Origin of the sequence: Synechococcus sp. PCC 7502, assembly GCF_000317085.1 — a bacterium.
GTDB lineage: Bacteria > Cyanobacteriota > Cyanobacteriia > Pseudanabaenales > Pseudanabaenaceae > PCC-7502.
In genome coordinates, this window is the sequence record NC_019702.1 from 3101405 (window position 1) to 3510253 (window position 408849).

The 408849-nt window shown below is 40.6% G+C and carries 427 protein-coding genes, 7 tRNA genes, 3 rRNA genes, 1 other RNA gene and 4 pseudogenes; 221 read left to right on the forward strand and 221 right to left on the reverse strand.

From position 1 onward, the window contains the following. Window positions 1–8 precede the first annotated feature (8 nt). Complete coding sequence (locus SYN7502_RS15500) at window positions 9–416, reverse strand: hypothetical protein (RefSeq protein ID WP_015169700.1); 408 nt, start codon at window positions 414–416, stop codon at window positions 9–11. A 272-nt stretch (window positions 417–688) separates the two neighbouring features. Between SYN7502_RS15500 and SYN7502_RS20740 the strand changes: the two genes are divergently transcribed. The 3 genes from SYN7502_RS20740 to SYN7502_RS20320 all read left to right on the forward strand — a co-directional run bounded on the left by SYN7502_RS20740 (window position 689) and on the right by SYN7502_RS20320 (window position 2665). After that, on the forward strand, window positions 689–1201 hold the full coding sequence (locus tag SYN7502_RS20740) for a hypothetical protein (RefSeq protein ID WP_210391299.1): 513 nt from the start codon (window positions 689–691) through the stop codon (window positions 1199–1201). Next, entirely contained in the window at window positions 1189–2349 is a 1161-nt protein-coding gene (locus tag SYN7502_RS15505; RefSeq protein WP_210391300.1) for an RNA-directed DNA polymerase, read from the forward strand. Before SYN7502_RS20740 ends, SYN7502_RS15505 begins: the two co-directional genes overlap by 13 nt. Before the next feature lie 160 nt (window positions 2350–2509). Then, window positions 2510–2665: a hypothetical protein gene (locus SYN7502_RS20320; protein ID WP_168130380.1), complete on the forward strand. Its 156-nt coding sequence runs from the start codon at window positions 2510–2512 to the stop codon at window positions 2663–2665. Between the two features lie 236 nt (window positions 2666–2901). On the opposite strand, the gene SYN7502_RS15510 is transcribed toward SYN7502_RS20320, so the two are convergent. Continuing rightward, on the reverse strand, window positions 2902–3450 hold the full coding sequence (locus SYN7502_RS15510; RefSeq protein ID WP_015169701.1) for a TetR/AcrR family transcriptional regulator: 549 nt from the start codon (window positions 3448–3450) through the stop codon (window positions 2902–2904). Between the two features lie 113 nt (window positions 3451–3563). Here SYN7502_RS15510 and SYN7502_RS15515 point away from each other — a divergent pair, with 113 nt between their 5' ends. The 4 genes from SYN7502_RS15515 to SYN7502_RS15530 all read left to right on the forward strand — a co-directional run bounded on the left by SYN7502_RS15515 (window position 3564) and on the right by SYN7502_RS15530 (window position 6388). Continuing rightward, window positions 3564–4403, forward strand: coding sequence for an SDR family NAD(P)-dependent oxidoreductase (locus SYN7502_RS15515; RefSeq protein WP_015169702.1), 840 nt, complete (start codon window positions 3564–3566; stop codon window positions 4401–4403). Between the two features lie 79 nt (window positions 4404–4482). Further along, complete coding sequence (locus SYN7502_RS15520; RefSeq protein WP_015169703.1) at window positions 4483–5340, forward strand: alpha/beta fold hydrolase; 858 nt, start codon at window positions 4483–4485, stop codon at window positions 5338–5340. A gap of 119 nt (window positions 5341–5459) precedes the next feature. Continuing rightward, window positions 5460–5750, forward strand: a complete 291-nt coding sequence (locus tag SYN7502_RS15525) for a DUF1330 domain-containing protein (RefSeq protein WP_015169704.1) — start codon at window positions 5460–5462, stop codon at window positions 5748–5750. Beyond that, window positions 5747–6388: an MOSC domain-containing protein gene (locus SYN7502_RS15530; protein WP_015169705.1), complete on the forward strand. Its 642-nt coding sequence runs from the start codon at window positions 5747–5749 to the stop codon at window positions 6386–6388. Before SYN7502_RS15525 ends, SYN7502_RS15530 begins: the two co-directional genes overlap by 4 nt. A gap of 224 nt (window positions 6389–6612) precedes the next feature. Here the strand turns inward: SYN7502_RS15530 and SYN7502_RS15535 are convergent, their stop codons facing one another. Continuing rightward, on the reverse strand, window positions 6613–6963 hold the full coding sequence (locus tag SYN7502_RS15535; RefSeq protein ID WP_015169706.1) for a winged helix-turn-helix transcriptional regulator: 351 nt from the start codon (window positions 6961–6963) through the stop codon (window positions 6613–6615). Between the two features lie 98 nt (window positions 6964–7061). On the opposite strand from SYN7502_RS15535, the gene SYN7502_RS15540 reads away from it, so the two are divergent. From SYN7502_RS15540 to SYN7502_RS15585, 10 genes are all read left to right on the forward strand, one after another. Next, the gene (locus SYN7502_RS15540) at window positions 7062–7502 is read left to right on the forward strand and encodes an ester cyclase (protein ID WP_015169707.1); all 441 of its coding nucleotides are present in this window, start codon (window positions 7062–7064) and stop codon (window positions 7500–7502) included. A 9-nt stretch (window positions 7503–7511) separates the two neighbouring features. Continuing rightward, window positions 7512–7775, forward strand: a complete 264-nt coding sequence (locus tag SYN7502_RS15545; RefSeq protein ID WP_041429558.1) for a hypothetical protein — start codon at window positions 7512–7514, stop codon at window positions 7773–7775. Window positions 7776–7983: 208 nt separating this feature from the next. Next, window positions 7984–8445: an NADPH-dependent F420 reductase gene (locus SYN7502_RS21090; protein WP_041429560.1), complete on the forward strand. Its 462-nt coding sequence runs from the start codon at window positions 7984–7986 to the stop codon at window positions 8443–8445. 40 nt (window positions 8446–8485) lie between these two features. Beyond that, complete coding sequence (locus SYN7502_RS15555; protein ID WP_015169708.1) at window positions 8486–8779, forward strand: hypothetical protein; 294 nt, start codon at window positions 8486–8488, stop codon at window positions 8777–8779. 42 nt (window positions 8780–8821) lie between these two features. Next, window positions 8822–9781, forward strand: coding sequence for an NADPH:quinone reductase (locus SYN7502_RS15560; protein WP_015169709.1), 960 nt, complete (start codon window positions 8822–8824; stop codon window positions 9779–9781). A gap of 71 nt (window positions 9782–9852) precedes the next feature. Then, entirely contained in the window at window positions 9853–10740 is an 888-nt protein-coding gene (locus SYN7502_RS15565; RefSeq protein ID WP_015169710.1) for an SMP-30/gluconolactonase/LRE family protein, read from the forward strand. 16 nt (window positions 10741–10756) lie between these two features. Next, on the forward strand, window positions 10757–11344 hold the full coding sequence (locus SYN7502_RS15570; RefSeq protein ID WP_015169711.1) for a putative antibiotic biosynthesis monooxygenase: 588 nt from the start codon (window positions 10757–10759) through the stop codon (window positions 11342–11344). Window positions 11345–11578: 234 nt separating this feature from the next. Next, window positions 11579–12763 (forward strand): hypothetical protein, encoded by a 1185-nt coding sequence (locus tag SYN7502_RS15575; RefSeq protein WP_015169712.1) that lies wholly within the window; start codon window positions 11579–11581, stop codon window positions 12761–12763. Between the two features lie 177 nt (window positions 12764–12940). After that, window positions 12941–13489, forward strand: coding sequence for a DUF6036 family nucleotidyltransferase (locus SYN7502_RS15580; protein ID WP_015169713.1), 549 nt, complete (start codon window positions 12941–12943; stop codon window positions 13487–13489). Continuing rightward, window positions 13489–13773 carry a hypothetical protein gene (locus SYN7502_RS15585; protein WP_015169714.1) on the forward strand — a complete coding sequence of 95 codons (285 nt, stop codon included), beginning with the start codon at window positions 13489–13491 and terminating at the stop codon, window positions 13771–13773. The genes SYN7502_RS15580 and SYN7502_RS15585 overlap by 1 nt, the downstream gene beginning before the upstream one ends. 157 nt (window positions 13774–13930) lie before the next feature. On the opposite strand, the gene SYN7502_RS15590 is transcribed toward SYN7502_RS15585, so the two are convergent. From SYN7502_RS15590 to SYN7502_RS15660, 14 genes are all read right to left on the reverse strand, one after another. Then, entirely contained in the window at window positions 13931–15613 is a 1683-nt protein-coding gene (locus SYN7502_RS15590; RefSeq protein ID WP_015169715.1) for a response regulator, read from the reverse strand. After that, window positions 15606–15866 (reverse strand): hypothetical protein, encoded by a 261-nt coding sequence (locus tag SYN7502_RS15595; RefSeq protein WP_015169716.1) that lies wholly within the window; start codon window positions 15864–15866, stop codon window positions 15606–15608. Before SYN7502_RS15595 ends, SYN7502_RS15590 begins: the two co-directional genes overlap by 8 nt. 84 nt (window positions 15867–15950) lie before the next feature. After that, the gene (locus tag SYN7502_RS15600) at window positions 15951–17363 is read right to left on the reverse strand and encodes a sensor histidine kinase (RefSeq protein WP_015169717.1); all 1413 of its coding nucleotides are present in this window, start codon (window positions 17361–17363) and stop codon (window positions 15951–15953) included. A gap of 691 nt (window positions 17364–18054) precedes the next feature. Further along, window positions 18055–19641, reverse strand: a complete 1587-nt coding sequence (locus SYN7502_RS15610) for an MDR family MFS transporter (protein WP_015169718.1) — start codon at window positions 19639–19641, stop codon at window positions 18055–18057. A gap of 95 nt (window positions 19642–19736) precedes the next feature. Then, complete coding sequence (locus SYN7502_RS15615) at window positions 19737–21089, reverse strand: HlyD family secretion protein (protein WP_015169719.1); 1353 nt, start codon at window positions 21087–21089, stop codon at window positions 19737–19739. A gap of 76 nt (window positions 21090–21165) precedes the next feature. Next, window positions 21166–21750, reverse strand: a complete 585-nt coding sequence (locus SYN7502_RS15620; protein WP_371257780.1) for a transposase — start codon at window positions 21748–21750, stop codon at window positions 21166–21168. Beyond that, window positions 21704–22015 carry a transposase gene (locus SYN7502_RS15625; RefSeq protein ID WP_015168135.1) on the reverse strand — a complete coding sequence of 104 codons (312 nt, stop codon included), beginning with the start codon at window positions 22013–22015 and terminating at the stop codon, window positions 21704–21706. The genes SYN7502_RS15620 and SYN7502_RS15625 overlap by 47 nt, the downstream gene beginning before the upstream one ends. 57 nt (window positions 22016–22072) lie before the next feature. After that, window positions 22073–22921, reverse strand: coding sequence for a pirin family protein (locus tag SYN7502_RS15630; RefSeq protein WP_015169720.1), 849 nt, complete (start codon window positions 22919–22921; stop codon window positions 22073–22075). A gap of 125 nt (window positions 22922–23046) precedes the next feature. Next, window positions 23047–23952 (reverse strand): NADP-dependent oxidoreductase, encoded by a 906-nt coding sequence (locus SYN7502_RS15635; protein WP_015169721.1) that lies wholly within the window; start codon window positions 23950–23952, stop codon window positions 23047–23049. Further along, on the reverse strand, window positions 23949–24533 hold the full coding sequence (locus SYN7502_RS15640) for a transposase (RefSeq protein ID WP_371257757.1): 585 nt from the start codon (window positions 24531–24533) through the stop codon (window positions 23949–23951). The genes SYN7502_RS15635 and SYN7502_RS15640 overlap by 4 nt, the downstream gene beginning before the upstream one ends. After that, entirely contained in the window at window positions 24487–24798 is a 312-nt protein-coding gene (locus tag SYN7502_RS15645) for a transposase (protein WP_041429164.1), read from the reverse strand. The genes SYN7502_RS15640 and SYN7502_RS15645 overlap by 47 nt, the downstream gene beginning before the upstream one ends. Window positions 24799–25016: 218 nt before the next feature. Then, the gene (locus SYN7502_RS15650; RefSeq protein WP_015169722.1) at window positions 25017–25631 is read right to left on the reverse strand and encodes an FMN-dependent NADH-azoreductase; all 615 of its coding nucleotides are present in this window, start codon (window positions 25629–25631) and stop codon (window positions 25017–25019) included. Between the two features lie 56 nt (window positions 25632–25687). Beyond that, window positions 25688–26281, reverse strand: a complete 594-nt coding sequence (locus tag SYN7502_RS15655; RefSeq protein WP_015169723.1) for an isochorismatase family protein — start codon at window positions 26279–26281, stop codon at window positions 25688–25690. A gap of 10 nt (window positions 26282–26291) precedes the next feature. Next, the gene (locus tag SYN7502_RS15660; RefSeq protein ID WP_015169724.1) at window positions 26292–26540 is read right to left on the reverse strand and encodes a ferritin-like domain-containing protein; all 249 of its coding nucleotides are present in this window, start codon (window positions 26538–26540) and stop codon (window positions 26292–26294) included. Window positions 26541–27067: 527 nt separating this feature from the next. Between SYN7502_RS15660 and SYN7502_RS15665 the strand changes: the two genes are divergently transcribed. From SYN7502_RS15665 to SYN7502_RS15680, 4 genes are all read left to right on the forward strand, one after another. Then, a complete protein-coding gene (locus SYN7502_RS15665) occupies window positions 27068–28051 on the forward strand; it encodes a GAF domain-containing protein (protein WP_015169725.1) in 984 nt (327 codons plus the stop codon). Between the two features lie 21 nt (window positions 28052–28072). Continuing rightward, window positions 28073–29530 (forward strand): GAF domain-containing sensor histidine kinase, encoded by a 1458-nt coding sequence (locus SYN7502_RS15670; RefSeq protein ID WP_210391301.1) that lies wholly within the window; start codon window positions 28073–28075, stop codon window positions 29528–29530. Further along, window positions 29527–30153, forward strand: a complete 627-nt coding sequence (locus tag SYN7502_RS15675; protein WP_015169727.1) for a response regulator — start codon at window positions 29527–29529, stop codon at window positions 30151–30153. The genes SYN7502_RS15670 and SYN7502_RS15675 overlap by 4 nt, the downstream gene beginning before the upstream one ends. A gap of 174 nt (window positions 30154–30327) precedes the next feature. Further along, window positions 30328–30732 carry a Crp/Fnr family transcriptional regulator gene (locus SYN7502_RS15680; protein WP_015169728.1) on the forward strand — a complete coding sequence of 135 codons (405 nt, stop codon included), beginning with the start codon at window positions 30328–30330 and terminating at the stop codon, window positions 30730–30732. Window positions 30733–30798: 66 nt separating this feature from the next. On the opposite strand, the gene SYN7502_RS15685 is transcribed toward SYN7502_RS15680, so the two are convergent. Together SYN7502_RS15685 and SYN7502_RS15690 are read right to left on the reverse strand one after the other, a co-directional pair. Then, window positions 30799–31383, reverse strand: coding sequence for a transposase (locus SYN7502_RS15685; protein ID WP_371257757.1), 585 nt, complete (start codon window positions 31381–31383; stop codon window positions 30799–30801). Beyond that, window positions 31337–31648 (reverse strand): transposase, encoded by a 312-nt coding sequence (locus SYN7502_RS15690; RefSeq protein WP_041429164.1) that lies wholly within the window; start codon window positions 31646–31648, stop codon window positions 31337–31339. The genes SYN7502_RS15685 and SYN7502_RS15690 overlap by 47 nt, the downstream gene beginning before the upstream one ends. 241 nt (window positions 31649–31889) lie before the next feature. Between SYN7502_RS15690 and SYN7502_RS15695 the strand changes: the two genes are divergently transcribed. Continuing rightward, entirely contained in the window at window positions 31890–32330 is a 441-nt protein-coding gene (locus tag SYN7502_RS15695) for an SRPBCC family protein (protein WP_246828937.1), read from the forward strand. Window positions 32331–32450: 120 nt separating this feature from the next. Here the strand turns inward: SYN7502_RS15695 and SYN7502_RS15700 are convergent, their stop codons facing one another. From SYN7502_RS15700 to SYN7502_RS15710, 3 genes are all read right to left on the reverse strand, one after another. Beyond that, window positions 32451–33446: an aromatic ring-hydroxylating dioxygenase subunit alpha gene (locus SYN7502_RS15700; protein ID WP_015169730.1), complete on the reverse strand. Its 996-nt coding sequence runs from the start codon at window positions 33444–33446 to the stop codon at window positions 32451–32453. Between the two features lie 238 nt (window positions 33447–33684). Continuing rightward, on the reverse strand, window positions 33685–34380 hold the full coding sequence (locus SYN7502_RS15705; RefSeq protein ID WP_081581078.1) for a glycine betaine ABC transporter substrate-binding protein: 696 nt from the start codon (window positions 34378–34380) through the stop codon (window positions 33685–33687). Next, window positions 34380–34553 carry a hypothetical protein gene (locus tag SYN7502_RS15710; protein WP_210391302.1) on the reverse strand — a complete coding sequence of 58 codons (174 nt, stop codon included), beginning with the start codon at window positions 34551–34553 and terminating at the stop codon, window positions 34380–34382. Before SYN7502_RS15710 ends, SYN7502_RS15705 begins: the two co-directional genes overlap by 1 nt. A gap of 404 nt (window positions 34554–34957) precedes the next feature. On the opposite strand from SYN7502_RS15710, the gene SYN7502_RS15715 reads away from it, so the two are divergent. Continuing rightward, window positions 34958–36133 (forward strand): RtcB family protein, encoded by a 1176-nt coding sequence (locus SYN7502_RS15715; protein ID WP_015169732.1) that lies wholly within the window; start codon window positions 34958–34960, stop codon window positions 36131–36133. Window positions 36134–36143: 10 nt separating this feature from the next. Here SYN7502_RS15715 and SYN7502_RS15720 read toward each other — a convergent pair whose 3' ends face one another. Continuing rightward, the gene (locus SYN7502_RS15720) at window positions 36144–38801 is read right to left on the reverse strand and encodes an ATP-dependent Clp protease ATP-binding subunit (RefSeq protein WP_015169733.1); all 2658 of its coding nucleotides are present in this window, start codon (window positions 38799–38801) and stop codon (window positions 36144–36146) included. An 81-nt stretch (window positions 38802–38882) separates the two neighbouring features. Beyond that, window positions 38883–39962 carry a potassium channel family protein gene (locus SYN7502_RS15725; protein ID WP_015169734.1) on the reverse strand — a complete coding sequence of 360 codons (1080 nt, stop codon included), beginning with the start codon at window positions 39960–39962 and terminating at the stop codon, window positions 38883–38885. 253 nt (window positions 39963–40215) lie between these two features. Here SYN7502_RS15725 and SYN7502_RS15730 point away from each other — a divergent pair, with 253 nt between their 5' ends. Continuing rightward, the gene (locus SYN7502_RS15730; RefSeq protein WP_015169736.1) at window positions 40216–40404 is read left to right on the forward strand and encodes a hypothetical protein; all 189 of its coding nucleotides are present in this window, start codon (window positions 40216–40218) and stop codon (window positions 40402–40404) included. On the opposite strand, the gene SYN7502_RS15735 is transcribed toward SYN7502_RS15730, so the two are convergent. Genes SYN7502_RS15735 through SYN7502_RS15745 form a run of 4 tightly spaced genes read right to left on the reverse strand, consistent with a single transcriptional unit; the run spans window position 40388 to window position 43305 of the window. After that, the gene (locus SYN7502_RS15735) at window positions 40388–40756 is read right to left on the reverse strand and encodes a transposase (protein ID WP_246828904.1); all 369 of its coding nucleotides are present in this window, start codon (window positions 40754–40756) and stop codon (window positions 40388–40390) included. The two genes, SYN7502_RS15730 and SYN7502_RS15735, sit on opposite strands and share 17 nt — an antisense overlap. Window positions 40757–40794: 38 nt before the next feature. Beyond that, window positions 40795–40956: a hypothetical protein gene (locus SYN7502_RS21095; RefSeq protein WP_246828903.1), complete on the reverse strand. Its 162-nt coding sequence runs from the start codon at window positions 40954–40956 to the stop codon at window positions 40795–40797. Further along, entirely contained in the window at window positions 40910–41221 is a 312-nt protein-coding gene (locus SYN7502_RS15740; protein ID WP_015168135.1) for a transposase, read from the reverse strand. Before SYN7502_RS15740 ends, SYN7502_RS21095 begins: the two co-directional genes overlap by 47 nt. A 53-nt stretch (window positions 41222–41274) precedes the next feature. Next, window positions 41275–43305 (reverse strand): amylo-alpha-1,6-glucosidase, encoded by a 2031-nt coding sequence (locus tag SYN7502_RS15745; protein WP_015169737.1) that lies wholly within the window; start codon window positions 43303–43305, stop codon window positions 41275–41277. Window positions 43306–43476: 171 nt separating this feature from the next. Here SYN7502_RS15745 and SYN7502_RS15750 point away from each other — a divergent pair, with 171 nt between their 5' ends. After that, entirely contained in the window at window positions 43477–44499 is a 1023-nt protein-coding gene (locus tag SYN7502_RS15750) for a DMT family transporter (protein ID WP_015169738.1), read from the forward strand. Between the two features lie 9 nt (window positions 44500–44508). On the opposite strand, the gene SYN7502_RS15755 is transcribed toward SYN7502_RS15750, so the two are convergent. The 13 genes from SYN7502_RS15755 to SYN7502_RS15815 form a co-directional block, all read right to left on the reverse strand. After that, the gene (locus SYN7502_RS15755; protein ID WP_015169739.1) at window positions 44509–47136 is read right to left on the reverse strand and encodes an MGH1-like glycoside hydrolase domain-containing protein; all 2628 of its coding nucleotides are present in this window, start codon (window positions 47134–47136) and stop codon (window positions 44509–44511) included. 131 nt (window positions 47137–47267) lie between these two features. Continuing rightward, window positions 47268–47618 carry a hypothetical protein gene (locus SYN7502_RS18485; protein ID WP_015169740.1) on the reverse strand — a complete coding sequence of 117 codons (351 nt, stop codon included), beginning with the start codon at window positions 47616–47618 and terminating at the stop codon, window positions 47268–47270. 106 nt (window positions 47619–47724) lie between these two features. After that, the gene (locus tag SYN7502_RS15765) at window positions 47725–49263 is read right to left on the reverse strand and encodes a GMC oxidoreductase (RefSeq protein WP_015169741.1); all 1539 of its coding nucleotides are present in this window, start codon (window positions 49261–49263) and stop codon (window positions 47725–47727) included. Between the two features lie 30 nt (window positions 49264–49293). Further along, window positions 49294–50118 carry a hypothetical protein gene (locus tag SYN7502_RS15770; protein ID WP_015169742.1) on the reverse strand — a complete coding sequence of 275 codons (825 nt, stop codon included), beginning with the start codon at window positions 50116–50118 and terminating at the stop codon, window positions 49294–49296. A gap of 44 nt (window positions 50119–50162) precedes the next feature. Next, the gene (locus SYN7502_RS15775) at window positions 50163–51233 is read right to left on the reverse strand and encodes a VOC family protein (protein WP_015169743.1); all 1071 of its coding nucleotides are present in this window, start codon (window positions 51231–51233) and stop codon (window positions 50163–50165) included. 84 nt (window positions 51234–51317) lie between these two features. After that, on the reverse strand, window positions 51318–51677 hold the full coding sequence (locus SYN7502_RS18490) for a hypothetical protein (RefSeq protein WP_015169744.1): 360 nt from the start codon (window positions 51675–51677) through the stop codon (window positions 51318–51320). 120 nt (window positions 51678–51797) lie between these two features. Then, complete coding sequence (locus SYN7502_RS15785; RefSeq protein WP_015169745.1) at window positions 51798–52592, reverse strand: MIP/aquaporin family protein; 795 nt, start codon at window positions 52590–52592, stop codon at window positions 51798–51800. Continuing rightward, window positions 52571–53377, reverse strand: a complete 807-nt coding sequence (locus SYN7502_RS15790) for a glucose 1-dehydrogenase (protein ID WP_015169746.1) — start codon at window positions 53375–53377, stop codon at window positions 52571–52573. Before SYN7502_RS15790 ends, SYN7502_RS15785 begins: the two co-directional genes overlap by 22 nt. A 112-nt stretch (window positions 53378–53489) precedes the next feature. Then, entirely contained in the window at window positions 53490–54872 is a 1383-nt protein-coding gene (locus tag SYN7502_RS15795; RefSeq protein WP_015169747.1) for a 2Fe-2S iron-sulfur cluster-binding protein, read from the reverse strand. An 8-nt stretch (window positions 54873–54880) separates the two neighbouring features. Next, on the reverse strand, window positions 54881–55252 hold the full coding sequence (locus tag SYN7502_RS15800; protein WP_015169748.1) for a cupin domain-containing protein: 372 nt from the start codon (window positions 55250–55252) through the stop codon (window positions 54881–54883). Between the two features lie 64 nt (window positions 55253–55316). Next, window positions 55317–55691 carry a hypothetical protein gene (locus SYN7502_RS15805; RefSeq protein ID WP_015169749.1) on the reverse strand — a complete coding sequence of 125 codons (375 nt, stop codon included), beginning with the start codon at window positions 55689–55691 and terminating at the stop codon, window positions 55317–55319. A gap of 156 nt (window positions 55692–55847) precedes the next feature. Continuing rightward, the gene (locus SYN7502_RS15810; protein WP_015169750.1) at window positions 55848–56528 is read right to left on the reverse strand and encodes a response regulator transcription factor; all 681 of its coding nucleotides are present in this window, start codon (window positions 56526–56528) and stop codon (window positions 55848–55850) included. A gap of 90 nt (window positions 56529–56618) precedes the next feature. Then, entirely contained in the window at window positions 56619–57482 is an 864-nt protein-coding gene (locus SYN7502_RS15815; RefSeq protein ID WP_015169751.1) for a sensor histidine kinase, read from the reverse strand. A 132-nt stretch (window positions 57483–57614) separates the two neighbouring features. Here SYN7502_RS15815 and SYN7502_RS15820 point away from each other — a divergent pair, with 132 nt between their 5' ends. Continuing rightward, window positions 57615–59324, forward strand: a complete 1710-nt coding sequence (locus SYN7502_RS15820) for a GAF domain-containing sensor histidine kinase (RefSeq protein ID WP_015169752.1) — start codon at window positions 57615–57617, stop codon at window positions 59322–59324. A gap of 95 nt (window positions 59325–59419) precedes the next feature. Here the strand turns inward: SYN7502_RS15820 and SYN7502_RS20745 are convergent, their stop codons facing one another. The 3 genes from SYN7502_RS20745 to SYN7502_RS20755 are packed head-to-tail and all read right to left on the reverse strand — an operon-like array spanning window position 59420 to window position 60482. Further along, complete coding sequence (locus tag SYN7502_RS20745) at window positions 59420–59986, reverse strand: IS630 family transposase (protein ID WP_015167904.1); 567 nt, start codon at window positions 59984–59986, stop codon at window positions 59420–59422. 2 nt (window positions 59987–59988) lie between these two features. Continuing rightward, window positions 59989–60204 carry a winged helix-turn-helix domain-containing protein gene (locus tag SYN7502_RS20750; RefSeq protein WP_210391275.1) on the reverse strand — a complete coding sequence of 72 codons (216 nt, stop codon included), beginning with the start codon at window positions 60202–60204 and terminating at the stop codon, window positions 59989–59991. After that, a complete protein-coding gene (locus SYN7502_RS20755) occupies window positions 60201–60482 on the reverse strand; it encodes a helix-turn-helix domain-containing protein (protein ID WP_210391303.1) in 282 nt (93 codons plus the stop codon). The genes SYN7502_RS20750 and SYN7502_RS20755 overlap by 4 nt, the downstream gene beginning before the upstream one ends. Window positions 60483–60516: 34 nt before the next feature. Here SYN7502_RS20755 and SYN7502_RS15835 point away from each other — a divergent pair, with 34 nt between their 5' ends. Beyond that, window positions 60517–60828, forward strand: coding sequence for a transposase (locus SYN7502_RS15835; protein WP_015168135.1), 312 nt, complete (start codon window positions 60517–60519; stop codon window positions 60826–60828). Continuing rightward, window positions 60782–61366, forward strand: coding sequence for a transposase (locus SYN7502_RS15840; protein WP_371257780.1), 585 nt, complete (start codon window positions 60782–60784; stop codon window positions 61364–61366). Before SYN7502_RS15835 ends, SYN7502_RS15840 begins: the two co-directional genes overlap by 47 nt. Window positions 61367–61523: 157 nt before the next feature. Here the strand turns inward: SYN7502_RS15840 and SYN7502_RS15845 are convergent, their stop codons facing one another. Then, on the reverse strand, window positions 61524–61727 hold the full coding sequence (locus tag SYN7502_RS15845) for a helix-turn-helix domain-containing protein (protein WP_015169753.1): 204 nt from the start codon (window positions 61725–61727) through the stop codon (window positions 61524–61526). A gap of 78 nt (window positions 61728–61805) precedes the next feature. On the opposite strand from SYN7502_RS15845, the gene SYN7502_RS15850 reads away from it, so the two are divergent. Then, a complete protein-coding gene (locus tag SYN7502_RS15850) occupies window positions 61806–61994 on the forward strand; it encodes a DUF2188 domain-containing protein (protein ID WP_015169754.1) in 189 nt (62 codons plus the stop codon). An 87-nt stretch (window positions 61995–62081) separates the two neighbouring features. Here SYN7502_RS15850 and SYN7502_RS15855 read toward each other — a convergent pair whose 3' ends face one another. From SYN7502_RS15855 to SYN7502_RS15870, 4 genes are all read right to left on the reverse strand, one after another. Then, on the reverse strand, window positions 62082–62366 hold the full coding sequence (locus SYN7502_RS15855) for a hypothetical protein (RefSeq protein ID WP_015169755.1): 285 nt from the start codon (window positions 62364–62366) through the stop codon (window positions 62082–62084). After that, window positions 62338–62682 carry a type II toxin-antitoxin system RelE/ParE family toxin gene (locus tag SYN7502_RS15860; protein ID WP_015169756.1) on the reverse strand — a complete coding sequence of 115 codons (345 nt, stop codon included), beginning with the start codon at window positions 62680–62682 and terminating at the stop codon, window positions 62338–62340. Before SYN7502_RS15860 ends, SYN7502_RS15855 begins: the two co-directional genes overlap by 29 nt. A 6-nt stretch (window positions 62683–62688) precedes the next feature. Then, a complete protein-coding gene (locus SYN7502_RS15865) occupies window positions 62689–63120 on the reverse strand; it encodes a LexA family protein (protein ID WP_015169757.1) in 432 nt (143 codons plus the stop codon). A gap of 115 nt (window positions 63121–63235) precedes the next feature. Further along, window positions 63236–63889, reverse strand: coding sequence for a site-specific integrase (locus tag SYN7502_RS15870; protein WP_081581079.1), 654 nt, complete (start codon window positions 63887–63889; stop codon window positions 63236–63238). Between the two features lie 38 nt (window positions 63890–63927). On the opposite strand from SYN7502_RS15870, the gene SYN7502_RS15875 reads away from it, so the two are divergent. Beyond that, window positions 63928–64311 carry a hypothetical protein gene (locus tag SYN7502_RS15875; protein ID WP_015169758.1) on the forward strand — a complete coding sequence of 128 codons (384 nt, stop codon included), beginning with the start codon at window positions 63928–63930 and terminating at the stop codon, window positions 64309–64311. A 5-nt stretch (window positions 64312–64316) separates the two neighbouring features. On the opposite strand, the gene SYN7502_RS15880 is transcribed toward SYN7502_RS15875, so the two are convergent. Continuing rightward, window positions 64317–64389: transfer RNA gene (locus tag SYN7502_RS15880), tRNA-Ala, on the reverse strand. A 24-nt stretch (window positions 64390–64413) separates the two neighbouring features. After that, window positions 64414–65949: an o-succinylbenzoate--CoA ligase gene (gene menE / locus SYN7502_RS15885; RefSeq protein ID WP_015169759.1), complete on the reverse strand. Its 1536-nt coding sequence runs from the start codon at window positions 65947–65949 to the stop codon at window positions 64414–64416. A 147-nt stretch (window positions 65950–66096) separates the two neighbouring features. Between menE and SYN7502_RS21490 the strand changes: the two genes are divergently transcribed. The 6 genes from SYN7502_RS21490 to SYN7502_RS15910 all read left to right on the forward strand — a co-directional run bounded on the left by SYN7502_RS21490 (window position 66097) and on the right by SYN7502_RS15910 (window position 70667). Continuing rightward, window positions 66097–66417, forward strand: a complete 321-nt coding sequence (locus SYN7502_RS21490; RefSeq protein WP_371257835.1) for a choice-of-anchor R domain-containing protein — start codon at window positions 66097–66099, stop codon at window positions 66415–66417. Window positions 66418–66552: 135 nt separating this feature from the next. Next, the gene (locus tag SYN7502_RS15890) at window positions 66553–68001 is read left to right on the forward strand and encodes an IctB family putative bicarbonate transporter (RefSeq protein WP_015169760.1); all 1449 of its coding nucleotides are present in this window, start codon (window positions 66553–66555) and stop codon (window positions 67999–68001) included. 20 nt (window positions 68002–68021) lie between these two features. After that, a tRNA-Cys gene (locus SYN7502_RS15895) sits at window positions 68022–68092 on the forward strand. A gap of 76 nt (window positions 68093–68168) precedes the next feature. After that, a complete protein-coding gene (locus tag SYN7502_RS15900) occupies window positions 68169–68720 on the forward strand; it encodes a photosystem I assembly protein Ycf4 (protein WP_015169761.1) in 552 nt (183 codons plus the stop codon). A 3-nt stretch (window positions 68721–68723) separates the two neighbouring features. Beyond that, complete coding sequence (locus SYN7502_RS15905; RefSeq protein WP_015169762.1) at window positions 68724–69527, forward strand: peptidylprolyl isomerase; 804 nt, start codon at window positions 68724–68726, stop codon at window positions 69525–69527. Window positions 69528–69530: 3 nt separating this feature from the next. Next, the gene (locus tag SYN7502_RS15910) at window positions 69531–70667 is read left to right on the forward strand and encodes a beta-ketoacyl-ACP synthase (protein WP_015169763.1); all 1137 of its coding nucleotides are present in this window, start codon (window positions 69531–69533) and stop codon (window positions 70665–70667) included. 74 nt (window positions 70668–70741) lie between these two features. Here SYN7502_RS15910 and sufR read toward each other — a convergent pair whose 3' ends face one another. From sufR to SYN7502_RS15925, 3 genes are all read right to left on the reverse strand, one after another. Continuing rightward, on the reverse strand, window positions 70742–71425 hold the full coding sequence (sufR, locus tag SYN7502_RS15915; protein WP_015169764.1) for an iron-sulfur cluster biosynthesis transcriptional regulator SufR: 684 nt from the start codon (window positions 71423–71425) through the stop codon (window positions 70742–70744). Window positions 71426–71529: 104 nt separating this feature from the next. After that, the gene (locus tag SYN7502_RS15920; RefSeq protein ID WP_015169765.1) at window positions 71530–72426 is read right to left on the reverse strand and encodes a GIY-YIG nuclease family protein; all 897 of its coding nucleotides are present in this window, start codon (window positions 72424–72426) and stop codon (window positions 71530–71532) included. A 98-nt stretch (window positions 72427–72524) separates the two neighbouring features. Further along, the gene (locus tag SYN7502_RS15925; RefSeq protein ID WP_015169766.1) at window positions 72525–74741 is read right to left on the reverse strand and encodes a phosphoketolase family protein; all 2217 of its coding nucleotides are present in this window, start codon (window positions 74739–74741) and stop codon (window positions 72525–72527) included. Window positions 74742–75039: 298 nt separating this feature from the next. On the opposite strand from SYN7502_RS15925, the gene SYN7502_RS15930 reads away from it, so the two are divergent. The 11 genes from SYN7502_RS15930 (at window position 75040) to SYN7502_RS15980 (ending at window position 84403) form a co-directional block, all read left to right on the forward strand. Continuing rightward, complete coding sequence (locus SYN7502_RS15930; protein ID WP_015169767.1) at window positions 75040–75864, forward strand: ABC transporter permease; 825 nt, start codon at window positions 75040–75042, stop codon at window positions 75862–75864. A 32-nt stretch (window positions 75865–75896) separates the two neighbouring features. Then, window positions 75897–76478: a Uma2 family endonuclease gene (locus SYN7502_RS15935; RefSeq protein ID WP_015169768.1), complete on the forward strand. Its 582-nt coding sequence runs from the start codon at window positions 75897–75899 to the stop codon at window positions 76476–76478. Window positions 76479–76593: 115 nt separating this feature from the next. Further along, the gene (locus SYN7502_RS15940) at window positions 76594–77787 is read left to right on the forward strand and encodes an ABC transporter ATP-binding protein (RefSeq protein WP_371257784.1); all 1194 of its coding nucleotides are present in this window, start codon (window positions 76594–76596) and stop codon (window positions 77785–77787) included. A 122-nt stretch (window positions 77788–77909) separates the two neighbouring features. Beyond that, on the forward strand, window positions 77910–78512 hold the full coding sequence (locus SYN7502_RS15945; protein ID WP_168130382.1) for a class I SAM-dependent methyltransferase: 603 nt from the start codon (window positions 77910–77912) through the stop codon (window positions 78510–78512). Window positions 78513–78536: 24 nt separating this feature from the next. Continuing rightward, complete coding sequence (locus SYN7502_RS15950; RefSeq protein WP_246828938.1) at window positions 78537–79223, forward strand: FkbM family methyltransferase; 687 nt, start codon at window positions 78537–78539, stop codon at window positions 79221–79223. A 193-nt stretch (window positions 79224–79416) separates the two neighbouring features. Beyond that, window positions 79417–80331, forward strand: coding sequence for a glycosyltransferase family protein (locus SYN7502_RS15955; RefSeq protein ID WP_015169772.1), 915 nt, complete (start codon window positions 79417–79419; stop codon window positions 80329–80331). A gap of 347 nt (window positions 80332–80678) precedes the next feature. Further along, complete coding sequence (locus SYN7502_RS21575) at window positions 80679–80966, forward strand: DapH/DapD/GlmU-related protein (RefSeq protein ID WP_256377884.1); 288 nt, start codon at window positions 80679–80681, stop codon at window positions 80964–80966. After that, complete coding sequence (locus SYN7502_RS15965) at window positions 80956–81801, forward strand: class I SAM-dependent methyltransferase (protein WP_015169774.1); 846 nt, start codon at window positions 80956–80958, stop codon at window positions 81799–81801. Before SYN7502_RS21575 ends, SYN7502_RS15965 begins: the two co-directional genes overlap by 11 nt. Beyond that, a complete protein-coding gene (locus SYN7502_RS15970; RefSeq protein ID WP_015169775.1) occupies window positions 81798–82250 on the forward strand; it encodes a DUF29 domain-containing protein in 453 nt (150 codons plus the stop codon). The genes SYN7502_RS15965 and SYN7502_RS15970 overlap by 4 nt, the downstream gene beginning before the upstream one ends. A 22-nt stretch (window positions 82251–82272) precedes the next feature. Further along, window positions 82273–83199, forward strand: a complete 927-nt coding sequence (locus SYN7502_RS15975; RefSeq protein ID WP_015169776.1) for an NAD-dependent epimerase/dehydratase family protein — start codon at window positions 82273–82275, stop codon at window positions 83197–83199. Next, window positions 83192–84403 (forward strand): glycosyltransferase, encoded by a 1212-nt coding sequence (locus tag SYN7502_RS15980; RefSeq protein ID WP_015169777.1) that lies wholly within the window; start codon window positions 83192–83194, stop codon window positions 84401–84403. Before SYN7502_RS15975 ends, SYN7502_RS15980 begins: the two co-directional genes overlap by 8 nt. An 80-nt stretch (window positions 84404–84483) precedes the next feature. Here SYN7502_RS15980 and SYN7502_RS15985 read toward each other — a convergent pair whose 3' ends face one another. Next, a complete protein-coding gene (locus tag SYN7502_RS15985) occupies window positions 84484–85068 on the reverse strand; it encodes a transposase (protein WP_371257785.1) in 585 nt (194 codons plus the stop codon). Continuing rightward, window positions 85022–85333 carry a transposase gene (locus tag SYN7502_RS15990; RefSeq protein WP_015168135.1) on the reverse strand — a complete coding sequence of 104 codons (312 nt, stop codon included), beginning with the start codon at window positions 85331–85333 and terminating at the stop codon, window positions 85022–85024. Before SYN7502_RS15990 ends, SYN7502_RS15985 begins: the two co-directional genes overlap by 47 nt. A 336-nt stretch (window positions 85334–85669) precedes the next feature. On the opposite strand from SYN7502_RS15990, the gene SYN7502_RS15995 reads away from it, so the two are divergent. From SYN7502_RS15995 to SYN7502_RS19930, 3 genes are all read left to right on the forward strand, one after another. After that, on the forward strand, window positions 85670–86386 hold the full coding sequence (locus SYN7502_RS15995) for an FkbM family methyltransferase (RefSeq protein ID WP_015169778.1): 717 nt from the start codon (window positions 85670–85672) through the stop codon (window positions 86384–86386). Between the two features lie 14 nt (window positions 86387–86400). After that, the gene (locus tag SYN7502_RS16000; protein WP_015169779.1) at window positions 86401–87291 is read left to right on the forward strand and encodes a glycosyltransferase family 2 protein; all 891 of its coding nucleotides are present in this window, start codon (window positions 86401–86403) and stop codon (window positions 87289–87291) included. Between the two features lie 82 nt (window positions 87292–87373). After that, window positions 87374–89395 carry a glycosyltransferase gene (locus SYN7502_RS19930; RefSeq protein WP_015169780.1) on the forward strand — a complete coding sequence of 674 codons (2022 nt, stop codon included), beginning with the start codon at window positions 87374–87376 and terminating at the stop codon, window positions 89393–89395. Window positions 89396–89907: 512 nt separating this feature from the next. On the opposite strand, the gene SYN7502_RS19475 is transcribed toward SYN7502_RS19930, so the two are convergent. The 11 genes from SYN7502_RS19475 to SYN7502_RS16045 all read right to left on the reverse strand — a co-directional run bounded on the left by SYN7502_RS19475 (window position 89908) and on the right by SYN7502_RS16045 (window position 93556). Then, window positions 89908–90641 (reverse strand): IS1 family transposase gene (locus SYN7502_RS19475; protein WP_246828939.1). Its coding sequence is split into 2 segments (ribosomal slippage): window positions 89908–90347 and window positions 90347–90641, totalling 735 coding nucleotides; the frame shifts between segments, so codons are not numbered across the junction. 86 nt (window positions 90642–90727) lie between these two features. Next, a complete protein-coding gene (locus tag SYN7502_RS21495) occupies window positions 90728–90892 on the reverse strand; it encodes an IS1 family transposase (RefSeq protein WP_081581080.1) in 165 nt (54 codons plus the stop codon). Window positions 90893–90991: 99 nt separating this feature from the next. Further along, complete coding sequence (locus SYN7502_RS21500; RefSeq protein ID WP_144050236.1) at window positions 90992–91114, reverse strand: IS1-like element transposase; 123 nt, start codon at window positions 91112–91114, stop codon at window positions 90992–90994. Window positions 91115–91145: 31 nt separating this feature from the next. Then, complete coding sequence (locus tag SYN7502_RS21505) at window positions 91146–91265, reverse strand: IS1 family transposase (RefSeq protein WP_144050308.1); 120 nt, start codon at window positions 91263–91265, stop codon at window positions 91146–91148. Between the two features lie 115 nt (window positions 91266–91380). Further along, window positions 91381–91959, reverse strand: coding sequence for a transposase (locus SYN7502_RS16025; protein WP_371257786.1), 579 nt, complete (start codon window positions 91957–91959; stop codon window positions 91381–91383). After that, window positions 91956–92204 (reverse strand): transposase, encoded by a 249-nt coding sequence (locus tag SYN7502_RS16030; protein WP_041429573.1) that lies wholly within the window; start codon window positions 92202–92204, stop codon window positions 91956–91958. Before SYN7502_RS16030 ends, SYN7502_RS16025 begins: the two co-directional genes overlap by 4 nt. After that, the gene (locus SYN7502_RS19940) at window positions 92194–92562 is read right to left on the reverse strand and encodes a transposase (RefSeq protein ID WP_246828940.1); all 369 of its coding nucleotides are present in this window, start codon (window positions 92560–92562) and stop codon (window positions 92194–92196) included. The genes SYN7502_RS16030 and SYN7502_RS19940 overlap by 11 nt, the downstream gene beginning before the upstream one ends. Before the next feature lie 38 nt (window positions 92563–92600). Next, window positions 92601–92762: a hypothetical protein gene (locus SYN7502_RS21110; RefSeq protein ID WP_246828903.1), complete on the reverse strand. Its 162-nt coding sequence runs from the start codon at window positions 92760–92762 to the stop codon at window positions 92601–92603. Further along, a complete protein-coding gene (locus tag SYN7502_RS19945; protein ID WP_041429575.1) occupies window positions 92716–93027 on the reverse strand; it encodes a transposase in 312 nt (103 codons plus the stop codon). Before SYN7502_RS19945 ends, SYN7502_RS21110 begins: the two co-directional genes overlap by 47 nt. A 180-nt stretch (window positions 93028–93207) precedes the next feature. Beyond that, complete coding sequence (locus SYN7502_RS19950; RefSeq protein ID WP_144050237.1) at window positions 93208–93297, reverse strand: BrnA antitoxin family protein; 90 nt, start codon at window positions 93295–93297, stop codon at window positions 93208–93210. Window positions 93298–93331: 34 nt separating this feature from the next. Continuing rightward, the gene (locus tag SYN7502_RS16045; protein ID WP_015169782.1) at window positions 93332–93556 is read right to left on the reverse strand and encodes a hypothetical protein; all 225 of its coding nucleotides are present in this window, start codon (window positions 93554–93556) and stop codon (window positions 93332–93334) included. 171 nt (window positions 93557–93727) lie between these two features. On the opposite strand from SYN7502_RS16045, the gene SYN7502_RS16050 reads away from it, so the two are divergent. Both SYN7502_RS16050 and egtD read left to right on the forward strand, forming a co-directional pair. After that, the gene (locus SYN7502_RS16050) at window positions 93728–94312 is read left to right on the forward strand and encodes a Uma2 family endonuclease (RefSeq protein WP_015169783.1); all 585 of its coding nucleotides are present in this window, start codon (window positions 93728–93730) and stop codon (window positions 94310–94312) included. A 107-nt stretch (window positions 94313–94419) separates the two neighbouring features. Continuing rightward, window positions 94420–95466: an L-histidine N(alpha)-methyltransferase gene (gene egtD, locus SYN7502_RS16055; protein WP_015169784.1), complete on the forward strand. Its 1047-nt coding sequence runs from the start codon at window positions 94420–94422 to the stop codon at window positions 95464–95466. Between the two features lie 27 nt (window positions 95467–95493). On the opposite strand, the gene SYN7502_RS16060 is transcribed toward egtD, so the two are convergent. The 3 genes from SYN7502_RS16060 to rnhA all read right to left on the reverse strand — a co-directional run bounded on the left by SYN7502_RS16060 (window position 95494) and on the right by rnhA (window position 97103). Next, the gene (locus SYN7502_RS16060) at window positions 95494–95964 is read right to left on the reverse strand and encodes a cupin domain-containing protein (RefSeq protein ID WP_015169785.1); all 471 of its coding nucleotides are present in this window, start codon (window positions 95962–95964) and stop codon (window positions 95494–95496) included. Next, the gene (locus SYN7502_RS16065; protein WP_210391305.1) at window positions 95961–96383 is read right to left on the reverse strand and encodes a nuclear transport factor 2 family protein; all 423 of its coding nucleotides are present in this window, start codon (window positions 96381–96383) and stop codon (window positions 95961–95963) included. Before SYN7502_RS16065 ends, SYN7502_RS16060 begins: the two co-directional genes overlap by 4 nt. A 240-nt stretch (window positions 96384–96623) precedes the next feature. Further along, window positions 96624–97103 (reverse strand): ribonuclease HI, encoded by a 480-nt coding sequence (gene rnhA / locus SYN7502_RS16070; RefSeq protein WP_015169787.1) that lies wholly within the window; start codon window positions 97101–97103, stop codon window positions 96624–96626. Window positions 97104–97280: 177 nt separating this feature from the next. On the opposite strand from rnhA, the gene SYN7502_RS16075 reads away from it, so the two are divergent. From SYN7502_RS16075 to SYN7502_RS16085, 3 genes are all read left to right on the forward strand, one after another. Next, complete coding sequence (locus tag SYN7502_RS16075; protein ID WP_015169788.1) at window positions 97281–97685, forward strand: hypothetical protein; 405 nt, start codon at window positions 97281–97283, stop codon at window positions 97683–97685. A 172-nt stretch (window positions 97686–97857) separates the two neighbouring features. Further along, window positions 97858–99177: an adenylosuccinate synthase gene (locus tag SYN7502_RS16080; protein WP_015169789.1), complete on the forward strand. Its 1320-nt coding sequence runs from the start codon at window positions 97858–97860 to the stop codon at window positions 99175–99177. A gap of 53 nt (window positions 99178–99230) precedes the next feature. Next, window positions 99231–99791, forward strand: a complete 561-nt coding sequence (locus SYN7502_RS16085; RefSeq protein WP_015169790.1) for a 50S ribosomal protein L25/general stress protein Ctc — start codon at window positions 99231–99233, stop codon at window positions 99789–99791. A gap of 12 nt (window positions 99792–99803) precedes the next feature. On the opposite strand, the gene SYN7502_RS16090 is transcribed toward SYN7502_RS16085, so the two are convergent. Beyond that, complete coding sequence (locus tag SYN7502_RS16090) at window positions 99804–100424, reverse strand: 2OG-Fe(II) oxygenase (protein WP_015169791.1); 621 nt, start codon at window positions 100422–100424, stop codon at window positions 99804–99806. A 285-nt stretch (window positions 100425–100709) separates the two neighbouring features. After that, complete coding sequence (locus SYN7502_RS16095; RefSeq protein WP_015169792.1) at window positions 100710–103526, reverse strand: cation-translocating P-type ATPase; 2817 nt, start codon at window positions 103524–103526, stop codon at window positions 100710–100712. A gap of 180 nt (window positions 103527–103706) precedes the next feature. Between SYN7502_RS16095 and SYN7502_RS16100 the strand changes: the two genes are divergently transcribed. Beyond that, window positions 103707–105074 (forward strand): NAD-dependent succinate-semialdehyde dehydrogenase, encoded by a 1368-nt coding sequence (locus tag SYN7502_RS16100; protein ID WP_015169793.1) that lies wholly within the window; start codon window positions 103707–103709, stop codon window positions 105072–105074. A gap of 221 nt (window positions 105075–105295) precedes the next feature. Here SYN7502_RS16100 and SYN7502_RS16105 read toward each other — a convergent pair whose 3' ends face one another. The 4 genes from SYN7502_RS16105 to SYN7502_RS16120 form a co-directional block, all read right to left on the reverse strand. Further along, complete coding sequence (locus SYN7502_RS16105) at window positions 105296–106315, reverse strand: long-chain acyl-[acyl-carrier-protein] reductase (RefSeq protein WP_015169794.1); 1020 nt, start codon at window positions 106313–106315, stop codon at window positions 105296–105298. Window positions 106316–106409: 94 nt separating this feature from the next. After that, window positions 106410–107123 carry an aldehyde oxygenase (deformylating) gene (locus SYN7502_RS16110; RefSeq protein WP_015169795.1) on the reverse strand — a complete coding sequence of 238 codons (714 nt, stop codon included), beginning with the start codon at window positions 107121–107123 and terminating at the stop codon, window positions 106410–106412. Window positions 107124–107198: 75 nt separating this feature from the next. After that, window positions 107199–108068: a lipoyl synthase gene (gene lipA / locus SYN7502_RS16115; RefSeq protein WP_015169796.1), complete on the reverse strand. Its 870-nt coding sequence runs from the start codon at window positions 108066–108068 to the stop codon at window positions 107199–107201. Window positions 108069–108115: 47 nt separating this feature from the next. Beyond that, complete coding sequence (locus SYN7502_RS16120) at window positions 108116–108661, reverse strand: Uma2 family endonuclease (protein ID WP_015169797.1); 546 nt, start codon at window positions 108659–108661, stop codon at window positions 108116–108118. 140 nt (window positions 108662–108801) lie between these two features. Here SYN7502_RS16120 and bioU point away from each other — a divergent pair, with 140 nt between their 5' ends. The 3 genes from bioU to glgA all read left to right on the forward strand — a co-directional run bounded on the left by bioU (window position 108802) and on the right by glgA (window position 111676). Continuing rightward, window positions 108802–109785: a (S)-8-amino-7-oxononanoate synthase BioU gene (gene bioU, locus SYN7502_RS16125; protein ID WP_015169798.1), complete on the forward strand. Its 984-nt coding sequence runs from the start codon at window positions 108802–108804 to the stop codon at window positions 109783–109785. 135 nt (window positions 109786–109920) lie between these two features. Further along, a complete protein-coding gene (gene rpsJ, locus SYN7502_RS16130) occupies window positions 109921–110238 on the forward strand; it encodes a 30S ribosomal protein S10 (RefSeq protein WP_015169799.1) in 318 nt (105 codons plus the stop codon). A 61-nt stretch (window positions 110239–110299) separates the two neighbouring features. Continuing rightward, window positions 110300–111676 (forward strand): glycogen synthase GlgA, encoded by a 1377-nt coding sequence (glgA, locus tag SYN7502_RS16135; protein ID WP_015169800.1) that lies wholly within the window; start codon window positions 110300–110302, stop codon window positions 111674–111676. Between the two features lie 231 nt (window positions 111677–111907). Here glgA and SYN7502_RS16140 read toward each other — a convergent pair whose 3' ends face one another. Next, complete coding sequence (locus tag SYN7502_RS16140) at window positions 111908–112651, reverse strand: DUF561 domain-containing protein (RefSeq protein WP_015169801.1); 744 nt, start codon at window positions 112649–112651, stop codon at window positions 111908–111910. Window positions 112652–112962: 311 nt separating this feature from the next. On the opposite strand from SYN7502_RS16140, the gene serA reads away from it, so the two are divergent. The 4 genes from serA (at window position 112963) to SYN7502_RS16160 (ending at window position 116920) form a co-directional block, all read left to right on the forward strand. Then, entirely contained in the window at window positions 112963–114549 is a 1587-nt protein-coding gene (gene serA, locus SYN7502_RS16145) for a phosphoglycerate dehydrogenase (protein ID WP_015169802.1), read from the forward strand. A gap of 70 nt (window positions 114550–114619) precedes the next feature. Next, window positions 114620–115135, forward strand: a complete 516-nt coding sequence (locus SYN7502_RS16150) for a Ycf51 family protein (RefSeq protein ID WP_015169803.1) — start codon at window positions 114620–114622, stop codon at window positions 115133–115135. A gap of 2 nt (window positions 115136–115137) precedes the next feature. Further along, on the forward strand, window positions 115138–116283 hold the full coding sequence (locus SYN7502_RS16155) for a cysteine desulfurase family protein (protein WP_015169804.1): 1146 nt from the start codon (window positions 115138–115140) through the stop codon (window positions 116281–116283). 151 nt (window positions 116284–116434) lie between these two features. Beyond that, window positions 116435–116920: a cupin domain-containing protein gene (locus SYN7502_RS16160; protein WP_015169805.1), complete on the forward strand. Its 486-nt coding sequence runs from the start codon at window positions 116435–116437 to the stop codon at window positions 116918–116920. 95 nt (window positions 116921–117015) lie between these two features. Here SYN7502_RS16160 and SYN7502_RS16165 read toward each other — a convergent pair whose 3' ends face one another. The 4 genes from SYN7502_RS16165 to menC form a co-directional block, all read right to left on the reverse strand. Beyond that, window positions 117016–117651 carry a J domain-containing protein gene (locus tag SYN7502_RS16165; RefSeq protein WP_015169806.1) on the reverse strand — a complete coding sequence of 212 codons (636 nt, stop codon included), beginning with the start codon at window positions 117649–117651 and terminating at the stop codon, window positions 117016–117018. An 8-nt stretch (window positions 117652–117659) separates the two neighbouring features. Then, on the reverse strand, window positions 117660–117827 hold the full coding sequence (locus SYN7502_RS20325) for a hypothetical protein (protein WP_015169807.1): 168 nt from the start codon (window positions 117825–117827) through the stop codon (window positions 117660–117662). A gap of 54 nt (window positions 117828–117881) precedes the next feature. Continuing rightward, entirely contained in the window at window positions 117882–124562 is a 6681-nt protein-coding gene (locus tag SYN7502_RS16170; RefSeq protein WP_015169808.1) for a CHAT domain-containing protein, read from the reverse strand. 70 nt (window positions 124563–124632) lie between these two features. Then, the gene (menC, locus tag SYN7502_RS16175; protein ID WP_015169809.1) at window positions 124633–125721 is read right to left on the reverse strand and encodes an o-succinylbenzoate synthase; all 1089 of its coding nucleotides are present in this window, start codon (window positions 125719–125721) and stop codon (window positions 124633–124635) included. Between the two features lie 82 nt (window positions 125722–125803). Between menC and SYN7502_RS16180 the strand changes: the two genes are divergently transcribed. The 21 genes from SYN7502_RS16180 to SYN7502_RS16280 all read left to right on the forward strand — a co-directional run bounded on the left by SYN7502_RS16180 (window position 125804) and on the right by SYN7502_RS16280 (window position 146954). Further along, a complete protein-coding gene (locus tag SYN7502_RS16180; protein ID WP_015169810.1) occupies window positions 125804–126223 on the forward strand; it encodes a hypothetical protein in 420 nt (139 codons plus the stop codon). A gap of 485 nt (window positions 126224–126708) precedes the next feature. Next, a complete protein-coding gene (locus SYN7502_RS16185; protein WP_015169811.1) occupies window positions 126709–127227 on the forward strand; it encodes a phycocyanin subunit beta in 519 nt (172 codons plus the stop codon). A 56-nt stretch (window positions 127228–127283) separates the two neighbouring features. Next, a complete protein-coding gene (gene cpcA / locus SYN7502_RS16190) occupies window positions 127284–127772 on the forward strand; it encodes a phycocyanin subunit alpha (protein WP_015169812.1) in 489 nt (162 codons plus the stop codon). 227 nt (window positions 127773–127999) lie between these two features. Beyond that, window positions 128000–128848, forward strand: coding sequence for a phycobilisome linker polypeptide (locus SYN7502_RS16195; protein WP_015169813.1), 849 nt, complete (start codon window positions 128000–128002; stop codon window positions 128846–128848). 106 nt (window positions 128849–128954) lie between these two features. Then, window positions 128955–129815 carry a phycobilisome linker polypeptide gene (locus tag SYN7502_RS16200; RefSeq protein ID WP_015169814.1) on the forward strand — a complete coding sequence of 287 codons (861 nt, stop codon included), beginning with the start codon at window positions 128955–128957 and terminating at the stop codon, window positions 129813–129815. A 162-nt stretch (window positions 129816–129977) separates the two neighbouring features. Then, window positions 129978–130211, forward strand: a complete 234-nt coding sequence (locus SYN7502_RS16205; RefSeq protein ID WP_015169815.1) for a phycobilisome linker polypeptide — start codon at window positions 129978–129980, stop codon at window positions 130209–130211. Between the two features lie 25 nt (window positions 130212–130236). Next, window positions 130237–131049 (forward strand): HEAT repeat domain-containing protein, encoded by an 813-nt coding sequence (locus SYN7502_RS16210; protein ID WP_015169816.1) that lies wholly within the window; start codon window positions 130237–130239, stop codon window positions 131047–131049. 23 nt (window positions 131050–131072) lie between these two features. Further along, window positions 131073–131705: a HEAT repeat domain-containing protein gene (locus SYN7502_RS16215; protein ID WP_015169817.1), complete on the forward strand. Its 633-nt coding sequence runs from the start codon at window positions 131073–131075 to the stop codon at window positions 131703–131705. A 23-nt stretch (window positions 131706–131728) separates the two neighbouring features. Next, window positions 131729–132547, forward strand: coding sequence for a phycobilisome rod-core linker polypeptide (locus SYN7502_RS16220; protein ID WP_015169818.1), 819 nt, complete (start codon window positions 131729–131731; stop codon window positions 132545–132547). Window positions 132548–132588: 41 nt separating this feature from the next. Then, window positions 132589–133329 carry a phycobilisome rod-core linker polypeptide gene (locus SYN7502_RS16225; RefSeq protein ID WP_015169819.1) on the forward strand — a complete coding sequence of 247 codons (741 nt, stop codon included), beginning with the start codon at window positions 132589–132591 and terminating at the stop codon, window positions 133327–133329. 39 nt (window positions 133330–133368) lie between these two features. After that, window positions 133369–134136 (forward strand): phycobilisome rod-core linker polypeptide, encoded by a 768-nt coding sequence (locus SYN7502_RS16230; RefSeq protein WP_015169820.1) that lies wholly within the window; start codon window positions 133369–133371, stop codon window positions 134134–134136. 205 nt (window positions 134137–134341) lie between these two features. Further along, the gene (locus SYN7502_RS16235) at window positions 134342–134719 is read left to right on the forward strand and encodes a hypothetical protein (RefSeq protein WP_015169821.1); all 378 of its coding nucleotides are present in this window, start codon (window positions 134342–134344) and stop codon (window positions 134717–134719) included. A 254-nt stretch (window positions 134720–134973) separates the two neighbouring features. After that, on the forward strand, window positions 134974–137868 hold the full coding sequence (gene gcvP, locus SYN7502_RS16240) for an aminomethyl-transferring glycine dehydrogenase (protein WP_015169822.1): 2895 nt from the start codon (window positions 134974–134976) through the stop codon (window positions 137866–137868). Between the two features lie 120 nt (window positions 137869–137988). Continuing rightward, window positions 137989–138669, forward strand: coding sequence for a photosystem II biogenesis protein Psp29 (gene psb29, locus SYN7502_RS16245; RefSeq protein WP_015169823.1), 681 nt, complete (start codon window positions 137989–137991; stop codon window positions 138667–138669). A 32-nt stretch (window positions 138670–138701) separates the two neighbouring features. Beyond that, window positions 138702–139043: a divalent-cation tolerance protein CutA gene (gene cutA, locus SYN7502_RS16250; protein WP_015169824.1), complete on the forward strand. Its 342-nt coding sequence runs from the start codon at window positions 138702–138704 to the stop codon at window positions 139041–139043. A 109-nt stretch (window positions 139044–139152) separates the two neighbouring features. Further along, a complete protein-coding gene (gene acsF, locus SYN7502_RS16255) occupies window positions 139153–140217 on the forward strand; it encodes a magnesium-protoporphyrin IX monomethyl ester (oxidative) cyclase (RefSeq protein WP_015169825.1) in 1065 nt (354 codons plus the stop codon). Window positions 140218–140251: 34 nt separating this feature from the next. Beyond that, an RNA gene (rnpB, locus tag SYN7502_RS18545) (RNase P RNA component class A) lies at window positions 140252–140724 on the forward strand. A gap of 37 nt (window positions 140725–140761) precedes the next feature. Beyond that, a complete protein-coding gene (locus tag SYN7502_RS16265) occupies window positions 140762–143119 on the forward strand; it encodes an HD family phosphohydrolase (RefSeq protein WP_015169826.1) in 2358 nt (785 codons plus the stop codon). A 221-nt stretch (window positions 143120–143340) separates the two neighbouring features. Next, on the forward strand, window positions 143341–144207 hold the full coding sequence (locus SYN7502_RS16270) for a tetratricopeptide repeat protein (protein WP_015169827.1): 867 nt from the start codon (window positions 143341–143343) through the stop codon (window positions 144205–144207). After that, window positions 144204–145433, forward strand: coding sequence for an ATP-binding protein (locus SYN7502_RS16275; RefSeq protein WP_015169828.1), 1230 nt, complete (start codon window positions 144204–144206; stop codon window positions 145431–145433). Before SYN7502_RS16270 ends, SYN7502_RS16275 begins: the two co-directional genes overlap by 4 nt. A 12-nt stretch (window positions 145434–145445) precedes the next feature. Continuing rightward, window positions 145446–146954 carry a cobyric acid synthase gene (locus SYN7502_RS16280; protein WP_015169829.1) on the forward strand — a complete coding sequence of 503 codons (1509 nt, stop codon included), beginning with the start codon at window positions 145446–145448 and terminating at the stop codon, window positions 146952–146954. On the opposite strand, the gene SYN7502_RS16285 is transcribed toward SYN7502_RS16280, so the two are convergent. Next, a complete protein-coding gene (locus SYN7502_RS16285; protein WP_015169830.1) occupies window positions 146941–149199 on the reverse strand; it encodes an FdhF/YdeP family oxidoreductase in 2259 nt (752 codons plus the stop codon). The genes SYN7502_RS16280 and SYN7502_RS16285 overlap by 14 nt on opposite strands. 102 nt (window positions 149200–149301) lie before the next feature. Here SYN7502_RS16285 and SYN7502_RS16290 point away from each other — a divergent pair, with 102 nt between their 5' ends. From SYN7502_RS16290 to cobD, 3 genes are all read left to right on the forward strand, one after another. After that, window positions 149302–149826: a thiol-disulfide oxidoreductase DCC family protein gene (locus tag SYN7502_RS16290; RefSeq protein ID WP_015169831.1), complete on the forward strand. Its 525-nt coding sequence runs from the start codon at window positions 149302–149304 to the stop codon at window positions 149824–149826. Further along, the gene (locus SYN7502_RS16295; RefSeq protein WP_015169832.1) at window positions 149823–150290 is read left to right on the forward strand and encodes a TspO/MBR family protein; all 468 of its coding nucleotides are present in this window, start codon (window positions 149823–149825) and stop codon (window positions 150288–150290) included. The genes SYN7502_RS16290 and SYN7502_RS16295 overlap by 4 nt, the downstream gene beginning before the upstream one ends. A gap of 155 nt (window positions 150291–150445) precedes the next feature. After that, window positions 150446–151519: a threonine-phosphate decarboxylase CobD gene (gene cobD / locus SYN7502_RS16300; protein ID WP_015169833.1), complete on the forward strand. Its 1074-nt coding sequence runs from the start codon at window positions 150446–150448 to the stop codon at window positions 151517–151519. Here the strand turns inward: cobD and cobS are convergent. From cobS to SYN7502_RS16320, 4 genes are all read right to left on the reverse strand, one after another. Further along, a complete protein-coding gene (gene cobS / locus SYN7502_RS16305) occupies window positions 151509–152345 on the reverse strand; it encodes an adenosylcobinamide-GDP ribazoletransferase (RefSeq protein ID WP_015169834.1) in 837 nt (278 codons plus the stop codon). The two genes, cobD and cobS, sit on opposite strands and share 11 nt — an antisense overlap. A gap of 25 nt (window positions 152346–152370) precedes the next feature. Further along, a complete protein-coding gene (locus tag SYN7502_RS16310; RefSeq protein ID WP_015169835.1) occupies window positions 152371–153270 on the reverse strand; it encodes a Tab2/Atab2 family RNA-binding protein in 900 nt (299 codons plus the stop codon). Window positions 153271–153335: 65 nt separating this feature from the next. After that, window positions 153336–154673: a S41 family peptidase gene (locus SYN7502_RS16315; protein ID WP_015169836.1), complete on the reverse strand. Its 1338-nt coding sequence runs from the start codon at window positions 154671–154673 to the stop codon at window positions 153336–153338. 127 nt (window positions 154674–154800) lie between these two features. Beyond that, a complete protein-coding gene (locus SYN7502_RS16320) occupies window positions 154801–155706 on the reverse strand; it encodes a LysR family transcriptional regulator (protein ID WP_015169837.1) in 906 nt (301 codons plus the stop codon). Window positions 155707–155872: 166 nt separating this feature from the next. On the opposite strand from SYN7502_RS16320, the gene SYN7502_RS16325 reads away from it, so the two are divergent. The 3 genes from SYN7502_RS16325 (at window position 155873) to SYN7502_RS16335 (ending at window position 158417) form a co-directional block, all read left to right on the forward strand. Further along, window positions 155873–156598 carry an SDR family oxidoreductase gene (locus tag SYN7502_RS16325; protein ID WP_015169838.1) on the forward strand — a complete coding sequence of 242 codons (726 nt, stop codon included), beginning with the start codon at window positions 155873–155875 and terminating at the stop codon, window positions 156596–156598. Window positions 156599–156723: 125 nt separating this feature from the next. After that, window positions 156724–157848, forward strand: a complete 1125-nt coding sequence (gene lptC, locus SYN7502_RS16330) for an LPS export ABC transporter periplasmic protein LptC (RefSeq protein ID WP_015169839.1) — start codon at window positions 156724–156726, stop codon at window positions 157846–157848. A gap of 56 nt (window positions 157849–157904) precedes the next feature. Further along, on the forward strand, window positions 157905–158417 hold the full coding sequence (locus SYN7502_RS16335; RefSeq protein ID WP_015169840.1) for an inorganic diphosphatase: 513 nt from the start codon (window positions 157905–157907) through the stop codon (window positions 158415–158417). A gap of 119 nt (window positions 158418–158536) precedes the next feature. On the opposite strand, the gene SYN7502_RS16340 is transcribed toward SYN7502_RS16335, so the two are convergent. Then, window positions 158537–158839, reverse strand: coding sequence for a hypothetical protein (locus SYN7502_RS16340; RefSeq protein ID WP_015169841.1), 303 nt, complete (start codon window positions 158837–158839; stop codon window positions 158537–158539). 61 nt (window positions 158840–158900) lie between these two features. Beyond that, window positions 158901–160451: a phosphate ABC transporter substrate-binding/OmpA family protein gene (locus SYN7502_RS16345; protein WP_015169842.1), complete on the reverse strand. Its 1551-nt coding sequence runs from the start codon at window positions 160449–160451 to the stop codon at window positions 158901–158903. Window positions 160452–160661: 210 nt separating this feature from the next. On the opposite strand from SYN7502_RS16345, the gene SYN7502_RS16350 reads away from it, so the two are divergent. After that, on the forward strand, window positions 160662–162569 hold the full coding sequence (locus tag SYN7502_RS16350; RefSeq protein WP_041430273.1) for an ABC1 kinase family protein: 1908 nt from the start codon (window positions 160662–160664) through the stop codon (window positions 162567–162569). A 22-nt stretch (window positions 162570–162591) separates the two neighbouring features. Here SYN7502_RS16350 and SYN7502_RS16355 read toward each other — a convergent pair whose 3' ends face one another. The 8 genes from SYN7502_RS16355 to SYN7502_RS16385 all read right to left on the reverse strand — a co-directional run bounded on the left by SYN7502_RS16355 (window position 162592) and on the right by SYN7502_RS16385 (window position 169719). Next, window positions 162592–163998: a DUF4335 domain-containing protein gene (locus SYN7502_RS16355; RefSeq protein ID WP_015169844.1), complete on the reverse strand. Its 1407-nt coding sequence runs from the start codon at window positions 163996–163998 to the stop codon at window positions 162592–162594. Beyond that, on the reverse strand, window positions 163999–164832 hold the full coding sequence (locus SYN7502_RS16360) for a pentapeptide repeat-containing protein (protein WP_015169845.1): 834 nt from the start codon (window positions 164830–164832) through the stop codon (window positions 163999–164001). Window positions 164833–165006: 174 nt separating this feature from the next. Further along, window positions 165007–166686 (reverse strand): ABC1 kinase family protein, encoded by a 1680-nt coding sequence (locus SYN7502_RS16365; protein WP_015169846.1) that lies wholly within the window; start codon window positions 166684–166686, stop codon window positions 165007–165009. A 77-nt stretch (window positions 166687–166763) separates the two neighbouring features. Beyond that, window positions 166764–167354, reverse strand: a complete 591-nt coding sequence (locus SYN7502_RS16370) for a hypothetical protein (protein ID WP_015169847.1) — start codon at window positions 167352–167354, stop codon at window positions 166764–166766. A 202-nt stretch (window positions 167355–167556) separates the two neighbouring features. Beyond that, the gene (locus tag SYN7502_RS21510) at window positions 167557–167811 is read right to left on the reverse strand and encodes a hypothetical protein (protein WP_371257789.1); all 255 of its coding nucleotides are present in this window, start codon (window positions 167809–167811) and stop codon (window positions 167557–167559) included. A 38-nt stretch (window positions 167812–167849) separates the two neighbouring features. Beyond that, on the reverse strand, window positions 167850–168011 hold the full coding sequence (locus tag SYN7502_RS21515) for a hypothetical protein (protein ID WP_246828903.1): 162 nt from the start codon (window positions 168009–168011) through the stop codon (window positions 167850–167852). Continuing rightward, the gene (locus tag SYN7502_RS16380) at window positions 167965–168276 is read right to left on the reverse strand and encodes a transposase (RefSeq protein WP_041429575.1); all 312 of its coding nucleotides are present in this window, start codon (window positions 168274–168276) and stop codon (window positions 167965–167967) included. The genes SYN7502_RS21515 and SYN7502_RS16380 overlap by 47 nt, the downstream gene beginning before the upstream one ends. Before the next feature lie 117 nt (window positions 168277–168393). Then, the gene (locus SYN7502_RS16385) at window positions 168394–169719 is read right to left on the reverse strand and encodes an MFS transporter (RefSeq protein WP_015169848.1); all 1326 of its coding nucleotides are present in this window, start codon (window positions 169717–169719) and stop codon (window positions 168394–168396) included. 232 nt (window positions 169720–169951) lie between these two features. On the opposite strand from SYN7502_RS16385, the gene SYN7502_RS16390 reads away from it, so the two are divergent. Beyond that, window positions 169952–171007: an ABC transporter substrate-binding protein gene (locus SYN7502_RS16390; protein WP_015169849.1), complete on the forward strand. Its 1056-nt coding sequence runs from the start codon at window positions 169952–169954 to the stop codon at window positions 171005–171007. Further along, window positions 171004–173064, forward strand: a complete 2061-nt coding sequence (locus SYN7502_RS16395) for an ATP-binding protein (RefSeq protein WP_015169850.1) — start codon at window positions 171004–171006, stop codon at window positions 173062–173064. The genes SYN7502_RS16390 and SYN7502_RS16395 overlap by 4 nt, the downstream gene beginning before the upstream one ends. Before the next feature lie 33 nt (window positions 173065–173097). Here SYN7502_RS16395 and glcD read toward each other — a convergent pair whose 3' ends face one another. Both glcD and SYN7502_RS16405 read right to left on the reverse strand, forming a co-directional pair. Then, window positions 173098–174615, reverse strand: a complete 1518-nt coding sequence (gene glcD / locus SYN7502_RS16400) for a glycolate oxidase subunit GlcD (RefSeq protein WP_015169851.1) — start codon at window positions 174613–174615, stop codon at window positions 173098–173100. Window positions 174616–174637: 22 nt separating this feature from the next. Then, window positions 174638–174709, reverse strand: a tRNA-Thr gene (locus SYN7502_RS16405). A gap of 148 nt (window positions 174710–174857) precedes the next feature. Between SYN7502_RS16405 and SYN7502_RS16410 the strand changes: the two genes are divergently transcribed. From SYN7502_RS16410 to rrf, 7 genes are all read left to right on the forward strand, one after another. Beyond that, the gene (locus SYN7502_RS16410; RefSeq protein WP_015169852.1) at window positions 174858–176996 is read left to right on the forward strand and encodes an adenylate/guanylate cyclase domain-containing protein; all 2139 of its coding nucleotides are present in this window, start codon (window positions 174858–174860) and stop codon (window positions 176994–176996) included. A gap of 93 nt (window positions 176997–177089) precedes the next feature. Next, on the forward strand, window positions 177090–177638 hold the full coding sequence (locus SYN7502_RS16415; RefSeq protein WP_015169853.1) for a hypothetical protein: 549 nt from the start codon (window positions 177090–177092) through the stop codon (window positions 177636–177638). A gap of 172 nt (window positions 177639–177810) precedes the next feature. Then, window positions 177811–179294: ribosomal RNA gene (locus tag SYN7502_RS16420) — 16S ribosomal RNA — on the forward strand. A 120-nt stretch (window positions 179295–179414) separates the two neighbouring features. Then, window positions 179415–179488, forward strand: a tRNA-Ile gene (locus SYN7502_RS16425). 32 nt (window positions 179489–179520) lie between these two features. Next, window positions 179521–179593, forward strand: a tRNA-Ala gene (locus SYN7502_RS16430). Window positions 179594–179796: 203 nt separating this feature from the next. Next, a 23S ribosomal RNA gene (locus tag SYN7502_RS16435) occupies window positions 179797–182615 on the forward strand. A gap of 86 nt (window positions 182616–182701) precedes the next feature. Continuing rightward, window positions 182702–182818 (forward strand): 5S ribosomal RNA (gene rrf, locus SYN7502_RS16440). The 16S, 23S and 5S rRNA genes sit together here with 2 tRNA genes alongside, the layout of an rRNA operon. 146 nt (window positions 182819–182964) lie before the next feature. Here rrf and SYN7502_RS19490 read toward each other — a convergent pair. Next, window positions 182965–183414, reverse strand: a pseudogene (locus SYN7502_RS19490) (hypothetical protein); the annotation flags it as partial. Between the two features lie 653 nt (window positions 183415–184067). Between SYN7502_RS19490 and SYN7502_RS16450 the strand changes: the two are divergent. Beyond that, window positions 184068–184958: a glycosyltransferase family 2 protein gene (locus SYN7502_RS16450; protein ID WP_015169854.1), complete on the forward strand. Its 891-nt coding sequence runs from the start codon at window positions 184068–184070 to the stop codon at window positions 184956–184958. Continuing rightward, the gene (locus tag SYN7502_RS16455; protein WP_015169855.1) at window positions 184951–185877 is read left to right on the forward strand and encodes a glycosyltransferase family 2 protein; all 927 of its coding nucleotides are present in this window, start codon (window positions 184951–184953) and stop codon (window positions 185875–185877) included. The genes SYN7502_RS16450 and SYN7502_RS16455 overlap by 8 nt, the downstream gene beginning before the upstream one ends. A 208-nt stretch (window positions 185878–186085) precedes the next feature. Here the strand turns inward: SYN7502_RS16455 and uvrB are convergent, their stop codons facing one another. After that, window positions 186086–188092 carry an excinuclease ABC subunit UvrB gene (uvrB, locus tag SYN7502_RS16460; RefSeq protein WP_015169856.1) on the reverse strand — a complete coding sequence of 669 codons (2007 nt, stop codon included), beginning with the start codon at window positions 188090–188092 and terminating at the stop codon, window positions 186086–186088. Window positions 188093–188742: 650 nt separating this feature from the next. Here uvrB and SYN7502_RS16465 point away from each other — a divergent pair. Beyond that, on the forward strand, window positions 188743–190503 hold the full coding sequence (locus SYN7502_RS16465) for an NAD+ synthase (RefSeq protein WP_015169857.1): 1761 nt from the start codon (window positions 188743–188745) through the stop codon (window positions 190501–190503). Then, window positions 190500–191093, forward strand: a complete 594-nt coding sequence (locus tag SYN7502_RS16470) for a retropepsin-like aspartic protease family protein (protein WP_015169858.1) — start codon at window positions 190500–190502, stop codon at window positions 191091–191093. Before SYN7502_RS16465 ends, SYN7502_RS16470 begins: the two co-directional genes overlap by 4 nt. Window positions 191094–191125: 32 nt before the next feature. Here the strand turns inward: SYN7502_RS16470 and SYN7502_RS16475 are convergent, their stop codons facing one another. Further along, window positions 191126–191911 (reverse strand): SGNH/GDSL hydrolase family protein, encoded by a 786-nt coding sequence (locus SYN7502_RS16475; RefSeq protein WP_015169859.1) that lies wholly within the window; start codon window positions 191909–191911, stop codon window positions 191126–191128. A 116-nt stretch (window positions 191912–192027) separates the two neighbouring features. Between SYN7502_RS16475 and SYN7502_RS16480 the strand changes: the two genes are divergently transcribed. Then, window positions 192028–193236 carry an acetate/propionate family kinase gene (locus SYN7502_RS16480; protein ID WP_015169860.1) on the forward strand — a complete coding sequence of 403 codons (1209 nt, stop codon included), beginning with the start codon at window positions 192028–192030 and terminating at the stop codon, window positions 193234–193236. Between the two features lie 96 nt (window positions 193237–193332). Further along, entirely contained in the window at window positions 193333–193950 is a 618-nt protein-coding gene (locus tag SYN7502_RS16485) for a cofactor assembly of complex C subunit B (protein WP_015169861.1), read from the forward strand. Window positions 193951–194003: 53 nt separating this feature from the next. Here the strand turns inward: SYN7502_RS16485 and SYN7502_RS16490 are convergent, their stop codons facing one another. Continuing rightward, window positions 194004–194510, reverse strand: a complete 507-nt coding sequence (locus tag SYN7502_RS16490) for a DUF2127 domain-containing protein (RefSeq protein WP_015169862.1) — start codon at window positions 194508–194510, stop codon at window positions 194004–194006. Window positions 194511–194522: 12 nt separating this feature from the next. Next, window positions 194523–195575, reverse strand: a complete 1053-nt coding sequence (locus tag SYN7502_RS16495) for a cupin-like domain-containing protein (RefSeq protein ID WP_246828941.1) — start codon at window positions 195573–195575, stop codon at window positions 194523–194525. Between the two features lie 200 nt (window positions 195576–195775). On the opposite strand from SYN7502_RS16495, the gene SYN7502_RS20760 reads away from it, so the two are divergent. Beyond that, window positions 195776–195919 (forward strand): hypothetical protein, encoded by a 144-nt coding sequence (locus SYN7502_RS20760; RefSeq protein ID WP_210391306.1) that lies wholly within the window; start codon window positions 195776–195778, stop codon window positions 195917–195919. A 128-nt stretch (window positions 195920–196047) separates the two neighbouring features. Continuing rightward, window positions 196048–196392, forward strand: coding sequence for a YbaB/EbfC family nucleoid-associated protein (locus SYN7502_RS16500; protein WP_015169865.1), 345 nt, complete (start codon window positions 196048–196050; stop codon window positions 196390–196392). 149 nt (window positions 196393–196541) lie between these two features. On the opposite strand, the gene SYN7502_RS18495 is transcribed toward SYN7502_RS16500, so the two are convergent. Then, complete coding sequence (locus tag SYN7502_RS18495; protein WP_051023652.1) at window positions 196542–196730, reverse strand: hypothetical protein; 189 nt, start codon at window positions 196728–196730, stop codon at window positions 196542–196544. A gap of 210 nt (window positions 196731–196940) precedes the next feature. Between SYN7502_RS18495 and SYN7502_RS16510 the strand changes: the two genes are divergently transcribed. Continuing rightward, window positions 196941–197249, forward strand: coding sequence for a hypothetical protein (locus tag SYN7502_RS16510; protein WP_015169866.1), 309 nt, complete (start codon window positions 196941–196943; stop codon window positions 197247–197249). A 70-nt stretch (window positions 197250–197319) separates the two neighbouring features. After that, entirely contained in the window at window positions 197320–198417 is a 1098-nt protein-coding gene (locus SYN7502_RS16515) for a phosphotransacetylase family protein (RefSeq protein ID WP_015169867.1), read from the forward strand. Window positions 198418–198421: 4 nt separating this feature from the next. On the opposite strand, the gene SYN7502_RS16520 is transcribed toward SYN7502_RS16515, so the two are convergent. The 3 genes from SYN7502_RS16520 to SYN7502_RS16530 all read right to left on the reverse strand — a co-directional run bounded on the left by SYN7502_RS16520 (window position 198422) and on the right by SYN7502_RS16530 (window position 201349). Then, window positions 198422–199528: an ABC transporter ATP-binding protein gene (locus SYN7502_RS16520; protein ID WP_015169868.1), complete on the reverse strand. Its 1107-nt coding sequence runs from the start codon at window positions 199526–199528 to the stop codon at window positions 198422–198424. 93 nt (window positions 199529–199621) lie between these two features. Continuing rightward, the gene (locus tag SYN7502_RS16525) at window positions 199622–200581 is read right to left on the reverse strand and encodes a M48 family metallopeptidase (RefSeq protein ID WP_015169869.1); all 960 of its coding nucleotides are present in this window, start codon (window positions 200579–200581) and stop codon (window positions 199622–199624) included. Between the two features lie 174 nt (window positions 200582–200755). After that, window positions 200756–201349, reverse strand: coding sequence for a DUF1877 family protein (locus SYN7502_RS16530; protein WP_015169870.1), 594 nt, complete (start codon window positions 201347–201349; stop codon window positions 200756–200758). Window positions 201350–201541: 192 nt separating this feature from the next. Between SYN7502_RS16530 and nrdR the strand changes: the two genes are divergently transcribed. Next, entirely contained in the window at window positions 201542–202036 is a 495-nt protein-coding gene (gene nrdR / locus SYN7502_RS16535; protein WP_015169871.1) for a transcriptional regulator NrdR, read from the forward strand. A 63-nt stretch (window positions 202037–202099) separates the two neighbouring features. Next, entirely contained in the window at window positions 202100–203599 is a 1500-nt protein-coding gene (locus SYN7502_RS16540; protein WP_015169872.1) for a bifunctional aminoglycoside phosphotransferase/ATP-binding protein, read from the forward strand. A 45-nt stretch (window positions 203600–203644) separates the two neighbouring features. Here the strand turns inward: SYN7502_RS16540 and SYN7502_RS16545 are convergent, their stop codons facing one another. Beyond that, window positions 203645–205018 carry a glycosyltransferase family 2 protein gene (locus SYN7502_RS16545; RefSeq protein WP_041430282.1) on the reverse strand — a complete coding sequence of 458 codons (1374 nt, stop codon included), beginning with the start codon at window positions 205016–205018 and terminating at the stop codon, window positions 203645–203647. 174 nt (window positions 205019–205192) lie between these two features. On the opposite strand from SYN7502_RS16545, the gene grxC reads away from it, so the two are divergent. Next, on the forward strand, window positions 205193–205453 hold the full coding sequence (gene grxC, locus SYN7502_RS16550; RefSeq protein WP_015169874.1) for a glutaredoxin 3: 261 nt from the start codon (window positions 205193–205195) through the stop codon (window positions 205451–205453). On the opposite strand, the gene rlmN is transcribed toward grxC, so the two are convergent. Both rlmN and SYN7502_RS16560 read right to left on the reverse strand, forming a co-directional pair. Next, entirely contained in the window at window positions 205442–206476 is a 1035-nt protein-coding gene (gene rlmN / locus SYN7502_RS16555; protein WP_015169875.1) for a dual-specificity RNA methyltransferase RlmN, read from the reverse strand. The genes grxC and rlmN overlap by 12 nt on opposite strands. Window positions 206477–206590: 114 nt before the next feature. Continuing rightward, window positions 206591–208609 carry a M48 family metalloprotease gene (locus SYN7502_RS16560; protein ID WP_015169876.1) on the reverse strand — a complete coding sequence of 673 codons (2019 nt, stop codon included), beginning with the start codon at window positions 208607–208609 and terminating at the stop codon, window positions 206591–206593. Between the two features lie 612 nt (window positions 208610–209221). Here SYN7502_RS16560 and SYN7502_RS16565 point away from each other — a divergent pair. Next, window positions 209222–210043: pseudogene (locus SYN7502_RS16565) on the forward strand (Rpn family recombination-promoting nuclease/putative transposase). Continuing rightward, window positions 209949–210161 (forward strand): DUF4351 domain-containing protein, encoded by a 213-nt coding sequence (locus SYN7502_RS20765; protein WP_015169878.1) that lies wholly within the window; start codon window positions 209949–209951, stop codon window positions 210159–210161. Before SYN7502_RS16565 ends, SYN7502_RS20765 begins: the two are co-directional and overlap by 95 nt. A 52-nt stretch (window positions 210162–210213) precedes the next feature. Here the strand turns inward: SYN7502_RS20765 and SYN7502_RS16570 are convergent, their stop codons facing one another. Next, on the reverse strand, window positions 210214–212877 hold the full coding sequence (locus tag SYN7502_RS16570; protein WP_015169879.1) for a Calx-beta domain-containing protein: 2664 nt from the start codon (window positions 212875–212877) through the stop codon (window positions 210214–210216). A 266-nt stretch (window positions 212878–213143) separates the two neighbouring features. Here SYN7502_RS16570 and SYN7502_RS16575 point away from each other — a divergent pair, with 266 nt between their 5' ends. After that, window positions 213144–213338 (forward strand): hypothetical protein, encoded by a 195-nt coding sequence (locus SYN7502_RS16575; protein WP_041429591.1) that lies wholly within the window; start codon window positions 213144–213146, stop codon window positions 213336–213338. Continuing rightward, the gene (gene purU, locus SYN7502_RS16580) at window positions 213335–214207 is read left to right on the forward strand and encodes a formyltetrahydrofolate deformylase (RefSeq protein WP_015169880.1); all 873 of its coding nucleotides are present in this window, start codon (window positions 213335–213337) and stop codon (window positions 214205–214207) included. The genes SYN7502_RS16575 and purU overlap by 4 nt, the downstream gene beginning before the upstream one ends. A gap of 7 nt (window positions 214208–214214) precedes the next feature. Here purU and SYN7502_RS16585 read toward each other — a convergent pair whose 3' ends face one another. Together SYN7502_RS16585 and SYN7502_RS16590 are read right to left on the reverse strand one after the other, a co-directional pair. Further along, window positions 214215–216020 carry a DNA polymerase III subunit gamma/tau gene (locus tag SYN7502_RS16585; RefSeq protein WP_015169881.1) on the reverse strand — a complete coding sequence of 602 codons (1806 nt, stop codon included), beginning with the start codon at window positions 216018–216020 and terminating at the stop codon, window positions 214215–214217. A gap of 54 nt (window positions 216021–216074) precedes the next feature. Then, complete coding sequence (locus SYN7502_RS16590; protein ID WP_015169882.1) at window positions 216075–216479, reverse strand: hypothetical protein; 405 nt, start codon at window positions 216477–216479, stop codon at window positions 216075–216077. A gap of 441 nt (window positions 216480–216920) precedes the next feature. Here SYN7502_RS16590 and SYN7502_RS16595 point away from each other — a divergent pair, with 441 nt between their 5' ends. The 4 genes from SYN7502_RS16595 to SYN7502_RS16610 all read left to right on the forward strand — a co-directional run bounded on the left by SYN7502_RS16595 (window position 216921) and on the right by SYN7502_RS16610 (window position 218919). Continuing rightward, a complete protein-coding gene (locus SYN7502_RS16595; RefSeq protein ID WP_015169883.1) occupies window positions 216921–217640 on the forward strand; it encodes a hypothetical protein in 720 nt (239 codons plus the stop codon). Between the two features lie 70 nt (window positions 217641–217710). Then, a complete protein-coding gene (gene grxD / locus SYN7502_RS16600; RefSeq protein ID WP_015169884.1) occupies window positions 217711–218034 on the forward strand; it encodes a Grx4 family monothiol glutaredoxin in 324 nt (107 codons plus the stop codon). 85 nt (window positions 218035–218119) lie between these two features. Then, window positions 218120–218566: an ATP-binding protein gene (locus SYN7502_RS16605; protein WP_015169885.1), complete on the forward strand. Its 447-nt coding sequence runs from the start codon at window positions 218120–218122 to the stop codon at window positions 218564–218566. A 2-nt stretch (window positions 218567–218568) separates the two neighbouring features. Further along, complete coding sequence (locus tag SYN7502_RS16610) at window positions 218569–218919, forward strand: STAS domain-containing protein (RefSeq protein ID WP_015169886.1); 351 nt, start codon at window positions 218569–218571, stop codon at window positions 218917–218919. 45 nt (window positions 218920–218964) lie between these two features. Here the strand turns inward: SYN7502_RS16610 and SYN7502_RS16615 are convergent. The 3 genes from SYN7502_RS16615 to sat form a co-directional block, all read right to left on the reverse strand. Beyond that, window positions 218965–219038, reverse strand: a tRNA-Arg gene (locus SYN7502_RS16615). A gap of 77 nt (window positions 219039–219115) precedes the next feature. Next, entirely contained in the window at window positions 219116–219574 is a 459-nt protein-coding gene (locus SYN7502_RS16620) for an acyl-CoA thioesterase (RefSeq protein ID WP_015169887.1), read from the reverse strand. Window positions 219575–219631: 57 nt separating this feature from the next. Continuing rightward, window positions 219632–220834: a sulfate adenylyltransferase gene (gene sat / locus SYN7502_RS16625; protein WP_015169888.1), complete on the reverse strand. Its 1203-nt coding sequence runs from the start codon at window positions 220832–220834 to the stop codon at window positions 219632–219634. A gap of 213 nt (window positions 220835–221047) precedes the next feature. On the opposite strand from sat, the gene SYN7502_RS16630 reads away from it, so the two are divergent. Further along, window positions 221048–222157, forward strand: coding sequence for an S-(hydroxymethyl)glutathione dehydrogenase/class III alcohol dehydrogenase (locus SYN7502_RS16630; RefSeq protein ID WP_015169889.1), 1110 nt, complete (start codon window positions 221048–221050; stop codon window positions 222155–222157). A 526-nt stretch (window positions 222158–222683) separates the two neighbouring features. Then, complete coding sequence (locus SYN7502_RS21115; RefSeq protein WP_015169890.1) at window positions 222684–222947, forward strand: hypothetical protein; 264 nt, start codon at window positions 222684–222686, stop codon at window positions 222945–222947. Window positions 222948–223142: 195 nt separating this feature from the next. Here the strand turns inward: SYN7502_RS21115 and SYN7502_RS18500 are convergent, their stop codons facing one another. Beyond that, on the reverse strand, window positions 223143–223574 hold the full coding sequence (locus tag SYN7502_RS18500; protein ID WP_015169891.1) for a hypothetical protein: 432 nt from the start codon (window positions 223572–223574) through the stop codon (window positions 223143–223145). 65 nt (window positions 223575–223639) lie between these two features. Here SYN7502_RS18500 and SYN7502_RS16645 point away from each other — a divergent pair, with 65 nt between their 5' ends. The 3 genes from SYN7502_RS16645 (at window position 223640) to SYN7502_RS16655 (ending at window position 227990) form a co-directional block, all read left to right on the forward strand. Then, window positions 223640–226060: an AAA family ATPase gene (locus tag SYN7502_RS16645; RefSeq protein ID WP_015169892.1), complete on the forward strand. Its 2421-nt coding sequence runs from the start codon at window positions 223640–223642 to the stop codon at window positions 226058–226060. Between the two features lie 275 nt (window positions 226061–226335). Then, a complete protein-coding gene (locus SYN7502_RS16650; protein WP_015169893.1) occupies window positions 226336–227520 on the forward strand; it encodes a glycosyltransferase family 4 protein in 1185 nt (394 codons plus the stop codon). 74 nt (window positions 227521–227594) lie between these two features. Continuing rightward, window positions 227595–227990, forward strand: a complete 396-nt coding sequence (locus SYN7502_RS16655; RefSeq protein WP_015169894.1) for a DUF3110 domain-containing protein — start codon at window positions 227595–227597, stop codon at window positions 227988–227990. Here SYN7502_RS16655 and SYN7502_RS16660 read toward each other — a convergent pair. From SYN7502_RS16660 to SYN7502_RS20330, 5 genes are all read right to left on the reverse strand, one after another. Further along, window positions 227987–228907, reverse strand: a complete 921-nt coding sequence (locus SYN7502_RS16660; protein ID WP_015169895.1) for a tetratricopeptide repeat protein — start codon at window positions 228905–228907, stop codon at window positions 227987–227989. The two genes, SYN7502_RS16655 and SYN7502_RS16660, sit on opposite strands and share 4 nt — an antisense overlap. Before the next feature lie 47 nt (window positions 228908–228954). Continuing rightward, entirely contained in the window at window positions 228955–230145 is a 1191-nt protein-coding gene (locus SYN7502_RS16665; RefSeq protein WP_015169896.1) for an IS110 family transposase, read from the reverse strand. 231 nt (window positions 230146–230376) lie between these two features. Further along, on the reverse strand, window positions 230377–230595 hold the full coding sequence (locus SYN7502_RS16670) for a hypothetical protein (protein ID WP_015169897.1): 219 nt from the start codon (window positions 230593–230595) through the stop codon (window positions 230377–230379). After that, window positions 230588–230776: a hypothetical protein gene (locus SYN7502_RS16675; protein ID WP_015169898.1), complete on the reverse strand. Its 189-nt coding sequence runs from the start codon at window positions 230774–230776 to the stop codon at window positions 230588–230590. Before SYN7502_RS16675 ends, SYN7502_RS16670 begins: the two co-directional genes overlap by 8 nt. A 190-nt stretch (window positions 230777–230966) precedes the next feature. Further along, window positions 230967–231134, reverse strand: a complete 168-nt coding sequence (locus SYN7502_RS20330) for a hypothetical protein (RefSeq protein WP_168130385.1) — start codon at window positions 231132–231134, stop codon at window positions 230967–230969. A 196-nt stretch (window positions 231135–231330) separates the two neighbouring features. On the opposite strand from SYN7502_RS20330, the gene SYN7502_RS16685 reads away from it, so the two are divergent. Then, window positions 231331–231576 carry a helix-turn-helix transcriptional regulator gene (locus SYN7502_RS16685; RefSeq protein WP_015169900.1) on the forward strand — a complete coding sequence of 82 codons (246 nt, stop codon included), beginning with the start codon at window positions 231331–231333 and terminating at the stop codon, window positions 231574–231576. Then, the gene (locus SYN7502_RS16690) at window positions 231573–232031 is read left to right on the forward strand and encodes a hypothetical protein (RefSeq protein WP_015169901.1); all 459 of its coding nucleotides are present in this window, start codon (window positions 231573–231575) and stop codon (window positions 232029–232031) included. Before SYN7502_RS16685 ends, SYN7502_RS16690 begins: the two co-directional genes overlap by 4 nt. Here SYN7502_RS16690 and SYN7502_RS16695 read toward each other — a convergent pair. Then, window positions 232028–232633, reverse strand: a complete 606-nt coding sequence (locus SYN7502_RS16695; protein ID WP_015169902.1) for a tyrosine-type recombinase/integrase — start codon at window positions 232631–232633, stop codon at window positions 232028–232030. The two genes, SYN7502_RS16690 and SYN7502_RS16695, sit on opposite strands and share 4 nt — an antisense overlap. 262 nt (window positions 232634–232895) lie before the next feature. Here SYN7502_RS16695 and SYN7502_RS16700 point away from each other — a divergent pair, with 262 nt between their 5' ends. From SYN7502_RS16700 to SYN7502_RS20780, 5 genes are all read left to right on the forward strand, one after another. Beyond that, window positions 232896–233102, forward strand: a complete 207-nt coding sequence (locus tag SYN7502_RS16700) for a hypothetical protein (RefSeq protein ID WP_015169903.1) — start codon at window positions 232896–232898, stop codon at window positions 233100–233102. 392 nt (window positions 233103–233494) lie between these two features. Further along, entirely contained in the window at window positions 233495–233824 is a 330-nt protein-coding gene (locus tag SYN7502_RS16705; protein ID WP_015169905.1) for a hypothetical protein, read from the forward strand. A gap of 422 nt (window positions 233825–234246) precedes the next feature. Continuing rightward, complete coding sequence (locus tag SYN7502_RS20770; protein WP_210391276.1) at window positions 234247–234525, forward strand: helix-turn-helix domain-containing protein; 279 nt, start codon at window positions 234247–234249, stop codon at window positions 234523–234525. Next, window positions 234522–234737: a winged helix-turn-helix domain-containing protein gene (locus SYN7502_RS20775; RefSeq protein WP_210391275.1), complete on the forward strand. Its 216-nt coding sequence runs from the start codon at window positions 234522–234524 to the stop codon at window positions 234735–234737. The genes SYN7502_RS20770 and SYN7502_RS20775 overlap by 4 nt, the downstream gene beginning before the upstream one ends. Before the next feature lie 2 nt (window positions 234738–234739). Continuing rightward, window positions 234740–235306 carry an IS630 family transposase gene (locus SYN7502_RS20780; protein WP_015167904.1) on the forward strand — a complete coding sequence of 189 codons (567 nt, stop codon included), beginning with the start codon at window positions 234740–234742 and terminating at the stop codon, window positions 235304–235306. Window positions 235307–235425: 119 nt separating this feature from the next. Here SYN7502_RS20780 and psaM read toward each other — a convergent pair whose 3' ends face one another. Both psaM and SYN7502_RS16725 read right to left on the reverse strand, forming a co-directional pair. Continuing rightward, window positions 235426–235521: a photosystem I reaction center subunit XII gene (gene psaM, locus SYN7502_RS16720; RefSeq protein WP_015169906.1), complete on the reverse strand. Its 96-nt coding sequence runs from the start codon at window positions 235519–235521 to the stop codon at window positions 235426–235428. Between the two features lie 66 nt (window positions 235522–235587). Then, entirely contained in the window at window positions 235588–236088 is a 501-nt protein-coding gene (locus SYN7502_RS16725) for a DUF2808 domain-containing protein (RefSeq protein WP_015169907.1), read from the reverse strand. Between the two features lie 253 nt (window positions 236089–236341). Between SYN7502_RS16725 and SYN7502_RS16730 the strand changes: the two genes are divergently transcribed. Beyond that, complete coding sequence (locus tag SYN7502_RS16730; protein ID WP_015169908.1) at window positions 236342–236713, forward strand: cupin domain-containing protein; 372 nt, start codon at window positions 236342–236344, stop codon at window positions 236711–236713. 1 nt (window position 236714) lies between these two features. Here SYN7502_RS16730 and SYN7502_RS16735 read toward each other — a convergent pair whose 3' ends face one another. Both SYN7502_RS16735 and SYN7502_RS16740 read right to left on the reverse strand, forming a co-directional pair. Continuing rightward, a complete protein-coding gene (locus tag SYN7502_RS16735) occupies window positions 236715–238028 on the reverse strand; it encodes a four-carbon acid sugar kinase family protein (protein ID WP_015169909.1) in 1314 nt (437 codons plus the stop codon). Window positions 238029–238055: 27 nt separating this feature from the next. Further along, window positions 238056–238604 (reverse strand): GNAT family N-acetyltransferase, encoded by a 549-nt coding sequence (locus SYN7502_RS16740; protein ID WP_246828942.1) that lies wholly within the window; start codon window positions 238602–238604, stop codon window positions 238056–238058. Window positions 238605–238698: 94 nt separating this feature from the next. On the opposite strand from SYN7502_RS16740, the gene SYN7502_RS16745 reads away from it, so the two are divergent. The 4 genes from SYN7502_RS16745 to priA all read left to right on the forward strand — a co-directional run bounded on the left by SYN7502_RS16745 (window position 238699) and on the right by priA (window position 243528). Then, window positions 238699–239145 (forward strand): SRPBCC family protein, encoded by a 447-nt coding sequence (locus SYN7502_RS16745; protein ID WP_015169911.1) that lies wholly within the window; start codon window positions 238699–238701, stop codon window positions 239143–239145. A gap of 87 nt (window positions 239146–239232) precedes the next feature. Beyond that, window positions 239233–240252, forward strand: a complete 1020-nt coding sequence (locus tag SYN7502_RS16750; RefSeq protein WP_015169912.1) for a rod shape-determining protein — start codon at window positions 239233–239235, stop codon at window positions 240250–240252. A 51-nt stretch (window positions 240253–240303) separates the two neighbouring features. Beyond that, complete coding sequence (gene mreC, locus SYN7502_RS16755; protein WP_015169913.1) at window positions 240304–241041, forward strand: rod shape-determining protein MreC; 738 nt, start codon at window positions 240304–240306, stop codon at window positions 241039–241041. A gap of 63 nt (window positions 241042–241104) precedes the next feature. Next, window positions 241105–243528 (forward strand): primosomal protein N', encoded by a 2424-nt coding sequence (priA, locus tag SYN7502_RS16760; RefSeq protein ID WP_015169914.1) that lies wholly within the window; start codon window positions 241105–241107, stop codon window positions 243526–243528. Here the strand turns inward: priA and SYN7502_RS16765 are convergent. Next, a complete protein-coding gene (locus SYN7502_RS16765) occupies window positions 243518–244867 on the reverse strand; it encodes an O-antigen ligase family protein (protein ID WP_015169915.1) in 1350 nt (449 codons plus the stop codon). The genes priA and SYN7502_RS16765 overlap by 11 nt on opposite strands. A 223-nt stretch (window positions 244868–245090) precedes the next feature. On the opposite strand from SYN7502_RS16765, the gene SYN7502_RS16770 reads away from it, so the two are divergent. Continuing rightward, complete coding sequence (locus tag SYN7502_RS16770) at window positions 245091–245372, forward strand: YiaA/YiaB family inner membrane protein (RefSeq protein WP_015169916.1); 282 nt, start codon at window positions 245091–245093, stop codon at window positions 245370–245372. Window positions 245373–245410: 38 nt separating this feature from the next. Next, the gene (gene trmB / locus SYN7502_RS16775) at window positions 245411–246064 is read left to right on the forward strand and encodes a tRNA (guanosine(46)-N7)-methyltransferase TrmB (protein WP_015169917.1); all 654 of its coding nucleotides are present in this window, start codon (window positions 245411–245413) and stop codon (window positions 246062–246064) included. 223 nt (window positions 246065–246287) lie between these two features. Here the strand turns inward: trmB and SYN7502_RS16780 are convergent, their stop codons facing one another. Beyond that, entirely contained in the window at window positions 246288–246836 is a 549-nt protein-coding gene (locus SYN7502_RS16780; RefSeq protein WP_015169918.1) for a PadR family transcriptional regulator, read from the reverse strand. Between the two features lie 349 nt (window positions 246837–247185). On the opposite strand from SYN7502_RS16780, the gene SYN7502_RS16785 reads away from it, so the two are divergent. Continuing rightward, entirely contained in the window at window positions 247186–248619 is a 1434-nt protein-coding gene (locus tag SYN7502_RS16785) for a carotenoid oxygenase family protein (RefSeq protein ID WP_015169919.1), read from the forward strand. 46 nt (window positions 248620–248665) lie between these two features. Here SYN7502_RS16785 and SYN7502_RS16790 read toward each other — a convergent pair whose 3' ends face one another. The 6 genes from SYN7502_RS16790 to recR all read right to left on the reverse strand — a co-directional run bounded on the left by SYN7502_RS16790 (window position 248666) and on the right by recR (window position 255133). Beyond that, complete coding sequence (locus SYN7502_RS16790) at window positions 248666–249364, reverse strand: hypothetical protein (protein WP_015169920.1); 699 nt, start codon at window positions 249362–249364, stop codon at window positions 248666–248668. Beyond that, the gene (locus tag SYN7502_RS16795) at window positions 249361–250221 is read right to left on the reverse strand and encodes an ABC transporter permease (RefSeq protein ID WP_015169921.1); all 861 of its coding nucleotides are present in this window, start codon (window positions 250219–250221) and stop codon (window positions 249361–249363) included. Before SYN7502_RS16795 ends, SYN7502_RS16790 begins: the two co-directional genes overlap by 4 nt. Window positions 250222–250402: 181 nt before the next feature. Further along, the gene (locus tag SYN7502_RS16800; protein WP_015169922.1) at window positions 250403–252496 is read right to left on the reverse strand and encodes a methyl-accepting chemotaxis protein; all 2094 of its coding nucleotides are present in this window, start codon (window positions 252494–252496) and stop codon (window positions 250403–250405) included. 60 nt (window positions 252497–252556) lie between these two features. Next, the gene (gene thrC / locus SYN7502_RS16805) at window positions 252557–253660 is read right to left on the reverse strand and encodes a threonine synthase (RefSeq protein WP_015169923.1); all 1104 of its coding nucleotides are present in this window, start codon (window positions 253658–253660) and stop codon (window positions 252557–252559) included. 76 nt (window positions 253661–253736) lie between these two features. After that, a complete protein-coding gene (locus SYN7502_RS16810; protein WP_015169924.1) occupies window positions 253737–254528 on the reverse strand; it encodes a TlyA family RNA methyltransferase in 792 nt (263 codons plus the stop codon). An 11-nt stretch (window positions 254529–254539) separates the two neighbouring features. Then, complete coding sequence (gene recR, locus SYN7502_RS16815) at window positions 254540–255133, reverse strand: recombination mediator RecR (RefSeq protein ID WP_015169925.1); 594 nt, start codon at window positions 255131–255133, stop codon at window positions 254540–254542. A 149-nt stretch (window positions 255134–255282) separates the two neighbouring features. Between recR and SYN7502_RS16820 the strand changes: the two genes are divergently transcribed. The 4 genes from SYN7502_RS16820 (at window position 255283) to SYN7502_RS16835 (ending at window position 259217) form a co-directional block, all read left to right on the forward strand. Continuing rightward, window positions 255283–255579 carry a 2Fe-2S iron-sulfur cluster-binding protein gene (locus SYN7502_RS16820; RefSeq protein ID WP_015169926.1) on the forward strand — a complete coding sequence of 99 codons (297 nt, stop codon included), beginning with the start codon at window positions 255283–255285 and terminating at the stop codon, window positions 255577–255579. Between the two features lie 385 nt (window positions 255580–255964). Continuing rightward, window positions 255965–257308: a TldD/PmbA family protein gene (locus SYN7502_RS16825; RefSeq protein WP_015169927.1), complete on the forward strand. Its 1344-nt coding sequence runs from the start codon at window positions 255965–255967 to the stop codon at window positions 257306–257308. 60 nt (window positions 257309–257368) lie between these two features. Continuing rightward, window positions 257369–258049: a glycosyltransferase family protein gene (locus SYN7502_RS20335; protein WP_041429601.1), complete on the forward strand. Its 681-nt coding sequence runs from the start codon at window positions 257369–257371 to the stop codon at window positions 258047–258049. Continuing rightward, window positions 258000–259217 (forward strand): hypothetical protein, encoded by a 1218-nt coding sequence (locus SYN7502_RS16835; RefSeq protein WP_041429603.1) that lies wholly within the window; start codon window positions 258000–258002, stop codon window positions 259215–259217. The genes SYN7502_RS20335 and SYN7502_RS16835 overlap by 50 nt, the downstream gene beginning before the upstream one ends. Here SYN7502_RS16835 and SYN7502_RS16840 read toward each other — a convergent pair. The 6 genes from SYN7502_RS16840 to SYN7502_RS16865 all read right to left on the reverse strand — a co-directional run bounded on the left by SYN7502_RS16840 (window position 259204) and on the right by SYN7502_RS16865 (window position 267440). Further along, the gene (locus tag SYN7502_RS16840; RefSeq protein WP_015169928.1) at window positions 259204–260613 is read right to left on the reverse strand and encodes a phospholipid carrier-dependent glycosyltransferase; all 1410 of its coding nucleotides are present in this window, start codon (window positions 260611–260613) and stop codon (window positions 259204–259206) included. The genes SYN7502_RS16835 and SYN7502_RS16840 overlap by 14 nt on opposite strands. Before the next feature lie 173 nt (window positions 260614–260786). Beyond that, window positions 260787–261086 (reverse strand): ferredoxin, encoded by a 300-nt coding sequence (locus SYN7502_RS16845; RefSeq protein ID WP_015169929.1) that lies wholly within the window; start codon window positions 261084–261086, stop codon window positions 260787–260789. A gap of 328 nt (window positions 261087–261414) precedes the next feature. After that, a complete protein-coding gene (locus tag SYN7502_RS16850; RefSeq protein ID WP_015169930.1) occupies window positions 261415–262617 on the reverse strand; it encodes a sensor histidine kinase in 1203 nt (400 codons plus the stop codon). Window positions 262618–262648: 31 nt separating this feature from the next. Then, window positions 262649–266416, reverse strand: a complete 3768-nt coding sequence (locus SYN7502_RS18505) for a tetratricopeptide repeat protein (protein WP_015169931.1) — start codon at window positions 266414–266416, stop codon at window positions 262649–262651. Window positions 266417–266530: 114 nt separating this feature from the next. Next, window positions 266531–267196 carry an energy-coupling factor ABC transporter ATP-binding protein gene (locus SYN7502_RS16860; RefSeq protein WP_015169932.1) on the reverse strand — a complete coding sequence of 222 codons (666 nt, stop codon included), beginning with the start codon at window positions 267194–267196 and terminating at the stop codon, window positions 266531–266533. Further along, entirely contained in the window at window positions 267183–267440 is a 258-nt protein-coding gene (locus tag SYN7502_RS16865) for a hypothetical protein (RefSeq protein WP_015169933.1), read from the reverse strand. Before SYN7502_RS16865 ends, SYN7502_RS16860 begins: the two co-directional genes overlap by 14 nt. A 147-nt stretch (window positions 267441–267587) precedes the next feature. Between SYN7502_RS16865 and SYN7502_RS16870 the strand changes: the two genes are divergently transcribed. After that, window positions 267588–268052, forward strand: coding sequence for a hypothetical protein (locus SYN7502_RS16870; RefSeq protein ID WP_015169934.1), 465 nt, complete (start codon window positions 267588–267590; stop codon window positions 268050–268052). Window positions 268053–268074: 22 nt separating this feature from the next. On the opposite strand, the gene SYN7502_RS16875 is transcribed toward SYN7502_RS16870, so the two are convergent. Beyond that, window positions 268075–268527, reverse strand: coding sequence for a hypothetical protein (locus SYN7502_RS16875; RefSeq protein ID WP_015169935.1), 453 nt, complete (start codon window positions 268525–268527; stop codon window positions 268075–268077). Window positions 268528–268623: 96 nt separating this feature from the next. Here SYN7502_RS16875 and SYN7502_RS16880 point away from each other — a divergent pair, with 96 nt between their 5' ends. Continuing rightward, window positions 268624–269463, forward strand: a complete 840-nt coding sequence (locus SYN7502_RS16880) for an Npun_R2479 family HD domain-containing metalloprotein (protein WP_015169936.1) — start codon at window positions 268624–268626, stop codon at window positions 269461–269463. Window positions 269464–269513: 50 nt separating this feature from the next. Beyond that, entirely contained in the window at window positions 269514–270503 is a 990-nt protein-coding gene (galE, locus tag SYN7502_RS16885) for a UDP-glucose 4-epimerase GalE (RefSeq protein ID WP_015169937.1), read from the forward strand. A 12-nt stretch (window positions 270504–270515) separates the two neighbouring features. On the opposite strand, the gene SYN7502_RS16890 is transcribed toward galE, so the two are convergent. Then, on the reverse strand, window positions 270516–270935 hold the full coding sequence (locus SYN7502_RS16890) for an ATP-binding protein (RefSeq protein WP_246828943.1): 420 nt from the start codon (window positions 270933–270935) through the stop codon (window positions 270516–270518). Window positions 270936–271048: 113 nt separating this feature from the next. Here SYN7502_RS16890 and SYN7502_RS16895 point away from each other — a divergent pair, with 113 nt between their 5' ends. Further along, window positions 271049–272278 carry a tRNA nucleotidyltransferase/poly(A) polymerase family protein gene (locus SYN7502_RS16895; protein ID WP_015169939.1) on the forward strand — a complete coding sequence of 410 codons (1230 nt, stop codon included), beginning with the start codon at window positions 271049–271051 and terminating at the stop codon, window positions 272276–272278. Here the strand turns inward: SYN7502_RS16895 and gcvH are convergent, their stop codons facing one another. Both gcvH and SYN7502_RS16905 read right to left on the reverse strand, forming a co-directional pair. Then, the gene (gene gcvH / locus SYN7502_RS16900) at window positions 272279–272665 is read right to left on the reverse strand and encodes a glycine cleavage system protein GcvH (RefSeq protein WP_015169940.1); all 387 of its coding nucleotides are present in this window, start codon (window positions 272663–272665) and stop codon (window positions 272279–272281) included. A 9-nt stretch (window positions 272666–272674) separates the two neighbouring features. Continuing rightward, window positions 272675–273418 (reverse strand): TerC family protein, encoded by a 744-nt coding sequence (locus tag SYN7502_RS16905; RefSeq protein ID WP_015169941.1) that lies wholly within the window; start codon window positions 273416–273418, stop codon window positions 272675–272677. Between the two features lie 205 nt (window positions 273419–273623). On the opposite strand from SYN7502_RS16905, the gene petN reads away from it, so the two are divergent. The 6 genes from petN (at window position 273624) to SYN7502_RS16930 (ending at window position 277260) form a co-directional block, all read left to right on the forward strand. After that, window positions 273624–273713 carry a cytochrome b6-f complex subunit PetN gene (gene petN / locus SYN7502_RS19175; protein WP_015169942.1) on the forward strand — a complete coding sequence of 30 codons (90 nt, stop codon included), beginning with the start codon at window positions 273624–273626 and terminating at the stop codon, window positions 273711–273713. A 26-nt stretch (window positions 273714–273739) separates the two neighbouring features. Beyond that, window positions 273740–273919 carry a hypothetical protein gene (locus SYN7502_RS16910; protein ID WP_015169943.1) on the forward strand — a complete coding sequence of 60 codons (180 nt, stop codon included), beginning with the start codon at window positions 273740–273742 and terminating at the stop codon, window positions 273917–273919. A 177-nt stretch (window positions 273920–274096) separates the two neighbouring features. Continuing rightward, a complete protein-coding gene (petC, locus tag SYN7502_RS16915; RefSeq protein ID WP_015169944.1) occupies window positions 274097–274633 on the forward strand; it encodes a cytochrome b6-f complex iron-sulfur subunit in 537 nt (178 codons plus the stop codon). A gap of 62 nt (window positions 274634–274695) precedes the next feature. Continuing rightward, complete coding sequence (locus SYN7502_RS16920) at window positions 274696–275649, forward strand: apocytochrome f (protein ID WP_015169945.1); 954 nt, start codon at window positions 274696–274698, stop codon at window positions 275647–275649. A gap of 111 nt (window positions 275650–275760) precedes the next feature. Continuing rightward, window positions 275761–276537, forward strand: coding sequence for an ABC transporter ATP-binding protein (locus tag SYN7502_RS16925; protein ID WP_015169946.1), 777 nt, complete (start codon window positions 275761–275763; stop codon window positions 276535–276537). A 12-nt stretch (window positions 276538–276549) separates the two neighbouring features. Then, entirely contained in the window at window positions 276550–277260 is a 711-nt protein-coding gene (locus SYN7502_RS16930) for an ABC transporter ATP-binding protein (protein WP_015169947.1), read from the forward strand. A gap of 1 nt (window position 277261) precedes the next feature. Here the strand turns inward: SYN7502_RS16930 and hflX are convergent, their stop codons facing one another. Next, entirely contained in the window at window positions 277262–278848 is a 1587-nt protein-coding gene (gene hflX / locus SYN7502_RS16935) for a GTPase HflX (protein ID WP_246828944.1), read from the reverse strand. Window positions 278849–279025: 177 nt separating this feature from the next. Next, entirely contained in the window at window positions 279026–279799 is a 774-nt protein-coding gene (locus tag SYN7502_RS16940) for a hypothetical protein (RefSeq protein WP_015169949.1), read from the reverse strand. 106 nt (window positions 279800–279905) lie between these two features. Between SYN7502_RS16940 and SYN7502_RS20340 the strand changes: the two genes are divergently transcribed. From SYN7502_RS20340 to SYN7502_RS16955, 4 genes are all read left to right on the forward strand, one after another. Next, complete coding sequence (locus SYN7502_RS20340) at window positions 279906–280076, forward strand: hypothetical protein (RefSeq protein WP_015169950.1); 171 nt, start codon at window positions 279906–279908, stop codon at window positions 280074–280076. A 217-nt stretch (window positions 280077–280293) separates the two neighbouring features. Continuing rightward, window positions 280294–281706, forward strand: a complete 1413-nt coding sequence (gene ffh / locus SYN7502_RS16945; protein WP_015169951.1) for a signal recognition particle protein — start codon at window positions 280294–280296, stop codon at window positions 281704–281706. An 11-nt stretch (window positions 281707–281717) separates the two neighbouring features. Continuing rightward, on the forward strand, window positions 281718–282014 hold the full coding sequence (locus tag SYN7502_RS16950; protein ID WP_015169952.1) for a DUF2288 domain-containing protein: 297 nt from the start codon (window positions 281718–281720) through the stop codon (window positions 282012–282014). Between the two features lie 132 nt (window positions 282015–282146). Further along, window positions 282147–282854 carry a DUF3386 domain-containing protein gene (locus SYN7502_RS16955; protein ID WP_015169953.1) on the forward strand — a complete coding sequence of 236 codons (708 nt, stop codon included), beginning with the start codon at window positions 282147–282149 and terminating at the stop codon, window positions 282852–282854. Window positions 282855–282934: 80 nt separating this feature from the next. On the opposite strand, the gene SYN7502_RS16960 is transcribed toward SYN7502_RS16955, so the two are convergent. The 3 genes from SYN7502_RS16960 to SYN7502_RS18510 are packed head-to-tail and all read right to left on the reverse strand — an operon-like array spanning window position 282935 to window position 285949. Then, the gene (locus SYN7502_RS16960; protein ID WP_015169954.1) at window positions 282935–283609 is read right to left on the reverse strand and encodes an esterase/lipase family protein; all 675 of its coding nucleotides are present in this window, start codon (window positions 283607–283609) and stop codon (window positions 282935–282937) included. Beyond that, the gene (locus tag SYN7502_RS16965) at window positions 283606–284790 is read right to left on the reverse strand and encodes an ATP phosphoribosyltransferase regulatory subunit (RefSeq protein WP_015169955.1); all 1185 of its coding nucleotides are present in this window, start codon (window positions 284788–284790) and stop codon (window positions 283606–283608) included. Before SYN7502_RS16965 ends, SYN7502_RS16960 begins: the two co-directional genes overlap by 4 nt. Before the next feature lie 52 nt (window positions 284791–284842). Continuing rightward, window positions 284843–285949: a J domain-containing protein gene (locus tag SYN7502_RS18510; RefSeq protein ID WP_015169956.1), complete on the reverse strand. Its 1107-nt coding sequence runs from the start codon at window positions 285947–285949 to the stop codon at window positions 284843–284845. A gap of 343 nt (window positions 285950–286292) precedes the next feature. Between SYN7502_RS18510 and SYN7502_RS16975 the strand changes: the two genes are divergently transcribed. From SYN7502_RS16975 to SYN7502_RS16990, 4 genes are all read left to right on the forward strand, one after another. Beyond that, window positions 286293–287525: an LL-diaminopimelate aminotransferase gene (locus SYN7502_RS16975; RefSeq protein ID WP_015169957.1), complete on the forward strand. Its 1233-nt coding sequence runs from the start codon at window positions 286293–286295 to the stop codon at window positions 287523–287525. A 202-nt stretch (window positions 287526–287727) separates the two neighbouring features. After that, complete coding sequence (locus SYN7502_RS16980) at window positions 287728–290019, forward strand: PAS domain S-box protein (RefSeq protein ID WP_015169958.1); 2292 nt, start codon at window positions 287728–287730, stop codon at window positions 290017–290019. Further along, window positions 290006–291169 (forward strand): hybrid sensor histidine kinase/response regulator, encoded by a 1164-nt coding sequence (locus SYN7502_RS16985; RefSeq protein ID WP_015169959.1) that lies wholly within the window; start codon window positions 290006–290008, stop codon window positions 291167–291169. Before SYN7502_RS16980 ends, SYN7502_RS16985 begins: the two co-directional genes overlap by 14 nt. A gap of 157 nt (window positions 291170–291326) precedes the next feature. Further along, a complete protein-coding gene (locus SYN7502_RS16990) occupies window positions 291327–291893 on the forward strand; it encodes a hypothetical protein (protein WP_015169960.1) in 567 nt (188 codons plus the stop codon). 179 nt (window positions 291894–292072) lie between these two features. Here SYN7502_RS16990 and SYN7502_RS16995 read toward each other — a convergent pair whose 3' ends face one another. The 7 genes from SYN7502_RS16995 to SYN7502_RS20795 form a co-directional block, all read right to left on the reverse strand. Next, a complete protein-coding gene (locus tag SYN7502_RS16995; RefSeq protein WP_015169961.1) occupies window positions 292073–292837 on the reverse strand; it encodes a cation diffusion facilitator family transporter in 765 nt (254 codons plus the stop codon). Window positions 292838–292998: 161 nt separating this feature from the next. Further along, window positions 292999–294012, reverse strand: coding sequence for a cytochrome d ubiquinol oxidase subunit II (gene cydB, locus SYN7502_RS17000; protein WP_015169962.1), 1014 nt, complete (start codon window positions 294010–294012; stop codon window positions 292999–293001). A 26-nt stretch (window positions 294013–294038) separates the two neighbouring features. Beyond that, complete coding sequence (locus SYN7502_RS17005) at window positions 294039–295469, reverse strand: cytochrome ubiquinol oxidase subunit I (protein ID WP_015169963.1); 1431 nt, start codon at window positions 295467–295469, stop codon at window positions 294039–294041. A gap of 204 nt (window positions 295470–295673) precedes the next feature. After that, window positions 295674–295922 carry a hypothetical protein gene (locus SYN7502_RS17010; RefSeq protein ID WP_015169964.1) on the reverse strand — a complete coding sequence of 83 codons (249 nt, stop codon included), beginning with the start codon at window positions 295920–295922 and terminating at the stop codon, window positions 295674–295676. 30 nt (window positions 295923–295952) lie between these two features. Beyond that, the gene (locus SYN7502_RS20785) at window positions 295953–296519 is read right to left on the reverse strand and encodes an IS630 family transposase (RefSeq protein WP_015167904.1); all 567 of its coding nucleotides are present in this window, start codon (window positions 296517–296519) and stop codon (window positions 295953–295955) included. Continuing rightward, on the reverse strand, window positions 296497–296751 hold the full coding sequence (locus SYN7502_RS20790; protein ID WP_210391307.1) for a winged helix-turn-helix domain-containing protein: 255 nt from the start codon (window positions 296749–296751) through the stop codon (window positions 296497–296499). The genes SYN7502_RS20785 and SYN7502_RS20790 overlap by 23 nt, the downstream gene beginning before the upstream one ends. Continuing rightward, a complete protein-coding gene (locus tag SYN7502_RS20795; protein ID WP_210391276.1) occupies window positions 296732–297010 on the reverse strand; it encodes a helix-turn-helix domain-containing protein in 279 nt (92 codons plus the stop codon). Before SYN7502_RS20795 ends, SYN7502_RS20790 begins: the two co-directional genes overlap by 20 nt. Window positions 297011–297151: 141 nt before the next feature. On the opposite strand from SYN7502_RS20795, the gene SYN7502_RS18515 reads away from it, so the two are divergent. After that, the gene (locus SYN7502_RS18515) at window positions 297152–297556 is read left to right on the forward strand and encodes a hypothetical protein (protein WP_015169965.1); all 405 of its coding nucleotides are present in this window, start codon (window positions 297152–297154) and stop codon (window positions 297554–297556) included. A gap of 12 nt (window positions 297557–297568) precedes the next feature. Here the strand turns inward: SYN7502_RS18515 and mreD are convergent, their stop codons facing one another. Beyond that, entirely contained in the window at window positions 297569–298105 is a 537-nt protein-coding gene (gene mreD / locus SYN7502_RS17030) for a rod shape-determining protein MreD (RefSeq protein WP_015169966.1), read from the reverse strand. A gap of 29 nt (window positions 298106–298134) precedes the next feature. Between mreD and gcvT the strand changes: the two genes are divergently transcribed. Then, window positions 298135–299220, forward strand: coding sequence for a glycine cleavage system aminomethyltransferase GcvT (gcvT, locus tag SYN7502_RS17035; RefSeq protein ID WP_015169967.1), 1086 nt, complete (start codon window positions 298135–298137; stop codon window positions 299218–299220). Window positions 299221–299421: 201 nt separating this feature from the next. On the opposite strand, the gene SYN7502_RS17040 is transcribed toward gcvT, so the two are convergent. Together SYN7502_RS17040 and rpoD are read right to left on the reverse strand one after the other, a co-directional pair. Next, on the reverse strand, window positions 299422–299697 hold the full coding sequence (locus SYN7502_RS17040; RefSeq protein WP_015169968.1) for a putative quinol monooxygenase: 276 nt from the start codon (window positions 299695–299697) through the stop codon (window positions 299422–299424). Between the two features lie 291 nt (window positions 299698–299988). Beyond that, on the reverse strand, window positions 299989–301170 hold the full coding sequence (rpoD, locus tag SYN7502_RS17045) for an RNA polymerase sigma factor RpoD (RefSeq protein WP_015169969.1): 1182 nt from the start codon (window positions 301168–301170) through the stop codon (window positions 299989–299991). Window positions 301171–301546: 376 nt separating this feature from the next. On the opposite strand from rpoD, the gene SYN7502_RS17050 reads away from it, so the two are divergent. Beyond that, window positions 301547–302107: a DUF2854 domain-containing protein gene (locus SYN7502_RS17050; protein WP_015169970.1), complete on the forward strand. Its 561-nt coding sequence runs from the start codon at window positions 301547–301549 to the stop codon at window positions 302105–302107. A 14-nt stretch (window positions 302108–302121) separates the two neighbouring features. On the opposite strand, the gene SYN7502_RS17055 is transcribed toward SYN7502_RS17050, so the two are convergent. Then, window positions 302122–303288, reverse strand: coding sequence for a glycosyltransferase family 4 protein (locus tag SYN7502_RS17055; RefSeq protein WP_015169971.1), 1167 nt, complete (start codon window positions 303286–303288; stop codon window positions 302122–302124). Between the two features lie 175 nt (window positions 303289–303463). Between SYN7502_RS17055 and SYN7502_RS18520 the strand changes: the two genes are divergently transcribed. Together SYN7502_RS18520 and SYN7502_RS17065 are read left to right on the forward strand one after the other, a co-directional pair. Then, complete coding sequence (locus SYN7502_RS18520; RefSeq protein WP_015169972.1) at window positions 303464–306208, forward strand: PAS domain S-box protein; 2745 nt, start codon at window positions 303464–303466, stop codon at window positions 306206–306208. A 20-nt stretch (window positions 306209–306228) separates the two neighbouring features. After that, entirely contained in the window at window positions 306229–307953 is a 1725-nt protein-coding gene (locus SYN7502_RS17065; protein ID WP_015169973.1) for a putative bifunctional diguanylate cyclase/phosphodiesterase, read from the forward strand. Window positions 307954–307967: 14 nt separating this feature from the next. Here the strand turns inward: SYN7502_RS17065 and folB are convergent, their stop codons facing one another. The 3 genes from folB to SYN7502_RS17080 all read right to left on the reverse strand — a co-directional run bounded on the left by folB (window position 307968) and on the right by SYN7502_RS17080 (window position 310866). Further along, window positions 307968–308330, reverse strand: a complete 363-nt coding sequence (gene folB, locus SYN7502_RS17070; protein ID WP_015169974.1) for a dihydroneopterin aldolase — start codon at window positions 308328–308330, stop codon at window positions 307968–307970. After that, complete coding sequence (gene shc / locus SYN7502_RS17075) at window positions 308320–310311, reverse strand: squalene--hopene cyclase (RefSeq protein ID WP_015169975.1); 1992 nt, start codon at window positions 310309–310311, stop codon at window positions 308320–308322. The genes folB and shc overlap by 11 nt, the downstream gene beginning before the upstream one ends. Before the next feature lie 216 nt (window positions 310312–310527). Then, window positions 310528–310866 carry a P-II family nitrogen regulator gene (locus SYN7502_RS17080; protein WP_015169976.1) on the reverse strand — a complete coding sequence of 113 codons (339 nt, stop codon included), beginning with the start codon at window positions 310864–310866 and terminating at the stop codon, window positions 310528–310530. A 568-nt stretch (window positions 310867–311434) separates the two neighbouring features. On the opposite strand from SYN7502_RS17080, the gene SYN7502_RS17085 reads away from it, so the two are divergent. The 4 genes from SYN7502_RS17085 (at window position 311435) to SYN7502_RS17100 (ending at window position 314118) form a co-directional block, all read left to right on the forward strand. After that, window positions 311435–311516, forward strand: a tRNA-Tyr gene (locus SYN7502_RS17085). A 134-nt stretch (window positions 311517–311650) separates the two neighbouring features. Next, complete coding sequence (gene pipX / locus SYN7502_RS17090) at window positions 311651–311917, forward strand: transcriptional coactivator PipX (RefSeq protein WP_015169977.1); 267 nt, start codon at window positions 311651–311653, stop codon at window positions 311915–311917. A gap of 232 nt (window positions 311918–312149) precedes the next feature. Next, the gene (locus SYN7502_RS17095) at window positions 312150–312761 is read left to right on the forward strand and encodes a Crp/Fnr family transcriptional regulator (protein ID WP_015169978.1); all 612 of its coding nucleotides are present in this window, start codon (window positions 312150–312152) and stop codon (window positions 312759–312761) included. A gap of 91 nt (window positions 312762–312852) precedes the next feature. After that, on the forward strand, window positions 312853–314118 hold the full coding sequence (locus SYN7502_RS17100) for a sensor histidine kinase (protein WP_015169979.1): 1266 nt from the start codon (window positions 312853–312855) through the stop codon (window positions 314116–314118). Window positions 314119–314132: 14 nt separating this feature from the next. Here the strand turns inward: SYN7502_RS17100 and SYN7502_RS17105 are convergent, their stop codons facing one another. Then, window positions 314133–314630 carry an RNA recognition motif domain-containing protein gene (locus SYN7502_RS17105; RefSeq protein ID WP_015169980.1) on the reverse strand — a complete coding sequence of 166 codons (498 nt, stop codon included), beginning with the start codon at window positions 314628–314630 and terminating at the stop codon, window positions 314133–314135. 220 nt (window positions 314631–314850) lie between these two features. Continuing rightward, window positions 314851–315798 (reverse strand): F0F1 ATP synthase subunit gamma, encoded by a 948-nt coding sequence (locus tag SYN7502_RS17110; protein ID WP_015169981.1) that lies wholly within the window; start codon window positions 315796–315798, stop codon window positions 314851–314853. A 259-nt stretch (window positions 315799–316057) separates the two neighbouring features. On the opposite strand from SYN7502_RS17110, the gene SYN7502_RS17115 reads away from it, so the two are divergent. After that, window positions 316058–317722 carry a CTP synthase gene (locus SYN7502_RS17115; protein WP_015169982.1) on the forward strand — a complete coding sequence of 555 codons (1665 nt, stop codon included), beginning with the start codon at window positions 316058–316060 and terminating at the stop codon, window positions 317720–317722. Window positions 317723–318015: 293 nt separating this feature from the next. Beyond that, a complete protein-coding gene (gene apcB / locus SYN7502_RS17120; RefSeq protein WP_015169983.1) occupies window positions 318016–318513 on the forward strand; it encodes an allophycocyanin subunit beta in 498 nt (165 codons plus the stop codon). An 87-nt stretch (window positions 318514–318600) separates the two neighbouring features. On the opposite strand, the gene SYN7502_RS18525 is transcribed toward apcB, so the two are convergent. From SYN7502_RS18525 to SYN7502_RS17150, 7 genes are all read right to left on the reverse strand, one after another. Beyond that, window positions 318601–319557, reverse strand: a complete 957-nt coding sequence (locus SYN7502_RS18525) for a hypothetical protein (RefSeq protein WP_210391308.1) — start codon at window positions 319555–319557, stop codon at window positions 318601–318603. Then, window positions 319533–320264: a RadC family protein gene (radC, locus tag SYN7502_RS17130; RefSeq protein ID WP_015169985.1), complete on the reverse strand. Its 732-nt coding sequence runs from the start codon at window positions 320262–320264 to the stop codon at window positions 319533–319535. The genes SYN7502_RS18525 and radC overlap by 25 nt, the downstream gene beginning before the upstream one ends. Before the next feature lie 4 nt (window positions 320265–320268). Beyond that, a complete protein-coding gene (locus SYN7502_RS18530) occupies window positions 320269–321150 on the reverse strand; it encodes an META domain-containing protein (protein ID WP_015169986.1) in 882 nt (293 codons plus the stop codon). Window positions 321151–321157: 7 nt separating this feature from the next. Continuing rightward, window positions 321158–322546 (reverse strand): (Fe-S)-binding protein, encoded by a 1389-nt coding sequence (locus SYN7502_RS17140; protein WP_015169987.1) that lies wholly within the window; start codon window positions 322544–322546, stop codon window positions 321158–321160. A 221-nt stretch (window positions 322547–322767) separates the two neighbouring features. Beyond that, a complete protein-coding gene (locus SYN7502_RS20345) occupies window positions 322768–322923 on the reverse strand; it encodes a hypothetical protein (RefSeq protein ID WP_168130387.1) in 156 nt (51 codons plus the stop codon). Then, window positions 322911–323213 (reverse strand): hypothetical protein, encoded by a 303-nt coding sequence (locus SYN7502_RS17145; RefSeq protein ID WP_041429612.1) that lies wholly within the window; start codon window positions 323211–323213, stop codon window positions 322911–322913. Before SYN7502_RS17145 ends, SYN7502_RS20345 begins: the two co-directional genes overlap by 13 nt. Further along, window positions 323210–323557, reverse strand: a complete 348-nt coding sequence (locus tag SYN7502_RS17150; RefSeq protein WP_041429615.1) for a hypothetical protein — start codon at window positions 323555–323557, stop codon at window positions 323210–323212. The genes SYN7502_RS17145 and SYN7502_RS17150 overlap by 4 nt, the downstream gene beginning before the upstream one ends. A gap of 47 nt (window positions 323558–323604) precedes the next feature. Between SYN7502_RS17150 and SYN7502_RS19185 the strand changes: the two are divergent. Next, a pseudogene (locus tag SYN7502_RS19185) lies at window positions 323605–324221 on the forward strand (IS1 family transposase). Window position 324222: 1 nt separating this feature from the next. Here SYN7502_RS19185 and SYN7502_RS17160 read toward each other — a convergent pair. After that, window positions 324223–324879 carry an IS982 family transposase gene (locus SYN7502_RS17160; RefSeq protein WP_144050241.1) on the reverse strand — a complete coding sequence of 219 codons (657 nt, stop codon included), beginning with the start codon at window positions 324877–324879 and terminating at the stop codon, window positions 324223–324225. Between the two features lie 97 nt (window positions 324880–324976). Between SYN7502_RS17160 and SYN7502_RS20800 the strand changes: the two genes are divergently transcribed. From SYN7502_RS20800 to SYN7502_RS20810, 3 genes are read left to right on the forward strand one after another with little or no spacing between them, the layout of a single operon-like run. After that, window positions 324977–325255: a helix-turn-helix domain-containing protein gene (locus tag SYN7502_RS20800; protein ID WP_210391274.1), complete on the forward strand. Its 279-nt coding sequence runs from the start codon at window positions 324977–324979 to the stop codon at window positions 325253–325255. After that, entirely contained in the window at window positions 325252–325467 is a 216-nt protein-coding gene (locus tag SYN7502_RS20805) for a winged helix-turn-helix domain-containing protein (RefSeq protein WP_210391275.1), read from the forward strand. Before SYN7502_RS20800 ends, SYN7502_RS20805 begins: the two co-directional genes overlap by 4 nt. Before the next feature lie 2 nt (window positions 325468–325469). Beyond that, window positions 325470–326036 (forward strand): IS630 family transposase, encoded by a 567-nt coding sequence (locus SYN7502_RS20810; protein ID WP_051023655.1) that lies wholly within the window; start codon window positions 325470–325472, stop codon window positions 326034–326036. 200 nt (window positions 326037–326236) lie between these two features. Here SYN7502_RS20810 and SYN7502_RS17175 read toward each other — a convergent pair whose 3' ends face one another. Genes SYN7502_RS17175 through panB form a run of 3 tightly spaced genes read right to left on the reverse strand, consistent with a single transcriptional unit; the run spans window position 326237 to window position 328453 of the window. Continuing rightward, window positions 326237–326755 carry a hypothetical protein gene (locus SYN7502_RS17175; RefSeq protein WP_015169989.1) on the reverse strand — a complete coding sequence of 173 codons (519 nt, stop codon included), beginning with the start codon at window positions 326753–326755 and terminating at the stop codon, window positions 326237–326239. A 20-nt stretch (window positions 326756–326775) separates the two neighbouring features. Continuing rightward, complete coding sequence (gene nadC / locus SYN7502_RS17180; RefSeq protein ID WP_015169990.1) at window positions 326776–327627, reverse strand: carboxylating nicotinate-nucleotide diphosphorylase; 852 nt, start codon at window positions 327625–327627, stop codon at window positions 326776–326778. Window positions 327628–327679: 52 nt separating this feature from the next. Beyond that, complete coding sequence (gene panB / locus SYN7502_RS17185; RefSeq protein WP_015169991.1) at window positions 327680–328453, reverse strand: 3-methyl-2-oxobutanoate hydroxymethyltransferase; 774 nt, start codon at window positions 328451–328453, stop codon at window positions 327680–327682. A 203-nt stretch (window positions 328454–328656) separates the two neighbouring features. Between panB and SYN7502_RS17190 the strand changes: the two genes are divergently transcribed. Beyond that, entirely contained in the window at window positions 328657–329355 is a 699-nt protein-coding gene (locus SYN7502_RS17190) for a HEAT repeat domain-containing protein (protein WP_015169992.1), read from the forward strand. Between the two features lie 142 nt (window positions 329356–329497). On the opposite strand, the gene bchM is transcribed toward SYN7502_RS17190, so the two are convergent. After that, a complete protein-coding gene (bchM, locus tag SYN7502_RS17195) occupies window positions 329498–330178 on the reverse strand; it encodes a magnesium protoporphyrin IX methyltransferase (RefSeq protein WP_015169993.1) in 681 nt (226 codons plus the stop codon). Between the two features lie 76 nt (window positions 330179–330254). Between bchM and pcrA the strand changes: the two genes are divergently transcribed. Continuing rightward, window positions 330255–332648, forward strand: coding sequence for a DNA helicase PcrA (pcrA, locus tag SYN7502_RS17200; protein WP_015169994.1), 2394 nt, complete (start codon window positions 330255–330257; stop codon window positions 332646–332648). 19 nt (window positions 332649–332667) lie between these two features. Here pcrA and SYN7502_RS17205 read toward each other — a convergent pair whose 3' ends face one another. Continuing rightward, on the reverse strand, window positions 332668–335370 hold the full coding sequence (locus tag SYN7502_RS17205) for a valine--tRNA ligase (RefSeq protein WP_015169995.1): 2703 nt from the start codon (window positions 335368–335370) through the stop codon (window positions 332668–332670). A 122-nt stretch (window positions 335371–335492) separates the two neighbouring features. Between SYN7502_RS17205 and SYN7502_RS17210 the strand changes: the two genes are divergently transcribed. From SYN7502_RS17210 to SYN7502_RS21520, 3 genes and pseudogenes are all read left to right on the forward strand, one after another. Further along, entirely contained in the window at window positions 335493–336056 is a 564-nt protein-coding gene (locus tag SYN7502_RS17210; RefSeq protein WP_015169996.1) for a hypothetical protein, read from the forward strand. 163 nt (window positions 336057–336219) lie between these two features. Further along, window positions 336220–336390, forward strand: a complete 171-nt coding sequence (locus tag SYN7502_RS19990; RefSeq protein WP_144050242.1) for a type II toxin-antitoxin system Phd/YefM family antitoxin — start codon at window positions 336220–336222, stop codon at window positions 336388–336390. A 31-nt stretch (window positions 336391–336421) separates the two neighbouring features. Further along, window positions 336422–336637 (forward strand): annotated as a pseudogene (locus tag SYN7502_RS21520) (type II toxin-antitoxin system RelE family toxin); the annotation flags it as partial. A 414-nt stretch (window positions 336638–337051) separates the two neighbouring features. On the opposite strand, the gene SYN7502_RS18540 reads toward SYN7502_RS21520, so the two are convergent. The 3 genes from SYN7502_RS18540 to SYN7502_RS17225 all read right to left on the reverse strand — a co-directional run bounded on the left by SYN7502_RS18540 (window position 337052) and on the right by SYN7502_RS17225 (window position 339655). Beyond that, on the reverse strand, window positions 337052–338239 hold the full coding sequence (locus SYN7502_RS18540) for a GGDEF domain-containing protein (RefSeq protein WP_015169997.1): 1188 nt from the start codon (window positions 338237–338239) through the stop codon (window positions 337052–337054). Window positions 338240–338448: 209 nt separating this feature from the next. Further along, on the reverse strand, window positions 338449–338652 hold the full coding sequence (locus SYN7502_RS17220) for a photosystem I reaction center subunit IV (protein WP_015169998.1): 204 nt from the start codon (window positions 338650–338652) through the stop codon (window positions 338449–338451). 103 nt (window positions 338653–338755) lie between these two features. Then, a complete protein-coding gene (locus tag SYN7502_RS17225) occupies window positions 338756–339655 on the reverse strand; it encodes a branched-chain amino acid ABC transporter permease (protein WP_015169999.1) in 900 nt (299 codons plus the stop codon). Window positions 339656–339750: 95 nt separating this feature from the next. Between SYN7502_RS17225 and SYN7502_RS17230 the strand changes: the two genes are divergently transcribed. Beyond that, window positions 339751–341775, forward strand: coding sequence for a ribonuclease catalytic domain-containing protein (locus SYN7502_RS17230; RefSeq protein WP_041429618.1), 2025 nt, complete (start codon window positions 339751–339753; stop codon window positions 341773–341775). A gap of 50 nt (window positions 341776–341825) precedes the next feature. On the opposite strand, the gene SYN7502_RS17235 is transcribed toward SYN7502_RS17230, so the two are convergent. Beyond that, a complete protein-coding gene (locus SYN7502_RS17235; protein ID WP_015170001.1) occupies window positions 341826–342491 on the reverse strand; it encodes a hypothetical protein in 666 nt (221 codons plus the stop codon). Between the two features lie 296 nt (window positions 342492–342787). Further along, window positions 342788–343822: a putative kinase gene (locus SYN7502_RS17240; RefSeq protein ID WP_015170002.1), complete on the reverse strand. Its 1035-nt coding sequence runs from the start codon at window positions 343820–343822 to the stop codon at window positions 342788–342790. Between the two features lie 59 nt (window positions 343823–343881). Between SYN7502_RS17240 and SYN7502_RS17245 the strand changes: the two genes are divergently transcribed. Then, complete coding sequence (locus SYN7502_RS17245; RefSeq protein ID WP_015170003.1) at window positions 343882–344049, forward strand: chlorophyll a/b-binding protein; 168 nt, start codon at window positions 343882–343884, stop codon at window positions 344047–344049. Between the two features lie 18 nt (window positions 344050–344067). On the opposite strand, the gene SYN7502_RS17250 is transcribed toward SYN7502_RS17245, so the two are convergent. From SYN7502_RS17250 to SYN7502_RS17265, 4 genes are read right to left on the reverse strand one after another with little or no spacing between them, the layout of a single operon-like run. Next, window positions 344068–344919, reverse strand: coding sequence for a M56 family metallopeptidase (locus SYN7502_RS17250; protein WP_015170004.1), 852 nt, complete (start codon window positions 344917–344919; stop codon window positions 344068–344070). Further along, complete coding sequence (locus tag SYN7502_RS17255; RefSeq protein WP_015170005.1) at window positions 344919–345338, reverse strand: BlaI/MecI/CopY family transcriptional regulator; 420 nt, start codon at window positions 345336–345338, stop codon at window positions 344919–344921. Before SYN7502_RS17255 ends, SYN7502_RS17250 begins: the two co-directional genes overlap by 1 nt. An 18-nt stretch (window positions 345339–345356) precedes the next feature. After that, on the reverse strand, window positions 345357–348692 hold the full coding sequence (locus tag SYN7502_RS17260) for a hypothetical protein (protein WP_015170006.1): 3336 nt from the start codon (window positions 348690–348692) through the stop codon (window positions 345357–345359). A 31-nt stretch (window positions 348693–348723) separates the two neighbouring features. Next, window positions 348724–350115 (reverse strand): NAD-dependent malic enzyme, encoded by a 1392-nt coding sequence (locus SYN7502_RS17265; RefSeq protein WP_015170007.1) that lies wholly within the window; start codon window positions 350113–350115, stop codon window positions 348724–348726. Between the two features lie 63 nt (window positions 350116–350178). Here SYN7502_RS17265 and SYN7502_RS17270 point away from each other — a divergent pair, with 63 nt between their 5' ends. Then, complete coding sequence (locus tag SYN7502_RS17270) at window positions 350179–352443, forward strand: ATP-dependent helicase (RefSeq protein WP_015170008.1); 2265 nt, start codon at window positions 350179–350181, stop codon at window positions 352441–352443. 35 nt (window positions 352444–352478) lie between these two features. On the opposite strand, the gene SYN7502_RS17275 is transcribed toward SYN7502_RS17270, so the two are convergent. Continuing rightward, window positions 352479–353129 carry a Uma2 family endonuclease gene (locus tag SYN7502_RS17275; protein WP_015170009.1) on the reverse strand — a complete coding sequence of 217 codons (651 nt, stop codon included), beginning with the start codon at window positions 353127–353129 and terminating at the stop codon, window positions 352479–352481. 204 nt (window positions 353130–353333) lie between these two features. On the opposite strand from SYN7502_RS17275, the gene SYN7502_RS17280 reads away from it, so the two are divergent. Then, complete coding sequence (locus SYN7502_RS17280) at window positions 353334–354542, forward strand: GNAT family N-acetyltransferase (protein WP_015170010.1); 1209 nt, start codon at window positions 353334–353336, stop codon at window positions 354540–354542. A 95-nt stretch (window positions 354543–354637) separates the two neighbouring features. Beyond that, window positions 354638–354919, forward strand: a complete 282-nt coding sequence (gene clpS / locus SYN7502_RS17285; RefSeq protein ID WP_015170011.1) for an ATP-dependent Clp protease adapter ClpS — start codon at window positions 354638–354640, stop codon at window positions 354917–354919. Here the strand turns inward: clpS (SYN7502_RS17285) and SYN7502_RS21220 are convergent. Beyond that, on the reverse strand, window positions 354916–355044 hold the full coding sequence (locus tag SYN7502_RS21220) for a hypothetical protein (RefSeq protein ID WP_256377864.1): 129 nt from the start codon (window positions 355042–355044) through the stop codon (window positions 354916–354918). The two genes, clpS (SYN7502_RS17285) and SYN7502_RS21220, sit on opposite strands and share 4 nt — an antisense overlap. 234 nt (window positions 355045–355278) lie before the next feature. Further along, window positions 355279–355773, reverse strand: coding sequence for a cupredoxin domain-containing protein (locus SYN7502_RS17290; protein WP_015170012.1), 495 nt, complete (start codon window positions 355771–355773; stop codon window positions 355279–355281). A 110-nt stretch (window positions 355774–355883) separates the two neighbouring features. On the opposite strand from SYN7502_RS17290, the gene SYN7502_RS17295 reads away from it, so the two are divergent. Then, window positions 355884–356957, forward strand: a complete 1074-nt coding sequence (locus SYN7502_RS17295) for a tetratricopeptide repeat protein (RefSeq protein WP_015170013.1) — start codon at window positions 355884–355886, stop codon at window positions 356955–356957. A gap of 24 nt (window positions 356958–356981) precedes the next feature. On the opposite strand, the gene SYN7502_RS17300 is transcribed toward SYN7502_RS17295, so the two are convergent. The 7 genes from SYN7502_RS17300 to SYN7502_RS17325 all read right to left on the reverse strand — a co-directional run bounded on the left by SYN7502_RS17300 (window position 356982) and on the right by SYN7502_RS17325 (window position 363740). Continuing rightward, entirely contained in the window at window positions 356982–359222 is a 2241-nt protein-coding gene (locus SYN7502_RS17300) for a heavy metal translocating P-type ATPase (RefSeq protein WP_015170014.1), read from the reverse strand. A 121-nt stretch (window positions 359223–359343) separates the two neighbouring features. After that, complete coding sequence (locus SYN7502_RS17305; protein WP_015170015.1) at window positions 359344–359565, reverse strand: type II toxin-antitoxin system HicA family toxin; 222 nt, start codon at window positions 359563–359565, stop codon at window positions 359344–359346. Continuing rightward, window positions 359558–359785 carry a type II toxin-antitoxin system HicB family antitoxin gene (locus SYN7502_RS17310; protein WP_015170016.1) on the reverse strand — a complete coding sequence of 76 codons (228 nt, stop codon included), beginning with the start codon at window positions 359783–359785 and terminating at the stop codon, window positions 359558–359560. Before SYN7502_RS17310 ends, SYN7502_RS17305 begins: the two co-directional genes overlap by 8 nt. Window positions 359786–359809: 24 nt before the next feature. Then, window positions 359810–359947 (reverse strand): hypothetical protein, encoded by a 138-nt coding sequence (locus SYN7502_RS20350; protein WP_168130391.1) that lies wholly within the window; start codon window positions 359945–359947, stop codon window positions 359810–359812. Next, entirely contained in the window at window positions 359944–360282 is a 339-nt protein-coding gene (locus SYN7502_RS17315) for a type II toxin-antitoxin system PemK/MazF family toxin (protein WP_015170017.1), read from the reverse strand. The genes SYN7502_RS20350 and SYN7502_RS17315 overlap by 4 nt, the downstream gene beginning before the upstream one ends. After that, window positions 360269–360484 (reverse strand): DUF2281 domain-containing protein, encoded by a 216-nt coding sequence (locus SYN7502_RS17320; RefSeq protein ID WP_015170018.1) that lies wholly within the window; start codon window positions 360482–360484, stop codon window positions 360269–360271. Before SYN7502_RS17320 ends, SYN7502_RS17315 begins: the two co-directional genes overlap by 14 nt. Before the next feature lie 94 nt (window positions 360485–360578). Further along, window positions 360579–363740 carry a type ISP restriction/modification enzyme gene (locus tag SYN7502_RS17325; protein WP_015170019.1) on the reverse strand — a complete coding sequence of 1054 codons (3162 nt, stop codon included), beginning with the start codon at window positions 363738–363740 and terminating at the stop codon, window positions 360579–360581. A gap of 97 nt (window positions 363741–363837) precedes the next feature. Here SYN7502_RS17325 and SYN7502_RS17330 point away from each other — a divergent pair, with 97 nt between their 5' ends. Both SYN7502_RS17330 and SYN7502_RS17335 read left to right on the forward strand, forming a co-directional pair. Then, window positions 363838–364059, forward strand: coding sequence for a hypothetical protein (locus SYN7502_RS17330; protein ID WP_015170020.1), 222 nt, complete (start codon window positions 363838–363840; stop codon window positions 364057–364059). Continuing rightward, window positions 364049–364468, forward strand: coding sequence for a putative toxin-antitoxin system toxin component, PIN family (locus tag SYN7502_RS17335; RefSeq protein ID WP_015170021.1), 420 nt, complete (start codon window positions 364049–364051; stop codon window positions 364466–364468). Before SYN7502_RS17330 ends, SYN7502_RS17335 begins: the two co-directional genes overlap by 11 nt. A gap of 273 nt (window positions 364469–364741) precedes the next feature. Here the strand turns inward: SYN7502_RS17335 and SYN7502_RS17340 are convergent, their stop codons facing one another. Beyond that, entirely contained in the window at window positions 364742–365209 is a 468-nt protein-coding gene (locus SYN7502_RS17340; RefSeq protein WP_015170022.1) for a hypothetical protein, read from the reverse strand. A 110-nt stretch (window positions 365210–365319) separates the two neighbouring features. Here SYN7502_RS17340 and SYN7502_RS17345 point away from each other — a divergent pair, with 110 nt between their 5' ends. Further along, complete coding sequence (locus SYN7502_RS17345) at window positions 365320–365628, forward strand: pyruvate kinase (RefSeq protein ID WP_041429621.1); 309 nt, start codon at window positions 365320–365322, stop codon at window positions 365626–365628. Window positions 365629–365816: 188 nt separating this feature from the next. Next, window positions 365817–366578 carry a hypothetical protein gene (locus tag SYN7502_RS17350; protein ID WP_015170023.1) on the forward strand — a complete coding sequence of 254 codons (762 nt, stop codon included), beginning with the start codon at window positions 365817–365819 and terminating at the stop codon, window positions 366576–366578. A gap of 414 nt (window positions 366579–366992) precedes the next feature. Here SYN7502_RS17350 and fabF read toward each other — a convergent pair whose 3' ends face one another. After that, entirely contained in the window at window positions 366993–368249 is a 1257-nt protein-coding gene (fabF, locus tag SYN7502_RS17355) for a beta-ketoacyl-ACP synthase II (protein WP_015170024.1), read from the reverse strand. Between the two features lie 13 nt (window positions 368250–368262). Continuing rightward, a complete protein-coding gene (gene acpP / locus SYN7502_RS17360; protein ID WP_015170025.1) occupies window positions 368263–368505 on the reverse strand; it encodes an acyl carrier protein in 243 nt (80 codons plus the stop codon). 149 nt (window positions 368506–368654) lie between these two features. Here acpP and rfaE2 point away from each other — a divergent pair, with 149 nt between their 5' ends. From rfaE2 to SYN7502_RS17380, 4 genes are all read left to right on the forward strand, one after another. After that, complete coding sequence (rfaE2, locus tag SYN7502_RS17365; RefSeq protein ID WP_015170026.1) at window positions 368655–369128, forward strand: D-glycero-beta-D-manno-heptose 1-phosphate adenylyltransferase; 474 nt, start codon at window positions 368655–368657, stop codon at window positions 369126–369128. Window positions 369129–369283: 155 nt separating this feature from the next. Next, complete coding sequence (locus tag SYN7502_RS17370; RefSeq protein WP_015170027.1) at window positions 369284–369799, forward strand: fasciclin domain-containing protein; 516 nt, start codon at window positions 369284–369286, stop codon at window positions 369797–369799. Window positions 369800–369823: 24 nt separating this feature from the next. After that, entirely contained in the window at window positions 369824–370321 is a 498-nt protein-coding gene (locus SYN7502_RS17375) for a GNAT family N-acetyltransferase (protein WP_015170028.1), read from the forward strand. Between the two features lie 46 nt (window positions 370322–370367). Further along, on the forward strand, window positions 370368–370733 hold the full coding sequence (locus tag SYN7502_RS17380; protein ID WP_015170029.1) for a single-stranded DNA-binding protein: 366 nt from the start codon (window positions 370368–370370) through the stop codon (window positions 370731–370733). 6 nt (window positions 370734–370739) lie between these two features. Here the strand turns inward: SYN7502_RS17380 and SYN7502_RS17385 are convergent, their stop codons facing one another. Next, complete coding sequence (locus SYN7502_RS17385; protein WP_015170030.1) at window positions 370740–371306, reverse strand: L-threonylcarbamoyladenylate synthase; 567 nt, start codon at window positions 371304–371306, stop codon at window positions 370740–370742. A gap of 33 nt (window positions 371307–371339) precedes the next feature. After that, window positions 371340–372068 (reverse strand): response regulator transcription factor RpaB, encoded by a 729-nt coding sequence (rpaB, locus tag SYN7502_RS17390; RefSeq protein WP_015170031.1) that lies wholly within the window; start codon window positions 372066–372068, stop codon window positions 371340–371342. Window positions 372069–372429: 361 nt separating this feature from the next. Here rpaB and SYN7502_RS19995 point away from each other — a divergent pair, with 361 nt between their 5' ends. The 5 genes from SYN7502_RS19995 to SYN7502_RS17420 all read left to right on the forward strand — a co-directional run bounded on the left by SYN7502_RS19995 (window position 372430) and on the right by SYN7502_RS17420 (window position 376288). Continuing rightward, window positions 372430–372594 (forward strand): chlorophyll a/b-binding protein, encoded by a 165-nt coding sequence (locus tag SYN7502_RS19995; RefSeq protein WP_015170032.1) that lies wholly within the window; start codon window positions 372430–372432, stop codon window positions 372592–372594. A 49-nt stretch (window positions 372595–372643) separates the two neighbouring features. Next, window positions 372644–373099 carry a signal peptidase II gene (gene lspA / locus SYN7502_RS17400; protein ID WP_015170033.1) on the forward strand — a complete coding sequence of 152 codons (456 nt, stop codon included), beginning with the start codon at window positions 372644–372646 and terminating at the stop codon, window positions 373097–373099. Window positions 373100–373538: 439 nt separating this feature from the next. Further along, window positions 373539–373844 (forward strand): ATP-dependent Clp protease adapter ClpS, encoded by a 306-nt coding sequence (clpS, locus tag SYN7502_RS17410; RefSeq protein WP_015170035.1) that lies wholly within the window; start codon window positions 373539–373541, stop codon window positions 373842–373844. Between the two features lie 9 nt (window positions 373845–373853). Then, a complete protein-coding gene (locus tag SYN7502_RS17415; RefSeq protein WP_015170036.1) occupies window positions 373854–375314 on the forward strand; it encodes a family 10 glycosylhydrolase in 1461 nt (486 codons plus the stop codon). A gap of 65 nt (window positions 375315–375379) precedes the next feature. Continuing rightward, on the forward strand, window positions 375380–376288 hold the full coding sequence (locus tag SYN7502_RS17420; RefSeq protein ID WP_246829012.1) for a glycosyltransferase family 2 protein: 909 nt from the start codon (window positions 375380–375382) through the stop codon (window positions 376286–376288). Between the two features lie 176 nt (window positions 376289–376464). On the opposite strand, the gene ykgO is transcribed toward SYN7502_RS17420, so the two are convergent. Together ykgO and ruvC are read right to left on the reverse strand one after the other, a co-directional pair. Next, a complete protein-coding gene (gene ykgO, locus SYN7502_RS19200; protein ID WP_015170038.1) occupies window positions 376465–376590 on the reverse strand; it encodes a type B 50S ribosomal protein L36 in 126 nt (41 codons plus the stop codon). A 52-nt stretch (window positions 376591–376642) separates the two neighbouring features. Beyond that, on the reverse strand, window positions 376643–377116 hold the full coding sequence (gene ruvC / locus SYN7502_RS17425; protein WP_015170039.1) for a crossover junction endodeoxyribonuclease RuvC: 474 nt from the start codon (window positions 377114–377116) through the stop codon (window positions 376643–376645). 257 nt (window positions 377117–377373) lie between these two features. On the opposite strand from ruvC, the gene SYN7502_RS17430 reads away from it, so the two are divergent. The 3 genes from SYN7502_RS17430 to cax all read left to right on the forward strand — a co-directional run bounded on the left by SYN7502_RS17430 (window position 377374) and on the right by cax (window position 380316). Then, window positions 377374–377979 carry a DUF3318 domain-containing protein gene (locus SYN7502_RS17430; protein ID WP_015170040.1) on the forward strand — a complete coding sequence of 202 codons (606 nt, stop codon included), beginning with the start codon at window positions 377374–377376 and terminating at the stop codon, window positions 377977–377979. 139 nt (window positions 377980–378118) lie between these two features. Beyond that, a complete protein-coding gene (locus SYN7502_RS17435; RefSeq protein ID WP_015170041.1) occupies window positions 378119–379210 on the forward strand; it encodes a hypothetical protein in 1092 nt (363 codons plus the stop codon). 26 nt (window positions 379211–379236) lie between these two features. Beyond that, window positions 379237–380316: a calcium/proton exchanger gene (gene cax, locus SYN7502_RS17440; RefSeq protein WP_015170042.1), complete on the forward strand. Its 1080-nt coding sequence runs from the start codon at window positions 379237–379239 to the stop codon at window positions 380314–380316. Window positions 380317–380321: 5 nt separating this feature from the next. Here the strand turns inward: cax and SYN7502_RS17445 are convergent, their stop codons facing one another. From SYN7502_RS17445 to SYN7502_RS17460, 4 genes are all read right to left on the reverse strand, one after another. Then, window positions 380322–381476: a DegT/DnrJ/EryC1/StrS family aminotransferase gene (locus tag SYN7502_RS17445; RefSeq protein WP_015170043.1), complete on the reverse strand. Its 1155-nt coding sequence runs from the start codon at window positions 381474–381476 to the stop codon at window positions 380322–380324. 110 nt (window positions 381477–381586) lie between these two features. Next, window positions 381587–382663, reverse strand: coding sequence for a PIN/TRAM domain-containing protein (locus tag SYN7502_RS17450; RefSeq protein ID WP_015170044.1), 1077 nt, complete (start codon window positions 382661–382663; stop codon window positions 381587–381589). 190 nt (window positions 382664–382853) lie between these two features. After that, window positions 382854–383255 carry a GIY-YIG nuclease family protein gene (locus SYN7502_RS17455; protein ID WP_015170045.1) on the reverse strand — a complete coding sequence of 134 codons (402 nt, stop codon included), beginning with the start codon at window positions 383253–383255 and terminating at the stop codon, window positions 382854–382856. A 20-nt stretch (window positions 383256–383275) separates the two neighbouring features. Continuing rightward, on the reverse strand, window positions 383276–383608 hold the full coding sequence (locus SYN7502_RS17460; RefSeq protein WP_305808126.1) for a YnfA family protein: 333 nt from the start codon (window positions 383606–383608) through the stop codon (window positions 383276–383278). A gap of 112 nt (window positions 383609–383720) precedes the next feature. On the opposite strand from SYN7502_RS17460, the gene SYN7502_RS17465 reads away from it, so the two are divergent. From SYN7502_RS17465 to SYN7502_RS17480, 4 genes are read left to right on the forward strand one after another with little or no spacing between them, the layout of a single operon-like run. Next, complete coding sequence (locus tag SYN7502_RS17465; RefSeq protein ID WP_015170047.1) at window positions 383721–384632, forward strand: DNA adenine methylase; 912 nt, start codon at window positions 383721–383723, stop codon at window positions 384630–384632. Next, window positions 384616–385920 carry a type II restriction enzyme gene (locus SYN7502_RS17470; protein WP_015170048.1) on the forward strand — a complete coding sequence of 435 codons (1305 nt, stop codon included), beginning with the start codon at window positions 384616–384618 and terminating at the stop codon, window positions 385918–385920. The genes SYN7502_RS17465 and SYN7502_RS17470 overlap by 17 nt, the downstream gene beginning before the upstream one ends. 50 nt (window positions 385921–385970) lie before the next feature. After that, window positions 385971–386888 carry a cation diffusion facilitator family transporter gene (locus SYN7502_RS17475; protein ID WP_015170049.1) on the forward strand — a complete coding sequence of 306 codons (918 nt, stop codon included), beginning with the start codon at window positions 385971–385973 and terminating at the stop codon, window positions 386886–386888. 55 nt (window positions 386889–386943) lie between these two features. After that, a complete protein-coding gene (locus SYN7502_RS17480) occupies window positions 386944–388281 on the forward strand; it encodes an SLC13 family permease (protein WP_015170050.1) in 1338 nt (445 codons plus the stop codon). Window positions 388282–388335: 54 nt separating this feature from the next. On the opposite strand, the gene SYN7502_RS17485 is transcribed toward SYN7502_RS17480, so the two are convergent. After that, complete coding sequence (locus SYN7502_RS17485) at window positions 388336–389097, reverse strand: type III pantothenate kinase (protein ID WP_015170051.1); 762 nt, start codon at window positions 389095–389097, stop codon at window positions 388336–388338. A gap of 37 nt (window positions 389098–389134) precedes the next feature. On the opposite strand from SYN7502_RS17485, the gene SYN7502_RS17490 reads away from it, so the two are divergent. Both SYN7502_RS17490 and SYN7502_RS17495 read left to right on the forward strand, forming a co-directional pair. After that, window positions 389135–389389: a hypothetical protein gene (locus tag SYN7502_RS17490; protein ID WP_015170052.1), complete on the forward strand. Its 255-nt coding sequence runs from the start codon at window positions 389135–389137 to the stop codon at window positions 389387–389389. A 189-nt stretch (window positions 389390–389578) separates the two neighbouring features. Then, window positions 389579–390769: a hypothetical protein gene (locus tag SYN7502_RS17495; protein ID WP_015170053.1), complete on the forward strand. Its 1191-nt coding sequence runs from the start codon at window positions 389579–389581 to the stop codon at window positions 390767–390769. Between the two features lie 12 nt (window positions 390770–390781). Here SYN7502_RS17495 and rimM read toward each other — a convergent pair whose 3' ends face one another. From rimM to fabZ, 5 genes are read right to left on the reverse strand one after another with little or no spacing between them, the layout of a single operon-like run. Further along, window positions 390782–391318 (reverse strand): ribosome maturation factor RimM, encoded by a 537-nt coding sequence (gene rimM / locus SYN7502_RS17500; protein ID WP_015170054.1) that lies wholly within the window; start codon window positions 391316–391318, stop codon window positions 390782–390784. A gap of 34 nt (window positions 391319–391352) precedes the next feature. After that, entirely contained in the window at window positions 391353–392012 is a 660-nt protein-coding gene (locus SYN7502_RS17505) for a class II aldolase/adducin family protein (RefSeq protein ID WP_015170055.1), read from the reverse strand. Beyond that, window positions 391999–392556 carry a YdcF family protein gene (locus tag SYN7502_RS17510; RefSeq protein WP_015170056.1) on the reverse strand — a complete coding sequence of 186 codons (558 nt, stop codon included), beginning with the start codon at window positions 392554–392556 and terminating at the stop codon, window positions 391999–392001. Before SYN7502_RS17510 ends, SYN7502_RS17505 begins: the two co-directional genes overlap by 14 nt. Further along, on the reverse strand, window positions 392553–393362 hold the full coding sequence (gene lpxA, locus SYN7502_RS17515) for an acyl-ACP--UDP-N-acetylglucosamine O-acyltransferase (RefSeq protein ID WP_015170057.1): 810 nt from the start codon (window positions 393360–393362) through the stop codon (window positions 392553–392555). Before lpxA ends, SYN7502_RS17510 begins: the two co-directional genes overlap by 4 nt. A gap of 9 nt (window positions 393363–393371) precedes the next feature. Further along, window positions 393372–393827 (reverse strand): 3-hydroxyacyl-ACP dehydratase FabZ, encoded by a 456-nt coding sequence (fabZ, locus tag SYN7502_RS17520; RefSeq protein WP_015170058.1) that lies wholly within the window; start codon window positions 393825–393827, stop codon window positions 393372–393374. A 340-nt stretch (window positions 393828–394167) separates the two neighbouring features. On the opposite strand from fabZ, the gene SYN7502_RS17525 reads away from it, so the two are divergent. The 5 genes from SYN7502_RS17525 to zds all read left to right on the forward strand — a co-directional run bounded on the left by SYN7502_RS17525 (window position 394168) and on the right by zds (window position 398287). Then, entirely contained in the window at window positions 394168–395451 is a 1284-nt protein-coding gene (locus SYN7502_RS17525; protein WP_041430313.1) for a homoserine dehydrogenase, read from the forward strand. A gap of 159 nt (window positions 395452–395610) precedes the next feature. Beyond that, on the forward strand, window positions 395611–395940 hold the full coding sequence (gene trxA, locus SYN7502_RS17530; RefSeq protein WP_015170060.1) for a thioredoxin: 330 nt from the start codon (window positions 395611–395613) through the stop codon (window positions 395938–395940). Between the two features lie 5 nt (window positions 395941–395945). Further along, window positions 395946–396482, forward strand: coding sequence for a bifunctional pyr operon transcriptional regulator/uracil phosphoribosyltransferase PyrR (pyrR, locus tag SYN7502_RS17535; protein WP_015170061.1), 537 nt, complete (start codon window positions 395946–395948; stop codon window positions 396480–396482). A gap of 173 nt (window positions 396483–396655) precedes the next feature. Beyond that, window positions 396656–396877 carry a hypothetical protein gene (locus SYN7502_RS17540; RefSeq protein ID WP_015170062.1) on the forward strand — a complete coding sequence of 74 codons (222 nt, stop codon included), beginning with the start codon at window positions 396656–396658 and terminating at the stop codon, window positions 396875–396877. A gap of 21 nt (window positions 396878–396898) precedes the next feature. Then, window positions 396899–398287 carry a 9,9'-di-cis-zeta-carotene desaturase gene (zds, locus tag SYN7502_RS17545; protein ID WP_015170063.1) on the forward strand — a complete coding sequence of 463 codons (1389 nt, stop codon included), beginning with the start codon at window positions 396899–396901 and terminating at the stop codon, window positions 398285–398287. Window positions 398288–398334: 47 nt separating this feature from the next. Here zds and SYN7502_RS17550 read toward each other — a convergent pair whose 3' ends face one another. The 4 genes from SYN7502_RS17550 to ilvC all read right to left on the reverse strand — a co-directional run bounded on the left by SYN7502_RS17550 (window position 398335) and on the right by ilvC (window position 401129). Continuing rightward, window positions 398335–398790 carry a MarR family winged helix-turn-helix transcriptional regulator gene (locus SYN7502_RS17550; RefSeq protein WP_015170064.1) on the reverse strand — a complete coding sequence of 152 codons (456 nt, stop codon included), beginning with the start codon at window positions 398788–398790 and terminating at the stop codon, window positions 398335–398337. Further along, window positions 398787–399530, reverse strand: a complete 744-nt coding sequence (locus SYN7502_RS17555; RefSeq protein ID WP_015170065.1) for an alpha/beta fold hydrolase — start codon at window positions 399528–399530, stop codon at window positions 398787–398789. Before SYN7502_RS17555 ends, SYN7502_RS17550 begins: the two co-directional genes overlap by 4 nt. Before the next feature lie 219 nt (window positions 399531–399749). Then, the gene (locus SYN7502_RS17560) at window positions 399750–400058 is read right to left on the reverse strand and encodes a ribbon-helix-helix domain-containing protein (protein WP_015170066.1); all 309 of its coding nucleotides are present in this window, start codon (window positions 400056–400058) and stop codon (window positions 399750–399752) included. 75 nt (window positions 400059–400133) lie between these two features. Then, a complete protein-coding gene (ilvC, locus tag SYN7502_RS17565; RefSeq protein ID WP_015170067.1) occupies window positions 400134–401129 on the reverse strand; it encodes a ketol-acid reductoisomerase in 996 nt (331 codons plus the stop codon). A 201-nt stretch (window positions 401130–401330) separates the two neighbouring features. Here ilvC and hemW point away from each other — a divergent pair, with 201 nt between their 5' ends. The 5 genes from hemW to SYN7502_RS17590 all read left to right on the forward strand — a co-directional run bounded on the left by hemW (window position 401331) and on the right by SYN7502_RS17590 (window position 406068). Beyond that, on the forward strand, window positions 401331–402545 hold the full coding sequence (gene hemW / locus SYN7502_RS17570) for a radical SAM family heme chaperone HemW (protein ID WP_015170068.1): 1215 nt from the start codon (window positions 401331–401333) through the stop codon (window positions 402543–402545). Window positions 402546–403071: 526 nt separating this feature from the next. Beyond that, entirely contained in the window at window positions 403072–403908 is an 837-nt protein-coding gene (locus tag SYN7502_RS17575; RefSeq protein WP_246828945.1) for an SDR family NAD(P)-dependent oxidoreductase, read from the forward strand. 233 nt (window positions 403909–404141) lie between these two features. Then, a complete protein-coding gene (locus tag SYN7502_RS17580; protein WP_015170070.1) occupies window positions 404142–404375 on the forward strand; it encodes a DUF6737 family protein in 234 nt (77 codons plus the stop codon). 24 nt (window positions 404376–404399) lie between these two features. Beyond that, window positions 404400–405062, forward strand: a complete 663-nt coding sequence (locus tag SYN7502_RS17585) for a DUF2301 domain-containing membrane protein (protein ID WP_015170071.1) — start codon at window positions 404400–404402, stop codon at window positions 405060–405062. Window positions 405063–405069: 7 nt separating this feature from the next. Then, window positions 405070–406068, forward strand: coding sequence for a glutathione S-transferase family protein (locus SYN7502_RS17590; protein ID WP_015170072.1), 999 nt, complete (start codon window positions 405070–405072; stop codon window positions 406066–406068). 94 nt (window positions 406069–406162) lie between these two features. Here SYN7502_RS17590 and SYN7502_RS17595 read toward each other — a convergent pair whose 3' ends face one another. Next, window positions 406163–407530, reverse strand: a complete 1368-nt coding sequence (locus tag SYN7502_RS17595; protein ID WP_015170073.1) for an aromatic ring-hydroxylating dioxygenase subunit alpha — start codon at window positions 407528–407530, stop codon at window positions 406163–406165. Between the two features lie 84 nt (window positions 407531–407614). Then, window positions 407615–408688: a RuBisCO accumulation factor 1 gene (locus SYN7502_RS17600; protein ID WP_015170074.1), complete on the reverse strand. Its 1074-nt coding sequence runs from the start codon at window positions 408686–408688 to the stop codon at window positions 407615–407617. Between the last annotated feature and the right edge of the window lie 161 nt (window positions 408689–408849).

The window sequence follows — 408849 nt, forward strand, 5'->3', positions numbered from 1 at the left end:
TCAAATGATTACGGTCTGGTTTCACTATTTTCTAACCTCTTAAAGTCAACATCAATAACCTCAAACCATACTTTGCAGTTGCGGACGGATACGACCTCGCCATCAATAACCTGACGACCAAGAAAGCGTTGAAAAGTTAATACATCGCCACCTACATTAATTTCTATAAGATTTTTAGATGGTTTTCCCACCACTGTACCGATCGCACTCGATCCGTCAACTCGACATACTTTTACTTGTGTTGATTTTCTGATATGCAAATTTTTTGAAGCATTTAGTCTATATGGAAGAGTTATTTTAGGTTGCGGGTAATAAACAAAGCCATCAAACAGGGTAATTGAAACTATAGAACTATCTCTGACCAAAATTTGTTTTATTAATGATCGATAAATTTTCTGTAATGTCTGCGTATCCATATATGGGTGGCAGACAGAAATATTCTGGATATTTCACTAATTTGTTGCGTTAGCCAGAAAGCTTCAGTATATTTACACTGAACAAGGTAGTTATGCGGAGACTTTCAGCATAACACCTAGTTATACAGCCTTGGTTCCATACGAAGTAATTTTAGAATTACTCAGTTGTTGCTTGTGACCGTATGTAGGGATTGTATATGGCTCTAAAAATTAACACACCAAGATCTCGAGAACGAAGCATAACATTAGAAACCTGCTTTGAGATATCTCTAATGAATAATGTTTGGCAAAAAATTGTTAAAGATGGAATGAGAAACCAATATCTACTTTGCCTCCATGATTATTATGATTTTCATAGAAATTATAAGGCTCTTAATCTAGTAATCAGAGAACAAATAATTCACCATCAATATAAACCTAAGCCCCCCAGCATAATTAGACTTGAAAAAAAGTATGGTGTATGTAGGCATATCCAAATTCCAGACCCAAGTGACGCAGTAGTTTTACAAACAATCGTCGAAAGTTTGAAAATTCATGTCATGGCAAATGCACCGGCGCCTACTAGAGCCTTTTATAGTAGAAGCCATAGTAAGCCGAGGTCAGAAGCAGACATAGATGATACCTTTCCTTATGCATGGTGGGAATTATGGGGACAATTTCAAAAAAGGATTTATGAATTTTCTAATATTTTTGATTATGTAGTTGTTACAGACATTGCCAATTACTTTGATACGGTTTCATTTGAACGTCATGGAAGCCCGATTACTTACCTTTGTCGGGCTTAGGCTTACCTCAAATTAACTTTGATGCACCTCGTCTTCTTGCCCATGCTTTTCTCTTTGAAATTGATACTTATTTGAACCATGAAACAAAAGGCAACTTTGTAAGATGGATGGATGATATTGATTTTGCAGTTCAAGACATTGGATCTGCAAAAAAAATCTTAAGGGGTTTAGATGAACTTCTCCTAACTAGGGGACTTAGGTTGAATTTGGGTAAAACAAAAATTTTATCCTCTGAGGAGGCAAAAAATTATTTTCTGCCAAATGAGAATAGATATTTAACTATTATGACAAAAAGGGTTGATAGGCTCATTGATAGTGGTTTAGATATATCGGATGAAAAACAGAAAATACGAAGACGATTTAAGAAGTTTTTAAATCTTCCCCATATAGGAAGATGGGAAAAAGTTTACAAAAGATACTTTACTCTTTCCACAAAAACCAAAGATACATTCTTGGAGTTTTATGTTCCCGAATTATTAGACAATAACCCAGACCTTAGAGAAAATATTTTTCGATATTATGGAGGGCTAGGAATAAATAAAAAAAGATTTGAACATATACGTAATTTCATGAAAGAGCAAAACTGCCTCGATGATGTTGCTATATTTTCAGCAGCTAAGTTGCTCACCGATTGGACAGTTAGTTTTAAATCAAAGATCAAACGAGAAATGGTTGATTTAGCCGTTTCTATCGCAGGAATTTCTCCAGCACATTTAATATCAAGTATCTGGCTTTTATCTAAATATGGTACTTCTTCAGAATTGGTTTCAATTCTAGATACAACAAGTTATTTATGGAAGTATTCAAGTTTTTTGTCCAGACAAGTAGCTGCAACAATTCCTAAGATTCGAGACTTAAGAGGTGATATATTTGAGAAAATCTTTGCAGAAACCGGGCAATTAGATGCACTAAGAATTTTGTACAATCTAGATCAACTAAGATCAAAGCCTCTTTCAAAAGCAGAAATTTTGTACATAATGCATGGCTCTAAAAATGACTACTATCCTTTAAGCAAATTTATAATTACCCTTGATTTGTTAAGTTCTCCTCACATTGATCCCTCAATACGAAATAAGTTAAGAACAGATCTCATTGTTAGAATCAAAGACCCAATTTATATTCAACAGATAAACCGAATACGCATCTAATATAAATTAAAGTAAGTCTTGCTAAAACTGACTGTATAACAATTCGGGTGCAGCGGATTGATCAAAGCTACTTGGGTTGAATGCAAAGATTTTAGCAACCGCTGACCCGAGCCGTTAGTCCGCATAGTAACTACGTCTCGAAACAAAATGGAGTACGCCATTGGAGTCGCTGCTGCGATCGCAGTTTGACAGCGTGATTGGTTTTGACAAGGAGCGCAGCTTCTACCCAGTCGTGTTGATAGTCATTGCTACCTTATACCTCCTATTTGCGGCGATCGCTGCGTTTGGGTTCCGGAAGAATGTACCAAAAAAGTAATTCTGAAAATCTGAGGCATTGTTAATTTAGTGGTACTTTATTTTTTTGCCTGTCCCTTAGTGAAATGACAGGTAAATTCCCGCAAGCTAACAACCGCAATGCACTAGGATTTTGAAATATGCGTTTTTGTGAAGGGGTACTAGGCTACAACTTTAAGCTTATCAATTTGCAGCCAATAGCACTCAGCACAATTCATTCGATGGAATAATAGGTGAATGAGATCCCCCATCGACACCTCACTCAGGTCGCAGCAAAGCTTCTGGCATTTGATGCAGAATGCGCTTAAAGGCTTCTGTGTTATTCAGCCCCCGTGTCAATACCAATGCCCCTTGAATCAGTGCGATCGCTTCTTCAGCCCGTTGACGAGCAGTTATGGCTGAAATGCCGGTATCCACCAGAACATTTGCCAAGCTAGTAATCCAAAGATTAAGAGCTTCCTGCACCCTTTGGTGAAATAACTGATGGGCATCGCCGACACTGAGGAGTGACAACAAACAATCTTGCTGACCATGCTGGTAAAAGGCATCGACATTTTGATTCATACCACGGATGCGCTCGATCGGTGGGAGATCGCTGCGTAAAGGTGCTAGTAATTGCTCCTTTAAAGCCAGCGTAATATATTCCAAAACGGCATCAGCCATTTCTTGCTTACCATTGGGGAAATAGTGATAGAGGCTAGCACGCTTCAACCCAGTTACTTCAGAAAATCGGGTAATGCTAGCCCCTTCGTAGCCATACTTCTGAAATACCCCCATCAACTTTGGAATAACCTCTACTTTAGACATTAAATCTACCTCAAAAAAGTTTTGTTCAACTACTTGACAGTTTACCAAACATTCGGTAATTTAGATACATACCGAACGTTTAGTAAACAAAATGACATTACAGGAGTAAATTAATGAATTCCCCATTTAAAGAACGCTTAGCGGTAATTACAGGAGCATCAGGCGGTATTGGCTATGCCTTCGCCAAATTGCTGGCAAAACAAGGTTCAAGATTGGTTTTGGTTTCTAGAGACATTAAAAAACTGGAAATCGTGAGGCAAGAGCTTGCTCATTTGACGGACTACATTCAGGTGATTGAAGCGGATTTATCTACCGCCGCCGCCTGTGATGATCTAATTCATCAACTAGAGCAGCTACCATATTCTGTTGATATTTTGATCAACAATGCTGGAGCTGGTGCATCTGGATATACGGTCGATCAACCATGGTCCCAGCTGAATGACATGTGTCAATTGAACATGGTGAGTCTGACTCATTTGAGTCACTGGGCGGCTGGCTACATGAAAAATCGTCGCAAGGGTTACATCCTCAACGTGTCTGCTGTATTGGCTTGTGAACCTGTTCCCTTCTTTGGGGTTTACAGTGCAACTAAGGCGTTTGTCACCAGTTTCTCGATCGCTCTCTATCAAGAAATGAAACGCTTCAACGTGGTCGTTTCTTGTCTACACCCACCTGCAACGGCAACGGCGTTTGGACAAGAAGCTGACATTCTCAATTCTCGCGCACTTCAGCTTTTCAATTTACTGCATTCCACGTTGAGCGCGGAACAAGTGGCTAGGGTTGGGCTGCGAGGTTTAGCTGCCCGCCGACCCAGTGTGGTGGCTGGTCTTCTTGGGAAGGCGATCTATGCGTCTGCGGCGTTCACTCCCAGATTCTTTGGTCTATGGCTGATGGAGTTTCTGTTCAAAACCCAGCAAACTGCACCTCGCTCAATAGGTCTAAGAAGCATCTGAGACTGGGCATTTCCCAACCAAGACTATCAATGGCAAATTCTGAACAAACACAATTTATTTAAATTCAAGGAGAAATATTATGACGACCTATAACACGATTTCAATTGACGGCTTAAACATCTTCTACCGTGAAGCAGGCTCAAGAGCTAATCCGACAATCGTTCTACTTCATGGCTATCCAGCATCCTCGCACATGTATCGAGACCTGATGGCTAAATTGTCCGATCGGTTCCACTTGATTGCCCCTGATTACCCCGGATTTGGCAACAGTGATACGCCTCCAATCGATCAATTTGAATATAGCTTCGATCACCTTTCCGAAGTCACTGAGCATTTCCTTCAAGCTTTGGGATTGAATCGATTCAGCTTGTATGTGCAAGATTACGGCTCACCTGTGGGCTTTCGGATTGCTACCCGCCATCCTGAATGGATTCAAGCCTTAATTGTGCAGAATGGTAATGCCTATGAGGAAGGGTTTACACCTGCTTGGAAGGCGTTTCGAGATTTGTGGGGCGAAAGGAATGAGGCGACTGAAGGACCCGTTCGAGATTTTCTGAAACGGGATACAACCATCTTCTTTTACACGGGAGGCGTGCGCGATCGCCAAAATATCAATCCCGACAACTGGAATTTGGATCAGTACTTCCTCGATCGTCCAGAGAATGCTGCCGCTCAATTGGAACTGTTCTACAACTATCGGACAAACCCAGGTCAGTATCCAAAATGGCATGAGTATCTCCGTACCCACCAACCCCCAACTCTGGTGGTTTGGGGTAAGAACGATCCGTTCTTTGGACCAGAGGGAGCAAACGCATTTCAGCGAGATCTCAAGAATGTTGAAATTCATCTCCTTGACACTGGACATTTCGCCCTCGATGAAGAAGGGGATGCTATCGCCGATCATATTCGCCGCTTCATTCCAGCTTATCTGGACTAACAGATAAATGCTTAGCAACTGGCTGAGTCAGTCCAGATTATACAAAAGTTTAGCGACTGGGCATCTTGCCCAGTTTTAAGCGAGACGCTCACACATTCAAATATTATGAGGATACAAAGATGGTAGTTTATTTTGTCGTTTCGCTCAAGATTACTGATGCTGATCGGTTCATGGAATACTTTCATACGGTTATGCCATTGATCGAACTGCGTGGTGGACGATTAATGGCTCAGGGAATTCCCGAAGTGATCGAAGGTAGTAATACAGGATCGATGTCGGCTGTGTTTGAATGGCCTTCACGTCAAGCCTTTATCGATTACTGGCATTCAAAAGAGTACGCCGAAATCAGAAAACTACGTGAAGGTGCGGTAGACTTTCAAGGAGTAATTGTCGAAGGGATTGCTGCATGAAATTAATTTCTGTGTGTGTTGGACTGCCGCGTCAAGTGAGTTGGAAGGGAAACTCAGTCACAACTGGTATTTTTAAACAGCCAGTGGCAGGGCGGGTGACCATGCGATCGCTCAATTTAGATGGCGATCGACAAGCGGATTTGACCGTCCACGGAGGTGCTGAGAAAGCCATTTACGCCTATCCAATGGAGCATTACGCTTACTGGCGGCAAGAGTTACCAAATGAGGAGTTACCTTGGGGTGCATTTGGGGAGAACCTGACAGTTGAGGGTTTGTCTGAAACAACTGTGAATATTGGAGATCGCTTTCGTATTGGCACTGCTGAAGTCATGGTAACACAGCCCCGATTTCCTTGCTTTAAGCTTAATCTCAAGTTTGGGCGCGATGATATGGTTAAACGTTTTCTCAACAGCCGTTTAAGTGGCATCTATTTCTCGGTTGTGCAAGAAGGTGAGGTTGGGACAGGCGATGAGATCGAACTGGTGAAGCGTGACGAAAACAACATCACAGTTGCTGAAATCGTACAAATATACGTGCGTGAAGCTGATTACGATTTGGTGCGTCGTGCCATTCAGGTGCCGGCTTTAGCAGTCAGTTTAAGGACTTATTTTCAGCAGCAAATTGAACAACGTTATTAAGCTAGACTTTGTGGATGAGTACTGATGCTCGGCGTTGCAGATCTAGGTATGAAATATACAAACACTAGAAATTAAAGTTTATGCTGGATATTATTCCTAGCCTTTAAGCAATATTTGGTTCGTACTAAACTCTGCAACGCCTGATTTTGCTTCTCTTGCTTAATTCCATTTTTCCTTATGTGTTCTGACCCACATTTTGGACACTTCATCTCTCTTGTTTGAACTCATACTTCATTATGCAATGCCCTAAAGTCAAATTGATGTTCTTTAGCATTTGCTTTTCCCCATTCGCACATCAGTTCCATAATCGGTTTTAAGGTTGCACCATGAGCCGACAACGAATATTCCACAAGCGGCGGCGATTCTGCAAAAACATGACGTTCGATCAGTTCGTCTTCTTCTAATTCTCGCAATTGCGAAGTTAATACCTTTTGGCTGATGTCTGGCATCAATTGCATTAGCTCACCAAATCGCTTGTTCCCACCCTTAAGCCACCAGAGGATTACCGCCTTCCATTTACCGCCAATGCGATCGAGCGTTAACTCAACGGGACAGCTATATTTTTTTGCAGTCATAATTTGTAGCCATATTATTCATTAGTATCTATTTGGTAACTATTAACTCGCAATGATGTTGATTATTCATCATAGAATTTCATCCTTAAAAATGAGTTATGAAAACAAACGAACAAATCGTTACCCGCTTTATTGTAGACTTTCTTGGCAAAGCCGACCTTGTTGCTGCGGATGAAACTGCTTACCCTAATATTCAAGGGTATACAGGGCTAAAGCCAATGGGGGCGATCGCTGGCTTAGATGAATATAAGCAGATCGTTACCGGTTTTGTGGATGCTTTTCCTGCCGAATCTCCCGTGCATATTTCCGATCAATTTAGCTCTGCTGATGGTAAGCGAGTTGTGACAAGGTTTCAATCTGTCCAACGCCATGCTAAGGATTATTATGGAATTGCCGCTACAAATCGGATTATCCTCTTTGATGAAACCCATGTCACCAGAGTTGAAGATGGCAAAATTATCGAAAACATTGTCAGTGCTACTAATTTAGAGTTTGAAATGCTGATGGCTCCTGTACTTACACCATTGATTTTGAAATAGGAGAAAAAAATGAGTCAACCTATATGCGCGATCGCTGGATTTGGAGCAGGTGTCAGCATGGGCGTAGCCAGAGCTTTTGCGAAGAAGGGCTACAGCTTAGCATTTTGTCTAGCTCCGAAACTAAAAGATTTTGGCATTCATGTGGGAACTGTGACAATTTCTGACACAGTGGAAGTTGGTACGCATTTCGATCCCGATGCGATCGCGCAATCCAATCTTAAACTTCATCAGCAAGCGGCTGAAGCCTTTCAAGTTGAAGTGATCTATAAATAAGTTTTTCTATAATTAGATGCGTCGAAATTAATCAAACATAAAAGTAGAAAAACATGAATATTGGAATTATCGGTACGGGCAACATGGGCACAGGCATGGGTAAATTCTGGGCAAAAAATGGACATAACCTCATGTTTAGTTATTCCCGCAGCGAAGAAAAACTCAAATCTGCCGCCGCTTCTATTATTTCTGAACTCCCTCGGAGGCAGTGGCATTTGCAGAGGTGGTTGTGCTTTCTGTGGCTTGGGCAGCCGTTGAAGACGCGCTCAAACAGGCTGATTCTCTTGATGGCAAGATTTTATTTACGATTGTCAATCCTCTATTACCTGATATGAGCGGTTTAGCCGTAGGAACTACCAATTCTGCTGCCGAAGAAATCGCTAAACTTGCTCCAAAGGCAAGGATTGTGGAATCTATGCCAATTTTTGCGGAGGTATTACATTCACCATCGACTAAATTTGGCAATGAAGTTGCAAGTGTCTTCTATTGTGGTGACGATGTAGAAGCAAAGGGAATTGTCGCAGGGCTGTTACGCGAACTTGGCACGGAGCCTATTGATGCAGGAGGCCTAAAAAACGCACGCTTTGTGGAGCCATCGGGAATGCTTTTAGTCCAGCTTGCCTATATGCAGCAAATGGGACAGATTGGGATTAAACTGTTGCGCCGTTAGCGATCGCAGGGTAAAGATTCAATATTAAAGGAGAAAGAGTATGCAAATTTTAGTCATTGCCCGTGTCAAGTTAGGGATTCCGATAGAGCAGGTTTTACCATTAATTACTCCAGAATCTGTTCAAGTTTGGGAGTTTTATGCATCAGAGCAAGTTCGGCAGGTATATTATATTGCGGACATGAGTGGTGCAGTGATGCTGTGGGAGTCAGAAAGTGTTGAATCTGTTACTCAGGAACTGCAAAAGTTGCCGATGGTGAAAGCAGGCATTCTCACCTGCGAGATTTTGCCCCTTAAGTCTTATACAGGATATGCTTCACTATTTACGCAATCATAATCGGCTTGTGTCAAACCCAAATATTCCTAAAAAGGAAAAATCATGAAAGCAATAAGGATTCACGAATTTGGCGCACCAGAAGTAATGCAACTGGAAGAGATTCCCGATCCCTTAGTGGGCGCAGAACAAGTCTTAATTCGAGTTAAAGCGGCTGGGGTAAATCCACTTGACACCTACCTCAGAGCAGGCGTTAAAATTGGAGATTATTCACCAACATTGCCTTGGATTCCTGGTAATGACGCTGCTGGTATTGTGGAGCAGGTTGGAACTAGCGTAACCAAAGTAAAAGTCAGTGATCGCGTCTATTCGCAACCTATAGCTGGTTCCTATGCCGAACTTGTAATCAGCCATGAATCGCAAGTTTATCCTTTGCATCCCAGCCTTTCCTTTACCCAAGGAACCTGCATCAATATTGCCTGCCGCACTGCTTATTACTCTTTATTTACCCTTGCTAAAGCCACTGCTAGGGATGTGGTATTGGTACATGGCGCAAGCGGAAGTGTTGGCGGTGCGGCTGTCCAACTCGCACTGGAAGCAGGGTTGACCGTAATTGGGACTGCTGGATCGGTTGAAGGAATGGAGTTGATTAAAAGATTGGGCGCACAGCAAGTTTTTAATCATCGCGATCCCGATTATCTCAAGCAAATCCAAGACACCTTCAAAGGTATCGATATCGTTCTGGAAATGGCGGCAAGTAGCAATCTCACCAAAGATATTAGTTTGATGAATCCTGCTGGGCGCATCATTGTCATCGGCGGTGGCAAAAGCGTTGAAGTCGATCCAGTGGCGATAATTGGACTTGGCATCAGTATCATTGGTGTCAGACTTTCTCTACTCGAATCACAGGAAAATGAAGCGATTCATGCTTCTCTCTATCGAAGTGTGGAAAATGGAGCATTGCGTCCGATTGTTGATCGCGAATTTCCGCTTGCAGAAGCAGCAAAGGCTCATCATGCCGTTGAGAAGTCTGGTTCGCTTGGCAAAATTTGCCTAATTCCCTAATACATCAAACTCGATTTCAATTTCAAACAAATTGTCGAACTATCTACTCCCTATCTTAAAGGTGAAAAATCATGATAGAAACGCTAACTGACTTAGTACCTGCCCAAGCGATCGCCGAATTTCCCGTTAATACATTTTTAGAGAGCATTGTGGTAGATTCGGACAATACTTTATTCATCACCAGTCATTACGAAGGCAAAGTCTTTCGCATCGGTGCTGATGGAGTTGTCGTAACCCATGCAACGATCGCAGGCAAAGCAACTGGATTAGTATTAACACCAGATGGAGAACTGCTGCTGTCAGGTTGGGACGAGAAAAACACTTCTGTAGTATGGCGTATTGGTAGCAATGGAACGGTCGAGCTTTTGGCAGAATTGCCCGAAGCAATATTTTTGAATGGATTGACTGGATTGGATAGCAGCCGTTACTTAATTGCCGATTCCTATCGTGGTGCGATCTGGGAATTAAATGTACCAACGAAAACGGTTAGGATTTGGTTAGAACACCCTGATCTTGCACGTACTTCGTCGGAAGAAGTTACTCCTGCGGTGAATGGTTTGAAAATTTATAATGATTTTCTCTATGCTTCCAATACGCAAAAGAGGCAAATTGTGAAGATTCCTATTCTCGCTAATGGCTTGGCAGGAGAACCAGAAATCTTTATTACTGGAGTTAATATTGACGACTTTGCCTTTGATATCGAAGGAAATCTCTACGGTACAACTCACATTTTTAACAGCGTGGTGAAAATCTCTCAAGATGGCACGGTCACTACTATTGCTCAACTAGAACAGGGCATGGCAGGCAGCACGGCTTTGGCTTTCGGTAAATCTGAAGGTGATTGCTCTAGCATCTACGTCACAACCAATGGCGGCATGTCTTTCCCTCCTGCTACTGGGATTGAATCGGGAAAGGTGGTAAGACTTGAAGTTGGTATTGCTGGACTGTCATTGGTTTAAATCTCGCTAATCACTAATGGTGAAACAAATGAATCAAAGCGATCGCATGGAACCAGATGATACTCCCGTAACCATTGACATAATCCTCAATGTGAAGCCATCTTGTCGGAAAGAATTTGAAAGAGTTGGTGCTGAAACGATCGCTGCCGCCGAAATGTTTGAGGGGCATCTGGGAGTGAATGTTTTTCGTCCCGATGACACATCGAATCTTCAGTATCGGATTGTATTCAAATTTGATCGCCTTAGTAATTATCGGCTGTGGGAAAGTTCAGAAATCCGCAAAGGTTATCTGGCTCATCTTGAGAGATTGCTTGTAGATGAAGGCAAGTTTCAGGTTCTCACTGGCTTGGAAACTTGGTTTACCCTATCTACGAATAAAGTGATATTACCACCGCCACGTTATAAGATGTTCTTTCTTACTTGGGGAACTATCTTTATCTTAATAAATTTCACGAATAGATTGGTAATTCCAAACCTCTCTTTTTTGCCACCACCTCTAGCGACTTTGCTGGTTTCAGGGCTGATGGTGTTTGCGATGACTTATATCATCATGCCACGAATAACCAAGCTTTTTGCTAAATGGCTCTATCCAAAAACTTATTAACAAATTCGATTTTCTATCACAAAGCTAAGAAATTGATAGGTGATCGGGGAATAACAAATCTACTTGGTTGTTGAGTTTTGATCGGTTAATCGCTGGTATAGGAAGGTTTGACTCAGAAATTTAGTAATAAAGCTGAAGGTAAACTATATTATATTATGGGGATTATTATTTGCTTAAAATCCTAAAAGGTTTTGTTACAATAATTTTACTAAATCTCTAAACTCTCCCCAATCTATGTTTAAGGTACTTGCAGGTAATCTATCTGCAATTTTCAATTTAGACGGTAAGCATTTAGATCGATATCTCCAGAAAAAGGAGATGATAAAAAATTCAATTTGTGAGGAATTAATTCTACATGATCAGATTTTCATTCCAACACAAGATTATCTAACAGCCTGTGGATTAATTTTGGTATTAGGCGAGGAAAATTTCATTTCTTTGCTTGAAGATAAAAGAATTCATTTTTTAAGATTACGTGGTGTTTTTGGATATGTAAAAGGAACAGGTGTAGATGGGACTTTACTAACTTTTATAGATCCTGATTCAAAAAGACCACAAGACTCAAGTATTGAGAAGTCTATAGAAATTGGTTTAAGTGTCATTAGTACTCAGGTAACAGAGAAAAATAAAATCACAGATCTGCTTATTAAAGAATCCACGCCTCTCGAAATGTCGACAGTCTTAGATGCTATTAAATGCGATTCGTTTAGAGATCTAAGAGCAACTTCACTTTGGAAAGATAAGTATAATTTCTCAAACAAGGATTTGCTTGCACTTCCTGGAATGGAGGATATGCAAGTTAGAGTAATAGGACCTGGAACAAATCCTAAAATCGATCCTGTTGATGCACTTCTAGCATTAGCACTCTTTAATATTGAGCTTTATCTTTCAATAAAATTTGAGTGCGCTAGTAGTTCAAGTGGATCACCTTTAGGTGATTTGATCGATATTAAGCTTGATCGATTAGTAGAGCAATCTGTGAGATCAAAAAATATATGGTCTCTACTAGAGATAAATAATATTCCTGATCTTGGAAACCTTGATTTAACGGATGAATGTAACTTCAAAGATCTATTAAAAGTTATAAGAAGTCAGAATGCAAATGAATTTCGGAAATGGTTTCATGACAGAAAGACTCTTGATGAAAGAGAGATATTTAAAGAATATGTAGGTTTGCTTAGTGAAGTACCAGCAATACAAACGCTCCCATCTAAAGCTATTCGTTTTTGTGTTGGTAACGGATTAGGGTTTGTTCCTGTTATTGGGCAGGTGTTTAGTTTTATAGATACTTTTTTACTAGAGAAGTTTTTGCAAGGAAACTCACCTAGATATTTTATTGAAGACCTGAAAAAATTTAGAGGAAAGATAAAACAATATCCACAAGGTTTTGGTAAAACTCGTCCGCCGAAATATAGATAAGCATAAAGATAAAGAATAATAGTGCGATCACCTAGAACTCACGACTCACAGTACTAGCGATTGCAAAGTTGAGAAATTGATAGGCAATTCGGCTTCAATACATTAGGGCGATCGCATTAGATTTTCAAAAGTGCGATCTGCTAAATTAGAGAAAATTACTTGAACTGATGACGAATTATGCGCTCAAATGTCGATCCTCAGAAAATCGAACAACTCATGAAAGCATTAGGTAGAGAAGCACGTGGCTCTGGCTGTATCTACTTTACAGGTGGCGCTAGTGCTTTACTCATTGGTTGGCGTAGTTCCACAGTGGATATCGATATTCGTCTAGATCCTGAACCACTAGGAATTTTTCAAGCGATCGCCAAAATCAAACAAGAACTGGACATCAATATTGAGCTAGCTTCTCCACAGGATTTCTTACCACCACTTCCAGGATGGCGTGACAGAAGCATCTTTATTGGAAGATACGGTGAAATCTCATTTTATCATTATGACTTCACAGCCCAAGCCCTTGCTAAAATATCTAGGGGATATAACCGCGATATTGACGATGTTCAAGCCATGTATGAACAGAAGTTATTTTCTTTAGAAAAATTACGAGATTGCTTTGAAGCGATCGCATCTGAATTGATCCGATTTCCTTCTCTTAATCCTGAAATTCTGAGAAATAGGGTTGAAAAATTCATTGAGCATTGTGAAAGTGCATCAGAGAGAGAGAAATAATGGAGCTAAACGAATTACCAGGATCGGATTTAATCTTACTTGGACTGGAAGATCTTTACCAAGGCAAAAATAATACCATTGGGTCACTATTAATCGCGATCGCATCCATACGCTTAACCGCAGCAGGCTTAGACATTCCAAAAGCTCCTCTAGTATCAGAGCCAGAGCTAGCATTGTATGCCCACCTTCAGAACGAAAGTGATGATGCTTATGCTTACTACAATGCCTTGCTAAATAGTCTCAACAGCTTTTGTGCAGCACTTGAACTAAAATCCAAATATTAATGAACTAAAGTTTGAACAACGCTTTATATTTTTAGTCAAGATTGGGCAAGCAAAAATGGGGTTAAATTTGTTATTAAATTTCGGGAAGTTATTGGCGATTCCTTTCAGGATGCGTCCCGCCGCAAAGTTAGGAAATTGATAGGCGATCGCCTTTTTATTAAGACCCGACTTTGGCGAGATATTGATGCACAAACTGCACACAAATCGAGCCCTCGCCGACTCCTGACGCAACTCGCTTAACAGAGCCATGCCGCACATCGCCAACAGCAAACACTCCAGGAATATTAGTTTCCAGTAAGTAGGGATCGCGATCGAGCCGCCAACCTTTTGGACGATGTACGCCAGATACCGGCGCTCCACTTTTCAGATCAGTTCCCGTGAATACAAAGCCACGATCATCTCGCTCCACCAACCCATCCAGCCATTCAGTACGCGGCACCGCCCCAATAAAGATAAACAATGACACAGAAGGAACGGTTTCAGTTTCACCGGTGATGGTGTTCTGAATTATGATCTCTTCTAGACTTGTTTCACCTTTTACCTCTATTACAATGGAGTGAGTTTGCACCCTGATATTGGGTGTTTCAGCAATCTGCTCAATCAAATATTGCGACATACTCTTGGTCAACGACTCACCGCGAACAAGCATCGTCACCTGCCGGGCATACTTCGAGAAATACATTGCTGCCTGACCAGCAGAGTTAGCTCCGCCAATGATGTAAACATCTTCATCCTGACAAGTCAGCGCCTCGGTTTGAGCTGCGCCGTAATAAACCCCTGCTCCGGTGAGGCGATCGAGTCCCAGTACATCCAGCCGTCGCCACGACACTCCCATTGCCAAAATTAGCGCATGACAGCTAATTTCACTGCCGTCGGATAAGGTGATGAAGCGGTAGGTATCTTCCACGCGGATGCCCGTTACCTCTTGTGGACTGAGAATCTCCACCCCAAACCGTCTAGCTTGGGTCACAGCACGACGGGCTAAATCGTTACCGCTTAGACCCGATGGAAAGCCAAGATAGTTTTCAATCCGCGAACTTGTACCCGCTTGTCCGCCCGGAGCTTCTCGTTCGATCAGCACCGTATGTAATCCCTCGGATGCGCCATACACCGCTGCCGCTAGTCCCGCAGGACCACCGCCGACGATAATTAAGTCATAGAAAGGCTTTTCCGCTTGTGTGCGCAGACCAATTTTCTCGGCGACCTGAGCGATTGAGGGGTGTAAAAAACAACTGCCATCGGTAAAGAGTACCAGTGGCAGCGAAGGGCGATCGCAGTTAGCAAGTGCCGCTAACTTTTGCGCTTCTTCGGACAATTCGATGTCCAGCCATTGATAAGGAATCTGGTTTCGCGTTAGAAAGTCTTTCATATCATGGGACTGAGGCGACCAACGGTTACCGATGACGCGAATGCCTTCAAAAGGGGGACGAAAGTTGGCGAACCAATCATCTAAAAGATCGTTTAAAACTGGATATAACTTCTCCTCCGGCGGATCCCAAGGCTTGAGTAAATAGTAATCAATTTGAGTAAGGTTGATCGCGCTAATGGCGGCATCGGTATCTGCATAAGCGGTGAGTAGGACACGTTTGGCGCTTGGGAAAATCTCTAGTGCCTGCTCCAGAAACTCGACCCCATTCATTTTGGGCATGCGCTGATCCACCAGAAACAGGGCAATTGGTTCGTTGCGGAGTTTAAGCTTTTGGATCGTACCGATCGCCATTGCCCCAGAATCAGCTCGGACAATCCGAAAGCGATCGCCATACTGCTGCCGCAAATCACGAGCTAAGGCTTGCAAAACTTCGGGATCGTCATCAACGGTCAGAATAACAGGTTTAAGCATGAGACTTATCAGCGATCGTGGGTTTACCGATCTGGGCGATGACAAACATTAGAAATGCATAGGTCTTTTCGGGGAGGTAGCGTAACATTTCACCCTGGTATTCAATCTCATATTCGCCACTTTTTGATTGAGCACAGGCGGTGCATGTGAATACGCCTACATAGAGAGTGTCTACACTCAGTTTGAGTATTTGCGCTGTCAGCCAAGCATCAAAGGCGGTGCTAGAAAATTGATCGTTACTCAACTGACTCATGATATTCTCTCCAGAAGAAAACTATAATTAAAAAAACTTAACTAACCCCAAATAATCAACATATTGTAGATATTGTAGGTGAAATTATAACTCTGCTGGCTTCAAGTTTGTTAAGGGTAAGCGAATCGAGAAGCACGTTTCACCGGGCTGTGACTCTACGGCGATCGTACCATGGTGACGATTTTCCACAATCCGGCGGACATTATCCAGCCCCAGCCCCGTGCCTTTGCCCACCGGCTTGGTGGTAAAGAAAGGCTCAAAGATGCGCGATTGAATTTCCGATGGAATGCCTGTGCCAGAATCAATGATGGCGACACAAACAGAGTTCCCAGTCCTTGTCGTGACGATTTTGAGAGTACCTTTACCATCCATGGCATAGATCGCGTTATCAATTAAATTCGTCCACACTTGATTCAGCTCGCTGCCGTAGGCGTTGATTTGAGGCAAGTCGCGGTCATAACAGCGGTGTACTTCAATGCCAAACTTAAGCCGATGGGCAAAAATTTGGAGCGTGTCCTCAATGCCCTGATGTACATCTACTAATTGTCGCACTCCTTGATCGAGGTGGGAGTAAGATTTCATTGATTGCACTAAAGTTGCGATCCGTTCCGCTCCTCGCAATCCGCTTTTGATCATCGCCATTACATCAAACGACAGCGCCAGCCACCGCACGCCCATGTCTCTTAGTTCCGTGGGGTCATCCCGCCAGCGTGCAGTAAGCATATCTAACGTTTCTACTCTTACACCGCCGATCGCCAGGGGTTCTGCCAGATTCCAGGCATTGGCAACTCCGTAAGATTCCAGCCACTCTAACAACTGCTCCTCGCGATCGCTCAACGTCGCCAAGTTCGGGCGATCGTGCAAAATGGTCTCATATCCCTGATTGCGGGCTTGCTCCCACTGACGAGTATGGGCTACATCAATATTGCGCTGTCCGTAGATCAGATTCATCCGCTGAAGCTCCATCATAGCTGGAATCACATCTCTCAAGGCATGGACGACGGCAGCGGCTGGATTATTAAGCTCGTGGGCTAATCCGGCTGCCAGGGTTCCCAAGGCTGCCATTTTCTCGCGACCGCGGACAAACGATTCAACTCCACGCAGCCGCTGTGCCATGACTTGGAACACTGCCCGCTCAAAATCTCGGCACTCGTGAAGCAGGGTACGAAAATCATTGCCCGCAATTTCGTAAGTCAAACAGTCTGAGAGGGCATATATGGTCACGAGCATGGGTTCATCAGTCAGGATCGGTACTTCCCCAAAGAATGCCGGTGCATTATGTTGTCCAATTGGGATGTCAAGACCGTCGCTGTGCCGGGTAATGCCCACTTGACCCGCAATCAAAACAAAGACTCCTCTTGCGATCGCACCTTCCCGCACTAATATCTCACCAGCAGCAAGTTCGACTCTTTGAGCGCGATCACAAACCCAATGCAGTCGTTCTTGAGGTAGGTGTTGAAACGATTCAAGCTTGGCGATGTCTTCGACGCACAGCATGGATAAATATTCTGGAGACTGGTTCAGTTAAGATTTATTCTATTGTGAAATGGCACAATCTACTAGCCTTCTAGAGGCATATAATCTGATGAAAAAGGGAAAAATTGTAACGATTTTAATCATTGAGAAATCTAATAATATCTGCTAGTTGATAATTCAGGACTTTTTCGACCCGATTGGGATTCTTCGTAATGCAACCCACCTAAACCAACGCCTTAATGTAACCGCCCTCCTCCATCTACATCTAATATCCCGCCTCTTCTCAAATTACCTGTTACTGCCTCGCTCCTTTCAAGCGAAGGACGTGAGTCATTCCGTTCGTATTTCCACATCCTGAGATCAACTTTCTAGTAGTACACATCTACCAATGAACAATTTCTACTATCTGTATTCAAATCATTAGAAAAAGTTGTTAGAACAAGCCAGTTCTAGTATTGTAGAGCATAAGTATCAATGATTAATTAAGACCTATGGTTACTGCACTAATCCTAATTGGACTGGGGATAATCACCCAGATCGTAGTACTAACAACATCTAAGCCTGGGATGCCTCGGTTCACAAAAGCTTGTGCAAGCTGTGGTAGTCAGACACCACCGATGGATTATCCACCAGCCACTTACAACTGTCCAGAGTGCGAGCGGCTGATCGGTTTGGGAGTCGATCTCAAAGAGTTAATCTCCCGCTCATAGCTTTAATGCCCAACAGCTCCTGCTGAGGGTTTCACCTCCTTAAAACAGATTGCTAATAAAGCCGCAGCAATCAATGCGCAGCCCATAAAGAAGAAGCAGTCGTTATAGCTCATCACATTGGCTTCTCGGCGTACAAGACGATCGAGCATTGTATAGGCTTGGTTCTGAACCACAACAGGATCGCTGCTATGGATGTTAAAGAATTGGGTAAGTTGGTTCAATCGATCGCGGGTAATCAGATTATCCAAAGAAACCGCATCTACTAATCGGTTAGAGTGAAAACGCTCCCGTGCCGATAATAAAGTACCTAAGATCGCAATGCCTATCGACCCCCCCAAATTCCGAGAAACGTTGAAGAGAGCTGAGGCAGAGCCAATTTGCTTCGGTACTATGCCAGCAGTAGCCACACTGGAAAGGGGAGTAACGACTAACGGTTGCCCAAGGGCTCTTACGATTTGGGACCAGCGCAATTGATCTAGTCCTGTCTCGTGGGTCAAGGTGGAATTCATAAAACAACTGATCCCAAACAAAATCAGTCCTATAAAAATTAGTAAGCGGAGGTCAAATCTCTGCATCAATCGAGGAACAAAGGGAATAAGAAATAACTGGGGAATTCCTGCCCACATAATGGTTTCACCAATGGTCATTGCGTTGTAACCTTGGATTTGTGCCAAAAAAAGAGGAAGAATAAACACAGAACCGTAAAGTCCCAGTCCCGTGGCTAGATTTACTAAGATCGATAAGCCAAAATTCCGTTGCCCCAGCAAGCGCAGGTTAAGCAAGGGTTGTTTGCGGGTAAACTGAATCCACACAAAGAGGGGCAGCGTCAGCGCTGCTAGGAGTGCAGCTTGTTGGATCTCTTCAGAACCAAGCCAATCTTTGCGATTGCCCTCTTCTAAAAAAAACTCTAGGGAAGCTAGACCGATCGCCATCGTAGCAATACCCCACCAATCGCCCTGCTTAAATAACTCTAGCTGCAAAGGCTTGGTCGGGATTGCATACCAAACACCAGCAATCAAAACCAATCCAGGAATCACGTTTAGGTAAAAAATATACTGCCAGCTATAGTTATCCGTGAGCCAGCCTCCGATGGTCGGTCCGATTGAAGGGGCAAAGGTGGCAGTAATGGCAAACAAGGCTAACCCAATCGGCTGTTTTGGTGGTGGCAAAGTGGTCAAAATCACCGTAAAAGCCATCGGGATCAGCACCCCTCCTGTAAATCCCTGTCCAGCCCGGAACAGAATCATCATCGGCAAGCTAGTAGCCCAAGCGCAAGCGATGGAAAACAACAGAAACAGAATGGCATTAACCAGCAAGTATCGCCGCACGGAAAATACCTGAGCCAGCCAGCCAGTCAGAGGGATGACAACAATCTCGGACACCAGATAGCCCGTAGAAATCCAAGAGCCTTCATCGATGGTAGCACCCAAGGCTCCAGTAATGTCATTCAAGGAAGCGTTTGTAATCTGGATATCCAGTACTGCCATGAACGCCCCTAAAAGGGTTGACAATACCCCAATCCAGTCTTTGATGCTTAGCTCCGGTGCCGGCTTTATGGGAGCTTGATGATTTAAATTTAGTGTGGTCACGATAATTGGGAAGAATAAGAGGAATAGCCAAAATCGATCCGAGTCTTTGACAGAGGTAAAGAGAGTTTGAACGAACAAGCCGACATGGATGTTTCTTACGGCGTTTCAACTGCCACAACTACCGACATCCCAGGGGTAATGCGAGCCTCATACCCCCGAATACTCTCTAGCTCAAACACAATTTTGATCGGAATACGCTGGACAATTTTAGTGAAATTTCCTGTAGCATTATCTGGGGGTAGTAGAGCAAAGTCTGCTCCTGAAGCGGGAGCCAGTCCATCAACCTTACCCTTAAAGGCATGGTTTGGGAAGGCATCGATCTTAATCTCAACTTCTTCTCCAGGATGCATCTTCCCCAATTGGGTTTCCGTGAAATTTGCAATGATCCATGGTTGCTCCTGAACCACAGATAGGAGGGTTTGACCTGGTTGCACCCGTTGTCCAATTTCCACAGTTTTATTACCAATTTTGCCAGCTACCGGTGCGGCTATGGTGGTATAACTCAATTGCAACTGAGCGTTTTTTACTTGGGCTTGGGCTTGGGAAATCGCTGCGAGAGCGGCTTGATACTGCTGCTGGTTAACGACAATCTGCTGACTTGTTGCATTTGCTTGCTGTAACCCTCCCTGAGAAGATTCCAGCTTTGCTTGAGCATTAGAAAGATTTTTTTGGGCTTGAATGACCAATGCCTTGGACTGCTGAATTTGTTCCCTCACCATACTTCGTTGAGCTACCAAAACCTCATAACTAGCTTTAGCTGTATCAAGCTGTTGCTTTGGTGTTGCTCCCGCCTCAAAAAGCTGGGCATATCGTTGATAATCCAACTGCGCCTTAACAAGATTAGTTTCCACCTCAGTTAACTGGGCTTGCACCGCACGCACCCCAGATTCAGCTTGTGCTAAGGCAGCCTCACTTGTCGCCACAGTTGCTGCTGCTGCATCAATATTTCCCTGAGATGTAGTGGTTTGTCCCTGAGCGTTGGTTGTCCCAACTCCAATATTAGTTTTCGCCACTTCTGCCTGCAGGCGCGAAGCCTCTAAAGCCGACTGGGACTGCTGCAAAATCACCCGATAATCATTGGGATCAAGTTTCACCAAAAGCGCCCCTTTAGCAACAGACTGATTATCATCCACTAGAACTTCGAGCACAGTCCCAGAAATCCGAGCCGTCACTGGATTTATATGCCCCCTGACATAGGCATTGTCAGTCTCTTGGTGGGTTTGGGCGTAATGCCACCAGCGAAGCAAAAAAATTGCTAAGATTGTGGCACCGAATCCCAAAAGGCTAAAAACGATCAACTTGCGGGGGGAAGCTTGGGGTAATTTTGGCCTGGGGAAGGAGGTTTCTATTGGAGTAGTAGGCTCCTTCAGTTTAGAAGTAATCTGAGGATGATGTCCATCTTGCTGGAGATTTTCTTCTGTCTCGTTGGTTGTATTGAATGATTCCATAGGTCAACCCTGTAGAGGAAATATAGGTATATAGATTCCTGAATACTTAGTATGTGATAGTACTATAGAGCCTGTTTCATATCTCATGAGTAGCAATTCTTTTTAGCATCAAACGAATAAAGCAAAGATTGAGTTTAGCTGTAGCATTAACGAGAGTTCTCTCAAAGTTCTTAACTAAGATTTTGCATCTTTCAACCCAAGCATTTGACCTTTCAATTACCCACCTTGTCGGCACAACTACAAACCCAGACAGACCTTTTTCTGCCTTCTGTTGCTTTGATACCTTAGGAGAAATTTCAAACCTAATCTTAGTCATAATCTCAGGATAAACCTTCTGTAAATCAGTCGTCAATTTTTCGATATGATAACCACTATCCAGCAATATCGTAGTTAGCGTAATGTCATCTGGCTTCGATTTGAAGTAATCAATGTTAAACGTTAACATCTCAATCAGTCCTTGGTCATCTGATACATTTGCTCTTGTTAAATAGGTGAAAAAAGGAAATCCCAGTATGTCAACGGCTAAATGTCTTTTGATCCCGTTAGTTGCTTTGTAGGAGCAGAAGCCCTTGGATTCTATACTTGCATTACAGGTATTTTTCACTGCTTGTGAGTCAATGATGATTAAAGTTGTCCATTTTGATTTTTTTTGACTGTTCACGGGCTGTTGAATGCAAAGCTTCCATAATCGCAGTAAATGTACCTGTATCTTTCCACTCCTTGTAGTATCGATACACTGTAGAGAATGGTGGTAAGTCTCGGGGCATATCTCGCCAATTACAACCGTTTTTGAGTTGGTAGAGTATGCCGTCTAAAATTTGTCTTTTTGTCCATGTTGGCGGTCTAGTTTGCTTTTTCTTTGGGAGCAATGGTTCTATAATTTCCCATTCTTTATCTGTTAGGCTACTTGAGTATGGATTTAGCATTTTCTAAGTATCATACATCTTGCTCATAATAGATATGAAACAGGCTCTATAAAAGCTTTATAAGCGGCCCATACGTCCACTCTCATAAGCGATAATTGCCTTTTGAATATCTGCATCATTGGTCATCACAAAAGGACCATGGGTAAATATTGGTTCGTTTATAGGTTCACCTGCACCTAGGATGTAATGTAAGCCAGCAGCAGCAGCCTGTACAGTCACAATTTCACCCCCAGAATTTAGCAAAGCAGCATCTAAGGATTTTAGGCGCGATCGCTTTGCCCCAAACTCACCACTGCCCTCGATCACATGTACAAAGGCGTTATGGGTGGAGGGGAGGCTATGCGATATCTCTCCATGGGATGATAGAGTTACGTCTAGTAGGGTCACAGAAGTTAAAGGTTGGATCGGGGATTTTAATCCAAAGGCAGAACCAACGACTACCCGTACTTTACCTACATCTGGAATCATTGATTCTGGAACGCGATCCGAGTTTAAATGCAGGGCAACGGGCTGACTCCATTTATATTTTGCTGCTAAGTTAACGAAAATTTGGACACCATGACAGAGTACGTTTGGCATAATAGGAACTTCTTCATGGATGATGCCCCTGCCAGCCTGAGTCCAATGCAAATCGCCCGGATGGATTAAGGTACAATCGCCCAAACTATCACGATTTTGAAATGATCCCACCGAATCCTCAAATAGATAAGTTACTGCCGAAAAACCAGCATGGGGATGAGGGGCAAAGATGGGTGCCCGCATATAGAAATGATCTAGCTGCAAAAAAGGATCGACCCCTGCCCCTAAATTGTGCCGCCCTAGACTGTAAGCTCGAAACTCTGGGCGATCGCTCATTGTCTCAGCTTGAGTGCTTTGAGTTACCCAACGCTCCACTTGTCCATGCATGAGTGTTTTCTCCTATTCAATTACACCAGATTCTCACCAATTTTTCAGAGATTACCGAGTACTATGACTTACCGACAGAAATGACCGAGATCAATGATTAGGACTGACTTCAAATCATTGTGTCACTATCCGTCAAAAGCTCTCAAAACTAACTTGCCGCGCCGATGCTGCTGTTGGATGGCAGTGTGTGCGAGGGCAGCATCGGATAGAGCAAAAGTCTCCACCGATGGAGCTTGAATCTGCCCGTTCTCAATTAGATCACCAATTTGGCGCAGTTGGGCGTTATCTTTTAGTTCCACAAAAACTGGAATACCACGGATATTTGGGGATGGAGAAACTACTGGCTCACCTGCGCCTTCAGTGGAAATTAAAATTCCGCCCGACTTCAATACTTGCCACGATCGCGCTCTGGTTCCGCCACCAATGGTATCTAGCACCACATCCACATCTATCACCTTATCTTCAAAGTGATCGCTTATGTAATCAATTGCCAAATCTACTCCCAACTGTTGGATAGCTGTGAGATTCTGGGTAGAAGCAGTTCCGAATACGATTGCTCCTTTCCATTTGGCAAACTGGACGGCAAACCGACCGACACTACCTGAAGCACCATGAATCAAAATCTTTTGTCCTGATTCTAACCCTGCTAAATCAAACAATGCCTGCCAAGCGGTGAGTGCAATACTGGGAACAGCTGCTGCAGTGAAAAAGTCAAGATTAGAGGGTTTAGGCGCAACCAAAGCAGCATCAGCCACCACATATTCGGCATATGCTCCTAATTGGTGTAAGGGTAGCATTGCCATTACGGCATCGCCTAGATTGAAATTATGAACGCGATCGCCCAAAGATTCGATTACGCCTGCGAGGTCATAGCCTAAAATCAAAGGCATGGGAAAAGGAAACTTACTAGCAAGGTAGCCCTGTCGGATTTTCCAGTCTGCGGGATTAACCCCTACACCGTGAACGCGAATCAATACTTCATTCTCTTTTGGTTCAGGTTTTGGTGCTTCCGCATATAGAGCCTGTTTCATATCTCATGAGTAGCAATTCTTTTTAGCATCAAACGAATAAAGCAAAGATTGAGTTTAGCTGTAGCATTAACGAGAGTTCTCTCAAAGTTCTTAACTAAGATTTTGCATCTTTCAACCCAAGCATTTGACCTTTCAATTACCCACCTTGTCGGCACAACTACAAACCCAGACAGACCTTTTTCTGCCTTCTGTTGCTTTGATACCTTAGGAGAAATTTCAAACCTAATCTTAGTCATAATCTCAGGATATATCTTCTCTAGTTCTTGGATCAGTTTCTCGATATGATAACCACTATCCAGCAATATCGTAGTTAGCGTAATGTCATCTGGTTTCGATTTGAAGTAATCAATGTTAATCGTTAACATCTCAATCAGTCCTTGGTCATCTGATACATTTGCTCTTGTTAAATAGGTAAAGAAAGGAAATCCCAGAGTATCAACGGCTAAATGTCTTTTGATCCCGTTAGTTGCTTTGTAGGAGCAGAAGCCCTTGGATTCTATACTTGCATTACAAGTATTTTTCACTGCTTGTGAGTCAATGATGATTAAAGTTGTCCATTTTGATTTTTTTTGACTGTTCACGGGCTGTTGAATGCAAGGTTTCCATAATCGCAGTAAATGTACCTGTATCTTTCCACTCCTTGTAGTATCGATAGACTGTAGAGAATGGTGGTAAGTCTCGGGGCATATCTCGCCAATTACAACCGTTTTTGAGTTGGTAGAGTATGCCGTCTAAAATTTGTCTTTTTGTCCAAGTTGGCGGTCTAGTTTGCTTTTTCTTTGGGAGCAATGGTTCTATAATTTCCCATTCTTTATCTGTTAGGCTACTTGAGTATGGATTTAGCATTTTCTAAGCATCATACATCTTGCTCATAATAGATATGAAACAGGCTCTATACCAAAACTTCAGGATCGCCGTAACTGTTAATTTGCGCTACTTTCATGATAGTCATAATCTGCTCTTTTAGTTATTAGTTGAAATGTAAGGCGATCGCTCATGATCTCAGTTTGAGTGCCTTGCGTTACCCAACGCTCTACTTGTCCCGATTCAGTTACATCGGATTTCTACCAAGTTACCAGAGATTGTTGAAGGCTGTGACTTGCCGCTGCCAATGACTTCTGTCTTGCTTTATCCCTCATGTTCAGGTTATCTGCATAGATGAAAGAGATATCAGTTACACCCATAAAACTAAATCCTGTCCTAATATAAGATTCTTGCAGGTCAAACTGCGCCATGGGCGTGTCTTTGGGATAGCTGCCCCCCCGAGCCGCGCTCACCAGCATCTTTTTATTTTTTGCCAAGCCCTCATAGGTACCCGTTTGGGGATCCACCAAAAAAGTACGTCCAACCCGCACAATTTGATCGATATAGGCTTTGAGATTTGCGGGAATACCAAAGTTATACATAGGCACACCGATGACATAGCGATTGCAACTTAAAAACGCATCTATGAGCCGATCGGAAAATGCCAATGTCGCTTTAGCTTCATCGGAGTGTGTTGCTGCAGTCGTAAAAGTTCCCGCCACCCAAGCTTCTGTCACAAATGGCACAGGATGATGCCCTAAGTCCCGATAAATAATCTGATCGTCTAGCCATCCAGTTATAAATTCTTTGGTTAAATGGCGAGAATGCGATCGCTCACCCCCCGGACTGCAATCTATATGTGGAACCCCAGACATTGAGTATATCCTTTGAGAAAAATAGTTTTAAATGCTTTCGGACAGATTCCCACCGATTACTGAAGGAATTTGACCAGCACTTCTTCATACATAATTGCTTGAATCTTCTGTCCAAAATCTTCCGACCATGAGACCGCTAGCTCCGCCATGACTTGATTGGTTGAAGTGAGGGTTACCCCATGTTTTTCCATGCGTCGCAGAGAAGTTTCATCCGCTAGTGTGGTAGGAGAACCACCGGCATCAACCACGACCTGTACCTCATATCCATCTTCTACGGCACTAATTGCTGGATAGACGATACAAACATCATTAGTTAGTCCTGCCATAATTAGTTTTTTCTTACCAGTGGACTCAACTGCTTTTTTAAAATCTTCATACTCCCAAGCATCTACAACTCCCGGACGCTTTATGCGTTTTTCATAGGCATCGGGGGCAATTTTTTGGATGTCGTCTAGCAATAAACCTTGAAAATTTGTTTCCATACTACTAGTCAAAATCAAAGGCATTTCAGTTTCAACGGCGGTACGAGCCAGAGCGCGTGTGTTTTGAACTATTTCGGCATAGGGCAGATTGCGAGCGAGTTTGATTGTGCCTTGCTGGTGATCAATTAGGAGCATTGCGGCATTTTCAACTGTAAATTTATTTTTCATGGTTTAAGAATCAGGTTTGAATGAATATGAATGAGTTAATACAGTACAGATCAATATACTCATCAAATTGCTCGGCGATGGAATCAAATAATTGATGGAGTTCTAAAAAACTCATCCCTTTGACATTCCAATGCGCTTGCTTAACTTGACTTTTAAGATCAAGTGTGAGGGCAAGGGTTAGATTGAGTAAGTCAATCAGTTGAGTGCGATATTCATTCTTAAGATCGATGCGACTAGCATAGAGTTTGGTTAAAGACATAATGTTCTAAGCTGACTTGGCTGCTACGTTATCTGTCAATTTCAAATGAGAACCATCGCATCTGGGCGCATCAGCAGTATGTTTACATAGGCATAAAGCTATCTTCTTCGGTTCAGATAGCTCAAAAACTACTGGTCGAAAATTGCTTCCCTTATGTGCGCCATTACAAAAAGGCTGATTTTCAGATAAGCCACAGCTACACCATTAGTAAGTCCCAGATTCTAGGGTTATCACAACTGGCTTCTTATCGACAATTTTAGGGCTAAGTTCGGTCATGAAATGCTCTCCTAAACAATAGCTATCACAGTAATGAAAAGATCATGAGGAGTCACTAGCAAAATAGTTCAAATTTTTTGTCTAAATAGCTCAACTTAAACTGTACTTAAGTATGGGGACTATTTAGGCTGTATGACAAGTCAACAAGGATGGATAATGCTTAAAGTTAAGATTAAGATATCTTAAAGTAGCTCTGAATTAATACAAATCATAGTGCCAAAGTCATTTTGGGCATTCTTGGGTAACTAACGATGGCGATCTCTGATACAGCTAAACTCCTAGAACATATTGCCAAATTAGAGCAAGAAAACATTGCCCTAAGAACTGAGTTGGGTAAATTTCAGGAGCGAACGAAGAGAGAAAAACTAACAGAATTTGAACTAGTGAAGGCTAATGATGCACTAGCCCGTAGTTCAGCGCGTCTAGCTGAGAATCGGAATCTATCATCATTTTTGGGCTATATTACACAGGAAGTAATGTCTCAACTAAATGCCAATGTAGCACATCTAATCCTTTTTGATGAAAAGAGAAAGGTACTAAGTACCGCCGTTCTCGTGGAAAATGATGGAATTATAGAAGAAACACTAATTGCCTCCGAAATGCCTGCGGAAGAAGCAGGGTTTCATAAAACTTTGTTGGAGATACAGAAACCACGTTTCTTTGATATAGAAACTGAAAAACATCTATTTGGGGTAGAATCTATTGCTTATCTACGAGAAAGTAACTGTAGGCAGGTACTCGCTTTGCCTCTGATTGCTGGAGGTAAGTTATTTGGTCACCTAGCAATAGCTTTTAGTAACAACGATCTGATTAGTAAACAAAAAGTTGAATTACTGCAAGCACTAGGGCATCAAGCCGCATTGTCAATTCAACTAACTAATTTAGCAGAAGAAGCAAAACAAGGGGCGATCGCCCATGAGCAAGAACGTGCTGCCGAGACTCATTTCGCCGAACTTACCCAAGCCAACCAAGCTATACAGAGAGTTTTGGCTTTGATGGCAAAAAATACAAGTTTAGATTTACTCCTAGGCAACGTCTTGCAAGCGATCGCCGAGCAATTTGATGCACCACTGGTGGAATGGTGGGAATCTCTGGATGAGAAAACTGTTGCCAAACGGCTCAGCTATCTCAATGGACAGATGTTTTCTGGAGAGGAGTTAGAAGGACATCACGGTGTTCCTTCATTAACGATTGTCCCCGATACCCTCCATATGGAACCGATGACAAATCGATAGAAATATGTGTTGGTAGAAGATGTGGAGCAATTACCATATGCCCCAGAAGAGATTGCTAAGATTAGGGGTTGGTACGTCAAAAATGGTACGCAAAAATTCTTGAACGTCCCCGTAATTATAGATGATCGCTCGATTGGGGGGCTAGTCATCTTTTTCCCTGCTCATCGTCAATTTTCTGAGTCTCAAATTGAATTTGGCTTGGCAATAGCACGGCTAGTGGGCTTAGCGATTGTTGTTTCTAGGCAAGCCGAAATAGAGAAACAAACAGCGATCGCCCGTGAGCAAGAGAAAGCCGCTCAAGTGCGTGTTGTTCAGATAGCTAGAGCCAATGCTACTCTGAAACAGACTTTAGATGTCTTGGCAACGGAACCCAAACTAGAACTTTCTTTAGGTCATGTACTAAAAGTTACCTCCGCTCAACTCAATTCTTCTTCTTCTGCACTTTGGTTTTACGACCCACTCGCTGATACTTTTGTCATCCATACTGTTTATTTAGATGGCAATATCGTCCCTGCGACGCCCGAAAATGCCCCACTCTTATCAGGGAAATGGATACGTGGACAAAATCTATCTGCCGATCTGTTGTTAAAGAAACACATTCGTGATCGCATTCCCGTGATATATCAGGTAGATGATTATCCCGAAATACCTGCCCCTATGCGGAGACACATGCAACGATTGGGCATAAAAACCCTACTAGGCATCCCTCTCTTGCTGGGGTCAGAAATAATTGGCAGCTTCACCATTCGCTTCGATCAAAAACGCCTGCTAGAACCAGATGAACTAGAGCTAACTCAAGCTTTGGCTCACCAAGCAACTTTGGCAATCCAACTTCTAAAAAGGGCTGAACAAGCAAAGCAAGCTGCACTCTATGTCGAACGAAACCGATTAGCTGGCGAGATTCACGATACCTTAGCACAGTCATTTACAAGTATTTCAATTCAAACTGGGGTAGCCAGGTGGATGCTGCAGCAAGATCCAACTGCGATCGAATCAATACTCAATCGTATTAACGACATAGCTCAATCAGGACTTAGTGAGGCAAGGCGATCAGTATGGGAAATCTATCCAACTGCCCAAGAATATTCAAACCTCATAGATAAGCTCTCTCAATCGGTCGATAGGCTCACCTGCGATGCCTGTATTCAAGTTTCTGTGCAAATCATAGGTACGCCCTTTGAGGTTTCCCCAATAGTCGGGTACAACCTCCTCAAGCTAACCCAAGAGGCAATTACCAATTCTCTAAAACATGCCGATGCTAATACTCTCTCCATTATCCTCACATACAGCGATCGCACGGTCTCCTTGAGTATCATTGATGACGGTCGGGGCTTCCAACTGGAAGGAGAAAGTGGCGGTTTCGGGCTTTTAAGCATGTCTGAGCGCACCGATCGTCTTGGAGGAAAATTCGCAATAAATAGTTCTCTGGGATTGGGCACAGAAATTAGAGTCGAAGTCCCCATAAAACTAAAAGTATGACAGAAAAATCAATCCGAATTATGCTTGTTGACGATCATCCGATTGTAAGGAGTGGACTAGTACTAATGATTGACTACACGCCCAATATGGAAGTTGTCGCAGAAGCGAATAACGGTCTAGAAGCTATTGAATTGTTCCGTCAGCATTCTCCAGACGTGACTTTAATGGATTTACGAATGCCAGAAATAAGCGGGGTAGAAGCAATCGCTGCTATTCATCAAGAGTTTCCCGAATCACGTATAATCGTTCTAACCACCTATGATGGCGATGAAGATATTTACCGAGGATTAAAGGCTGGAGCTAGAGGATATATCTTTAAAAACGCTCCTGTCGATGAAATTGTGAGTGCGATCAGAAAAGTTCACGGCGGCATGAAATATATTCCCCCTGAAGTGGGAGAAAAGTTGTCAGAACGACTCAATCGCCCTCAGCTAAGCAATCGCGAAGTGGAGGTGTTGCAACTAATCGCTAAAGGAATGAGCAATCAGGAAATCGCTAGTGCGTTGTATTTATCGGAAAGCACGATTAAATATCATGTCAATAGTATTTTGAGTAAGTTGGCAGTCAGCGATCGTACTCAAGCTGCCTTGATCGCTGTTAAACGAGGCATTATCAATCATTGATAAAGGGAATTAAGTAGAAATCAAAGTCGGCGTTGCAGATCTAGGTATGAAATATACAAACCCTAGGAATTAAAGTTTATGCTGGATATTATTCCTAGCCTTTAAGCAATATTTGGTTCATACTAAACTCTGCAACGCCTTTTTTTCGTAGCCACAATTAGTCGAGTCGCTAAAATGTACGAACCATTACATTTATTTATTCAAAAGATTTTGCCTCAGTTCGCGATTGACTGGGTGTTGGTTGAGCCTCTCTTAGAGGCAAGGAACTTGCGTAAAGGAGAATTCTTATTTCGAGAGGGTGAGACTTGCGACTTTGTTGGCTTAGTCCTAAAAGGCTGCCTCAGAATGTTTTTTTTGAAAGATGGTAAAGAACTTACATTGTTTTTCCACCCTGAGAATCATACGGTTGGAGATTATCAGAATTTTCGACTACAACAGCCAGCCTATTTTTCCTGTCAAGCCATTGAAGATGCGGAGGTTCTAATTTTGAATAAACAGGTTATTCAAGTTTTGGAATCAGCACCAAATGGACAAAAATTATTAAGGCTGATTGTTGAATATCTGGCTTTTCGGTTATGAGATCGCCTCCTATCTTTGTATCGAGATCCACCTGAACATCGGTATCTTCATCTTATAGAGCCTGTTTCATATCTCATGAGTAGCAATTCTTTTTAGCATCAAACGAATAAAGCAAAGATTGAGTTTAGCTGTAGCATTAACGAGAGTTCTCTCAAAGTTCTTAACTAAGATTTTGCATCTTTCAACCCAAGCATTTGACCTTTCAATTACCCACCTTGTCGGCACAACTACAAACCCAGACAGACCTTTTTCTGCCTTCTGTTGCTTTGATACCTTAGGAGAAATTTCAAACCTAATCTTAGTCATAATCTCAGGATATATCTTCTCTAGTTCTTGGATCAGTTTCTCGATATGATAACCACTATCCAGCAATATCGTAGTTAGCGTAATGTCATCTGGTTTCGATTTGAAGTAATCAATGTTAATCGTTAACATCTCAATCAGTCCTTGGTCATCTGATACATTTGCTCTTGTTAAATAGGTAAAGAAAGGAAATCCCAGAGTATCAACGGCTAAATGTCTTTTGATCCCGTTAGTTGCTTTGTAGGAGCAGAAGCCCTTGGATTCTATACTTGCATTACAAGTATTTTTCACTGCTTGTGAGTCAATGATGATTAAAGTTGTCCATTTTGATTTTTTTTGACTGTTCACGGGCTGTTGAATGCAAGGTTTCCATAATCGCAGTAAATGTACCTGTATCTTTCCACTCCTTGTAGTATCGATAGACTGTAGAGAATGGTGGTAAGTCTCGGGGCATATCTCGCCAATTACAACCGTTTTTGAGTTGGTAGAGTATGCCGTCTAAAATTTGTCTTTTTGTCCAAGTTGGCGGTCTAGTTTGCTTTTTCTTTGGGAGCAATGGTTCTATAATTTCCCATTCTTTATCTGTTAGGCTACTTGAGTATGGATTTAGCATTTTCTAAGTATCATACATCTTGCTCATAATAGATATGAAACAGGCTCTATAGAGACGGAATCACAACTCCTACAGCAAATTCCGCAGCATTACCTGGCATCATATTTAGGAATTGAACCTGAATCTTTGAGTCGATTAAAGCGGCGAATCTATCAACGGAGTCTTTCTTAACCTAAGTCAATGCCGAGCCAAATGTCCATCTAGTAGCATTGGACTATTAGAACTATTAGAACAGAGGTACATGATGGAAATTAATTCTAAGGCACCCGCAATCTCTCGACATGAAATTATTATTAATGCTTCCAGTGAAATAATCTGGGAACTTTTAACTGACATTAATCATTGGTGTGACTGGAACCCAAATATTTCAGAGTCAAGACTGGAAGGGGTAATTAAGCCTAGTGCGACCTTTCGTTGGAAGTCAGGCGGAACATTGATAACATCAACGTTGCAACAGGTTGACCCTCAACGTCGAATGAGTTGGACAGGCAGAGTAGTCGGGACTCAAGCTATCCATGTTTGGATACTTGAGCCACATGAAAATGCTGTACTGGTCAGAACTGAAGAATCATTTGAGGGATGGTTGGTCAGTCTCTCGCGAGGGATGATGCAGAGAATACTTGATAAATCGCTTGTGGCATGGCTGGAGCATTTGAAACGAAAGGCTGAAAATGCTAACTAATGCTAAACCGTTAAATACTACTCCCTTCCCACTATAAAAATACGGGCAACCGCCTGTAAAAAATTGATGAGTCTCTAAAGTTTCCCATTGCTGTGGCAACTTCTTCATTGATTTGAAATTTTACTTAGATTCAATAGTCCAAACCTTATGAGCATACCTATTACACTCTTTGCGGAAATGAATTTGAATTGCATCACTACGGACATGCAGTTCGGTTCCTAGATCGTAGGGTAGTATTTGCGGCTTTAATTCCATAACTGTTTGCCTATCTTCCTCAAAAATTTTGATAACACGTTGATAACTATCCCGATCAAAAACTGAGTTAGTAAAAAAGCTACGAAGCTGAAGCCAAATACTCCTAGTATGGTAATTATCAATTGGTAAATGGCAGACATACAGAATAAATTCACCGATGGGCAGGCGTACTTGTAATCGGGTAATATTCGGCATCCAATAACCAGTAGTTGTTTTAATTGGTGGTCGGGCTTTACCTCTGCTAAATATACTCCAAAGCCCTCTTGGGGGGGTAGGATTCAAATTGACGGTTGCATCTCCACCCCAATCTGATTTTTCCACTTGATAGTTTTCTACTTCAGACTCTTCTGGATTACCAAAACTACCTGCATGAACAAACGGAGCATGAGCTATATCTATGCCATTTTCCACAGCACGAGTATAATTCACATCCCAACTGTAATCCCCCCATAGTTTTTTGTACTTTGGGTCATCATACTCTGAGAATATAGGGATGGGTGGTCGCTCTGATTCAGAAATATCTCCGATGAAAGCCCAGATAAGTCCATATTTCTCTTGAGTTGGGTAGGTTAGTACTCTGGCTTTATTTGGTATTGGCACATTTTCTTTATAGGACGGAATTTTGATACAACTACCATCTGATTTATATTCCCAACCGTGATAGGGGCATACGATACAATCTTGCTTTACCCAACCACTACTTAATGATGCCCCACGATGAACGCATAAATTACTCATCACAATTGGCTCATTGTTGCTATTGCGATAGATAACTAGATCGCTGCCCAAGGCAGTTATGCCAATCGGTTTCGATTCTAATTCTTTGGATAAACAGATGGCATACCAAAAGTTTTTCAACATACTTTATATCCTTTTTTAATCGCCTAAGTAGCGATCACATCAATCAAACCAAAAGCTTCTTGTAGTCATATTTTCTGTAAATACACTAACAGTCTAAGTCGAGAGTTTGCTAGATGGGTTTGCATCTCAGACAAAGGTATATTTTCTGAAAATCCATTTAATGATAAATACCAAGTCAGTATTTTTGCTAAGAAATTCATATCCAATTTGCGATCGCAAATATAAACTCAAACCTGATCTAAGACTTTAATTGCTTAGATTTTAACCAATTATCAACAACAACTTCTACAGGCTGTGATTGCTTATCCACTTCGTAATTCATTTTTTGCATTTCTTCATTGGAAATTAAGCCTACTAACTGATTAATTGCTAATCCAATCTCTGGATGTTTTTGGAGAATTTTTTGATTAAAAATTGGGACAGCTTGATAAGGTGGAAAGTAGTTTTTATCATCCTTAAGCACAAATAGATCTAAAACTGGAATTAAGCCATTAGTTGAGTCACCCGCAATCAAATCCACCTGCTTTTTAGCGAGGGCATCATAGATTAATCCCAAATCCATCTGCTTTGGTGGCTTGGTAAACTTGAGTCCATAGGTTTTGGCTAAACCAGTAAAACCATCCGCACGTTCAAGAAATTCATACCCAAAACCAGCTTGCCATTGCTGGGTATACTTAGCAACATCAGAGATAGTTTTGATATGTAAACGTTTTGCATCGCTAGAGCGGATCGTAATGGCAAAGGTATTATTAAACCCTAAAGATGGAAAGACTGCTAAGTTAAAGTTTTGAGCATAATCTTGTTTCACTTTGTCATATACCACTAACTTTTGATCTAAAAAATCATCTACTCCATCTGGAATATCATCCGCAATATAATCCCAAATGTCTAGGAAATCCAACTCAGCAAGCGGACGCTTCAGAATAATTACCATTATTGTACCTGCTTTTGTTGCTTGCGCTGCCGAGCCTTTGCCTTTACTGCCTGTATATCAAGGGGTGTAGGATCACCACTATCTAAACCTGCCTGAATATCTTGACGTAACTCCTGTAAACGCAACTGTTGAAGTTGATCTCGTTCCTGTAACAATCTCAACCTAACTAGCAAAATAGTACAAGCCAATATTAACCTTTCTTTGCATAAAGCTTTCTAGCTCAGATGTTAGAGACACATTCATAAATCTAGACCTCATAATAATCTTAGTGTTAATATTTTCGTTGCAATAACAGCTAATAGCAATAACTGTTATCAAATTTATTAGTGTTATTTGTTACTTTTTAGTGAGCGGTTGGGCGATCATAATCAAAAATACAATTCACTAAATGAAATAATGTATCAAGAAAAATCTAGCAGATATAGCTTGCATATTATTGTAGTATAATGTAGTATTAATATTACCAAATAATTATTCTAGTCACTAATTGGATGTTGATGGGATTTTTCCATTTACTCAATTTTTAAACAGAATAAAGATAAAGAATCGGTCAAAGATAATTGAGAGGCTAAGGGTTATGCCCTACGAAAAACTAGAAATTGCTGATCCTGTGCTGTCATGGGCAAATCATCAGCTTAATCCCGAAGAAATGCGAATGGCAAAGAATGTTGCATCTCTTCCATTTGTATTTAAGCACGTTGCTCTCATGCCCGATGTTCACCTTGGCAAAGGTGCCTTAGTGGGTTCTGTAATTGCCACAAAAGATGCAATTATTCCTGCTGCTGTGGGGGTAGATATTGGTTGTGGGATGGCTGCAATCAAGACTAGCTATACTTCTGAGCAGTTGGAAGGAAAACTCAAAAAGATGCGCATGGATATTGAGTCAGCTATTCCCGTCGGCTTTAATGAAAATAGGGAAGTTGATAAGACTGTACAGAATTGGGATGGATGGCGAGAATTTAAGCACCTGCATAGAGGAGTTCAGGATTTGGAGCGTAAAGCTCTACGCCAAATGGGTTCCCTTGGTGGGGGTAATCACTTCCTTGAGGTCTGTGTAGATACGGAAAATCAAGTATGGTTAATGCTGCATTCAGGTTCCCGTGGAGTTGGTAACGTGATGGCGCAATGTCATATCAATACTGCCAAGGGTTTAGCTAAAATGGCTGAAACTAATTTACCTGATCCTGATTTAGCGTATTTTATCGAGCGATCGCCTGAATTTCAAGCCTATTGGCACGATCTACAGTGGGCGCAAAACTATGCTCAAGTTAATCGGGAAGTGATGATGGAACGATTTAAGAAAATTATCGAAAAGCATTTAGCGGGAGGAAAACCCTCTAAGCCTTTAATTTCCGTAAATTGCCATCACAACTATGCCGAAAAGGAAGTGCATTTTGGTGAAGATGTCTATGTCACCCGTAAGGGTGCAGTACGAGCTAGGGAAGAAGACTATGGAATTATTCCCGGATCAATGGGAGCAAAATCCTTTATTGTCAAAGGGAAAGGTAATGCCCATAGCTATTGTTCCTGTTCCCACGGGGCAGGAAGGTTAATGTCTCGGCATAAAGCAAAGCATAACTTTACTCTTGACGATCTAGTGGCACAAACTCAAGGAGTGGAATGTCGCAAGGATGAGGGCATCCTAGATGAAATTCCTGGTGCCTACAAACCAATTGAACAGGTGATGAGTAATCAAGCTGACTTGGTAGAAGTAGTTGCTACTTTAAAACAGGTGGTTTGCGTTAAGGGTTAAAGCTTAAAAATTATTGCGCTGTGAATGTCAGCTTTTCATCTTCGAAGGCGATCGCAATGGTATTTCCAGAGGTGAAAGTGCCTTCTAAGATTTTCGTGGCGATTGGATTTTCAATTTCCCTTTGAATTGCCCGCTTCAGAGGTCTGGCTCCATAGATGGGGTCATAACCAATCTCAGCAATATAATCCCTAGCTTCAGGCGATAGAACCAAACTCAGTTTTTGATCAGCAAGGCGTTGTTCAATGCGTTTAATCTGCAATAGAGCGATCGCCTTGATTTCCGACTTACTTAAAGCTTGGAAAATCACGGTTTCATCAATTCGATTGAGAAATTCAGGTCGGAAGTTTTGTCTGAGGGCATCTGTCACCCGACGGCGTACTTCTTCATACTTAGCATCATTATCGGCAATATCTAAAATATATTCACTGCCAATATTACTAGTCATAATGATCACTGTATTTTTACAGTCAATCAAACGACCTTGGCTATCGGTGATACGACCGTCATCAAGCACTTGTAGGAGAATATTAAAGACATCAGGGTGAGCTTTCTCAATTTCATCAAAGAGAATAACTGAATAGGGATGGCGACGGACTGCTTCGGAAAGTTGCCCTCCTTCTTCGTAGCCGACATAACCGGGAGGTGCGCCTAGCAGTCTAGAAACCGAATGCTTTTCCATATATTCAGACATATCAATGCGAATCATGGCAGTATCGGTGTCAAACATAAACTGTGCCAGAGTTCGGGCTAGTTCAGTTTTACCCACACCTGTGGGACCTAAAAACAGAAAGGAGCCGATGGGACGATTGGGGTCTTGCATTCCTGCTCTAGCTCGGCGAATAGCTGATGCCACAGAGGTTACAGCTTCCTCCTGTCCGACGACCCGTTCGTGGAGATGGGATTCCAGTTTTAGGAGTTTTTGGCGTTCCGATTCCAATAAGCTGGTAACGGGGATTCCTGTCCATCGTGCCACAATTTCGGCAATATCATCCTCGGTTACCTGTTCCCTAAATAGGGTAGAACCATCAGCACGAGATTTGTCTAGTTCTAATTCGGCATCATCTAGTTTTTTCTCTAAATCCGAGAGGGTGCCATACTGAAGAGCAGCAGCCTTAGTCAGGTCATAATCCCTTTCTGCTTGGGCAATTTGTAACCTAACTTGATCGATTTGCTCCTTGAGTTCCTGTACCTTCTCAATTTTATCCTTTTCCGATGTCCATTGGGCATTTAGGGTAATTTGCTTTTCCTTTAAATCAGTAACCTCTTTATTAATCCGATCTAATCTTTCAGCGATCGCCTGAGCACTTTTAGTTTTATAGGTAACTTTGCCATCCTGTTGTTCGATCCGTTCTACGGAAGTAAATTGTCCTTCATTTTGCAAAGACAGTCGCTCCATTTCCAATTGCAGTAACCTGCGATCAATTTCATCAAGTTCCACAGGTTTGGAAGTAATTTCCATTTTGAGCTTAGCCGCAGCTTCATCTACAAGATCGATCGCCTTATCAGGCAGGAAGCGATCGCTAATATATCGGTTAGACAACGTAGAGGCAGCAACTAGGGCGGAATCGGAAATCTTCACCCCATGATGAACTTCATAACGTTCCTTGAGTCCCCGTAAAATTGAAATTGTATCCTCCACACTGGGTTGATCGACATAAACCTGTTGGAAGCGGCGTTCTAGGGCAGCATCTTTTTCGATGTACTTGCGATACTCATCCAAAGTCGTGGCACCAATACAGCGCAATTCTCCCCTAGCCAGCATCGGTTTGAGTAAATTACCCGCATCCATAGAGCCTTGGGTGGCACCCGCCCCAACTACAGTATGTAATTCATCTATGAATAAAACGATCTGTCCATCTGAGGTCATTACTTCCTTGAGTACAGCTTTGAGCCGATCTTCAAATTCACCACGGTACTTTGCCCCCGCAATTAATGCTCCCATATCTAAACTAATTAAAGTTCGACCCTTTAGGGATTCTGGCACATCGCCTCTGATAATTCTTTGCGCTAATCCTTCGGCGATCGCAGTTTTACCAACGCCTGGTTCACCTATTAATACGGGATTATTTTTTGTCCGCCGTGATAAAACTTGAATCACTCTTCTAATTTCATCATCACGACCAATTACGGGATCAAGCTTTCCTGCTTTAGCACTTTCAGTGAGATCACGCCCATATTTTTGTAAAGACGCATACTTAGCTTCAGGGTTTTGATCGGATACGGTTTGGTTGCCTCTGACTTTTTTAATAGCAGCCTCTAATTTTTTGCGATCGCCACCAATGCTCTTAAATAATCTTTTCCCTAGGCGATCGTCATCTACTAAACCTAACAGCAAATGCTCAATGGAAATAAATTCATCCTCCATAGACTGTCGAGCTTCATCGGCGCGATCGAGCCACACTTCCAGACTTCTACCTAAGTAAAGTTGATCGGGGCTTTTGACCCTAGGTTGCTGTGCTAAAAAGTCTTCGGTAATTTTCTGCACACGGGCAGTGGGTAAGGAAGCGGCACTTAAGATCACCGTAGCTAGACCATTCTGCTCCAATATTGTTGTCAACAGATGCTCTACTTCTAGCTCTTGGTGCTGAGAACGCCTTGCTACTTCTTGGGATTTGACAATTGCTTCCCAAGCTTTTTCAGTAAATTTATTCGGATCGGTTGGCTGCATGAAACATATACTTAACTACCTAACATTTAAGCATTGTTAAGCAGTTTTGTGTTTAATCCTATGGCATAGTCCACTTTATATTTAGATATTTCGAGGTGTCCGAGGTAATTGGTTGGTTGGTGATAACAACTGGTTTAGTTCTCGCAGTTGTTCAGGAGTACCCATGCAAATAAACACATCTCCTGTTTGAATTAAGGTTTCGGCACTGGGTCCGCCAATTAGTTCCCCATCATAGCGGCGGATAGCTAAGACTAATGCTCCAGTTTTTGAGCGCATTCTTGCTTCCTGCAAACTCTGCCCTAGGTATGGACAATTGGCATCAAGGCGAAATTCTTCAATGTAGTAAGAGCGATTTTTCCCTGAAAGAATTCCATCCATAAAATCCATAACTTGGGGTCTCAGAGCAGCCGCAGCCATCCTTTTTCCGCCTGTAATATAAGGGGAAACCACTTCATCGGCTCCACCTCGCCGCATTTTTTTAATAGCTTCTTCGTTACTGGCACGGGCGATCGCTCTAATTTGCGGATTTAAGGTCTTGGCTGACATCACCGTGTAGAGGTTTTCGGCATCGGAGGGTAAGGTACAGATCAAGCAAACTGCCCGTTCAATGCCAACTTTTAATAGGTCATGATCAAGGGTAGCATCACCTTGAATTGCTTTATATCCAAGTTCTTCAGCAATTTCAATTTGTTCTAAACTTGTATCAACTACAACAAAAGGTACGCCTTCGGCAGCAAACTCACTGGTAACCTGACGACCTGCCCGCCCAAAACCGCAGATAATATAGTGATTGTTCAAGGATTCCATAATTTTGCGTTGGCGTGTGACTTGAATTGTTTTCTGGAAATAGCCTTCAACCAAAGCTTGAGTAAATTTATTACCAATATAAGTAATGATAACTATACCCAAGCCAATTAAGACCATCGTAAAAATTCTGCCTCGATCATCAAGGGGATGGGTCTCCCCAAAGCCAATGGTAGTGAGGGTAATCACAGTCATAAATAGCGAATCTATGCTACTCCAGCCCTCTAGCCATTGATACCCCAAAGTCCCAAACAAAATTAAACTGACTAGTGCCAAAAGTCCTAAGGTTAAGTCAGAGTGAAGGTTTTGATATTTTTGATCAAGCTGAATTAAACTTAAGCTTCTAGATTTGCCCATGTTTTTAACTCTAATTTAGTCGTAGCATATAGAGAGTTATCCTCAAGTGATGGATTCATTTTAACTGCTTACCTTGCTAGAAGATTATCTTTAGGGAGAACAACAGTATGGATGCGCAAAAATTTTACCGAATTCAACAGTTCAAATGACTTGGGATTATGATGAAGAGGCTGACGTTTTATATATTTCTGTCGGTCAGCCAACCGAGGCGATTTCGATTGATATAGGCGATGGAACTTTGATGCGATAAAAAATGGAAAAAGTAATTACCAGAATTAACATCAAACAACAAACTACTGATTTTCAATACTGGCAACAACAAACACCCCAAAAGCGACTAGAAACCCTCGAACAAATTCGCCGAGAATATCATCAATATAAATACAATGCTCAACCAAGACTTCAAAGAGTTTATAGAGCCTGTTTCATATCTCATGAGTAGCAATTCTTTTTAGCATCAAGCGAATAAAGCAAAGATTGAGTTTAGCTGTAGCATTAACGAGAGTTCTCTCAAAGTTCTTAACTAAGATTTTGCATCTTTCAACCCAAGCATTTGACCTTTCAATTACCCACCTTGTCGGCACAACTACAAACCCAGACAGACCTTTTTCTGCCTTCTGTTGCTTTGATACCTTAGGAGAAATTTCAAACCTAATCTTAGTCATAATCTCAGGATAAACCTTCTGTAAATCAGTCGTCAATTTTTCGATATGATAACCACTATCCAGCAATATCGTAGTTAGCGTAATGTCATCTGGCTTCGATTTGAAGTAATCAATGTTAAACGTTAACATCTCAATCAGTCCTTGGTCATCTGATACATTTGCTCTTGTTAAATACCCAGAGTGTCAACGGCTAAATGTCTTTTGATCCCGTTAGTTGCTTTGTAGGAGCAGAAGCCCTTGGATTCTATACTTGCATTACAAGTATTTTTCACTGCTTGTGAGTCAATGATGATTAAAGTTGTCCATTTTGATTTTTTTTGACTGTTCACGGGCTGTTGAATGCAAAGCTTCCATAATCGCAGTAAATGTACCTGTATCTTTCCACTCCTTGTAGTATCGATACACTGTAGAGAATGGTGGTAAGTCTCGGGGCATATCTCGCCAATTACAGCCGTTTTTGAGTTGGTAGAGTATGCCGTCTAAAATTTGTCTTTTTGTCCAAGTTGGCGGTCTAGTTTGCTTTTTCTTTGGGAGCAATGGTTCTATAATTTCCCATTCTTTATCTGTTAGGCTACTTGAGTATGGATTTAGCATTTTCTAAGCATCATAAATCTTGCTCATAATAAATATGAAACAGGCTCTATACCCTAGGTACGACTCCGCTTAATAGCTACCCATGTTTGCAATACTTCTGCCACAGTCCAAGCTTGAGCAATACAGCCTTTTGCCGTCATTGGGGCATTGCCATCAAAGATTTCACTCAAACTTCCTATTCCTATAGATTTAAGATGATGGGACATAGGTTGCAGTAGCTTATAGGCTTGATCTGGGTTTTGATAAATGCGTAAATGTGCCCGAATGTATGCGCCTAATAGCCAACCCCATACTGTACCTTGGTGATAACAGCTATCACGCTGTAACGAATCTCCTTCATAATATCCGCAGTACTGAGGATGGTTAGGTGAAAGAGAACGTAAGCCATAGGAAGTCAAAAGCGATCGCCCACAGACATCAACTATACTTTTTTGTTGAGAGGAAGTTAATAAAGGGGATTTGGGAAGGGCAACCGCAAAAATTTGATTTGGACGCAAAGAGTCGTCATTACCGTCGGTATTTAAGACATCGTAGCAGTAGCCTTTAGACTCATGCCAAAACTGTTGAAATCCAATCCTAGTATGTTCTGCTAGGTTTTCATATAATTCATGAGGTTTACCTAAGCGTTGGGCGATCGCTGTCATCGTAGTAAGTGCGCAGTACCACAGAACATTAATTTCAATCGGTTTACCAATGCGGGGCGTTACAACCCAATCTCCGACCTTAGCATCCATCCAAGTCAACTGGACACTATCTTCCCCAGCATAGAGCAGTCCGTCACTATCAACGTGAATATTATAGCGGGTACCCCTACAGTGCCAGTCAATAATCTCCTCAAGGGCAGGAAAAAGTTGTGCCAATAATTGATCATCTTGAGTTACAGCATGGTAAGAACGGATAGCTTCAAAGTACCAAAGGGTGGCATCCACAGTATTATATTCTGGCTGTTCGCCTTGATCAGGAAACCGATTTGGGAGCATTCCTTGATCGAGATATTGGGCAAAAGTGATGATAATGGAACGAGCAATTTCAGGATGACCAGTTGCCAATGTTAGCCCCGGCAAGCTAATCATGGTATCTCTGCCCCAATCTGAAAACCAATGATAACCAGCGATGATAGTTTTGCCGTTAGTTCGATTAGTCCCTTCTGATAATTGACTGAATCGTTGCGGACGTTCCACAATAAACTGATTGGCGGCAAGGACTATGTGTTTAATCCAACTTGGAGCAGATTGAGTATTGATCTTTAAGTAATCAGCAGAATAAAAAGTTTCTAAAAGTTTAGCTTCACGATCGCTTTGAGATTGTAGAGCAGATTTTCCATAATGTTTGCTTTTATCTAAGGCATTCACTTCTGTACTAGCAGTAAGGATTAAAGTCTCACCCATATTTAGTTCTACGGTAAAAGTAACCGCATGGAGATGATCTTCGTAATTTCCTAAACCTCGTTCTCTTTCAATTGCCAGATCGAATCCTTTATACCAATCGTGATGAATAGATAAATTACCGCGATCGCTAAAAAGATAAAAAGGCATGGCGGAGGAAAAAGCCCGAATACACACTTCCTGACCAAGCACATCTAGCTGCATTTGCCAATTATTAGCTACCGTAGTGTGGTGATAGTCACGATAATTTACCAGCGCTTTAATTGTAAGAGTAATGGGAGCAGTAGCTCGTTCTAGGTAGTATTGAATATAGGTAGTATTTTCTCCATGCTCCATCCAAACCCGTTTTTGGAGTAAAGCATCAGCACAGGCATAGTTCCATCTGGGGATAGTGCCCTCGAGGGTAAAGCTTTCAATATTAAGATAACCTAAGGGATTGATAGTGCCATCTGCCCAACGATTAGTATGCAGTGGATAGAGGTGACTTTGATATTCTATTGTTTCATCAAGTTTGGTAACTAGAAGCGATCGCTCTAAGGGAGGGTTTAAAGCAGCTATTAATAATCCATGATAGCGACGGGTCAGAGTACCCGAAATTGTACCAGAAGCATAGCCACCAATGCCATTAGTGACAAGCCATTCGTATTTTTCGGCTAAGGAGCGATCACCACATACTTCTCGTCCAAATTCGATAGTCATGGTTTCAAATCCCCAATTAAGAATTCTATGAGATGAATCCAGTCTAAAGGATGGATATTAAATCATTATTAAAGGAGTATAGAAACATTAGCGAAATTACCAGATCATAATCCTCAGCAAAAATTCATTTTGATCGTCTTAAATCAAAGTATATCTAACAACATATTCACAATGGCTGCCGAATTCTCTGGGGTTTTAAATCCCAAATCCCATTCTTCATCTAGAGTATTTTTACTGGTTGGGACAATAATATTTGGAGCTGCTAGTGCAGTCAGTCGAAAGTTACAAAAACTAGGGGCAGAAAATCCTATTCACGGTAGAAATCCCATTTCTTTTTGCAATACTCTATTTGTCGGCAATCTCTGCGCTCTATTTATACTATCGCTGATCTATTGGCAAGAATTAAAGCTTAATAATCTAAAGAAAATCTGTCTAAAGGACTGGGTTTTAATGATGATTACGGCAATTTTAGGGGGAACTTTGGCACCGTCATTGATTTTTGCTGCTCTAGATCAAACCCTAGTCAATAATGTGATTTTAATTGGGAGAATTGAGCCTTTAATTGTCTTAGGGATCGCCCTATTTATTTTAAAGATTAAAACTAATGCTTGGGTAATCGCAGGAGCCGTCACCAGTTTTATCGGCATATCATTAATAATTTTACTTCAACAAACTAATGGCATTATGTTTGGCAAAGGTGAAGTATTAACTATTATTGCCGCATTATGTTTGGCGATCGCAGGCAGTATTAGTAAAATGACCTTAAATCATATCTCTTTAGGGATTTTCACAGTATTTAGAATGTTAATTGGAACCTGTGTATTTGGAACTATTGTAGTTATTTTATTTGGATTCCACCATTTTAGCGATATTTTTTCACCGTTTCTATGGGAATGGATGCTAGTTTATAGTGCCGTAATTGTAGTCATGGGACAGTTATGCTGGCTGATGGGAATCAAGAAATCTAACCTAGCTGAAATTTCTCTATTTAACTCTTGCCATCCGATCGCAGGTATTCTCAGTGCTTATTTAATTTTAGGTGAAGCTCCCAACACAGCCCAGTATATTGGTGGTAGTTTTATCCTCTTAGGAGTTGGGCTTGGACAAATTGGGGTAATAGCCCAAAGTCAAAAAGTTAAACAAAGTTATTCAGCGATCGCCATGACTATGGAATCTGGCTTCCGAGGACTCTAACCGATGACTTTAAGTATGTTCTGTTAACTGCTGAATTAATTTTGCTACTAGCCCAGTCCACCCAGTTTGATGACTTGCTCCCACCCCTGTCCCATGATCACCATGGAAGTATTCATAAAATTGAATTAAATCTTGCCAGTGGGGATCGGTTTGGAATTTTTGATTGCCATTATTGACAGGGCGATCACCATTAGTATCTTTGCTAAAAATATTAATTAAGCGTCGAGATAATTCCACCGACACATCCCATAGAGTCATCATTTGACCAGAGCCAGAAGGGTACTCAATTGTGAAGTCATTGCCATAGTAGTGATGGAATTTTTGCAGGGATTCGATAATTAAAAAATTTACTGGCATCCAAATGGGACCACGCCAATTAGAATTTCCCCCAAATAGACCACTGGAAGATTCAGCAGGTTCATAATCCACCCGATACTCACTGCCATTTGTGCGCCAAATATAGGGATGGGAACGATGATATTTAGATAAGGCGCGAATACCATAATCACTTAAAAATTCCGCTTCATCTAACATCTTTGTGAGAATTCGTTTTAACTTGAAGCGATCGCATATTGCTAATAATCTCCTTGCTTTCATCCCTTCAGATTCCATACAGGCAACGTTATGTGCCAAATCAAAACGATGTTTAACAAACCACTCCAATCTTTTTTGGAAATTGGGAACTTGGGCAATCATATCTGGTTCGAGAATCTGCACCGCAAATAAGGGAATTAAGCCCACAAGCGATCGCACCTTCAGTTTTAGTTGCTTCCCATTTGGTAAATGTAGAACATCGTAGTAAAAGCCGTCGTCATCATCCCATAATTCCGTATTCTCAATCCCAACCTTATTCATCGCATCGGCAATATACAGGAAATGCTCAAAAAATTTCGTAGCAATATCTTCATAAACTATATTCTCTTGAGCTAGTTCTAGGGCGATCGCTAGTAAATTCAAGCAATACATTCCCATCCAACTGGTGCCATCAGCCTGTTCCATATAGCCGCCCGTTGGCAGTTCGGCACTGCGATCGAATACCCCTATGTTATCTAATCCTAAAAAACCGCCTTCAAATACATTCTTTCCTTCCCGATCCTTACGATTTACCCACCAAGTGAAGTTTAGTAATAGTTTATGAAATACTCGCTCTAAAAATTGGCGATCGCCTGTACCATTTTGTTTTTGTTCAATTTTATAAACTCGATAGGTTGCCCAAGCATGGACGGGAGGGTTAACATCACCAAAAGCCCATTCGTAGGCAGGAATCTGTCCATTGGGGTGCATGTACCACTCACGGGTGATTAAATCCAGTTGACTTTTAGCAAAATCGGGATCAATCATAGCAAAAGGAATGGCATGGAAAGCCGAATCCCAAGCTGCAAACCACGGATACTCCCACTTATCTGGCATAGAGAGAATGTCTTCAGTTTCTAGATGAAACCAATGGCTATTACGACCATTCTTACGATTTGGGGATACCATAGGAAAGTCTGGATCGCCATCTAGCCATTTTTTTACAGAAAAGTTGTAATACTGTTTACTCCATAGCATTCCTGCAAATGCTTGACGTTGGATACTTCGCAGATCATCAGTCATTGTAAAGGGCGAAATCTCATGATAAAACTGATTTGCTTCCTCTAATCTCTTGGCAAATATTTCATCATTGATAGAGGCAGCCTCAGCAGCTATATTACTTAAACGCAGATTGACAATTTTAGTAGCCCCCGATGCGATCGCCAATTCATAATGCGCCGATGCTTTTGTGCCTTTTTGTTCTGGATTTACAGCATCCTTCTGACCATGCACAATATAATTATTAATCCCATCTTTGACATATTTAGAACCATTTGCCGCTCCAAATAACTTTTGATAGTTGGTTTCATTATCTGTGAATAGGATTTCTTCACAATTCGGACAATGCAGCCACATCTTATCGAGGTTTGGGCTTTCCGCAACTATGGTAGTCTCGTTAGTTAATGCCAAAAATGGCTTGTCGTCACTATTGTGCCATACCCAAGTATTGCGAAACCACAGCGTTGGTAGGAGATGAATGCTGGCTGTGTCAGGTGCGTGATTGGTAATGCTAATCTGAATGGAAATATCCTGTGGTGAGTGTTTGGCATATTCAATGCTTACATCAAAATAGCGATCGCCTGCAAATACATCTGTATCTAATAGCTCGTATTCTGGTTGATTTCTGCCCCGTTGCTTATTCTCAGCTACTAACTGATCGTAGGGGAAAGGTGCCTGTGGATACTTATACAGATACTTCATGTAGGAATGCGTGGGAGTATTATCCAAATAGAAGTAATACTCTTTGACATCTTCCCCATGATTTCCTTCGTTCCCTGTTAAACCGAATAGTCTCTCCTTAATAATTGGATCAACTCCATTCCATAGAGCGATCGCAAAGCAGAGAATTTGACGATCATCAGAAATACCCGCAATACCATCTTCCCCCCAACGATAGGCACGGGATCGAGCTTGATCATGGGAAAAGTACTCCCAAGCAGTACCATTGTCACTATAGTCCTCCCTTACTGTCCCCCACTGCCTTTCACTGAGGTAGCACCCCCATTTTCTCCAAGGTATGCCATTTCTTGCCTGTGTGAGTCTTATTTGTTCGGGATTAATCATTAGCTAATTAATTACAGTATTTAATTTCTTGGTAATCATGGCTGCAGCACAAAGAACCTATATCTTTACATTTTTCAAAATAATTCAGAATTTAGGTGGAATCAATTACAAAAGTTGATTAATTAAGTTGGTTAATTGAATAGTGAGAGTGTATATAGTTGAGCAGTAACTCCCTTTATATATGCCTCATTATTTAGGTAGGATGTAGGAAGTCTATTAGTTTTGACTGCTGCTTTTACAACATCTTCCCCAGAAAGCTTTCCACTTCTAAAGTCCTGCATCAAGTTACCTTGAGATTTAATCCCTTGCTGTTCAAAGTATCCCTGAAATGCCAAATACGCAAGATTGAATGGGGTTAAAGATACCATCATTGTAATCTCTGCCATGGGCATCTCATTATTTACCTGAGCTTTAGCGGCTGGGGCTAAAGTTGCTGTGGAAAGGAGAAGAGTAGGAAGAAAGGCAAAAAACAGTTTTTTCATGGCTTAATTGTTAGTTGAATAATTGATTAGATAAACCAAGTATTAACGTCTAATCTAAATTTACACTGAGGTCAAAATGAGGTCTGGATTAACTTGTGCTGAAAAATTAACCTATCCTCTCTTTAAGGTGATCCCCAACTCGTAAAGCATTGGCGATAATAGTCAAAGTTGGATTCACAGCCGCACTGGAAGGGAAAAAAGAACCATCGACAACGTAGAGATTATGGACATCGTGGGTACGACAATTGACATCTAAAACTGAACTTTTGGCATCTTCGCCAAATCTACAGGTGCCATTTTGATGAGCCACGGCTGCGATCGCTAGTTTTTTACGAAAATAGAGAGAACAGGGCAAAATTGAATCACCGCAGTTAATAGATTTAAGCACCTGAGTCCATCTGTTCAATAATCGATCAAAGGCTTCAGTATTATTTTCCTTATAGTTAAGGTGAATCGTTCCATTTTTAACAGTAACTCGATTATTGGGATCGGGTAAATCTTCGGCGGTAATAAACCAGTCAACAGAATGATGGGCAATCTGGTCTAAAGCCATTGTAGGAGCAAACGCAGGAGCATCCAAGGCAATCATATCCTTATTCACTTTACCTAACAGTTGAATTAATCCCATAGGATAATTAAAGTTTTTCTCACCCCAGTAAAAATCAAGGATAGCTAAGGTTTTTTGAAACTCACTGGGATTTGGTTTGGGAGTCAAGCCGATGATTGCTCCATGTTGGTGTTTCATAAAGTTTCGACCCACTTGGTCAGAACTATTTGCCAAACCGTTAGGATGTTGATCATTGGCAGAACGCAGTAACAACGCCGCCGAGTTAATGGCTCCACAGGCAACCACGACAATATCGCTAGAGAAATTAATAACTTGATCCTGTAGTTTGACCTCAACACTTGAGACCTCTTTCCCTGATAGACTTGTATGTAATTGTAGAACTTCCGCTTCTGTAATTAGGGTTACATTATCTTGGGCGATCGCTGGACGAATACAGTTAATATCAGCATCACCTTTGCCATTCACCAAACAAGGAAACCCATCGCAAGTATTACAGCGAATACAAGCTCCTAAGCGACGACTGACTTCATTTAACTTAATTGCAAGGGGTAAATTAATCGGATTCAATCCTTTTTTTTGTAAGTCATCATGGATTTCTTGGATGCGTGGCTCATGGGATACAGGAGGATAGGGATATGGTGATGCAGTTGGAGGTTCGGTGGGGTCTTGTCCTCTGAGTCCGTGTACATCATAGAGTCGTTCGGCTTCCGTATAGTAGGGTTCAAAATCTTTATATTTAAGCATCCAAGCTGGGGATAATCCCCCTTTATGTTCTACTTCTTCAAAGTCTTTTTCCCTTAAGCGCAGCAGTGCAGCCCCATAGACCTTCGTGTTTCCACCCACCCAATATCCAGTTCCAGGATGAATTTGATTGCCATTGCTACCGTCATACCAAATTTCAGAAGTATGATAGCGATCTTTTTTGTAAACTTCCACCGTATCCCAGTTAGCCTTTTCCTGAGGGAGAAATGTGCCTCTTTCCAAAATCAGAATTTTTTTGCCAGTGGTTGCAAGGCGATAAGCAAGGGTACCCCCGCCCGCACCCGTACCAATAATAATCACATCATAATGTTCCATAGTTTTAGCATTTCTAATCTTTTAATTAATCTAAGGGAATTGCTTGCAAATAGCGATCGCCGAATCCAGAAAAGTTCTAACTTGATCCATACCTGTGGAAGGATCACCAAATTGGGATGCTGTAAGTACCGCCCCAACCCAATGATCAGTGTGCCATTTGCCATTGCCATCAAGTCGAGGAAGATAATCTATAGCTTGGGGATAGGGATAGCAGGTAACATACCAGTAGGGTTCTCCATAGCTGCGATCGCCTGGAGAAAGTCCGACTCCTATGGTTACAGGTTCTCCAGCAATTTTTGTCACAGGTGAAATTAAGGTAGCAATATCAAAATGATGGGGCCATATCCGTATTGGTGAAGCAAGAGGTTCCCCTATGACAATTTCTCGCAAAGTTTGATTGGCACTCTCAAAATACTCCCCTAAAGAAGTGGACTGGGGCAGAAGTTTAAAGATGCCGTTTCTTGCAAGTTCACTATCAGGGAAATCATCGGGTGGATAGACAATGGGAATAATTTGTTCTGACGATTTTCCCAAAGCTTTAACCACGCTTCTAGTCCAGTCAAAGGCATCCATTAAGGTATGACCAGCAAGGGCAAAAGTTGCAACAATATGGCGGCGATCACTAATAACGGCAAGGGTTAATGTCAGAGGATCGAGGGCAAATTGATAAGACTGCAAAGATAAAATGCTTTGGGTTGTAAACCCCGACCAGTGATCCCAAACCAACGCTAGATGACTAGAATCGGGCTGGAGTTTACAGAATGCGGCAGCCACAGATGATAATGGCTGAATTGCATAGTGAAGTTGAATTCTAGCTAAAACCAGTTCTTGATAATTAATTTCAGAGCTAACCATTTAATTTAAGATTTCAATTAACATTTCTTTTAATACTTCGTAAGTTATCTTTCAATAATTCGTAAAGCATGACCATCGGGGTCTCTAATCAAAAAACCACGCTTAAACCCCAGAGATTGGTTTGGAATCCCAATTACATCCGTTGAGATCATTTTTGTCCCCTCCGAACGTAATTTTTGAGCGATCGCCAAAATATCTTTGACAATTAAGGTGGTTTGCCAATGCAGAAGGTCATTTGCTTGAGCATCAGCAGGAAAAGGACGACCATCACCAGGGGTAAGGTAATTCAAAAATTCAATACCCATGCCAGAACTTGATCTTAATCCACTAATCTGCAACCTTGCCCCAAATACATGGTTTAGGTATTCTTGTTCAATCCCAAAATTCTGACTTTCTCCCACCAACCGCAAGCCCAGCAAATCACGATAAAAGCGTAAGCTACGATTAGTATCCCCAATAACGATCGCCGTATGATCAATCCCCAAGAATATAGATGAAGACTTCCCCAAGTTTTGCCATTTGCGATCGCCCTTACCTTCGGGAAAGAAAATTAATTCTAAATTATGTCCATCAGGGTCTTTAAAGTAAAAAGCTTGAATGCCAGCCGCCACTTTATTAGAACTTGGAATAGTCTGAGGAGCGGTCGAAGCATACTGAACTTTGAATTGACGCAAAATAGCATAGGCTTTATCCATGTCACTAACAGCGATCGCAATATGCTGAAACCATCGATCATTACTGCGGGAGTCAATGGGGATTGGTTTTCCTCTTGGTGTCAAATATTCCGTTAATTCCAGAAATTCATCACCCAAGCGGAGCTTCACCACTCGCATTCGCACCCCAAATATGCCCTGTAGGCGATCATAGGAATTTCCCCAAACTTCAGTATCAGAGATTTTCTGGAAGGAAATAACTTCAGTATAAAACCTTAGAGATTTGTCCATATCTGAAACCGTAATTCCGATCGAATCCACAGATATTTCTGATTCGGATTTGACGTTGATCGAACTTACAGAAAATCCTTCTTCTGCCTTCGCAATCGGAGGGGTTGGAACAGAAACACCCCATGAAAGTGAGAATAAAATTGGTAATACTAGTTGATGAAACCGCAGCATATAATTTAGATGACTGTGGAAGTGATAATATTAAGTCCAAAGAGCATTTATAACCCTATCGAGTTTATGAAGGATCACAGGAACTTAATGTTGTCTAAACATCGTTTTTAATTGATCAGCGACGTTATTCATGTATCCCACATCCCCCAAAGCCATAGGGGAAACTCGATTTGCCTTAATTCCAGCCTCTACTAGTTGCTTAGCAGTAACTTTACGGCTTTGAATTGCCATTGCCAATTCTGTACCACTTGGAATATTTTGATCTTCAAATAAGCCTTGATATGCCAGATACGCCAAAATGAAAGGAGAGACACTAACATTAGGATTAACCTGTGCCATAAGATTAGAGACTTTGTTACCTATAACTCCAGCATGGGCGTTGGAAATCGCAATATTGGTTGATAGTAATAGAGCAGGTAAAGAAACTAAAAGAAGTTTTTTCATGATCGTAGTTCAGAATATATTTTTTCTTCCCTTCACTATTAACTAAAAACATGAAATCCTGCTGAAGTAAAAGTAAGAGCGAGATAAATACTTACTTAAAAACTTAAAATCATGGCGAGATTATAGTTCACAACTCTTACAACAACTAGAACTCAAGCAAGGTGTAGAAGTATTTGGGTAAAGTTTACAGCAAATTTGGGAGTGATATTTTTTCCTGCCTAAACGTAGATATAACTCCGCTGCTAATAGCATTCCTAGAGGAGGAGCTAAAAAATAAATCCACTGGCTCTGCCATATCTGAGCTACCATTGCGGAACCCAAACTGCGGGCAGGATTGATACTCATACCTGAAATTGGAGCTTCAAAAGTGATATAAACTGCTACTAAAATTCCTGAAAATACGCCTGTTAATTGTGAAAGTTGTGATTGATTGACCTGCAAAACCATGATCATTAAGCCAAAGGATATAAGTAGTTCTGCCAGAAAAGCCCCAAATTCTCCTGCCACTCCTGGTAAGGTCACAATATAGTTAACCGCTGGATCGGCGATCGCACCACCAATTAAGACTCCTGCAACCCATACCCCTAAAATTCCCCCAAAACACTGAAAAAGTACATAGAAAATGGCATCTAAGGTGGGGATTTTCTGAAGTCGCCAAAAAGTTAACGTCACCGCAGGATTTATATGCGCTCCAGATCGCTTGCCCCAAGGTGAATAAATAATCGTAATTGCTGTTAATCCCATTAATATGCCAATTATAAATCTGCGAATTAGTGGCTCGGCGATCGCCTGACACAGAGGAGAACTAGGAAGTTCAAAGATAGCTGTCGCTAAGGTTGCTAAAACCATGAATATTCCCAAACCAACAGCCTCAATCCAGTACTCAATCCGAATTACTGCTCTTGATAGTTCCAAAGCAATCCCCCATCCACAAATAACGTGGAACCAGTAATATAATCGGCATCAGAGGAAGCAAGAAATGCCACCATAGCTGACACATCCGCAGTTTGTCCTAATCGTTTTAGGGGGATATTGTTCAGCAAAGCACCCAATTTTTGGGGATCATTGAGTAGATTAGTATTTATGGGCGTTGTAATTGCGCCGGGGGCAACGTTATTTATTGTGATCCCAAGACCACCAAGTTCCACCGAGAGATTACGCATCATCATCTTTAATGCTCCTTTACTAGCACAGTAGGCAGTAAAGTGAGGAAATGGTAACTCCTCATGGACGGAACTAATATTTATAATGCGCCCACCTCGCTTGTCCGTTTTAATTTGGTGCTTCACAAATGCTTGAGTTGCAAAAAAGACACCCTTGAAGTTAATATTCATAACTGCTTCAAAGTCCTGCTCAGTCACATCCCAAAAATCAGCATGCTTTTCAATGCCAGCATTATTGACAAGAATATCAAGGGTACCAAAATGTTCAATGCTTTGATCAATCAGTCGGCGCACATCCTCAACCATACCCAGGTCAGCACCGATACTGTAGCCTCGATCATTATCACAAAATCCCTCTGCCATCATACATTCTCCACCCAGAGCTTTGATCTCTTTTAGGGTTTCTTCGGCTCCTTGGGGATTAGAGCGATAGTTAACAATAACCTTGGCTCCTTCCTGTGCCAATCTCACCGCAATGCCTTGCCCAATTCCGCCACTACTCCCAGTAACTAAAGCAACCTTACCATTCAGTTTCATTGTTTTTCTCCCTAAAAGTTAGTGATTTTAAAAAACTCTTTACTCGAAGCAATCAATATATATTCAGGACTACATGAAGCTAAATTCGGAGTAGAACAAAAACTATTAATCTTTAAATATCTAAAACCACCCTTGAAGTTTTAGGTGTAGAAACGCAAATCAGAACCGAACCCTCATCAATAAAAGCGGTAGGAGGTTCCTTGTAAATCACCTCTCCTTCAATAATTCCGCACATACAGGTACCACAAATTCCCGCACGGCAACTATAATCAGGATATATATCATTTGCCTCAGCCAACTCTAAAATCGAACCATCATCTGGATGCCAATTAAGAGTTTTACCTGATTTATTAAATACAACCTCCACAGGATCACTCCCTTTTCCCTTACCACTATTCATGTCTCGCAATGGTTGTTCTTGTTTCGGTAAAATCTTAGTGAAAGACTCAAATAAAACCTTACTATCTGGTACCCCCCATTCTCTTAATCCATCTCTGAGAGAATCCATAAACGACGGGGAACCACACAAATAATATTCTGCTTGGGTGGAACCATATAATTTCTCCATTATTTCTGGAGCCACCATCTCTTTAATCAAAGCCACGTCAACATATCCCTTATGGTGATATCGATCCAGATCATTTTCCTTAGGTTGACTATAGCAGTAAATAACATGCAGATTGGGATTAATGGCAGCGATCGCCCCAATTTCTTCACGAAAAGCATGTGAACTTCCATCTCTAGCTCCATGTAAGAACCAAATATGTCGGCTCGGGTTTAGTAAACTTATTGCCTTTACCATGCTAATCATGGGCGTAATCCCGACTCCATTACTAATTAAAATAGCGGGATTAGAACTATTAACATCAATTATGAATTTACCCGTAGGCGGTTTTGCCAAAATAATAGAACCTTCTTGGATGTGATCATGCATGAAATTAGAAGCTATCCCGGGTGGAACAATCATATCCGAAGGAGCAGGCTCTCGCTTAATTGATAGTCGATAATACTTAGGAGGTTGTGAATAATCAGATAAAGAATAGGTGCGAATTGCGGGTTTGGATTGATCAGGAATATCGAGCTTAATTGTTAAGAACTGCCCAGGAATAAAATTGGGAATACTTTCACCATCATTGGGAATGAGATAAAAAGATGTAATGCCATCACTTTCTTTGACTTTACGATTAACCTTAAATTCTCGCCAATCTTGCCATACAATGACTTCAGATTCAATCTTTGTTACTACAGATTCCTGTTCTGATGATTCCTTTGTTTGAGGTTGTGACAATTCACTTTTAACTATAAGCCCTGTTCCTGCTCCAATTCCAGCACTAGCCAAGGAAGCCCAGACGATATATTTTTGCCAATCTTCATTTTTGGGATTTACAAAAAATAAAATAGCGGTTAAGGGAATGGTCACCAAAGAACTTAAAAAAAATCCAGCAGCGATCGCTCTTAAGAATGGATTAGAAATTTGTTTAATATCTTCTAGCATTGGCTTGTTTAACCATCATTCCCATTCAAAAAGACCTTTTCATAACCTGCATCGGTAGGAGAAACAACTAAAATAAAAACTAATGGATATTTCCCATGATTAAATACTCCATGCACAGAGGCTATGGGAGCCACTATCACATCCCCTACCTCAATTATTTTGGTGGTACCAGTTTGATCTAAATAATATTTACCTGTACCACTTAAAATTGTCCATGTATCCTGTCCATAGGGATGAATGTGCGGCGAAATTTCCTGATTAGGTTTAATAAACCACGCTACAACTGTTGCATCTTTGGATTCTGTAACCACTGAACGAATGGGTTCGTCATCTGTGGGTTGAAAATAATCAGAACTCTTAAATATCCTAGTTGTAGTCATAGTTGATTTCGCTTTTAATATCCGTTAGGACATATTTTTTTGAAAATATTGCGATCCAATATAGCTATTTAACTTCACTAGGATCAAACTTGGCAATTTTGCCTTTTTTAATTGCTACTACAACATCAAAGGTTGTGCAAAGAGAAATAGTAGTATCGTCTTTTTTACTATAGAGATTCACTACCATGCCAGCACCTCCGGGTTGAATACCAATGGGAGTCAGGTCTTTAGCATAGAGTTTACGCAATAAAACCGCACTTTCAGGCTTACCCTTAAGTGGAGTAATTTGATCAATCTTTTCTTGAGCAGAAGGAGCAGCGGCAATTTTTATTTCGTTTGCAGATACCTGAAAAGAAGTGGGGTTAAATGATTGGAATGGAACAGCAGAAATTGTGACAATAGCGATCGCAGTGGTAGCAAATATGGAACTGAATTTCATAAAAAATCCTGATGTTGTTTTAATTGAGTTAAGCTGCCTTATCTCACCAAGCTTATAATGGGCGATCGCTATGAACCTGTAATGAAATCAAAATAACTATTGGCTAAACTTAGGGTTAAACCCAAGCAGGGTAAAATTCAGCAATTCTTCAGAAAATTATTTATGCAATCGCAGCACATATCCTACACCTCTAACGGTTTGAATTAATCGCGTAGAATTCTCCATTTCCAGTTTTTGCCTCAGAGTCCGCACAAATACTTCAATTATATTTGAGTCACCATTAAAGTCGTACCCCCATACCTTTTCCAAAATCTGATCGCGAGTCATAACTTGGTGGGGGTGGATCAGAAGGTATTGCAATAAATCAAATTCTCTTACGGTTAATTCTATTAATTTGCCTGAACGCATGACCTCTCGGGTACGCCGATTCAAACTTAAGTCTTCAAAATGCAAGACATCAATTTCTTCATGTTTTGTGCGACGAATGTGTGAACGAATTCTTGCTAATAGCTCCTCAATACTAAAGGGCTTAATCACATAATCATCCGCACCAGCGTCTAAGCCTACAACCCGATCCCTAATATCATCTCTAGCGGTCACAATCAAAATTGGCATTTTATGTCCTGTTGCTCTTAGTCTACGACATATCTCTACTCCAGATAATCCAGGTATCATCCAGTCTAAAATTATTAAATCTGGCAGAAACTGACGAGCTTGAGTTAATCCATCTAAACCGTTATGTGCCATGACTACTTCGTATCCTTCACAACTTAACTCCATTTCGATAAATTGAGCTAGTTTAATATCATCTTCAACTAATAGAATTTTGGTTGACATTTGCCTGATATTTTAATTGATATAAAGTTAGTTGTGTGTGAGATTTTCATTTAAATGATTAAGAAAAATATTTAAGATAATTTCCACCACTTAACTAGCTACTGCTTTGAGTTTTATTTTAAAGATGCTACCAAGACCAACTTGAGATTGAATGTTCAAATTTCCTTCCATGCCTTCAACTAATACCTTGGCAATCGCTAAACCCAATCCACTTCCTCCTGTAGCCCGACTGCGAGAAGGGTCAACTCGATAAAAAGGATTAAAAATATGGGGTTGATCTTGAACTGGAATGCCACATCCTTGATCACAGACATAAATATAAGCATTACTGTGGGTTTTTTCTAGGCTAATCGTCACGATCCGATCAGAGTATTTAATCGCATTATCAATTAACTGAATCAAAGCTTTTTTAAGTCTTTCAGCATCAGCTAATACAGTAATATTTAATTCCTTTGTTTCTACAACTATTCTTTTTTGATCTTCCTTTTTAAAAGTTGCAATCACTTCTAAAATTAAAGTGTTTATTGTTACTGAACCTAGTAAAGAAGAGATATATTCCTGATCTAATCTGGCTAAGTCCAAAGATTTTTGTAATAAATCAATAGTACGTTTCATTTCAGATGTTGCCATTTCAAGGGCATTTTTTTGCATATCAGTAAGGTTATGACTACGGCGGACTATGCTCTGCATATAACCATAACTTATAGTTAAAGGAGTACGCAACTCGTGGGAAAAGTTACTAATTAACTGTCTTTGTTGAGCTTGAATATCCGATAAACTAATCATTTGGTTCTCCATTGAAGTTATTGACAGTCGCCATTTTCTATGATTTCTAATATCTCTAAGTTTAAATCTTCTAATAGGAATATACGAAAATTGCTTAATGATCGCTAAAACTCCCATTACAGCTATACTCACCAATACAAATTCAGAAAGATGCCAAACTAATCGCATAATGTTTAAATTTTAAATATTAAAAAAATTGGAAGAATATATTAATAATCATTACGTCTATTCATCAATTCATTATGATTTACCTTTAAGTAATTAATTAGTAAAGACTGAACATTAGCTGAAGATATTTTTATGAATTACTTATACAATCTTTATTTTTCTATCATAGAGTTAATCAAATTTTGGCTAAAGTTTCTAAAAAAACAAGTTAAATCCACACGGCAGCCCCAAAAACAATTAATAAAAGGAAAGCGAACTTTAGAAGTTTTATCTTCCCTCAGTTATCGTACGGGTGAACTATCAGACTATCTCCAGTTAATTGCCAATAGTGTTAGTGAATTGCTATCTGTGGACTGGGTGGCGGTAACTTTATGTCGTGATGGATTTGAGAGGGTTTTAGCCAGCTCAATCGGTGGCAATGATCCAGATCAGTTACTTAATCTCCACGGTACCCTCACTGGCAGTGTAATTAATGCTGGATGCTGTTTGTTTGTTGAAGATACAAGAACTAACTCAAAATATGGTCAGCCCCCTGACGGTTACCTTGCTTACATTGGTTCACCTCTAAAAATTCCTACGGGAGAAATTATTGGGACAGTCTGCGCCTTTTATCATCATCCCCGCAAATTTAGTGTAGAAGATATGAAGTTGGTGGAAATTTTTGCCGAACGTGCCGCAACTGCGATCGACAACTACAACCTCTATCAGGCACAACAGGAAATGAATAAGGCACTGCAATTAAAAATTAGGGACTGCCAAGAGGTGGAGCTATCCCTCCGTAACAGTGAAGAGCAACTGCGACAAATAGCGGAAAACCTAAAACCGGTAGTATGGATGTATTCTCGAAATCACGAGCCGATATATATAAGTCCCATGTTTGAGAAGGTTTGGGGCATACCCACCGAGCAGTGGTATCACGATGGAGCAATATGCCTAAAAGCTGTCCACCCAGAGGATCGAGACTTTGTGTCTCTGGCTTTTACTAATGTATTCACTGCTGACACTACCTATGATCTTGAATATCGAATCATTCGCCCAGATGGGGAAATCAGGATTATCCACGATCAAGCATTTCCGATAGTTGATGAAACAGGCTCAATTTATCGTGTTGCTGGTATTGCTGAGGATATTACCGAAAGACAACAAGAACAACAGCGTACCATTAAAGCAATGGAAAGATTGTCAGAAATCGGTGAACTGGCGACGAGAATTGTCCATGAAGTGCGTAATCCTTTAACCACGGTTTTAATGGGATTAAATTACTTTGAACGGATGGAACTGTCAGAAAATGCTCAAAAAAGATTAACTTTGGCTTTAGATGAGGCAGAACGGTTGAAGCGACTTTTGAATGAAATTTTGACCTATGCCAGACATGAGGTTATTCAGCCTGAACCCCTTGATCTAAATCAGTTAACTCTAAATCTAGTTAATAATACTTCTAACTCTCAATTGGCGATCGGCAAATACATATCTTTTATGCCTTTGTCTCAGCCTTTGGTTATTGTTGCAGATATGAATAAGTTAAAACAGGTAATCATCAATTTATTGCAAAATGCCTGTGAAGCAGTAACAGAAAATGGCAAAATCTTGGTAAAAATTATGGCTCTAACTGACTCCTATCAGGTTTGTTTGCAAATTGAAAATAACGGCGCACCCATACCATCGGAAGTTTTACCAAAATTAACAAAACCCTTTTTTACAACTAAACCTTCTGGCACTGGACTAGGACTAGCGATCGTTAAAAAGATTGTTGAAGCTCATGACGGCAAATTAGAAATTGAGTCCTCGGCGATCAATGGTACTGTGGTTAGAGTGATTCTTCCATTAAATCTAAAGGAATAGATCATCAATTCAAGGGTGAAATTCAACGTGTCCGGCCCAAGATTGCCATAATCTGCAAATTCCTAACTTCTCAGCTTCGGAACTAATACCAAACTTTAAATACGAGCTACAGATAAAGCCTCTAAAATATAATCCCACCCAACAATCGAAGCAATTACCTCCTGAGTCATAACTTCTAACCTTTCCCGCATTAATGCACGCAACTGGTCAAGATCTTTTGGCAGTTTCCACCTCAACCCTAATTTGAAATGCTGCCACACTCTTTCAATGGGATTAGTCTCAGGTGCATGGGCAGGCTGAAATAGCAAAATAATATTTTTAGGAATCTTTAACCGTTTTGCTCTGTGTGCTCCTGCTTGATCCACTTGCATAACGATGATGTCACCTTGAAAATATGCGCTTACTAAGTTCAGAAATACTTGGAAGCATTCACTATTAAGGTGAGTAAATTCATAGAAAAAGCTTTCCCCTGTTGATGGTTCTACAATTCGATAGAGGTAAGTTGCCTTAAACTGCCACTGAACTTTACCTTTGGGTTTGACTCCTCTTGCTGTGATCTTCCTTCCACTAATTGTCTTTAACCCAATTCGTGTTTCATCTTGACAAAAGAATCTCACTTTGCCATTTAGTCCGATTATATTAATGCCGAACCAAGCAATCATGCTTATAATACTGGCAAGGTTTTTTTATATGCTTCTACTTGCTCTTCTGACTTTCCTGCACTGACTGGACGTGTCACTTTCGGTCTGGCTTTCAGCCGATATCGGACTAGATGATGCACAGTTTTATAGTTTGATTTGATTCCTAATTGGTTCTCTAACCATTGGCAGATCTGCCCATAACTTTCAAAGCCTTCTGCTTCTTCCAGCTTTTTTATCAATGCTTTCTGCGCCCATTGTGGAATACTCTGTTTTCGCCCTGTTCTAGGTTTAGTCCTACTATTCCCCCTTTGCGATAATTCCCTAACCAATCTTGCAATGTAACTCGATGCCGTCCCAGTATTGTCGATGCTGTCTGGATTGTGCTTGCTTGTTTTGTTTTTAACAGATACAGCATCTGAATTCTTTCTTTATCTGATGCGGTCTTTTGCACTCTCAGCATATGTTTTAGCTCTTCTTCACTTTCGCTGATCTCTAATTTGTATAGAGCCTGTTTCATATCTATTATGAGCAAGATGTATGATACTTAGAAAATGCTAAATCCATACTCAAGTAGCCTAACAGATAAAGAATGGGAAATTATAGAACCATTGCTCCCAAAGAAAAAGCAAACTAGACCGCCAACATGGACAAAAAGACAAATTTTAGACGGCATACTCTACCAACTCAAAAACGGTTGTAATTGGCGAGATATGCCCCGAGACTTACCACCATTCTCTACAGTGTATCGATACTACAAGGAGTGGAAAGATACAGGTACATTTACTGCGATTATGGAAGCTTTGCATTCAACAGCCCGTGAACAGTCAAAAAAAATCAAAATGGACAACTTTAATCATCATTGACTCACAAGCAGTGAAAAATACTTGTAATGCAAGTATAGAATCCAAGGGCTTCTGCTCCTACAAAGCAACTAACGGGATCAAAAGACATTTAGCCGTTGACATACTGGGATTTCCTTTTTTCACCTATTTAACAAGAGCAAATGTATCAGATGACCAAGGACTGATTGAGATGTTAACGTTTAACATTGATTACTTCAAATCGAAGCCAGATGACATTACCCTAACTACGATATTGCTGGATAGTGGTTATCATATCGAAAAATTGACGACTGATTTACAGAAGGTTTATCCTGAGATTATGACTAAGATTAGGTTTGAAATTTCTCCTAAGGTATCAAAGCAACAGAAGGCAGAAAAAGGTCTGTCTGGGTTTGTAGTTGTGCCGACAAGGTGGGTAATTGAAAGGTCAAATGCTTGGGTTGAAAGATGCAAAATCTTAGTTAAGAACTTTGAGAGAACTCTCGTTAATGCTACAGCTAAACTCAATCTTTGCTTTATTCGTTTGATGCTAAAAAGAATTGCTACTCATGAGATATGAAACAGGCTCTATACTCCTGCCATTTTTTTCTTTGAACTCGGTTTATATATTTATACCATCTGTAGCCTATACTCTTCGATTTGGTATAACTATGGATTACCTCAGAATCATCTCTGGATTATCTATGGATTACCAGATCAATTGCTGTGTATTCTGCCTAAGCATCTGCCATAGCATGATCCTTATTTGCTAGATATTCCATTGCTCGTAATGCAAGTGGCGAGGGTTGTACTTTGCCATTTTCCCAACGATTCACTGCGGATACGGTAACTCCCAATTGCACTGCAAACTGTTCTTGGGTCATTCCCAAGCGATAGCGAAGTTCTTTAATAAGTTTTGCTGATTGATGTGAAGTAACCATGTCCCCATACACCTAGTGTATTATGCTAAGATTTATTAAATATACTATTAAATGTAAGTGTTAAATAGGAGATCAATTATGGAAAGGAATCATATCCACGTTATCCCACAGGGTGATAAGTGGGCATTGAAAGAAGAGAATAATTTAGAGCCGATTAGTTTGCATGGTTCTCAAGATGAAGCGATCGCAGCAGGAAAACCTATTGCTCAATTACACAAGACAGAATTGGTAATTCATCGCCCTAATGAACAAATTCGTGAGGCTTAGTCCTATGGTAACGATCCAGTTGCCTCTGTGGGGTAAGTTTAATTAGATTTCTTGAGAGCGATTACCTACGGTATGCGTCCGCCGCAACTATTTAACAGTGACACTCAGCTTTAAGCCTAGCTTATCCAAATATGTAGTCAAGTCATAAATAGCCTGACTGCGCTCTCCCTTAAAAGCTCTCGGTAAACCTAAATCCTTTGACTCTCCCAATGCGGTAACAACATCCTCAAGAGCAGAACATAATAATTCAGGCTCAGGGGCTTCTTCTTCTAAAATTGCCGTGATATATCCTGCTGCTTCTTCGGGGTCTTTGAGGGAAGCAATTAAATATTCTTGATAACTTTTACTTGTCTGTACTTTTACGCTTTGCATAGTCTCTCCAGTAAGCCTTTGCCGTCTTGATATCCCGATCTTGAGAACTCTTATCTCCACCACACAATAACAGTATAACCTTTGTTCCTATTTGCCCGAAATAGATGCGGTAGCCAGCACCATAGTCAATTCTTAGTTCAAATACTCCTTCGTCAATAAATTTACAGTCTCCTATATTTCCTAGGGCAACTCTTGCTAAACGAGCTTTGATTTTTAGTCTCGCTCTTGCATCTCGAAGCTGATTGAGCCAATTCTCAAAGGGTAATTCACCATTTTGATCTTGGTATATTTCTATATCTCTGGGCTGTGGCTCCATACAAATCTAAAACTTGCGTAGGCGATGAATGACATTTGTAACTACGCCACATACTTTAAAGTCAGAGTCTTTTTGCACACGCAAAGGTTCATAATCATCATTCTCAGCAAGTAGTATTATTTCGCCGTTCCTATGAAATAGTCGTTTTACAGTGTATTCATTATCAATTGAGGCAATAACCACATCGCCATTCATGGCTTCCATGTCACAATCCACAGATAACCAATCACCTGAATCTATACCAACATCTTCCATTGAATTACCCCTAACCCGCATGAAATAGGTATCGTTAGGATGGTTAATCAATTGGTCAATATCAAACTCATCATCAAGATAGTCTTCAGTGGAAGAAGGAATACCAGCCGAGATTGGGCAACTAAATAAGCGGAATTTAGCTTTTTCTGAGCTATTTGGAGCTAAAATTGCGTCAATCTTCATATGAGTCTTTAGCCATAAAAAAACTTCACATTTATTATCCAACGATTAAGCCCATATTCATCAAATTATTTCTAATTGCTTAATTTATCGGCAATTTTGCCCATAAACCAATTCATTAAACTGGGTGTAATTCTGGTAATCGAGGGCGGCTGTTTACGCTACCAGCATAATTATCATAAAGTGTGCCAACATCATGACCTGTCATTTGCGCCACCATTACAGGGTTCATTCCCATATCAAGGGCATGGGATATGAGTGTGTGGCGGGTATTGTAGGGCTTACGGTAGTCTATTCCTAATTTAGTCAAAATACTCTTCCATGCACGGTTACGGAAATTATTATCATCAATCGGCTTTCCATTAGGTGTTTTAAATACAAAGTCATCAGCCACAAAATTCTCTGGTCTTCGTTCTAGTATCATTTTTTGAAGCCTTGGCGTTAGGGCGATCACTCGATCTCGGTTAGTTTTGGTGGCTTTCCTAGTTCCCCTTACAAAGCTTTCACCGATCCATGCTATTGAGCAATCATCAGATAAATGCTTCCAGCGTAATCCAATCACCTCGCCTGTACGACAACCTGTTCCAAATAAAAATTCTACATAATCAGCATAGGGTTTGTAGTAGCGATCGCCTCTAAAAGCAGTGATGATCATCGTAATTTCCTCTCTAGTAAAAGGCTTAGGCTTTTGTTGCGGTGGAACTTTAACTTTCCCTGCAACTTCTTCCCAAACATTTTTTTCATTGTTCCATTGCCAGCTTTTAGAAGATATAGTCTAGGATGGTTATCGAGCAATATGGAAATTAAGTTATGAGTGCCACGATTGAATACGTTATTTGTATAAATCTTCCGACTAAAGATAGAGGTTTACAACCATTTTGTATAGCCAACTATGAGTTTGATCCTGAATTAACTAAAGACGAAAGATTCATTGTTAGTTTTGAGTTATTAGAATTTCAAACCATTGACCACCCCTCAAGAGTCGAGAAAAAAGAAATAAAGAGGCAATTTACTTTTGAGTCCAAAGTTGAAAGAATTACCAAATATCTTATGAAAGACAAAGTTATGATAATAATTCATATCTCTCCTATTGAAAATAATGAGTCATTAAATCAACTAACTCTCTCGTATGAGCCAAATCAATACCATAAAATGGCTAAAGTCCCTGAATGGCTGGACAAATTGAAATTTTGAACTTATGGAGAATAGGAGACTCGAACCCCTGACCTCTGCGGTGCGATCGCAGCACTCTACCAACTGAGCTAATTCCCCTAGGCTATTTAGGATAGCAGAATCTTAACTGATCTGAATAGCGATCGCCTCACGCACGAGTTTACGAGATACCTTACCATTAGCAGTAGTAGTCATTGCATTAACTATATAAAGTTTTTGTGGCAGTTTATATCTTGCTAAGCCAGCATCTTCACAAAATTTTCTCACTTCTCCTAAGTTAATTTCTAAGTTGGTTTCACTTTTTATGAGTTGCAAAACAGCTACCACTATCTCTCCCCATTCTTTATCTGCAATCCCAACGACGCAGGCAGTTTGAATCTGGGGATGTTTAGCTAAAATAGCCTCTATTTCCGTCGGATAGATATTCTCACCTCCACTGATAATTAAATCGCTGCGACGGTTTAGGACATACAGAAAGCCGTCAGCGTCCAAATATCCAACATCACCGGTATTCAGCCAATTTATACCTAAATCGGGATGGTGGAGATATCCTTTCATCACATTTTCCCCCCTAACCATAATCTGTCCGATCGCACCTATTCCCATTTCTGTTTGATCACCCGTTGGATCATCTAAACATACAATTCGTACTTGATTGCAACCTAAAGCTTTACCCGAAGAACCGTTTTTTAGCAGTATATCTTTTGTTAAAAGCGTTGTCACTTGAGAACTAGCCTCCGTCAAACCATAGGTAGGCATAATCGGTAATTGATATTTCAGACATTTATCTAAGAGATCAGGACTAGCAGCAGCTCCTCCCAACAAAATCCCCTGTAATTTTTGCCAAGCCAATAGATTTGCCTGAAATTCTGGACTATATAAAATCCTCACTAACATTGTTGGGACTAAGGATATAAATGTAATGGCTTGATTAGCGATCGCCTCACAGACTTCTGCAATATCAAATCGAGGTAAAAGTACCATAGGTATGCCCCAGATCACGCTGCGCCAGATAATCGATAACCCACCAATATGATACAAAGGTAAGCAATTTAACCAGCGATCGCTTTTAGGATTAATGCCAAGATGTTGAGCCGAGGCGATCGCGCTAGCATAATGATTTTTATAGGTCAATTGCACTCCCTTGGGTAGCCCCGTAGTCCCCGAAGTATAGATTACAGCTTGAACTGAGACAAAATCAATCTTATTCTCTGGCAACTCCCGATCTGGCTCCAAATTTAGTTTCAAATTTTCTGCCAAATTTTGGGCAGCTACAAACCCTAGAGCTTCGAGATTTAATAGGCATAAATTTTTAATTTGCAGTTGATTTACTGTATCTAATTTAGTAACGCTAAAAACTAAAAACTCTGCCCCTGAATCCCGCACTTGCCACTGTAATTCTGTGACAGATAGTCGAGTATGCAAGGGGATAAATACACAATTTAGCCTCGTGAGAGCATGAATCAAAATCACTAAATCCGCACAAGTATCCGTTAAAACTGCAACATAACTTTTGGGGATAACACCTAGATTAATTAAATTTTGAGCAACCTTAGCTGATGCTACTTCTAGCTGTGGAAATGTCCATACTTGGTCAGCACATATCAAAGCTGGAACCGTTCGCTCCTCTGCTCTTTGCGTCAGCCAGTTTTTTGTCATTACATTAGCATCCGAAAAATATCAAATAAATTTGTCTATAAAAATGGCATTGCATATATTTATAATGATCAAGAAAAAATTATAGGACTTACGCAAAGATAAAAAGGTGAGAATATTAATAATTCAATCTTAAATCCAAGTAATGCTATTACTGACTTTGACTTTACGCCGACTTCAACATTTACCTTTTTGGCAGATACCTGCTATTGGTTGGTAGTCGGTGCATTTTCAGGTTTTTATATATGGCATGTCAATGATCCAAGTATCGTACCCACAGGAATTAGGGGTATTGGCTTTAATAGTTATGTAGATAGTACAGATAATGGCTCAAGCTATTCTTCCATAACCTTTTTAAATTCTTTTCAAATTAATGTAACTGAGGTTCCGCATTCACCAAATCAAGTTCCCTTTGAGTTTAATCCAGCTTTGGGTTTTGGCTGGTGCGCAAGAAATTGCAGAAAATCGTAAAGAAATAAAGCTGCTGCTATTTTCTCAAGGGTTTCAAAAGGCTATCTCTTGGTAGTATTTAGGTTAATCAGCAAAAAATATTTGATACTATTCAGGCTAAAGTCCAATTTTTATTCCTCAAGGAAACCTTTTATAGTGATATTAAACCTGTCAATTCCCCTCTGGTTAAAAGCCTACTGGCAACATAGCCAAATTTTTGCATTTTTAGATCGACTGGCACAATGGCAACAGCATAGCTCTTGGGTGGGGATCGGTCTGTTAGGCTCACTTCTGGTTGGTTTACTAGGACTATTACCCTATCTATCTAACAATCAATCGGGCTTGATGACGATCTCCATTGCTATTATCTGGGTATTGATATGGTTAGGGGATACTCTCACTGGTCAAGCCCTAAAGTCCCCACTCCATTTACCTCTGATTTGCTACTGGGGAATTGCAACATTGGCAACTCTGCTTTCTCCTGTGCGGCGGGATGCTCTGGAAGGTTGGATCAAACTGAGCTTGTATCTATTGATGTTTGCCTCGATGAGTCGAGTATTAAGCACAAGTACATCTAATTTTTTAAATGGGCGATTAAACTGGCGATCGCTTTTAGTTGGTAGCTACTTGGTCACATCTTTACTGGTGGGAGTCTATGGATTACGGCAATGGTTTTTTGGAGCAGAAGAGTTAGCAACCTGGACTGATCCAACTTCAGATTTAGCAGGAACCACGAGAGTTTATAGCTTTTTAGGTAATCCCAATCTCTTAGCAGGTTATCTTTTACCCGCCATTCCCCTGGGGGCTATCGCTATGATTGTGTGGCGGAGTTGGAGTGCTAAGTGTGTAGGGGCATTGGTAGCAATTTTTAGCCTGTTGTGCGTGCGTGAAACCTACAGCCGTGGTGGATTATATGGCTTGTATGCGGAAATTTTAGCTTTAGTAATTCTCTTAATCTATTGGTGGAGTGGTAGTCAAAGGCTGCCAAAATGGGCAATTCCCGGTTTTATTGTCGGTACTGTGGGAGTCTTAGTTGCCAATATTCTGCTGGTACCATCCCAGCGTACTCGGTTTTTTAGCAGTTTTTTGGGTCGAGCCGACAGTAGTGCCAATTTTCGCTTGAATGTATGGGCATCGGTATTGGAGATGATCAAAGCCCGTCCGATTTTGGGTATAGGTAATGGTAATCGTGCCTTTAATAAAATTTATCCTTTCTTCCAGCGTCCGGGTTACAGTGCCTTGGGTACCTATTCTGTCCCCCTAGAAATTACAGTGGAGACTGGGATTGTTGGTTTAGTTTTATACCTGTGGTTTGTGGTTACGGCAGTAAGGCATGGTTGGCAGCAGCTAAATTATGCGCGTCAGCAACAACAAGCGGAAGGATTATGGATTATTGGGGCTTTTAGCGTAATTGCAGGCATGATCAGTCATGGTCTAGTCGATACGGTGTGGTTTCGTCCTCAAGTACAGATTTTATGGTGGTTAGCGATCGCTCTGATTGCCAGTTTTAATACCTTGACCTTTAATTCATCGGATAATTTATCGAATACTCCATCAGATTTAGAAATTGATTTAACTGATAACCAAGCTAATGAGCCTGATTAGTGTATAATCTTATAACTTAAGGCGGTGTCGCCAAGTGGTAAGGCACGGCTCTGCAAAAGCTGCACCCCCAGTTCAAATCTGGGCACCGCCTCTTAACTCTCCTATTAACTTCAGACTTTAAGACCCCTCGAAAGTAATATACTATTAATCCTTTCGGTGAAATTACCATGACCACATCTTCCCCAGTTTTGACCTATCCTGTACTAGGAGCCAGACGACCCAGTAATTATATCTATGCAGTGATTGTTGCAATCGGGGCTGTGGGATTTTCTTTGGCGGGTTTATCGAGCTATTTTCATATTAATCTTCTGCCCACAGAGACTCCCCTGAATTTAAATTTTATTCCCCAAGGTTTAGCTTTAAGCTTTTATGGAGTGGCGGGTACGCTTTTAGATATTTATTTATGGACGGCGATCGTCCTAGATATTGGCGGCGGATTCAACGAGTTTAATTTGGACACTGGCAAGCTCAGAATCTTTCGCCTCGGATTCCCTGGTAAAAATCGCACTTTAGATTTTAGCTATGCTCTAGCTGATGTGCAGGCAGTAAAAGTGGAAATTCGAGATGGGTTAAATCCTAAACGTTCTTTATATTTGCGTCTAAAAGGTAGAGGTGATATTCCCCTTACGGAAGTTGGTCAGCCCATATCCTTGAGTGCTCTTGAAGATAGAGCAGCAGAATTAGCGAAGTTTTTGTCAGTGCCTTTAGAAGGAATTTAAGCCATGATTGGAAATATTATAAACAGAGTATTAAAAATAGTTTTAGCTTTGAGCTTAGTAATCGTAGTTGGCTGTGCTGAACAAAGTGTATCATTCACTTCGGAACAAGTATCTGCTTCTAAAGTTACGGAGTCAGCTAAGCCAACTGATAATTCATCTAGCAATTCAATCAATAATCCAGCTAATAGCCAGCCCAAAGTTAGCCAATCTGTTAATTCTCCCTTTCCCAATTTGCCAAGGTTGAATGGATCGGCAACCGTAGAAATGAAGTTAAAGTACGGCACCGTTACGATTGAAGTTGATGGCATTGATGCGCCAATTACGGCAGGTAATTTTGTCGATTTAGTGAAGCGAGGAGTTTACAATAACCTCACCTTTCATCGAGTAATTCGTGAACCATCGCCTTTTGTGGCTCAAGGTGGTGATCCTTTAGGTAACGGCACGGGCAGTTTTATTGATCCAGCTACATCACAGCCCCGTTTAATTCCCTTGGAAATCACTAAGGCATACACGCCTAAGGAAGGTTTTATCCCCAAACCTGAGTATAGTAATCCCCTTAAACCTGATGATCGGGTTCAGCTTCGTCATACCAGAGGTGCAGTGGCGATGGCAAGGTCACAATCCCCAGACTCTGCCTCTTCTCAGTTTTATATTGCCCTAGCAGATATTAATTTTCTCGATGGTTCCTATGCTGTATTTGGCTATGTTACTAGCGGTATGGATGTCGTAGATAAAATTAAACTGGGCGATCGCATTGAATCTATGACTGTGACTAAGGGTATTGAAAATCTCAAAACCGTGCGTTAAATCTTGCAAGTTGTAGTTACAGGTATTGGTTTAGTTACGAGTATTGGGGGCGATCGCCAATCGACATGGAAGGCATTACTAGCCGGTGATTCGGGGATTAGATATGGGAACTCAAATTTACCCCTTGCTATAGTGCCGTGGGACAATTCAGACTATTTTTACAACCTGCCCAAAGTTGAAGGATTCTTAAAAAAAGCAGTTACTGAGGCGATTGCTGATGCTAATCTCAAGTTTCCCTTATCTGAATGTGGTTTGGTTATAGGTTCTAGCCGTGGTTATCAGGCTCAGTTAGAACAATGGCATAGTTTAAATATTGCTAAAAATCATACTAAAAATAATAAGGCACCTTGGTTAAATTTACTATCTCTGTCGGGAGCGATCGCCGCTTATATTCAAACCCAAAATCTTGTTTTATCGCCAATGGCAGCCTGTGCTACTGGGAACTGGACTATATTTCAAGCCTACGAATTAATTAAACAGGGAAAATGTGAAGTAGCGATCGCTGGGGCATCGGATTCTGCATTAACGCCTTTAACCATAGCGGGTTTTCAAAAATTGGGGGCAATGGCAAAAATAGGGTTGTATCCCTTTAGTGTTGAAAGGGAAGGCATGGTATTAGGAGAAGGTGCGGCGGTTTTAGTTTTAGAATCTTTAACATCTGCCCAAGCCCGTCATGTCAAAATCTATGGACAAATTCTCGGTTGTGGCATTTCTAATGATGGTTATCATCTCACTAATTTTGATCCAGCCCATCCCCAAGGGGAGATCGCCATTAATGCTTGTTTAGAGCGATCGGGTTTATTAGCTAAGGATATTGACTATATAAGCACTCACGGCACAGGCACGATCATAAATGATGGGATGGAAGCCAAATTAATCCAAAAATTATTTCCCCACCGTCCCTATATCAGCGCAACTAAAGGAGCAACGGGACATGCATTGGGCGCAACAGGAATCATGGAAGCCGCTTTTTGCTTATTAGCTTTACAAAATCAAATTCTGTCAAGTTGTATTGGTATGAGATCGCCCGCGTTTGATTTGAATTTTGTTAGATCAGCTAACACTAGTTCAATTAAAACTGCCCTCAACTTGAGCTTTGGGTTTGGGGGACAGAATGCGGTAGTAGCTTTTAAGAAGTGATAGCAAAACTTATTTGTGCTAGAAAAAGTTTGATCAATTGAATTGACAAGGCAATGGGCAGAAAGGAACTAGTTCTATTTAACATTTTGGGTTGCGAGTTTTTTCCCTGTTTTAGTTTTAATTAAATAGCCACAACGATGTTGACCATCTGCTAACCAATGGGTACGTACCACATCACAATCGGGGAGAGCTTCACCAAACATCTCTAATTCATGGCTACAGACACTAGGGAAAGATTCGGCTACCTCGGAAATAGCACAGTTATATTCAGTAAATATATAACCATCACCTTCTTTGTGCCACTCGGCAACATAGCCCTCAGCTCGTCGAATTTTTGCCAGATTAGCGATGCGTTCTTCCAAAGTACCATTGCCCATATTTTCATAAAGGTTAACCGCTTTGCGCTGCCATTGTTTGTGTAAAACTTGAGTTACCTGCTCCACGCCTAGGGTTTCAATCAAATTATCTAGTAGAGTAACGGCAAACTTATCATGACTCTCAGATTGCTCATTGTAGCTATGTCTTAGCCACTTTCTGCCTTCTATACTAAGTTGATAAATATGCTGAGGACGACCTATAATGATCGGCTCTACTTGGTGCTGAATTAAGTTCTCAGACTCCAAGTCCTTAAGGTGGCGACGCACCGCTTGGGGGCTGATCGTAAAACATTCAGCTAATTCTTGAGCAGTGGCTTGCCCCTGTTTAAGCAGGTAATATAAGATATCTTCTTTGGTTGAATTCTGCTCTGTAGTTTTCATAAGAGCTTAATCTCTAGAACTAGCTTTAATAATTTTAAGTGATAACCAGTGATTTGGGACTTAAGAATCCTATGCACTTACTTTAGCTAATCATTAGGGGTTTGCTAAATTTGTTTACTCGCTTTGGTTATTTCTTGCTTCTCAATATCTCGCAAGACCTTTCCAGAAGAATCTTTCCATTCTAAGAGTCCATTAGCACTTCTACCCATTATTACCATTGCTGCGGCTGAGGGACTACTGAATAAATAGTCAGACTTAAAGATAAGTTTATCTTCTACTTTGATAATTATTTCATTCTCGATAAGCTCATCCCTTAGTTTGTTGAGTTTTTTCTTCTGATAAGAATCAACCGTTTCAGTTGCAATTTCAGAATTATGAAAAACAACAAATCCATCTGATGTTCTCTTACCCTTTGCATTTGCACCCCTCGCGGCTTTAATGTAAAGCTCCTCATCAATGTTGTTATTAACTAAATTCTGCTTTATAAAAGGTTCAAAAACTTTAAAGCCTAAGGTATTAATAAGGATTTTAATATATTCAATAAACTCTTCCATTTCCGCTTGATCAGATTCTGAAATAGAACTTTTCGTTGGAATGTTAGTATTTTGCACATCATACCTAGAAGCAGAATTAGCAATTTCAAATAACCGAGACTCCAAGTATTTTATATGGGCTTTATTAAGATTTTCATCTTTGCTGATGAATACGACCGCTTCATTCCAAAATTCTTTTTCTGAAATATGGTCAACAAGTCTAGAGTATGCATTTTCAGCTTCGCCAATATAAACTTTGGGCTTATCAGTTGATGTTTCAGATTTCCCAAATAGTAAGTAAACACTGGTACTTTTGAGATCATCTCTATAAGAACAATCTTTTACTTTACCTCTAGGGATTTTGTAGGCTTTTCCTGTCCAATTTGATAATTCACAAACTATCCTTCCATCTGGGTCTGAATCCATCAAGAATAATTTTATTGTTTTTCCATATTTAGTTTTGTACATTAAGACCTAATCAACAAAGGTTAATATGCCAAAAAGTAAAGAATCAGCACAGTCTTTTTCAAAAATTTAATCTGCGCTGACTTCCTAGCTAACTAAAGCTAACTCAATAAGATTTGAGCTTTTGCCACTAAACTTTCTGCTGTCAGATTATTAAAAGCCATCAATTCAGGGGCTGTAGCTGTAGTTTCGCCACGCTGCCATGCAAAGGTATCTCGCTTAGAATTACTGCGTAGCATAATTGGTTCTAGTAAACCACTGGCACCACCGACTACACCAATGAGCACATCACCACCAAACAGAGCATCAAATTTGGCATCATCCAAAAACTCACCATCAGGTTCAGAACAGGTTTGCCATGCCACATCCGTTGAACGATAGAGACGGCGGGGATTAACCACTGATACAACTCTTACCCCTACTCCTGAAGTAGATAATGCTTCTGCTGCCTTAAAGACTGGAATTAAAGTCATATCGCCAATTACAGCAAATACAACTAACTGATCTCCAGCCATTTCTAATAAGGTTACAGCCCCATCGATTAAAGCTTGACGGGCTTGGGCGATCGTCGTGCGAATAGGAAGAGGAGACTTACTAGCGGTGATGGTAATGCCTTTATTTTTAGTAGTCAGCGCATATTCATAGGCAACTTGAATACTGTTGGCATCGGTGGGGAAAATGGGGAAAATATTTCCGTTTCGCATCATTGCGGCAAAATAAGCTTCAATTTCAGGACGTTGATGTGTCCAGCCGTTGCGACCTTGCTCTAAAGCTCCTGCGGTAAATAAACAAATTGTCGAAGGTGTGGGGCGGCGTAATTCTGCCATTGCTTGGGTGACAGTTTGCCAAATCGGTAGTCCATTAATGGCAAAGGATTCATAGGAACACCACAGGGTACGACTACCCATAAGAGCTAAACCAGCAGCTAGTCCTGCACAGGCATCCTCGCTTAGGGGTTCATACACCTGTCCGTTGGGAGATTGGGAATATAGGGGATCTTCGGTGGGGTGAATGATCTTGAGTGCTTTATTGATATTGGCAATGCCAGAAGCTTCGTTTCCATCGGCATTAGTAACAATGAAAGACTTATCAATTTCGCCAACTTTTGCCACTAGGTTTCCCATAGCTGTCGTTGCAACTTTTGGTTCGCCTGCGATCACAAATTCTTCAATGGGTAAGATCCCTAAATCCACTAAGGGTAAAATTGATTCTGTGACTGCAACTTGAGATGCTGAACCACCGCCTGCTCTAGCAAAGTTAGTACGCACTAATTCCCATGCGGCTGGAGCGATCGCCCGTCTTTTTAGACCATTTACAATATCTGAATTATCTAGGGTATGGTGAGCATATAGGTTATGGGATTTAGCTCCGAGGGCATGAACTCCTGCTCCCTTTAATTGCTTGATAATAAATGCAGTAAGTTTGCCACCATGTAAGGCAGATTCGGCAGCTTTATTAACTCCTAATAATACGGCTTGGGTAAAGACGAGGCGGTGCTCGAAGGAAAAAGCGGTGCTATCAACGTATGCCCCCACCTGATTTTGATCATCGAAATCCTTGGCATCGACTAATATTACTTCTTCAAAACCATTGCCATACCAGTAATCCAGCATTTGTTGATTGGATTTAAGGGAAACCATACTGTGATGTTCTTGGCTAAAGCCATTCCAAACCAAAACAGGTAAAAAGTTGGTCGCCTTGGGATAGGCAGTGTGAAAGTGAGCGATCGCACTCATGGGATAGGGTTCGCCCATACCACCATCGCCCATTGTAAACGGGAACAATTGATCAGGATGCAATAATGCTGCCGCCATCGCAAAGTGCTGTCCTTGTCCCAAAGGACCTGCGGGAGCTAAAATCCCCGGAATATAACCAGATAGATGTCCTAGAAGTCCATGCTTTTCCCGAAAGCGATCGCGCAGATTAGCGACGGTGAAAATATCCATAGCTTCAAGGGATTTATCCAAAAACATGGCGCTATAAAAGCCCGGAGCATGGTGTCCCACTTCAGTTAAGACATTTTTATGTCCCAGCATAAATAAAGCCGCATAAGCTTCGACCGAACTAGCAAACCCACCTGGATGTCCCGATGCCTTAGAAGCACAAATTTGTAGGGTTAAATAACGCAGGGCATCAGCAGCTAATAGGGTTTGAAATGTAGCGCCGGGGTCGTTAATATCGGCGATCGCCTTATGACCATCAGCAATTACAGGGGTTTTTCCCAAAGTCGCAAACTGGGGTAATTCTGCGCCAAAATACTGAATTCCTTGGCAAAAATTGGGGATAGTTCCTGTGAAATCTTGAGCAGCAATAGTCATAGGATTGATTCTATAGATTGGATAAGCTAGGCGTTATAACGGTCTGGTGCCATAACCTAATCCTACCGCTTAATCTCACCATTAGATATTTTGGTTAAATTTCTAGCCCATTACTTACTTCTTTCCCACTGTAAAATAGGCTTAATTAAATGGGGGCAAGGGGTAACCCCCCTTCGTGAGTGCAAACATCCCCGATAGTATAATCTTTGGCTTTTTGGAATCTCCCTAGCGATCGCCACGCAAAATCCTAGGGTAACCTAAGAATAACTGCTACAGTCTGTATTAATTTCTAGAAATAATGAGTGCCAAGATAACGATTATTAGTCCCAAGGGTAAATCTCTAATCCATAGTATTAAAGAATTTTGGGAATATAGTGATTTGCTCTATATGCTGACCCTACGTCATATTAGTGTTCGGTACAAACAAACAGTAATTGGTGTAGCTTGGGTATTAATTCAACCTTTAGTATCCATGACTATTTTTACAATTATTTTTGGTAATTTAGTCAAAATCCCTTCCGAAGGTGTTCCCTATCCAATTTTCAGCTATTCAGCCTTAGTATTATGGGGATTATTTGCGGAAAGCATTAGCCGATCTGGAGCCAGTCTCATCAGTGAAGCCCAGTTAATTACTAAGGTCTATTTCCCCAGGTTAATAATTCCTTTGGCAGCAGTTGGATCTGCTTGGATCGATTTTGTCATTTCTTTATTTTTACTTATACCCTTGACTTTTATTTATGGTTTACGCCCAACTTGGCAATTACTGTTAATTCCCTTGGTCATGGCTATTACTATGATCCTGTCGGCAGGAATAGGGATGATGTTGGCAGCTTTGAATGCTCGTTATCGAGATTTTCAGTATGTTATTCCTTTTTTAATCCAAGTTTGGCTCTATGCTTCACCAGTGGTATATTCAGTACAAATTGTCCCTAAACATCTATTATTTTGGTATTATCTAAACCCTATGTCTGGACTTTTAGACACATTCCGCTTTGCAGTTACGGGACAGACTGCCTTTAGTGCAATTGGTTTAAGTTGGTCAATATTGTGCGCGATCGCTACCTTTAGTCTGGGTACATGGATATTTCGGTCAGTGGAAAGCAATTTTGCAGATTATATTTAGAGATAGAAGTTATTAAATTTAGGTCTTTTCCTATGACATCCCTATATCCAATTATGCAAGATGCCCAAATCTCTCTACCATGCGTAAGCTGGGATCAATTTGAATTGGTCGAGTCCAGTTTCTCTGGAATTGCAGGGGTAAAGTTCATATATTTTGATGGCGTTTTAGAAATTATGTCTCCCAGTTCGGATCATGAAGACTATAAAAGTACCATAGGATTACTCTTAGAAGCCTATATGCAAAATGTTGGTATTCGATTTTATAAAAGAGGAAGCGCAACCCTAGGGAATAAGGCGATTGGAGGACGGAAAGAACCTGATGAATCTTATAACTTTGGCATAAAAAAAATAATTCCAGATTTAGTAATTGAATTGATTATCACCAGTGGGAGTATAGATTTATTACAACTTTATCAACGCATGGCAGTTCCTGAAGTATGGCTGTGGCAAAATCAAATATTAAGGGTTTACCATTTGAAGCAGAACAAATATATAGAGATAACCCGCAGTAACTTTTTGCCAGACTTGGATTTAGATGTTCTGACAAAATATATTAATTATCATGATCAATATGATGCAGTTAAAGAGTTTGTTAATGAACTAAGAGCTAGTTAAAAGACTATTATATTTAGCTATGACGCAACCAGTAATTCAAGTTAAAGATTTAAGTAAGTCTTACCAAATTCGTTCAACTGCTAAAAAGCCTTATCATAGCCTCCGAGATGATTTGATGGATGGCTTCAAAAATCTGGTAAAGGGTCGATGGCAGACACAGGAAACTGAAACATTTTGGGCATTAAAAGATATTAATTTTGATATAAATCAAGGCGATGTAGTCGGAATTATTGGACGGAATGGCGCAGGTAAAAGCACTTTATTAAAAATCTTGTCCCAGATTGTCCAGCCTACCACAGGGGAAATCACGATTAGGGGTAGAGTTGGTTCACTTTTAGAAGTTGGTACGGGCTTTCATCCAGAATTAACTGGTCGTGAAAATATCTTTATGAATGGTGCAGTTTTAGGGATGAAGCGATCGGAAATTGTTCGCAAGTTTGATGAAATTGTGGCTTTTGCTGAAGTGGAAAAGTTTTTAGATACTCCCGTGAAGTTCTATTCATCTGGTATGTATGTTAGGTTAGCTTTTGCTGTAGCCGCCCACCTAGAACCAGAAGTTTTAATTGTCGATGAAGTCTTAGCAGTTGGGGATGCCACCTTTCAGAAGAAGTGTTTGGGAAAGATGGAGGATGTAAGTAAATCTGAAGGAAAGACGGTTTTGTTCGTTAGTCATAATATGGCAGCTATAGAAAGCTTATGCTTGAACACTTTTGTTTTAAAGAACGGAGAAAAAGTTTTCTTTGGTAAGACTAGTTTAGCAATGCATCAATATTTACAAGAGAGTTGTAATGAAAATTGGAACGAATTATTACAGATAAAGCAGCGTAAAGGAGAAGGTAATCTCAGATTTTCAAAACTTGAATTACTGGATGAGAATAAAATTTTGATTGGTTCTATCTTTTCAGGAAAGAAAATAATAATTAGACTGCATTTTTGGACAGATACGGAGCATAGAATCTTCAAAAACTGCCGCATAGGTATAGGAATTCAAAACTTATTAGGGGTTAATCTTATTCTCTCAACTGAAATGATCTGCAAGCATGAATTAGATATAAAATCAAATGAAATTATTGACTTTTATATCGATAAATTTCCACTTACTCGCGCAACTTATAAATTAGTTTTATTTGCTGAATCAAATGGAATAATTCAAGACTGGATAACTGAAGGTATTCAAATATCAACAGAAGATGGTGATTTCTATGGTAATGGCAAATCCTATCCTGATGGATATCAAGGGAAAACAGTTTTAATCGAATTTTCAATGAATAAGATTTCACAAAGTTATTTGAAACTACGACAAAAATGAAAAAAATATTAAAAAAACTGATTAGTAAGATAATTTCATTCTTTTTGGGTCATGAAGTCTCGATCTGTCCCAAAAGTGTCGAAGATTTAGTCTATAACCTCAATTACAAATATGGCTATTCTATGACTAAATTAGAACAGAAACCTTCAGATATTAATAATCAAGAGTTGCCTTGGTTTACATATCCAGCTATTGAATATATAGACCAAATTGACTTAAGAGATAAATCAGTTTTTGAGTGGGGGGCAGGAAATTCTTCGATTTTCTTTGCCAAGCGCAGTCATAAAGTAATCAGTATTGAGAGCAATCCTGAATGGCATAAAGTTATTTCTGAAAAAAAACTTAATAATCAAGAAGTATTTCTTAAAAATGAAGGGGACTTTGTTGAATCAATAGAAGAATTCAATCAGGAGTTTGATATTATAATTATCGACTCACTGCGAAGATATGAGTGTGCATCAAAGGCGATCACTTACTTAAAAGAAGGGGGAATAATTATTCTAGATAATTCTGACTGGCATCCAAGTACGTGTAAACTTCTAAGAGAATTTCCCAAATTTATCCAAGTAGATTTTCATGGGTTTGGTCCAATTAATCCCTATTCATGGACTACATCTTTTTTTATTGATAGAGAGGCAATTATTAAACCTCTAGACAACATACAGCCCCATTATTCTAAAGCGGCTATTATTCAAACTAGTGACCACGATGGTCTTATAATTTGATTTATGTTTTATAAATTAAAAAAGTTGTTAAAAGAACTTTTAATTAAATATAAAATTTATTCAGTTAAGAAATATAACTATCACGAACTCTCATTTAGCCAAGAAGGTGAAGATAGGATACTTGCTAGAATTTTTGAAGGACAGGAGAGCGGTTTTTATATAGATATTGGAGCGCATCATCCTCAAAGATTTTCAAATACATATCTCTTTTATCTTAAAGGATGGAGAGGGATTAATATTGATGCAATGCCTAAAAGTATGGATATTTTTAATTCCCTACGTCCTAGAGATATTAACTTGGAAATACCTATATCTGAAAACCCAGAGCTATTAACTTACTATGAATTTGATGAATCAGCCCTTAATACCTTCTCTCTATCTTTGGCTCAACAAAGAATAAACCAGACTAATTACAAACTAATTTTTGAAACTCAATTACAAAGTCAACCATTAGCTCAAGTTTTAGATAAGTATTTACCCAAAGATCAAACCATTGATTTCCTAAATATAGATGTTGAAGGATTAGACTACCAAGTCTTAATCTCAAATAATTGGGAGAAATATAGACCCAGATTTGTTTTAGTAGAAGATTTAGATTTGAAATCTTTAAACAAGCTAAATAATTCTAAAATTTATTCATTGTTACAAGAACATAGCTATATCTTAGTTTCTAAAACTATTAATACTCTGATTTTTCAGTTCAATGACTAGAAGATTTTACTTCTTTAGAGAAGTTGATCGACTTCCCTAGTCATTTTGTACCCTATGAATTTATTCTGCGTAAAACCCCAATGTTTTTTATCTTTTGCAATTCTAACATCAGATATGGAGTCTTCCAAGAGAAATAGTTTGGTGGTGATCCTAACAATTACTTCGCAAATTATCATATAGAGGTAGCTATACAATGTCTTTAGCCCCGATCGCATTTTTCGCCTACAAAAGACCCGAACATACTAGGCGATCGCTAGAATCTTTATCGCAAAATATAGGTGCTAAAGATAGTGAATTATTTATATATTGTGATGGAGCTAAAGGATCGGAAGATCAGAAAGCAGTTGAATTAGTAAGACAGGTTGTTAGAAGTAAACAATGGTGTAGAAATATTCATATCATCGAACAAGAAAAAAATCTTGGGCTTGCTAACTCAGTAATTAAAGGTGTGACAGAAATATGCGATCGCTATGGCAAAGTGATAGTTATTGAAGATGATTTAGTTCTTTCAACCTACTTTCTTGATTATATGAATACAGCATTAGATTTGTATGAAAATGAGTCTAAAGTTATGCAAATATCGGGATATATGTTTCCTTTACAAATTGAATCACTGAAGATTGATACTTTTTTTCTTCCTTTTACAACTTCTTGGGGTTGGGCTACATGGCATCGAGCATGGAAACATTTTGATAAAGATATGAAGGACTATGAAAAACTAAGATCAAATAATAAGGAAAGATTTAAATTTAACTTAAATAATTCATATCCATATTTTCAAATGTTAGAGCAACAAATTTCTAGAAAAATTAACTCATGGGCTATCCGTTGGTATTTAAGTACATTCATGTTAGATGCTTTAACTTTATATCCCAAACATTCTTTGGTTTCAAATATGGGATTTGATGGGACAGGCACACATTGCAAAAAATCCTCATCTCTTGAAACTCTTATACATGAACAAAAAATATTATCCATGCCGACAGAAATTATTGTAGATTATGAATCTCGAGACTTACTGTTCAATTATTTGCGTAAATTGAATCAGCCACTAAGTTTATCGCAACGTATAAAGCGGAAATTCATAAAGTTGTTTAAGAAGATTTAATATTTAGCTTATATAAACAGATGGATTTAATTGCAAAGTTAATAAATAAAGTTATTAGTATTTTACATAAGATAGCTAATAAATTAGAAATTGAAGAATACAAAGTTTTTTGTGCGATCTCAGGAGACAAATGTGTATTTTCAAATAATGCTAAGGTTTATAATCATTCAAATAAGCCAGAGTCAATAAATCTAGGTAATGGCATAACGATAGATGGGATTTTAGAAGTTTATAATAATGGTTCACTATTTATTGATGACTACACATTTATAGGAAATTCTAGAATTTTTTGTACAAATTATGTCTCTATTGGTAAAGGATGTTGGATTGCAGATCATGTTTTCATTATGGATAGCGACTTACATCCAATATCTGCAAAACGAAGATTCAATGATGCCAAAAACTTTTCTAAAGGAATCTTTCCTGACGTTTATACCAATATACCAAGTGCACCAACTAAAATTCAAGACTCAGTGTGGATAGGGGTAAATTGTACAATTCTAAAGGGAGTTACGATTGGTGAAGGTGCAATTATTGGTGCTGGTTCAGTTGTAACAAAGAATGTACCAGCATGGACGATTGTGGCGGGTAATCCAGCCAGAATAATTAGGGAGATTCCAGAAGATGAGCGATGAAATGCTAACTTGGGAAGAAGCAGTGCAATGGTTAAGAGAGCAACCAGACAAAAGCGAATTAATTAAATATTGTTACTATGATGATCCTCTAGAAACTGCTGCTGAAAGATTCTTTCAAAGTGAAGAGTGGGCAGAATTAATTAGTCATTTAAAATCTAAAAGCTCGGGAGAAGTATTAGATATTGGGGCAGGAAGAGGAATTTCTAGCTATGCCTTCGCCAAATCTGGTTATGCTGTGACAGCTTTAGAGCCAAATCCCAGCCAATTGGTAGGTGCTGGAGCAATTCGTAAATTAGCTGATAGTTCGGGGTTAGCGATCGCAGTAGTACAAGACTGGGGCGAGACACTACCTTTTGCCGATCGCACCTTTGATATTGTTTATGGTAGAGCCGTACTCCATCATGCCCATGACCTTAATCTATTATGTAAAGAAGCCGCCAGAGTTTTAAAGCCCAATGGTTATTTTGTGGCAACTAGAGAACATGTCATTTCTCAAAAAGCAGATCTACAAGAGTTTTTAGATAGTCATCCGCTTCATCATCTTTACGGCGGAGAAAATGCATATCTGCTAGAAGAATATACTAACGCTATAACCTCATCAGGATTCCAAATAGTTAAAACGTTAGCCCCCCTTCAAAGTGTTATTAATTACTTCCCAATGACTAAATTTGAGCGTCATAACTTACTTGAACTATTCTTAACTAAAAAACTAGGTTATATAATAGCGATCAGACTATCTAAATTTAAGTTTTTACAAGAACTTTATACTTGGTATATTTCCAAAAAAGTAAATAGTCCTGGAAGATTATATTCATTCATAGCAATAAAGCCATGACAGTAGAAACTAAACCTATAAGCCTTTATGAAACCGATTTTAATCTTTGGATACAAGAAACTGTGAACTTACTACGCAAAGGGGAATTCATTGACTTGGATATAGAAAATTTAGCAGAAGAAATTGAAGACATGGGGAATAACCGTAGAGATGCCCTAGAAAGCAACTTGATTAGGGTTTTACAACATCTGCTGAAATGGAAATATCAACCCCAAAAACGTACTAATAGTTGGAAAGCGTCTATCACTGAGCATGCTTTACGATTAAATAAATCTTTCAAAAAGAGTCCTAGCCTCAAACCATATTTTGATCGAGTTTTTGACGAATGTTATCATGACGCAAGATTAATTGCTTCTCAAGAAACAGGTATAGACCTCCTATTTTTTCCAGAGACTTGCCCCTTTAATAAAAATGATGTTTTAAACCCGCAATACTTACCTGAAGATTAATAGTAATTTATGTAAATGTTGAATGAAGACAGTCTTGATTACAGGGGTTACAGGTTTTCTCGGTCGGTATATAGCTCGCCAGTTTAGTCAAGCAGGATGGACAGTTACAGGAATTGGGACTCGCCCCCCTGAGAATGCGCCTCAGCAAGATTTAGCCTATTATTATCAACTTGTTCTCCCTTCACCAGATTTAGCGGCGATCGCCCAGCAGCTAAAGCCAGAGGTTTGCATTCATTGTGCTGGTAGAGCTTCTGTAGAGTTATCTGTAAGCGATCCAGCCTCAGATTTTCAGGCAAGTGTATCGATGACGTTTCAACTTCTTGATACATTGCGTCTATACGCTCCTAATTGCCACTTAATTTATCTGTCCAGTGCAGCAGTGTATGGCAGCCCTGACTCATTGCCGATCGCAGAATCACAGACTTGTATGCCGATTTCTCCCTATGGCTTTCATAAATTGATGGGGGAGCAACTATGTCGAGAATTCTTTCAAATATATAATTTACCTACTACGATCGCACGCATATTTTCAGCCTATGGTGCAGGTTTAAGGCGGCAAGTAGTTTGGGATATTTGTCAAAAAGCTCTTACCCAACCAAGTATTAAGTTGCGTGGTACGGGCAACGAGAGTCGTGATTTTATCCATGGGGCTGATGTTGCCAAAGCAATGTTAGTTTTGTCGGAACAAAGCGCTCGTAAGGCAAGTATATATAATTTAGGGACAGGAGTTGAGACTAAAATCAAAGACCTTATTACTTTAATTTTAGCGAACATAAACCCTACAGCTATTCCTGAGTTTGATGGTAATCTTGCCCTAGGTATTCCCCTCAATTGGCAAGCCGATGTGACCAAAATTAATAGCATTGGGTTTAGCCCTATAGTTAGTATAGATAAGGGGATTAGTTCTTATATCCATTGGTGTTGGGCTGAGGTATTGGGATATGAATAAACCATTAAGAATTGGACTAATAATGTTAGGGGGCAGGAGCTGGATTGGTGGGTCTGAATATATTAAGAATATTATTCTGGCATTATCAAGCCTACCTACTGAAATGAAATCCACCTTTGAGATTTGCTTGTTATATAGTGGAGAAACTATTGATTCTGATACTCTTCATCAATTAGCACCATATTTAAAGATTGCTTATAACTTGGATGATGAATTACAACCCCGTACTTTATTTAATCGTGTGAAATGGAAAATAAGGAGGATTCTGTTTAGTGAGATACATCCTCGTATGTCAGTTTTTTTAAGAAAAATTAATATCAATTTTGTTTATCCCTACCTCCTATCTGATAGGGAACAAACATTAAATTTTCAAGGAAATGCTTGGTTTCCTGATTTTCAGTATAAATATCTACCCCATTTATATTCTGAAGCAGAAATTAGAGATTGGGATAAATACGTAGAGCAGATTTCCGAATTAAATCAAACAGTTATATTAAGCAGTAAAAATGCAGCTAATGACTTGCAAAAGTTCTTTCCTAATTCAAAATTTAAGGTTCAGATCTTAAATTTTAGAACCCATTTTCAATCCGCTTGGCATAAAAAAGATCCGCTCTTAGTGCAGAAAAAATATCATTTGCCAGATCGTTATTTTTTGGTAAGTAACCAGTTTTGGCAACACAAAAATCATTTGATTATTTTTGAAGCTCTCAAAATCCTTAAAAGCAAATCCATTTGTCCAGTAGTTGTCTTTACAGGGAGCATCTATGATTATCGCAAGCCCGAGTATATAGATTCTATCCTAGAAACTATTCATACTTACGATTTAGCATTTCAAACTTATATATTAGGCTTAATTCCCAAAAGCGATCAAATGCAGCTAATGCGAAGATCTATTGCTGTAATTCAACCATCATTATTTGAAGGCTGGAGTACAGTTATTGAAGATGCTAGATGTCTTGGAAAGAAGATGATTTTATCTGATTTTCCTGTTCATTTAGAGCAAAATCCCCCCAACAGTATTTTTTATGAGCGGCACTCATCTGAACAGTTAGCAGATTTAATCTATAAATCTTGGAACATCTTTAGTACTTCACCTGACTTTTACCAAGAAGCCTTAGCAAAAGCCAAGAATATTCAAGAAGTTCAAGAATTTGCTCTTCAGTTTTTGGCGATCGCCAAAGGAGAGAATAATATTGTTAAATAATTAAAATTTATATGCACTATACCATCGAAAACTGATTAAAATAAAAATATGGATCTTGGTTACTATTTATAGAGCCTGTTTCATATCTCATGAGTAGCAATTCTTTTTAGCATCAAGCGAATAAAGCAAAGATTGAGTTTAGCTGTAGCATTAACGAGAGTTCTCTCAAAGTTCTTAACTAAGATTTTGCATCTTTCAACCCAAGCATTTGACCTTTCAATTACCCACCTTGTTGGCACAACTACAAACCCAGACAGACCTTTTTCTGCCTGCTTTTGCTTTGATACCTTAGGAGAAATTTCAAACCTAATCTTAGTCATAATCTCAGGATAAACCTTCTGTAAATCAGTCGTCAATTTTTCGATATCATAACCACTATCCAGCAATATCGTAGTTAGGGTAATGTCATCTGGCTTCGATTTGAAGTAATCAATGTTAAACGTTAACATCTCAATCAGTCCTTGGTCATCTGATACATTTGCTCTTGTTAAATAGGTAAAGAAAGGAAATCCCAGTATGTCAACGGCTAAATGTCTTTTGATCCCGTTAGTTGCTTTGTAGGAGCAGAAGCCCTTGGATTCTATACTTGCATTACAGGTATTTTTCACTGCTTGTGAGTCAATGATGATTAAAGTTGTCCATTTTGATTTTTTTTGACTGTTCACGGGCTGTTGAATGCAAGGCTTCCATAATCGCAGTAAATGTACCTGTATCTTTCCACTCCTTGTAGTATCGATACACTGTAGAGAATGGTGGTAAGTCTCGGGGCATATCTCGCCAATTACAACCGTTTTTAAGTTGGTAGAGTATGCCGTCTAAAATTTGTCTTTTTGTCCAAGTTGGCGGTCTAGTTTGCTTTTTCTTTGGGAGCAATGGTTCTATAATTTCCCATTCTTTATCTGTTAGGCTACTTGAGTATGGATTTAGCATTTTCTAAGCATCATAAATCTTGCTCATAATAAATATGAAACAGGCTCTATATACAAAAAACTATAAAAAATAGTTAATTTCAAACTTATCTAAAAAAATGAAGATTTTCATCGCTTGCTTGATTTTATAATCTAATTCACAATTATGAAACTATTTGATCACTGCTAATATCTCATACTATCTCAGCACCTTTTTGCAAAGTGCTATATTAAGTTATGCGAAACACCAAAATTCATAATTTGGATTACCTGTCTAACTCTTATAGTTCAGACGTAGTTATTAATCGCAGAACCATTTATAAACCTTTAAATCAATATTTTTAAAAATTCTAGAGTCATGATTAAGAAGTTCTTAAAATTCATCCTTAATAGTATTGGTCTTGAAAAAGTTGGTCATTCAAAATCAGTATCGTTAAATTCTGCATTTAGGAGAATTTCTACTAAAAATATTCCAATCAAAACAGTGATCGATATTGGCGCATCTAATGGCTGTTGGACAAAAGTTGCTAAAAAATATTTCCCAAATGCATCATATTTCTTAGTCGAAGCAAATCCATATCATCTTAGATCACTGGAAAATTTTAAATCATCCGTACAAAATGTTGATTTTATTCTTGCAGCAGCAGGTGATACTGATGGAGAAATTTATTTTGATGCATCTGATCCATTTGGTGGAGTTGCCTTCTATGAGGATAAACAAGGATTAAACAATAAAGTCTTAGCAGTAAAAATTGACTCTATTTGTAAAGACAAAAAACTACAATCTCCGTATCTACTAAAATTAGATACACATGGCTTTGAAATACCGATTTTTGAAGGTGCAGCTATGACCTTAGAGAAAGTCAATTTAGTTATTGTAGAAACCTATAACTTTGATATAGCTAAAAATAGTTTGCGTTTTCATCAAATATGTCAGTACCTTGAAGAAAAAGGTTTTAGGTGTATTGATATTTGCGAACCTCTTTTTAGGGAAAAGGATAATGCTCTTTGGCAGTTTGACTTATTTTTTATGAGAGCCGATCATTCTATATTTGCCAATAATTCTTGGCAGTAGGTTAACAAATACCAATGATTCATGAAACTTATCCATTAATTTCCATTGTTACTCCTTCATACAATCAAGGTTCCTTTTTGAAGGCAACTATTGAAAGCGTTTTATCCCAAAACTATCCAAATCTTGAGTACATAATTATTGATGGTGGCTCAACTGATGAAAGTGTTGATATTATTAGGCAATATGAAAACCACTTATATTATTGGTGTTCAGAAAAAGATGAAGGTCAATATCATGCTATAAATAAAGGTTTTTCTAAAAGTAATGGAAAAATAATGGGATGGATAAATAGTGATGATATGTATCTACCTTGGACTTTTAGAACAGTAGCTAACATTATGAATGAACTCCCTGAAGTTAAATGGTTGACAACACTCAAGCTTGGTATATGGGATTATGATGGATTTTGTTTAGGGTTTACAGAAGTTGAAGGTTACTCACTTAGTGCTTTTTTAGATAGCTATAACTTGCCAGTCAGATTCCATAACTCTATCCAGCAAGAATCTACATTTTGGCAAAGAGAAATTTGGGATCAATCGGGAGGCTATATCAATACAGAACTAAGCCTGGCAAGTGATTTTGAATTATGGAGTCGCTTTTATATTGAAAATGAATTATATGGCACAATTTCACCACTGGCAGGATTTAGATATCAATATAGTCAAAAAAGTCAAAACATGGATGAGTACGTAAAAGAAGCTATTTCATGCTTACAAGGTTTACAACAATCCCTCAAATGGAGGTTTAGTGTATTTAGACTTATATTAGCTTTTATAAGAAAGCATAAGCTTCCAATGATAAGTAAGTTCATATTATCGAACTGGGGATATGATGCGAAGAGAGTTGTTAGAAGTAATTTTAATCAGCCAAGTGCTTCTTGGCAGATAGAAAAGTATAAGTTTTAAGTCTTAATATTAGTTAAAAAAGATTTATTTGCATAAAAATATTTAACTTAAAAACTAATAAACTAAATACTAAGCAATACTCATGAGAATAGCAATTCACAACTCTTTTATCGGTCAACATGCTGCGGAAAATGAGATTTCAAGAAGAATTTGTTTGGCTGCCGAAAATATTGGCTGGCAGGCGAATACGGTAATTTCTGCGACAGAAATAAAAGAATATAGTCCAGACTTTGTAATTGTCACCCATTTTGACACCCCAAAATTATCAGAGTTTCCTACATACGGTTGTATGTGGAATCCTCCTGTCTTTATGGAAAAATATGAAGATTGGATTAAAGAGCTAAATAAGGAATTATTGAATGCTTATTTTGATTATCCTGAATTTTATTTCAGGTATAAAAATATCCTAAGTTATGATGCTTACCTTGTATCATCGTCGCAAATTGAGCAGTGGCTTGAATTGCAATTACTTAAAAAAGATAATGAGAAAAAATATTTTTTTACACCTTTTTTTACTAGTTGTAATGCAACAGAATACGTAATTCCAAATATTCAGGAGCCGAACCTAGCTTATATGGGTACTAATTGGGATGGTAAAAGGTTTAAGCAACTATTTAAACAATTGGATAGAAAAGCTTATATGGAGATTTATGGGAGTAAGTGGGACTATTTAAAAAAATCTTTCAGGGGAACTTTACCATTTGATGGAGTTAGTGTTTTAAATAAACTTAGACTTGCTGGAGTAGGACTATGTTTACATAAACCAGAACATTGTCAGGCAGAAACTCCATCTATGCGGATTTTTGAAATTATTGCTTCTGGAGCTTTGGCAATTTGTGGAGAGCATAAATTTATTAGAGAAGCTTTCGGAAATAGTGTTTTATATATTGATACTGAAGCAAGTGTTTCTGAACAAGTCAAACAAATTTCTAATCATATTGATTGGATTAGAAATCATCAGACAAAGGCATTAGAAATGTCTAAGGCAGCTCACGATATTTTTATAGAAAAATATACTCTTGAGAAATTACTATTAGGTATAATTCCCCATCATCAAGAGTTGATTCGGAGTAAAGGATTTATTACATCCGTAAATAGTATCCCTGAAAAGCAAGTTCAATTCATTGTCCGATTGAGCGATCGCCCATTAGTAATGCTTAAACGTTGTTTAGATAGTATTGCTAATCAAACTTATAAAAATGTGTCAGTTATCCTAGTTAATTGTCAGGAAGTTACGGGATTAGATGAACTTCTACAGAGATATGAACAAATAATTACAATAAAAATTGTTAATAGTGAATATACGGATTTTAAGAGTACGCACCTTAAAAAAGGGATTAGTGCAGTAACTTCTGAATATTTTGCAATCTTAGATGATACAGCTATAATTTACCCCAATCATGTCTATATTTTAACTTCGTTACTAGAAAAATATAAATTTATAGATGTCATTTATTCTGGTTTAATTAGGGCTTGGGAAGATGCTAATAGCTTAAAAATTACTGATAAAGATTTAGTATATTTTGAGAATTTTGATATTAAAAAAATTGCTAAGTTTCAAAACTTTATTACTACAAATAGTTTTATCGCTAAGTCATCTTTGATTTCTGATATTTATCAAGTTGACCCAAAGTTACAAGTTGGGCAAGACTTCTTTTTAATTTTGGAGCTATGTCGCAAAGCTATATTTCTTTTTAGCTATGAAGCCACCTGTGAGTTTTATTGGCGCATTGATATTAAAGATAGTGTGACCCGTAATCAGTTACAGAATTGTGAGACTTTAGTAACTACTAAAATGTTAAAAGATATAAAACCAGACATTATTAGCGATCAACTGTTGCAAATATTTAAAGATCAAGAGTTTATTGTTATAGACAACTTTGATTTAAATCGAGAAATCAAGCCTAAGTTTTTGAAACTATCTGAACTTAGATATAGTAAATCTCAACAACTTTTACAAGCAGAATTAAAAACCAATTCATTCTCTTTTTATAAATTTCTTAGAAGTATATATCTAAGGTTATCAAGAGGGGGAAAGTTTAATAAAAATCCAAGTATTATAAGCAAATGTTTAGTGCTTATAAAAAAATTATTACTGGAATAGTCCATGTTTGGTATTAGCGTTGTAATTACTTGTTATTGCGAATGTGAATTAATTTATGTTGCGATCACTAGTATTTTATCTCAGTCAGTTTTTCGTGTTTTCAATAGTAAATAATTATTATTAATGATGGTTTAAAGTGTCAATTTTAGAAGGGGCAAGTCAGACTTTGAAAAATTCAGAACTTGTAATTATCGAAGCCTATAACTTTCAGCAAACAAATGATAGTCTGAAGTTTTATGATCTGTGTAATTATATGGAGAAAAAGGGATTTAGATGTGTTGATTTATCTGAGCCTGTACATAGAAAAAAAGATAAATCATTTTGACAAGTAGATCTATTTTTTATTCCTTCTAGGAATGTTGTTTTTACTTCAAATAACTATCAGTAATTTTGTGCTTTCTTAACACTAATAATCCATGAAAAAATATCAATTGTTACACCATGTTTTAATTCAAGTTCTCAAAGTTAAATGTTTACGCTCAATTTTCTGAGTATATACTTTGCGGTAGTGATCAAGAGGGCATGATGCAGAACTTAGAGTGAATTTCAGAATTGTAGTGATGGATAAATATCCAAATAGCACCGATATGATTTTCTAATTTCTTAGGAAAAGAAAGAGTTTTTCTAACAAGGCGAGAAATTCTTTGCCTTAAAGTACAATTGAACCTTTCAATATGATTAGTCTGTCCAGACTCTTTGCCCACAGCCTTATGGCGTTTTTTAGGCAAAATACAGCTATAAGCTTGCCAGAAGTCAGTATAACAAACAGCCCATTGTCGATAAACGGTTGGTAAAGATTGCCATAACCCCAAGGCTGTTTCTTGGTCTCGACTACCAACAAACACTCCAACAATTTCTCTAGTATTTCGGTTAATTGCTAACCAAATCCATACCTTACATTTTTTATCCCCTACAAATGACCATAGTTCATCGCATTCAATGGTCAGGCGTGCTTTTTTCTAGGGATTACCTTAACTTGCGGCTCTACACTGACAGACTTACCATTTACATAACTCTGTAACCACTGTAATGACACCTTGGCAACACGCTTAATCCCTCGCATGGATATACGTTCTAGCAGCAGATTATCGACTAATTTAATTGTGGATTCAGCTATTGGCTGGTTTTTAGGATTAATCACAAATTGACGATTACACTTTTTACATTTGTAGTTTTGTTTTTTGTGACGGGTTATACCATTCTTAACTATCTGGTCACTTTCACAGTAAGGACATTTTACTTCCATAGTTACTTCTATTTTGTTTTACCCCTTTTTTTATCTATCATGCCCTCTTGATCACTACCAAATTTGCTAACTACATGAGTAGTCGGTTAGAGGATGCGTTCATAGCCACCCCAAGCATCTGTGAAGAATCGAGTGATGCCGAAAGGAGTCAATTGATTGATCAACGTAACCAACGCATGATCAGGTGCTAATACATAGGCTAGAACTGCACCCGTGCCATGATCAATAGCGTGCCATAGCCATGCTGCCAATACATCTCCTCCATTTCAGCATCCTCAACTCGATGAATATCAACTTCCAGTTTGTTCGTATCCACATGCTCTAATAGCGGGTAGCTGACTGGTTCTATGTCAACAGCATTTTTTTAATTCCCTAATTACCGTTGTGTGACTGATACCTAACCCCCTTCTTGTGTCTCGTATTCTGCTCCCATTCATTACCATATCTACTATTTTTTCTTTGACACTTGGCAAATATTCATTATGAATGTGTTACGAGTGCATTCTACATTTCGGCATATATATATTGCTTTTTTCCTGTGGCACTCTGTCCATGACGGGAAATATCTGTCTGTCCGCAAGTTGGGCATCTGATTGCTGCTGTTACTATCTTTTTTGTCTTTATCTAGTTACTCTATGATCTATCTCCTCTCAACAACTTTGTAACATTACCTGATGGTAGTTATCTATAGGCTTCCCTGATTGTGGATGGACTTGTCATGGATTTTATAGAGCCTGTTTCATATCTTATGAGCAGCAATTCTCTTTAGCATTAAGCGAATAAAGCAAAGATTCAACTTAGCTGTGGCATTAAACAGAGTTCTCTCAAAGTTTTTGACTAAGATTTTACATCTTTCAACCCAGGCATTTGATCTCTCAATCACCCATCTGGTCGGCACAGTCACAAATCCAGATAAGCCCTTTTCTTGTTTCTCTTGTTTTGACATTTTTGGAGCAATTTCAACCCTAATCTTTGTCATAATCTCAGGATATACTTTTTCTAAATCTGCTGTCAGTTTTTCAATGTGATATCCACTATCTAGCAATATTGTCGTGATGGGAATGTCATCTGGTTTAGTCTTAAAATATTCAATATTGATCGTTAACATTTCACTCAGTCCTTGGTCATCTGATACATTAGCTTTAGTTAAGTGAGTAAAAAAAGGAAATCCTAGACTGTCGACTGCTAGATGTCTTTTGATCCCGTTAGTTGCTTTGTAGGAGCAGAAACCTCTGGATTCTACACCTGCATTACAAGTGGTTTTCGTTGCCTGAGAGTCTATGATGATTAATGTTGTCCATTTTGGCTTTTTTTTCACTGCTCACGTACCGTTGAATGAAGAGCATCCATGATTACAATAAATGTACCTGTATCTTTCCATTCTTTGTAGTATCGATACACTGTAGAAAATGGTGGTAAGTCTCCTGGCATATCTCGCCAATTACAACGGTTTTTCAATTGGTAAAGGATGCCGTCTAGGATTTGTCTTTTTGTCCATGTTGGTGGTCTGGTTTGCTTTTTCTTGGGGATTAATACTTCTATAGAGCCTGTTTCATATCTCATGAGTAGCAATTCTTTTTAGCATCAAGCGAATAAAGCAAAGATTGAGTTTAGCTGTAGCATTAACGAGAGTTCTCTCAAAGTTCTTAACTAAGATTTTGCATCTTTCAACCCAAGCATTTGACCTTTCAATTACCCACCTTGTCGGCACAACTACAAACCCAGACAGACCTTTTTCTGCCTGCTTTTGCTTTGATACCTTAGGAGAAATTTCAAACCTAATCTTAGTCATAATCTCAGGATAAACCTTCTGTAAATCAGTCGTCAATTTTTCGATATGATAACCACTATCCAGCAATATCGTAGTTAACGTAATGTCATCTGGCTTCGATTTGAAGTAATCAATGTTAATCGTTAACATCTCAATCAGTCCTTGGTCATCTGATACATTTGCTCTTGTTAAATACCCAGAGTGTCAACGGCTAAATGTCTTTTGATCCCGTTAGTTGCTTTGTAGGAGCAGAAGCCCTTGGATTCTATACTTGCATTACAGGTATTTTTCACTGCTTGTGAGTCAATGATGATTAAAGTTGTCCATTTTGATTTTTTTTGACTGTTCACGGGCTGTTGAATGCAAAGCTTCCATAATCGCAGTAAATGTATCTGTATCTTTCCACTCCTTGTAGTATCGATAGACTGTAGAGAATGCTGGTAAGTCTCGGGGCATATCTCGCCAATTACAACCGTTTTTGAGTTGGTAGAGTATGCCGTCTAAAATTTGTCTTTTTGTCCAAGTTGGCGGTCTAGTTTGCTTTTTCTTTGGGAGCAATGGTTCTATAATTTCCCATTCTTTATCTGTTAGGCTACTTGAGTATGGATTTAGCATTTTCTAAGCATCATAAATCTTGCTCATAATAAATATGAAACAGGCTCTATAGGACATATAGACTGATTGCCAAGTAATACATTTATATATTTTAGAACTTACCCCATACAGTTATGGCGATCAATGATGAGCTTCCTTATACGCTCGTAAGAAACTATTAATCTGGGTTTGATAGCCTCGTCAGTGCGACTTGAACCACTCCATAACTTCACTGTCAATCCGCAAAGTTACTTGAGTCTTATTGTCTATGGGTAAACCTTGCCGAACCAATGCCTTTGCAGCGCTGACAAGCCTTACTTGAAACTTATTCTCTGGTTTCTAGATCGCTAATCCGTTTCTCAAGTATAGAAATCTTCTTTTGCGTTTCCTCTGCTACAAAAGCGAAGGTGATTGGCAGAAAGCGGAAAAAGGTAGGAACCCAAGCTGTATCAGAAGTGTGTTGGCTAATACTAGTGACGAGAACTATAACACTTAGGCAAACAGAAAATACAAAGGCTAGCCAAAGTCCAAGGTTTTGTAATCTTTTCATTTACTCAATTTATAGCTTAGAGAATGAGTCTATTTTGACAACGATCAGTACTGGGAACTAAATAAAAGTGCTAATTATTATTGCTTGCCAAGCTTACCTAAAATATAGATAGCGTTAGCAGACTGAATGATTTCAACATAAGATATTCATATATTTTACCCACAAACAGCTATGGCGATTGCCCCAATTATTCCAATATCTTCTAAAGGCTGGACAGATCAAGATTTAATGGCACTACCTGACGATGGTAATAACTATGAACTTGTGGATGGAGAATTAATAATGAGCAATTCTGGACTAGAACATGGTTACATTGCCATTATTTTAGCTTCGGCACTCTTTGGCTTTGTTAGTTCTAGAAAGCTAGGGGTAATTTTGGATTCAAGTACTGCATTTACGATGCAATCAGGAAACAAGCGATCTCCCGACATTTCATTTTTAAGTAAAGAGCGACTAAAAGGGTTACAAAAGTTACCCAAAGGCTTTGGTGAAGGTGCGCCCGATTTGGCAGTGGAAATTCTTTCACCCAGTAATACGATCGCTGAAATTCATACCAAGATTGTGGAATATTTTGAAAACGGTAGCCGCCTAATTTGGGTAATTAATCCCGAAGAGGAATATGTATTGGTATATAAAAATATTCATAAACCTTCACCCGATCGCCTTCTTAGTTGCGTAGATAGTTTAAGTGGTGAAGAAATTCTGCCTAATTTTTCTTTTCCTGTTGCCGATTTATTTCCTGAACTTAATTTTTAAATCAATTATTAAGTATTAAGGGAATTTTTACTTAATTTTCAGAATTCATCTATAGCATCAACCTAATCATCTACTGCCAATACTTCTAACTATAATAAAAAATTTTTATGACCATGAATAGCAATTCCCTTAGGGATGTTGATCGCCGTCTATCTTTAGAACGTCTAATTGGTGACTTAGCTATTGCTTCTGAAGTTAATAACCATGGTAATAATGATGTTGTTCAGGGTTTAAGTAAATATCCTAAATCTATTCCCGCCAAGTATTTTTATGACGATCGAGGGTCGGAACTATTTGAGCAAATTTGTGAATTACCTGAATATTATCCAACTCGGACTGAAACAGCGATTTTAGAAACCTATGCGCCCGAAATTGCCACGCTTACTGGTTCCTGTGAGTTGGTAGAGTTAGGTAGTGGTAGTGCCATAAAAACTCGAATTTTATTGGATGCCTATCAAAATCTTAAATATCCTTTGCGGTACGTTCCCATTGATATTAGTGCAGGTATTTTAGAGACTAGTGCCTTTGCCCTGTTAAATGATTATCCCAGCCTTGAGGTACATGGTCTGGTCGGCACCTATGAGTTGGCATTACAAAGACTTCATAGTTTTGGCAGCTTTGGAGTAAATCACAGCCCTAGGCGAATGGTGGTGTTTTTAGGTAGTACTCTGGGTAATCTTAATCCTCAAGAATGCGATCGCTTTTTCGAGCAGATTACAGGAGCATTACAAGCAGGCGACTATTTCCTACTAGGTATTGACCTACACAAATCTAAAACTTTACTAGAACCCGCTTACAATGATGCTCAGGGCGTAACGGCAGAGTTTAATTTAAATATGCTGCGGCATCTTAATCACAGGTTTAATGGCAATTTTGATTTGTCTCAATTTAAGCACCAAGCAATTTACAACGAATACCAACACCAGATCGAGATGTACCTGCATAGTCAAACTGATCAAACCGTACATTTGCGATCGCTCAATCTCACAATTCACCTAGAAGCAGGAGAAAAAATCCTCACGGAAATTTCCCGTAAGTTTGATTTAACCCATCTGGAACAAGACCTAAAAAGTAAGGGCATAAAACCAGTTAAAACTTGGACTGATGACAAGCAATGGTTTGGCATGATTTTGGGGCAAGTTATCTCTGCGTAACAGATAAGCTAAAGTTAAGCGGCGCTATTAATATGCACGACCATCCTTGTGGGTTAAAGCCCATTTACCATTCGGCAGTTGTGTTGCTTTGAGATCATCATTGGGGTATTCGACCTCATCTCCCTCAGGGCGATCGCCAATCTCAAGATAGGTTACATTATCCTCAGATCGATTAATCAGTTGATGGGCGATACCTGTACCTGCCTTAAATCCATAGCATTCACCAGGATTCAGGACAAATTCATCTTCGCCTAGTACCAGCGTTGGATTGCCTTCTAACACTAAGATAAATTCTTCTTGCTTTGAGTGGCTATGAGCAAGCGCAGAAATTGCCCCCGGTGCAAGATGAGTTAAGTTAACTCCAAAATGAGCTAAGCCAAAATACTCACCCAGTTTGCGCTTTTGTCGTCCCTTCAAAAGGGCAGCATAAGGTTCAGGATATATCGTCTTACCGAGCGGTGCTGCAATCAATTTTGCTGAAATTGGCGATGGATTCATAATTTATCCTGCCTTGTTATATTAATGGCGTAACAAGCCCAAGCTTTCTTTACCTTCCCAGTCTCGTTAAACCATAGTACTTCAGTCACCATACCCCGATGTCCCTGGTAATAGAGCGTGATGCAATCTACACCTGTCAGTACTTCTTTTAGTTCAAAATGAAGGTCAGGAATTTGCGCTAACCCCTTCTTCCAGTAGGCTCTTACATTCGCCTTGCCCTGTAAAACTCCGCTAGATTCTCCAGCAATAGAAAGTATCAAAGGAGAAGTTAACTCGAAGTCATCCGTATAGTGGCTGAGGACAGCATCGATGTCATGTTGATTCCAATCCTCGATCCAACTGTGGGCAAAGCTTAATGCAAAATCTGTGCTGACAATCGGCGTGGTCACAGGATAAGGCATATTAATTGACGTACTCAAATTAGCTGAACGTCAATTAATATGTCAATATGAATTATCTAAGTTGGTTTAAAAAACAAGATATAGGTGTGGAGTGAAGTTTCCAAATGATGTGGTGATAGACCTATCATGGTGCAAGTAATGTCGTCGCCCAATACTTCCCTGCAACTAACATGCAGCAACGGCTGAGATGGAGCTTGAGTATGTTATTTTTTTAAGTTAATAATCACAAGCTAAATTCGGCTAATTTTTTGGCTAATTTTAAAGTCTGCTAATTTGATCACGGGCGATCGCATCACATCTTTCATTATCTTGATCCCCTGAATGTCCCTGTACCCAATGCCAAGAAACTTTGGCTGAATTTAACTGGTCAAGGATTTGCCATAGTTCCTGATTTTTAACAGGTTGCTTACTAGCAGTCCGCCAGTTATTTTGTTTCCAACCTTTAATCCACTTAGTAATGCCATCAATTACATACTTGCTATCCGTAAATAGCTTAACGGACTGATCGGGGTCTAGTTCCTGCCAAAATCTTAAGCCTGCGATCGCTCCTTCTAATTCCATTTGATTATTAGTGGTAAAAGCCTTTCTACCCCGTAGCTCCCGCCTAGAGCCATCACTAAAATTAATAACCACACCCCAACCTCCCGCCCCCGGATTTCCAGAGCAAGCACCATCAGTATAAATAGTCGTAATTTTAGTTGGATTAGGAGATAAATCAGAGGATTGAATTTTAGTCATAAAGGCATTTTAGCGTAAATTCTAATACCAAAGAACAGAGGTAAGTAGGCGTAAAACTTTAAATAAAATGTAAATTTTTATATTTTTCAATAATTTGGTAACAATAGATACGGAAATATTTGATATAATTTGAACAAGAAATCGAAAATAACAAAAGCAAAATAGGAGAAACCCAATATGTCTAATCAACAAGAGGCAAGAATGTTGGCAGCATCTCAACTTCAACAGCAAAAAAAACGCACCTCAGCCGTTCTTCACCGAACTGCAGAAGCAGAAATTAGTTTTAATCATGGGCAAGAGCGTCTCATTGCCTTAAATCTGCAAAAACAACAACTGCATCAACAACAGACAGCCATGACTAGAGCCTCCCAACAGCACCCCAAATTTGTCAATGAAACTAGATTAATTGCGGCAAAAAGCTTACATAGTTTAAAGCATCGTCAAAAAAGTCTGTTAAATCGGCTAGAACCTCATAAAAATGACTATAAAGAGCCAGAGTTCGATATTTCTCGGTGCTGGTGGATTACGGGGTCTAATGCGCTAACGCAATCTTGGAATGTTTTAGTGGGTGCAGGACGTTGAAAAATTGCTCAAGATTTATCTTTAGATTTAACTGCTAGGGGGTGAAATTTCACCTCTTATTTTTTTGTTTTTACGCTTTTATTTTAAAATTCATGAACAAAATTTAATTGACAATTAAGCATTTGTTTGAAATGATGGTTGTTTGTGAAATTGTTATTACGCATTCATTCTCTTGGCTAACGTAATTGTAATTGGTACCCAGTGGGGCGACGAAGGAAAAGGCAAAATCACTGATTTGCTTAGTCGTTCCGCAGATGTCGTAGTTAGGTATCAAGGCGGAATCAACGCTGGACACACCATAGTTGTAAATGAGCAGGTTTTTAAGCTGCACCTCATTCCTTCAGGTATTTTATATCCCCAGACCGATTGTATTATTGCTAGTGGTACCGTAGTTGATCCAGAGATTTTACTACAGGAACTTGAGCAACTGCGGAAAGTTGGTGTTTCTACGGATCGCCTATTTATTGCCGAAACAGCCCATGTCACGATGCCTTACCATCGCCTAATTGATAAAGCAGCAGAAGAGCTAAGGGCAGAGCATAAAATTGGCACCACGGGTCGAGGCATTGGACCTACCTATACGGATAAATCTGAACGTATTGGGATTCGCATCATTGATTTGATGGATACAGACCTACTACGCAAACGCTTAAAGTGGGCAGTAGAGCAGAAAAATATTATTTTAGAACGTCTATACAACTTACCTCCCCTTGACCCCCAAGAGGTCATAGATAAGTACATTGGTTATGCTGAACAACTACGCCCCTATGTAGTTGATGCCTCTTTAAAGATTGATGAGGCAATTAGGAAACGTCTCAATATTCTATTTGAGGGGGCTCAAGGCACTTTACTTGATCTTGATCACGGTACCTATCCCTACGTTACTTCTTCTAATCCAGTCGCTGGCGGAGCTTGCATTGGGGCTGGAGTTGGTCCTACAATGATAGACCGAATTATTGGTGTGGCTAAGGCTTACACTACTAGGGTTGGTGAAGGTCCTTTCCCTACTGAACTTAAGGAGGAAATCGGTGCTCATCTGGGCGATCGCGGGGCTGAATTTGGGACAACTACGGGACGGAAACGTCGCTGTGGCTGGTTTGATGGGGTGATTGGACGATATGCAGTCCGAATTAACGGTTTAGACTGTTTAGCAATTACCAAGCTAGATATTCTCGATGAATTGGAAGAAATCAAAGTTTGTACAGCTTACGAACTAGATGGACAAATAATTAGAGATTTCCCTAGCGATGCCCGTGCATTTGCGCGCTGTGTCCCCATCTATGAAACCCTAAGCGGTTGGCAGCAATCCACTGCCGATTGCAAAGAGTTATCTGATCTCCCCTCAGCAGCTAGAGATTATCTTAAGTTCTTAGCTGACTTGATGGAAGTCCCCATAGCAATTATTTCCTTGGGAGCTAGTCGTGGTCAGACTATTATTGTAGAAGACCCCATCCATGGACCTAAACGTGGTCTTTTGAGCGCAACCTTCTAAAATTAACCTAAGGCTAACTTTGCACCTATCTTAATATAACTAAATTGATTCCTATGCCACTAACTATTGAATGCCAATCTCGCTCCGATCAAACAAATCCCCGTGCTATTCGCCGTGGGGGTAGAGTTCCTGCCACTATCTATGGACATAAAGGAGCAGAGTCAACAGCCGTTACTGTTAATACTAAAGATGCCATTACCCTCCTGCGTCAAGCTGTAGTCAATAACACTTTGATTGATGTCAATGTTACTGATGGTGATTTTAGTGGAATTACAATTCTTCGAGAAGTGCAATATCATCCCTATAAAAATGATATTTATCACATTAGTTTCTTTTCGATCGCTTCTCAGTCCAAGATTGAAGTGAGTATTCCTGTGACCTTTGTGGGAGTTCCCGTTGGCGTTAAAGTTGGTGGTGGCTCTGTAGAAGTACTGATGAATGAAATTCAAGTATCCTGTCCGCCCACCGCAATTCCTGTATCCTTTGAAGTGGATATATCTAAACTAGATGTGGGACAAGGTTTGCATGTTAGCGACATTGTTTTACCCGAGGGCGTATCTGTCACCTCCGACGGAACACCACTTCTAATCACCATCGCTGGTGGACGCAAATAAATCAGGTAAATATCACTTCTTTTTAGTTACAGCCCTTGATTCAACGATAAATTCGGGAATTTGGCTTAACTCCTCATCCTCAAGACAGTATTGTTCACACACTAAACTCAGGCGCAGAGTCTCACTTTTAACCGCATTGACGGAGTGAGTTAGATGCCCCTGAAAGTGCAGAAGTGTATTGACTTGGGGATAAATTTTGGCAACTTGGCGTTTGCGGCGGGAACCGCATCCGTGGGAATCACTCAGAATTAACTCTCCTCCTTCCAGATTCGGTGGGATATTTACATACAGAACGCTTACTGTTTCTGGTGGTTCAATGGTTTTGCAATAGGAACGAAGGCTACGATCGATGTGAGGATCGACTCTGGAACCAGATTTTAATTGTAAAGGATTGAGGTAAAAGGCATTACAGTGCGGCATTAGAGCTAACTTCACATATTCCTTAAAAAACGGAAATTTAGTTACCATTTGACCGATATGCGATCGCTTAAATACCACAGAGAAGCCCTTGGTATTTATAAAGTCTCGATTTAAGTTATTGGTAGTAAAGAGAGAACTGGCTAGAATCTCCCCTTGCAGATTACTTAAATATTCTGGAGTAAAAATGTTGCTAACGGTGGAATAGTATTTCATTCACACCCAAACTTTTTCAGCATAGCGCAGGTATTTAACTACTTATTAATCAAGAATCGTCTTAAAGCTTTTAACGAAGTTAGGCAAATTTCTAGTTAGGCAGATTTTTACAGATGGGATAGCCTAAATTTTTCAAAATCAGAGAAGGAGCTAAAGACTGTCCTTGTTTCGTCCTTGCTCCCTCTATGGTTCACCCTCACATCTGATGAATTTAGCCTAGAACTGCTGAAATATCAATCCCTTGATCAAAATTAATAGCTAATTAATCAGTTAATTAATCTTTACCTATGATTGCTGGGGCTGCTTTTTAGCGAAAAACCACCGAATAAAGAGCTTTTCACCCTCAATCCACAGAAAGACTAATGCACATATCCCCAAGCAAGCTCCTAGCTCTGGCAAAGATAGAGGTTCTGTACCGAAGAAGTCACTAATGGGCTGAATATAGAGTAATGCTAACTGTAGTAGGGCGGTTACGACTACAGAACCAAGGAGAAAAGGGTTAGAGAAGAAGTTCATTTCTATAAGTAATCGATTATCAGAACGAACGGCAAGGGCGTGAACTAATTGAGCCAGACAGAGAGTAGTGAACACTATAGTCTTCCAATGATCTCGCCAAGTGGAGTCAGGATTGTTATAGGCAAACTCCATTAACCCAATGGTCAAAATTCCAAATACAATGCCAATCCGAATAATATAAGAACCAAGTCCTCGATCAAAAATACTTTCCTTGGGGCTAAATGGCGGTCTTTCCATAATGTCTGGTTCAGGCGGTTCTACAGCCAAAGCCAAGGCGGGTAGTCCATCAGTGACTAAATTCATCCACAAAATTTGCAAAGGAATTAAAGGGACAGTGGGCAGTCCAAGGGCAGGAGCAGCAGCAATTGTGATCACCTCACCGATATTACTACCAAGAATATATTTTATAAATCGGCGAATATTGGTATAAACTACCCTACCTTCTTCGGTGGCGGCAACAATAGTGGCAAAGTTATCATCAAGGAGTACCATGTCGCTAGCTTCTTTAGAGACATCCGTGCCTGTAATTCCCATAGCAATGCCAATATTTGCCTGTTTGAGGGCAGGAGCATCATTAACCCCATCACCTGTCATAGCGACAAATTCTCCATTAGCTTGTAATGCCCTAACTATGCGAAGTTTATGTTCTGGGGCAACTCGGGCATAAACGCTGGTACGAGAGGCAATGGTCATGAGTTCAGAGTCAGACATTTTTTCAATTTCGGTACCAGTAATCACGGCTTGATTGGGTTCAGAAATACCTAAATCTAAAGCGATCGCCCGCGCAGTTAATTGATGATCGCCAGTAATCATAACCGTACGGATGCCAGCATGTTTGCAAGTATTTACAGCTTCTGCCACTTCTAATCTTGGTGCATCACGCATTCCTACTAACCCTAACCACACTAGATTTTGTTCTGAAGCTTCTAGGTCATATTGATTAGGTAGATGCTCTAAGGTATTGGTAGCAAATCCTAAAACTCGAATTCCCTTACTAGCAAGCAGATTATTTTGCTCTAAAATTTGACTACGTTGAGCGGGAGTAATAGGCTTAAATTCATGGTTGATTTGAATGCGATCACAGCATCCCAAGACTAACTCAGGCGAGCCTTTAGTAAAGACTAGATATGAATTATCCTTTTGACAAACTACACTCATGCGCTTGCGCTCCGAGGAGAAGGGAATTTCTGCAATTCGAGGAAACTTAACATTTAAGACAGCAGATTCAAGACTAGCCTTAGCAGCGAGGGTAATTAATGCCCCTTCCGTAGGATCACCAATAATTGACCATTCCCCGTCATGATTTTTTTGCAGATGCGAATCATTACACAAGGTACAAGCAATTAGGATTGCATTAACCTCATAGTCTTCTACGGGATTAAATAATTGTTGGTCGGTGTTAAGAAATTTCCCCTCTGGTTCATAACCTTTACCAGTGACTTGGGTGATGGTTAATGCAGTATAGATGGTCTCAACCACCATTTTATTTTGGGTGAGGGTGCCAGTTTTATCGGAGCAAATCGTAGTTACAGAACCTAGGGTTTCCACGGCTTGGAGCTTACGAATTAGGGCATTACGCTTCACCATACGCTGAGTTCCTAGTGCCAAGGTTACGGTTACAACTGCCATTAACCCTTCAGGTACCACTGCCACTGCCATACTCAAAGAAGTATTTAACAAATTTTCAAATACATCTTTGGCAAATAGAACTTCACCAAATTTACTAAAGTCGGGCAGAATACCAATGAGATTTTGTAAGATGCCACTCTGTAGTAAGCCCACAAAAATAACTAAAGTTACTAAAACTAAAGAGCTACTAACCAGAATATTACCCAGCTTATCCATGCGTTGCTGTAGAGGCGTTGGCTCACTTTCCACATTTTGGATCATGGAGGCAATTTTACCCAACTCTGTTTCCATGCCGATCTCAGTCACCAGTAAAGTACCACGTCCTTGGATTACCTCTGTTCCTTGGAAAACAAAGTTATGGCGATCGCCCAAGGGTTCATTAATCGGCAAGACTAAATTGGCATCCTTATCCACAGCATTTGCCTCCCCTGTCAGGGCGGATTCGCGAATTTTTAAGTTTACTGATTCTAGTAGGCGTCCATCGGCAGAAACCTGTACTCCTGCTTCTAAAAACACAATATCCCCAGGTACTAGATCAAGGGATGAAATTTCTTGAATATTGCCATTTCTAAGCACTCTGGCATTGGGAGAAGACAGCTTTTTCAGGGCTGATAGCTCCTTTTCCGCTTTACTTTCTTGAGCAAAACCTAAAATGCCATTTAAAAATACAATGACAAAAATAGCGATCGCATCTTTAGGAAATTCACTTTTGCGCCAATCTAAAATACCTGAAATTACTGCTACCACCATCAGCATTACCAGCATAATATTGGTAAATTGATCGATAAAGATTTGGAAGTTAGTTCTCCCGACTTTACTAATAATTTCATTACGACCATACTGGGCTTGACGCTCCTGGACGGTGGAGATCGCTAAGCCTAAAGTTTGATCTACTGCCAAAAGTTCTATTGCTTCTGTGGATGAAATGTTATGCCAAGCGGTTTCCCCAGAAATCATGAGCATTCCTTAAAGTATTTGTACTGACTTTAATATTACTGGAAATTACGGTTCTAAGTCATTGCTGAAAATATCGCTGGAGATTGAGCAGATGATTCTCGTGAATTTTTACAGCAGGAAAATGCGATGATCAAGTCATGACATTAAGTACCGAGTTTATTAGGATGGTAATTTAAAACTATGGCGATCGCTACTACAAATCCCACCACAGGCGAGGTCATTCAGACTTTTACCCCATTAACTAGTGAGGAAATTTCCGCAAAAATTGCGATCGCGCACCAAGCATTTCATAGTTATAAATCTATACCCTTACCACAAAGATCAGAATGGCTGAAACAGGCGGCGGATATTTTAGAAGCAGATAAATACCGACTAGGAGCGATCGCTACCCTCGAAATGGGAAAAACCTTAAAAAGTGCCATTGCCGAAGTGGAAAAATGCGCCGTAGGCTGTCGTTACTATGCCGAACATGGTGCCAAATTTCTCCAAGATGTGACTGTACCCACCGATGCTAGGCTTAGCTTTGTCCGCTATCAACCCTTAGGAATTATTTTAGCGGTCATGCCTTGGAATTTTCCCTACTGGCAAGTATTTAGGTTTGCTGCTCCTGCTCTCATGGCTGGTAATGTGGGTTTACTTAAACATGCTTCTAATGTGCCGCAATGTGCCTTAGCGATCGCCGAAATTATCGAACAGGCAGGATTTCCATCGGGGGTATTTCAAACTCTTTTAATTGGCGCAGGACAAGTAGAACAGATTATGCGTGACCCTAGGGTTAAAGCCGCCACTCTTACTGGTAGTGAAGCTGCGGGACAGAGCTTAGCCACGATTGCAGGACATGAACTCAAAAAAACGGTTTTGGAACTGGGAGGCAGTGATCCGTTTATTGTCTTGAAAACTGCGAATATCGATTTGGCAGTCCAAACCGCAGTCTCAGCCCGCATGATTAATAATAGTCAATCCTGTATTGCTGCCAAACGCTTTATCTTAGAAGAGACGATCGCCGAAGAATTTCAAATAAAACTGGTACAGGCATACCAAAAGCTGAAAGTTGGTGACCCCATGCAGCCTGATACTGATTTGGGACCTTTAGCGACATCACAAATTCGTGCCGAAATCCATCAACAGGTTCAACATTCCCTTACCCAAGGTGCAAAACTATTAATTGGCGGAGAGTTTGATCCCGAACAAATTGGTAATTTTTATCCGCCCACAATCCTAACTAATATTCCAAAATCTGCTCCCGCTTATAGCGAAGAAATGTTTGGTCCCGTTGCCAGCCTATTTCGAGTTCCCGACCTAGATGCAGCGATCGCCCTTGCTAATGATACATCCCTAGGGTTAGGAGCCAGTGCCTGGACAGAAGATCAACATGAATGCGATCGCTTGGTGAATGAGATCGAGGCAGGATCGGTATTTATTAATGGCATGGTGAAATCCGATTGCAGTTTACCCTTTGGAGGCATTAAGCGATCGGGTTATGGGCGAGAGTTGGGGATGCTGGGGATGCAGGAGTTTTTAAATATTAAGACCGTTTGGATTAAATAGGCATTGACCAAATTCTCTAACTTTAATTTTCTAAATTTAACTCCAAATTTAAAAGTATATAAGTTTACAATTTGGTGATTTTAGGGAATTATTAACATGCAAGTGAATGTATAAGTTACTTGTTCAGTCGCAATGTCTAAGGCGATCACGATCTGGGGTAACTAATCAGGGGCGATCGCTTTGGGCTTCCTATCTTTATTATTACAACTAACAGCATCAGTTTAGGCAATTAATGGACGAAATCCATGCTTAATCGAAACTGCGCCAATCTTATCCATATTTTCAATGGTGATTTGGTTACGTCCCCAAGAAAAATTAGTATGCCAGCCTTCAAATTCCAACAACATGGACTCAGCAAAACAGGCAAATAGGTGGCGAGCAGGTGCACTCATACTAACAATATTCATGATTTTCCAGTCAATATCAATGGAATGCTCAACAATGCCACCATTAATCACATGGACATCAGGCACTTGAATTGCTGTAGCCATATTCTTGGGGTAACCACCATCAATCAAAATGCAGGGACGCTTGAGAGTGGATATATCTATTTCCATGCCCTTAGCCATACTTGCTACCCACACCACCACATCAGCAATGGGTAAAGCCTCTTCTATGCCCATCACCTTACCTCGTCCTAGTTGCGATCGCAGATCATGCAAGCGTTCTTGATTACGGGCTACTAATACTAATTCCTTAACATCGGTACGGGCATCTAACCATCTACATACAGCACTACCAATATCGCCTGTGGCACCACATACTGCAACAGTTGCCTTAGCTAAATCAATGCCAAATTTGCTGCAGCTTTCTTCAACTTGCCGACAGAGAATATAGGCGGTGTGGGTATTCCCCGTGGTGAACTTTTCGATTTCCAGATGAATGTTCCGAACTTGGCGAATTTGGCTCAGGTTAAAAGTTTCAAAAATAATCGAAGAAAATCCTCCTAAAGCCGTAATATCAATACCCTGCTTTTGGGCATAGACCATAGCATTAATAATCTTACGAGTGGCAGCCTTAAACTGTTTTGCGGCAAGCATTTCAGGTAAAAAGCAAGATTCTACATATTTACCTTGGATCACTTGCCCTGTGATACTAGTTACAGTAATGTCATCTACAATTTGCGGCGGAGCCATGCACCAAAACTCTAGCCCCTGTCCTGCATATTCGTCATAGCCTAAGTCCTTTGCCACAGCCTGAGCATGGGCGAGACTGGTGAGATGTCCGATCAAACCAAACATTAAATTTTTAGTACTCTTGTTACTGGAAGAAATTTATTGAAAGAATATTGTTATTCGAAGAATTTACGAGCAGAAACATTGATTTTGCCTAAATTTAAGCAGCAACTAAACCCATAGCCGACATTTTCATGATTTCACGGGTGTTAAAGCCAATCTTACCCAGACTTTCGCCATATTGAATCATAAAATCTTCTACCAGGGCATCTTTTTCCATCCCTAAGACTTTGGCATCCTTTGCTACTTGATTCAGCATCTTCCAAACTAGGGGTAGGTTTTGCCTGTTAGCTATTTCTAATTGATTTTTAGCGGTTTCAAAGTTTTCTTGGAGCCAAACTTCCCCAAAATTCAGGTGCAAATATTCATCTTTAACTACACCTTCGGTAATTTTACGGGCAAAGTCATCGGCAACGGGAATATAGATATTATAGGCAGCGATCGCAAAGCACTCAATAATTAAAGATTGAATCAAAAGACAAGTAACAACATCGGTAATCGCAAATGCTTTTTGAAAGTTCCCATGCAAAGCATTAAAAAACTCCTTAGCAAACTGCATATCTGGAATTACACTGAGATTACGCCCACATGCTTCAAATCCCTTCTTGTGGCGATTCTCCATTTTTGCCAACCCTGCTAACTCTGTTTTCAGTTCAGGTAATAACTCCCCCAGTTGCAGATAGTTATCATGTGCCTCTTGCTCGCCTTCAATCACGATCGCATTAATTCTGCTGTAGGCATCACGATAGGTGTCAGAACGATAATCTATATCAATATTTTCATCTGCAAATGCTGCAAATATTTGACCTATCATGGGTACCTCTAAATTTAATAATGCTTTAGTTATTCTATGCTATAGACGCAGTGTTGTTAAAAACTTTCTGGATTATTAGCGTGGATAGAGTTGCATTAACTTTTCTACTTCCTCAGCATGGTAAGAACTCCGAGTTAAGGGCGAAGAGACAACCTGTAAAAATCCCATTTCTTCACCTACTTTTTGCCAACTTGCAAAGCGATCGGGATGCACAAATTCTTGCACATTGAGGTGTTTCTGGGACGGCTGTAAATACTGCCCAATGGTCAAAATATCACAGTCAATCTGTCTTAAGTCTTGCATCACCTCAATTACCTCAGTCTCGGTTTCGCCTAGCCCTACCATTAGACCCGATTTGGTATATACCCACGGTGCTAATTCTTTGGTAAGTCGCAGCAGTTCCATTGTGCGCTGGTAATCTCCCTGAGGACGTGTGCGTTTATATAATCTGGGGACGGTTTCAGTATTGTGATTAAGGACATGGGGGTGGGCAGATAAAATTGTCTCTAACGCTTGCCAATTGCCGCACAGGTCGGGAATTAGGACTTCTATGGTGGTCTTAGGCATGAGCTTTTTAACTTTCTCAATACACTTTATAAACTGCGAAGCTCCACCATCTGCCAAGTCATCTCGATTCACAGAGGTAATTACCACATGCTTTAACCCTAAGCGTTGGACTGCGATTGCTAGGCGATCAGGTTCGGTAGGATCAAGGGCTTGGGGCTTTTTTTCAAAATCAATATCGCAGTAAGGGCAGGCACGGGTGCAGGCGGGACCCATGATCAAAAATGTGGCGGTACCAATGCTAAAACATTCACCAATATTAGGGCAGGATGCTTCTTCACACACAGTATTTAAGCCCAAATCTCGCAGGGTTTCCTTAACACTACCCACTCTTTGCCATTGGGGTGCTTTCACTCTAAGCCAGTCGGGTTTAACTACCATTTCTCTGCATTAACTAAAAAAACTAACTAAAATATAATTCTGGATACTTATCCCAAAATATCCTTTACTGCAATTTCGACCCCTAAAACTGAAGCCATATCACTCCCATCTAGACTCTCTGTATTCTTATATCCCCTCAGATTAGGATTTGTATATCTGATCAGGTTTTTATTATTGACATCAATTAACCATGCTTCAGGAATTCCAAATTCTGCATACAAAGGTATCTTAATGTCACGATCATAGTTAATGGTGCTATCTGCCACTTCAATAATTAATAGAATATCCTCTGGGATAGGTAATCTCTCCGCATAAAAATCATCACGCAATTTTAAAAGAGTTAAATCTGGCTGTGGTTCAGAGCCATCGTCTAACATAATAGAATTTTGTGTCCAGATAATTGATCTGTTTGCAAAATTTTGATGCAACAAGTATTGCAGTTTGGCAACACAAGCAGCGTGCTTTCTCCCAATCGGTGACATTTTAATAATTTCTCCTTTAATTAACTCTAGGCGAGTTTCGGGAACAAATACACCTGCGATCGCCATCAGGTGATACTGTTCGGAGCTAAATTTATGGGTGGTAACAGTCATATTTTTAAGTATGTCCTATTAGAACTATTTATATTTTATCTTTCTTCTGCTAGAGGACGATTGAAATTAGAATTAAGACCACTTTTCTGGGTATGATTTGAAAATAATACATTTCATCTAAAATCACGCAGCAATTAAAAATGGTAATTAAAGTAGGAATCCTTGGGTTTGGCGGTTTAGGACAAGCAGCACTCAAATTATTAAGCACCAAACAGGAAATGCTTTGTGTTGCCCTTGCCGATCAAAAAGGTTATGTATATGCTTCTCAAGGTATAGATGTTAATAAGGCGATCGCTACATACCAAGCAAAAGGATCTGTGGGTTATTTAGAATCAGGAGTTTTAAGTGATCAAAGCATCAAAGCATTAATTAGTAATCCCAACCATAATGTTAGTGGCTATTTTCTGGCATTACCAAATTTACCGAATACTTTTATGGCAAGTGTAGCTAAGGAATTTATTAGCTCTGGCTGGCAAGGAGTTTTAGTAGATGCCATTAAGCGCACCAGTGCCGTTGAGCAACTCATTGGTTTATCTGAGGACTTAAAGGCAAGTGGCATTACCTATCTGACAGGTTGTGGAGCTACACCAGGTTTATTAACAGCAGCAGCAGCGATTGCCGCCCAAAGTTTTGCCGAAGTTCATAAAGTTGAAATTCAATTTGGGGTAGGAATTGCTAACTGGTCTGCCTATCGTGCCACAATTCGGGAAGATATTGCCCACATGCCCGGTTATACAGTGGATATTGCCCAAGCCATGACCGATGCTGAGGTAGAGGCATTATTAGATAAAACCAATGGTTTAATTACCCTTGAGCATATGGAACATGCCGATGATATTTTGTTGGAAAGATTAGGAATTTGCAGCCGTGATCGCGTTACTGTGGGTGGTGTTGTTGATACTCGTAATCCTAAAAAACCCCTCAGCACTAATATGAAATTAACAGGTCGCACCTTTGAGGGCAAAATTTCTACCCATACTTTTACACTTGGCGATGAAACCAGTATGGCAGCAAATGTCTGTGGTACTGCCTTTGGCTATCTTAAAGCGGCTCAAGCTTTCCATCAGAAATCAATCCACGGGCTATTCACCTCAGCCGAAGTGATGCCTTTGTTTGTTCAGTGATTTTCTGAAGTAGGAGATTTAGGTAACTCTCATAACTAACTTTTTCAAAATCTAGTTCTTCAAAATCTTGCCTAAAGATGCTAAAATGCGGATCGCTCAAAATTTGACCTAACTAACTTTATTTCTAAATAAGCTGTGGCAACCTTACAACAACAAAAAATTCGGATTCGCTTAAAGGCATTCGATCACAAACTTCTTGATGCATCCTGCGAAAAAATCGTAGATACTGCTAATCGTACTAATGCAACTGCGATCGGTCCAATTCCTATGCCCACCAAACGACGGATTTATTGCCTTTTGCGATCGCCCCACGTTGATAAGGACTCCCGTGAACACTTTGAAACTCGGACTCATAGCCGTATTATTGATATTTACCAGCCTTCAGCTAAAACCATTGATGCCCTGATGAAGCTAGACCTTGCCTCTGGTGTGGATATTGAAGTTAAATTGTAGAGTTAGTTAAACTTTGGTTACACTTTGCCTCAAAATAATGAAGTAGTAATCAAAGTTAGGCATGAAAATATTATTTGCAGCAACAGAAGCGGCACCCATTGCTAAAGTTGGCGGTATGGCAGATGTGGTAGGTGCACTCCCCGCCGTGTTACGAAAAATGGGACATGATGTACGGATCATAATGCCCTACTACGGCACCCTACCTGATAAGCTACCTGAAACTCCGCAATGGATTTGGAAAGGTTATGCGATGTTCCAAACCTTTGATGTGTATGAAACTGTTCTTCCTGGTACCAATGTTCCGCTTTATTTGGTAGGTCATGGCTCGTTTTTGCCATCTCGAATTTACTACGGCGATGATGAAGACTGGAGATTTACGCTATTTGCCAATGCCTGTGCCGAATTTTGTTGGAATTACTGGAAGCCAAACTTAATCCATTGTCACGATTGGCATACAGGTATGATCCCTGTGTGGATGCACCAAACCTCTGACATTGGTACTGTATTTACAATTCATAATCTTGCCTATCAGGGACCTTGGCGGTGGCGATTAGAGCAAATGACTTGGGTACCTTGGTATTTCCGTGGACATAACACCATGGCGGCAGCAGTACAGTTTGCAGATCGGGTTAATACTGTATCTCCCACCTATGCCAAACAAATTTGCACTCCTGCCTATGGTGAAGGTTTGGAAAGCACTTTATCATATCTTTCTCCCAGTGGAATCTTAAATGGCATTGATATTGACCAATTTAATCCCAGTACTGATAAATATTTAGCCAAGAACTTTGACAGTGAAACCCTTGCCAAACGCATCGCTAATAAAAGTGCTTTACAGGAAGAAATTGGGTTGCAGGTAAATAAGTCTGCTTTCCTTGTAGGCATGGTAACTAGGCTGGTTGAACAAAAAGGCTTAGATTTATTAATTCAAGTTTTAGATCGATTTCTAGCCTATACCGATGCTCAGTTCGTAATTTTAGGGACAGGCGATCGTTACTACGAAACTCAAATGTGGCAAATTGCTTCTCGTTTCCCCGGCAGGATGTCAGCACAGATTTTATATAATGCGGCACTATCTCAGCGTATTTATGCAGGTACTGACGCTTTCTTAATGCCTAGTAGGTTTGAACCGTGTGGCATTAGTCAAATGCTGGCTTTACGTTATGGCTCGGTGCCAATTGTGCGGAGAACGGGGGGATTAGTGGATACAGTTCAGCATCATGTGCCTAGCTTAAATCAGGGTAATGGCTATTGCTTTGATCGCTACGAACCACTTGATCTCTATACTTGCATGATCAGAGCATGGGAGGGATTCTCTTATAAAGAACCTTGGCATGATCTGCAAAAACGGGGAATGGCAGGAGATTTTAGTTGGGATACTTCTGCTAAACAATATATTGAGTTATATCGTTCGATTCCAGGGATGGAACTTGCCTAAGATCGCTATTTATTCTATTGGCACTACGTAATGTAAATGATAGGTATGTAGAGAGAGGGTTTAGCTTTCCTGATCCATGACAGTTTGACCAAGATATTGAGAGGATTGTGCTTGTTAATTTTTGGGAATAGCGATCGCCCTTAATACCCTTAATAATTTCCACCAATAAAGACTGAAGAAACATTTCCCCAGTCTTGGCTACAAAGATTAATTTAGGTTACTTAAGAGAACTTATCTTAAAATTACAGAAGCAGAATTTAAGGATTCTTTGAGACTACGCACCACAGCAATCATTGCTATTTGATCTTTAAGTTGATTTACCGCCGAACCAACCCCTACTCCAGATGCTCCAGCAGCGATCGCCATTGGAATAGTAACATCCGTTAATCCCGAAGCACAAAGCACAGGCACAGATACAGCACGACTAATCGCATGGGCAGCAGCAAGGGTAGGCGCAGCTTTTTCAATTAAGCCCAGAATTCCGCTATGTAAAGGATTACTACTGGTACCACCTTCAGTTTGAATGATATCAGCACCACAGGCTACCAATTCTTCAGCCAGAGTTACTTGTTGATCGAGGGGTAAGGTATGAGGCACAGTTACAGATAGTAAAGTCTCGGGTAATAAATTTCTGGTGGCTTTAGTCAAGGCAATTACCTCTAACCCCGAAAATATCCGTCCTTGGGTGTAAAAACTATCATAGTTACCAATTTCCACTAGGTCGGCTCCAGCATCTACTGCCTCTACTAATTTCTCTGGAGCGATCGCTGACACACACACAGGTAAGTTGGTTTGAGCTTTAGTTTGTCTAATTAAGTTGCGATCAGCAGCAATATCCACAAAGGTTGCACCACCCAAAGTAGCAGCTTCCACAACCATTGCCACGAACTGAGAATCAAAGTTTTGCAAACCGCTAATAATTTTTAATGCCTGACGGTGGGTAAGGGTTTGGCGTAATTGGTTTAAGGTTGTCATGGTTATTCTTGGAGATGATTGTTTAGATTAACCTAATATACCCCGCAAATACCAGAGTAGAAAATTAGCAAAATCATAAATTGATCGCCGTCTTAAATCAGCAAATAATCAGCAAACTTAATCTTGAGGCGTTAGGATGAGATTAGCTTTTAAGGGGATTTGCAAAATCTTAATAATCTTCTTAAATGTTTAAGCAATTAAGGGCTTGCCCCAGTAACCTGCAAAGAATACCCCAAACAATTTGCTAAAGCGTCAAATTAACAACTAAAATACTTACTGCCTCACTGCATTAATCTGCTCACTATTCACCTATGCCTAAAATTCTCGTTTCCGATCCTATTGATCAAGTTGGTATTGATATACTCTCTCAGGTTGCCACGGTTGATATAAAAACTAACCTTACCCCCGATGAATTAGTACAAGTCATTCCCGACTACGATGCCATTATGATTCGCTCTGGCACTAAGCTAACTAAGCAAGCGATCGAAGCGGGCAAAAACCTCAAAATTATTGGTCGAGCAGGTGTAGGCGTAGATAATGTTGATGTTCCTACGGCGACTCGTCAAGGAATTGTGGTTGTAAACTCCCCTGAAGGAAATACGATTGCAGCAGCAGAACATGCCCTCGCCATGATGTTATCTTTATCTCGGTTTGTCCCAGAGGCAAATGCTTCGATTAAATCAGGGAAATGGGATCGCAAAAGCTTTACTGGGGTTGAAGTTTATAAAAAAACCCTTGGCGTTGTGGGCTTAGGAAAAATTGGTTCCCATGTTGCCACGGTTGCCAAGTCCATGGGCATGAAACTGCTAGCATATGATCCTTTTTTAAGTGCAGAGCGTGCCGAACAGTTGGGCGTAAGCTTAGTGGAGCTAGAAATTTTACTGCGGGAATCGGACTATATTACCCTGCACATTCCTAAAACTAAAGAAACCCAGCATTTAATCAATGCCAAAACCCTAGGGATCATGAAGCCCAATGCGCGGATTATTAACTGTGCAAGGGGAGGGATTATCGATGAAGCAGCCCTTACCGAAGCATTAATTAATGGCACCATTGCGGGCGCAGCAATTGATGTATTTGAAAATGAACCCCTAGAAGCGGATTCACCCCTGAGAAATGCTCCCGCCAGTCGGCTTGTGCTTACTCCTCACTTGGGGGCATCTACGGAAGAGGCTCAAGCAAATGTAGCAATCGATGTGGCTGAGCAAATTCGAGATGTATTATTAGGTTTGCCCGCCCGAGCCGCAGTTAATATTCCCGGACTACGCCCCGATGTTTGGCAAAAACTCAAGCCCTATCTGCAACTTTCGGAAATGCTAGGGAATCTGGTAGGGCAATTGGCTGGAGGACGGGTAGATAACCTAGATGTGCGCTTACAGGGTGAAATTGCCACTAGTGATAGCCAACCCATAGTTGTAGCCGCATTAAAAGGTTTATTATCCCAAGCATTGCAAGAACGGGTAAATTTTGTGAATGCAAGTCTGGAAGCGAAAGAGCGGGGAATTAGGGTTACAGAGACTCGTGATGCAGCGATCGAGGACTATACGGGGTCTTTGACTTTAACGGCAAAGGGTTCCCAAGGGCAGCAGTCTGTGACGGGAGCATTACTGGGCAAGGGTGAAATTCGGATTACAAATATCAATGACTTCCCGATCAATGTTGCCCCCACTCACTACATGCTTTTGACCTTGCATCGGGATATGCCCGGCATTATTGGCAAAATTGGTTCTTTATTAGGAACATTTAATGTCAACATAGCGAGTATGCAGGTTGGACGACGGATTGTCAGGGGCGAAGCAGTGATGGTAATTAATATTGATGATCCGTTACCCAGTGGGTTGCTTGATGAAATCGGACATATTCAGGGTGTGACGGATGCCTTTATGGTTAATTTATAAGTTAAGTGTTGAACTCCTCTGAAAATTCATCATTCATCGGTTTGTTAAAGTTAGTTTATAGATAAAAGTAATGTTTACAACTGCTGAATTTGGCACATTAACCCAGGGCATGGGTATTTTGGTGTTGGTATTAGCACTGATTACGGCGGTAGCGTTTGGGCGATCAGTAAGCTGGCGATTTCGCATGGTTGGGATCACTTCTTTTGCAGTGGTGTTAACGGCGGGATTATTTGCGCTGTCCTTGGCACCAATTACGCGAACCAGTGTGGAGGGAGCTTTGCCCTATGTGTTAGTTTACGATCGCCTCGGTCCAGAAGCGGTAATCACCGTACCCTCGGATATTAAGGCACCCCAGTTAGAGGCAACCCTAAAGCAGGCAGCAACAAATTTATTTTCCCCCGGACGTAATAGTTTGGGTGAATCATCTACGTTAAAAATTAGAGCAAGGACTATTCTTCATCCCAGGGAAGGGGTTTCACAGTTAGTATATTTAGGAGAATTAGAGAGGTCGCTACGGATGCGTAATGATCCAGATATGACGGTCAAGATTTTTAGTGATCGCCTATCTAACCTTCAAAAGTTATAAACATGTCCGTTTACCTTGACTATGCGGCTACAACTCCCACCCGTCCTGAGGTTATTGATCTAATCACAGAGGTTTTGCGGTCACAGTGGGGTAATCCTTCCAGCTTGCATAATTGGGGTGAACGTTCGACTATGGCTGTGGAGAGATCGCGGTTCATGGTTGCGGATTTAATTAATGCGGATCCTGAGGGCATAATTTTTACGTCTGGTGGAACGGAGTCTAACAATTTAGCATTGTGGGGAATTACCCAACAGTATGACAAGCCTCAACATCTAATTATTTCTGCTGTGGAGCATTCAGCGATCGCCCAACCTGCAAAGGTTTTATCACAAATGGGCTGGTCAGTAACTGAACTACCTGTGGATCAAACTGGTAGAGTTAACCCTTCTGATTTAATTAAGGAAATTCAGCCTAATACCGTATTAGTTTCCGTAATTTTTGCCCAAAATGAAATTGGTACAATTCAGCCGATCGCCGAGTTAGGAAAGATTTGTCGAGATGCTAAGGTGCTTTTTCATACGGATGCTGTCCAAGCGATCGGGAGAATAGATGTAAATCTCCAAGTTTTGCCTGTGGATTTACTAACAATCTCTGCCCATAAAATCTATGGCGGTCAGGGAGTTGGGGCTTTATATGTTCGCCCTAATTTACAGTTGATCCCACTAATTTTAGGCGGGGGGCAAGAACGAGGTATAAGGTCGGGGACAGAATCCGTTGCGGCGATCGCTGGGTTTGGATTGGCTGCTGAGTTGGCTAAATCGGAAATTGCCACAGAGATGCCAAGATTAAGAGCCTTGAGCGATCAGCTATTTAGGGAATTAGAAGATATACCCAACCTAATTCCTACTGGGGCGAAAAATGAACTCAGGCTACCCAATCATGTCAGTTTTTGTCATAGTTCCATAGATGGACGGCATATAGTTAGGGCAATGAATGCGACGGGAATTGGTATTAGCGCTGGTTCCGCCTGTAGCAGTGGGTCATTAATACCTAGTTCAACTCTTTTAGCAATGGGATTTAGTCATAGTCAAGCTTTAGGAGCTATTCGTCTGAGCTTAGGACTTAGGACAAGGTCATTAGATATTGAACAGGCAATTTTAAGTTTGAAGAAAGCTTTAGAAATCTCCCCCTCATTCAAATTAAACTAAAAAATTTTTGGAGTTGTTGAAATTTTGAAATTATAAGTTTGATTGCAGATACATGTTATTTGAGTCACTTCCTTAAAACAGTTGAAGTATATTCGTATCCAGCCCAATTAATCTTAAACTACATTCAGACTGTAAGTTTCAAGCGAACGCCATGAATAAAAAACTAACTAAAAATCTAATCCTAAGATTGGCAGGAGTAGCTACCTGCTCACTTGCAACTTTTTACTCTGCCTCAAGTTGGTCAAAGGAAAATACTCCAGAATATAAGTCTGACTATAAACAAGATATTAAGGTTACGCAACTACTTAAAACTCAGACTACCTCCATAGGTCAGCCAATTAACTTTGCCACAATCAATAAACCAGAAGTAACAGCCGTAAAAGTTGAAATTCCGCCCGGAAAAGAAACAGGTTGGCACAAGCACCCTCATCCGGGATATGCCTATATTATTCAAGGCACATTAACCCTAGAACTTGAAAGAAATCAGAAATTTACATTTAAACCGGGTAGCACATTCGTAGAGGTAGTAGGTACTTTGCATAATGGCAAAAATTTGGGAAACGAACCAGTAATTCTGATCGCCTTTTTTACGGCGGAGGCAGGACAGCCCTTTGCAATTCCTGCAAATCCGAAATAGCCAGAGATTATTTTAAAATTCTAAGCTTCAGAATCCCAGTCATTTAACGATTTGGTATTACACAATTTACTTAACACTCTCTGAATTTAGGAATATTAAAGTGCGGCAATCCGATCTAGGTCTCTCTTGACCTCAAATGCTAGTTCTCGATTACTTGGATCAGTATTTAAAGCCTTATTTAAGAATACTTCTGCTTCTTTATATTTCTTTTTTAAGATTAGCTCATTGCCCCAACGATGATAGGTTACTGCCTGCCAGTGAATTACCTCTGGGGACTGGGGAAATTTGCCTCGCATTCCTTCTGCTATGGCGATCGCGACAATATATTTTCTCTGCTTTAAGAGGTCTTGCAGCCGTCTAAGGGTATCAAGTTTAAGTCTTAGCTCCGGATCACTAGCAATTGGATCAACTTTTTGGCGAACATCTTTGGATCTTACTTCGGATTTAACTTCAACTTTAACCTTAGGGGTTGGTGGGGTACGGGTAGGTTGGGGTTCTGGATGGTAGGATTGACTAAAATTAGCTGCCTGTGGAGGAATTATACCTAGCTGCACATCTTTCAAAATTTGATACGCCTGCTGTACTAAACGAAACTTATCTGCCGCCGCAGGATCATCTTGATTAACATCGGGATGGTACTTTCTTGCTAATCGCCGATAGGAGAGCTTTATATCTTCTAAAGATGCCCCCCGTGATAACCCTAATAATCGATAGCATTCAGACTGCTGCATTCTGAAAATTACTGAGCTTTTTTACGAATAGAGTAGCTGCCATTTTTTAAGGTTGATGATCCTTTATTTGCTTCGACGAGTTCCATAAACTTATTAAGAGCTTGCTCTTTTGTAGCACACTCCGCAATAACATGAAATTTACTTGAAATATTTGTCTGGATAATCACTTGGTACATAATATTTCCCCAATTAAGCTTTATTTTAAATCTGGTTTTAAATTTAGTTTTATACTACCAAGGACTACCAACTATAGTAAATCCTGCCCAATAGAAAGGATGGGATAAATCTCGGTTAATTGTAACTAGGTTACTGGGCAAGTTAATTGGGGTACCCCTTAGACTTCTAATAGCACCATCTTTAAAGGTGATTTCTTTACGCAGCATAGCTAATTGTGCCTGCCTTAAGCCTTCAGCTTTGATTGTGACCTCAGGACGGTTCATCTGTCGATAAAACTCACTCATTAAAGACAGTGTACCCTCATCACTGACCTGCCATAAACTTGCTAAGACTGATTTTACTCCAGACTGGAATGCCAGCCCGGCAAAACCTAATTGATCTGTTTGATCGCCAGCCGCAGTTTTACAAGCACTTAAAACTAGAAGCTCTACGTCTTTCCAGCCTAAATTACGAATTTGCTGAGGTCTGAGTTGCTCATCTCCCCAAAGCTGAATATAGGAGTCACCACCAGAGGTAAATTCGGCATGGGTTGCAAGGTGAATAATACCGTAGGGGGTTTGATTACGCTGTGAGGTTAAATTTTCAAGACTAAAGTTTTGATTTAAAAATGAAACCCCATTCCATTCGCGACTCACAACTTTTACTTCTAAAGGTACAGCAGGCAAAGCTTTCAAGTTGGGATTACGAAACTCCGAGGCACCCATAACTAATGCCTGAACTTTGCGTAAATTGCGATAGCGGGTATCAACTAAACTCAAACCTGGAATTAAACCAAGACTATACTTTTCTACCATAAATTTTTTGCCATCATGAAAAGCTGCCACAGGGCGATCGCGCATTCCTTCAGGCATTTCAAACAACACCGTATCTATCTGCTGTTTCTCTAATTCGCTATCTAGGGGAGCTACTAACCATTGATAGAGCTTCTGAGCAGGTTTTAGGTAATCTTGAGGATTATTTCTGCCAATTGGCACAGAAGCAACTTCTAGGGACAAGTTATCAGCTTGATCAATGACTTGCTTACGATTAATAGGTAAAGACTTAACAATTTTGCCCTTAGATGTGGAGAGAATCAAGACTAGGCGATCGCCCCCTGGGGTAAATTTAACTGTAATAATTGCTGGTTTTTTGCCAGTTTCTCGTTCTAAATCCTGAAGTATTTCTTCATTAGTAGATCGCAGAAAGTCTTGGGTAGGAAGAGAAAGAGTAACAACTGTTTTAGGTGTTTCCTCAATGGGAGGGCGAGATTCAAAAGGTACGGGAGTTGGGGTCGGTGTTGGGATGGGGGTTGGTGTTGGAGTAGGTACGGGAGTGGGTGTAGGCGTTGGGGTCGGTGTAGGTAAAGGCGTGGGAGTTCCACCAACTCCAGTAAAGGCAAAAATGAAAGTAGCAGGTGTTCCAGTAATTTGATTACCAATACCAGCACTATTTACCCCTGAAGATAAGCCTAGGGAATAAACTTCTGCTCCTACAGATGTAAGAGCAGTTCCCGCATTTGCCAGACTAGGTGTTGCCCCGTAAAAAATATTAAATACTTGACTCTTGCCTGCCGCCAGATTGCCAAAGCCAAAGGTAAAGGCTGAACCTTGATCTAGGGGACCATTATTCACAAAATCTCGATTTAGAGTAGAAGGGGTAATTGGTGAGTTGGTTGCTAGGGGATTAACATTACCGAAGCCATTATTGCTGGAATAAATGACATTTGTAGCTTTTTCTCGTCCTTGTACAGTTACATATTCTCTAAATTCTGTAGGGGGGATATCCCAGTCTTGGGTACGATTGTAGCGAATATCGTTAATGGTAGCAGCACTGGTATTAGTGATAGTAACTTGGTTCTTAAATAAAGCGGTAGTTTCTGGTGCGGGAGCATAGGTTTGGGTAACTTTCAGATTGGGTAAAGTACTGAGTACAGTTGTAGTTGACACAGATGTGGGCGTGGAACTCCAATTAGTGATTTTTAAATTACCAGGATTAGGATTAGCAGGAGAAGCTCCACCCGCAATACCATTCCCAGAAACACCCCAACCTTCACATAAGCAACCGGGAGCAAGGGCATCTCCCACTCCTTGAAATAGAAGTCCCACTCCTCCAGCATCGGTGATTGGATTTAAGTCACCTGTACCACGAATCCCAAGACTGATTTTACCTGTGGTGATTACAGCCCCAAGGGTGGGAATTAAAATCTCCCCATTGGTACTTGAGAGATTGATATTACCCGCAGCTAGCCACTCTGTTGGATTAGCTCCTAGGCTACCTGTATCAATTTTGGTGGCTGTAATATTACCAAAGGCAGTAATGGTAACAGAGCCGCCCAAGCTACCTGTTGAACCTTTAGTATTCAAACTACCTAAATTTATGCCACCCTTAGATGCCGTAAGAGTAATATTGCCGCCCGGACTAGTTCTGGTAGTATCGATATTGCTAGTGGTGATATTGCCTGCGGTAATACCTAAGTTTGCACCCCATGTGGAGATATTTCCAGTATTAGCTGAATTATCAGCCGTAAGATTGACTACTCCACCATTACCTTTTTGGGCGATCGTCGTAATGTTCCCCACGGATAGATTATTAGCTTTTACCGTTACACTGCCCGCATTACCCGAAGTAGCAGTAAATCGAGTCCCAGCCGTGGCAGAAGTATTAGTTGTAATATCACGAGCAGTAACGTTCCCTGCTGCCATTAGCAAGATATTACCCCCATTGCCACTAGTGGCATTACGGTCAGAAATAGCTTCAGATTTGGTATTGAGATTACCACTGACGGTAATATTGCCAGTACTGGTAATTAGGGAAATATTGCCACCATTTTGGGTGTTAGCATCAATTCCAGTAAAATTGACCCGTGATGCCGCATTAATATCACCACCAATTACAATATCACCAACGGCATTAACGCTAATATCCCCTGCCTGTTGGATTGCTCCAGAGAATAGGGCCCCCCCAATATTGACATCACTACCCGATGTAATATTGATTTTGCCCCCTAGATTACTAGGACTGCTAAAGGTACCTGCTAGGATAACTTCTGAATTAGTAAGAATTGAACCAGTAATATTCACCGCTTTACCAGCATCAATAGTTACATTCCCCGCATCATTACTGGCAACAGTACTAACCACACCTTCGGTTGAAGTTGCTGAAGCAGAAGCGGCAAAGGAGCCAGCATTAATAACTCCCACATTCACATTATTACCAGCAGTTAGATTTACATCGCCACCTTTTTGAGTAATGGCTGTACCTGAACTTACACTCAATGCCGAAGAAGTATTAATAATATCGGTAATGGCTATATCCTGAGCAGCTTTGAGAGTAACCTTACCTCCTCCTCCTATGGAGTTTGCCTCAATATTGAGAGCAGTAATTGAACCATTTGTACTGGTTGCAGTAATATCACCAGCTTTATCTTCAGGATTAGCAATAGGGTAGGACTCTAAATTATTAGCGATCGCAATATCATTTAAGGCAGTTAATGAGATTTTACCTAAGTTCAATTCATCGGGATAAGAACTAATACTATTCAAAGCGATTTTGCCATTAGTACTATTGGCAGTAACATCCGCTCCTTTAAGGTTGACGGCTGTTATATCCCCAAAAGCGTTAAGGACAATATCGCCTCCAATAGTGACGGGTATGCCGTGGGCAAAGAGGTTTGAGACTGAAATTTTACCGTTGGTACTAGAAATTTTAATGTCTGCGCCAATATCACTAGTAACCTCAGAAACAGTGGATATATTGCCAGCGATCGCCACATCAGACTTAGCAGTTAAATCAACTGTTCCCCCACTATCATTTGTTCTCCAAGTATCAATGCTATTAACGGAAATACCACCATTGGAGCTAGAGAAATTAACCAGACCACCTGTGGTCACCAGACTACCCGTGGAAATATCTCCTGTAGCTGTAAAGTTCAGGTTGCCTCCCCTGAAGCTAACCCTTGAAGAATTAATATTGCCTGTGGCGATCGCTCCTGTGGAAGTAATATCAACATTCCCTGCGTTGAGAGAACCCAGAATCCCAATACTGGAAGAATTTAAATCACCACTAGTAAAATTACCTGAACTAGAAATGAAAATATTGCCTGCATTTTGAGCAACTAAACTTGACTGCGAAGAGGTATTTATACTGCCTGATATGCTTGGCACCCCTGGAACTGTTAGTGTGCCGATATTGATAGATTTTCCAGTGAGAGTTACATCTCCACCATTGCCTGACTGACCAGATTGGGCAAAAGAAAGGGATAAAACTCCCAACCCCACATTAATATTGCCATTTAAGGCTTGAAATGTAATTTTGCCAGCATTACTAGCATTGCCTATAAAAGTTGCCGATGCCGATGTGACATCCTGCAGAATACTAATGTTGCCATTGGTAGTATTAAGGTTAATATCACCGCCTATACCTGTATTACCCTGTGCTACTGCGGAAGTAGAAGATACACGTCTAGCTGAAATATTGCCCGTAGCATCAACTTGAATCTTGGCACCGTTGCCAGTATTACCTAGTCCCGCACCGTTACTAATTACGGATAACGTAGCAATATCTCGGGTACTAATGTTATTACCCTTAAGGGTGATGTTGTTACCGTCACCTGTGGTACCTGATGCTCCTTTAATTTCCGAGTTACTTGTAACATCCTGAACACTTATATTTCCAGTAGTAGAAAGCAGAATTGCACCTGCTTTTTTAGTGGTGCCGTTACTTTGAACTACAGAACCAGAACGTACATTAGTGGCACTAATATTACCAGTGGTAGAGTTAACACTAATATTGCCGCCATTACCTGCTATGCCATTTCCGTTAACAAAGGCATCGGTACTAATCCGATCAGTGACAGCAATATTTTTACTGGCATTAATTGTAATGTTACCGCCGTTGCCTGTATTCCCAGTATTTACCCTAGCTCCCGCATCAATGATTGCTGCCGTAATTCCGCCATTAAGTGAGGATAGAGTAATATCTCCAGCATTGGCAGTGGTAAAACTAGTGGTATCGATCGCCCCTGAAGCAATATTATCCTGAGCCAAGACTTTAATAGCCCCAGATATAGTTCCAGTAGTAGTTGTAGTCAGAATATTTCCAGTTGTAACGCTACCACGGGAATCAATGACCACTGATCCACCATTCCCAGTTGCAGGTCTGGTATCGATATTACCCGTTTGAATTTTGCCCGCTAGGGTTGGATTGGGGTTGTATTGGTTAGTTAAAACTACGTCGCCATTAGGGACAGCGATAGTCACATTACCAATGGTGATATTGGCACTGCTTGGCAAGAGTGTATCTGCGGCGATTGGAGGCTTAATCCCTGCTCTAATATCTAAGGTGGGCTTAATACTGCCATTAATACTAACAGTACTCACGCCATCGGAAAGTCCAAAGGTTTCAGCAATAAAACTGGAAGTATCGGTACCAGTAATTATAATATTCCCCGGAATAGTCACCTGCCCACCCGCCAGAATATGTAAAGATGCCCCCGTATAAGAGGCTAAGCTGACATCTCCATTGGATTTTATGACTGGATCATAGGGACTGAAAAGATTACCTAAGCTGCCATCTAATTGCTCAATCTTGAAATTACCGCCAATAGAGTAATGAGCATCCCCATTGATCGTATTAGCAGACCTTAGGATCATGTCTGTACCAGAAAATAAGCCACTGGCAGCATTATTCAAAGCAAAAACATCTATGCCTTGGTTACCTTGTATAGATAACTTAGCTCCTGCATTAGCGATAAAGGCAGTTGTGGCACTGTCTCTAATTCTGACTGTATTTCCTGCGAGTAAGTTCAGGTTTTGTGATGTTTGGAGTTGAGAATTGACTAGCGTTAAATTATTAGCGGCACTGAGGGTACTTGAACCTGTATTAATGTTTTTAGCGATCGCATCTCCAACTGTGACTGGAAGTTTAGCGGCAGTTAAAATTACATCACCATTATTATTTACACTGAGACCCGTAGCTTTTTCGAGGTTGGCACCAGTTAATAACTGCGGCAGTGTTGGAATAGATAGTCCCCAAGGGTTAATGCCCAAGTCTGGATTAGGTTGAAATTCCAAACCAATGACATCCCCAACTTGGCTAAGTCTTACTAGGTTTTTACCGGGGACAGCACTGAGGGTAATGCTACCATTGGGGGCAGATAGATTACCTGTACTGATCACAGTTCCACCCAAGAAATTAATATCTTTGCCTGAGTTAACCGCTAGATCAGCCGCACTAATAATTGCCCCTGGGTGAGACATGGTAAAAGCAAAGCTATTGGGATTGCCAACTAAAGTTGCATAATTATTAGTCCCGATCGCATTAAAGAAATTATTTCCAAATCCAATCCCATTGGCAGTAGTAGCCGTAAAAGCCCCAGCTAAGTTCAAACTGGCATTATTGCCAAAGATAATTCCCGCAGGATTCATTAAAAATAAATTGGAGTTACCCCCACTTACTTGGATTAATCCATTAATAACTGAGGCATCCCCACCGACAACCCGACCTAAAATATTTTGAATGCTAGGGTTAGAAAGAAAGTTGGCAATTTGATTAGTATTTAAGCCAAATTGTTGAAAGCTGTGAAAAAGATTGGTGCGATCGCCAGATAGTTGACCACCCGAAATATCAATGCGATTACCAATACTATTTACAGCAGTATTTGTGCCATCATTAGCAGGAATAATAGACTGACTCCAACTAGGATAGGCAATGCTAATAAAAGGTAAAATAGCTAATAGTAGGGATGGTCTCGCCATAGATTTTGCTTCGCTATGTTTTTGTAGAAGAATATCACAGCCGTAAATTGATTTTGGTTAAATTACTGGTTTAAATTACTGTTATACGCCCGCCTATAACGGGTATTGTGCTTGTTAGCAAATCATTAATTTTTGTATCATAACTAACAAATAGTTCCGTAGGTGCCACTCCACAGGCGCGATGAACTTCTGACATAGCAGCTAATTGTAATGCTCCTTTTTGGGCGATCGCACCATCTAGAGTGGTAGTAAATACAACATCTAGTCCTGCACCTACGGCAATTTTTGCTATTTTCTGGGCAGTTAAAATCCCACCTAATACCATTGGTTTGAGAATTACAATATCCGCAGCTTGCATGGCAATTATTTGTTCTAGCACCTGTATATTTTTAACCGACTCATCCGCAGCGATCGCTATTGACACATTCCTGCAGACTTCAGCCATTTCCGTTAAGTTTTGAGCAGATACAGGTTGCTCCACATATTCAATATCTAGATCACTAAAACTATTGAGTTTGGCGATCGCTTCTACAACTGTCCAAGCTTGATTAGCATCAATGCGAATTTTAATTTCAGTATTAATTTCACTAGTAGTAGCTGTCTTGCTAAATTCATCTACCGTCCTACGAACAGCCTGAACTCTTTGTAAATCCTGCGGGTCTCCCACTTTGACTTTGAAGCATTTATATCCCAATTCGCAGAGTTGTTGAGTTTTTTGGGCGGCTAACTCTGGTGATACTTGACCAATTAAGGCATTGACAGCAACTTCTGAGCGCTGATGGGAATGGAGAAGCTTTGCTAAATTTGTCTGGTGATAGGAAGCCCATAAGTTCAAAAGGGCTAACTCTATTCCGTGTTTGGCAGCAGGAGGGAGATTATAGAGTGACAGCAAATTAGGGATGTCCTCTAAACTAGCAATCGCTTTACCAATTAATAATCTTTGCATCCGCTTAAGCGATCGAGCGGTATAAATAATTGGCTCCATGCCAAAACCCGCCATAGGCGAAGACTCTCCTAACCCTCTATTATGAAGCTGGTCAATAACTTCAATCACGATGCCCGTACGTTCGCGAATAGTAGAAGTAGCCGTAACTATGGGTTGACGCAGGCTAAGCTTAAAAAATTCTAAGTTAATTTGCTTGATAATAAGTGCAGACATTTATACTAGCTCAATTTTTTAGAATCCCTTTCTCTCCTAGCTTATACTCCACTCCCTTAACTTTATAAAGATAATCACAAATATGGAACGAGGATTGTTATGGTTGCCACTGTTAGCAATATTTATCTGGTTAGCTTGGGCAGGACAACAAGAGTACCGAAAAGTTGAAGCCTATAAGTCTTGGGCTAAGGATTTTGAACGTCATAAGTACGATATTTATGCAGTCTTGGGGCAGCGAGGCGATCGCCTTACATGGGGAACACCTACACCTAAAAATCCGATAAACCTTAAAACTATTCGCTTTAGTGAAATTCACAAAATCCAATTAAAACTTGACCAAACTCTCTACGATGAAATTCCGCTTAATCTAACGATAAAAGTTAAAAATATTTCCATAGAACTAAACGCAGATTCCAATTTAAATATTCCATTTACTGATTTAGAAATTGCCTATAACTGGTATAAATACTTAAGGGATAATTTATCTGTCCATTTGCCTTAGTACCATCAAAATAAAATCGATTTACTTCATCAAATAAACTAAAAATTTTTAGAAATCCAATAATTCAACTTAACTAATCTTAATTTTTTGTTTGCCCCCTGATAAATAGCCAAGCATTTATCCACTAATAGTTACAAGAGAATTAAGCCCTAGTTAATATTTGATATTTTAGATCGCAGTTATCAAAACTTAGTTTTACTTAACTTAAGTTTACATCTTATTGCAATCACAAAATCTTGCAACTCATTACTATGTCTGATTCCTACATGTATTTTGTTGGGATTACTACAATTTTGCAATTTGTAATAATTAATGCCCACTCAGCGTTGTAAATTTTTTAAGGAAGGAAAAAGCCACTACATAATGGGCTTAGAACCAACCAAAGCTTAAAAGTTATTTAAAAAATATCTGTGAAGTTTTAAGGTTCTCATTTCCGATTTCTCAAAGATTAAAAAAACACTAAATCACACGGAGTTAATTTAAGTATGTTTGACGCATTTGCAAAAGTAGTCTCACAAGCTGATTCTAAGGGAGAATTTCTTTCTTCTAGCCAAATTGATGCATTGTCTGCATTGGTAGCCAGTGGTCAAAAGCGCATGGATACAGTAAACCGCATTACCAGCAACGCTTCTAGTATTGTTGCTAACGCTGCTCGTAGCTTGTTTGAAGAACAGCCTCAGTTGATCGCTCCTGGTGGAAATGCCTATACCCATCGTCGTATGGCTGCATGTTTACGCGATATGGAAATCATTCTTCGCTATGTTACCTATGCAACAATCGCAGGTGATTCAAGCGTGCTTGATGATCGTTGCTTAAACGGTCTTCGTGAAACTTACCAAGCTCTAGGTGTTCCTGGTGCTTCCGTAGCAGTTGGCATTGGCAAAATGAAAGAAGCAGCTATTGCGGCTGTTAACGATCCAACTGGTATTACCCGTGGTGATTGCAGTCAATTAGTTTCTGAAGTAGCCAGCTACTTTGATCGCGCTGCTGCTGCTGTAGCTTAGTTTTTACTATATTTTTTTTGAATCTTAACTATACTTAACTGGAGAAAATTTTAACCATGAAGACCCCTATCACCGAAGCGATCGCTACTGCTGATTCTCAAGGACGTTTTTTAAGCAACAGCGAATTACAAGCTGTTAACGGACGCTTTGATCGTGCTAAAGCTAGCATGGAAGCTGCCAAAGCTTTAACTGCAAATGCTCAAAGCTTGATTGATGGAGCCACCCAAGCTGTTTACTCCAAATTCCCTTACACCACTTCCACTCCTGGTAACAACTATGCTGCTGATGCTAGAGGCAAGTCCAAGTGTGCTCGTGACGTAGGTTACTACCTCCGCATTATCACCTACAGTTTAGTTGCTGGTGGAACTGGTCCTTTGGATGAGTATCTGGTTGCTGGTCTAGCTGAAATCAATCGCACCTTTGAACTTTCTCCTAGCTGGTATGTAGAAGCTCTCAAGAGCATTAAAGCTAGCCATGGTTTGACTGGTCAAGCTGCTAATGAAGCTAACACCTATATTGACTACGCTATCAACGCTTTAAGCTAATAGCTGCTTTTTGCCCGGTAGAGAGGAATGGGTGTTGGCATTAAAAAGTCAACATTTACTCCCTTCGCCGGGTAATCTCTTTTTGAAGAGATCAAAAATTGAGAAGATAGAAAAATTTTAATTTTACCTTTCTATACCTCTGGATATTTATTTTTAATCATCCATAAACATCCTTAACTTAAATTTAATAATAACCCTCATAAAATATACTAACCCAAGGTAAAACTATGGCTGTTACAGTTGCAGCAGACTCACTGGGGATAGGAGCATTTGATCTAGATTCTGGTTTAGAATTGCGATCGCCTTGGACAGAAGATGATCTACAGGCTGTTATTCGGTCAGTATATCGTCAGGTTCTAGGTAATGACCATTTGATGCAAAGTGAAAGACTAGTTAGCTCAGAGTCACTTTTGCGTCAGGGTAATATCACAGTTCGCGAATTTGTGCGTTCTGTGGCTAAATCGGAACTCTATCGTGGAAAATTCTTCCATTCTAATCCTCAAAATCGTCTGATCGAGCTAAATTACAAGCATTTACTGGGAAGAGCTCCCTATGATGAATCGGAAATAGCTTTTCATACTGATTTATACATCAAAGAAGGTTATGATGCCGAAATTGATTCTTACATTGATAGTCAAGAATATTTAGAAGCCTTTGGTGAAAATATTGTGCCTTACTATAGAGGCTTTGCTTCTCAGTTAGGACAAAAAACCGTTGGCTTTAATCGTATGTTTCGACTCTATCGAGGTTATGCCAATAGCGATCGCTCTCAATTTGGTAGCAATAAAGCTCGTTTAACTCGTGAAGTTGCTCAAAATGCAACTAATGCGATTTTATTTCCTACGGCTGCGACCAAAGCTACGGCTAATCCTACTGCTAAACTTGCAGGTGTTTCTGCAGGTGATTCGGGACGGATATATTTGATTCAAGTTTCCAATGGTTCTACCAAAGCAAATAGGACTCAAATTCGCCTTGATCATGTTTCTTATCTAGTTCCATACAATCAACTTTCCACAAAACTTCAGCAAATTGGCAAATCTGGTGACAAAATCCTCAGTGTTACCATTGCTAAATAGTTAACCAATGGGGATAGGTTTTACTTGTCCTCTTGACTTTCTTCCAATTTTATTTCAATTCTCAAATAGATCATAAATCTCAAATAAATCATAAGGAGTTCATAGCATGGCTGTAACCACAGTAGCGAACCGACTAGGACTTGATGCATTTCAGGGTTCATCCCCAGTAGAATTGCGACCAAATTATAGCCTAGAAGACTTACAGGTAGTGATTCGTGCTACCTATCGTCAAGTACTTGGAAATGATTATGTATTAGAAAGTGAGCGCTTAGTTGGAGCAGAGTCGTTATTAAAGGAAGGCAATATTAGCGTACGGGAGTTTGTCCGTTTAATCGCTAAATCTGATTTGTATAAGAAGAAATTCTTTTTCCCTAATTCTAATAATCGCCTGATTGAGTTAAATTTTAAGCACTTACTAGGTCGCGCTCCCTTTGATGAAGCTGAAGTAATTGCTCACTTTCACATTTATGATACGCAAGGCTATGATGCCGATATTGACTCATATATTGACAGCATTGAGTACTCAGAGAGCTTTGGAGAGAATATTGTCCCCTATTATCGAGGTTTTGACTTCAGTATTGGAGCCAGAACTGTAGGTTTCAATCGCATGTTCCGCCTATATCGGGGATATGCTAACAGTGATACTTCTCAAGTTGAGGGCAAATCTCCTCGTTTAAGTCGTGAGCTAGGAAGGAATACGACCTCTGCTATCGTTGCTCCTTCTGGTGGTTCTAATGCTTGGTCATACAGGGACTCTAATGATAATGCCCCAAGTGTACGCCTAGGTATCGGAGCCGATGAAAAAGGTAAAGTTTATCGGATTGAAGTCACCAGCATGTACGGACAAGGTTATCCTAAGACCCGTCGTAGCAGCACAGCTTATTTAGTTCCGTTTGATGACCTTCTACCAAAAATGCAACAAATCCACCGTCAAGGCGGTAAAATTGCATCTATAACCGCTATTTAAGTTCGATTTGAGTATTTTTAGGGAAATTTTTAACTTCCTTCAAGCTATATTTTAATTTTAGGCTATTGGAGGAAGTGATAAATCAGGAGTAATAATGCTCCGTACTTTTATCTTTACCATTGAGCATTACTTAAAAACATAAAGATTAACTAAGGAGAAATCATGCACGGTCAAACATCAATTGGAGTTGCTGCAAACACAGAAGCAGGACGCAGAATTTTTAGAATAGAAGTTTCTGGACTTCGTCAAACTGAAGAGTCTGATAAAACCAAATTTCCTATTCGCAAAAGTGGAAGTACTTTTATCACCGTACCCTATAGCAAGATGAATGAAGAAATGCAGCGTATTAATAGGTTAGGGGGCGTAATTATTTCCGTTTCACCATTGGTTATTTAAGTATCCTCAATCTAACAACCATCTAATGCATGAACAGCAGTCTAATGTAGCAAGTAATGAACTGACGATCGCCACAGCAATTGCTAACCTGCGATCGCCAGACCTAAGTCTTCGTTACTATGCTGCTTGGTGGTTAGGTAAAATGCGCGTGTACGAAGCGGTAGATATTTTGTTAGTTGCTCTTGAAGATAGCGAAGATCGAACAGAATTAGGCGGTTATCCTCTAAGGCGAAATGCCGCAAGGTCTCTCGGTAAATTGGGAAACCCTAAAGCTATACCCGCTTTGATTATAGCCCTAAACTGTGAAGACTTTTATGTGCGAGAAGCGGCAGCACAGGCGATCGAAGAAATAGCTAGTCATGCCCAAGGTTATGTAGCTGCTCAGGTGGCAGTTCTACCGTTGGCAAAATTACTAACTTCTAAGGACTATCGTGATTTAGATCAGCCCTACGAAGCAATTTTAGAAGCTTTGGGTAGGTTGAAAGCTCAATCAGTTAAGCATTTAATTGAACCATTTCTGAATCACATCGTCCTGCGTATTCGTCTAGCGGCTGCTCGTTCTATGTATGGTTTAACCAGTGATCCTTACTTTGCTAACCTGCTGATCGAGGCATTATCTGGTTCTGACGTTAATATTCGCCGTGTAGCTTTGACGGATTTAGGGGAAATTGGTTATTTGCCTGCGGCTGAGGCAATTGCCCAAACTCAGACTGAAAATAGTTTTAAACTTTTTGCCCTCAGGGGAATTCTGGATACCCATCTACCTAATGTGAATCAAGACCCCCAACTATTAGCAAATCTACAGCAAGTAATGCTGTTAATGGACGATCTCTTATAAAAACTAAGCTGGAAATTAAGCCCATGACTAATATTAAGGTATTGATTCAAGAAATAGATAAGTCACATAATCCTACTCAACTAATACAGGCAGTTCATGCTTTAGCTGCTACGCGTAGTGAACAGGGAATTGCAACTTTAATTTCGGTTTTAGGCTATAACAATCCCGGGGCGGCGATCGCTGCTATGCACGGGTTAGTGGCAATTGGACGTAGTAGCGTTGACAGCCTGATTGCATTAATGGATGACTACAATTATGGGGCAAGAGCCTATACAGTTAGAGCCTTGGCTATGATCGGTGATCCTAAAGCATTACCAGTTCTACTAAATTGTGCGAAAACCGACTTTTCTCCTAGTGTACGCCGTGCTGCAATCAAAGGCTTAGGCAAAATTCACTGGGAATGGGCAGAAATAATTGATTATTCTGAAATTTTAGCGACATTACAATCTATTCTTAAGGATCAGGACTGGTCAATTCGCTATGCTGCCATTGTGGCATTAGATGCTCTGAGCAAGTTAAATCATGGGTCTGCCCGTGGGGCGATCGCCTTATTAGAAGGTAATAAACCTCAAGAGTCTGATCTAGTCGTAAAGTCTCGGATGGAGATGGCATTATCCAATGTCAGGCATGACCGTCAACGTGTAAGTTGTCTATAGTTTTTTAAATAGGATTATTTAATATGCTTCCTTTAACTTCTTTTAAACCCACCACTCAAAATCATCGTGTTAACGGCTACGATGTTCCCGATGAAGATGATCCAGTCATTTATCGCCTTAGTGATGTCACTGATTCAGAGGGATTAAATGCCTTGATCTGGGCAGCCTATCGCCAGATTTTTAGTGAACATTTAATTATTGAAAGTAATCGTCAAACATTTTTAGAATCTCAACTTAAAAATCGCCAAATTTCCGTTAGAGATTTTATCCGAGGCTTAGGTAAATCAGAACCTTACTATCGGCTGATTGCGGAGACAAATTCTAACTATCGTTTAGTTGATTTAAGCTTTACTCGCTTTTTGGGGCGAGCCTCCTACGGGAAAGATGAACAGATTGCCAACTCGATCATTATTGGAACGAAAGGACTAGAGGGTTTCATTGATAGCATCATTGATAGTGATGAATATTTAGATAACTTTGGTGAAGATATTGTCCCTTACCAAAGACGTAGAAATGGCGATCGCCCCTATAATCTAGTCAATCCCAGATACAGCGACTATCAAAGAGCTAAAGAAGCAGCACTTGTAACTTCTGGAAGTTTGAATGTCAATAAGAAATTCAAATATGGTGTAGTCAGCCGAGAACGAATTCGGAGTGGCATTCCTTCTGTATTTTTTAGTTTAGTCAGCGAAATTGCTCCTGCTCAGGCAAATTACCAATATGCTCGTTCGGGCGGGATTAATACTAACATCATAGATATTCCTGATACAACAGTTGAAAGTAAAGCTGCAACTGTATCTCGGCGTGAAAGTTTGTCTCCCTATCGTTATTTACCTAAATAACTTAAATCTTTAATTCATTTAATCCTGTTTATTTAATCAGCATGGCAATTCCCTTACTAGAAATTAAACCATCTTCGCAAAATCATCGAGTCCCCGGCTATGATGTTCCCAATGAAGATACTCCTCTTATCTATCGATCCGAAGATTTAACTGACTCCAACTCAACCGAAGAGTTAATCTGGGCAGCCTATCGGCAAATTTTTAGCGAACATGTTATTCTCGAAAGTAGTCGTCAGACATTCCTAGAGTCCCAGTTCAAAAATCGGCAGATTTCTGTACGAGATTTTATTCGGGGTTTAGGTAAATCTGAAACCTTCTATCGACTTATAGTAGAGCCAAACTCCAACTATCGCATTGTAGAAATCGCTCTGAAAAGGTTTCTTGGTCGCACTCCTTACAATGAAGGTGAGAAAATTACCTGGTCAATTGCGATCGCTAATACAGGTATTGGTGGATTTATTGATGCTCTTGTCGATAGTGCAGAATATTTACAAAGTTTTGGTGAAAATACTGTTCCCTATCAACGCCGAAGGCTAAAAGACCGCCCATTTAACTTGGTTACCCCTCGCTATGGGAATGACTGGAGGCTTAAACAAGAGAAAGAGTATCCTAAACAGGGTGATATTCGCAATTTCTTGAGCTTAGCCAGAGAAATTACAATTAAGCAAGTTATTCCTAAGCCTGTTAGCACTGCGAAAATTGCTATTCCTGATAGTACTCGCAAATCTAATGATCCCTCCCCTGCCTCAATTCGGGGTTCCTTTAGATTTCCTGTTAAATAAAATCATCAAACATTACTAAACATTATTGGAGAAATATTAATGTCACCTTTACCCTTATTAACTGTAATTCCTTCTTCCCAAAATCAACGGGTAGCTAGCTTTGGCTTTGCTGATGAAGATGATGATAGTCCATTTATCTATCGTACTGAAAATGCCTCTGATGCCGCAGATTTAGAGGAAATCATCTGGGCTGCCTACCGTCAAGTTTTTAGCGAACATGTTATTCTCGAAAGTAATCGTCAGACCTTCCTAGAGTCCCAGTTCAAAAATGGGCAAATTTCTGTGCGTGATTTTGTGCGGGGTCTCGGTAAATCTGATACCTACTATCGCCTTGTTGTCGAACCAAATTCTAACTATCGGGTTGTAGAGCTAAGCTTAAAACGCATCCTTGGACGTGCGCCTTACAATAAGTTAGAAGAAATTACTTGGTCGATTGTAATTGCCGAACAGGGAATTGGCGCATTTATTGATGCTCTAGTAGATAGTGATGAGTATGAGCAAGTATTTGGAGAAAATACACTGCCTTACCAACGTAAACGGCTACAGGAGCGTCCCTTTAATTTGGTTACCCCACGCTATGGCGCAGACTACCGTGACAGTGCAGGTATTACCAAGTACGATTGGCAATTTACTTTACAAAAATACTTCACTGCTAAGGCTAAGACTCGTCGTCTTCCCGAAGGTGATCCTGGTAGATTTAGAGAAATTGCCCAATCTATTGCACCAAAGGTTAATTATGCTCAAAAGCTTAAGGCATCTGATATTCCTGACTATTTGGCAGCCGTTCCCTATCGTGGTCGCCGCTAAGAGTATTTAATTAGTTACTATAATTGCGAAGGAGTGGGGCTAAAATTCCACTCCTTTTTGTTGCTAATTTTTAATTTTACTCTGAGTGCATAAACGAAATCATTTACACAACTCAAGCGATAGTATGGTTTTTAAGAATTATATTTTTGAGGGTTTGGTAGTGAATTTATGTGCTTACTTTACTTAACACTATATATAAGCGACTATGACTAAAAGTAAAATAAAGTTCATATCAATTATTGCCTTAGTATGCTTAGGGATACGCTATTATCCAGATAATGCGAACGCCCAAACAAGAGATCTTCAGAAATTTGTTGATTCTATTCGTTCTGTCGAGCAAGTAAAAAAAAATATTGGTAAGCTAATCGTAGCAATCGATAACTGTGCTGTGGGAAGTTGCTTTAATTTTAACAGTACAGCAATATGTGAGTTGGTTGCAACCCTTGATGTTCAGGTTAATGGTCAGATTGTAGGAGGGATGACTTCGGTTGGATCGGCAGGGAAAATTCCAATCTCTAAAAGTGATTTAAGCCTAATGCAAGATATTTTTAGCCAATGTAAGCCTACAAATTACCAATATTAGAATTTTGACTCTATGCTCCATGTTTACTATGCCCCAAAACCAGAGGTAGATCAAAAAGTACGAAAAGCACTGAAACTTCCTCCCCGTAAGGTGTAATTAAAGAGTTTGCGAGCAAATTTAATCGAAATTTAAAACTTCCTTTAAAACCTAAAATCTGTTCTTTAGCAACAGTTCTATTCTGTGGATTCCAATATTTTTGTAATTAGTTATAATGTCTCCACACTTGTTTACAAAAATTAATCACAAATTCATAAATGCTAGAAATGGCGATCGCCCCCCATCAGTCTTTACCATTTACTCCCACTGATACCTTCAGTCATAGGCATATCGGGATAAATCAAGTAGATATTGAGGAAATGCTTAATGTGCTTGAATTAGATTCTATTGATGACTTAATTAATAAAACCATACCTAGTACGATTCGCTATCAAGGATTACTAAATTTAGGCGAGTTTACCGAAGGCAGAGGAGAACAAGAACTATTACAAAGTCTCAAAGCGATCGCTTCGCAAAATCAAGTATTCCGTTCCTTTATCGGTATGGGCTACGCCAACTGCATTACCCCGCCAGTAATCCAACGTAACATCTTAGAAAATCCTGGTTGGTACACCCAATACACGCCCTATCAAGCAGAAATTGCCCAAGGCAGACTAGAGGCTTTACTTAACTTCCAAACCATGATTATTGATCTAACAGGAATGGAAATTGCCAATGCTTCGCTTTTAGATGAAGGTACTGCCGCCGCCGAAGCTATGAGCATGATTTATGGGCTGCATAAAGATCATAATGCCATCAAGTTCTTTGTATCAGAAACTTGTCATCCCCAAACCATTGCTGTAGTCAAAACCCGATCGCAGGCATTAGGTATAGAAGTAATCGTAGGCAGTCATACCGAGTTTAATTTTGATGCTTCCTGTTTTGGAGCCTTACTGCAATATCCAGCTTCCGATGGCACAATTTATGACTACTCTGAATTTATTTCTAAAGTTCATGGTGCGGGTGGTTTCGCGATCGCGGCGGCGGATTTATTATCTTTAACCGTTTTAAAGCCCCCTGGTGAGTTTGGTGCCGATGTAGTAGTGGGAAATTCACAAAGATTTGGCATACCTCTTGGTTTTGGAGGACCCCATGCGGCATTTTTTGCAACCAAAGAAGTCTTCAAGCGACAGATTCCGGGACGAGTTGTCGGCATATCTAAGGATGTACATGGCAATCAAGCATTAAGACTAGCTCTGCAAACTCGTGAACAACACATTCGCCGAGATAAAGCCACCAGTAATATTTGTACAGCCCAAGTTTTATTGGCAGTAATGGCAGGAATGTATGCTGTTTATCATGGTGCTGAAGGCTTAAAGCAAATTGGCGATCGCACCCATAGGTTAACAAAAATTTTAGCCACAGCCTTAGAAACATCAGGTTATAAACTTGGAAATTCTTCTTTCTTTGACACGATAAAAGTCACTGTAGATCATGCCAACGATATTATTAGCCGAGGGATAGCAAAAGGGATTAATCTCCGTGCCACTGATCGATGCACCATAGGGATTACCCTTGATGAGACCACTTCTAAGCAAGATATTATCGATATTCTTAGCATTTTTACTTTTACTAAAATTGATCTGGAAAGTATAGATAGTTCTGAAGATAAATTGGGAGCATTTAAGCGCACAAGTTCCTATCTCACTCATCCTGTATTTAACCAATATCACACCGAAACCGAACTGCTACGATATATTCACCGTCTGCAATCTAAGGATTTATCCCTTACCACTTCTATGATTCCCTTGGGTTCCTGCACCATGAAGCTGAATGCCACTTCAGAAATGCTCCCCGTAACTTGGGCAGAGTTTGGACAAATTCATCCCTTTGCTCCCTTAATGCAAACTCAGGGTTATCAAATTCTGTTTCAACAACTGGAAGCTTGGCTGGCAGAAATTACGGGCTTTGCAGGTATATCACTTCAGCCTAATGCTGGTTCCCAAGGTGAATATGCAGGACTGTTAGTCATTCGGGCATACCACGATTATCGGGGCGAACACCATCGTCGAGTCTGCCTAATTCCTCAATCTGCCCACGGAACTAATCCTGCCAGTGCAGTGATGGCAGGTATGAAAGTAGTAGCGATCGCCTGTGATCAGATGGGAAATGTGGATTTAACTGATCTACGCACCAAAGCTGAAAAATATCAATATGAACTAGCAGCCCTGATGGTGACCTATCCTTCTACCCACGGCGTATTTGAAGCATCAATTAAAGAAATTTGTGAAATCGTGCATTATTACGGTGGACAGGTTTATATGGATGGTGCCAATATGAATGCCCAAGTTGGTCTGTGTCGTCCGGGGGATTTTGGTGCCGATGTCTGTCACTTAAACTTGCATAAAACCTTCTGTATTCCCCACGGTGGCGGTGGACCTGGTATGGGACCGATTGGGGTTATGTCCCACTTAGTTCCTTTCTTACCTGATACTACATTTGTTAATCACATTGAGTCTTCCAAACCAAATGTCGGCGCAGTTTCGGCAGCACCTTGGGGGAGTGCTAGTATCCTTACCATCTCTTGGGTATATATTGCCTTAATGGGAGCAAAAGGCTTAAAACTAGCAACAGAAGTAGCTATCCTCAATGCTAATTACATTGCCAAGCGTTTGGAATCTTCCTATCCAATTTTGTATAAAGGTGAAAATAGTTTAGTGGCACACGAGTGTATTTTAGATTTACGCAGCTTAAAATCTTCAGCGGGCATTGAAGTGGACGATATTGCCAAACGACTTATGGATTACGGGTTTCATGCTCCAACCGTAAGCTGGCCCGTGGCAGGAACCATGATGGTAGAGCCAACGGAAAGTGAATCAAAAGCAGAACTCGATCGCTTCTGTGATGCCATGATCTCTATCCGTGCTGAGATTTCCAAAATTGAGTCTGGAGCAATGGATAAGTTGGATAACCCCCTAAAAAATGCTCCCCATACGGCTGAATTCTTGCTCAAAGATGAATGGACACACCCCTACTCCCGATCGCAAGCTGCCTATCCCGCCCCTTGGACAAAAGTTCATAAATTCTGGGCAACGGTGGGTCGGATTGATAATGCCTTTGGCGATCGCAATTTTATTTGTTCCTGTCAGCCGATGGAAGAGTACTCAGAGTAAATAAATCCAATAAATAAATCAGATTTAAATCGTAGAATTTATGGGTATGTAACGGGAAATATTCCCCAGCATGGGATGATATAACTATTAACTTTTATTTATTTAGGTTCTAGAGTAACTGTGAATACTGTTCGGACTGTGGCTGATGCCAAGCATGATTTTTATAAAGCCTTCTCCAAGCCTGTAAATTCGATCTATCGGCGTGTAGTGGATGAGCTTTTAGTAGAAGTGCATTTACTCAGGGTTAGTCAAAACTTTGGCTATGATTCCATATTTGCCCTTGGTTTAGCCACAGCCTTTGATCGCTTTATGGCAGGATACCAACCTGAGTCAGACCTCGAACCGATATTTAAGGGTTTATGCCAAGCTTTACTCTTTGACCCAGACCAAATTCGTCAAGAAAGCGCCCATTTAATTGAGTTATCCAAGCAATTTCCTGCCGAAGTTAAAAGTTTATTCACAACCTTAGAAGCTGGTGCTGACTTAGATACACTGATGGGGCAAATTAGAGCGATCGCTACTAACCCTAAATTTAAATATAGTCGTCTATTTGCGGTGGGTGTATTTATCCTCCTTGAAACTGCTGATCCAGAGGCGATCGCCGATCAAGACAAACGCCAAGCTCTAATTACCCAAGTGGGTGATACACTCAAAATCAACTCGGAGCGACTGCTGAAAGATTTAGATTTATATCGATCTAATCTCGAAAAAATTCAACAGGGACGGCAAATGATGGAAGATATGGTGGAAGCAGAGCGTAAAAAGCGGGAAAAGAAAGCTAAGTCAGTTATTAGCTCTTAAAATTATTAACGCATTCTCTATAAATTCTGTTAATGGATGAGTTAATCATTGTAATGACTACGGTGTCCGATGCAGCGATCGCCCAAATCATAGCCCAAACTCTGGTCACCGAAAAATTAGCAGCCTGCGTGCAGATTATCCCCAACCTAAATTCCACTTATATGTGGGAAGGTAAGCTATGTATAGAATCAGAGCAGCTAATCATGATCAAAACCCTAGGCGATCGCTATACTGATCTCGAAATAAAATTACGCTCCATCCATCCCTACCAAGAGCCAGAAATTATTGTCATAGCTGCGATCTCTGCCAGTAATGGATATATGCAGTGGGTGACTAATTCTCTCAATTTTTTGCAGTCAGACCTAAATCAATAAAACATCTAGTAAAAATGCTTAACTGTTCTTAATAAGTTGATCATGTAAAAGCCCATAAACTAGGAACTATCATAAAAGTAGTAATAGTTAAGTTGAGCATTATATAGATATGGTAGCCTCTCCTGCAAAGACCCAAGTTCATAATAAAACCCAAGCCGAACGTAAAGAAACCATTCTGACTCCCCGTTTCTACACCACGGATTTTGAAGAAATGGCGAGTATGGATATTGCCGACACTGAAGCTGACTTTGAGGCAATTCTGCAAGAATTTAAAGCTGATTACAATCGCCGTCATTTCCAAAGAGATCAAGATTTTGAGCGTTCTTGGGATCATCTCGATGACCGCACCAAAGAAAACTTCCGTACATTTTTAGAAGGCTCCTGCACCTCCGAGTTCTCTGGTTTCCTACTTTATAAAGAAATCTCGGTCAAAATGAAGCAAAAAAATCCTTTAGTAGCGGAAATTTTTTCGTTAATGAGTCGTGACGAAGCACGCCATGCTGGTTTTTTAAACAAGGCAATGCAAGACTTTAACATGACCTTAGACTTATCAAACCTATCACAAACCAAAAACTACGTTTACTTTAAGCCCAAGTTTATTTTCTACGCCACCTACTTATCTGAAAAAATTGGCTACTGGCGTTATATCAAAATCTTCCAGCACTTAGATGCTCATCCCGAACACCAAATCTATCCCATCTTTAAATTCTTTGAAAGCTGGTGCCAAGATGAAAGCCGCCACGGAGATTTCTGTAATTTACTGCTTAAAAGCCAGCCTCAATTCTTAAATGACTGGAAAGCCAAGCTATGGTGCCGTTTCTTCCTGCTTTCGGTGTTTGCCACCATGTATTTGAATGATATTTGTAACCGTTCCGAATTTTATGAATCCATCGGCTTGAATACTAAAGAGTACGTTCACGCTGTCCTTAAGGATACTAACCGTGATTCTGCTAAGGCTTTTCCTGTAATCTTAGACTTAGATAATCCTAAATTCTGGTCACATTTGGAAAAATGTGTAGAAAATAATGCTGCCCTTAGTAAAATTGCTAATGCCAGTACACCTAAGCCTCTCAAATTTTTACAAAAGCTACCTTTTTACATTGGTAATGGTTTAGAGTTACTGCAAATGTACTTTATCAAACCTATTCCAGTTACCAAAGGTGTGGTTCTGTAAATTCTCCTGTAAATTTGGTTAATATAGATACAGAAGAGTAGGCGTAGGTGGTTGCGGAGACTTAAAAAATCTCTGAGGAAAGTCCGGGCTTCCACAGAATCAAACTGCTGGATAATACCCAGTGTGAGCGATCGCGAGGAAAGTGCCACAGAAAAATACCGCCTTGATCATAATTTATTAAGTATTCAGGATACTAAACCTATTGCTAAATATTTAAATCAGATTATGCTAAAGGTAAGGGTGCAAAGGTGTGTTAAGAGCGCACCAGCAAAGTCGAGAGGCTTTGGCTCGGTAAACCCCAGTTGGAAGCAAGGCGAGAGGAATAAGCTATAACTGATTCTGGTCGGCTTTTCCGTTGTTAACTCCAGAGTTAGCGTGAGCCGCTTGAGGTGGTTGGTAACAGCCATCCTAGATAGATAACTACCTGTGAAAAGTTAAACTACAGTTCAAACTATAGTAAATTCAAACATTTCATAAACAGAACCCGGCTTATGTCCTGCTCTTCTTTTGATTTATAGGATGATTTACAAGATTTTATAGATATATGGGTCTTTCCCCTAATGTTATTACCCGTGTGCTTTGCTGTCCTAAAAGAGAGTGGCTCAGTAGAGTAACTATCGGTGCTACTTTTGTATGTCTAACCATTACCGTGGGTAGTCGCTTTTACTGGGAGCCTCAGTTAAATATTGGTGAATTTGCACCTACTAATATTAAGTCTCCGAAAACCATGGAGATTACTGACATAGAAGCAACCCGTATTGCCAAAGAAAGATTAAAGCAGGAAGTTCCCCCCGTTTATCGCCTTGATCCTAGTTTAAGCCGCAGAGCAATGGATCACTTAGAGGATTTACTTACTTCAGGCGATCGCCTATTGCAATTATCCGGTGAACTCCCCTATACAACTCTGCTTTCCTATCCCGCCCAAATAGAGCTACGCATGCTCTCAGAGATAGAATGGCAGAGCTTACAAAAGCAAGCTAACTTCACGAACCCTGCCAGCACCTTAACTAGTAACTTAAAAGGATCAGTAAAAGAATTAGCAGCCCATAAATCTAAACTATCCGCCAGTGCTTACCAAAATCTAGTTGATCAGATTACCAAAGCGAGACAAAAATATCAAATCGCCCGCCAAGAACTAGCACAATCACCAGATTTATTTCGTAATCGTCTCCTTAATTTAAGTAAAACCGAATGGGAAAGTTGTAAGCAGTCTGCCCGTAAAATCTTAGAAGACATCCTATTAGCTGGTCTAGTCCCCGGATTACCCGAAGAATCTAAACAATATCGCATTAGAAATTCCGCCTATCTTCCCACAGACCCAATTCGGCGCATTCTAGTTATCGATCTAATTAATGCCGTATTAATTCCCAATCTGCAACCAGACTTTATGGCAACTAGGGAAAAAATTTCCACTGTCATAGAATCTCTCCAACCCCAAACTGTCACAATTAGAGAGGGAGAAATCATTGTTAGAGCGGGACAGGAAATCACGGCTAGGGAATTTGCTTTTTTGGATGAACTGGGTTTAACCCAACGCCGACCTAATATCTGGGCAATTGTGCTTACGGCTCTGGCGGTATCGGGGACAATAATTATTTTTAAGTTGGTAATTGTTAATCGCTACCTTAATAATCCTAAGACAATTAATCTTAAAATTAGAGACCTTGTGTCCATTAGTTTAATTTGTACAGCCACGGCTACTGCCTGCGTAATTTTAAGCCATACCTCCATTGCCTTCATTCCTCTTGCCACTATGGGCATGATTTTAGGTAGTTTTTATGGTTCTAGGTTAGCAACAGTAACTACAATCTTAGGGTCTGGTTTAGTAGCGATCGCTATTAGCCCAACCCTAATCAGTTATTTACCCTTGGTTTTAGGTGCAGTAATAGGCTCAGGTTTGACGGATCGCCCTAATACTCGTTCCAGAATATCGATTAATGGAATAGTAGTAGCAGTAATCCAAGCTGGAACCTATATTGCCTTGGCAGTATTAATTGGGAATGTGGCTCCGATCGCTCTAGGAATTAATGCTTTACAGTATGCTGCTAGTGGTTTATTAGCTTCAGTGGTGGCACTAGGTTCTATTCCCTATTTAGAGCAATTGTGTTATGCCATTACCCCCATTCGCTTGGCAGAATTGGCTAACTTAGATCGACCTTTATTACAAAAGCTAGTAACTGAGGCACCAGGTACTTTTCAACACACCTTATTTGTGGCTAATCTGGCGGAAGCGGGAGCGCGGGAGTTGGGAGCAGATACTGCCCTTGTTCGCACAGGCACGTTGTATCATGACATTGGTAAAACCATCCGCCCTGAGTATTTTATTGAAAACCAAATGGGGCAGGTTAATCCCCACGAGATTCTCAATGATCCTTGGGCTAGTGCCGATATTATTCGCGAGCATGTCACAGGGGGCTTAAGACTGGCACAAAAGTATCACCTCCCGCCTTTGCTGCAAACTTTTATTCCTGAACATCAAGGCACGATTGTCATTTCTTATTTTTATTTTCAGGCACAGCAGCGATCGCCTATGGTGTGTGAAGAGCATTTTCGCTATAGCGGACCGATTCCCCAGTCCCGTGAAACTGGAATTGTGATGTTAGCAGATGCCAGTGAAGCAGCTTTACGATCGCTTGGCAGTGATACAACCTTAGAAGAAGCTACATCCGTAATGATGAGAATTTTTAAAGCACGGTGGGATCAAGGGCAATTGCTCAATTCAGGATTGACTCTTGAAGAATTGGAAAAACTTGCACCTGTATTCATTCAAGTGTGGCGAGAACGCAATCATGGACGGATTAAATATCCAGACTTTGCGGCGAAGGTTGACCCCAGTGGTGCATCGTTGCCTATTAAGTGTGAGCCAGAGAAAGTAGAAAAAGTTTTGACAGTGCACTCTTAGTTAAGAGTATTAACGACTAATTATAAAGCTTGGTAACCTATAACTAATGAAGGCAATTTCGATGTTAGGAACTTCATCCAATGCGGGTAAAAGTTGGATAGTAAATGCCTTGGGAGCTTGGCTGCACCGACAGGGAGTCAATGTAGCCCTATTATTGATCATCCCAGCAATAACTAGATTTTTAGTTGCGAATATAATGATGTAAGGTTTTCAGATGAAATATGGCTTTTCTCTATTCACGACTAATAGCAACGTATGTTCACTTTCGTAGAGCAATATTTTCTATTTTCGGGAACAAAGGTGATGCCCTCACTAAATATATTCGAGCCATTGATCTTTCCCTTGACTACTTAGATAGTGGACTTACAAAATATGATTCCAAAGACTATGAAGGTGCGATTACCGATTTAAACCAAGCTATCCAAATATGCTTAAATCATCGGGATGCAAAAAATGAATTAGAGGATTATGAAAGTGAAATTGCTAGTTACGACAAAAGCAAACATATCTTTGTAGCCGCTTATACTCTTCGTGGAAATGCCAATCATATTCTACAAAACTATGAAGGGGCGATCTCTGACTTCAATCAAGCAATGGTACTTATAAAATCTACAGAGACAGAGTATCTTCAGTCATATCTACCAATTTTGCATGGATTTGAGGCAAACAGTCGCAGTCGGTTAGGGGCATATTATGTATCTGAAGGTAGATGGCATGAGGGATTAGAACAACTTCAGGCAAGTCTTGATTACTATCGCCAAACTGATAACCTAGAGCGGCGTGCTGATGTACTGGCTCAAATTGCCCGTGTCCAACTCTTATTAGGTGACTGGGACAAAGCCCGAATGCTCTATCGTGATGCGTTGCGGCTCTATGTTCATCTAAATAAAAAAGAAGGGATCGCTAACTGTCATCTTGCCCTTGGGAGAATGATGCTACGTTTAAATTACATCACCGAGGCACAAAAGGAACTAGAAACCGCTTGTAATCTTTTTAGGGAATGTGGGCTTAGCCAACGTCAAGCCGAAACTAAAGAAGTCTTAGAAGTTGTTTCTCAATTTAAATCTAAACAAGCAATAAAGCTATGAGTGAAATTGATGACCTATTTAATCAAAGCGATCGTATTTTTAAAGAATGGAACCTCAAGCAGATCCCTTTTACGGAGAGTGCATCTAGTCTGGAATCTAACATTGATGCTGTATTTACTGGTAGAACAGAAGAGCTAAAACTTGTAATTCCTTTGTTGAGAGGGAAAGAACGCAAGCGCATCCTTGTATATGGATGGACAGGAATCGGTAAATCTGCATTTATACTAGAAATCCTCAACTTTTTGAAACGCACCGATCAAAAAGCCATAGTTGGTTATATCACCCTCCAACCTGATATGGAATTAGGTGAAGCAGCATTTATTGCTCTTGCCCGTGAAATGCCCGAAGACGAATGGGCGCAACGACAACTGAATGAACTAACAGGGTTGGGTAATTTGATTCGTAGCCGTAAAAGTGAAATAGGTGGCAATTTAGGTATTCAAGCCAAGACATCAGAGGAAACCCTAAATGTCCAACCTAGTAAATATCCTGCCTTAGCTTTTGAAGAACTACTCAACCGTGCCTTAAAAAAGTACGATCGCGTGATTATTGGCATTGACGATCTCGATAAACAAGACCCCGCCCGTGTACGTCAACTATTAGAAAATGCCCAAGGAATGCTTAAAGGTAATGCTTGGTTCTTTCTTAGCGGTCATCCCAGTGGACTTACCCGTGATTTAGTTAACCGTGAACGAGGACTATTTGACCTCAGCATCGAATTAAAACCCTTTGATGATGACACGACCTACAAAATGCTCAAAAAGTATCTTGCCAGTGCCAGAATTAAAGAAGTAGATGAAAATAATGAAGCCGAAGCTCTCCATCCTTTTACCCCTGAAACCGCGCGATCGCTCTGTGAAAAATCCTCTGGTATTCCCCGTTGGTTCAATCGCAATGCTAGTTATATTCTCCTTCGAGCTGCGAACTTAGGAGCGAAAAAAATTACTTCTAATGTTCTCCAATCTGGGTTTGAATACGCCCGTCAGCAACTAGGTGGGAAAGATCAACTAACTGCCGAAGAATACTATCTCCTCAACTTAATTCTTGCTAAAGGCATTCTTTCCGATGAAACTATCACCCTTGAAGAACTAAAAAAAATTGGGGCTAGCGAATTTAATGAAATCTTACCGATCTTAAATGGCTTAATTCAAAAAGATATCGCCCGTCTACTTCCTGATGAACGCTTTTATAGTGTTACGACTAATCCTATCCTTTCAGAAGATTAAGGTAATTATTTAATGAAGGCAATTTCGGTGTTAGGAACCTCATCTAATGCGGGTAAAAGTTGGCTAGTTACGGCTTTAGGGGCTTGGTTATACCGACAGGGAGTCAATGTAGCTCCGTTTAAGTCTCAAAATATGTCTAATAACTCCTACGTTACCCTTGAAGGTGGAGAAATTGGTCGTGCTCAAGCTGTTCAGGCGATCGCCTGTGGAATGCGTCCGATCGTCGAGATGAATCCAATCTTACTGAAACCTTCAGCAGTAGGCACTTCTCAATTAGTAATTTTAGGAACAGCTAAACAGCATATTGCTGCCATTGACTACTATCAGCACATTGAAACCCTATGGCAAACTGTGTGTGATTGTTTAGAGTTTTGGCGCGATCGCTGTGATGTTTTGTTACTAGAAGGGGCAGGTAGTCCTGTAGAACTAAATTTAATGCACCGAGATTTAGTTAATTTGCGACCAATTCAGTATCTAAATGGACGATGGCTATTGGTGGGAGATATTGAGAAAGGAGGAGTATTTGCTCAAATTATTGGTACCCATCAACTCATGCCCAAGCATTCTCAAGCGCAAGGGTTGGGTTTGATCGTGAATAAATTTCGGGGTGATCTGCGCCTATTTGCGGATGCGGACAAGTATTTTAAGGACTATATTCCCGATACTCCTTATCTAGGAGTGCTGCCCTATTGCTCAAATCTGCAACCAGAAAGTGAAGATAGTCTATGTGCTGAAGCGGAGACTAAGGGAAAGGGAGCAAAAATTGCATGGGTGCGGTTTCCCCATCTCTCTAATTCTCAGGACTCTCAGCCGTGGCAGTTAGACTTTGGCATAGAAACTTGTTGGGTGCAGACTATAGATGACTTAAGGGATGCCAAGATCATCATTCTTCCCGGCAGTAAAAATACCATAGCCGATTTGGAATGGTTGAAGAGTAATGGTTTAGATCGGGCAATTATCAAGGCAGCTAGTCAAGGCGTTCCCATAGTTGGAATTTGTGGTGGTTATCAAATGTTAGGTATTAGTTTGGGCGATCGCCACGGGGTAGCAGGTGCAGCAGGTATGGTAGAGGGTTTAGGGCTTTTACCAGTAACTACAGAATTTTTACCGATTAAACAAGTGCGACAGGTGCAAGCAAGTTTTCAAGCAGATACTTGGATGGCTTACGAAATTCACATGGGACATACTCAGTTAATTCCTCAGTTAGTTCATGATCGCAATGATCTAGATATACAGCCATTAGTAAAGATTCAGCACCAAAATCAATCGGAATATAAAGAATATAAAGGGGAAGGATGGCGATCGCTCAGTTTACCCAGAGTATGGGGAACTTACTTACATGGCTTATTTGAATCTAGTCAAGTTAGGCAAGCATTAATTCAGATGGCGGATATTTCTGACTATCAAGTTTCCGATCTAAATTGGCAGACTCACCAGCAAACTCTGTATAACCAAATGGCTGATCTACTAGAAATTCATCTCGATCTTAATCCCATCCGTAGATACCTTAGTTCACCCTAGTATAAACAGCCACAGGAACCCGTTTAAAAGCAGGCGTACCACAGCGATTATCAATCGGTGCGCTAAAAATGGCATTCACCTCTGGATAAAACATCAAAGCCGAACCCTGACGAATCTGTCCAAAGATAATCTCAACATCCTCCAATTTACCCGCATTACCCTGCACCGTTACCCATTGATGCTCCTGCCAATGAGCCTGTTTTGCATCGATCTCATTCATCAAAATACAGTTGCGGTGAGGTATGCCCCGATAATAATCACCTTCTTTATATACCACCGTATTATGCTGTCCATAGCTGCGCCCCGTTCCCAGAATTAAAACCATACCTGTAATCGTGCTAGGCAGTCCAAAATCCTCCAGACTAGGCACTATCAATTGAGGTAGAGGGGTCACAAACATCTGAGCCTTTCGGGATGGCGTGCCAAATTCGGGTTTATGAAAAATTCTGCCTTCAATCGTAAACTCGGTTTTAGTATCGTCAATGTCGCCAATCTTTTCGTACCCTGGAGTCGTCTCAGCAATAAGCTTGCGTACATATTTGGTGTCTTGGAGCGATCGCCAATTAATTGGAGTATTACCATGAATGCGATCGGCTATTTCTGTAAGAAATTTCACTTCTGAAATTAAATCGGCATTTTCTTTAAGGTGCGAAGTTCCCTCGTCATTTAAGCGCACAAAATTATTACCCGACTCGGTTGTGGTTTTATGGGGATTCTCAAAGCGGGCAAACACAGGAATAATCAGAGTATTCTGCTTTCCTAATCCGTGAAAATGTCCTAAATTGGGCTTCGTCGAAATATAAATAATCGTCTCAATTTTGCCTAAGGCTCGTTTTGCCTGTTCAGAATCTGGATTAGCCCCATAGAGATTTCCCCCTAAGCAAAGTAATGTATCAATTTGGTGGCGATCGCTAGCTGCAATTAAGGCTCTGGTATCGTAGCCCAACTGCCGACTGAGAGGGCGCTGTAGTAATTTCTCTAAGGTCTGTAAAATTTCCTCTTTCAGGCGAATGGTCACACCCATAGAACCAAAGCCCTGCACATTGGAATGTCCCCGAATTGGCATGGTACCTGCACCTTCTTTGCCTGCATTTCCAGTTAGTAAGGCAGTATTAGCGATACTAAAAATATTATCTACAGCATTAGCATGTTGCGTAATTCCCATTGCCCATGCAAATACCACCCGTTGCGAAGTTCCAATCATCTGCGCTGCGATTTCGATCTCTTCTTGGGCAATTCCACAGCAATTAGTAATTTCTGACCAGGTGAGGGTTTGAGCCTGTTTAATTACCGCTTCCCATCCTTCCGTATATTGCTGAAGATAATCATACTGAACCAGTTCTTTTTCTATTAAGGACTTCTGAATCCCTAAAAACAGAGCAACATCGCTACCAGATATGGGTTGGAGATAAAAAGAGGCAATATCCGAACCCGTAAGTAAGGATTTAATTGGATAGGCAGGAGAGGCAAACTTAACCAGTCCAACTTCGATTAACGGATTGATAATAATTACCTTACCGCCGCGATCGCGCACTTGAATTAGTTCATTCATCAGTCGAGGATGATTAGCAGGGGCATTGGAGCCAACGAGTACCACGCAGTCGCTCTTTTTTAGATCGGCAAGGCTAACCATCGAAGTTCCTGAACCAAACATCTCCTTTAGTCCTACTGTAGATGGGGCATGGCATAGATCGGAGCAATCTGCCAAATTATTTGAACCCGCCGCCCGCATCAGCAGTTGTAATAAAAAAGCGGCTTCATTAGAAGAACGTCCCGAACTATAGGAAGCAATGCGATCGGGGGATTTACGAAATCCTGCTTCCACAATTTCATACACCTCTTGCCACGAGATGGGTTCGTAAAAGGAAGTATTTGCCCTTTTAATGACTGGAAAACTCAAACGCCCCAGCTTATCCGCCTGCATGGACGTGAGTTTTTGGAGTTCTTCAAGGCTAGTACCCGTTAAAACATCGGCGGGAACGGCATCCATTAATTCCGAGGCGATCGCTTCTACACTTTTAGCACAGCGTTGTAAGGGTTCTTCATCCTCATTGTGAAATCCACCTTTTTGACCACCAGTTCCCCAAGCACAGGATAGACAGGCACTTTTATGTAAAAGCCTTTGCCACAGCAGTCCCCCTTTCGGGTGTAGGGTTTTCTCTGCCCAGTAGGAAATTATGGGTAATCCACCCCCCATGTTTACGGACTGGTTATGATTTTCGGGGCTATTTTCGTTACTAGGCATAGATTTGATGCAACTGATAATCTTCAGTATATCTAAGGAGTTGAAGTAACCAAGCTAAAATAAATGTGATCATCAAATCAAAACATCTATCTCCAAATCTAAATGCCATCTTCTCCAGAAATTAATACTGCCCCAAGCGAAACCCCTTGGAAAATCAAACTCCTATTTGATGGTGCTTGCCCTCTATGTGTAAGAGAAGTAAACTTTTTGAAACGTAAAGATGGCGATCGTAATTTGATCAAATTTGTGGATATAGCTGCCGCAGACTATGACCCAGCCCAAAACGCCAACATTGACTTTGAAACGGCTATGGGCAGGATTCATGCTGTTTTGCCCAATGGTGAAGTAATTCAAAATGTGGAAGTATTTCGCCAAATCTACGATGTTCTCGGCATCGGTTGGATTTATGCAGTGACTAAATTACCTGTAATTGGGAGCCTAGCGGATGCATTATATGGGGTTTGGGCTGATTATCGCCTATTTCTCACAGGACGCACTGATCTTAAAACAGTTATTGCCCAGCGTCAGCATTTTATGAAGTACAAAATGAAGGATCAAATGCAGGATAAGGAACTTTGCACTGATAGATGTACAACAGGGGTCACCGTCAATCAGGATAAATTATGATCTGGGCTTGGCTAGCGATCGCTGTTAATGCCTTTATCTTAGGATTTATTCTGAATAAACTTGCTCCCAGTGACTATAGATGGTTCATGGGATTACGCCGCCCCCGATGGCTAACCTTTGAGTCAGCTATTCCAATCATCTGGATATTTATCTTTATCTGTGGAATTACCTCAGCTACTTTTCTTTGGCAAATTCAATCCATGAATACATGGCTGTTTATGGCAAGCTATGGAATTTTAGAATGCCTGATTTTAGCCTTTACGCCAGTTTTAACCCGTTTACGTAATGTCAGAGCAGGGGCGATCATAGGGGCAATTGGTTTTATCTTTGGTTTGATTTTAACAACTCAAGTTTGGCAGGTTTCCAATATCGCAGGTTGGCTATTGATGCCTTATTTACTGTGGAGTCCCGTTGGTACCTACGTTACATGGGTCATGGCAAGATTAAATCCCCCAGAGGGTTAAAACCTGTGAGTTAAAGGCTTAATCCAATTCCAAAATTAAAGTTAAGATGGATTTTAGATACTAAAGAAATATCCTGTATATAAAAATAAATTGTTATTATCCCTTGTTCACTTTGGACATATTCCATATTAGATTTCATATTTAGAGATAGTTGAATGCAGCCAAATCATGGGGGGAATTTACGGTGGGCAGCTAATATCGCTGGGACTTCAGAAGCTAATATTTTAGATTTTTCCGCTAGCATTAATCCCCTTGGCACTCCAGATTCAGCGATCGCCGCCATTCATTCCCATTTAACCAGCCTCAAGCATTATCCCGATCCAGAATATATAGCTCTACGGCAAGCATTAGCAGAGTTTCATCAAATTTCTTCCGGTTGCATATTAGCGGGCAATGGTGTATCAGAATTATTGACATGGGCAGGACGAGATTTAGGGCAGTTTGTAGCTACGGTTTTATTTACACCTGCTTTTTCCGACTATTACCGAGCTTTTAAGACCTTTGGCGTAGAGATTGAAGATTATGCTTTAGGCATTGACGACGATCGCGAACTTAAATTTTTTCTGCCTGAATTGCCCAAAACTGGATCAAGATTACAAAAGGGCATATTAATTAATAATCCCCATAATCCCACGGGCTATTTATTTACAAGAAAGGCTTTGATCCCATACCTAGATGAATTTGGACTGGTGGTAATTGATGAAGCTTTTATGGATTTTCTCCCCCTATGGCAGCAACAAAGCTTAATTGATTTAGTCCCGAAATATTCTAATCTTGTTATTTTACGATCACTCACCAAATTTTATGGATTACCCGGTTTAAGACTTGGCTATGCGATCGCCCATCCAGATCGAGTAAACCAATGGCAGCAGTGGCGAGACCCTTGGAGTGTTAATAGTTTGGCAGTGGCAGCAGGCATAGCGATCGTTAAAGATATAGAATTTCAGCAAAAAACTTGGGATTGGTTAAGTTCCGCTCGTCCGCAGTTATGGCAGGGTTTAAATCATTTAGAAGGTATTTACCCAATTATGGGAGCTGCCAATTATCTATTAGTGAGGACAGAGGCATCTGGAGCATGGCTACAACAACAACTTTTACAAAGCGATCGCATTTTAATTAGAGATTGTTTGAGCTTTACCGAGCTAGGTGATCACTATATTCGAGTTGCCGTCAGACTAGAGGCAGAGAATAACCGATTGATCAAAGGTTTAGCTAAAATTATGAATTGAAAAAATTAACCAAAATAGTTAACCCGCATAATATCAATGTTTCTGTCCATTCCACCACAGCACCGTAGGTATCTCCTGTATGCCCAGATAGTTTGTAGTTAAACCAAGCCCCGACCATAAAGGCGATCGCTACTCCCATCACCAACGTAAATATTGCCAACATCCAATGCGCTTGATTAACCATAATTTGGGCGATCGCTAAACCAATTAACAGTAAAGTTGCGGGGACTAAATTCCCGATAGATGTGATCGATTCTTTGTGAAATGCGCCCTTGCCCTGCGATCGTAAATAAGGGTATCGCCAAATTGCCAACAACTGCCCCCAGCGTCCCCAACCACAGACTGCCATCATTAAACAGAGATAATCAAAGCCACTTTGGAGCGTAAATTCTGAGTTTAAATCGTTTAAATCATAGAGAGCTAAGGTTTTTAATAAAATCACAACCATGCCTGCCACTGCTCCATAGGCTCCAGTCCTACTATCCGCCATTACTGCTAATCGCTGACTGGGATCGGTTACGGCAAGCCCATCGGCAGTATCCATCACGCCATCCAGATGTAAACCACCCGTAATTAATATCCATAACCCTACGGTCACGCCACTACTGGTTAATTCAGGCATACCCACATAATGTAAACCTAGGGTAGCTAATCCTAAACATCCACCAATCAAGATGCCAATGGCTGGGGCAAAACCCGCAATACCCTCAAAGGCGATCGCCCAATGCTGGGGAATCGGTAAGGCGGTATAAAAGGTTAGACTACCCCAAACCTTAGCAAAAAACCTAGAGAAAAACTGGGTCAAGAATAGGGATATTTGAGGCATCGTCTCATAATTTATTCCTTCAAATTTATTCCTTCAACAACCAAAATCCCGTGAAATGCTCGACCTCAAGGCTAGTTTGAATGGCAATAAAGTGAATACCATTACTATTTTTCTTTGCCTGTTCAAAACTTCCAGCTTGGGAGATCACCTTTGGTATCCGTTCCGCCGACTTCTGCCCCTTAGGATTAGCTGTATTTAAGGTAGTTAAAATCCACCGAGATTCTTCCCCTGCTTCAAGGATTAATTGTATTTTCCCTTCGCTAACCTCAAATTTCAAAGCAACGGGATCGACTCCTGCCATCCAAGCTGCTAGAGCCAAAGCTCGACTAGAGGTAATAATTAAACCAGAAATTAAAGTCTCTGGATCGGAAATATGATCTAAAGCAAACAACTCGCCAAAATCCATCGACCATTCCGTAGCTTCCTGAAAATCAGCAACTTTTAGTGATGCTACTAGCCAAGACTCTCCCATAAGGGCATCGGGTGCTGGTTTTGCCACAGGAACCTGTATCCCAATTTTGAGGGGCAGGGGTTGGGGATCGGGAGCAATAAACCCCTCTCGTTGAGGATAAATACTTTCCATTCGAGTTTGGAGCCAACTGGATAAAGTAAATAAACGGCGTGAGGGTTGGGGGATAAGTTCTGCCTGCTTACAACCACGGGTAATTATATTGGTCATGCTCGGACGATAGAACCGTACTTTTTGCGGATCACGATTACCTAAGCTGGCATTATGGGCGATCGCTAATTTCAACTCGGTAGCTAACCATCCTGAATTGACTTCTTGGGCATTACATTCTTTAATCCACTGAAATGGTTGTGAAGAGCGATCGGGAGAATTGCAAATTAATAACTCCCATATCTTTTTTTGATTCTCATCTAAAACAGGACGAGAGTAGAAATCTAGCTCCCAGGTAATTGTCATTTATTAGATTAATTTAATTAGGTTAATTGATAAGAAAGGGATGGGTTTATATTTAAGACTAACAGCTAATTAATATTTGGCGATTCCAACTTAGAAATTTTCTTAGAAATTTTTGCATCTTGATGCAGTAATAAGTCCACTGCTGCCACATATTGGTTATCGTCTTTAGTTCCCAATTGATTACGAGTTAAGGAATTAGCAGGAATTACTTCCACATCGGGCTGAATACCGCTTTTGTGAATGTCCGTATGGTTCGGGGTTTGATAGTGGGCGATCGTCACTGCTAATCCAGCCCCATCTTCAAGGGTAAATAAGGACTGCACTAAACCCTTACCGTAGGTTCTTGTCCCTAAAAGCCTTGCTCTACCATTGTCATGCAGGGCGCCAGACAAAACTTCGCTTGCACTAGCAGTACCACCATCGGTCAAGATCACCAAAGGATCAAGGGTCAGAGGACTGGTATCATTGGCAGTAAAACTTTCTTGAATACCTTGGCGATCGGCAGTATAAACAATCACGCCTTTGGGTAGCCACATCCGAGCAATTTCTATGCCTGCCTGTAATAGCCCCCCCGGATTACTCCGCAAGTCTAAAACATAACTATCAGTATTCCGTGCTTCTAAGTCTTTAATTGCCTCTGCCATCTCTGTAACGGCATTTCCGTTAAATTGATTGAGCCGAATATAGCCAATTTTCTGTTCACCCTCTTGGTTGAGTTTATAAATTACGGGATTAACAGCAATGCGATCGCGTTTCAGAACAACATCAAAAATTTCTGGAGATGGCTTTTCTGTATCCACAGGATTATCAAGCTCAGTTTTAGTGGTTCCTTTAGTGGCTCTACTAATATCTCTACGAATAGTTAAGGTTACTTCGCTTCCAATTTCTCCCCGTAGGCGATCGGCACATTCATCCAAGCTGAGATTTTGAGTAGAAAGGTTGTTAATTTTAATAATTTGATCAAGCGATCGCACATCAGCTTTAGCCGCAGGAGAGCCTTCAATCGGGGCAACAACAGTTAAAAATTTGGTATCAGCATCCACAACTATCTGTAAACCCACTCCAGTCAACGCCCCAGAGGTACTAGTTTGCATACTTCTAAACTGATCTGGTCGCAGCAGCCTTGTAAATGGATCATCAAGAGTTGCCAACATTTCTTGAATTGCATCGTAGGTTTCCTCCCTAGACTTAAATTTCTTGCCACTGTACTGTTTTCGTACTTTGTACCAATTTTGATGGTTAAAGGTACTATCGACGTAGGAGTGATTCACAATTTGCCAAACATCTGTAAAAAATTTCTGTTCTTGCAGGTAATCTGCGGCGGCAACTGCTCCAGTACCCATAAATTCTAGGGCGATCATCAACACCAGACCCAATAACCAGATACAAATACGTTTAACCATGCTCACTAAGTATCAATTATTAAAATAGATTATCTCTATCTATACTAACTAAGCTAGATAAACATTTTTAAGAGTAGAACGGGACTGTTTAAGACAAGAAGAAATAGCCAAATTCAAAGCAGAAAAATCAGGATAATAAATGGGCAATACTTGACTTAAGAAATTCGATAAATATTCGTACTTTTAAGGGTATATAGATTCGAGATGGATAGACCAACCATGCAGCCGTATGGAAATTAGTAGCAGTAACTTCGTAGTCAGGAAAAGCATTCACTAGTACGCCATTGCTAAGGTCTTTCCCCACCAACCAATCAGGCAGTAAAGCCAGACCTAGCCCCATAATTGCACATTCTTGGAGAGCGATCGCACTGGATATCATGGTTTTCCCATTTACTGCAACTGCTGTCTCTTCACTCTTTTGATTCCGAAATATCCATCTTGTCCTGAATCCCGACCAAGGAAAAAGCAAACAGTTATGATTTTGAATATCCTGTGGTTGTTGGAGGTTTCCGCTTTGCTCTAAATATTTAGGACTAGCACAAACTATGTATTGAGTTCGCATCAGTTGCTCAGCAATTAGGGTAGAGTCATTTAAAGTTGCTAATCGCACTGCTATATCAATTCTTTCTGCCAATAAATCCACGATCGCATCAGTTAGAACCAAGTCAATCGTTAAATCTGGATACAATCGAGAAAACTTACCTAGTAAAGGAACTATGCACCTATGCCCAAAGGAAAACGGAGCCGTAATTCTTAAAGTTCCCCCCACTTGTCCAGAGGTATCTTTAACCACCATCATTGCCTGTTTTAATTCACTGACCAATGGCTCAATTTGATTAAAATAGGTAATACCTTCTTCTGTAGGGTAAACCTGGCGAGTAGTGCGCTGAAATAACCTAATTCCAAGTTCTGCCTCTAAATTAGCGATCGCCCGTGAGACTGAAGAAGGATCGATATTACGACTCTTAGCCACAGCCACAAAGCTTCCTTGGCGCATGACTTCCACAAAAGTTTGTAACACTGATATATCCATAATTAAGAATTAAAAGCCAATTCATGCAATAAGTACACGAGATTAATGCTTAATAGCCTATTTATTTATTTTTTTGCAATAACTATATTTATAACCACGGGTACACGGGGATTACATAATTCCAATGTCAACCTAAACACAATATAAATAGAACATAGGTAAAAATATGAAAATTCACAATGCCATTGCCCTTGTCACTGGAGCTAATCGAGGTATTGGTTATGCTTTTGTCAATGCACTTTTACAATCGGGAGCAAAAAAAGTCTATGCCACTGCCCGTAATCTCCAAAGCCTAGATGCTGTAGTAGCCTTAGACCCCAGTCGGGTCATTCCCCTTCAAGTGGATGTGACCGATTCAAATCTTGAGCTTACTCTACCCGATCAAGTTAGTGATGTTAATCTATTAATTAATAATGCGGGGGCATTAGCCTTTGGAAATATTCTTGAAATCCCAATATCTAAAATCGCCAGCCAATTTGAGACTAATTTTTATGGGTCTTTACTAATGGCTCGCACCCTTGTACCGATAATCGAAAAAAATCAGGGTGGGGCAATTGTTAATATTCTGTCCGTAGTCGCCCTAGCCAGTATGCCCGCAATATCTGCCTATAATGCGTCTAAAGCTGCAACTTGGTCGATGACTCAGTCCCTGCGTGCTTCTGTTGCCCCTAAGGGGATTGAGGTTTATGCAGTTTTCCCTGGTCCAGTAGATACAGATATGGCAGCAGAATTCCCTATGGTAAAGACTAGCCCACAGGATGTTGCCAATGCGGTACTTAAAGGCGTTGAAACTAACCAAGAAGATATATTTCCCGATCCTATGGCTATTCAGGTTTACTCAGCATGGACACAGGATCATAAAGCGATCGAGAAGCAATTTGCCGCCATGTAGTTTCCCAATTAAATTTTCTAATTAAATTTATGGTTGAGTTGGGTAATTAAGCTGCTATTAACTTCCTAAAATAATTCTGCGATCGGATTTGCACTAGACTGATGGCAAAGTGAGCAAGGTTTGTTATGAAAAATTCTGCGTTGGTGGGGCTATTGGGAATCTTAATTTTAGGAGTCGGAGGGGTAGCGGTATGGTTGTTGCAAATGCCTTCTACCCCCGGCGTGACCGAGTTGCCACAAACAGCAGGCTCAAGTTTATCCAAAATTACGCTTACAGAAGTTGACAGAAATGGCAAGCTTTTATGGGAAATTACCGCTACTCAAGCAGAGTACACAGAAAATAATCGTCGCGCATTATTGAGTAATGTTAAAGGTAAGTTTTTTAGGGCAGGTGACGAACTTATCGATGTGACAGGGGCAACAGGCAGTATTGATCAAACTACGAAGGAAATTACGATTGAGGGCAAAGTTATTGCGATCGCCTCCAAGGATCGTATTAAATTTCAGAGTGATCGCCTAGTTTGGCAGTCAGAAAAGGATATGCTCACCGCCACAGGTAATGTCCAAATTGCTAAAGATGTAGAAACACCTGATCGCCAGATTACTATGGTCGGTAAAACCCTTACTGCCTATCCCAGCCAAAATTTATTTATACTTTCAGATCAAGTAGTTGCTACTTCCGTAACTCCACCTCTGGTAATTAAAAGCCAAAAACTGACCTGGAATACTAAGACTAATTTGGTAACTTCTCCACAGGCGATCGCCATTACTCAAACTAAAAATCAACTTACGCTTAAGTCCGATCAAGGCTCTTGGAATACGAGTTTGCAGCAAGTTAACCTGAGGGGAAATATTATTGGCAAGGTACCTGAGTCAGGCATAGACCTAGAAACCTCAAGTTTGGTATGGGATATTCCCAAGCAATTAGTATCCCTAGATGCCGCCGTAAAAGTTTCAAGCCCACTCCGTCAAGTCGTAATTACCTCCGAGTCTGGACAAGCTAATCTCGCCACCCAAACTATACGCCTTAATGGGCAAGTCACAGCCGATGCAATTTTACGTCAAGCTAAACTCACTGCTGATCAAGTGGAATGGGTTATTCCTGCTCAAACTGTAACCCTGATCGGCAATATTAACTACGCTCAAGCTGAGAAAAATCTAAAGGTAAATGGCACCAAAGCGATCGTCAACTTAGCCAATCAAACAATTCAACTAACTGGCAATGATGTGATCACTCGGATTACCCCTTAGCTTGGTATCATGATCATAAAACTCAGACACAACTAATCTATTAATCTTCATTAACTATGGATTTATCACGGATTCCTGCTCAACCCAAGCCCGGCGTGCTTAACGTCATAATTGAAATTCCGGCTGGTAGCAAGAACAAGTACGAATTTGATAAAGACTTGAATGCTTTTGCCTTAGACCGAGTCTTGTATGCCTCTGTGCAGTACCCCTATGACTATGGATTTATTCCTAACACCCTAGCGGAAGATGGTGATCCCATGGATGGCATGGTAATTATGGATCAGCCGACTTTTCCCGGTTGTATTATTCCCGCCCGCCCGATCGGGATGTTAATTATGATTGATGGTGGCGATCGCGATGAAAAATTGCTGTGTGTTCCCGTCAAAGACCCTCGCTATGCCCATGTTAAATCACTAGATGATATTGCCCCCCATCGCCTAGAGGAAATTGCCGAATTTTTCCGCACCTACAAAAATTTAGAAAAGAAAGTTACAGAAATTCAAGGCTGGCAAAATGCTGATGCTGTCGAATTATTTGTAAACAAGTGCATAGCTGCCTATAATCGCTAACTAGCCTAACTTTTACCTTGTTTATCCCTCTTTGCTTATCATTCAAATTAACGAATAAATTAACGAAGAGGGAACTAGAAAATTGATGAGGGATTGAGTTTTAATCAAGCTATACGGCACTATCCCCAATGTCCAGCAATCCAGTAATAACCATGATTGGCATCACGTTCCCAACGTCCCTGAACCCAGTTTTTGTGATGAGGTGGTGGTGTTTCCCAATGCGCTATAACTCTTTCATATCTTCCCCCTCTCCGTACCCATTCGTCAGCGATCCAAATATGTTTAGCTGAAGGTCGTGGGGATTGTCTTACGGTAACAGAATTGGGCTGAACCCTAACATAAAACCTTTCTGCCTTAGCCTGTTGGGGGTAGCTTGAGAATAAAGCAATTAAGACAAACAATGGAACGAAATACTTTTTCATAAATATGTCATGCTAGTAAAAAGATAATCGTTTTTTAAGACTAGGCTAGACAAAATATGGTTCATTGCACCCTGACTAGTCTAATTTCAGTACGTTGGTTACGCGCATCACTGGGAAGAATATTAGGGAGTAGCTGACTAAAGCCCTTGCCCTCTGCCAATATATTATGTTTCACCCCTCGACGGCGGAGATAATCCACCACCACCTGCGCCCGATCTTGGCTCAGAATTTGATTGGTTTGCAGATCACCAGTTTGGGAAGTATGCCCAATTACTCGCACCGCCACAGTTTGAGGACTAAATTCACCAATTTCTTTAGCTAATTGATTAAGGGTTTGCTGACTCTGGTTAGCTAGTTGTGCTGAACCACTACTAAACTTCACTTCACCCCTGACTTCCAAGTTCCCAATACTTTGAGCCTTAAAGATTTGATTTGCACTGAGTTTAAGTTCAGGCGTATTGAGTTTGCGATTACCTGTCAGTCGTTCTGCCAAATCAGGGTCTGTAGCTCTTACTAGGTCAATCAGTACTTGGGTATTTTCTGCTGCCTTACTCAGAAATTTTTCCGTATAAAGTCCTTTAGTATCCGTAGGAATTTGCTCTAACTGTCCTGCTAGGGAGAGAACTGCGGCGGTAGCACCGATCCGCTTTGATAGAGTATCATCCGTCATCCAGCGTTTAGCTTCGATCGCCGTAAAAAAATCTATGCCCTGTAAAACTGCTGCCGCATCCTTCGGTTCGAGTTTCCCATCTTGGGCAATTTGAGTTTGTAATTGGCTTAGATCGCGCCCATTGGTATCTATCCGTCGATAGTATGTTTCCAATAGCTTAGTTAGAAGTTCCGATTGAGATGTAATTAGGCGATTAGATGCCACCAGAACATCAACAATCGTAGTTGGGGCATCCTTACTAGAGAGAACAACAATGTATCCTTTTTGGCGAGCTTGGGTGACAAATGGTTCCCAAATTACAGCGATCGCCACATTTTGTTTTGGGTCTTGTAACAATTGCCAAGCTTCAGAGGCATCAGAGACTTTCTGCACCTCAAAATCAGTGAGATTAAATGCCTCAAATTTGGTACTCAATACAAATGCCAGATATTCACTGGGAGTATCACCCGCAAAAGTGATTTTCAGTTTCTGCCCATTGCGCCGCTTTTCCTGTACCAATTGGTTTAAATCAATCAGGGATTTTAATTGGGGATATTTAGGCGTATTCAAAACCACCGCATCTGCCCCCACCGTCCGATCAATTAACCCAATGATCTTGCCGTTGGGCTTTTGCTTAATAAACTGATCAAGGGTCGTGACCAATAGGTCTGCTTGTCCTTCGTTTAAGAGCTTTGCCCGTTTAGCTTGATCAAATTCATCCCCATAGGCTAATTTTATCCCTGCCCCTTTGAGTGTCTCTAGGAATGTGCTATTGCGAAAGGTACTGTAACCACTAAATGTATCCCCCAATAGCTTTACATCACCTTGATTTTGGGATACTAAACCTTCAGGTACGGAGTTGGTGCCTTGAAAAAATCTACTAACTAGCCAAAATCCGCTAATGCTAACAGTAGTTGTAACTAAGAATGTGAGAGCTAACGCTAAGGTGGGACGATTACTCATAATTTTAGACTAGGTGCTTCTTTGCCATTGCATCTTACTATTCCTTAGACCTGATTAGGTTTCTAGATTTTGAGTACGATCTAACTCTTGCGTAAATCCTTTAGCTTTAAGCAGTTCCTGTATATTTTGATATGAAGCGGGGCTGCTAAGATGATGGTAAGTTCTTCTGAATACTACATTAGTTACTTACTATTTATCTATTATTTATCTATGCCTGCCAAGTTTGAGTTAGATCGTTACGATGCTGAGGTGATCGCTAATCACTATAAAAGATTGCCACTTCAAGTTTGGGGGCGTTGTCTAAATATTTTTGTGCCTCTACTTTCGCTATTTTGGAGCCTGTGGTGGGATCGAAAAACTCAACAAAGCGATCGCAAAGCTAAACTTAGAGCGATTCAGGTACGCCAATTACTAACTCGACTGGGACCAGCATTTATCAAGATTGGACAAGCTCTTTCCACTCGACCAGATATTGTTCCCGCCATTTACATGGATGAATTATCGCAACTGCAAGATCAGCTTCCTGCTTTTCCCAATCAACAAGCTTTTCAGTTTATTCATGAAGAATTAGGGGCGATCCCTCAGGAAATTTATGCGGAGATTTCCGCCAACCCCATTGCTGCGGCTTCCCTAGGGCAGGTATATAAGGGCAGACTGCGTACGGGTGAACAGGTGGCAATTAAGGTGCAAAGACCAGATATTAATGAAGCGATCGCTCTAGATATGTATATTCTGCGAGGACTATCAGCTTGGGCAATGCAAAGCTTTAAATTTATTCGCAGCAACTTAGTTGGCATCTTAGATGAGTTTGCCAGTCGAATTTTTGAGGAAATGGACTATACCTGCGAAGGTGCTAATGCCGATCGCTTTGGGGAATATTACGGACAACTAGAAGAAATCTATGTACCCAAAATTTACTGGAAATATACTGCCCGCCGTGTTCTGACGATGGAATGGATTGAAGGCACCAAGCTTACGGAACTAGAAAAAATCAAACAGATGGGCTTTGATAGTCGGCATATTATTGAAGTTGGGGTGCAATGCTCATTACGGCAATTACTTGATCAGGGCTTTTTCCATGCCGATCCCCATCCTGGTAATCTATTGGTGATGTCCGATGGCAAACTCGCCTATTTAGATTTTGGCATGATGAGCCAAGTTAGTTCTGAGCAACGGTATGGCTTAATTGAGGCAATTATTCATCTGGTGAATCGAGATTTTGCGGCTTTATCTAAGGATTATGTGAAGCTAGGTTTTTTAACTGAAACTGTGAACTTGGATCAGATTACCCCTGCCTTGGCACAGGTATTTAATGCGGCTCTCGGCTCCAGTGTGGCAGAACTAGACTTTAAGGAAATGACCGATCAACTTTCCCAAGTTATGTATGAGTATCCATTTCAAGTGCCTGCCTACTATGCCCTAATTATTCGGTCTTTAGTTACCTTGGAAGGCATAGCTCTGAATGTTGATCCTAACTTTAAGGTGCTAAGTGTGGCATATCCCTACGTTGCTAACCGCCTATTAACTGACTCTAATCCAGAATTACGCAACTCGTTGAAAGATTTACTTTTCCGTGATGGGGAGTTTCGGTGGACAAGACTAGAAAATCTGCTCAAAAATGCTAAATCTAATCAAGACTATAATCTGAAGGAAACCATTCACCAAGTCAGTGATTTTTTACTCTCAGAACGGGGTGAATATATGCGGATTCGGCTTGCGGATGAAATTGTGAAGGGGATCGAAAAAGAGGCATTTAGTCTGATTCCTAATCCCTTTAGTCCTAAACCTCAACCTAGGGTGAGTAAATCTGGTTCGAGTTTGTCTAAGTTAATGGGAGTATGGTCAACAATTTCTCAGGATCAAAATATTCAGCCCCTAGAGTTTGCGCCTTTGGCGGGGCAGATTTTAGCTAAGCCTGAAACCCAAGAGCTAGGTAGAAATATTGTGTGGCAATTAACCCAACGGGCGATCGCCCGCATGATTAGGGAGTTGGCACTAAAAACCCAAGAAGTTCCAGAATTAATAACACCCGAATTAGTAAAAATTGTGGAGCCAATAGAAACACCAACAGTATTCACTAGCAAGCCCTCCCGTGAGTTAAATGGTAAAACTTGGTAAAACTTAATAAAAATGCAAGAAATCAAGGATTGATAATTTTGAGGCTGATGTCGATACTACCATCTTGATCGGTAAAAGTCTCTAGGAGTGATCGCCTTACAAATTCAGTTAATTCCATATTTTCGGGAACTACATTGATCTCGGTAATTTGGCGATTTTGCCAGCGCACTTGGATATTGATCTCGGATGCTACTTGAGAAGAATTGAGGCTATTTAGATTACTTAGATTACTTAGAGTCTCCAATTTTTGTTTATAGATTTGCAGGTCAGAGGGAGAACCAGTGATTTTAAGAACTTCTATTTTTATTTTGGGGGTTGCCTTTTGATTTCCGTTTGGATTGGAGTTTTGATCTTTAATTGCTGAAGTAGCTCCTGCTAACTTTCCAGTTTCTTGGGGTAATTCTCTGGTTAATTCTGTACTTGATAAAGATCGGTTAAAGTTTTGCCCATTGGGGACTGATTTAGCTTGATCTAGGGTATTGACTCGATCTGCTCTGGGTTCCCTCGTTGCGCCGATGGTGATAGATGGGTCTGGTTTTGGTGCAGATGGCAAAGTTTCAGAGGATTTAGTAGTTAGCGGATTAGCAACTAATGGCTGAGGCTCTTGTTTGGGGTTATTTTTTACCTGTGGTTTTATTTCTGAGTTAGTTTGGGGCTGGATTGGTAATGCTGAGGTATCTAATCCCTTACTGCTAGGAGAAAGTGATAAGTTACCTAAACGGTCTTGGGGTATTAGTTGTGAGTTAAATTTTGGTTTTAATTTTGGCTCTATTGGGGATTCTACTTTAGACTCCAACTTGATAACGGACTTATCATCTTCAGGTTGTTTCTTTGCCTGGAGTGAATTATTAGAATTACTAGGTCGTGGGGATTGAGGTAAGGATTTTATGTCTGGGCTAGAACTAATTACATACTGGGGTGATTTAGGCTCTAAGAATCTAATACTTGAACTAATACCTACGGTGGCGATCGCCACTATGACAACTTTTAACCAAATTGGACTAATCGGCTGAACGACTAAATCGAGAGTTGGGGACATTTGCACCTCACTGGTTAGTAACTCTAGATTTGAAATTAGATCAAATAATTCTAGGGTGCTAAATTCTAGTCCACTGAATTGCCGTAAATTTGGGATGTGGCAACGATGAAATAGCTTAAGCTCATATATCTCTAAAGGCTCTAAAGGCTCTAAGGGCGAATGCAAAGGCGAATTTAACCAGTTATCCACATAGTTTACTAGACTCTCAATTAAATTCTCCAACTGCCTGAGATTGCCTTTGATCACTTCAGGTTTAGGGCGGTTTAAGATAATTTGAAAATTGAGTTTATTAATAATAGTTGTGTTTGTCCAAGTTGATAGGGGCGATCGCACAGCCCAAACCCTTAGATTAGAGGTAGTAGATTCATAGCTGTAAACTACTTTAGACATTTATCTGAGTAAAAATTGCAGGAATAGAGAACCTATGTTAGTAAGAACATCTCCAAAACTACTGCCAGGCGCACCGGGGGGATTTTTCATCACCTCTGTTAAATCCTTTGCCAATTTTGTGCCTTTTTGATCACCTTGAGCTTCAAACAAAGCCGCAGCCCGATCTGAGTCCTGAATTGCCGAATCCACATCACCAATTTGTCTAAGAGAAATCGCCCGCCCCATGTAGGCAAGGGCATACTTAGGATCAACGACTACAGCTTTATTAAAATATTCAATTGCCAGACGGTGATTGCCTTTTTTGTCTTCATCGGTTGCCCAAGCATAGTATTCTTCAGGGCTAACGGCATCAATGGGAATACCAACTGCCCCCCTTAAAAAGGCATTAGAAAAGTTAACCCCAGTCAAATTCGCCCCACCGAAAAATGCTCGCCTTAGATCGGAACCACTAAAATTAGCACCCTGTAAGTTAGCGTTACTAAAATTTACACCGCTCAAATCAACACTACTTAAATTTGCCCCACTTAAATCTGCTCCATTTAAATTAGCACCAAGTAATGATGCGCCCCGAAAATCCACATTGCGTAAGTTAGCAAAGCTTAAATCGGCTCGGCTCAAATTTGCTTCCCGTAAGCTAGAAAAGCTCAAGTCTGCCCCTGAAAGTTTGGCATAAACTAAATTGGAAGTCCTTAAATCGCAACTTTGACATTTATTGGTAGATAATGCTCGATTAATATTCTCAAGATTTTCGGCGATCGCCACTTGACTTTGACTATATTGGCTATAACCACAGGTGAGGAGAGCTAACGTTAGTAGGATTGGCTTTAGTTTCATAATTTTTTCCTGCTTAGCAACTAACCCTTATAAGTAAATAAACTCCTCTAAACTTTAGCATTGCTCTTAAATTTAAGAGTTTAATATTTTCTGTGGCTGGTTGAAGTTGTTAGTCAGACTAATGAGGCTAAAAACATAGGTTAATAAAAACTTTACTAAGTATTTTCCCGCATTTTACTTTTCCACAAACTCATCTAGTTTTTCTCTAAATGACAGTTGACCAAGGGTACGCCATAGATAGATAAAATTCCAAGCGGCGATCGCAAAGGTAACTATAGCCCAATTCGCAAAATTCCCCAGTAATAAAATTGTCCCTGATAACAACATAAACCCACCAATACAGGCATAAATTAGGCTTTTTACTCCCAATTTAATTTGCTTAAGCGCGCGATCGGTTTCGATGGATGTGACTTGAACTCTTAACTCACCCTGATCTAAACGCTCCTCCAGACGGCGGAGGACAATTTCTGTCCCACGAGGTTGATTAATTTTGGCACTGATAAATTCTTGAGTTTGGCGAGCGATCGCCCCTAGCATCCCACCGCCTTGGTTGACAATTAAGCTTTTAATAAAAGGCTGGGCTGCGGATTTGAAGTTGTATTCAGGATCAAGAATTAATGCCACTCCTGCCAACGTTGACAAGGATTTTAAGAGGTATGTCATCTTGGGAGGTAAACGAAATGGCTGCTTTTCAAAAATTATATATAGTTCGCTCTTAATCTCCCCAAACTCTTTAATATCAACTGGCTTATCCGTAAATCGTTCTAGCACAAATTTCATCATGCGCTTAATTGCAGTCATGTCACCAACTTTTTCGATTAAGCCCATAGCAGTTAGGGTATCCACAAGGCTATTGGCATCTTTGCGCAGTATTGCTAAAAAGCTTTTGACCATCTGTTCTCGATCAATGGTAACAACCTCGGACATCATGCCATAGTCGTAAAATACTAAACTGCCACCGCTAGTTACAGCTAAGTTGCCCGGATGGGGATCAGCATGGAAAAATCCATCTTGTAAAAATTGTTTCAGATAGCAACGAATCCCAATTTCTGTGATCGCTTTGGGATCGATATTATTGGCAGCAAGGGCGGGCAGATCATTAACCTTAATCCCCGGCACAAATTCTAGGGTTAAAACTTTAGCGGAGGAATATTCCCAATAGACTCTGGGGACAACTACTTCAGGGTTATTGGCAAAATTAGCACGAAAGCGATCGGCATTCTTCCCTTCTTGGCGGTAGTCAATTTCTTGGTAAAGAATGGTAAAAAACTCAGCAAAAATTCCTTCCAAATCGTATTGCTTCATCCACTTAAAATAACGACGCAGTACTTTAAGTAATTGAGCACACACCACTCGATCTAAATCAAATAGTTCTCTTAATTTGGGACGCTGCACTTTGATCACGACTTCTTCCCCCGTATGCAGCACTCCCCTATGTACCTGTCCGAGACTAGCGGCGGCGATCGGTTCTAGGCTAAAGTCTCGATAAACACTATAGAGGGATTTACCCAATTCGATTTCCAGAATAGCGATCGCATCCCGACTATCAAAGGCAGGAACTTTATCTTGCAACTCGGAGAATGCCTGCACATATTCAGGGGGAAATAAATCTATTCTTGTCGAAAGCGACTGACCGACCTTAATAAAAGTGGGACCTAAATCCAGCATTTTTCGTACTAGCCACTTCGCCCGTTTGAGCTTAATTTCCGAACTTGGCGATCGCCCATCCCACCACAGAAAAAAAATAAACGTAAATGCCGCCCCAAATATATCTCTCTGACGGCTAAAGGAAGTATGTTTGACTTTCTGCCAACGCAGCAGTTTTTTGGAGTTGGGTTGAGCAGTTGTAAGCATATATCGGCAATTATAATGCTAGAACCTGACAGATAATTTTTACATTTCACCCAAATTTTGAGTTTTTTAGCACTAAATTAGCCTTGAAATTCAGCCAACATCAAAAATATTACTAGACCTATAGGCAATATTACTAGTAGCATTCCCACAATTCCTAGTATTGATAACGGTTCTTGTTGAGTTTTAGAATTAGGAATCAGCAGGAGACCAAGGATATAGCGAAACTTGCCATAGTAAAGGCTTCCCCAAAGTGGGATACGTCTGATTAAAAACAGTCTTTTGCTGCTGAGATCAAGGGCAGCAGGCACATAAAATTCCGCAAAGCCTAAATTTAGTTCATGTTCACAGCGAAACTGCGATTCCGTATCCACCTGATCAGCAATATATACAACTAAAACGGCATCTCCTGCCTGACATCCCCTTGGTAAGAACGATGGGTAAAGCTTTTGTGATTTTGCTAGAAACTGAGGGTGATCGCTTTCCAGCATTGCTAGGGATAGGTTTGTAACCCTACGGACAAATACGGTGTAGTTAATTAATGTAAATAGACAATCCCAATGAAACCAACGGCGACCAGCAATTACAGTATCTGATTCTATGTGGAGAATTTTAAATCCTAAATCTAGTAATTGATCCCGTCGTAAGGATAAAGATTGATCTAAGATCATGACATTATCAAGCAAAGTGTTTGCGAGGTCTTGAGAGAAGAACGTTTATCTCTTTTTCTTGCCCTAATTCCAGTTGTTAGCGATAAAGATATATAGAGCCTGTTTCATATCTCATGAGTAGCAATTCTTTTTAGCATCAAGCGAATAAAGCAAAGATTGAGTTTAGCTGTAGCATTAACGAGAGTTCTCTCAAAGTTCTTAACTAAGATTTTGCATCTTTCAACCCAATTACCCACCTTGTCGGCACAACTACAAACCCAGACAGACCTTTTTCTGCCTGCTTTTGCTTTGATACCTTAGGAGAAATTTCAAACCTAATCTTAGTCATAATCTCAGGATAAACCTTCTGTAAATCAGTCGTCAATTTTTCGATATGATAACCACTATCCAGCAATATCGTAGTTAACGTAATGTCATCTGGCTTCGATTTGAAGTAATCAATGTTAATCGTTAACATCTCAATCAGTCCTTGGTCATCTGATACATTTGCTCTTGTTAAATACCCAGAGTGTCAACGGCTAAATGTCTTTTGATCCCGTTAGTTGCTTTGTAGGAGCAGAAGCCCTTGGATTCTATACTTGCATTACAGGTATTTTTCACTGCTTGTGAGTCAATGATGATTAAAGTTGTCCATTTTGATTTTTTTTGACTGTTCACGGGCTGTTGAATGCAAAGCTTCCATAATCGCAGTAAATGTATCTGTATCTTTCCACTCCTTGTAGTATCGATAGACTGTAGAGAATGCTGGTAAGTCTCGGGGCATATCTCGCCAATTACAACCGTTTTTGAGTTGGTAGAGTATGCCGTCTAAAATTTGTCTTTTTGTCCAAGTTGGCGGTCTAGTTTGCTTTTTCTTTGGGAGCAATGGTTCTATAATTTCCCATTCTTTATCTGTTAGGCTACTTGAGTATGGATTTAGCATTTTCTAAGCATCATACATCTTGCTCATAATAAATATGAAACAGGCTCTATATGAAATCGAAGCAAAATTTTCTTCTCCATCACAATATGCTCCCGAAGAATTTTCTGACCGAGTGGATCAGGAAATAGGCTCGAAGTCCGCTAGAACCCGATCCTTAGTTTCAATTACCCAAGGCATAAAAGCCAAACCGATTAAAGGGACAAATCCAATGCAAAAAAGAACTTGTAAACTGCTGCTCAAAGCATTCTCTCCACGGGAAGCGATCGTTCCCACTAAAAATGGGCCGATAGCTGCTATTAATCTACCAGTGTTATAACAAAAACCTGAGCCAGTTGCTCTTAGCCTTGTGGGGAAGAGTTCGGGTAGATAATAAGTAAAGCTCCCAAATATCCCAAAAACCGTTAAGCCGATCGCAAAATACATATAAAGGCGAACTTCAGGTGGCAGTGGCAGACCAAATGTCATTAAAATAGCTGCTGAGGAAAGAATAAAATATGTACTAAACATGCGCTTCCGTCCTAAATATTTAGCAGCAGGAATTGTGAGAAGAGTACCGATAAAGCCTCCCAAGTTAAAACTGTTGGTAGCAATTACCTTCCAATGCTCGACTAGGGCAAAAGTGGCAGTTTGGCTCAACCCCTGATCGACCGCAGCCGTTCTGGCTAATCCTGTAGCAACCACTGGGATAAAAGCATTACAACTCCACCAAGTCAGTAAAGCCGTTACTGCCATTAAAAAACCACTGATAGTTAAAGGTAAATTTTGACGATTGAAAAGTTCGACCAACTTAGGGGGCTTGGTATTGGCAACTGTATTCTTCCAACGTTCAGACTCCTTTACAAATAAGCGCATGACAAAAGCGATAACCGCCGGAATTAATCCTGTTAAAAATACAAAACGCCAAGATATTTCAGGGCTGCCGGCAAGAATAACTCCTGCAATTTGGTAATTTACGAAGGTAGCTAGCAACAAGCCAGCGGGTGCCGATGTATATAAAAGGGCACCAGCGGCTACTCGTGATTTTTCTGGAACAACTTCCGCCACCATTGATGCCCCAGCCGCCCACTCACCGCCAATCCCCAAACTTGCGATCACTCTACATGTCATCAATATCCAAATATTAGGGGCGAATGCACAACAAGCAGTTCCTAAAGCATAAAGTACCATGGTTAAGAGTAAGGTTTTACTGCGGCCAATACGATCTGCTATATATCCAAAAATTATGCCACCGCCCGCCCATCCCACTAAAAGAACTGAAGTCAGAATTCCAGTCCAAAAAAGCGTGGCTGTCTTAGCTGGTTGTGAGCCAATAGTCAAGCCCAACAAAGTCGGTACGCAATTAGGCGCAACATAGTTGAACAAAAGTCCGTCGAAAATGTCAAAGCCCCAACCTAGCCATGCAGCAAACAACACAGTCCACTGGTAACGATTTAGAAGTAGCATCTTAAATTTAATTTTTAATTAGTTTTTATGCGCTAATTTATCACATACTCCTTTCCCAGTGAAGGATTATAGTAAGTATCGGGGGTGTAGGGGCTGTGCTCCACTTAATTAAGTCTATTTTTTAGAGTATGAAGGGAGTATGTGGAATATAATCACATAACTTTTCGCCTTTTTGTCTAACCTAATTAATAATTGATCTACTCCCCTCACTCCTTCAATAGTCCTAAATCCCATGCTCAGACTTAACCTCATCTCTCTTTGGCAAAGGATTCCCAAGGTGATTGCTTGGAGGGCAAACCTGCGATCGCATTTATTAGGATTATTTGTAATCAGTCTTAGTCTTAGTTGTTTAGCAGGCAGTTGTGATCAGTTACCAAATCGTCAGGTTCTGAGCATAGGTATTAATAACTGGGTGGGATACTCCATTGCCCTATATGCTCGTTCCTCAGGTATTTTTGCCAGGCGAGGACTAGAAGTTAAGTTAGTTCATTTTAACAATCAACAGGATAATATTCGTGCCACAATGCGGGGTTCGCAGGATGCCAGTTTTGTACCGCTTTGGGAAGTAATGCAGGTTGATCCCGCCAATGATAAACCAGTATTTATAATGGTTACAGACATTTCTGCTGGTTCCGATGGCATTGTGGCTAGGCAGGGTTTTAACTCCGTAAAGGGATTAAAAGGTGGACGCATTGGCGCAAAGCTCGGTACCGTTGCCCATTTAATTTTATTAGAGGCTCTAAAGTCCCATAATCTCAAACCAGAGGATGTCACAATCCAAGATGTCTCCAACGAAAGAAGTAGTAACCTACTCGAACAGGGACTTCTTGATGCGGCAGTAATGTGGGAACCAAATTTAAGTAAAACGGCTAAGGACATTGACGGCAAGGTTATTTTTACCACCAAGGATGTGGATAGTTTGGTAATTGATGGTTTAGCAACCCGATCTACTGTACTTAAGGATAATCAAGATTGGTTGTCTCGGTTTATTTTGGCGTGGTTTGATACTATTCATGCCGTAGAAACTAATCCTGATCAAGTATTTGAGGCGATCGCTAGGGAAATCAAACAAACTAAGGCAATAGTTGCTAGGGACTATAGTGGTTTAATTAAAGGTGACATTGCCATGAATCGACGGATGTTTATACCTAATGGGCGTTTGCGTGAAGCAACGGCAGAATCCGCCAAACTGTTACGCGCCGATCAGCGCCATGGGCGAATTATCAGAGATGATGTGGAAATTAATTCTGAATTTGTCCTTAAAGCTATTAATGATTGGCAGCCATGAGTAAAAGTCTATCCCGACAGTTACTAGGTGGGTTTGGCATATCACTTATTCTGGTTGGTATGACAACCCTATGGATTAACTATCGCAATGTCCAAGGAGATTTAGAAATACAAGGGCAGAAAAGGGCACAATCGATCGCCCGCAGCTTGGAGTTTGCCACGGAAGGACTATTGGAATATGGAAATCTCGACATTTTAGAACGGATGACCCAAAATTTTGGTACCTTACCCACGGTACTAGAAGTAGCAATTGTTGATCCTGATGGAAAAACCATCGCCCACAATGAATATTTTGATGAGCCTCTGCCCTATGCTGCCATGCACCCAGATTTAGCTGCAGCAATTGATCAGGCAAAGAATAGTGGTATGGAAATTACCCAGAGGACTAAAATCCATGACCGCATTGCTCTTGTCCACATGGTACCTTTTGCCAGTCACATATTTAAAAAGCAAGGTAAACGTGGCTTATCTGTCATTGCGATCGATCTTTATCAAAGTCAACAGGACGCTTGGCAAATTTTTCTAACCTCAACCGTCACCATGTTAATTGGTACTATTACTATTCTTGGTTTCATGGTGATCCTGTTGCAAAAATCGGTGTTACAGCCGCTCAAACGTCTAAATGATGCGATCTCCCGCAGCCATCAAACAGGGGAAATTGACTTACCTCAAGCCTTACCTAATCATGAAATTGGCTTTTTGGCGCAAACTCTGATTACAGCGATCGCTCAATTACGGGACTATGAGAATTTAAAGCATGAAGAATTAACAGCTATTAATACTGAACTGGAAAACCTCAGTGTATCCCTCGAACAAAAAGTAGCGGAGCGCACCCAAGAACTCAGTCTTGCTAATGAACAATTGGAACAGGCAAAGGAAGAAGCACTGACAGCAAGTCAAGCTAAAACGGCATTTTTTACCAACATGAGTCACGAACTCAGAACTCCATTAAATGCGGTTCTAGGGTTTACCCAACTTATGCTCTACGATCACACCACGCCTCCAGATATCCGTGAACAGGTCAACACAATCTATCGCAGTGCTGAACACCTCCTTGCCCTAATCAATAGTGTTCTGGAAATATCAAGAATTGAAGCAGGTAAGGAAACTCTAAATTGTCAAGGTTTTGATCTTCAAGATTTATTAAAAAGTGTCAGGGAATTGTTGGAACATCGAGCCAAGGAAAAGGGACTGACTTTAATATTTGAACTAGCTCCCGATCTGGAGCTAACTCTTTACAGCGATGAGATGAAACTAAAGCAGATATTAATTAATCTCCTCAATAATGCCATCAAGTTCACCACCGCAGGACACATAACCTTGCGGGTTTCTAAATACGATCGCCAATATAATCAACAAGATCAGCAACAAGAAACCTATCTATATTTTGAAGTTGAAGATACGGGTATAGGTATTGAATCTGAGAATTTACATAGAGTCTTTGAGGGATTTTTCCAATCTCAGGGTAATGGCGGGCGATCGCAGGAAGGAACAGGATTAGGATTAGCCATCAGTAAAAGCTTTGTTAATTTGATGGGTGGTGATCTTAAAGTTACCAGTACGGTAGGTAAAGGCTCAACCTTCTCGTTCTATATCCAGACACAACCTTGGGATAAATGTACGCCAGTACAATCCTTAGAACAGAACCTACCAGCTAACACCTTACCTCAACCTTTAAGCCCCAACTCTTTAAGGATTTTGTTGGCTGAAGATAATATCGTCAATCAAAAGGTAATGCTTAAAATGCTGTCTTACCTAGGATATATTGCTGATGTGGTAGAGAACGGGGTAGAGGTATTAGAAGCTCTGCACCATAGGCACTATGATCTGATATTCATGGATATACAGATGCCAGTTATGGATGGACTAACCGCTACACATGAAATTTTTGCTCAATGGTCTCCACCTGATCGCCCAATGATTATTGCCCTTACCGCTAATGCTATGCAGGAAGATCGAGAAGTTTGTCTAGCCGCAGGGATGGCTGAATATTTAACCAAACCGATCAAAATTAGCCTATTACAAGAGATTTTATCTAAAGTTTCCGTTAGTAATTAAGTAGAGGAGGTAGAAATACCAAACTAAAAAGAACTAAAATCTAGGAATTTCTGGAAACTGGGAATGAGAAGTTAGTGGTTTAGCTCCTTCACCACAGGTTCGGGGCGACGGTAAAACCTTTCCCGGGTTGGCGATATTTTTAGGATCAAAGACTTGCCTAATCCACTGCATAGTTTCAAGATCAGCCTTGTTAAACATCTCTGGCATATAGCATTTTTTGTCAGCCCCAATCCCATGCTCTCCCGAAATACTGCCCCCAACCCGAACGCAGAGTTTAAGAATTTCGCCACCTAGGGTTTCTACTTTTTCTAATGCCCCATGTTGGGAGTTATCATACAAAATTAAGGGATGTAAGTTACCATCACCCGCGTGAAACACATTGGCGACTTTATAGCCATGCAGATCACCTAAAGCGGCGATTTCTGCTAACACAAAAGGTAACTTTGTTCTGGGAATCACGCCATCTTGGACATAGTAATCAGGGCTGAGTTTTCCCATTGCCGCAAAAGCTGCTTTTCGTCCTTTCCATAGTTTCAAGCGTTGTTCAGGCTCGATCGCAGTTGTAATATTTCTGGCTCCATTTTTACGGGCGATCGCTTCCACTTGAATCGCATATTCTGCAACTTCCACAGCTAATCCATCTATTTCTATAAGTAGAATTACTTCCGCATCACGGGGATAGCAACCAGAGGCAACAGTATCTTCTACAGCATTAATACTCATGTTATCCATCATTTCCATACCCGCAGGAATAATACCCGCACTGATAATGTCAGAAACTGTGCTGGCTGCAGCTTCAACACTCTCAAAATCAGCTAAAAGTACATGTACTGCTTCAGGAGTTTTCAGAATCTTTAGAGTAATTTCCGTAGTAATACCTAAGGTACCTTCGGAACCAACAAATAAACCCGTGAGATCATAACCGGGCATTTCGGGAATTTTACCACCGACATCAATAATGTCCCCATTGGGGAGAACTACTTTTAAGCCCAAAACGTGATTAGTTGTGACTCCATATTTTAGGCAATGCACACCTCCAGAGTTTTCGGCAATATTGCCCCCAATCGAACAGATAATTTGACTAGAAGGATCAGGCGCATAGTAAAACCCTGCCCCACTAACAGCTTGAGTGACCCAGTTATTAATTACCCCCGGCTGGACTATAACTCGCTGGTTTTCCAAATCCACTTCTAAAATTCGCTTCATCAAGGCTGTAACAATCAGCACGCAATTTTGAATCGGTAAAGCTCCCCCTGATAAACCTGTACCTGCACCCCTAGCCACAAAAGCAATGCCATAGCGATCGCACACCTTTAAAACCTCTGATACCTCTTGGGTTGACCTAGGCAAAACCACTAAGGCTGGCTGCTGTTTATAGCTAGTTAAGCCATCACATTCATAGGCAACTAAATCTTCACGGGTACGAACCACATTTTTTTTGCCCAGAATTGCTTCAAACTCTTTGATAATTGGTTGCCAGTTAATTTCCTGAGAATTAATTTTCTGAGAAATCTGAGGAGAATTAGATTGTGATTTAGGAGTAGTCAGCATTCTTCAAGGATAAAACAAATAAAGCCGATGACGGGATTTGAACCTGCGACCTACTGATTACGAATCAGTTGCACTACCACTGTGCTACATCGGCATAAGCTTTACTGGGTTCTTTGATAATACCATTCTCAAAATACATTCAAACTAACTAATAATTGTATAAATTTAAACAATGCCATAGCTCTAGCTAACCTAGCCTAAAGAAGCCAAATTTTATTTAGGAGCGAAGCTAAATCTCCCCCATGCGATCGCTCACCCATTTAAGCATTAAATCCAAGTTGATTATCATGCTATTGGTAGTCAGCAGTTGCTCTATTCTAGTGACAGCATACATTAGCTATCAAAGCGGTAAATCCAATCTTACTGATCGAGTTTTTAACCAACTAACTAGTGTTAGGGCATCTAAGGCATACCAAATAGAGTCCTACTTTCAGACCCTCCGCAACCATGTTCAAACCCTAGGTAAAAGTCCGTTTGTCATTGATTCTTTAAAAGAATTTGATGCTGGTTATAGTCAATTAGCACAAAACCCCAAAAATATTGATAAGTTGCAGCCAAAACTAGATGAATATTACCGTGATCAGTTTCTAGCCAGACTTAGCAAAGCTGACTCAAGCATTCAACCGACTGGCTCTGTTCTGAAATTCTTTGAACCTAAAGCCTTAGCCTCTCGATATTTACAATCCCAATACATTGCGGCTAATCCCTATCCTGTCGGTAAAAAGCACTTATTAGATGATGCCAAAGATGGTAGTACCTATAGCAAAGTTCATGCCCGCTATCATCCGATTTTTCGCAATATTATTGAGAAATTTGGCTATTACGACCTGTTTTTAATTAACCCTGAAGGCAGAATTGTCTATACGGTTTATAAAGAAACAGACTATTCCACCAGCCTCAGACAAGATGCCTATAATGAAACCAATCTAGCCCGACTCATTACTCAAGTCCGTCAAGAAAAAGAACGAGACTATGCCCGCATCATTGACTTTGAGTCCTATGCTCCATCCTACGGTGCGCCTGCGGCATTTATAGCTACACCAATTTTTGATCAGTCCCAGTTTATCGGGGCGATCGCCGTGCAAATTCCCGTTAATGAAATCAATAATGTGATGACAGGAAATCGAAACTGGGAAAGTGATGGCTTAGGCAAAAGCGGCGAGACTTACTTAGTTGGACAGGACTATTTAATGCGATCGGTATCCAGATTTTTAGTCGAGACCCCTAATCAGTATCTTGAAACGCTGCGATCGCTTGATGTCAGCGAAAAAATCCTTAAGCGCATCCAGCAATTTGAAACATCGATCCTAGAGCAGAAAGTGGCAACCGTTGGTTCCAAAGAAGCCATAGCAGGAAAAAAGGGTATCCAAATTATTAACGACTATCGTAACATTCCCGTTTTAAGTTCCTATGCGCCCTTACGCATTGATGAACTAGATTGGGTGATCTTATCTGAAATAGATTTAGATGAAGCATATGCCCCAATCAAAGCCTTTGAGCGACAACTGCTGATTTCTGCCACTATCCTGATGCTAGTAGTTACCCTATTAGCTATGGGGCTGGCATATTTATTTGTAAAACCCATTAACCAATTAATTGCTAATTCCCTAAAAATTGAAAAAGGCAGACTAGATGCCATTGTTCCCCTAAACTCCCAAGATGAATTTGGGGAACTGGCAAAATCCTTTAATGCCATGGTCAATAGCCTGCGCGCCCAGACTGAATTAGTAGAACAAAAAAACCTAGAAAATGAACGGCTGCTATTAAGCGTATTTCCCCTAGCAATCGCTAAACGACTGAAACGAGGCGAGAGAAATATTGCGGAAAGAGTTGCCAATGTTGCCGTACTGTTTGCAGAAATCACAGGATTTACTAAACTTGAAGCCTCCTTAAGTGCCTATGAAGTTGTGAGTATTCTCAATGATCTAGTGGGTGCCTTCGATGAAGCAGCCGAAAAATACGGCATTGAAAAAATTAAAACCATAGGCGATCGCTACATGGCTGTCTGTGGACTTTCCCTACCCTACCTCGATCACGATAAAAGAGCTATAGATTTTGCCATTGAAATGTCTGCGATCGTGCGGAGGTTTAACCATGATCGCCGCTTTCAGTTAAATATTCGCACAGGTATTCACTCAGGTAATGTAATTGCAGGAATCGTCGGCAAAAACAAATATATCTACGATGTATGGGGCGACACAGTTGATTACTGCCAGCATTTAGTCTCCCTAAGCCCTATAGGTAACATCACAGTTTCATCAGAGATTTATCACAGGTTAGAAGACATCTATGAATTCAAACCTTTAGAATCTGCGGAGTCTAATTCAGAAACAAAAAATTGGATTTTAAGTACTAATCACCCCGACAACCTAAAGAGTTAAGCAAGATTATAATAATTGGTACCATGTATTGCTTAGATCGTAAATCTGTACTAAACTAGCAATCTAATCTTGGTACCATATTTAATTAATCAAATGCCTAATAAAAACGCCCTTGGTGGCAGGGGTAAAAAAGCCCCCTACAAAACTGAACATTATCGAATTCCTGCGCCGATTAAACCCCTTGTCCAAGCCCTAGCCAATCACTATCGTGAACTAGCAAGTCAAAACAAGGGCGAATTAAGCTTTGCCGATTTAGTTGATCAGATCAAAGAGCAAGCCATAAGCCTTGACCAAGCCAAGTTAATCAAAGTTCCTACTATCTCCGCCTATGAATTCACTCAAAATCTTTATCGAGTCTGGTTTACAGAAGCAGAAACTAAAGCAGGTAGAGATTGTTTTGGTCAACCAATTTTGCTAGCTACATTAGCCCAAAAGATGGAACTAGAAACAAAGACCTTTTTAGCACTATTAACTCAAGTTGAATCAGACCTACTTGAACTCATACCTACTAAAAAGAAAAACTATAAGGTTGATAATAGACGAGTCGGTGCCTTGACATTTCATACCCCACTATCAGTCAGACCAGATCATATTTCAGTTTCCAAAAAAACAATAAGCGAAACAGTTGACAAACCGATATAGCTTTGTTATATTCAATAAGCGCAAAACGGTTAAGAAAAGCCGAAACGCCTGAACCATAGACAACTCAATAGTTTGAAAGCCAAGCAAGAAAACTTCGTCAAAGAAAATTTGAAGAAATTCAAGCAAAAAAGCGTTTAAGAAACGCAAAAAACGAGCAACTCAACTCAACAACATCATGGAGAGTTTGATCCTGGCTCAGGATGAACGCTGGCGGTATGCTTAACACATGCAAGTCGAACGGAGTAGCAATACTTAGTGGCGGACGGGTGAGTAACGCGTAAGAATCTGCCTATAGGACGGGGATAACGGCTAGAAATGGTCGCTAAAACCCGATGTGCCGAGAGGTGAAATATTTATAGCCTGTAGATGAGCTTGCGTCTGATTAGCTAGTTGGAGTGGTAACGGCACACCAAGGCGACAATCAGTAACTGGTCTGAGAGGATGACCAGTCACACTGGGACTGAGACACGGCCCAGACTCCTACGGGAGGCAGCAGTGGGGAATTTTCCGCAATGGGCGAAAGCCTGACGGAGCAATACCGCGTGAGGGATGAAGGTTCGTGGATTGTAAACCTCTTTTTTCAGGGAAGATAATGACGGTACCTGAAGAATAAGCATCGGCTAACTCCGTGCCAGCAGCCGCGGTAAGACGGAGGATGCAAGCGTTATCCGGAATTATTGGGCGTAAAGCGTACGCAGGTGGCACATCAAGTCTGTTGTTAAAGCGCGGAGCTCAACTCCGTAAAAGCGATAGAAACTGGTGAGCTAGAGTATGGTAGGGGCAGGAGGAATTCCCAGTGTAGCGGTGAAATGCGTAGATATTGGGAAGAACACCAGCGGCGAAAGCGTCCTGCCAAGCCAAAACTGACACTCATGTACGAAAGCTAGGGGAGCGAATGGGATTAGATACCCCAGTAGTCCTAGCCGTAAACGATGGGTACTAGGTGTTGGGAGTATCGACCCTCTCAGTGCCGTAGCTAACGCGTTAAGTACCCCGCCTGGGGAGTACGGTCGCAAGATTGAAACTCAAAGGAATTGACGGGGGCCCGCACAAGCGGTGGAGTATGTGGTTTAATTCGATGCAACGCGAAGAACCTTACCAAGACTTGACATCCTATGAATCCTGCTGAAAGGTGGGAGTGCCTTCGGGAGCATAGAGACAGGTGGTGCATGGCTGTCGTCAGCTCGTGTCGTGAGATGTTGGGTTAAGTCCCGCAACGAGCGCAACCCTCATTTTTAGTTGCCATCATTCAGTTGGGCACTCTAGAGAGACCGCCGGTGACAAACCGGAGGAAGGTGGGGATGACGTCAAGTCAGCATGCCCCTTACGTCTTGGGCTACACACGTACTACAATGGCTGGGACAAAGAGTCGCAAGTATGCGAATACAAGCTAATCTCGTAAACCCAGTCTTAGTTCAGATCGTAGGCTGCAACTCGCCTACGTGAAGGCGGAATCGCTAGTAATCGCAGATCAGAATGCTGCGGTGAATACGTTCCCGGGCCTTGTACACACCGCCCGTCACACCATGGAAGTTGGTCACGCCCGAAGTCGTTATTCTAACCGCAAGGAAGAAGGCGCCTAAGGCAGGGCTGATGACTGGGGTGAAGTCGTAACAAGGTAGCCGTACCGGAAGGTGCGGCTGGATCACCTCCTTTTAGGGAGACCTACTTCTACTAGACCGAAACAATACAGTAATAAGTCAGTAGTAAGCAATCCCAAGGTCGGTCGAAGTCAACAGCAAAGCTTTCAAACTATGTCTAGTTCAACTAACAAGAGGGCTATTAGCTCAGCTGGTTAGAGCGCACGGCTGATAACCGTGAGGTCCCTGGTTCGAGTCCAGGATGGCCCACTAAAGAAGTGATAGACATAAAACTTCTTAAAGGGGGTATGGCTCAGTTGGTAGAGCGCCTGCTTTGCACGCAGGATGTCAGCGGTTCGAGTCCGCTTACCTCCACTGAAACATAGGCAATAGTAAAATGTACAGCAACTAATCTTGTGAAAACAAGACAGACTGCTGGAAAATTCCAGTCAGAACCTTGAAAACTGCATAGTAATAGTCAAAAGTAACTTTTCAAAAAGTTCTTTTCTGGGTAACTAGAAAGAACAAAATGAAAACAAGCAAGTAGATATCAATGTAAAGCGAACAAAGCAAATTGTGGTCAAGCTACAAAGGGCTTACGGTGGATACCTAGGCACAGGAAGGCGATGAAGGACGTGGTTACCGACGATACACTTTGGGGAGCTGGAAACAAGCCTTGAGCCAAAGATTTCCGAATGGGGCAACCCTATATACTGCCCGTTGAATACATAGACGGGAAAGAGCAAACCCAGCGAATTGAAACATCTTAGTAGCTGGAGGAAGAGAAAATAAATAATGATTTCCCTAGTAGCGGCGAGCGAACGGGAAAGAGCCCAAACCAGTTGGCATGACTAACTGGGGTTATAGGACAGCAACATGTATCAACAAAGTTAGACGAATTGTTTGAAAGACAAGTCATAGAGAGTGAAAACCTCGTAGTCAAAAACTAAGTTGAGCTAGCTGTATCCTGAGTAGCACGGTACACGAGAAATTCCGTGTGAATTTGCCGGGACCACCCGGTAAGGCTAAATACTCATCTGTGACCGATAGTGAACCAGTACCGCGAGGGAAAGGTGAAAAGAACCCCGAGAGGGGAGTGAAATAGAACATGAAACCGTAAGCTTACAAGCAATGGGAGGACGATTTAACGTCTGACCGTGTGCCTGTTGAAGAATGAGCCGGCGACTTATAGGCAGTGGCAGGTTAAGGCGGGAATGCTGGAGCCAAAGCGAAAGCGAGTGTGAAAAGCGCGATAGTCACTGTTTATAGACCCGAACCTGGGTGATCTAACCATGGGCAGGATGAAGCTTGGGTAACACCAAGTGGAGGTCCGAACCGACTGATGTTGAAAAATCAGCGGATGACCTGTGGTTAGGGGTGAAATGCCAATCGAACCCAGAGCTAGCTGGTTCTCCCCGAAATATGTTGAGGCATAGCGGTTGTGATTATAGTCTGGGGGTAAAGCACTGACTCGGTGCGGGCGGAGAGATCTGTACCAAATCGAATCAAACTCTGAATACCAGATGCACACACAACCAGTCAGACTGTGGGGGATAAGCTCCATGGTCAAGAGGGAAACAGCCCAGATCACCAGCTAAGGTCCCCAAGACATCGCTAAGTGGATAAGGAGGTAGGAATACAGAGACAACCAGGAGGTTTGCTTAGAAGCAGCCACCCTTAAAAGAGTGCGTAATAGCTCACTGGTCAAGTGTTCCCGCGCCGAAAATGAACGGGACTAAGCGATGCACCGAAGCTGTGAGATTAATTTATTAATCGGTAGGGGAGCGTTCTGTAATAGTGAGAAGCATTAGCGTAAGCAGATGTGGACGAAACAGAAGTGAGAATGTCGGCTTGAGTAGCGCAAACATTGGTAAGAATCCAATGCCCCGAAAACCCAAGGCTTTCTACGCAAGGCTCGTCCACGTAGAGTTAGTCGGGACCTAAGGCGAGGCTGAAAAGCGTAGTCGATGGATACAGGGTTAATATTCCCTGACTGATATGTTGGAGCAAACTAGGGACGCATGATGATAAGCCATACCCTTAATGGATTGGGAAGAGTTTACGAACTCTACATGGTGAAGATAGTGCCAAGAAAAGCTAGGTAGCGATGAAAACATACACCCGTACCCCAAACCGACACAGGTGGGTAGGTAGAGAATACTAAGGGGCGCGAGATAACTCTCTCTAAGGAACTCGGCAAAATTACCCCGTAACTTCGGGAGAAGGGGTGCCCACCTAAGACGTGGGTCGCAGTGAAATGATCCAAGCGACTGTTTACCAAAAACACAGGTCTCTGCTAAGTCGTAAGACGATGTATAGGGGCTGACGCCTGCCCAGTGCCGGAAGGTTAAGGAAGTCGGTCAGCGCAAGTGAAGCTGGCGACCGAAGCCCCGGTGAACGGCGGCCGTAACTATAACGGTCCTAAGGTAGCGAAATTCCTTGTCGGGTAAGTTCCGACCCGCACGAAAGGCGTAACGATTTGGATGCTGTCTCGGAGAGAGACTCGGCGAAATAGGATTGTCTGTGAAGATACGGACTACTTGCACCCGGACAGAAAGACCCTATGAAGCTTTACTATAACTTGGAATTGGGTTCGGGCTTCTCTTGCGCAGGATAGGTGGGAGACTATGATGATGTCCTTGTGGGGATATCGGAGTCAACAGTGAGATACCACTCTGGAGAGGCTAGGATTCTAACCTTTACCCATGAATCTGGGAGAGGAACAGTTTCAGGCGGGTAGTTTGACTGGGGCGGTCGCCTCCTAAATTGTAACGGAGGCGCGCAAAGGTTCCCTCAGGCTGGTCGGAAATCAGCCGCAGAGTGCAAAAGCATAAGGGAGCTTGACTGCAAGACCAACAAGTCGAGCAGGGACGAAAGTCGGCTTTAGTGATCCGACGGCACAGCGTGGAATGGCCGTCGCTCATCGGATAAAAGTTACTCTAGGGATAACAGGCTGATCTCCCCCAAGAGTTCACATCGACGGGGAGGTTTGGCACCTCGATGTCGGCTCATCGCAACCTGGTGCGGAAGTACGTGCCAAGGGTTGGGCTGTTCGCCCATTAAAGCGGTACGTGAGCTGGGTTCAGAACGTCGTGAGACAGTTCGGTCCATATCCGGTGCAAGCGCAAGAGTATTGAGAGGACTCCTCCTTAGTACGAGAGGACCGGGAGGAACGCACCGCTGGTGTACCAGTTATCGTGCCAACGGTAAACGCTGGGTAGCCATGTGCGGAGTGGATAACCGCTGAAAGCATCTAAGTGGGAAGCCCACCTCAAGATGAGTACTCTCATGACATAAGTCAGTAAGGTCACGGGCAGAATACCCGTTAATAGGCTTTAGGTAGAAGTACAGTAATGTATGTAGCCAAGAAGTACTAATAGACCGAGGGCTTGTCCTCAATAATTGTTAGCTAATACATTTAATTTACATGACTATTACTGTGCAGCTTTTAAGGTTTTGGGTAAATTAAGCCTTAGTGATTTGCTTGGTGCTTATGGTGCAGTAGAACCACTCTGATCCATCCCGAACTCAGGTGTGAAATGCTGTTACGGTGAAGATACTTTAGGGGTAGCTCTATGGGAAAATAGCTCGGTGCCAAGCTTAATATTTAACGAAAAGAGGTAGTAAAACATAACTACCTCTTTTCTGTTTTTCCTTTTGTAGACTTAATGGATATTCAAATAATGATAGTTCTAAAGATGTAGGGATGCTGATAAAGAAAGCAAAGCCTAGCTTGAATCTCAGCGTTATAAAGAAATACTCGATGAATTACTCAGAGGCTGCAAGGTTAGAAGTAGTGAAAAGTGACAAATCATTGCAAGACGTGCATTATAGTCATGAATAAAGTACCAAATAGCCCCAATATGATTGCCTAACTTCCCAGAGAAAGACAGAGTTTGTCGCACCAAAAGAGAAATGCGTTGACGAAAAGTATTATTTAATCTTTCAATAGGATTAGTTTGACCGCTCTTCTCACCCACAGCACGATGACGTATACAAGGAATTAAATTATTAATTACTTTAGAGTAAACCTGCCAAAAGTGATTATAAGCAACAGTATACTGACGGTAAATAGGAGGTAACCTCTGCCAAAGTTTAAGAGCAGATTTACGACTTCTATCACCAACAGAACATTCGATAATTTCTCTTGTATTGAGATCAATAACTAAGTATATATAGCACTTAAAATTCTTGGAGAGAACAAACGATCACATTCCCCAGAATCAACCAATATCAAAAGCAAAAACTGAGCTAATTGGCAAACTACTTTTAGAACGAATTGTGATGAGACCAATTGTGCGGGTTAGCAATATTTCAAGGCAGTGGGTATAAAGTTATATTAATGGGCAATCACGAAGTGTAGAACAACATGTCAAAGTGATAGCTAAAAAAAAGGTGAGGCTGACGATAGAGTGTGATGAACTTTGGTCATTTGTAAACAATAGTAAAAATAAAGTATGGATTTGGTTAGCAATTGATCGCCAAATCAGAGAAATTATTGGTGTATACCTTGGTAGTCAAGATGCAGCATTGAGGTTATGGCAATCTTTACCAAGTGTGTATCGATAATGTGTTGATTTTTCTGCAAAGCTTACGGTTGTGTTTTACCCCAAAAAGGACATAAAGCTGTGGGTAAGGAATCTTGACAGACTAATCATATTGAATGATTTAATTGCACTTTAAGGCAAAGGGTTGCTCATCTTGTCAGGAAAACTCTTTCTTTTTCCAAAAAGTTAGAGAATCATATTGGAGCTATTTAATTATTCATCCATCATTACAATACTGATATTCAAGCAAAACTCTTCACCATCTGTGCCCCCTCCTTACCTAGTAGTCCTCAAACCTCAATATGAATACAGCGAACGTTTATATAATTATCCCCATTCATAATCGTAAGCATCTTAGCCTTGCTTGTTTGGAAAATTTGCGGGTTAACGGAGATTTGCAAAAATATCAAATAGTGATCGTAGATGATGGTTCTAGTGATGGCTCAACAGAGGCAATCCGATTGCTTTATCCTGAGGTCATTCTTTTAAGTGGAGATGGGAATTTGTGGTGGACTGGGGCGATCACTCTAGGAATGCAATATGCCTACGAACATGGAGCTGAATACTTGATCTGGCTGAATGATGATTGTCAGCATTGTATAGGCACTATTGATAATTTAGTTACCTTTGCTCAGACACATCAAGATGTAATTGTAGGATGTCAAGGAGTTGAACCCGAAAACCCTAATTTAATCGTGTTTGGCGGCAAAGTTAAGACATGGCAAGGATACCGGTTCATTAATCCTCCTGCAAATATGGTTGTACCTTGCGATTTACTGAGTGGAAATATTGTTTGTTTGCCTCGTTCTGTAATTGAGAAAATCGGCTATCCTGATTTAAGAATTACTCCCCATTATGGTGGTGATTCTCTTTATTTAATCCTTGCCCAAAAAACAGGATTTTTAATTTATGTTGATACCAGAAGTCGAGTACATAGTATCGCTGGGGCATCAAAACTTTATCCTCAAAAATGGTTATTAGGAGAAGGTAAAGCCTTAGATATTCTCAAATTAGTGTTTGTACCGCAATCTGGTCTCAGTTGGCGAGTTTGGCTAAAACTAAATTGGGAGGCATATTCAGTCTGGGGAATTGTCATGTTTTTAAAGAAGTATGTATCAATTCTGATAATTACTGGTTTAAGATTTTTACCCCTCAGTATTAGGTACAAACTATTTGCAAATACCCATGGGTAATATCAGCATCATAATTACTTGTTATCGTGAAGGTGAGCTAATTCGTGAAGCGGTTAATAGTGTTTTATCCCAATCACTACTACCCCAAGAAATAATTATTGTTAATGATGCTTCTACTGATCAACCTACGATCGCAGTTTGTCAAGACTTAGAACTTAATGAACTAAATCAAGAGCTTAAATGCCCTATTAACGTGATTTGGCGAGAGGTTAATGGCGGTTCTTCTGTGGCTAGAAATACAGGGTTTTCCGAGGCTAAGGGAGAAATTTTAGTGCCGTTAGATGCCGATGATATTTTGCCAGTTGACGCTTTAAAGCTAATTAGTCAGGCATTTTCCAATGATTCGGAATTAAGTTTTGTCTATGGTAGCTATATGAGACTGGATCGGACGAACTCTATTATGAAAATTAATCCTGATGATATTTCTTTAGGGGTAATGCTGCGGGCAAAGAGACTTTCCTTAAGTTCAAATTGGAAGCTGTTGGGAACTACTCCTTTAAAGCGATCGCTATGGCAGTCTTTAGGCGGTTATGATCCTAATTTTGGGGTCAAGGATTTACATGATGTGGAGTTTTGGATGCGGGCGATCGCCTCTGGAGTTAAATATACAAATATTCCTGAACCTATTTATATCTGGCGCAAGTATTTAGGTAGTAATAGCCGTCTTGTCACTCCTATGGCTTGGTATCAAATTGCCGAGAAGTATTGGGATATTTATAATGCTGTAGGTTTAGAGTACCGTGCCTATGAGCTTTTACTACTGGGGAGTAAGTGGCTTAATCAATCTGAGGATATTCGTACCTATACCCATAAACTATGGCAATCCCTACGATCTGGGCAAATTCATTTTTCCACTTTGGTGGCGATCGCTATACCGCCTCAGGTTTTGAGGTTTCTAGCTAACTGGCATCGACGTTAACGCCATCTCTGGAATTCCTACCCTTTCTTTAGTTTGACTACTCCTATACTTAATGGCGGCTCTGTAGTCATCATTCACGCCAAAATGAAAACATCAGGGGAAGTGACTACGGTTTCAACACCGTTGTTAAATCCTGCATCTCGATCTAAATCACGCAGAGTTATTGCTTTTCAGTCTTTTCCTTTTGGAGATTTTTAGTTAGGTTTTCTTACTTAGTTTTGTTACCTAAAAGTTGATTTCGCAAATTTTTAATGCGATCGCGTAGTTGGGCTGCCTGTTCAAATTCCTGCTTTTTAGCTGCTACTTGCATTTGGGTTTGCAGTTGTTCAATTAGCTCTGGAATGCTATCTAGGGGAATACTATCAAAGGATTTAACGGTATATTCTGCCTGTTGTTCGTTTAAGCGGCGGGAAATTGAAAGGAAATCCAGAATGCCATTGTTAGAGGTTTTGATAATAGATTTGGGTGTAATACCGTGTTTTAAGTTATGTTCCAGTTGAATTTGACGGCGGCGGGCAGTTTCATTGATGGCATATTCCATACTTTCAGTCAGGCGATCGGCATACATAATTACCTGTCCATTGCTATTACGGGCGGCTCGACCTATGGTTTGAATTAGGGAACGATTGGAACGTAAGAAACCTTCTTTATCAGCATCTAAAATTGCCACAAGGGAAACTTCGGGTAAATCCAGCCCTTCTCGGAGCAGATTAACGCCGATTAAAACATCAAACTCTCCCTGCCTTAGTCCTTGTAAAATTTCAATCCGTTCAATGGATTTAATATCAGAGTGCAGATATTTAACATTAATATTGCGCTCTTGGAAATAGGTAGTTAAATCCTCCGCCATGCGTTTAGTTAAAGTAGTAATCAGCACCCGTTCATTTTTGCTTACCCGCAGTTTAATTTCTCCCAGTAAATCATCCACCTGCCCTTCAATCGGACGCACAAATACCTCTGGGTCAAGAATGCCCGTTGGTCGAATGATCTGCTGCACCACCTGCTCGGAAACTTCTAATTCCCAGTCTCCGGGGGTAGCAGAAACGAAAATACATTGATTGATTTTGCTGAGAAATTCATCACTTTTCAAAGGACGATTATCCGCCGCACTGGGCAGCCTAAAGCCATGATCGATTAGAACTTTCTTCCTTGCTTGATCGCCGTTGTACATACCTCGTAATTGCGGAATCGAAACATGGGATTCATCCACAACTAAGAGCCAGTTGTCTAAAGGGAAATAATCCACTAAACAGGATGGAGGATCGCCAGCATTTCTGCCAGCTAGATGCCGAGAATAGTTTTCCACTCCATTACAAAAACCAACTTCACTTAGGAGTTCCAAGTCGTAACGGGTGCGTTGTTCTAGACGTTGTGCTTCTAATAATTTATTCTCTTTCGTAAGCTCATCAATGCGTTCATCCATTTCTGTTCTAATATTGGCGATCGCTTCTTGGAGTCTATCTTCAGGGGTGACAAAGTGCTTTGCGGGATAGATATTCAGTCCTTCTAAACTCAATAGAATTTCGCCCGTAATCGGATCGACATAACGGATAGCTTCAATCTCATCCCCAAAAAATTCTACTCGAATAATCCGATCTTCATAGGCAGGACCAATTTCGATAATATCGCCTCTGACCCGAAATTTACCTCGACCCAGCTCTAGATCGTTGCGCTCGTACTGCACTGCGGTGAGGTCTTTCAGTAATTCCCTAGGATCGAAAGTCGTTCCTACTCGGAGGGGAATCGATGCTTTCAGATATTCCTCTGGCATTCCTAAACCATAGATGCAACTGATGGAAGCAACTACAATCACATCTTTACGTTCAAATAGCGATCGCGTGGCAGAATGCCGCAACATATCAATTTCGTTATTAATAGAAGCGGTTTTTTCGATATAGGTATCGCTAACAGGAATGTATGCCTCTGGTTGATAGTAATCGTAATAGCTAATAAAATATTCCACCGCATTATCGGGAAAAAATTCCCTCAACTCGTTACAAAGCTGTGCTGCAAGGGTTTTATTATGTGCCAGAACTAGGGTGGGTTTTTGGTATTTGGCAATGGTGGAGGCGATCGTCATGGTTTTGCCCGTACCCGTTGCTCCCAATAATGTTTGAAAGCGTTTGCCAGAATTTAAACCCTCTAATAGCTGGGCGATCGCTTTGGGTTGATCAGCTGTAGGTTCCCAAGGTGCATTTAGCTTGAATTCTGGCATAAAAACAATACTCAAAAGGCAACTCTTAAATTATACTCGCTCCATAAAAAGATATGGCTTAACCCTTTTTGCTAACCAATTATCTGTATGGATGTCCTTCTCACTCATTTCCTTCAGTATCCATCCACCAATTTTCATTGTTTCAAGTATCGCAGCTAGTATGTTCAATTGGCTGGGGATCGATACCAAGACCTCTAAAAATTTGGGCTGAAGGGATAGGTAACTTTAGCACTCCATTACTTTCTCTAGCCCATTCTCCAAATAGATGGAGTATAGAGGCTATTTGGTATCTTTTCTTGATATAGAAGGCACACAGACATCCCGTTTTTCACGACCCAATAGGGAAAGGGTACGGAATATAGGTCAATTGCTAAAACAAGTTAAGATCGTAGAAGGTGAAAGGCTTACAGCCAATGGTTTAGATGTCAAATAGGCTCTATATTCACTCATTCCTGAATGTTAATCGAAAGCCGCCCCAAGGGGCGGGGAATTTACCCAAGAGATTAAATTAGTTCGATCTAAAGTAATTTCTAAAGCCATCAGAGAGTTATTCTATATGCTAGTTAACTAAGGGTGTGGTTAAAACTGGGGTGAATAACCCCTTTTTAATTCCCAGTGAAACTATCTATACTGAAAGTTATCCAGAGAACATGAAAATTGCGATCGCTCAACTTAATCCAACTATCGGCGACTTAGCAGAAAACTCAAGACAGATATTAAGGACTGCGAATCAGTGTTTTGAGCAAAATGTCAGTTTATTAATTACGCCAGAACTGTCCTTGTGTGGCTATCCACCCCGAGATTTATTAATTCATGATGGATTTATTCAAGAATTAGCGATCGCTTTGCAATTATTAGCTGAGACATTACCTGCATCCGTTGCGGTTTTGGTTGGTACCGTAGAGGTCAATCCCCATGCCCCTATTACTGGCAGTAAGCCTTTATTTAATAGTGCGGCGTTGTTGCACCATGGCAAAATTCAACAGGTTTTTCATAAACGGCTATTACCCACCTACGATGTATTTGATGAGGATCGATACTTTGCTCCCGGCGATCGCAGTAATTCCTTTATTCTTAACCAAAGCCTAGATCAAACCCCAAATCAAACTTTAGAGCAACCCCTTCGTATTGGCGTGACTATCTGTGAAGATATTTGGAACGACTACAAGTTTTGGGGTAAACGATTTTATGCGGATGATCCCGTAGCTGATCTGGCTGCCCAATCCGTCGATTTATTAGTTAATCTTTCCGCTTCACCCTACGCCATAGGTAAACCCCAGTTAAGGGAATCCATGCTCAGTCACAGTGCGATCGCCCATAATCTCCCTGTTATTTATGCTAATCAAGTGGGAGCAAATGATGAACTAATTTTTGATGGGCATAGTGCGGCTTTGAATCAAAAGGGAGAAGTGATCGCTAGGGGCTTAGGCTTTAAGTCGGATTTATTAATTATCGATTACGAGGCTCAAGATTTACATTCCCTAATAGCTCCAAAACCCGAACCATTTGATCAGTTTGATCACTCCACGGAATCTGAAATCTGGAATGCTCTGGTATTGGGTGTGCGGGACTATGCGCATAAGTGTGGCTTTAAACAGGCAGTATTGGGGTTAAGCGGTGGTGTCGATTCTGCTTTAGTTGGGGCGATCGCTACGGCAGCCTTAGGTCGGGAAAATGTTTTGGGGATTTTAATGCCCTCACCCTATAGTTCTGATCACTCTATTTCCGATGCTTTAGAATTGGCTAAAAATCTGCAAATCTCTACCCAAATTATTCCCATTGCGCCAATGATGTCAGCCTTTGATCAGGCTTTAACAGAAATATTTAGAGGTAAAGATCAAGATATTACCGAAGAAAACTTGCAATCTCGGATTCGGGGAAATATTCTGATGGCAGTCTCTAACAAGTTTGGGCATTTACTATTATCTACGGGTAATAAATCGGAGATGTCCGTGGGTTACTGTACCCTCTATGGGGATATGAATGGAGGCTTAGCGGTAATTGGCGATGTGCTGAAAACAAGGGTATATAAGCTCTGTGCATGGTTAAATCAAAATCAGGAGTTAATTCCTCAGCATATTTTAACCAAACCCCCCAGTGCCGAACTTAAACTCGATCAAGTCGATCAAGACTCTCTGCCAGCCTATGAAATCTTAGATGATATTTTAGAAAAGTTAATTAGCGATCGCCTAGCTCCTAAGCAAATTATTAAAACTGGACATGATCCGCAAACTGTGAAGCGAGTGGTAAATTTGGTGAATCGAGCCGAATTTAAACGCCGTCAAGCTGCCCCAGTCTTAAAAATTAGTGATCGCGCCTTTGGTTCGGGTTGGAGAATGCCGATCGCAGCAAAGACTACCGTTTTATCTGTGAATTTAGCTGTAGATTTATCATTGGAGGAATCACCATGAAAGCTTTATCTAGTCTGTGTATCATAATTCCTACTCTAACTTTCACTTTTATTTCGAGTATATTTCAACAAGCGATCGCTAAACCCTTCCCTAAAGATGATGGTTGTTATATTGTCAACTCGTCGGGTAAGGTCATAAGTCTCTCAAGTTTATGTGGATCGCCGAATTCAATTACTAACAATAATCCCACACAAAATTCTAAGCAAATCAGACAACTCCCCAATGGCGTATTTCAAGCCAAAATTAAACGCCGTGACAATGGTATTCCCGTGATTGATGTCAAATTTGGGAATCGCATTTTTGAAATGATCGTTGATACCGGAGCTAGCGGTACGATCATCACCACCGATATGGCTCAGGCTCTGGGCATAGTTCCTGTAGCAAAAACTTTAGTTAATACCGTGGGTGCGAATAATGTGGAATTACCCTTAGGCTATGTACCGAGAATAGAAGTAGAGGGAATTGTTGCCCAAAACGTGCTGGTGGGGATTATTCCAGCTTTGCAAATTGGGTTACTAGGACATGATTTCTTTGGTGATTTTGAGATGACAGTGAAGCGAGACACGATTGAGTTCCGTTCTCCTAAATAGTTAGTTTCAATAATCAGCCCCAAAAAACTAGACTAATTTAAGGTTTGGGCAATTACCCTTGTCCATACAGCATAGCCCGCCGAAGAAGGATGAAAATGATCTTGGGAAAAATTCAATTTAGGAAATCTGCGGAAATCTGGTTCGGTACCACGATAAATGTCCACAACTCTGATACTTGGTTCCGTGGCAGCGATCGCCTCAATAATTTGATTAAACTTCCCCGCTTGATAATGGGCAGCAGAGCGATAGGGCTCCCAGAGTAATGGACTAGTGGAAAAAGCTGGAATATTGAGCAAAACAATTTTGGCGTTGGTTCGTGTAAGTTGCTGCAAAATCATCGTGTAATTACGCTGAAACTCCTCGGCACCGGTTAAACCAGTCACATCATTGGCACCAATGGACAGCATGATTAGATTTGGCTCCAAGGCGATCGCTGCTTGCACTTGTTTAGACAATACATCCTTAGTTTTGGCACCACTCACAGCCAAGTTATAGATTTTGATCGCAGGATATTTTTTAAGTAAAACCAATTGAGCATACTGAGAGCTATAGTTATCAGCCTGTACCTTTGCTCCTTGTCCCACACTGGTACTATCACCCAGAACCACATAGCGAAAAGGTGGTGTTTGGGGTTCTGAATTTGCATCGGCTTGACGACTATAAAAAAACTCAGCCCCCGGAGTAAATGCTACTGTGGGATGTTCCTTAAAAGCATAGTTGAGCATACTGTAATAGGCGATCGCTAGATAAGCAATTCCTAGAACTATTACAATTAAGATAGGATTCAGCACTTTGAAGATTTTTTGGCTAGTTTTCATTCAAAATCTATCAGCTTTTTAGCTTTTCCCTTCAGTTAGTTTTTAGTTAGTTTGGCATTTTATTATTTTAGCTAGTTTGATAGCTCCTCCTGTGGCGGTTCACTCAGAAGTTATATATGAAAATTTTGATTCTAAATTCTGGCTCTAGCAGTCAAAAGAGTTGTCTCTACGAGATTACCGAAATGTTGCCCCATCCGATTACACCTGTGTGGGAGGCACAAATTGACTGGACGCATCAGCAAGGTAAGGCAGAACTTAAGGTTAAAACTAAAGGCGGTGAGACACAACAGCAATCATGGGTTTCCACATCTCGTTTGAATGATACGATCGCCATGCTGGAGACTCTGTGGCAGGGGGTACATCAAGTAATTGATAGTCCTAGGGACATTAGTGTGGTTGGGCATCGGGTTGTACATGGTGGGCAAGATTATCAAAATAGTGTGGTGATTACATCTGAGGTTAAAGCTGCGATCGCCCGCCTTGCCAGTTTTGCCCCAATCCACAATCCGATTAACCTAGAAGGGATTACCGCCATTGAGCAAATTTTCGGAGATGTATCCCAAGTAGCAGTGTTTGATACAGCCTTTCATAGTCATTTGCCGCCTCCTGCCTATATTTATTCAGGTGATTATAATTGGACAAAGCAAGGTATTCGTCGCTATGGATTTCATGGCATTAGTCATGAGTATTGTGTAAATCGGGCTGCCCAAATTCTCGATCGCAATCTTAAAGACTTACGTTTGATTAACTGTCACTTGGGGAATGGCTGTTCTCTGGCAGCGGTCAAAGTGGGTAAAAGTTTTGATACGACTATGGGCTTTACTCCCCTAGAAGGTTTAATGATGGGGACTCGTTCTGGCTCCATTGATCCGGGCATTTTAATCTACTTACTACGCGCTGGCAATTACAACTTAGACCAGCTAGAACAGCTACTAAATAAAGGTTCAGGCTTACTCGGTATTTCTGGTATTTCTGGGGATATGCGCCAAATTATCGAAGCGATCGCCCAAGGGAATGAACGGGCTAAATTAGCTATGGATATTTACATTCATCGGTTGAGATCAGCGATCGGAGCCATGCTTGCTAGTCTGGAGGGACTGGATGTCTTAATTTTTACGGCGGGGGTAGGGGAAAATTCGCCATTAATTCGAGAAGCCACCTGTAAGGCATTTGCTTTTTTGGGCTTAGAAATCGACTTAGAAAAAAACCTGCGATCGCCTGTGGATCAGGATATATCTACTCCAGAATCTACGGTGCGAGTTCTTGTAATTCATACCCAAGAGGATTGGGAAATTGCCCGTGAGTGCTGGAATTTGCTGGCATAGTTCCTATAGTGTTTGGCAGGATTCTGTTTATTTTTGCTAGGCTGAATCTTAAATTTATCTTTTTTATCTTTCAAATTATTTATCTTTTAGATCAGAATGTTGCGATTTCTACCAATGGCAGTGGGGATTTTAGGAGGTTTGGGATTAATCTTCAATCGGTTTTTAACTCCATCCTTGACTGCATCTCAATCTCGTTCCGATGCCTTAGCCATCATTGAAAGTGCCATACTAATTTTAGTAACGCTACTATGGCAACAGGTACAGCCTAAAATTCCTGAAGCTGTAGTTTTAGAAGGAGAAGAAGGACTAGAATTTGATAGTGATTTAACGCCATCTGTCAAAGCCGAACTAGCTTGGGCTTCCCATACCCTCCTAACCAATACCACGACCAAAGTGATGATAGTTTGGTACAAAGATAAAGTTCTATTAAAACGAGGGATATATCACCGTAATAAAGAAGTGAAATTAGGAGCGATCGCTCAACGGGTACTAAAAACCCAAAAACCTGTATATCTGGTGAAACTAGCTCTTTATCCGGGCAGAATTGAATTTGATTACCTGCCTGAAAATACCCAAGGCTTGATTATTCAACCCCTAGGCGATCAAGGGCTGATTATTTTAGGTGCCAATGCTCCCCGCAGTTATACAAAACAAGATGAAAATTGGATAGATGCGATCGCTAATAAAATTTTATTTACCCTAGGAGATAGTTAAAACAGTACAGTCAAACCAATCAAAAAACTTAGTGACGGATAAAGGTAATTTAATTAATCTTCAGCCAATTCATTAGGTTTCTCGGATTTGCCTTGACTCTGTTCTTGAGGCTGCTCTTTAGGAAATTCACGGATGAGATACCACAAAATTCCTAAATTCAGGATAAAAACCACTAACTTTAAGATCGATACCCCATGCCATAATTCAAATATTTCGGGAGGGATACTAATGCCCACCACCCCAACCACTAGCCACCTTGCCCAAGCTTTTTCATACCACAGCCCGACCGCTTCAATGGCTGTGACTCCACTGTAAACTGCTAAGGCGATCGCACTAAATTTTAAGTTTCTAGGTTCAAAATTCAAGATTTTTTCCAACACCCAAGCAATAATTCCCCGCTTGCCCGATAAAGCCAAGGAATCAGCCAAATTTTCTAAACCCTCATAATTTTTAGCTGCAAGGAATATTCCCAAAGATGCAGTGGCAAATAAGGTGGCGGTAAAGGATTTGTAAGAAACGATCGCAATTAAAGCTTTAGGACGTTTACCAAGTTTGGACATAAGCAATATATTCTAGCGACGGATTTGGGGATAGTTCCAAGTATATTCGTTGGGAAAGAGAAAGTTCGTAAAGGATAAAGAGATACTAACATCTAAGGAACGCACATGATGCCACCAGCCTGCGGGGATAAAAATTGCTTCACCCGGCTCCAGGGTTACTTCAGTCATACAAACATTCTTAAATAGCGGATACTTAGCATAGTCAGGTTGTTCACAATCCACTTCACTAAAAACTCCTTCATAGTTATATAGATAAGGTGTGTTGAACGGTGGGATAATCTTCCAGGTCTTACGCCCATAAATCTGCACAAATAAAAGATTACAGGCATCATGGTGCAGTGGCGTAACCGTGCCAGCAGGACCGAGCCAAAAGAAAGCAGCATTTTCAGCCTTAGTACGATCCAAGTACTCTGGAAACATCTCAATGTCATTTAGTAGCGATCGCAACTCGGTTTTAGACAAGTTTCCATTATTAGCCACCATGTAGTAATCATTGGTATTTGCCGCCAACATATCCACAAACTCCCCTAAGGTTATGCTGTGGCGATGAGCATCTACATCAATTTCATAACGACGATTTGCCAAACGGTTAGCTTGAATTTCCACGGCGATATGTCCATACTGCGATCGCAAAAACTCAGGTGTCCATAGGTTTAGTGCCTGCCAATTTTTAGTTGCCTCCGTCAGAATTACAGGGCGATGGCACACATAGTAATTCTCAAAAAATTCCGCCTGTGAAAGTTGAGGATGTCGATCAATAGTCAGGGCAGACTGGGGAGACAAAGCGGCTAAGGCAGTTTGTACTTGACAATGGGATTCCAGTTTACGCAAAAGTTGTGCTAGGTTTTGACCTGCTTGAAAGTAGGGGCTTGCCGCAATTGTTGCCAGTTCAGCCTTTACAGCTTGGGCATTAAACCCAAATCGGCTCATCTCCGCCACTAAATGTTCATCACTAGACCCCAGTAATTTATTTTCTGCCAGCCATATCCGCCAGTTATCGGTAATGGGTTTACTAACGACCTGAAATGGAGTGAACTGTGATGGGTTAAAGGGGTAATTTGCCATGTTCATGGGCTTTTAACTATTTGCAGAGATACCCATAGCATAATTTAAACTAGCCAAAAAACTACAGCCCCAATAGACAATACCCGATCAGACGGATTTCAGAGTTAGGGATGGTATTAAAGCCAATTCAGGATGAAGTACAGGCAATTAAAATTTTACATACACAGATTGCTCAGGTACAGCAGTAAAGCTTTGGGCAGATGAAGAAGCTGTGGCTTACGAGAATCATGGCGCAATTAGGCAATCTGCGTGGCAAAAAAGTGGGTTTAGATACGGTGATCTTTATCTATGCACTGGAGGGACATCATGCACTTGGAGATCGCCCTAAATACCTATTTGAGTAAATTGCAGCAGGAGAAATTAACAGTTTTACTTGAGAGCCTAGTGCTTTTCATGGGGAAGATCAATTCAAGTAAATCTATAGTAAATCAAGGTAATATTAATTTGGTAATAATTAATAAAAATACTAACTATGTCAGGACAAGGATTTGGATTTGGGCTAGGCAAACTAAAAGAAATCCAGCAAGCCGTTCAAAAAGCAAAGGAAATTGAGCAAGGTGCAAAGGCACTACAGGAAGAACTAGAGGTAATGCGGATTACTGGGCAATCTAGCAATGGGTTGGTTAAAGTAACTATTAGCGGCAACCAAGAACCCCATGATGTAGAAATTGATCCTGCTGCCCTTGCAGGTGGGGCTGAAATTTTATCTGACCTAGTTTTAGCTGCCTTGCAAGAAGCATATACTCTTTCCTCTACAACCATGAAAGATCGGATGGAAAAACTGACAGGTGGATTGGGTTTGCCCGGTGGATTATAAATAAACCTAAACTTAGTTCGGGACTAAACCATCTATTTCCAGTATCTTAGGGTATGAACATCTGATTTATGGTGATGCTTCAGTACTTTTGGATACCTTTTGATATTTTTTGATCTCGAACTAAATTCCCATTTTTTAACCCCCGAATTTTAACCAAAGTCTAGCTCTGGCTTAAGAATCCCTAATGCTTCTAATTGCATTACCTGATCTCTCACCCACATTAATTCTTGAGTTTGTTCTGGAAAGTGAATTGAGATGTGAACCTTATCAGGATGGGCAGTAACTAATCGGTCTAAAGTATCACCGACTAAATGTAATCCGTTAGTTGTAAGCGACAAAATAATACTCCTTGTAAGCTCTCCAAAACCTCAAATAAACCTGCATACTCTAAAGGCTCGCCACCACCAAAAGAAACTGCCTTAGTTCCAGATTCAGCACAATCTAAAATAAAGCTAACGAGCTTATTTGGTTACCAATGCGTACTATCAGTAGAACGACTTTCGTTATAGCAAAAATGGAATTGTTTAATACAAAGGTTAGTTAGTTCAATGCTTAGCCTAGTCCATTTTGTCAGTTCAAGTGGTTTATTAATCTGGTCATTTGGATTAAGTATGGCAAGATTTGACACAGGTATCCCCGCCATAAAAACAGAGCAATTTGCTGATATTGGCTTGAATATTCTAAATTTTCCGTTGGTATCCTTAACCTTATTACCAGAATTTCCACGCATCTTAGTCAATGGAGTTACAGGCTGGCTGGTATTTATCGCTAACAGTCTATTGTGGGGCATAGGAATTTATACTTTAGTTAACGTTCTGATTAAAAAATTTGAAACTAAAGGTATCGATCGCCAATAATTGAATTTTCTTGCATTCAAAGAGTTATCAGCTAAAATATCGACTATAAATTAACAGCTAAAAAGATAAAGTGTCCAAATATTTGCTAGTCGGCTCAACTAGAGCTTCCAGTGGAAAATCAGCAACAGTTTTAGGGCTAGGAATCCATCTGCAAGCGAGGGGAATGAAGGTAGGATATGCAAAACCCTTAGGCACATTTACCTCTCGTACAGTTCCTGAGTCATCTATCAGTCTTGATGCTGATGTTGAGTTTATTACCCAAACCCTAGGTTTAGATCATGGTTTGGTGCGACCAACCCTACTAAATTTGGACAAAGCTTCAATTCAACAACGGTTATTAGAGCAGAACACCACCGATTACACGCAAAAATTAGCTGAATATTTAGAAAATACCAATGGCGAATTAGTTTTAGTTGAGGCTCCGGGCAATCCCGAAGAAGGTGCCATGTTTGGTTTATCTTTACCGCAAATTGCTGAGTGTTTAGATGCACCAATTCTACTAGTATCAAGATTTGAAGATTTACTAGTTGCCGATCGCCTGTTAGTAGCAAAATCCCGACTGGGCGATCGCTTACTAGGAGTTGTAATTAATGATATTCCTGAAGTTCAACTAGAAACTGCCCTAGAAATTTTATTACCCTATTTAGAGTCTTTGGGTATTCCTGTGCTGGCAATGATGCCCGAAAACTTAATTCTTAGAAGTGTAAGTGTCGATGAATTAGTTGCCCAACTCGATGCCACAATTTTGTACCAGCCCGATGTTAGTTTATCGGAAATTATGGTAGAAGACCTAAAAATTGGCGCAATGGATGTTAACTCTGCCCAAATATATTTCAGTAAATCTTTCCATAAGGCTGTGGTCACTGGAGCCAACCGCCTAGATATTCAATTAGCCGCCTTGGGAACTTCCACCAATTGCTTGATTTTAACTGGTAACTACCTAAGTGTTCATCCCGATGTTTTACAAAGAGCTAAGGAAATTGAAGTGCCGATTTTAGCGGTAACCAAAGACACCCTAACTACGGTGGCAATTATTGAGAAATCCTTAGGACAGGTACGCTTACATGAGGGGGTAAAAGTTAACTGTATCCAAGAAATGATGGCGAAACATTTTAATTTCGATCGCTTGCTGCAATTGTTACAAATTTCTAATCACATTTCTCCCTAAATTCCTACCTAAGCTCTGGTAAGCGCATTTCCGATTCCCCGTCAAATACATGAAACTTCTGCAAATCCAACTGCCAGTGGGTCAGTTCACCAATGCTAAATGCTAAGTCTGGGCTAGTTTTGGCATTGATTAATAAACCCTGAATATCAACAATGACATTGGTCTCAGACCCCAAGGACTCAATTAACTTTACCCGACCTGAAAGATGGGCAGAGGCAGAACTAGCAGGTTGAATATGCTCGGGACGAAAGCCTAGAATTAGGTGCTGCTCCGATGGAATTTGATGGGATGTGCGCCAAGGCAAGGAGGTATTTAGGTACTGTCCCTTTAAAGAATTATCCTCAGCGACAACGGGGAGAAAATTCATAGATGGCGAACCGATAAAACCTGCCACAAATATATTATTGGGATGGCGATAGATATTAATGGGCGTATCCACCTGTTGAATTTTTCCAGATTTCAATACCACAATGCGACTACCCATAGTCATGGCTTCGGTCTGATCGTGGGTGACGTAGATCGTAGTGGTTTGCAACTCATTTTGCAGTTGAACCAATTGGCTACGGGTTTCGCTGCGGAGTTGGGCATCTAAATTTGATAACGGCTCATCCATTAAAAATACTTGGGGATTACGGGCGATCGCTCGACCTAGAGCTACGCGTTGCTTTTGTCCTCCCGAAAGTTCTGCGGGTTTACGGTGTAATAGATTTTGAATTTGTAAAGATTTCGCCACCTGTTCTACGCGATCGAAAATTGCCTGATTATATGCTCGATTAAATCTTTGCTTCAAGAAATTACTATCCTGCCGCCGCAACCCAAAGGCAATATTGTTAAAAACGCTCATGTGGGGATAGAGGGCATAGCTTTGAAATACCATTGCCATATCACGGGATTTGGGAGGCAGTTGATCAATTTGGCGATCGCCTAGGTAAATTGCCCCTGCCGAAAGGGCTTCTAAGCCTGCAATTAAGCGTAGTAAAGTGCTTTTCCCACAACCCGAAGGACCAACTAAAACCATAAATTCGCGATCGGCTATGGTTAAATCAATATCTCGTAAAACCTGAGTTGAGCCAAAGGTTTTGGATACACCCGATAAGCGCACAGAAGCCATGCCGTGTTTAAGATATAAGATTAATACAAAAATAATGAAGCGGATTTCAATGTATCATTTTTGCCAGACTTTGTGACGATATATCAAATGCAGTTACTTGCTTTGAATATTATTAATTTGGGTTTGCAGTTCTTCAATTTGGCGGCGCAGTCGATCGGCTTCACTCTCTGGCGGATCGACATCTACAGCACCTGAAGCATTTGAGTATTTATAATTTCCCAGCTTAATTTGGCGGTACTCTTCCGATTTAGCCCATTCTTGTAAGTAATGGATGCGATCGACAGGAAAAGGATGGCTCATCATTGCTCCCGAGTTAATTCCACCGTTGTAAAGTAAAAACTTGTAAGCTTGGTTGAGATTTTCCCGATCCAATTCTTGATAGGACTGGGATTGACGAATAAACTCTGGCAGACTTAATTCATGCATATATGCCTTACTGCCGCCAGACACCTTCATCATGCAGGTCATAACTAGATCGAGGTCATCAGTAGCTAATAGGGCAGCCCGATCGCAGGACAGTTCAGCCTTACGTCGCCATTCATAAAAAGCATAGATCAACCCACTACTGACAACACTACCCAAACCAAAGGTCATTTCACTAATGGCAGAAGCGACACTCATTGCCCACATTGCCATCTGACTGAGTATAGTATGCCCACACTTAATATGTCCCAACTCATGGGCGATCGCTACCCGTAATTCATCCTCAGTTAAAAGGTCTAGGAGTCCCGAATTAATGACAATATAAGGGTGTTCCTGCCCCATCGAGTAAGCATTGGCATTGGGATTTTGGGATACAAATAAAATTGGCTCAGGGGAGACATCAAGGTCTGAGGTGCTTTCACGAAATATGCTGTAAATCGTGGAATATTGTCTAGCTCCAACTTGAATACTGTTGCCTGTGTGATAAATGAGTTGAGGGCGTTCGTAGAGAAATTCAATAAACTTGGTTGCAACTAAATCAAAGCCGGGGACACTGCGTAGGGACTGTTCAGCTTGGCGATCGAGGGGATGCCTAAATGCTTCACTAGAAATTCCTGTATATCTGGGCATAGAGTTACGGCAGCATAGACTAAAGAGTATAGTTTTATTTTAACCGCTATTGCCATGCAAATAAAAAAGAGCCAGTAGCTTTCCGTGTTTCGCTTTGGCTCTTCTCTATTGTTTCCTCACACATTCATAATATAACCTATATTTCTTAAGATTACAATTAATTTTATAAAATTCTTAGGTTAGGTAAAGTAACATAGCACTACCTCGGCTTGCGGCATTTTGGTAGTAGTCCAACATTTCTCCAAAATATTCAATTAAAAACTCTTGAATATCTTTAGCTAGGTCAAATGGTAGATCTTCGTTCTCAGATGCTCGGTTCAATCTTGTTTCAAAGCCTTCCTGTCCAAGAGTAAATAATCCCTCGGACATCTCTTTGACCTGCTCGGCAGAAATATATCTTGCTTTGCCGTACCCCATTTCATCACCAATTTCAATGCCAGCCCCAAAAGCATTAACCAATGGCAAACCATCCCATTTTGATTTTGCAATTACGGTAAATGGGATAAAGTCCTTATTCTCTGATAATTCCATCAACTCATGATTTGCTTTAAGCTCAGGAAATGTTGTTGCCTCATAGGAAATATAGTCAGGGTTATAACCAGCAAGTAAGTATGTTAAGTCAGAAAAATACTGATCTAAATCTAATCTTTCTGCTTCTACATCTAATGGGCTATCTCCCGCAATAAATTCCTCGACTAATGAGGGATCTTCTAACAGAGCATCTAAGGTTGGGGTAGATATTTCTTGAAGCACACCAATTATTGACATAAGCTACCTAATCAAAAATGTGAGGGTTGCAAAATTTTATGGACTTAGTTTATCTGAATGAGATTAAATTCTTATTATGAGACTTACCGTTGATTAAATATTACTGATTTTGCTAAGTCTCATAAACGGTCTAGGGATTCTGGTAAGATCAGAGCTTACTAAATAGCTCACATACAAGTGCTTTGAGACTTCATGCTTTGTCCCTTTTGCACACATACCGATAGTCGGGTGCTGGAATCTCGCTCCGCCGAGGAAGGTAAAAGTATTCGGCGTAGGCGGGAATGCTTAAAATGTCAGCGCAGATTTACAACTTACGAGCGCATCGAATTTGTGCCAATTGTCGTAGTTAAGCGTGATGGTACCCAAGAATCCTTTGACCGTTCTAAGCTTTTAAGGGGAATTATTAGAGCCTGTGAAAAAACTGGGGTATCTCAGGAAATTTTAGAAAATATGATTGATGAGATCGAGGCACAAATTCAATTAAAAAGCGATCGCAGTGTTTCTAGTGTGGAAATTGGTGAGGCTGTACTTGAGCAGTTACAATCTGTGAATGAAGTTGCGTATGTCAGGTTTGCATCGGTATATCGCCAGTTTAAGGGTGTAAAAGATTTTGCTGAGACCTTAAGTCAGTTAGATCAAAAATCCTTGGCTCAAATGTCCCTAAGGGAAAAAAATTATGCAAGTTAATCCTGAGCTATAAAGTCTTTTTCTATCTTTAATCAAGTAATCAGTAATCATCCAGAACACTTCATGACTTTACCACCGCTAATTACCCAGATGCTCTCATCGGATTTTTATCCGCATCCAGTGACAGAGCCGATCGCCCTTATTCAAACTCATATTTCCTTTGTATTGTTAACAGGTAAGTATGCCTATAAGGTCAAAAAGCCGATGAATTTTGGGTTTCTGGATTTTTCTACCCTTGAGAAGCGCCATTTTTTTTGCCAAGAAGAACTCAGGCTAAATCGTCGTTTGGCACCTAATTTATACTTACAGGTTTTAGCAATTACCACGGATCAGGATCGGTTTAAGTTTGCAGAAAACCCTGATAATGCCGTGGAATATGCCATTCAAATGGTGCAATTTCCCCAAGAAAATCTTTTAATTAATCTCTTTGAAGAGGGTAAATTAACCCTAGACCATGTTAGGGACATTGGTAAACAGTTGGCTGAGTTCCATGCTTCGGCAGAGACCAATGATCATATTGCTAGCTTTGGGACGGCGGCGGGCTTAAAGGCGGTGGCGGATGATAACTATGCTTGTACAGATAAATATCTGGGCTTAGCTCAAACCCAAACTCAACTGGATCAAACCCGTGCTTATACGGATCAATGTTTTATTGATAATGCGGATTTATTTAGCGATCGCATTGCTCAGGGCAAAATTCGGGAATGTCACGGCGACTTACACTTAAAAAATATTTGCTTATTTGATCAAAAAGTTCAAATCTTTGACTGCATTGAGTTTAATGAGCCATTTCGGAATACTGATGTTCTCTACGATGCCTCGTTTTTATTAATGGATTTGCAGTATCGAGGACGAAAGGATTTAGCTAATGCTTTCTTAAATACCTATCTAGAACTTACCAATGACTACAAAGGTGCTGTATTACTGCCATTATTTTGTAGTATGCGGGCATATATTCGGGCTAAGGTCACTTCTTTTTTATTAGATGATCCAAATATTCCCGAATCAGTTAAACTTCAAGCCCAACAGGAAGCCGCCGCCTATTACACCTTGGCGTATCAATATACCCTCCTCACTGTGGGTAAAATATTTATGATGTCGGGCTTATCTGGATCGGGTAAAACTACTGCAGCTAGAGCCTTAGCACAGAAAATTGAGGCTATTCATCTTATTCATCTACGCTCCGACGCCATCCGCAAGCATTTAGCAGGAATAGACCTGATGCAACGGGGAGATAGTGAACTTTATACCCCTGAAATGACCCAACGCACCTATGCTGAACTCTTGAATTTAGGAATTTTGTTAGCCAGTAAAGGGTTTCAAGTGATTTTAGATGCTAAGTACGATCGCCAAGGTTTACGTTCTGCCGTGATTGAGCAGGCAAAGGCACATAATATAAATCTGGAAATTATCTACTGTACTGCTGATGTCGAAACCTTAAACCAAAGACTGGGCGATCGCATCAAAGCTAATAGCGATATTGCCGATGCTACACCTGAAATATTGGCATCCCAAAGGTTTGAAGAGTTTACAGATGCGGAGAAAGAATATCTTGCCAATTAATTTAGATAACTCAACAAAACAGATAATTACTTCGCCAATATTTTCTTAATGCTCAGACTTAAACTCATTATCTAATTCATCTAAGCCCAAACTATTTCCCAGTCCTTGGTGCATGGTTTTTACCCATTTCAGTTGCTTAGGACGAATTGACATACGCAAAGTTACACTAACCATGACTGGAATCCAATGCAGCATATAAATGGTACCGCGCAGGGTTTGGATTAGAGTCGAAAATAGAGAAGAACGATAGGATTGCTTCACTCCCACTGCCATACCAATCGTGGATAAAATTGTCGTCATCGCTAAAATTGGCGTAAGTAATGGTCTTTTATGCAAGACGATCGCCCCCAGAAGGTCGGGAATTATTGCCGTGGGTAAAATGTATTGAATCAGCAGAAATATAGCTAGATCAAAGGTTTTACTCAGCCCCATTTGATTTTGTATAATTGGCTGCCAATAGTCTAAATATCTTTGATATCCCCCCTCTGCCCAGCGATTGCGTTGATGCCACAGTTGTTTAAGGGTTAATACTCCTTCTTCGTTAACAGCAGGATGGGTTAGACAACCTATATCCCAGTGATCAAGATGAAGACGGATGGTGAGGTCTAAGTCATCGGTAATAGTCTGCTCGTTCCAACCCCCACAGCTAATTAACGCCGATCGCCTGACAAACTGTCCGTTACCCCTAAGCTCGCCAATGCCTTTAATATTGTTCCTGCGTCTTTGAAAAAATATATCGAGAGCCATTTCTGCTGCCTGTCCCCTTGTCCAAAAGTTATCCCCAGCGTTGGCGATCGCTTTCCGTAGTTGGACTGCCCCAATTTTAGGCTTGTGAAATAAAGGTAATAAAGCTGTTAAGAGATTTTTTGGAACTTGGGCATCGGCATCAAATACACCAATGATTTCTCCTGTAGTTAAAGGTAGAACTTGATTTAATGCGCCCGATTTACCGCCTTGGGCATCGACTCCCCTGCGTAAGACTTTTAGTTGTTGATATTTTTGCTGTAATTTTTCTAGGATTAGAGGTGTGCGATCGTTACTATTATCATCAACTACCCACAGTTCCAAACGGTTAGACTCATAGTCAATTTGGCATAAACCCTCAACAAGTTTGCTAATTACTGCTTCTTCATTTTTGGCAGCAACGACAAGGGAAACTAAAGGTAATTCAGGAAGATTATTTTCATCATAGTTCTGATCGGTACTCGGATCGTAAGTGGAAGTTGAAGAACTTGTAAGCAGTAACCGTAGAGCATGGATGGTTAAAATTCCCAGTACGACCATAACTACTTCTAAACCCCAAGATGATAGATGCAGCAGAAAAACCGTACCGTAGATTAGCCCCAGAGCGATCGCTGCTTTTAACCTTCTCATTTCTCCTTTAGGGCTATGTCCTACCACCGTTTCATCCTGATCCATACCCATCGATTTTGCTGTCCTACGGTTTAGTGTATTTATACTTGTTAAGAATACCTGTTAAGAATATTGAGGAATATCATCCCATAATTAGAGTCACGATCAGAGGGGTGAATTTTGTATACCTCCCAAAACCACTATAATATTAAGGACTTTATGGCTTAATGCTTATAAACTATGGCAAAGGTGGAAATTTATACTTGGCGCACTTGTCCTTTTTGTCTAAGAGCAAAGCGACTCTTGGATCGCAAGAATATTGATTATATCGAATATGCCATTGATGGCGACGAAAATGCCCGTAAAGCTATGGTGGCTAGGGGTTCTGATGGCAAATACTCGGTACCACAAATTTTTATCAACGATCTCCACATTGGTGGCTGTGATGCAGTTCATGCCCTAGATGCCCAAGGTAAGCTAGATGCTCTATTAGCTGGATAGTTTATGAGTTCCCCTCAGTTGTCCACAGGCTGCCTGTGCCTCTAAACCTCTAGTCCGCCGCACACTAACGGTAATATTCGCATTAGCTAAAACATCGGCAAAGGCTTGAACCACTCTAGGGGAAGGACGTTCATAGGTGCCATCTTGAATGGGATTATAGGGAATCAAGTTCACATGACTTTGCCAACCCTTAATTAATCCTGCCAACTCTAAAGCTTGACTGGGGGAATCATTTACTCCCGCCAACAGTGTGTACTCAAAGCTAATCCGTCGTCCCGTGATCTGTACATATTCTCGGCAGTCTTTCAGTAAAGTGGCAATGGGATAGCGATCGGCAGAGGGAATTAAACTTTGGCGCAATTGTTGATTGGGGGCATGGAGACTTACAGCTAGGGTGGCTTGGAGTCGATGTTCTGCTAGTTTAAGAATTTGATTAGGAATACCCACAGTGGATATAGTCATCATTCTCTGCCCAATGCCCACATCTTGATTTAATACAGCGATCGCCCCGACCAGATTATCTGTATTTAATAATGGCTCTCCCATACCCATAAACACCAGATGGCTTACTCGCCTTTGCATGTCCGCTTGGACGGTCAAAACCTGATCGATGATTTCATGTTTAGCCAGATTGCGATCAAATCCGCCCTTACCTGTAGCACAAAAATCACAAGCCATCGGACAACCAACTTGACTGGACACACACACCGTTAGTCTTTGGCTGCTAGGAATGCCAACGGTTTCCACGATCGCCCCATCGGATAACTTTAATAGATACTTTACAGTGCCATCGGGTGTCGGCTGACGGTAGTGAATTTCCGATCTACCCAAATTAATTGACTGCTGAGCTATTTCTTCACGCCAACTTTTGGGAAAAACCGTGATCTCATCTAGCGATCGCACTGCCTTGTGATATAACCAGTCATGGAGTTGCTTACCTCGGTAACGGGGTTGTCCTTGCTGTACCATCCACTCTGATAGCTGTGCCTCGGACTGTCCTAAAAGCGTAAAAGGGTGGGGCATGGTGGGTATCTAAGGGTATTAAAATGGAAAATAAGGAGAAAATTCTGATTTTTTGGCTTTAAAAGCCTAACATTACTGTAGCCTAATTTCCTTTAGCTCGTTTTTGCCTCAAATTTAAAATAATGAAGTCGCTGCCAGTAAGCCTAATCCACCTAATACCGTAACTGAGCTTAATAGATTATTCCAAAGTTGATGATAGCTCTTTAAGGGCAGATGGTGGTGATCGCCAGAAATGGGTTGTAATACCGACACATCAAAGCTAGGGCGATTTCCTCTTCTAAACCAGCCTGTGGTTAAAACTGTTTCTCCCACTAGACTTTCTAGTTTTGTCAAAATGGGAGTAGCATCGCTAAAAAATGTCCGAACATCGGGCATATAGTGCAAAGGCAAAATTGCTGATTGATCCTCTAGCCTCAAATCGTAATCAGGCAAGTCATGGATGCTATATCCCACTAACTCCCCTGGGACTTGGACAGGTTTCCCCCTGAGGGAACTGGCGTAGGGATCAATTAATAAATTCACCAGATTAGTGGCTGTAACTTTGGTGTAGTCAGGGTATCTGAGACTGCCCCTAAGCATTGTACCTAGACCCAAGGCGATCGCAACTAAACTGGGAAGTAGCCAATTATTGTAAAGCCAATAAAATCCCATCGATGTAATTAGGGCGATCGCCACAAAAGTATAGGGAGCAGTTTCAATCCAGAGATCACGGGCAAAGTTTTTATAAAGCACCTTGAAATTCAAGCTTTTTTCTGTAATCAATAATTGGCTAAATTCGTACTCTTCAGTTAAGCCTAATTGATAGGCATAGGCAGTTAAAGCCCTGATCCGCCTGCCAATTAGCGGCTGCGGCGAATGCAACTCAGTCCATACTGCCCAAGGATTAAATAACTCCCACAAAAATACTTTATAAAGATTTTCCCTAGATACCTCCGAATAGCCCGCATAGAGAATTTGAAAAACTATGCCAACACTAGTGGAGGTGTGGGAATCAATGGTACCAAAGTTAACACTTGACTCTAAAAGGCGGCTAGGGGTTGGGGTATCTCTTGCCATTTTGGCTAAGGCACGGGACAAAGCATTGGGATTACCAGTGGCTTCAGCAGCAAAGTGATCGCAGATATAAGCACTGGAACGGGTGACTCCAAATGCCAAATAACTGGTAAGGGTGTATAAATATCGAGGAATCGCCGCACATATATGCCAAAAATAGTTGCCAACCTTGAGCTTAAACCCAATACGGGTAATAATTACATGACACAGATAAATTAGCTGACTGGGTGCAGTGACTAAGCTAACTACGGCAAAACTCCAATTGGCAACATGACCTAATTGCTGGGCAACCACGGCGGCAATTTCATCATCATCAAGGGTGATAAATAAGCCCCTGCTCAGAATCAGGCGAGTGGAATTAGGCAGAACTCCATAAATAAATGCCACGGGACTTTGATCCTCAATCCAACCAATTTTGGGTACAAAGATATTACGAGCTTGACAAAACTCTTCAATTACCGTAACCGCTTCGGGAGCTTTAGGATCAAGATCGGCTAGGGTAATCCATTGCACCCGATAAAACTGTTTGTGGGTAATATCAATCAGCCACGGGGACATAAAAAATAAAATAATGCTGGCGATCGCTGTGGTACCAATGGCAACATACAACCAACCTGTGGTTAAAGTTGGGGTAATCAGGCTAATTATGCCTAGGCAAACCCCAAAAATAATCCCCAGAATTAAACCAATAGTGCCAAGCATTGACAACCTAAATACTAGCTGAGCATAGGGTTTTACCGATAAAGTAACTCTGTTTTTACGATAGCGATTTGGTTTAGATTTAATGACTGAGGTAACAGGAGGTGGGACGATTCCTGCTAAGTTCAGTTCAGCCGTTTTTAAAGCCTGTTTTGCCCAAGTTTGCACCTGTGGATCGTTATGATTAATAAACTGTTCACAAATAGTAATTGCTTTATCCGCTCTGCCAATATGTTGATACGCAGACACTAACCACATCTGAGCTTGAATATAATCACGGGTTTGCTCTTGGTGATTTTCCGCACAATACTGAGATAGAATGGCGATCGCTTCGGTGTATCTTTTTTGGGCTAATGCTTCTTTCCCCGCTTTAAGTGACATGAATCTTGATGAATGAGGATATTAAAACTATATTCTGCCATTCGTACTTCAGTAGTTAACATAATCAAACCCGATGTGCAACTAAAAGTCTGAGAACCCTGATTTTTGGTAGTGTATTAATCAGGAATTTTCGGTAACTCAAATAACCTCAGAACAATAGCTCAATAATATAGGACTTACGCCCTCATATTTATAAAATTCAAATTGAAGAGAGTTTGAGGACGGGGTTTTTAATTGTGGCAAAACCTTAAACCTATTATAAAATCTGGGTTTTTCTTTTATATTGCGTAAGTGATAATCTAATATTATGACATGATTATGCCTCAAGCCGAAATTGAAAACTTGCCTGTTATCACTTACAATAAAGCTTTTCAAACTGGACTAAGCAATACAGCCTATTGAAGTTACAATCCTACACCCCGTATTAAACAAACCTGCAACAAGCAATAACCTAATCTTCTGATAGTCCCACCTTTGACAAACTTTTTTACTTCTCTCACCCAATCTGTCATATCCATATAATCTGAATACCTGCCAAATCGGTAGTCGCATCAGGGGCGATCTCCTATTGGTAAATTATGTATCATGACACTAATCGCTCTGAGTAGTACCATGTTTTATCCTCGTCTTAGCAGCGATCGCTATATCAATCCACTCACAGATTTTGGCTTTAAGCGACTATTTGGAACAGAGCCAAATAAAAACTTATTGATTGATTTCCTCAATGTCATATTACCGCCCCAACATCGGGTCAAAGATCTCACCTACGGCAGTACGGAAAACCTCGGTAATACCCCAAGCGATCGTAAAGCTGTCTTCGATCTTTACTGCGAAAGTGAAAAGGGCAAAAAATTTATTGTCGAAATGCAAAAAGCCAAACATAAACATAATTACTTTAAAGACCGCAGCATTTACTACGCCTCCTTTCCCATTCAAGACCAAGCCGAAAAATGAGATTGGAACTACAAACTTGCTCCAGTTTATCCCATTGGTATTTTAGACTTTGTTTTTGATGAAGATAAAAATGATGACAGTTTCTTACATATCGTTGAACTAAAAGATCAAGATTGCAAAGTTTTCTATGGAAAGCTGAAATTTATTTATCTAGAATTACCAAAATTCAAAAAAACAATTGATCAACTAAATAACTATTGTGACAAGTGGCTATTTTTGCTGAAACATCTGCCAGATTTACCGTTGCAAGAAAATGTATTTATGCAACTGTTTGAAGTCGCCCAAATTACGAACTTTTCTCCAGTAGAAAGAGATGCCTATGAAAACAGACTAAAGTACTATCGAGACATGAAAGGTGTCATCGAAACAGCACGAGAAGAAGGTAATGGCTCAGGGTATACAGGAAGGTATCCAAGGGGGAAAAAGCTCGCTTCTGCTAAAACAACAACTTTCTCGAAAACTAGGAAACATACCCGATGAAATTAAAGTTCGGTTGCATCATTTAACATCAGAACTATTAGATGTATTAAGTGAAGCTTTGTTTAATTTAGAAAGTTTGGAAGATTTATATATTTGGCTCCAAAATATTGACAATTAGGTAAAGGTAGTCACCCCAGATAGCTCTAAGGACATCTCTGGGTTTTATTTAATTAACCTAAAACTAAGTCACTACTACTAAGTAGAATATCAGGATTACCTAAACGCGCAAACTCAAACACTGATGACGTATTGAGAGCATTACCATTTTGGTTATAGAACAGGCTGCCACTGCTTTGGCTAAAGACGATATGAGCAGTACTTGCATCTACCAACGCATCATTAGTAACAAAGGCAAAATCGGTTAAAGGCTGTCCCACTATACCAGTAACGGCATTGAAGGTAGATTGGCTGAGTTTGATTTTGTCCTGCCCAATGTCAAATTGGCTAATGTAGTCGACACCTAAGGTATTGTTGAAAACACCGCTAGCTTGAAACAAATATTGATCTTTGCCAGCGCCTCCTGTGAGAATGTCATCGCCCTCCCCTCCCCATAGGATGTCATTGCCGCCCAGTCCTTGGAGTTGGTCATTACCAATACCACCCTTGAGGGTGTTATTGAGGGAATTACCCGTGAGGCGATCGCTACCATTACCACCCGTAGTATTTTCAAAGACATTGTTGGCGGCAAGGATGAGTTTAAGGTTACTGTTAACCATCTGTGATATCGTAACACCCAAATTAAGATTTGTGGCAGTTGTTGTACCGCTAAAGTCAATTGTGTCAATCCCACCTGTTGTTGTTTCAGCGATCGTGTCTGTTCCCAATAAACTGTTGGCAGCAAAGATATAGGTATCGTTACCATTAAGCCCGCTGAGAGTGTTGTTGGCACTATTGCCTGTGAGGACGTTATTACCTGCGTTACCTGTGCCATTAATCGCTGCTGTTCCTGTTAAGGTCAGGTTCTCGACATTGGTGGGGAGAGTGGTAGTAACGGAAGTACTTAGGGTATCGGTGATGGTTGTGGTAGTAGTTGTAGTTGCACCTAGGGTTGCATTGGTGGGAGAGGACAATGTGAGCGTAAAGGCTTCATTCGGTTCGTTAATCGAATCATTGAGAATGGGAATGTTGATCACTTGACTGGTAATACCTGCGTTAAAGGTTAGGGTTCCGCTGGTACTTGTATAGTCTGATCCTACGGTAGCTGTACCGTTGGCAGTCGCATATTGAACAGTAATGGCTTGGCTACTGGCGTTAGAAAGTGTAACGGTATAAGTGACATTTTGAGGGCTAGTGAAACCTTCAACAATGGTCTGCTTGGCACTGAGGTTAATTTTGGGTAAGGCATCATCGTTGGTAATAGTTGCTGTGACGGCTGTGGTTGTCCCAACTACATATCCAGTTCCAATTGCTAGAGTGAGAGCGACAGTTTCATTATTTTCAAAAATGGTGTCGGCTTTGGGATTAATTGTTAAGATGGCAGTTGCTGCACCTGCTGCGAAAGTGATGGTTTTGCCTGTTCCTGTGGTTGCGCCCGTGTAGTCGTTACTGTCGGCTGTACCTGTGACACCGTAGCTGACGGTGAGAGCCTTAGTGATAGATCCCGTGCGGCTGAAGGTATAGACAAGGTTAGCTACTCCATCTTCAGTAACGCTTGCTGGTACTACCGCTAAAGTGATTGATGGGGGTGGCTCTTTATAGGCAAAGTAAGCACCCGTTAGGCTTAAACTGGCTTGATTTCTAATGATCCCAATCAGTTCATCAGGTTCGGCTCCTGCTTTTTTGATTAAAATTTGGGTGTCTGCACCAACTGCTGTAAGCAAATAGTCGGTACTTGAGCCTCTAAGTTGAATGACATCGCCTTGGCTACTGTTAAAGTCAGCGATATTAGCATAGTCAGCAACACCACTAGCTGTATTACTTCCGTCATCGTAGCCAATCCAAGTGGAATCGCCTAAGACAAAGCGATCGCTTCCTAAACCACCATTGAGATTGTCTATCTCACCTCGTCCAAGATTTACACTATTCGGATTGAGTCCGATTAGAACGTCATTACCCGTTCCACCATAGAGCGTATCGTTGCCACCACCGGCGATTATGGTATCGTTTCCATCATCGCCATTGACAGTATAGTTGCCTGTTGCCGAAGCAAGGATTGTGACTGTATCGTTGCCCGCACCAGCCGTGATGGTATTAGTTTCAGCCGTTGTTGTCGCGGTGATCACATCTGCACCTGCACCAGTCCTAATCGTCTGCACACCCGCATTCGATATGGCTGTGAGCGTGACAGAATTTTTACCTGTACTGGTAATAGTCTGTCCACCATTGGTCGACGTCGCCGCTACTTTGAAAAGATTTCCACCTACAATAGTTTGTGCCCCTGCACTGGAGGTCGCAGTGACTGTGGCAAGCCCTGCCCCCATGGTAATCGTCTGTGCCCCTGCTGTAGATAGGGACTCGAGAGTCGCAGCCCCTGTAAATGAACTCATGTCAATAGTAATTGCCCCTGCATCCGAGGTGGTGGTCAGACCGATCCCTGCTCCCGAAAACGCAGATTGAAACGCAGCACCTGTGGTAATGGTTTGAGCACCCTGTTTAGTGGAGTTAATTACAATCTTTTCGATATTAGAAATGTTATTCCAAAGACTGTCAGGTGGAGCGATCGCCGCGACACCAATAGGAGTGATACTCAGTGTATCTATACCTGCATTGCCATTGAGACTGTCACCAATAGCAAATGTACCCGTCATTCCATTATTGTAATTAGCAAGAAAAGTATCATCGACTGCTCCTCCGCTAATATTGTCTATACCCGTAGTAAGTGTAAAATTTGTCATGGGGAATCTCCTGTGTACAAACCTTCATGACAACCAATGATTGGAGTGCTTCTAAAGGTAATGCTCTTAATAAGAAGACTCTAACTGAACGATGCTTGAATTTATGTATAGCTGGATCTCGGCAACGATTGAGTTGTATCGTAATGGATTGAGTACAGGATAACAAGTTATAAAAACAGGCAATGGTTCAGCTTCATTAAAAGCTAGAACCTTTGCTCCCCAGTCACTATGATGACTGGGGAGCAAAGGGGAAATCTTCTTAAAGAATGGGAAAAGGTATTGCTGAAAATACCATCAACTTGGAACAAATATTGATCATTGCCAGTTCCTCCGGTGAGGATGTCATCCCCTCGCAGCCTTTGGAGTTGGTCATTACCACTACTGCTAAGATCAAAAAATACCTTGCGGCAATTAACAAAGTCATTTCTAATGATTCAAGCGTGATTGAACTACTGATATGAATACTGCGACTTTACTAGTTTCCTGTCCCGATCAAAAAGGCTTAGTTGCCAAAATTTCCGATTGGGTATTTTCCCACGGCGGTAATATTCTCCATGCCGATCAACATGCTGATAGCACGGCTGGTTTATTTTTAATGCGGGTAGAGTGGGACTTAGATAACTTTGGTTTAACTCGAACAGAAATTGCGCCAACGTTTGCACAACTGGCATCGGCAATTCAAGCTAAATGGCATATTCAATTTTCCGATTATGTGCGCCGCATTGCTATTTTTGTGTCAAAGCAAGATCATTGTCTGTACGACTTGATTTTACGGCAGCGATCGCATGAATTACCCGCAATCATCCCTGTGGTGATCAGCAATCATCCCGATTTAGAACAGGTGGCACATAATTTTGGCATTAACTACCATTACCTTCCCATTACTCCTGAAAATAAGCTGGAGCAAGAAAAACAGCAACTGGCACTCCTAAAGCAATATCAAATCGATCTGGTGTTACTAGCAAAATATATGCAGGTTCTTAGCCCAGAATTTCTTTCTCAGTTTTCCCAAGTAATTAATATCCATCATTCGTTTTTACCTGCCTTTGCGGGTGCAAATCCCTACCATCGTGCCTATAAACGTGGTGTAAAAATTATCGGTGCCACCGCCCACTACGTTACTGAAGAACTAGATGAAGGTCCAATTATTGAGCAGGATGTAATTCGAGTTTCCCATCGAGATTCAGTTAATGATCTGATCCGTAAGGGTAAAGATTTAGAAAGAATTGTACTGGCACGGGCAGTAAGACAACACCTAGAAAATCGAGTTTTAGTCTATGGGCAGTCGGCAAATTCGGGCTTAGGTATTCGCACCGTGGTATTTGATTAAATTCTGGTTAATTTAAGTTAATCAATTGTCCATCAAAAAAGGTAACTACATTCTTAATTGCTTCCGATGCTTGGGGCGATCGCGGAGCAGACAGATCGGGTTGAGGAGATATATTTTCATTTTCATTTATTTTCTCTTCAGTTTTAGGACTAGGATTACTTTTAGGAAGATTAGTAATGGCTAAATTGCTTTCAGGAATCTGAGGGTTCTCAACAGGAGTAGTTGGAGCTATGGGAGTTGGTGCAGATGTTGGAGATGGGGATAGAGAAGATTTTTGGGTTTCCGTCTCCGAGGTTACAAATCGGAATTTAACCTGCATGGGGCGTTTAAAAACCTGTTTAGAACATTTTTCTAGTTCCTCTCGCTTTTTAATCGCAATTTCCCTTAAACCCTTATCCTTTAAGCCGATTACCACATGGTCATGATTTATTTCCAGAAAAATCGCCTTATTCACAAAAATTGCTTTAGAAGGGGGAGATAAATATCTAATCAACTCTTGCCAAGCTATGGCTAGGTCTTGATAGGAGGATATGGATGATTCATTTGATTCACTGCTAAAAGTTGGAATTAAGATATTTGCACTTGGAACTTGAGTAGCTGTAGTTGGTGGTTCACTGGGTGCAATATTTGAAATAGTAGAGCTTGGATTTTGAATAGGGGTTAATGCTGGAGTTTTTGAGGTTAAAACTGAAACATTAGAAGTGATTGATTGATGAGATAAACCAACTTGATTAAATAAACCAATTAGGGTAATTTCCAGCCACAGTCGAGGTTGGGTTGTGTTTTTAATTTGTACTTCTGCCGATCGCAAGTGTTGCTGCCCTAATAAAATACTTTCCAGGGGAAACTCCTGAGCTATTTGGTTTAATTTTGCCCATGTGCCTGCGGTTAAAGCCACTAAATCTTGGCGATCACCTGCGGTTTTAGCAATTAATAAATCCCGATAGAATCCTCCTAAGCTTTGCAATACCGTTAATGGTTCTCTACCTCGATCCATAATTTGGCGAATCTTTTCAATCACAGCCACGGAATTTTGCAGAGCGATCGCTTCTAAAATCTCTAACAAATCTCGTTCTGGTACTGTACCGACTAAATCCCATACAGTTTCATTTTTGATTTCACCCACATGCAAACTAAGCTGATCTAATAAGCTCTCGGCATCCCGTAACCCCCCCTGTGCCATCTGTGCCACTAACAATAAAGCTTCGGGATTAATATTAATATTTTCAATCTGGGCAATTTGGGTTAAATGTTGCACCATCGGTTCTAGGGGAATCCGCCGAAAGTCAAATCTCTGGCACCGAGAAATAATTGTTGGTAAAACTCTTTGGGGATCGGTGGTAGCTAGGATAAAAACGACGCGATCAGGTGGTTCTTCTAGGGTTTTGAGTAGGGCATTAAATGCTGACGTACTGAGCATGTGGCATTCATCGATCGCATATACTTTATACCTCGCTTGGACTGGGGCAAACTGCGATCGCTCAATTAAATCTCGAATATTTTCTACTCCTGTATTACTAGCAGCATCAATTTCCGTAATATCTAAGGCATTACCCCTAATAATACTCAGGCACATTTCACATTTACCGCAGGGTGTGGCTGTAGGTACATCAAAGCTCAGGCAGTTCAAGGACTTTGCCATGATTCGGGCGGTAGAGGTTTTACCCGTTCCCCTCGCTCCCGTGAGCAGATAAGCTGGAGCAATCCTTTGGGTTTTCATGGCATTACTTAAAGTCGTAGCGATCGCCTCTTGTCCAACTAAATCAGCAAAAGTTTGAGGTCGATATTTATGATGTAACGGTTCGTAAGCCATAAGTCATCGTAGGATAGTTGAATTAAGGTTATCAACTGGTTTTAATCACACACTTTAATCCAAATGGAACCGATAATTTATCCCACCTTCCTCTGACACTTCAAAAGTTGCATTTAACATCACGGCTTTTTGATCCAAATAAATTTTTGCTTCTTCTAGGGATAACTTGGTGGCGATCGCAAATTTAAGCGCAGTCACTTTCCCATCATTACTATCAACTAATTCTAAAAAAGTTCTTTCTAATTGTTCGAGGCGATCGCTTTGGGAATATTGATTTTTCTTTCTTAATCCCCAGACAATCCATGCTCCTCCTGCTGTGGCTGGCACCCCAATAATTAATCCACCTAGGGCGGCACTTTTATCCTCTGCAGTGGGGTTTTTAGTAAAAGCTACAGATACCGTCACTGCTAAAAAAATAAATCCTAATGAAAATAATATCCCCGCAAATACTTTAGGCATAGTAAAAGTTTGTAATATTGCGAAACAGACTAAGAGCTTATATTTTAAGCCCTAATATTTCCAGTAAAGTACAATCCCCAAAATTTAGTTGAAAGTATAACAAATCATTGAACAAACGCTAAAATCTACATCTTTTAGACTAACAATAGGGATAGACTAAAGTGCGTTTTTCCGTGGGTTGAGTAATTAAAATGCTGAATAAATTACCTAGGAACACTGAAAGTAAGCAACTATCTCATCCCATCAGTACCAAGAAATTATATTTCGGTCTAGCGACCGCAGAAGTTTAATATCTAACACGGGGTTATGTAATTGGCAAAGTAAATGCTATGTGATCGTATGCTAAATCAAATTGCCTGAACTTTAATTTGATAATTTGAACTTTTAAGTTTTTAGGACGAGGGAAAGATAGCATTGACAATTTTATACTGCAAATGTAGTATGTATAATACAAAGTTAATGATTCCCATGAGTGAACATCGTCTCAATGAAATAGTAATTGAACGTCCCCGTGGCGGAGCACATCTAAGCTTAAAAAAGAAAGGCTATAAAAAAAGACTACGAAGACTAACCATTGAAGCACAAGAGGATGGACTACTAACTCCTTACCAAATTAAGCCGCTTCGCAAAACAAAGTATTTCTCCGACCATATTGCCCCACTACGGCGACTACTTTACTCTAAGGTGGGCTTGCCTTGGGATCAGGTTTACAAAGAACTTAGTCAAAGATTGGACATAAAGACACTCTCTGGGCAGCATATTCTGTCTCATGTCTGGCGGTTTGTAGAAAAACATGTTCAAATCGTTGACAACATAGTCTTCGCAAAACCAAGTCAAAACTCCTATAGTTTTTATCAACTTTATGTAGGAAAGCTTTATATTCATCCAGATACTGGCATACTTTGTATATATCGAAAAATTGATCCAGACCCAGTTCTAGAATTTACAGAAATTACATGCTTAGAAATAGATACCTATCATCAGTATCAAAAGCTTGAAGGAATTTGGTATCTGATCGCCTTTGAACCTACTCACCCTGATACATCCTCAGAAACCATAATTTATCGAAATGGGGAACCGATGTGTATTACCAATAAAAAACAATGCAATAAAAAAGAATTAAAGTTAGTTACCTGTTTGCTTTTGCAGAGCAAGTCTTGATCATAAATAAGTCATAGGTTATATAACAAGCTAAAATAGCGATTGTGTCTATATATCTTGTTTACTTCGTATGAATCCAATTCTCCAAACTAAAATTGAAGGGCAAATTAATAATAATAAGATCATGATCTACATGAAGGGCACTCCCAATGCTCCTCAATGTGGTTTTTCAGCTGCCACAATCCAAGTATTTAAATCCCTAGGGGTACCATTCGAGACCATAGACATTTTACAAGACCCCGAACTACGCCAAGGAATTAAGGAATTTTCTAACTGGCCCACCATTCCTCAGGTTTATATTGGAGGTGAGTTTATTGGGGGGTGTGATATTGTCATGGAAATGCACAATCGGGGAGAACTTGCGCCAATTGTTCAAGAAGTGGTGAATTCTTAAATTCAGAGCATACCACTACAAAAATTAATATCTAACGGTATTACTGTGATAAAATTGCCCCAATGCAGTGCTAATCAAATCAAGCATGAGCGATAAATCACTTAAGCTAAAAATTTCTATACCTCCAGTTGAGGGTATTGAAGATATCCCGATTGTGGCGGTTGAATTATTGGCACAAAAAATGGGCTTTGACGCAAATAGAGTGCAAGATATTGTTCAAGCACTTACTGAAGCTTGTGTGAACTCAATTCTTTACAGTACTACTGATGATGATATTGAGGTTCTGGTTACCGCCCTGCATGGTAGCCTAGTTTTAGAGGTTCGAGACCATGGACCTGGTTTTAATCCCGATGCGGTACCATCCCCAGACTTTGATTTGATTTCTCAAATCGGTGTTAAAAATGGCGGATTTGGTATACACATGATTAAATCCTTAGTAGACAAGGTGGAAATCGAATCTTCAGAGGCTGGCACTACAATTCGTATGAGTACTTTTCTAAAAAATTCTGACTTAAATCCAGTGGCATCTTAATCATGACTCATTCTTCTTTTCTTCAAGACGAACTTAAGATTTCTGAACAGCTAGATGGAGATCGTGCCATCCTAAAGCTAAATGGGGCTTTAAGCGTGACCACTGTCCCCTACTTTCGTCAATCTGTGCAGCCTTATCTAGAAAGAGGACTTGGGGTAATTGTACTTGATTTTGAAGGAGTGACTAAGATTGTCAGCCGTGGCGTGGGTGCGGCTATTGATATGGCTGTACAAGCTAAAAAGCAAGGTACTAAGTTGCGTTTAGAAAAAATCGGTAAATATGCCCGATCGCTTTACATTCAAGGAGTACATCTTGTAGCTGATGTACCTGAATTGGAAGGATTTGAGCCTTAAATAATTAAATGCTTTTTTGGCGCTGAAAGTATTGAAAAATAAGAACGGGATTGGGCGGACTTGAACCGCCGATCTAGCGCTTAGGAGGCGCTTGCTCTATCCAACTGAGCCACAACCCCAAATTCATTAACTTTATCAGTTAATAGCATATCTCACCCTAGTTAAACTAGTTATATAAATTATAGATATTTGGGAATTATCCTAGTAATCCTGCGATCGCTTGATCTAGTAAGGACGGTAGGCTTCTCAAGATTTTACGTTTTTGCGAATCAACTGGAACTAAACTCACTGATGCTGTCACACATAGCCGATCGCCTTCGGGATTAGTAGGATCAACAGCTTTAATCTCATAGTCAAAGGTTAAGCGCAGTTTTTGAGATTTGCTGAATTTGGTCATAATTAGTAATTCTTCACCCATTTTGGCAGCTTGATGATAGCGTAAGGTCAAATCTACAACTGGTAAATCCACACCCGCAGCAACTAACTGATCAAAACTGACCCCTGCTGATCGCAGATATTCCACCCTCGCTTCTTCCATCCAAGTAATATAGCTACCGTGCCAAACAATGCCAGCATAATCTGTATGATGCGGGTAAACCCTTATCGCATAACTAAACCAACCAGAGGAAAGTGACGGAGAGATTAATTCGGTCATATTGCTGAGAAGTATTTAATTATTCAAAATATTTAGATTTAAATTATTCAATAATTCCTAGATTTGGAACTCAGATGCAGCCTCAGCGATCGCCATTTTATGCATAATTTTAGCTAATTCCGCCGCCACTTCAGGACGGGAAAACTCTGGAGGTGGACATTCACCCCGCCGTAACATCTCTCTAACTTTAGTTCCCGATAGGTGAATTCGTTCTTCAGGCAAGCTCGGACTAGTTTTCGTTGTTGCCATACCCTTGGTACGAGTGCAGTAAAAAGCATGCTCAAACATCATAGGCATGATCCCTAATTCTGAGGGCGTAAATTCATCAAAAATATACTGGGCATCATAGGTACCGTAGTAGTCCCCAACTCCCGCATGATCTCGTCCCACAATAAAATGAGTGCAGCCATAGTTTTTCCGTATTAACGCATGAAATATAGCTTCACGGGGACCCGCATACCGCATAGCGGCTGGATTAATGGCTAGGGTAACTCGATCTTGGGGATAGTAATGCTCTAGCATAATTTCATAGCAACGCATCCGTACATCCGCAGGCACATCATCACTTTTTGTTGCTCCGACTAGGGGATGTAAAAATAGCCCATCTACGATTTCTAGCGCACATTTTTGTATATATTCGTGAGCACGGTGGATCGGATTACGGGTTTGAAAACCAACTATTGTCCGCCAACCTTTTTGTAAAAATAACTCCCTTGACTCTTGAGGATCAATCTGATAAGTGGGAAATTGAGGATGCGATCGCCGTTCTAACAGCCAAATATCACCTGCTAAATAGACATTACCTTGGTTATAAACTACTTTGACTCCCGGATGACGCTCTTCGTTAGTGCGATAAACATGCAGAGCTTCTTTTAATTTATCGTAGGTGTATTTTTCGCTAAGCTCCAACACTCCGATGAATACGCCCGCAGGATCATCTAATCTAACTAAAGTACCAATATTAAGTTGAGATGCGATCGCCTCGGAAACAGGTAAAGTAATAGGGATTGACCAAGGCAAGCCGTCATGCAAGCGCATATTTGTCACCACAGATTCGTAGTCTGCGCTGCCCATAAATCCCGTGAGGGGACTAAATCCCCCGATCGCTATTAGTTCTAAGTCTGAAAGCGATCGCTCTGATAACTGTACCCTTGGTAAAAAATCTGCCTTACTTAAAAACTCGCCTACTTGGGACTTTGACGCTAAACGATTAACTAGCACTCCACCATGAGGGGCAATTGCTTGTGCGGATCGAACCATATTCTTAACATTGTTTTGATACCATTTATCCTAACTCAGTTTGCGATCGCATTTATTAATCACCATTTATTAATCACATTGATATTAGCTATTGAGCCAGAGAATCCTAAAGACTGATTCTAAATATTTTGCAAAAGTTAGGTCTTAGAGCTAAATATCAGTTTTAGGATAAGGTATAGCAGAAATTTAAATAAATATAAATCGAGAAAAACCTTGGATACTAAAGCAGCCGTAGCATGGCAGTCTGGGAAACCCCTCACCATCGAAACTGTCCAAATTGCCCCACCGCAAGCAGGAGAAGTCTTAATTGAAATTAAAGCCAGTGGCGTTTGTCATACCGATGCTTTCACTTTATCAGGCGATGATCCAGAAGGACTATTTCCCGCAATTTTAGGACATGAAGGGGCAGGTATCGTCGTTGCAGTCGGCAGTGGAGTCACAAGCTTAAAGGTTGGGGATCACGTCATTCCGCTCTATACCCCAGAATGTCGGCAGTGTGAGTATTGTTTAAGTCGTAAGACCAATTTGTGTCAGTCCATTCGCTCTACCCAAGGACGCGGAGTAATGCCCAATGGTACCAGTCGTTTCTCCATAGATGGACAAATGATTCATCACTACATGGGAACTTCCACCTTTGCTAACTATACAGTTTTACCCGAAATTGCCGTCGCTAAAATTCGTGAAGATGCTCCCTTTGATAAGGTTTGCTATATCGGTTGTGGCGTAACGACGGGAATTGGCGCAGTGATCTATACTGCTAAGGTTGAACCGGGTGCCAATGTTGTGGTGTTTGGCTTGGGTGGAATTGGACTAAATGTGATCCAAGGGGCAAGACTAGCAGGGGCTGACCGAATTATTGGCGTAGATATCAATCCCGCTAAAAAAGCTATGGCAGAAAAGTTTGGTATGACTGATTTTGTTAACCCCCTTGAAGTAGAAGGAGATTTAGTTCCCTACTTAGTTGATTTGACTAAAGGTGGTGCTGACTACAGTTTTGAATGTATCGGCAATGTCAATGTCATGCGTCAAGCTTTGGAATGTTGTCATAAAGGCTGGGGGGTCAGCGTTATTATTGGTGTAGCAGGAGCGGGACAGGAAATTCGCACTCGTCCATTCCAACTAGTTACGGGGCGAGTTTGGAAAGGTTCAGCCTTTGGGGGAGCTAGAGGTCGAACGGATGTCCCCAAGATTGTGGATTGGTATATGGATGGGAAAATTAATATTGACGATTTGATCACCCATGTGATGCCCATTGAACAGATTAATGATGCGTTTGCCCTCATGCACAAAGGTGAGTCTATTCGTGGTGTAGTTACTTTTTAAGCTACTCTTGAGGCTAATAAATTTATTTATATTTTCACCCTAGAAACCTAAAACTAGGGTTTTTTAGTAATTATGCCTCTTTATATAAAATTGAGATTGAATTGTCAGTAATTTATATAGAGATGATTGCAGAAACGACTAGAGCTAGTGTGTATAAGATGGTGTTTTATTTAACATTTTTTTGACATTAATAATCTACAAATAGATCAAAATTCGGCTAATTTAGCATAAATTTTCTATGGACTGACAGTCAGGGATCATTACCACCTAACTGATCCCCGAGTTTTGCTTAGTAATTGTTTGCAAAATGTAATTAAGTATTTACCCATTTAATTATTTACAACTCGTATAATATGTACCTATAGATTCATATATCTAAATTTAATGTCATTGATTAGTTTAGATAAATTTAATACTTTTTTTATTCATAAAATATCTTAATATTTATTTAATTTTGAATTCAAAAATTTATAAAAACCATTTATTTTTACAAAACAATTTAATAATTTCTTAAGGATTTAAAAATATGTCAATAATTCAATCTGTACGCTGCCCCAACTGTGGCTCTTTTGCGGAGAGACTCTATTTACCCTTGCTAGCTCAAGTTCAAACTGAATGCGGGGTATGTGATTATTTATTGATCTCCTGCACTCGGACTGGGAAAGTGATCGAAGCTTACTATCCGGGATTAAATTATCAAGAGTTATCTAAATCTTCTAACTCTAGCAATTGTTTTTCTAAACTGCTTAAAGTCAATGTCACAAAGGTTTTAGCTACTACTAATCACTGAATTTCACTGAAGTTAAGCTAGGTTTCTGCAGTTATTTGAATATTAATATCTACCCACTTTGTTGAGATTTGGGTATTTTTTAGTTAATTTTGCCAAGATTGCAAAAATGATTAGATTTTGGAGTCCTTAAAATCTAGTGCCTAAAATTACATCAAAATAGGTTGGTTTCAGCCAATATTTAGAGAAAAAGAGCAATTAGGCTTGGCAGAGGGATTTAAGTTTTTGCATCATTGTTGATTTCAGTATTGATCTATGCGTTGATCTATGCTCGGAATTAGATAACCCACTAAAATTATCGGTTAAATTATCGGAATTTTCAGTTTCAGTATTATAAGACTCACCTTGACTAGATGCAGTAGTTAAGTCATGGGCGATCGCTGCTAAATTTCCCCAGACTAGCCGCTCAAATTCATCATCAAATTGAAAGAAGGTTTCCTGTTTGCGTTGCCATGTTTCTAGGATTTGTTCAACAGAAATTACCTTATAACGACCTCTGTATAAAGCCTCAGTCACAGCTAGCCTTAGCCAAATTGGATCATACTGACTCCATGCTGTGGAAATTTCAGTTATGGAGCGATCGCCAAGGTCAAATTTATATCTTCTTAGGAGTTTGAGGACTGCTTCCATATACTTTCGGGTTTATTAATGATTTTTTAACGTAGTATGATGACAAGACTTCCTATCAGTTTACTATGCGCTTGATTTCTCTGTATTTAGAAAACTTCCGCCAACACAAATCCACGCAAATTCATTTTCCCACAGGCTTGATTGGGATTTTAGGAGAAAATGGGTCGGGGAAGACTACTATTTTAGAGGCGATCGCTTGGGCATTGTACGGGAAGATTACAAGGGGAGACAATGATAGTGTAATTTGGCGCATGGCTGAGGGGAAATCTACGGCGGTGGCAGAATTAACCTTTGCATTTAATGGGCAGACCTTAAAAGTTAAGCGATCGCAGTCTAGTAGTAAATCTAATGCCGAATTAACCCAAAACCAAAAAATTGTCGCCACCTCAACTAAGGCAGTAAATGAGAAGATTTTAGAACTTTTAGCAATGACTCACCAAGAGTTTTTTAATAGTTACTTTACGGGACAGAAAGACTTGAATTTTTTAGGCTCGATCAAAGGAGCAGTAGAACGGGAAAGATTTATTGCCAAGATGTTGGGCTACGAAAAAATTAGCGAAGTCCAAGGTGCGGCGGGAAAAGAGGGGACAATTCGTTTTGACCTCCGCCAACAGGAAAGAACCGTAGATCGATTACAAGGAGCTTTGGGAGATCAGGTACAGATTGAAGACGCAATTATTCTTTATCAAAATCAATTAACCGAGGCAAATCATCAACTTGCAGAAGTAACAGCGGCTCTTACATTAGCGATCGCCCATGCTGCCCAATTAGAACCCCAACTCAACCAACTGCAACAGCAAAGGGATCAGCATTATCAATTAACCGCCCAAGTACAAAATTATCAAACTCAGCAAGCTAGATTAATTAAGGAAATTTCGCAAAAAATCGAACAGCGATCACAAATTTATACAGCCACTCAAATTTATGAAACTCTGGCGGTAGAGGTGGCAAATTATCAAGCAATGGAAACAGAATTAGCGGCGTTGACTAACGTGAAGCAGGAATTTACGAAAAAAACTGACCTCGAACTGAGATTAACTCACCTCAACCAAGAACTACAGAGTTTAGAGCAAGATTTAGACCTACTAAAAGATATTGATATTAGCCATATTCGCCAAGCGATCGCACATTCCCAAGCACAACTAGAACATATTAATCTAGAAATCCAAACCCAAACCCAAACATGGCAAACCACGCAAGCAGAACTCAAAGCCAAAATTAAAACCGAACAGCAAAATTTGAGTAAATTAGCCAATCAACAGCAGGTAATTCTAGCAGCAGGAGTCGAAGGTATCTGTCCTACCTGTGAGCGTCCTTTGCATTCAGAATATGAAAATGTAGTGGAGGGATTTACCTCACAATTGGATCACCTGCGATCGCACCTCAAGACATGGGAAAACGAGCTAGCCGATCTAAAGCAAACCCCAGTCGCATTAAAAAGTTTACAGCAAACTCAAACACAAATAGCCGACCTGATTAAACAACAGCAGCAGGAAGAACTAAAAATTTCTACGGATTTAACTCGATTCCAGTTATTACAAAACCAACAAAACGCTAAAACCCAAGAGATTAAACAACTCCAAGTCCAAATTTCTCACTTGCCCCACTCTTTTGATCTGGATAGATATAATCATCTCTCTAGTCAAATTCAATCCCTAAAACCTAAATATGAACAATATCTGCGATCGCAAGGTATAAGCCAACGGCTCCATGAAATTGATGGGGAATTGGTAAATCTAAACCAAGAACAAAGCCAACTTCAGAACCTTCTTAGCAAGCTGGAGCAGGAAATTCAGCAGTTAAAGTTTAAAGAATCGGAATACTCTGATCTAAAACAGGCGATCGCCACTGCCAATCAAAATCTAGATAGGATCCGCACCCAACAGGCACAGGCTCAGCAACAACAGGCTCTAATTACCCAAGCTCTAACCACAGCTCAGAAACAAGCGGATGAGTATCGCCTCAAACAAGCTGAATACCAAACTGCCAAAAAAGAGCAAATTTTATTACAGGAATTAGATAATGCCTTCACAGATATGCGCCAACATTTCACTGAAGAAATTCGTCCCCAACTTGCCGATGCTGCCAGTATTTTTCTAAATCAGTTAACGGATGGACGTTATAACACCATTGAGATTGATTCTAAATATAATGTGATTGTTCTTGCCGATGGTGATCGTAAACCCGTAATTTCAGGAGGAGAAGAGGATATTGTGAATCTCAGCCTCCGCTTGGCAATTTCCCAGATGATTACAGAACGCAGTGGACAACCTTTCTCTTTACTAATTTTGGATGAGGTTTTCGGTTCCCTTGATGATGGACGCAGGAATAATGTTTTAGCTTTGCTTAATGCCCTCGAACAGCAGTTTGAACAGGTATTAATTATCTCTCATCTTGACTCTATTAAAGATAATCTCAATCATACGATTCGTTTAGAGTTTAATGCTAAAGAACAATGTTCTCAAGTCGCTGATTCTTTAGTTTAGTTGGAAATAGCTGCCTTCTTGCGCTCTATTTCTGTTCCAACCTTTATCGCACGAAGCTGAGCAAGTTGTGAGGAGAGTCCCTATCAAAGCAATACCACAATTATTAAACTTAATTGTTCGCCATACTCACCTGCTTTATATCCCCCTAGCTAAAGCAATGGCAACCTAACGGCAATTTTTCCGTAAATATGGTTATGTAAATATGGTTATGTAAATATGGTAGATAGCTATTCCAAATTTCATTTGCCCTAACAATAACCCACGTCCAGTTTTTCATGAAAATTCTAGTTCTAGCATGGGAGTTTCCACCTCGCATTATTGGCGGTATATCTCGCCATGTGGCTGAACTTTATCCCGAAATTGTGCTACTTCACCACGAAGTGCATTTAATTACCGTAGAAGTGGAAGGCATTGCTAATTTTGAGCTAGTTAATGGTATTTATGTCCATCGTGTCCCCGTGAAGTACGATCGCGATTTTTTTAATTGGGTCAGCAATATGAACTTTGCGATGAACTTGTATCTAATTAAATTACTTGATAGTACCGATCAGGAGTTTCAGATCATTCACGCCCATGACTGGTTAGTAGCGGATGCAGCGATCGCCGTTGCTGAAAAATTTAATATTGCCCTTGTTGCCACAATTCATGCCACCGAATACGGTAGATATAACGGCATCCATAATGATACCCAACGCTATATCCACAGTAAAGAAACGTGGTTAGCCACCCGTGCTACCCGTGTCATTGTCTGTACCAATTATATGCGGGCAGAAATTACCCGTGTCTTTAATTGTGACGACACCAAAATTGATGTGGTTTATAATGGTTTAAGTCAAGAACGACTATTTAAATTTCAAAACCTTGACTTTGACAAAGCCCAACTACGCACAAAATTTGCTGAATCCCATGAGCAAATTGTCTATTACGTCGGTAGAATTACTTACGAAAAAGGTATTTTTTTACTAATTAATGCCGCAACTAGGGTAATTCCAGCCCTAAAAGGTAATGTTAAGTTTGTAATTATCGGTTCTGGTGATACAGATTCACTCAAACAACAGGCTTGGAACCTAGGTATTGCCCACAAAGTAATTTTCACTGGATTTATGTCAGATACCGAATTAACCAAATTTCAAACCATTGCTGACTGTGCCGTGTTTCCTAGCCTCTATGAACCCTTTGGCATAGTTGCCCTAGAAAGTTTTGCCACTAAGGTTCCCGTTGTAGTTTCCAATACAGGGGGATTTCCAGAGGTGGTGCGTAATGGCGAAACAGGCATTGTCACTATTGCTAATAATAGTGAATCGTTAGCAAATGGCATTATCGAAATCCTACAAAATCCAGAATATAGTGCTAAATTGGCAGCCCAAGCTTTTAAGGAACTACAGGAACGGTGGTCTTGGGTACCCCTAGCGGCTCAAACTGTGGCGGTATATCTTAATGCCTTAGCCAATACTTCTTAAAATTACTCCTCTTAAAATTGATTTAGAACACTGCCAATAACTTATAATCACAGGACTAAAAAAAGGAAAGACCAATGAAAGTATGGGTATTACTATTTAATGCAGATTCTCACAATCAGGGTATTTATACTCGCCTAGAAAATGGTAAAAATATTGTCTTGGCATTTACCCAAGAAGATGACGCTCTCAGGTATGCCATGTTGTTAGAAGCACAGGATTTTCCCAGTGCGGTCACAGAAAGTATTGACGAAAAAGAATTAGTGGAAATTTGTGAAGATACAGGACTAGGGCTGAATATTGTGCATGAAGATGAACTAGCCATTCCTCCCGCCCATAATGTCGAAAAAACTGACTGGCAATCCGATGATGATTTTGATGATTCAGATTTTGCCAGTGATGATGATGTCGAGATTTCTGCAGAGGCTTTAGAAATTGAAATTATGCGTCGTAAGCTTGAAGGATTACTTTAGGATTTTTTCGGAGTATTTTTGGGATCATTTTTGGTCAAAGGAATATTACTTTGATCAACTAAAGTTTTTAGGGTGGGAGTAGCTAGGATTGTTTTGGCATCCGCAAGGAGTTTGTCACCCCATAGATTTTCCTTCAAAAATTCGGGCTTGCCATAGCGCACATCTATTTTTAGAGCTTCCTCTGCCAGTCTTAATCCCTTGGGGCGATCGCCTTTAATATAAGTAGCTATACCCAATGCTAAACGGGACTCAGCCGCTTTATCTTCTATGGTTTCACCCTGGGCAATGGACTCTTCCCATTTTTTGATGGCAATATCCACATTTCCCCGTTCATATTCTACTAATCCAATATTATTAGTTGCTGCCCAAAACTTATCCTCTAGCTTGAGAACCTGATTAAATTCGGCGATCGCTTCATCGTAGCGTTTAGTTAAAAAATAAGCATTGCCAAGATCAAATAAAGCTGTGGGAGATTTAGGGGCAAGAGTCAAACCCTGTTTAAGTTTATCGATCGCCAATTGATAATTGGTATTGCGTAAATAGGCAGCCCCCAAACTGAAAAAGATCGAAGCATTATCCTTTTTAAGATTTAAAGCATTGGAAAATGAGGCGATCGCCTTGGGATATTCCTCTGTCCGTAAATAGATACTACCTAGCACTGCTTGGGTTTGATAGGACTGGGGCGATAATTGTACTGCAAGTCTGGCTCTGGATAAAGCTAGATCGTATTGCTGAAACTGTGCTAACTGGGCAGCATCCCGTGCCAGTGCCAGTGCTTGGGTCTCGACGTTGCCAAAATTAAGTTTGATTGTGTGGGGAATTAATGCTTGGGCATTTACTGGATTTACGGCATTGGCTAAAGTCATTCCATACGTCAGGGTGACTAAGGCAGCAGTTAGAGGAAGGCGATAATTCACAGGGATATTCTTAAAATTTCAATACACCATATTCAGTATAAACAGCTTTACCAGAAATAAAAAAGCATCTCAACCGCTTTAACACATACTTTTGATCTTACTAAGCGCATATTAATTCCATTGTCCTTGAGCCTATCCCTGTACTCTCCCAGCCATTTACCCTGTTCTGTGTCAGGTCTAAGACGCTTGATCTCTATACAGGTAAACTCCCACTGCCATAGGGCTATTCGGCATAGGTTAGAACCGCCGACTACCCATTTCATTTCCTTACCAGAGGACTTTTCCACAAGCCCAAAGCCAACACTGAGCTTAAAGCTGGACAGTGACCTATAACGCTTTGATGTGCCGTTATTTTTGCGGTTTTTGACCAGTTCCACGATTTCTTTATTGTCAGCACCTAGATAGGTTTCAAAGGGGTAGATCGTGCTTAGAATCATTGCCCTAACCCTTCTACCAAACTTGAACTTATCAAAGAGCTGATTATATTTATCGAACATTGGATCTTTGACGGTGCCAAATAGCGATCGCTCAATTTCAATTTCTTGGTCATGAATATCACATAGCCGTTTGGCATGGTGACGGGTAAATTCACTAATGCCATTACCGATTGTTGACACTAAAAACTTATTAAACTTATTGTTACTTTGAGTGCTAACCTTGCGACCTGCAATCCAACGCCATAGAGGGGCGGCTAAGTCATCTGACTTGGTGGCAGAATGTTCTGCGATTTCTGGCAGTTCATAAGCCAGACTTTGACGAATGCGATTAACGATCGGCGACTGGCATTTATTCAGGTGACATAGTTGAAGTGAGAGTTGTCGCAGCTCCCCACTAATTGAGAATGGGTCAAACTTGATAAAGTATTTTGGTTTGTGGCATCGTCTTAACCCATAGGTTGCCAGTGCCAAAGCATCGGCATAGTCATTTTTACCAGTTAAGCGATTGTCACGTCTAAAGCTTGCCAGTTCACAATGTCCTACCCAGAGAATTTCTACGCCGTTGGCGGCTAAAGTTTGCGCCCAGATTTTAGAATAGTTGACACCTGTTGGCTCCAAGATGGCGTATTTAGCTCCAAGCTCCAAGACCTCACGAATACCGTACTGGTTAGGGTACACTTTCTTAATTGATTGACCGTTATACTTCAAATAAGAGTTAAGATCATCGCCATCGTGATCGAGTAGGGCATAGACGATAAAGTGTGCGCTCACGTCTATTCCCAAGAATTTTTCAGTTTTCATGGTTGCAGTGGTTAGGTGAATTAATTCCAAAAACCCATTAACCCAGTCCGAGAATCACCCAAGCGTCACTAAGACCGATTCACTATGAAGACCAGTGGGTAAACAAAGGTAGAGAATGCGAAAATATAAAACCCATAAGGTCATTTCTTCTTAAATTCCCTACCTATGCTCTGATTGCTTTGGACACAATCAGAATTAGGCACTGTCGCAACAATGCCGATCCTGATTGGTTCAAAACATTACTAATGGTTCTGTCAATTCCAGAAATTTGATTGATTTTTCGTTTAATTCGACTAAATCTTGGAGAGCGTAAAATGACTCATGATCAAAAAGACCATTTTCTAAAATATGCTTTAAGTCTTGTTTAGCCTTAAGATTGCCTTGTTTTAAGACGTAATGTTGATAACATAAACCGTTCCAACCTTCTAGTTTAATTTCTTGTTTATCCATAGATTCCATCCTGAATAACATTGATTAAAAATTCAGCGTCACGGTGAGAGATTAGAAGCGTATCGCCATTACCAAAATGTGCGATCGCATTAGTTACCTCTCCTACTTCTTCATGCTCGACTAACATTATTTGATCTAGGTTGATCAAATTGCCAGATATGGGCAGTTCAATAAATTTCATGGCTGTATGTTTAGTGATTTGGATAGGAGAATATCGATCTGTCGTTTGGCGTATGCGATCGCATAATTTGAATCTTCAAACATGTGTTTAGCCTGAACCCATTGATAAGTTGCATAGCATATAAAACACTCCCACGCTCTAAATGTTTGAATAACCATGATCATCTGACCTCTGTAACTTTCTGTGTGAATCATGCTGATCTCCTAAAAAAGTTAGGGGACACACATCTTGCCCAGTGAGGAGTGCCGTCAGGTTCTACGGGCATCCAGTTTTTATTTTTAGTCTCAATCCAAAATATGCGGGCTTTGCAACGTTTGCAAAATCCCCCTTGTGCGCCGCTTGGTATGTGGTATTGCATAGAGTTTGGTTAATTTAAGGTATAGAAAATCCCCCCGTGCGATCGCTACGACTTATCGGGTTAATGGGATGATTAGGTTAAGAAATGGCGATCACTCACTGAGGGGCGATCGCTGTTTTATTTTCGTAAGCCAATGTTACACGCATGATACTTTATAAGTCAAGCGTGATATGTAAACTATCAAGAATGATATAATATGGAAAAAAAAGTATCACCATTAGCCATGCTTAGAAAAATTAGAGGCGACATTACACAGGATGAATTAGGTCAAGAGATAGGGGTATCTGGTCAGACTGTCGGGAGATGGGAGAGAGGAGATGTTGAACCATCTTTAAAACCTTGGCAAGTAAAAAAGCTTTGTAAATTTCTCAATATCACAATAGCTGATCTCCCAGATAGTTTCGCTCCGCAACCAATTCATACTGACAATACGGACAAGTGAGCGATCGCCAATATAAGCAACTATCCGTGCTTAACTACCTTGAACAGGTAGAACGCCCCGCCGTGGCAAAAAAGCCTAAGCCCAAGGTAGAGAGGGAAATGTACCCTAACTTTGCAGTGGGTGAAACTGTAGAGTATGTCTGTTGGTTAGCCAATAACGAACATGAAATAAGGACTGGCAAGATATTAAAAATCTTAGAAAGAGATTGGTATCAAGTAGATACCCTAGATGGGAATCAATTATTTTGCTCACACGTTGTAATTAAAAAAGTTAGGGAGCAAATACCAGAAACAAGTGAACTTTTAGATTGCTCCCTAACTAACAAAAAAACCCAAAATGACCACAAATCACCCCCCATCTACTACGAGATTAAACAGATCAAGGGTAGGTATTATAGATATGCCAGATGGAGAGAAGGAAAACGCCTTAAATCACAATACATAGGCAGAGCTTAGTTATAAATTCTGTTCATCGCTGATTGAATTTTCTGCTTTGACACTCCCAAATACCTTTGAGTAGTCAAAATACTGGCATGACCGATTAATTGCTGAATGGCATATATATCTAAGGCACCCTCCTCGTAGAGCTTAGTTATAAAACTTCTACGGAAAGTGTGAGTGCTTATACCTCGATGCTCCAACCCAGCCCGATCAACCGCAGTCCGTAGCCATTTATCCGCAGCAGAAAAAGTAATCGGATCATCTTTCTTGATCGAACTGGGGAACAAATAAACCTTTCCCAGTTCCCCACGATATGAGCTTAGATATTCCCGTAAGCGATCGCACACATAAGCCTGTCTAGTTTTCCTCTCCCCATTGGGTGAAGCTTTCCTAGTCATTGCCCGAAATGTAATCTCATTCAGTGGCTCTTTAATCCCTGAGTAGCACACATACACATCGCAGACCTGTAACTGGCAGATTGCTCCAAATCTCTCACCCGTGTAGCGGGCAATGTTAAAAAATAGCCTATGGCTATCTGATTGAAGCTGTCTATAAATTCTGTCAAGTTCGAGGTCTTTAAGAATTTCTGCCTGACCATGCCGATTATTTTTAGCCACATAACCTCTCACTTTTATAGTTCTGGGATACTAAAGTAAGAGATCGTTTTTTTTCTTACTTCAGAATTTACCGCAAAATGCCTTAAGCGTCTATGCTTTGGGCATTTTTATTAACTCCATCTTTTATGTAAAAGTGAGAAATTTACTAACAGGAAATAGGCGATTAATATCAACTCAACGCAGATAAAACTTGACAACGCAATTATGCTGCAACCTTACAAAGTCAAACGGCAGCGAACAAAACTTAAGGAATTTATAAATTATGGCTATTGTTGATATTAATGCTCTTGCCTTGACGGGAGCGATCGACGAAAACGGTTCTAAGAAATGGCAAAAATACACTAGCGACACAGGTGACGTTTACGCTGTAAACATTGACAAAAATATCGGTGTAGCTCTCGGCTTTGATGACTATGCAGCTACTGATGGGACTATTGCAGAAAAACCCGCTTCTTTAACTATGCGATAAGTCCACGCAGTAAGCGCAAACGGCAAGGTTAGAGCATCTTAATTTTGTTGGTAAGCCTACTGAAGATATTTATAAAGAAGGCGGGACTATCAAAGTTCCTAGAAAAAGTTATGCAACTGGCTTGGTTTTAAGTGTGACTGGCGTAACTGGCGAGAAAAGACGATTCCCCGGTGCTAATGATACTGGTGAAAATAGCGGAACTACTACTTAATCCAAATCGCAATCATGGCACTCTCAGAACTTATTTTGATTGGCTCATCCTGTCTAGTTCTGTTTTCAGAGTTCAAGAAACTTAAACAGGATGAGATTCTAAGCAAATTTGTTTCTGAGTCTCATGTGATCCTTGACCGACTAGACATAATCGAAGAAACTCTAATTAAACTTTTACGAAAATGACTGTACCTAGAATTATTGATTTATTCGGACCAAACGTTGTCCTAAATCTAACTGATAACCGCTTGGAGATTTCACTGGCTGATTTACAGACCTATGCCGAACTTACTACTTTAGATGACGAAAAAGGTCTGAATATCTTTGCAGCTATTATTCGCCAATCTCAGGACTATCTGGGAACTAGACCAGATGAAGCAATAAATGCAAAATCCGAGGTATCTGTGATCAGTCCAACTATTCGTAATAGTCTACAGAAAACAGAATATACCTTTGCTATCAGTTTCTACAACCCATACGCCAATCTAGTCTTTGATCCTGATAATGTCTAATTCCCAAGGAATGCAAGCTAAATACTGGGGATTGTAATAATAGTGGGTTATTTCAACCATCCAATTTGGATTCTAGATTTAGCTTTTCTTTAAAAGCAACTAGATTAAATACTCCATTTGCTGGACAAGTAGATAGACAGTATTTCTTTGGTAGAAGTGGCGACTACATATATGGGACTTTAATATGCGTATCTAATTCTTATATATACCAAGCTATACCTGATATTGATGGCAACGATTCTTTAGATTGGCGTTTTGACTACGCAATTTTATACCAAGGGTTTATCTATAGCTACAAAAAGGTTAGAACTGGATTTTTACCGATAGGTAATGGGAATGAACTTTTTCATACGGTTTACTACCAAATCGAAGAGTATAGGCTACAGATGGTATAAATATATAAACCGAGTTCAAAGAAAAAAATGGCAGGAGTATACAAATTAGAGATCAAAGAAAGTGAAGAAGAGCTAAAACATATGCTGAGAGTGCAAAAGACCGCATCAGATAAAGAAAGAATTCAGATGCTGTATCTGTTAAAAACAAAACAAGCAAGCACAATCCAGACAGCATCGACAATACTGGGACGGCATCGAGTTACATTGCAAGATTGGTTAGGGAATTATCGCAAAGGGGGAATAGTAGGACTAAACCTAGAACAGGGCGAAAACAGAGTATTCCACAATGGGCGCAGAAAGCATTGATAAAAAAGCTGGAAGAAGCAGAAGGCTTTGAAAGTTATGGGCAGATCTGCCAATGGTTAGAGAACCAATTAGGAATCAAATCAAACTATAAAACTGTGCATCATCTAGTCCGATATCGGCTGAAAGCCAGACCGAAAGTGACACGTCCAGTCAGCGCAGGAAAGTCAGAAGAGCAAGTAGAAGCATATAAAAAAACCTTGCCAGTATTATAAGCATGATTGCTTGGTTTGGCATTAATATAATCGGACTAAATGGCAAAGTGAGATTCTTTTGTCAAGATGAAACACGAATTGGGTTAAAGACAATTAGTGGAAGGAAGATCACAGCAAGAGGAGTCAAACCCAAAGGTAAAGTTCAGTGGCAGTTTAAGGCAACTTACCTCTATCGAATTGTAGAACCATCAACAGGGGAAAGCTTTTTCTATGAATTTACTCACCTTAATAGTGAATGCTTCCAAGTATTTCTGAACTTAGTAAGCGCATATTTTCAAGGTGACATCATCGTTATGCAAGTGGATCAAGCAGGAGCACACAGAGCAAAACGGTTAAAGATTCCTAAAAATATTATTTTGCTATTTCAGCCTGCCCATGCACCTGAGACTAATCCCATTGAAAGAGTGTGGCAGCATTTCAAATTAGGGTTGAGGTGGAAACTGCCAAAAGATCTTGACCAGTTGCGTGCATTAATGCGGGAAAGGTTAGAAGTTATGACTCAGGAGGTAATTGCTTCGATTGTTGGGTGGGATTATATTTTAGAGGCTTTATCTGTAGCTCGTATTTAACGATTTGGTATTAGCTCACAAAAAAGCCCATAGAAAAGCGCACAAAAAATAGATACAGAAAATCGACCTCTGTATCCACAAATTAATATTATGCTATGGGATCAAAATGGAGTAAAAGCCTATTCCGCAAGGGCTGTGCCAAGCATCAAAGCTAAAACGGCAGGCAACAGAGCGACGACTAAAGCGGTCAACACTTGAGCATCTGATAAACTCATAAAATTCCTCTATTAAAAAAAGATAGATTTAGTTTAACAATATATCAGCAATATGCCAGAGAAAGTTTACTCAAACCCAATTACCCAAGAGCCGACATAACGCAAAAGTGGTAACTCGGCTGGTCCCATCACCCTGGCATCAAACTGATATAAGCCAGCATAAAATGGATTACGGACATTGGACAGTACGAGTTTCAACGCTCGCCCTGCGGGAATTGGTTCCTTGGTGACAACTTCTATACGGCGGTTCTCTTTATCCCAAGAAGCCTTCTCTAGATCTAAGTTGCGATCGTTGTAACGGAGATCAATTGACTGCGGATCAATCTCGCCATCATAGTTATCACGGTAGGTAACTATAACCTGAGAAATTTGAGTTTTTTGGGCAGGTATATCCAGATAATAGCGATCTATTTGTCTGGCTCTACCCCCATCAAGCCGATAGGACAAAGCGCTATCTCTCACATTTCCGAATAAAACTATCCCTGAACCAGTTTGGGCAAGACTAGCAGCAGCCGATGTAATTCCGAGAGCAAGGCAGCAAGAATATAGGATAAATCTTTTAGACATAGGTTCTTTAATGATGATCGGTTGTGATGGTCGATTAAGGAGGCAATTAATTGTATTGACGAAAAAGTTGAATATTTTGATTCAGGCTGACTGGATAAACTAGTGGGTAAACTAATTCTAAATCACGACTAGAAATTTCAGCCGATATTTTATCCTGTCCTCATTTTTGATCCGATGATTATAACTAAAGTAATTACAGGAATTACAAGTGCTGCATACAAAAACTTAATCAGACTATGGAGTTTAACCATACATGACCTCAAGAGTATTTGCCAGTTCCAACTTTTTGGAGCCTAGTGATGCTGAACCAATTCGCACAGTTGTCACTGAATCAGAACATGCGGCGGTGATCGCTTGGCATCTTAACCCTCACCAAATCATCTCGGCTCATATTCATCCTTACGGACAGGATACATGGACGATCCTAGCTGGGGAGGGGCAGTACTTCCTTGATGAAACGGGAAATACGCAAATAATTAGGGCGGGAGATGTCGTGGTTGCCCCGATTGGGAATGTGCATGGGGTAATTAATACTGGCACGGAGCCATTGATCTTTATTTCTGTGGTTACACCCTCTAGTGCAGGTTATGAGATAGTTTTTATAGAAAATGCTAGAGCTAATTAATCTAGCTCGCTAAGCGGAGATAAACCGTGGCTAAGGCTTCAGCGTTACCGACATTACCGGGAAACAATACGACTGGTAATTTAGGAAATGGGAAATGAGCATCAGGGGTAATGACCACGGAGCAACCCGCTAGAACCTGTCCTAAAAGTCTGGCTGTTGGTAGTTTTAGTCCCGTACTTAGCACATCGTTAGAGGTAATACCGCCCTTACTAATCAAAAAGCCAATATCCTTAGGTAAGCCTTGAACTATATCCATTAGTAACTGTGATACTTTTTTGCCAAAATCTAACCTAGTCTCAATATCAGCAAATTCCAGTTCCCTACGGCTAGTAAAGATAACAGGGGTTTTACCTATGTCATAGATTTGCTTGATTTTAGCTAATATTTCCCCTAGCAACTCCTGTGAATCCCGACTTGAAAGCAGTAGGCTGACATCTATTTCTACAGGTGCGGTAGTAGGAATTTCTAGGAGTTTTTGCAATTGTTCTGTGGTTTTCTGAACGTGGGAACCAACTATTACGACTCCTGCTCTGCCATTACGGACATACTTTGACATCTCCTCGGCGGGAATAGGCTGGGGTGGCAACTGTGCCAAGGCAGTTAATAAACTAGCAGCGCTGCGAAATAAAAACTTTTTACCCTGATCAGCCGCAGTTAGTATGTCTTCGGCAAAATGGCTCATATCTGCTTGGGTTTCGGCATCAACAACCCCGCACTGGTTATCTTTTAACTGAATTAATCTATCTAGGCAGCCCGATCGCACATCTGCTAATAAAAATCTTTCAACCGCACCACTTTTAATTTTGCCTTGGGTTTTTTCCTCTACATAATCGGGCAAATAGCTATGGGTATAGCCAAATACGGAATCTTGGGCAAATTCAGTTAAGTGGGTAGGAGTAGGTACGCCATTAACTACTAAGTAATGAATGCTATCACGGGTAAATCTGCCTCCTTCAAAAAATGCTGGCACCAAAAAATGAGCATCAAATCCACCTAATTCCTCGGCGATCGCATCGGTTTCAATTGGATAATGCCCCCGCAAAGTAGAATCAGACCGACTAACTATTAAAAAGTCTGTAATTTCTTCTAGTTGTAGAGCAATTTTTAGATTACGGCATACCTCACGGGTAATTTTATCGGCATCATTTGGGGCGATCGCTCTGGTGTTGGTTAGCACAAAAAATATGGGTGAAGTATCCCTTAAGCCAGTTTGTAAAGTCTCTACATCCCATTGGGTTAAAAGTAGGCAACCATGAACAGTCTGGGAACCAGTGGGATCATCATCTAGGACTATAATCTTGGATTTGGATGTCATATAGGATTAGCCATGGGAAGTCCAGAGTTATTCGCAGGTTAGGAGCATTTCAAAGGTGCTAGTGCGGAAGCCGCAAGCAGAATATAACTTAAAGGCGGCATCGTTGGCAACCAAAGTATTTAACCGTAGTTGCTTAACTCCCAACTGGCGAAAGTGGTCTATGGTCTGCTTTACCATCTGTCGGGCAATTCCTTGGTGGCGATATGGTTCTTCGACCCAAAGGTCTTGGATATAGCCATATTCTTTTAGATGATAGATCGGTATTTCTGTTTCTAAGGTAGATACCATATACCCAACCAATAAAACGTTCGAGTCAGATTTAGTCTCAGCAACCAAACACAGATGGCGAGAATCTTTTATTAGTCTTCTCAGCCAGTTTTCGTAAAGCTGTCCTTGATTCGGCAAGAAATTATATCGTTCCGTATCTAGGGATTTATGGAAATCGGTAACTTGTTCGATAAGATGGAACATCAAAGGAATGTCGTTGGGCTGGGCGGCTCGAATTTGGGGTGGGTCTATAAAAATCATCGCTTTAATTGTCTTGGTTGTTAAGTTTTCTCTTTTATACTGTGGCACTTATACTTGGTCACTATCCTGTAAGTCCCGATCTTTTACCGATTTTTTTAAAGAGCGGCAAGATAGAATGGGGAAAACAAAAAAGTTATAAATCATGGCTGAGTGGCTAGAGCATACTGTCCAAGTTGAGGTTAATCATTCTATCGATCAAGTCTGGAGTCTATGGTCAAGTTTAGAATTAATGCCCCATTGGATGAAGTGGATTGAGTCGGTAAAAATTCCACCCGATCAACCAGGCATTTCTAATTGGGAACTCGGTACCAGTGGCTTAACTTTTACTTGGCGATCGCGCATTTTAAAGCAAATTACCAATCAAATTATTCAATGGGAATCAATTGACGGCTTACCCAATCGGGGCGCAATTAGGTTCTATCGCCGTCCTACTGGCACAATTGTTAAGCTTACGGTTGCCTATGCTTTACCTAGTATTGTTAAACAGGTTTTAGATGGTTTATCGATCCCCAAAGTCGTGGAATCTACACTCCAAGCTGACCTAGAAAGATTTCGTACCTACATGGACAACCATGCTAAGGTTAGCTAGACTAAACGTCACCATTAGTAATAGAATTTTCAGGCATCTTTGATTAATAAATTAAAGATTAATAATTTGAAAGGTTAAAAGACTTTTGTGGGAATTTTCTCAAAGGATATAGGTATTGATCTCGGCACTGCTAACACTCTGATCTATGTTTCGGGTGAAGGAATTGTTTTGCAAGAGCCTTCTGTAGTGGCGATTGATCAACGAGATAAAACTTTTTATGCGGCTGGGGTTGAAGCTAACAAAATGATTGGGCGCACCCCTGGAGACATAGTTGCGGTTAGACCGCTTAAAGATGGTGTAATTGCTGATTTTGATGCTGCCGAAATGATGCTAAGGGCATTTATTATCAGAGCAAAGCGGCGCAGTTTGTTTAATCCTCGGATTGCGATCGGGATTCCCAGTGGCGTTACGGGTGTAGAATGGCGGGCTGTGATGGATGCCGCTCGTAGGGCAGGTGCTAGGGAAGTTTACCCCATTGATGAACCAGTTGCCGCAGCGATCGGGGCAGGTTTACCAGTAACTGAAGCCACAGGAAATATGATTATTGACATTGGTGGCGGTACAACAGAAGTTGCGGTTTTAAGCCTACAGGGTATTGTTCTCAGCCAGTCTGTGCGGGTAGCAGGGGATGAACTGACCGAAGCAATTATTAGCTACATGAAAAAGGTGCATAATCTGGCGGTGGGTGAGCGCAGTGCCGAGCAAATTAAAATTGAAATCGGTTCCGCCTATCCTACGGCTGAAGAACTATCGATGGAAGTGCGGGGAAGACATTTACTCTCTGGATTGCCTCATACGGTAATTGTCAAAGCCACCGAGATTCGGGAAAGTATGGCAGAACCTTTGTCGGTGATTGTTGAGGCGGTAAAGCGTACCTTAGAAAATACTCCGCCCGAATTAGCATCAGATATTATTGATCGGGGTATTATGTTAGCAGGTGGTGGAGCCTTGCTCACTGGGATCGATACTTTAATTAGTCACGAAACGGGTATTGTCACTCACATTGCCCCCGCCCCTCTTAACTGTGTGGTGATGGGTGCAGGAAAAGTGTTAGAGGATTATAAGAAACTGGGTAGAGTTTTAACTAGTCGCTTAAATCGCCTCTAGTTTTTGCCTCTGGTTTTTGTCTTTAGTTTTTAAAGATGTGTGTATTTAAGTATGGAATCCTTACGTCGGCATTGGCAACGCTACGCTTTACAGCTAGGTATGGCACTGGCAGGGCTAATTTTGGCGTGGATGATTCGTCAAACCAATGGCGTGTTTTTAATGGAGGCATATCAATTTTTGAGTGCGCCATTTCAGCCTAGCTTTTCTCGGCAGGAGGTGATGCAAGACGCTAGGGTGAAGGAGCTACAGAATCGTCTCACTGAGTTGGAAAATCAAAATCAACAGTTTCGGAAAATTTTAGGAGAAAAGTCAATTATTTCTGGTTCAGGTACTTGGGCACCGATTATTGGGCGTAGTGCCGATTCGTGGTGGCAACAAATTATCATCGGTCGGGGCAGTAGTGATGGGATTAAATCGGGGGCGATCGCCGTTGGCACAGGAGGATTAGTGGGTAGGGTTACCGATGTTTCTTCCCATAGCAGCCGAGTATTATTAATTAGTGATCCTACAAATCAAGTGGGAGTTGTGGTCAGTCGCAGTCGTTATATGGGCATATTGCGGGGACAAAGCCAAAACTTAGGGATCATTGAATTCTTTGACCGTGATACCGATGCCAAACGGGGAGATATTATTGCCACTTCGCCCTTTAGTAAGCTTTATCCTGCGGGTATTCCTATTGGGAGAATTCGCTCTGTGAACTTAGATAAACAGCCAGCCCCAGAGGCGATCATTGAGTTTACGGTACCGATGTCTTTACTAGAGTTTGTGCAGATTTATCCTAAGGATTGATTGGCTTAGATTCGAGTTGTCCCCACAAGTTATTTCCAGAGGTGTAGGGAAAGTTTAAATGCCATGAAGCAAGTCAATGTATTAGTAGATTGTGTTGGCATAGATGGGGTTTTGAGCTATCGGGTTCCCGATCAACTTACAGTTAAAATTGGAGATATTTTGACCGTACCCCTAGGCACAAGATCTGTGGGAGCGATCGCTGTTGAATTAATTGATCTGCCCTTAGATTCACTAGATTCTTTAAATTCTGAGTATGAACTTAAAGAAGTGCAAAGTGTTGTTAATACTGGCTTATTTCCTTCAGGTTATTGGCAATTACTAAATCTCACAGCTTCCTATTATCGAACTTCTTTGATCCAAACGGCGAAGGTGGCTTTACCGCCCAATTTATTAGATCGGTCGAGCTATCGGATTAAGGTCAACCAAAATATTGATCCCCAGCCTGAAAAACTGACAGTCGCAGCTCAAGTGGTCTGGGATTTTTTACATGAACACCCAAAACCTTTAACCCGTCGCTATATCACACAGAAGTTACCTAAATATGCCGCCAGTGGACTGCGATCGCTAATGAGTCTTGGATATATTGCCACTGAACTGGAACCACCCCGTAAACCTCAACCCAAATTTGAAAATGTCGTAGTTTTAATTAAGCTAGATACCGAGGAAATTAGTAGTCGCCACAAAGAAATTCTCCATACTTTAGCCCAAGCCGGCGGTGAGTTATCCCAACCCGAATTAATTACTAAAGCTAAAACCACAGGAGCTACCCTTAAAACTCTGGTACAGAAAGGATTAATTGCGATTACGCCAAGGGAATGTTTACGTTTAGGTGGAAAAACCCATTTTGTCCAGAGCGATCGCCCCAAAGCTTTAACGCCCGATCAAACTCAAGCCCTCACCAGTATTCAATCTCTTTTTAATCAATCTGCTACTATGCTTTTGCATGGAGTCACGGGATCGGGGAAAACCGAAGTTTACTTACAGGCGATCGCTCTAGTTTTGGCAATGGGAAAATCAGCTTTAGTTTTAGTCCCTGAAATTGGCTTAACCCCGCAACTTACCGATCGATTTAGAGCCAGATTTGGCGATCTCAAAGTTAATCTTTATCATAGTCGGCTTTCCGATGGGGAACGGTTTGATACTTGGAGACAAATGTTGGATGGCAGTTCCCAAATTTTAATTGGTACTCGTTCGGCAGTCTTTGCACCTCTACATAATCTGGGCATTATTATTTTGGATGAGGAACATGATCCCAGTTTTAAGCAGGATCAACCCCAACCCTGTTACCATGCCCGTACTGTGGCGGAGTGGCGATCTCAATTGGCAGAATGTCCTTTAGTTTTAGGTTCTGCTACCCCTTCGGCGGAAGTGCTTCATGCGATCGCTTCTCAACCTGATGTGCAGTACCTAGCTTTGCCTGAACGGATTGGCAATAAGCAAATGCCTAAGATTCAAATTGTCGATATGCGGTCAGAATTGCAGTCTGGCAACTGGTCGATTTTTAGCCGAGATTTACAAGCAGCGATCGCCGAAATGCAAACCCAAAAAAAGCAAGGAATTTTATTTATCCATCGCCGTGGGTACAGCACTTTTGTATCTTGCCGCAATTGTGGTTATGTCAGTAATTGTCCCCGTTGTGATGTTTCCCTTTCCTATCACCACGAAGCCCATGACCATAATATGCTGCGCTGTCATTACTGTAATTATTCTGAGGGAAAAGCCAGTAAATGTCCTAGTTGCGACTCTCCCTACTTTAAGCATTTTGGCAGTGGCACCCAAAAAGTGGAACAAGAACTAGCAAAGCTCTTTCCTGAACTCAAAATTCTGCGGTTTGATAGTGATACCACTCGCAATAAAGATCAACACCGTCATTTATTAGAAAAATTCCAAGCGGGAGATGCGGATTTATTAGTGGGAACGCAAATGTTAACCAAAGGCATAGATATTCCCCAAGTTACCCTAGTTGGTGTCATTTCCGCCGATGGCTTACTGAATTTTTCCGATTATCGGGCGGGAGAAAGAGCGTTTCAGATTTTAACCCAAGTGGCAGGAAGAGCAGGACGGGGGACAGAAGTTGGCGAAGTGATTATCCAAACCTATACCCCCGAACATCCCGTGATCGAAGCTGTGAAAAATTATGATGGGGATGCGTTTATGCGATCGGAACTGGAAACTAGAACTGCCTTGAACTATCCCCCCGTGGGACAAATGGCACTAATTCGCTTAAATAGTGAAAACTCTGACCTAGTGGAATCCGTGGCGATCGCCCTTAGTGAAGACCTCAGAACTCGGTCGGAATTATGGGAAGTTCTCGGTGCAGCCCCTGCCACAATTACAAGGGTAAATAATCGTTATCGCTGGCAGATTTTGCTCAAATTTCATCCCCAAAACCTGAATCATATTCCCACCTTAGATGATCTAAAAGCATGGATAAATTCCTCTGAGGTGCGAGTAGCGATCGACATTGATCCTTTAACTATTCTTTAATTTCATTTTGCCCTTCACTTTGATCTTCATTTAGAGTTTTGTAATTCGGGATTGAATAATCTTGATGGTTTTGTGCAGACACTCCATATACAATTCCCAATAAAATCCAAAACAGCATATTTACTCTGGGTTCGTAGAAAACCACGTCTAAAAAGCCAGATAGCATAAATAGAGCGATCGCCACAATTACAGCAAATACTAAACTCTGATTTGGCTTGGGTAAGTTTGCTTTTAAGCCTATCCAAAGTATCCATCCCACCATTGCCAGAAATCCCAGCAGTAAAGGAATGCCACCCGCCACAGCTAAAGTTAAATAAAAATTATGCTCGTGGGGCAACCCCCGTAAATCGTAGCCCATACTTTTAGCAATTAGGTCAAAGCTGCGTAAACCCCATCCCTGAATTGGTCGCAGTTGGATCAAATCCGTAGCAAACTGCCAAGCATGAACCCGATTAACCGTAGATAGGTAATCACTTTGACTAGAATTAATCGTACTCTCTAGTCTGGTAATTATGCCCGTGGGAAACAGCACCCGCAGCCATTCTCCCCCTAATCCCAAAAACTTACCCCACGCTGCCCATAGCACTAGAATTAGACTACCGACGATGCCACCGACCACATACCAGTAACGATGGTAAGCGGCTAAAGCAATGATGCCTAGACCCAGTAGGGCGATCGCATTACGGGAACTACTAAAAAATATAGTTACTAGCCCCAAACCCAAGGCAATCCAAGTTAAGTAGCGAATTAAATAGTGGCTAGGTTGATCGAATTTTTTGCTTACACCCGATCCTCTAGATTTTAAAAAGGCGATTGCTATCACCAAAATCATTGCTAAATAAACACCTAATTCACCGTAATCACCAAAGAAAGAAGTAATGCGACCATCAGAACTCAGCCCTAATTTGATCTCATAAGCATTAAAAAGCCGAGGTAAATGCCAATTGGGTTGATTGACGATCACCTGCACTAATCCCAAGCCACTAATCGGAATTGAACCAATTATGAGTAAATTCAGAATATGTGCCAATTGTTGAGGGGTTCTAACTAGAAGTTGAGCGATCGCAAATAGGAGAAAAAAAGGTAAAAAATTAAATAACCCCGTCCATGCCACACTGGGATCAAAGGCGGTAAAAGTGGTGATTATTAGCCATCCTGATATTGCCAGCCAGCCCCGATTAATAGAGTTATCTAGCGATCGCCAGCCCTGCTTGATTAAAAACAATAAAATTAAAAAACCACCCAGTAAAGGGCTTAAAATACTTTGTAAGGGCAGAACTAAAGCAATAATCTGTAATAACAACCCATAGAAATTGGAAGGAAAAAATAGCTTTAACAAAACATCTCATCAAAAACCTAGCTTAACCATAGCAACTTCAGATAGTAACTTCAAGTTCAAGGAGTTCAATGCAGCGATCACCATTTACAGCTAAAAGTACTGTCTTCTCAGTGAAAGTTAAGGTATTGAGGATATTCCAGTTCTAAAAGTGGCACAGGCACAAATAGTTCTGAGCATTACTATCGCTAATATTAATTCCAAACCTAATGCTGGAATAAAGACTATGATTAAACAAATTGGCTTTGAGAAAGATACAACTGCGTGGATTGCCCAAGTCTGGGTTTCTTTCCTACTGGCAACTTCAGCAACGACCGTGGGAATTATTTATTTTCCTGTAGATATATGGGTAAAAAGCTATATGGGTATTAGTTTTGCCTTTTCTATTAGCTCAACATTTACGCTTGCTAAAACCATCAGAGATAATCAAGAAGCTAATCGTCTAACGGCACGAATTGATGAAGCCAGAGTCGAAAAAATTTTAGCCGATCACCATCCACTTAAATAATCAAACAATAATCACGCAATAATTACAGCACCGCCCCGATGAAAGCAATTCGAGTTAGAGAACATGTCAATCCCCTTGGCAAAAAATATCAAGAACCAACACCCCCTCCCCATTGGCAGAAAATTTATGCTGATTTTTCCCAGCCCCTCAGTTTAGATATTGGTTGTGGTAAGGGTGAATATATCCTCAAAATGGCGCAGTTAAAACCTGACTGGAATTGGTTAGGCTTAGAAATTCGGGAACCTTTAGTGGAACGGGCAATCGCTATTCAAAATTCCCTTGGTTTAAAAAATCTCCACTACCTATTTTGTAACGTTAATGTTTCGCTCAGGCATTTACTCCCTCCGAATTCTGTGCATCAAGTCAGCATTCAATTTCCCGACCCTTGGTTCAAACGCCGACAACATAAACGCCGCACCGTCCAACCCCAACTGGTGGCAGATTTAGCAATGGTGTTAGTGCCTAATGCTCAGATTTTGCTGCAATCGGATATTGAAATGGTGGCAAAGGAAATGCTCAAATATTTTGAAGCTGATCGCAGATTTAACAATTTAGCGGGAACGGGTAATTTTGCCGATGATAGTTGTTATCCTGCCCATGAGTTAACAGATCGAGAAGAATGGACAATTACCACAGGCGGCACAGTTTATAGGAGCCATTTAAAATTTATGGGAGTTACTCTTTTAAACTGATAAAGTTCAAACTTATAAAGTACTGATAGGACGGAGTTTAAAGGTTCTGCTCCTAACCCCTTTTTAGTCTAGGTTTTTCTTCTACCGCCTAAGTCCTGAAACTCCTACTTACAGTCTTTTTTGGATTTGTATATATGGGGTACAGGGATGGAACCCCACACCTCAACGTATCCCTTAATCATTAAATAGGCTGTACTACTTTACAAAGTTTAAAGCATTACCTCTAAGCGTTCTCATGCCAACTTGCTAAGAGTCCTAAAGTTTCATCACACCAGTCGATCCAACCTTTTTCAAAGTTAATCCCTCGGCGAAGAGTCAAATAAGCAAAGCGGGACTCTTTCGGGCAGTCTTGGGACGAACTAAAAAAGTTACGCTCGATTGCTCGATATATCTCCAGTTGTTGTTGATGTAATTGACGATGCGTTTGGATTTGTTGGGCGATCGCTTCTTCAGGGATGAGATAACCTGCATATATTTTAAGTAGAAATTCATCTTTAACGGTGGCAACTTCGCTAGATTGCAGCAGCCATGTTTTTAGGTGGGACAAACCTAAATCATTTACGGAAAATATTTTTTTATCAGGTCGCCCCTCTTGAGCGATCGCCTCAGCAACGATCCAGTTTTGCTGCTCTAGCTTGGTTAATTCACGATAAATCTGTTGGTGCGTTGCTTGCCAGAAAAATCCCACAGTTCCATCAAATTGTTTGGCAAGGTCGTAACCGCTTTTGGGTTCGCAAATCAGGGAAACCAAGATGGCGTATGCAAGAGACATAGGTTTGAAATTTATTTGGGTTGAGGTTGACATATACACTTAATTGAATATACATTATCTAGCATATTCAACTAATTTAATATTAACTTAGTTGAATACAAAAGCAGACTTAAAATAGAGCTATGAGTCAAAAAATCTTGATTGTACAAGGGCATCCTAACCTCACCAGCTATTGTTCTGGCGTTGCTGAAGCTTATAAGAAGGCGGCGATCGCACTCCTAATAACGCAGGAAATTATCCCGAAGATGATCTTGTTACCATAGCGACCGAACAAGGCTGGCAATTTACCCATAAAGACGGAACCCCTTATTCTTCTTGAAATCTATTAGAATCCATTAAAGAGAAAACTATGACTACAACTATTGACAAACAAGCAAAGCAAGCATCTTGGGCAAAGGCGATCGCTAAACCAGCTAGCGAATTTCCTCTCACCCAACTCTCGACAATCTCTGGGCAAATCCCCGAAAATCTCAAAGGTTCTCTCTATCGCAATGGACCCGCAAGATTGGAACGTGGTGAATTTCATGTGGGGCATTGGTTTGATGGCGATGGAGCGATTCTGGCGGTACATTTTGCCGAAGGACAAGCCCGTGCAACCTATCGCTATGTGCAAACTGCAGGATATCTGGAAGAAGAAAAAGCCAACAAATTGATTTATGGCAATTATGGTATGACCGCTACAGGTGCATGGTGGCAACGTTTCAGTAAGTCTTCCAAGAATGTGGCGAATACCTCTGTGATTGCCTTACCCGATAAACTTCTCGCCCTGTGGGAAGGAGGATTGCCCCATGCCCTCGATTTGGAAACGCTAGAAACATTTGGCATAGAGAATCTCGAAGGTTTGGAAAATCGACTTCCCTATTCGGCTCATCCTAAGCATGATGCTAATACTGGTGAGATTTTTAACTTTGGGATTTCCTATGGTAAGAATGCGATTTTGCATCTTTATCGCAGCGATCGCAATGGTAAGCTCATCAGAAAGAATCAGGCAACTTTGGCAGGGCTATCAATGATTCATGATTTTGTCCTCGCAGGAGATTATTTAATTTTCTGTGTACCACCTTTGCGGCTGAATCCATTTCCTTTGCTCCTGAATTTAAAGAGCTACAGCGATTCCTTAGCTTGGAAGCCTGAAGAGGGAACGGAAATTTTAGTATTTGATCGCCACAATCTTGAATTAGTCAGTCGCAGTGTTGCGGAACCCTGGTTTCAATGGCATTTTGGTAATGGCTATAGCGATCGCGATGGCAATGTCGTATTCGATTTGATTCGCTATCCTAACTTTGCCACCAATCAATATCTCAAAGAAATTGCCTCTGGTAAAACTAAAACTCACGCCCAGGGAACGCTCTGGAAAATGCGCCTAAATCCCAAAACTGGTGAATTTTTGGAGATGTCAGAGTTATGCGATCGCGGTGCTGAATTTCCTAGTGTTGCCCCTGACCAAGTTGGACAAAACTCACGCTATACCTATCTTTCCATTCATCGCCCTGATGCTGTAATTAATCAAGAACTATTCGGGGCGATCGCTCGTTATGATTACCAAACTAATAAGCTTACCGAAGCCAATCTTGGTAAAAATCGCTATCCAATGGAACCATTATTTGCACCTGACTCATCTAATCCTGATACTGGTTATGTGATTACAGTTGTCTTTGATGGCGATCGCGAATGTTCGGAAGTATGGGTGTTTGATAGCGATCGCTTAGACTCTGAGCCAGTTTGTCGTTTAGCCTTGCCGAGCATTGTGCCAATGGGGTTTCATGGCACTTGGCGTTCATAGGGCGATCGTAAACTCAATATACTGCTCAGTCCTAATTTAATAATATTTAAGGCTCTGGAGGTTTTGCCGATATGCGTTTACGAGGTTTAGGTAGAATTGATTCTACTGCTTGATCTTCTGACAGCAAATAATCCACAGAGCGATCGCTTAGGCGGATGGATCGAGCAATGAGAGTTTGGGATGAGGTATGGGGCGGACAAATTTCCAAAATCTTGGTTTTAACTAAGGGTGCCTTGGGAGAGAATACTGCCCTAGCTGCCCGCCATTCCGCATCGGATCGAGAAAATAAGCGTAATGCTAAATCAATAGTGGGTTGCCGACAACTGCTCTCATCATTATTCAAGACTACATACAGCTTTTCGTAGCGGCGATTTATTTCTGGTGCTAAACAGAGGACAAGTAAATCCCGTTCAAATTTTCCTAACTTCAGGCGATCGCACAAAATGGGAATAGTTAAATTAACTGACTCCTCCATACTAGCAGCAATCCGATCGCCATACCTTGAAGCACAGACCCCGGCGACGGGACGATATATAGCCTGTGTACCACCATTGGGAGGGTCTAGGGTAATAAATCCTTTCCACCAATGACTAGTTGCCTTATCGACTTCATTACGTGAAATTCGATCTATTTCCTTATTTAACTGTCTTTGCTTGGCGATCGTTCTCATAATTACTCGATCAAGCCATGCTAGTTCTGCTTTTAGGTAACTCCAGTTATCAACAAATTTGGCAACTTCTTTCATGCCACTCCTCGACGCAGCACTCCTCTGATCGCGATCGCCACCAGCCCTACAAAGATTAATAGTTCGATCACAAACCCAACTAAAGTCATATCACCCCAAGGGGCGGTTAAAACTACACTGTGCCAAGTCCAATCCCTGTGACTATAGACAAATCGAATTGGCTCGATCGCAAAAGATAAAGGATTCAAACAAGCTACCCATTTTAACCAAGTTGGCATAAAAGCGACAGGTGCCAAGGCAGTGCTAGAGAACATTAGGGGCAGATTCACTAGGAAAATAAATGCTAATAATTCTTGGTGTCCGGGCATAGCAAAAGCTAATCCTAAGCTCAGCATGGTAAAGCCTAAAACCAATAACATTAATACTAAACCAACCACACCTAGCCCTGCCGCATTGGGTAAGCCAGCCCCCATCACCGCACTGGCAGCAATAATTACTAAGGTTTGGATTACGCTAGTGGTAATGATAAAAATTGCTGAGGCTAAGACAATGGAAAACCGAGACACCAATGGAGCCACTAACATCCGATTGAGGAACCCAAATTCTCGATCAAACAGTACAGGTAAGCCAGAATTTAAGGCACCACTAAAAGCACTAAAGACAATTATGCCCGCCGCTAAAAACTGAATATAGGTTTGTCCATCACCTAAAAATCCCTCAGGGGCGTAACGAAATAATGCGCCAAACAAAATTAACCACATTAACGGTTGCAAAACTCCAGCAATTAGAGTCGTAGGTCGGCGGATTAATTGAATAAATAGGCGTTTGGTTAAGGCTAGGGTTTCTTGGCGAAATTCATCGGAAAAAATAGTTGGCAAGCGATCGCCTGAGGTTTCTGGTAAAGCAGTTAGTGTCATGGCTTAAAAATTCTCTCGTGAATTCCTTTATTTTTTCTTGTAATCGGTCTTGTGAATTTTCTTTTGAGTCTTAATTAGATAAATGCAAGCCCTAATCTAGTTTAACCTTAGAATTTTAAAAACGGATTTTCAGGTCTGATCTAATCGCTTTAATCGTCTTAACTGATCGAATTTATTGAATTTAAGGCAAATCTAAGGATGCCAATAGATCAGATGCTGTGGTTAGTTTTCGACTAATTACCGTTTCGGCATGGTGTAAATCGGCTTTTATCGCCGTAATCAACTTAGTTGCTTCAGAAATTTGCGTTGTTCCCGTTTCCAGATTACCCATAACTGCCCTAGTTTCGGTTTGAATATTCTGTGCTAATTCTTCCATTTCCTTCATGGTTGCTACGGACATATTCACGAGCTTACCCACCTGCTCTGAGAAAATACTAAAGTCCCGACTATGTTCGCGGTTAGCTTTAATCCCAGCATTCACGGCTAAAAAGTTGGCTTCAATGGCAATTTCATGGATTTGATCGACAACTTTAGAGATTTTTTGTGAAGATTCGCTCAGTCGCTTTGCTTTCTTAGAACTAACGGCGATCGCCTCCCGTAACTGCATAATTTGCTTAATCATTAACTCAAGGTTAGGGGTAGGATAATCTTCGGGCTTAGTGTTACTAATAGCTTTGATTTGGGCTTTGATCTGAGATTTAATCTGATCTAGATGGGTTTGTAGGTTTTGAATTTCCAAATTTTTCTGCGCCAGTTCTTCTTCCCTTTGTTCGGATTGGGCAACAATTTCTTCTAGGATTAATTTGTACTGCTCTGAGGAAGATTGGAGTTCTGCTTTGGCATGATTACTTTGCTGATCAATTTGTTCAATTTGTTTATATAGTTGCTGGGTTTGAGCTTGTAATTCTTTAACCTCGACTTCTTTGTGGCTAATCTGTTGCTGTAATCGTTCTTGATTGCGGTGCAGGAGGTTAATTTCCGTTTGCTTTTTCACTAACGAGGCTTGCAAATGGGCGGCGATCGCTTCAATATCTCCACTAGTAGTATCTTCGCCATTGGTTTGGATTACTTTTTGCAGGGCATTTACACCTTTAGCAATTAGTCTTTGCAGTTGGTCAATGGTATGGGTTTGATGATTGAGCAGGTTTTGAAACTGTTCGGTAACTAGATTGATTTGCTTAGATAAATCGGTAATTTCGTCATTTCCTTGAGAATTTAGGTATTTTTCAGTTTTTCTTTGGGCAATAGCATTAACTGCATCTGTAGCTTGAATTAGTCTATCACTGAGGCGACGTGCTGCCAGATAGGAAACAATGGCGATCGTTAGGACGATTATTAAGGTTAAACCGCCCAAGATTACCCCATATCCATAGTCGGGCTCAAAATCAGAACCCACTGCCACATTCCACTTTAGGTCTGGTAATCCTGATAGGGCAGGGGTAGGAACCGTGACCAAATTAGTCGGGCGATCAGAAAAACTCGCAAATAGGGTTTGGTTACTATCGGTACTGGTAATTGAATATTTACCCGAAGTAAAGCTAGTACGAATGACACTAATTGGGAGTTCAGCTTGGAGGACTGCCTGGATTTTTTGGGTTTTCGGTTCAGAGATCGGGACTAAAAACTGAATGGGCAGGGATGAATTAGCAGGCGAGATCAGAATCGGGGAATTAAATTTTAAGAGCTTTTGGAGATTATTGCGATCCAGATTGGTGATAGCTTGATTAGATGCGGATTTTAGAAGCAAATTACCCTTGAGGTTATAAATGGCAATATTGTTAACTGCTTTAGAAGTATTTTTGTAAGTATTGAGGCGATTGGTGATTAGGAGTTTTTGGCGATCGCTAATTTTTTTATTTGCCTGTAGTCCAGAGGTAATTGCTAAACTTTGGCTGAGTTTTTTGGTGTCTTCGTATTGTCTTAACACAAAAACATTGAGGCTATCAGCAAGGGCAATGGCACGAATTTCTTGGGTTTGAGTTAGAGCATGCTCACTGGATTTAAGATTAATCTGATAGGCAAAACCTGCAACTATACAAGCGGGGGCTGTGGCGCAGGCGATCGCCCAGATCATTAATTTAAATGGTAGTACGGGCTTAATAGGCGATATGTGCAGGGCAGAAACTGGATTTTGCTTATTTTGTGGCTCCTGTAGATTGTCTGAGTATTGATCATCAGTGTTATCAAAATCATCAACTAAAGCTAAATATTCAACATCAGCTTGATCTTCATGGAATGGATTAGATTCAGGGGGATGAGAAGATGCGTCTGACATGGAAGTTCCTGACTTTATTTAATCAATTTTATATGGTCAATTTTATGCATATTGCTGAACCTAAAATCCCATAATTTTGGCAATAGTTCCTAATTCAGCAATAACTTCTTGGTGAAAATGTTGTGCGGGAGATTGGGCGATCGCCGTATTGGGGTCTTTTAAGCCATTTCCAGTTAATACACATACCACTGTGGCGTGGTCGGGAACTCGATCTTTGAATTTTAATAAACCAGCAACCGATGCTGCACTGGCTGGCTCACAGAAAACTCCCTCTTCCCCTGCTAAAAGTTTATAGGCTGCCAGAATTTCATCATCTGTGACACTATTAAACTCACCATTACTTTCATTCTGCACGGCGATCGCTGACTGCCAATTAGCGGGATTACCAATGCGAATAGCACTAGCAATAGTTTCAGGATTCTCAAAAATTTTACCCGTTACCAACGGTGCTGCACCTGCAGCTTGAAACCCCATCATTTTCGGTAGTTTCTGACACTTGCCTAAATTTTTATATTCCTTAAATCCCATCCAATAGGCACTGATATTGCCCGCATTGCCCACAGGAATACAAAGCCAATCGGGAGCATCACCCAAGGTCTCTACCACTTCAAAGGCGGCGGTTTTTTGTCCCTGTAAACGGAACGGATTAATGGAATTAACTAAAGTTACAGGATATTTATCACCAAGTTCCCGCACTAACTCTAATGCCCGATCAAAGTTACCCTGTATGGCTATGACCTCGGCACCATAGATTAAAGCCTGAGCCAATTTACCCATGGCAATTTTACCATCTGGAATTAGGACAAAAGCTTTCATTCCCGCCCGTTTAGCATAGGCAGCCGCAGCAGCAGAGGTATTTCCCGTACTGGCACAGACTACAACTTCTGCTCCCTGTTCCTTTGCTTTGGAGATCGCCATCGTCATCCCCCGATCCTTAAAGCTACCTGTGGGGTTTAAGCCTTCATACTTAACTAATACCTTGATCCCTCTACCGATTAGCTTTGATACTGCTAAAGCTGGAATTAATGGGGTATTACCTTCGTTGAGTGTAACTATGGGTGTGCGATCGCTAACAGGTAACAAATCAGCATAACGACAGATGAGACCACAGGAAGGACGAACTACGGTACAAGAAGTATTAGGGCAGGAGATATGAGAAGGCACTTTTATTAATTAAGTTTTTACCTAGTTTAACGCTTAGTGTTAAGTTACGGCAATTTATTGAGTAGTCCTATTATCTTTACAGTTGGCAGATTTGGTTAATTGCGGCTAGGTTTGGGGCATCTACTTCAGACTCTGTATTTAGCCATAACCAATATTCCCAATTTCCTGCGGCTCCTTGGATGGGAGAAGGAGTAATTCCATTATATTTCCAGCCTAGTTCTAAAGCGAAGTTCATCACCTTAGCGATCGCCTCCGCCCGAACCTTAGTATCTCTAACCACGCCATTTTTGCCGATCAGCTCTCGTCCTGCTTCAAATTGTGGTTTAACCAGAAGTAGCACTTCCCTTGGTACCGCTAATAAATGCCATAAAGGTTCCAAAACTTTAGTTAAAGAAATAAACGATAAATCTAATACTGCTAAATCTGGATAGGTATCTTCGGGTTGATAGAGTTCCTCTGGTTTAAGGTAGCGAATGTTTGTGCGCTCCTTGAGGATAAGACGGGGATCGGTGCGAATTTCCCATGCCAGTTGTCCATAGCCCACATCAATCCCGTAAACTTTTTTGGCACCATTCTTAAATAAATAATCAGTGAAGCCGCCTGTAGAAATACCACCATCTAAACAAATGCGATCGCTTAGACTAATCGGGAAAACTGTCAATGCCCCTGCTAATTTTTCTCCACCTCTGGATACATAGGGCGATCGCTGCTTGATCAAAATATTGGCACTGTCTTGTACCTCGGTACCGGGCTTATCAATTACGGTCTGATCAACCTGTACCCAACCTGCCCGAATTACTTTTTGGGACTGCTCCCGTGATGGCATTAACCCTAAATCTACGAGCAGGACATCTAATCGTTTTTTCATCTATTTTTCAATTATCCTAAGTCCCGCCGACCTTCTAGTGCTTTTGCTAAGGTTACTTCATCGGCATACTCTAAATCTCCACCCATAGGTATTCCGAAAGCAATGCGTGTAACTCTGGTAAAGGGTTTGATTAAGCCACCTACATAGAGCGTAGTAGTTTCACCTTCAACCGTGGGACTGATTGCCATAATTACTTCATGAATTCCACCTTGACTAACTCTGCGTACCAGTGACTGAATATTTAATTGATCAGGAGAAATCCCATCCATTGGCGAAATTAGCCCACCTAGCACATGATACTTACCTCGGTATTCACGGGTTTTTTCTAAGGCGATTAAATCCCTAGAGTCAATGACTACGCAAATCATGGATTGATCTCGATTGGGATTACTACAAATTTCACAGATTGGTTCCGCCGATAGATGCCCACAAATTGAACAACAACCCACCTGTTCCTTAGCAGCCAGTAGAGCATTTGCTAAAGCCTCGACTTCGGTGGTAGGGCGTTTAAGGATAAATAATGCTAGTCTCTGGGCAGTTTTGGCTCCAACTCCAGGTAAGCGTTGAAACTGTTCGATCAGGTTGGCAAGGGGGCGAGTGTACAAGGTTTTAGGGTGTGAATTTAAATTTTTGCTGTTTTTTCAAGCATGTCACTTTATTTTTTCTGAGCTTATTCAGCTTAATAATCGGGATTAATGATTTAATTATATTTAATAAAAGTTAATACTCATTACTTTCTAATTAGCAGACCTAAATGGCAAACATCAAATTTGTAAATGAGAATAAAGAAGCGATCGCTATGGATGGGGTGAATCTTCGGATCAAGGCGATCGAGAACAACGTTGATATCTACAAGTTTATGGGAAAGCTAACAAACTGTGGTGGATATGGTCAATGTGGTACTTGTGTAGTGGAAATTACGGAAGGTATAGAAAATCTCTCGCCTCGTACGGATTTTGAAACTTTTAAGCTTAAGCGCAAACCTGATAATTATCGTTTAGCTTGTCAAGTTGTGGTTAATGGTGATATTGCAGTTAAAACCAAACCTTAATACCTTAATATAGGCATTTGTTAAAAACGGTTTTAATAAAGTTTTATGGGAGTCGTTTCTAAAGTATGTAAATTACAAACTGGCAATATTCATTGTAATATCCTCTTGAATCTTTACTTTTCCATTCTTTAATTCTCTTGATAATTTCGTTCCTTAATCATTGTTTGTTTGGGTACAACTTGTTCAATTGTGTGATTACTTCACCTAAAACAACTTTACGATTGTCTACTTGGCTTTAATCCGCATAATGGGTAGAAACCTGACCCCTGTGAATTCTTAAACAGTTTCTAATGCTAAATTTCAAGGGGGAGATCGTTAAATGTAAAGCTGAAACTGCCTATTGATATGGCAACATCAAGAATAAACTTCAAAAGTTAAAATTTACATGTCAAGCATTGAAGAAAATACATTTAATCAGATTGCAGATCAGGTGATTGGATGTTTACAAAATCAAGAACAGGTTTCAATTAGTTTGAACTGTGAGCGCAGTCAATTTACAAGGTTTAATAATGGCAAGATTAGACAGTCAGGGCTGGTACATGATGGCACTGTCACTATTTCTTTAGTTGATCAAAGCCGAGAGGCATATTCATCTTTTCCGTTTACAGGTAATTTAGAGATCGATCGGGAAGTAGCTTTAGAAAACTTGGCATATTTGCGATCGCAGGTTAAGGAGTTACCACCAAATCCATATATAGTTTTACCCGAAGCAGGTGATTCCAGTCGAGAGGTTTATAGGGGTGAGCTTTTAGATAGTAAAGAGGCACTCGCTGCAATTTTAGAACCAGTCGGGAATTTGGATTTTACGGGACTATATGCGGCAGGAATCATTATGCGGGGAATTGTTAATTCTGTGAATAATGCCGTGGGGCAAAAACACTGGTTTGCAACGGATAATTTTGTTGTGGACTATTCCATATTTACCAAGCAAGATCGGGCAGTTAAGGGTATGTATGCGGGGCAGAACTGGAACCAATCTGCATATAACTCGCAAATTAATCAATCTCGTCAACAAATTTCTGCCCTAGATTTATCTGCTAAACATATCGCTCGTGGAGAGTATCGAGTCTATTTTGCTCCTAGTGCTACTGCGGATTTAATTGGCATGATCACAGGTGCAGTTGGCGCTGCTGCTTTGCAACAGGGTAGTAGTGCTTTATTAAAATTACAAACTGGCGAAAAAGAATTATCAAATTTATTTAACTTGAAAGAGAATTTCCAAAATGGGACTGTACCTAGATTTAATGAATTGGGAGTCATAGCCCCAGAGGAATTGAGCGTAATTAAGGAAGGAAAATTAATTAATCCCTTAGTTAGTGCTAAAACTGCAAAAGAATATAACTTAATTGCCAATGGTGCTAGTAATGGCGAATATATGCGATCGCCTGTGGTGGAAACGGGAAAACTTGCTCAGTCTGAAATCTTATCTAAATTAGGAACAGGTTTATATCTATCAAATTTGCATTATCTAAATTGGAGCGATCGCTCTAACGGTAGAATTACCGGCATGACCCGCTATGCTTGCTTTTGGGTGGAAAACGGTGAAATTATTGCCCCAATTGAAAACCTCCGATTTGATGACAGTATCTATGACTTTCTTAACCACAACCTTGAGGCATTTACAGATTTTTCAGAGTTTATTCCCAATACCGATACCTATGGCAGCCGATCTCTGGGCGGAATTCTGACCCCCGGGATGTTAGTTAAAAACTTTACTTTTACTTTGTAGCTTTTACTCTGAAGTTATTCCCAATTTTGAGTTCGCTTTTAATTCATCGGTAAGGACAAGATGTCATCTAAAGATTATTGGCAAAGGGTTTTAGTTGGGGTAGCAATTGTAGTGATGGCGGGTGTGGCGATCGCTCCTATGGTGTTTAAGGGCTATCCGATTACCCATTCCACGCAATTTAATCTGAGTTGGGTATTTCAATATCAACGACAGTTCCTAGGTGGTCAGTTTTATCCTCGGTGGCTGGAATTTTCTAATTTTGGGTTTGGTAATGCTACCTTTGTGTTTTATCCGCCGATGTTGATGGTGGCGACATTACCTTTTTGTATTTTCGGTGATGTGGAATTTTCCCTGATTGCCAGTATGGGATTAGCGGCACTGGTACTCGCAGTAGGTTTATATAAATACGCAAGATTATATTTTCCCAGGTGGTTGTCTGTGGCGATCGCTTTGCTAGGAGTGGGTTCACCGTACTTTTTAATTGATGTGTATCAACGGGGGGCAATGGCTGAAGTCTGGGCAGTAGTCTGGATTCCGTGGGTGTTTTTCACAACTCAAAAACTAATTGATACTCTAAAATTTGATAGTCCAAAATTTGCTGATCCCAAATCCATAAATGCTATTAGCTTGGGGAATGCTGGGGTTATCCCACTTGCCGACCCTATTGATAACATTTTTGGTCTGGATAGCAATGCCTGTGATTTTAGTACCCAAGGATTTAGGGGTAAAAGCAATTATTAGAGTTTGCAGTAAGTGTTATTTGAGTGCGATCGCTGGACTGATTGGCATTAGCTTTTTTTTATTACCCGTAATTTTGGATCAGCCATTAGTCCAAATTGAAAATGTCATTAACTTTAGCTCTGAATATGTACCCCAAAAACGCTTAATGCTGGATGGTTTATTAAGTTTAGCTCCTAGGCTTCCCACCCATTGGTTTGAGTCAGGGTTTGGCTTAATCCCATGCTTTGGCATTATTGCTGTTACTGGAATGATTGGGGCGATCGCTTGGATCATTTCCTTAAAGTTAAAAACCCTTGACCCAAGGTTATTTCGAGCATTTGGTATTGGAGTTTTAGTGACTTTAATTACCATACTTATGACTACAGACCTAGCGATAGGTATTTATGAGCTTTTTCCCACTTTACAAAAAATTCAATTCTCGTGGCGTTGGTTTGTGATAACGGTAACTACGGCACCCCTAATCTGGGGCGGAATCATCTGGCAGCTAGGAAGATTACACACAAAATGGCTACGGAATTTACTCTTAATATTCCTCATGTTAGTAACTTTAGCTAGTTATAGTTTCACTGACAAACTAATTTTGGATAAAACAGGCTTTGATTCACCCCTTGTGCATAAATTTGTAACCTTTGCTAATCAGAAAAAATTTCCCCAAGAACCGCAAGTGAATAGTAAAGGAACTCCTATCCTGTTTTGGCATTGGCTATTTCCCGATGGATTAGGAATTGTTGATGTATCCGAATATCGAGCTAAGGGTATATCTATGGCAATGCCGCCAGATCGCAACTATCCTTTAGCAGCATGGAAAGATCGCAGTTCTATTAATAATCCCCAAAATAATCAAATCGGAATTCAGATCAAAACTTGGAACTATGGCTTTCGACAACTGGAGATCGCTAATCCCCATGATTTAAGCTGCCTACAACTACGGATGTTTTACTACCCCCGATGGCAGTTGAAAATAGATGATCAAAATTCAGCCCTCACAGCCACGGAGCAGGGACAAGTAGAAATTGCCATACCCTCTGGGGAACATTCAGTTACTTTAACCTATACAGGCACGATCGCCGAACAGGTGGGTAAATATATCAGCCTTGTCAGCATAATCGGGACTTTGATTTGGTTGATTTGGGATCGGAGTCAGCAAAAATTGGCTAAATCCAGTTAAAGCCCGGGACAACATTGGGTTGAAACCACATTCTTTGATAAAATCCTGCGATCGAAATGGGTAAGCCTAACCACACGGGCATAAAAAATATTTGACAGATAATTACCGCACTCACCGCCCCCGCCCCCAAAGCTTGCCACCAGATTTGACTTTTACTTAAGAGCCAATCAATTACCACTGCTAAAGCCATAAAACTAAAGGCCGCAGAACTCATATAGTGATAGATAAATAAACAGCGTCCTACGGCAAACCAAGGTAAATAGTTAGCAGCATATCCAATCAAAATATAAATGCCAATATAAATACCGCCTGCACCTCTGCTTATAAAGGCGATCGCCACAATTGCTAAACTCGATAACCACCATAAAATCGGATTACCCAATGCCTGCACTGCCCGCCAAATTTCTTTACCTGTATCTCCAGTATTGAAATAATAGGCGATCGGACGCATTAACAGGGGCCAACTCGCCGCACTGGAACAATAGGGATGAATAGGATGATCGGGTGTGCCAACAGCACTGGGTGAAATATTCCACAAATAAATATTATGGTTACTAATGACAAAATACTTGGCAAAAGCTCCTAGCCATTCCCAGCCCTGAGCCGTTGGGGCAAATACCTTCAGCACCATCATAACGTGGGGAACCCATTGCAAAATGTAGGCAAAAGCAGGTAAAAGCACCAAACAGATTAAATATTCATACCATTTTAATTGTAGAAACTTTTTGAGTACTGCCATGTTCGCAAAGGTATTGGGAGCAATCCGTTGGATTACTAAGAGTCCAAAAATCAACATATAGGTCATCAGGATAAATCCCAAGCCATTCCACTTAATCCCCGCCGTGGCTCCTAGCATTATTCCGCCGAGGCTGAGCATGACAGTCCGATTCAAATCCTGCCGTTGTAAGCCTGCAATGAGGAAAATTTGTGAACATAACCCAAAGCAAACCAGAAATACATTCATTAATCCAAACCGAGATTCCACCAAAAATAAGCCATCAGCTAAGGTTAAAATCCCTCCGATAATTGCTAATCGGTTGTTATAGGTAAGTCGATACAGCAGCCCCATCACCAACACAGGAATGCAGGCACCCAGACAAACTTCAGTAATTCTGTAGCCAATCTCGTTATGCCCAAATATGATAATACCTAAGGCAATAATGTATTTCCCTAGGGGAGGATGTCCATCATTAGGCGGATTTCCCGCAATATAACCCTCGGCAAATTTGGGAAAGTGGACTTCATCAAATATGGGATAGGGCAGTCGGTTAAATTCCCACAGTCGCAAATATAAAGCTATGGCAAAAATTAACAATCCCCAAATAATTAGTTGCCACCTTGCTTTTGATACTTTAATAGACGCTTTACTAGATGCACTCGATAAAGATTGGTTCACGGTAATTTGAATGCTGAATTAAATCTGAATTGAATTAAATTAGGTAATCAGCCCCAATTCTACTGATCTAATGTGATGATTTAATGGAAAGATTTTATAAAAAAACTCCGACCTGCTAACAACAAAGTCAGACAAAGTCGGAGAAACATAAATGAAATGAATAACTAAATGAATTAGTACAGATTTTCTTCTTGGTGGGTTTTGATGACAAGATCAGATTGAGGATAGGCAACACAAGTTAAAACATAACCTGCTTCAATTTGCTCATCATCAAGGAAGGATTGGTCAGCTTGATCGACTTCACCTTTTTCAATCTTGCCTGCACAAGAGGAACATGCGCCAGCACGACAGGAATAGGGTAGATCTAGTCCTTGCGCTTCAGCGACATCGAGAATGTATTCATCATCAGGTACTTCAATAGTAGTATTAAGACCTTCAGCTTCGTTAATCAGTGTGACCTTGTAGGTTGCCATGTGTAGTAATCCTTTCAATAACTAGAGAGCATAACTTGGATGAATTAACATTCAGATCAAAAATCTAAATGACTCATTTAAGCTTGCGATCGCATAATAACCCTATGTATGGGCATAAAGCTAAAAATAATCAAAAGATTTTATCCGTATTTGTTGATTAATAGCAAATTATAGATTTGCACCTATATATGGCTCTAAAGCTTAGACTGTATGGCTTATAAGAATTTAATACTGGAAATATAGCGAAAAATTTACCGAGAATTTTGCTGTCTGATTCAAAAGTATAATCACCTAGTGAGGTTGCTATATAAAATTTGAATAAGTAAATCTAGGTTTGCTTAATTGGTAAAGTCACCTTAACCCATGCACCGCCAGTTTCGGGATGATTATTAACGCTGATTTTGCCCTTATGGGATTTAACAATTTGGTAGGCGATCGCTAGCCCCAAACCACTACCATTTTGGTTATATCGTCTATTTTGCGGATTAAGCTGAGGTTGCTCCGATTGATAGAAGCGATCGAACACATGGGGTAGGGCGGATTCACTAAAGCCACTTCCACAATCAATGATTTCAATCAGTACCGTTTTTGAATTTTCTAGTGAATCTTGACTCAGATTAACCACAATAGTTTGTAAAGATGGACTATGTTTAATGCCATTGTCTAAGAGATTTAAAAGCAAACGATAGAGTTTAGATTCATCTGCTTCAAGCATAAATTCACTGGAGCCAATATATTCCAGCTTAATTTGCTTGGATGTTGATAAGGGTTCCAAGCTATGCCATGCACTGTGAATGATTTTAGCCAAATCCACGGTTTCTAGGTGCATTGCTAAGGGTATTCCCGTATCTATCTTGCCCAGTTCTAAAATATCTTGGACTAGATCGCTAAGGCGTATTGTTTGCTTAATTAAATTTTCTAGCCAAGGCTTCAGAGCGGGATCAACTTTAGATTCTAAAGACTCGGCAATTAATCTAATTGAGGTGAGAGGCGTTTTTAGATCATGTGCCACATCTGCCGCCCAGCGATCACGTTGTTGTGCTAGGGTAACTGCTTCTTGGCGATCTTCAATGAAAATACCCACATGCCCATAACCGAGGGGCAGACTGTACGCCTTGATCGGAATATCAGCTTTTTCCACAGGATCAATGGGATCATCAACGGTGGGATGAAATATCCATGCTTTTTGGCGGGGTTTATTAGTATTGCGAGTCTGCTCAATTAATTGATCTAACTCAAAGGAGCGAACTATTTGCAGTAAAAGTTTCCTTTCGGTACCAATGGGCGTAGTCATACCAAGGAGTTGACGGGCTTGGTGATTGCAAAAATACAGATGGTTTTCTTCATCTACTTGTAAATAACCTTCAGGAGCCTGCTGCATGATCTGCTCCCAAGTCATAATTTGACGTTCGAGGTTAGCGATCGCCTGACTAGCTAAAGTTTGGGATAAATCTGGTTCGGGTAATCGACGGGAGAAATAAACTACTCCAGCCCCTAGAATAAATCCTCCTAAAAATATAATTAACTCCACCAATTAGGTTCCTCTGTTTTAGATTTCACTGTTAAGGCTTTTTCCCGCCTAGTTTTCCCAACATTGAGTCGAACCAGTTTTTAGAAGGACGGGGTTTGTTTTTTTGGATCGGTGGATTAATTTGGATGGATAAAGTAGAACCAGCTTCTAAAAGTTGCTGAATGGCACTGTCATCTTGCTGGCTGGATTGGACATCAATGGATTTATAGGGATTGGCGGTGAGACTTTTCTGCTCTAAAGCTTCTAGGGTTTCAACAAAATTTGTCCATGTTCCGATTTCCGTGGGGCGATCGCTATTTTCCTTTTGCAACTTTAAGGATTGCTGATGAAATTCAATGGCACGGGTGTAGTCTCCGAGGGCATTGTAAGCATTACCTAAACCCGCAAGGGCATTTGCTTGGGAACGGCGATCACTAATCTCTTGGGCAACTTCTAACCACTGTCGATAAAACTCTACGGCTTTACTATACTGTCCTAGGGCGTTATGGCTATTACCTAAACCTCCGAAGGCATTACCTTGCTGAGAGCGATCGCCAATTTCTTGGGCAATATGCAGCCATTGTTGATAAAAATGAATTGCTTGGGGATATTTACCAAGGGCATAGTTAGTATTACCAAGATCGCCTAAGGCATTAGCTTCTCCTTGGCGGTTACCAATCTTCTGAGATAGTACTAGACATCTCAGGTACTGCTCGGAGGCGGGTAAGTACTGCCCCAGGGTGTAGTAGGTACGTCCCAAATTACTGGAGGCTTTTGCCTGTAACATTAAATCATCAATTTTTTGAGCAATTTCCAAGGAACGGGCATGGAGTTCGATGGCTTGGGTATATTGTCCGAGCACAAAAAATGCTGAACCTAAACCGCTTAGGGAACTGGCTTCGGAACGGCGATCGCTAATGGATCGGGCAATTTCTAAGCATTGTTGATAGGCTTGAATAGCTTGGGGATATTGACCAATGGCAAAAAAAGCATTACCTAAATTACCTAAGGAGTTTGCCTCTCCCTTGGCATCGCTCATTTTGCGTTTAATTTCGATCCACTGTTGATGAAATTCGATCGCTTGAGCGTATTTAGTATTAACAAGAGAACTCAGATTACTACTGCGATTTAGGCTGGATAGGCTGGCAGAGCGATCGCCCATATCTTTTTTTAGATCAATCCATTGTTCGTAAAACTTTAAGGCTTGGGCATAGTATCCCAACTGATCTAACACCTGTCCTAAACTATGGAGGCAATACGCCTGTTGATTAAGATCACCAAGTTCTTTGGCAATACTCAGGGACTGTTTATAAAGCTCCATTGCTTCTTGGTATTGTCCAATGGTGTTATAGGCATTACCGAGATTTCTAAGGGCGATCGCCTTTTGTTCGGAATGATCTAGACTAACTTCCCAAGCCTGCTCGTAGAACTGAATTGCTTTCACAAATTTACCCAAGGAGGTTTGGACATTTCCTAACCCAATCAGGGACTTTGCTTGCCGATGGCGATCACTAGTTTTTAAGGATAGTTTTAATGCCTTGTCATAGAGACCCACCGCCTCTTTGTATTGTCCTAGGGAATTATGGGCGTTACCGAGATTAATTAAACATTCTGGCTCCAGATCATGATCGGTAAATATTTCTAGTGCCTGTTGATGATAGCTAATTGCTTCTTTATACTGCCCGAGGCGATCGCTGCAAATTCCCAAACCGATCAGACACTTACCCCGTTGCTCAAGTTGATCTGGCTCTAGGGCTAAGCATTCTTGGTAATTCGTTTTAGCCTCAGCATACTGTCCTAAAATTTGTAAGGTATGTGCTAAATGTTCTAAGGAATTTGCCCGCAGGTTTTGATATTTATCTTGATTGGCAATGAGATTAAGATGAATCCGAGCCAGTTCGATCGCCTTGGCATATTGTTTGACTTGTTTATAAGCATCAGCGATCATCGGTAGCCCATGAATTTGGGATTGAGTATCCTTTAACTCCCTTGCCAACCCTAAGTAGCGCTCATAATATTCCAAGCTATGGATATATTCCCCCTGCCTAGCATAGAGATTACCAATCCCTAAAAGGTTTTGGAGTTCAAGGGAGCGATCGCCCAATTTAACCGCAATTTCTAAGGACTCTTGATAGTAGGCTAAGACCTGTGACCATAGTTCGGGATTATTTTTAGCAAGAACAGAAGCCAAGGCATATAGGCACTGCGCCCGATCTGGTTGGGATGCTGGATCATTCTTCTTCCCTAAAATATCTAGCCACAGTTGAAATAAAGGAATTGCCTGAGCGTATTTTTGCAGAGCAGTATAGGCATTACCCAATCCCATTAACACTGCCCCAAACTCAGGGCGATCGGATTTAATCTCCTGCCACGCACTTAATAAAGGCTGCAATAGGCTAATGCGCTGAATATATTTGCCCTCCGAATCCAAATATTTATCCACACATTGATTGGTACCATCTTGAATTAAATAAAATCCTCGATAATATTCCCCTAGGGCGCAGCAATGCTCAAAAATTCCCACATAGGGTTGAATATCCTGATCGCTTTCCCACTCCACATAGGGCTTAGTCTGTGTCCATAAATATTTAATAATTTGTTCATGGTAAGGTTTAGCATCAGCAATGGTAATAAATTCCCGAATGTGCGGCTCACAATAAAAATAATTCTGTCCCAATTGCCGCAGCAAGCCTAATTTTTCTAACTTTTGCAACTCCGTAATTTCTATGGATTCGCCATTACTCTCAAATGCCCAAATCCCCTGCATATCCTGAATATAGAAGGGGTGGCGATAAATACTGGCATAAATTAATAACTGCCGTAGTTTTGGTAATAACCGCTTAAAGCTGCGTTCAAATACCTGACGGGGAGCGATCGCTTTATTATTGCCGTGAGATTGAGAGTAACTTAAATCAAAAATCTTGCCATATCTTGCCAAGTAGCGAATCTGGGGAATTTGTTCTTCGGTTTTTAGTAAACTTGCCGCCAAAGTTAGAGATAGAAGGTTCCCGCCCACAAGTTGTCCAAAGGTTTCTAAATCTTGGCGATCGCCTAATATGCCCTTTGCACTTAAAAAATCTGCTGCTAGTGAAGGACTAAGGGATTCTGAAAGTTTTAATTCAGGTATTAATGCTAATTCTGACTTTAAAGAATGACAACTGGTGACTATTATCTTACTGGTTATTTTGCTAGTTGATTGAGATGCTATATCCTGCGAAACTTGGAGAAAATCTAGCCAAAACTCCCGTTGACTACTTTGGTCTATTTTGGTAATAACAATCAAACAGGGATGGGCTTGAATTAGATCAACTAAGGTGGCAATTAGGTGATGATCAGGAGTAATTAATAATTTTTCGGAGGTGGTTAAATGAGCGATCGCCCACCGAGCAAAATCCGTAAAACTATATATATCCGCATCCACCCAAAACTTAGTACCTTCATGGGCTTGAAACCATGTGATCAATGCCGACAGATCGATCACATCAGTTACGATAGTCAAATTCTGGTTTGCTAGGGCTAAATCCAAACTTGCGGGGATTAAAATCCGTTCAAAATTCTGGTTAACATTCAGGGAAGGCGGATTAATAAAATTTGGTAAAACCTCAAATTCTGCTACTTCTAACCTTTCTGCCTCATCTTCTGATTGATCTTGATCTACAACTTCAGAGCTAATGACTTGAGCCAAAGACCCCTCAACCAAATCCGCCAATGCTTCCCAACTAGCAATCTGCTCTAGGTCAAATTTCTCATCAATGGGTGGTAATGGCTCCAAACTAGGGCTGAGGTTTTGTGGTTGTACTTGCTCACTTACATTTGCCATAGGATTCCTATTTCGTACCCCAAGATTAGCAGAACCAGTCAAAATCTGGATCAAATTTGACTAGTCACAATCATACAACTGACTATTATGCTCAGCACATTAATTGCAGCTTATTTAGGTATTTTCCAAAAGAGTTTTCAACCGATGGGGATCGCCTTGATCAATGACTCGACCGTGACTAAGTAAAAATGCTCCATCCGCATAATCAAGTTCATCTAAACGATGGGTAACCCAAAGGGCTGTAAGCGATCGCTCCTTCACTAAATGCCTTACCTCAGCTACTAATGCCCCTTGACTATCTCGATCTAAAAGTGCCGTAGGCTCATCTAATAATAAAACCTGTGATTTACGGGCGATCGCCCCCGCAATTGCTACCCGTTGTTTTTGACCGCCACTGAGGGCATAAATGGGACGGCGTTGATAGTTTTGCAAATCCACAGCAGCCAAAGCATCCTGCACTCGTGCTTTCGTCTCACTAAAGGAAAGATGCTCATCTACCAACCCAAAAGCAACATCGGCTCCGACCGTAGGCATCACCAGTTGATGATCGGGATTTTGGAATACAAACCCCACAGGGGAATTAATAGTAATAGTTCCCCCATCCAGCTTTAGTAATCCCGCTAAAACTTTGAGTAAAGTTGATTTACCACTGCCATTAGCTCCCAGCAGCATCCAAAACTGCCCCTTAGGTACATCTAAGCTACATTTATCTAAAACTACGGTGCCATCTGCCCAGCAAAACCTTAAATCCGTAGCAATAATGTCACTAGTAGCGACCAAAACCTACCCCTGTTACCGATGCTGAGGAATTCTTTTCAGAAACCTGTACCCCAGAAATTTGCTCTGTAAGTAAAGCAACCTTTTTTTCTAATTGCTTATCACAGGTTAGCTGCAACACTCTAGGATTTCCAGATTCTAGTGCCTCTATAATAAAATTTACTAGTGCGAAGGCATCATCTTTTTCCTTGCGTTCAACGGTTACAGGTATGGGATTACCCTTTAGAGATAGCTCAATTGCAAACATTTAGATTTGGTTACTTATTTTTTTATGCTGATACCTCTAGTATGCCAGTGCTTAGGGTTTTTCATCAAGATTTGTCTAAATCTAATTAATCCAATTACAGCTATAGCAAGTCTCAATATAATATTTCCTTAAGTTTATGGAGTTTTTATGTTAGCAAATTTACTTAAACATCAACTTGGCTTGAAGTTATTAGTACTATTAGGTTTAATTGCAGTGTCCCCAGTGCGGGCAGAGACTTGTCACCCTTTGAATGTAATTGGTGGAGACGGTGTTAAGGTGCGAAAAACTGTGTCACCCATCAGTACCTTAGTAACCAATAATAACTGGAATACTGATTTTGCAGTTTCGGGTGGAGTTATCTTTAATCGCTATGTCGCTACAGTTATCCCAGAGAATAATGCCAACTACGACCTTAAGCTGATTTTGAAGTTTAGCGATAATACCACCAGCGAGTTTTACAATAAAAGCAATGTTGCAGTCAAAGTTAACAAGCCAGTAACAATGGTCGGTGAACCTCGTTCCCAAACTGAACCTTACCAAATTAATGTTTTTGTCGGTGGTATCAATGCGATCGGTAATACCTATACTGTCTCGGTAATTGGTTGTCGCTAATCAAACTGATTTTAAGATCAACTTAAAGCACCTTATGGGTATGGGAGTGCTGTTTAACATTGTCTTCAGTATTTACAACTCGTTCAGCGTTAAGTACCCGTTTTTTATCCAAAGAGAAATTAAACTTGCTATAGGTTTCCCCAATGGGAATAAACTGCTTTGATGCTGGACGATTTTTATAGGTTCGAGCCGCAGCGATCGCCCGTTCGGCAAATTCGTTACAAATCTGGACATCTTGGTTAAATAAACTGGGAAGAGTTACAGAGCCATCTTCTTTTAAAACTTCACCAATACTAGTACTGTAAGCCAACTCATAAGACGTGGGAATCTGTTTCCAAATTGCTTCCAAGGCGGCGGAGGGAATTGGTTCCACAACTTTAACCTTTAATACTTCACCATCGGACTTAATAAAACAATTAGCTATGCCCAGGACAATATAATCGGCAGGCTCAAGCTCTGGGGCATTTTTATACATAGATTCTTTAAAATTCGGTTATTCAAAATTAGTCAGTCAAAATTAATTCAAAAACTAGTTAAATTATTATATGACTATTACCCAACCGCATAAATTATGTTCAACGTCACCGCCCTTTTAATTGATGACTTTGTCAGGCAACTAACATCGGGATATAGTCGCACCTTTGGGGGCTACAAACATGACTTTGCGGAAATTATTGCTTGGGCAGGAAGTATGGCTTTAGAAAATATCGCCACCAGTGATGCCCTTTACCATAATGTTGAACATACAATTTTGGTTACCCTAGTCGGTCAGGAAATTTTACGCGGAAAGCATATTCGCGAGGGGAAAGTATCTCCGGAGGATTGGCTGCATTTTATTATTTCCTTGGTATGCCATGACATTGGCTATGTCAAAGGAGTATGTAGGCAGGATCAAGGTGGGAGATATGCCACAGGAGTTAATAATTGTTTAGTAGATTTACCCATTGGCGCATCCGATGCCAGCCTAACCCCCTATCATGTTGACCGAGGTAAGTTATTCATCCTTGAGCGTTTTGGTGGACATAGTTTAATTCAAGCTGAAAAGATTATTGATAACATTGAACTTACCCGATTTCCCGTCCCCGAAACTAGCGATCGCCAAGATACTAGTAGCTATAAAGGACTGGTAAGAGCCGCAGACCTAATTGGACAACTGAGTGATCCTCGCTACTTAAATAAAATTGGGGCATTGTATTACGAGTTTGAAGAAACAGGGGTAAATAAAGTTTTGGGGTATGACCATCCGGGCGATCTGCGCCGAGATTACCCGAAGTTTTACTGGACAAGTGTCTATCCATTTGTGAAGGATGCGTTGTACTATCTTTCCCTAACCCAACAGGGACAGGAAATCATGGCTCATCTGTATGCCAATGTATTTGTGGTTGAGCATGAGAAGCTATATGTATCTTGAGTTCACAACATTACTTGCTTAATTACTTGTTTAATTGAAACTACTTAAATATGAACAATCCCAACCCTAAGATTTTAGTGACTGGTGGTGCTGGCTATATTGGTTGTCATGCTGTATCGGCATTACAAAAGGCTGGTTATGAGGTTTTAATCTTAGATAATTTGGTATATGGACACCGTTACATTGCCGAAGAAGTCCTTAAGGCAGAATTAATTGTGGGAGATACAAGCGATCGCCCATTATTAGATCAAATTTTCTCAACCCATAATATTGCTGCGGTGATGCACTTTGCTGCCTATGCCTATGTGGGGGAGTCGGTGACTAATCCTGCCAAATACTATAGAAACAATGTGGTTGGTACCCTAACTTTACTAGAGGCAATGGTGGAGGCAAATGTTAACCAGTTTGTATTTTCTTCCACCTGTGCTACCTATGGAGAGCCAAACCAAGTTCCCATTCCTGAAAGCCATCCCCAAAACCCCATTAATCCCTATGGCATGAGTAAATTAATGGTGGAGCATATACTTAAAGATTTTGATACTGCCTATAACCTCAAGTCCGTAGCATTTCGTTATTTTAATGCAGCGGGTGCTGATCCAGAGGGCAAAATGGGTGAAGATCACAATCCAGAAACCCATCTAATTCCTTTGATTTTGGCAACTGCCCTCGAACAAAGGGATCATATTTCTGTGTTTGGCTCAGACTACCCTACCCCTGATGGGACCTGTATTCGGGATTATATCCATGTTAATGACTTAGCTGATGCCCATGTTTTAGGCTTAGAGTATTTACGCAAAGGTGGAGAAACTACAGCTTTTAACCTTGGTAATGGGAATGGCTATTCTGTTAAAGAAGTAATTGAGACAGCTAAAAAAGTTACGCAAAAACCTATTAATGTCGTGATTAGCGATCGCCGTGCGGGAGACCCACCTGTATTGGTTGGTAGTAGTGATAGAGCCAGGAATATTCTAGGATGGCAGCCTCAATATGCTGATCTAGAGAAAATTCTTAAACACGCATGGTATTGGGCAAATCGTTAACTGTTAATCCAACTAGCAGGCAATGGCAAAACTTGATTTTACCTGTTTGCGGAGATGCAGTTGGCGTTCATTTTGATTCCAATATACATAATCAAAAATCTGGTGCATAATATACACTCCTCTGCCACACTCTGCTTCCAAGCAGGGAGCTTGAGGTTCAGGTAAAGCCTTGATTTCAGTACCTTGATCCTTAACAACCCAGTGATAGGATTCGGCTGACATAAAGAATTCTATCGTTACTTGCCGGGAACTATCTAGTTGATTACCATGCTTAACTGCATTTACTAAAGCTTCTTGGAGTCCTAACCTCAGGATAAAATGCCACTCTTCGGGAACATCTGCTAGTAGCAAGTCTAGGATAGGACTAGTGTAAAGTGTAGAATCAAAACAAAGCGTGTAAGCAGTATGCGCCTCAATTGATGTAACAGCCACGCTTAGAACCTCCTGTCCACACTCTATTAATATCATTATAGCCTAACTATGGTCGTCGAGAATTAAATTGACTAAGTAAGGTTACTTAAATTTTCTAAAGTTTTACCTATTGCATGTTTGATCTTAATGAACTACAAATACCTGCCTATCTAGTCGGTGGGTGGGTGCGCGATCGCCTTTTTAATCGAACTTCTAAGTACTTAGATTTAGATTTTGTGTTACCTGAGCAGGTTGTAGAAACGGCAAGGAGAATCGCCAAAAATCATGGAGCAGGGTTTGTGTTATTGGATGCAGAGCGACAAATTGCCCGTGTGGTCTTCAAGGATGGGACGGCAGACTTTGCTCAACAAATGGGAAATTCCATCATTGACGATTTAGGGTGCCGAGACTTTACGATGAATGCGATCGCCATTGATTGCGCCGAACTTTCTACAAGTATCATTAGCCAGATTAAATATTTACCAAAATTAATCGATCCGTTTTCAGGGCAGGCAGATATTGAGAGTAGGCAGATACGGATGCTTAGGGAGTCAAACCTGCGGGCAGACCCTCTCAGAATTTTACGCGCCTATCGTCAAGCTGCTCAACTTGGCTGTGAAATTGAGCCTATAACCCGAAGATGTTTAATTCAGATTGCTCCATCTTTAGAAAATACTGCGGCGGAGCGGGTACGCACAGAACTAAGTTACCTATTGGCATTGGGTGAATCTGGAAGCAGGTGGCTCAGTTTAGCTATTGATGACGGGATTTTAGGGGCATGGATACCAACTAAAAACCTAATGATGGAGCGATTTAAGCTCATAGATGGGGCGATCGCCGAAGTCATAGAGCAATGGCAGGAACTAGATGATTATTTTAACCAGATTCTAAGTAGCGATCACTCGGTTACAGTCATTATTAAACTTGCCGCAATTAGTAACAGTGCTACGGCATTGACATCATTGGGGTTTAGCCGACTCGAACAACGCTGGATCGTGACTTTAATGCGGTATTTACCAATATTTTTAAATTATTTAGATTTAGATCAAAGTATGGTGTCTGCTAGTCAGCAGTATCAATTATTTATGGCTATCAAGGAAATGTTCCCAGCTTTGAGTATTTTGGCGATTGCCTCTGGCAAATCTTTGATTAGTGTCATTCCGTGGCTAAATCGATGGCTTGCTCCTAATGATCCGATCGCTCACCAAATTCCCCTGATCAATGGCGATGACTTAAAAAATGAACTGGGCTTAAAGTCTGGGGCAAAAATTGGCGATGTATTAAACCAACTAAAATTGGCACAGGTTGAGCAAGTTATTACTAATCATGAAAATGCGATCGCCTACGCCAAAACGTTAATTTAATTACTGTCCTTCTACCTTACTGCTGTAATCTGCTGCTGATAGGGCAGAATCTAGTTCGCTCAAGTCTTCTACTTCAACTTTAATCATCCATGAATCACCATAGGGATCATTACCAATGGTTTCGGGCGAGTCAGCTAAGTCATGATTTACTGCTAACACCTTACCAGTTATGGGCGCATATACATCTCCCACAGCCTTTACTGATTCCACAGAGCCGAAGGGTAACCCTTTACTAATAGTTTCACCAACTTCAGGTAATTCAATAAACACCACATCACCCAGTTGATCGATCGCAAAGGCAGTAATTCCAATTGTTGCGACATTACCCTCCAGACGTATATATTCATGGGAGTCGGTGTACTTTAGATCGTCAGGATAGACAAACATATTTAGCTTTTAGTTAATTTTACTCGACTCTTCAAGGATAGGCTCTTCTAAATCAGGAACTCGTTTTGAGAAACCCCATATAAATATTAAGGCAATACAACTTAGCATCAACCATTCGGGGGGAACATAATCATCGGAAAATACCTTAATCAGCAATCTTAGCCCCACTAGAACTACGATTAAATACCCCGCAGGTTCTAAGTTGGAAAATTCACCTAACCATTTAATAAATAAACCCGCTAAAAACCGCAGGGAGATAATGCCAATTACACCTCCTAAGAGTACTAACCAAGTTTCTTGGGCAACTGCCACTGCCGCTGTGACGCTATCTAGGGAAAAGGCTAAATCCGTTAAAGATACAAGTAAGACCACCTCCCATAACTTACTGGCGACTGCCACTGGTTCACCTTCTTCATGCCCTTCACTACTAACAAAGAAATATCTACCCGATAACCACAGTAAGTAAACCGCACCCGCTAATTCAAATTGCCAATATTTAATTACCCAAGTTGCAGTCAAAATTAAGATCACCCTTAAAACAAATGCCCCGATTAATCCGTATCTCAATGCCCATCGTTCCTGCTCGGGATCAGGAAGACTTCTCACAAGGGCAGCTAGGGCGATCGCATTATCTGCGGATAAAATTGCCTCTAATAGCACTAGAACTAAAATAGTGGGTAAAGTTTCAGGGCGAACCGACTCGGGATGAAAATCTATTAATTGAATAAATATTTGAGCTAATTGATCGAACATGGGCAGTCTAAGAGTTTTTTAAAACCAAGCTATATAAATACTGATTATCACTTAACATTAGGCACCTTGAACTATGAACTATAAATGCACTTGCGATCCCCTAGTGAATATTGCACGGTTGTCTTAAATATCGGTATGATTGAGTGCAATCAAATTTTTCAATATAGATTCACTAAATTCACTAATCATTCGATAATCTAAAATTATGGACATTTTAACTTTAGGCTGGGTTGGTCTTTTGGCAGTGTTTACCCTTTCCATTGCTTTTGTGGTTTGGGGACGGAACGGTTTGTAAATATTTGTTATAAATAGTTTTAAACTATGACCGAAACAGCAGTTATTAATGCTTTCTTCTGGGTTGCGATGTTTCTCTTAGCTGGAGTTACGGGTGGCGTGGGTTATTTAACATTTTTAGAATGGCGCGATCGCCGTCGCAATGGACAGGATGGCTCAGAGCTAAAAAATCTAAAACTTAAAAAATTTAAACAAAAACTTAAATAGGAATGACCATGTAACATTTCGTTGCAATTTGCTAGGACTGAAGCTCGTAAATTGTCGATATGATAAAAGATGTGAAAAAATGAAACAAAATGTAATAGGCAAGGAGCTTAGTAATTAGCCTTTAAACTATTACCAGTCTGTTTCCAAGAAATATACATAAGGATTAAATTTATAAATATGAGTCAAGCTTCAATCAGTGATGTACCAAGCATGGGTCGTCGCCAATTTATGAATGTGCTTTTAGGTGGAGCAGTTGGCACCACTGTTTTAGGTGCGTTATATCCTGTAGTTCAATACTTTGTCCCGCCTTCGAGCGGTGGTAGTGGTGGTGGGGTTACAGCCAAAGATGCCCTAGGCAAAGATATTATTGCTTCTCAGTTTTTAGATTCCCATCAAGTTGGCGATCATGTTCTTGCCCAAGGTTTAAAAGGCGATCCTACTTACATTATTGTTACAGACAGTAAAGAAGTTGCCAACTTTGGTTTGAATGCGGTTTGTACCCATTTAGGCTGTGTTGTCCCCTGGAATACCGCCGAAAATAAGTTTATGTGTCCTTGTCATGGGTCTCAGTATGACAGCACGGGTAAAAAAGTACGGGGTCCTGCTCCGCTATCGCTGGCTCTAGTCCATGCTCAAGTGTCCGATGATAAGGTGCAGTTTTTACCTTGGACTGAAACCGACTTCCGCACTGATGAAGCTCCTTGGTGGGTTTAATGGTATCAGTGGCACTCAGATTTTTAACATACCCTCATAACTACCATAACTATCAATAATCCATGAAGAGAAATTTATTTTTGGCGATCGCCCTAGTGGTTCTAATTTTTAATGGACTAGTGGCATCTCCAGCGCAAGCCTATCCCTACTATGCCCAAGCTGCCTATGAGAATCCTAGGGAAGCTACTGGACGTATTGTCTGTGCCAACTGTCACCTAGCGCAAAAGCCCACCCAGTTGGAACTACCCCAATCTGTTAAGCCCGACACTGTATTTGAGGCAGTTGTTAAAATCCCCTATGATCATAGTCAACAGCAGGTTTTAGCTGATGGTAGTAAAGGTGGCTTGAATGTCGGGGCTGTAATCGTTCTACCGGAAGGTTTTAAGATTGCCCCCGAAGATCGCCTCTCTGAAGAACTAAAGGAAAAGACTAAGGATATTTACTATCAACCCTATAGTGATACCAAGGAAAATATTGTTATAGTTGGTCCAATTCCTGGGGATGAATATTCGGAAATCATATTTCCCGTACTTTCCCCCGATCCTAACACCGATAAAAATGTCAGTTTCCTCAAATATCCCGTTCATGTCGGAGCCAATAGAGGTAGAGGACAGGTTTACCCCACAGGAGCTAAGAGTAATAATGTGCAGTGGACTGCGCCCGTTGCAGGTACAGTTAGCAAAATCACGGAAATACCTCCCAATGAAGAAGAAGATACCTACGGTGGTTATGCTGTAACTATTCAGCCTGAAAATGGTAAAGCTGTAACTGAAGAAATCTTGGCGGGTGCAAATTTACTGGTTTCCGAAGGTCAAGTGGTAAAAGCGGGAGAAGCCTTAACTTCTAATCCTAATGTTGGTGGCTTTGGTCAAGTAGATGGTGAAATTGTGCTTCAAGACCCCAGAAGAATTCAGTGGTTATTAGCCTTCTTTGCTTCAATATTTGTAACCCAAATTATGTTGGTTTTGAAGAAAAAACAAGTGGAAAAAGTCCAAGCTGTGGAGTTGAATTTCTAACTAATTTTTAATTCTAATTTTGATTGTGATTTTATAGTCAAACGGCTATGCAAGGATCGAAGAGTGGGCAGTTGTCCGCTTTTTTTTTAGGTAATAACAAAGCTGTAAATTATGACAACCCTACTTTCTGTGCATAAAGTTAGCCGACGGTTTAGTGGATTATTGGCGATTGATCGGGTATCTTTTACGGTAGAGTCAGGGGAAATATTTGGACTGATTGGTCCGAATGGAGCAGGCAAAACCACGATGTTTAACTTGATTACGGGCTTAATTCGTCCTAGTAGCGGCGAAATTATCTATCAAGATCAAAGCATAAGTCGATCGCAGCCCTATAAAATTGCTCAAACAGGAATTGCCAGAACATTTCAAAATTTACGCCTATTTGGGAATCTTTCCGTTTTAGAAAATGTAGCGATCGCCCATCATATCCATACAAAATCTAATTTAATTGCTAGTATTTGGGGAACAAAGTTGGCAAGGGCAGAGGAACAGGAAATTCAATTGCGATCGTATCAGCTACTGGAGTTAGTAGGATTAGAGTCTAAATCTTCCCAACTGGCACATAATCTTCCCTATGGCGATCAGCGCAGGTTAGAACTAGCAAGGGCATTGGCATTACGACCACAGTTGCTGTTATTAGATGAACCTGCGGCGGGAATGAATCCTACGGAGAAAGCTACCCTTAGTGATTTAATTCGCAAAATTCGATCGCTATTTAATTTGACGATTATTATGATTGAGCATCATGTCCCTTTAGTTATGGGTTTGTGCGATCGCATTGCCGTCTTAGATTTTGGACAGCTAATCGCTTTAGGTATCCCTGAAGTTGTTAAAAATGATCCGCAGGTAATCGCCGCCTATCTTGGGGATGATGCTGGAGTTAGTTGATTAGTTAAAGTTATGCAACCTCTACTGGAAATTCGGAATCTATCGGTTAACTATGGCGCAATTCAAGCTTTGCAAAATATTAATCTGGAAGTGCAAGTAGGGGAAATCGTCACCCTGATCGGGGCAAATGGCGCAGGTAAAAGCACTACCCTAAAAGCAATTTCACGGTTGGTAAATCCTGTAGGTGGAGAGATTTTCTATGATGGTAAAAATATTGCGAATCTTTCTAGCGATCGCCTCGTTAAACTTGGTACTGCCCAAAGCCCAGAAGGACGTAGAGTTTTAGCTAGACAAACTGTGTTAGCCAACTTGGAATTAGGGGCATACACGCGATCAGACACTTGGGGCATAAAAGCCGATCTGGAAAAGCAGTTTTTAATCTTCCCTCGCCTCAAAGAACGTCAACAGCAATTGGCAGGAACCTTAAGCGGTGGAGAACAGCAAATGCTAGCGATCGCCCGTGCGGTTATGAGTCGCCCTAAATTGTTACTGTTAGATGAACCTAGTCTGGGGCTGGCTCCACAAATTGTCCAAGAAATATTTGGGGTGATTCGTCAACTGCGCCAAGATGGAGTCACGATTTTATTAGTTGAACAAAACGCTAATCTAGCTCTGCAAACTGCGGATCGGGCTTATGTTTTGGAAGCAGGAAAATTAACAATATCTGATCGGGCAGCTAACTTACTTCAAGATGAAAAAATCCGTAAAGCATACTTTGGGTAGATTAACTTACCTCAGCTTTGACAACTGTAATTAGTTCTTGTAAAAGTTGATCCAAGCCTTGGCGTTGCATAGCGGAAACATAAATTGCATCAGGATATTTTGCTTTAATTTCATCTAAATCTGGCACGGCATCAATTTTATTAAATACGGTTAGGGTGGCTCCGACAGCAATCGGCATATCCGCTAAAATCTGATTCACAGCTTCTAATTGGGATTCCCACGCCTCATGGGAAATATCAACTAAGTGAATTAATACATCGGCTTCGGTGACTTCTTCAAGGGTGGCGCGAAAAGCATTGACCAGAGGTGGTGGCAGTTCGTGAATAAATCCAACGGTATCAGTGATCAGAATGGTTTGGGGATTAGGATCATGCTCTTGATCACGAATATGCAAACGGCGGGTGGTTGGATCAAGGGTGGCAAATAGCTTGTCAGCAGCATAAACCGTGGACTTGGTTAAGGCATTGAGTAAAGTTGATTTACCTGCATTGGTGTATCCCACGATCGCTACCGTCGGAATTTCTTGATCAATCCGTTGTTGCCGCATTCTTGCCCGTTGGGATTGGAGTTGATCGACTTGATGTTGCAGTTGGGTAATCCGTTTTTGAATAACACGGCGATCAGTTTCCAGTTTGGTTTCTCCAGGTCCTCTGGTACCAATTCCACCACCTAATCGGGATAAAGCCATACCTCTACCTGCTAAACGGGGTAAACGATATTGCAATTGAGCTAATTCTACTTGCAACTTTCCTGCGGCAGACTGGGCGCGTTGGGCAAATATATCTAAAATTACTTCCGTGCGATCGCTAACCCTAATTCCCATTAATCTTTCTAAATTCCGAATTTGGGCAGGGGATAATTCTCGGTCAAATACAATTAAGTTAGCTCCCTGAGTTTGAGCCGCAAGGGCAATTTCTTGAACTTTACCTTCACCTAATACGGTTTGGGGATGGGGGCGATCGCGTTTTTGGAGAATTGTACTGAGAACTACACCGCCTGCACTATCTACTAACTGCCCTAGTTCGGATAGAAGTTCTTGGGGCTTTTGGGTTGATTTTTTGTGAGAGGAACGATAGGAAGCATCACTGGTAATTAGACCGACTAAAATTACTCGATCTTGTTCATCTTCAACAACTTGGGCTTTATATTCGCGCCGAAACTGATCTTCTAGCCCCGAAACTAATTCTAAAAAATCCTGTTTACTAACAGCATCCAAACTTTGGGGAGGAGAAACATACCAAGATTCACCATCTATTGACTCAGGTAAAATATGGGCGGTATAGGCACGATCAACATAGCCTTTACTAGTGATAGTTACGGTAATCAAACTATCCAGCCGTTGCATAGCCATAGCCGTTAAATCTGTAATACTGGGCGGCTCGTGCTTAAGATTAGTGGCAATACAGCGCAGTCCACATAAACGTTCTTCCCCATACCGAGGTAACTCCATTAACGGAATTTTGGCATGGTTGGGCGTACCTAATCCGACCCTAATTACCTGCCCCCGCCGATTTACGAATACACATACAGGTTTATTTATATCACTGCTAATACCTGCCAGTCGTTGGGCAAATTCGGGAGTTGTCAAAGATTCAATGGGCAGTCTTTGGCGATATAGACGCTCTAGTTGCTTAATCTGGCTTGGTTTTAAGCCTTGGGTATCTCCGTAAATATTCTCGATAAAACTGCCTCAAACTAAATTACATACTTTTTTCATCATACATTACCCCTTAAATTAACCGTTGAAATGCACTATCCAGACCGCTTAAAACAGATTAAATCGCTCTAAATGAATGGCGATCGCTGCGGGTAATTCTCTAATTAGAGCATTGTAGTTAATCACAGTTAAACGTTGATGAATGGGTAAGTCAAAGGGAAAAGTACCTTGATCTGGACTACCAACTTGGATTAATAATATCTGCTCCGATCGCTTTACCTGAAGAGCATAACCAACCTCTACACACACATGGGGACTGGGAATTAACTGGGGTGGATCACTATTAATTTCGGCATTAATTTGGGCGATCGCACTGACATCGGCAATAAATAATAGCGAACGTTTGAGCTTAGAAAATAAAGTACTTTTGAGCTTAATGGGTTCATCAGTAGAACGGAAAGATTGCTCTAGGGTTAACTTGATCCGAGATGTGCGATTAATTTGGGCGATCGTAGATTCCAGTGCCTCTCTAATCAATTCGCTGTAATGAGGTTGCTGAGTTTGATAGCTAAAAAATATGGTGGGGTCTAGCTGAGACAGTGCCTCTTGCTTAGTAAAGTAAACCTCATGGCTAATTAGATCAATGTTAGCGATCGCATAGCTGCCACTACCTTCTACATAGAATTCAATCGTCTCGCCTGCTAAATATCGCTGAAACCACTCAGATTCTCGCACTACAGATACTTCATCTAAAAAATCTGCTCTCAGTGCCGACTTCAGTAAACTATTTTTCGCCAATCTTAAGTCATGGGGACGCTCAAACAGCGATCGCAAAGGTTCGTATTCAGGAATATACCAAGCTCTTAACGCAATAATTGCCATAATCTACTAAGCCCAACTTTTAGAGATAGATTACACTAAATTTTTTAGCGATCGTGGGTAATAATTAACAAACTACATTAAATTACATTATTTGTTGGAATCAGATATGACTACCCATTTCATCACTGCCGAAATTGACTTAAACCAGAATCAAGAAGACTTAGTAGAAACAATTAAAAATACCCTTTCTACCCAAGGTGAACCCCTACGTTGGGCAGTTACCGAAGTTGACACCAATAATCAAATCGCCACGGTTGAAGCAGTAGTAACGACATAATTTCACTTTTTAAGTTAATTTGCCCCTACATCGAAGAAAACGTATTTTTTAGAATTTGCGTTTTGTTTTTGCGTTTTAGCGGGGAAAGTAAAAATTCAAGTAAATGCAAAAATTGAGTGCCCGATTGCTAGACTAGATAAACCTATGACTTTACTCAATAATGGCGATCGCATATTTGCCACCCAATTTAATTGGATAATTTTAAATATTTAAGATCATGTTTGATGAAATTTCCGATAAGTTTGAACAGGCTTGGAAAAAGCTGCGTGGTCAGGACAAAATCACCACATCTAATATTCAAGGTGCAATTCGAGAAGTCCGCCGCGCCTTATTAGAAGCTGATGCTAACCTCCAAGTAGTTAAAGATTTTAGCGATCGCCTTACCCAGAAAGCCCAAGGTGCCGATGTTATAGCAGGAGTACGTCCCGACCAGCAATTCATCAAAATTGTCTATGATGAGTTAGTTCAAGTCATGGGTAGCGAAAATGCACCCTTGGCTGAGGCAGAGACTGCACCGACCGTCATTTTAATGGCAGGCTTACAGGGTACAGGTAAAACCACTGCTTCCGCTAAATTAGCCCTACATCTCCGCAAACTTAACCGCACTACTCTTTTAGTTGCCACCGATATTTACCGCCCTGCAGCGATCGATCAGTTAATCACCCTTGGCAATCAGATCGATGTACCCGTGTTTCAGTTGGGTACCGATGCTAATCCCGTGGAAATTGCCCGACAGGGGGTTGCCCATGCCAAAGCTGAAGGGATAAATACTGTAATTGTGGATACGGCTGGACGCTTGCAGATTGATGAAACCATGATGGCTGAGCTTGTCCAAATTAAACAGGCGATCGCTCCCCACGAAGTTTTATTAGTAGTAGATGCCATGACTGGACAGGAGGCAGCCAACCTCACCCGCACCTTCCATGACCAAATTGGTATCACTGGCGCAATTTTAACTAAGCTTGATGGCGATACTAGAGGTGGGGCGGCACTATCAGTACGGGAGATTTCGGGGCAACCGATTAAATTTGTGGGTGTGGGCGAAAAAGTCGAAGCATTACAGCCGTTTTATCCCGAACGTATGGCTTCACGGATTTTGGGGATGGGTGATGTCCTGACCCTTGTGGAAAAAGCGCAGGAAGAAATTAATATTGCCGATGCCGAAAAACTGCAAGAAAAGATTCTATCCGCTAAGTTTGATTTTGATGACTTCCTCAAAAATACCCGCATGATGAAAAGCATGGGTTCCTTTGGCGGACTCCTCAAAATGCTCCCAGGCATGAAAATCAATGATGCTCAAATTAAAGAGGCAGAAAATCAACTAAAACGCTGCGAGGCAATGATCAGTTCGATGACTAAGCAGGAACGCCAAGACCCCGACCTCCTAGCAAAAAGTCCTAGCCGTAAACAGCGCATTGCCAAAGGATCAGGCTATCAACTCCAAGATGTGACAAAATTGGTTTCCGACTTTCAAAGAATGCGGACAATGATGCAACAAATGGGTAAAGGTAAAATGCCCGGAATGCCCGGTGGTGGATTTCCCGATATGATGGGTGGTAATATGCCCCCCGGTAGTCAACCAAGCTACGGTAAAAAGAAAAAAAAGAAAAAAGGCTTTGGCGAACTTTAATAGTTTTTGTAATGAACGAATTAAGAACTCACTTACAGGATTTAGTTGATACAGCCGTTTGGGAATGGCTAGAGGAACACGCTCAAGAAGGTCGAATGCTCATTGTGGCACCCCATTTAGAATTAGTAGATGTGGGTCTAGCATTAGCCGAAGATGACATTAGTATTGTGAAGCAGTGGCTAGATGATGGCTGGTTATATCGACCGACCGATGGACAAATTAGTCATTGGCAAAACGATAAAAACTTGGAATTTAAAAGTTTAATAATTCAGCCTTTTGTGTTGTGCCGATTGCCAGCAGATGGGTAATAGTTAAATTAAAGTCTAGGTTCCAGCACATATTGGAACTGCTTTATCCCATTAAAAGTCGCCACTTTAGTATGCTACGATCGCTGTAATTAGTAATAAATAGCATTAGTTTAAATAATTAAGTTAATATCCATGCAAACAACTGAAAAACCTCTACAAAGTTCTGCCCGTGACCTATTTCAGGCTGCTTACGAAAATCGCTATACATGGGACTCTAACTTTCCGGGCTTCAGTGCCGATGTCTCTGTCAGCATAGATGGTATGACTCGTACAGGTAGGGCAACTATCACCAAAGACCTAACCGTAGAAGTAATTATGGACGATCAAAAGCTAATTACTCGTACCAGTCGCACTCCCAGTGGTGAAGAAAAAACAATCACCGTCGATGAAGAACAGGAATGGTTAACCAATCAATTAAAAGATGTCGTCACCCACCGCAAACGTAAATCCTTTGAAGATGCTCATGGCAAGTCTAGTTTTTCTATGGGCGATCGCGATGCCTCAGGTGCTGTAGAAATTTTAGTATCTGGCGACTCAATGGGTTCCAACTATAAAGTCAAGGATAATCAGATTTCCCTGGTTAGTCGGGTCATGGGTCGCATTGGTTTTGTCATTAATCATTTAGCGCACTTGGATACAGGTGAAGGCTATATTTCTAGTGCCTATAACGCTATATTCCGTAATCCTCAAACCGATGCCATTACCCGTCAGGCAAAATTTGAAGATAACTACGAAAAAATTGGTAACTACTATGTGATGACTAGTCAATTTGTCCAAGTTAACGAGCAAGGTACTCAAAAAACTTACGAGATCAAATTTTCTAATATTCAGCTTTCTTAGTTAAAGGTAAACATTAATCAGAATAGTTGGTGATTGGGGGCAGGTAGTTCCCTTTTTTTATGAATTACCTTCAAAAATTATTACGGCTCTAAATAACTAGCCCACTTATGTACCAATTCGGGCGAACCATACCACAGACCAGCTTTAGGTGAGTGATTTGCCCCTTCTAAAACTAAATTCTCCGCACCTGCTAAGTGAGCGCATTCAATCGGAATAATGCCATCTCCCCAAGTATTGCCTATTCCACAGGTTAATTCATAGCTACTATATGCCAACCAAGACTTCCATGTCTTCTCCCCATAAACAGCCTTACCCGCTATACAAATATATTTGAGGTTTTGATGAAAAGCATCAGGGTAATTGTTATTGACAAAATCTAAATTCGGGGCAGCCCAAGGTTCTTTACTGCGATGGGGAGTGCCTAGGCTAATTAAACGCGCAACCTGAGCATTTGCACCCCAAACTCTCCCATAGTAAGGAGTTTCACCCAAATAAATTCTGGAAACCCAACCTCCTGCGGAATGGGCAATTAAGTTAACCTGAGATACTTGCAACTCTTGACATATTTGCTTAACGGCTTGATCTAACTTTAGTAAAATTGGTGCGATCGATCTGCCGCCCACTGTGGGGAGCCATTCCCACCACTCCAACGGCACTATGGTTGCTTTAAAGCCTAAATTTTCTAAGGACATTTGCAAACCTAGATAATCCTTGGCACCAGCTAAATAGCCGGGGAGAATTAAATTAGGAATCATAGGTTTTCTGTACTCAAGACTCCAGAGCTACTGACCCAAGCCACTTGTTTAATCCCGCGCGATCGCCCATAGGCAACAACTGCATCCCGATCACGAAACTCTAGTTCTAACTCTACAGCAACTCCGTACTTAGTCCGTAAATCTGAGGCATAGCTAAAGGCATTATTAACTGCATCAGGAGCGATCGCCACCACTAACCAAGCACTAGGCTCAATTTCCCTTGGCAGTGTTGGCATTAAAACCTTATGTAAGTCTTCTAAGTTTAAACAAAAACCAATACTAGGATGACTTTCACATTGGGCGTTATAAAGTCCGAGCAGTTGATCATAACGTCCGCCTTGGGCAATGACATAGTTTCCGCTTACGACTTCAAACACAATGCCAGTGTAGTAGCCAAAACTCTGAACCAAACTTAGGTCTAGGATCGGAGTCACAGGAAAGCTATGCTCTATTAGTGCAATCAATGACTGCAAATATTGTATTTCAGTATCTAAATGTTTAACCCATGTTAGAGATAATATCCGCTCTAAAACCTCATGGGGCTGACCACGGAGATCAATTAAATCTAAAGCCTGTGACTTTAACTGCTCTGGCATAGCTAAATTTAGTAAACCGATCCGATCTAGCTCAGCAATACACCTACGAACTTTAGCTTGATATTGGACAGGAAAAGTATTTAGTAAAGCCGTAGTTAATCCCACATCACCTAACACCATCTGCCAATTATTTAAACTAGTACTCTCTAGACATTTTGCCAGTAACAGTAAAATTTCAGCGTCGGCTAATATCCCTGCTCCCCCTAATAGCTCCACTCCTGACTGATAATATTCCTGTTGGCGATTACTTGAAGGCAACTTCCGAAATACATTATCGTTGTAGTACAAACGTTGAGGACTAGTAACCTTTCCTAATCTTGACGCATAGGCACGGGCGATCGAAGCCGTTAGTTCAGGTCGCAAGCCCAAAACTTCAGCATTACTCCCATCTACTTGAATTACTGATTCCAGTTTTACAGCCCCACCTACGGTCAGGGTGCCTAAATGTTCAAGAGTTGGGGTAATAATGCAATGATAGCCCCATGATCGAAATACTGATTGCAGGCGAGTTTCAATCCACTGCTTTTGAGCTACGTCCAAGGGTAGTAAATCCCTAGCCCCTATAGGAAGTGTTAAATTTACCATTTAATAGTGGTTAGAATTAGTTGTTCCAAGTTATTTTAAGTTTAATATAGGATCAGTTGCCACTCAGCCAACCAAAGAACCCACCCTTTTTAGATTTTGGTTTGTCCTTACCTTTAGGGTCATCTTTTTTACCTGAAGCATCTAAGCTATTTATATATTTTAAGGCTAGAGGTTCCTGAGGATTTAATCTCAAAGCTTTTTGAAAATTAGACTTTGCCAACCCCATCAGTTTTTGATTCATATAAACTAAACCCAACAGGGCATAGCATTTACTACTCCCATTATCAATCTGCTCTGCTTTAGTTAACTCATTACGTGCCATTGACCATTGGTTTTTAGCAATATAGTCCTCTGCTAGCTTAAGGTAGGGCTGAATTGAAACCTTGGGTTTAGTCGGTTCTTGGTTAATTTGTGATTCTTGCTGTAGTCTAGTATTTGCCTGAGAATCAATTTTATTTGATTTACTCGATCCTCCTGTAGGTGGGGGGTAAATAATATCGGTTTTAGGTTTATATATACCAGTGTTGCCAAGATTACCAGTATTGCTACTTCTATAACTCGGATACATTGGCGGTGGACTGGGGGGCGGTGGTGGGGTAGTTTGAATAAAAGTATTATCAGTTTGGGGTGTCCCTGCTCCTTGAGGTCTAGGTGCGCTATTGGAGAAATGTTTATAACCCTCTTGATATAGGATATACACCAAGTTTAGTTCACTTATTTGTCCTGAATATTCCAAAATTGTATCCAATGACTGGAATTGGTACTCAGCAACCTCCTGTACTGCTTTTTCATAGCTAAAGTCGCTGGGGAAATAAAGTAATTGACGTGCTACTTCTGACTGAGGGTTAATTCTTTGTCCCTTTTTCATAAGTCTTTTGCCAAGTAGCTTAAGTACGGCAGTGTATGCAGTTCTTTCAAGGGGTTGGTTTAAAACATGATAGGCGGGGTTAACCAGTTTAGCTAGATACTGGGTTGCTAGATGTTTTTCAAGGGGAGGACGACCATAAATATCAGGGTGCAAAATTTTGGCTATGGATAGGTATCTTTTACGCAAAGTGACTGCATCTGCCGTTATAGGGACTCCTAGGGCAGCATAGTAATCATTAAAATCGAATTGACATATTCCTTGATCAATCCGAAATGGTTGCAGCTTTTTCACTACGTCTATCCTTTGAGAGTCAAAATTATTGCAAACGATTCAACTTTACCTAATCTTAGGACTATCTTAGAGCAAGTTTTATAGTTAGCTATAGGCTAAATAATATTAATAAGCTTTAAATAATGGTACTTATACTAGCATAGGTTGAGGCTATAAAACCCTCATATACGGCTAATTAAGACAAGTTAACATGCTCTCCACAGATTACACAGTAATGTTGGTGCGGCGACAAGTGACAAAATAGGATTAGTTATAAAAATATTGCAAGGGAGGAAGTACTTAGTTTTTGGGCTAAAGCTCTTATCCATGTAGAATAGCTAGAAGAAATCACCACAGTTTAATCATGGCAACAATCAACGACAATTATCTAAAGCTCAAAGCAGGCTATCTTTTCCCTGAAATTGCGAGGCGAGTTAATGCCTTTGCCCAAGCTAATCCTGAAGCTAAGATTATTAAATTAGGAATTGGGGATGTAACTGAGCCTTTACCTGCTGCCTGTTGTGATGCTATGACTAAAGCTATTGTGGATATGGGCGATCGCTCCAAGTTTCAAGGCTATGGTCCTGAACAGGGATATGCTTGGCTGCGAGAAAAAATTGCTAAGTATGATTTTCAAGCACGGGGCTGTGATATTGATGCTTCCGAGATTTTTGTATCCGATGGTTCTAAGTGTGATACGGGTAATATTCTTGATATTTTTGGTGATCGCAACTCCATAGCAGTAACTGATCCTGTTTATCCTGTGTATGTAGATACCAATGTGATGGCGGGACATACGGGCGATGTCAATGAAAAAGGAGAATATGGCGGTTTAGTCTATCTACCCATTATTGCTGAAAATAACTTCACTGCCGAAATTCCCACAGAAAAAGTCGATTTAATCTATCTCTGCTTCCCCAATAATCCTACGGGCGCTACTGCCACTAAAGAATATTTGCAAGCTTGGGTTGACTATGCCTTGGCGTATGGTTCCATAATTTTCTTTGATGCCGCCTACGAATCATTTATTACCGATCCAGATTTACCTCACTCCATATATGAAATTGCAGGGGCTAGGAACTGTGCGATCGAGTTTAGATCATTTTCTAAAAGTGCGGGATTTACTGGAACCCGTTGTGCTTTTACGGTTGTGCCGAAAACCTTAACAGCCAAAGCTGCCGATGGTAGTGATGTTGAGCTATGGAAGCTATGGAACCGTCGTCAATCCACCAAATTTAATGGGGTTTCCTATATTGTGCAACGGGGGGCAGAGGCGGTTTATAGTTCTGAAGGACAAGCGCAAGTTAAGGCTTTAGTGCAGTTTTATTTGGAAAATGCTCAGATCATTCGCCAAAAGCTAATCGCCGCAGGTATAGCAGTTTACGGTGGAGTGAATGCTCCCTACGTTTGGGTTAAAACGCCTAATGAATTATCTAGCTGGGATTTCTTTGATCAGTTATTGCATGGCTGCCATGTGGTTTGCACCCCTGGATCGGGATTTGGTGCAGCAGGAGAAGGGTATGTGAGAATTTCAGCTTTTAATAGTCGTACCAATGTGGAAGAAGCTATGACACGGATTACCCACAAGCTCAGCTAAGCTCTAAGGATTCGCTACCATAGGTTTGATGGCTTGTATGCAGTTTTTGCAATTATTTATGTGATTATATCAAGAAGTATGATAATGAGTGATTTAGATCACATATATTTATACTTTTTTCATTTAAATGAAATGACACTAACTTAGTTGAGTTATCAATCGAGTTATCTATTTACAGAACAACATCGATGAATGTTCTCAAATGCTTAATTTGCAGCCTGTCATTCTTAGCTCCCAAATATCCGTTGATCAAGCGATCGCCCAACTCCATACTCATAATCAAACCTATGCTGTAGTTATCAATCCCAATGCTTCAATTTTAGGTATCCTGACCCAAACAGATATTCTTAAGGCAATTGCTATGCTTCCCCATTGGCAAAATCAGGCGATCGCTTCCATTACCAATACAAAGATATTACTCCAGACTGAAGTTCCCAAAGACCCAAGCTCCATGCTGAAATTACTGGAACAGAAAGGTGTAAGTTACTCGATTGTGATCGACTCGGAACAGCAAATTCTAGGCGTAATTAGTGCCGATCATCTGGCTAAATATATTTCCTTAAGTCCCAAGCCTTGTATCTGTCAAAGGATTATTGAAACCACGCCCAATATTATTTCAATTTATAATCTCGATATTCATGCCACTTCCTATGTAAATTTTAGGGTGCAAACTATCTTGGGCTATTCCCTTGCACAAATTATCGGGATGGGGGCAGAGGTTGCGGTTAAGCTGATTCATCCCCATGATCTACCTAGACTCAACCAACATTTAGAACAATGCCGTAGTCTTGCCGATGGAGAAACGCTAGAAATTGAATATCAAGCCAAGCATCTCAACGGTTACTGGTTATGGTTGCATAGTAGGCATACCCCTTTTCGGCGGGGGGAAGAGGGTCAAGTTATAGAAATTCTGGGGATTAGTCAAGACATTACTGCCCGCAAATTGGCAATTACAGCGATGGAGCAGCTTAATCTTGACCTTGAAGCTCAGGTTAGCGATCGCACCAAATCCCTGAGATATATTAACCAAGAGCTACTTGCAGAAATATCAGAACGTAAACTCGCAACCGCAGCCCTACGCTACAGTGAGGATAAATTTCGACATATTTTTGAGGACAGTCCAATTGGCATTAATTTGGTGGGCTTAGATGGCAAGTACATGCAAGTTAATCCCGCTTTTTGTCAAATGCTTGGCTATGAAGACTCGGAACTTAGAAAATTATCGGTTTTTGAAGTTACTCATCCCCCTAATATTTCCGCCGAGAAAGACCTGATGAGCAAAATTACCCGAGGCGTTATTAATCAATACCATCTCGAAAAGATATATATCACAAAGGAGCGACAGCTAATTAGGACTAGCCAGACCACTGCCACGATTAGGGATGCCAGAGATAATATTCGGTTTTTGATTAATATGGTTGAAGATATTAGCGATCGCTTTAAAGCCGCCGAAGATTTAAGACGAAGTGAAGAAAGATTTCGCAAAATTTTTGAAGACAGTCCAATCGGCATGGTGCTTTTGGGGTTAGATCAGAAAATCGTCAAGACCAATAAGGCTCTTAATCAAATGCTGGGATATTCCGAGCTAGACTTGGTTAAGCAACACCTAAATGCTCTTACCCATCCCGACGATCAAGAAGTTACAAATCGCCTTACCCATTATTTATACCAAGGACAAATCTCCAGCTACCAACTTGAACAACGTTGCCTTGCCAAAAATGGACTAAACATTTGGGTGAAGCTAAATACATCTGTGGTCAAAGATCAGGAGCATCAGCAACTTTTGCATGTTCTAATCATGATCCAAGATATTACCAGAGAAAAAGAGTCCCAAAAATTGATAGCCCACTCCTTAGCTGAAAAGGAATTACTTTTACAAGAAATTCACCATCGTGTCAAAAATAATCTTCATGTCATAGCGAGCTTACTGGAGTTGCAGGCTAGAACAAGCAAAGATGATTATGTGATCAACCTTTTTAGCGAAAGTCAAAATCGTATTTACTCCATGGCATTAATTCACGAACAACTATGCCTATCTCCACAGTTTGAACATATAGACTTTAGTGAATATTTGCAGAAATTAGTAAGTAACTTATTCGCCTCCTATGGGGTTAATCCTAATCTAATTCAATGTGTACTGGAGATAAAGCCCATAACTATTGGATTTCAGACTGCTCTGCCCTGTGGCTTGATCCTAAATGAAATTGTTTCTAATTCCCTTAAATATGCTTTTATTGGCTGCGATCGGGGGGAAATTCAGATTCGCTTTTCTCAGCAAGCAGACATCCTCAATTTAGTTATTAGTGATAATGGGGTGGGGCTACCTCCAGACTTAGATTGGCATAGAGTTAATACCCTTGGATTACGACTAGTCAAGATTTTAGCTCGACAGCTAGATGCTAGTATTAGCCTCGATCGCAGTAATGGTACTAAGTTTAACTTAAGTTTTAGCGCAGCTAGTCCATCACCGAAGAAACTCTATGCCCACACCTAAACCCAAAATTCTCGTAGTAGAAGATGAAGCAATTGTGGCAGAAAACCTTGCCGATCATCTTACAGACAATGGTTATGACATTATCGGTATTGTTGATTCAGGCTCTGAAGCGATCGCCTATGCAGCTAAAAATGCTCCCGATCTAGTCCTGATGGATATTGTGCTAAAAGGGGAAACCGATGGCATTGTGGCGGCGGAAATTATTAGTTCCCAGTTGGCAATCCCCATTGTTTACATGACTGCCTATGGCGATGACAAAACCCTCGAACGCTCCAAGTCTGCTAAGCCCTTGGCATATTTAATTAAGCCTTTTAGACCTCAAGCACTCAAAGCGGCGATCGAAATTGCCCTCAACAAACATAAACTTGACCAAGAACAGGCAAAAGCTCTAACTTCGTTGGAAAATTTACTCGCCCAAACCCAAACCCAAAGTGAATTTAAGTCCCAATTTATCAACATGATTTCCCATGAATTCAGGAATCCCCTTACCAATATTAATCTCTCCACCGATATATTAGAAAGCCAAGCAGGACAGTGGTCTGAGCAAAAACGTCAAGATCGATTTCAACGGATTAGAAAAGCGATTGCCCAAATGACCCGATTATTGGATGATGCCCTTACCATTAGTAAAATCGAAGCGGGAAATTTAAGTCTCCAACCCCATAGTTTTAATCTATATAACTTTTGTGCCGATCTAGCCCATGATTTAGAGCTAGCCTTAGGCAATCAATCAGGTAATCAATATCACATCCATTGTTTTAGTAATCAACATGATCGCTTAGTGCATCTTGATCAAAGCCTAATGGAATATATTCTGCTCAATCTTCTATCCAATGCCATTAAGTATTCCCCTACAGGTGGTCTGATTGAACTAGGAATTAAGTACTCTGAGCCCAATTCATCAGATAATTCGCCAGATACCGTTACACTCGAAGTTAAGGATTATGGCATTGGCATTTCCGCCGCAGACCAAAAGCAGTTATTTGATCCATTTTTTCGCTCCCCCCATGTTGTTAATATCAAGGGGGATGGGCTAGGGTTATCAATTACCCTGCAGTTGGTAAAGCTACTCAATGGTCAGATATTTGTCAAAAGTGAGCAAAGCACTGGCAGCACATTCACAGTGGTTTTACCCCTGATCTCATCCTAATTAATTACAATATTAATTACAGTGTTGACTATAAGCCAGTTTCAGCTTACTTAGATCAGTGTGCCATGCTGGAAAGAGAATGAATAAGCTATAAAAAAGATGAAGAGAATTATCATTCCTATTCTATGATGTTCTAAAGTTGTTATTCCATTCCATTATGAGTCTAGATTTCCCTCCCGATCTGCAATCAAACTTACAAGAGCTTCAGGATTACTATCAAAAACTAGTTGATCATGCTACTTCCCAACTAGCACATGTCCAAGCACTGCTACAAAGCCCAGTTGCCCCTTCCGTTCCAACTATTCCAGAAGAATCTGTGGTTAAAGAGATCACTCCTCCTGCAAGTAAAAAGAAGGCAAAACCAGCAATCTTTAGTCCCTCAGTTCCAGTTTCTACACCCGTAGTCAAAACTTCTGGTAAAGGGAAAGCTAAAACTAAAACAACCACAAAGATCAAACCCAGTTCCATTCTTCCCCTGCTACCTCCCTATCAGGGTTTAACTCTACTCACAGCGATCGCTCAGGTATTAAAGAACCATGAAGGCGAAAAAGTTAACGCCGATACGGTTGTTAAGGAACTGCATGGAGACTTGTCCACCGATAAGTTTAGAATTGCCAAAGAACGAGTCACTAAAAACCTTTCTAAGGGCAAAATCGAGAACAAATGGGATAGCGTACCCGATCAAACTGGTCTTTACACATTCTCTTTGAGCAAGCTTAAGTAACAAGCTGATTATTTCTGGTTAACTTCTCGGTTCTAACTACAGCGTTAATTGTGAGGGTTCAATAAAACCTAAAAATTAGGCGCATATTTACCTCATCTTTCCCAAGGAAAAACCCAAAAATCAGAGTCATTCATACTCCTATGAACTTATCAGATGCTAGATCAAACGTTAGATAAATTTTAGGAATGGGTGGCTCTGTTAATTTTGTTGATACTATCTTGTAATGATGGAAAAAGAGCTTGCTCAGCTTGTAACTGACAATTACATACTTCTGCTTTTCCGTTTAAGACATTTTTGCCATCTAAGCCATCTAAGTTAAGCCAACTTTGCATACTTTGTCCAATGAGGGATATAGCCATACATGTTACAGCCCCTGAAATGAGAATGCTAATTATGCCATCCGCCCAGTTCCAGCCCAACCAAGATACAGCGATAGCCGCTAATATCGCACCAATAGAACCCAGCATATCAGCCACAAAATGTAAGAACGCAGCCTTTAGATTTAAATCATTATGACAACAGCCATGCAAATAGAAGGCATTAATACTGTTAATAATTAAACCCACAGTGCCAGCAATCAACATGGGAAATCCCAAAATTTCATGACTAGGGGAACTTAAGCGGATAATTGCTTCCCAAATTGTCCAACCAGCAACCACTAATAAACTAATTCCATTCACTAAAGCGGCGATCGCCTCAAGTCGATACTGTTTAAACCAACTATAGCCATCTAAAGACTGTCGAGAGAGCCAAACCACCAAGAGAGACAAGGCAATTGCGCCCACATCCATACACACATGCTCGGCATCCGCTAAAAGTGCCAGACTATGACTAAATATTCCTAGACTTAGCTCTACGGCTAACAAGCTAGCTAATAGACATAATGCTAATTGCAGAAGCTTTAGTTTTTGCGATGTCGGCTCAAGTTCTGCTTTTAATCCCATATATATTTAGGTATTTAGGAAGGTATTATGGATAGCTATCTTTTTCACAATACCATTGGGAGTAAACCTTTCTAGGAATAATTGATAAGTTTATTTCACAACCTAGGGATACGTTGGGGTGTGGGACTGCCCTGTACTACGCAAACCCATAAAAGACTGTACTAATCATGATAAGCATGACCTGTAACCTTACCTTGGAAAACAATATATTGATAGATATTATAAAAAAGCATAATCGGAATTAGAAAGCCCACAAAAATCAGCATAAATACCAAAGCACTGGGAGAGGCGGCAGCTTGATAAATCGTAATTTGGTTAGGAATAATAATTGGAAATATGATCAGCCCTAGTCCTAAAAATGTGAGAAGAAATAACAGGGCTGTCCACACAAAAGGAGCAACTTCTGCCTTACGATTCAAACTACTGATTAACTGCCAAATTATTAATACTCCTAAAATGGGAATAAGTGCAAATAGATACAGCAATGGTGGCTCTAATAACCTAGTTCTAGCACTCTCATAAAAAACGGGAGTGATTACTGTAATTAGCACTGCTCCAATTAGAGTAGTCCAAGCGGCAATTTTAGCAGTACGGTAATGATTCTCCTGTAATTCTCCCGTGGTTTTGATAATTAGATAAGTAGAGCCAATCAGAACATAGCCCTGAATCAAAGTAAGTGCCACTAATACCGATTGCCAGCTTAACCAATCCCATGTGCCGCCAATAAAATGGCCATCGACATCAACCTTAATTCCTTCCAAAACACTGCCTAGGGCAAATCCCTGATTGAGTGCTGCCAAAAAACTACCGATGCCAAAAGCATAGTTCCAAAATAGTTTACGATTAGAATGCTCACGAAACTCAAAGGCTACTGCTCGAAAAATCAGCCCAAACAGCATACCCATAATAGGAATATAGAGAGATGAGAGAATTGTACTGTAGGCAAGAGGAAATGCACCAAATAAGGCACCACCCATTAGCACCAACCAAGTTTCATTAGCATCCCAAACATTCCCCAAGCTGGTCATTAGCATACTACGGCGTTCTTCATTGGAGGAAGTCAGTGAGAGAATTCCTACACCCAAATCAAATCCGTCAAGCAAGACATACAAAAGCAAAAATAATCCCAAAATTACAAACCATACCTGAGGTAAAAAGTGCTGAAGAGCTTCCATAGTTTTTGATCGTTTTGTTTGATGATTTACTGTTGTGCTTCCACAGGACGGCTATCTTCAATATGTTCCGCAGGAGTAAGCACTATTTCTTCTCCAGGGATTGGTAATTCTAAATTTGCGCCTTTACGAATAATGCGACTACCAAAATAGAGTGTAGAGATAAAGAGAATGGAATAAATAACAGTAAAAATTGATAAAGAAGTCAAAACATTACTTGCAGGTATGTTGGAAACACCATCAGCGGTGCGAATCTGTCCATAGACGACCCAAGGCTGTCTGCCAACACAGCGTACAATCCAACCTGATTCCACGGCAATATATCCCAATGGCGCAGCAAATATCCAGCCCCGCATTAACCATTTCTGTGAGGTGATTGCGCCCTCTGCTAATTTACCTCTTAACCATTGGACGACACTCCACAGCATTAATCCCACTAAGAAGAACCCAATTCCACTCATGATTCTAAAAGAATAATAAACCAGTCCTACCATGCGCGGACGATCTTCGGACTTCCACTCTTTCAGTCCTAAAACTGGCTCAGTCAGATTTTTCTTGAATTCTAAAATGTACCCTAATCCGTTAGGAATTTTAATTTCCCAGTCATTACTTTGAGTCTTATTATTGGGGACTGCAAGTAGGCTCCAATCGGCTGGTTTTCCTGCTGGTGCAGTTTCCCATTTTGCTTCCATTGCCGCTAGTTTGCTGGGCTGATATTGATACACCTGTTCAGCACTTAAATGTCCAATATAGATTTGGAGGGGAGCCACAGCGATCGCTGCCGCTAAAGCTATTTTAAAGGACTTGGTAAAAAATACAGCTTGATGTTGATTAAGAATGTACCAAGCACTAATACCGCCAATCACAAACAAAGAAGTCTCTAAAGTGCCAAAGAACATATGCAGAATACTCTTGAAGGCAAAAGGATTCATAATTGCCTGAAAATAGTCACTGACTATAAATTTACCAGCAACAAAATCGCCGCCCGCAGGTGATTGCAACCAAGAATTAGCCACTAAAATCCACACGGTTGATAGGTTTGCACCAAAGGCAACCATGATAGTCGCAAAATAGTGGATCCCAGGTGGTACTCGCCCCCACCCAAATAACATAATGCCGAGAAAACCTGCTTCTAACATGAAGGCAACTGCACCTTCAAAGCCAAGGATACTACCAAAAAAGTCTCCTACTGCTTCTGAAAAGGGTGCCCAGTTGGTGCCGAACTGAAATTCCATCGGTAGCCCTGAAGCTACGCCAATCCCAAAATTTAGAACGTAAAGTTTTGCCCAAAATCTAGCATGACGATAATAATCAGGGTTTTTAGTTTTGAGCCACATTCCTTCTACAATCACCAAAAATATGCCCATACCCGTTGTTAGGACGGGCCAGAGCATGTGAAAAATTGCTGTCAGAGCAAATTGCATTCGTGATAGTGCAACTGTATTTGAGAGAAATTCCATAGGTATTTTTTTGCTTATCGTAATCTACTGAATTTACTAATCTTGGATCGGAGAGTGCTTTTAGCTGAAATAACCTAACCCTAATCGCCTTAAAGTAAAATTATCGATTTGAGCGTAAAACATTTAACCTTTGGAACAATTCCCAATTGTTGTGAGTAAGATATCGGTAATTTTCTCTTCCCAAGTTAGTTTTGGTTTTGATTTTTAAATCATGGTGCTTTGGGCGATCGCCAATGTGGGCATTTGTGAGAACTTAGACACATCTCGAAAAAAGTTGGGATTGATTAATTCCTTGGGGAAAACGGAAATATCTGGAGTTGGACTATTGTTAATACCTAACGTAAGCTCTGGTAATGCTTCAAACTGTTTGTATCTTTGTAACTGTTTGGAAATTTGAGTGCAAATATAATTATGCTTCAAAGATGATAGTAGAGTCACATTATCAGTAAGCATAACTTCTGGCTGAACAGTTATACCAAATCGTTAAATACGAGCTACAGATAAAGCCTCTAAAATATAATCCCACCCAACAATCGAAGCAATTACCTCCTGAGTCATAACTTCTAACCTTTCCCGCATTAATGCACGCAACTGGTCAAGATCTTTTGGCAGTTTCCACCTCAACCCTAATTTGAAATGCTGCCACACTCTTTCAATGGGATTAGTCTCAGGTGCATGGGCAGGCTGAAATAGCAAAATAATATTTTTAGGAATCTTTAACCGTTTTGCTCTGTGTGCTCCTGCTTGATCCACTTGCATAACGATGATGTCACCTTGAAAATATGCGCTTACTAAGTTCAGAAATACTTGGAAGCATTCACTATTAAGGTGAGTAAATTCATAGAAAAAGCTTTCCCCTGTTGATGGTTCTACAATTCGATAGAGGTAAGTTGCCTTAAACTGCCACTGAACTTTACCTTTGGGTTTGACTCCTCTTGCTGTGATCTTCCTTCCACTAATTGTCTTTAACCCAATTCGTGTTTCATCTTGACAAAAGAATCTCACTTTGCCATTTAGTCCGATTATATTAATGCCAAACCAAGCAATCATGCTTATAATACTGGCAAGGTTTTTTATATGCTTCTACTTGCTCTTCTGACTTTCCTGCGCTGACTGGACGTGTCACTTTCGGTCTGGCTTTCAGCCGATATCGGACTAGATGATGCACAGTTTTATAGTTTGATTTGATTCCTAATTGGTTCTCTAACCATTGGCAGATCTGCCCATAACTTTCAAAGCCTTCTGCTTCTTCCAGCTTTTTATCAATGCTTTCTGCGCCCATTGTGGAATACTCTGTTTTCGCCCTGTTCTAGGTTTAGTCCTACTATTCCCCCTTTGCGATAATTCCCTAACCAATCTTGCAATGTAACTCGATGCCGTCCCAGTATTGTCGATGCTGTCTGGATTGTGCTTGCTTGTTTTGTTTTTAACAGATACAGCATCTGAATTCTTTCTTTATCTGATGCGGTCTTTTGCACTCTCAGCATATGTTTTAGCTCTTCTTCACTTTCTTTGATCTCTAATTTGTATACTCCTGCCATTTTTTTCTTTGAACTCGGTTTATATATTTATACCATCTGTAGCCTATACTCTTCGATTTGGTATAATTTATTTGCCAGAGTAGAACTAATGATTTATTCTCTATCTTGTACTTAACTCTTGGGTGCAATCTAAAGTCAGACATGAAAAAAACGAATTCCTCTAGTCCATCAACTCAAATTTCTCAGTCATTTTCTCAGCAATCTGTATCTAAAATTTCAGCTAGGTCTAATCATACTAAGTCTTACGAAGCTCTGGCGACCATAGTAGTTAATGTTTTGCTTTCCACGGCGGCGATCGCTGGGCTAGTTAGATTAATCCCTGCTCAGACCGTGCAAATTGGTAAGCTCCATGAACTCGATCAAGAAGTTGCCTCCATGGAAAAATCGGTTAGTTGTCTAAAGGATGAATTTTCTCAATCTTTTGATTTAGGAAGCTCTCAGGCTGCTAGTCTTAGGGAAAAGGGCTTAATCAGTGCCACCCAAAGACCTATTAAGTTTACGGATACTAATTCTCCTAAATTACCTGTAGCGACAAGGTGCAATTAAATTAATTCCGATTTAATTCCGAACAAACTTTAGTCTAAGGGTGAAATGCAGTACAGGAGACCATAGACTGGTTAGGATCGCTGAACCTAGGGTGATTTGCTGCTGAGCTTGCCATACCTGTGCCAAACTTTGTCCCAAAACTGTTAATTGCAGAGCGATCGCTGTTTCAGAAATTATAGTCATGCCAAAGACAATTAGGGCTATGGAGATAAAGTCCTCTTGAATGTAACGCTCTTTTTGCATGAGTGCCGTTAACCCCGCGGTGATCGCCATCCCAATAGCATGAGTTGGGGCAATTACTGCACTACTAGGAATAGTCATGGCATCTTGAATGAATCCCAGACATATCCCCATAATCACCGCCAAAAACACAGGACGTTTAAGACTCCATACTACTAGCCAAATTAATAACCAGTTGGGAGACAAGCCCAAAAGTGTCATATAGGGAAATCGGGCATATAAGGCAAGGGTACATAGTCCCAAAGATAGTAATCCAAGGACCCACTGTATCCAACTACCTAAGTTTAAGTCTGTGTCTTGATCTTGCATAGAAGTAGAATAGTATAAAAACTAAACCTATGACAGACTTGCTTAAACACACCCCTTTGTTCGATCTTCATCTAGACGCAAAAGCTAAAATGGTCGAATTTGGTGGTTGGCAGATGCCATTGCAATACCAAGGAATTATCGCCGAACATCAAGCTGTACGGTCATCGGTGGGAATGTTTGATGTCTCGCACATGGGAAAATTTGCGATCGCTGGCAAAAATGCCTTAGGTTCACTGCAAAAGTTAGTACCCTCAAACCTAGCTAGGTTAAAAGCTGGGCAAGCCCAGTACACGGCTTTACTCAATCCTGAGGGCGGTATTATTGATGATGTGATTGTTTATTGCCACGGTGGTGATCATTGGTCAATAATTGTTAATGCCGCAACTATAGATAAAGATCGAGGATGGATTACTGATCATTTAGAGGATTGTGAATTTAGCGATCGCTCCTCTACTCAAACTTTAATTGCCATTCAAGGCAAAAATGCCCTTAGATATTTACAAGGAATTATTAATACTGACTTAACTCAACTTAAAAGGTTTGGACATATTAACACTGAGGTTTTAAGTAAAACTAGTTTTGTGGCACGCACAGGCTATACAGGAGAAGATGGCTTTGAACTCATGACTGATATTTCGGTGGGGCAGGAACTGTGGGCAAAATTAATAGACGCAGGTGTGACACCATGCGGGCTGGGATGTCGAGATACCCTGAGACTAGAAGCTGGGATGCATTTGTATGGACAGGATATGAACGATCAGATTACCCCTTGGGAAGCAGATTTAGGTTGGATCATCCATTTATCTGAAAAAGCAGAATTTATTGGGCGATCGGCTTTGGAAACTCAACTGCAATCGGGTATATCCAAGCAACTAGTAGCACTGGAAATGCAGGGTAAAAATATAGCCCGTCATGACTATCCGATCGTGTTTGTGGATGAAGTTGTGGGAGTAATTACCAGTGGTACCCTATCGCCAACATTAGGAAAACCGATCGCTCTTGGTTATGTGCCAGTTTATTTAGCAGCGATCGGACAAATTGTAGAAGTACAAATTCGGAATCAAACCTATCCCGCCCAAATTGTGAAACGTCCCTTTTATAAAAGTAGTAAATAAGCTCAAAAGATAAAATGACTCGCTTATTTTCGTGCATAGGTATTTCAGCATTATGTTGGACATTATTAATAAGTATTATTCTTGCTATTCGACCCGCAAAATAAGATAAAAAATTATGCCAAACGCTTATGCTGCTACTGTTAGATGGTATTGCATCAATTTTAGTAAATTGGAAACTATCAGCACAGATATCTAAAAACTCTAAAGCGTTCCTGTCTCTACTTGATCTAAGTATATAAAATCAGGAGACTTTACTCCAGCTTCAGCTCTAATCTTTACAAGTTGAGGAGATTCAAAAAAATGCTTTGCATCTTCGATAGATGTCCATGATGAAAAATGTATCACTTTATTAGGATTATTGTCGCACTTTAAAATCTGATATGTTCTCTCTCCTGCTTCTTTGCGAATTGCCGCAGCGTTATCAAAAACTTGCTTCCAAGATTCATAATCTTCAACTTCAATTAATACATATTGCATAATTTAATTGAACTGGTAGTATTTGATGACTATTAAATAATGAGTTCCTAATTTTTAGGACTTACGCACTCAAATTTACAAAGTACTTATAGACGGGAGTTTGAGGGCGTAGCCCTCAATTGGGGCAAAGCCCCAAGCCCCATTTAATCAAGGTTTTTCTTTTATAATGCGTAAGTTCTGATTTTAAAATTCTGATTTCTAAAAGGACTAATCCGATATAAAAAATAACCCTACCTTCAGGAAACTTAGGGTGGGTTAGAATTGATGAACTAAGTAGATTAATCAGTTTGGCTAACGGATATATTCTTTAAGGACACTATTCCGATTGGGATGGCGTAATTTACGAAGTGCTTTTGCTTCAATTTGGCGAATACGCTCACGGGTAACATTAAAGATTTGTCCAATTTCTTCAAGGGTTTTCATGCGTCCATCATCCAATCCGTAACGCAATCTCAATACATCTCTTTCCCTAGGGCTGAGGGTTCCTAATACGCTTTCTAGGTCTTCACGCAGTAAATTCTTGGCAACTTGATCATCGGGAGTTTCTCCATCAGATTCAATAAAATCACCTAAACGTGAATCTTCTTCTTTTCCAATTGGGGTTTCTAAAGAGATGGGTAGTTGAGCCGATTTTGCAATAAATCTTAACTTCTCAATGGTCATTTCCATTCGAGTGGCAATTTCTTCTTCACTGGGCTTACGTCCCATTTCTTGAGAGAGCAGCTTTGTAGTTTTTTTAATCCGAGAGATAGTTTCGTAAAGGTGAACAGGCAGACGAATGGTACGAGATTGATCGGCGATCGCTCGGGTAATTGCTTGGCGAATCCACCATGTAGCGTAGGTAGAAAATTTATATCCCTTTTCATGATCAAATTTTTCGGCGGCGCGAATTAAGCCTAAGCTACCTTCTTGAATTAAGTCTTGAAAGGATAAGCCTCGGTTCATATATTTTTTAGCGATCGAAACCACTAGCCGCAAATTAGACTGCACCATTTTGTCCTTGGCACGGCGACCAGAATGCAGACGATTTTTAAACTTGTCCAAGGGCATATCCATTTCGACTGCCCAGTCTTCCAAATTTACATCCTCAAGGTCACAATCATGTTGTTCCGCCAGTTCTCTCTGTTTATCTTCCAGTTGTAAAAGATCAGCAATTTTACGAGCAAGTTCAATTTCTTCATCGGCTCTCAGCAGTCGAATCCGCCCAATTTCCTGTAAATATAGGCGAATGGAATCTTCGGTATAGTGCTTTTTCTTAGTTTGGGCAGTAGCTTTACGTCCCCGCCGAGCCTTTGTAACTTTTCCACCTTCTCCTTCCACAGCAGGGTCTAGGGTTTCATCAATTTCATCTAGGTCATCATCTTTATCTAGGGATGCCAAGTCCATTAGGCTAGGCTCTGCTATTTGTCTGATTCTGCTGGATGATTGATTAGGCACCAGAATTTCCGTGAGTAGGTCAGTGGCTGTGGTCATGCCGAACTCCTGTATTGATTGCTAAAGTAAATTGTAATAATTGGGAGGTTTAGTGTTTTCAGTTAAGCGAGATTCAAGTTACCAAGACTTGCGGTAATACCAAACTGTTGAGATGCTTGAGTTAACATCATACATCTTTGTTTTTGAGATTGGTGATATGTTGATCAACTTGTGTAATCGGAACCCGTTCAATGAATACATGTTACCCAATTTTAATAGCTAAATAACTGCGATCGCAGACATCCTTAAATAAAGTTTTAAATAAAAAGTTTTAAATAAATTAGCAAGGGTTTTCACGCTTCTTCCCCAGATTATCCTACTGGTAGATTTTGTACCAATAAATCAGATAGATTGGATTGATAATTAAGTAGGCATTATGTTAAGAAAAATTTCCTTAGGTAGTATTGGTTTATTTATTGGAGGCACACTAGCCGTAGTGGGTATGATTGCTTATACAACTGGTAATTCCACCCTCAGCCTAGCTGGACTATTTTATGGGGTTCCGATTTTACTGGGTGGGGCAGCCTTAAAGTCCTCAGAAGTTAAACCCGTTCCAGTTATTCAGACTCCTTCAGAGGCAGTAATCAAATTACGCAATGAGCAGGCTACTTCTACACAAAATAAACTGCGCTTAGATGTTACCCGTTATCGCTATGGAGTCGAGGCACATTTAGATGAAGTCCTAAAAAAGCTAGGCATGAGTCCCACCGATGAAGAGCGTCCTGTTTTAAGTGCCATATATGAAGAGATTACAGAGCAGGGCTACTATAGCTTGATTCTACAGTTCGCTTCACCCTTAATTCCACCTGAAACGTGGGAACAGAAGCAGGAGAAACTTACCCGATTTTTTGGTCCTGGGATTGTTGCAGAAATTGTACCCTTGGACAATAAAGAAATTGCCTTGAAATTAATTACGGTTCCCACTAGTCCTAATTAATATTTGCAGCCTCACTATAATCGCAGGGTTACTTTTTGTTGATGCAAAACTTGGGAATACATTTTTTCTAACTGGGTGATATTTGCACCTAAGCTGTACTGCTCTAAAACCCTTTGTCGAGCTTTGCGACCTAAAACATGGATCATTTCTGGATGTAAAGCAAATAAAGGTAATAGAGTACAAAGCTGGGAAATAACTTTTCTCGGATCGAGGACAATGCCAGCCCCATTAGCAAGCACCTCCCCGTCAGCACCCACATCCGTTGCTATACAGGCAACTCCGCAGGACATAGCTTCTAGGAGTGAAAGGGATAGCCCTTCGACTAAGGAAGGCAAAATAAACACATCTGCTCCCCTTAAAATTTCAATGCGTCTCTGTTCATCGGCAATATAACCCATCCAGATAATGCCATCTTCAGAACCATAGTTGGATTTAAGGGTGGCACCCACTGGTCCATCGCCCACGATCGCTAATTTGCAATTACTGGGCATTTTTAGTTTGCGCCAAGCACTTAATAGGGACTCAACATTTTTTTCGGCTGCCAGTCGTCCTTGATAGACATATAACCTTTCCGCTTTTAGTTCTTGCTTAATCGTAGAATAGCCGGGGGAAAATTTTTCGGGGTCAACACCGTTGGGAATTACGACAATTCTTTTTTCAGGTACACCTAATCTATGGAGAAGCGATCGCTGAATTTGTGAGAACACAATTACTTGATTATATTCTGCCAACGATGGGGCATAGATTTGATAGGTAAGCTGCTGGGTACTAGAGGTAATATTCCGCTTTTTCAGATCAAAGGGAGGATGGAACGTGGCGACCAGAGGTAGGTTTAAGTCTGCACAAATTTCTGGCAGTAAAAAATCTAGGGGAGATAAAGCCAAGGAAGCATGAACTAGATCGGGCTTGAGATTGCGTAAGGATTCGATTAAAACTTTACTACTGCGAGGAGAAGGCAGGGTATAAATTGTGGATTTATATAAAAATGGGAGAGAAACCTCTTGACTATTAAGATTATTTAACAAATGGAGGTCTTGGGGATAGTCATTAACCTCGGATTCGTCGGCAAAGTGCAAAAAATCAATGCAATGTCCTCGATCTAAAAGGGCATTAGTGATCTCACGACAGTAGGTTACGTTCCCACAAAAAGGACTTTTTTTTCCTAGCCAAGCTATACGCATGAATTACTAGAGCCTACTCTTTAAGAATTAATTGAAGTATTAATTAACTTAAGTGTTAATTTAAACCCATCTAAGAATATATCAGCATAGAGTCACCATAAATAACGGGTTAGCTAGTGATTAATTACAGGCTAAAATAATGGTTACATAACCCCAATTTGGCTCAGCTAAAGCTATGCTCGAAGCACTGGAAGAGCTTTTAGAACATATTGATTACGGCATATTTGTAATCGCAGTTTCTCCACATCCACATTCACAGCTACATTTTTTGTCCATCAACTCCAGTTGTGCTGAGGTATTTAATTTTTCTGGTCATGTAACTGGATTGGAGCCAGCTAAAGTATTACCCCTCGATTGCGCCCAGAGATTAGTCGATAACTGTAATCGAGCTATAGAGAGTAAGCATAAGGTTGACTATGAGGAGATTTTCAAGTTTCCCCATAGTTGTAATGCTACTAATGTCATCGCTATTCACCTATCGCCCGTGCTTGATGCTGGTGGTAATGTGCAGAAAATTATTGGTTCTGTCAATGATTTGAGTCATAGCCGACTTGGCAAAATTAATCGAGATATTTTTTCTTGCTTAGTGACAGGGGATACGGATGCCGTGATAGTGGTGGATCGGGAAGGGGTAGTACGGTTTGTGAATCCTGCTGCCGAAGTTTTATTTGATCGCTCTGCTCAGGAACTAGAAGGAGAACAGTTTGGGTTGCCAATCGTCTCGGGTGAACAAACAGAAGTTGATATTTTACGCCCTAATGGGCAATCTACCCCCGCAGAACTGCGAATTTCTCATACTCAAGGTGAAGATGAAATTGTCTATATTATTGCCAGCCTTAGGGATATCAGTGTCCGTAAATTGGGCGAGGAGTCTTTGCGCTTGCGAGATCGAGCCTTAGCTGCGAGTGTGAATGGAATTATCATCGTTGATGCCAAGCAGCCTGATAATCCGATTATTTATATTAATCCTAGCTTTGAGAGAATTACAGGCTATAAAGCCAGTGAAGTAATTGGTAGCAATTGTCGATTTTTACAGGGGGGCGATCGCTCCCAAGAAGGATTAAGCACGATTAGAGAGGCTGTTAAACAAGGGAAATCCTGTTATACGGTTCTCCGCAACTATCGTAAAGATGGCACCTTATTTTGGGTGGAGTTATGGGTTTCTCCTGTTCATAATGAGATGGGAGAGTTAACTAACTTTATTGGCATTCAAAATGATATTACTTCTCGAGTGTTGAATGAAATAGAAAGGCAGGAAAGTGAAGAAGTATTAAGAACGGTTTTAAGTGCAGTGAAAGAGGGGATTACCTTCAGTGATGAACGGGGCAAGTTCCTTATTTTTAATCAAGAAATGGAAAACCTGACGGGTTATTCTATGGCAGAGGCAAATTCCTGTCCCAACTTTATTAGTCTGATTCATCCTGAAGAGCAAGGTGCTGCGATCGCTCAAATCCAAAAACTGAGGCAGTTTCATAGTCCCGTAGAGTCGGAGGTTAAAATTCAGACAAAAGCGGGTGTAATTAGAAATGTTCTGGTTTGCTCATCAATGGTTTCCTATAAGGGTAAAACCATGTACTTAAGTGCCTATCGGGATATTACCGAACGTAAGGAGGCAGAAGAAAAACTACGGCAGACAGCGGAACGGGATCGATTAATTAGTGCGATCGCCCTACGAATCAGAAATTCTATTGACTTAACTAACATTCTCCAAAATACGGTCGCAGAAGTTAGAGAGTTTCTCCAAACTGATCGGGTATTAATCTATCAATTTCAAGATGAGGGTGAGGGTAAAATTGTGGTTGAGTCTGTACTGAATCAATGCTTGGGTACCCTAGGGCGAGAAATCAATGATGATTGCTTTAGTAAAGACTATCTTTTAGCCTATCCCCAAGGTCGGGTTACCATAATTGATGATACCGATGATCCTGAACTTGATCTCTGCCATGCCGAATTTTTGAAGAGATTTGAAGTTAGGGCAAATTTGGTGGTACCAATTACCTGTACTGATCGGGTGTGGGGATTATTAATTGCCCATCAATGTACTGATACTCGCGTCTGGAAGGAAGAGGAAATTACCCTATTAACGGGTTTGGCGGAACAGGTGGCGATCGGCATTAGGCAAGCTGAGCTTTTACAAAAAGTGCAGACTCTAAATACAGATTTAGAACAGCAGGTGGAAGAACGCACGGCTAAGTTAAGTCTGGCATTGTCCCGAGAAAAGGAATTAGGGGAAATGAAATCACGGTTTGTATCGATGGCATCCCATGAATTCCGTACGCCCTTAGCAATTATTCAAGCTTCCAGTGATTTACTTAAGCACTATAACCATAAGCTGACCGAGGATAAGCGCATTGAAAAGTTGGATAAAATTCAGTTAGAGGTGAGAAACATGACTGAATTACTGGAAGATGTGTTAGTCATTGGTAAGATTGAAATGGGCAAAATGCACCTGAATCGGGTTTCTTTGGATTTAGAAAAGTTTTGTCTGGAATCAATCGCCGAATTTAAATCATCTCTGACTTCAAGCGATCGCATTACATTTAGAGTAGAAAATCGCCAAGGGACTGAGCCTTCCGAGCTTTTAGCTGATCCTAAGCTGTTACGCCAGATTATGATTAACTTGCTCTCCAATGGGATTAAGTATTCCCTAAATAGTCCCAAAGAGGTTACTGTCAATTTATACTACGATACCGAAAGCTTTGATTTGGAATTTATTGATCAGGGTATTGGTATTCCGCCCGATGAACAGGATAAAATCTTTGAGTCGTTCCATCGTGCCGAAAACGTAGGAAATATTCCCGGAACTGGCTTGGGATTAGCGATTACCAAAGTATCAGTGGAATTACACAAGGGTAAAATTAGGGTTGATAGCCAAGTTAATATTGGTACCAAGATCACAATTACGATTCCCTATCAATAGCTTGTTTACTGTTTGGGCAAATGACAAAAATTCTGGTAATTGAAGATACGGAATCCCTGCGTGAGGAAATTATTGAAACTCTTGGACTGGAGGGTTTTGAAGTTGAGGGTGCCGCAAACGGTGAAGTTGGGGTCGAACTGGCTAAACAATATTTGCCTGATTTAATTATTTGTGATGTGATGATGCCCGAGCTTGATGGCTATGGCACCTTAGAGGCTTTACAAGGTTATCCCCCCACAGCTACTACGCCCTTTATATTTTTGACTGCTAAAGCTGATCGGGTAGATATGCGCCACGGTATGGAATTGGGAGCAAATGATTATTTAACTAAACCCTTTGCGAGTTCAGAACTTTTAGGGGCGATCGCTGCTCAGTTAAAAAAAATTCAAACTATACAATCCCAGCATGAGACTGCGATCCAACTGGCAATTGATAAACATGAACTTAAATTGCAAGAACTAAGGACTAGTAACGATCCCCTCACCCGCCTGCCCAATCGCCTAGCATTTAATCAGTATCTTCAAGAGTCTATCCTCTATGCCCAAACCCATCAGTGTTCCTTGGCGGTGATTTTAATTGATATTGATGATTTTAATATTGTCAATAACTCCCTCGGGCATAAGATTGGGGATGTTTTATTTAAGGCGATCGCCGAACGACTGCGCCGCTACACCTCTCCGTGTGACCCCCTAGCCCGCATGCAGGGAGATCAATTTGGGTTAATTCTGATCGATCAATTTGAGCCAGAAAACCTGAAACAATCTAGCCAAGAAATCTTGGAAGTAATTTCTAGACCTTACCGCATCTTTGGGCATGAAATATTTGTTACTGCCTGCATGGGAATTACCATTTATCCCCAGGATCATTTTGAAACTGCTGGTTTGATTAAAAATGCGGATATGGCACTTTATTATGCTAAGTCTCAAGGCAGAAACAATTATAAGTTTTATAGTTCTAACTTAAATACCAAACTAGCCGAACAGATGGCGATCGAAAATAGTTTGCACCGTGCCTTAGAGCGCAAAGAGTTTCGTTTGTATTACCAACCCGTGATTAATAGTCTTACCAAAAAAATTATTGGAGCTGAGGCATTAATTCGCTGGCAGCATCCAGATATAGGTATTGTTGCCCCTAATAAATTTATTCCTCTGGCGGAAAGCATGGGCATGATTACTCCAATTACGGAATGGGTGATTGAGCAAGCCTGCAAACAGCTAAAAATCTGGCAGGAATTTACAGAAATGTATATAGCGATTAATCTCTCCACTTTTAACTTTAAGCAAGATAATCTGGTGGATATGATTACTGAGAAAATTAAAGCTGCAGGTGTTTACTTTACCCAAGTGGAACTGGAAATTACCGAAGGCATATTAGTCCAAAATCTGGATGAAACCATTGTCAGTTTATCAAAGCTGCGTAACCTAGGGATTAAGATTGCGATCGATGATTTCGGTGTGGGTTTTTCTTCCTTAAGTTACCTTAAACATTTTCCTGTAGATAAACTTAAGATTGATAAATGCTTTGTCCAAGATATGTTGAAGGATAAGCGAGATGCGGCAATTACCTTAGCAATTATTGAACTGGCACATAGTTTAAATTTGGGGGTGGTAGCTGAGGGCGTGGAAACTAAGGAACAACTGCAATATTTACAGGAAAATCAATGTGAAGTAATTCAAGGCTATCTATTTAGTCCACCTTTACCTGCGGAGCAGTTTACCCAATTTTTGGTTGCTGAAAAGGTTTAAAATTATTGATCTCTTTAACCCTTGTTAGACCTTTGTACTTCCACCGCCACACTACCCTGAAAATTAGCGATCGGAGGATGTTTTCGCACAATTAACTGCACTTTATCAACTTTTGGATCGGCAATGATTTGATCAGCGATCGCTCCCGCCAGTCTTTCAATGAGAGCAAATTTACTGGTTTGAATTAAAGTCTCAATGGTACTAATAGCTTTACGGTAATCGTAGGTATCTGCGATTTGATCATTTTTAGTGGCAGCTTCAAAATCTACCCAAAGGGTTATATCCACTTCAAACCATTGTCCCAAGACATTTTCTTCAGGCAGTAATCCTACATAGCCGTACGCTCTAACCCCTGTTAGATGAATTTTAGTGGTCATAGTTTGTTTTTGCCTTAAGATAACGTCCCAATGCTGTCAAGGAAAAATGTTGCTGATATAGATGATACTTCAGATAAAAATGACAGGGGAAACCTGTGCCTGTAAATTCTGCCTCATACCAATCCCCAAGCGATCGCTGCGTAGAAACTAAATACTCAATCCCTTTGTCAATTTGATCCCAAGCAAAATTCCCTGTTGCCTCTCCAGCAGCAAGTAAGCCAATTACTGCCCAGCCCGTCTGCGAAGCGGTGCTAACCCCCTGCCCTTTCAAAGACGGATCATTGTAGCTGCGACAGGTTTCTCCCCAGCCCCCGTCAGGATTTTGACAACTTATTAGCCAAGTTGCGCCATTTTTGATCAGGGGAGTATGGGAATCGGCGGCAATTCCAGCCAAAGCTGCTAGTACACCACTCGTGCCATAGATATAATTTACTCCCCACCGCCCAAACCAACAGCCTTCGGCTTCCTGCTCAGCTTGGAGGTAATTTAATGCCCTCAGAATTTGCCAAGAGGTAATAGATTTATCAACTTTTTTTACTCTTTTTTGATTGGATTGTTGATTAGAACTGTCTAAGGAGCGACGCACATAGCCAATCATTTCTAAAACCCGAGCCGTAACATCCGCCGTATTTGGATCAATCATTGCCTTTAGATCAGCGTATGGTAGTAAATTCAACCAATCCTGATCATTATCCAAATCAAAAGCTGCCCAGCCCCCCGCCTTACACTGCATCGTCGAAATCCATGCCACAGATCGAGCGATCGCCTCCCATTTTAAGTCCTCTAGGTTCTCAGTAGGTAATTGCACCTGACACAATGCCATTACCACCACTGCCGTATCATCAACATCGGGATAAAAGCGATTATCAAACTCAAACGCCCATGCCCCGGGTTTACCCTGTTTATTTTTAACCGCCCAATCACCATAATCCAGAATTTGCTTCTCGATTAACCATTCCCCTGCTTTAACAAGGTGCGGATCATCATTACTCATGCCCGAATCTATAAGCGATCGCATAACCAAAGCTGTATCCCACACTGGCGAAACACAGGGCTGAACTCGATAAAAATCAGCTGTTTCAATTACAAATCGATCCAGTGCTGCCATACCTCGCACAATTACTGGATCAGCAAGATCATAATCCAGAGCCTTTAGTCCTAGCATGGAATTCAGCATAGCAGGAATGATTCCGCCCCAGTCTCCAGTTGCTTCTTGTCGCTCTAAAATCCATTTTTCCGACGCTTTAATCCCCTCTTCCCGAAATGGAACTAAATTCAGAGATTCACCTATTTTAAATAAATCATCTAAATTAACAAAAATATCTGTCCAATCAGAATTGCGAGGCAGTTGATACTTGACATTGGCAAACCCTTCACTGTAAAGCTCATTCAGGTTAATTTGAGGATTTAGGTTATAAACGGGCTTGCGATCGAACACAATTAATAAAGGTACGGTGCTACCCCTTGCCCAGCTTGACATCTCGTAAATATTAAAGGGAAATGCGTCTGGCAATAAAATTACCCAAGGCGGTATGGAAGGTAATCCTTTCCAGTTGTAACAGCCAATTAAGGCAAGGTGCATTTTCGTAAAGATGCGAGTTTTGGTAATGCCACCACGGGCAAGGATAAACTCTTTGGCACGGATTAAAGCTGGATCATCTGCCACCACACCCAACAGCCGTAATGCCATATATGCTTCCACAGAAGTACTAAGGTCTCCGCCATCGCCGTAGAATAATTCCCATCCCCCGTGATTTCTTTGTTCGGCTCTTAGATAAGTTTCAACTTTATGCAGGTTACGACCCTGCTCTGAACCCCAAATTTTATGTAAAAGTACCGTCTCGGCTGTAATTGTCACATTAGACTCTAGCTCTGCCCACCAATAACCCGACGAATCCTGTAGTGATAATAAATATGCCTGACTCTTGGCGATCGCCTCTGTAACTAAATTTTTAAGGTTTTTTGTCGATAAAGCCTGCATTAGTAATCCTCAAATCCTCTAACAGTTAAGCATAAAATTCAATATCTCTAACAGTTGGATATCGACTTAGGCTGAACAGCAACATAATCCCCTAAGTACAGGACAACAAAGGACAAAAAGTTTTCTAGAAATAAGCAGAGCTATATCTGCATAATAAAAAACCGACAGAAATAACTAGTCTCCATCGGCAAAAAATTTAGTAAAACCAGACCAAGCTTAAACTGCTTCTAGGTCTTTTTCTCCAGTCCGAATCCGAATAATTCGCTCTACAGGAGTAACGAAAATCTTGCCATCACCGATCTCACCAGTGCGAGCCGCAGCAATAACCTTCTCTACGACCATATCCACTTGATCATCTTCTACAACAATTTCAACTTTGAGTTTTTGCAGAAACTCTACGGTATATTCCGAACCACGATAGCGTTCAGTTTGCCCTTTTTGGCGACCAAATCCACGTACTTCAGACACGGTCATACCAACTACTCCAGCATTAACCAGAGCAATTTTTACCTCGTCAAGCTTAAAAGGACGAATAATTGCCTCTACCTTCTTCAAATTAACCCCTCCATGATCTTCTATAGATATTGTTTTATCGGAAACCGAGTATTTGTGACCTAAGTTACTATTTATAAAAAATAGTTTTTGTTCGTAATGAGCTAAAAGTTTTAAGACTTTTTATCCTAATCTACATAAGCATTATGACAGATATTAATAGTCACTAATGGTTACTAAAGGTACAGACTTAATATACTGCAAACTTTTTCAGTCATATTCATCCCCCAAATGTGTAACCACTATTACAGCCTATTTTACGACCAATGGATACTTTGGGGTGTGGGGCTGCGCCCCAAGCAGAGTTTCCACCCCTGTATACACAAACCCATAAAAGACTGTATCTAACTAATAATCTGAGCTTAGAATTGCTGACAATAAATACAGGACTTACGCACTATTAAACAAAAACTAGATTTAAAAGGGGTTTAGGGCAAAGCCTCAATTGAGGGCTACATCCTCAGACTCCCACATTATTTTGCAAATTTGAGTGTGTAAGTTATAGAATATTCATGGTTGATTAACTAGTACATTGTGTTATACTAGCATCCTTGAATAAATCTGATAAATAGGGTCGATGCCCGAGTGGTTAATGGGGGCGGACTGTAAATCCGCTGGCTACGCCTACGCTGGTTCAAATCCAGCTCGGCCCATCAATTTTTCACCTGTAGTCTGACTTCTTAGTAAATCCAAAAATACTAAGAAAAAAATATGTTTGTTACAATTAGTACAATTACCAAGTAAAATAGCTTCTGTTCCAAATAAGATTAATTGACTGTAATGTTAGATGTCCGAAACCTATCTTAATCATCCCACCTTTGGACTGCTATCTCGAGTCTGCCTTGTGGATGAGCATAGAAGCCTATTCACTACTCTTTACGCCCAACGTTTATTTTTCTTAATTATTCAAAGCCCGAGCGGTTTACAGTTTGATCCTATAACTCGTTCTGATGCCAAGATGATGGTAGAGAATCGGATGAGAGCAGTTAAACGTCAAGGCTATTTTGATGAGCACGACACATTACAAATTATCTACAAGCGTACTTTTTCTTAGATATTTTCTTAGACACTTGTAACTGCTTTCAAAGTTGCTTTTAATAGGTCTTATTCCCATTGTCATAAAGTTAGAACTATATTTAGTCTTAATAATTCTTGATTTGATCCTGATCGCCTGATTGATAACGTTTTTAGGAAAATATTTGTTTGTAGTCCTTGATACCTTAACCTTGGCTTAAAAATGGGGACTTAAGATTTTATAGAGCTAAGAATTAAGAAGTTAAGCAAATATGACCTATTCTTCAAGAACTGATACACAGACTGATTGGCGGGAATTTTTAGAAAATGTTTACAGAGGGAGAAACTTATATCCCTTTGCTAGCGGACATGAGATTTCTATGTACCCCCATGAAGTCTGGATTGTATGCAGAGGCGTAGTTCAACTTAATACTATTCACTCAAGCGGGACAGAGGTGATCTTGGGCGTTGTTGGTACCTCTATGCCCTTTGGGTTGCCCTTAACAACCTTAAATCCCTATCAAGCGATCGCTCTCTCAGACGTTGATCTTATGCGGTTTTCTATGGCAGAAGTTGAACATTCTCCAATTCTATCTCAGGGAATATTCCGCCATCTGATTCGGAGACTACAACAAACTGAAGCCATGCTATCGGTTATTAACCATAGGCGCGTTGAAGATAGATTAAAGCAATTACTGTTAATGCTAAAAAATGAAGTTGGACAAGATACACCTCATGGAGTTTGTTTAAATATAAGGCTAACGCATCAGCACCTAGCAAATGCAATTAGTAGTACTAGGGTCACTGTGACTAGAGCTTTAGGGGAGTTGCAGGCAGAGGGATGGTTGAGTTTTGATAAAAATCGCTATATTCTAATTCATTGATATTACTTATACTAAACTCATATAAATAACTAGTGATAGCTAATCCTCAAGGGTAAGGTTTTGGGCTATAACCCCAATAGTAAATAAATAAATGCCTATTAACTCTTTGTATGATGCTCTTGAGGGAAATCAGTTTGTAGAAACAATTTATCAAACTCCTAGGCAGGAATATTGGCTTAAAGCAATCATCACCCTACGACAGTTTTGGAATGAGATTTCATCCAATCAGACCAGTAATAAAAGCGATAAAGGGATATTTTTAACCAACTCTCCGCAGTTACTGTCGAGGAATTTTTATGGCGATTTATCAGTTCAAGCTTGGTTTTTTACCGCTAATCAGTCGTTTTTATTTCCTCCCCAATTTCAGGCAATCCAGTCAACACAGGTAGTTCAAGTAAATACTATTAATGCCTATACAGAGTACTTTTTAATTCTAGCTACGAATAAATTTGCGATATTACTGATTTCAAGTGACCAAAAGTTTTTATTTTCCCTACATCCTGATGCGATCGCTCCTGCACTTTCAGTCATCAAATCTCTTGTTTCCGATCATGTACAGGCTAGAGAACTAGAGCAAAATCTGCAAAATTTTCGGCTTGTAGTGCCACCCTATCAAGTTATCAGCAAATTTGCCCTTGCTTTACTTACCCAATCATTTCAGCAGGAATTACCGATTCCCGAAATTAAGGAAGTTGATATTATTAAAGCGATCGCCCATGAAGTTAAAACTCCACTTACGACCATTAGGACCTTAGTACAATCTTTACTACGGCGGCAAGATGTGAGCCAGATCATAAGGAACCGTTTAGAGAAGATAGACTTTGAATGCCAAGATCAAATTGGCAGGTTTAACTTAATTTTTGAAATTGTTAATTTAAATCGGCAGGTTATTCGGACAGAACCAACTAGTTTAGGTAAAATTTTGGACACTAGTCTGAGCCTCTGGCAGCAGCAAGCTCAACGCCGTCACCTGAGTATAGAAGTAGTTTCTCTAAACCCGTTACCTGTTATCATCACCAATAGGCAACTATTAACACAATTGCTTAATAGCATAGTTGATCGGATAACTCGTAGTATCCCTGCGGGTAGTCATATCAGGATCAGCATAAACATTGCTGGCAAGTATGTTAAATTGCAATTTAAATCTGATAGTGATCCCACAAATGAAAAACTAACCCATAAAGCATTAGGGCAATGGCTAATGCTCCAACCAGAAACAGGAACATTAAGCCTAAGCTTGATGATTAGTAAAGTTTTATTTGAGCTAATCGGCGGGAAACTAACAATTAGAAATCATCCAACCATAGGTGCCTATGATGGTGAGCTTTTAACTATATTTCTTGTACTCAATAACTAAAACCTAACCAAAACTTACTGGGATGCTAAAAGTAGTTGCTTAAATTTCTCTAGCTCTGCTGCCCAGCGTGGGTCGGGCTGGTGGGACTCTTCAGTTGTTGATACTTGAGAGGTAGAAGAGTTACGAGTGTTATTAGAACGACGAGATTTGCCACTATTGCTACTATTTTGCTTGGTAGCTTTAGGTGTAGGAGGGGTAAATTTAGGTGACTCAGAGGTTTCATCACTGGAATCAGACCCATCAATAGTCTTGGATTGCCCCTTAGTACGAGGTAATGCCTCTTCGAGTTTTAGTAAAGCCCCATTGAAATCATAGCCATTAAACTTTTCGATCACGGTGGTAGCTGCTTCAGGAGTTTCAACGGTTACAAACCCAAAGCCCCGACATTTACCAGTTTTAGTGTCACTGATAATTTTCAAGGACACAGAATCACCAGATTCACTAAAAATCTTTTCTAAACCTTCACGATCCAGTTCTGCTGGCAGATTGCCAACGTAAAGACGAATTGACATGATACAGACAAACCTCTAACTTAACTTAAAAAAATTCTTTTTACTGACTTGCAGCTCTGATAATTAAACCGTTTCAGACTTGGATGAGTGATGGCTACTAATTGCTGCTGCCTATAGACCACATATTAAAATACCATAGAAATTTGGTTTTTTATATATTCTTAAGATTAATAAGATCAAATAGGGATGAACCGCAGCCACCCCATAGAACATATAGTTACTAGTTAAGAGCTTCGGCACCGCCCACTACTTCCAGAATTTCTTGGGTAATACTAGCTTGGCGAGCCTTATTGTACTGTAAGGTCAAGTTGCCAACGATTTCTACGGCGTTATCACTGGCATTACTCATAGCTGTCATCCGTGAAGCTAGTTCGCTAGCAGCAGATTCTTGGAGGGCGCGTAAAAGTTGGTAGTTAATATATAAGGGCAGTAAAGCTTCCAAAATTTCCACTGGTTCCTGCTCAAAGATCATTTCGCTGGGAATTTCACGCACCGTGGTTTCTAGTTTTTCCCGATCAACTTCAAATTTGCCGCCTCTGACGATTAGTCTAAATATCTCATCATCACTGGCTTCTAGTCCTTGGGGACTAAGGGGAATAAGGGTTTGGACTACGGGACGTGAGCTAATTAAAGAAACAAAACGGGTATAAATAATTTCTACTCGATCAATGCGACCTGCTAAAAATGCCGAGAGAACTTCATCGGCGATCGCATTTGCTTCTGAAACAGCAGGAATTTGATCTAGCCCCATATATTGGGCTTCAATTGGCTGGCTGCGACGGGTAAAGTACTGTACTGCTTTGCGTCCGACTAAAATATACTGATAGCCGATGCCCTGTTCGGTTAGCTCCTTGGCTCTATTTTCAGCCCTGCGAATTACGGTGGTGTTGTAACCCCCGCAGAGTCCGCGATCGCCACTGATGACTAAAATTCCAACATTTTTAACTGGACGATTTGCTAGCAGTGGTAAACTGACATCTTCAAACTTGAGGCGACTTTGTAAACGATATAAAACTTGGGCAAGGCGATCGGCAAAGGGGCGAGTTGCTAAAACCTGCTGTTGAGCTTTTCTAACTTTAGCAGCAGCAACAAGGCGCATAGCCTCGGTAATTTTTCTGGTATTTTTAACGCTAGCGATACTATCTCGAATCGTTTTAAGGTTAGCCATTGGGATTAAAAGTGGACTAAAGTGATTATATTTTGCAGTTAATGACCATAATAATACGAGGTGGTATCCTCAACCCAAGAGGTTTAGTTTAAAGTTCTTCAGTAATGTTCAGTAAGTTATTGAGTAAATAGCAAGTAGGGCTAATTTACCTGAATTTATGAACGATTTATTGATTAATTACATAGTTCTCTAATCAAGGGTTAGTTATAATTACTACTTGTTAAACCAGAATAATTGAACTAGAAAATTACTTGACTCTATGACTAAATTTATCTTTGTAACGGGTGGAGTAGTTTCTAGTATTGGCAAAGGCATTGTTGCAGCTAGTTTGGGACGACTACTAAAGTCCAGAGATTATTCAGTTTCGATTCTGAAGCTTGATCCTTATATTAATGTTGACCCCGGCACTATGAGTCCCTTTCAGCATGGGGAAGTATTTGTTACTAGCGATGGGGCAGAAACGGATTTGGACTTGGGGCATTATGAACGGTTTACCGATACTTCTATGTCCAAGCTAAATAATGTCACCACTGGAGCGATTTACCAATCGGTTATTAATCGAGAACGGCGGGGGGACTACGAAGGTGGGACAGTTCAAGTAATTCCACATATTACTAATGAAATTAAAGAGCGCATTAAGCGGGTTGCCATAAATACTAATCCTGATGTGGTGATTACCGAGATTGGTGGAACAGTGGGGGACATTGAATCCTTACCTTTTATGGAGGCGATTCGACAGTTTCGTAAAGATGTGGGACGGAATAATGTGGTGTATATGCACGTTACCCTGATGCCTTGGATTCCTGCGGCGGGAGAAATGAAAACTAAGCCCACCCAGCATTCTGTGAAAGAATTACGCTCCATTGGGATTCAACCTGATATTTTAGTCTGTCGTAGCGATCGCCCTATTCCCCAAGGTATTAAAGACAAAGTTGCTGAATTTTGTAATGTTGTACCAGAATGCGTGATTACCTGTGTCGATGTCAAAACTATCTATGAAGTGCCATTAGTATTAGAACGAGAAGGACTTGCAGAGCAGGTTTTAGGTTTATTAAAACTGGAGCAACGTAACCCAGATTTACGCAGTTGGCAGACATTAGTGGAACGGTTATATCGATCTGAGCATTGTTTAAATGTGGCGATCGTGGGTAAATATGTGCGTTTGAATGATGCCTATTTATCCGTGGTTGAGGCATTAAGGCATGGGGCAGCAGCCATTAACTGTTCTGTAGAAATTCATTGGATTAACTCTGAAGATATTGAAACCTTTGGGGCGGAAAAATTTCTAAAGGATATGAGTGCGATCATCGTACCTGGTGGCTTTGGAGTCAGAGGCGTAAATGGCAAGATTGCGGCGGTGGAATATGCCCGTGAGCGTCGAGTTCCATTTTTAGGATTGTGTTTGGGGATGCAGTGTGCGGTGATTGAATGGGCAAGAAATATTGCGAGGTTAGAATCTGCTCACAGTTCAGAATTTGATGAGAACTCACCGAATCAAGTTATTCACCTTTTACCTGAACAGCATGACATTGTGGATTTGGGCGGAACCATGAGATTAGGGCTGTATGCCTGTAGAGTTGTTCCTAATACTTTGGCGCAAAAACTGTATGGTGATTCGGTGATATATGAACGTCATCGTCATCGCTACGAGTTTAATAATGCCTATCGCAATTTGTTTTTAGATTCTGGTTATGTGATTAGTGGCACTTCTCCCGATGGTAGATTAGTGGAAATGGTGGAGCTTCCTAATCATCCTTACTTTATTGCGGTGCAGTTTCACCCAGAATTTCAATCTCGCCCTAGCCAGCCCCATCCTTTATTTCAAGGACTAATTCAGGCTGCTTTAACTCATAGTAAAATTGGGCAACCATTATCATTACTGATTCCTGAATATCTGAACCAAGAACAGCAGGTACACTCTTAGCTTTTAGTTTTAACAAAATATTTAACCCTAAAATTGACAATTGTTAAATTACCTTAATAGTAAAGATTAGATAAGCGTTGTTGCCCCAAAGTCCTGTATTTTAATAATATTAGGTGGAAAATATATAAAAATAATCTAGCTTTAAGTCTATGCTGCAGGTTTTCTAGTGCATATTTGTTCGGTAAGTGCGAATTAATTTCACGGTACAACCCAGAGTCACCTAGGCTTGATCAAAAGTTCTAATCAATTGTTAAATTTAATTTGTTTAATTAATATCTAAGGGAGAAATTTTTATGCAGGATGCCGTAACCACCCTGATTGGTATATACGATGCTACAGGGCGTTATTTAGATCGAGATGCGATCGATGAGCTTAAATCTTATTTTGGCACTGGTACGGCTAGGTTAAAGGCTGCATCCACAATTACTGCTAATGCGGCTGGGTTAGTCCGTCAAGCAGGCACTAAGCTATTTGAAGTTGTACCCGATTTGATCCGTCCGGGTGGAAATGCCTATACAACTCGGCGTTATGCAGCTTGTTTAAGAGATTTAGACTATTACCTGCGTTATGCTACCTATGCTTTAGTTGCTGGTGATAACTATGTTTTAGATGAAAGAGTTTTACAGGGGCTACGGGAAACCTATAACTCTCTGGGAGTGCCAATTGGTCCTACGGTTCAGGGTATTCAAATTATTAAGGATGCCGTGATTGAGTTGGTTGGGGTAAATGCAGATTGGTTAACTGATCCCTTTGATTACATCTCTCGTCAGCTTAGTGAGACTAATATTTAGTTCTTGTTTTGTATAGCGTTAGTTCAAAATTTCTAATATTTATAGGGTGTATTTGATTGCGCCCTTTTTTTTGCTCAAGAATTAAATTTAAGTATGGGGAGAATTAAGATAGCGATCGCGCGCTTGATTTTTGATCATAGTTAATGATTCTGCCCTAGTCCAATGCTTAACTTTGGGTAAGGGGGGAGTATTTTCAAATCTAGTTAACTCCAACCCATCTCCTAAAATATCGGCAATAACCTCGGCGATCGCTTTACAGCACTGACGGGGATAACGCACCACCTGTTCTTCACAAAAACGGATAACAATCCAACCTCGATCTATAAAAAATTGATTACGGCGATCATCTTGTCCAATAAAATGAATGGGCTGGCGATGACTGTAAGGTTCGTCTATTTCAATATCTATATATAAATTTAAGCCTCGATCTATGTAGGCAAAATCGGGAGAATAGGGTTTAGGAGAATTAGGAATATTTAAGGTAAGTCGTTCGTAGATATTTGTATCGAAGTACCGGTTCAAATGCTTGACAAATTTAGCTTCGGACATTCCTCTACGGGCTTTACTGTTGGTGCCATCGTGAGGTTTTGTTTGTTTTAGTGTATCTAGGAGCAGTCGTTGCCGAAATTCTAAAATATATTCTGGACTTTGTAAGCGTTCAACTTCTTGATCGTATTCGAGTTTGAGTTGATTAAAAGCCTCTAATTTGCTGGGATATGCTCTAACCTCTTGCTCGTATTTCTGTAAACGGGTGGGAAAGTTATTTTTTAAGATTAAAGCTTGGATGGCGATCACTATAAACCCAAAAACTAAAACCCCAATACCTATGGTCAGATTAACTAAACCTATTCCTATACTTATCCCAATTACTGCTAAGGATTCTATGAAGATTAACTTGATTTCTATAGGCTGAGGAATTTGGGGCGATCGGGGTTGTTTCTCCCGAAATTTAGGTATCTTGGGCATTGCGGTTTTGATATGTTGCAATGGCTTAGGAATGATAATAATCGGGTAATAGTTCATGAATTTGGGTAATTTTGCCACAAATTGGTAGTCTCACGAATACTCTTAAAGTTACCATTACCTAACACGAGATGGTCAAGGAGGGGAATATTCAAAAAGTTAGCACCTTGAAGTAATTGCTCAGTTAGTAAAATATCTTCAGGGCTGGGTTCAGGATTACCCGAAGGATGGTTATGGGCAACGATTAATTTTACTGCCCCAGATTTCAGCACCTCTCGAAAAATATCGCGGGGATGGGCAAGGGTTTCTGTGGCTGTACCAATCGTAATTACTTTTTGCGCCATAATTCGGTTTTTACTATCTAGCATTAAAACTGCCAAACGTTCTTGAGGTTGCCACATTAGTTCAGCACTTAAAGCAGCCACAGCAATCGTTGGATCGGTAATTTGCACCCGTTCAGGAGGACGAGCATAAAAAGTACGCTTACCTAGTTCAATCGCCGCCAAGATTGTGGTTGCCTTAGCTATACCAATTCCTGAAATTTCTGTAAGCTGCTGAATCGAGACATTCTGTAATCCTTCAAGGGGATCGCTCACATTCTGCCCAACGGTTTTAAGAATTAACTGCCCCAACCCGATCGCCGAGAGCTTTCCTGCTCCTTGACCTGTCCCTAATAAAATTGCCAAAAGTTCCGCCGTAGATAGTTGAGCTACTCCGTGGGTTAGTAACCTCTCTCTGGGGCGTTCAGAGGCACTCATGTCGGAAATTCTAAGGGAATAGCCAGTCATGGTTTTACTTTCCGCAGGTTAATTCTTCACTAATAGCCGTAAGTTTGATATTCTCAGTTGCATTACTATTTGCTACTTTCATTTGCAATTGCAGATTTGTATCCGTGAGTTCCAGAATCGTAAGAGTGAATGCCAGTTTTTGCTTGATTTGAACTTTCAAAACCTGGGGAGCAGTTTTATCAATAGTCCAAGTGGTGATCGCATAGGAATTATTACAACTAGTTTCCAGAAAAGTACCATTGGGTAGAAACACATAAACAAATTTTTTTAAGCCCTGAGTTTGCCAAGCTCTACTAAAAAGCTGGCTGAGGTCATTATTTGCAGGTTTAAGATCGGGTTTAGGGTTTAGTTGAGTGAATTTTAAGGGGCGATCGCTACCATTGACATAAATCCATAAAAATGAGCCATCTAATTTGATTCGATATGCCTGTCTGAGAGCAGCTAAAAATTTCTGTTCTTGATTCATAACCGCAGGTGAGCAGAGTTTTTGGGTAGTGGCGATCGCCTTTATTCTGATCGGTAACTCTGAAGGTCTGTTAATCTCTCTAGTTGTGAGTTCGGATATATAGCGATTACACCCCCCCATACCAGTAATCTGTCCAGTGTTTTGACTAGAAGTTCCTGCTTGGGTAAATTTGAGTGTGGATTGGAGATTATCAATTACTCCTGCGCCATTTAGGTCTTCTAAAAGCCATTCCGTATTTACCAACTGATGACACCATAACTTTTTGCTCGGTGACCATACTTCCTTGGTTAAGCAATTAAATTTTGTGGATTTGAAGACAATGGATTGATTTTGGAATTGATTTGGAAACTGAGCGTTTGCCTGAATTGGAGATAGAGAAATGGTGGCGATCGCTAAGGCTAGGGTAGCTAACTTTTGCATTATGTAATTATTTAATTTTGACTCCTCGAATGGCATAGTCTAATAGTTCCATCGGATGTCTGAGCATAGTAGATTGTCCCTGAAGCTCAAGATGCTTACGGATTTGGATCGTACAACCAACATTGGACGAAGCAATTAGACTTGCTCCTGTATTGACTAAATTTTCGACTTTTTGTTTACCTAATTCGGCACCAATTTCAGGCTGCAAAATATTGTATACACCTGCACTACCACAACATAAAGCGGCATCTATGGGTTCTCTGAGCTTGAGGTTGGGAATTTGCCTAAGTAAACGGCGGGGCTGCATACTAATTTTTTGTCCGTGCAACATATGACAGGCATCTTGGTAAACCACAGATAGGGGTTCGAGATCATCAGTGAGAGCCGAAAGTTGGGTTACTAAACCGACTTGATCTAAAAATTCTTGAACATCTTTAACCTTATGGGCAAATTCTTGGGCAGGTTTAGCATATTTGAGATCATCTTTCAGAATGCGATCGTATTCTTTGAGGCTATGTCCGCAGCCCGAAGCATTGATCAAAATGGCATCTAACTCACCTACTTGATTAGAAGCAAAAGTATCGATCATCTGTCGAGCTAAATCTTGGGTCTGAGCCTCCTGTCCTTGGTGGTGGGATAAAGCTCCGCAGCAGCCTTGTACTTTAGGAATTACCACCTCACAGCCATTGGCAGTTAAAACCCTAATTGTGGCAGCATTAACTTCGGGTAAAAACATCCTTTGCACACAGCCTAAAATTACCCCAACCCTAAATCTTGTGCGTCCTTGAGCAGGGATGACTTCAGGATAGGAACTATTAAAAGCCTCAACTGAAATTTCTGGTAACACCGATTCCATTGCCGCAATTTGTTTTGGTAACAGTAAATTTAGTAATCCTGATTTTCTAATTAGTTTTTGGATTCCTAGTTTTTGGTAAGGGATCAGTGGTGCTAGGAAAAGTTTTAAGCGATCGGGATAGGGAAATACATTAAAAATAAATTGTCGTAATAGCTTCTCTTGCCATGATCGAGGATGGTTACGCTCAATTTGGGGACGCATAGCCGATATTAACTTATCGTACTCTACGCCACTTGGACAGGTGGTCACACAGGCAAGGCAACCTAAACAGGTATCAAAATGCTCTACGGTAGCGGATGAGAGGGGAATTTCACCATTATTGATGGCAGCCATTAAATAAATTCTGCCCCGTGGGGAGTCGGTTTCTTTGCCAATCACTCGATAGCTGGGACAGGTAGAAAGGCAAAAGCCACAGTGGACACAGGCACTAATTAAATTCTGATCGGGGGGATGTTGAGAGTCAAAACCTTGAAATTGTGTTTGAAATTGCACTTCCAATTGGGAGAGAGTGGATTCAGGGGATGAATCGGTTAAGGACATTTTTTAGACCAATAATTGCTTATCTAATTATTATCTGAATGATCTATGCTTTTATCAGCTTTTGTGGATTTGCAAGTTTTCAGCCTAACCAATCAAGAAATATGCTTAAATTTCTACTTCTGCCCTGCGGAGAATACGATCGCCTAGTATATAGCCCCGCTTAAGTTCCTTGGTGATGATTTGACTTCCTAAATTACTTTCTAAAAAGGTTGGTACTTGGTTTACAGTTTCATGCCAATTGGTTCGCCGTTTTCAGCATCTTTGATTAAAATTACGCCGTTGCCCAGATCAGTACAAATTTGATTTTTGCATGGGGGTTGCCAAAAAACATTCAAAATCTCCATTTCTGGTTCGTAGTAGATTTTTACTTGTGCCATATTAATTCTCCTTCTTTAATTGGATCGGTTTGGTAGGCGGTAATCAGAATTTCATCACCATTTAAGAGTTTGGTTACGGCGACAACCCAGCGTTTTGATTTATGTACACTATAAAATAGTATATTTCGATCTCGACTGCTATGGCGAAATTCGTCTGGGTTGGCAAGTGCTTGTTCTCCTTCTAATTCGAGGTCGGCAATATCAGGATATTTAGTTATTACTTTTTGCCAATATTCTTCAGAGGTGTGAACAGTGAAGCCAAGGGGTGTTAGGATTTCAAATTTATTCATATAATCAACCCTCTTTCTACATCACGGTGGGCGTTAAGTGCTGATTGTTTAACTGGGTCTGGGACGATGGGAAAGGTGGTAAGAATATGGGCAAATTCGACTTCGGTAAGTTGGGAGAGGTGGGCAATAATACCATCTAGCTCAGCTCTGAGTTTAGCTCTTTGGACTTCGTTGGTTACGCCGTTAAGATGAGAACCCAAATCTACTTCTTTTGCTAGCTCATCCAATTTTGGGGTGATGCAGATTAGCTTGGTGGCTCGTTCTACTATTTGCTCAAACCATTTGTCGCCCTTTTGCAGTCGCAGGATTTGAGAACTATAAACTAAAAAAGGGGTAGTGATCAAGAGGGCATGATAGATAATAAAAGGGGTAAAACAAAACAGAAGTAACTATGGAAGTAAAATGTCCTTACTGTGAAAGTGACCAGATAGTTAAGAATGGCATAACCCGTCACAAAAAACAAAACTACAAATGTAAAAAGTGTAATCGTCAATTTGTGATTAATCCCAAAAACCAGCCAATAGCTGAATCCACAATTAAATTAGTCGATAATCTGCTGCTAGAACGTATATCCATGCGAGGGATTAAGCGTCTTGATAAGGTGTCAGAGTTATGTAAATGGTAAGTCTATCAGTCTAGAGCCGCAAATTAAGGTAATTCCTAAAAAAAGCACGCCTGACTATTGAAAGTGATGAACTATGGTCATTTGTAGAGGATAAAAACCTAAGGTATGGATTTGCTTAGCAATTGACCGAAATACTAGATAAATTGTTGAAGTGTTTTTTGGTAGTCGAAACCAAGAAACAGCCTTGGGGTTATGGCAATCTTTACCAACCGTTTATCGACAATGTGCTTTTTGCCTAAAAAATGCCATAAGGCTGTGGGCAAAGAAATCATATTGAAAGGTTCAGCTGTATTTTAAGGCAAAGGGTTGATCGTCTGGTCAGAAAAACTCTTTCTTTTTCTAGGAAATTAGAGAATTATATTGGAGCTAATTTAATAATCTAACCTAAGTTGCTACCCATAGATTAACGCTAAGAGCAAGGACAAAGAGCATAGCTTTAAGCTCAAATCCCTTAGCCGTGACAGCATGAATAGATTTAGGTAAAAGTTGGGATATTAAACTGCCAGTGGTTTCAATAACTTTGCGCTTATGGTGTTGAAGAAACTGAACATAACCAGCAAGAGGTAGAGTTGAGCTGCTTTTTCGCATAGCTGAGAGCTGGATATTTTCAGCTTCAAGCAACAAATCCTCAATCTCATAATCGTTGTAAGCTCTATCTGCATAGACCACAGAGCCTTCAGGTAAATCAAATGGAAATACTCTCAAGCCCTTAACATCAGCAAATGAACCATTAGTTAGAAAAAATTCCACAGGCTCTCCTGACTCCGTCACCATCAGATGAATTTTAATACCATAAAAGTATCTTCTCTTGCTGGCTTGATAGCCTCGATACTCTTGTTTGCCATCATAGATTTTTGACCTTGGAATGCGGATATTGGCACAGACAGGTATGGGAAAACTATCAATGCTGTAAACCCATTCCGTGTTTAGTTGTTTCCATGTTTGCCCCAACGCTTCAAACAATATCAACAGCATTTGCTCAACTCGATATAGTCTGCGGTTGATCTGATAAATATTTTCTTTCCCTCTCGTAATTTCCACAAAAATACATAGTGGCAATACTATTTCTATGTAATACCAAATCGAAGAGTATAGGCTACAGATGGTATAAATATATAAACCGAGTTCAAAGAAAAAAATGGCAGGAGTATACAAATTAGAGATCAGCGAAAGTGAAGAAGAGCTAAAACATATGCTGAGAGTGCAAAAGACCGCATCAGATAAAGAAAGAATTCAGATGCTGTATCTGTTAAAAACAAAACAAGCAAGCACAATCCAGACAGCATCGACAATACTGGGACGGCATCGAGTTACATTGCAAGATTGGTTAGGGAATTATCGCAAAGGGGGAATAGTAGGACTAAACCTAGAACAGGGCGAAAACAGAGTATTCCACAATGGGCGCAGAAAGCATTGATAAAAAAGCTGGAAGAAGCAGAAGGCTTTGAAAGTTATGGGCAGATCTGCCAATGGTTAGAGAACCAATTAGGAATCAAATCAAACTATAAAACTGTGCATCATCTAGTCCGATATCGGCTGAAAGCCAGACCGAAAGTGACACGTCCAGTCAGCGCAGGAAAGTCAGAAGAGCAAGTAGAAGCATATAAAAAAACCTTGCCAGTATTATAAGCATGATTGCTTGGTTCGGCATTAATATAATCGGACTAAATGGCAAAGTGAGATTCTTTTGTCAAGATGAAACACGAATTGGGTTAAAGACAATTAGTGGAAGGAAGATCACAGCAAGAGGAGTCAAACCCAAAGGTAAAGTTCAGTGGCAGTTTAAGGCAACTTACCTCTATCGAATTGTAGAACCATCAACAGGGGAAAGCTTTTTCTATGAATTTACTCACCTTAATAGTGAATGCTTCCAAGTATTTCTGAACTTAGTAAGCGCATATTTTCAAGGTGACATCATCGTTATGCAAGTGGATCAAGCAGGAGCACACAGAGCAAAACGGTTAAAGATTCCTAAAAATATTATTTTGCTATTTCAGCCTGCCCATGCACCTGAGACTAATCCCATTGAAAGAGTGTGGCAGCATTTCAAATTAGGGTTGAGGTGGAAACTGCCAAAAGATCTTGACCAGTTGCGTGCATTAATGCGGGAAAGGTTAGAAGTTATGACTCAAGAGGTAATTGCTTCGATTGTTGGGTGGGATTATATTTTAGAGACTTTATCTGTAGCTCGTATTTAACGATTTGGTATTACTTCGCCATCACTCATTTCTTGTTGTCGATCACCACGATGATTCATTGCTCTTAGAATGTCATCGCATAAGCAATAAATCGCTATAATTTCATCATTCATTTTTCTTGCTGCTACTTGCATCTTTCCCTCAGCTATTAGGTAGCAACTTGGGTTAATCTACTAATACTGCTAAGTAATCGCCTCAATTTAGGTTTCTGAATTTAAAATTGGTGACTCAATAAATCGCAGGTCACGTTTGAGAAAGCTTTGTTCACCTTTACTTGTCTGCACTGTTGCCATCAGCATTCCTACTTTGACTATGGATAGCTTTTCCAGAAAATGTGGACTACCCTGATCTCGAATTTGGACTAGATCGCCAATTTGTAAAGCTCTAACCGTTGGGACTGATGGAGATAAATTAGAAACTGATCTAGGGTGATCGCTTTCCTGTAATTTTTGTGTGAATTCTTTATCTAATTGTTCTGTCGGTTTGTGGTCTATTTTCTTGTCAATATTTTTAAATTTGGCAGCTAATTTTTCTTCTAGTTTCTGTTCTAACTTCTCTCCTAAGTATTTATCGATAATCTTAGACAGACTAGATTCGTCAATACCAAACATTAATTTAATGGCATTTTGGATAACTTCTGTTTCACTACAACCTAAATTCTGAGCTTCAGAAGCGATCGCCGCATACATCCAATCTTCTAGTTCAATATTAATATTCATGGGTCTTGATCAATTAATCATCAGTGAATATTCATGCTTAAATCCAACCAAGCTGATCTAGTCACCATCGCACTGGTAGAAATATAATCCATACCTAATTCGGCAACTTTATGAATTGTATCTAGGGTAATGTTACCCGATGCTTCGATTTTAACTTCATGACTATGATTACGGATCAGGGCGATCGCTTGTTTCATTAACTCTGTCGGCATATTATCCAGCATAATTACATCAACATCCATCTCTAAAGCTGCTTGCACTTGGTCAATAGACTCAGTTTCGACTTCAATTGCAGTTGTAAAGGGAATTACTTTTCGCACTCGGTTTACTGCCTCTTTAATTCCACCAGCCGCCGCAATGTGATTATCTTTGATCATGACCGCATCATCCAAGCCAAACCGATGATTTATGGCTCCGCCAATATAGGTAGCATACTTTTCAAATAGCCTTAGTCCAGGCGTAGATTTGCGTGTATCCACAAGAGTTACAGGAAATTGAGCGATCGCCGCCACATATTTTTGGGTTAAGGTACTAACTCCTGATAAACGCATAACTAAATTTAAAGCCACTCTTTCCCCAGTCAGTAAAGTTGCTAAGCTACCTCTCACTTCAGCAATTTTTTGTCCTGCATAACACCTATCACCATCTTTGACTAGTGCCTTAAATTCAACTGCGTGATCTAGTAACTGAAAAACCCGTTGAGCGATTGGTAAGCCTGCTATGGTGCCATCTGCTTTCGCAATCCAAACCGCCTCACCCTCTGGGGCATCGTGATTAGGAAATAGTCCCATAGTTGTGCGATCGCCGCGTCCAATATCTTCACGCAACCACGACTCAAGGATAGGATCAAGAACAACATTAGGAGGCAGCATAGTTTGTTATTTGTGTTTTTGGGTATTTTTAATTTAGAAATTAAGAGATTAATTATGGAAACTGGCGATCACGAACATCATGGCAATAATTACTGACAGCATTACTAATTACTGTTTGTAAATCGGCGTACTTTTTCACAAAGCTCGGCTGCCATTCCGATAGACCCAGTAGATCGTGAGTAACTAAAATCTGCCCATCACAGCCACTACCTGCCCCAATGCCAATGGTGGGAATTGCTATGGTTTGACTAATTTCCTGTGCCAATTCGCTAGGTATATGCTCTAGGACGATCGCAAATGCTCCTGCATCAGCAATATCCTTAGCCTGAATAAATATTTTTTCGGCACTAATCGGTTCATTGCCCTGACGACGATAACCAGTTTGATGCACAGATTGCGGAGTTAATCCGATATGTCCCATCACAGGAATTCCCCTTTCTACCAATTTTTCAATGGTTTGAATCATATCAGGGTAGCCGCCCTCTAGTTTTACCGCCTTGGCATCAGTTTCCTTTAAAATTTTGCCTGCGGAAGCGATCGCCTGTTCATAACTAATTTGATAACTTAAAAACGGTAAATCCACTACTAGCAAAGCATTACTAATCCCTCGACCCACAGCTTTCGCATGGTGAATAATATCATCAAGAGTCAAAGCTAAGGTATTTTTATAGCCCAAAGCCACCATTCCCAAGGAATCACCGACTAAGATCAAATCCACACCAGCCCTATCCATAATTTTGGCAGTAGCATACTCAGTGGCAGTTAAAGCAGCGATCGCTCGCCCCTCAGACTTCCAAGTTAGTAATTGTGAAATGGTGACTGGCATTAGTAATCTTTAAAATATTTGAATTTTGAATATTTAGTAGTGATTTAGTTGAATAAATTATTTACCCTTACATACTATTATTCCTGATTAGTTAGGCATTAATCGATTTGATCACCTTTTAGCATCATCAAGTGCGATCGCTTTTGTAGTCTAGGTCAAGCTAGCATGTATGATGACTAGACATTATCACAAGATAAATAGGTATGAAGCAACAAAAGCAAGCAAAAGCCATTTTACTAAGCATGATATTGAGCTTAGGGCTTGGAGCTATAGCTAATTTACAACCACTATTTGCTCAAAACTCCTCTGATAAATGTTCTGAAGCTAAAGTTACCAAGTACATTAGAGAGGTTTCCCAAGGTTCAAACGAGGCTAGAGGTTCATTATTTCAGTGTAAATCTAAAGTAGTACCTGCTCTCATTACTGCCCTCAAAGACCCCGATCCAAAGGTACGATCCAGTGCTGCTGCTTCCTTGGGCTGGATAGGCAAAGATGCTAAGAATGCTGTTCCTGCTTTAGTTAATGCTCTCAAAGACCCTAATACGGATGTACGTACTAGTACTGCACTTGCCCTAGGGAATATTGGTAAAGACGCTAAGAATGCTGTCCCTGCTCTCATTACTGCTCTCAAAGACCCTGATCAAAAGGTGCGCTTTTGGACTGCACTGGCATTGGGAGGAATTGGCAAAGATGCGAAGGATGCTGTTCCTGATCTCATTACCCTCTTAAAAGACTTTGATTCAGGTGTGCGGTCTAGTGCTGCATCTGCATTAGGAAGTATAGGTAAAGATTCTAAGAATGCCATCCCTGCCTTACTTAAGGCTCTCAAAGATTCTAATGAATCAGTCCGCTCTGAGGCTGCTAACGCTCTAAAGCAAATAGATTCAAGCATTAAATTTTAGTACCTCTGAATTGTGCTACTAGCGATCGCATTTGCAAGAATAAACCAACGTAGAGCGATTGCCTGTTGATAACTAGATTGATAGCTTAAAAATGGTAACCCCGCTACCAGTGAAGCATTAATCGATCGCTAACCCAAACTAACTATTTCCGTCTGTTAGCCTCTAGTAACCTAGAAAAATAGAATCTTGTACTGGTCATTTCCTCCCGTTTTACTAAAAAATCAGCACGGGCAAGTATATTTCTGATTTCAGATTCTGGATGCAAATAGGCACGGGTAGCTTTACTCGCACCGGGGAAGAACTCACCTACTTTCTTCAGCCAGTCTAGGTATGGAGTTGATGGGGCAAAACTTAAAATTAATTTTGATTTTGCTAAAGAGGCTAGATGTTTAATCATTGGTTCCACTTCCTCTAGGGGATAGTGAATTAAAACATCCAAACAAATTACAGTATCATATTCCCCTGTTAAAGATTCCAAATCACTGACGCTAAAGGTAGGGTTATTAGCATTAGCAGCCCGATTTTTTGCCTCTTGCACCATTTTTTCGGATATGTCGCTACCATAAACTTCTGCCCCCGCGATCGCCAAGGGAAAACTCAAACTACCCACCCCACAACCTGCGTCACAAATTTTAGCCCCAGCCAAATTACCATCAGCTTTCAGCCAAGCCACTACTTTATCCACTGTTTGCTGATGTCCTGTGCGAATATCATATTGAACTTTATTAACATCATCAGTACCATAAATGCGTCGCCAGCGATCGAATCCTACAGAGTTAAAGTAATTACGAACGGTATCTTTATCGTTAGTGCCAGTAGTCATGGGTGCATTAATATGGGAAGTATGATTAAAGTATGTAAGTCTAAGCTTACAATCATCTAACCACCTAAGTTAAGTAATGACTGCTAAATTTCTCAACCATCTTAATCCCTCTCAGCAAAAAGCCGCGAGTCACAGTGCAGGACCACTTTTAGTCGTAGCTGGGGCGGGATCGGGCAAAACTCGCACCCTTACCTATCGTATTGCCAATTTGATCTTGAATGAGGGTGTTGATCCCTATCATATTTTGGCGGTGACTTTTACCAATAAGGCGGCTAAGGAGATGAAGGATCGGATTCAGACTTTATTTGCTCAAGAATTAAGCTTGGCGGAGAAGGGTGTGATGCTGTCGCAATTATCAGACTTAGAACAAAATGAATTGCGATCGCAGGTCTATAAAAAATACACAAAAAATCTCTGGATTGGCACGTTTCATAGTTTGTGTGGCAGAATTTTAAGATTTGATATTGATAAATATACTGATAGTCATGGACGCAAATGGACAAAGAATTTCTCGATTTTTGATGAATCCGATGTGCAGTCTTTGGTTAAAGAAATTGTGGTCAAGCAACTAAATTTAGATGAGAAAAAGTTTGATCCAAAATCTGTACGCTATGCCATCAGTGGTGCCAAAAATAAAGGATTAACACCCCAAGAATTATTATTTAGTGATCCAAGTTTTCGGAATCGTCAAATTGCTGAAGTCTATGAAATCTATCAGGCAAAACTTAATGAAAATAATGCTTTAGATTTTGATGATTTGATCTTTCTGCCTGTCCAATTATTTAAGCAAAGTCCAGAGGTTTTAACTTCTTGGCATCGACGGTTTCAACATATTTTAGTAGATGAATATCAAGATACTAACCGTACTCAATACGATTTAATTCGCCTGTTAGTTACTAATAATCAAAGCATTGCTAGTAATACTAGCCTATGGCAGAATCGGTCTGTATTTGTGGTAGGTGATGCCGATCAATCTATCTATTCTTTTAGGCTGGCGGATTTTACGATTTTAATGGAGTTCCAAGAAACCTTTGGCGATCGCCTGCCCGATCATCAAACCCAAACCATGATTAAGCTGGAGGAAAATTATCGTTCCTGTGCCAATATTTTAACGGTCGCCAATGAATTAATTAGTAATAATACCCAGCGCATTGATAAAAGCTTAGTGGCAACCCGTGGGGATGGTGAGTTAATAAATTTATATAAAGCCCACGATGAAGTGGATGAATCCAGCTATGTAATTAGTCAAATTCAAGCCACGAAATCTAAAATTCCTAATGCTAGTTTTGGTCACTTTGCTATTCTCTATCGCACTAATGCCCAGTCCCGTCCCCTAGAAGAGTTATTAGTACGGATGAATATTCCTTACAAAATTGTTGGCGGTTTAAGATTTTACGATCGCAAAGAAATTAAAGATATTCTGGCATATTTAAGATTACTTTCTAATCCCAATGATTCTGTGAGTTTAATGCGGGTAATTAATGTGCCGAAACGGGGAATTGGTAATGCTACCACAGACAAATTTACCCAATTGGCTTTAAGTGCAGGAGTAACAGTGTGGGAATTATTAAATGATGAAAATACAGTTAGAGAAGTGGCGGGACGATCAGCTAAACCTGTTTTAGAGTTTGTGAAATTAATTAATAAATGGCGATCGCAAGTTGATGATTTACCTGCTAGCGAAATTATTAAAGGGATTATTCAAGATTCTGGCTATGCTGATGATTTGAAATTACAGGGAACCGATGAGGCAAGCGATCGCCTAGCTAACTTAGCGGAATTAAATAATGCTGCCCTCCAATATGCCGAAGAAAATGAAGATATTTCCCTAGATTCTTTTATTGCCAATGCTGCCCTATCTTCCAGTTTAGATGAAGCCCCTGAAGAGTCGCAAAAAGTGACCCTCATGACTTTACACGCTGCCAAAGGCTTAGAATTTCCCGTGGTGTTTTTAGTGGGCTTAGAACAGGGACTATTTCCGGGCTTCCGTTCCTTGAATGATCCGATGGCTTTGGAAGAAGAACGTCGGCTTTTATATGTGGGCATTACCCGCGCCCAAGAGCAGTTACACCTAACCTATGCCGATGAACGCCGTTTGTATGGAAATTATGAAAAGGCAGTACCTTCACAGTTTTTAGCGGAGTTACCTAAACAACTTCTAACTCAAAAAAATCTGAAGTCTAAGTCTCAAACTAAACTTGGGATTGTTTCCCCAAATACAATCGCTTCTATAAATCCGATTAAAACAGATAAATCATCTCAGCGTAAAACCGAAGGCAAACCCGTTGAAGTACCCGTAGTTAAGGAAAATTGGCAAGTGGGCGATCGCCTAACTCATAAAAAATTTGGCGAAGGTGTGATTTTCGGTATTTTAGGAAGTGGTGAAAAAACTTCTCTTGTTGTTACCTTTAGTGGCATGGGCAGAAGAATTATTGACCCTAACTTTGCCCCTATTCAAAGAATTACCTAGAATCACCAAACACTCAAGTTTAACCTAGCTCTTTGAGTCGCGATCGCAGGATAATTTCCTGTTGTTTTGCAGATTCTAGTTCAGCTTTTACACTAGCAATTAGCTCGGCTGGCGCTTTTTGAATGAAACTCTCATTACTTAAACGAGATTGGGTAGAGGCGATCGCTGTTTCAATTTTTGTTAAATTGCGTTGAAGTTTTTGCTTAAATTTTTCTAGATCGATTACTCCAGTTAGAGGTAGTAAAATTTGAACTGTGTTTGCCACCCCTGCTAAAGTTTGTCCAAGGTTTTCTGGTACTTGATTAGAGATAATAATTTCCTCAATTTTGCCTAAATTAGCAATATAACTATCTCCAATTCTTAATGCTGTCAATTCAGCTTCATTTTCTGATTGCAGAATGATTTTAACTTTTTGGCTAGGCTTAACTTCTGCTTCGGCTCTGAGGTTGCGGACAGTACGGATAACTTCAAATATGAGCTTAAATTGATTTTCAAGATTTAGATCAATCTGTGTGCGATCACCTTGGGGAAATTCCTGTAAAGATAGTGAAGTCTTACCATCTGTTCCAGTTAGAACTTGCCATATCTCTTCGGTAATATGGGGCATATAGGGATGAAGTAAAGAAACAGTACCAATTAAAACTGAAAGTAGAACTGATTGCGCCGTTGATTTTGATATGCTGTCTTCCCCCTGTAGTCTCGGTTTTACCAACTCAATATAGTAATCACAAAAATCTCCCCAGATAAATTCATAGAGTGATCGGGCGGCTTCACCTAAACTGTAACTAGAGATATATTGATTCACTTCTAGGGCAGTTTGATTAAATCTCGATAAAACCCAGCGATCGCATAGTTCTAAATTATCCTTAACTTCTTCTGGTTTTAAAACCGCACTAGGTTCTAAATTCATCAATACAAATCTCGAAGCATTCCATAACTTATTAGCAAAATTGCGAGCGGATTCCACATTTTGAGATTCATCGGTTTTACGGTTATAGTCAAGTCGAATATCTTGCCCCGCCCCAATTACTTCCTTAATCAGAGCATAACGCAAAGCATCTGTTCCGTATTTTTCTATAAGTAAAAGCGGATCAATACCATTATTTTTGGATTTGGACATCTTTTGATTATTCTCATCCCGAATCAAGCCATGAATATACACAGTCTTAAAAGGGATTTTATCTGTGAAATACTTAGACATCATCGTCATCCGTGCTACCCAGAAAAAGATAATATCAAAACCACAGACTAGGACACTAGTGGGATAAAATGCTTTAAAGTCTTCCGTTTCGTTTTTGCCATCCCATCCTAAGGTAGAAAAACACCATAAACCTGAAGAGAACCAAGTATCTAAAACATCAAAATCCTGTTCTAAGGTAATATCTTCTCTTCCTAGCTTTGCCTTTGCCTGAATATATGCCTCTTCTTTAGTTCTTGCCACAAATAGATCGCCTTCAGGGGTGTACCAAGCAGGAATCTGATGTCCCCACCACAACTGCCGAGAAATACACCAATCCTTTAATTTAACTAGCCAATCTCGATATACCTTACCCCAGCGATCGGGTACGAAATTCGGTGAATTATGCTGATCAAATTCATTTAAGGCATCATCTGCTAAGGGGCGAATCTTGACAAACCACTGGGTAGAAAGAAATGGTTCTACAGGGACTTTACCTCGTTCAGAATAGGGGACAGAATGGGTATAATCTTCAATTTTTTCGACTAATCCTAACTCTGTCAGTTTTGCGACTATATTTTTTCTAGCCACAAAGCGATCGCTCCCCATAAATTCACCACCATTAGCATTAATAGTTCCATCCTTATTTAAAATATTAACTATGGGCAGATTATGTCTTTTTCCCATCTCAAAATCATTGGGATCGTGAGCAGGCGTAATTTTGACACAGCCCGAACCGAACTCTTGATCTACATATTCATCACCAATAATCGGAATCTCTCGATTCATCAGAGGTAGAGTGACAGTCTTACCAATAAGGCTTTGATACCGAGGATCGGTGGGATTCACAGCTACGGCGGTATCACCGAGCATGGTTTCTGGTCTGGTTGTAGCAACTACGATATAGCCCGATCCATCACTGAGCGGATAACGAAAATGCCAAAGATGTCCATTCACTTCTTGATTATCAACTTCTAAATCTGATACTGCCGATTGCGAAGATGGGCACCAATTTACTAAATATTCACCACGATAAATTAAATTCTCTTCGTACAGCTTGACAAATGCTTCTATAACAGCTTTTGAGAGTCCTTCATCCATTGTGAAGCGTTCTCTTTGCCAATCAACCGATGCTCCTAACTTACGAATCTGATTGGTAATTGTACTGCCAGACTCAGCTTTCCATGCCCATGCCCGTTCTAGGAATTTTTCTCTTCCCAAGTCATCTTTTTTAATTCCTTCTTGCTTTAATTGCTTTTCCAATATAGTCTGCACGGCAATACTGGCATGATCTGTGCCTGGCAGCCATAGGGTGTTAAATCCACTCATGCGGTGGTAGCGTACTAAAACATCAATAATTGCCTCCTCAAAGGCGTGTCCCATATGCAAACTACCCGTGACATTGGGCGGGGGAATCATAATCGAGTATGAAGGCTTATTGCTTGATGCGTCTGGATGGTAAATACCTTGCTTTTCCCAATACTCCTGCCACTTTGACTCGGTTTCTTGAGGGACATATTGTTTGGGCAGATTATCGGTGGTCATGGCAATTTAGCTTTTATTACTTTGGATACCTATTTTAAGACTTATTTGCTAAAATCTCTGTCTGAGTTAAGCTGAAATTATGTTTTACTTCTCAAATTAGCAGTTAGCTTCTGGAGGATAATTTGGAAGACATCTTGGACAATCTTGATAATCTTGTATATCTCGATCTTGAATTCATCTCACGAAAATTTGAAGAGATTACGGGTACTGATCCATCAACAAAAATAAACAAGCAAGGAGGCTCTAAAGCTGAATTTAAAGCATTATTTGCAAATGCAGGCATAAGTACTCAGGAATCCAGAACATATTCAATAACCTCAAGAGAAATGCTACGAGACCTTTGGAAGCATCTGACCTCTCACTATGACCAATTTGCTGGATTTGAAAACAATAAAGGAACCAGAACTGTATGGGTGGAGGGACATCTTACACTTGGATATTGGGAAGAAGAAAACACTGATAAACCTGCTTACGAATATTTTGAACTTATCCATAAAGGTGAACGAATCGCACTTCTTACGGACGAGACATACCTTGCTGCTGGTTTTTCAAAGGTTTTGAGTGCCTCCCCTGCACTAAAGGGAAATATCTATATTCCAGTTAAATGTCTTGTCAGAATTATGTGGCACTATACCATTGCAGAAAACTATGTTGCTTGTCCTTACGTTATTGTGGAACATAGCTAACCTTTAGTGGTGCCTTAAATCAGGATGCTTTTTAATGTGAATTTATTGGGTGATCGCGTGTTGAGAGAATTTAGAGGTGCGACACATTTTGAGAGAGTTAAAGTTGTGATCGCTTACAATGTTTTTTAGCTAACTCTAGTGAAACCATTAAAAATGCTAAGTCTTGCGAGATGGAAAGCATGTTGCAGTCATCTTAGATATTGATGTTTATGAAGAAATGCTAGAACAGATTGAAGGAATAGAAGACCTAGAATATTTAGAAAAAGTACGTCAAAAAACTACAGAATTTCGTTCTCTTGATAATTTTCTCCAAGAATATTCCCCCAATGTATGAGATTCTCCTAGAAAAATAGGCAGAAAAAGACCTCAAAAACTTACCAATTCAGATATTTGATCATGTAATCCCAGCCATTAAGGATTTAAGTGTTAATCCTAGACCTTCTGGGTGCCTTAAATTAAAGAATTCATTACAAGATTATCGGATTCGAGTGGGAGATTACCGAATTATCTATGAAATTGATGATAAGAATCAGATTGTAAAAGTAATGCAAGTTCGGCATCGGCGAGAAAGCTATCGTTAAACTTATATATTCGAGATTAGGGGAGAAGTGATCGCATTGAAGAATTAGTAGGGCGATCACATTCTGAAGTCAAAGTTTCAAGGTCTAAGCTCAAACGATCACTATTATTCACTTCTTTAGCTTATCCACCTGAGATTAGTAACGTAATTTGAATCTATGAATAGCAGTGAATAGCAGTTTACTCAAAGTGATTAAATCCCAGCAGATTTTTCCCACTGATGAAGCTGCATTTAAGTTGGTTATGTGAAATATCTCCAAAAAGTGGACGATGCCTATTAAGGATTGGAAACCTGCTCTCAATTAGGTTGGCTGGGATTATATTTTAGCGATTCCATCTGTAGCTGCTATTTAAAGATTTGATATTACTTGACTCTCTCCATATTCACCAATTAAACACTTAAATTAGCTCTTAAATTAAACAGTGGCATAAACTGCCTGATTGCGTCCCTGTGCTTTGGCTAGATACAGAGCTTGATCGGCTTTAGTAATTAATTGCTCTGGTTTAGTACCTAGGGATGGAATTTGACAAAATACACCAATACTAATAGTTACTTCTTGTAGAGGCGATCGCTTGTGGGGAATATGTAAATCTTGAACAAGTTTGCAGATGCGTTCAGCTACTTGAAGAGCCTCAGAGACGGAAGTATTACATAAAATAATTACAAACTCCTCACCACCATACCGAGCTACTAAATCTTCATTATGTCTAATATCAGCTTGAATTGTGGCTGCGACTTTTTGGAGGCACTCATCCCCTGCTTGATGTCCATAGGTATCATTAAATAATTTGAAGTAATCCACATCACAGAGCAAAATAGCAAGGTTATGGGTATCTGCTAATTCTTGATATTTAGTATTTAAGTGCTGATCAAAGCGGCGGCGGTTGGCAACTTGAGTTAAGCCATCAATGGCAACCAGTTTTTTTAATTCCTCATTAACCTTTTGTAGCTCTTGGGACTGTATTTGAATTGTGCGGTTATTAATAAATGACTCAATTCTAGCGTTATAGAGCATAGTCGCCACATACCACCCACCCAAAGTAGCAACAGTTCCAGAAAAATAGGCAATGGATTGATGATGAAAGGACTGTGCTGGAAAAACGGATATAAAAATTAAATAAAGAATAAAGTTAGTGCCATAGATTATAGTTCCCAAGCGATGGGGCTGATAAAACATTAAAGCATAGAGAAAAATTGCGATGACATAGGGGACATTTAGGTCAGTGCGTAGCCAAATAGTACAGAAAATCACATTGACATAAATCAACATTGTGATCGAGTAAAACAGAATCAGTTGAGATTGAGTTTTAGTCAGTTCTGAGGAGGGTTGATATTGTAGAGAAGTATAAATTTTCCATAAACTGAAGGCTGAAGTTAAAAATATACCAACTAGAATTAATAGCTGTAGAGATAAATAGACTGGCTCAGACAGAGATAAGCTCAAGTACAGAACTGGAGAAACAATGGCGGGGTAAATCAAAGTAAACCATGCCAAGATTCTCATGCGCGCAAGACAAGTTTCAATCCACTCCGCTCTAAAATCTGTTCGCCACTGGGGAGGAATTTTGTCGAAGTCACCAAATATCAGGCTTGCCAATTTCATAGTTCTTTAATTTACTATTAGCTGCAAATATGAAACTGCCCTTTAAGTGCATAGATTTTTATATCCAGAATTTAGGTGAAAGAAATCTAATATACAGCAATCTAACATTTACTAACAATTATGTACGACAGATAATTTTCACAAAAAAATCTGGAGTTATCCTACCCCAGACTTGAGCTTATTTATAGCCAATTTTGTAGCTGAGAAAGCTATTTTTTGGGAGGTGCTACTTCTTCGACTTCATCGATCGCAAAGTTATTGGTAGCAACGTTAGAGTAGTTAACCTTATCAAAACGGACAATTACAGGGTAAATGATGCCGCTTTTATCAATGGATGCAACGGTACCTACATCACGATACCAGTAAGACTCTTTACGCAGAATACGAACAGTGGAACCACGTTGAATTGTCATAAGAATATTAAAATAACGAGTAATGCCATCTAGGTTAATCCAAGGCGATCGCCTCTGTCTATTGTTCAGGCATTAAGTTTTGTGTAAGGTTTTTCATCAAAGCTCAAGAGCTAGTCTTAAACAGTCCCTGAGGCTTAAATAACAGGACTAAAACCATAATTAATAAACCTACGCCAATTTTATACTCGGTACCAATGCAGTATTTAGCTAAATTCCCTAAACTGGCAGGACAGACCGTACTAACTTCCTGAGCTACACCAATTACCATTGCTCCAGCGATCGCTCCGTAGGGATTACCCACACCCCCTAAAATCACTGCGGCAAACATCGGTAAAATTAAATACCAACCCATAGTCGGACGCACATTCGTAATTAAGCCATACATCCCTCCGCCAAGGGCTGTCAAAGTTCCTGCCATAATCCAAGTCCATAGGATTACGGTTTCAACATTAATACCCGTAACTCTTGCTAATTCAGGGTTATCAGCCACTGCTCGCATTGCCTTACCAATTTGGGTATTTTGTAATAAATAGTAAAGCCCCGCAATTACGGCGATCGCCATCACAATTACGACAATACTATTACGGGTAATAATTAATCCCATAAAATTTAAGGCGGGAAATGTCGGCAGGTCATATTTTTGTGGTGACGCTCCCCAAAGTAAAATAATGCCATTTCGCATCACCAATGCTAAGCCTACGGACACAATCAACATTGTGGTTTCACTTGCCCGTTTTTTTCTAAGCCCCGCCCATAGAATTTTTTCGCAGATTAATAAAAATATGACGGCACCCACACAACCGATCACAAAGGATAGCCAAATATTAAGCTTAAGTACGGTATTAGCAAAAAAAGCAACGTAGGCACCAAGGGTCAAAACATCACCGTGGGCATAGTTCTGTAGTCTTAAAATCCCATAGGTTAAAGTCAGACCAACGGCTGCTAGGGCAATAATGCTACCTAAAGCAATACCATCTATTCCTGATTGCAGGATTTCTTGCATACTGAAAAATTGAGAGTAAAGAGTTTTTTGATGTTATCGTGAAATGCTTAAATAAAATAGGATCATAAAATACTAGCAACCATAAAGGGGCATTTGTGGAGAAGGGAACAATGGTTGAGTTTCGGCTACATGGCGATCGCCGTCTAGCTGTAGTAGATCGACCCGAAGGTAAAAAGCATTTACAGGTTATTGATGAAAATGGGACTCCGCATATTCTCCATCCTCGCCAAATCGATTTTGTAATTACAAGTTCAACAGAATCGCCTCGGTTTACGGTTAAGCAAATTCAAACTTTTTTCCAACAGGTACAAGAATTTCTCGACCCATCCAGCCTTGAAGTCGCATGGGAAATTTTAAGTGCCGATGTCCAATCCACAACTCCTGAAGATTTAGCCAGCTTACTATTTAGCGATGTTAGACCTGCTACCATCTATGCTGCTTACTGGTTACTTAGTGACGATAAGCTCTATTTCAAGCAAAAAGGGCAGGTATATGAGCCTCGTCCCGCCTCTCAAGTTGCCGATCTCAAACATCAAAACCAATTGGCACAGGCACGCGCCCAAGAGGTAGCAAACTTTGTTAAAAAAATGCAGGATCGAGTTAATGGTGTGACCGTAGAATGGACAGCAAGCGATCGCACTCGTCTGGAAAGTTTAGAACGATTTGCCATTCATGGGGATGAAGCCTCCGATAAATCCACAGCCTTTGAATATCTATCGGCACTGAAAAGAACTCGTAGCGAGGGCTCGGCATTTCAGCTACTTGTAGATTTAGGTATTTGGACAATTCACGAAAATTTAAATTTGCTACGGAGCCAAGTCCCCACTAAGTTTCCTGCGGATGTGCTGAATCACACTAAAGCCTGTATCGAAAACCCCAAGCCTGATCCCATGCACCGCTTGGACTTAACCCATCTCCATGTCTATACCATTGATGATGAAAGCACTACGGAAATTGATGACGGCTTAAGTATTGAGACCTTACCGAATGGCAAACAGAGGTTATGGATTCACATTGCCGATCCCACCCGATGGATGGAACCAAACGACATCTTAGATCGAGAAGCAAGAAAACGAGGTACTACGATCTATTTACCAACAGGGATGATTCCCATGTTCCCGCCCGCCTTGGCAACGGGAGAGATGAGCTTAGTGCAAAGACAGATTTGCCATGCCCTTTCCTTTGCGGTGGAGTTAAGCGATCAAGGTGAAGTCGAATATTATGAAATTCATGCCAGTCTAATTAAGCCTAGCTATCGTTTGACCTACGAAGATGTGCAGGAAATGTTAGCATTAGGGGTAGAGGCAGATTTAGAAGCGATCGCTCACCATGCCCGACTCAGAGCTAGTTGGCGGTTAAATCAAGGTGCAATTAATATTAATCTACCTGAAGCGATTATTAAAGCTAATCCCCACGACAATGATCAGCTAGATATAGAAGTAATTGATAATTCCTTTGCCCGTAAGTTAGTGGCAGAAATGATGATTTTAACGGGAGAAGTAGCAGCAAAGTATGCCCAAACCCATAATATTCCTGTTCCCTATCGGTTTCAAGGACAGCCCGAATTACCGACGGAAGAGACTCTTCAAACTTTGCCCCCAGGTCCCGTGCGTGAGTTTGCGATGGTACGTTGTATGCAAAAAGGAGAGGTGGGGGTGATTCCTTCTCGTCATGCAGGTTTGGGCTTAGATGCCTATGTGCAGGTAACTTCTCCCATTCGCCGCTATGGAGATTTATTAATCCATTTCCAAATTAAAGCCCATGTAGCTGGCTTACCTTTACCGTTTACGGAATCAGCCCTACAAGACCTTTTAAGTATGATTGATCCAGCTATTTATGAAGCTTCGCAAATGGAGAAACAAACCGTGCGCTATTGGAGTTTGGAATATCTACGGCGGCATCGGGATCACGTCTGGCGAGCAGTGCTGCTAGATTGGCTCAAAGAACAGGATCGCATTGGTCTAATTTTATTGGAAGATATTGGCTTAAAAATTCCGATTAAACTAAATCGAGCCGTGAATGTGGGCGAAAACCTGAACTTAAAAGTAAGCGATGTCGATCCCCGCAGGGATATTATTCAATTTCAAGAAGCAACAATGGCAACAATTTCTGATCTCTAAATGATCAAAATAACCGATCAACTTTTGGCGGTTGGTGTGCATGGAGTTTGTTAGGCTGCTGGCTGATTTGATGGCATTTCCAATGAATCAAACCGAAAAGGGTTTGAAAACAAGGTTACGCCAAAAAACACAAAACCAACACCAAATAGGAATGCACCAATATCGGTAATTAAATTACCCATAGAACCTTTACTGACAAAAAGGGCACCTACCCAAAACAAAGGTGCACCTACAGCAAGGCAGAAACCACTTAATATCGGGACAAAACGTTTTTGAACGAGTGCAATGCCATATAGAATGAACCCCAAAGAAAAAATAAATATAGTCAGAAATACAATTACTCTAAAAACTAAAACTGAGGTTTCAGTTGAAGTTTCCTCAATTTGAGCGATAAAGTCTGGGGCGTGTCTTGCTAGGTATGGAATAACGAATGAATCCCAAACAGCAATTGGTAAACAAAGAAGTGATCCGACAAAAGCCAGCCAATAGCTAATAGTTAACAGGAAATTCTTTGATGAAGCAAGAGGAACGTATATAGGTATAAAGCTACAAATTATTAAGATATAGGACAGAAACCATGCGAGGTGAACGGGAACCCATATTGGCTCCAGCGCTCCTTGTGCATTGTTTGCAGGATGAAAAAACATAAAGCTCGCAAACAGAACTCCAGCAACAATGGAAAGAAGACCACTTGCTCGGAGATTTAGGTATCCCATATTTCTTTACCTCTCAGTATTCCTAGTTGAAATCGCAACAACCAGTAATACGTCAGATCTCTCAAAATAGATCTCAGAAATGTCCAGGCATTGTTCAAGGGTTATTACCGAATTTCAGAGGTGAAGCAGGCTAACTATGTATTAGACGGAAAATTTCAGTATAACTACCGTATATTGGGTGATTATACAAAATAAATCGGTATAACTCCCTAATAAGGCAATTTATTTTAATAGGTTTCCATGACTGGCATATATCTGTTGTGGGTCTGTTTGCGCTCTTAAATTTTTCTTAGAAATCAGCTTTTCTCTTTAAATTTAAGTGCAGTAACAGCATGGGTAGAGTCAAGTTCAATTACTAAATCTGCAGATGCAGATAATGGAGTTATAAAAATTTCTGGGGGTAGCGATCGCCAAAAATAATGCACAAATTTTTCAATCTCCCTAGTACTCATACCCTTACCCTGTTTTGACTCTGCGTCCTGCCGCCAACCTAGGCTAAATCGGTAATCTTGGGGCAGTAAAAGCCATAGACTATGCAGTTTTTGCCATAGAGGTAAATAGTCCTGTAATTTATGATTCATTTTATGGACAAATTGCCGATCGCCTTGCCAATTATTAATAACCACTGGATCGACGGGACGCACACCCACAAACCAACCTTCAAATAGGATAATTTGGGGCTTGATGAATATAGTTTCAGGATCGGTGCGATCGCCTGCCCCAGCATATAGCGATTTATCAAACCTTGGAATCTGCCACGGGGAGTGATCACAACACAGTTGATTGAGGGTATTGATCCCTAATTCAAGATCATGGGTACCGGGAACACCACGCCATTGAATATCTGGATCGAGTTTTTTAAGTTCTTCCCGTTCGGCATAGGTTTTATAGAGGTCATCAAGGGAAAAACTGACGCAGGCATAGCCCATAGCTGCCAAGATCATCTGTAAAAACTTAGTCATGGTGGTTTTACCTGCCCCCTGTCCTCCGATTATGCCTTGAATGATCGGTGTTCCCTGAAATTTTGCTGCCAACTGCATTGCCAAAGGTATCCACACATACCACAGGGTTGGGATTAGAGATTCATTGATGGGAAGCGGGAATTTGGATTTTGGGGTGGTGTTGAAAATTGATTTTAATATTTGCGATCGCCTTGCTATCACCTCGTCAATATTGGCAGAATTAACATTAAACCCTTGGCAACTGGCTTGATCAAATAACAGATTAGCTTTGAGCAGATTGTGATCGAATGTTGTTAAACTGCTGGAGCCTATAAGCTTTACTAAAACAGCCAATAGATTAGGATCAGAAAAATTACTTGTATAAAGCATTAAGTATTGTTAAGATATATTTACGAATTTCAATTAAATTTCAATATTCAATAACAGCTATGACAAACAAAGTAACAAATCAAAAGGAAAATCAAAAACCAGACTTTGGCTTTAATGCGTTTGCAGAGACTTGGAATGGTCGCCTAGCTATGATTGGGTTTCTTACGGCTCTAATTAATGAATATGTCACTGGACATGGAATTTTATCTCAGCTTGGTTTGCTCTAATTCGCTTGATCTAAAAAATTAGGAATGGAAGCAGATCAGGATAAACGGTGAAGCAGCTAAAATGATCCAGCCCCAGTTAAATTTTGAACTAACTAAGGGATAATCTTCACCTGTCTCTGTCAGTAATGTCTCTATTCTTTCTTCAAGGCGATCGCTAAACTGACTGAGGGTAGCTGCGACTGTAGGAGCAAACACTGACATCCCGCCCACAGCCCAGAGTAAGGACTCTGCTAAAACTAAGGGTTCTACAGACTGCACTGCCCACCGATCCGCCCTTAATTCCCGCAATAGTAAAAGTTCCTGCCATAAAATTTCAGTTTGAGGTAACCAAGGAGTAAGCTGTCTGAAGTAGCCCAAGATAAAAAACCAAAAGGTATCTCTATAGACTAGATGTGCCTGCTCATGCTTAATTACCGCTTCTAGGTGAATGGGATCAAACTGTTGGATCATGCCCGAACTAACCACCAATTGAGGCTGCCAAAATCCGATCTGTGCCGCAAAAATACTATCGGATTCCCATATTTTAAATTTTTGGTTAAAGTCTTGACCATGTTCTTGCTGGGGCAAATGAGAAATTTGGGCTATGGTTTGCCATCCCTGCCACCACAGAATTATCCCTAACCCTAAGCTGTATAGGCATACAAGTAACCCAGTAACGTAACTAAGCTCTCCGACTGGTAGTCCCATCATTTTACCTTGGCTTCCCATGCACACAAGGGCGATCGCTGTACTCAGAAGTAGCAGAGGTGGAAATAAAAATCGAGTCAGGGCTGTATGCCAACGTTCATACCAAGTGGATTTGGTATTAATGAAACTGTTGCGAATACCGCAGGCTATGGCTATAGCAACTAAAATCATCAATAAATGCATTAGTTTGTCTCCTGCCCTTGACGTAATTCCTGCAATTTTTGAGCGATCGCCTCCAAGCGACTTTGAGAAGCTAGATCAAGTTCATCGGCAAAGGCAGCCACAATATCCGCATTTCCCACTTGAAGAAAGCTATGTAACTGGTTATAGGCATTTAATACTTGAAACTCCTCACGGGAAATTAAAGCTTGCCAATATAATAACTTGTCTCTTTTTCCTGAACTCACCCAACCCTTTTTAGTTAAACGATTCAGCACCGTCATCACTGAGGCAATGGTCAATTCTCGATCAGGATTCGCTAAAATGCGATCGTGAATATCTCTGGCTGTTAATAAACCTGAGTCCCAAATAATATTGAGAATTTCTGATTCCAAAGAACCAAGGGATAATTTTTGAGGGCGATGATCGGGTAAAGGTGCCATTGGTGTTAAATCACAAGTCTAAATCACAAAACTGGGAAATACTAAGGGTTCGCTAAAGCTCTGGTTGCCACTAGACTCTAGGATTTTTAGATAGTCACCTAAAACTTGAATATATCCAGGATTGGGCGCATATAAATCGTTACCCACGGTTGTAAATAGCCGACCCGTTAAGACTTGCGGATCAAGGAGATCAGATTGAGGAGGAGCAATTAGGGATTTTTCTGGTTCTAGCCACGGTAATATACCCGCAGGCAGTTGTCCAGAAATAATTGTACTGAGGCGATCGCTACAGGCTTTGGCATTAACCCCACGATTTTGCAGTTTTTTGATTAACTCACCTAGACTTAAGGGTTCCTGTAAATTCAAGGCGCAGATTTCACTGAGTAAAAAGTAATCGGAATATTGGTGTCTATTAATTTCAAGGTTAACTTCTGGGGAGGTATCTAGGGATTGGAAATGTAATGGGGCGATCGCTAAGCCCTGTGCCAAATTAGAATTAGGTAACTCCTGTACCTCGGCATTAGCAAATTTAGATTCCAACCATTCTCGCACCGCAGGTAACTGGGTTGTGCCGCCAGCGATCGCAATACTAGTAATATCTTCAGGTAAAGTTGAGCCGATTAGTTCATCTACCGCCCCATTAATGGATTGAATAAACGGCTGAATTACCTTAACTTCCCAGTCTGAACGTAGGATTTTAATAGGCTTACCTCCCAAACTTCCCTGCCATGATTGAGACTCTGGCTGTTGGGAAAACCATAGTTTCATTTCCTCGGCGATCGCCAATGCTTCAATGCCAATAGAACTATTCAGTAAAAATCGTTGTAATTGGGTACGGTGATTAGGGTTAGGGCTGCCAGATGCAATAAATTTAGTGGCGGGAAATTTATCCTTAGTTTTGGCGTAGAGCAGTTCTAACACAATATCCTGATTTATCCCTAGCCCAGCATATTCCAGAGATTCCAACCGTCTTTGTCTCGACCCAGTAAAACTGATGGTGGTGGTAAATGCTCCAGAGTTGATGCTTAGTTGGCGTAATTGTTCTTGAATTGGAAATAAACAGGCGATCGCCTGATCAATTACTAAAACTTGATCAATCGAACTCACCAAACCACTGGCAAAAACCATTTCCCGTAGATTTAAGATATAGGCATCTGACCACTGATGGGGATGCCCTAAAATTACAGTTCCAAGGCTGGCTAAAATTTCCGAAATATTACCAAGATCGGGATGGGAGGCAGTTTTAATTTGCGTAAAAAGCTCTTGACAATATACTTGTAAATCCTTCAAACTCAGGCGGTATTGATTTGTCCATTGTATTAAAGGTTGCCATGTTTGCTGTACTTGAAATGGTAGTCCCACACGTAAAAATTGCTGTACTCCTTGTAGGGAAATTTCTATATTTTCATCTTTAGCCACTTTAGAATTTACAGAAATATTTGCAGTAATATCGGTACTAATAACATCTGAACCTGCCCATGCTAAAGAATAAATTTGCTGGGTAACTTGATTAAATAGACAGGCACGAATTGCTGAGTAGCCAAAGTCTATACCTAAATGCCAGATATTAGTTGCTGAAGCATCAGGGATACGATCCATAGCATTACCATCAGGAAAATCGCTATTTAACCAAAAGTTAGCTTCCGTTTCCAGATCAGCAAATTGTGATAGTTCCTCATCCGCAATTTCTTGAATTTCTGGGACTTCTTGAATCTTAGGTATTTCCGTCAAACCCAAAGGAGTAACTGGATTTGAAACTAAATCTAGCTCTCTCTCCAGTTCTTGATTAAGGCGATCAGATTCACTTAGTGCTTCAAATTCTTCTGGTTTATTAGCTTCTATTTCATCTATTAGAGAAAACGAGGGGAACTGCTCATCTTGTGGTTCATAGACTATTTCGGGGGATATTTCTGAGAACAGGTCAGACTGCTCGGCAAATGGATCAGCAACTATATCTGGATTTGGCTCATGATCAGAGCGATCAGAACTCAGATCAAGGTCATTCCATAAATTTAGGTTCTCATCTAAGCTGGTATCTGTAAATAAATCTAATTCTCCAGAATTTTCTGTGTTAGATTGCCCAAGGGAAGTAACTTCTTCATTTATCTCTAAATCTGAGGTTGATAAATATACTTCCTCATGTTCATTTTGACTGAGAATATCTAACGTCGCACTTTCTGCAAATAGATTAAGTTCATGATCTTCGGATTGCTCTCCAACTTGATCATATTCACCTGAATTATTCTCTATATTCTCTATGCTTGGCTCTGCTATTGAATCTAGCTCTGAATCTAAATGTGATTCTAAGTCATCTTCAATATTAAACAAACCTAAATCTTGATCAAGTTCATCAAGTTCAAAATTAGGTTCTGTGACCTCTTCAGAGAAAGCCTCAGAAACAAATGGTTGCAGAGGTTCACTGTTATTAGTTTCTAAACTGAGAAGATCATTTAGAGTAGCTATGGCAGAATATTGATCATCTAAGGAATCATCTTGATTATCAAACCTAGCATCTTCTAAATCTGTATTATCTAACTCATTCAGACTTAAATCGACTTGGGATTGCTCAATAAACTGATCGAGTCGCTCAAGGTCGGTGGATTCATTTTCTAAATCCTCTGGTTCTGGAGTTGATTGATCGGTCAAGGAGAATTCATTGTCATCGCTATATTCACCTAAATAATCAGCAGTAGCGAAGGGATCAAATACTTCCGTTTCTGCCTGCTCTGTTTCTAATAAATAGTTATTTTCATCTAAAGAGTTATCCGCAAAATTCTGTGATAGAGAGCTTTCTTTCCAAATACTTAATTCTTCTGTATCTTCAACATTAGAATCTTCAGCATCGGCTTTAATATTTGCTTGATATGAATCCACTAAGTCAGAAATATTACTCCCAAAGGCTTCTTGGGGTTCAAGATCGGCAAATAAGTTTAATTCTATATTGCTATCATCTTCTTCACTTACTTCTGAAAAAAGCTCAGATTCAGATTCTAGATCACTCAGTTCTAAATCTTCTCTTTCGACTTCTTGCTGATCTGGATCAAGTTCTAAAAAATCAGAAGTTATAACCTGCTCTACAGCTTTTCCTAGCCTTTCCAGTTGTTGATAATGCTGAAATTTTAGATCATCAATTTTAGCTTGCAGCTCCATCTCTAGTTCCTGCCTTTGAGTTGCGAGTTGCTGTTCAAAGTAAGTTTTTAGGGTTTGGGTGAGATGGGAATTTACTTCATTAATTAAAAGTGATCGCTCTTGTTGCCAAATTTCTTGAATTGCTGTAGTTACGCTCTGACTGACACTTTGGCTAACAGTTTGACTAATAAGATTCGCAAGCTGTTCCTGTTCCGTTCTTTCCATATATGAGGAATTTAATATCAATATATTTGAATTAGAGATTAGCTAAACCAGCATCCCTAGCGCACTGGGTAACTGCGGCGGCGACAGCACTGGCAACCCTAGGGTCAAACACAGAGGGAATAATAAAATCAGGAGCTAAATCATTGGGACTTACTAAGGAGGCGATCGCTTTGGCGGCTTCCAAGTACATATCCGTAGTGATTTTGGCAACACGACTATCTAATGCTCCCCGAAATACACCGGGAAATGCTAGGACATTATTAATTTGATTGGGATAATCACTGCGCCCAGTGGCAATTACGGCAACATCATTTTCCACTAATTCGGGTTGAATTTCAGGAATAGGATTAGCCATCGCAAAGACAATACGTTGATCTGCCATAGTTCTGACCATTTCGGGCGTAAGGGCTTTAGGCACACTTAGCCCCACAAATACATCGGCTCCGACTAGCACCTCGGCTAAACTTCCGGGTTGATCGCTGGCAAATTCTAGTTTTTCTGTGGTCAAATTGGGGCGATCGCGACTTATACAGCCCTTAGAATCGCACATCACAATATTGGCAACTCCCGCTTTGCGTAACAGGCGAGCCACGGAAATTCCAGAGGCACCCGCCCCATTCATCACCACCCTAATTTTATCTATAGGTTTACCCACTACCTTAATCGCATTAAGCATTGCTGCCACCACCACGATCGCCGTGCCATGTTGATCGTCATGAAATACGGGAATATTTAATTCATCTTGGAGTCTTTTTTCGATTTCAAAACATCGAGGCGCGCTAATATCCTCTAAATTTACACCACCAAAGCCCGGAGCTAAATATTTAACGGTTTTCACGATTTCTTCCACATCCTGAGTGGCAAGGCAAATGGGAAAAGCATCTAAATTACCAAATTTCTTAAACAGCATGGCTTTTCCTTCCATCACAGGCAAGGCGGCTTCAGGTCCAATATTACCTAATCCCAGCACAGCGCTTCCATCGGTAACAATCGCAATCATATTACTCTTAATTGTCAGGTCGTAGGCACGATTCACATCTTCGGCGATCGCCATACATACCCTACCTACACCGGGTGTATAGACCATTGCCAAGTCATCCTGTCCATTGACTTCAACTTTGGAATGAACGCTAATTTTGCCGTGGTGATGGACATCAAAGGTGCGATCGCTCACACTTAGGAACCTAATCTCAGGTAAATCCTTCACAACACTGACTAACTCTTCGGCATGAACTTCACTGTATGCATTCACGACCACATCCCGAATGATACTTTTACGGGTTTGCTGAATTAAGTTAATCTGCCCTAGGGTTCCGCCCGCCTCTGCCAATGCCGTTAATACTGAAGCCAACATGCCCGCCCGATGGGGTAACTGTACTCTGATGGTTAGACTATAACTAGGATTCGGGGTCAGTTGTTGCATGGATTATAGTTCATAATTTGTTTAGCTGTACTTTACCATAATCAAAAACTAGGTACACTATATGTGCCAATTGATACGCCAATTGATATGCCCATTGAATTACAGACCGCCATTGCCGATTTACGTAATTATCTGCGTCCCGATCAACGGAAAATGTCCTACTGGCAAGATGGGGAAATGGCAGTATCCGCAGTGCCGGGAGCAGGCAAATCTACGGGAATGGCAACTTTAGCGGCGATCGCTATCCTAGAGCATAATCTCAATCGCAATCATCAATTAATTATCGTCACCTTCACCAGAGCCGCCGCCAACAATATTCGCTCTAAAGTCAATCAAAAACTAGCAGAACTTTTAAGAGAACCGCGCCTAGCTCGCACATTTCAAACCGCTTTTATTGCCAATACTCTGCATGGTTTAGCTTTTAGCATTGCTGGCTCCCATCGTGAATTGGCTGGCTTCAGTGAAAATGAAACTAAAATCATCTCAGAATCACAAAAACTCCGCCTAGTCCGACTGGCGATCGCTGAATGGATCAGAAATTATCCCCAACAATATAATCACCTAATTGCCGGTAGAAGTTTTGATGGGGAGGAATCAGAACGCCTGCGCCGCCAAACGGTTCTACGCACAGATATTTTACCTAGCCTTGCCCTTGAGATTATCTCGACCGCTAAGAGTTCACAGCTACTGCCCCAAAACTTACAGGAACAAGGGGAAATTTTAGAAACTGGGGCGGGTTTATATGAAACCTATAATAAATTACTCAAAGCGGAACAAGCGATCGACTACGATGACATGATTATCGGTTCACTCCGAGTCCTAGAAAATCCTACAGCCCGACAACTTTGGCAAGAACGCACCTTTGCCGTATTTGAAGATGAAGCACAGGATTCCTCTCCGCTTCAAACCCAGTTATTAAAGCAATTAGCCACTAAGTCAGATAATAACGCAAATAATTCAACCAACTTAGTCCGAGTTGGCGATCCCAATCAGGCAATTAATTCCACTTTTACCACCGCCGATCCCAGTTTTTTTGCGGCTTTCTGTCAGCGTGCTAAGCAAGTGGTCACGATCGCTCAGGCGGGACGAAGCTGTATGGAAATAATCAACGCTGCTAACTATGTATTAGATTGGGTAAATACCAGTTACTACGCCCAAAGTCGAGAGAAGCCATTTTTAGCGCAACATATTACTCCTGTGGGCGATGCTAACCCCTCAGCCTTGGGACTGGGCTTAGAAATTCAGTTTCCTGAGGATATTGACCAAACGATGGCTGTAATTAAGCAGAGAATTATCAATTTATTAGCGGAGGATGCCAACCTAGCGATCGCCATTTTGGTCAGAAATCATAATCAAGGTAAGTATATTTATCGCTACCTGTCCGATCTTAAGGATACTCAGGATATTAAAGTCTATGATGTGGAAGATCGCGATCGCAGCCTCAAAATCCCCAAGGAAATGCTCGGGATTTTACAGTTTATTGAACGCCCCCATTCTCCCGATAACCTCAAAGCCTGTTTGCAAATTCTGCTGGATCGACAGTTAATTAAACCCCAGGATTTTAATGCCCTCGCCAGTCTGCCCGAACAATTTCTCTATCCTACCCCCCTCGATCGCCCCTTTCATCCTCAATCCCAGATTGCACAAAGCATTTGTCGCAGCTTATTGCGATCACGCATGGAACTACCTCTATATAACCTGATTGCTTTTATTGCCCTTACCCTCAACTACAACCAAGGCGAACTAGCAACGGCGGATAAACTGAGCGATCGCCTGCGTCAAGAATTAGTTGGTACCTATAACATTGCTAATTTACTTTCAACTTTGCAGGAAATTGTATTATCAGAGAAATTTGAAGTCATAGAGATTGAAAATCCCGAAAATCAATATACCCAACCCGCCCAAGTCACAATTATTAGTCTGCATAAATCCAAGGGTTTAGATTGGGATGTAGTATTTATTCCCTTTATGGATGAGCGCATCTGTCCCGGTAAACCCTATATTCCCGAACCTGTGAAGTTTTTAGGGGATTTTAACCTCCCCGAAGTTGCCAGAATGCAAATGCGTGCGTTAATTAATCAAGAGGAATTACCTGACTCTAACTCAGCTTGGCTCCATGCCCAAACCCTCAAGCAGTTTGAAGAATTTCGATTGCTATACATGGGGATGACTCGTCCGAAGCGATTGCTACATATTTCCGCCAGTACCAAAGCTCCATTTTCTTGGAATAATCTGGATAGTAAAAGTCAGTTTAAGCCCTGCCCAGCGATCGCCCAACTTGCCCAAAAATTTCCCCAGTCCGTAGTTCCTTGCTCGCATCTGAATTAGATTCAGAATTAGATTTTGTGAGTAGTTGAGGATTTTTAAGATTGATTAGTATAGACAGGTAATAGTTCGTTAATATTTACGGAGAATCCCGATAAAACCTTGGGTGAGTAAGCCTGTTGCGTATTTGCAAATAGCTGCCATTTCACTTGTGATTGTTCTTCTAGTAGTTCTAAAGTAGCGATGATAATTAACCGATTCTTAGGAAAAACCAACCATACTTCCTCTGCACCAGCTTGTAAATATTCTTCAGCTTTAGAAAAAATGTCTTCAACTACATCATTGGGAGAAGCAATTTCAATCACAAGTGGAAAACATTCAGGTAGAGTTATAAAATCATCATTCCCATAGACCTCAACCTGTTTAGTCGACATATAGGCAACATCGGGCTTTCGAGCTTGCTTGAGCGTACGACAAAGAAGTTCAGTACAGACAATACCAGCCAAATTATTTGCCTTAGCAAAAGTGAGAAGTAATGAAGCTAGTTCTACCTGTAATTTGCTATGAAGAAATCCCATATTTTGTTTCTCAATAATTTGTTCATTTACCCATTCAGAATTTTCAGGAGGATTTTGCATAAATTCCTCAAGGCTGACTTTATGGATTTGTTGATTAGCTATGTGAACGATTCCTGAGAGAATCTGAGGCTTTGATTCAAGTACAGTTGATTCAATTACGGGGGTGGGCATAAAATTTATCTACAAATTTCTGTCTCGATCTTAATGCAAATCTATATTTTGAGTATTCCTGTTTAAGACCATTTGAATTAGTCTTGCCGCTTATTTCCTAGATAATTTTATTAATTGCCTGAAACAATTTAGTTTGCTGAATAACCTACTTTTTTAATTTTCAATGGCTTATTATATGAAGTAATGTAAAGCCTGCAACTCTCCATGTTCAAAAGTATTAAAAGCCCATCCCCTTACACCAAGACTTGGATTAGTAGCATTACTCAGGTTGATAGTACAGTATGGAATGATCTAGCTAAACCCCTAGCAACTCCGTTCTTAGAATGGGAATGGTTATGGAATTTGGAATCTTCTGGTTGTGCGATCGCAACTGAAGGATGGTTACCCAATCATTTACTATTGTGGCGAGATACGAAGCTGGTGGCGGCGGCTCCACTTTATCTAAAGGGACATAGCTATGGCGAATTTGTCTTTGATCATCAATGGGCAGATTTATCAAGACGTTTAGGCATTAACTATTATCCGAAGTTACTGGGCATGGCTCCTTTTACCCCTGCGGCAGGCTATCGGTTTTTACTTGATCCAGATATTACGGATGCGGCAGAAATAAAAAAGATTTTGGATGAGATGTTATTGGAAATTGATCATTTTTGCGATCGCCATCAAATCTCAGGTACTAATTTCTTATTTGTTGACCCAAATTGGAAGCATGAACTAGAATCCCGTGGCTATACTGCTTGGATGCACCATAGTTACATTTGGGAAAATCAAAATTTTCAGAACTTTGATGACTATCTCAAAAGCTTTGACTCCAATCAACGGCGCAATATTAAACGGGAGCGCAAGGCGGTTACCAATGCTAACATCACCATGAAGGTTTATGCGGGCGATCAGATTCCTCACCATTTCTACAGTTTTATGTATGACCTTTACAGTGATACCTGTGATAAGTTTTGGGGCGGTAGTAAGTATTTAAATCGTAAATTTTTTGAGCAGTTACGGACTAGTTTTAGCGATCGCCTCGTATTCACAGCAGGAGAAATTGAGGGTTATCCCACCCCCGTGGGCATGGCTTTTTGTATTCGTAAAGGGACAAACTTGTATGGGCGTTATTGGGGCGCAGTTCAGGATATAGATTGCTTACACTTTGATGCCTGCTATTACACTCCCATTGATTGGGCGATCGCTGAAGGCATAAAAATCTTTGATCCAGGGGCAGGGGGACAACATAAAAAACGCCGAGGTTTTCCTGCTACACCCAATTACAGTTTGCATAGGTTTTATCGTCCCCGTTTAGAACAAATTCTCATTCCCCACATCAAAGAAGTCAATGAATATGAACAAAGACAAATTGCCGCAATCAACCAAGAGCTACCATTTAGTTTTGAACCACCCAAATTAAATTCCATATAAATTCCATATAAAACAACTCTTGGAGACTAATTAAAAATTTGTTAAGCTATAGTCAAAATTAATCGTGTTAAATTTTTTGTTAATTTTGTAGAAATATGTCCACAGAAACCATTGAACGCACTTCAACAGTCCGCAAAATTGCCCCTCGCTATCGAGTTTTGTTGCATAACGATGACTACAACTCTATGGAATATGTAGTACAAAGCCTAATGGAAGTAGTTAATTCCGTAACTCAACCCCAAGCCGTAGATATTATGATGGCTGCACATAATGATGGTTGTGCTTTGGTCATTACCTGTGTCCAAGAACATGCCGAGTTTTATAGTGAAGGCTTAAAGAGTAAAGGACTTAGCAGCAGCATTGAACCAGAGGATTAATTGCGACTTACAGGCACAAAATCATAACCCGTCCCCGAACCTTTACCTGGTTGAACTTTAACTAAAATTGCAGCATTATTGCGATCGCCTGATGGTTGAAATTGAATTTTTGCAGCTTTTGCCACGGCGATCGCCTTTTCAATTACACCTATAACTAGGATTTAAGAGCAATCCATTCACACCATCACTCACCATTGCCCAAACCACCGTAGCAGGGTTAAAGTTAGGCTTGGAAAAGTCACATTCTACCTAACTGATTTTGGTACCATCCGCAAATACCGCCGCCGTAAATTCTTCAGTCATGGATACAGATGCCTTGGAATCCGAACTAAAACAAATTGCGAGATTCTTCTCAAGATTTACTTCTCTACTGCGATCGCTCCGTGAAACATTCCCATACCGCAACTAAACTGAAATACCCCAAGGCTATCGGGCGTAAATTCCACAGGTGTAGTTTGATTCAATACCAAATCTTGAGCAACATGAAAGTCGGGGAAGAGAACTTTTTCTAAGCAACTACTGGGATCGAGGCGAAGGAACTGCAAACATACAGGCTGACCTCGTTTAACCGTTACCAAAGAAGGAACATAACCACCATCAACCGTGATCGTTACCTCTTGAACACCTTCACTCATTTCTGCCTTTTGAGATTTAGGCTTACTTCCTAAAAACCACCAAAGCTGTGCCACCATTAGAGATAAACCGCCTAGAGCGATCGCTACTCTCAGAGTAATAGGTTGTTCAATGGGTTGAAATTTAGCTGAATTGTTATGTTTCATCTCTTGTGCTGACATACTAGAGACGATACCAACGGATAAGCCAATACTTAGCAAAATACCTATCAGTTTTTTCATCAATTTTTCCTTATTTAGTTGAAGTAGAAGTTTCCACAATTTTTTAGCTTTCGTGCCCGTAATATGAGATTATTAATTTGCTTACGTCTTAAGTTTTAATAAACCTAAAAATGACAAAAATTACTCGAAAGAGTTTATCTATTATCTGTCTTTTGGCATTTGGATTGGGAACTTTAAAACTCACAGCTTATATCCCTTCTCCAGTATTTGCCCAAATACAGTCCGAAGCTCCAGATAGTTTGGAAGCCGATAGACTCTCAATTCTAGGAGATCAATTGGAGGCAGCAAGTCGCTATCGTGAAGCAATAGAATCATGGCAAAAGGCATTAAGGCTATATCGAATCCTAGAGAATCGTAAGGGGGAAGGCAAAGTACTTGTAGATTTATGCGTTGTCTATCGCCGATTAGGGCAGTACCAGAAAGCAATTGAATTTGGTGAGCAATCCTTGGTAATATACAGGCAAAACGGCGATCTCAACGGTGAAGGAAATTCACTTGGTAATTTAGCAACTGTTTATCGCTATTTAGGGCAGTACCAGAAAGTAATTGAATTAAATCAACAATCTTTAGCAATTTTTAAGCAAAACGGTAATCGTAAAAATGAAGCAGGTATTCTCAATAATTTAGGTCTAGCTTATAAAAGTCTAGGACAGTATCTAAAAGCATCTGAGTTCTATCAGCAATCTCTAGCAATTAAAAAGGAAATCGGTGACCGAATTGGCGAAGCAAATTCACTTATGAATCTAGGGGATATTTATCGCATCCAAGGACAAAATCAGAAAGCAATTGAATTCACCCATGAGTCCTTTTTAATATTCAAAGAAATTGGCGATCGTAGCGGTGAAGGAAATGCACTCGGAAGTATTGGCAATAATTACCTCAATCTACGCCAGTATCAGAAAGCAATTGAAAGCTACCTAAAATCGTTGTCAATCTTTAAGCAAATTGATGATCGCTATGCTGAAGTGGGTACTCTTAATAACTTGGGTGCTGCATATGGCAATTTAGGACAGTCCCCAAAGGCGATTGAATACTTTCAGCAGTCTTTAATAATCGCAAAGCAAATTGGCGATATCAAAAGTCAGAGAACCGCGCTGAATAATCTCATCAATATATATAACACTCTTGGAAAACAGCAAGAAGCAATTGAATTCCGTCAGCAACTTCTAGAGATAACAAAATAAATTGATTTATATAAAGCTTTAACTTTAGACATGCAATTTTGAATCAGTATGAAAATTTCTTAGCCTCAAAGCATTTGTGACTACTGAAAGAGAACTAAGTGCCATCGCCCCACCCGCCACAATGGGATTAAGCAGCCAGCCCCAGATCGGATAGAGAATCCCAGCCGCAATCGGAATCCCTGCCACATTGTAGATAAAAGCGAAAAAGAGATTTTGTTGAATATTACTAATCGTGGCTCGACTAAGTTGAATCGCCGTCACTATCCCCTGTAAATCTCCTGAAATTAGGGTAATATCACTCGCTGCGATCGCCACATCAGTACCTGTACCAATTGCCAAACCCACATCCGCCTGAGCCAAAGCGGGAGCATCATTAATGCCATCACCCACCATTGCGACAACTTTACCTTCAGCTTGTAATTCTCTGATTTTTTCCACTTTTTGATCGGGACGTACCCCCGCAAATACCCGTCTGATTCCGACTTCACGGGCGATCGCCTCGGCAGTAGATTGATTATCACCAGTCAACATTACCACTTCTATTTTCATCTTTTGTAAAGTATTAACTACACTCTGAGATGAGGATTTAAGTTTGTCCGCAATCCCAATCAGACCCTGAGCGATACCATTGACCGCAATTAAAACCACAGTTTTACCACCTGTTTCCCAAGAGTCTTGATATTCATATAACTCACTCGTATCAATCTTTAACTCATCCAACCATCGTCTTGTGCCAATTTGGACTAAGAAGTTATCGACTTTTCCTTGCACTCCACTACCTGTGATCGCCATAAAATCAGTTGCTGCAGGAATAGGAATATCTTTCTGTTTAGCATGATTAACAATAGCTTCAGCCAAAGGATGCTCGGAATTACGTTCGATCGCTGCTACAAGTTTTAATAATTGATCATCATTCTTATTCACAGAGAATATATCTGTCACAACTGGCTTGCCTTCCGTTAGTGTCCCCGTTTTATCTAAAACAATCGTTTGAATTTTATGAGCGAGTTCTAAACTAGCAGCATCCTTAATTAAAATTCCGTTCTCTGCACCTTTCCCAGTCCCAACCATAATCGAAGTCGGAGCTGCTAAACCCAAAGCGCAGGGACAGGCAATAATCAGCACCCCTACTGCCGAAATCGTTGCCAGAGTAACATTACCCATAATCTCAAACCAGATCACAAATGTAGCGATCGCAATGGAAATAACCACAGGTACAAACCAACCTGTTACCTGATCTGCCAGTCTCTGAATTGGGGCTTTAGAACCCTGAGCATCCTTTACCAGTTGCACAATTTGTGAAAGTACAGAATCTTTACCGATATGACTAGCTTTAATTTGTAAGCTCCCAGATTTATTCATAGTTGCCCCAATTAAGCGATCGCCCACTTTTTTCTCAACAGGAATACTTTCGCCCGTCACCATCGACTCATCAACGGTAGAATTACCTGCGATCGCCTCTCCATCCACAGGGATTTTCTCCCCTGGACGCACTAAAACCACATCACCAATGATCACATCTTCTATGGGAATATCTGACTCCTTCCCATCTCTGATTACTCTGGCAGTTTTTGCCTGCAATCCTATTAACTTCCGAATTGCCTCCGATGTTTCCCCCTTTGCCTGATTCTCAAATAATTTACCCAAAAGGATTAAAGTGATTACAACTACCGAAACTTCATAGTAAACTTCAGGCTGTAGTCCTTGAGAGATAAAGAAATTAGGATTAAGTGTAACTGTGATCGAGTAAGAGAATGCTGCGAGCGTTCCCAAGCCAATCAGCGTATCCATGGTCGCTGTGTGATTTTTAAATGCTTTCCATGCTCCAATGTAAAATGAACTCCCACACCACAACTGTACAGGTAGAGCAAGGGCAAGCTGGAGCCAAGGATTATGCAGCCAGTCAGGAATTATGGGAATAGATAACCCTGTCATCATAGAAATCGAACCAATTACCAAAATTATGCCAATTACGCCACCCACCCAAACTTTACGGGTCAGATCTTGAGTTTCTTGCAGTCGAGTTTTTTTATCAGCATCTTCATTTACTTGATCTGGCAGAATTGCTTCATAGCCAATATCTGCGATCACTTTTTGAATAGCCGCAGGACTGGTTTTTTGAGGGTCATATTCGATCGCTACTTCTTCGGTCGCAAAATTAACATTGCTACTACTGACACCAGATATAGAGCGAGTTGCAGTTTCAATACTACTGGTACAACCAGCACATCGCATTCCTTTTAAATTAAGCGTGACTTTACTCATCTTTAATCCTTTTTTAGCTAATTGCCATCATTCATCATTATCACTTCTCAATTGTCTAGGTTTTCTCTCCTTGTTCTGACTTCTTGGGTAATCTTTTCTTGAATGCTGACTTTATCTTTAATCAAATTTCAAATAAGGATCGGGGAAGACTTGACTGTCTGATGATCGATTGAAGTGTACCGATCTTGATTTCTGAATAGTTAGGGATGGGAACTGTAATAGTAGAGTCATCAGTTTTCTTTTGCATAATGATATGACTTCCTCGCTGTCTAACCTGAGTAAAGCCATTTGCACTTAAAATTTGACAGAGTTCCTTTGCTGAAAGTACTCGTAGTTTACCCAACTGCTACCTCAATTTGAGTTATGTATATTTCTGAATACATTCTTGCTTCTAACTCATTTGGGCTTGCCATTTCAAAGAATAGCTCGATCGCCTCAACCAGATTATTTCTTGCTTCTTCAACCGATTCGCCTTGGCTGGCAATATCTATCTGTGGGCAAAGGGATACATAACCATCATTTTCACGCTCAATAATGCAAGTTAGCTGTTTGATTTGTTTCATATAATTTAGTTGTTTTTTCTTATTTTACTCATCACTCAACAACTTGAACTCAAATCTTTGCTTTGCCTCTTCCCATTGGCTTTCTGCATCACTTCTCAATTGTCTGGCTTTTTCTCTCCTAGTTCTCACTTCTTTGGCGATCTTTTCTTGAATAGCGATCAACTAATCTTAATAATTTGTTGTAGAGAACTTTTTAACGTCTGAATATCTGGTGTTTCTAATTTGCCAAGTTTTTTAAGTACAAGAGATTTCTCCAGAGTTGTGATGATTGGCTTGATTACTGAGGGCTTAATCAGTCCTGCTCTTGACCAATCAGATATAAGCATCTCACCAAATTGCAAACTTACTTGACTGGTGACAGCAATTAAAATTATGTCTAGTTTCTGCTGATTATAAATATCGGAACTGATTACAATGGTTGGGCGTTTTTTGGTGGTGGTTTGATCCGTAAAAGGGAACGGAACTAAAAGCACATCTCCAAAACTATAGGTTGTCATAAGCTGCATCTTCAGGATTATCCCATATTTTTGAAAAACTGTTTTCAGAGAGTTTAGTAGCTTCATAAACCAGATTTTTATCAGATTCGGTTTCACGTTGATAGAGAAAATCAACGAAGTCTTCTATTTCTATGATTTTATCGGATGGGAGTTTGCGAATCTTTTCTAGTAATCTTTGCTCAACTGTAATGCTGTTATTCACTTTTTTAGTCTCCTAATTTAATACTTAATTTTACTCTTCACTCAACAACTTGCGCTGAAATCTTTGCTTTGCCTCTGCTTGGGGATTTTAATATCTATCCTAATGGGAAACCGCCGTAGCTTTCAATTATTTGGTCAATGCGATCCATCTTTTCTATGGTTTCGCCAAGAATGGAAATGATATTTTGATAATGGGATAAGTCATCGTAGGTTAATTCTCGATTCTTTCTGTCCTTCAGCCATTTCTGACAGACTTGATAGCCACCGATATAAAAGTTCCAGATTGCTGTAGGTACAGGCTCAAAGTATTGAACTTTATTGATATAAACTCTTTGATTAGTTTCGTCATATTTTACTTGCTCAACTATGTTCGATCCAGAAATGGGATAACTACAAATCTCACTTCCTGTCTCTTTCATTAAATGTAGTTGGACTAATCTCTCTCCTAAATTTGCTAGTTCCCAAAACAGTTTGACATCAGAAGTCAAGGGCACACGGGGAAAGTCTATTTTTAGAAATTCGGCATAACGAGATCGATATTGTGGGGAATGAAAAACGGCATAGATGTAGTTAAAAATATCTTCTGGTGCAAAGGTTTTAATTTGATCGCCTTTTCCATCAGTCAAGAATTGTAGGTTTAGTTTTTGCGAAAATTCAGTAATAAATTCTGGAGCTAAATTAGGACTGCGTGTAGTATATTCTGATTCCTGAAGGATGGTATCGGTGGGATAAAGATAGAGAGGGAAGTTATGATTAGATTCCTTAGTGATATTAGAAATTAGGCAGTCATTAGGAACTAAATCAGTAACAAAGACGTGCTTATAGTCATTTGTAGATATTTGACGAGAACAAATAAGACATAGATTATCTTTTCTAAATAGATGTTTCCTAAGTTCGGGTCTTATTCTATCCATAACATATTCAGAATAGAACATGAAACGATTATCAAGTGGTCGGTAAGAACACAAATCAATAAACTTTTCTAAATCCTGATTCTGTAATGCTGTAGCTGCAATTCCTATATTGAAATTTTTAAGATCATATTTATCTAAAAAAGAATAGTCCAATTTTTTGAAGCTTACTAATTCGTTAATTCTATCGGCGATGATATTTTTTTGTAAATCTATTGCAAAGTGATCCCTATGAGTTTTGAAACCATAAACATGATTCGGCATTATGTCAGTAATTTTCCAGAACTTCTGATATTCATCGGATATGTATCCATTTTGATCCTTAAATATATAGAAAGGAATAGATGGTTTTATGGTTTGCCACTGAGTCGAACTAATATCATTTTCTGCAAGCCAGTGATATTTACCGCCTACTAACTGCTTATTATCATAAACTTCTCTCGCTCCCCATAAATCGGCATGATAAACCGTTGCTACATCTTGCTGGCTATTTTGATACTTAATGAAAATTCCGATCGCTACGCCCTGCTGAATATCGAATACATTTTTATCAGGTGAACCATCAGGGCAGACCTCCTTTTTCTTGCTGTTTCCATGCAAATCTAAAACATAAATTTCATCAAAGGTTTTCATTAAGCTCTGACGCATTCCCCGAAAAGTTGGATTATCCAAATAGCCATGATTTGTAATCAAAGCCATCACACCATAGCCTGTTTCAGAAATTCGATGTTGAGCAAAACGGATAAACTTCACATAATCATCTAATAAGCCTTTAGGGTTTCTTTCGCCTAATGGTTTGCCGTCCACTTGATAATAATCTTTAACCAAACTCACAATCCAAGGATCAGTATTCATCGACTGATAAGAATAGGGCGGATTGCCTAGAATTACCATTACAGGAGTGTCTTGCTTCACATCTCTTGCTGCTTCGGCTTCATCCCTAATCCGATTCATAAACCCATCTGCCGCAGGAATTTGAAAAGCTTCTTGCAACGTATTCGTCAAGTAAATTCGTAATCGTTCTTCCGAGCTAAAATCATAGCCCAACTGCTGCAACTGCAAACCCAGCTTCATGTGTGCCACCGTGTAAGGAGCCATTAGCAACTCAAATCCAAACAAACGGGGTAGTAAATGTTGACTCACATAGCCCGACCACATTCCCTTTTGATTTTTGAAACTCTCATAAATATGGTCAATTACCGCATACATAAAAGTTCCTGTTCCCACCGCAGGATCGAGAATTAAAACCTGATGAGTTTCTATTGTTCCTTCACCTTTAGGAATAGAAATCTTTTTAGCATCAGCCAAACCCTTAGCAATCTTAAATTTGTGTTTGAGAACATAATCCACACTCCGCACAATATAGGAAACCACTGGCTCTGGCGTGTAATAAACTCCCCTAGACTCACGCATTTTGGCATCATATTCAGCTAAAAACGTCTCATAAAAATGTACCACTGGATCTGATTGACGAGTGCGCTTGCCAAAATCCTTTAGAATCTCTGCCATATCTGTTTGCTTCAGAATATTTGCTAAAGTATCCACCGCCCATGCAATTCTTTCATCTAAATCTATGCCTGCAATTTGCGAAAAGATACTGCGTAAAAATGGATTTGTTTTAGGTAGATCGTAGGCTGCTGTTTTGCGAGAGAACTCACTCGGACTATCCGTACTACATCTTGCCGCAAATAAACCATAGGCGATCGTCTGAGCATACATATCCGCAAATTGTTCACTTGTTAAATCTCGAATTAGCACCTTTTGAAAAGATTCAAACTGTTGGCGGAGCATTCCCCCTTGATCTTCAGAATTTAATGCAGCTTTAATTGCATCTCGAATTAATTGAGCTAATGCTGCCATCCGCTTTGCTAAAACCTTTGGCGTATTAACTTGAATAGCTTTGGTTAATAAAAATTGCTCTAAAAGTTGCTCAACCTCCAGTATTCCTGAGCGATCGGCGACTAACTTCTTCTTTTTATCAATAGTTGCTAAACAAGCCGTTAATCTATGCTCTCCATCCACATACCACCGAAACTCTAAATGATCGGTAACAATTAAATTATTCAAGGCATGGAAATATCTATTTAACTGCTCCGTTGCCACAACCTTACTTAGAGAAATTCCAATATCTTTCGCTTCGATATGTCCAATTTCTAGTTCATTTTGCTTAATCAAAAAATCTGGCGCACCGCAAGCAATCCGTTTCGGTTCATTAATTGCTCGAATATTCCCCGCCAATGATTCTATTAATTTCTGTAAGGCAGGGCGATAGCTGTGTTCTGTTGCCTGATGAGTGTTATAGATTTGCTCTACTTCTTGCCAATATGCCTGTAAAGATTGATGCACTCAGCTAACTCCGTACTTGTGTTTCAATGCCTATAATATTAGCTATTAAGTTTCAGACATACAATGACTCTAATACTTTAATATCTTGTGAATTTCTATGCTAAAACCAATCACCTTAGAAGTTGATGAAGCGATCGCAGACAATTTCAATAATGCCACCATTGAACACCGACACAAGATTCAGGCGATCGTTAGTAGTTTGCTCTACTATGTAAATCAACCCGATTCTTTAGAGAACATAGTAAAAGAAATTCGTCAAGAAGCCTTTGCCAATGGACTGACTTCAGAAATTCTTCAGGCACTACTTAATGATGAGTAAATTGCGAGTAATCTTGGATACAAATGTGCTTATCAGTGGATTACTGAGTCGTTCTTCTATTCCACAACAGGTCTTTGATTATGTAATTAGTAGTGCGATTTTGCTCATGTCTGAACCGACAAATGCTGAATTAGAGAGAGTCTTAGCCAAGCCCAAATTTGATAAATATATCTCTTTAGAGAGGCGAATAAAATTCTTTGCGTCTATTACTAATCGCGCAGAGCTAGTAGCGATCGATTCTAGTATTGATATTTGTCGAGATCCAAATGACAATAAGTTTCTCGATCTGGCGATCTCAGGTAAATCAGACTACATCATAACTGGAGATAACGATCTGCTAGTACTTCATCCATTCAGAGAAGTTTCAATTCTTTCACCGCAAGATTACTTGAGTTTGATCCATGCCTAAAGGCTCCAAGAAACTCCCGCAACCTTTTGAAGCTCAGATTTGACTTAATTTACGGCAAAGTCGAGCTTGCACTGGCTCACACTTGACTCTTTTTACTCAAAAGTTGACCTTACCCAAGCTGAAACTTGACCTAATTTAGTACAAAATCCAACTTGATGAGGCACAAACTTGACTCTTTTAAGCTCAAACTTGAATGAATTTAGCTCAAAGTTGATCTTGATCAAGTCCAAACTTGACTCTCAAAAGCTCAAACCTGACCATCAGAGGATTAATTTACACCTTTGGCAGTTCTTCCGCTTTCTTCGACTTACGGGCAAACCTGCGCCCAATGTCATCAACCACCCCGTCCAGTCCAGCCCCCAACCCCGAATCCTTCGCATATCTGTAAACCACCAAAGCCGCCGCATAAGCCTCACTGCCCACCACCATCACCGTATCATCGATCAACTCTTGCAATTGATTCACTGCTTGCAGCATCGGATAAAGATCGTTAAGTAGTTGCACATCCTTTCGCATCTCTTCTACTTCAAAGGCACGGGGTAAAAATCCATCATTCTGATTTACCAGTTCCATCGTTTTCTGCACAAATGTCCGACTTTTATCACCCATTTTCAGCATGGTCTTACGCTCTTCGGCGGGAATATCAATTAAGAACGGTAACTTGGCTTTAATTGTGGCTAATGCTGCCATTACCGCATCTTTATCCGCTTGAGAGAGATTAGCACTTACACGGTTTTCCATGATTTTTGTTGTTTTTGTAGATCTAAACGGGATTATTTTAACATTTGCCATTGCTTACAAACGGAAGCTGACAAGTTTGAGGGCTGCATCCTATTTTAGTTAACTTCGCTGTGCAAATTGGCTATCAGCGTTTAACCGAGATTCAAGAAGAGATTCTCTGGCTATGCGAAGCTGCTCATGTGCCAGTGATCTGGGCAACTCAAGTGTTAGAAAGTTTAGTCAAAAATGGCACTCCTTCCCGTGGAGAGATGACTGATGCGGCAATGGCAGAACGGGCTGAATGTGTGATGTTAAATAAAGGAGCTTTTGTGGGTAAAGCGATCGCTATTCTCAATGATGTGCTCACGCGCATGGAATCCCATCAATTAAAAAAACGCCCCAGTTGCGAGCACTCCATTCTTGGTAGTTGTTTGGGCTAGTCATTTTTTACTGAAAATACCATTTCAAGATTTCCAGTTCAGAGTATATCAACTAATTGAAAACAAATCCGAAGCGGTATAGCCTTGTAAATTAATTTCAAAAATACGTTAACTTAGCTGCAACTGGGAGTAATAGAGCACCTCTGGATATAAAATCTATAGTAGGGTTAAATTTTTCAGGAGTTATCATGTTTTTTGAAAAACTCAAGAATTCAACTGCGAAGAATCACATTCTTGTCTTCATTATTTTGAGTGGTTTTTATTTTGGGATAATTCCCACTTTAAGCTGTCTAGCCGAAATTGGATTAGAAATTAAGCCCGATCAAATACCCAATCACGGTAAAAACATAAAAGACTTTGTTCCACAAGGATGGATATTAAGCGATAGTGTCCAAGGAGAATTGAATCCTGATGGAGTCAAAGGGGCAGTTTTGATGTTGATTGAAATTGGTGCGCCTAAATCTCCAGAATCAAGACCAATAATAGTTGTGCTTAAGAAACAAATAGATGGCAAGTGGCAAAAGATTGCAATTGCAAATAGGATTCTACTATGTCATTTGTGCGGTGGAATGTTTTTTCAGCCGCCCAAGAAAACAATTCCAGTTAAGCTTGAAAAGGGAGTTATTATCATCGATCAAATAAGTGGTTCACGAGGAGTATTTCAGTCTTTACATCGCTTTTGGTTTGACCAAAAATTGAATCAAGTAGTTTTAATTGGTGAGGATATTCAAATTCGCGATCGTGCTACTGGAGATAGTAATAAACAAAGCATTAATTACTTGACAGGAGAGAAAATTACTGAAAAATATCGTAATAATCGCAAACTGGGAGCTACAGGAGTTCTCGAAACCAAAATGTATTCAGTTCCAAGAAGCATTCAACCAATAGAGTCGATAGACATCAACAAGGTTCAAAAAGAATTTTTCAACACAACAGAGTTGATTAATTAAATATTTATGCTATCCCATTGATGTTAATCGTTCAAAATCTTTTTGCCAATCGCTTCTCCAGAAATATCAAGTTCATATCAATCGGCACACCCGTTGCTAGTTCTAGGGCTGTTACTTCCTCTGGAAAGTTCTTCTACTTCTAATGGTTTGACATCAGAGGCACAATAAGCTGATCGCAAGTCGGTAGCAGGATGAAATTGCATAACTAACTAGACCAAATTATTAGTTGTATTCTAGCAAGCGATCGCTATTCTCGATGATGTGCTCACGCGCATGGAATCCCATCAATTAAAAAAACGCCCCAGTTGCGAGCACTACATTCATGGTAATTCTCTTAACTGAGTACTGGTTTAACTGAGTACTGGTTTCACTCTTGCCGTAGATTATTTGTAGTTCTGTTTTCTAGATTTGATATTACTCGATAAATTTTTTAAATACTAAGCTGACGTTATGTCCACCAAAGCCAAAGGAATTAGATAACACCACATTAATAGGCATAGGTCTTGCCACATTGGGAATATAGTCTAAATCACAGTCGGGATCAGGATTAGCTAAATTAATGGTTGGTGGAGCGCAGTCACGATTTACGGCTAAAACTGCTGCCACTGCCTCAATACCGCCTGAACCTCCTAGCAAATGTCCAGTCATGGATTTAGTGGAGCTAATTGCCACTTTACGAGCATGATCACCGAAGGTAGTCTTGATTGCTGCGGTTTCACTGGGGTCATTAACGGGAGTACTAGTGCCGTGAGCATTGATGTAATCTACAGCATCGGGAGTAACACCTGCATCTTTTAGTGCCAAGGACATAGCTCTAGCTGCGCCTTCGCCACCGGGGGCAATTCCCGTCATGTGGTAAGCATCGCAGGTAGCACCATAGCCGATGATTTCTCCGTAGATTTTGGCACCACGGGCGATCGCCTGCTCCAGATTCTCTAATACTAAAATGCCTGCACCTTCACCCATGACAAACCCATCTCGATCAACATCAAAGGGACGGGAAGCATGGGTTGGATCATCATTGCGTAGAGATAAGGCACGGGCAGAGGCAAAACCCGCATAGCTTAAGGGCGTAATGGCAGCTTCGGTACCACCACAGATCATGGCTTTAAGGTAACCCCGTTGAATTAACCGAAAAGCATCGCCAATGGCATTAGACCCTGCGGCACAGGCAGTGACCGTACAGCAGTTGAAACCTTTGGCTCCTGTGTGAATTGCGGCTAAACCTGCTGCCATATTGCCAATCATCATCGGAATCATGAATGGACTACAGCGATCGGGTCCCTTGGTCATTAAAATCTCAGCTTGATCCTCTAAAACCTGTAAACCACCGATTCCACTACCGATAATTACCCCAACCTGAGTATCGTTAAGCGGTGTGATCTCTAACTTGGCATCGGCGATCGCCTGTAAGCTTGCAGCTACTCCAAACTGAGAAAAGCGATCCATACGTTTTGCTTCTTTGCGCTCAAAGTAGTCATGGGGATCAAAACCCTTAACCTCTCCCCCAATCTGGCAAGCATGTTTAGAGGTGTCAAAGCGGGTCACACGACCAATACCGTTTTTAGCATTAATTAGTCCTTGCCAATAATCTTCAAGGGTATTACCAATAGGCGTAATTGCACCCATACCAGTTACAACTACACGAGAAAGGGGTTGAGAGTTTTCCATAGTCTTCAGGTCGTTAGGCGGCGGCTTGTTTCTGCTCTATATAATCAACGGCTTCTTGCACAGTTTTGATACTATCGGCATCCTCATCGGGAATCTCGACTTCAAATTCTTCTTCTAGTGCCATTACCACTTCTACTAAATCTAAAGAGTCGGCTCCTAGATCATTTTGAAAGCTGGCTTCAGGTTTGACTTCTGCTACTTCTACGCCCAGTTGTTCGGCAACTATGGATTGAACTTTTGCTAGAGTGTCGCTCATTTAATTATCTCTACTTACAATAAAAAAAACATGGAAATTTTTTGCGTTACTAATTGTAGCTAATAAGGTGTATCGTAGTTTGCGAAATCCTAGATTGATCATTTGAATGTGCCAGTTTTTAAGCTGGATGAGACTGCAAAAATTGGACTATGGCAAAAATTATTTTTGAACTTGCAGAATTTGTGGAGCTATTAAGGCGATCTCCTGAAGCTTGGAGACCCTTAGTATTTACCAATGGTTGTTTTGATTTGATTCATGTGGGGCATGTGCGTTACCTAGAAAGTGCTAAGGCATTAGGAAAAACCTTGGTGGTGGGCTTAAATAGCGATCGCTCTGTCCAAGAACTCAAAGGATTAAGCCGTCCGATTATTCCCGAAGACCAGCGTGCAGAAGTGATGGCAGCGTTAAAACCCGTGGATGCCGTAATTATTTTTCCTGAACCTACAGCAATTAAAACCATCGAGGCGATCGCTCCCGATATCTATGCCAAAGGCGGTGACTATACTGTGGAAACCTTACCCGAAGCTCCAACTGTGAATGGCTATGGCGGCAAAATTAGCTTAATTCAAATTGAAGTACCTAGCTCTACTACTAAAATTGTGCAAAGGATCAAGTCGCTATAAAGAGATTTATTTAGTTTTCAAAACATAACCATAAATGTAATCACAGCTTAACCAGATATTAATTTCCTTCCCTAAAAGGGTGGGATAAGCTATGTCTAGCGGGACGATTAATCGCCAGTGCTATTTGTAATGTGAGAAAACCAATTTTTAATTCTATGCTCAAAAAATTATTGATTGCCAGTGTGATTAGCTTAGGATTAATCCAATCTTTTGGTGAATTGCCTAGCTCTGCCGCTAAAAAATCTAAAACCGTAAAGCAGGATTCCGTATTTGAGATTGCCCAAGCCAATGGCGCTTTCCGCACATTTACTAACGGTCTGGTCTCCACGGGTTTGTCAGGCTCACTGTATGGGAAGCAGTCATTTACAATATTTGCCCCAACTGATGCAGCTTTTCAAGCCCTGCCCAGGGAAACCACCGAGATGCTGTTTAAGCCAGAGAATAAAGAAAAATTAATGAAAGTCTTGTCCTATCATCTGGTGTCAGGGAAACTAACTGCTAAGAAACTCAAACCCGGCTATGTCAAAACTGTTGAGGGTTCTGGTGTCTTGGTTGCTGTTAAAAATGGGCAAGTAATGATCAATAATGCTGCTGTTACCCAGACTAATATTAAGGCTAGAAACGGTTATATTCATGTTATTGATCGGGTGATTCTACCCCCAGATTTGTAACTAGATTTAGAAATTCATAACTCCATGTCATTAACTAACGATTTCGTACTGCGATCGCCTACCTCAAAAGATGTTTCTGCTATATTTAACTTAATCCAAGCCCTAGCAGAATATGAGCAACTGAGTCATACTGTTACGGGAACAGTCGAAGCATTAGAACTAGATTTATTTGGCGATCGCCCAGTGATTGAAGCGGTAGTAGCAGAGATTGATGCTCAGATTGTTGGCTTTGCCCTATTTTTTCGCAACTATTCCACGTTTCTCACTAAGTCTGGAATTTATTTGGAAGATATTTTTGTTCTACCCGCATATCGTGGTGCAGGAATTGGTAAGGCGTTAATTAAGTATTTGGCAAGTTTAACAGTAAGTCGGGGCTATGGACGCTTAGAATGGTCAGTCTTAGATTGGAATCAACCAGCGATTAGTTTTTATGAGGCGATCGGCGCAAAGGTTTTGCCAGACTGGCGCATTTGTCGACTCACGGGTGAAGATTTGATCAAATTGGGAACTAGTTCAGGCTAAAATCTTGAACATCTGGCATTTTAAGCTTACATAGGAAATAAAAACCATGAGCATTAACAGAGTTAACCTAGTCGGTCGCGCGGGCAGAGACCCTGAAGTTAAAAATTTCGATTCAGGCAAGCAGGTATGTAACTTTACATTGGCAGTAAATCGCCGCACTAGCAATAAAGACGAGCCACCCGATTGGTTTGACTTGGAACTATGGGATAAAACGGCAGATGTGGCAGGCAGATATGTCAGAAAGGGCAGCCTAATTGGGGTTACAGGTTCCTTAGTATTCGATCGCTGGAAGGATAAAACCACTGGGGAAGATAGAACGAAGCCTGTAATTCGTGTTGATCAGTTGGAGTTACTGGGTTCTAAGCAAGATAATCAGCCTTCCTCATCATCTTCCTATGATTCAGATTTTTAGCATCACCTAGATTTTAACCGCCCCTTGCCGTTTAACTATCCAACCCTGATCCGTCCATGCCAAGACTGTAGAAGGTTGACTATTTGTAATGACATTAGGGGTATCTAAAACCAGAACTTGGGGAAACTGTAGATATATTTCTTCCTTAGTAAGTAATGTCGGTGAGTTGCTGAGATTAGCACTGGTGGTTAATAGGGGTGTAGTTTGTCGCAGTAGGGCGATCGCGATCTTGTGATCGGGAATTCTAATGCCAATGCTCCTAAAACCAACGTTCAAGGGTGGATAATCAGGATTCTGGGGTAATACTAAGGTTAATGCCCCTGGTAGCCTAGACTGTGCTAGTTCTTGCCATATCGAGAAGTTAGGATTACTCACATCGACATAATCCCACAGTTCTTCTAGGGTAGCTGCCATTAAAATTAAAGGCTTATCGGGCGATCGCTGCTTCAGGGCAAAAATCGACTTGGCGTGATCTGGAACTACTGCTAGGGCAGGAACCGTATCTGTCGGAAAACTAATAACCTTCCCTGCTCTTGCTCCAGCTATCACAGAGGCGATCGCTACTAAAGCCATAGTTAATCACATAATTAATCAAAATAGAGAGTTTTAGCTTTCTTCAGATTCAGTAATGCGCTGAAATAAGTAGCCAGTGCCTCTAGCCGTCAAAATTAGTTCTGGGTTACTGGGGTCTTCTTCTAGCTTTGCCCGTAATCGAGAAATATGCACATCAACCACACGGGTATCCACATGACGCTCAGGGGTATAGCCCCATACTTCTTGTAGAATATCAGCACGGGAAAAAGCTTCCCCAGACTTACCAACTAAAAGCTCTAATAGGCTAAACTCCATACCTGTAAGCCGAATGCGCTCATCACCTTTATAGACTTGGCGTTTATTGGCATCAATTCTAATATTACTAATATGCATTACCCCAGAACTAGGAATGCCAGAGCTACCATTGCGATCAACTCGGCGCAGCACAGACCGAATCCGAGCTTCTAATTCCTTAGGAGAAAAGGGCTTAACCACATAATCATCGGCACCAAGTTCTAACCCTGTGATCCGATCAGCAACGTCACTGAGTGCGGTCAACATAATGATCGGGACATCAGATTCTTTGCGTAATTCTTGGCAGACCCCATAGCCATCAAGCTTAGGCATCATTACATCTAACACGACTAAATCTGGAATTTCATCACGGAACATAGCGATCGCCTCTTCACCATCTCCCGCCGTGACTACTTCATACCCGATCATAGAAAGTCTGGTTTCTAAGATACGACGAATACTTGCCTCGTCATCTACGACTAAAATTTTCTCTTTATGACTTTCCAAGTTACTTAAAACCTCGTAAATTCTGGTTGTGATTTATTGTATAAATTAATGATTAAAACTTAAACCTATTAATTACTTTAATCGTAATGTTAAGTTTAGCTCAGATATAAAAACTTAAATTAAGGCTTAAATACTTTTAATTAGTCTTTATAACCTTATATTAGTTAACTTACAAGAAATTTGCTATAAGAATTAAGAAACAAGGTTTTAGTTACAGAAATTTGCAAATCTTAAAGCTATGTAAGAATATAGTAATCATCCAGTTACAAGTTAACATTGCCGAAATGCTAAGGTTTATTGGCAAAATAAGGTTTAACTTACTGGCTAGATTAGTATCAAATTCAAGGAATAAACTACATATATGACTGAACCACTTCAATCCCCCCAAGCCACCGATCCTAGTTTTGGCTTTAATAGCTATGCTGAACGCTTAAATGGTCGAGCCGCAATGATTGGCTTCCTTACGGTATTAGTGATTGAGTTTGCTACGGGTAAAGGGGTGCTGGCTTGGCTAGGTTTACTTTAATTGCTCATTCATTTACTTACTTATACTTACTTATAAAGCTTAGGTGCGAATGCTGAGGAACCTATACTTTTGGATTTGCGCCCTGTCTTGGTTATGTATAGATCAACTGACTAAAACTGCGATCGCCCAAAACCCTAGTCTCCATGATTTAGCGATCTGGCAAGGTATATTGCATTTGCGCTACATTACTAACTCTGGCGCAGCTTTTAGTATCTTTAGTGGCGGTAGTGGCTGGCTCAAGTGGGTGTCATTGGTGGTGAGTTTTGGTTTAGGAGTTTTAGGTGTATTTGCCAAAAAATTAACTATATGGGAACAGTGCGGTTATGGCTGCATCCTTGGCGGGGCTTTAGGTAACGGGCTTGATCGCTTTATTAAGGGTGCAGTGGTTGACTTTTTAGACTTGAGGTTTATTAATTTCCCTGTATTTAACTTTGCCGACATTGCCATTAATGTGGGACTGGCGTTTCTATTGATTAATTTTATGCAAAGCTCCAAAAAATCCTGAACTTTAACCTATACAGTAGTTAGGGTAAGATACTGAGTATAAACATTACTGGGTTCTCTAGTAACGATGATCAGTAAATTTTGAGAGTATGGCGATCACTGAATTCAGTGGAACAGAAATATGACTTATGAAGAAATGCAGGCAGTAATAGCCCAGATGTTAGCAATAGAGAGGCAACTACAAGAGAGACAGTTACAGCACTCTGAAAACTTTGCACGAATAGAAGAGAGACAGGATAGAACGCAGTCACAACTAGAAACACTGGTAATGATAGTATCCAGATTTGTTGGCGCAACCAATACCAGATTGGACAAGCTAGAGGACAAGTAACCCTCTCTGGGACTACGCCCTGCATCCCTAAAACTGCGAAGACTATTTCTTTTGAAGTCCCTTAGGGTAAGATAACTGTATATAATCCGTACTGTCTTGCCTAGTAACGATGATCAGTGCAGCTACTCAATCCCCTGAAAAAATCAGAGAACGAGATTCTCAGGTAGTCCGTAAGCCCTATCCCAACTATAAAGTCATAGTCTTAAATGATGACTTCAATACCTTTGAGCATGTGTGTAAGTGTTTGGTTAAGTATATTCCAGACATGAGTGAACAAAGAGCCTGGGAACTAACTAATCAAGTGCATTTTGAGGGTATGGCGATCGTTTGGGTAGGTCCACAGGAGCAAGCGGAATTATATCATGCTCAACTGAAGCAGGAAAAACTGACCATGGCTCCCTTAGAATTGGCTTAACTATCCCTAATGTCTTTAACCTCTGTAAGTAGAAATTTTCAGTTAAAAGCTAATTTATTTTCCTTAGTTCCATCCTTAAATCAACGCAAATCTGCTAACTATTTAGTTAAAGTCTGTCTATGGTTTTGGTGCGCCAGCATAACCTCAGCACAGGCTTTACCTGTGGGTTCGATAAGTGTTTCTAGTTGTAATGTAGATGTCAACGAGAGCATACTCAAAAACAATTTACGCAAAACTAATGATCCGTCCTATCTATCCCTTGTGGCAAAACACAAAAATCAATTAGCTGTTTGTCGGAGCCAAGATGCAATTAAATCCCAAGCTCTGGTGCTGAGACTATACCCCAAGGATGCGAAGTCAGAGGTTTTAACAGATGTCCTAGATCGAGTTGTTAATCGTGGCTATAACGCCATATTTGTTGAAGTATTTTACGATGGGCAGATTTTATTACCTGTGGCTAGTAATCCTACGCCTTGGCAATCTGTCACTAAAGATGCGGTAAAAGCTGGAACTGTGACAGCAGATTATGATCTATGGGCAGAGGTGATTCGTCAGGGACATGAACGGGGATTAAAGGTCTATGGTTGGGCGATCGCTATGAACTATGGCTACAGTTACAGTCAATTTTCCGAACGGGCGCCGGGGAAAACTCTGTCTAATCCCTTAGAGCCAGAACATATACTTGTTGATCCTTTTAATGCTCAGGCAAAGTCCAATTTTGCTGGGGCGATCGCTAACTTAATCAAGCGTCAACCCGATGGCATTTTGTTTGATTATTTCCAGTACTCCAATAGTAAAAAACTAATTAATAACGTTAAAGACCTATGGATTTATGGAGAGGAATCACGCCAGTCTTTATTGGGGGCAATGCCCGATGCTGGAACTAAACAGTTAATGGCAAGTTATCTAGAAACAGGTAAAATTACCCCCGAAATGATTAAGCTTCTGCAAGTAACCCAGCAAAATACTTCAGGTATTGTTCAAACCCTCTCCTCAAGTCCAGTCTTGGTATCGCAATTAGTCGAGCAGATGCTGTGGCAGTTGGCGGTAAATCATGCCTATCAAGGTGTATTGGGTTTTATAAATGGGGCGATCGCTAGTATTAATAGCACTAACTCCCAAATTAATATTGGTGCCGTATTTGCGCCGAGTCGAGAAATTTATAATGCTCGGGTTAAGACTTGGGAGAGGTTTCCTGCTGCGATCACACGGTATCCGATGATATTTAACCAATGTGATAGTAAATGTATCGCCAACGAAGTCCTAAAAATAATCAATGCTTTGCCCGTTAACACTAAAGTCTGTCCAGTTTTAATGGGAACGTGGGGACAGCCTTGGCAGGGACATCCCAGCTTAGAAAGCCAAATGCAAGCAATTCGGTCTGTAGCCCCGCAAATTTCCTGTATTAGTCATTGGGACTATGCCGCATTGGAACCCGACTCTGATCGCGAGCGTCAAACTGGACTATAGTTAGGGTAAATAGGAAAAAGAGTAATCAAAGCATTTATACAAAGAAATAAGGTATTACATTTGCAATTATGTGGTCAGTAATTATTCCCACTTACAATCGCCTGCCGATTTTACAGAAATGTTTATTGGCGATGGAACATCAGGATTTTAATGGGGATTATGAGATTTTGGTAATTGATGATGGTTCTACGGACGATACGATCGCCTGGGTTCAAGCTAACCAAGAAATAAATCTACCCCATGTCAGGCTGTTACAACAAAATCATCAAGGAGCCGCCGCAGCCCGCAATTTGGGTATAGAGAAAGCCTTAGGGGAAATAGTTGTCTTTATTGATAGCGATTTGGTTGTCACTGAGCAGTTTTTATCTGCCCATGCTGAGGCTTTACAAAATCATCCCCGAGCTTTTACCTACGGTACCGTAATCAATACTGCCAATTTTGATGAACCCACCTCAACTAAATTCAAACTTACGGATATTTCCAATGCTTTTTTTGCTACAGGTAACGTAGCGATCGCCCGTCATTGGTTAATTGAAGCGGGAATGTTTGATTTGCAATTTAAGCAGTACGGCTGGGAGGACTTAGAACTGGGCGTAAGACTTAAAAATTTGGGCTTAAAACTCATTAAATGCCCACAGGCAATCGGCTATCACTGGCATCCAGCTTTTAACTTAGCTCAACTACCTCACCTAATCGATCAAGAACAGCAACGCGGCAGAATGGGTGTAATTTTCTACAAAAAGCATCCGACTTGGGAGGTAAAGATGATGATCCAAATGACTTGGATTCACCGTTTGCTGTGGGGAACCTTAACTTTGGGGGGGCTGATCAATGAGCGATCGCTCCAACCATTATTAAGCTGGTTAATCAATCAAGGCAAACCCCAACTAGCATTAGAAGTTGCTCGTATATTTTTGAATTGGTATAATGTACAAAGTGTCTATGCTGCTTACAATTTAGAACATCAAAGCTAGAAAATGGACAAATCAGAGGTTAGTTTCTGCGATTTTTATATTCTTTTACTCAAAGACAAAAGCTAAGAGGTTCTCTATTACAGACTACTTTCTCCTAGCTTCTTTTGTTTTTTTGGCATTGCGTTTTATATTAAATTATGCTTCTTTAAGCAGTCTTGGTTACTACTTTGCATAAATTAACCTTGGCGGGCTTTAAATTTAGGGTTGCTCTTGCAAATAACATAGACTTTGCCACGACGACGCACAATCTTACAGTCTTTATGGCGAGTTTTGGCGGATTTCAGAGAACTGAGAACTTTCATGGCTTTAGCAGTTTAATTTCAAATAGGCAAACGGTTTATAAGTTTATCATAGCTAATACTCAGAAAACAACCAACAGGTTAAAGCGATCGCCAAAGCATCACTAGCATCATCAGGTTTAATAGGTTTAGTTAATCCCAATTCCCGCATTACAGCCGTTTGAACTTCTGATTTATCAGCGCCACCATAGCCTGTCAGGGATTGCTTAATCTGCGGTGGTGAAAATTCCATAGGCGTAATATTATTTTCTGCCAAGGTCATTAAAATTACTCCCCTTGCCTGCGCCACGCTAATCAAGTTACCCATGCGATAAAAAAATAGTTTTTCCATACCGACAATTTCGGGTTGCCATTGCTGACAAAGGGTGTGCATATCCTCATGAATAGTTTTGAGGCGATCTCCCATCGGTGTATTTTTGGGTGTTTGAATTACTCCATACTCTAATAACTTAGGGGCAGTATCTTTTTCTACATCAATTAGCCCAAATCCCAATATGGCAATTCCCGGGTCTAGTCCTAAAATTCGCACAGATACACACTTGATAATTAAGCTAAAAATTTAACTAAAAACTAATCTTTACTTGATGCTAACCAAGAAATCATAAAGTAATGCCATATAGGGTAAATATGGAGAGACTTTCACTATAGTAGATTCTCCCAGATATTAAAAAAGGGGTAGTAAAGCTGCTACATAATTAATATCTTGATTCAAAGCAACACGCCAGTAAGATGCAAGTAGTTATGCAGGAATAAGATATATTCGTTACATAGTCCTACGCAAAATATATGACTCCCGCCCAAGAAATTAGTCGACTAGCTGACCTTCTCCCCGCATCTTGGCGGATGGCAACTAAAATTCGTAATCTGGATCAACCACAGGTAATTACTAGTACTCCACTTCTACCTTGGGCATCTGTAAGCGAAGTTACAATTAATTTTAAGCTGTGGTCTCAACTGTCACCTACCTGTCAAGACCTTTTATTAATTAGGGAAGTGGCATGGCGGCAACAGCAAAAATGGTTTACGGTCGGTACATATCAGTTGGTATCTCTTGGGGCAAGCATAGGATTAATAGCTCAGCTATGGCAGTCCGATCCTGTGGGTATAGTTGCTAGTGGGGGGTTATTAGCGATCGCCATTAGACAGCTTTGGCAAAAAAATCGTAGTAATGAAACTCAGGTGGAAGCCGATACTGAGGCAATCAAAGTGGCAATAAAACGGGGCTATGATCAAGCTACTGCTGCTAAAACTTTACTCGAGGCAATACAATCGGTGACTAAGCTAGAAGGACGTAATCCTCCCGAATTTATAGAGCTACTAAGATGTCAAAATCTACGGGCGATCGCTGGACTTACCAATGTTACGGTACCTGCTGAACTAAGAAGTTACTAAATGAAATCACTAAATATTGAAGATTTCTTGATTTTAGAGATTTATTTTTTTGATTTTGGAGATTTATATAGTTGACATCTGCACTTATTAGGTTAATATTCTGGGGATATTTAACAAAAGATCAGCGATCGTAAACTGTATGCCAACTTGGGAGTTCTTATTACAAAAAAAGGGTGATAAATCATGGCTACCTTTGGAGTCGCCTACCCTAGAAATTTTAGAAGGTGAATATCGCCTCGCGGCTAGGTGTGGGTTAGTTAATACTCCCATTGATATTGATATTGATTATTTATCTTATAAAGAAAATGATGAACAAGTTGATCAATCTTGGCAGCGTCACTTTACCCGCTTAGTTAATCGCCAAGGTTTGGTTTTAATCATGCCTTTTCTAACTTTTGGGGTCGGCTTTTGGCAAATTAAATGTCATTTCCGCCAATTTAACGAGTCCATAGTGAAATCACTCAAAATCGAAGTTTTAGAAGCAATCTCCTCTGATATAGACCTTGATTGGGAAGGGTTTGATACTGAATCTAATGTTATTCAAATCAAGTCACAGGATACTTCAGCTACTCCAGATCAAGAAGATGTCCTAATTGATCCGCTATTGGTACTAGAACTAGCCGAACTAGATTTACTCATGGCTGCCCCAATTCAAAATTTTGGTAAAACTCAACTACCAAATCAATTAATTAACCTAGCAGAAACTGAGTTTGCCGTTAAAGGCACAGCTACCATAGAAATTAGAGGCGAAGCTTATCTTTCTGGCAGTTTGGAAATTGTCCTTAAGCATAAACACACCTATATTTGCCGCCAACAATTCCTGCATAACACTTCTGATAGTGATTTCTTTAGCTATACCATTGAAATCCCAGAGTTATCAGAGCCGCAAATGTTGACTGGGGAGGTACGAATTTATACCCACCAAGCAACGCACGAAGGAATAGATGGGCAGAAATATTTAACTAGTCAAGCCATTCGGGTTAGCTACCAACCTCTAGTCGATCCGTTTCGGCAATTTCCGCTTCTGCCCTTTGAGAATTTACCTGCCCATGCTCCACGACGTAATATCAAATTCCCTGAGTTACCAGAATTTTTAACTCTAGGCAGAAAAAATAAAGCTAAAGCTATCCTTGGTAAGCCTAATTCACCATTACCCAACTGGGATGTAACTAGTGCTTTTAAAATCCCAAGTTATGCCGATAGTAATGATTTACGCTTTGAATTTGAATAATATTTGAGTAATAAATAATAACCCTAATGTCCATTAAAAAAATTATCTCCTTTGGATTTTTAGTGTTCTTACCAATTTCGGTTATGGCTGAATACCTGCATTGGGGGGCAATCGCTATTTTTGCAACCTGTTGTCTAGCGATCATTCCTTTAGCTAGTTGGTTAAGTACAGCCACCGAGGAAATTGCCGTGGTTTTAGGACCAACTCTAGGTGGGCTCATGAATGCGACCTTTGGTAATATCACGGAGTTAATAATTGGTTTAGTGGCATTAAATGCAGGCTTAGTAGAGGTAGTAAAAGCCAGTATTACGGGGTCAATTTTAGGTAACTTGTTGCTAGTTTTGGGATTAGCAATGTTTTTGGGCGGACTACGCTTTAAGGAACAGGAATTTCAGCCCATGCTTGCCCGTACTAATGCGTCGGTAATGAATTTAGCGGTTATTTCCCTGTTGATTCCAACGGCAGTTAATTTCACCTCGGCACGGATTCCTGAAAGTGAGATGCAGCAGCTATCGATCGCCATATCACTGGTCTTAATTTTAGTTTATGGGGCAACTTTGTTATTTTCCATGAAAACCCATTCCTATCTTTACGATGTCGGTGTCACTGAAATTGAAGGTGAAGGTGGGAATCCCGAAAAGGTTAATTTGTGGCTGTGGATCGCTGTTCTTTTGGTTTGCACAGTTCTAGTAGCGATCGAGTCGGAATTTCTTGTTTCCAGCCTAGAAGAAGCAACCGCTAGTTTAGGATTAACCGCTTTATTTACGGGGGTAATTGTCCTACCAATTGTGGGTAATGCGGCGGAACATACCACTGCCGTAACCGTTGCCTTGAAAAATAAGATGGATTTATCTGTATCTGTGTCTGTCGGTTCCAGTATGCAGATTGCTTTATTTGTAGCACCCGCTTTGGTTTTAGGTGGCTATTTTATGGGACAGCCCATGGACTTAAACTTCAACCCTTTTGAATTAGTGGCCGTAGCAGTATCGGTTTTAATTGTTAACTCCATTAGTTCCGATGGTCGATCTAATTGGCTAGAAGGTCTTTTATTGTTAGCAACCTATGTAATTTTAGGCATAGCTTTTTATGTTCATCCCATTACCTAGATGATTTATTTAAGAGCTTTTTTTATGCCTTCTGCTACTCGAGCGATCGCAGTTGCATCCAACTCTGCCCAAATTGGCAAACTTAACACCTCTGCCGCCAACAATTCACTGACGGGATTAGTCGGATACTTTCCTTTATATACGGGCAGTAAATCTTGGGGAATTGGATAGTAAATCATATTACCAATGCCCATTTCCAAAAGGTTTTGAGCCACTTGATCCCGTTTGCCACCAGTAACCCGAATCGTATATTGATGAAAAACATGTCCCGCAGGAATGGCTGGGGTAATTATATTCGGCACATCGGCTAAAAGTTGATTATAGGTTTCTGCCACCCGTCGCCTTTCTTGATTCCACTGATCAAGGTGAGGTAGCTTTACGCGGAGAATTGCTGCTTGAATGCTATCCAGGCGGGAGTTGTAACCAAACATTTCATTGTGATAACGCTTTTGGGAACCATGTACTCTTAGCATTTGACTTAGTTCAGCAGTGCGATCGCAATTAGTAGTAATAACGCCCCCATCACCATAGGCACCCAGATTTTTGGTCGGAAAAAATGAAAATGCTCCTAAGTCAGCGATCGCCCCTGTAAATTTATTTTGAATCGAGTTGCGAATTGATGGATCGCATTCATCTTTGCAAATCCCACAATCACCGTAGTATCTAGCTCCAAAGGACTGCGCGCAATCTTCAATTACCTTTAAGTTATATTCCTTAGCAATTTCCAGAATTTGGGTCATGGCGGCGGGATAACCGAAAAGATGGACGGGCATAATTGCCTTAGTACGATCAGTAATTTTGGCTTTAATCAGGCGAGGATTAATATTAAAACTGTTAATATCCACATCCACAAATACGGGAGTTGCGCCCACATTACTAATGGATTCCGCTGTGGCAAAAAAACTAAAAGGAGTAGTAATTACTTCATCCCCGTGACCAATGCCCAAAGTTCTTAAGCCAATGATTAAAGCATCCGTACCTGAATTAACAGCGATCGCATGTTTAACTCCCAAATAGGTAGCAATCTCTTGCTCTAGTAGCCTTACATCTTCACCGAGAATAAACTGTCCCGATTCAAGGACTCGATTAATGGCGGCTTGAATTTCAACTTTAATGCTGTTGTATTGAGGTTTGAGATCGAGGATGGGGATTTTGGACATATTTCATTTTTTAACTTACCAAATCATACCAAGATCGATCTCTTTAGTTCCTCTTTTTAATTTGTTTAATTTGTGTTTAGAGAAAGCATTATGAACCGAAAATATGCAGTTTAAACGTTTGCCGTTGCCTCAGTTTTGGCAAAGATCATTCTGCCCGCCGAGGTTTGTAAAGCACTCGTGACTACTACCCGCAACTGCTTGCCCACAAAGGTCCGTCCGTCCTCAATTACAACCATAGTGCCATCCTCTAGGTACCCTACACCTTGGGTTTGCTCTTTACCTTCCTTGAGAACTTTTAAATTCAAAAAGTCACCAGGTAAATAGGTAGGGCGTAGAGCCTGAGCTAGATCGTTAATATTCAGCACCTCAACTTGGTGAAAACTCGCAACTTTATTGAGGTTGTAGTCATTGGTTACTAAGGTGCCATTAATTTCCTGTGCTAGACGGACAAGCTTGGCATCTACAGTGGCAATATCTTCATAGTCAGCAGGATGAATTTTAATGCGATCGCCATACTCATTTCTCAGACTATTTAAAATATCTAAACCTCGGCGACCTCTTACCCGTTTTTGATCGTTGGAACTATCGGCGATGGTTTGAAGTTCTTGAATTACAAACTGTGGTACCAGCAATTGTCCTTCTAAAAAACCTGTGTGCATGAGGGTTTCAATTCTGCCATCAATTACACAACTGGTATCCAAAACCTTACTAGCAGCAGGCTTAAGAGTTCCCTCTGCCAATAGCGAACTTTCGATATTATTGGGACTTATTAAACGCAATAAAGCTCTGCCGTGGGTATCTGAGAGCGTCATGCCCGTATAGGCAAAAATAATGCTGACCATAATTGCGGTCAAAGGCTTAAAGAAAGAGAAGTCGTCGGGAAAGGGTAGCAAAAATAGCGGTGCCAGTATCAGATTAGCCAATAATAAGCCCACAACTAAACCCACAGCCCTACTTAACAAAGCCTCAACGGGCATCGAACGCACCTGCGCTTCCAGGCGGCGATAGGTACTTTGGGCTAACAAACCTAGGATTAACCCTAAAAAGGAACCAACTCCTAACATTACCCAGCGCAACCCTTGGGAGTTAATCTCGGCTAGGGTTTGAATTGGCAGAAGGTCAACTCCGTGAAACCCAGTGCCTGCGCCTGCAAGAATAAATGAAATAATAATGACGGCATCAATCATGATGGTTGCGGACAATACCGCTATGTATGAATAATTTATGAATATTTAGAGTTTAAGGCGTTATTTTCACAATGCCCAGTCTCTTAAGTGTTTCTCAACTCTATATTCACAATTCTACACAACTCTACTGAGATAGAAATGGAGGTAATCCGAAACCATCTAAAAATTACCAGTATTCAGTGTCAAGTATTCAGCGCAGATATAAATAGATCAAATAAGCGATCGCTATCACTACTAAAGCTGTAAATAGGCAAAATCTCAACCAAAACCAGATAAATTGTGACAATAATCCCCAAAATTTAGGTACCCTAGTGTAGTTCCAGCAAGGCTTCAGGGATTTTATCTCTTCCCGTTCATAGGCAGAAATTTGGTGCTTAGGCAGAACTTTGTAATGGACTCTAGCAAAGGGTGTCAAGATTTTAATTTGTTTGTATCTTTGATGTCTTGCCGTTAAACGTCGGCGTAAGTTTACTGCCTTACCCACATAAAATAATCGCCAGAGGGCTGTCATATAATACACCCCAGATTCTTCAGGCATTTGGTTTAGGCTAGCGATCGCCCTCGAAGGCAAGAAAAAAATCTTGATTGGCATACCCTTAGCTAATTCCTAATCTAACCTCTGGGAGCATACATAATTACCACCACCCCCAGCAGGGAAATTCCAGCACCTAACAAATCAAAGCGATCGGGTAGTACTCGATCAACTAGCCATCCCCACAAAATCGATAAAATAATAAAAACTCCGCCATAGGCAGCATATACCCGCCCAAAATTAGCATCCTGTAGAGTGGGAGCGATCGCATATAACCCTAATAAGACTAAGCCTAGTCCAGCCCACCAGACGCTCTTACCTGCTCGTAACCACAGCCAAACTAAATAGCCGCCGCTAATTTCTAGTAATCCCGCTAGGACAAAAAACACTAGAGATTTAATCAAAAGTTTCACCTCACACTTGATTTCAAAAGGATTCCTAAATTATTAATTTCCGTTGTAATATTACTAGCTTTTCATTTCTGTAAAGTATGCAAAAATTTCTTCAAGTAGATCAAAAAACATCATGAATGAAACTTGTCTGCCCAAAAAAGCAACATCTCGGCGTAAATCAAACAACCTTATTTTGCGTCCTTTCCTTAAATGGGCTGGTGGCAAGAGGCAATTATTGCCCGTCTTAAGACAATACATTCCTAAAAACTTTAGTTCTAGCACCTATTTTGAACCCTTTGTGGGGGCTGGAGCTCTTCTGTTTGATTTGCAACCCAAAAAAGCAGTTATTAATGATGCAAATAAAGAGCTAATTAACTGCTATCAAACAATCAAAGACAATCCAGACGAGCTGCTAGAGCTTACTAGAGAGTATCAAAAAAATATATCTAAAGATCGTTACTACGAGTTACGGGAATTAGACCGTAAGCCAGACTTTGAAAAACTTAGTAATGTCCAAAGAGCAGCACGAATTATTTACCTAAATAAAACATGCTTTAATGGACTTTTTCGAGTCAATAGTCAGGGTCAATTCAATGTTCCTTATGGAGACAATAAAAACCCTATAGTTGCGGATGATGCTGTTATTAAAGCAATAAGTAAGTATTTGAATAATAACAATATTATAATTACAGACAAGGATTTTAAAGAAGCAGTCTCTACCACAAAAAAAGGTGATTTTATATACTTTGATCCACCCTATGATCCTCTATCAGATTCATCATCTTTTACTGGCTATGATCTAAGTGGTTTTGGTAAAGATGAGCAACGTCGTCTCAAAGAAGTTTGTGATGAATTAGTCGATAAAGGATGTAAAGTCCTACTTAGCAACTCTTCAACAGATTTTATTAAAGAGCTTTACAGTGATAAAAATTACTATACATGTCAAGAAGTTAAAGCAAATCGACATATTAATTCTGTTGGAACCAGTCGAGGTAAGATAAATGAAATATTAGTTTTTAGTAATTACGATGTCAGAAAAACCTAAAAATGATATTGCTTGGGAAAGTCTTTTTGAGACGCATAATATTTTACAAGAAATTAATAAAAACGGTGTATACAAAATCTCAGCAAAAGCTATAAATACTAAGCGTGAAGCGAGATTAATGACAAAATTTGATCACTATATTCAACTCCCTAGTATTTTCAAACAGAATCATCTAACCATTCAACCTGATTCAAGAGGGTCATATATTATTGGGAGATTCAAAAGCTATGAAAGTCTTCCCAAAGAATCATTTATTGATATTACAGAGATGCCATTCCCAACTTATCTTGAAACAATTAACCCCACAAATATTTATTCGGAATCATGTGCTATTCTCTGTGCATATAATACTGGAATGATAGATGATCTTCTTAATGAAGAAACTAAATTTACAGTTTCAGGAAGAATGTCTACTGGTAGGTTTAGCTATTTAATTAATAGTACGCAAGATGATATAAGTCATGAAATTAATGTAGATAACTCTCAATGTGAAATTGATAGTGGATTTGAAGGAGATAATATACTTGCAATAATTGAAGCCAAAAACCAAACTGTAGATGATTTTTTAGTTAGACAGCTTTATTATCCCTACAGACTTTGGAAAAACAAAACACAGAAACAAGTTATTCCAATTTTCTTGTTTTACTCTAATGATATTTTCTCATTTTATATTTATCGATTTACAGATGATAATTATTACAATTCAATTGAACTTGTAAACCAAAAAAAATATCAAATAGGTTCAAATGATATTGAGTTAGAAGACATTTTATCTATACTTGAGCGAGTCAAAATCAAACCAGAAGATAAAAGAATCCCATTTCCTCAAGCTGATAGTTTTGTGAGGATAGTAGATTTAATAATGCAAATCTACAATATAAACACCTTTTTATCTCAAGAAGACATAACCTCAAACTATGCCTTTGATGTTCGTCAAGCTCAATATTATACAAATGCTGCTATTTATCTCGATCTTGTTCAAAAAACAAGTGATAGAGAACAAGGGGTAATGTATTCAATAACAGAACGTGGAGTAAATATTATTGAACGCACGCCTAAAAGGAGAAACTTAGCTCTTGTTGAGTGTATTCTTGAGAAAAGAGTTTTAAATCAAACTCTACAACTCTATCTTCAAGAAGGGAGCAAGCCAACTTTAAGTCAAGTCGTTGAAATAATGTTAGAAGCAGAGCTTGATCTAAGTTTAAACACTATGTCTCGCCGAGGTCAAACAGTGCTTGCTTGGATAGATTGGATAATGAGTTTGAGTCAACCATCTACGCTTGATTAATCCATAATTACAGTTTCAATAATTCTTGAACTTATTACTATCTAACCCAAATGACTCACTCCCATAGTCATCACAATCATAGTCATGCTCCCAAAAACTTTAATCGGGCTTTTGTTGTCAGTATTGCTCTAAATACTGGATTTGTCATAGTTGAGTGCAGCTATGGCATCTTAGCTAATTCTCTGGCACTAATCGCCGATGCTGGGCATAATTTGAGCGATGTTTTAGGGCTACTGATAGCCTGGGGAGCAAGTTTATTGGTGCATAGACTACCCACCCCTCGACGTACTTTTGGTTTCAAGCGATCGACAATTTTAGCAGCACTTCTAAATGCTTGTTTTTTAATGATTGTGTCAATTGGGGTAGCATGGGAGGCAATTCAACGGCTGAGCGCACCTGCGGAGGTTAATGGAGAAACCGTAATAATTGTGGCATTGGCTGGAACCGTAATTAATACAATTAGTGCCGCCATGTTTTTTATTGGAGGTAAGGGCGATCTAAATATTCGGGGCGCATTTCTGCATCTAGCGGCGGATGCGGCTGTCTCACTGGCAGTGGTTTTATCGGGAATTGCCATTCTGGTCACAAAATGGAACTGGATCGATCCTGCCATGAGTTTAGTTGTGGTTGTGGTGATTATTGCTGGAACATGGCAGTTATTACAAGAATCCACTAATTTGATCATTGATGCTGTGCCCCAGGCAATCGATCCCGTTGTTGTTCGTAGTTTTTTTGAGCAATTGGAAAATGTATCTGAGGTGCATGACCTCCATATTTGGGCGATGAGTACTACGGAGATTTGCCTGACCGTACATTTAGTTATGCCCCAAGGACATCCGGGAGATCAGTTTTTACAGGATGTATGCCATGAATTACATCACCGTTTTGATATTGAACATCCCACCATTCAGGTTGAGCTTGGGGACTCGGATCATGCCTGTTACTTAGCCCCTGATACTGTTGTTTAATTAAAAGTTTGTCCCTTAACTCGTTACTTAATCTGTTAAGAAAAAAATTGTGACTATGGATAACTGGCAAGTAATTACAGCCTTAATAATTTTTGGAGGCGTGATCTTTCTGGTAATTACAGAATGGATACACATGACGATCGCCGCCCTCTTAGGTGCGTTGCTCTTAGTTATATTTAATATTATGTCGCTGCCCCAAGCAATTACTTACATTGGCAAAAGTCACGGCACATTAAGCCTATTTTTTGGGGTGATGGTGATGGTGAGGGCATTTGAACCTACTAAAGTATTTGAATATCTGGCAGCCCAAATCGTGATTTTTGCCAAGGGCAAAGGTAGTCGGTTGTTATTAGGAATTGTAGGAGCGGTTACGCCAATTTGTGCATTTCTCCCCAATGCTACGACGGTAATGCTGATAGCACCACTAATTCCTCCGATGGCGAAAATTGTTGGTGTTGACTTTGTGCCGTTGCTGATTCTGCTTGTATTTGTGGCAAATAGTGCGGGATTACTAACAATCGTGGGCGACCCCGCTACTTATATTGTCGGCAGTGCTATTAATCTAAGTTTTAGTGATTATTTAGTGCGATTAAGTCTAGGAGGAGCGATCGCTATTGGGGTGCTAGTCATTATGCTCCCTTTTTTATTTCGGAAAATTTGGTTAAAAAAGTTAGAAAATATTGAAGAAATAGTCTTGCCCCAGATTAATCATCCACGAATATTACTGATTGGGGTAGCGATCGCTATTTTTGTTTTAGTATTTTTCGTCATTGGTGAAACTCTTCCCGTTCCTATTTCTCCAGCTACCGTAGCACTTTTGGGCGCAGTTTTAGCTTTGTTACTAGCTCACCATAGCAAAATTGATTCCGTTAATCATATTCTCCGAGATGTAGATTGGAGTACCTTAATATTCTTCATGTCAATATTTGTCTTGATTGGGGGATTGCAAAAAACAGGAGTAATTGACAGTATCTCGAGTGTATTAGCCGTAATTCTGGGAAAAAATATTGCTTTAGGTTCTATCGTCTTAATATTCTTTGTCGGCATTATATCCAGTGTTGTTCCTAATATTCCCCTAGTAGTGGCAATGGTACCCCTATTAAAAGAGTATGTGGTCAAGGTTGGGTTAACAGGCTCAGAAGTGCTTGCTCCCGAATATGCTGGACAATTTCCCGATGCGGTTTTGCCTTTATTTTATGCCATGATGTTTGGAGCAACCCTTGGGGGAAATGGCACCTTAGTTGGAGCTTCATCAAATATTGTGGCGGCAGGAATAGCTGACCTGCATGGGCGTAGAATAAAATTTAAGACGTTTCTCCGCTATGGTATTCCAGTAATGATCGTGCAGTTAGTCGCTAGTGCTATTTATGTGGGACTAAGGTTTTTAGTCTGATGATCATAGTGTTTTTCAGTTTCTATCTGTGAAATCACTTTTTAAGTTGAAAGCCTAAAAAATAGCAGCAATACCTTTAAAGATTAGATTTTTGTCTAATTGGACTTGAGATAAATAACTATTGTCTAACTTGCTACTTGACTTACTGTTCAGGAACTGAATAATTAACTCACTATCTCCCCCTGTAAAGATGATCTGAGTATTAGCATAAAGCGATCGCCAGTCTTCGATAAAATCCTCTAAACCTGCTGCTACTGTATAAATCAAACCACTATAAATTGCTGAAGGTGTATCCGTTGCCCATCGAGATGGAAAATTCTTAATTAAATTTTGGGATAAATCTGCTGGTAAATCTATTAAAGGTAAAGCCGCAGTTGCCCTATTTAAGCTTTGTAATTGCATTCTTAGTCCCGCTAATATTGCTCCACCGATAATCCTGCGATCGCCATTAATTCCCGTAAGCGAAATCGCCGTACCGCAATCTATAACTAAAACTGGAGACTTATACTTAAGCCAAGCTCCCAAGGCTGTGAGAACCCGATCTAAACCCATAGTCGGATAAATGCCACTTAGCGGGATCATCTCCTTTGTAATCATTTGAGTTTGGGGTAAATGATGCCAAGGGGTGATTAATTCTGGGACTACAGTGGCGATCGCAATGTTGTTAAGTGTTCTTGCTCCTAAGTATTCTTCTAAAACTGCCTTCAAAAGATCAGTTTGATTGTGGGCATAGGCATAATCAACAACTAAAATTCCTTGCTCAAAAACTGCTGCCCGAATCCGAGTATTACCAATTGCGATCACTAAATCAGGCATAATATGACCAGAACCATCTAAATTACTAAAATTCTATATGCCAAGAGAACCTAGAAAGCCAGATGAATATATTGTGCATCTCATATTAGAGGGCAATCATGTTGTTGATATTCGGTTTAATACCATTGAAGAAGTTAAAGGCTACGCTGCTAAACTCAAGGCAAAATCTGAAGAAGAAGAATTACTGTCAATGCCGATGAAAACCGATAATGAATTACTGTTGGTACGTCCCAAACGTATTTCTGCTATTCATGCTGAACCCATCTTCTCTTCTAGTGTGGATATGTTCTAGCTGCATATTTTAGGCTTTTTAATAGCTGTGTAAGCTTTAATTTATATTGCCCCAAAGCTCAGGTAGTTAGCAACTAGGGCTATTTTTGGCTTTGGCTATGTCTATTTTGTGGGGATTCTTAGCAGTTGTCTTAAATTTGCAGTAACCCCGTATGATATTCTGTTCAAGTCCAAGGGTCATGGGGTAGTCATGGAGTCGTTGTTGCAGGTTCTGTTCATTATTGGTTTGGTAGCGATCGCTCTGGTTAGCTTGCTCTTGATTATTTTTGAGTGGCAATATCGGCAACGTGATGGCAATAAAATGGAACTGGATCAGGGTAATTGGCAGATTCAGGAATACACGCCCGAAACCTATAAATTGCAAGGAATATTGACGGCGGTTAATGAAACTAAAAAATTAGATATATTCCTAACTGAAGTTGATGTAGAACTAGTCTTACTTTCTAAGGATAGTCTTGAGGGCATTACCCATAGTATTAGCATTACATCCCGTCATCCTGAGCAACAGGGACAGATTGGACGCTTAGATAATTACTGGGAATCCTATATTGTCAAAGGTAAGCATTCTACGGAAATTGAAGTAGAGATCGCCATTAAGGGACAAGATTTAAGTGGACTGGAAACCGCATGGGTTAAAGTGCATTACGTTGTCTATGGACCCGGTGGCAGAACTCCAAAAACCAGACATTGCATCATTCCCCTCAAGTTTCCCGATGAAAATGCACCGAAACACTGGCGGTCTACCACCAATGCTGATGTTTTACCGATCCGTACCCATTTACTATCCCCTTTAGATTCAGTGGTTGAAGTTATCCGCCGCTATGTTATACCCGAAGCGCAAGCGGGAGATATTGTGACGATCGGTGAAAGCCCCGTAGCAATTATCCAAGGGCGATGGATTCATCCCAGTGAGGTTAAACCCGGTTGGCTCGCCAAAAGATTATGTTACTATTTCCTGCCTACTTCCAGTTTAGCGACTGCCTGTGGTTTACAGGTGTTGGTGGATAATTCGGGAGCATGGCAAGTGGGATTTGCTTTTATTGTGGGAGCGATCGCCAAGGGATTATTTAAAATTCCCGGTGTATTTTATATGTTGGCAGGGGAACAGGCAAAACTAATTGATGATGTTACGGGTACACTTCCTCCCTATGATCAATTTATTGTCCTAGGTCCAGCTAATTCCCAGGCTGTAGTCGATGAAATTTTAGCAAAAACTGGTTTAGAAGCGGCGATCGTCGATGTTAATGATCTGAAGCGGGTAGCAATTTTAGCGGCAACTCCCAAGGCTACTCAAGAAATACTCAATCAGGCGTTGTTAAATAATCCCGCAGGTAATGCTGCTGAACAAACTCCAGTGGTGTTAATTAGACCAGTTAATTAAATACAAACTAAATTAAATTAACCAGTGATCAACTAAACCATTGGGAGGAGTAATTTCAATATACTTTTCTCGGATATTAACCACAGGGGCGATCGCCTCGACAAAGGGAATTAAAACTTTTTCTTGGTTATCGTTCTGGACTTCTAATAAATCATTACCCCCGGGTAAAACATCAATTACTATGCCTAAATACTTACCTGTAGGTTGATGTATAACTTTACAGCCAATTAAATCCGTGACGTGATACTCATTTTTAGCTAATTTTGGGCGATCACTGTCTTGTACCATGAGTAAATTTCCCCGCAGTGCTTCCGCTGCATCGCAGGTATCGATTCCGCCTAATTTGACTACATAGAGACTAATCTTGCCCGGCACATCTCGACCGTGGATTAACTCTATGGGTTCTGGGGTAGCGGTTTCTGACTTGGAAATCCATCGTTTACCTGCTTTTTCAAAACGTTCAGGAAAATCTGAATAGGAAAGCACTCTAACTTCACCTTTCAGCCCTTGGGTAGAGACAATCTTGCCAATTACGATCCATTCAGTCATGCTGTATTATTCTACTTAATTTAATCTGATTAGCTTAGTCTAAGAGAAACTTATTATATATCCTTAAAATTGCCGATCCAGCCTGTTCACAATTACGCCCAAAGGCAAAAATCCCATCCTCATGCCCTGCCATCACAAATAAATTATGGCTAAAAATATCCTCAATCGGAGCATAGATACGACCAATTTCAATTGCCATCTCTGGGGTTCCATACTCAATATCATCACTGGTGGCAAGATAGCCAATTTCTAAAAGCTTTTGCCAAAGTGGAGCAGAGTGAATGTGAAAGATTGCCTTAATTTCAGAATGGAGGGCATAAATGGCACTGTGGGTTGGAGCCTCGCTGCTGGGAAATTTAGAGCCTTGAATTACTAGACTATGACTACTAAGGTTATAGCTTAAAACTTGAGGATAGTCAGAAATTTCAAGATTGGGTAAAGCCCCAGTTTGGGTGGCTGTAATATAAAAACCTTCCCCCTCAGCGCGCATACTCAGATTGCCGTAACCTACCCCATCTGGATATTGCCCAATTAGTTTTAGGTCATAAAGTTGCGATCGCCAAGCTTCTAGCTCTTTAAAATCTATAACTTTAAATCTTGAAGATTGTTTTAACCCTGAAGCAGTAATGGCTTCTAAGCTGTACTTAATTACGCCATCTTTAGGAGAATCATCAACCAGATTATCGGCGGTCATTCAAGGTCACCCCTGTAAATAGCCACAATACCGATCGGGCGCCGTCTCTTACCGATTTGCTAGTGATCTCTTTTTCTCTATACTTATGTTCAGGATAGTAAGCCATCTGCGGCGGAATTGGGACGGGGTGCATTTTAATGCCTCGACTGCCTAAAACCACACTGCCGATTATTTGCGCTCTAGGCATATGAAAAGTATCAGTAATCACATAGACATCAGTAATCTGCCGAGCTTTAAATTCATCCACAAGAGTCGTAAAATTAGTTACTGTATCTACGGCTCGATAATCCAAAGTGTAGCGATCGCTTTTAATTCCCGCCTTAGCAAAAATTTCATCGCTGTATTCCTTGGGGCTACCCCCAGATACCCAGATTGGCATATCAGGATGTGCAACTGCGTATTTAGCTCCATACACTTCCCGCTTGGGAGAGCCACCCAAAATTAAGATCGCTTTATTAACTTTACGCATACTTCCCGCCAGCATCACGCCCACTAAAGCTAGCAGTAACCCTGAAATTACTAATTTAGCTTTAGGATGTTTCATGACTTTCGCCCCGGAATTGGTCCACGCCGATGCTCTCCCGCTAGGGATGCCTGTAGGAATTTGCGTAAATGCTGCACGTGCGGATCGTCAGTTAAACTTTCCAACTTGCTGATTGCTTCTGCTAACGTTAAGCCTTGGCGATACAAAATCCGATGGGCAGTTTCCATTAACTTGAGGGTTTGGGGTGTAAATCCAGCCCTCTGCATACCAATGCGATTAATTACCCTCACTCGGCTAGGATTACCTTCAATCAGCATATAGGGAGGGACATCTCGATCAATACGGCTCATCCCCCCCACCATCGCTAGTTTACCAATATGAGTGAATTGATGAATACCCACGATGCCGCCAATCCGAGCATAGGATTCAATGACCACATGACCTGCTAAAGCTACAGAATTAGTAATGACCACATGATCGCCAATTACACAATTATGTGCCACATGCACGTATGCCATCAGCAAATTGGAGTTACCTATCACAGTTGACTCCCCCGCCCCAGTGGCGCGGTTAATGGTCACATATTCCCGAATGCGGTTGTCATTGCCAATAATGACTCGACTAGTAGAGCCATCATACTTTAGGTCTTGGGGTTCTAGTCCGATCGCTGCGCCGGGAAAAATTTGATTGCGATCGCCAATTTCCGTACAACCATCAATCACCACATGGGCACTAATAATTGAATCTGCCCCAATTTTCACTTTTTCCCCAATCACGGCATACGCACCAACTTTAACAGTGGGATGCACCTGAGCATCGGGATGAACTACGGCAGTAGGATGAATCAACTGAGGTAAAACTGGCATAAATATCCACTAACTATCTACTAAAGAAAACATTAATTCTCCTTCAGCTACTAACTTACCGCTTACTTCAGCGCGTGCCTGCATTTTACCAAACCGTTTGCGTTTAACTACAATCAGTTCTGTAGTCATGACAAGTTGGTCTCCCGGAGTTACGGGGCGGCGAAATCTCACCTTATCAATGCCTGCAAATAAAGATAGTTGCCCAGAGGCTTCAGGTAATTGTGTCAATACTATACCCCCTACTTGAGCCATTGCCTCCACTATCAATACGCCGGGCATAATCGGTCGATTCGGAAAATGCCCCTGAAAAAATAATTCATTCATAGTGACATTTTTAATACCTGTTGCCGACTTGCCAGGTACATAGCTAATAATGCGATCAACTAGTAAGAAAGGGTAGCGATGGGGTAAGAGCTTTTGAATTTCTTCAATTAAAATTATGTTTTCGGTAGAAGCTTCAATCAAGGTAATTTTTAAATATTTAAGTTATTAATCACAAGTTTTATCACAATCCATCCCAACTTAATTAAGAAATGTGATTACGAAATATCAGATTAAATCTTGAGAGCACAACTTAAGCAAATATTTGTTACTTCCTTCCGAATATAAAAGTAAAACTAATTAAATGGAGTAAAGGAGTGAAACCCCTGCGTGGGTAATGCGCCCACACACCCCCAACACCTTAAAGTTTCAGTGGGAATAGAGTAGAGAAATCCTTGGAAATAAACGATCGCTAACTGGAGAAATCTTGTAGCAGCCCTTAAAAGTATTAAGATATTTATGAGTCAGTTTATGGATAATGCTTGTGAGTTACAAAGTTGGGATTTTGGGGATGGGAACCGTAGGCACGGGAGTTGCCAAAATTCTCCTTGATCCCGTTGGTCGCCATGCCATCCTGCAATCAGTGGAAATTAAGCGGGTGGGGGTGCGATCGCTTAATAAAGACCGAGGAATTATCCTTGATCCCAGCATTTTTACTGACGATCTGGAAGCAGTTGTAACCGATCCTAATATTGATGTGGTTATAGAGCTAATTGGTGGCATTGAACCAGCACGCAGTTTAATTTTGCAAGCGATCGCCCAAGGCAAACATATAGTCACAGCTAACAAAGCCGTTTTAGCGCGCTATGGAGATGAAATATTTACCGCAGCGACAGCTAAGGGGGTGTATGTAATGCTCGAAGCTGCCGTTGGTGGTGGCATTCCCATTATTCAAACCTTAAAACAAGCTCTAGGTGCCAATAAAATTACAGCGGTTACAGGCATTATTAACGGCACGACCAACTATATCTTAAGTCGCATGTCTGCCAACCCCCATGAAAGCTTTGCCGAGATTTTAGCCGATGCTCAGGCACTTGGTTATGCCGAAGCTGATCCCACTGCCGATGTCGATGGTTATGATGCCACGGATAAGATTGCAATTTTGGCGAGTTTAGCATTTGGTGATCGCATTAAGCTAGAGCAGATTTACCGAGAAGGGATTCGCCATGTAACCAGTACCGATGTGGCTCGTGCCGCCGAACTAGGATATGTGATTAAGCTCTTGGCGATCGCCCGCAATCATGAAGGCTTAGAAATCAGAGTCCATCCCACTCTAGTTCCAAAGGATCACCCCCTTGCCAGTATCAATGGCGTAACTAATGCCATTACTGTTGCTGGCGATCCCATTGGTGAAGTTGTCTTATCAGGGGCGGGGGCAGGGATGGGTGCTACAGCTAGTGCTGTGGTTGCCGATCTAATTAACATTGTTGCCGCCATTCAAGTTCAGCCTCAGAGACCAAATCAACTCATGGGCTGTTCCCATCACCACTATGCTACGGTTAAGCCAATTACAGTATCTACTTCTCAGTACTACCTGAGATTGCTGGCATACGATCATGCAGGGGTAATTGGTGATCTTGGCAACTGTTTTGGTAAATATGAAGTTAACCTAGAAACCATCCTGCAAAAACACCATCACCAAGGGCTAGCGGAAATTATTGTAGTTACTAAAGTTGTGAGCGAGTTAAACCTCCAAACCGCATTAACAGAAATTCGCAGCTTAGCAGCGTTGCATAGTATTCCTACCGTACTAAGACTTTTAGCTTAGTTTGCCCAGATTTATCCAGATAAAAAGTTTTAGCGCACCCTAATATATCAACAGGCCTCAAACTGTTATACTCAGTAAGCGGTTTTTAGATTAGACTATAAAAACTTAAAAAATTTAAATTGTATTAATTCAAACATTATTTATAGGAGTAAGGAAGCTATGTCATCAGCGGTTGCAGTCTCAGATTCTAGCTTTGAGCAGGACGTAATAGCGAGTGAAATCCCTGTTCTAGTTGACTTCTGGGCACCTTGGTGCGGTCCTTGCCGCGTAGTTGCTACGGTCGTAGACGAAATTGCCAATCAATACGAAGGTAAGGTTAAAGTTGTAAAGCTAAATACCGATGAAAACCCCGGTATTGCCACCCAGTACGGTATTCGTAGCATTCCTACCCTGATGCTATTCAAAGGCGGACAAAAAGTTGATTCTGTAGTTGGTGCCGTCCCTAAAACCACGATCGCTAATACCATTGAAAAGCATTTAGCTGATTAGTTCCAGTGTCTCATGTCATTCAAATTCTCTCGGCTGAAGAAGTAAGGCGCACTGTTAATCGTCTGGCATCGCAGATTGTGGAAAGTTGTGCGGATTTGTCTGACTTGGTTTTATTGGGAATTCGCACTAGAGGCGTACCCTTGTCTAAGGTTATTGCTAAACAAATCAATATTTTAGAAAACGTAAATGTCCCCACGGGAGCGATCGACATCACCTTTTACCGAGATGACCTAGATCGCATTGGCTTAAGAGAGCCTGGTAAAACCGATATTCCCTTTGACCTAAATCGGAAGACGGTTGTTCTTATTGATGATGTCATTTATAGTGGCAGAACTATAGGTGCCTCTCTTAGTGCCGTTAATGATCATGGTCGTCCCCAGTGCGTAAGGCTGGCAGTATTAGTAGATCGGGGACATAGGGAGCTACCGATTCATGCTGATTTTGTGGGTAAAGTGCTACCAACTTCTAAGGATGAGCAGGTTAAGGTTTTTCTCCAAGACCCCGATGGACGGGATGAAGTGCAGTTAATTAAACCCAAGTAAATCTGTCAATCTTGTTGGGAGACTAGTTTTAACCTATAGCTCTGGTTAGATTTAGAGTGAGAGATATAGGGCTGTCCTGCCAAAAATATTATTTATAATTTATGGTATTGTTGAATACATATAGATTTTGATTATTAGTGAAACCTTAGAGTAAGACTACCAGAGAAATTACTATGTCGGACAATCTACCTACCGATGTCGAAAAGAAACGCAAACCGATTGAGTTAGACCCTGCACTTTTAGCGGAGCTTTCTGAGGTCACTAATAATCCAACAGAAGTAATTGATGTGGCAATCAGGCAGTGGTTGCAAAGAAGAGCGATTAAAGAGGCTGATAATTCCCGTCCTCTCACCATGAACCCAATTGTCCCACCTAGGGGAGAATGGAATGATTAGCAGGGAATAGTTATTGGTTGTATGAAAGTAGCAATTATTGGTGCGGGATTGGCAGGGATGACCACTGCCTTAGAGTTATGCGATCGCGGGCATGAAGTAGAAATATTTGAATCTCGTCCCTTTGTGGGCGGTAAAGTAGGTAGCTGGCTTGATACCGATGGCAACCATATTGAAATGGGACTGCATGTATTTTTTGGCTGCTACTATAATCTTTTTGCCCTCATGGAAAAAGTGGGAGCATTGGATCACCTCCTACTTAAGGAACATACTCATACTTTTATTCAGAAGGATGCAAAAACAGGAGCATTGGATTTTCGTAACTTTGGGGGCGCACCGTGGCATGGACTGAAGGCATTTTTTACCACCGATCAACTTTCTACCTTAGATAAAATTCAAAATGCGATCGCAATTGGTACTAGTCCAGTAGTTAGAGCCTTGGTAGATTTTGATGGAGCAATGCAAAGTATCCGTAAGTTAGATGGCATTAGTTTCAAAGATTGGTTTTTGTCCCACGGTGGCTCCCAAGCTAGTTTAGATAATATGTGGGATGCGATCGCCTATGGATTAGGATTCATTGACTGTGAACATATTTCCGCCAGATGTATGTTAACTATTTTTCAGTTCTTTGCCACTAAAACCGAAGCATCAGTACTGAGAATGCTAGAAGGTTCACCCGATCAGTTTTTGCATAAGCCTATTGTTAGCTATATTGAAAGCAAAGGCGGCAAAATCCATCTGCGGCGGGGTGTACGAGAAATTTTATTTGAAGGTGAAGGCGATCGCACTCAAGTAACTGGATTTGTTATTGGCGAAGAAATTATTACTGCCGATGTGTATGTTTGTGCTGCTGCTGTCCCCGCCACCCAACGCTTGATCCCAGAAAAGTGGCGAGTTTGGTCACAGTTTGACAATATTTATAAGCTCGATGCTGTCCCTGTCGTCACCGTGCAACTACGGTTTGATGGTTGGATTAACGATCTGGAAATGGATAATTTGCTCTATGCCGTTAAGGTAGATTTTTCCACCTTTGCTGATCTAGCGGTTACTAGCCCAACCAATTACAAAAAAGCATGGGAAGGATCACTGTTGCAATTAGTCCTAACTCCCGGTGATCCATTTATTAAACAAAGTAATGAGGCGATCGCCCAACATACTCTGGATCAAGTTCATGAAATTCTACCTTCTAGTCGTAACTTAAATATGACTTGGTATAGTGTGGTCAAGTTGGCACAGTCTTTATATCGTGAGGCTCCGGGTATGGATGTGTATCGCCCTGCTCAAGCTACTCCTATTTCTAACTTCTTTTTGGCTGGTAGCTATACGATGCAGGATTATATTGACAGCATGGAAGGCGCAACAATTTCAGGTAAGTTATGCAGTAAAGCAATCCTAGCCTCTATGGATATATAAGCTAAGCTAAACCTCCGTCCAATAGGGAGTTAAAACTAATAATAATTTTATAGCTTTGCTTTCCGACGAATTAACGCCTCACCTGTGGGTCTTTCAGTCACGAACTTCCATAATATTTCGTTGATTTCCTCTAAGGAAGTATCTCCGAACACAGAAGCAATCCCAGCATAAAAAGCTTGTTCGATCACGATGACTTGCTCAGTGAGTTTCCTCCCAGTTATTGAGAGTGCAAGTATTACCATCCTGCGATCGTGTTCAGCAGGTGTTCGCTCTACCAAGCCTTTCTCCACTAGGGTATTTACCAACCGACTTGGGCTACCCGTTTCACAGACGAGCCGTTCCCCCAGTTCAATCAGCGATAGGGGCGCATGGTCATAAAGAACTCGTAATACCTCAGCTTGCGAAGTGGTTAAGCCAATTGGCTCAAGCGCCGCAGACAGTAGACGATCGCCTTCCCGTTGTGATGCCAAAATCAGATAACGTAATTCTTCAATAGCATTCATCTTGTAATCAATTCACCTACCAAATGATCCTGTAAAAACTCTCGAATAGCATTAGCATACGTTACTGGATGAGTAAAACGGAACATATGCCCTGTGTTAGGCAAAATCACTTCAGTCGCATTTGGAATTCCCTCGACCAACTGTTGTGCTGCATTTTTACCGATTAGCCTTTCATACGCAGGGGTAAGAATTAAAGTAGGTACCTGAATGTGATCGAGTTTACCTAGGTAGTTAGCTGAAAATGCAGCTTTCATACGGCTTAGGTAGCTGCGACGAGGCGTATTTTGTATAAATAACTCCCGAATTGCGGATTGTGACAGAGGTACTTGTCCATCCACATCAAACGGAGAAGCTAGACTTTGGGCATGAAAGCGCAAAGTGATTTGCTGATATAAGTTCCCTGGCAGGAAAGATGCGGCGGTCAGTTTGAGCTTTGTGATTGGGTTAGTAATTGGATTGGCAGCAAATCCGCCAGACAAAACTAATGCCACAAGTCCACGGGGATGTCGAGTCGCCAGAGCGATCGCTATGTTTGCTCCAAAGGAGTCACCAACAAGAATATAGCGATCCAGATCGACAACTTGTCCAGCTACAAAATCGGCATAAGCTTCTATATTATCAAGGGCTTCTGGCAATCGCATTGTTCTCAAAGACCAGTCCGATAGGGGTGTCAGTTGCTCCAGATACCAGGGGCTGCCAGAGAAACAAGGTACAGTCACAATTGTTGAAGGAGAAATCATAGGAGTATTTAAACTAATTACATATCATTTAATAACATGTCATCAATATAAACAGATTAGTAACAATTAGTCAATAGTCTTATCTTATTAGTAGTCGTAGTTTAAGTGGTCTAACAATCCCCATGCACATCGACGATTAGAGGTGCGTTACGATACAAAGGCTATTGGGGGCAGGTGGATACTCAAAGATTAGGGGTAGAGCGTCAACAGCCCAAGTCATTAATCGTTGTACATTTCCCTTACCAGATGCTGAGGCTTATAGGTAGGATGATCGATCCCTCGGAACTGTCCATATTCACTTAGTTCTGCGCGTAACATTGCTACTTCCCTTTGAATTGGGGCGATCGCTTGGGCAATTCGATCATCTATTTCCGTATTTTTAACATACATATCGGGGTTATCAAGGTAAAAATAAATTGCCTTTTCAATGACTTCAAGTACGGAGATACCCTCTTGTTTAGCTCGTATTTTAATACGTTCCACAACTATGGGATCAAGTTTTTGCGAGGATTTAGGTTTTTCTGACACAGGTTTAGGAGTATTACAGAGGGAGAATAGCGATCGCCCTCCTGAGACATCAATAATAACCTAGCATAAACTAAACTAGATTTTTTTCAACCAGCTAAACATGGCTCTGAGTTCTTTACCAACGGATTCAATCTGGTGTTCAGCTTCACGGCGACGCATGGCAGTAAATCCGGGCTTACCTGCTAAATTTTCTAGAACAAATTCCCTGGCAAACTGTCCCGACTGAATTTCTGAGAGGATTTTTTTCATCTCTGCTTTGGTTTCATCGGTGATAATGCGATAACCACGGGTATAGTCACCGTACTCAGCCGTATTGGAAATACTATGGCGCATATTTGCCAAGCCACCTTCTACGACTAGATCGACAATCAGCTTAACTTCGTGCAAACACTCAAAATATGCTAATTCAGGCTGATAGCCAGCTTCTACAAGGGTTTCAAACCCTGCTTTGATCAAGGCACTTAAGCCACCGCACAATACTACTTGTTCACCAAATAAATCGGTTTCAGTTTCTTCACGGAATGTAGTTTCTAAGATACCCGCTCTAGTCCCACCAACGCCTCTAGCATAAGCCATCGCACGACCACGGGCTTCTCCAGAAGCATCTTGATACACGGCAAATAAGGCTGGAACCCCTTGTCCTTGGGTAAATACCCGCCTTACTAAATGTCCAGGTCCCTTGGGAGCCACCATGACTACATCGACAAATTTAGGTGGTACAACTTGGGCAAAGTGAATATTAAAACCGTGGGCAAATGCCAGAACATCACCTTCTTTAAGATTGGGGGCAATATCATGGTTATAGACAGATTTTTGGGTTTCATCTGGTAGCAAGATCATAATGAAATCGGCTTCCGCAGAGGCATCGGCAACGGTTTTAACGGTTAAGCCTTCTTTTTCCGCTTTGTCCCAAGAGGGGCTACCTTTATATAGTCCAACAATTACGTCTAAACCACTATCTTTAAGGTTGAGGGCATGGGCGTGTCCTTGGGAGCCATAGCCAATAATGGCGATTTTTTTGGTTTTTAGAAAATCAAGATTCGCATCGTTGTCATAATACATTTGTGCCATAACTGCTCCGAACAATCAACCGTAAAAATGTGTATAGAATTTAACCAGTCTTCTAGTTTACTCAAAACTGCATCATTTAATCTGATAAGTTGCATATTTTTAAGAATTACTCCCTTATCAGTTAAAAATTAAAGTGTGAAAGCTTTGCCTTTACGAAAGGGCGAAAGACATTTACTCATTTAACTAGCTATAGGCTCCGCCATGAATAGTCTGCTCCCAAAAACTGCATATCCCCAATCATTTTATATTCATATTCCCTTTTGCCAGAGGAAATGCTTTTACTGTGATTTTGCGATTACCACGGGGAAAGCTGACTTACAAGAACGGTATGTAGAGGTGCTGTGCCAAGAGATTAAGCTTGTGGCTATGGAGGTAATCCACCAATTAGATCAAATAAGAGATAAACAAAGTAACCAATTACCCGAACTTAAAACTATTTTTTGGGGTGGTGGTACGCCGTCGTTGCTAAAGCCTAGGCAAATAGGTGAGATTTTAAATAGAATTAGTCAATACTGGGCGATCGCCCCCGATGCGGAAATCAGCCTAGAAGTAAATCCGGGAACGGTGACAGCACAAAGCCTAAAAGAATTGCGATCGCTAGGGATCAATCGGATTAGTTTGGGAGCGCAGGCATTTCAAGATCAGTTGCTAGACCTCTGCGGTCGAGGACATGGGGTCACGGAAATTTATGAGGCGGTGACAGGGATTAAAAAGGCGGGGCTGGATAACTTTAGTTTAGATTTAATTTCAGGATTACCTACACAAACCATTGAGCAATGGCAAGAATCTTTGGAGCAGGCGATCGCCCTCGAACCTAAACATATATCTGTGTATGACCTGACCATTGAGCCGAGTACTGCCTTTGGCAAACGCTATGAAGCCGGAGCTAAACCTTTACCCACGGAAGAATCTACGGTAGCAATGTATTTAATGGCACGCGATCGCTTACAAACGGCAGGCTATAACCATTATGAAATTTCCAACTATGCCGTGGCTAACTATCAATCTCGCCATAATCTCACCTATTGGCATAATCAGCCCTTTTATGGCGTTGGTATGGGAGCTACGAGTTATATCAATCAATACCGTTTTGATCGCCCGCGCAAAATGCGTGAATACACGGCAATGGTAGAAGCTTGGACGGAGGGAAAGGCTCCGACTGTACCTAAAATTAGCGATCGCGAAGAGTTATTTGATACTTTAATGCAGGGACTACGCCTAGAACAGGGATTGAGTTTAGAGTATTTAATTAATAGATTTGGGGCAGCACCGATCCAGCAGGTTTTACAGCAGATAGAGGCTTATTCTCCCCACTGGGTAAACATCTCTGGGGAATATCTCAGCCTGACCCAGCCACAGGGTTGGTTATTTTCCGATGAAGTAATTGGCAAACTATTTACATATTTTTTTGGATAAGGTAGCAATACATACTTTACAAATTATCACAATAGGTATATATTCTTATCTAGTGACAAGTCGATTTAAATTTAACTATACTTTCTCTTTGTCCACTAACTTACTCAAGAGGGTAAATGTATGACTAAATCAACGTCCACCTCAAATAATTCTGGATTAGGCTCTGGACTAGTTGGATTAAATTGAATTCCCTCCAAACCTAAATCCCCCTTCTACGTCACTTCAACTTTTTAATTTTCTTACTATTTCCGTAGCATTTCTAAGTTTGGATGTTTGTTCCTAAAGTTGCTGATAGTTCCTATGGATATGACGCGCATCCCTATCTATAGATGATTTAGTTATACTTGGGACAAATGATCTAAAAACTCAATCAAAAATCTGATTGGATCATCTAACTGAAAATCCAACTCGAGAATTTTACGCAAAGAAGTTCAAGACTAATTTAAACCCAACATATTTATAGCCTTTGTCTTGGCTTCATCAACCACAACACTCTGTCTCCCGAACATTAGCTTCTGATTCCAAAATGGATTCTCAAAATTTGGCATGGGCTGGCAATCTGGGGAGACCTCAATACTGGAGGTTTATTATGAATATTCAAGGAAAGACGGCTTTAGTTACTGGAGCTTCGCGCGGTATTGGCTATGCGATCGCTTTGGAACTGGCACAAACAGGCATCAAAAAGCTGTTACTTGTAGCGCGGGATCAGGCTCGACTAGAGGAATTAGCCGATTTGGTGGAAAGCATAGGTGTAGAAGCGGTAGTTATTCCCCTTGATTTAACCCAAACTGTAGAAGTTAGTATTGCGATCGCTAAAGCTTGGCGGGATCACGGACATATTCACTTACTGGTTAACTGTGCAGGAGTGGCGCATCAATCTCCGTTTTTGCGATCGCAGCTTATGGATGTCCAAGAAGAAATTGCGATTAACTTGATTGGCATGTACACAATTACCCGATTGATCGCTCGGCGCATGGCATCCCAAAGGGAAGGCAGAATTGTCAATGTTTCTAGCCTGATGGGGAAAGTGGCGGCTCCAACTATGGCGACCTATTCAGCAACTAAGTTTGCAATTTTAGGATTTACCCAAGCTTTGCGTGGTGAACTGGCTGCCTATAATGTGGGGGTATCGGCTTTATTGCCATCTTTGACTGATACAGATATGGTGCGAGGGTTGGAGTGGTTTCGTTGGGTAGCAGTGATGACTCCCAAGCAAGTGGCAAAGGCTTTAATTGATGGACTAAATAAAGAATCTCCAGAAATTTTAGTGGGATGGCAAAGTCATTTAGCGGTGCTTTGTAATCGAATTGCTCCTTGGCTATTGGAAAAGATTCTGGTGTTTTCGGCTCCGCAAATTAGTTAATTGGAGTGAGAGAATAAAATTTAATGACAGGAGATCGCTTTTTAAGATTTCAGAAATTTTAGGGCGATCCCTGCTATAAATCAAATAATCTCTAAATACTCCTTACCCATTTAATTTAGTCTTTTTTATCGTGGGAAGGGAGTAATCGTCAAATATTGTGAATTTAATTCCAAGCAATGAAAATGTAAGGTAAGTTCTATTTCACTATAATTGAAAGGATATAGAACTTATTTATGCAATCAATTCCAGAGAAACCTGCCACAGAAAAACCTGATAGTGTTTGGAATCATAAGCCTTGGTGGTGTCAGCCTTGGTCAATTTTATTAACAGGGATCGCAATTATTAGTAGCAGTTGGCTATTATTTAAACTGATTTGGCTATCTATACTTGTCGCTATTCCCATATTGATATGGATGGGTTTCTTCTTAATTCTGTTTCCAAGACTAGCTCTTCAAGAGCAGCAATAGTAATCTATTTAATACTCTAAAACTATGACCAATATATCCTCAAACCCATATCCAGTATATCAAGGGCAATTTGGAGAATTCACGATTACTGAAAGCGATCACCAAGGAGTAATTATTTATCGCAGTGCGCTATTAACGGCAGCAATTTGTTTTAGTCTTGGGTCTCTGCTTGCCATTCTATTTGCTTCCAATTCTTTGATTTTGAATTTGTTGACTGGGTTTTATTTTGCCTTTTCTATCGCTTTAGGAATTGCCCTTGCGAATATCCATATTTATCTCAAATTACTGCATCGCACCTTACAAGTATTTCTGGGGATCGGCAGTCTTTCGGCTTTAGTATTTACAGCGATCGCTTTTCAACATCAACAATCATTAGCCACATATATTTACGAACATCCTTTGACTATTCTGGGTGTGGGATTTACCTTTGCGGCGATCACAGGGATTTATTTTAAGGAGGCTTTTTGCTTTAATCGCTTTGAGACTAAGTTTCTAGTGGCGATCGCTCCTACTCTGTTACTCGGACATTTAATAGGATGGTTATCACTTGATATAGAAAAATCTCTGTTAATTACTTGGGCAGTTCTGTTTATGATTTTTGGGCTGCGTAAGTTCTTTCAAGCTATTCCCGATGACATTGGTGATAAATCTGTTTTTGAGTATTTAGAAAAGCAGGCTAAGTCCTAATAAATTTATGGCACTTCCTCCCAAAATTCTGATCAAGTCTGCCAAGTTTATCTGGACAAGTATGTGGAAAGTAATGATGTCCAATCTTGCTGCCCGCGATCACTCAGGGGCATATATTCGTCCAGAGAGTCAGTTTAGAAATTTTATTAGCACCGATCCCAGCCATTCCTATCAGCCAGAGGCAGGAAGATATGCTCTAGTTGTAGGTTATGGTTGTCCTTGGGCGCATCGGACTTTGATCATTAGAAGTCTAAAGGGATTACAAGATGCAATATCTGTAATTATCGCTACTCCTTCCCCTGATGCTGGAATTTGGGAGTTAGAAGAGAATTCGGAAAACTGTGGAAATTTACCGCAACTCTATCAAAAGGCGCAAGCTGGATATACTGGACGCTCGACAGTTCCAGTGCTATGGGATCATCAGACCAAAACCATTGTAAATAACGAAAGTTCGGAAATTATCGTGATGTTAAATTCTGAATTCAATCACTTTGCTAAATATCCCCACCTAGATTTATTTCCAGAGGACTTAAAAGAAGCGATCGCAGATTGGAATCAGAGAATCTATCACTCGGTTAATAATGGCGTATATCGTTGCGGCTTTGCCCAAACTCAAACTGCCTATGATCTAGCCTGTACGGAACTATTTGCTACATTAGATGAACTTGAATTAGCTCTTGAACATTCCCGTTATCTGTGTGGCGATCGCCTGACCTTGGCAGATATTCGCTTATTTACAACTCTGTTTCGGTTTGATGTAGTTTATTACAGTTTATTCAAATGCGATCGGCGACGGATTCAAGACTATCCGAACTTGGGAAGTTATTTAAGAGATATCTATCAACTAAATGGAGTGGCTGATACCTGTAAATTAGAGCAAGTGCAGCAAGACTATTTCGGTAATCTGTTTCCACTTAATCCCGGTGGCATTATTCCTTCTACCCCAGATGTCACTAATTTACTGAAATCCCATAACAGAGAGCGAATTGGAGCATCTCCAGAATAAATTTTAGATATTGCGGTTTCTTAGATAAGTACAGTACGAGTATCGACCTCTTAATTAAGACTTCTAGGATTTCTAATTTCCTAAAAGATTAAATTTACAAACGATTACGAGCGGGGATTTCTTGTCCATGATTAAACTTCTGCTCTAGGTTACTCAAGATTAACCAAGTAATGATCGCTATTAAAATCATCCCAGCACCTATATATTGCCAATTAAATAGTAAAGAGGTAAGTAAAGCGATCGCTCCTAAACCTGAAACTGCAATTTTTAAGCGTTGGATATTTTTAAGTGCAGTGCGACAACTATGGCAATGAATCGTATGGCTATGGTAGCGATCGAGTAAAACTGGCTTAGGTTGGGCGGGTGATAAACTTTGTCCAGCGAAAGGATCGGCATTAAACTGGCTTAGCCATTTACGATATTCGATCACAAACAAATCCGCTTTAGTCGGTAAATAATAAGCCTGAGCAAAATTAGTTTTCTGTAATTCCAGATAACGCTCTTGGTGGTGCAGAAAAATCTGATCATCCTCCAGAATGGCATTTTGATTAATGTGGGAGAACCACTGAGGCGTGAGCTTAATAAAAAATTCAGGGATTTTAGAAGAAAACTGAAACGGAAATCTGGCAAATAAGCGACATTCTCCCTTACGCATCGGTGTTGCGTATACCACGGTCATGGTGACACCAAATTGCTTAGAAGTTAAATCATGCCACATTAAATTGGGAGCAATAAAAACCGTATCTTGTGTGCCAAGGGTACCTTTGCGGGGACCTTCTGCCCAAACTCCTGTAAATCCAGATTTATCAGACCTAGTAAGCTCTAACTCCACGGGTGCAGCATTGGCACGATTGCCAACGGATTCGTGATGGGTAAAGGGCAGGTGACTGGAATCCAAAACATTTTCTAAAAGTGTGGAGGCATCGTAGGGTAAATCTCGAAAGGTATTTAAGCATACCCAGGCTTCAGGAGACTGTTCTAGGGCATCAATAATTGGCACTTTAACTTGACTGGCATACTCTCCCAAACACACAAACAATAAACCCTGTGCCGTAGCAGTAGCGTAGGATTTGACACAAGCTCTTGAAGATTGCTCGGCGGTACCACCTTTTACTTTTTGGGGAATGCGATCGCAGCTACCATTACCTTTAAAAGCCCAACCATGATAGGGACATTCAATTAAACCATCTTCGGCAATTCTTCCTTCCGATAACCGTGCTAAACGATGGGGACATTGATCGGCAAAAGCTCGCCAAGTTTTATTATTTTGATCCCACCACAGCACTAAATCCTGATCTAGCAATGTAAAAGCGGTGGGTTTAGTTCGCTCTAAATCTGTAATATAGCTAACAGGATACCATGCTTCCTTGGGATCGAAATAGGCTGGATCAGTTCCACCTGCGGGCATATATTCGATTTTGGACTCGATTTTAGTAGTCAGTGGATCAGCATTAACTAGCATTAGTATTTTTGCAGAATTTTAATAAAACTTAATACTAGTTATTATATGCCCTTCCCAGTGAAAGATTGAGGTATGGGGTGGAGGCTATTCTTCCAGTTGCCACAGGTCTTTTCTAAAATCTTCGTCTAGGACTTTTTTGGGACGTAGAACTAGGATCATCCTGCCTAAAATTGGTAGGGATGGAGCTTCAGGAAACCATTGAAATATTAAGCTACCTTCTGATTCAACCAAAAAATAACTATCAGCCCGCCATTGTCTTTGGGAGCGATCAACGATTACTAAAATTTCTTCGGAAGTATTATCAGGGATTAAATATTCACTATCAACTATTAGGGCGATCGCATCCTCAGCCTCTAAAATTACTTGCCAACTGGGAATAGCCACCCATACACCCGTACCCGAAAATTTAACTAGCCGAAATTTCCCGATCTCATCGGTCATAGGCACAGCCATAAAATCCGCCTTGGTAATTGGCATCTTACCCGCCACAGGAATTATGCGGGGTGACTCAGTATCTTCATCGGGGCGGTATAGGGGTAAACGGGGCGCAGTTAGGGCTTTACTCACAGAGAAATCCGTAAGCAGTTTTTCAATTTGTTGTCGTGCACTTACACTATGGGCAAAACTTAAGCCCTTGGCAATTAACCGCGATCGCTCTTGGAGGTCAGATTTTTGGCGCGCATTTTTCCAGCACTGATAGGCAATGGTGTCGCCAGGATGATCGGAAAAGCCTTCGGGTAATTTAGTTAAGCGGGAAAATTCCTTAATAGCTTTTGCTAACTCATAGGCACCTTCGGAATCAAGGGTTTTAGCCACTAGGAATTCAGCTGCTGCTACCCGTTCAACTTGGCTTAAAATGCGTAACTCGTACAAACTATCACTACCCCTTTGGGCAAAATGGTCTAACACCGTTTCTGAGGCTTGTTGAGCTTCTAAGCCACTATAAACCTGGGCAGCTACCATAATTTGATTTTGCTGAATTGGCTCAAATCCTGTTTCTTCAAAAATAGCCTGAGGAGTATAACCAGATTTTTGTAATTTTTGGCAAGCCTGTCCCCACTGTACCCAATTACCTTCCTTACGGCGGAGCGATCGCAGTAGCAATTCTATAGTTGGGTCTGTAGCTGGGGCTGGAGTTTTATCTGGTTCAGCAGTCATGGTTTATTGGTCTAGTTTATCCGTTTGGTTCAGTAGTCTAATTAAATATTTTGGTTAAATAGTTATGCAGAAGTAGTGACCCTAGATAAATTGTAAGTCCTATTGGTTTCTACATTCCTGCTTGGGCAGATTGTGTTTTGGAATATTGTGCTTTGGAATAC

Coding starts and splice junctions, on each gene's coding strand:
- SYN7502_RS15500 (WP_015169700.1), bottom strand. CDS start 416: ATGGATACGCAGACATTACAGAAAATTTATCGATCATTAATAAAACAA.
- SYN7502_RS20740 (WP_210391299.1), top strand. CDS start 689: ATGAATAATGTTTGGCAAAAAATTGTTAAAGATGGAATGAGAAACCAA.
- SYN7502_RS15510 (WP_015169701.1), bottom strand. CDS start 3,450: ATGTCTAAAGTAGAGGTTATTCCAAAGTTGATGGGGGTATTTCAGAAG.
- SYN7502_RS15515 (WP_015169702.1), top strand. CDS start 3,564: ATGAATTCCCCATTTAAAGAACGCTTAGCGGTAATTACAGGAGCATCA.
- SYN7502_RS15520 (WP_015169703.1), top strand. CDS start 4,483: ATGACGACCTATAACACGATTTCAATTGACGGCTTAAACATCTTCTAC.
- SYN7502_RS15525 (WP_015169704.1), top strand. CDS start 5,460: ATGGTAGTTTATTTTGTCGTTTCGCTCAAGATTACTGATGCTGATCGG.
- SYN7502_RS15530 (WP_015169705.1), top strand. CDS start 5,747: ATGAAATTAATTTCTGTGTGTGTTGGACTGCCGCGTCAAGTGAGTTGG.
- SYN7502_RS15535 (WP_015169706.1), bottom strand. CDS start 6,963: ATGACTGCAAAAAAATATAGCTGTCCCGTTGAGTTAACGCTCGATCGC.
- SYN7502_RS15540 (WP_015169707.1), top strand. CDS start 7,062: ATGAAAACAAACGAACAAATCGTTACCCGCTTTATTGTAGACTTTCTT.
- SYN7502_RS15545 (WP_041429558.1), top strand. CDS start 7,512: ATGAGTCAACCTATATGCGCGATCGCTGGATTTGGAGCAGGTGTCAGC.
- SYN7502_RS15555 (WP_015169708.1), top strand. CDS start 8,486: ATGCAAATTTTAGTCATTGCCCGTGTCAAGTTAGGGATTCCGATAGAG.
- SYN7502_RS15560 (WP_015169709.1), top strand. CDS start 8,822: ATGAAAGCAATAAGGATTCACGAATTTGGCGCACCAGAAGTAATGCAA.
- SYN7502_RS15565 (WP_015169710.1), top strand. CDS start 9,853: ATGATAGAAACGCTAACTGACTTAGTACCTGCCCAAGCGATCGCCGAA.
- SYN7502_RS15570 (WP_015169711.1), top strand. CDS start 10,757: ATGGTGAAACAAATGAATCAAAGCGATCGCATGGAACCAGATGATACT.
- SYN7502_RS15575 (WP_015169712.1), top strand. CDS start 11,579: ATGTTTAAGGTACTTGCAGGTAATCTATCTGCAATTTTCAATTTAGAC.
- SYN7502_RS15580 (WP_015169713.1), top strand. CDS start 12,941: ATGCGCTCAAATGTCGATCCTCAGAAAATCGAACAACTCATGAAAGCA.
- SYN7502_RS15585 (WP_015169714.1), top strand. CDS start 13,489: ATGGAGCTAAACGAATTACCAGGATCGGATTTAATCTTACTTGGACTG.
- SYN7502_RS15590 (WP_015169715.1), bottom strand. CDS start 15,613: ATGCTTAAACCTGTTATTCTGACCGTTGATGACGATCCCGAAGTTTTG.
- SYN7502_RS15595 (WP_015169716.1), bottom strand. CDS start 15,866: ATGAGTCAGTTGAGTAACGATCAATTTTCTAGCACCGCCTTTGATGCT.
- SYN7502_RS15600 (WP_015169717.1), bottom strand. CDS start 17,363: ATGCTGTGCGTCGAAGACATCGCCAAGCTTGAATCGTTTCAACACCTA.
- SYN7502_RS15615 (WP_015169719.1), bottom strand. CDS start 21,089: ATGGAATCATTCAATACAACCAACGAGACAGAAGAAAATCTCCAGCAA.
- SYN7502_RS15625 (WP_015168135.1), bottom strand. CDS start 22,015: ATGCTAAATCCATACTCAAGTAGCCTAACAGATAAAGAATGGGAAATT.
- SYN7502_RS15630 (WP_015169720.1), bottom strand. CDS start 22,921: ATGCATGGACAAGTGGAGCGTTGGGTAACTCAAAGCACTCAAGCTGAG.
- SYN7502_RS15635 (WP_015169721.1), bottom strand. CDS start 23,952: ATGAAACAGGCTCTATATGCGGAAGCACCAAAACCTGAACCAAAAGAG.
- SYN7502_RS15645 (WP_041429164.1), bottom strand. CDS start 24,798: ATGCTAAATCCATACTCAAGTAGCCTAACAGATAAAGAATGGGAAATT.
- SYN7502_RS15650 (WP_015169722.1), bottom strand. CDS start 25,631: ATGTCTGGGGTTCCACATATAGATTGCAGTCCGGGGGGTGAGCGATCG.
- SYN7502_RS15655 (WP_015169723.1), bottom strand. CDS start 26,281: ATGAAAAATAAATTTACAGTTGAAAATGCCGCAATGCTCCTAATTGAT.
- SYN7502_RS15660 (WP_015169724.1), bottom strand. CDS start 26,540: ATGTCTTTAACCAAACTCTATGCTAGTCGCATCGATCTTAAGAATGAA.
- SYN7502_RS15665 (WP_015169725.1), top strand. CDS start 27,068: ATGGCGATCTCTGATACAGCTAAACTCCTAGAACATATTGCCAAATTA.
- SYN7502_RS15675 (WP_015169727.1), top strand. CDS start 29,527: ATGACAGAAAAATCAATCCGAATTATGCTTGTTGACGATCATCCGATT.
- SYN7502_RS15680 (WP_015169728.1), top strand. CDS start 30,328: ATGTACGAACCATTACATTTATTTATTCAAAAGATTTTGCCTCAGTTC.
- SYN7502_RS15690 (WP_041429164.1), bottom strand. CDS start 31,648: ATGCTAAATCCATACTCAAGTAGCCTAACAGATAAAGAATGGGAAATT.
- SYN7502_RS15695 (WP_246828937.1), top strand. CDS start 31,890: ATGATGGAAATTAATTCTAAGGCACCCGCAATCTCTCGACATGAAATT.
- SYN7502_RS15700 (WP_015169730.1), bottom strand. CDS start 33,446: ATGTTGAAAAACTTTTGGTATGCCATCTGTTTATCCAAAGAATTAGAA.
- SYN7502_RS15705 (WP_081581078.1), bottom strand. CDS start 34,380: ATGGTAATTATTCTGAAGCGTCCGCTTGCTGAGTTGGATTTCCTAGAC.
- SYN7502_RS15715 (WP_015169732.1), top strand. CDS start 34,958: ATGCCCTACGAAAAACTAGAAATTGCTGATCCTGTGCTGTCATGGGCA.
- SYN7502_RS15720 (WP_015169733.1), bottom strand. CDS start 38,801: ATGCAGCCAACCGATCCGAATAAATTTACTGAAAAAGCTTGGGAAGCA.
- SYN7502_RS15725 (WP_015169734.1), bottom strand. CDS start 39,962: ATGGGCAAATCTAGAAGCTTAAGTTTAATTCAGCTTGATCAAAAATAT.
- SYN7502_RS15730 (WP_015169736.1), top strand. CDS start 40,216: ATGGAAAAAGTAATTACCAGAATTAACATCAAACAACAAACTACTGAT.
- SYN7502_RS15735 (WP_246828904.1), bottom strand. CDS start 40,756: ATGTTAACGTTTAACATTGATTACTTCAAATCGAAGCCAGATGACATT.
- SYN7502_RS15740 (WP_015168135.1), bottom strand. CDS start 41,221: ATGCTAAATCCATACTCAAGTAGCCTAACAGATAAAGAATGGGAAATT.
- SYN7502_RS15745 (WP_015169737.1), bottom strand. CDS start 43,305: ATGACTATCGAATTTGGACGAGAAGTATGTGGTGATCGCTCCTTAGCC.
- SYN7502_RS15750 (WP_015169738.1), top strand. CDS start 43,477: ATGGCTGCCGAATTCTCTGGGGTTTTAAATCCCAAATCCCATTCTTCA.
- SYN7502_RS15755 (WP_015169739.1), bottom strand. CDS start 47,136: ATGATTAATCCCGAACAAATAAGACTCACACAGGCAAGAAATGGCATA.
- SYN7502_RS18485 (WP_015169740.1), bottom strand. CDS start 47,618: ATGAAAAAACTGTTTTTTGCCTTTCTTCCTACTCTTCTCCTTTCCACA.
- SYN7502_RS15765 (WP_015169741.1), bottom strand. CDS start 49,263: ATGGAACATTATGATGTGATTATTATTGGTACGGGTGCGGGCGGGGGT.
- SYN7502_RS15770 (WP_015169742.1), bottom strand. CDS start 50,118: ATGGTTAGCTCTGAAATTAATTATCAAGAACTGGTTTTAGCTAGAATT.
- SYN7502_RS15775 (WP_015169743.1), bottom strand. CDS start 51,233: ATGCTGCGGTTTCATCAACTAGTATTACCAATTTTATTCTCACTTTCA.
- SYN7502_RS18490 (WP_015169744.1), bottom strand. CDS start 51,677: ATGAAAAAACTTCTTTTAGTTTCTTTACCTGCTCTATTACTATCAACC.
- SYN7502_RS15790 (WP_015169746.1), bottom strand. CDS start 53,377: ATGAAACTGAATGGTAAGGTTGCTTTAGTTACTGGGAGTAGTGGCGGA.
- SYN7502_RS15795 (WP_015169747.1), bottom strand. CDS start 54,872: ATGCTAGAAGATATTAAACAAATTTCTAATCCATTCTTAAGAGCGATC.
- SYN7502_RS15800 (WP_015169748.1), bottom strand. CDS start 55,252: ATGACTACAACTAGGATATTTAAGAGTTCTGATTATTTTCAACCCACA.
- SYN7502_RS15805 (WP_015169749.1), bottom strand. CDS start 55,691: ATGAAATTCAGTTCCATATTTGCTACCACTGCGATCGCTATTGTCACA.
- SYN7502_RS15810 (WP_015169750.1), bottom strand. CDS start 56,528: ATGTCAACCAAAATTCTATTAGTTGAAGATGATATTAAACTAGCTCAA.
- SYN7502_RS15815 (WP_015169751.1), bottom strand. CDS start 57,482: ATGCGATTAGTTTGGCATCTTTCTGAATTTGTATTGGTGAGTATAGCT.
- SYN7502_RS15820 (WP_015169752.1), top strand. CDS start 57,615: ATGAATTACTTATACAATCTTTATTTTTCTATCATAGAGTTAATCAAA.
- SYN7502_RS20745 (WP_015167904.1), bottom strand. CDS start 59,986: ATGATTGCTTGGTTCGGCATTAATATAATCGGACTAAATGGCAAAGTG.
- SYN7502_RS20755 (WP_210391303.1), bottom strand. CDS start 60,482: ATGAAACAGGCTCTATACAAATTAGAGATCAGCGAAAGTGAAGAAGAG.
- SYN7502_RS15835 (WP_015168135.1), top strand. CDS start 60,517: ATGCTAAATCCATACTCAAGTAGCCTAACAGATAAAGAATGGGAAATT.
- SYN7502_RS15845 (WP_015169753.1), bottom strand. CDS start 61,727: ATGGTTACTTCACATCAATCAGCAAAACTTATTAAAGAACTTCGCTAT.
- SYN7502_RS15850 (WP_015169754.1), top strand. CDS start 61,806: ATGGAAAGGAATCATATCCACGTTATCCCACAGGGTGATAAGTGGGCA.
- SYN7502_RS15855 (WP_015169755.1), bottom strand. CDS start 62,366: ATGCAAAGCGTAAAAGTACAGACAAGTAAAAGTTATCAAGAATATTTA.
- SYN7502_RS15860 (WP_015169756.1), bottom strand. CDS start 62,682: ATGGAGCCACAGCCCAGAGATATAGAAATATACCAAGATCAAAATGGT.
- SYN7502_RS15865 (WP_015169757.1), bottom strand. CDS start 63,120: ATGAAGATTGACGCAATTTTAGCTCCAAATAGCTCAGAAAAAGCTAAA.
- SYN7502_RS15875 (WP_015169758.1), top strand. CDS start 63,928: ATGAGTGCCACGATTGAATACGTTATTTGTATAAATCTTCCGACTAAA.
- menE (WP_015169759.1), bottom strand. CDS start 65,949: ATGACAAAAAACTGGCTGACGCAAAGAGCAGAGGAGCGAACGGTTCCA.
- SYN7502_RS15900 (WP_015169761.1), top strand. CDS start 68,169: ATGACCACATCTTCCCCAGTTTTGACCTATCCTGTACTAGGAGCCAGA.
- SYN7502_RS15905 (WP_015169762.1), top strand. CDS start 68,724: ATGATTGGAAATATTATAAACAGAGTATTAAAAATAGTTTTAGCTTTG.
- sufR (WP_015169764.1), bottom strand. CDS start 71,425: ATGAAAACTACAGAGCAGAATTCAACCAAAGAAGATATCTTATATTAC.
- SYN7502_RS15920 (WP_015169765.1), bottom strand. CDS start 72,426: ATGTACAAAACTAAATATGGAAAAACAATAAAATTATTCTTGATGGAT.
- SYN7502_RS15925 (WP_015169766.1), bottom strand. CDS start 74,741: ATGACTATTGCTGCTCAAGATTTCACAGGAACTATCCCCAATTTTTGC.
- SYN7502_RS15930 (WP_015169767.1), top strand. CDS start 75,040: ATGAGTGCCAAGATAACGATTATTAGTCCCAAGGGTAAATCTCTAATC.
- SYN7502_RS15935 (WP_015169768.1), top strand. CDS start 75,897: ATGACATCCCTATATCCAATTATGCAAGATGCCCAAATCTCTCTACCA.
- SYN7502_RS15940 (WP_371257784.1), top strand. CDS start 76,594: ATGGATGGCTTCAAAAATCTGGTAAAGGGTCGATGGCAGACACAGGAA.
- SYN7502_RS15945 (WP_168130382.1), top strand. CDS start 77,910: ATGACTAAATTAGAACAGAAACCTTCAGATATTAATAATCAAGAGTTG.
- SYN7502_RS15955 (WP_015169772.1), top strand. CDS start 79,417: ATGTCTTTAGCCCCGATCGCATTTTTCGCCTACAAAAGACCCGAACAT.
- SYN7502_RS21575 (WP_256377884.1), top strand. CDS start 80,679: ATGGATAGCGACTTACATCCAATATCTGCAAAACGAAGATTCAATGAT.
- SYN7502_RS15965 (WP_015169774.1), top strand. CDS start 80,956: ATGAGCGATGAAATGCTAACTTGGGAAGAAGCAGTGCAATGGTTAAGA.
- SYN7502_RS15970 (WP_015169775.1), top strand. CDS start 81,798: ATGACAGTAGAAACTAAACCTATAAGCCTTTATGAAACCGATTTTAAT.
- SYN7502_RS15975 (WP_015169776.1), top strand. CDS start 82,273: ATGAAGACAGTCTTGATTACAGGGGTTACAGGTTTTCTCGGTCGGTAT.
- SYN7502_RS15980 (WP_015169777.1), top strand. CDS start 83,192: ATGAATAAACCATTAAGAATTGGACTAATAATGTTAGGGGGCAGGAGC.
- SYN7502_RS15990 (WP_015168135.1), bottom strand. CDS start 85,333: ATGCTAAATCCATACTCAAGTAGCCTAACAGATAAAGAATGGGAAATT.
- SYN7502_RS15995 (WP_015169778.1), top strand. CDS start 85,670: ATGATTAAGAAGTTCTTAAAATTCATCCTTAATAGTATTGGTCTTGAA.
- SYN7502_RS16000 (WP_015169779.1), top strand. CDS start 86,401: ATGATTCATGAAACTTATCCATTAATTTCCATTGTTACTCCTTCATAC.
- SYN7502_RS19930 (WP_015169780.1), top strand. CDS start 87,374: ATGAGAATAGCAATTCACAACTCTTTTATCGGTCAACATGCTGCGGAA.
- SYN7502_RS16030 (WP_041429573.1), bottom strand. CDS start 92,204: ATGAGATATGAAACAGGCTCTATAGAAGTATTAATCCCCAAGAAAAAG.
- SYN7502_RS19940 (WP_246828940.1), bottom strand. CDS start 92,562: ATGTTAACGATTAACATTGATTACTTCAAATCGAAGCCAGATGACATT.
- SYN7502_RS19945 (WP_041429575.1), bottom strand. CDS start 93,027: ATGCTAAATCCATACTCAAGTAGCCTAACAGATAAAGAATGGGAAATT.
- SYN7502_RS16045 (WP_015169782.1), bottom strand. CDS start 93,556: ATGAAAAGATTACAAAACCTTGGACTTTGGCTAGCCTTTGTATTTTCT.
- SYN7502_RS16050 (WP_015169783.1), top strand. CDS start 93,728: ATGGCGATTGCCCCAATTATTCCAATATCTTCTAAAGGCTGGACAGAT.
- egtD (WP_015169784.1), top strand. CDS start 94,420: ATGACCATGAATAGCAATTCCCTTAGGGATGTTGATCGCCGTCTATCT.
- SYN7502_RS16060 (WP_015169785.1), bottom strand. CDS start 95,964: ATGAATCCATCGCCAATTTCAGCAAAATTGATTGCAGCACCGCTCGGT.
- rnhA (WP_015169787.1), bottom strand. CDS start 97,103: ATGACTAAAATTCAATCCTCTGATTTATCTCCTAATCCAACTAAAATT.
- SYN7502_RS16075 (WP_015169788.1), top strand. CDS start 97,281: ATGTCTAATCAACAAGAGGCAAGAATGTTGGCAGCATCTCAACTTCAA.
- SYN7502_RS16085 (WP_015169790.1), top strand. CDS start 99,231: ATGCCACTAACTATTGAATGCCAATCTCGCTCCGATCAAACAAATCCC.
- SYN7502_RS16090 (WP_015169791.1), bottom strand. CDS start 100,424: ATGAAATACTATTCCACCGTTAGCAACATTTTTACTCCAGAATATTTA.
- SYN7502_RS16095 (WP_015169792.1), bottom strand. CDS start 103,526: ATGATTTCTGGGGAAACCGCTTGGCATAACATTTCATCCACAGAAGCA.
- SYN7502_RS16100 (WP_015169793.1), top strand. CDS start 103,707: ATGGCGATCGCTACTACAAATCCCACCACAGGCGAGGTCATTCAGACT.
- SYN7502_RS16105 (WP_015169794.1), bottom strand. CDS start 106,315: ATGTTTGGTTTGATCGGACATCTCACCAGTCTCGCCCATGCTCAGGCT.
- SYN7502_RS16110 (WP_015169795.1), bottom strand. CDS start 107,123: ATGATAGGTCAAATATTTGCAGCATTTGCAGATGAAAATATTGATATA.
- lipA (WP_015169796.1), bottom strand. CDS start 108,068: ATGGTAGTTAAACCCGACTGGCTTAGAGTGAAAGCACCCCAATGGCAA.
- SYN7502_RS16120 (WP_015169797.1), bottom strand. CDS start 108,661: ATGACTGTTACCACCCATAAATTTAGCTCCGAACAGTATCACCTGATG.
- bioU (WP_015169798.1), top strand. CDS start 108,802: ATGGTAATTAAAGTAGGAATCCTTGGGTTTGGCGGTTTAGGACAAGCA.
- glgA (WP_015169800.1), top strand. CDS start 110,300: ATGAAAATATTATTTGCAGCAACAGAAGCGGCACCCATTGCTAAAGTT.
- SYN7502_RS16140 (WP_015169801.1), bottom strand. CDS start 112,651: ATGACAACCTTAAACCAATTACGCCAAACCCTTACCCACCGTCAGGCA.
- serA (WP_015169802.1), top strand. CDS start 112,963: ATGCCTAAAATTCTCGTTTCCGATCCTATTGATCAAGTTGGTATTGAT.
- SYN7502_RS16150 (WP_015169803.1), top strand. CDS start 114,620: ATGTTTACAACTGCTGAATTTGGCACATTAACCCAGGGCATGGGTATT.
- SYN7502_RS16155 (WP_015169804.1), top strand. CDS start 115,138: ATGTCCGTTTACCTTGACTATGCGGCTACAACTCCCACCCGTCCTGAG.
- SYN7502_RS16160 (WP_015169805.1), top strand. CDS start 116,435: ATGAATAAAAAACTAACTAAAAATCTAATCCTAAGATTGGCAGGAGTA.
- SYN7502_RS16165 (WP_015169806.1), bottom strand. CDS start 117,651: ATGCAGCAGTCTGAATGCTATCGATTATTAGGGTTATCACGGGGGGCA.
- SYN7502_RS20325 (WP_015169807.1), bottom strand. CDS start 117,827: ATGTACCAAGTGATTATCCAGACAAATATTTCAAGTAAATTTCATGTT.
- SYN7502_RS16170 (WP_015169808.1), bottom strand. CDS start 124,562: ATGGCGAGACCATCCCTACTATTAGCTATTTTACCTTTTATTAGCATT.
- menC (WP_015169809.1), bottom strand. CDS start 125,721: ATGTCTGCACTTATTATCAAGCAAATTAACTTAGAATTTTTTAAGCTT.
- SYN7502_RS16180 (WP_015169810.1), top strand. CDS start 125,804: ATGGAACGAGGATTGTTATGGTTGCCACTGTTAGCAATATTTATCTGG.
- SYN7502_RS16185 (WP_015169811.1), top strand. CDS start 126,709: ATGTTTGACGCATTTGCAAAAGTAGTCTCACAAGCTGATTCTAAGGGA.
- cpcA (WP_015169812.1), top strand. CDS start 127,284: ATGAAGACCCCTATCACCGAAGCGATCGCTACTGCTGATTCTCAAGGA.
- SYN7502_RS16195 (WP_015169813.1), top strand. CDS start 128,000: ATGGCTGTTACAGTTGCAGCAGACTCACTGGGGATAGGAGCATTTGAT.
- SYN7502_RS16200 (WP_015169814.1), top strand. CDS start 128,955: ATGGCTGTAACCACAGTAGCGAACCGACTAGGACTTGATGCATTTCAG.
- SYN7502_RS16205 (WP_015169815.1), top strand. CDS start 129,978: ATGCACGGTCAAACATCAATTGGAGTTGCTGCAAACACAGAAGCAGGA.
- SYN7502_RS16210 (WP_015169816.1), top strand. CDS start 130,237: ATGCATGAACAGCAGTCTAATGTAGCAAGTAATGAACTGACGATCGCC.
- SYN7502_RS16215 (WP_015169817.1), top strand. CDS start 131,073: ATGACTAATATTAAGGTATTGATTCAAGAAATAGATAAGTCACATAAT.
- SYN7502_RS16220 (WP_015169818.1), top strand. CDS start 131,729: ATGCTTCCTTTAACTTCTTTTAAACCCACCACTCAAAATCATCGTGTT.
- SYN7502_RS16225 (WP_015169819.1), top strand. CDS start 132,589: ATGGCAATTCCCTTACTAGAAATTAAACCATCTTCGCAAAATCATCGA.
- SYN7502_RS16230 (WP_015169820.1), top strand. CDS start 133,369: ATGTCACCTTTACCCTTATTAACTGTAATTCCTTCTTCCCAAAATCAA.
- SYN7502_RS16235 (WP_015169821.1), top strand. CDS start 134,342: ATGACTAAAAGTAAAATAAAGTTCATATCAATTATTGCCTTAGTATGC.
- gcvP (WP_015169822.1), top strand. CDS start 134,974: ATGCTAGAAATGGCGATCGCCCCCCATCAGTCTTTACCATTTACTCCC.
- cutA (WP_015169824.1), top strand. CDS start 138,702: ATGGATGAGTTAATCATTGTAATGACTACGGTGTCCGATGCAGCGATC.
- acsF (WP_015169825.1), top strand. CDS start 139,153: ATGGTAGCCTCTCCTGCAAAGACCCAAGTTCATAATAAAACCCAAGCC.
- SYN7502_RS16265 (WP_015169826.1), top strand. CDS start 140,762: ATGGGTCTTTCCCCTAATGTTATTACCCGTGTGCTTTGCTGTCCTAAA.
- SYN7502_RS16270 (WP_015169827.1), top strand. CDS start 143,341: ATGGCTTTTCTCTATTCACGACTAATAGCAACGTATGTTCACTTTCGT.
- SYN7502_RS16275 (WP_015169828.1), top strand. CDS start 144,204: ATGAGTGAAATTGATGACCTATTTAATCAAAGCGATCGTATTTTTAAA.
- SYN7502_RS16280 (WP_015169829.1), top strand. CDS start 145,446: ATGAAGGCAATTTCGGTGTTAGGAACCTCATCTAATGCGGGTAAAAGT.
- SYN7502_RS16285 (WP_015169830.1), bottom strand. CDS start 149,199: ATGCCTAGTAACGAAAATAGCCCCGAAAATCATAACCAGTCCGTAAAC.
- SYN7502_RS16290 (WP_015169831.1), top strand. CDS start 149,302: ATGCCATCTTCTCCAGAAATTAATACTGCCCCAAGCGAAACCCCTTGG.
- SYN7502_RS16295 (WP_015169832.1), top strand. CDS start 149,823: ATGATCTGGGCTTGGCTAGCGATCGCTGTTAATGCCTTTATCTTAGGA.
- cobD (WP_015169833.1), top strand. CDS start 150,446: ATGCAGCCAAATCATGGGGGGAATTTACGGTGGGCAGCTAATATCGCT.
- cobS (WP_015169834.1), bottom strand. CDS start 152,345: ATGCCTCAAATATCCCTATTCTTGACCCAGTTTTTCTCTAGGTTTTTT.
- SYN7502_RS16310 (WP_015169835.1), bottom strand. CDS start 153,270: ATGACAATTACCTGGGAGCTAGATTTCTACTCTCGTCCTGTTTTAGAT.
- SYN7502_RS16315 (WP_015169836.1), bottom strand. CDS start 154,673: ATGGTTAAACGTATTTGTATCTGGTTATTGGGTCTGGTGTTGATGATC.
- SYN7502_RS16320 (WP_015169837.1), bottom strand. CDS start 155,706: ATGGATATATCAGTGTTACAAACTTTTGTGGAAGTCATGCGCCAAGGA.
- SYN7502_RS16325 (WP_015169838.1), top strand. CDS start 155,873: ATGAAAATTCACAATGCCATTGCCCTTGTCACTGGAGCTAATCGAGGT.
- lptC (WP_015169839.1), top strand. CDS start 156,724: ATGAAAAATTCTGCGTTGGTGGGGCTATTGGGAATCTTAATTTTAGGA.
- SYN7502_RS16335 (WP_015169840.1), top strand. CDS start 157,905: ATGGATTTATCACGGATTCCTGCTCAACCCAAGCCCGGCGTGCTTAAC.
- SYN7502_RS16340 (WP_015169841.1), bottom strand. CDS start 158,839: ATGAAAAAGTATTTCGTTCCATTGTTTGTCTTAATTGCTTTATTCTCA.
- SYN7502_RS16345 (WP_015169842.1), bottom strand. CDS start 160,451: ATGAGTAATCGTCCCACCTTAGCGTTAGCTCTCACATTCTTAGTTACA.
- SYN7502_RS16350 (WP_041430273.1), top strand. CDS start 160,662: ATGCCTGCCAAGTTTGAGTTAGATCGTTACGATGCTGAGGTGATCGCT.
- SYN7502_RS16355 (WP_015169844.1), bottom strand. CDS start 163,998: ATGTCTAAAGTAGTTTACAGCTATGAATCTACTACCTCTAATCTAAGG.
- SYN7502_RS16360 (WP_015169845.1), bottom strand. CDS start 164,832: ATGAAACTAAAGCCAATCCTACTAACGTTAGCTCTCCTCACCTGTGGT.
- SYN7502_RS16365 (WP_015169846.1), bottom strand. CDS start 166,686: ATGCTTACAACTGCTCAACCCAACTCCAAAAAACTGCTGCGTTGGCAG.
- SYN7502_RS16370 (WP_015169847.1), bottom strand. CDS start 167,354: ATGATCTTAGATCAATCTTTATCCTTACGACGGGATCAATTACTAGAT.
- SYN7502_RS21510 (WP_371257789.1), bottom strand. CDS start 167,811: ATGTTAACGATTAACATTGATTACTTCAAATCGAAGCCAGATGACATT.
- SYN7502_RS16380 (WP_041429575.1), bottom strand. CDS start 168,276: ATGCTAAATCCATACTCAAGTAGCCTAACAGATAAAGAATGGGAAATT.
- SYN7502_RS16385 (WP_015169848.1), bottom strand. CDS start 169,719: ATGCTACTTCTAAATCGTTACCAGTGGACTGTGTTGTTTGCTGCATGG.
- SYN7502_RS16390 (WP_015169849.1), top strand. CDS start 169,952: ATGCTCAGACTTAACCTCATCTCTCTTTGGCAAAGGATTCCCAAGGTG.
- SYN7502_RS16395 (WP_015169850.1), top strand. CDS start 171,004: ATGAGTAAAAGTCTATCCCGACAGTTACTAGGTGGGTTTGGCATATCA.
- glcD (WP_015169851.1), bottom strand. CDS start 174,615: ATGCTGACTACTCCTAAATCACAATCTAATTCTCCTCAGATTTCTCAG.
- SYN7502_RS16410 (WP_015169852.1), top strand. CDS start 174,858: ATGCGATCGCTCACCCATTTAAGCATTAAATCCAAGTTGATTATCATG.
- SYN7502_RS16415 (WP_015169853.1), top strand. CDS start 177,090: ATGCCTAATAAAAACGCCCTTGGTGGCAGGGGTAAAAAAGCCCCCTAC.
- SYN7502_RS16450 (WP_015169854.1), top strand. CDS start 184,068: ATGAATACAGCGAACGTTTATATAATTATCCCCATTCATAATCGTAAG.
- SYN7502_RS16455 (WP_015169855.1), top strand. CDS start 184,951: ATGGGTAATATCAGCATCATAATTACTTGTTATCGTGAAGGTGAGCTA.
- uvrB (WP_015169856.1), bottom strand. CDS start 188,092: ATGCCAGAATTCAAGCTAAATGCACCTTGGGAACCTACAGCTGATCAA.
- SYN7502_RS16465 (WP_015169857.1), top strand. CDS start 188,743: ATGAAAATTGCGATCGCTCAACTTAATCCAACTATCGGCGACTTAGCA.
- SYN7502_RS16470 (WP_015169858.1), top strand. CDS start 190,500: ATGAAAGCTTTATCTAGTCTGTGTATCATAATTCCTACTCTAACTTTC.
- SYN7502_RS16475 (WP_015169859.1), bottom strand. CDS start 191,911: ATGAAAACTAGCCAAAAAATCTTCAAAGTGCTGAATCCTATCTTAATT.
- SYN7502_RS16480 (WP_015169860.1), top strand. CDS start 192,028: ATGAAAATTTTGATTCTAAATTCTGGCTCTAGCAGTCAAAAGAGTTGT.
- SYN7502_RS16485 (WP_015169861.1), top strand. CDS start 193,333: ATGTTGCGATTTCTACCAATGGCAGTGGGGATTTTAGGAGGTTTGGGA.
- SYN7502_RS16490 (WP_015169862.1), bottom strand. CDS start 194,510: ATGTCCAAACTTGGTAAACGTCCTAAAGCTTTAATTGCGATCGTTTCT.
- SYN7502_RS16495 (WP_246828941.1), bottom strand. CDS start 195,575: ATGGCAAATTACCCCTTTAACCCATCACAGTTCACTCCATTTCAGGTC.
- SYN7502_RS20760 (WP_210391306.1), top strand. CDS start 195,776: ATGAAGAAGCTGTGGCTTACGAGAATCATGGCGCAATTAGGCAATCTG.
- SYN7502_RS16500 (WP_015169865.1), top strand. CDS start 196,048: ATGTCAGGACAAGGATTTGGATTTGGGCTAGGCAAACTAAAAGAAATC.
- SYN7502_RS16510 (WP_015169866.1), top strand. CDS start 196,941: ATGCTTAGCCTAGTCCATTTTGTCAGTTCAAGTGGTTTATTAATCTGG.
- SYN7502_RS16520 (WP_015169868.1), bottom strand. CDS start 199,528: ATGGCTTCTGTGCGCTTATCGGGTGTATCCAAAACCTTTGGCTCAACT.
- SYN7502_RS16525 (WP_015169869.1), bottom strand. CDS start 200,581: ATGCCCAGATATACAGGAATTTCTAGTGAAGCATTTAGGCATCCCCTC.
- SYN7502_RS16530 (WP_015169870.1), bottom strand. CDS start 201,349: ATGTCAATAATTGGTGTGCTTCAAGAAATATCTACCCCAACCTTAGAT.
- nrdR (WP_015169871.1), top strand. CDS start 201,542: ATGCTTTGTCCCTTTTGCACACATACCGATAGTCGGGTGCTGGAATCT.
- SYN7502_RS16540 (WP_015169872.1), top strand. CDS start 202,100: ATGACTTTACCACCGCTAATTACCCAGATGCTCTCATCGGATTTTTAT.
- SYN7502_RS16545 (WP_041430282.1), bottom strand. CDS start 205,018: ATGGATCAGGATGAAACGGTGGTAGGACATAGCCCTAAAGGAGAAATG.
- grxC (WP_015169874.1), top strand. CDS start 205,193: ATGGCAAAGGTGGAAATTTATACTTGGCGCACTTGTCCTTTTTGTCTA.
- rlmN (WP_015169875.1), bottom strand. CDS start 206,476: ATGCCCCACCCTTTTACGCTTTTAGGACAGTCCGAGGCACAGCTATCA.
- SYN7502_RS16560 (WP_015169876.1), bottom strand. CDS start 208,609: ATGTCACTTAAAGCGGGGAAAGAAGCATTAGCCCAAAAAAGATACACC.
- SYN7502_RS20765 (WP_015169878.1), top strand. CDS start 209,949: ATGGCTCAGGGTATACAGGAAGGTATCCAAGGGGGAAAAAGCTCGCTT.
- SYN7502_RS16570 (WP_015169879.1), bottom strand. CDS start 212,877: ATGACAAATTTTACACTTACTACGGGTATAGACAATATTAGCGGAGGA.
- SYN7502_RS16575 (WP_041429591.1), top strand. CDS start 213,144: ATGGGAAAAGGTATTGCTGAAAATACCATCAACTTGGAACAAATATTG.
- purU (WP_015169880.1), top strand. CDS start 213,335: ATGAATACTGCGACTTTACTAGTTTCCTGTCCCGATCAAAAAGGCTTA.
- SYN7502_RS16585 (WP_015169881.1), bottom strand. CDS start 216,020: ATGGCTTACGAACCGTTACATCATAAATATCGACCTCAAACTTTTGCT.
- SYN7502_RS16590 (WP_015169882.1), bottom strand. CDS start 216,479: ATGCCTAAAGTATTTGCGGGGATATTATTTTCATTAGGATTTATTTTT.
- SYN7502_RS16595 (WP_015169883.1), top strand. CDS start 216,921: ATGTATAATACAAAGTTAATGATTCCCATGAGTGAACATCGTCTCAAT.
- grxD (WP_015169884.1), top strand. CDS start 217,711: ATGAATCCAATTCTCCAAACTAAAATTGAAGGGCAAATTAATAATAAT.
- SYN7502_RS16605 (WP_015169885.1), top strand. CDS start 218,120: ATGAGCGATAAATCACTTAAGCTAAAAATTTCTATACCTCCAGTTGAG.
- SYN7502_RS16610 (WP_015169886.1), top strand. CDS start 218,569: ATGACTCATTCTTCTTTTCTTCAAGACGAACTTAAGATTTCTGAACAG.
- SYN7502_RS16620 (WP_015169887.1), bottom strand. CDS start 219,574: ATGACCGAATTAATCTCTCCGTCACTTTCCTCTGGTTGGTTTAGTTAT.
- sat (WP_015169888.1), bottom strand. CDS start 220,834: ATGGTTCGATCCGCACAAGCAATTGCCCCTCATGGTGGAGTGCTAGTT.
- SYN7502_RS21115 (WP_015169890.1), top strand. CDS start 222,684: ATGTCAATAATTCAATCTGTACGCTGCCCCAACTGTGGCTCTTTTGCG.
- SYN7502_RS18500 (WP_015169891.1), bottom strand. CDS start 223,574: ATGGAAGCAGTCCTCAAACTCCTAAGAAGATATAAATTTGACCTTGGC.
- SYN7502_RS16645 (WP_015169892.1), top strand. CDS start 223,640: ATGCGCTTGATTTCTCTGTATTTAGAAAACTTCCGCCAACACAAATCC.
- SYN7502_RS16650 (WP_015169893.1), top strand. CDS start 226,336: ATGAAAATTCTAGTTCTAGCATGGGAGTTTCCACCTCGCATTATTGGC.
- SYN7502_RS16655 (WP_015169894.1), top strand. CDS start 227,595: ATGAAAGTATGGGTATTACTATTTAATGCAGATTCTCACAATCAGGGT.
- SYN7502_RS16665 (WP_015169896.1), bottom strand. CDS start 230,145: ATGAAAACTGAAAAATTCTTGGGAATAGACGTGAGCGCACACTTTATC.
- SYN7502_RS16670 (WP_015169897.1), bottom strand. CDS start 230,595: ATGGATAAACAAGAAATTAAACTAGAAGGTTGGAACGGTTTATGTTAT.
- SYN7502_RS16675 (WP_015169898.1), bottom strand. CDS start 230,776: ATGAAATTTATTGAACTGCCCATATCTGGCAATTTGATCAACCTAGAT.
- SYN7502_RS20330 (WP_168130385.1), bottom strand. CDS start 231,134: ATGCAATACCACATACCAAGCGGCGCACAAGGGGGATTTTGCAAACGT.
- SYN7502_RS16685 (WP_015169900.1), top strand. CDS start 231,331: ATGGAAAAAAAAGTATCACCATTAGCCATGCTTAGAAAAATTAGAGGC.
- SYN7502_RS16700 (WP_015169903.1), top strand. CDS start 232,896: ATGGCTATTGTTGATATTAATGCTCTTGCCTTGACGGGAGCGATCGAC.
- SYN7502_RS16705 (WP_015169905.1), top strand. CDS start 233,495: ATGACTGTACCTAGAATTATTGATTTATTCGGACCAAACGTTGTCCTA.
- SYN7502_RS20770 (WP_210391276.1), top strand. CDS start 234,247: ATGGCAGGAGTATACAAATTAGAGATCAAAGAAAGTGAAGAAGAGCTA.
- SYN7502_RS20780 (WP_015167904.1), top strand. CDS start 234,740: ATGATTGCTTGGTTTGGCATTAATATAATCGGACTAAATGGCAAAGTG.
- psaM (WP_015169906.1), bottom strand. CDS start 235,521: ATGAGTTTATCAGATGCTCAAGTGTTGACCGCTTTAGTCGTCGCTCTG.
- SYN7502_RS16725 (WP_015169907.1), bottom strand. CDS start 236,088: ATGTCTAAAAGATTTATCCTATATTCTTGCTGCCTTGCTCTCGGAATT.
- SYN7502_RS16730 (WP_015169908.1), top strand. CDS start 236,342: ATGACCTCAAGAGTATTTGCCAGTTCCAACTTTTTGGAGCCTAGTGAT.
- SYN7502_RS16735 (WP_015169909.1), bottom strand. CDS start 238,028: ATGACATCCAAATCCAAGATTATAGTCCTAGATGATGATCCCACTGGT.
- SYN7502_RS16745 (WP_015169911.1), top strand. CDS start 238,699: ATGGCTGAGTGGCTAGAGCATACTGTCCAAGTTGAGGTTAATCATTCT.
- mreC (WP_015169913.1), top strand. CDS start 240,304: ATGGAATCCTTACGTCGGCATTGGCAACGCTACGCTTTACAGCTAGGT.
- priA (WP_015169914.1), top strand. CDS start 241,105: ATGAAGCAAGTCAATGTATTAGTAGATTGTGTTGGCATAGATGGGGTT.
- SYN7502_RS16770 (WP_015169916.1), top strand. CDS start 245,091: ATGATTAAACAAATTGGCTTTGAGAAAGATACAACTGCGTGGATTGCC.
- trmB (WP_015169917.1), top strand. CDS start 245,411: ATGAAAGCAATTCGAGTTAGAGAACATGTCAATCCCCTTGGCAAAAAA.
- SYN7502_RS16780 (WP_015169918.1), bottom strand. CDS start 246,836: ATGTCTCTTGCATACGCCATCTTGGTTTCCCTGATTTGCGAACCCAAA.
- SYN7502_RS16785 (WP_015169919.1), top strand. CDS start 247,186: ATGACTACAACTATTGACAAACAAGCAAAGCAAGCATCTTGGGCAAAG.
- SYN7502_RS16790 (WP_015169920.1), bottom strand. CDS start 249,364: ATGAAAGAAGTTGCCAAATTTGTTGATAACTGGAGTTACCTAAAAGCA.
- SYN7502_RS16795 (WP_015169921.1), bottom strand. CDS start 250,221: ATGACACTAACTGCTTTACCAGAAACCTCAGGCGATCGCTTGCCAACT.
- SYN7502_RS16800 (WP_015169922.1), bottom strand. CDS start 252,496: ATGTCAGACGCATCTTCTCATCCCCCTGAATCTAATCCATTCCATGAA.
- SYN7502_RS16810 (WP_015169924.1), bottom strand. CDS start 254,528: ATGAAAAAACGATTAGATGTCCTGCTCGTAGATTTAGGGTTAATGCCA.
- SYN7502_RS16820 (WP_015169926.1), top strand. CDS start 255,283: ATGGCAAACATCAAATTTGTAAATGAGAATAAAGAAGCGATCGCTATG.
- SYN7502_RS16825 (WP_015169927.1), top strand. CDS start 255,965: ATGTCAAGCATTGAAGAAAATACATTTAATCAGATTGCAGATCAGGTG.
- SYN7502_RS20335 (WP_041429601.1), top strand. CDS start 257,369: ATGTCATCTAAAGATTATTGGCAAAGGGTTTTAGTTGGGGTAGCAATT.
- SYN7502_RS16835 (WP_041429603.1), top strand. CDS start 258,000: ATGCCTGTGATTTTAGTACCCAAGGATTTAGGGGTAAAAGCAATTATT.
- SYN7502_RS16845 (WP_015169929.1), bottom strand. CDS start 261,086: ATGGCAACCTACAAGGTCACACTGATTAACGAAGCTGAAGGTCTTAAT.
- SYN7502_RS18505 (WP_015169931.1), bottom strand. CDS start 266,416: ATGGCAAATGTAAGTGAGCAAGTACAACCACAAAACCTCAGCCCTAGT.
- SYN7502_RS16865 (WP_015169933.1), bottom strand. CDS start 267,440: ATGTTTGCAATTGAGCTATCTCTAAAGGGTAATCCCATACCTGTAACC.
- SYN7502_RS16870 (WP_015169934.1), top strand. CDS start 267,588: ATGTTAGCAAATTTACTTAAACATCAACTTGGCTTGAAGTTATTAGTA.
- SYN7502_RS16875 (WP_015169935.1), bottom strand. CDS start 268,527: ATGTATAAAAATGCCCCAGAGCTTGAGCCTGCCGATTATATTGTCCTG.
- SYN7502_RS16880 (WP_015169936.1), top strand. CDS start 268,624: ATGTTCAACGTCACCGCCCTTTTAATTGATGACTTTGTCAGGCAACTA.
- galE (WP_015169937.1), top strand. CDS start 269,514: ATGAACAATCCCAACCCTAAGATTTTAGTGACTGGTGGTGCTGGCTAT.
- SYN7502_RS16895 (WP_015169939.1), top strand. CDS start 271,049: ATGTTTGATCTTAATGAACTACAAATACCTGCCTATCTAGTCGGTGGG.
- gcvH (WP_015169940.1), bottom strand. CDS start 272,665: ATGTTTGTCTATCCTGACGATCTAAAGTACACCGACTCCCATGAATAT.
- SYN7502_RS16905 (WP_015169941.1), bottom strand. CDS start 273,418: ATGTTCGATCAATTAGCTCAAATATTTATTCAATTAATAGATTTTCAT.
- petN (WP_015169942.1), top strand. CDS start 273,624: ATGGACATTTTAACTTTAGGCTGGGTTGGTCTTTTGGCAGTGTTTACC.
- SYN7502_RS16910 (WP_015169943.1), top strand. CDS start 273,740: ATGACCGAAACAGCAGTTATTAATGCTTTCTTCTGGGTTGCGATGTTT.
- petC (WP_015169944.1), top strand. CDS start 274,097: ATGAGTCAAGCTTCAATCAGTGATGTACCAAGCATGGGTCGTCGCCAA.
- SYN7502_RS16920 (WP_015169945.1), top strand. CDS start 274,696: ATGAAGAGAAATTTATTTTTGGCGATCGCCCTAGTGGTTCTAATTTTT.
- SYN7502_RS16925 (WP_015169946.1), top strand. CDS start 275,761: ATGACAACCCTACTTTCTGTGCATAAAGTTAGCCGACGGTTTAGTGGA.
- SYN7502_RS16930 (WP_015169947.1), top strand. CDS start 276,550: ATGCAACCTCTACTGGAAATTCGGAATCTATCGGTTAACTATGGCGCA.
- SYN7502_RS16940 (WP_015169949.1), bottom strand. CDS start 279,799: ATGGCAATTATTGCGTTAAGAGCTTGGTATATTCCTGAATACGAACCT.
- SYN7502_RS20340 (WP_015169950.1), top strand. CDS start 279,906: ATGACTACCCATTTCATCACTGCCGAAATTGACTTAAACCAGAATCAA.
- ffh (WP_015169951.1), top strand. CDS start 280,294: ATGTTTGATGAAATTTCCGATAAGTTTGAACAGGCTTGGAAAAAGCTG.
- SYN7502_RS16950 (WP_015169952.1), top strand. CDS start 281,718: ATGAACGAATTAAGAACTCACTTACAGGATTTAGTTGATACAGCCGTT.
- SYN7502_RS16955 (WP_015169953.1), top strand. CDS start 282,147: ATGCAAACAACTGAAAAACCTCTACAAAGTTCTGCCCGTGACCTATTT.
- SYN7502_RS16960 (WP_015169954.1), bottom strand. CDS start 283,609: ATGATTCCTAATTTAATTCTCCCCGGCTATTTAGCTGGTGCCAAGGAT.
- SYN7502_RS16965 (WP_015169955.1), bottom strand. CDS start 284,790: ATGGTAAATTTAACACTTCCTATAGGGGCTAGGGATTTACTACCCTTG.
- SYN7502_RS16975 (WP_015169957.1), top strand. CDS start 286,293: ATGGCAACAATCAACGACAATTATCTAAAGCTCAAAGCAGGCTATCTT.
- SYN7502_RS16980 (WP_015169958.1), top strand. CDS start 287,728: ATGCTTAATTTGCAGCCTGTCATTCTTAGCTCCCAAATATCCGTTGAT.
- SYN7502_RS16985 (WP_015169959.1), top strand. CDS start 290,006: ATGCCCACACCTAAACCCAAAATTCTCGTAGTAGAAGATGAAGCAATT.
- SYN7502_RS16990 (WP_015169960.1), top strand. CDS start 291,327: ATGAGTCTAGATTTCCCTCCCGATCTGCAATCAAACTTACAAGAGCTT.
- SYN7502_RS16995 (WP_015169961.1), bottom strand. CDS start 292,837: ATGGGATTAAAAGCAGAACTTGAGCCGACATCGCAAAAACTAAAGCTT.
- cydB (WP_015169962.1), bottom strand. CDS start 294,012: ATGGAAGCTCTTCAGCACTTTTTACCTCAGGTATGGTTTGTAATTTTG.
- SYN7502_RS17005 (WP_015169963.1), bottom strand. CDS start 295,469: ATGGAATTTCTCTCAAATACAGTTGCACTATCACGAATGCAATTTGCT.
- SYN7502_RS17010 (WP_015169964.1), bottom strand. CDS start 295,922: ATGCTTACTGATAATGTGACTCTACTATCATCTTTGAAGCATAATTAT.
- SYN7502_RS20785 (WP_015167904.1), bottom strand. CDS start 296,519: ATGATTGCTTGGTTTGGCATTAATATAATCGGACTAAATGGCAAAGTG.
- SYN7502_RS20790 (WP_210391307.1), bottom strand. CDS start 296,751: ATGGGCGCAGAAAGCATTGATAAAAAGCTGGAAGAAGCAGAAGGCTTT.
- SYN7502_RS20795 (WP_210391276.1), bottom strand. CDS start 297,010: ATGGCAGGAGTATACAAATTAGAGATCAAAGAAAGTGAAGAAGAGCTA.
- SYN7502_RS18515 (WP_015169965.1), top strand. CDS start 297,152: ATGAAAAAAACGAATTCCTCTAGTCCATCAACTCAAATTTCTCAGTCA.
- mreD (WP_015169966.1), bottom strand. CDS start 298,105: ATGCAAGATCAAGACACAGACTTAAACTTAGGTAGTTGGATACAGTGG.
- gcvT (WP_015169967.1), top strand. CDS start 298,135: ATGACAGACTTGCTTAAACACACCCCTTTGTTCGATCTTCATCTAGAC.
- SYN7502_RS17040 (WP_015169968.1), bottom strand. CDS start 299,697: ATGCAATATGTATTAATTGAAGTTGAAGATTATGAATCTTGGAAGCAA.
- rpoD (WP_015169969.1), bottom strand. CDS start 301,170: ATGACCACAGCCACTGACCTACTCACGGAAATTCTGGTGCCTAATCAA.
- SYN7502_RS17050 (WP_015169970.1), top strand. CDS start 301,547: ATGTTAAGAAAAATTTCCTTAGGTAGTATTGGTTTATTTATTGGAGGC.
- SYN7502_RS17055 (WP_015169971.1), bottom strand. CDS start 303,288: ATGCGTATAGCTTGGCTAGGAAAAAAAAGTCCTTTTTGTGGGAACGTA.
- SYN7502_RS18520 (WP_015169972.1), top strand. CDS start 303,464: ATGCTCGAAGCACTGGAAGAGCTTTTAGAACATATTGATTACGGCATA.
- SYN7502_RS17065 (WP_015169973.1), top strand. CDS start 306,229: ATGACAAAAATTCTGGTAATTGAAGATACGGAATCCCTGCGTGAGGAA.
- folB (WP_015169974.1), bottom strand. CDS start 308,330: ATGACCACTAAAATTCATCTAACAGGGGTTAGAGCGTACGGCTATGTA.
- shc (WP_015169975.1), bottom strand. CDS start 310,311: ATGCAGGCTTTATCGACAAAAAACCTTAAAAATTTAGTTACAGAGGCG.
- pipX (WP_015169977.1), top strand. CDS start 311,651: ATGTCCGAAACCTATCTTAATCATCCCACCTTTGGACTGCTATCTCGA.
- SYN7502_RS17095 (WP_015169978.1), top strand. CDS start 312,150: ATGACCTATTCTTCAAGAACTGATACACAGACTGATTGGCGGGAATTT.
- SYN7502_RS17100 (WP_015169979.1), top strand. CDS start 312,853: ATGCCTATTAACTCTTTGTATGATGCTCTTGAGGGAAATCAGTTTGTA.
- SYN7502_RS17105 (WP_015169980.1), bottom strand. CDS start 314,630: ATGTCAATTCGTCTTTACGTTGGCAATCTGCCAGCAGAACTGGATCGT.
- SYN7502_RS17110 (WP_015169981.1), bottom strand. CDS start 315,798: ATGGCTAACCTTAAAACGATTCGAGATAGTATCGCTAGCGTTAAAAAT.
- SYN7502_RS17115 (WP_015169982.1), top strand. CDS start 316,058: ATGACTAAATTTATCTTTGTAACGGGTGGAGTAGTTTCTAGTATTGGC.
- apcB (WP_015169983.1), top strand. CDS start 318,016: ATGCAGGATGCCGTAACCACCCTGATTGGTATATACGATGCTACAGGG.
- radC (WP_015169985.1), bottom strand. CDS start 320,264: ATGACTGGCTATTCCCTTAGAATTTCCGACATGAGTGCCTCTGAACGC.
- SYN7502_RS18530 (WP_015169986.1), bottom strand. CDS start 321,150: ATGCAAAAGTTAGCTACCCTAGCCTTAGCGATCGCCACCATTTCTCTA.
- SYN7502_RS17140 (WP_015169987.1), bottom strand. CDS start 322,546: ATGTCCTTAACCGATTCATCCCCTGAATCCACTCTCTCCCAATTGGAA.
- SYN7502_RS20345 (WP_168130387.1), bottom strand. CDS start 322,923: ATGGCACAAGTAAAAATCTACTACGAACCAGAAATGGAGATTTTGAAT.
- SYN7502_RS17145 (WP_041429612.1), bottom strand. CDS start 323,213: ATGAATAAATTTGAAATCCTAACACCCCTTGGCTTCACTGTTCACACC.
- SYN7502_RS20800 (WP_210391274.1), top strand. CDS start 324,977: ATGGCAGGAGTATACAAATTAGAGATCAGCGAAAGTGAAGAAGAGCTA.
- SYN7502_RS20810 (WP_051023655.1), top strand. CDS start 325,470: ATGATTGCTTGGTTCGGCATTAATATAATCGGACTAAATGGCAAAGTG.
- SYN7502_RS17175 (WP_015169989.1), bottom strand. CDS start 326,755: ATGAATATTAATATTGAACTAGAAGATTGGATGTATGCGGCGATCGCT.
- nadC (WP_015169990.1), bottom strand. CDS start 327,627: ATGCTGCCTCCTAATGTTGTTCTTGATCCTATCCTTGAGTCGTGGTTG.
- panB (WP_015169991.1), bottom strand. CDS start 328,453: ATGCCAGTCACCATTTCACAATTACTAACTTGGAAGTCTGAGGGGCGA.
- SYN7502_RS17190 (WP_015169992.1), top strand. CDS start 328,657: ATGAAGCAACAAAAGCAAGCAAAAGCCATTTTACTAAGCATGATATTG.
- bchM (WP_015169993.1), bottom strand. CDS start 330,178: ATGACTACTGGCACTAACGATAAAGATACCGTTCGTAATTACTTTAAC.
- pcrA (WP_015169994.1), top strand. CDS start 330,255: ATGACTGCTAAATTTCTCAACCATCTTAATCCCTCTCAGCAAAAAGCC.
- SYN7502_RS17205 (WP_015169995.1), bottom strand. CDS start 335,370: ATGACCACCGATAATCTGCCCAAACAATATGTCCCTCAAGAAACCGAG.
- SYN7502_RS18540 (WP_015169997.1), bottom strand. CDS start 338,239: ATGAAATTGGCAAGCCTGATATTTGGTGACTTCGACAAAATTCCTCCC.
- SYN7502_RS17220 (WP_015169998.1), bottom strand. CDS start 338,652: ATGACAATTCAACGTGGTTCCACTGTTCGTATTCTGCGTAAAGAGTCT.
- SYN7502_RS17225 (WP_015169999.1), bottom strand. CDS start 339,655: ATGCAAGAAATCCTGCAATCAGGAATAGATGGTATTGCTTTAGGTAGC.
- SYN7502_RS17235 (WP_015170001.1), bottom strand. CDS start 342,491: ATGGGATACCTAAATCTCCGAGCAAGTGGTCTTCTTTCCATTGTTGCT.
- SYN7502_RS17240 (WP_015170002.1), bottom strand. CDS start 343,822: ATGCTTTATACAAGTAATTTTTCTGATCCTAATCTATTGGCTGTTTTA.
- SYN7502_RS17245 (WP_015170003.1), top strand. CDS start 343,882: ATGACAAACAAAGTAACAAATCAAAAGGAAAATCAAAAACCAGACTTT.
- SYN7502_RS17250 (WP_015170004.1), bottom strand. CDS start 344,919: ATGCATTTATTGATGATTTTAGTTGCTATAGCCATAGCCTGCGGTATT.
- SYN7502_RS17255 (WP_015170005.1), bottom strand. CDS start 345,338: ATGGCACCTTTACCCGATCATCGCCCTCAAAAATTATCCCTTGGTTCT.
- SYN7502_RS17260 (WP_015170006.1), bottom strand. CDS start 348,692: ATGGAAAGAACGGAACAGGAACAGCTTGCGAATCTTATTAGTCAAACT.
- SYN7502_RS17265 (WP_015170007.1), bottom strand. CDS start 350,115: ATGCAACAACTGACCCCGAATCCTAGTTATAGTCTAACCATCAGAGTA.
- SYN7502_RS17275 (WP_015170009.1), bottom strand. CDS start 353,129: ATGCCCACCCCCGTAATTGAATCAACTGTACTTGAATCAAAGCCTCAG.
- SYN7502_RS17280 (WP_015170010.1), top strand. CDS start 353,334: ATGTTCAAAAGTATTAAAAGCCCATCCCCTTACACCAAGACTTGGATT.
- clpS (WP_015170011.1), top strand. CDS start 354,638: ATGTCCACAGAAACCATTGAACGCACTTCAACAGTCCGCAAAATTGCC.
- SYN7502_RS17290 (WP_015170012.1), bottom strand. CDS start 355,773: ATGAAAAAACTGATAGGTATTTTGCTAAGTATTGGCTTATCCGTTGGT.
- SYN7502_RS17295 (WP_015170013.1), top strand. CDS start 355,884: ATGACAAAAATTACTCGAAAGAGTTTATCTATTATCTGTCTTTTGGCA.
- SYN7502_RS17300 (WP_015170014.1), bottom strand. CDS start 359,222: ATGAGTAAAGTCACGCTTAATTTAAAAGGAATGCGATGTGCTGGTTGT.
- SYN7502_RS17310 (WP_015170016.1), bottom strand. CDS start 359,785: ATGAAACAAATCAAACAGCTAACTTGCATTATTGAGCGTGAAAATGAT.
- SYN7502_RS17315 (WP_015170017.1), bottom strand. CDS start 360,282: ATGACAACCTATAGTTTTGGAGATGTGCTTTTAGTTCCGTTCCCTTTT.
- SYN7502_RS17330 (WP_015170020.1), top strand. CDS start 363,838: ATGCTAAAACCAATCACCTTAGAAGTTGATGAAGCGATCGCAGACAAT.
- SYN7502_RS17335 (WP_015170021.1), top strand. CDS start 364,049: ATGATGAGTAAATTGCGAGTAATCTTGGATACAAATGTGCTTATCAGT.
- SYN7502_RS17340 (WP_015170022.1), bottom strand. CDS start 365,209: ATGGAAAACCGTGTAAGTGCTAATCTCTCTCAAGCGGATAAAGATGCG.
- SYN7502_RS17350 (WP_015170023.1), top strand. CDS start 365,817: ATGTTTTTTGAAAAACTCAAGAATTCAACTGCGAAGAATCACATTCTT.
- fabF (WP_015170024.1), bottom strand. CDS start 368,249: ATGGAAAACTCTCAACCCCTTTCTCGTGTAGTTGTAACTGGTATGGGT.
- acpP (WP_015170025.1), bottom strand. CDS start 368,505: ATGAGCGACACTCTAGCAAAAGTTCAATCCATAGTTGCCGAACAACTG.
- rfaE2 (WP_015170026.1), top strand. CDS start 368,655: ATGGCAAAAATTATTTTTGAACTTGCAGAATTTGTGGAGCTATTAAGG.
- SYN7502_RS17370 (WP_015170027.1), top strand. CDS start 369,284: ATGCTCAAAAAATTATTGATTGCCAGTGTGATTAGCTTAGGATTAATC.
- SYN7502_RS17375 (WP_015170028.1), top strand. CDS start 369,824: ATGTCATTAACTAACGATTTCGTACTGCGATCGCCTACCTCAAAAGAT.
- SYN7502_RS17380 (WP_015170029.1), top strand. CDS start 370,368: ATGAGCATTAACAGAGTTAACCTAGTCGGTCGCGCGGGCAGAGACCCT.
- SYN7502_RS17385 (WP_015170030.1), bottom strand. CDS start 371,306: ATGGCTTTAGTAGCGATCGCCTCTGTGATAGCTGGAGCAAGAGCAGGG.
- SYN7502_RS19995 (WP_015170032.1), top strand. CDS start 372,430: ATGACTGAACCACTTCAATCCCCCCAAGCCACCGATCCTAGTTTTGGC.
- lspA (WP_015170033.1), top strand. CDS start 372,644: ATGCTGAGGAACCTATACTTTTGGATTTGCGCCCTGTCTTGGTTATGT.
- clpS (WP_015170035.1), top strand. CDS start 373,539: ATGATCAGTGCAGCTACTCAATCCCCTGAAAAAATCAGAGAACGAGAT.
- SYN7502_RS17415 (WP_015170036.1), top strand. CDS start 373,854: ATGTCTTTAACCTCTGTAAGTAGAAATTTTCAGTTAAAAGCTAATTTA.
- ykgO (WP_015170038.1), bottom strand. CDS start 376,590: ATGAAAGTTCTCAGTTCTCTGAAATCCGCCAAAACTCGCCATAAAGAC.
- SYN7502_RS17430 (WP_015170040.1), top strand. CDS start 377,374: ATGACTCCCGCCCAAGAAATTAGTCGACTAGCTGACCTTCTCCCCGCA.
- SYN7502_RS17435 (WP_015170041.1), top strand. CDS start 378,119: ATGCCAACTTGGGAGTTCTTATTACAAAAAAAGGGTGATAAATCATGG.
- cax (WP_015170042.1), top strand. CDS start 379,237: ATGTCCATTAAAAAAATTATCTCCTTTGGATTTTTAGTGTTCTTACCA.
- SYN7502_RS17445 (WP_015170043.1), bottom strand. CDS start 381,476: ATGTCCAAAATCCCCATCCTCGATCTCAAACCTCAATACAACAGCATT.
- SYN7502_RS17450 (WP_015170044.1), bottom strand. CDS start 382,663: ATGATTGATGCCGTCATTATTATTTCATTTATTCTTGCAGGCGCAGGC.
- SYN7502_RS17455 (WP_015170045.1), bottom strand. CDS start 383,255: ATGCCAATCAAGATTTTTTTCTTGCCTTCGAGGGCGATCGCTAGCCTA.
- SYN7502_RS17465 (WP_015170047.1), top strand. CDS start 383,721: ATGAATGAAACTTGTCTGCCCAAAAAAGCAACATCTCGGCGTAAATCA.
- SYN7502_RS17470 (WP_015170048.1), top strand. CDS start 384,616: ATGTCAGAAAAACCTAAAAATGATATTGCTTGGGAAAGTCTTTTTGAG.
- SYN7502_RS17475 (WP_015170049.1), top strand. CDS start 385,971: ATGACTCACTCCCATAGTCATCACAATCATAGTCATGCTCCCAAAAAC.
- SYN7502_RS17480 (WP_015170050.1), top strand. CDS start 386,944: ATGGATAACTGGCAAGTAATTACAGCCTTAATAATTTTTGGAGGCGTG.
- SYN7502_RS17485 (WP_015170051.1), bottom strand. CDS start 389,097: ATGCCTGATTTAGTGATCGCAATTGGTAATACTCGGATTCGGGCAGCA.
- SYN7502_RS17490 (WP_015170052.1), top strand. CDS start 389,135: ATGCCAAGAGAACCTAGAAAGCCAGATGAATATATTGTGCATCTCATA.
- SYN7502_RS17495 (WP_015170053.1), top strand. CDS start 389,579: ATGGAGTCGTTGTTGCAGGTTCTGTTCATTATTGGTTTGGTAGCGATC.
- rimM (WP_015170054.1), bottom strand. CDS start 391,318: ATGACTGAATGGATCGTAATTGGCAAGATTGTCTCTACCCAAGGGCTG.
- SYN7502_RS17505 (WP_015170055.1), bottom strand. CDS start 392,012: ATGACCGCCGATAATCTGGTTGATGATTCTCCTAAAGATGGCGTAATT.
- SYN7502_RS17510 (WP_015170056.1), bottom strand. CDS start 392,556: ATGAAACATCCTAAAGCTAAATTAGTAATTTCAGGGTTACTGCTAGCT.
- lpxA (WP_015170057.1), bottom strand. CDS start 393,362: ATGCCAGTTTTACCTCAGTTGATTCATCCTACTGCCGTAGTTCATCCC.
- trxA (WP_015170060.1), top strand. CDS start 395,611: ATGTCATCAGCGGTTGCAGTCTCAGATTCTAGCTTTGAGCAGGACGTA.
- SYN7502_RS17540 (WP_015170062.1), top strand. CDS start 396,656: ATGTCGGACAATCTACCTACCGATGTCGAAAAGAAACGCAAACCGATT.
- zds (WP_015170063.1), top strand. CDS start 396,899: ATGAAAGTAGCAATTATTGGTGCGGGATTGGCAGGGATGACCACTGCC.
- SYN7502_RS17550 (WP_015170064.1), bottom strand. CDS start 398,790: ATGAATGCTATTGAAGAATTACGTTATCTGATTTTGGCATCACAACGG.
- SYN7502_RS17555 (WP_015170065.1), bottom strand. CDS start 399,530: ATGATTTCTCCTTCAACAATTGTGACTGTACCTTGTTTCTCTGGCAGC.
- ilvC (WP_015170067.1), bottom strand. CDS start 401,129: ATGGCACAAATGTATTATGACAACGATGCGAATCTTGATTTTCTAAAA.
- hemW (WP_015170068.1), top strand. CDS start 401,331: ATGAATAGTCTGCTCCCAAAAACTGCATATCCCCAATCATTTTATATT.
- SYN7502_RS17575 (WP_246828945.1), top strand. CDS start 403,072: ATGGATTCTCAAAATTTGGCATGGGCTGGCAATCTGGGGAGACCTCAA.
- SYN7502_RS17580 (WP_015170070.1), top strand. CDS start 404,142: ATGCAATCAATTCCAGAGAAACCTGCCACAGAAAAACCTGATAGTGTT.
- SYN7502_RS17585 (WP_015170071.1), top strand. CDS start 404,400: ATGACCAATATATCCTCAAACCCATATCCAGTATATCAAGGGCAATTT.
- SYN7502_RS17590 (WP_015170072.1), top strand. CDS start 405,070: ATGGCACTTCCTCCCAAAATTCTGATCAAGTCTGCCAAGTTTATCTGG.
- SYN7502_RS17595 (WP_015170073.1), bottom strand. CDS start 407,530: ATGCTAGTTAATGCTGATCCACTGACTACTAAAATCGAGTCCAAAATC.
- SYN7502_RS17600 (WP_015170074.1), bottom strand. CDS start 408,688: ATGACTGCTGAACCAGATAAAACTCCAGCCCCAGCTACAGACCCAACT.